At 70.8% G+C, this 454588-nt stretch carries 431 protein-coding genes, 4 tRNA genes, 3 pseudogenes and 2 riboswitches (1 of these 440 cut by a window edge); of the genes and pseudogenes, 232 read left to right on the top strand and 206 right to left on the bottom strand.

Annotation, left to right across the window (positions count from 1 at the left end; translation table 11 throughout):
* Positions 1 to 899: the 3' end of a GmrSD restriction endonuclease domain-containing protein gene (locus tag OG439_RS32795; protein WP_326944564.1), read on the top strand. The gene continues 1645 nt to the left of window position 1, outside the view; only the last 899 of its 2544 coding nucleotides appear in the window; its start codon lies beyond the left edge, outside the window; the stop codon is at positions 897 to 899.
* A gap of 67 nt (positions 900 to 966) precedes the next feature.
* Here OG439_RS32795 and OG439_RS32790 read toward each other — a convergent pair.
* A tRNA-Arg gene (locus tag OG439_RS32790) sits at positions 967 to 1039 on the bottom strand.
* 262 nt (positions 1040 to 1301) lie between these two features.
* Here OG439_RS32790 and OG439_RS32785 point away from each other — a divergent pair.
* The 7 genes from OG439_RS32785 (at position 1302) to OG439_RS32755 (ending at position 8689) form a co-directional block, all read left to right on the top strand.
* Positions 1302 to 1955: a response regulator gene (locus OG439_RS32785; RefSeq protein WP_247058120.1), complete on the top strand. Its 654-nt coding sequence runs from the start codon at positions 1302 to 1304 to the stop codon at positions 1953 to 1955.
* Positions 1956 to 2564, top strand: coding sequence for a trimeric intracellular cation channel family protein (locus OG439_RS32780; RefSeq protein WP_326944563.1), 609 nt, complete (start codon positions 1956 to 1958; stop codon positions 2562 to 2564).
* Positions 2565 to 2632: 68 nt separating this feature from the next.
* On the top strand, positions 2633 to 3325 hold the full coding sequence (locus OG439_RS32775) for a response regulator transcription factor (protein WP_247058116.1): 693 nt from the start codon (positions 2633 to 2635) through the stop codon (positions 3323 to 3325).
* Positions 3322 to 4740: a sensor histidine kinase gene (locus OG439_RS32770; RefSeq protein ID WP_410618533.1), complete on the top strand. Its 1419-nt coding sequence runs from the start codon at positions 3322 to 3324 to the stop codon at positions 4738 to 4740. The genes OG439_RS32775 and OG439_RS32770 overlap by 4 nt, the downstream gene beginning before the upstream one ends.
* A 476-nt stretch (positions 4741 to 5216) precedes the next feature.
* Positions 5217 to 6017 carry a DeoR/GlpR family DNA-binding transcription regulator gene (locus tag OG439_RS32765; protein WP_326944562.1) on the top strand — a complete coding sequence of 267 codons (801 nt, stop codon included), beginning with the start codon at positions 5217 to 5219 and terminating at the stop codon, positions 6015 to 6017.
* Positions 6014 to 7096 carry a galactose-1-phosphate uridylyltransferase gene (galT, locus tag OG439_RS32760; protein WP_326944561.1) on the top strand — a complete coding sequence of 361 codons (1083 nt, stop codon included), beginning with the start codon at positions 6014 to 6016 and terminating at the stop codon, positions 7094 to 7096. Before OG439_RS32765 ends, galT begins: the two co-directional genes overlap by 4 nt.
* A 72-nt stretch (positions 7097 to 7168) precedes the next feature.
* Entirely contained in the window at positions 7169 to 8689 is a 1521-nt protein-coding gene (locus tag OG439_RS32755; RefSeq protein WP_326944560.1) for a S1C family serine protease, read from the top strand.
* Between the two features lie 319 nt (positions 8690 to 9008).
* On the opposite strand, the gene OG439_RS32750 is transcribed toward OG439_RS32755, so the two are convergent.
* The 5 genes from OG439_RS32750 to OG439_RS32730 form a co-directional block, all read right to left on the bottom strand.
* Entirely contained in the window at positions 9009 to 9458 is a 450-nt protein-coding gene (locus tag OG439_RS32750; RefSeq protein WP_326944559.1) for a hypothetical protein, read from the bottom strand.
* Positions 9455 to 10579, bottom strand: coding sequence for a molybdopterin-dependent oxidoreductase (locus OG439_RS32745; RefSeq protein ID WP_326951671.1), 1125 nt, complete (start codon positions 10577 to 10579; stop codon positions 9455 to 9457). The genes OG439_RS32750 and OG439_RS32745 overlap by 4 nt, the downstream gene beginning before the upstream one ends.
* Positions 10580 to 10650: 71 nt before the next feature.
* A complete protein-coding gene (locus OG439_RS32740; RefSeq protein ID WP_326944558.1) occupies positions 10651 to 11283 on the bottom strand; it encodes a methyltransferase domain-containing protein in 633 nt (210 codons plus the stop codon).
* Complete coding sequence (locus OG439_RS32735; protein WP_326944557.1) at positions 11283 to 11963, bottom strand: TIGR04282 family arsenosugar biosynthesis glycosyltransferase; 681 nt, start codon at positions 11961 to 11963, stop codon at positions 11283 to 11285. The genes OG439_RS32740 and OG439_RS32735 overlap by 1 nt, the downstream gene beginning before the upstream one ends.
* Positions 11960 to 12604 (bottom strand): glycosyltransferase family 2 protein, encoded by a 645-nt coding sequence (locus tag OG439_RS32730; RefSeq protein WP_326951670.1) that lies wholly within the window; start codon positions 12602 to 12604, stop codon positions 11960 to 11962. Before OG439_RS32730 ends, OG439_RS32735 begins: the two co-directional genes overlap by 4 nt.
* 170 nt (positions 12605 to 12774) lie before the next feature.
* On the opposite strand from OG439_RS32730, the gene OG439_RS32725 reads away from it, so the two are divergent.
* The 4 genes from OG439_RS32725 to OG439_RS32710 all read left to right on the top strand — a co-directional run bounded on the left by OG439_RS32725 (position 12775) and on the right by OG439_RS32710 (position 16236).
* A complete protein-coding gene (locus OG439_RS32725; protein WP_326944556.1) occupies positions 12775 to 14202 on the top strand; it encodes a hypothetical protein in 1428 nt (475 codons plus the stop codon).
* A gap of 4 nt (positions 14203 to 14206) precedes the next feature.
* Complete coding sequence (locus tag OG439_RS32720) at positions 14207 to 14911, top strand: response regulator transcription factor (protein ID WP_247058098.1); 705 nt, start codon at positions 14207 to 14209, stop codon at positions 14909 to 14911.
* Entirely contained in the window at positions 14908 to 15957 is a 1050-nt protein-coding gene (locus tag OG439_RS32715) for a sensor histidine kinase (RefSeq protein ID WP_326944555.1), read from the top strand. Before OG439_RS32720 ends, OG439_RS32715 begins: the two co-directional genes overlap by 4 nt.
* 108 nt (positions 15958 to 16065) lie before the next feature.
* Entirely contained in the window at positions 16066 to 16236 is a 171-nt protein-coding gene (locus OG439_RS32710; protein ID WP_326944554.1) for a hypothetical protein, read from the top strand.
* Positions 16237 to 16309: 73 nt separating this feature from the next.
* On the opposite strand, the gene OG439_RS32705 is transcribed toward OG439_RS32710, so the two are convergent.
* Together OG439_RS32705 and OG439_RS32700 are read right to left on the bottom strand one after the other, a co-directional pair.
* Entirely contained in the window at positions 16310 to 17143 is an 834-nt protein-coding gene (locus OG439_RS32705) for an MBL fold metallo-hydrolase (protein ID WP_326944553.1), read from the bottom strand.
* A gap of 37 nt (positions 17144 to 17180) precedes the next feature.
* A complete protein-coding gene (locus OG439_RS32700; RefSeq protein ID WP_326944552.1) occupies positions 17181 to 18242 on the bottom strand; it encodes an NAD-dependent epimerase/dehydratase family protein in 1062 nt (353 codons plus the stop codon).
* A 123-nt stretch (positions 18243 to 18365) separates the two neighbouring features.
* Here OG439_RS32700 and OG439_RS32695 point away from each other — a divergent pair, with 123 nt between their 5' ends.
* Both OG439_RS32695 and OG439_RS32690 read left to right on the top strand, forming a co-directional pair.
* Complete coding sequence (locus tag OG439_RS32695; protein ID WP_247058089.1) at positions 18366 to 18866, top strand: MogA/MoaB family molybdenum cofactor biosynthesis protein; 501 nt, start codon at positions 18366 to 18368, stop codon at positions 18864 to 18866.
* 107 nt (positions 18867 to 18973) lie between these two features.
* Entirely contained in the window at positions 18974 to 19147 is a 174-nt protein-coding gene (locus OG439_RS32690) for a hypothetical protein (RefSeq protein WP_326944551.1), read from the top strand.
* Between the two features lie 2 nt (positions 19148 to 19149).
* Here the strand turns inward: OG439_RS32690 and mscL are convergent, their stop codons facing one another.
* The 4 genes from mscL to OG439_RS32670 form a co-directional block, all read right to left on the bottom strand.
* Positions 19150 to 19563 carry a large-conductance mechanosensitive channel protein MscL gene (gene mscL, locus OG439_RS32685; protein ID WP_326944550.1) on the bottom strand — a complete coding sequence of 138 codons (414 nt, stop codon included), beginning with the start codon at positions 19561 to 19563 and terminating at the stop codon, positions 19150 to 19152.
* A gap of 83 nt (positions 19564 to 19646) precedes the next feature.
* Positions 19647 to 20291, bottom strand: a complete 645-nt coding sequence (locus OG439_RS32680) for an SAF domain-containing protein (RefSeq protein WP_326944549.1) — start codon at positions 20289 to 20291, stop codon at positions 19647 to 19649.
* Between the two features lie 130 nt (positions 20292 to 20421).
* The gene (locus OG439_RS32675) at positions 20422 to 20763 is read right to left on the bottom strand and encodes an FmdB family zinc ribbon protein (protein ID WP_247058081.1); all 342 of its coding nucleotides are present in this window, start codon (positions 20761 to 20763) and stop codon (positions 20422 to 20424) included.
* Between the two features lie 86 nt (positions 20764 to 20849).
* Positions 20850 to 21440, bottom strand: a complete 591-nt coding sequence (locus tag OG439_RS32670; RefSeq protein ID WP_326944548.1) for a 5-formyltetrahydrofolate cyclo-ligase — start codon at positions 21438 to 21440, stop codon at positions 20850 to 20852.
* Between the two features lie 24 nt (positions 21441 to 21464).
* Between OG439_RS32670 and OG439_RS32665 the strand changes: the two genes are divergently transcribed.
* From OG439_RS32665 to OG439_RS32645, 5 genes are all read left to right on the top strand, one after another.
* On the top strand, positions 21465 to 22370 hold the full coding sequence (locus tag OG439_RS32665; protein ID WP_326944547.1) for a UTP--glucose-1-phosphate uridylyltransferase: 906 nt from the start codon (positions 21465 to 21467) through the stop codon (positions 22368 to 22370).
* Positions 22367 to 23647, top strand: coding sequence for a molybdotransferase-like divisome protein Glp (gene glp / locus OG439_RS32660; RefSeq protein WP_247058075.1), 1281 nt, complete (start codon positions 22367 to 22369; stop codon positions 23645 to 23647). Before OG439_RS32665 ends, glp begins: the two co-directional genes overlap by 4 nt.
* Complete coding sequence (locus OG439_RS32655) at positions 23647 to 24315, top strand: GNAT family N-acetyltransferase (protein WP_326944546.1); 669 nt, start codon at positions 23647 to 23649, stop codon at positions 24313 to 24315. Before glp ends, OG439_RS32655 begins: the two co-directional genes overlap by 1 nt.
* A gap of 163 nt (positions 24316 to 24478) precedes the next feature.
* The gene (gene sepX / locus OG439_RS32650) at positions 24479 to 25360 is read left to right on the top strand and encodes a divisome protein SepX/GlpR (RefSeq protein ID WP_326944545.1); all 882 of its coding nucleotides are present in this window, start codon (positions 24479 to 24481) and stop codon (positions 25358 to 25360) included.
* A gap of 53 nt (positions 25361 to 25413) precedes the next feature.
* Positions 25414 to 25486 (top strand) — tRNA-Ala (locus OG439_RS32645).
* A 78-nt stretch (positions 25487 to 25564) separates the two neighbouring features.
* Here the strand turns inward: OG439_RS32645 and OG439_RS32640 are convergent.
* The 26 genes from OG439_RS32640 to OG439_RS32515 all read right to left on the bottom strand — a co-directional run bounded on the left by OG439_RS32640 (position 25565) and on the right by OG439_RS32515 (position 43419).
* Entirely contained in the window at positions 25565 to 26791 is a 1227-nt protein-coding gene (locus OG439_RS32640; protein ID WP_326944544.1) for a site-specific integrase, read from the bottom strand.
* 1 nt (position 26792) lies between these two features.
* Complete coding sequence (locus tag OG439_RS32635) at positions 26793 to 26951, bottom strand: DNA-binding protein (RefSeq protein ID WP_326944543.1); 159 nt, start codon at positions 26949 to 26951, stop codon at positions 26793 to 26795.
* A gap of 420 nt (positions 26952 to 27371) precedes the next feature.
* Positions 27372 to 28727 (bottom strand): DUF3631 domain-containing protein, encoded by a 1356-nt coding sequence (locus OG439_RS32630; protein WP_326944542.1) that lies wholly within the window; start codon positions 28725 to 28727, stop codon positions 27372 to 27374.
* 143 nt (positions 28728 to 28870) lie between these two features.
* Positions 28871 to 29089, bottom strand: coding sequence for a hypothetical protein (locus tag OG439_RS32625; protein WP_326944541.1), 219 nt, complete (start codon positions 29087 to 29089; stop codon positions 28871 to 28873).
* An 85-nt stretch (positions 29090 to 29174) separates the two neighbouring features.
* Positions 29175 to 30596, bottom strand: coding sequence for a hypothetical protein (locus tag OG439_RS32620; RefSeq protein ID WP_326944540.1), 1422 nt, complete (start codon positions 30594 to 30596; stop codon positions 29175 to 29177).
* 95 nt (positions 30597 to 30691) lie between these two features.
* Complete coding sequence (locus tag OG439_RS32615; protein WP_326944539.1) at positions 30692 to 31429, bottom strand: DUF4417 domain-containing protein; 738 nt, start codon at positions 31427 to 31429, stop codon at positions 30692 to 30694.
* Positions 31426 to 31956, bottom strand: coding sequence for an RRQRL motif-containing zinc-binding protein (locus OG439_RS32610; RefSeq protein ID WP_326944538.1), 531 nt, complete (start codon positions 31954 to 31956; stop codon positions 31426 to 31428). Before OG439_RS32610 ends, OG439_RS32615 begins: the two co-directional genes overlap by 4 nt.
* A gap of 24 nt (positions 31957 to 31980) precedes the next feature.
* Entirely contained in the window at positions 31981 to 32913 is a 933-nt protein-coding gene (locus tag OG439_RS32605) for a bifunctional DNA primase/polymerase (RefSeq protein ID WP_326944537.1), read from the bottom strand.
* The gene (locus OG439_RS32600) at positions 32910 to 33203 is read right to left on the bottom strand and encodes a hypothetical protein (RefSeq protein WP_326944536.1); all 294 of its coding nucleotides are present in this window, start codon (positions 33201 to 33203) and stop codon (positions 32910 to 32912) included. The genes OG439_RS32605 and OG439_RS32600 overlap by 4 nt, the downstream gene beginning before the upstream one ends.
* 21 nt (positions 33204 to 33224) lie before the next feature.
* Entirely contained in the window at positions 33225 to 33677 is a 453-nt protein-coding gene (gene ssb / locus OG439_RS32595) for a single-stranded DNA-binding protein (RefSeq protein ID WP_326944535.1), read from the bottom strand.
* A gap of 288 nt (positions 33678 to 33965) precedes the next feature.
* The gene (locus tag OG439_RS32590; protein ID WP_326944534.1) at positions 33966 to 34121 is read right to left on the bottom strand and encodes a hypothetical protein; all 156 of its coding nucleotides are present in this window, start codon (positions 34119 to 34121) and stop codon (positions 33966 to 33968) included.
* Between the two features lie 321 nt (positions 34122 to 34442).
* Positions 34443 to 36845 carry an FtsK/SpoIIIE domain-containing protein gene (locus OG439_RS32585; protein WP_326944533.1) on the bottom strand — a complete coding sequence of 801 codons (2403 nt, stop codon included), beginning with the start codon at positions 36843 to 36845 and terminating at the stop codon, positions 34443 to 34445.
* Between the two features lie 118 nt (positions 36846 to 36963).
* Positions 36964 to 38160, bottom strand: coding sequence for a hypothetical protein (locus OG439_RS32580; protein ID WP_326944532.1), 1197 nt, complete (start codon positions 38158 to 38160; stop codon positions 36964 to 36966).
* A 188-nt stretch (positions 38161 to 38348) separates the two neighbouring features.
* A complete protein-coding gene (locus OG439_RS32575) occupies positions 38349 to 38594 on the bottom strand; it encodes a hypothetical protein (RefSeq protein ID WP_326944531.1) in 246 nt (81 codons plus the stop codon).
* 24 nt (positions 38595 to 38618) lie between these two features.
* Positions 38619 to 38807: a hypothetical protein gene (locus tag OG439_RS32570; protein ID WP_326944530.1), complete on the bottom strand. Its 189-nt coding sequence runs from the start codon at positions 38805 to 38807 to the stop codon at positions 38619 to 38621.
* 108 nt (positions 38808 to 38915) lie between these two features.
* Positions 38916 to 39101: a hypothetical protein gene (locus tag OG439_RS32565; protein WP_326944529.1), complete on the bottom strand. Its 186-nt coding sequence runs from the start codon at positions 39099 to 39101 to the stop codon at positions 38916 to 38918.
* Positions 39102 to 39160: 59 nt separating this feature from the next.
* A complete protein-coding gene (locus OG439_RS32560; RefSeq protein ID WP_326944528.1) occupies positions 39161 to 39349 on the bottom strand; it encodes a hypothetical protein in 189 nt (62 codons plus the stop codon).
* Between the two features lie 158 nt (positions 39350 to 39507).
* Positions 39508 to 40032 carry a transglycosylase SLT domain-containing protein gene (locus tag OG439_RS32555; protein WP_326944527.1) on the bottom strand — a complete coding sequence of 175 codons (525 nt, stop codon included), beginning with the start codon at positions 40030 to 40032 and terminating at the stop codon, positions 39508 to 39510.
* A 52-nt stretch (positions 40033 to 40084) separates the two neighbouring features.
* Entirely contained in the window at positions 40085 to 40438 is a 354-nt protein-coding gene (locus OG439_RS32550) for a hypothetical protein (protein WP_326944526.1), read from the bottom strand.
* Between the two features lie 14 nt (positions 40439 to 40452).
* Entirely contained in the window at positions 40453 to 40659 is a 207-nt protein-coding gene (locus OG439_RS32545; protein ID WP_326944525.1) for a hypothetical protein, read from the bottom strand.
* A 46-nt stretch (positions 40660 to 40705) separates the two neighbouring features.
* On the bottom strand, positions 40706 to 41089 hold the full coding sequence (locus tag OG439_RS32540) for an SsgA family sporulation/cell division regulator (protein WP_326944524.1): 384 nt from the start codon (positions 41087 to 41089) through the stop codon (positions 40706 to 40708).
* Positions 41089 to 41499 (bottom strand): hypothetical protein, encoded by a 411-nt coding sequence (locus OG439_RS32535; RefSeq protein WP_326944523.1) that lies wholly within the window; start codon positions 41497 to 41499, stop codon positions 41089 to 41091. Before OG439_RS32535 ends, OG439_RS32540 begins: the two co-directional genes overlap by 1 nt.
* Before the next feature lie 34 nt (positions 41500 to 41533).
* Entirely contained in the window at positions 41534 to 42031 is a 498-nt protein-coding gene (locus OG439_RS32530; RefSeq protein WP_326944522.1) for a hypothetical protein, read from the bottom strand.
* A 42-nt stretch (positions 42032 to 42073) separates the two neighbouring features.
* Entirely contained in the window at positions 42074 to 42766 is a 693-nt protein-coding gene (locus tag OG439_RS32525) for a hypothetical protein (RefSeq protein ID WP_326944521.1), read from the bottom strand.
* 106 nt (positions 42767 to 42872) lie between these two features.
* Positions 42873 to 43106 carry a hypothetical protein gene (locus OG439_RS32520; RefSeq protein ID WP_326944520.1) on the bottom strand — a complete coding sequence of 78 codons (234 nt, stop codon included), beginning with the start codon at positions 43104 to 43106 and terminating at the stop codon, positions 42873 to 42875.
* 1 nt (position 43107) lies between these two features.
* Positions 43108 to 43419: a hypothetical protein gene (locus tag OG439_RS32515; RefSeq protein WP_326944519.1), complete on the bottom strand. Its 312-nt coding sequence runs from the start codon at positions 43417 to 43419 to the stop codon at positions 43108 to 43110.
* Positions 43420 to 43544: 125 nt separating this feature from the next.
* On the opposite strand from OG439_RS32515, the gene OG439_RS32510 reads away from it, so the two are divergent.
* The 3 genes from OG439_RS32510 (at position 43545) to OG439_RS32500 (ending at position 45244) form a co-directional block, all read left to right on the top strand.
* Entirely contained in the window at positions 43545 to 43871 is a 327-nt protein-coding gene (locus OG439_RS32510) for a winged helix-turn-helix domain-containing protein (RefSeq protein ID WP_326944518.1), read from the top strand.
* A gap of 150 nt (positions 43872 to 44021) precedes the next feature.
* The gene (locus OG439_RS32505) at positions 44022 to 44771 is read left to right on the top strand and encodes a helix-turn-helix domain-containing protein (RefSeq protein WP_326944517.1); all 750 of its coding nucleotides are present in this window, start codon (positions 44022 to 44024) and stop codon (positions 44769 to 44771) included.
* A complete protein-coding gene (locus tag OG439_RS32500) occupies positions 44768 to 45244 on the top strand; it encodes an NUDIX hydrolase (RefSeq protein WP_326944516.1) in 477 nt (158 codons plus the stop codon). Before OG439_RS32505 ends, OG439_RS32500 begins: the two co-directional genes overlap by 4 nt.
* Here OG439_RS32500 and OG439_RS32495 read toward each other — a convergent pair.
* The 7 genes from OG439_RS32495 to OG439_RS32465 all read right to left on the bottom strand — a co-directional run bounded on the left by OG439_RS32495 (position 45232) and on the right by OG439_RS32465 (position 53915).
* The gene (locus OG439_RS32495) at positions 45232 to 45786 is read right to left on the bottom strand and encodes an HD domain-containing protein (RefSeq protein ID WP_326944515.1); all 555 of its coding nucleotides are present in this window, start codon (positions 45784 to 45786) and stop codon (positions 45232 to 45234) included. The genes OG439_RS32500 and OG439_RS32495 overlap by 13 nt on opposite strands.
* Before the next feature lie 118 nt (positions 45787 to 45904).
* Positions 45905 to 47644, bottom strand: a complete 1740-nt coding sequence (locus tag OG439_RS32490) for a hypothetical protein (protein WP_326944514.1) — start codon at positions 47642 to 47644, stop codon at positions 45905 to 45907.
* Positions 47645 to 48467: 823 nt separating this feature from the next.
* A complete protein-coding gene (locus OG439_RS32485; protein ID WP_326944513.1) occupies positions 48468 to 49856 on the bottom strand; it encodes a hypothetical protein in 1389 nt (462 codons plus the stop codon).
* A 5-nt stretch (positions 49857 to 49861) separates the two neighbouring features.
* Positions 49862 to 50560, bottom strand: coding sequence for a hypothetical protein (locus tag OG439_RS32480; RefSeq protein WP_326944512.1), 699 nt, complete (start codon positions 50558 to 50560; stop codon positions 49862 to 49864).
* On the bottom strand, positions 50557 to 51504 hold the full coding sequence (locus OG439_RS32475) for a ParA family protein (protein WP_326944511.1): 948 nt from the start codon (positions 51502 to 51504) through the stop codon (positions 50557 to 50559). The genes OG439_RS32480 and OG439_RS32475 overlap by 4 nt, the downstream gene beginning before the upstream one ends.
* 103 nt (positions 51505 to 51607) lie before the next feature.
* On the bottom strand, positions 51608 to 52561 hold the full coding sequence (locus tag OG439_RS32470; protein ID WP_326944510.1) for an alpha/beta hydrolase: 954 nt from the start codon (positions 52559 to 52561) through the stop codon (positions 51608 to 51610).
* A gap of 55 nt (positions 52562 to 52616) precedes the next feature.
* Positions 52617 to 53915 carry a cytochrome P450 gene (locus OG439_RS32465; protein ID WP_326944509.1) on the bottom strand — a complete coding sequence of 433 codons (1299 nt, stop codon included), beginning with the start codon at positions 53913 to 53915 and terminating at the stop codon, positions 52617 to 52619.
* 236 nt (positions 53916 to 54151) lie between these two features.
* Here OG439_RS32465 and OG439_RS32460 point away from each other — a divergent pair, with 236 nt between their 5' ends.
* Together OG439_RS32460 and OG439_RS32455 are read left to right on the top strand one after the other, a co-directional pair.
* The gene (locus OG439_RS32460; protein ID WP_326944508.1) at positions 54152 to 54958 is read left to right on the top strand and encodes an SAM-dependent methyltransferase; all 807 of its coding nucleotides are present in this window, start codon (positions 54152 to 54154) and stop codon (positions 54956 to 54958) included.
* Positions 54959 to 54962: 4 nt separating this feature from the next.
* The gene (locus OG439_RS32455; protein ID WP_326944507.1) at positions 54963 to 57077 is read left to right on the top strand and encodes a putative bifunctional diguanylate cyclase/phosphodiesterase; all 2115 of its coding nucleotides are present in this window, start codon (positions 54963 to 54965) and stop codon (positions 57075 to 57077) included.
* A 9-nt stretch (positions 57078 to 57086) separates the two neighbouring features.
* On the opposite strand, the gene OG439_RS32450 is transcribed toward OG439_RS32455, so the two are convergent.
* The 5 genes from OG439_RS32450 to OG439_RS32430 form a co-directional block, all read right to left on the bottom strand.
* Entirely contained in the window at positions 57087 to 59183 is a 2097-nt protein-coding gene (locus OG439_RS32450; RefSeq protein ID WP_326944506.1) for an MMPL family transporter, read from the bottom strand.
* 112 nt (positions 59184 to 59295) lie between these two features.
* A complete protein-coding gene (locus OG439_RS32445; protein WP_326944505.1) occupies positions 59296 to 59544 on the bottom strand; it encodes a hypothetical protein in 249 nt (82 codons plus the stop codon).
* On the bottom strand, positions 59541 to 59885 hold the full coding sequence (locus OG439_RS32440) for an ArsR/SmtB family transcription factor (protein ID WP_326944504.1): 345 nt from the start codon (positions 59883 to 59885) through the stop codon (positions 59541 to 59543). The genes OG439_RS32445 and OG439_RS32440 overlap by 4 nt, the downstream gene beginning before the upstream one ends.
* A 70-nt stretch (positions 59886 to 59955) precedes the next feature.
* Positions 59956 to 60693 (bottom strand): Long-chain-fatty-acid--CoA ligase, encoded by a 738-nt coding sequence (locus OG439_RS32435; RefSeq protein WP_326944503.1) that lies wholly within the window; start codon positions 60691 to 60693, stop codon positions 59956 to 59958.
* Between the two features lie 54 nt (positions 60694 to 60747).
* A complete protein-coding gene (locus tag OG439_RS32430) occupies positions 60748 to 61473 on the bottom strand; it encodes a DUF2786 domain-containing protein (RefSeq protein ID WP_326944502.1) in 726 nt (241 codons plus the stop codon).
* Between the two features lie 68 nt (positions 61474 to 61541).
* Here OG439_RS32430 and OG439_RS32425 point away from each other — a divergent pair, with 68 nt between their 5' ends.
* Positions 61542 to 62564, top strand: a complete 1023-nt coding sequence (locus OG439_RS32425) for a GNAT family N-acetyltransferase (protein ID WP_326944501.1) — start codon at positions 61542 to 61544, stop codon at positions 62562 to 62564.
* Here the strand turns inward: OG439_RS32425 and OG439_RS32420 are convergent.
* From OG439_RS32420 to OG439_RS32400, 5 genes are all read right to left on the bottom strand, one after another.
* The gene (locus OG439_RS32420) at positions 62531 to 63193 is read right to left on the bottom strand and encodes a response regulator transcription factor (protein ID WP_326944500.1); all 663 of its coding nucleotides are present in this window, start codon (positions 63191 to 63193) and stop codon (positions 62531 to 62533) included. The genes OG439_RS32425 and OG439_RS32420 overlap by 34 nt on opposite strands.
* Positions 63190 to 64335 (bottom strand): sensor histidine kinase, encoded by a 1146-nt coding sequence (locus OG439_RS32415; RefSeq protein WP_326944499.1) that lies wholly within the window; start codon positions 64333 to 64335, stop codon positions 63190 to 63192. The genes OG439_RS32420 and OG439_RS32415 overlap by 4 nt, the downstream gene beginning before the upstream one ends.
* 175 nt (positions 64336 to 64510) lie before the next feature.
* Positions 64511 to 65068: a TetR/AcrR family transcriptional regulator gene (locus OG439_RS32410; protein WP_247058014.1), complete on the bottom strand. Its 558-nt coding sequence runs from the start codon at positions 65066 to 65068 to the stop codon at positions 64511 to 64513.
* The gene (locus OG439_RS32405) at positions 65047 to 65844 is read right to left on the bottom strand and encodes an SGNH/GDSL hydrolase family protein (RefSeq protein ID WP_326944498.1); all 798 of its coding nucleotides are present in this window, start codon (positions 65842 to 65844) and stop codon (positions 65047 to 65049) included. The genes OG439_RS32410 and OG439_RS32405 overlap by 22 nt, the downstream gene beginning before the upstream one ends.
* Positions 65845 to 65961: 117 nt before the next feature.
* On the bottom strand, positions 65962 to 67443 hold the full coding sequence (locus tag OG439_RS32400) for a helix-turn-helix domain-containing protein (protein ID WP_326944497.1): 1482 nt from the start codon (positions 67441 to 67443) through the stop codon (positions 65962 to 65964).
* 115 nt (positions 67444 to 67558) lie between these two features.
* Between OG439_RS32400 and adh the strand changes: the two genes are divergently transcribed.
* Positions 67559 to 69082 carry an aldehyde dehydrogenase gene (gene adh, locus OG439_RS32395; RefSeq protein WP_247058008.1) on the top strand — a complete coding sequence of 508 codons (1524 nt, stop codon included), beginning with the start codon at positions 67559 to 67561 and terminating at the stop codon, positions 69080 to 69082.
* Positions 69082 to 69450 carry a DUF779 domain-containing protein gene (locus OG439_RS32390; RefSeq protein WP_326944496.1) on the top strand — a complete coding sequence of 123 codons (369 nt, stop codon included), beginning with the start codon at positions 69082 to 69084 and terminating at the stop codon, positions 69448 to 69450. The genes adh and OG439_RS32390 overlap by 1 nt, the downstream gene beginning before the upstream one ends.
* Here OG439_RS32390 and OG439_RS32385 read toward each other — a convergent pair.
* Positions 69419 to 70795: a M20 family metallopeptidase gene (locus OG439_RS32385; protein WP_326944495.1), complete on the bottom strand. Its 1377-nt coding sequence runs from the start codon at positions 70793 to 70795 to the stop codon at positions 69419 to 69421. The two genes, OG439_RS32390 and OG439_RS32385, sit on opposite strands and share 32 nt — an antisense overlap.
* A gap of 53 nt (positions 70796 to 70848) precedes the next feature.
* Here OG439_RS32385 and OG439_RS32380 point away from each other — a divergent pair, with 53 nt between their 5' ends.
* On the top strand, positions 70849 to 71532 hold the full coding sequence (locus OG439_RS32380) for an MOSC domain-containing protein (protein WP_326944494.1): 684 nt from the start codon (positions 70849 to 70851) through the stop codon (positions 71530 to 71532).
* Positions 71522 to 72121, top strand: coding sequence for a TetR/AcrR family transcriptional regulator (locus tag OG439_RS32375; RefSeq protein ID WP_326944493.1), 600 nt, complete (start codon positions 71522 to 71524; stop codon positions 72119 to 72121). Before OG439_RS32380 ends, OG439_RS32375 begins: the two co-directional genes overlap by 11 nt.
* Before the next feature lie 52 nt (positions 72122 to 72173).
* On the opposite strand, the gene OG439_RS32370 is transcribed toward OG439_RS32375, so the two are convergent.
* Positions 72174 to 73742 (bottom strand): beta-N-acetylhexosaminidase, encoded by a 1569-nt coding sequence (locus OG439_RS32370; protein WP_326944492.1) that lies wholly within the window; start codon positions 73740 to 73742, stop codon positions 72174 to 72176.
* Between the two features lie 67 nt (positions 73743 to 73809).
* Positions 73810 to 75687 (bottom strand): propionyl-CoA synthetase, encoded by a 1878-nt coding sequence (locus OG439_RS32365; protein WP_326944491.1) that lies wholly within the window; start codon positions 75685 to 75687, stop codon positions 73810 to 73812.
* 195 nt (positions 75688 to 75882) lie between these two features.
* Between OG439_RS32365 and OG439_RS32360 the strand changes: the two genes are divergently transcribed.
* On the top strand, positions 75883 to 77637 hold the full coding sequence (locus tag OG439_RS32360; RefSeq protein ID WP_326944490.1) for a serine/threonine-protein kinase: 1755 nt from the start codon (positions 75883 to 75885) through the stop codon (positions 77635 to 77637).
* 69 nt (positions 77638 to 77706) lie between these two features.
* On the opposite strand, the gene OG439_RS32355 is transcribed toward OG439_RS32360, so the two are convergent.
* Positions 77707 to 78276, bottom strand: coding sequence for a class I SAM-dependent methyltransferase (locus tag OG439_RS32355; RefSeq protein ID WP_326944489.1), 570 nt, complete (start codon positions 78274 to 78276; stop codon positions 77707 to 77709).
* Between the two features lie 82 nt (positions 78277 to 78358).
* Between OG439_RS32355 and OG439_RS32350 the strand changes: the two genes are divergently transcribed.
* Positions 78359 to 79072 carry an AraC family transcriptional regulator gene (locus tag OG439_RS32350; protein WP_326951668.1) on the top strand — a complete coding sequence of 238 codons (714 nt, stop codon included), beginning with the start codon at positions 78359 to 78361 and terminating at the stop codon, positions 79070 to 79072.
* Between the two features lies 1 nt (position 79073).
* Here the strand turns inward: OG439_RS32350 and OG439_RS32345 are convergent, their stop codons facing one another.
* On the bottom strand, positions 79074 to 80642 hold the full coding sequence (locus OG439_RS32345) for a dolichyl-phosphate-mannose--protein mannosyltransferase (RefSeq protein WP_326944488.1): 1569 nt from the start codon (positions 80640 to 80642) through the stop codon (positions 79074 to 79076).
* Between the two features lie 79 nt (positions 80643 to 80721).
* On the opposite strand from OG439_RS32345, the gene rsmI reads away from it, so the two are divergent.
* Both rsmI and OG439_RS32335 read left to right on the top strand, forming a co-directional pair.
* Positions 80722 to 81558, top strand: a complete 837-nt coding sequence (rsmI, locus tag OG439_RS32340; protein WP_326951667.1) for a 16S rRNA (cytidine(1402)-2'-O)-methyltransferase — start codon at positions 80722 to 80724, stop codon at positions 81556 to 81558.
* A gap of 312 nt (positions 81559 to 81870) precedes the next feature.
* A complete protein-coding gene (locus OG439_RS32335) occupies positions 81871 to 84285 on the top strand; it encodes a LamG domain-containing protein (RefSeq protein WP_326944487.1) in 2415 nt (804 codons plus the stop codon).
* On the opposite strand, the gene OG439_RS32330 is transcribed toward OG439_RS32335, so the two are convergent.
* Positions 84282 to 84758 (bottom strand): QsdR family transcriptional regulator, encoded by a 477-nt coding sequence (locus OG439_RS32330; RefSeq protein ID WP_326951666.1) that lies wholly within the window; start codon positions 84756 to 84758, stop codon positions 84282 to 84284. The genes OG439_RS32335 and OG439_RS32330 overlap by 4 nt on opposite strands.
* A gap of 131 nt (positions 84759 to 84889) precedes the next feature.
* On the opposite strand from OG439_RS32330, the gene OG439_RS32325 reads away from it, so the two are divergent.
* Positions 84890 to 85849, top strand: a complete 960-nt coding sequence (locus tag OG439_RS32325; protein WP_326944486.1) for a quinone oxidoreductase family protein — start codon at positions 84890 to 84892, stop codon at positions 85847 to 85849.
* A gap of 47 nt (positions 85850 to 85896) precedes the next feature.
* Here OG439_RS32325 and OG439_RS32320 read toward each other — a convergent pair whose 3' ends face one another.
* From OG439_RS32320 to OG439_RS32310, 3 genes and pseudogenes are all read right to left on the bottom strand, one after another.
* Positions 85897 to 87141, bottom strand: coding sequence for an aminodeoxychorismate synthase component I (locus OG439_RS32320; protein ID WP_326944485.1), 1245 nt, complete (start codon positions 87139 to 87141; stop codon positions 85897 to 85899).
* A 20-nt stretch (positions 87142 to 87161) separates the two neighbouring features.
* The gene (locus tag OG439_RS32315) at positions 87162 to 87776 is read right to left on the bottom strand and encodes a glycoside hydrolase family 25 protein (protein ID WP_247057973.1); all 615 of its coding nucleotides are present in this window, start codon (positions 87774 to 87776) and stop codon (positions 87162 to 87164) included.
* Between the two features lie 198 nt (positions 87777 to 87974).
* Positions 87975 to 88243 (bottom strand): annotated as a pseudogene (locus OG439_RS32310) (PadR family transcriptional regulator); the annotation flags it as partial.
* Positions 88244 to 88300: 57 nt separating this feature from the next.
* Here OG439_RS32310 and metG point away from each other — a divergent pair.
* The 5 genes from metG (at position 88301) to OG439_RS32285 (ending at position 95367) form a co-directional block, all read left to right on the top strand.
* Complete coding sequence (gene metG / locus OG439_RS32305; RefSeq protein WP_247057971.1) at positions 88301 to 90094, top strand: methionine--tRNA ligase; 1794 nt, start codon at positions 88301 to 88303, stop codon at positions 90092 to 90094.
* Between the two features lie 12 nt (positions 90095 to 90106).
* Positions 90107 to 90943, top strand: a complete 837-nt coding sequence (locus tag OG439_RS32300) for a TatD family hydrolase (RefSeq protein ID WP_326944484.1) — start codon at positions 90107 to 90109, stop codon at positions 90941 to 90943.
* A 286-nt stretch (positions 90944 to 91229) separates the two neighbouring features.
* Complete coding sequence (locus OG439_RS32295; RefSeq protein WP_326944483.1) at positions 91230 to 92660, top strand: transglycosylase family protein; 1431 nt, start codon at positions 91230 to 91232, stop codon at positions 92658 to 92660.
* Between the two features lie 394 nt (positions 92661 to 93054).
* Positions 93055 to 93894 (top strand): 16S rRNA (adenine(1518)-N(6)/adenine(1519)-N(6))-dimethyltransferase RsmA, encoded by an 840-nt coding sequence (gene rsmA, locus OG439_RS32290; RefSeq protein ID WP_326944482.1) that lies wholly within the window; start codon positions 93055 to 93057, stop codon positions 93892 to 93894.
* A 161-nt stretch (positions 93895 to 94055) separates the two neighbouring features.
* Positions 94056 to 94146: riboswitch (SAM riboswitch) on the top strand.
* Between the two features lie 207 nt (positions 94147 to 94353).
* On the top strand, positions 94354 to 95367 hold the full coding sequence (locus OG439_RS32285; RefSeq protein WP_326944481.1) for a methionine ABC transporter ATP-binding protein: 1014 nt from the start codon (positions 94354 to 94356) through the stop codon (positions 95365 to 95367).
* A 64-nt stretch (positions 95368 to 95431) separates the two neighbouring features.
* Here OG439_RS32285 and OG439_RS32280 read toward each other — a convergent pair whose 3' ends face one another.
* The gene (locus tag OG439_RS32280; protein WP_326944480.1) at positions 95432 to 96829 is read right to left on the bottom strand and encodes a DHA2 family efflux MFS transporter permease subunit; all 1398 of its coding nucleotides are present in this window, start codon (positions 96827 to 96829) and stop codon (positions 95432 to 95434) included.
* A gap of 105 nt (positions 96830 to 96934) precedes the next feature.
* Between OG439_RS32280 and OG439_RS32275 the strand changes: the two genes are divergently transcribed.
* The 5 genes from OG439_RS32275 to OG439_RS32255 are packed head-to-tail and all read left to right on the top strand — an operon-like array spanning position 96935 to position 102367.
* Positions 96935 to 97477, top strand: a complete 543-nt coding sequence (locus tag OG439_RS32275) for a TetR/AcrR family transcriptional regulator (RefSeq protein WP_326944479.1) — start codon at positions 96935 to 96937, stop codon at positions 97475 to 97477.
* Positions 97478 to 97486: 9 nt separating this feature from the next.
* Positions 97487 to 98449: a 4-(cytidine 5'-diphospho)-2-C-methyl-D-erythritol kinase gene (locus OG439_RS32270; RefSeq protein ID WP_247057956.1), complete on the top strand. Its 963-nt coding sequence runs from the start codon at positions 97487 to 97489 to the stop codon at positions 98447 to 98449.
* Positions 98446 to 98853: an ASCH domain-containing protein gene (locus OG439_RS32265; RefSeq protein ID WP_326944478.1), complete on the top strand. Its 408-nt coding sequence runs from the start codon at positions 98446 to 98448 to the stop codon at positions 98851 to 98853. The genes OG439_RS32270 and OG439_RS32265 overlap by 4 nt, the downstream gene beginning before the upstream one ends.
* Before the next feature lie 4 nt (positions 98854 to 98857).
* A complete protein-coding gene (locus tag OG439_RS32260; RefSeq protein WP_326944477.1) occupies positions 98858 to 100624 on the top strand; it encodes an ABC-F family ATP-binding cassette domain-containing protein in 1767 nt (588 codons plus the stop codon).
* 54 nt (positions 100625 to 100678) lie between these two features.
* Positions 100679 to 102367 (top strand): fatty acyl-AMP ligase, encoded by a 1689-nt coding sequence (locus tag OG439_RS32255; protein ID WP_326944476.1) that lies wholly within the window; start codon positions 100679 to 100681, stop codon positions 102365 to 102367.
* 61 nt (positions 102368 to 102428) lie between these two features.
* Here OG439_RS32255 and OG439_RS32250 read toward each other — a convergent pair whose 3' ends face one another.
* The 4 genes from OG439_RS32250 to OG439_RS32235 all read right to left on the bottom strand — a co-directional run bounded on the left by OG439_RS32250 (position 102429) and on the right by OG439_RS32235 (position 104514).
* On the bottom strand, positions 102429 to 102785 hold the full coding sequence (locus OG439_RS32250; RefSeq protein WP_326944475.1) for a DivIVA domain-containing protein: 357 nt from the start codon (positions 102783 to 102785) through the stop codon (positions 102429 to 102431).
* Positions 102786 to 102965: 180 nt separating this feature from the next.
* Positions 102966 to 103283, bottom strand: a complete 318-nt coding sequence (locus tag OG439_RS32245) for a DivIVA domain-containing protein (RefSeq protein ID WP_305879357.1) — start codon at positions 103281 to 103283, stop codon at positions 102966 to 102968.
* Between the two features lie 21 nt (positions 103284 to 103304).
* The gene (gene pth, locus OG439_RS32240; protein WP_247057946.1) at positions 103305 to 103898 is read right to left on the bottom strand and encodes an aminoacyl-tRNA hydrolase; all 594 of its coding nucleotides are present in this window, start codon (positions 103896 to 103898) and stop codon (positions 103305 to 103307) included.
* 7 nt (positions 103899 to 103905) lie between these two features.
* Complete coding sequence (locus OG439_RS32235; RefSeq protein WP_326944474.1) at positions 103906 to 104514, bottom strand: 50S ribosomal protein L25/general stress protein Ctc; 609 nt, start codon at positions 104512 to 104514, stop codon at positions 103906 to 103908.
* Between the two features lie 35 nt (positions 104515 to 104549).
* On the opposite strand from OG439_RS32235, the gene OG439_RS32230 reads away from it, so the two are divergent.
* The 3 genes from OG439_RS32230 to OG439_RS32220 all read left to right on the top strand — a co-directional run bounded on the left by OG439_RS32230 (position 104550) and on the right by OG439_RS32220 (position 106715).
* Positions 104550 to 104720, top strand: a complete 171-nt coding sequence (locus OG439_RS32230; protein ID WP_326944473.1) for a hypothetical protein — start codon at positions 104550 to 104552, stop codon at positions 104718 to 104720.
* Positions 104721 to 104881: 161 nt separating this feature from the next.
* The gene (locus tag OG439_RS32225; protein WP_442792352.1) at positions 104882 to 105976 is read left to right on the top strand and encodes a hypothetical protein; all 1095 of its coding nucleotides are present in this window, start codon (positions 104882 to 104884) and stop codon (positions 105974 to 105976) included.
* A 97-nt stretch (positions 105977 to 106073) separates the two neighbouring features.
* On the top strand, positions 106074 to 106715 hold the full coding sequence (locus OG439_RS32220; RefSeq protein ID WP_326944471.1) for an NAD(P)-dependent oxidoreductase: 642 nt from the start codon (positions 106074 to 106076) through the stop codon (positions 106713 to 106715).
* Here OG439_RS32220 and OG439_RS32215 read toward each other — a convergent pair.
* The 5 genes from OG439_RS32215 to OG439_RS32195 form a co-directional block, all read right to left on the bottom strand.
* The gene (locus OG439_RS32215; protein WP_326944470.1) at positions 106699 to 107574 is read right to left on the bottom strand and encodes a TIGR03621 family F420-dependent LLM class oxidoreductase; all 876 of its coding nucleotides are present in this window, start codon (positions 107572 to 107574) and stop codon (positions 106699 to 106701) included. The two genes, OG439_RS32220 and OG439_RS32215, sit on opposite strands and share 17 nt — an antisense overlap.
* A gap of 64 nt (positions 107575 to 107638) precedes the next feature.
* Positions 107639 to 108619, bottom strand: coding sequence for a ribose-phosphate diphosphokinase (locus tag OG439_RS32210; protein ID WP_247057935.1), 981 nt, complete (start codon positions 108617 to 108619; stop codon positions 107639 to 107641).
* Entirely contained in the window at positions 108616 to 110088 is a 1473-nt protein-coding gene (glmU, locus tag OG439_RS32205; RefSeq protein WP_326944469.1) for a bifunctional UDP-N-acetylglucosamine diphosphorylase/glucosamine-1-phosphate N-acetyltransferase GlmU, read from the bottom strand. The genes OG439_RS32210 and glmU overlap by 4 nt, the downstream gene beginning before the upstream one ends.
* Positions 110089 to 110238: 150 nt before the next feature.
* A complete protein-coding gene (locus OG439_RS32200; protein ID WP_247057931.1) occupies positions 110239 to 111993 on the bottom strand; it encodes a GGDEF domain-containing protein in 1755 nt (584 codons plus the stop codon).
* A 48-nt stretch (positions 111994 to 112041) separates the two neighbouring features.
* Positions 112042 to 112113: transfer RNA gene (locus OG439_RS32195), tRNA-Gln, on the bottom strand.
* A gap of 202 nt (positions 112114 to 112315) precedes the next feature.
* Here OG439_RS32195 and OG439_RS32190 point away from each other — a divergent pair.
* Together OG439_RS32190 and OG439_RS32185 are read left to right on the top strand one after the other, a co-directional pair.
* Entirely contained in the window at positions 112316 to 113281 is a 966-nt protein-coding gene (locus OG439_RS32190; RefSeq protein ID WP_326944468.1) for an acyl-CoA desaturase, read from the top strand.
* A gap of 96 nt (positions 113282 to 113377) precedes the next feature.
* On the top strand, positions 113378 to 113971 hold the full coding sequence (locus tag OG439_RS32185; protein ID WP_247057927.1) for a TetR/AcrR family transcriptional regulator: 594 nt from the start codon (positions 113378 to 113380) through the stop codon (positions 113969 to 113971).
* A 1-nt stretch (position 113972) separates the two neighbouring features.
* Here OG439_RS32185 and OG439_RS32180 read toward each other — a convergent pair whose 3' ends face one another.
* Together OG439_RS32180 and OG439_RS32175 are read right to left on the bottom strand one after the other, a co-directional pair.
* On the bottom strand, positions 113973 to 115382 hold the full coding sequence (locus OG439_RS32180; RefSeq protein WP_326944467.1) for a hypothetical protein: 1410 nt from the start codon (positions 115380 to 115382) through the stop codon (positions 113973 to 113975).
* Positions 115379 to 115771 (bottom strand): NUDIX hydrolase, encoded by a 393-nt coding sequence (locus OG439_RS32175; RefSeq protein ID WP_326944466.1) that lies wholly within the window; start codon positions 115769 to 115771, stop codon positions 115379 to 115381. The genes OG439_RS32180 and OG439_RS32175 overlap by 4 nt, the downstream gene beginning before the upstream one ends.
* A 56-nt stretch (positions 115772 to 115827) precedes the next feature.
* Here OG439_RS32175 and OG439_RS32170 point away from each other — a divergent pair, with 56 nt between their 5' ends.
* Positions 115828 to 116553: an SDR family NAD(P)-dependent oxidoreductase gene (locus OG439_RS32170; protein WP_326944465.1), complete on the top strand. Its 726-nt coding sequence runs from the start codon at positions 115828 to 115830 to the stop codon at positions 116551 to 116553.
* Between the two features lie 447 nt (positions 116554 to 117000).
* Here OG439_RS32170 and OG439_RS32165 read toward each other — a convergent pair whose 3' ends face one another.
* The 3 genes from OG439_RS32165 to OG439_RS32155 form a co-directional block, all read right to left on the bottom strand.
* Entirely contained in the window at positions 117001 to 118185 is a 1185-nt protein-coding gene (locus OG439_RS32165) for a PQQ-dependent sugar dehydrogenase (RefSeq protein ID WP_326944464.1), read from the bottom strand.
* A gap of 16 nt (positions 118186 to 118201) precedes the next feature.
* On the bottom strand, positions 118202 to 119053 hold the full coding sequence (locus OG439_RS32160; protein ID WP_326944463.1) for an alpha/beta fold hydrolase: 852 nt from the start codon (positions 119051 to 119053) through the stop codon (positions 118202 to 118204).
* A gap of 72 nt (positions 119054 to 119125) precedes the next feature.
* Entirely contained in the window at positions 119126 to 119902 is a 777-nt protein-coding gene (locus OG439_RS32155) for a helix-turn-helix transcriptional regulator (protein WP_326944462.1), read from the bottom strand.
* A 74-nt stretch (positions 119903 to 119976) separates the two neighbouring features.
* On the opposite strand from OG439_RS32155, the gene OG439_RS32150 reads away from it, so the two are divergent.
* The 3 genes from OG439_RS32150 to mfd are packed head-to-tail and all read left to right on the top strand — an operon-like array spanning position 119977 to position 125130.
* On the top strand, positions 119977 to 120897 hold the full coding sequence (locus OG439_RS32150; protein WP_326944461.1) for an LLM class flavin-dependent oxidoreductase: 921 nt from the start codon (positions 119977 to 119979) through the stop codon (positions 120895 to 120897).
* 29 nt (positions 120898 to 120926) lie between these two features.
* Positions 120927 to 121550: a hypothetical protein gene (locus OG439_RS32145; protein WP_326944460.1), complete on the top strand. Its 624-nt coding sequence runs from the start codon at positions 120927 to 120929 to the stop codon at positions 121548 to 121550.
* A gap of 25 nt (positions 121551 to 121575) precedes the next feature.
* The gene (gene mfd / locus OG439_RS32140; RefSeq protein WP_326951665.1) at positions 121576 to 125130 is read left to right on the top strand and encodes a transcription-repair coupling factor; all 3555 of its coding nucleotides are present in this window, start codon (positions 121576 to 121578) and stop codon (positions 125128 to 125130) included.
* Positions 125131 to 125169: 39 nt separating this feature from the next.
* Here the strand turns inward: mfd and OG439_RS32135 are convergent, their stop codons facing one another.
* Positions 125170 to 125577, bottom strand: coding sequence for a hypothetical protein (locus tag OG439_RS32135; protein WP_326944459.1), 408 nt, complete (start codon positions 125575 to 125577; stop codon positions 125170 to 125172).
* A gap of 86 nt (positions 125578 to 125663) precedes the next feature.
* Between OG439_RS32135 and OG439_RS32130 the strand changes: the two genes are divergently transcribed.
* From OG439_RS32130 to OG439_RS32090, 9 genes are all read left to right on the top strand, one after another.
* Positions 125664 to 126704 carry a hypothetical protein gene (locus tag OG439_RS32130; protein ID WP_326944458.1) on the top strand — a complete coding sequence of 347 codons (1041 nt, stop codon included), beginning with the start codon at positions 125664 to 125666 and terminating at the stop codon, positions 126702 to 126704.
* Complete coding sequence (locus tag OG439_RS32125; RefSeq protein WP_326944457.1) at positions 126701 to 127630, top strand: MazG family protein; 930 nt, start codon at positions 126701 to 126703, stop codon at positions 127628 to 127630. The genes OG439_RS32130 and OG439_RS32125 overlap by 4 nt, the downstream gene beginning before the upstream one ends.
* Positions 127631 to 127704: 74 nt before the next feature.
* The gene (locus OG439_RS32120; RefSeq protein ID WP_247057895.1) at positions 127705 to 128256 is read left to right on the top strand and encodes an RNA polymerase sigma factor; all 552 of its coding nucleotides are present in this window, start codon (positions 127705 to 127707) and stop codon (positions 128254 to 128256) included.
* Complete coding sequence (locus tag OG439_RS32115; RefSeq protein WP_326944456.1) at positions 128253 to 129065, top strand: zf-HC2 domain-containing protein; 813 nt, start codon at positions 128253 to 128255, stop codon at positions 129063 to 129065. The genes OG439_RS32120 and OG439_RS32115 overlap by 4 nt, the downstream gene beginning before the upstream one ends.
* Before the next feature lie 10 nt (positions 129066 to 129075).
* Complete coding sequence (locus OG439_RS32110) at positions 129076 to 129879, top strand: ABC transporter ATP-binding protein (RefSeq protein ID WP_326944455.1); 804 nt, start codon at positions 129076 to 129078, stop codon at positions 129877 to 129879.
* Positions 129879 to 131222, top strand: a complete 1344-nt coding sequence (locus OG439_RS32105) for a hypothetical protein (protein ID WP_326944454.1) — start codon at positions 129879 to 129881, stop codon at positions 131220 to 131222. The genes OG439_RS32110 and OG439_RS32105 overlap by 1 nt, the downstream gene beginning before the upstream one ends.
* Positions 131219 to 131782, top strand: a complete 564-nt coding sequence (locus OG439_RS32100; protein WP_326944453.1) for a hypothetical protein — start codon at positions 131219 to 131221, stop codon at positions 131780 to 131782. Before OG439_RS32105 ends, OG439_RS32100 begins: the two co-directional genes overlap by 4 nt.
* 171 nt (positions 131783 to 131953) lie before the next feature.
* Entirely contained in the window at positions 131954 to 132475 is a 522-nt protein-coding gene (locus OG439_RS32095) for an ArsR/SmtB family transcription factor (RefSeq protein WP_326944452.1), read from the top strand.
* 108 nt (positions 132476 to 132583) lie between these two features.
* On the top strand, positions 132584 to 132988 hold the full coding sequence (locus OG439_RS32090; protein WP_326944451.1) for a hypothetical protein: 405 nt from the start codon (positions 132584 to 132586) through the stop codon (positions 132986 to 132988).
* A gap of 45 nt (positions 132989 to 133033) precedes the next feature.
* Here OG439_RS32090 and OG439_RS32085 read toward each other — a convergent pair whose 3' ends face one another.
* From OG439_RS32085 to efeU, 6 genes are read right to left on the bottom strand one after another with little or no spacing between them, the layout of a single operon-like run.
* Positions 133034 to 133444, bottom strand: a complete 411-nt coding sequence (locus tag OG439_RS32085; protein WP_247057880.1) for a PPOX class F420-dependent oxidoreductase — start codon at positions 133442 to 133444, stop codon at positions 133034 to 133036.
* A 45-nt stretch (positions 133445 to 133489) separates the two neighbouring features.
* Positions 133490 to 134632 (bottom strand): GDSL-type esterase/lipase family protein, encoded by a 1143-nt coding sequence (locus OG439_RS32080; RefSeq protein ID WP_326944450.1) that lies wholly within the window; start codon positions 134630 to 134632, stop codon positions 133490 to 133492.
* Positions 134629 to 135198: a TetR/AcrR family transcriptional regulator gene (locus OG439_RS32075; RefSeq protein WP_326944449.1), complete on the bottom strand. Its 570-nt coding sequence runs from the start codon at positions 135196 to 135198 to the stop codon at positions 134629 to 134631. The genes OG439_RS32080 and OG439_RS32075 overlap by 4 nt, the downstream gene beginning before the upstream one ends.
* A gap of 48 nt (positions 135199 to 135246) precedes the next feature.
* Positions 135247 to 136503: an iron uptake transporter deferrochelatase/peroxidase subunit gene (gene efeB / locus OG439_RS32070; RefSeq protein ID WP_326944448.1), complete on the bottom strand. Its 1257-nt coding sequence runs from the start codon at positions 136501 to 136503 to the stop codon at positions 135247 to 135249.
* On the bottom strand, positions 136500 to 137660 hold the full coding sequence (gene efeO, locus OG439_RS32065) for an iron uptake system protein EfeO (RefSeq protein WP_326944447.1): 1161 nt from the start codon (positions 137658 to 137660) through the stop codon (positions 136500 to 136502). Before efeO ends, efeB begins: the two co-directional genes overlap by 4 nt.
* Complete coding sequence (gene efeU / locus OG439_RS32060) at positions 137657 to 138502, bottom strand: iron uptake transporter permease EfeU (RefSeq protein WP_326944446.1); 846 nt, start codon at positions 138500 to 138502, stop codon at positions 137657 to 137659. Before efeU ends, efeO begins: the two co-directional genes overlap by 4 nt.
* Positions 138503 to 138871: 369 nt before the next feature.
* On the opposite strand from efeU, the gene OG439_RS32055 reads away from it, so the two are divergent.
* Positions 138872 to 139618 (top strand): murein transglycosylase, encoded by a 747-nt coding sequence (locus OG439_RS32055; protein WP_326951664.1) that lies wholly within the window; start codon positions 138872 to 138874, stop codon positions 139616 to 139618.
* A 236-nt stretch (positions 139619 to 139854) separates the two neighbouring features.
* Here OG439_RS32055 and OG439_RS32050 read toward each other — a convergent pair whose 3' ends face one another.
* The gene (locus tag OG439_RS32050) at positions 139855 to 140256 is read right to left on the bottom strand and encodes a tetratricopeptide repeat protein (RefSeq protein ID WP_247057868.1); all 402 of its coding nucleotides are present in this window, start codon (positions 140254 to 140256) and stop codon (positions 139855 to 139857) included.
* 72 nt (positions 140257 to 140328) lie between these two features.
* Here OG439_RS32050 and OG439_RS32045 point away from each other — a divergent pair, with 72 nt between their 5' ends.
* The 16 genes from OG439_RS32045 to OG439_RS31970 all read left to right on the top strand — a co-directional run bounded on the left by OG439_RS32045 (position 140329) and on the right by OG439_RS31970 (position 157037).
* Entirely contained in the window at positions 140329 to 140775 is a 447-nt protein-coding gene (locus tag OG439_RS32045) for a VOC family protein (protein WP_326944445.1), read from the top strand.
* A gap of 106 nt (positions 140776 to 140881) precedes the next feature.
* Complete coding sequence (eno, locus tag OG439_RS32040) at positions 140882 to 142168, top strand: phosphopyruvate hydratase (RefSeq protein WP_247057862.1); 1287 nt, start codon at positions 140882 to 140884, stop codon at positions 142166 to 142168.
* Positions 142169 to 142175: 7 nt separating this feature from the next.
* Positions 142176 to 142745, top strand: a complete 570-nt coding sequence (locus tag OG439_RS32035) for an FtsB family cell division protein (protein WP_326944444.1) — start codon at positions 142176 to 142178, stop codon at positions 142743 to 142745.
* A 414-nt stretch (positions 142746 to 143159) separates the two neighbouring features.
* Positions 143160 to 143669 carry a DUF501 domain-containing protein gene (locus OG439_RS32030; RefSeq protein WP_326944443.1) on the top strand — a complete coding sequence of 170 codons (510 nt, stop codon included), beginning with the start codon at positions 143160 to 143162 and terminating at the stop codon, positions 143667 to 143669.
* A 143-nt stretch (positions 143670 to 143812) separates the two neighbouring features.
* On the top strand, positions 143813 to 144985 hold the full coding sequence (locus OG439_RS32025; RefSeq protein WP_326944442.1) for a lytic transglycosylase domain-containing protein: 1173 nt from the start codon (positions 143813 to 143815) through the stop codon (positions 144983 to 144985).
* Positions 144986 to 145012: 27 nt separating this feature from the next.
* Positions 145013 to 145966 carry a Ppx/GppA phosphatase family protein gene (locus tag OG439_RS32020; protein ID WP_326944441.1) on the top strand — a complete coding sequence of 318 codons (954 nt, stop codon included), beginning with the start codon at positions 145013 to 145015 and terminating at the stop codon, positions 145964 to 145966.
* A 305-nt stretch (positions 145967 to 146271) separates the two neighbouring features.
* Positions 146272 to 147900 carry a peptide ABC transporter substrate-binding protein gene (locus OG439_RS32015; protein ID WP_326944440.1) on the top strand — a complete coding sequence of 543 codons (1629 nt, stop codon included), beginning with the start codon at positions 146272 to 146274 and terminating at the stop codon, positions 147898 to 147900.
* Between the two features lie 101 nt (positions 147901 to 148001).
* Positions 148002 to 148931, top strand: coding sequence for an ABC transporter permease (locus OG439_RS32010; protein WP_247057850.1), 930 nt, complete (start codon positions 148002 to 148004; stop codon positions 148929 to 148931).
* Positions 148924 to 149877 carry an ABC transporter permease gene (locus tag OG439_RS32005; RefSeq protein WP_326944439.1) on the top strand — a complete coding sequence of 318 codons (954 nt, stop codon included), beginning with the start codon at positions 148924 to 148926 and terminating at the stop codon, positions 149875 to 149877. Before OG439_RS32010 ends, OG439_RS32005 begins: the two co-directional genes overlap by 8 nt.
* Before the next feature lie 6 nt (positions 149878 to 149883).
* A complete protein-coding gene (locus tag OG439_RS32000; RefSeq protein WP_326944438.1) occupies positions 149884 to 150888 on the top strand; it encodes an ABC transporter ATP-binding protein in 1005 nt (334 codons plus the stop codon).
* Positions 150875 to 151912: an ABC transporter ATP-binding protein gene (locus tag OG439_RS31995; RefSeq protein WP_326944437.1), complete on the top strand. Its 1038-nt coding sequence runs from the start codon at positions 150875 to 150877 to the stop codon at positions 151910 to 151912. Before OG439_RS32000 ends, OG439_RS31995 begins: the two co-directional genes overlap by 14 nt.
* 75 nt (positions 151913 to 151987) lie before the next feature.
* Positions 151988 to 153709, top strand: coding sequence for a S8 family serine peptidase (locus OG439_RS31990; protein ID WP_326944436.1), 1722 nt, complete (start codon positions 151988 to 151990; stop codon positions 153707 to 153709).
* A gap of 100 nt (positions 153710 to 153809) precedes the next feature.
* A complete protein-coding gene (locus OG439_RS31985; protein WP_326944435.1) occupies positions 153810 to 154601 on the top strand; it encodes a hypothetical protein in 792 nt (263 codons plus the stop codon).
* Positions 154598 to 155416: a hypothetical protein gene (locus tag OG439_RS31980; protein WP_326944434.1), complete on the top strand. Its 819-nt coding sequence runs from the start codon at positions 154598 to 154600 to the stop codon at positions 155414 to 155416. The genes OG439_RS31985 and OG439_RS31980 overlap by 4 nt, the downstream gene beginning before the upstream one ends.
* Positions 155413 to 156216, top strand: a complete 804-nt coding sequence (locus OG439_RS31975) for a hypothetical protein (protein ID WP_326944433.1) — start codon at positions 155413 to 155415, stop codon at positions 156214 to 156216. The genes OG439_RS31980 and OG439_RS31975 overlap by 4 nt, the downstream gene beginning before the upstream one ends.
* Positions 156213 to 157037, top strand: coding sequence for a hypothetical protein (locus OG439_RS31970; RefSeq protein ID WP_326944432.1), 825 nt, complete (start codon positions 156213 to 156215; stop codon positions 157035 to 157037). The genes OG439_RS31975 and OG439_RS31970 overlap by 4 nt, the downstream gene beginning before the upstream one ends.
* Here OG439_RS31970 and OG439_RS31965 read toward each other — a convergent pair.
* The gene (locus tag OG439_RS31965; protein ID WP_326944431.1) at positions 157034 to 158527 is read right to left on the bottom strand and encodes a S10 family peptidase; all 1494 of its coding nucleotides are present in this window, start codon (positions 158525 to 158527) and stop codon (positions 157034 to 157036) included. The two genes, OG439_RS31970 and OG439_RS31965, sit on opposite strands and share 4 nt — an antisense overlap.
* Between OG439_RS31965 and OG439_RS31960 the strand changes: the two genes are divergently transcribed.
* From OG439_RS31960 to OG439_RS31935, 6 genes are all read left to right on the top strand, one after another.
* Positions 158526 to 159227: an endonuclease V gene (locus tag OG439_RS31960; RefSeq protein ID WP_442792236.1), complete on the top strand. Its 702-nt coding sequence runs from the start codon at positions 158526 to 158528 to the stop codon at positions 159225 to 159227. The genes OG439_RS31965 and OG439_RS31960 overlap by 2 nt on opposite strands.
* A complete protein-coding gene (locus tag OG439_RS31955; RefSeq protein ID WP_326944429.1) occupies positions 159224 to 159907 on the top strand; it encodes a uracil-DNA glycosylase in 684 nt (227 codons plus the stop codon). Before OG439_RS31960 ends, OG439_RS31955 begins: the two co-directional genes overlap by 4 nt.
* Positions 159908 to 159991: 84 nt before the next feature.
* The gene (locus tag OG439_RS31950) at positions 159992 to 161326 is read left to right on the top strand and encodes an NAD(P)/FAD-dependent oxidoreductase (RefSeq protein ID WP_326944428.1); all 1335 of its coding nucleotides are present in this window, start codon (positions 159992 to 159994) and stop codon (positions 161324 to 161326) included.
* Positions 161327 to 161573: 247 nt separating this feature from the next.
* A complete protein-coding gene (locus tag OG439_RS31945) occupies positions 161574 to 162917 on the top strand; it encodes a ricin-type beta-trefoil lectin domain protein (RefSeq protein ID WP_326944427.1) in 1344 nt (447 codons plus the stop codon).
* Positions 162918 to 163010: 93 nt separating this feature from the next.
* Positions 163011 to 163087, top strand: a tRNA-Leu gene (locus tag OG439_RS31940).
* A gap of 122 nt (positions 163088 to 163209) precedes the next feature.
* Entirely contained in the window at positions 163210 to 163440 is a 231-nt protein-coding gene (locus OG439_RS31935) for a hypothetical protein (protein ID WP_326944426.1), read from the top strand.
* On the opposite strand, the gene OG439_RS31930 is transcribed toward OG439_RS31935, so the two are convergent.
* Positions 163419 to 163694: a hypothetical protein gene (locus OG439_RS31930; RefSeq protein WP_326944425.1), complete on the bottom strand. Its 276-nt coding sequence runs from the start codon at positions 163692 to 163694 to the stop codon at positions 163419 to 163421. The genes OG439_RS31935 and OG439_RS31930 overlap by 22 nt on opposite strands.
* Positions 163695 to 164639: 945 nt before the next feature.
* Here OG439_RS31930 and OG439_RS31925 point away from each other — a divergent pair.
* Positions 164640 to 165491 carry a helix-turn-helix domain-containing protein gene (locus OG439_RS31925; protein ID WP_326944424.1) on the top strand — a complete coding sequence of 284 codons (852 nt, stop codon included), beginning with the start codon at positions 164640 to 164642 and terminating at the stop codon, positions 165489 to 165491.
* A gap of 48 nt (positions 165492 to 165539) precedes the next feature.
* Here the strand turns inward: OG439_RS31925 and OG439_RS31920 are convergent, their stop codons facing one another.
* Positions 165540 to 165737 carry a DUF397 domain-containing protein gene (locus OG439_RS31920; protein ID WP_326944423.1) on the bottom strand — a complete coding sequence of 66 codons (198 nt, stop codon included), beginning with the start codon at positions 165735 to 165737 and terminating at the stop codon, positions 165540 to 165542.
* A 144-nt stretch (positions 165738 to 165881) separates the two neighbouring features.
* Between OG439_RS31920 and OG439_RS31915 the strand changes: the two genes are divergently transcribed.
* The 4 genes from OG439_RS31915 (at position 165882) to OG439_RS31900 (ending at position 170946) form a co-directional block, all read left to right on the top strand.
* On the top strand, positions 165882 to 167273 hold the full coding sequence (locus OG439_RS31915) for an AfsR/SARP family transcriptional regulator (protein ID WP_326944422.1): 1392 nt from the start codon (positions 165882 to 165884) through the stop codon (positions 167271 to 167273).
* A 3-nt stretch (positions 167274 to 167276) separates the two neighbouring features.
* A complete protein-coding gene (locus OG439_RS31910; protein WP_326944421.1) occupies positions 167277 to 169586 on the top strand; it encodes a hypothetical protein in 2310 nt (769 codons plus the stop codon).
* A 74-nt stretch (positions 169587 to 169660) separates the two neighbouring features.
* Positions 169661 to 170563 carry a hypothetical protein gene (locus OG439_RS31905; protein ID WP_326944420.1) on the top strand — a complete coding sequence of 301 codons (903 nt, stop codon included), beginning with the start codon at positions 169661 to 169663 and terminating at the stop codon, positions 170561 to 170563.
* The gene (locus tag OG439_RS31900) at positions 170560 to 170946 is read left to right on the top strand and encodes a hypothetical protein (protein ID WP_326944419.1); all 387 of its coding nucleotides are present in this window, start codon (positions 170560 to 170562) and stop codon (positions 170944 to 170946) included. The genes OG439_RS31905 and OG439_RS31900 overlap by 4 nt, the downstream gene beginning before the upstream one ends.
* Positions 170947 to 171599: 653 nt before the next feature.
* On the opposite strand, the gene OG439_RS31895 is transcribed toward OG439_RS31900, so the two are convergent.
* A complete protein-coding gene (locus OG439_RS31895; RefSeq protein ID WP_326944418.1) occupies positions 171600 to 172622 on the bottom strand; it encodes an aldo/keto reductase in 1023 nt (340 codons plus the stop codon).
* A 78-nt stretch (positions 172623 to 172700) separates the two neighbouring features.
* On the opposite strand from OG439_RS31895, the gene OG439_RS31890 reads away from it, so the two are divergent.
* The 3 genes from OG439_RS31890 to OG439_RS31880 all read left to right on the top strand — a co-directional run bounded on the left by OG439_RS31890 (position 172701) and on the right by OG439_RS31880 (position 175377).
* The gene (locus OG439_RS31890) at positions 172701 to 173258 is read left to right on the top strand and encodes a TetR/AcrR family transcriptional regulator (protein WP_326944417.1); all 558 of its coding nucleotides are present in this window, start codon (positions 172701 to 172703) and stop codon (positions 173256 to 173258) included.
* Positions 173259 to 173356: 98 nt separating this feature from the next.
* Positions 173357 to 174082, top strand: a complete 726-nt coding sequence (locus OG439_RS31885) for a hypothetical protein (RefSeq protein WP_326944416.1) — start codon at positions 173357 to 173359, stop codon at positions 174080 to 174082.
* A complete protein-coding gene (locus OG439_RS31880; protein WP_326944415.1) occupies positions 174079 to 175377 on the top strand; it encodes a hypothetical protein in 1299 nt (432 codons plus the stop codon). Before OG439_RS31885 ends, OG439_RS31880 begins: the two co-directional genes overlap by 4 nt.
* A 38-nt stretch (positions 175378 to 175415) precedes the next feature.
* Here OG439_RS31880 and OG439_RS31875 read toward each other — a convergent pair whose 3' ends face one another.
* The 4 genes from OG439_RS31875 to OG439_RS31860 form a co-directional block, all read right to left on the bottom strand.
* Positions 175416 to 175811: a hypothetical protein gene (locus OG439_RS31875; RefSeq protein WP_247057818.1), complete on the bottom strand. Its 396-nt coding sequence runs from the start codon at positions 175809 to 175811 to the stop codon at positions 175416 to 175418.
* 1 nt (position 175812) lies between these two features.
* Complete coding sequence (locus OG439_RS31870) at positions 175813 to 176553, bottom strand: hypothetical protein (RefSeq protein WP_326944414.1); 741 nt, start codon at positions 176551 to 176553, stop codon at positions 175813 to 175815.
* Positions 176554 to 176636: 83 nt separating this feature from the next.
* The gene (locus OG439_RS31865; RefSeq protein ID WP_326944413.1) at positions 176637 to 177314 is read right to left on the bottom strand and encodes a winged helix-turn-helix domain-containing protein; all 678 of its coding nucleotides are present in this window, start codon (positions 177312 to 177314) and stop codon (positions 176637 to 176639) included.
* Complete coding sequence (locus OG439_RS31860) at positions 177311 to 179005, bottom strand: AfsR/SARP family transcriptional regulator (RefSeq protein WP_326944412.1); 1695 nt, start codon at positions 179003 to 179005, stop codon at positions 177311 to 177313. The genes OG439_RS31865 and OG439_RS31860 overlap by 4 nt, the downstream gene beginning before the upstream one ends.
* A 25-nt stretch (positions 179006 to 179030) precedes the next feature.
* Here OG439_RS31860 and OG439_RS31855 point away from each other — a divergent pair, with 25 nt between their 5' ends.
* Both OG439_RS31855 and OG439_RS31850 read left to right on the top strand, forming a co-directional pair.
* Positions 179031 to 179696 carry a response regulator transcription factor gene (locus tag OG439_RS31855; protein ID WP_326944411.1) on the top strand — a complete coding sequence of 222 codons (666 nt, stop codon included), beginning with the start codon at positions 179031 to 179033 and terminating at the stop codon, positions 179694 to 179696.
* Entirely contained in the window at positions 179693 to 180940 is a 1248-nt protein-coding gene (locus tag OG439_RS31850) for a sensor histidine kinase (RefSeq protein ID WP_326944410.1), read from the top strand. Before OG439_RS31855 ends, OG439_RS31850 begins: the two co-directional genes overlap by 4 nt.
* On the opposite strand, the gene OG439_RS31845 is transcribed toward OG439_RS31850, so the two are convergent.
* A complete protein-coding gene (locus OG439_RS31845; protein WP_326944409.1) occupies positions 180927 to 181367 on the bottom strand; it encodes a hypothetical protein in 441 nt (146 codons plus the stop codon). The genes OG439_RS31850 and OG439_RS31845 overlap by 14 nt on opposite strands.
* 131 nt (positions 181368 to 181498) lie before the next feature.
* Between OG439_RS31845 and OG439_RS31840 the strand changes: the two genes are divergently transcribed.
* Genes OG439_RS31840 through OG439_RS31825 form a run of 4 tightly spaced genes read left to right on the top strand, consistent with a single transcriptional unit; the run spans position 181499 to position 187402 of the window.
* Positions 181499 to 183337, top strand: coding sequence for a fibronectin type III domain-containing protein (locus OG439_RS31840; protein ID WP_326944408.1), 1839 nt, complete (start codon positions 181499 to 181501; stop codon positions 183335 to 183337).
* Entirely contained in the window at positions 183334 to 184293 is a 960-nt protein-coding gene (locus tag OG439_RS31835; protein ID WP_326944407.1) for an AAA family ATPase, read from the top strand. Before OG439_RS31840 ends, OG439_RS31835 begins: the two co-directional genes overlap by 4 nt.
* A 23-nt stretch (positions 184294 to 184316) precedes the next feature.
* Positions 184317 to 185420 (top strand): DUF58 domain-containing protein, encoded by a 1104-nt coding sequence (locus OG439_RS31830; protein WP_326944406.1) that lies wholly within the window; start codon positions 184317 to 184319, stop codon positions 185418 to 185420.
* Positions 185417 to 187402 carry a transglutaminase family protein gene (locus tag OG439_RS31825; protein ID WP_326944405.1) on the top strand — a complete coding sequence of 662 codons (1986 nt, stop codon included), beginning with the start codon at positions 185417 to 185419 and terminating at the stop codon, positions 187400 to 187402. The genes OG439_RS31830 and OG439_RS31825 overlap by 4 nt, the downstream gene beginning before the upstream one ends.
* A gap of 3 nt (positions 187403 to 187405) precedes the next feature.
* Here OG439_RS31825 and OG439_RS31820 read toward each other — a convergent pair whose 3' ends face one another.
* Entirely contained in the window at positions 187406 to 189385 is a 1980-nt protein-coding gene (locus OG439_RS31820; protein WP_326944404.1) for a serine/threonine protein kinase, read from the bottom strand.
* Positions 189386 to 189735: 350 nt separating this feature from the next.
* Here OG439_RS31820 and OG439_RS31815 point away from each other — a divergent pair, with 350 nt between their 5' ends.
* The 3 genes from OG439_RS31815 to OG439_RS31805 all read left to right on the top strand — a co-directional run bounded on the left by OG439_RS31815 (position 189736) and on the right by OG439_RS31805 (position 192831).
* Positions 189736 to 190884: a thioester domain-containing protein gene (locus tag OG439_RS31815; protein WP_442792235.1), complete on the top strand. Its 1149-nt coding sequence runs from the start codon at positions 189736 to 189738 to the stop codon at positions 190882 to 190884.
* A gap of 161 nt (positions 190885 to 191045) precedes the next feature.
* Entirely contained in the window at positions 191046 to 191933 is an 888-nt protein-coding gene (locus OG439_RS31810) for a helix-turn-helix transcriptional regulator (RefSeq protein WP_247057794.1), read from the top strand.
* A 49-nt stretch (positions 191934 to 191982) separates the two neighbouring features.
* Positions 191983 to 192831 (top strand): dioxygenase family protein, encoded by an 849-nt coding sequence (locus OG439_RS31805; RefSeq protein WP_326944402.1) that lies wholly within the window; start codon positions 191983 to 191985, stop codon positions 192829 to 192831.
* Positions 192832 to 192897: 66 nt separating this feature from the next.
* Here OG439_RS31805 and OG439_RS31800 read toward each other — a convergent pair whose 3' ends face one another.
* Positions 192898 to 193920 (bottom strand): chitinase, encoded by a 1023-nt coding sequence (locus tag OG439_RS31800; protein ID WP_326951663.1) that lies wholly within the window; start codon positions 193918 to 193920, stop codon positions 192898 to 192900.
* A gap of 242 nt (positions 193921 to 194162) precedes the next feature.
* Between OG439_RS31800 and OG439_RS31795 the strand changes: the two genes are divergently transcribed.
* Complete coding sequence (locus OG439_RS31795; protein ID WP_326944401.1) at positions 194163 to 194867, top strand: PP2C family protein-serine/threonine phosphatase; 705 nt, start codon at positions 194163 to 194165, stop codon at positions 194865 to 194867.
* A gap of 10 nt (positions 194868 to 194877) precedes the next feature.
* Here the strand turns inward: OG439_RS31795 and OG439_RS31790 are convergent, their stop codons facing one another.
* On the bottom strand, positions 194878 to 195849 hold the full coding sequence (locus OG439_RS31790; protein WP_326951662.1) for a sigma-70 family RNA polymerase sigma factor: 972 nt from the start codon (positions 195847 to 195849) through the stop codon (positions 194878 to 194880).
* Positions 195850 to 195987: 138 nt separating this feature from the next.
* On the opposite strand from OG439_RS31790, the gene OG439_RS31785 reads away from it, so the two are divergent.
* Positions 195988 to 196566, top strand: coding sequence for a dihydrofolate reductase family protein (locus tag OG439_RS31785; RefSeq protein ID WP_326944400.1), 579 nt, complete (start codon positions 195988 to 195990; stop codon positions 196564 to 196566).
* 45 nt (positions 196567 to 196611) lie between these two features.
* Here OG439_RS31785 and OG439_RS31780 read toward each other — a convergent pair whose 3' ends face one another.
* Entirely contained in the window at positions 196612 to 196860 is a 249-nt protein-coding gene (locus OG439_RS31780; RefSeq protein WP_247057786.1) for a hypothetical protein, read from the bottom strand.
* Between the two features lie 315 nt (positions 196861 to 197175).
* Between OG439_RS31780 and OG439_RS31775 the strand changes: the two genes are divergently transcribed.
* A complete protein-coding gene (locus OG439_RS31775; protein ID WP_247057784.1) occupies positions 197176 to 197346 on the top strand; it encodes a zf-HC2 domain-containing protein in 171 nt (56 codons plus the stop codon).
* A gap of 45 nt (positions 197347 to 197391) precedes the next feature.
* Positions 197392 to 198024, top strand: coding sequence for a class I SAM-dependent DNA methyltransferase (locus OG439_RS31770; RefSeq protein ID WP_326944399.1), 633 nt, complete (start codon positions 197392 to 197394; stop codon positions 198022 to 198024).
* Positions 198025 to 198032: 8 nt separating this feature from the next.
* Here the strand turns inward: OG439_RS31770 and OG439_RS31765 are convergent, their stop codons facing one another.
* Positions 198033 to 198980: an Lrp/AsnC family transcriptional regulator gene (locus OG439_RS31765; RefSeq protein WP_326944398.1), complete on the bottom strand. Its 948-nt coding sequence runs from the start codon at positions 198978 to 198980 to the stop codon at positions 198033 to 198035.
* A 91-nt stretch (positions 198981 to 199071) separates the two neighbouring features.
* Here OG439_RS31765 and OG439_RS31760 point away from each other — a divergent pair, with 91 nt between their 5' ends.
* A complete protein-coding gene (locus OG439_RS31760) occupies positions 199072 to 200415 on the top strand; it encodes an MFS transporter (RefSeq protein ID WP_326944397.1) in 1344 nt (447 codons plus the stop codon).
* On the opposite strand, the gene OG439_RS31755 is transcribed toward OG439_RS31760, so the two are convergent.
* Genes OG439_RS31755 through OG439_RS31745 form a run of 3 tightly spaced genes read right to left on the bottom strand, consistent with a single transcriptional unit; the run spans position 200412 to position 202915 of the window.
* A complete protein-coding gene (locus OG439_RS31755; RefSeq protein WP_247057777.1) occupies positions 200412 to 200819 on the bottom strand; it encodes a hypothetical protein in 408 nt (135 codons plus the stop codon). The two genes, OG439_RS31760 and OG439_RS31755, sit on opposite strands and share 4 nt — an antisense overlap.
* Positions 200819 to 201688, bottom strand: coding sequence for an oxidoreductase (locus OG439_RS31750; RefSeq protein WP_326944396.1), 870 nt, complete (start codon positions 201686 to 201688; stop codon positions 200819 to 200821). Before OG439_RS31750 ends, OG439_RS31755 begins: the two co-directional genes overlap by 1 nt.
* Before the next feature lie 48 nt (positions 201689 to 201736).
* Complete coding sequence (locus OG439_RS31745) at positions 201737 to 202915, bottom strand: glycoside hydrolase family 3 N-terminal domain-containing protein (RefSeq protein WP_326944395.1); 1179 nt, start codon at positions 202913 to 202915, stop codon at positions 201737 to 201739.
* 177 nt (positions 202916 to 203092) lie between these two features.
* On the opposite strand from OG439_RS31745, the gene OG439_RS31740 reads away from it, so the two are divergent.
* The 5 genes from OG439_RS31740 to OG439_RS31720 are packed head-to-tail and all read left to right on the top strand — an operon-like array spanning position 203093 to position 208049.
* A complete protein-coding gene (locus OG439_RS31740; protein ID WP_247057771.1) occupies positions 203093 to 203671 on the top strand; it encodes a helix-turn-helix transcriptional regulator in 579 nt (192 codons plus the stop codon).
* Positions 203672 to 203686: 15 nt separating this feature from the next.
* Positions 203687 to 204943, top strand: a complete 1257-nt coding sequence (locus OG439_RS31735; RefSeq protein WP_326944394.1) for an extracellular solute-binding protein — start codon at positions 203687 to 203689, stop codon at positions 204941 to 204943.
* Positions 204944 to 204949: 6 nt separating this feature from the next.
* Positions 204950 to 205855 carry a carbohydrate ABC transporter permease gene (locus OG439_RS31730; protein WP_247057767.1) on the top strand — a complete coding sequence of 302 codons (906 nt, stop codon included), beginning with the start codon at positions 204950 to 204952 and terminating at the stop codon, positions 205853 to 205855.
* Positions 205852 to 206676, top strand: a complete 825-nt coding sequence (locus OG439_RS31725) for a carbohydrate ABC transporter permease (protein WP_326944393.1) — start codon at positions 205852 to 205854, stop codon at positions 206674 to 206676. Before OG439_RS31730 ends, OG439_RS31725 begins: the two co-directional genes overlap by 4 nt.
* Positions 206673 to 208049, top strand: a complete 1377-nt coding sequence (locus OG439_RS31720; protein WP_326944392.1) for a GH1 family beta-glucosidase — start codon at positions 206673 to 206675, stop codon at positions 208047 to 208049. The genes OG439_RS31725 and OG439_RS31720 overlap by 4 nt, the downstream gene beginning before the upstream one ends.
* Before the next feature lie 53 nt (positions 208050 to 208102).
* On the opposite strand, the gene OG439_RS31715 is transcribed toward OG439_RS31720, so the two are convergent.
* Positions 208103 to 211747 carry a BTAD domain-containing putative transcriptional regulator gene (locus OG439_RS31715; RefSeq protein ID WP_326944391.1) on the bottom strand — a complete coding sequence of 1215 codons (3645 nt, stop codon included), beginning with the start codon at positions 211745 to 211747 and terminating at the stop codon, positions 208103 to 208105.
* Between the two features lie 363 nt (positions 211748 to 212110).
* Positions 212111 to 215389 carry a BTAD domain-containing putative transcriptional regulator gene (locus tag OG439_RS31710; RefSeq protein ID WP_326944390.1) on the bottom strand — a complete coding sequence of 1093 codons (3279 nt, stop codon included), beginning with the start codon at positions 215387 to 215389 and terminating at the stop codon, positions 212111 to 212113.
* Positions 215390 to 215566: 177 nt separating this feature from the next.
* Here OG439_RS31710 and OG439_RS31705 point away from each other — a divergent pair, with 177 nt between their 5' ends.
* From OG439_RS31705 to OG439_RS31690, 4 genes are all read left to right on the top strand, one after another.
* Positions 215567 to 215839, top strand: a complete 273-nt coding sequence (locus OG439_RS31705; protein ID WP_247057756.1) for a WXG100 family type VII secretion target — start codon at positions 215567 to 215569, stop codon at positions 215837 to 215839.
* Positions 215836 to 216108, top strand: coding sequence for a WXG100 family type VII secretion target (locus tag OG439_RS31700; RefSeq protein ID WP_247057754.1), 273 nt, complete (start codon positions 215836 to 215838; stop codon positions 216106 to 216108). Before OG439_RS31705 ends, OG439_RS31700 begins: the two co-directional genes overlap by 4 nt.
* Positions 216109 to 216185: 77 nt before the next feature.
* Positions 216186 to 216788, top strand: coding sequence for a helix-turn-helix transcriptional regulator (locus OG439_RS31695; RefSeq protein WP_247057751.1), 603 nt, complete (start codon positions 216186 to 216188; stop codon positions 216786 to 216788).
* A 25-nt stretch (positions 216789 to 216813) separates the two neighbouring features.
* The gene (locus OG439_RS31690) at positions 216814 to 218139 is read left to right on the top strand and encodes an amidase family protein (protein ID WP_326944389.1); all 1326 of its coding nucleotides are present in this window, start codon (positions 216814 to 216816) and stop codon (positions 218137 to 218139) included.
* A 279-nt stretch (positions 218140 to 218418) separates the two neighbouring features.
* Here OG439_RS31690 and OG439_RS31685 read toward each other — a convergent pair whose 3' ends face one another.
* The 4 genes from OG439_RS31685 to OG439_RS31670 all read right to left on the bottom strand — a co-directional run bounded on the left by OG439_RS31685 (position 218419) and on the right by OG439_RS31670 (position 224078).
* Positions 218419 to 219669: a cell division protein DivIVA gene (locus OG439_RS31685; RefSeq protein WP_326944388.1), complete on the bottom strand. Its 1251-nt coding sequence runs from the start codon at positions 219667 to 219669 to the stop codon at positions 218419 to 218421.
* A gap of 131 nt (positions 219670 to 219800) precedes the next feature.
* Entirely contained in the window at positions 219801 to 221792 is a 1992-nt protein-coding gene (locus OG439_RS31680; RefSeq protein WP_247057745.1) for an SDR family oxidoreductase, read from the bottom strand.
* A gap of 107 nt (positions 221793 to 221899) precedes the next feature.
* Positions 221900 to 222613 (bottom strand): class F sortase, encoded by a 714-nt coding sequence (locus OG439_RS31675; RefSeq protein WP_326944387.1) that lies wholly within the window; start codon positions 222611 to 222613, stop codon positions 221900 to 221902.
* Positions 222614 to 222617: 4 nt separating this feature from the next.
* Entirely contained in the window at positions 222618 to 224078 is a 1461-nt protein-coding gene (locus OG439_RS31670; RefSeq protein ID WP_326944386.1) for a hypothetical protein, read from the bottom strand.
* A 333-nt stretch (positions 224079 to 224411) separates the two neighbouring features.
* On the opposite strand from OG439_RS31670, the gene OG439_RS31665 reads away from it, so the two are divergent.
* The 4 genes from OG439_RS31665 (at position 224412) to OG439_RS31650 (ending at position 229198) form a co-directional block, all read left to right on the top strand.
* Positions 224412 to 225245 (top strand): Bax inhibitor-1/YccA family protein, encoded by an 834-nt coding sequence (locus OG439_RS31665; protein WP_326944385.1) that lies wholly within the window; start codon positions 224412 to 224414, stop codon positions 225243 to 225245.
* Positions 225246 to 225398: 153 nt separating this feature from the next.
* Positions 225399 to 226157 (top strand): LppU/SCO3897 family protein, encoded by a 759-nt coding sequence (locus OG439_RS31660; RefSeq protein WP_326944384.1) that lies wholly within the window; start codon positions 225399 to 225401, stop codon positions 226155 to 226157.
* A gap of 167 nt (positions 226158 to 226324) precedes the next feature.
* Positions 226325 to 227599 (top strand): YeeE/YedE family protein, encoded by a 1275-nt coding sequence (locus tag OG439_RS31655; RefSeq protein ID WP_326944383.1) that lies wholly within the window; start codon positions 226325 to 226327, stop codon positions 227597 to 227599.
* Between the two features lie 66 nt (positions 227600 to 227665).
* Entirely contained in the window at positions 227666 to 229198 is a 1533-nt protein-coding gene (locus OG439_RS31650) for a DHA2 family efflux MFS transporter permease subunit (RefSeq protein ID WP_326944382.1), read from the top strand.
* A 343-nt stretch (positions 229199 to 229541) separates the two neighbouring features.
* Here the strand turns inward: OG439_RS31650 and OG439_RS31645 are convergent, their stop codons facing one another.
* Positions 229542 to 230762, bottom strand: coding sequence for an acetyl-CoA C-acetyltransferase (locus OG439_RS31645; protein ID WP_326944381.1), 1221 nt, complete (start codon positions 230760 to 230762; stop codon positions 229542 to 229544).
* 117 nt (positions 230763 to 230879) lie between these two features.
* Here OG439_RS31645 and OG439_RS31640 point away from each other — a divergent pair, with 117 nt between their 5' ends.
* From OG439_RS31640 to OG439_RS31615, 6 genes are all read left to right on the top strand, one after another.
* Complete coding sequence (locus OG439_RS31640) at positions 230880 to 231824, top strand: pentapeptide repeat-containing protein (protein WP_326944380.1); 945 nt, start codon at positions 230880 to 230882, stop codon at positions 231822 to 231824.
* Between the two features lie 346 nt (positions 231825 to 232170).
* Positions 232171 to 233541 carry a cystathionine beta-synthase gene (locus tag OG439_RS31635; RefSeq protein WP_326944379.1) on the top strand — a complete coding sequence of 457 codons (1371 nt, stop codon included), beginning with the start codon at positions 232171 to 232173 and terminating at the stop codon, positions 233539 to 233541.
* Positions 233542 to 233669: 128 nt separating this feature from the next.
* Positions 233670 to 235151 (top strand): hypothetical protein, encoded by a 1482-nt coding sequence (locus OG439_RS31630; RefSeq protein WP_326944378.1) that lies wholly within the window; start codon positions 233670 to 233672, stop codon positions 235149 to 235151.
* A 404-nt stretch (positions 235152 to 235555) separates the two neighbouring features.
* The gene (locus OG439_RS31625) at positions 235556 to 235948 is read left to right on the top strand and encodes a hypothetical protein (RefSeq protein WP_326944377.1); all 393 of its coding nucleotides are present in this window, start codon (positions 235556 to 235558) and stop codon (positions 235946 to 235948) included.
* Positions 235949 to 235984: 36 nt separating this feature from the next.
* Positions 235985 to 236446: a hypothetical protein gene (locus OG439_RS31620; protein WP_326944376.1), complete on the top strand. Its 462-nt coding sequence runs from the start codon at positions 235985 to 235987 to the stop codon at positions 236444 to 236446.
* 53 nt (positions 236447 to 236499) lie between these two features.
* Positions 236500 to 237657, top strand: coding sequence for a cystathionine gamma-synthase (locus OG439_RS31615; protein WP_247057719.1), 1158 nt, complete (start codon positions 236500 to 236502; stop codon positions 237655 to 237657).
* Between the two features lie 71 nt (positions 237658 to 237728).
* On the opposite strand, the gene OG439_RS31610 is transcribed toward OG439_RS31615, so the two are convergent.
* A complete protein-coding gene (locus OG439_RS31610; RefSeq protein WP_326944375.1) occupies positions 237729 to 238001 on the bottom strand; it encodes a hypothetical protein in 273 nt (90 codons plus the stop codon).
* Positions 238002 to 238095: 94 nt separating this feature from the next.
* On the opposite strand from OG439_RS31610, the gene ilvA reads away from it, so the two are divergent.
* Positions 238096 to 239298 carry a threonine ammonia-lyase gene (ilvA, locus tag OG439_RS31605; RefSeq protein WP_247057714.1) on the top strand — a complete coding sequence of 401 codons (1203 nt, stop codon included), beginning with the start codon at positions 238096 to 238098 and terminating at the stop codon, positions 239296 to 239298.
* A gap of 13 nt (positions 239299 to 239311) precedes the next feature.
* Here ilvA and OG439_RS31600 read toward each other — a convergent pair whose 3' ends face one another.
* The 7 genes from OG439_RS31600 to hppD all read right to left on the bottom strand — a co-directional run bounded on the left by OG439_RS31600 (position 239312) and on the right by hppD (position 247414).
* Complete coding sequence (locus tag OG439_RS31600) at positions 239312 to 240169, bottom strand: ferredoxin (RefSeq protein WP_326944374.1); 858 nt, start codon at positions 240167 to 240169, stop codon at positions 239312 to 239314.
* Positions 240170 to 240208: 39 nt separating this feature from the next.
* A complete protein-coding gene (locus OG439_RS31595; protein WP_326944373.1) occupies positions 240209 to 240631 on the bottom strand; it encodes a hypothetical protein in 423 nt (140 codons plus the stop codon).
* A gap of 52 nt (positions 240632 to 240683) precedes the next feature.
* Positions 240684 to 241118 carry a hypothetical protein gene (locus tag OG439_RS31590; RefSeq protein WP_247057708.1) on the bottom strand — a complete coding sequence of 145 codons (435 nt, stop codon included), beginning with the start codon at positions 241116 to 241118 and terminating at the stop codon, positions 240684 to 240686.
* Positions 241105 to 245202, bottom strand: coding sequence for a hypothetical protein (locus OG439_RS31585; RefSeq protein WP_326944372.1), 4098 nt, complete (start codon positions 245200 to 245202; stop codon positions 241105 to 241107). Before OG439_RS31585 ends, OG439_RS31590 begins: the two co-directional genes overlap by 14 nt.
* Positions 245202 to 245510, bottom strand: a complete 309-nt coding sequence (locus OG439_RS31580; protein WP_247057704.1) for a type VII secretion target — start codon at positions 245508 to 245510, stop codon at positions 245202 to 245204. Before OG439_RS31580 ends, OG439_RS31585 begins: the two co-directional genes overlap by 1 nt.
* A 12-nt stretch (positions 245511 to 245522) precedes the next feature.
* Positions 245523 to 246086: a YbaB/EbfC family nucleoid-associated protein gene (locus OG439_RS31575; RefSeq protein WP_326944371.1), complete on the bottom strand. Its 564-nt coding sequence runs from the start codon at positions 246084 to 246086 to the stop codon at positions 245523 to 245525.
* 125 nt (positions 246087 to 246211) lie between these two features.
* Positions 246212 to 247414 carry a 4-hydroxyphenylpyruvate dioxygenase gene (gene hppD / locus OG439_RS31570; RefSeq protein WP_326944370.1) on the bottom strand — a complete coding sequence of 401 codons (1203 nt, stop codon included), beginning with the start codon at positions 247412 to 247414 and terminating at the stop codon, positions 246212 to 246214.
* 122 nt (positions 247415 to 247536) lie between these two features.
* On the opposite strand from hppD, the gene OG439_RS31565 reads away from it, so the two are divergent.
* On the top strand, positions 247537 to 248010 hold the full coding sequence (locus OG439_RS31565; protein WP_326944369.1) for an Lrp/AsnC family transcriptional regulator: 474 nt from the start codon (positions 247537 to 247539) through the stop codon (positions 248008 to 248010).
* A 48-nt stretch (positions 248011 to 248058) separates the two neighbouring features.
* On the opposite strand, the gene OG439_RS31560 is transcribed toward OG439_RS31565, so the two are convergent.
* From OG439_RS31560 to OG439_RS31550, 3 genes are all read right to left on the bottom strand, one after another.
* Complete coding sequence (locus OG439_RS31560; protein ID WP_326944368.1) at positions 248059 to 248871, bottom strand: MBL fold metallo-hydrolase; 813 nt, start codon at positions 248869 to 248871, stop codon at positions 248059 to 248061.
* Between the two features lie 90 nt (positions 248872 to 248961).
* Positions 248962 to 249465: a transcription elongation factor GreA gene (greA, locus tag OG439_RS31555; RefSeq protein WP_247057692.1), complete on the bottom strand. Its 504-nt coding sequence runs from the start codon at positions 249463 to 249465 to the stop codon at positions 248962 to 248964.
* 195 nt (positions 249466 to 249660) lie between these two features.
* A complete protein-coding gene (locus tag OG439_RS31550) occupies positions 249661 to 250116 on the bottom strand; it encodes a DUF4307 domain-containing protein (RefSeq protein WP_326944367.1) in 456 nt (151 codons plus the stop codon).
* 162 nt (positions 250117 to 250278) lie between these two features.
* On the opposite strand from OG439_RS31550, the gene mca reads away from it, so the two are divergent.
* Positions 250279 to 251190 carry a mycothiol conjugate amidase Mca gene (gene mca, locus OG439_RS31545; protein ID WP_326944366.1) on the top strand — a complete coding sequence of 304 codons (912 nt, stop codon included), beginning with the start codon at positions 250279 to 250281 and terminating at the stop codon, positions 251188 to 251190.
* Positions 251187 to 251522: a hypothetical protein gene (locus OG439_RS31540; protein ID WP_326944365.1), complete on the top strand. Its 336-nt coding sequence runs from the start codon at positions 251187 to 251189 to the stop codon at positions 251520 to 251522. Before mca ends, OG439_RS31540 begins: the two co-directional genes overlap by 4 nt.
* Before the next feature lie 215 nt (positions 251523 to 251737).
* Here the strand turns inward: OG439_RS31540 and OG439_RS31530 are convergent, their stop codons facing one another.
* The 3 genes from OG439_RS31530 to OG439_RS31520 form a co-directional block, all read right to left on the bottom strand.
* Positions 251738 to 252850, bottom strand: coding sequence for a sensor histidine kinase (locus OG439_RS31530; protein ID WP_326944364.1), 1113 nt, complete (start codon positions 252848 to 252850; stop codon positions 251738 to 251740).
* 116 nt (positions 252851 to 252966) lie between these two features.
* A complete protein-coding gene (locus tag OG439_RS31525; protein ID WP_326944363.1) occupies positions 252967 to 255459 on the bottom strand; it encodes a polynucleotide kinase-phosphatase in 2493 nt (830 codons plus the stop codon).
* A complete protein-coding gene (locus OG439_RS31520; RefSeq protein WP_326944362.1) occupies positions 255456 to 256826 on the bottom strand; it encodes a 3' terminal RNA ribose 2'-O-methyltransferase Hen1 in 1371 nt (456 codons plus the stop codon). The genes OG439_RS31525 and OG439_RS31520 overlap by 4 nt, the downstream gene beginning before the upstream one ends.
* A gap of 65 nt (positions 256827 to 256891) precedes the next feature.
* Between OG439_RS31520 and OG439_RS31515 the strand changes: the two genes are divergently transcribed.
* Together OG439_RS31515 and OG439_RS31510 are read left to right on the top strand one after the other, a co-directional pair.
* A complete protein-coding gene (locus OG439_RS31515; RefSeq protein ID WP_326944361.1) occupies positions 256892 to 258871 on the top strand; it encodes a thioredoxin domain-containing protein in 1980 nt (659 codons plus the stop codon).
* A 112-nt stretch (positions 258872 to 258983) separates the two neighbouring features.
* Complete coding sequence (locus OG439_RS31510) at positions 258984 to 259544, top strand: hypothetical protein (RefSeq protein WP_326944360.1); 561 nt, start codon at positions 258984 to 258986, stop codon at positions 259542 to 259544.
* Between the two features lie 76 nt (positions 259545 to 259620).
* Here the strand turns inward: OG439_RS31510 and OG439_RS31505 are convergent, their stop codons facing one another.
* Both OG439_RS31505 and OG439_RS31500 read right to left on the bottom strand, forming a co-directional pair.
* The gene (locus tag OG439_RS31505) at positions 259621 to 260043 is read right to left on the bottom strand and encodes a hypothetical protein (protein ID WP_247057671.1); all 423 of its coding nucleotides are present in this window, start codon (positions 260041 to 260043) and stop codon (positions 259621 to 259623) included.
* Positions 260044 to 260062: 19 nt separating this feature from the next.
* Positions 260063 to 261208, bottom strand: a complete 1146-nt coding sequence (locus OG439_RS31500) for a DUF6745 domain-containing protein (protein WP_326944359.1) — start codon at positions 261206 to 261208, stop codon at positions 260063 to 260065.
* A gap of 151 nt (positions 261209 to 261359) precedes the next feature.
* Here OG439_RS31500 and OG439_RS31495 point away from each other — a divergent pair, with 151 nt between their 5' ends.
* The gene (locus OG439_RS31495; RefSeq protein WP_326944358.1) at positions 261360 to 263249 is read left to right on the top strand and encodes an acyl-CoA dehydrogenase family protein; all 1890 of its coding nucleotides are present in this window, start codon (positions 261360 to 261362) and stop codon (positions 263247 to 263249) included.
* Positions 263250 to 263366: 117 nt separating this feature from the next.
* On the opposite strand, the gene OG439_RS31490 is transcribed toward OG439_RS31495, so the two are convergent.
* Positions 263367 to 264245, bottom strand: coding sequence for a PRC and DUF2382 domain-containing protein (locus tag OG439_RS31490; RefSeq protein WP_326944357.1), 879 nt, complete (start codon positions 264243 to 264245; stop codon positions 263367 to 263369).
* A gap of 238 nt (positions 264246 to 264483) precedes the next feature.
* On the opposite strand from OG439_RS31490, the gene OG439_RS31485 reads away from it, so the two are divergent.
* Complete coding sequence (locus OG439_RS31485) at positions 264484 to 264702, top strand: hypothetical protein (RefSeq protein WP_247057662.1); 219 nt, start codon at positions 264484 to 264486, stop codon at positions 264700 to 264702.
* Positions 264703 to 264773: 71 nt separating this feature from the next.
* Entirely contained in the window at positions 264774 to 265247 is a 474-nt protein-coding gene (locus tag OG439_RS31480) for a carboxymuconolactone decarboxylase family protein (protein WP_326951661.1), read from the top strand.
* Between the two features lie 656 nt (positions 265248 to 265903).
* Here the strand turns inward: OG439_RS31480 and OG439_RS31475 are convergent.
* A complete protein-coding gene (locus tag OG439_RS31475) occupies positions 265904 to 269164 on the bottom strand; it encodes a CHAT domain-containing protein (protein ID WP_326944356.1) in 3261 nt (1086 codons plus the stop codon).
* A 433-nt stretch (positions 269165 to 269597) separates the two neighbouring features.
* Here OG439_RS31475 and OG439_RS31470 point away from each other — a divergent pair, with 433 nt between their 5' ends.
* On the top strand, positions 269598 to 270053 hold the full coding sequence (locus OG439_RS31470; protein WP_326944355.1) for a hypothetical protein: 456 nt from the start codon (positions 269598 to 269600) through the stop codon (positions 270051 to 270053).
* A 26-nt stretch (positions 270054 to 270079) separates the two neighbouring features.
* On the opposite strand, the gene OG439_RS31465 is transcribed toward OG439_RS31470, so the two are convergent.
* Complete coding sequence (locus tag OG439_RS31465; RefSeq protein WP_326944354.1) at positions 270080 to 270550, bottom strand: NUDIX hydrolase; 471 nt, start codon at positions 270548 to 270550, stop codon at positions 270080 to 270082.
* A 9-nt stretch (positions 270551 to 270559) separates the two neighbouring features.
* The gene (locus OG439_RS31460; protein ID WP_326944353.1) at positions 270560 to 271303 is read right to left on the bottom strand and encodes a DUF5919 domain-containing protein; all 744 of its coding nucleotides are present in this window, start codon (positions 271301 to 271303) and stop codon (positions 270560 to 270562) included.
* Positions 271304 to 271538: 235 nt separating this feature from the next.
* Here OG439_RS31460 and OG439_RS31455 point away from each other — a divergent pair, with 235 nt between their 5' ends.
* The 9 genes from OG439_RS31455 (at position 271539) to OG439_RS31415 (ending at position 278317) form a co-directional block, all read left to right on the top strand.
* Complete coding sequence (locus OG439_RS31455; protein WP_326944352.1) at positions 271539 to 271763, top strand: hypothetical protein; 225 nt, start codon at positions 271539 to 271541, stop codon at positions 271761 to 271763.
* A 22-nt stretch (positions 271764 to 271785) separates the two neighbouring features.
* Positions 271786 to 272232: a hypothetical protein gene (locus OG439_RS31450; protein WP_326944351.1), complete on the top strand. Its 447-nt coding sequence runs from the start codon at positions 271786 to 271788 to the stop codon at positions 272230 to 272232.
* Between the two features lie 243 nt (positions 272233 to 272475).
* Complete coding sequence (locus tag OG439_RS31445; protein WP_326944350.1) at positions 272476 to 272751, top strand: hypothetical protein; 276 nt, start codon at positions 272476 to 272478, stop codon at positions 272749 to 272751.
* Positions 272732 to 272983, top strand: coding sequence for an AMED_5909 family protein (locus OG439_RS31440; protein WP_326944349.1), 252 nt, complete (start codon positions 272732 to 272734; stop codon positions 272981 to 272983). The genes OG439_RS31445 and OG439_RS31440 overlap by 20 nt, the downstream gene beginning before the upstream one ends.
* 334 nt (positions 272984 to 273317) lie before the next feature.
* Positions 273318 to 274871: an FtsK/SpoIIIE domain-containing protein gene (locus OG439_RS31435; protein ID WP_326944348.1), complete on the top strand. Its 1554-nt coding sequence runs from the start codon at positions 273318 to 273320 to the stop codon at positions 274869 to 274871.
* Positions 274868 to 275254, top strand: coding sequence for a hypothetical protein (locus OG439_RS31430; RefSeq protein ID WP_326944347.1), 387 nt, complete (start codon positions 274868 to 274870; stop codon positions 275252 to 275254). Before OG439_RS31435 ends, OG439_RS31430 begins: the two co-directional genes overlap by 4 nt.
* Complete coding sequence (locus OG439_RS31425; protein WP_326944346.1) at positions 275254 to 276858, top strand: replication initiator; 1605 nt, start codon at positions 275254 to 275256, stop codon at positions 276856 to 276858. Before OG439_RS31430 ends, OG439_RS31425 begins: the two co-directional genes overlap by 1 nt.
* Positions 276859 to 276871: 13 nt before the next feature.
* Complete coding sequence (locus tag OG439_RS31420) at positions 276872 to 277057, top strand: helix-turn-helix domain-containing protein (protein ID WP_247018703.1); 186 nt, start codon at positions 276872 to 276874, stop codon at positions 277055 to 277057.
* Positions 277058 to 277081: 24 nt separating this feature from the next.
* Positions 277082 to 278317, top strand: a complete 1236-nt coding sequence (locus tag OG439_RS31415; RefSeq protein ID WP_326944345.1) for a tyrosine-type recombinase/integrase — start codon at positions 277082 to 277084, stop codon at positions 278315 to 278317.
* A gap of 27 nt (positions 278318 to 278344) precedes the next feature.
* Here the strand turns inward: OG439_RS31415 and trhA are convergent, their stop codons facing one another.
* Complete coding sequence (gene trhA, locus OG439_RS31410) at positions 278345 to 278986, bottom strand: PAQR family membrane homeostasis protein TrhA (RefSeq protein ID WP_371827657.1); 642 nt, start codon at positions 278984 to 278986, stop codon at positions 278345 to 278347.
* 113 nt (positions 278987 to 279099) lie between these two features.
* Between trhA and OG439_RS31405 the strand changes: the two genes are divergently transcribed.
* Entirely contained in the window at positions 279100 to 279876 is a 777-nt protein-coding gene (locus tag OG439_RS31405) for an isoprenyl transferase (protein ID WP_256475555.1), read from the top strand.
* A 60-nt stretch (positions 279877 to 279936) separates the two neighbouring features.
* On the opposite strand, the gene OG439_RS31400 is transcribed toward OG439_RS31405, so the two are convergent.
* Positions 279937 to 280188 (bottom strand): hypothetical protein, encoded by a 252-nt coding sequence (locus tag OG439_RS31400; protein ID WP_326944344.1) that lies wholly within the window; start codon positions 280186 to 280188, stop codon positions 279937 to 279939.
* Between the two features lie 722 nt (positions 280189 to 280910).
* On the opposite strand from OG439_RS31400, the gene OG439_RS31395 reads away from it, so the two are divergent.
* On the top strand, positions 280911 to 282203 hold the full coding sequence (locus OG439_RS31395) for a PhoH family protein (protein WP_247057643.1): 1293 nt from the start codon (positions 280911 to 280913) through the stop codon (positions 282201 to 282203).
* Positions 282204 to 282267: 64 nt separating this feature from the next.
* Here the strand turns inward: OG439_RS31395 and OG439_RS31390 are convergent, their stop codons facing one another.
* Complete coding sequence (locus OG439_RS31390) at positions 282268 to 283707, bottom strand: GuaB1 family IMP dehydrogenase-related protein (protein ID WP_326944343.1); 1440 nt, start codon at positions 283705 to 283707, stop codon at positions 282268 to 282270.
* 67 nt (positions 283708 to 283774) lie between these two features.
* On the opposite strand from OG439_RS31390, the gene OG439_RS31385 reads away from it, so the two are divergent.
* Entirely contained in the window at positions 283775 to 284242 is a 468-nt protein-coding gene (locus OG439_RS31385; RefSeq protein WP_326944342.1) for a DUF309 domain-containing protein, read from the top strand.
* An 88-nt stretch (positions 284243 to 284330) separates the two neighbouring features.
* Here the strand turns inward: OG439_RS31385 and OG439_RS31380 are convergent, their stop codons facing one another.
* Complete coding sequence (locus OG439_RS31380; protein ID WP_326944341.1) at positions 284331 to 284954, bottom strand: MBL fold metallo-hydrolase; 624 nt, start codon at positions 284952 to 284954, stop codon at positions 284331 to 284333.
* A gap of 102 nt (positions 284955 to 285056) precedes the next feature.
* Between OG439_RS31380 and OG439_RS31375 the strand changes: the two genes are divergently transcribed.
* Entirely contained in the window at positions 285057 to 286271 is a 1215-nt protein-coding gene (locus tag OG439_RS31375; RefSeq protein WP_326944340.1) for an NADH:flavin oxidoreductase/NADH oxidase family protein, read from the top strand.
* Between the two features lie 15 nt (positions 286272 to 286286).
* Here OG439_RS31375 and OG439_RS31370 read toward each other — a convergent pair whose 3' ends face one another.
* The 4 genes from OG439_RS31370 to OG439_RS31355 all read right to left on the bottom strand — a co-directional run bounded on the left by OG439_RS31370 (position 286287) and on the right by OG439_RS31355 (position 290972).
* Positions 286287 to 286961: a Pr6Pr family membrane protein gene (locus OG439_RS31370; RefSeq protein WP_326944339.1), complete on the bottom strand. Its 675-nt coding sequence runs from the start codon at positions 286959 to 286961 to the stop codon at positions 286287 to 286289.
* Between the two features lie 128 nt (positions 286962 to 287089).
* A complete protein-coding gene (locus OG439_RS31365; protein WP_326944338.1) occupies positions 287090 to 288382 on the bottom strand; it encodes a S53 family peptidase in 1293 nt (430 codons plus the stop codon).
* Positions 288383 to 288503: 121 nt separating this feature from the next.
* The gene (locus OG439_RS31360) at positions 288504 to 290051 is read right to left on the bottom strand and encodes an ATP-dependent DNA ligase (RefSeq protein ID WP_326944337.1); all 1548 of its coding nucleotides are present in this window, start codon (positions 290049 to 290051) and stop codon (positions 288504 to 288506) included.
* A gap of 66 nt (positions 290052 to 290117) precedes the next feature.
* Positions 290118 to 290972 carry a helix-turn-helix transcriptional regulator gene (locus OG439_RS31355; protein WP_326944336.1) on the bottom strand — a complete coding sequence of 285 codons (855 nt, stop codon included), beginning with the start codon at positions 290970 to 290972 and terminating at the stop codon, positions 290118 to 290120.
* Between the two features lie 102 nt (positions 290973 to 291074).
* On the opposite strand from OG439_RS31355, the gene OG439_RS31350 reads away from it, so the two are divergent.
* Positions 291075 to 292100 (top strand): aldo/keto reductase, encoded by a 1026-nt coding sequence (locus OG439_RS31350; RefSeq protein ID WP_326944335.1) that lies wholly within the window; start codon positions 291075 to 291077, stop codon positions 292098 to 292100.
* 4 nt (positions 292101 to 292104) lie between these two features.
* Here the strand turns inward: OG439_RS31350 and OG439_RS31345 are convergent, their stop codons facing one another.
* Positions 292105 to 293502, bottom strand: coding sequence for a class II fumarate hydratase (locus tag OG439_RS31345; protein ID WP_326944334.1), 1398 nt, complete (start codon positions 293500 to 293502; stop codon positions 292105 to 292107).
* A 554-nt stretch (positions 293503 to 294056) separates the two neighbouring features.
* Here OG439_RS31345 and OG439_RS31340 point away from each other — a divergent pair.
* Positions 294057 to 295046 (top strand): NAD(P)/FAD-dependent oxidoreductase, encoded by a 990-nt coding sequence (locus OG439_RS31340; RefSeq protein ID WP_326944333.1) that lies wholly within the window; start codon positions 294057 to 294059, stop codon positions 295044 to 295046.
* A 1-nt stretch (position 295047) separates the two neighbouring features.
* Here the strand turns inward: OG439_RS31340 and OG439_RS31335 are convergent, their stop codons facing one another.
* The 6 genes from OG439_RS31335 to OG439_RS31310 all read right to left on the bottom strand — a co-directional run bounded on the left by OG439_RS31335 (position 295048) and on the right by OG439_RS31310 (position 299552).
* Complete coding sequence (locus OG439_RS31335) at positions 295048 to 295800, bottom strand: S1 family peptidase (protein ID WP_247057618.1); 753 nt, start codon at positions 295798 to 295800, stop codon at positions 295048 to 295050.
* A gap of 9 nt (positions 295801 to 295809) precedes the next feature.
* Positions 295810 to 296865 (bottom strand): class II fructose-bisphosphatase, encoded by a 1056-nt coding sequence (gene glpX / locus OG439_RS31330; RefSeq protein ID WP_247057616.1) that lies wholly within the window; start codon positions 296863 to 296865, stop codon positions 295810 to 295812.
* Positions 296866 to 296951: 86 nt separating this feature from the next.
* A complete protein-coding gene (locus tag OG439_RS31325) occupies positions 296952 to 297179 on the bottom strand; it encodes an exodeoxyribonuclease VII small subunit (protein WP_326944332.1) in 228 nt (75 codons plus the stop codon).
* Entirely contained in the window at positions 297176 to 297544 is a 369-nt protein-coding gene (locus OG439_RS31320; RefSeq protein WP_247063663.1) for a hypothetical protein, read from the bottom strand. Before OG439_RS31320 ends, OG439_RS31325 begins: the two co-directional genes overlap by 4 nt.
* 32 nt (positions 297545 to 297576) lie before the next feature.
* Positions 297577 to 298827 (bottom strand): exodeoxyribonuclease VII large subunit, encoded by a 1251-nt coding sequence (xseA, locus tag OG439_RS31315; protein ID WP_326944331.1) that lies wholly within the window; start codon positions 298825 to 298827, stop codon positions 297577 to 297579.
* Positions 298824 to 299552, bottom strand: a complete 729-nt coding sequence (locus tag OG439_RS31310) for a lipid droplet-associated protein (protein ID WP_326944330.1) — start codon at positions 299550 to 299552, stop codon at positions 298824 to 298826. The genes xseA and OG439_RS31310 overlap by 4 nt, the downstream gene beginning before the upstream one ends.
* 150 nt (positions 299553 to 299702) lie before the next feature.
* On the opposite strand from OG439_RS31310, the gene OG439_RS31305 reads away from it, so the two are divergent.
* Positions 299703 to 300701: a 4-hydroxy-3-methylbut-2-enyl diphosphate reductase gene (locus OG439_RS31305; protein WP_247057609.1), complete on the top strand. Its 999-nt coding sequence runs from the start codon at positions 299703 to 299705 to the stop codon at positions 300699 to 300701.
* Positions 300702 to 300844: 143 nt separating this feature from the next.
* Here the strand turns inward: OG439_RS31305 and OG439_RS31300 are convergent, their stop codons facing one another.
* Positions 300845 to 301780, bottom strand: a complete 936-nt coding sequence (locus tag OG439_RS31300) for a DUF6542 domain-containing protein (RefSeq protein ID WP_326944329.1) — start codon at positions 301778 to 301780, stop codon at positions 300845 to 300847.
* A gap of 601 nt (positions 301781 to 302381) precedes the next feature.
* Positions 302382 to 303296, bottom strand: coding sequence for a DNA recombination protein RmuC (gene rmuC / locus OG439_RS31295; protein ID WP_247057605.1), 915 nt, complete (start codon positions 303294 to 303296; stop codon positions 302382 to 302384).
* Positions 303297 to 303523: 227 nt separating this feature from the next.
* Between rmuC and OG439_RS31290 the strand changes: the two genes are divergently transcribed.
* From OG439_RS31290 to OG439_RS31280, 3 genes are read left to right on the top strand one after another with little or no spacing between them, the layout of a single operon-like run.
* On the top strand, positions 303524 to 304675 hold the full coding sequence (locus tag OG439_RS31290) for an exonuclease SbcCD subunit D (RefSeq protein WP_326944328.1): 1152 nt from the start codon (positions 303524 to 303526) through the stop codon (positions 304673 to 304675).
* The gene (locus tag OG439_RS31285) at positions 304672 to 307623 is read left to right on the top strand and encodes an SMC family ATPase (protein ID WP_326944327.1); all 2952 of its coding nucleotides are present in this window, start codon (positions 304672 to 304674) and stop codon (positions 307621 to 307623) included. The genes OG439_RS31290 and OG439_RS31285 overlap by 4 nt, the downstream gene beginning before the upstream one ends.
* A gap of 21 nt (positions 307624 to 307644) precedes the next feature.
* Positions 307645 to 307836: a DUF1737 domain-containing protein gene (locus OG439_RS31280; protein WP_326944326.1), complete on the top strand. Its 192-nt coding sequence runs from the start codon at positions 307645 to 307647 to the stop codon at positions 307834 to 307836.
* Here the strand turns inward: OG439_RS31280 and OG439_RS31275 are convergent.
* On the bottom strand, positions 307833 to 309272 hold the full coding sequence (locus OG439_RS31275; RefSeq protein WP_326944325.1) for a DNA-3-methyladenine glycosylase 2 family protein: 1440 nt from the start codon (positions 309270 to 309272) through the stop codon (positions 307833 to 307835). The two genes, OG439_RS31280 and OG439_RS31275, sit on opposite strands and share 4 nt — an antisense overlap.
* Before the next feature lie 114 nt (positions 309273 to 309386).
* On the opposite strand from OG439_RS31275, the gene ychF reads away from it, so the two are divergent.
* The 7 genes from ychF to OG439_RS31240 are packed head-to-tail and all read left to right on the top strand — an operon-like array spanning position 309387 to position 312921.
* Complete coding sequence (gene ychF, locus OG439_RS31270; protein ID WP_326944324.1) at positions 309387 to 310469, top strand: redox-regulated ATPase YchF; 1083 nt, start codon at positions 309387 to 309389, stop codon at positions 310467 to 310469.
* A gap of 36 nt (positions 310470 to 310505) precedes the next feature.
* Positions 310506 to 310781 (top strand): hypothetical protein, encoded by a 276-nt coding sequence (locus tag OG439_RS31265; RefSeq protein WP_326944323.1) that lies wholly within the window; start codon positions 310506 to 310508, stop codon positions 310779 to 310781.
* Between the two features lie 51 nt (positions 310782 to 310832).
* Positions 310833 to 311414: an ArsR family transcriptional regulator gene (locus tag OG439_RS31260; protein ID WP_326944322.1), complete on the top strand. Its 582-nt coding sequence runs from the start codon at positions 310833 to 310835 to the stop codon at positions 311412 to 311414.
* Positions 311414 to 311881 carry a hypothetical protein gene (locus OG439_RS31255; RefSeq protein WP_326944321.1) on the top strand — a complete coding sequence of 156 codons (468 nt, stop codon included), beginning with the start codon at positions 311414 to 311416 and terminating at the stop codon, positions 311879 to 311881. The genes OG439_RS31260 and OG439_RS31255 overlap by 1 nt, the downstream gene beginning before the upstream one ends.
* The gene (locus OG439_RS31250; protein ID WP_326944320.1) at positions 311878 to 312255 is read left to right on the top strand and encodes a hypothetical protein; all 378 of its coding nucleotides are present in this window, start codon (positions 311878 to 311880) and stop codon (positions 312253 to 312255) included. The genes OG439_RS31255 and OG439_RS31250 overlap by 4 nt, the downstream gene beginning before the upstream one ends.
* Positions 312252 to 312545 (top strand): DUF1330 domain-containing protein, encoded by a 294-nt coding sequence (locus tag OG439_RS31245; RefSeq protein ID WP_326944319.1) that lies wholly within the window; start codon positions 312252 to 312254, stop codon positions 312543 to 312545. Before OG439_RS31250 ends, OG439_RS31245 begins: the two co-directional genes overlap by 4 nt.
* A gap of 10 nt (positions 312546 to 312555) precedes the next feature.
* Complete coding sequence (locus OG439_RS31240) at positions 312556 to 312921, top strand: winged helix-turn-helix transcriptional regulator (RefSeq protein ID WP_326944318.1); 366 nt, start codon at positions 312556 to 312558, stop codon at positions 312919 to 312921.
* Positions 312922 to 313330: 409 nt separating this feature from the next.
* On the opposite strand, the gene OG439_RS31235 is transcribed toward OG439_RS31240, so the two are convergent.
* Positions 313331 to 313615, bottom strand: a complete 285-nt coding sequence (locus OG439_RS31235) for a 4a-hydroxytetrahydrobiopterin dehydratase (RefSeq protein WP_326944317.1) — start codon at positions 313613 to 313615, stop codon at positions 313331 to 313333.
* 32 nt (positions 313616 to 313647) lie between these two features.
* A riboswitch (TPP riboswitch) is annotated at positions 313648 to 313757 on the top strand.
* 21 nt (positions 313758 to 313778) lie between these two features.
* On the opposite strand from OG439_RS31235, the gene OG439_RS31230 reads away from it, so the two are divergent.
* From OG439_RS31230 to OG439_RS31220, 3 genes are all read left to right on the top strand, one after another.
* The gene (locus tag OG439_RS31230; protein ID WP_326944316.1) at positions 313779 to 314828 is read left to right on the top strand and encodes a thiamine ABC transporter substrate-binding protein; all 1050 of its coding nucleotides are present in this window, start codon (positions 313779 to 313781) and stop codon (positions 314826 to 314828) included.
* A gap of 110 nt (positions 314829 to 314938) precedes the next feature.
* The gene (locus tag OG439_RS31225; RefSeq protein WP_326951660.1) at positions 314939 to 316501 is read left to right on the top strand and encodes an ABC transporter permease; all 1563 of its coding nucleotides are present in this window, start codon (positions 314939 to 314941) and stop codon (positions 316499 to 316501) included.
* Complete coding sequence (locus OG439_RS31220) at positions 316501 to 317514, top strand: ABC transporter ATP-binding protein (protein ID WP_326944315.1); 1014 nt, start codon at positions 316501 to 316503, stop codon at positions 317512 to 317514. Before OG439_RS31225 ends, OG439_RS31220 begins: the two co-directional genes overlap by 1 nt.
* Before the next feature lie 42 nt (positions 317515 to 317556).
* Here OG439_RS31220 and OG439_RS31215 read toward each other — a convergent pair whose 3' ends face one another.
* Genes OG439_RS31215 through OG439_RS31205 form a run of 3 tightly spaced genes read right to left on the bottom strand, consistent with a single transcriptional unit; the run spans position 317557 to position 320494 of the window.
* Positions 317557 to 318435, bottom strand: coding sequence for an ABC transporter permease (locus OG439_RS31215; protein WP_326944314.1), 879 nt, complete (start codon positions 318433 to 318435; stop codon positions 317557 to 317559).
* On the bottom strand, positions 318432 to 319406 hold the full coding sequence (locus tag OG439_RS31210) for an ABC transporter ATP-binding protein (protein WP_326944313.1): 975 nt from the start codon (positions 319404 to 319406) through the stop codon (positions 318432 to 318434). Before OG439_RS31210 ends, OG439_RS31215 begins: the two co-directional genes overlap by 4 nt.
* Entirely contained in the window at positions 319403 to 320494 is a 1092-nt protein-coding gene (locus OG439_RS31205) for a LolA family protein (RefSeq protein WP_247057569.1), read from the bottom strand. The genes OG439_RS31210 and OG439_RS31205 overlap by 4 nt, the downstream gene beginning before the upstream one ends.
* A gap of 144 nt (positions 320495 to 320638) precedes the next feature.
* Here OG439_RS31205 and OG439_RS31200 point away from each other — a divergent pair, with 144 nt between their 5' ends.
* The 3 genes from OG439_RS31200 (at position 320639) to OG439_RS31190 (ending at position 323345) form a co-directional block, all read left to right on the top strand.
* Positions 320639 to 321355 carry a response regulator transcription factor gene (locus OG439_RS31200; protein WP_326944312.1) on the top strand — a complete coding sequence of 239 codons (717 nt, stop codon included), beginning with the start codon at positions 320639 to 320641 and terminating at the stop codon, positions 321353 to 321355.
* The gene (locus tag OG439_RS31195; RefSeq protein WP_326944311.1) at positions 321355 to 322665 is read left to right on the top strand and encodes a sensor histidine kinase; all 1311 of its coding nucleotides are present in this window, start codon (positions 321355 to 321357) and stop codon (positions 322663 to 322665) included. The genes OG439_RS31200 and OG439_RS31195 overlap by 1 nt, the downstream gene beginning before the upstream one ends.
* A gap of 290 nt (positions 322666 to 322955) precedes the next feature.
* A complete protein-coding gene (locus tag OG439_RS31190; RefSeq protein ID WP_247057562.1) occupies positions 322956 to 323345 on the top strand; it encodes a (deoxy)nucleoside triphosphate pyrophosphohydrolase in 390 nt (129 codons plus the stop codon).
* Positions 323346 to 323402: 57 nt separating this feature from the next.
* Here OG439_RS31190 and trpS read toward each other — a convergent pair whose 3' ends face one another.
* Entirely contained in the window at positions 323403 to 324368 is a 966-nt protein-coding gene (gene trpS, locus OG439_RS31185; RefSeq protein ID WP_326944310.1) for a tryptophan--tRNA ligase, read from the bottom strand.
* A 173-nt stretch (positions 324369 to 324541) separates the two neighbouring features.
* On the opposite strand from trpS, the gene OG439_RS31180 reads away from it, so the two are divergent.
* Positions 324542 to 324841, top strand: coding sequence for a YciI family protein (locus tag OG439_RS31180; RefSeq protein WP_247057558.1), 300 nt, complete (start codon positions 324542 to 324544; stop codon positions 324839 to 324841).
* Here OG439_RS31180 and OG439_RS31175 read toward each other — a convergent pair.
* Positions 324838 to 324990 (bottom strand): hypothetical protein, encoded by a 153-nt coding sequence (locus OG439_RS31175; RefSeq protein WP_247057556.1) that lies wholly within the window; start codon positions 324988 to 324990, stop codon positions 324838 to 324840. The two genes, OG439_RS31180 and OG439_RS31175, sit on opposite strands and share 4 nt — an antisense overlap.
* Positions 324991 to 325183: 193 nt before the next feature.
* On the opposite strand from OG439_RS31175, the gene typA reads away from it, so the two are divergent.
* The 5 genes from typA to OG439_RS31150 all read left to right on the top strand — a co-directional run bounded on the left by typA (position 325184) and on the right by OG439_RS31150 (position 333430).
* Positions 325184 to 327109 carry a translational GTPase TypA gene (gene typA / locus OG439_RS31170; protein WP_326944309.1) on the top strand — a complete coding sequence of 642 codons (1926 nt, stop codon included), beginning with the start codon at positions 325184 to 325186 and terminating at the stop codon, positions 327107 to 327109.
* Positions 327110 to 327472: 363 nt separating this feature from the next.
* On the top strand, positions 327473 to 329209 hold the full coding sequence (locus tag OG439_RS31165; RefSeq protein ID WP_326951659.1) for an ABC transporter family substrate-binding protein: 1737 nt from the start codon (positions 327473 to 327475) through the stop codon (positions 329207 to 329209).
* A 284-nt stretch (positions 329210 to 329493) separates the two neighbouring features.
* Entirely contained in the window at positions 329494 to 331302 is a 1809-nt protein-coding gene (locus OG439_RS31160) for an ABC transporter family substrate-binding protein (RefSeq protein WP_326944308.1), read from the top strand.
* 189 nt (positions 331303 to 331491) lie between these two features.
* On the top strand, positions 331492 to 332508 hold the full coding sequence (locus OG439_RS31155) for an ABC transporter permease (RefSeq protein ID WP_247057550.1): 1017 nt from the start codon (positions 331492 to 331494) through the stop codon (positions 332506 to 332508).
* Positions 332501 to 333430 carry an ABC transporter permease gene (locus OG439_RS31150; RefSeq protein WP_326944307.1) on the top strand — a complete coding sequence of 310 codons (930 nt, stop codon included), beginning with the start codon at positions 332501 to 332503 and terminating at the stop codon, positions 333428 to 333430. Before OG439_RS31155 ends, OG439_RS31150 begins: the two co-directional genes overlap by 8 nt.
* Positions 333431 to 333662: 232 nt before the next feature.
* On the opposite strand, the gene OG439_RS31145 is transcribed toward OG439_RS31150, so the two are convergent.
* Positions 333663 to 335441 (bottom strand): ABC transporter ATP-binding protein, encoded by a 1779-nt coding sequence (locus OG439_RS31145; RefSeq protein ID WP_326944306.1) that lies wholly within the window; start codon positions 335439 to 335441, stop codon positions 333663 to 333665.
* Between the two features lie 113 nt (positions 335442 to 335554).
* Between OG439_RS31145 and mshB the strand changes: the two genes are divergently transcribed.
* From mshB to OG439_RS31130, 3 genes are read left to right on the top strand one after another with little or no spacing between them, the layout of a single operon-like run.
* A complete protein-coding gene (mshB, locus tag OG439_RS31140) occupies positions 335555 to 336400 on the top strand; it encodes an N-acetyl-1-D-myo-inositol-2-amino-2-deoxy-alpha-D-glucopyranoside deacetylase (RefSeq protein WP_326944305.1) in 846 nt (281 codons plus the stop codon).
* A complete protein-coding gene (locus OG439_RS31135) occupies positions 336397 to 336789 on the top strand; it encodes a hypothetical protein (RefSeq protein ID WP_326944304.1) in 393 nt (130 codons plus the stop codon). Before mshB ends, OG439_RS31135 begins: the two co-directional genes overlap by 4 nt.
* Positions 336782 to 337576: a hypothetical protein gene (locus tag OG439_RS31130; RefSeq protein ID WP_326944303.1), complete on the top strand. Its 795-nt coding sequence runs from the start codon at positions 336782 to 336784 to the stop codon at positions 337574 to 337576. The genes OG439_RS31135 and OG439_RS31130 overlap by 8 nt, the downstream gene beginning before the upstream one ends.
* A 9-nt stretch (positions 337577 to 337585) precedes the next feature.
* On the opposite strand, the gene OG439_RS31125 is transcribed toward OG439_RS31130, so the two are convergent.
* On the bottom strand, positions 337586 to 338290 hold the full coding sequence (locus OG439_RS31125) for a site-2 protease family protein (protein ID WP_326951658.1): 705 nt from the start codon (positions 338288 to 338290) through the stop codon (positions 337586 to 337588).
* A 318-nt stretch (positions 338291 to 338608) separates the two neighbouring features.
* Between OG439_RS31125 and OG439_RS31120 the strand changes: the two genes are divergently transcribed.
* Both OG439_RS31120 and OG439_RS31115 read left to right on the top strand, forming a co-directional pair.
* Positions 338609 to 338896, top strand: a complete 288-nt coding sequence (locus tag OG439_RS31120) for a WhiB family transcriptional regulator (RefSeq protein ID WP_247063648.1) — start codon at positions 338609 to 338611, stop codon at positions 338894 to 338896.
* A gap of 314 nt (positions 338897 to 339210) precedes the next feature.
* Positions 339211 to 342489, top strand: coding sequence for a glycosyltransferase family 2 protein (locus OG439_RS31115; protein ID WP_326944302.1), 3279 nt, complete (start codon positions 339211 to 339213; stop codon positions 342487 to 342489).
* Positions 342490 to 342907: 418 nt separating this feature from the next.
* Here the strand turns inward: OG439_RS31115 and OG439_RS31110 are convergent, their stop codons facing one another.
* Positions 342908 to 343372 (bottom strand): metallopeptidase family protein, encoded by a 465-nt coding sequence (locus OG439_RS31110; RefSeq protein ID WP_247057535.1) that lies wholly within the window; start codon positions 343370 to 343372, stop codon positions 342908 to 342910.
* A gap of 79 nt (positions 343373 to 343451) precedes the next feature.
* Between OG439_RS31110 and OG439_RS31105 the strand changes: the two genes are divergently transcribed.
* From OG439_RS31105 to manA, 5 genes are all read left to right on the top strand, one after another.
* Entirely contained in the window at positions 343452 to 343808 is a 357-nt protein-coding gene (locus tag OG439_RS31105) for a DUF3499 domain-containing protein (RefSeq protein ID WP_247057533.1), read from the top strand.
* An 80-nt stretch (positions 343809 to 343888) separates the two neighbouring features.
* On the top strand, positions 343889 to 345244 hold the full coding sequence (locus OG439_RS31100; RefSeq protein ID WP_326944301.1) for a phosphomannomutase/phosphoglucomutase: 1356 nt from the start codon (positions 343889 to 343891) through the stop codon (positions 345242 to 345244).
* 89 nt (positions 345245 to 345333) lie between these two features.
* A complete protein-coding gene (locus OG439_RS31095; RefSeq protein ID WP_247057529.1) occupies positions 345334 to 345558 on the top strand; it encodes a Trm112 family protein in 225 nt (74 codons plus the stop codon).
* On the top strand, positions 345542 to 346636 hold the full coding sequence (locus OG439_RS31090; RefSeq protein WP_247057526.1) for a hypothetical protein: 1095 nt from the start codon (positions 345542 to 345544) through the stop codon (positions 346634 to 346636). The genes OG439_RS31095 and OG439_RS31090 overlap by 17 nt, the downstream gene beginning before the upstream one ends.
* Positions 346637 to 346690: 54 nt before the next feature.
* Positions 346691 to 347920 carry a mannose-6-phosphate isomerase, class I gene (gene manA / locus OG439_RS31085; RefSeq protein WP_326951657.1) on the top strand — a complete coding sequence of 410 codons (1230 nt, stop codon included), beginning with the start codon at positions 346691 to 346693 and terminating at the stop codon, positions 347918 to 347920.
* A 1232-nt stretch (positions 347921 to 349152) separates the two neighbouring features.
* On the opposite strand, the gene OG439_RS31080 is transcribed toward manA, so the two are convergent.
* On the bottom strand, positions 349153 to 352104 hold the full coding sequence (locus OG439_RS31080; RefSeq protein WP_326944300.1) for an AfsR/SARP family transcriptional regulator: 2952 nt from the start codon (positions 352102 to 352104) through the stop codon (positions 349153 to 349155).
* 236 nt (positions 352105 to 352340) lie between these two features.
* On the opposite strand from OG439_RS31080, the gene OG439_RS31075 reads away from it, so the two are divergent.
* The 3 genes from OG439_RS31075 to OG439_RS31065 all read left to right on the top strand — a co-directional run bounded on the left by OG439_RS31075 (position 352341) and on the right by OG439_RS31065 (position 355819).
* Entirely contained in the window at positions 352341 to 353258 is a 918-nt protein-coding gene (locus OG439_RS31075) for a cation diffusion facilitator family transporter (RefSeq protein ID WP_326944299.1), read from the top strand.
* Between the two features lie 81 nt (positions 353259 to 353339).
* Positions 353340 to 354875 carry an amino acid permease gene (locus tag OG439_RS31070; protein ID WP_326944298.1) on the top strand — a complete coding sequence of 512 codons (1536 nt, stop codon included), beginning with the start codon at positions 353340 to 353342 and terminating at the stop codon, positions 354873 to 354875.
* Between the two features lie 269 nt (positions 354876 to 355144).
* A complete protein-coding gene (locus OG439_RS31065; RefSeq protein ID WP_326944297.1) occupies positions 355145 to 355819 on the top strand; it encodes an LPXTG cell wall anchor domain-containing protein in 675 nt (224 codons plus the stop codon).
* Between the two features lie 66 nt (positions 355820 to 355885).
* Here OG439_RS31065 and OG439_RS31060 read toward each other — a convergent pair whose 3' ends face one another.
* Complete coding sequence (locus OG439_RS31060) at positions 355886 to 358144, bottom strand: hypothetical protein (protein ID WP_326951656.1); 2259 nt, start codon at positions 358142 to 358144, stop codon at positions 355886 to 355888.
* 105 nt (positions 358145 to 358249) lie between these two features.
* Between OG439_RS31060 and ahcY the strand changes: the two genes are divergently transcribed.
* Together ahcY and OG439_RS31050 are read left to right on the top strand one after the other, a co-directional pair.
* Complete coding sequence (gene ahcY, locus OG439_RS31055) at positions 358250 to 359722, top strand: adenosylhomocysteinase (protein WP_247057517.1); 1473 nt, start codon at positions 358250 to 358252, stop codon at positions 359720 to 359722.
* 511 nt (positions 359723 to 360233) lie between these two features.
* On the top strand, positions 360234 to 360374 hold the full coding sequence (locus OG439_RS31050; RefSeq protein WP_326944296.1) for a hypothetical protein: 141 nt from the start codon (positions 360234 to 360236) through the stop codon (positions 360372 to 360374).
* 65 nt (positions 360375 to 360439) lie between these two features.
* On the opposite strand, the gene OG439_RS31045 is transcribed toward OG439_RS31050, so the two are convergent.
* The 3 genes from OG439_RS31045 to OG439_RS31035 all read right to left on the bottom strand — a co-directional run bounded on the left by OG439_RS31045 (position 360440) and on the right by OG439_RS31035 (position 365082).
* Positions 360440 to 362026, bottom strand: a complete 1587-nt coding sequence (locus tag OG439_RS31045) for an ABC transporter substrate-binding protein (RefSeq protein ID WP_326944295.1) — start codon at positions 362024 to 362026, stop codon at positions 360440 to 360442.
* 28 nt (positions 362027 to 362054) lie between these two features.
* On the bottom strand, positions 362055 to 363914 hold the full coding sequence (locus tag OG439_RS31040) for a hypothetical protein (RefSeq protein WP_326944294.1): 1860 nt from the start codon (positions 363912 to 363914) through the stop codon (positions 362055 to 362057).
* 169 nt (positions 363915 to 364083) lie between these two features.
* Complete coding sequence (locus OG439_RS31035; RefSeq protein WP_326951655.1) at positions 364084 to 365082, bottom strand: hypothetical protein; 999 nt, start codon at positions 365080 to 365082, stop codon at positions 364084 to 364086.
* A 247-nt stretch (positions 365083 to 365329) separates the two neighbouring features.
* Between OG439_RS31035 and OG439_RS31030 the strand changes: the two genes are divergently transcribed.
* The 3 genes from OG439_RS31030 (at position 365330) to OG439_RS31020 (ending at position 367379) form a co-directional block, all read left to right on the top strand.
* The gene (locus OG439_RS31030) at positions 365330 to 365902 is read left to right on the top strand and encodes a papain-like cysteine protease family protein (protein WP_326944293.1); all 573 of its coding nucleotides are present in this window, start codon (positions 365330 to 365332) and stop codon (positions 365900 to 365902) included.
* Positions 365899 to 366666 carry a hypothetical protein gene (locus tag OG439_RS31025; protein ID WP_326944292.1) on the top strand — a complete coding sequence of 256 codons (768 nt, stop codon included), beginning with the start codon at positions 365899 to 365901 and terminating at the stop codon, positions 366664 to 366666. Before OG439_RS31030 ends, OG439_RS31025 begins: the two co-directional genes overlap by 4 nt.
* A 71-nt stretch (positions 366667 to 366737) precedes the next feature.
* A complete protein-coding gene (locus tag OG439_RS31020) occupies positions 366738 to 367379 on the top strand; it encodes a dTMP kinase (protein WP_326944291.1) in 642 nt (213 codons plus the stop codon).
* Here the strand turns inward: OG439_RS31020 and solA are convergent.
* The 3 genes from solA to OG439_RS31005 all read right to left on the bottom strand — a co-directional run bounded on the left by solA (position 367376) and on the right by OG439_RS31005 (position 371226).
* Entirely contained in the window at positions 367376 to 368503 is a 1128-nt protein-coding gene (solA, locus tag OG439_RS31015; protein ID WP_326944290.1) for an N-methyl-L-tryptophan oxidase, read from the bottom strand. The genes OG439_RS31020 and solA overlap by 4 nt on opposite strands.
* Positions 368500 to 370689: an FAD-dependent oxidoreductase gene (locus tag OG439_RS31010; protein WP_326944289.1), complete on the bottom strand. Its 2190-nt coding sequence runs from the start codon at positions 370687 to 370689 to the stop codon at positions 368500 to 368502. Before OG439_RS31010 ends, solA begins: the two co-directional genes overlap by 4 nt.
* Before the next feature lie 63 nt (positions 370690 to 370752).
* Positions 370753 to 371226, bottom strand: a complete 474-nt coding sequence (locus OG439_RS31005) for a hypothetical protein (RefSeq protein WP_326944288.1) — start codon at positions 371224 to 371226, stop codon at positions 370753 to 370755.
* A gap of 64 nt (positions 371227 to 371290) precedes the next feature.
* Between OG439_RS31005 and OG439_RS31000 the strand changes: the two genes are divergently transcribed.
* Positions 371291 to 372262, top strand: coding sequence for a helix-turn-helix transcriptional regulator (locus tag OG439_RS31000; protein WP_326944287.1), 972 nt, complete (start codon positions 371291 to 371293; stop codon positions 372260 to 372262).
* Here OG439_RS31000 and OG439_RS30995 read toward each other — a convergent pair.
* Positions 372259 to 373044, bottom strand: a complete 786-nt coding sequence (locus tag OG439_RS30995; RefSeq protein ID WP_326944286.1) for an IclR family transcriptional regulator — start codon at positions 373042 to 373044, stop codon at positions 372259 to 372261. The genes OG439_RS31000 and OG439_RS30995 overlap by 4 nt on opposite strands.
* Before the next feature lie 164 nt (positions 373045 to 373208).
* Between OG439_RS30995 and OG439_RS30990 the strand changes: the two genes are divergently transcribed.
* The 8 genes from OG439_RS30990 to OG439_RS30955 all read left to right on the top strand — a co-directional run bounded on the left by OG439_RS30990 (position 373209) and on the right by OG439_RS30955 (position 385182).
* Positions 373209 to 373526: a bifunctional 3-phenylpropionate/cinnamic acid dioxygenase ferredoxin subunit gene (locus OG439_RS30990; protein ID WP_326944285.1), complete on the top strand. Its 318-nt coding sequence runs from the start codon at positions 373209 to 373211 to the stop codon at positions 373524 to 373526.
* A 178-nt stretch (positions 373527 to 373704) separates the two neighbouring features.
* Positions 373705 to 374382 (top strand): MtrAB system response regulator MtrA, encoded by a 678-nt coding sequence (mtrA, locus tag OG439_RS30985; protein ID WP_005150760.1) that lies wholly within the window; start codon positions 373705 to 373707, stop codon positions 374380 to 374382.
* Between the two features lie 7 nt (positions 374383 to 374389).
* Positions 374390 to 376114: an MtrAB system histidine kinase MtrB gene (gene mtrB / locus OG439_RS30980; RefSeq protein WP_326944284.1), complete on the top strand. Its 1725-nt coding sequence runs from the start codon at positions 374390 to 374392 to the stop codon at positions 376112 to 376114.
* A complete protein-coding gene (locus tag OG439_RS30975; protein ID WP_326944283.1) occupies positions 376111 to 377823 on the top strand; it encodes an LpqB family beta-propeller domain-containing protein in 1713 nt (570 codons plus the stop codon). Before mtrB ends, OG439_RS30975 begins: the two co-directional genes overlap by 4 nt.
* A 970-nt stretch (positions 377824 to 378793) precedes the next feature.
* The gene (locus OG439_RS30970; RefSeq protein WP_326944282.1) at positions 378794 to 379045 is read left to right on the top strand and encodes a hypothetical protein; all 252 of its coding nucleotides are present in this window, start codon (positions 378794 to 378796) and stop codon (positions 379043 to 379045) included.
* 1084 nt (positions 379046 to 380129) lie between these two features.
* Complete coding sequence (gene hpf, locus OG439_RS30965; RefSeq protein ID WP_326944281.1) at positions 380130 to 380819, top strand: ribosome hibernation-promoting factor, HPF/YfiA family; 690 nt, start codon at positions 380130 to 380132, stop codon at positions 380817 to 380819.
* A 206-nt stretch (positions 380820 to 381025) separates the two neighbouring features.
* A complete protein-coding gene (gene secA / locus OG439_RS30960) occupies positions 381026 to 383911 on the top strand; it encodes a preprotein translocase subunit SecA (RefSeq protein ID WP_326944280.1) in 2886 nt (961 codons plus the stop codon).
* 71 nt (positions 383912 to 383982) lie between these two features.
* On the top strand, positions 383983 to 385182 hold the full coding sequence (locus OG439_RS30955; protein ID WP_326944279.1) for a cytochrome P450: 1200 nt from the start codon (positions 383983 to 383985) through the stop codon (positions 385180 to 385182).
* Between the two features lie 251 nt (positions 385183 to 385433).
* On the opposite strand, the gene OG439_RS30950 is transcribed toward OG439_RS30955, so the two are convergent.
* On the bottom strand, positions 385434 to 385895 hold the full coding sequence (locus OG439_RS30950; protein ID WP_326944278.1) for an Rv3235 family protein: 462 nt from the start codon (positions 385893 to 385895) through the stop codon (positions 385434 to 385436).
* A 211-nt stretch (positions 385896 to 386106) separates the two neighbouring features.
* Between OG439_RS30950 and OG439_RS30945 the strand changes: the two genes are divergently transcribed.
* Positions 386107 to 386481, top strand: coding sequence for an HAD-IA family hydrolase (locus OG439_RS30945; protein WP_247063642.1), 375 nt, complete (start codon positions 386107 to 386109; stop codon positions 386479 to 386481).
* Positions 386482 to 386485: 4 nt separating this feature from the next.
* Here the strand turns inward: OG439_RS30945 and OG439_RS30940 are convergent, their stop codons facing one another.
* Positions 386486 to 387247, bottom strand: a complete 762-nt coding sequence (locus OG439_RS30940; protein WP_326944277.1) for a TrmH family RNA methyltransferase — start codon at positions 387245 to 387247, stop codon at positions 386486 to 386488.
* Positions 387248 to 387281: 34 nt separating this feature from the next.
* On the opposite strand from OG439_RS30940, the gene OG439_RS30935 reads away from it, so the two are divergent.
* Both OG439_RS30935 and OG439_RS30930 read left to right on the top strand, forming a co-directional pair.
* Positions 387282 to 388688, top strand: coding sequence for a WS/DGAT/MGAT family O-acyltransferase (locus tag OG439_RS30935; protein WP_326944276.1), 1407 nt, complete (start codon positions 387282 to 387284; stop codon positions 388686 to 388688).
* Positions 388685 to 389176, top strand: a complete 492-nt coding sequence (locus OG439_RS30930) for a DUF6912 family protein (RefSeq protein ID WP_247057468.1) — start codon at positions 388685 to 388687, stop codon at positions 389174 to 389176. The genes OG439_RS30935 and OG439_RS30930 overlap by 4 nt, the downstream gene beginning before the upstream one ends.
* A gap of 491 nt (positions 389177 to 389667) precedes the next feature.
* On the opposite strand, the gene OG439_RS30925 is transcribed toward OG439_RS30930, so the two are convergent.
* The 4 genes from OG439_RS30925 to rsgA form a co-directional block, all read right to left on the bottom strand.
* A complete protein-coding gene (locus OG439_RS30925) occupies positions 389668 to 390531 on the bottom strand; it encodes an NAD-dependent epimerase/dehydratase family protein (RefSeq protein WP_326944275.1) in 864 nt (287 codons plus the stop codon).
* Positions 390532 to 390582: 51 nt separating this feature from the next.
* Positions 390583 to 391380, bottom strand: coding sequence for a hypothetical protein (locus tag OG439_RS30920; RefSeq protein WP_326944274.1), 798 nt, complete (start codon positions 391378 to 391380; stop codon positions 390583 to 390585).
* Positions 391381 to 391449: 69 nt separating this feature from the next.
* Positions 391450 to 392337 (bottom strand): hypothetical protein, encoded by an 888-nt coding sequence (locus OG439_RS30915; protein WP_247057462.1) that lies wholly within the window; start codon positions 392335 to 392337, stop codon positions 391450 to 391452.
* Between the two features lie 102 nt (positions 392338 to 392439).
* Positions 392440 to 393462, bottom strand: a complete 1023-nt coding sequence (rsgA, locus tag OG439_RS30910) for a ribosome small subunit-dependent GTPase A (RefSeq protein ID WP_326944273.1) — start codon at positions 393460 to 393462, stop codon at positions 392440 to 392442.
* 114 nt (positions 393463 to 393576) lie between these two features.
* Here rsgA and OG439_RS30905 point away from each other — a divergent pair, with 114 nt between their 5' ends.
* From OG439_RS30905 to OG439_RS30895, 3 genes are read left to right on the top strand one after another with little or no spacing between them, the layout of a single operon-like run.
* Complete coding sequence (locus OG439_RS30905; protein WP_326944272.1) at positions 393577 to 394335, top strand: SOS response-associated peptidase; 759 nt, start codon at positions 393577 to 393579, stop codon at positions 394333 to 394335.
* Positions 394332 to 394940, top strand: a complete 609-nt coding sequence (locus OG439_RS30900; RefSeq protein ID WP_247057457.1) for an alpha/beta hydrolase family protein — start codon at positions 394332 to 394334, stop codon at positions 394938 to 394940. Before OG439_RS30905 ends, OG439_RS30900 begins: the two co-directional genes overlap by 4 nt.
* Before the next feature lie 45 nt (positions 394941 to 394985).
* Positions 394986 to 395741, top strand: coding sequence for an aminoglycoside phosphotransferase family protein (locus OG439_RS30895; protein ID WP_326944271.1), 756 nt, complete (start codon positions 394986 to 394988; stop codon positions 395739 to 395741).
* A 176-nt stretch (positions 395742 to 395917) separates the two neighbouring features.
* On the opposite strand, the gene ybaK is transcribed toward OG439_RS30895, so the two are convergent.
* Positions 395918 to 396394, bottom strand: coding sequence for a Cys-tRNA(Pro) deacylase (gene ybaK, locus OG439_RS30890; RefSeq protein WP_326944270.1), 477 nt, complete (start codon positions 396392 to 396394; stop codon positions 395918 to 395920).
* A gap of 194 nt (positions 396395 to 396588) precedes the next feature.
* On the opposite strand from ybaK, the gene OG439_RS30885 reads away from it, so the two are divergent.
* Both OG439_RS30885 and rsrA read left to right on the top strand, forming a co-directional pair.
* Positions 396589 to 397224: a sigma-70 family RNA polymerase sigma factor gene (locus OG439_RS30885; protein WP_326944269.1), complete on the top strand. Its 636-nt coding sequence runs from the start codon at positions 396589 to 396591 to the stop codon at positions 397222 to 397224.
* Complete coding sequence (rsrA, locus tag OG439_RS30880; protein ID WP_247057449.1) at positions 397221 to 397541, top strand: mycothiol system anti-sigma-R factor; 321 nt, start codon at positions 397221 to 397223, stop codon at positions 397539 to 397541. Before OG439_RS30885 ends, rsrA begins: the two co-directional genes overlap by 4 nt.
* A 66-nt stretch (positions 397542 to 397607) precedes the next feature.
* Here the strand turns inward: rsrA and OG439_RS50470 are convergent, their stop codons facing one another.
* Positions 397608 to 397682 carry a 50S ribosomal protein bL37 gene (locus tag OG439_RS50470; protein WP_371827656.1) on the bottom strand — a complete coding sequence of 25 codons (75 nt, stop codon included), beginning with the start codon at positions 397680 to 397682 and terminating at the stop codon, positions 397608 to 397610.
* A 139-nt stretch (positions 397683 to 397821) separates the two neighbouring features.
* Here OG439_RS50470 and OG439_RS30875 point away from each other — a divergent pair, with 139 nt between their 5' ends.
* Positions 397822 to 398034 (top strand): biotin/lipoyl-binding carrier protein, encoded by a 213-nt coding sequence (locus OG439_RS30875; RefSeq protein ID WP_326944268.1) that lies wholly within the window; start codon positions 397822 to 397824, stop codon positions 398032 to 398034.
* A 2-nt stretch (positions 398035 to 398036) separates the two neighbouring features.
* Positions 398037 to 399557 (top strand): sensor histidine kinase, encoded by a 1521-nt coding sequence (locus OG439_RS30870; protein WP_247057445.1) that lies wholly within the window; start codon positions 398037 to 398039, stop codon positions 399555 to 399557.
* Between the two features lie 451 nt (positions 399558 to 400008).
* On the opposite strand, the gene OG439_RS30865 is transcribed toward OG439_RS30870, so the two are convergent.
* Both OG439_RS30865 and OG439_RS30860 read right to left on the bottom strand, forming a co-directional pair.
* Complete coding sequence (locus tag OG439_RS30865; RefSeq protein ID WP_247057443.1) at positions 400009 to 400263, bottom strand: WhiB family transcriptional regulator; 255 nt, start codon at positions 400261 to 400263, stop codon at positions 400009 to 400011.
* 274 nt (positions 400264 to 400537) lie between these two features.
* The gene (locus OG439_RS30860) at positions 400538 to 401464 is read right to left on the bottom strand and encodes a diacylglycerol/lipid kinase family protein (RefSeq protein WP_326944267.1); all 927 of its coding nucleotides are present in this window, start codon (positions 401462 to 401464) and stop codon (positions 400538 to 400540) included.
* Positions 401465 to 401802: 338 nt separating this feature from the next.
* Here OG439_RS30860 and OG439_RS30855 point away from each other — a divergent pair, with 338 nt between their 5' ends.
* Complete coding sequence (locus OG439_RS30855) at positions 401803 to 402273, top strand: hypothetical protein (protein ID WP_326944266.1); 471 nt, start codon at positions 401803 to 401805, stop codon at positions 402271 to 402273.
* Between the two features lie 142 nt (positions 402274 to 402415).
* Here the strand turns inward: OG439_RS30855 and OG439_RS30850 are convergent, their stop codons facing one another.
* A complete protein-coding gene (locus tag OG439_RS30850) occupies positions 402416 to 402898 on the bottom strand; it encodes a GNAT family N-acetyltransferase (RefSeq protein WP_326944265.1) in 483 nt (160 codons plus the stop codon).
* Between the two features lies 1 nt (position 402899).
* Positions 402900 to 403490, bottom strand: coding sequence for an acid phosphatase (locus OG439_RS30845; RefSeq protein WP_326944264.1), 591 nt, complete (start codon positions 403488 to 403490; stop codon positions 402900 to 402902).
* Positions 403491 to 403569: 79 nt separating this feature from the next.
* On the opposite strand from OG439_RS30845, the pseudogene OG439_RS30840 reads away from it, so the two are divergent.
* Positions 403570 to 404037, top strand: a pseudogene (locus tag OG439_RS30840) (hotdog fold domain-containing protein); the annotation flags it as partial.
* 19 nt (positions 404038 to 404056) lie between these two features.
* Here the strand turns inward: OG439_RS30840 and OG439_RS30835 are convergent.
* The 4 genes from OG439_RS30835 to OG439_RS30820 all read right to left on the bottom strand — a co-directional run bounded on the left by OG439_RS30835 (position 404057) and on the right by OG439_RS30820 (position 406384).
* The gene (locus OG439_RS30835) at positions 404057 to 404734 is read right to left on the bottom strand and encodes a hypothetical protein (protein ID WP_326944263.1); all 678 of its coding nucleotides are present in this window, start codon (positions 404732 to 404734) and stop codon (positions 404057 to 404059) included.
* An 88-nt stretch (positions 404735 to 404822) separates the two neighbouring features.
* A complete protein-coding gene (locus OG439_RS30830) occupies positions 404823 to 405257 on the bottom strand; it encodes a MarR family winged helix-turn-helix transcriptional regulator (RefSeq protein ID WP_247057428.1) in 435 nt (144 codons plus the stop codon).
* Entirely contained in the window at positions 405254 to 405712 is a 459-nt protein-coding gene (locus OG439_RS30825) for an SRPBCC family protein (protein WP_326944262.1), read from the bottom strand. The genes OG439_RS30830 and OG439_RS30825 overlap by 4 nt, the downstream gene beginning before the upstream one ends.
* A 66-nt stretch (positions 405713 to 405778) precedes the next feature.
* Positions 405779 to 406384, bottom strand: coding sequence for a dTDP-4-dehydrorhamnose 3,5-epimerase family protein (locus OG439_RS30820; RefSeq protein WP_326944261.1), 606 nt, complete (start codon positions 406382 to 406384; stop codon positions 405779 to 405781).
* A 372-nt stretch (positions 406385 to 406756) separates the two neighbouring features.
* Here OG439_RS30820 and OG439_RS30815 point away from each other — a divergent pair, with 372 nt between their 5' ends.
* A complete protein-coding gene (locus OG439_RS30815) occupies positions 406757 to 407938 on the top strand; it encodes an NAD(P)-dependent malic enzyme (RefSeq protein ID WP_326944260.1) in 1182 nt (393 codons plus the stop codon).
* Between the two features lie 52 nt (positions 407939 to 407990).
* On the opposite strand, the gene OG439_RS30810 is transcribed toward OG439_RS30815, so the two are convergent.
* Positions 407991 to 409403: a bis-aminopropyl spermidine synthase family protein gene (locus OG439_RS30810; protein ID WP_326944259.1), complete on the bottom strand. Its 1413-nt coding sequence runs from the start codon at positions 409401 to 409403 to the stop codon at positions 407991 to 407993.
* 266 nt (positions 409404 to 409669) lie between these two features.
* Between OG439_RS30810 and OG439_RS30805 the strand changes: the two genes are divergently transcribed.
* Genes OG439_RS30805 through OG439_RS30790 form a run of 4 tightly spaced genes read left to right on the top strand, consistent with a single transcriptional unit; the run spans position 409670 to position 413008 of the window.
* Entirely contained in the window at positions 409670 to 410755 is a 1086-nt protein-coding gene (locus OG439_RS30805) for an ABC transporter ATP-binding protein (protein ID WP_247057417.1), read from the top strand.
* Positions 410752 to 411435: an ABC transporter permease gene (locus OG439_RS30800; RefSeq protein WP_326944258.1), complete on the top strand. Its 684-nt coding sequence runs from the start codon at positions 410752 to 410754 to the stop codon at positions 411433 to 411435. The genes OG439_RS30805 and OG439_RS30800 overlap by 4 nt, the downstream gene beginning before the upstream one ends.
* A complete protein-coding gene (locus OG439_RS30795) occupies positions 411432 to 412124 on the top strand; it encodes an ABC transporter permease (protein WP_247057413.1) in 693 nt (230 codons plus the stop codon). The genes OG439_RS30800 and OG439_RS30795 overlap by 4 nt, the downstream gene beginning before the upstream one ends.
* Positions 412121 to 413008 (top strand): ABC transporter substrate-binding protein, encoded by an 888-nt coding sequence (locus OG439_RS30790; protein ID WP_326944257.1) that lies wholly within the window; start codon positions 412121 to 412123, stop codon positions 413006 to 413008. Before OG439_RS30795 ends, OG439_RS30790 begins: the two co-directional genes overlap by 4 nt.
* Here the strand turns inward: OG439_RS30790 and OG439_RS30785 are convergent.
* From OG439_RS30785 to OG439_RS30770, 4 genes are all read right to left on the bottom strand, one after another.
* Positions 412998 to 414296 carry an erythromycin esterase family protein gene (locus tag OG439_RS30785; protein WP_326944256.1) on the bottom strand — a complete coding sequence of 433 codons (1299 nt, stop codon included), beginning with the start codon at positions 414294 to 414296 and terminating at the stop codon, positions 412998 to 413000. The genes OG439_RS30790 and OG439_RS30785 overlap by 11 nt on opposite strands.
* An 82-nt stretch (positions 414297 to 414378) precedes the next feature.
* Positions 414379 to 414996, bottom strand: coding sequence for a LysE family translocator (locus OG439_RS30780; RefSeq protein ID WP_326944255.1), 618 nt, complete (start codon positions 414994 to 414996; stop codon positions 414379 to 414381).
* A 198-nt stretch (positions 414997 to 415194) separates the two neighbouring features.
* Complete coding sequence (locus OG439_RS30775) at positions 415195 to 416175, bottom strand: LLM class flavin-dependent oxidoreductase (RefSeq protein WP_326944254.1); 981 nt, start codon at positions 416173 to 416175, stop codon at positions 415195 to 415197.
* Between the two features lie 17 nt (positions 416176 to 416192).
* Positions 416193 to 416711 carry a GNAT family N-acetyltransferase gene (locus tag OG439_RS30770; RefSeq protein WP_326944253.1) on the bottom strand — a complete coding sequence of 173 codons (519 nt, stop codon included), beginning with the start codon at positions 416709 to 416711 and terminating at the stop codon, positions 416193 to 416195.
* Positions 416712 to 416914: 203 nt separating this feature from the next.
* Between OG439_RS30770 and OG439_RS30765 the strand changes: the two genes are divergently transcribed.
* A complete protein-coding gene (locus tag OG439_RS30765; protein WP_326951654.1) occupies positions 416915 to 418420 on the top strand; it encodes a S8 family peptidase in 1506 nt (501 codons plus the stop codon).
* Between the two features lie 67 nt (positions 418421 to 418487).
* Here the strand turns inward: OG439_RS30765 and OG439_RS30760 are convergent, their stop codons facing one another.
* On the bottom strand, positions 418488 to 422231 hold the full coding sequence (locus OG439_RS30760) for a multifunctional oxoglutarate decarboxylase/oxoglutarate dehydrogenase thiamine pyrophosphate-binding subunit/dihydrolipoyllysine-residue succinyltransferase subunit (RefSeq protein ID WP_326944252.1): 3744 nt from the start codon (positions 422229 to 422231) through the stop codon (positions 418488 to 418490).
* A gap of 259 nt (positions 422232 to 422490) precedes the next feature.
* On the opposite strand from OG439_RS30760, the gene OG439_RS30755 reads away from it, so the two are divergent.
* On the top strand, positions 422491 to 422763 hold the full coding sequence (locus tag OG439_RS30755; protein WP_326944251.1) for a hypothetical protein: 273 nt from the start codon (positions 422491 to 422493) through the stop codon (positions 422761 to 422763).
* A gap of 7 nt (positions 422764 to 422770) precedes the next feature.
* Here OG439_RS30755 and OG439_RS30750 read toward each other — a convergent pair whose 3' ends face one another.
* From OG439_RS30750 to ald, 5 genes are all read right to left on the bottom strand, one after another.
* Positions 422771 to 423376, bottom strand: coding sequence for a DUF4291 domain-containing protein (locus OG439_RS30750; protein WP_326944250.1), 606 nt, complete (start codon positions 423374 to 423376; stop codon positions 422771 to 422773).
* Between the two features lie 182 nt (positions 423377 to 423558).
* Complete coding sequence (locus tag OG439_RS30745; RefSeq protein WP_326944249.1) at positions 423559 to 427308, bottom strand: ABC transporter ATP-binding protein; 3750 nt, start codon at positions 427306 to 427308, stop codon at positions 423559 to 423561.
* A 96-nt stretch (positions 427309 to 427404) separates the two neighbouring features.
* Entirely contained in the window at positions 427405 to 428289 is an 885-nt protein-coding gene (locus OG439_RS30740; protein ID WP_326944248.1) for an ABC transporter permease, read from the bottom strand.
* A complete protein-coding gene (locus OG439_RS30735) occupies positions 428289 to 429356 on the bottom strand; it encodes an ABC transporter ATP-binding protein (RefSeq protein WP_326944247.1) in 1068 nt (355 codons plus the stop codon). The genes OG439_RS30740 and OG439_RS30735 overlap by 1 nt, the downstream gene beginning before the upstream one ends.
* Positions 429357 to 429855: 499 nt before the next feature.
* Positions 429856 to 430971 (bottom strand): alanine dehydrogenase, encoded by a 1116-nt coding sequence (ald, locus tag OG439_RS30730; protein ID WP_326951653.1) that lies wholly within the window; start codon positions 430969 to 430971, stop codon positions 429856 to 429858.
* A gap of 172 nt (positions 430972 to 431143) precedes the next feature.
* Here ald and OG439_RS30725 point away from each other — a divergent pair, with 172 nt between their 5' ends.
* Positions 431144 to 432079, top strand: a complete 936-nt coding sequence (locus tag OG439_RS30725) for a zinc-binding dehydrogenase (RefSeq protein WP_326944246.1) — start codon at positions 431144 to 431146, stop codon at positions 432077 to 432079.
* Positions 432080 to 432145: 66 nt separating this feature from the next.
* Here OG439_RS30725 and OG439_RS30720 read toward each other — a convergent pair whose 3' ends face one another.
* Both OG439_RS30720 and OG439_RS30715 read right to left on the bottom strand, forming a co-directional pair.
* Positions 432146 to 433045, bottom strand: a complete 900-nt coding sequence (locus OG439_RS30720) for a zinc metalloprotease (RefSeq protein ID WP_326944245.1) — start codon at positions 433043 to 433045, stop codon at positions 432146 to 432148.
* Positions 433046 to 433203: 158 nt separating this feature from the next.
* On the bottom strand, positions 433204 to 434766 hold the full coding sequence (locus tag OG439_RS30715) for a PucR family transcriptional regulator (RefSeq protein WP_326944244.1): 1563 nt from the start codon (positions 434764 to 434766) through the stop codon (positions 433204 to 433206).
* A gap of 50 nt (positions 434767 to 434816) precedes the next feature.
* Between OG439_RS30715 and OG439_RS30710 the strand changes: the two genes are divergently transcribed.
* The gene (locus OG439_RS30710; protein WP_326944243.1) at positions 434817 to 435437 is read left to right on the top strand and encodes a class I SAM-dependent methyltransferase; all 621 of its coding nucleotides are present in this window, start codon (positions 434817 to 434819) and stop codon (positions 435435 to 435437) included.
* Between the two features lie 56 nt (positions 435438 to 435493).
* Here the strand turns inward: OG439_RS30710 and rdmE are convergent, their stop codons facing one another.
* Positions 435494 to 437026, bottom strand: coding sequence for an aklavinone 12-hydroxylase RdmE (gene rdmE, locus OG439_RS30705; protein ID WP_326944242.1), 1533 nt, complete (start codon positions 437024 to 437026; stop codon positions 435494 to 435496).
* 190 nt (positions 437027 to 437216) lie between these two features.
* On the opposite strand from rdmE, the gene OG439_RS30700 reads away from it, so the two are divergent.
* Positions 437217 to 438527 carry a bifunctional o-acetylhomoserine/o-acetylserine sulfhydrylase gene (locus tag OG439_RS30700; RefSeq protein WP_247057373.1) on the top strand — a complete coding sequence of 437 codons (1311 nt, stop codon included), beginning with the start codon at positions 437217 to 437219 and terminating at the stop codon, positions 438525 to 438527.
* Complete coding sequence (gene metX, locus OG439_RS30695) at positions 438524 to 439639, top strand: homoserine O-acetyltransferase MetX (protein WP_326944241.1); 1116 nt, start codon at positions 438524 to 438526, stop codon at positions 439637 to 439639. The genes OG439_RS30700 and metX overlap by 4 nt, the downstream gene beginning before the upstream one ends.
* On the opposite strand, the gene OG439_RS30690 is transcribed toward metX, so the two are convergent.
* Positions 439636 to 439854 (bottom strand): hypothetical protein, encoded by a 219-nt coding sequence (locus OG439_RS30690; protein ID WP_326944240.1) that lies wholly within the window; start codon positions 439852 to 439854, stop codon positions 439636 to 439638. The genes metX and OG439_RS30690 overlap by 4 nt on opposite strands.
* An 11-nt stretch (positions 439855 to 439865) precedes the next feature.
* Positions 439866 to 440744, bottom strand: coding sequence for an AurF N-oxygenase family protein (locus OG439_RS30685; protein ID WP_326944239.1), 879 nt, complete (start codon positions 440742 to 440744; stop codon positions 439866 to 439868).
* A gap of 79 nt (positions 440745 to 440823) precedes the next feature.
* Between OG439_RS30685 and OG439_RS30680 the strand changes: the two genes are divergently transcribed.
* Positions 440824 to 441453 (top strand): TetR/AcrR family transcriptional regulator, encoded by a 630-nt coding sequence (locus OG439_RS30680; protein WP_326944238.1) that lies wholly within the window; start codon positions 440824 to 440826, stop codon positions 441451 to 441453.
* Positions 441454 to 441481: 28 nt separating this feature from the next.
* On the opposite strand, the gene OG439_RS30675 is transcribed toward OG439_RS30680, so the two are convergent.
* On the bottom strand, positions 441482 to 441988 hold the full coding sequence (locus OG439_RS30675; RefSeq protein WP_326944237.1) for a hypothetical protein: 507 nt from the start codon (positions 441986 to 441988) through the stop codon (positions 441482 to 441484).
* Positions 441989 to 442034: 46 nt separating this feature from the next.
* A complete protein-coding gene (locus OG439_RS30670; protein WP_326944236.1) occupies positions 442035 to 442625 on the bottom strand; it encodes an SACE_7040 family transcriptional regulator in 591 nt (196 codons plus the stop codon).
* A 322-nt stretch (positions 442626 to 442947) separates the two neighbouring features.
* On the opposite strand from OG439_RS30670, the gene OG439_RS30665 reads away from it, so the two are divergent.
* The 7 genes from OG439_RS30665 (at position 442948) to OG439_RS30635 (ending at position 451335) form a co-directional block, all read left to right on the top strand.
* Positions 442948 to 443760 carry an SGNH/GDSL hydrolase family protein gene (locus OG439_RS30665; protein WP_442792234.1) on the top strand — a complete coding sequence of 271 codons (813 nt, stop codon included), beginning with the start codon at positions 442948 to 442950 and terminating at the stop codon, positions 443758 to 443760.
* Positions 443761 to 443897: 137 nt separating this feature from the next.
* Positions 443898 to 445511 carry a carboxyl transferase domain-containing protein gene (locus tag OG439_RS30660; RefSeq protein WP_326944235.1) on the top strand — a complete coding sequence of 538 codons (1614 nt, stop codon included), beginning with the start codon at positions 443898 to 443900 and terminating at the stop codon, positions 445509 to 445511.
* Between the two features lie 2 nt (positions 445512 to 445513).
* A complete protein-coding gene (locus tag OG439_RS30655; protein WP_326944234.1) occupies positions 445514 to 447499 on the top strand; it encodes an acetyl-CoA carboxylase biotin carboxylase subunit in 1986 nt (661 codons plus the stop codon).
* Positions 447496 to 448650 (top strand): acyl-CoA dehydrogenase family protein, encoded by a 1155-nt coding sequence (locus OG439_RS30650; protein WP_247057353.1) that lies wholly within the window; start codon positions 447496 to 447498, stop codon positions 448648 to 448650. Before OG439_RS30655 ends, OG439_RS30650 begins: the two co-directional genes overlap by 4 nt.
* A gap of 58 nt (positions 448651 to 448708) precedes the next feature.
* Positions 448709 to 449221, top strand: a complete 513-nt coding sequence (locus OG439_RS30645; RefSeq protein ID WP_326944233.1) for a GNAT family N-acetyltransferase — start codon at positions 448709 to 448711, stop codon at positions 449219 to 449221.
* Between the two features lie 59 nt (positions 449222 to 449280).
* Positions 449281 to 450126 carry an SDR family oxidoreductase gene (locus OG439_RS30640; protein WP_326944232.1) on the top strand — a complete coding sequence of 282 codons (846 nt, stop codon included), beginning with the start codon at positions 449281 to 449283 and terminating at the stop codon, positions 450124 to 450126.
* A 132-nt stretch (positions 450127 to 450258) separates the two neighbouring features.
* Positions 450259 to 451335 (top strand): alpha/beta fold hydrolase, encoded by a 1077-nt coding sequence (locus tag OG439_RS30635; RefSeq protein WP_326944231.1) that lies wholly within the window; start codon positions 450259 to 450261, stop codon positions 451333 to 451335.
* A 34-nt stretch (positions 451336 to 451369) separates the two neighbouring features.
* Here OG439_RS30635 and OG439_RS30630 read toward each other — a convergent pair whose 3' ends face one another.
* The 5 genes and pseudogenes from OG439_RS30630 to OG439_RS30610 form a co-directional block, all read right to left on the bottom strand.
* A complete protein-coding gene (locus tag OG439_RS30630; protein WP_326944230.1) occupies positions 451370 to 451846 on the bottom strand; it encodes a restriction endonuclease in 477 nt (158 codons plus the stop codon).
* Positions 451837 to 452967, bottom strand: a complete 1131-nt coding sequence (locus OG439_RS30625; RefSeq protein WP_326944229.1) for a DNA-methyltransferase — start codon at positions 452965 to 452967, stop codon at positions 451837 to 451839. Before OG439_RS30625 ends, OG439_RS30630 begins: the two co-directional genes overlap by 10 nt.
* Before the next feature lie 259 nt (positions 452968 to 453226).
* Positions 453227 to 453457 (bottom strand): annotated as a pseudogene (locus tag OG439_RS30620) (acyl-CoA dehydrogenase family protein); the annotation flags it as partial.
* A gap of 23 nt (positions 453458 to 453480) precedes the next feature.
* Entirely contained in the window at positions 453481 to 454344 is an 864-nt protein-coding gene (locus OG439_RS30615) for a peptidoglycan recognition protein family protein (RefSeq protein ID WP_326944228.1), read from the bottom strand.
* A 2-nt stretch (positions 454345 to 454346) separates the two neighbouring features.
* Entirely contained in the window at positions 454347 to 454568 is a 222-nt protein-coding gene (locus OG439_RS30610; protein ID WP_326944227.1) for a hypothetical protein, read from the bottom strand.
* Positions 454569 to 454588: the final 20 nt, after the last annotated feature.

Below are 454588 nucleotides of genomic sequence, written 5' to 3'. Positions count from 1 at the left end.
ACGCGCTCGCCGAGCGTGTGATCTCCGAATGGCCTGGACCTGCCGAACGAGGCGCCGAGCCTTCCGGGCCGGCGTGGGACGTGATGAACAAGGCACTCGCGGAGTTGCCCGCGGGATCTTGGACCACCTACGGCGATCTCGCGGCGCTGGTGGGCAGCCACGCTGTGGCCATCGGGCAACGACTGGCCACGACGACGGCCGTGAACGCCCACCGAGTGCTGCAATCCGACGGCAAAGTGTCACCGAACTTCGCCTGGGTCGATCCTGAACGTACTGACGATCCGCGTGGCCTGCTCGAAGCGGAGGGTGTGGAGTTCGACGCGCGCGAGAGGGCGAACCCGGAACAGCGCGTCACAACCGAAGGACTCGCGCTGCTTCTCGGAGCCGAAATTCCGGATTTGCTCACCGTGCCCGATCCAGGGCAAGACCCCAAGTTGCGTGATCGGTTCCGCGACCAGCTCGTGGAGCGCCAGGGTCCCGAAGTCGCCGAAGCGGTGGTAGTGGTGCTCAATGTCTGGACCGGAATAGGCGGCCACCTCGAATATGGCGTCGAAAAAGAAACTTCTTGTTTTCTCATGTCCCGTGACAAGACTGACCCGGGTGGCAACATCTGGCCGGCAACCGTCTACCCCAGCGGCAAGTTCGAGGTCGTGTTCCAGTACCTGCGCAGCCGGGAGCCCTTCGACGAGCTGCAGAGGCGTGAGGAGCTCCGGCAGCGGTTCAACAAGATCGACGGGGTTAACTTGCCCGCAACGAAACTCGACCAGCGACCGGGCTTCGACCTGGAACTCGTGGTGGACAGCACCAGTCGAGAGCGGCTCGTCGAGGTGCTCAAGTGGTTCCACGGTCTCGCTCGGAACGACATTCAGATGGACAGCGACGATTCGGCAGGCCACTGAAGGGAGAGCTTCTGGGAGTGCCATCGCCAGTAAAGCGCCTCGAATACCAGTAAGACGCTGCCTGAGGTGCCCCCGGCAGGATTCGAACCTGCGACACCCGCTTTAGGAGAGCGGTGCTCTATCCCCTGAGCTACGAGGGCGTGTACTGCCAGCCCCAGCGTACCGGGCCCGGGACACGCGCTGGCGCAGGGGCACGGATGGAGTAACCCGACCTCCGTCGTCACCCGACTGAGTGGTTCTGACTGCGGCCCTACACCTCCAGGGTGGGCCGATGGCGCCTGACCTGGTCGGACCAGCAGCTCACCTGGTCGTGTCTGGTTTCGAACTGCTGAACAACAGTAGGTAACCTTCGTTAACGGGACGCGGGGAGCCGCCTCCTACTGGCTGTTGCGGAGGGCTTCGTTGATCAAGCTCATGTTCGCCGACGACGAGGAACTGGTGCGCTCGGGGTTGCGCGCGATGATGTCCGGAGCCCAGGACATTGAGATCGTGGGCGAGGCGAGCGACGGCAGATCCGCGGTGGAAGTCGCCCGCCGTTATCACCCTGACGTGGCCCTTCTCGACATCAAGATGCGTGCGCCCGACGATGGCATCCGGGCGCTGCGGGCCATCCTCGCGCTGCCCGATCCGCCCACCGTCGCCATGCTGACCACCTTCGACATCGACGAGTACGTCAGCCTCGCGCTGCGGCTCGGGGCCAACGGCTTCCTGCTCAAGGACATCGACCCCGCCGCGCTGCTCCGGGCCGTGCGTGACCTGGCCAAGGGCGGCGCCGTCCTCGATCCGGGGGTGGCCGCGCGGATGGTGCAGTCGCACCGGGACGAACAACGCGCTGCTCAGCCGGCTCGCAAGTTGCTCGCCTCGCTGTCCGAACGGGAACGCGAGGTCGTCGCGTTGATCGGGCAGGGTCTCAGCAACGCCGAGATCGGTGGCCGGCTCCACCTGTCCGAGGCCACCGTCAAGGGGTACGTCTCCGCCGTGCTCTCCAAGATCGGGGCGGCCAACCGCGTGCAGGCCGCGCTGCTGGCCTACCGCGGTGGCCTGCTCGACCAATAGATGCTGCTCACGGCGCTGGAGTTCCTCGGGCTCGTCGCCTTCGCGGCGTCCGGGGCGCTGGCCGCCGTGCGGGCCCGGCTCGACGTCTTCGGCGTCGTCGTGGTCGGGCTCACCACCGCGCTCGGTGGTGGGGTCATCCGGGACGTCCTGCTCGGCATCCACCCGCCGACGACGCTGCGGAACTGGCCCTACCTCGCCGTCTGCGCGGTGACGGCGCTCGTCGTGTTCGCCTTCCACCCGCAGGTCGCGCGGCTGCGGCGGGGCGTGCTGCTCGCCGACGCGCTCGGCCTCGGCGTGTTCGCCACCGCCGGGACGACCATCGCGCTCAACGCCGGCGCGACCGTCTACGCCGCGTGCTTGATCGGCATGACGACCGGGATCGGCGGTGGCGCCGTGCGCGACCTGCTGCTCCGGGAAATCCCGCTGGTCCTGCGGAAGGAGATCTACGCCGTGGCCGCGCTGGCCGGCTCGATGCTCGTCGCCGTCGGTCACGCTCTGCGACTGCCCGAGGGGCCGGTCACCGTCGTGGCGGCCGCGGCCGTGGTGGCCGTGCGGATGGTCGCGCTCTGGCGGCACTGGAACGCGCCGGTCGCGCGCGGTCCGGAGTGAGAGAAACTCTTTGTGTGTTCTGTGTGTGTTCTTAGGCGAGTCTCAGCACGCTGAGTAAAACTATCGCCATGCGCATCCTTGTGGTGGACGACGACCGCGCCGTCCGTGATTCGCTCCGGCGGTCCCTGGAGTTCAACGGCTACCAGGTCGAGCTGGCCAGCGACGGTGCGCAGGCGCTGGAGGCGATCATCGCCAACCGGCCGGACGCGATGGTCCTGGACGTCATGATGCCGCGGCTCGACGGCCTGGAGGTCGCCCGCCGCCTGCGCAGCACCGGCGACGACCTGCCGATCCTCGTGCTGACGGCCCGCGACACCGTCTCGGACCGGGTGTCCGGGCTGGACGCCGGCGCCGACGACTACCTGCCGAAACCGTTCGCGCTCGAGGAGCTGCTCGCCAGGCTGCGCGCGCTGCTGCGCCGCGCCGTCCCGGAAGGACCCAACGGACAGGCGTCCGAGACACTGTCCTTCGCGGACCTCACCCTCGACCCGGGTACGCGCGAGGTCCGCCGCGGCGGCCGCGAGATCAGCCTGACCCGGACCGAGTTCGCACTGCTCGAGCTGTTCCTTTCCTACCCGAAGCACGTCCTCACGCGGGGCCGGATACTGGAGGAAGTATGGGGTTACGACTTCCCGACGTCGGGCAACGCCCTGGAGGTCTACGTCGGCTATTTGCGCCGCAAGACGGAGGCCGAAGCGGAGCCGAGGCTGATCCACACGGTGCGGGGGGTGGGTTACGTCCTGAGGGAAACCCCGCCGTGATCGACCCGCCGGGGGAGGAGGACCCGCGCGGCACCCGCTGGGGTACGCGCCGGTTCTCCCTGCGCGGCCGGGTGACCCTGCTCGCCGCGGCCTGCGTGGCCGGCGCCGTCGCGCTGGTCTCCCTCGGCGCGTACATGGTCGTCAGCAGCAACCTCTACCAGCAGCTGGACGACGGCCTCGTCGCGCGCGCCGAGGCGGCGGTCAACTCGCCGCAGGTGCAGACCGAGCTGCGGCAGGTCCCCGGCGCCTTCCTGGCGAGCGCGGACCTGCAGATCGGGCAGCTCAACGCCGCCCCCGACGTCCAGCACGCCGTGATGACCTACCCGCTGTCGAGCTCGGCCCCGCCGTTCGACCAGCGGGAGCTCGACGTCGCCAACGGCGATTCGGCACAGTCGCTGCGGACGGACTTCCACACGGACAGCCGGGTCGTCGCGCTGCCCTCCGGGCACGGCGAGGCCATCGTGCTGGCCCAGTCGATGGGCCCGACCAAGCGCACGCTGAACGAGCTCGCGCTGGTGCTGTTCCTGATCGGCGGCGCGGGCATCCTGGTCGCCGCCGCGGCGGGCACCGCGGTCGCGCGGGCCGGCCTGCGCCCGGTCGATCGGCTGACGTCGGCCGCCGAGCGCGTCTCCAAGACCGGCGACCTGCGGCCGATCCCGGTCAGCGGCGACGACGAGCTGGCCCGCCTCACCCAGACGTTCAACACCATGCTCGGCACGGTCGCGGACTCGCAGGAGCGGCAGCGCCAGCTGGTCGCGGACGCGGGCCACGAGCTGCGGACGCCGTTGACGTCGTTGCGCACCAACCTCGAGCTGCTGCTCGCCGCGAGCAAGCCGGGCGCGCCGCCGCTGCCGGACGCCGACCGCGTCGACATCGTCGCGGACATCAGCGGCCAGCTCGACGAGCTGACCCAGCTCATCGGCGACCTCGTCGAGCTCGCCCGCCAGGACGAGCCGCGTGAGCGCTTCGAGCGCGTCGAGCTGCTGGACGTCGTCGAGCGCGCGCTGGACCGGGCGCGGCGCCGCGCGGGCGAGATCAACTTCGACGTCTCGCTGCAGCCTTGGGTGCTCACCGGGGACAACAGCTCGATCGAACGCGCCATCCTGAACCTGCTGGACAACGCGGTGAAGTTCTCGCCGCCGGACGCGACGGTCTGGGTGCGGCTCTACCCGCTCGGCGACGGCACGGCGGTGGTCGAGGTGGCGGACGCCGGCCCGGGCATCGCCGAGGAGGACCTGCCGAAGGTGTTCGACCGCTTCTACCGCTCGTCGGAGGCGCGGACGCTGCCCGGATCCGGGCTCGGCCTCGCGATCGTCAAGCACGCGGCCGAGCGCCACGGCGGGGCGGTCTACGCCGCGCGGGCGCCGGAGGGTGGCGCGCTGATGACGATCCGGCTGCCGGGCGCGCCCGGCTGAGGTCGCAGTCGGGTAACTCCCGGGACGGCCGCCGTGGTGTCCGGCCAGGATCGGCGCATGCTGCTGCGTCGATGCCTGGCCGCCGGAGGAGCCGGCGTGGTCGCGGCGGTGGCCGTGACGCAGGTGCCGACGACCGGCTGGTGCACCGGAGGCAGCTGCGTCCTCCTCCCGTTCGTGCTGGTCCCGCTCGTGCTGCTGGCCGCCGTCCTGCTCGCGTGGGCGGTCATGGGCGTGGCCAGCGTCCCCCCGAGGTTGGCTGGCCGCGCTGGTCACCTCCGACGCGCTCCCGCGCGGCTGGCGGGTTGCGCTCGTGTCGCCGGTGGTGGTGTTGTTCGGCTGGGGTGTTCTGCTGCCTCTTCTGGTTCCCGGCCTGTGACCTGGTGTTTCAAAGTTCACCCCGATCGCCTCAGCGGATACCGTGTTGAATCGTGTAGGATTTTGTGTGGTTGGGGAGCCGACTCGGGACGGAGTGAACGGTGCTGGCGCGTCAGCGACAGGCGGTGATCCTGGAAGAGGCACGCCGGACCGGTGCGGTCCGGGTCAGTGACCTCGTGACCAGGCTGGGTGTGTCCGACATGACGGTGCGCCGCGACTTGGACGTCCTCGCCGGGCGCGGGCTCGTCGAGAAGGTCTACGGCGGTGCCACGTCGATCGTCGGCAAGAGCACCGACGAACCCGGTTTCGAGGCCAAGTCCGTCCGCCAGCGCGCGCAGAAGGAAGCGATCGCCGAGCTCGCGGCGAACCTCGTCCGGCCCGGTACCGCGATCGGCATCTCCGCCGGCACCACCACGTGGACGCTCGCGCGGGCACTCGACGCGATCTCCGGGCTCACCATCGTGACCAACTCGATCCAGGTCGCTGACGTCCTGCGCGGGTCGACGCAGCCGGACCGCACCGTCGTGCTCACCGGCGGCGTGCGGACGCCGTCGGACGCGCTGGTCGGGCCGGTCGCCGTGCACAGCCTGCGGTCGCTGCACCTCGACGTCGTTTTCCTCGGCGTGCACGGGATGTCCGACGGGCCGGGGTTCACGACGCCGAACCTGACCGAGAGCGAGACCGACCGCGCGCTGGTCGAGGCCGGGCGCAAGCTGGTCGTGCTCGCCGACCACACCAAGTGGGGCACCGTCGGCATCTCGACGATCGCCGACCTGGACGAGGCCGACGTCGTCGTCACCGACGACGGGATTTCCGCCGAAGCCAAGGAAATACTCGCCGAAAGGGCAGGGGAACTCATGATCGCCGAGACGGCGGAGACAGTCGAGGCTGAAGAAGCGTGAAGCGCACGTCACGGCGCCTGGCCGATGGCCGGGAGATCATCTACTTCGACCAGCCCGGCGCGCCCGAGCGCGTCGCCGAGGACACCCGCGACCTGCCGCCGGTTTCGGCCGCGTCGGAGATCCGGCTCGACCCGCTGACCCACGAGTGGGTCGCGATGGCCGCGCACCGGCAGACGCGGACGTACAAGCCGCCCGCCGACCTCTGTCCACTGTGTCCGAGCAAGCCCGGCAAACCCAGTGAGATCCCGGAAAGCGACTACGACGTCGTCGTGTTCGAGAACCGCTTTCCGTCCTTCGCCGAGGATGTGACCGGCGAACCGACCACTGTGGACGGTCTCGGGCTGGTGCCGGTCAAGCCGGGGCGGGGCCGCTGCGAAGTCGTCTGCTTCACCAGCAACCACGACGGTTCCTTCGCCGGCCTGACGCCGAAGCAGGTGCGGGCCGTGGTGGACGCCTGGGCCGACCGGACCGCCGGGCTGTCCGAAGTGCCCGGTGTGGAGCAGGTCTTCCCGTTCGAGAACCGCGGTGAGGAGATCGGCGTCACCCTGTCTCACCCGCACGGGCAGATCTACGGCTACCCGTTCGTCACGCCCCGGACCGCGCGCATGCTCGACGTCGCCCGCGCCTACCAGGCCGAACACGGCCGCCCGGTGCTCGGCGACGTCCTGGCGGCCGAACGCAAGTCCGGCGCGCGGGTTGTGGCGTCCGGTGAGCACTGGACGGCGTTCGTGCCGCCGGCGGCCCGCTGGCCGGTCCAGGTGCAGATCGTGCCGCACCGGCAGGTTCCGGACATCCCCGCGCTGACCGACGCCGAGCGCGACGACTTCGCCGACGTCTACCTGGACGTCCTGCGCCGCTGTGACGCCCTGTACGACCGGCCGTTGCCCTACATCGCGGCGTGGCACCAGGCGCCGGTGCGCCAGGACCGCGAGCTCGGCTGGCTCCACCTGGAGCTGTTCTCCGTGTTGCGCGCGAAGGACAAGCTGAAGTACCTGGCTGGGTCCGAATCGGGCATGGCGGTCTGGGTGAACGACGCGACACCGGAGCAAATCGCGGAACGGCTCCGCGCGGCGGGGTGACCCGGCCATACTCATCTCCGATGCACAGGTTCGGCTCAGGAACCTCTCAGGACCGTCCCGCAAGGTGATGACATGACCGAGAACGACCCCACCGCGCACGACCCCGCGACCCCGCGGCCTTCCGCGGACGCCCAGCCCGGCTCCGGGCAGGATGCCGCTCAGGGCGGTTGGGCCGGGAGTCCTTACGGCGAGCAGAGCGCGCCCGCCAGTCCGTACGGCGAGCAGAGCGCGTCCGGCAGCCCCTACGGCGACCCGGGCACGGCGACTCCATCCGGGGGCACACCGCACTACGCGGCGCCGGCCGAGCCGTCCTACCACGCGGTCACGGGGGCCGATCCGTCCTACGGGGCGCAGAACGCGAACCCCTGGTCCGCGCCGGGTGCGCAGACGCCGCCGCAGGGTCACCCCCAGCAGAGCGTCTACCCGCCGCCGAACGCGTACGGGCCGCCCGGCACGTCGATCTACAACGCGCCCGCCGCCCCGCCGCCGAAGCAGAAGCGTTCCGGCGGCAAGCTGCTCGCCGGCGTCGCGCTGGTCGCGCTGCTGGTCGGCGGCATCGCCGGCGGCACGGTCGGGTACCTGACGGGCGGGACGTCGGGCCCGTCGAGCAACGCGCTCGACGCGCCGAAGCCGGCCCAGCAGACCGGCAACGCGCCCGCCGGCTCGGTCGAGTCCGTCGCGCAGAAGCTGTCGCCGAGCGTCGTCGAGCTGCAGGTGAGCGGGCAGCAGGGGGCCGGCGAGGGCTCCGGGTTCGTCATCAGCACCGACGGCTACATCCTGACCAACAACCACGTCGTCGAGGTCGCCGCGGGCGGCGGGCAGATCCAGGCCGTGTTCCAGGACGGCCGGAAGGCCGCCGCCAAGGTCGTCGGCCGCGACCCGACCACGGACATCGCGGTGGTCAAGGTCGACGGCGTCGGCAACCTGACCCCCGTCGAGATCGGCCGGTCCGACGACCTGCGCGTCGGCCAGTCCGTCGTCGCCATCGGCTCGCCGTTCGAGCTGGCCGGCACGGTCACCTCGGGCATCGTCAGCTCGCTGCACCGGCCGGTGCGGGCGGGCGGCAGCACCGGTGACCAGACCACGGTGATGGACGCCGTCCAGACCGACGCGGCGATCAACCCGGGCAACTCGGGCGGTCCGCTGGCCAACATGTCCGGCCAGGTCATCGGCATCAACTCGGCGATCTACAGCCCGCAGTCCGCGCAGGGTGGCCAGGGGCAGGGCCAGGGCGCGTCCGAGGGCGGCAACGTCGGCATCGGCTTCGCCATCCCGATCGACCAGGCCCGTCGCACGGCGGACACGATCATCAAGACCGGCCAGGCCGTGCAGACCTACATCGGCGCGCAGGTCAAGGACGCCCCGCAGGGCGGCGCCGAGCTCGGTGCCATCACCGCCGGCAGCCCGGCGGAGAAGGCCGGCCTGAAGTCGGGCGACATCGTGACGAAGATCGACGACCGCAACATCGACTCGTCCGACACGCTCGTCGCCGCGATCCGCACCCGGGCGCCGGACGAGAAGGCGACGTTCACCCTCCAGGGTGGCCGCACGGTCGAGGTGACCCTCGGCGGGCAGCCCGTCACCCCCAACTGATCCATTCCAGACGCTCGGCCGCCCTGGCGCGGCCGAGACCAACTTGGCTCGACCCCCGTAGCTTTCGGGGCCGGACCCACAAGGCCACGCGCGACCGGATTTCGATGCCGGTCGCGCGTGGCCGTATTTGTGGGGGCTTGCGGACGGGCTGTTCGCGTGTCTGGCTGGGCATCGCGCGTGATCAGGGAGGCATCACGCGTGATTGGAGGGGCATCACGCGTGTCCGGAGGGACGACACGCGTACCTGGGTGGACGACACGCGTGCCTGGAGGGTCGGCTCGCGTGCCTGGGAGGTCGGGTTGCGTGCCTGGGGGGTCGGTTAGGTGCGGCGAGTTTGTGGGCGGGTGGGGCGTTTGCGGTGGGGTGTCAGGCGGTGGCGTAGGGCCGTCAGGACCACTGCCAGCCAGACTGCGGCCAAGGTCAAGGTGAGCCCTAGCGCTGGGTTGCCGTCGTGGAGGCCGGGCATGGGCGCGGTGCCGTAGGGACGCCAGAGCAGCGGGAACGCCAGGATCAGCAAGACGCCCGTGAGGACTGTGCCCGTGACCACCGGGGTCTTCCAGGGTTGCGGGAGGACGCGGGCCAAGGTGAGGCCGAGGATCGCCGTCAGTGGGGCGATGACGGCGTCGTTGAGGATCGGGCCGCCCACGAGCCAGCCGATCGTGCCGAAGACGTCCGGGCGCAACGGCAGCGCGTAGTCGGCGAACAGGACCACGCCCCACACCAGGGCCGCGAGGCCCGGTAAGGCGAGGAGCACACGGGCGGTCTTCACAGGGCCTCCAGTTTCGTGACCCACTTCGTCTGCAGCACCCCGGGCCGGTTCGGCGCGATGATCCGGCACGGGAAGCCGTGGTCGAGGTCGAGGACGTCGCCGTTGAGCTCCAGCGCGAGCAGCGTCAGGTCGTCGGCCGTGTGCTCGCCCGGGAGCACGCTGACGCCGTACAGCCCGGCACGCTCCAAAGAGGACACTCGCACCGCCGTGCCCGGTTGTGACCCGGTGGCCTTCAGCAGCGTCGGCAAGGAAATCCCGCGCCAGGTCGCCGACTGGCTCCAGCCCTCGACGCACGCGATCGGCAGCTCGGCCGTCGTCTGCGGCAGGGCGCGCAGCTCGTCGAGCGAGAACTTCGTGGTGCCGCGCGGGGTCACCACCGAGAGCCGCCAGACCGCCGCCTGCGCCGTCTGCGTGACGCCCGCGGCCACGGCCGTGCGGTTCACCGGCAGGCCCTGCGTGCCCTTGCCCGTCTTCCAGGCGAGGCCGGAAACGCCGCGCAGGAAGGGAACCGTGGCCCCGGCGGTGGCGACCACCGCGACGCCGGTCGCCAGTCCCGTGGTGCGGAGGAAGCCGCGCCGCGACAGTCCGACGGCCGGCGTTTCCTCGATTTCCGAGTTGAACCGGCTCAGCGCGCGGCGGATGACCGGCAGCTTGACCGCGACGTGCACCAGGATCGACCCGATCGCCAGCCACGCGACCGCGTAGTGGACCTGCGGGAAGTAGAACCCCCACGGGTAGTTCTGCGCGACGTTCAGCAGGCCGGTCGTCAGCTCGAAGAACGCCGAACCCGACAGCACCAGGATCGAGAGACGTTCGAGAGCGTGCGGCAGCGAGCGGACCAGCGGCCGGCCGAACAGCTTCGGGTAGACGCTCCACAGTTTCGCCAGCAGCAGGGGAATCGACGCCACGCCGGAGATCACGTGCAGCCCCTGCGTGACCCGGTAGAGCCCGACCGGGCGGCTCGGCCAGAAGAACCACTCCGGCGGGTGCTGGATGAAGTGGCTGATCAGGCCCGTCACGAAGCAGGTCGTGAACGTGACCGCGAGCGCCAGCCCGATCTTCGATGTCACGCGCTCGTGGTGCGCCGCCGCCTCGAACTGTTCTTCCTTGGGGATCGGCAGCTGGTCGACGCGGTCGTTCAGCCGGGCCCGGGCTTCGCGGGCGCGCACCGCGAGGGGCGTGCGTTTGGGCTTCACGGCTTCTCCAACCGGGCGAACCAGCGGTGGCCGTGCCGGGTGGTGCGGTGGACGTGCAGCCCGGCCCGGTTCGCGACCTCGGCGATGGCGTCCGCGCCGACCCAGGCCCAGGTGAACCACGCGACGTCGGCGTGGCCAGGCCGCAGCCGGACGCGCTCGTGCCGCAGGCCGCCGCCGGGTGGGTCCAGTTCCACCAGGACATCGCCGTCATCGGCGATCAGTTCGGCCGCACGACGCAGCAGCACCGCGGGGTCGCCGCCGATGCCGATGTTGCCGTCGGCCAGCAGGACGTGCCGCCAGCGGCCCTCGCCGGGCACGTGGTCGAAGACGTTGCGGTGCAACGCACTCCCACCACGGCGGCGGGTCAGGCGGACGGCTGTGCGTGAGCTGTCCACGCCCAGCGCGACGATGCCGCGTTCGGCCAGCGCGGCGGTCAGCCGACCCGGGCCGCAGCCGATGTCGAGGGTCGGGCCGGTGCAGGCGTCGAGCAGCACCTCGTCGCCGTCGGACGCCTGGGCCCAACGCTCGACCGGCAACTCGATCTGTTCGCCGCTGGGCAGCTCGAGCCAGCAGCGGTGGCCGAGCAGGCCGCGGTCGAACTCGCTTCCGGTGCTCGCCGGCGCCGTCATCAGGCGGCCGCCCGATCAACGGCCGCGACGGCGCGGGCGAACCGGCTGTCCGGGCATTCGAGCGCCACCCGGCGAGCGTCGGTCATCGTGTCCACATCGGACAGTTCGGCCGCCTGCCACGGCTCCAGCCCGCACGTGATGAGGGCACGCAGCGTGCGTTCGCCGGTGTCGTCGCGGGACATCGGGACGCCCGCGAGGGCCTGCGCCCGCCGCGGGTCGGTGAGGCCGAGGGCCCACCAGCCGCCGTCCGCGGCCGGGCCGAGCACGCAGTCGCGGCCGTTCCGCAGGACCGGGGCGATCGTCGCGGCCAGCGAATCCGGCGTGACCTGCGGGGTGTCCATGCCGATCTGCAGGATCGGGAGGCCGGCGTGCACCGCGGCGGCGTCGGCGTGGGCGTTCGCCAGCCGGGCGCCGAAGTCCCAGCCACGCTGCGGGATCACGGTCGCGCGGCGCAGCGCGACCCCGATTTCGGCGCCCCGGGCGGCGGCGTCGAGGTCGCCGGTCATCGCGACGACCGGCGCGGCGCCGGGTACCGCGCAGGCCGCGTCGAGGGTGTCGAGCAACGCGGACGCGGCGATCTCCGCCGCCTGGGCCGGTGTCGCGGGCGGGCAGAGCCGGGTCTTGGCGAACCCCGGCACCGGTGCCTTGGCCACGACCAGCAGCACGAATTCGGCCTTCATCGCGCCAGCACCCGCCCGAAGTCGCGGACCGCGCGCAGCGTGCCCCGCACCGAGCCGGACACCTTCGACTTCGTGCCCTTCGCCCGTTCGCCGTACCGGACGTCGAACTCGCGGACCCGCCACCCGGCGCGCTGTGCCCTGATCAGCAGCTCGAGGGGATAGCCGAACGCGCGATCCGTGATGCCGAGGCCGAGCAGCGCCCGCCGGTCCGCGGCGCGCAACGGCGCGATGTCCCGCACCGGTAGTCCGCGGGTGCGCAGCAACAACGACAGCACGACGTTGCCCGCCCGCGCGTGCCACGGCCACACCCCGGGCCCGGTCGGCACCCGGCGTCCGACGGCCAGGTCGGCGCCGGCCACGACCGCCGCCACCAGCCGCGGCAGGTCGGCGAGGTCCAGGGAGCCGTCGGCGTCGGCGAAGCACACGATGTCCGCGGTGGCGGCTTCCAAGCCGGTGTGCACGGCCGCGCCGTACCCGCGACGCGGCTCGTGGATCACCTTCGCGCCGAGCGCGGCGGCCACTTCGGGCGAGCCGTCGGCCGAGCCGTTGTCGACCACGATCGCGCGGTAGCCCGGCGGCAGCCCGCCGAGCACACCGGGCAGGGCGCCCGCCTCGTCGAGGCAGGGGAGGACCACGTCCACTTCCAAGTCAGTCACGCCGCTGACGGTAGGTCTATCGTGGACGGTGGGAAACCGTTGCAGTGCTTACTGAATCATGACATTGACCAATCGGGTGACGAGTTCTTACCGGCTCGTTACGGCTGCCGTCGCCGGACCGCGGATCCCGGCACAGGGCCCTAGGGTGGACGGCGATGAGCGAGCCGAAGTCGGCAGCCGGGCTTGCCGAGCCGTCTGCCCGCGAACCCGAAGACCTGCCACCCGATCGACCCGCGCGCCGCGCCCGCCGGGCCGATCTCCTCGCCGTCGCGGCGGCCGTGGTGCTCGTAGCTGCGGCCGCCGCGGCCGGCCTCTACTACAACCGGCCGAACTCCGGTGTGGTCATCTTCGTCAGCGCGCCGCCGCTGTTCGCCGACTGGCTGCCGCACGTCGGCCCCGGGTCGGTGTTCGCGGTGCTCATCGCCGCCGTGGTGGTGCTCTACGGCCCGGCCCTGGCCACTCGCCTGCCGTGGCGCCGCGCCCTCGTCGCCGGCTACTTCGCCTCGCTCGCCTGGATCTTTTCGCTGACCTTGGTCGACGGCTGGGCGCGCGGGTTCGCCGGGCACCTCACCATTCCCCAGGAGTACCTGCACGAGGTACCCGGGATCACCGACATCCCGCGGATGCTGCGCGAGTTCTCCTCCCGCATCCTCGACTTCCAGCCGAACTCCTGGACCACTCACGTGTCCGGGCACCCGCCGGGTGCGACGCTTGTCTTCGTCTGGCTGGACCGGCTCGGCCTGCACGGCGGCGCGTGGGCGGCGACGGCCGTCGTGCTCGTCGGCAGCCTGGTGGCGGTGGCCGTGCCCGCCACGGTCGCCTTGCTCGGCCGGCCGGAAGCGGCTCGCTCGGTGCTGCCCTTCGCCGTGCTCACCCCCGGTGCGGTGTGGATCGGCGTGTCGGCGGACGGCCTGTTCGCCGGGGTGACGGCGACCGGCCTGGCGTTGCTGGCGCTGTCCGCGAACGGGTTCGCCCACGGCCGCCGGTACGCCGCGCCCGCCGGGCTGGCCGCGGGCGGACTGCTGGGCTTCGGCATCTTCCTGTCGTACGGACTGGTGCTGCTGGGCGTGGTCGCGTTGGCCGTGGCCGTGCTTGGACGGCAGTGGCGAGCGGCGGCACTGGCGATCGTGGCGGCGCTGGCTGTCGTCGCCGTCTTCGCCTGGGCGGGTTTCTGGTGGCTCGACGGCTACCACCTGGTTGTCGAGCGCTACTACCAGGGAGTCGCCCTGGTCCGGCCGTACTCCTACTGGGTGTGGGCAGACCTGGCCGCGGTCGCGGTGGCGCTCGGCCCCGCGGTCGTGGCCGCCCTCCGGCGTGGCCTGACCGAGGCGTTCCTGCCCCGCCCCCGCCGCGCGTTGTGGGCCGACCCGGTGCTCCTCCTCGGCATCGCCGCCCTGCTCGCGATCATCTTCGCCGACGTTTCGGGCCTGTCGAAAGCGGAGACCGAACGGATCTGGCTACCGTTCGGGGCGTGGCTGCTGCCGATGACGGCTCTGCTGCCACGGCCGGGGCGCCGGTGGTGGCTGGCCGCGCAGGCCGCGACGGCGCTGGCGGTCAACCATCTGCTGCTGACGGGCTGGTGAAGACATGACAGGCGATCTGGCCGGGCGCGTGCTCGTGGTCGACGACGACGAGACCGTGCGTGACGTCGTGCGCCGCTACCTCGAAGTGGCCGGGTTCACCGTCGACATGGCCGGCGACGGCGCCGAGGGGCTGGCGAAGTTCGCCGCCCACGAGCCCGACCTGGTCGTCCTCGACGTCATGATGCCGGGGATCAACGGCCTCGAGGTGTGCAAGCGGCTGCGCCAGGTCAGCCAGGTGCCGATCGTCATGCTCACCGCGCTCGGCGAGGAGGAGAACCGGATCGCCGGGCTCCAGCTCGGCGCCGACGACTACGTGACGAAACCCTTCAGCCCCAAGGAACTCGCCTTGCGCGTGGCGTCGGTGCTGCGGCGCGCGCGGATGCCCCGCCCGGAACCGGCGGCCGCGGAACTCGTCGACGGCGACCTGCGGCTGCAGATGACCGCCCGCACCGCGACCCTCGGCGGCCGTGAACTCCCGCTCACCACCCGGGAGTTCGACCTGCTGGCGTTCTTCCTCGGCCACGCCGGCGTCGCCTACTCGCGGGCGGACCTCCTGGAGAAGGTCTGGGGCTGGGACTTCGGCGACCAGTCGACGGTGACCGTCCACGTGCGACGGTTGCGCGAGAAGATCGAGCGCGAACCGGCCAAGCCGACCCGGGTCGCGACCGTCTGGGGCGTCGGCTACCGCTACGACCGGGAGCAACCGTGATCGAACCCGGAGAGTCCTTCGGCGAGATTCTGGCGCACCTCTGGCACATCCTGCCGCTGGCGTTGCTGTTCGCCCTTCCCGTGGCCGTGCTGGGCGGCGTGGTGCTCTACGTGCTGCGCCGCGGTTCCCTGGCCACCACGCTGACCGTGCTGGTGCTGATCCCGGTGCTCTCGACGCTCGTCGGCGTGCTGGGCGTCAGCGGGTTCATGTTCACCCCGGCGCTGACCACGATGCTGCTGGTCTGCCTGCTCGTCGCGGTGATCACCGTGCCAGCCGCGATCATCCTCGGCCGGGCCATCGCCCGCCGCAGTGTGTGGGAGCGGGAGGCGCGGAACCGGGAGCGCGCGGCCGAGGCCTCGCGGCGCGAACTCGTCGCCTGGATCAGCCACGATCTGCGCAGCCCCTTGGCCGGCATCCAGGCGATGGCGGAGGCGCTGGCCGACGGCGTCGTCTCCGAACGCGACGAGGTCGCCGACTACGCCCAGCGGATCAGCGGGGAGACCACCCGGCTGTCCGGGATGGTCGGCGACCTGTTCGAGCTTTCGCGGATCACCGCGGGCGCCCTCGAGCTCACCATGTCCGCGGTGCCGCTGCGCGACGTCGTCAGCGACGCCGTCGCCGCCCAGAGCCCGGTCGCCGAGCGGAAGCGGGTGCGCGTGCTCGCCAACGCCGAGTCCTGGCCGATCGTCTCCGGCAGCGACCCGGAACTGGCCCGGATCGTGCGGAACCTGGTGTCCAACGCGATCCGCCACACCCCGCCGGATGGGACGGTCGCGGTGCAGATCGGCGTCGACGGCGACGAGGCCCTGCTCGCCGTCGACGACTCCTGCGGCGGCATCCCGGACGACGAGATCGGCCGCGTCTTCGACGTCGCCTTCCGCGGCACGCAGGCCCGCACGCCCGAGCGCAGCGGGACGACCACCGGCGGCGGCCTCGGCCTGGCCATCGCCAAGGGCCTGGTCGAGGCGCACCGCGGGAAGATCGGCGTGCACAACCACGGCCCGGGCTGCCGGTTCGAAGTCCGCCTGCCGCTGGCGATGTCGTAGAGATGGGTGACACCCACATCGGTGGGACCGCCGGCTGATCCGAGTCCCGGCCGCCGCGGCCGGTCACCTTCCCGTCAGAGGCTGGATCACTCTGACCAGGGAGGAACCATGAAGAGGACGTTGCCCGGGGTCGCACTCTGCGCATTCTTGGAGCAGTGGACCGAGTTCGGCGCCGGGACGCGCGGCGAGAGCGGCCGGCTGCCCTTGGGGAACTCGCTGGCCATGAAGTCGATGAAGTTCCAGTCGATCAACGTGCTCGGCACGATCGACTGGTCGTGACCCGGGCGCTGTGCCGGGACCCGGCGCGGTGGAGACGGCCGTGCGCGACTGCGTAGCCCTGCGCAACGAAGCCCTAGACGGCGACCGGGGTCCGGCCCGGGCCGAGGCGGAGGAACTCCAGGCCGGGGAAGTGGGCCGGGGCGATCACCGCCGATGTGCGCTCCGCCTCGTCCAGCCAGCGCTGACGGGTGCGGGCCGCCTCGGCCGGGTCGTGGTCGGCGATGAAGTGGATCCGGTCGTCGCGCAGCTGCACCGGTGCGTGGATGACGTCGCCCAGCAGGATCAGCCGCTCGTCGTCCGCCTCGACGTCGAGGACGTAGTGCCCGGGGGTGTGGCCCGGCGCGTGGCGTGCGGTGACGCCGGGGGCCAGCGGGACGGCTTCGCCGTGGATCGCCTCGATGCTCCCGGCCGTGCGCACCGCTTCCAGCCCGACGCGGCTCCAGTCGTCGTGGCCGAGCCGTTCGACCATCGGGTGCCAGTCCGCCGCGCCGTGGACGACCCGGGCGCGGGCGAACGCCGGCGTGCCCTCCGGTGCCAGCCAGCCCACGTGGTCCGAGTGCAGGTGCGTGACGAACACCGTGTCGACGTCCTCGGGTGCCGTGCCCGCCTTGGCCAGCGCAGCCAGGAGGTCGCCGCCTTCGCCCATCGGCGGCGTCGGGTCGCCCGCGGCCGGTGTGACGCCGTGCGGGAAGCCGGTCTCGCGCGGGCCGAACCCGGTGTCGACCAGGATCGTGCGGCCCTGGCCGCGGACCAGGAACGCGCCGATCGGCACGTGCACGGTGCCGTCCGGGTCGAGGGCCTCGGGGTGCTCGGCCGGGTCCAGTCCGGGGAAGAACGGGATCGGGATCCGGCACAGGCCGTCGGTCAGCGCTTCGATCGTGTAGTCGCCCACGGTGATCCGGTGCATGACCGGAACAAGTGCGACGGCCGCCGGACCATTCCCGTCAGACCGAAACCGGGTCCCGCAGTTCCGCTGTCGCGAAGCCGTCGATCCCGGTGGCGAACCCGACTTCCGCGGTGAACCCGAGCAGCTCCCGGGCCCGAGCGGGGTCGGCGACGACGTGCCGGACGTCCGCGGCCCGGGCCCCGCCGACGATCCGCGGCGCCGGGCCGTCGCACGCCCGTGCCAGCTCCCCGGCCAGCTCGCCGACGGTGTGCGGGGTGCCGGAGCAGACGTTGACCGGGGCGCTGTCGCCCGCCGGGCCGGCCGTGTGGAGGGCGAGCACGTTGGCCCGTGCGACGTCGTGGACGTGCACGAAGTCGCGCTGCTGACGGCCGTCTTCCAGCACCAGCGGGGCTTCGCCGCGGACCAGCGCCGAGCGGAACAGGGAAGCGACGCCGGCGTACGGGGTGTTCTGGGGCATCCGCGGGCCGTAGACGTTGTGGTAGCGCATCGCCCAGACGCTGCCGCCGGTCTGCCGGGCCCACGCGCCGGCCAGGTGTTCCTGCGCCAGCTTCGTGGCCGCGTAGGTGCTGCGAGGGTTCAGCGGGGCGTCTTCGGGCACCAGCTGCCAGGCCAGTTCGGTGCCGCAGGCCGGGCAGCGCGGCTCGAACCGGCCCGCGTCCACATCGGACACCCGGCGCGGCGACGGCGGCACGACGCCGTGGTCGGTGCACGAGTACCGGCCTTCGCCGTAGACGACCATCGACGACGCGAGCACCAGCTTCCGCACGCCGGCCGCGTGCATCCCGGCCAGCAGAACCGCCGTGCCGTAGTCGTTGTGCAGGGCGTACGACGGCGCGTCCGACGGGTCGATCCCGTGCCCGACGACGGCCGCTTGGTGGCACACCGCGTCGACGCCGTCCAGCAGCTCCGCGACGATCTCGCTGTCGGTCACGTCGCCGCGCAGGAACCGGTGCCTGCCGGTGTACGCCGGTGGTGTGCGGGAGCCGTGGGCCGTGGCGAGCAGGTTGTCGAGCACCACGACGTCGTCGCCCGCATCGGCCAGCTGATCGGCGATGTGTGACCCGATGAACCCGGCTCCGCCGGTGACCAGTACGCGCATAACGGACACGCTAGGTGCTCGCGCCGGGCGCCGTCACGACGAGCGCGGTCACGTCACGGAATCGTCAGAACTCGCCGGGCACCTCCCGGCAGTGGGCCGCCGAAACCGACTACGGTGGGCGCCATGGAACGGAGTGCACAACGGCTGGGCCGGGCCCTCGTGGTCATCGTGGACGATCGCGTGGCGCACGGCGAGCACGAGGACGGCACGGGACCCCTGGTGACCGAGCTGCTCGAAGAAGCGGGCTTCATCGTCGACGGCGTGGTCGTCGTCGAGGCCGAGTCCGTGGGTATCCGCAATGCGCTCAACACCGCCGTGATCGGCGGTGCCGACCTGGTGATCACCGTCGGCGGCACCGGTGTGCTGCCGCGTGACAACACCCCCGACGCCACCGCCGGCGTGCTCGACCGCCCCATCCCGGGCATCAGCGAGGCGATCCGCGCGTCCGGCCTGGCCGCCGGCGCCGTCGACGCCGGGATCTCGCGAGGGCTCGCGGGCGTGTCCGGCAGCACCCTGGTGGTCAACCTCGCCGGCTCGCGCTCCGCGGTGCGCGACGGGATGGCGACCCTGACCTCGCTCGTGCCGCACGTGATCGACGAGCTTTCGGGCCTCGAAGAGGTGTGATGCCCGGTCGCGCGCTGCGGATCCACAGCGCGCGCCGGGCACCGCCCGGACGAGAGCGTTCCTTCGCTCTGGAGTTGTCAATGAACGCGTCGTGGGACACTGGGGCCATGCCGGGCAAAGAACGCGACCACCAGGCCGGCAGCGCGCAGCGCCGCCGGGTCGACGAGATCTTCGGGGACGTCCTGCCCGAGACGACCTCCGACGAGCGCGACCCGGACCGGCGCACCGGCCTCCCGGACGACTGGTACCGGGAGAACCGGCCGCCGCACCACGACCGCTGACCTCAGCCGCGGCCGCCGTCGCGCTGGGCCTGGGCCCGCAGCAGGTCGCGGATCTCGATGAGCAGCTCGACGTCGGTCGGCTCCGAGGGGCCCGGCTCCTGGCCGCGCTTGCGGCGCTCCTGCACGTGCTTCACCGGCAGCACGATCACGAAGTAGACGACCGCCGCGACCAGCACGAAGTTGATCGCCGCGTTGATCACGTTGCCGAAGTCCAGGAACGTGCCGGGGTTGTTGTCGAAGATCTGGTAGCCGAGGCCCTTGGCGGCGTCCGTGCCGCCGATCGTGTTGATCAGCGGCTTGACGAGGCCGGTGGTGAACGCCGTGACGATGGCCGTGAACGCCGAGCCGATGACCACCGCGACGGCGAGGTCGACGACGTTGCCGCGCATCAGGAAGTCTTTGAAACCCTTGAGCACTGGTTCTCCTCACGAACGGGGACGGTGCTCCACCGCCCCGAAGCCTGCCGGGGGATGCCGTCGCCCGTCTCGGCGGACGCGGGCTAGCGGAGAGTAACCGTTACCGGACGGTCCAGTGAAATCGCCGCCACCCTCGTCGCGACTTCTTCCGGAAGCCGAAGCAGCACAAGCGGTCCCTTGGCCGGTCCGGCGAGCGGACGCGCCGAGCCGGCTTCCGGTGACGAGATCGTCACCACCGTGGCCCCACTGGCCAGCACGGACGCGGACCCGCCCGGCGCGGCCACGACGTCGACGCGCTGTCCGGGGCGCAGCAGTTCGGCCACGGCCGCGTCGGCGAGCCGGACCGGCACGGTCGCCGTCGCCGGATCACCCGAAGCGGGGATGGTGATCGCCAGCCGGACGTCGGTCAGGGGTTCACCGGCGCGGACGGCGCCCGCCAGCAGCCGCCCGGCGGCGACGTCGAGGGTGCTCAGGGCCCCGGAAGGGCGTGTCTCGCCGGGGAAATCGGCCAGCCGGACGTCGGCGGCGCGGAGCGTCGCGCCGGACGGGAGATCGCGCGCCGCGACGACGGTCGGGGTCGTCGGTGCGCCCCGCGCGGAGCCTGGATGCGCGACGAGCAAGATCCCGGTCAGCAGCAGGCCGACGGCGAGCCAGCGGCGGAGCAGCCGTGCCCGCCGGCTCGGCAGCCGGGTGAGATCGAGTGTGCGGAGCTTCGCCAAGACGTCCACAGGTGCTCCTCGGTCGGATCGGGTGCGGCCACGTGCCGCACAAGATCGACGTTAGGAGCAGCGGACGGGCCGCCGGAAGGGCCTCGCCCGCACCCTGTGGACAACCGGGGTGTTGTGGATAACTCCGGGCTCAGGAGGCCGCGGCGGCGGTTTTTGTCGTACCCGAGGAGGAGGATGCCGAGCCCGAGTCGGACTTGGGCTTCGACTCCGTCTTGGTCTCCGGCTTCGACTCGGACTTGCCTTCGCTCTTGCCCTCGCTCTTCGCCGGGGTCGAGGTGGTGCTCGACTTGCTGGCTTCACGCGAGTCGGTGCGGTAGAAACCGCTGCCCTTGAAGACGACGCCGACCGAGCTGAAGACCTTGCGGAGCGGGCCGGAGCACTGCGGGCAGACCGTCAGGCTGGGGTCCGAGAACGACTGCACGGCTTCGAACCGGTGGTCGCATTCTTTGCAGGCGTACTGGTACGTAGGCACTGAGGGCTCCTTTGCTGGCACTCATCCGACAAGAGTGCCAACTAGATTGTGCTTGAAAGCATTCCCCGAACGCAATTCCTCGTTGCTCACATCGGCAGCTCGAGCACGCCTCGACCCGGGGTCAAGACGCCGCTCATCCGCACGTCGTGAGGTTGTCCGGGCAGCCGGTCGACCAGCTCTTCGTCGCGGACGACGGCGAGCAGGCGCGCCCCGGCCGCGGCGAACACCAGCGAGCGATCGTAGTGCCCGGCGCCGCGGCCCAGGCGGACACCCTGGCGGTCCACGGCCAGCGCGGGCACCAGGACCAGCTCGGCCGCGCCCACGGCGGCGGCACCCAGGCGTTTTCCGCTCGGCTCGAGGAAGCCGCGCAGCCGGCCGGGCGCGAGATCGGCCTCGCCGGTGTACTCCGCCCAGTCCAGTGGACCGGGGGCCGGGGCGATCACCGGCAGCAGGACCCGCGCCCCGCCGGCGGCCAGCGCGTCGACGAGCGCCGTCGTGCCCGGTTCGGTGCCGAACGGCAGGTACGCGCACACGGTCGTGGCTGTGACCTTCGACACCGCACTGACCAGCGCCGATGCCTCGTGGGCGTGCGATTCGGCGGGCTGTTCCGCTCTAGCGCGCGTGAGGCGGGTACGCCACTCCGCCTTGCTCAGGTGCTCATTGCCCAGCGCATGCATGGCCTCACGTTAGGCTTTGCGCCCATGACGGGCGCCGCAACCTCCAAGACGTTCAGAACCGCCATCGTGCCTGCCGCAGGGCTCGGTACACGCTTCCTGCCGGCGACGAAGGCCGTGCCCAAGGAACTCTTGCCCGTGGTGGACACACCGGGGATCGAGCTGGTCGCCGCCGAGGCCGCGGCCGCCGGCGCGGAACGCCTGGTCATCGTGACCTCGCCAGGCAAGGAAGCCGTCGTCAAGTACTTCGAGGACCAGCCCGAGCTGGAGGCGAACCTCGAGGCCAAGGGCAAGACCGAGCTGCTGGCGAAGGTCCGCCGCGGGCCCGCTCTGCTGGCCGTCGAGACCGCCATTCAGGAGCAGGCCCTCGGCCTCGGCCACGCCGTCGCGCAGGCCGAGCCGAACCTGACGCCCGAGGACGAGGCCGTCGCGGTGCTGCTGCCGGACGACATCGTGCTGCCCACCGGCGTGCTCGAGCGGATGAGCGAGGTGCGGGCCAAGCACGGCGGCAGCGTGCTCTGCGCGTTCGACATCCCGAAGGCCGAGATCTCGCCGTACGGCGTCTTCGACGTCAGCGACACCGGCGAGGACGACGTCAAGCAGGTGCACGGCATGGTCGAGAAGCCGAAGCCGGAGGACGCGCCGTCGACCTTCGCCGCGGCCGGCCGCTACCTGCTCGACCGGGCGATCTTCGACGCGCTGAAGCGCATCACCCCGGGCTCCGGCGGCGAGCTCCAGCTGACCGACGCGGTCGCGCTCCTGATCACCGAAGGACACCCCGTGCACATCGTCGTGCACCGTGGCGGACGTCACGACCTGGGGAATCCGGGTGGTTTCCTGCGCGCCGCGGTCGATTTCGCGCTTGAAACGCCCGAGTACGGTCCATCTTTACGGGCGTGGCTGACGGAACGGATCGGGACAGATCGCCCATGACGGAATCCCTCGACGAGGCGCGGCCCGAAGTGGCCGAGGACGAGGAGGCCGAGTTCCGCTCGGTCGAGTCGCAGATCGCGATGACGCTGGACGCCGCCGTCCGGCCCCGGCCGGTGCGGGTGGCGATCTCCGAGGCCCAGGGACTGCTCTGCGCCGAGGAGGTGGTCGCCGAGCACGCGCTGCCCGGGTTCGACCAGGCGGCGGTCGACGGGTACGCGGTGCGCAGCGTCGACGTGCGCACGGCCGGGCAGGAACCGGTGCAGCTGCCGGTGGTCGGCGAGATCGCGGCGGGCTCGCGCCAGCCGCGACGGCTCCAGCCGGGCCAGGCGGTGCGCGTCGACACCGGCGCGCCGCTGCCGACGCTGGCCGACGCCGTCGTGCCGCTCGCCTACACCGACGGGCACCAGGCCAAGGTCACCGTGCACCGCTCGGTGCCGTCGGCGGGGTACGTGCGGCGGGCCGGCGAGGACGTCCAGATCGGCGACGTCGCGGTCCGCAGCGGCGACACGATCGGGTCGGCGCAGGTCGGCCTGCTCGCCGCGGTCGGCCGGGCGAAGGTGCTGGTCTACCCGCGGCCGCGGGTCTCGATCGTGTCGGTCGGCGACGAGCTGGTCGACATCGACCGGACGCCGTCGGTCGGGCAGGTCTACGACGTCAACTCCTACGCCTTGGCCGCGGCCGCGCGGGACGCGGGCGCCGAGGTCAGCCGGGTCGGCATCGTGTCGAGCGAGCCGAAGCGGCTGCGGGAGATCGTCGAAGGCCGGCTGCTGATGTCGGAGATCGTGGTCGTCGCCGGCGGTGCCGGTGGCAGCACCGGCGACGAGGTCCACTCGGCGCTGTCCGACCTCGGCCGGATCGACGCGACGCGCATCGCGATGCACCCCGGCTCGGTCCAGGGGTTCGGCAGGCTCGGTCCCGACTCGGTGCCGACGTTCCTGCTCCCGGGCAACCCGATGAGCGCGCTGGTGGTGTTCGAGGTGCTGGTGCGGCCGCTCATCCGGGCGGCCCGCGGCACGCGCAACCCGCACCGGCGGATCGTCGGCGCGCGGCTGCTTTCGCCGATCACCTCGACCGAGGGCCGGCGCGGCTTCCTGCGCGGGCAGCTCCTGCGTGACGAGGCCAACGGCGAGTACCTGGTCCAGCCGCTCGGCCAGTCCGGGGCGCACCTGCTCGCGTCGCTGGCCGAAGCGAACTGCCTCATCAACGTGCCGGAGGAGATGACGGAGGTCGCCGCGGGCGAGCAGGTCCAGGTCACTTTCCTGGCGCAACGGGCCTGATGAACTCCGTGTCGGGCGTCTCCTACCCGGTCGAAAGCCGGCACCCGGGCTGGCCGTCGCGGCTCGGCCCGCTGCGGGTGCCCGCAGGGGAGGTCGCGATCCGGCCGGTTCGGCTGCGCGACGCCGGCGAGTGGAGCCGGATCCGGCTCCGGGACCGGGCGCACCTCGAGATGTGGGAGCCGACCGGCGTCGGGCCGTGGCCCGAACGCAACGCTTTCTGGTCGTGGCCGTCGCAGTGGGCGGCGTTGCGGTCGCTCGCACGGCGTGGTCAGTGCCTGCCGTTCACGATCACCCTCGACGGTCGTCTGGCCGGTCAGATCACTGTCGGTAACGTCGTCCGGGCGTCGCTGCGGTCCGCGTGGATCGGCTACTGGGTCTCGTCCGAAATCGTCCGCGGCGGGGTCGCGACGGCCGCCGTCGCGCTGGTCACCGACCACGCCTTCGCCGCGTCCGGGCTGCACCGGCTGGAGGCCACCGTGCGCCCCGAGAACGCCGCCAGCCTGCGGGTTCTCACCAAAGCGGGATACCGGCAGGAGGGGCTGTTCGAGCGCTACCTCGACGTCGCCGGTGCTTGGCGGGACCACTACTGCTTCGCCGTCACGCGCGAAGAGACCGGCGCCGGGCTGGTGTCGCGGCTGGTCGCGGCGGGGCGTGCCGACTACGCCTGACGGTGATTACCCATCCGGGGCTGTGAGCGCGTTACCACATGCTGTGAGATTCACCTAATCCGGTGAGGCATTTCCGTGATCGAACCCGGCGAGCCTCCGCCCGATCTGTTACTCCTGTGACTAGCGTGATTTCAGGTGAAGGATTCGGGGGAGGTGACGGGGGATGCCCAGCTCCGTGATCATCGTCGCGCTCGCCGCGGCATGGCTCGTCGTTCTCGTGCCCATGGTCGCGCGCCGGCGGCAGCAGGTCGCGAGGACCGCTGACTCCGCGTTGGCGGCCAGGGTCGTGCGCAGTGGTGGTGGACGCAACGAAGACCGGGAGGAATTCGCCATGTCCGACAGTCCCGTCAAGTCCAATCCGGTGAAGTCCCGGCCCTCGGTCGAGGACGACCTCGCGGAGCTGGAGGCGGAGCTCGAACTCGACGACGACCTCGACGAGGAAGAGCCCGAACCGCTCCCACAGCCGGGCCGTGCCGAGCGGCGGGCCGAACGCGAGCGCGAACGGGCCGGCTACCGGCCGGGCCGCGGCGGCTTCGACCCCGAGGCGGCGGAGATGGCCGCCCGCGCGAAGTACAGCTTCCGGCAGCGCGTCGTCGTCATCCTGCTCGTCGTCGCGGTGATCACCGCCGGCGTCGCGGGCTTCCTGTTCCCGCTCGTCTGGTGGGGCCACGCCGTCGCCGACGTCGTGCTGGTCGGGTACCTCGTTTACCTGCGCCGCCAGGTGCGCATCGAGGAGGAGATCCGCCAGCGCCGCCTTGCGCGCTTCAACAGCACGCGCGCCCCGCGACGTCCGTCGGAGCCCGGCCCCCGGCCGTCGGTTTCGGCTTCCGTTGACGACGACGTGGAGCTGGAGGACGAGGCCGACGACGCCGCCGCCGTGGAGGTCGTCGAGCCGGCCCGCCGCGAGATCGTGGAACGCCGCCCGTCGCCGACATCCCGCATCCGCCGAAGCGCGGTCGTCGTCGACCTGGACGACGAAGACCCGGCGTTCGAGGAGCTCGACGAGCCCGGGACCGGGCCTTACCGCCGGGCCGTCGGAGAGTGACCCCCCGCGTGTCGTGCTCGTAGGGCACTGCTAAGCTCTACGAGCACGATCAAGGGGCTGTAGCGCAGTTGGTAGCGCGTCTCGTTCGCATCGAGAAGGTCAGGGGTTCGATTCCCCTCAGCTCCACCGCAGGTCAAGGGCCGTCCACAGTAGAGTGGACGGCCCTTTTCGTTGCCCTGATAGCAGCAAAGTACAGCAGTGACGCTACTCATCGAGGCTCTCGCCAAGACGCTTGAGCGCGTCCCGCGTCTTCTTCGAGGACGCCTGCGAGTAGATCTCCATCGTCATCGAGAACTGGGCGTGGCGCAGGATGCGCATGATCACCCGGGGGTGCACGTCCAGGTCGACCAGTAGCGTCCCGCAGGACCGCCGGCCATCGTGCACGGTGATCTTCCGAACCCCGGAGCGCGCGACCCGGTTGTCCCAGGACCGGTTGAAGTTCCGGGGGTCGATCGGCAACCCGTATCTGGTGGTGAACACCAGGTCGTTCGGGTGCCAGGCCACCTCAGCGTCCTGCCGGTCGGCGAGCTGTTCCCGCCGGCGCTTCTCCAGTGCCGTGACGACGATGGACGGCAGGGGCATGGTGTCGTCCGACGCGGCCGTCTTCGTCTCGCGGTGCAGCAGTTCGCCGCCAGCGCGCTGGAGCTGGTGACTGACGGCCAACTCGCCGTTGTCGAAGTCGAGCGCGTCCCAGGTGAGCCCCAGAATCTCGCCCTTGCGCAGGCCCATGACGACAGCGAGCACGTACCCGGCGTACATCGCGTCCCGGGCGTCTCGGGCCGACTCCAGGAACTTCCGAGCTTCCTCGCTCGTCCAGGCCGTCCTCTTGCGCTTACGGACCGTCGGGAGCGACACCAGCTCAGCGACGTTCCGGCCGATCAGCTCCTCGCGGATCGCGTGGTTCAGCGCCGCCCGCAGACACGCTCGGATGTCGGAGACGGTCCGGGCTGACGGCGCGTCCTTGCAGCATCGGCGGATACTCAGCGCACAACACCGGCGGTCCTTCTCGGCGCGCCGCGCGTCCTTCCCCTGAGCGCAGCACTGACAGATCCCGGGAATGGCGTTGATCCACTTCTGAACGTCGCGCACCCCGAGCTTGTCCAGACGCTGGCCGCCCAACGTCGGGTTGATGTAGAGCCGGGTGAACAGCTCGTAGTTGACGTACGTCAGCGGCGCGCGGTTCGGCTTTATCACCTCCGTCAGCCAGTAGTGCAGGTACTCGCGCAAGCGCGGTACCGACGTCGCCACCGGGCCGTTCTTGGCCGCCTGGTGAAGCTTGAGCCACTTCTGGTGGACCAGTTCCCGAGTCGGGCCGTAGACGTACTTGCGTTTCTTTTCGCCGGTCGGAGTGGTGACCCACACGTACGCGGCGAATCCGTTGCGGAACGGGTAGATCGAGCCTTCGCCGTTTGCGCGTCCCTTGCTCGCCATATCAGGCTGCTTCCTCTACGAGTCGGTTGATGTAGTCGTCGACCCAGGCAGGCAGGACTCGGCGGTTTCCGCCGTCCTTAATGGACCTAATCTGACCGGTGGCAACAAGTTGCTTGGTCTTCGAGAGCCCGTAGCCAAGCATCTGGGCTACTTCGGACACTGTGTGCCACTTGGGCTGAATCGTTTGGCTCAAAGTGCACCTCCGGTAGCCGGGGCAGTTGTGGGAGTACTGGGTCGCCGTGCGGTCAGCTGGTGTCGCACGCTGCGGGTGGTGGCGAGGGTCCGGGTATCCATGGCGAGTTGACCTCCGGAAGCGGGTGCGCCCCTACACCGGGACCGGGCGCGGGGTGGGAAGCAAGTGCGGTTACCGATGCGGGGTGCCGGGGAGGGCTGGCAGGTGGGGTAACTGCGGTAACCTCGGTAACTTGCCTGGTCAGACGGTTACCGATAGGTGCCCCGGTTACCGTCGTATCGGTAACCGGGGTTGGCGGGCCGGCGGCCGGTTACCGTTGCATCGGTAACCGGTTTTCTATCGGTAACCGTCTGACCTGCAGGGTTACCGTGGTTACCGCAGTTACCGTCACTGCCGGGGGTCGGTGGGCAGGTACCGGCTCCAGGCGTCGGCGAGGCCGGTGTCGCCGGTGGTCTGGTAGCCCTTGACGGTGTTGCCCTCGTACTTGAACGGCCCGGGCTTGACCCCGTACCGCGCGAGTTCGTTAGCGATCTTGCGGGGCTCGATCGGCTTACCCTTGACGTCGCTCCAGTCGGATTCCTCCATCTCCAGCAGTTCCGCGACGATGAACGTGGTGGGCAGGCGGTCGGTGTTGCGGTCGGTGAAGATCCGCCGCATGTCGGCCAGCAGCCGGGTGCCGAGGCTGCCGTTGCGGTTGCTGTTGCTGGCCACGAAGTGCGTGCAGGCGGCGCGGGCGGTGGCCGGCCAGTGCTCGCCCGCGGCGTCGGCGATGGCCAGCAGCGGTTCCCAGATCTCGGCCGCGCGGTCGGTGACCCCGTCGGGCATCTCGGGTTCAGCGTCCCCGAGCTGGTTGGCGACGCTGCCCACCCACGCGGCGAGCTGGTCCCGCAACGGAGCAGCTTGTCGTTCGACCACGCGTTCTTTGAACGGCTCGACGGATTCGGCGGGTGCGCGGCGGCGCATGTGGATGGTGATGGCGCGGGTGGTGATGGTGTCGGGCATGTGTCCTGCGATGCCTGCCAGCACGACTGGGGCGTAGACCTTGAACCGCTCGACTTTCATGGCGCGAGCGTCGCCGACGCAGCGCGGGATGGTGGCCGAGCGCTTGTAGCCAGCGTTCAGCATGGCGCGCAGATCCTCGGTGTTGCCGCCCTTCTGCGGGTTGAAGATCGCGTCCACTTCGTCGAACAGGATGGTGATCGGCCCGTCGGACACCAGCCGGAACAGAGCCGCGGTGGTGGCCGAGAGCGTCATTTCAGCCGACCGGACCAGGAATTGCGCGACCTCCATCACGCGCGTTTTGCCGCTGCCGGGTTCGGCGGAGTCGAGGATGAGCCGCGGGGTGACGTAGAAGTGTTCGGCGGCGTGGGTGTGGGCGTACCAGAGCGCAAGCATCGGGGCGCAGTGCTCGGACGGGAACACGTTGAACCGCTTGATGAACGCGGTGACCTTGTCCAAGATCTGCGCTCCGCCGGGTGGGGGCGGCGGTGCGGGCATGTACGGCATCGGCCGGGCCGGGTCTCCCTCGGCCAGTTCCCGATCCGGGCTCGCGCCGTTGTCGACCGGGTCGGGGCCGGCCGCGTGCGCGGCCAGCCACTCGGCTTGGCATGTCTCGCCACAGAAGTCGTCGGAGGGCGAGCCAGACAGCGACGTCCCGCAGTGTCCGCAGACGGTGCTGGTGCTGCCTTCAGGTTCGGCTATGACGGCGTCGATGGCCGATAGCGCGGTGTCCAGGTCAGGCATGACGTGCTCCCTTGGGTGGTGCGTGCCGGTCGTGCCCGGCCGGTTGTCGTCGGGCACGACCGGCCTTCATGCGGCCGGTGTCCGAAGGGGACTGGTAGGTGGCGGCGCGAGCCCTGCGGGTGGGTGCTCGCGCCGCCGTGGGGTCAGTCCTCGGCTGGCGGCAAGATGTCGTCGAGCCGCGGGTTCGGGCCGAAGCGGGCACGCAGCTCTGCCTCCGCCGCGGCCTTGCGCTCCTTGACGTCCGGAGGGCAGTCCAGGCCCGCGTACGGGCACCAGTCGGTCCACATGTGATCGGCGCATTCCTGGGTCGCGTAGTGGCAGTGCCCGCAGTCCGCGCACGGCCACGTTTCCCGGGTCGTCATCGGTGATCTCCTTAGGTTGAGAGCGGCACCGCGTTCAAGGCGGCGGGTTTCCGCGGTTCGCCGGTCGCGAACCGAGCAGGTCCGGTCAGGGCCCGGACTTGCCGTCGAGCGCGTTGATCGCTTTCTCGATCGCGCGTTCGACGTCGAACTTGCCCGCGTCGCCTTCCATCTCGTGCCGCAGGCCCTTGAGCTCGCGAAGGTCCCTCGCGAACCTGCGGAGGTGGATCGGGCCGTCGTCGGGGGCGTCGTCGAAGTTCTCACGCAGGATCTCCTGCAGCTTTTCGGTCTCGCGGGGGTCGCGCCGTAGCAGCGGGATCGAGTGCAGGTCGTTCATCAGCGCCTTGAGCGGTTCGGGTGCGCCGGCGGGGACCGCAGGCGGGGCGCTGGGTGGGGCGTCGATGCGCGTGATCGCGACGTCGAGGCTCTGGCGAGCGGGACCACCTTCGGGCAGGCGGTCGCGGATCTTCTTGTAGGCCTCGACGCCTTCGGCGGCGGTGCGCCGCCCGGTCACGACGTCGGTCGCGACGCGTCCCAGCACGTTGGCGACGGGCTCGCCATCGACGTCCATGCGGGCGTCCTCGCCCATGTTCTTGATCGCGGAACCGATCTGGCCGTCGTCGTGGAAGTTGATGTCTTTCTTGGTCGGGTCGCCCCAGGCGTTCGGCAGCAGCGGCGCGGCGGACGGCATGCCGGCCACCGGGGTGGGCGCGGCCGGGGCGTCGGCCATCGGGGCCGCAGCCGGGTCGCGTTGTTTCTGCCAGCCTTCACGCAGGCCGGCGAACTTGTCGCGGGTGCTGATCGCCTGGTTCAGCACTCGCTCCTGCAGTTTCGCGTTGCTCAGACGGTCCACCCGCGTGATGCCGAGCTCGCCCGCGACGGCGAGCAAGGTCTCTCGATCAAGCTCCTGGTCCTTCAGGTATGCCGAGCCCTGTTCTGTGGTCGCGGTTTCCCGCAGGTGCGTGGCGATCGCCGACGCGGCGGACTGTTCGGTGGCGGGGTTCTGCGCTGTGTCGGGGCGTTCGACCGCGGGCTGGGTGGTCGTCTCCGGGGTCGTCGGTGTGCTGGCGTCTCCGGCGGCCGCGGTCGGAGCGAGGTCGGCCGGCGCGTCGGCGCGTTCGGGCGGTTCCTCAGCCGGCGATTCGATGACGTCCTGAGGAACCCTGGCCGACGGCGTGACAGCCGGGTCGTGTCGTTCCTGCCAGCCTTCACGCAGGCCGGCGAACCTGTTGCGGGTGCTGATCGCCTGGTTCAGCACTCGCTCCTGCAGTTTCGCGTTGCTCAGACGGTCCACCCGCGTCATGCCCAGTTCACTCGCGACGGCGAGCAGGTCCTCGCGGGCGAGCTGCTGCTCTTGCAGGTATGCGGCGCCCTGTTCCTCGGTGGCGAGTTCGCCAAGGCGTGCAGCAACGTCCGCCGGCGTCGTCGGGACCGGCGCGGCGTCGGCCGCGTCAGCTTCTGGTGCGTCGCGGACGCGCTCCTCCGCCGGAACCTGCTCGTCCTCGGGCACGGCCGGTTCCACCCGCGCCGGGCCTCCGCCGCTGCCGCTGCCGCTGGTGGCCGGCGGCCGGTTGCCTTTGCCCAGGGAGGAACCTCGCCCGCCCATCAGCGGTCACCGTCCCAGCGCGAGGGGTAGCACCGCACCGGCGTGCCGCCCTGGACCTGCTCGGTTGGTGGCTTGCCGTGGACCAGCACCAGGGACGGGTCCAGGCGGTCCAGCATTTCGGCGTAGCCGTCGGCGAACAGCGCCCGGGCCACCGGGTCGCGCCACACTCCGACCGTGGACACCGAGACCACCGACCGTGTCGGGATCCCGGCGAACGCGAACGGGTAGGACTCCGGCGTCGACCAGCTGACCGTGGGCACGACCGTGACGCCGTGGTGCAGCAGCCAGGCCCCGCACCAGCGGGAGCGGTAGACCTGCCACAGCTGCATCACCAGCGGCATGTCCCGGTACAGGCTGAAATCCGGGGTCAGCGCCGCGCCGACCGTGCGGCAGCGGGACAGGCCGCGTTCCGGTTTGGACCAGACGACTTCGAAGCGGTAGTCGTCGAGGAAGAAGTGCACCGCGGCGTCGGGGCCGGCGGTGCTGGTGGCGTGCCGGTCGGTGTAGGCCACCAACCGAGCAGGCTCGAACACCGCGGTCGGCAGGGCCGGGATTCCCCAGTCGTTGTCGGTGGGCCACAGGGCACGGCAGTTGAGCTTGTCGAAGTTGCCGGGGACGCTGGCCCATCGGTGGCTGCTGCGGGTTCCGCCCAACCCCAGCTCAGGCAGGGCCGGTCTGGCGTCAGCAGGCGGGTGGTCGTCGGCGGGCTGGTGGTCGGTGGTGAGGGTGGGGATCATCGGGTTGCCTCCGTCACGGGGTGGGTGGGAGTGCGTGGTGGTGCCGCGGGCAGCGCGGCGTGGCCGGCCGCGTCGAAAGTCGGTTCTCCGATCAGGTAGTCGTGCAGGTAGGAATCCGGGGCCAGGCCGGCGCGATAGAGACAGGCTTCGCACGTGCGGTGCGCTCGGGGGAGCTCGGCCCAGCCGGTTTCGCAGCACTCACGGCAGGTGCGGCGCGCGGCCATCGCGGCAGCCAGCGCGGCGTGGCGGGCCGGGGTCATCGGCCGGACCGGTTTCGCGTGCTCGATCAGGTACAGGTTGGCGTGCACGATCTTCGCGGCCTTGCGGCAACGGAAGTACAGGAACGCCACCGGATCCTGCCCACCCGGACGCTTTCCAAGCGCTCGCAGTTGGCGGCGCGTAGCGAGCAGGTTCCGCGGTGCGGTGTTGTGCGAGAGCAAGGGTTTGCCGTGCCAGCGGCCCCGGGTGAACTCCAGGTCCGGTGACCACGGCACCGGGGCCAGCACCCACGGATACCGTCGTGCCATGGCTGTTCTCCTCCCACGGGGGTGTCAGGCGACGCGGCGGGAGCCAGCGCGCGGGGTGACGCGGCGGCGGTTGCGGGACCCGGCCGCCAGGGCGGTGGTGATGACGCCGGTGTCCTTGCCCCACGAGCCCGGGGTGTTCCAGGCCGCGACCGCGTTCTCGAGTTCGGCTCGCGCGGTGGCTTCGTCGAGCAGGTCGGCCCCGACCAGCTGCCCGAGGGCGTAGGCCGCGGTCGACAGCGCCTTGTTCCGCCGCCCCGACGGCGCGGCACGGACGCGGTCGCACTCGGCCCGCAACGCGGTGGCGGTGTAGGCATCCGGTGCGGCTACGGGCTTCTCCGTTCGGCCTGTACTGGCCGTGGGCGGGAGTCTCACCGAGGCTTGGACCAACCACCCCGGCAACTCCGGGCCCTCGGTGTCGTCAAACAGCTCGTAGGCGCCGTCATCGCGGACGCTGCCCGGCGCCAGCGCGTAGCCGCCCCAGCCGCGGGTGTCCACGTGCGCCGCGATGTGCTTGACGGTGGAGCTCAGCCGCACCCCGGGCGGCACCGGGTACCAGAGCTGCCGACCGCCGCTGGGTGTCGAGGTGGTCCAGGTGTCGGGCAGCGGCCCACCGCGGTGCGCGGCGAGGGCTTGGAGTTCTTCCCAGCCGTCGGGGCCGGCGGGTTCGGTGGGCTTGCGGACGTCGCAGTCGATGACGTGCCGGCCGGACTTCCCCGCGAACACCGCGACGTTGTACGGGACCTTCGCCCACACCCGGGCGATGGTCTCCGGGTCGGTGGTCGCCAGGTGTTCGGGCGTCACGTGCCCGCCGGCGCACGGGCCGGTGCCGGGGCAGGTGTCGGCGCGGTGCCAGGCCGGCGGGAACTTGCGGCCGGGCATGATCGGGAACACCGCCCACCCTCTGCCAGCCATGCTCAACGCGACCGCCTCCAGAGCCCGCCGTCGTGCCTCACTCACGCGATCTCCTTTCGCCACAGGGGGTTGCGGTCCCACGCGGGGACGTCGTGCAGGTGCGTGCCGAACCGCCGCGCCAAGGCCTGCGCCACCGCGTCCACTCCGGCCGCCGGTCGACCGGACGCGGTGAGGGCGGCGGCCAGGGGCAGGCAGGTGGCCGAGGCGTAGAACTCGCAGGCGTTCCAGGCCTCGGCCACCGCCCGGCCCGCGCGGCGCGCCGCGTCCGGGTCGAGTCCGGCTGTGTCGGTGAGCCACGCGGTGATCGCGGTTGCGTGGTAGGTCGTGCCGGCCACCGGTCACGCCGCCCGGGCGCGTCAGAACGGCGGTTGGTCCGGCAGCGACGACGCCGGGGTCGCCGACGCCCACGCGTCCCCGCCACCGCCGCCGTTGCCGCCGTTGCCGCGGTCGGGGCGCGCGGACTTCGCCGGGTGCCACAGCATCGACAGCGCGGCCTCACGGACCTGGACGTCGAAGCCGTAGCGCTTGTCGCCGGTGTTCTTGTCGTCCCATTCGGACTGACGCAGTTCACCGGTGATCAGCAGCCGGTCGCCCTGGCGGCAGTCGGCGACGTTCTCGGCCTGGCGGCGCCACACCGTGCAGCGCAGGAACGTCGCGCCGGCGTCTTTCCACTCACCGGACTCGCGGTCCAGCCGGCGGTCGTTGGCGACCAGGGTGAACGAGCACACCCCGGCCCCGGACGGGGTGAACCGCATCTCCGGATCCCCGGTGAGGGTTCCGGCCATCGTGATCTCGGGAAGTCCAGCCATGACGATCAACTCCAGTAGTCGGTGGGCACGAACGCGCCCTAGCCGGGTTCGGCTGGGACGCAGGTGGATCCGCACCCGGCGGGTGCGCGGTGTTCTGTTGTGGACGGTGCGGGCAGGTAGTGCTGGCAGACGGGCAGGCCGCGGGTCAGCGTCGGCGCCGGCGAGGCGTGTTGGGCGCGAGACCGGGCCCGGGAGCCTGGTCCCGGGTGATCGCCTCGTGCAGGCCACCCGGACGAGCCAGCTCGGGGTTGTCGCGGTTGCGGCCCCGCGGCGGTGTCGGCGCGCTCATCAGCGACGGGGCCGGTTCTGGGTGCAGCGGTGGCAGACGCGCTGCCGCATCCGGTTGCGGGCCCCGCACGAGCGGCACTCCCATCGCGTCCGGGACGGCGAGCCGAGGCCGGGCAGGTCATGGGCGAGCAGGCGCAGCGAAGCGGGAGAAGTCATGGTGAGGGCATCCCTTCACATTCGGTGATCGGCGCGACGTGCCCGGCAGAGCTGGCCTCACTCCACTCGACGACTACATTCGGTAGTCGTCGAGTGGGGGGCGGGGCGACGTGCGCGGGGCCCGGCGGCGGATGAGTCGCGGATGAGCCCGCGGATGAGTTTTGCGAAAGCGAATGAGCTAGCTCATTTTGCGGATGAGTTGCCTGGTCGGCGGCTTGATCAGCGAGAATGAGTCGAAATGAGCGAGATGAGCCGGATGCGTCGCCAGGTCCGAGCTGCCCGCACCCCCGGTTTCGAAGGGTGCGGGCAGCTCGGACGGGCTCATTCCGCGCCGACGGTGTCCCGGGCGGAGAGCGCGTCCGCGACCCGTGCCGGGTCGACCGGATACTGACGGTCCGTAGTCGGGACCTTGTAGCCGTGCAAACCGAGCAGGTCTGTGACCTGCTTGATCTGCCACCCGCTGTAGTGGTTCCAGCGGGCGGCCAGAGCGGCGGCGACGGCCGCCGCCCGCGGGTGCGTCTCGCCTTCGCGCGGCGTCATCTCGGCCAGCACGGCGAGCACGTCGGTCAGCGGATCGCGAGCCACCACGATGTCCACCGTGCCGGCGCCGCCGCCGCGGGCCTCCAGGGCACGGGCGACGATGGCGTCTTTGGCTGCCTCGGACAGGAAGTAGCTGCGCAGCGCGCCCGGCTCGTCCATGAACCCGACGGTGACCAGCGTCCCGCAGTCGTTCAGCGCGGTTTTCGTCTTGGGCTTGAGGTCCAGCGCCGAAATCCCTTCCTCGTGCGCCTTCTCCCCCAGCACCGCGTTGTTGCGGGCCTTGTTGCCGTTGACCGCCCCGCACGCCCGGTTGGTCGACATCGCCACCAGGTCCCGCGGCAGCGACTGGTCCGACGGGCTGGGGGTGAGAAACGCCAGGTGAACGGCGTATTTGCGGCTCGCCATGAACAGGTTGATCACCAGGTTCACGATCCGTTTGCGGTCCTCGGCCTTGTCCTGGCGGAACAGCCGCTGGCACTCCTCCAGCACCACGATCCGCGGCCGCAACCCCGGCTCCCGAGCCACGATCTCCCGCCCGGCCTCCAGCACGCTGGACACGTTGTGCTTCTGCAGCAGCCGGCCCCGCTCGGTCAGGTCGTCGTAAAGGCCCTGCAGGTGGTCCAGAGCCGCGTTGACGTTGTCCTCCCCCGCGCCCGGCGAATACTCGTTCAGGCAGGGTTTCAGGGCCTCGTAGTCGTTGTTCTCCGCGAAGACGAACACGTCCACGTCCACCAGCGGGTCCAGGATCGCCCCGGTCGCCAGGGTGATCATCAGGGTCGACTTGCCCGAACCGGGAGCCCCGGCCATCACGAAGTTGCGTTCGGGCATGTCCGCCACGATCGGCTCGCCACGCAGGTTCACCCCGACCGGGAACCCCGACCAGTAGTCGGTCGCACCCTCACTGAGCAGCGGATACGGGTCAACCGGGTCCCGCAGTGCCCCCGGGTTGAGCCGGAACAGGTCCAGCACCGTGGGGTCCTCGGTGTCGGCGCGGACGAACAGCTCCATCGGCCGGCAACCCAGGTTGTGGGACAGCATCTCCTTGGCCTTGTCGATCGCCTTCACTGGCGCGCCCTGGGGCAGCCGGATCTTCGTTGACCAGCCCTTGCCGTCGATCATCGGGGGCTGCACCCACGCGTTGTCGGTGTCGCGGTGCGGCCAGCCTTCCTTGATCACCGCATTCAGCTTGCCGTTGTTGATGTTGGCCAGCGCGGCCACCACAGCGGACTCCGACAGCTCGACCCGCAGGTTGCGGGTGGCCTCTTTCCGCAGGTGAACGGGCAGAACCTGGTCCCCGAGCCGGTTGCCGTCGCGCCACCAGCGCGAGAGCTTCAGCAGCGCGGCGCCGGTGGGGAACGTCCACCACCAGGTCACCACGAACACCCCGGCCGCCCACGCGAACGCCAGCGCGCCGCGCCACACCGCGAGCACGTCGGTGGCGTCGAACTCGCCCAGCCAGCGACCGAGCCCGTTGACCAGCCCGACGATGACCGAGACGACGAACAGCACGCCCAGCGCGGCGCCGGTGCGCCAGCCGATGCCCCAGACCAGATCCGCCCACTTGCGCATCGTGTCGACGGTGACGTGCCGGCCCTCGTTGTACTGGCGTGTCAGGGCTTCCACCGCACTGTGGTCGCCGGACGCGCGTGCTTCGGCCCGGGCGGCCTTGAGGTCGGTGTTCTCCCGGTCCGCGCGCTTGCGCTGCCGGGCGGACTCGATGCCCTTGCCGATGATCGAGGCGTGGCGGCGGGCGAAGTGCCACCCGCGGCCGGTCACCCGCAGCCCGGTCCGGGTGCCGGTTCCGATGCGGTGCCCGGCGGTGTGGGAGAACTCCACGGTGGCCTCGGCCAGCCGGGCCCGGGTCTCATCCGACGGGCCGGCCAGCACCCGGCCGGTACTGCGCACGACCCGGGTGCCCCAGGTGTGGCGGACCGTCCCGACGGCCATGTCCGTACCGGGTTCGAGCACCTCTCCGTCGATCGTGTGCGGGTCGGATGCGGGGTCCGGGCGGCGGAACGGGACAACGGTCCCGCGGTCCGGTCCGGACCCGTCGGGACCGCCGTCGGAACCCGTCCGCGGACCGGTCTGGTGGTCGCGGTCGGTGGTGCGGTCCGGGCTGGTCCCGTCCGGACCGTGAGCGGTGTTGTCCCCGGTCCCGGGGGGTGTCGCGTTGTCCTGCGTCATGGTCGGGTGATCCCTTCTCGTACCGGATCGGCGGGGTAGTTCTGCATCCGATCCGGACCGGCTCCGGCCCGCACAGCACCGAGGGGGTGCTTGCGGGCCGGGCCGGACTGGACCGGGGTCAGTCCTGGGGGTTGCGGAGTTCGGCGTGCAGGCGCTTGGCGGCGGGCTTGCCGCAGTGCAGCGTCTTGGCGATGGCGTAGATGGACGCCTTGGCCGGGTCGATGTCCCCGGCCGCGACCGCCTCGGCCAGCCGGGTCCGCAGCTGTGCGAAGTGGGCGGCGTCGCGGACCGCCCGCCCGCCGCCGCTCTTGCCCGGGCGGTCGGGTGCGGTCCGGCGCGGCGCCGGCCGGTCCGGGCCCGGACCGTCGGTGGTGTCGTCGCGGGGCGCTTCGGCTGTGGCGACCCCGCCGTCCGACCCGAGCACCGAACCGCCGTCGCCGCGCGGTGCGGGGCGGTCCGGATTCAGGAGCGCGGCGAGGGCGACGTCCATCGCGTCGGGCGGGCCGGGCACGTCCGGGTCCGCCTCCACGGCGACCAGCCGGCTGCGCCGGATCTCGTACGTGCCGGGGGCGTAGGTGAGGCGGGCATTGCCCGCGGCGTCGACCTGCGCCGTGGCGGACTTGAGCGCGGCGCGGGCCGCCGCGTTCGTCTTGGCCGCGGCCGCCGCCGCGAGCTTGTCGGCCGCGCGCTGGGCTGCCGGGCGCGGCGGGGTGGCGATGGCCAGCTGGTGGGCGATGACGCCGGCCACCGACACCACGCCCATGATCAGGCCGGCGTCGAAGCCGCGGGCCAGGCCGTGCACGGCGTTGGTGACGAACGCGAGCGTCCCGAACACCCACACCCCGGCCTGGTATCCCCACACCGGGCGGGTTTTGTCCTTGGAGCGGGCCGCCAGCACCGCGACGGCGAAGGCCCACATGCCTAGTTCGGTGATCAGGGGCAGCAACTTGCCCAGCGGCGAGTCGTACACGGTCGCGCCGTAGCCGGCCATCGCAGACGCGGCCATGACGAACGACACCACGGCGATGGCGTAGATCAGGCCGTCGACCACATGCGACTTCGCGAAGTCCTTCACCGCCGCCCGCCGCTTCGCGCGGACCCCCTTGCGTCGGACCCGCTCAGCGTCGGCAGCGTCCTTGGCCTTGGCGGCCAGGTCGGCCGCCAGCTCGCGGTCGGCGCGGGCTTCCTGCCCGGCGGCGTGCATCAGGGCGATGTCATTGCCGGTCTCGGTCTGCTGCTGCAACCGAGCAGCTTCGGCCTTGGCGGCGCGGTTGGCGCGCATCTCGTCCTGCCAGCTCATGTCGACCTCTTTCATGCGAGGGACACCGGGCCTGCGGGGCGGGTGTCCACAGTGGTCAGCGACTCGTTCTGTGTGAGAAGGAAGGGCGGGGGTCTCCGGCGGCGGGAGGTACGCGCCGACGTCGGAGACCCCCGCAGAAGGGCGGAACCGTGCTCCCGGGGTTCAGCTGCCCGGGGGCACCGCGGTGACCGTGAGCGTGGACGTCACGGCCGGGCACGGCTCACCGCGGTGCCCCCGGGCAGCGCGGACGTTCCGGCGCCGCCGCCGGCCGGGGCCAAAGTGGTCGTGCCGGGGACCGCGGGGGTGCTGCTGCTCTCCGGCGGGGGCGGGCACGGCACCGAGGTGGTCGGCGGGGCCGGGCGGCTCACGGCCGGCGGGGTGACGCGGTAGCCGAGCGCGAACAGCGCCCACAGGGCGATGAACACGATCAAGCCGATGATGATCCGCAAAGGCCATCAGTCCTTTCGGGAGGGTCAGGTGATCGGGGTGTAGAGGAACCGGAACAGAGCCTGTTGCAGCTCGACGTGGTCGTCTCCGCCGCCGGACAGCGGCGGGTAGCCGTGGCGGGCGAGCGAGTCGGCGACGTCGAGCACCAGGCCGATGGTGAACCGCGGGTCGTTCTCCGGTTGCGGGAGCGGATAGGCGCGGGGCGGGCGGTCCACGGGCAGCCCTCCGAGGTGTCGTGAGTGGACGGTGGACAGGGGTGGTGCCGGGTTCCGGGCGGGCATCGGGTGCGCCGCCCGGAACCCGGGGCCGTGGTGTGTTCAGGGTCAGCGGGCGGTGGCCTTGTCCTTGCCCGTGGCGAGCACGGCGAAGACACCGCTGACCGCGGCGATGGTGAACAGGACCCACGCCAGGCCCATGCCGTAGTGGGCCGGGTCCTTGAACTGCAGGCTGTTGGCGCCGTAGGTCAGCCAGGCCGAGACGGCGAACACGATGTAGGCGGTGATCCGCATGGACTTTCTCCCGAGGGTCGTCAAGCGCGATGAAGGAACACGAGGTGAGGCGGGGTGGGTCAGCGGCTGGACTTGGCCTTGGACTTGCCGCCGGAGAACAGGACCAGCAGCGACACCACCGCGATCGCCCCCAGCGCCAGCGGCAGGGTGAGGCCGTAGTGGGACGGGTCCTTCTGGTGCAGGGTGGTGGCGCCGTAGGCCAGCCACGCGGTGATGGCGGCGACCAGGAACGCGATGAGCTTGATCATGATTTCTCCACGGATCTCGTTGGGGTGCAACAGGAACGGAGCAGGGGTTTGCGGGCAGCACGAAGCCACCCGCGGACCCCGTCGAGCGGTGGTGCGGGTGCAGCGGTGGTGCGGTGAGCGCGGCCGGATTCCTCGGGCCACGGGAACGGTGGGACGGGTCAGGCGCGGCGGTAGGCGGCGGCCTGAGCCTGGACCTTGTCGACGTACCAGCCGGCGTGGTTGTAGGCGAAGACAGCGCGGCGGGTGTCCCCGGCGGCCAGGCCGGAGTCACACAGGTAGTGCGCCGCCGCCGGTATGGCGTCGGCCGGGTCGTAGATGTCCGAGCCGATGCCCGGGTGCCGGGCTCGGACTCCGGCGAAGGTGGCGGGCAGGAACTGCATCGGCCCGGCCGCCCCGGCGAAGTTCGCTCCCGACCGCACTCCCTCAGCCTTGAGGCGGCCGTGGTCGGTCTCGACCTTCCCGACCCCGGCCAGCAGTGCCCAGTCCAGGGCCGGGCAGGTCCCGGCCGCTGCCTTGTACTGGGCCAGGTACGGGCCGGGGATGTCCGCGATCCCGGGCCCGGCGTCGGCGGCCAGCCCGACGCCGTCGCCGAAGTCGAGGCCACCGTCGTGGGTGTAGCCGACGGCGACCGCGGCGGCCACGAACAGAGCAGCTCCGCCGCCGACCTTGCCCAACAGCGTCATGGGTGTTCACCTCCTCCCCTGTCTCTTCGCTGTGCCGCGGCACGGCGGGCGGTCACGAGGCGACCTCGTCCCGCTCGCGCTGCCCGGTCACCGCGGCGTCGGCTGGGCTGGTGCGCTGGTGGCGACGTCGCCACCGGCGGCCGATCCACGCGGCCACGGCGGAGATGAGCCGGGCGGAGCGGCGGGTGGCCGGCCACTCCCAGCCGATCCGCACCAGCAGCCCGGCGGCGATCGGCCAGACCAGCCAGCCGATCCCGGCCCACAGGACCAGTCCGGCCAGCGCGGCGGAGATCACCGTTTCCGGCAGCCACCACCCGACGCGGGCGATCGCCCGGTCCACCACCGGCCCGCCGCCGGTCTCGACGACATCACCGCGGGTGCGGCGCCGCATTGACTTGCCTGCCATCGTGTTGTCCTTTCTCAACCGGTCTCCTGGGGCGCCGGAACCGCTCCGGCGAAACTTGCGGTGATCCGGGCGTCCAACCCGGACTGCACGGCCAGCAGCAGCCGCGCGGTCAGCAGCAGCGGCCAACGGAGCAGGCTCAGAGCCAGGAACAGCAGCACCGCCAGCGCGAACGCGGCCAGCCGCCACGATCCGTGCTCCTTCGCGATCTCGAAAACGCTCATTAGTTCCACGTTCCTTTCCGGACAGTGGAGGAAGAGGAGGGTGAGCTCAGGCGGCGGTACCGCCGGAGAGACGGGCCAGCTCAGTGGGCCAGTCGATGTCTTCGTGCCCGGCGGGCACCACGGCGTCGGCGGCGGCGAGGAACGACTCGACAGTGCCGCGCGGCACCGCGATCTCCGCCGCGCCGTCCGGGGAGGACAGCGCGATCACGACGCGGGCGAAGACGCCGCCGGTGTCCGGGCGGACCTGGACGTCACCGTCACCGGTCGGCTCGTTGCAGCCGGAAGCGAGCAAGTCCCGGGCGAACAGCCACACCTGCCCAGCCGCGGTGAGCGTGACCGCCCACGGGTCGGCGATGTCGTAGCCCAGTTCGAGCCCGAGTTTCGTGTTCGAGCCCAGCAGCACCCCGGTTTCGGGGAAGGTCAGCGTCATCACTGTCCTTCCCGGATGGAGAGCGCGAGCTGGTACAGCTCGTCCGGAGTGACCGACTCCCCGCCGTCGGCCGGCCGGGTCACGTAGCCGCGGGCGCCGTCGAACGGAATCGAGCTGTAGACCCGGACCTGGACGCCGCTGGGGCCGCGGCCGGCCAAGGTGATGAACAGGTCGCCATCCCTGGTGCAGAACCACGTGCCGGTGATGCCGGTCAGCGTGTGGGTCCACACCAGCAGAGTCCCCAGCGCCTCGACCGGGTCCCGGCCGCCCGACGGCTGAATGTCGATCTGGCTCATCCGGACGTCGAGGGAGACGAAGCACGGTTCGGGGGCGGGGGTGTCGCGGACGACCTGGCGGGCGACCGCGGTGAGCTTGTCCACCCCGCTCAGCGTGACGAGTGCAGCACTCATGAGCACAGCTCCTTTACAGGGCAACGGGTTCGGGTCAGGTGGTCGCGGCGAGCAGCAGCGCGACCGGGGCCAGGAACAGGCCGGTGGTGAGCAGTCGGATGGCGGTGTTGGTCCGGCCGTACTTGCCGACTGCGATCCGGCCCAGCACCGCGACGTCGTCGGCGATCCGGGCGGCGGAGGTGGTGACGTCGGCGGTGAGCAGGACGTCAGGGCCGTTGCGGGCGGCGTCGAGCCAGGTTCCCGGGACCGGGTCGTTGTGGATCCGGGCCCGCAGAGCGGACAGCAGCACGAGCACCGCCGCGAAGATCGGCACCGCCGTCAGACCCAGTGCCACCGCCGCGGGCACCGACGTCGCCCGGGGGCTCAGGGCGATGACACCGGCCAGTGCGGCGCCGACCAGCGAGAGCAGGATCTGCGCTTTGGTGTCGGCCCGGCGGATCTCGTCCCGGACCTGGTCGTGGGCGTCTTTGAGGTGCTGCGGGGTGGTGCCGGTGGCGGCCGTGGTCGGCGCGGTGTGGTCGGTGGTGGCCATGCTGGTCTCCTGTTCCACAGTGGATGGAGCGAGCGGAGGGGGTCAGGCGGCGTGCAGGGCCTGGGGGCCGGCCAGCAGGCTGGTGACGTAGGTGACGAACGAGCGCTGAGCGCACGGGTGGACGGCGTCGGTCTGCGGGTCCCGCAGGCTGGTGCGCAGCCACAGCGTCAGCCGAGCTACGGACCAGCCGGCACGGCGACGGCGGGCGATCGCGTCCACCAGTGACTCGAGGAATTCCGCCCGCACTCGCGGTGCTCGGCTCGCGGCCTTGGCCGCGATCGGGGTCACCGGCGCGATGTTCGACAGCGGCGGCCGACTCACCTGCCGGCGGCGGGCCGTCACGGACAGAGCAGCTTCGTCGGCCAGCAGCCGGACCTGGGCCGCGACGTCGCGGTAGACCGCGGCCCGGCGTGCCATCACCGCGTCCGCCGTGCGGGCGGTGAGGATGCGGGCGTTGGCAGCGAGCTGTCCGGCAAGCAGCCCGAACCGGCGAGTCACCGCGGCGGTGATCTCGTCCTCGGCGACTGCGATCACCAGAGGGTTGCCTTCGGCCTGGTCGAACTCGACGTCGGCCAGCAGCCGAAGCTGTGCCGCGACGTCGCCGTAGACGGTCGCTCGGACCGCGGTCACGGTCTCCGGCAGCCCGGCGGTGGACAGGACCGTGGCGTTGTGGACCAAGGTGTCGGCCAGGTCGTGGAACCGGCCGGCGATCTCGGTGTTCACGGTGCGAGTCATGGTCTGTCCTCTCTGTGCGGGTGGTGCCGGGTGCAGGCATGGCGGTGCCCTGGGGCGAATGCGGGAATTGCTGGAAATGTGGCGCGGAAATGCGCTTAGAGGTGGGTCAGGCGGCGGAGCTGGTAGTCCTGTCGAACTCGTCGTGGGCGGCGCTGCGGGCCTGGTCGATCACTCGGGCCATCCGCATCGCGACCAGGCCGTGCGAGCTGGTGAACAGCTGTCGGAGGTGGTTGTGCGTGCGGTCCAGCCAGTCGAGCCGCTCGAACGGCGTTGCCGCGGCGGGCGGCATTTTGGTCAGCAGTCCGGACAGCTCGGCCGGGACGAACAGGCGGTCAGTCATGTCAGGCCACCTCGTCCAGCCATGACGCGGCCTGGACCTCGGCCGCCGGGTTCCTGCGGTCGGCGCCGGTGAGCAGGTCCACCGACACGAATCGCAGCGTGACCAGGTGGCCGTCCGCGGTCCAGGCGGTGTCCGGCTGTGCGTTCAGCTCTGCGTCGACCTGCGCCAGCAGATCCCGGCAGGCAGCCAGCTCATCCATCGCGCCGAACGGAGTGGCCTCAGCAGCCAGGCTGCTGGTGTCGGCGAACACGTCGAAGTCCAGATCTCCGGCGGCCATCTCGACCTGGCGGCGGCTGGGGTGTGCATTCCTCATCGGGTTGAACCCTTCCTAGAAGTTGCCCTGCTGACACATATCAATCTATATCGGTATGAGTCGGTTGGCACTACGTCTTTCGGGTGATGTAGGTCAGATTGAGTCGGTCTGGCTAGACTTGCTCTATGGACGGCAGCGCGGCGGCAATGGCTACCTACGAGCGGGTGGCCGAACAGATCCGGACAGACATCCGTCGGGGTGTCCTGAAGCCGGGGGAGAAGCTCCCTGGCAACCGAGTTCTGGCAGACAAGTACGACGTTGCGCTAGGCACAGCGCAGAAGGCTTTGCGGCTGCTACAGGACGAGAAGTGGCTTACGGCGACGCCGTCCGTTGGCGTCTTCGTCAACGACGTGCCGGGGGAGGCGGCCGACCCGATGAGTGCGATGGCCGGCGAGTTGGCTGAGCTGCGCAAGAGGGTCGACGCCTTGGAGAAGTTGGTGGGGGAGCGTTGAGGGCTGCGGTTTCGGTGCGCTGTCATGCCATAAGAAAACCGCAGGTCAGCGGACGGCGTTACCGCGTTTCCGAAGATCTTTGGGGACGTCCCGCTGTCGCGAAATGTCCCACGAAACGTCCTAAAAACGTCCCGGCGGGGGGAGGGCTGCGTGGCTAACGACCGACTGCGTACAGCGATCCTGGCTGCGAACCTAAGAGTCGAAGATCTCGCCGCGAAGGTCGACGCGGACCCGAAGACGGTGGATCGGTGGATCCGGAACGAGGTCGTGCCGCACCGCAAGACTCGACACAAGATCGTCGACGTACTTGGTGGGCGTGAGCAGGACATTTGGCCCTCGCTTGCAACCGACGCCCGGCCGGCACCGACCGAGTCGGAGCTAGTGCACCTGTATCCATCCCGGTCGGCCATCACGGGGCGCGGCTGGGAGGCGTTGCTGGCGGGCGTGCAGGAGCGCATGGACGTGCTGGTCTTCTCTGGTGCGTTCCTGGTCGAGCAGTACGACTTGGTCCCGCTGATCCGCGAGAAAGCCGCAGAGGGCGTGCAATTCCGCCTCTTGGTCGGCAACGAGACCGCAGAGGCGGTCAAGCAGCGTGCGATCGAAGAGGGGACTCCGGGCGGTCTAGAGGGGCGAATACAGCTAATGCGTCGCTATCTCGCGGACGTCGTCGAACTTGACGGTGTCGAGGTCCGAACGCACGGTGAGATTCTGTACAACTCGCTTTACCGGTTCGACGACGACCTGCTGGTCAACGGTCACACTCTCGGTGCCCTCGCTGGTCAAAGCCCGGTCATGCACTTACGTCGACAGCCAAACGGCCAGATGTGGCAGCACTACATGCGTTCATTTGAACGGAACTGGTCTGCTGGTGTGCCCGAGAAGCCATTTGAGGTCCAATGAGTCGGATTGACTACTTCAATGACCCGAATGCCCCGGCCGCGAACAGCGTGGTCCCGTCTGTGACCGTAGCAATCCGCGATGACGCGGGACGGATTCTCCTGATTCACAAAATCGACAACGACCTATGGGCGCTGCCGGGCGGCGGACACGATGCGGGCGAGCGGATTGCCGATACGGCAGTGCGAGAGGTACGAGAAGAGACGGGGCTACGTGTTGACATTGTCCGCTTGATCGGCACCTACACCGACCCAAACCACGTAATGGCGTATGACGACGGCGAGGTTCGGCAGCAGTTCTCGCTGTGCTTTGAGGGGCACTGGGTTGACGGTGAGCCTCGCGAAGACGGCACTGAAACAAAAGCTGTGCGATGGGTCGCCCCAGAAGAACTGGACGCGCTGAACATTCACCCGTCAATGAGGCTGCGGATTGATCACGCGTTGGACTCGTCGCGAACATCGCCCTATTTGGGCTGACTTTCGGTCAGGCGGTCCGTTGTGCGGCGCACTGCCTCTCTGAGGATGGGGGCGGCCTTGACCCATGTCCGGTGAACCGGGTCAGTGGCAGGATATCGCTTCAGGATCTCCGCAATTCGCTCATCGTAGGTCAAGCGCTCTCCGCCAGGCCCGGTCGTGAGATCCGCGGTAACCAAGGCGTCCAATACTGGATCGTCGGCGAACGGGAATTCGTCCAGTTGCTCGCTCATACCTCGTTCTGCTGCCTCGAAGCGAGCACCGGAGTGGTGCGCCACCAAGTTCACGATGTCCGCCGGCCAACCGAGGTCTCGCAGGTGTCGCGCGCCGTCGAGGGGATGGAACTTCGTCAGGCCGATCTCGCGGGAGTACCCGATGTCGTGAAGCCATGCCGCGGCTACCAGGTGTTCCGCCTGGTCCGGCTGCACAGCACCAGTCAGCTCGCCCGCACGTGCTGCTACGGCTTGCACGTGCGACCAGCGACGCCCGAGTGGGCTAACGAGTTGCTCCGCAAGGCGCGCGGCTTCCTCAACGAGTGTGGCCATGGTCCCCAACTCTATCGTCCGGCACATGGCGCGGCGCACGCCTCGCGTCGTGGGGGCGCTGGCCCGAGCGGTGGTCGACAGGTGTCCAAACGGGGGTTCCAGTCGTCAGGCTGCCGTACTAGGAGGTTGCAGACTGACTGGCTTTGATTTCATGCGTTTCAGGTTTTGACTTTTCACCCGATTCGCGAAGAATACCAGCAACATTCTTCATCGCGTCCACCTTGTCGCGCAATCCCGGATCAAGTGCAAATATAATTGACAGAAGGGCCCAAGCGACCGCCACTACGCGTGACCACTTCAGAAGATCACTTTCAAGACTTAGCCATGGCCCAAGAGCAAGAACCGCAACGACAGGCAGGAAGGTCACAATCAGCCCTCTTGCCCATTTCGTCACGACATCACGCTTTCGCTGAGGCGGCAAACTCACGGCTGGAAACTTGCGCGCCAGGCTGCACCAATTTCCGGCGGCGGCTGCCGCCAACTGGTGACGAAGCGAGCGCTCAAGACGTTCCCAGCTGGAACCGTCCGGAGAAATAATGCTCAATTTAAGGTTTCTCATGTGCCGAGCGGCCCCACCGCATTGCTCCTTGAACCAACCATCAGTCCTCTCGTCGCGAGCTGACATAAATCTAGGCATGTCGACTTCAAGTAGTCGCGCAGTTGTTTCAATCCTCCCTATCCAAAACTTTCGATCGCCCGACTCAAACCTATCTACGCCATCGCTTACCCAAAGGATCAACTCAGACAGATTATGGAGTATTGCACCCCGGACACGACTGCGGACTACTCTCTGAATTAAATAAGTTTCCAATGCAGCAGCTGCCAGCGAGCCAAACATTCCCGCAATTGCAATTATTGCACCTGCGGTAAGTCCTGCCGAAATCGATTCAGCAAGAAAACTCGAGCCTAGCGTTTGGCCCGCCAAAATGCCGCCCGATGCACCTATCGCACAGAATACTCCGACAGCGAGTGCCGCCGATTGATACGTAGGCAGGGCGTTCCACACCTTGCTAGCCAGGTAGAACTCCACGGCAGCCAGTACAAACGCCACAACCGCCGCTTGCAACGATAGCCCTAAGCCGACTGGAAGCAGGAGCCAAAGCGCAAAGCAGACAGACGAGAGCACCACGAGTGCGACATCGGCGAGATTTCGCAGATAGAGCGACCACTCCCTTACTCGAGTTATCCCAATAACTACAGAATCCACCTCCGCGGCCAAACTATGGCGATACTCCACGCGATATAAGTGCAATGATTTCAGAACTTTAATGCTCTTACAGCTTTGTTCAATCGCGCGAACTTGACGCCGTTCAACCTTTAAGAGAATTGGTCGCATCAACCTCCGCAAGAAAATATGAATATGCTCCATTTTTGGAGCGTATTGCCCCTCGCTTCGCGCCGCGAAGTCAGCGTAGCTGCGCAGTCCCATCCAGCGATACAGCCAGTACATCTCCCATCTTATATTACGCTTCTGCTTCTTGGTGGGAGAAAGTTGACCATACACTACCAAGGCCTCACGAAAACTGCGACAGAGACCCAGTGCGCCGATGTATTCCGCTGCACCCTTGATTCCCGTCGCATCCTGCTCGTAGGCCAGGCCGTATAGCTCGGCAGATTCTTCGTACTTTTCTTCAGCAGAACAAATCTCGGCGAGCAACTGAAGCCTCTTCGCCTCATGGTGCCCAAGGCGCTCAGTGTCACCAATCAATGCGCGGGCATCAGCATACTTCTTTAGATCTATTAGCTTACGCGCTTGTCGATATTTACGCTTACGCAATTTTTTTTTCCCGACTTGGACGCCGTCCAGTCGAGGGGTCTCCTTCGTCGACGCCCTCCGCATCTGCAGCGCCAGGGCCACCAATTTCAACAACAGTCATGAGTGAGTCCATAAATTCGAACCCTTGCGACTACCCAAAAGGCGAATTCGGGTTGCGACTTCGAATGAAAACCGAAGTCGGCCGACTCTCCATGATCATCCATAGCGCTCCCCAACTCCCATCTGCCAGAATCCGACAACACAGAAATCTACCGCCATGGCCTCAGCGTTACGTGCATCTGATTTCAACTCCATCTCAAGTGACATTGAACGCGGATTGACCAAGGAGCCGATTCCGTCAGAAATTAACAAACTAAGCTCAAGACGACTCTGGTAGTGCACCTTTATCGATCCGGCATGCGCACGCCGATCACTGATCGTTGTGGTGGCAATGCCACCAGACCCGCGCCCGTCACAGCCACTACCAGCGACAACGCGCCGAACGTCCCAGACTGCGGCTGTCGTACTAGTGCACTGAGGGGCGGTCCCGGAGCGGGCGGTGGCCCCTTCGTCTGCCGGTGGTGCGCGCGCCCCGTGTACCTCCTCGAAAGCGGACCGCCCTCCCGCTGTACAGCAGCGAAGTACAGCAACCCGATCGGACTGCGGCGACCAGCATCAACCACCAGTGACCCTCTGACCTCGGCAAAAGCCGTAAGCGGCCGTCCTGCTGATAGTTCGCATCGAGAAGGTCAGGGGTTCGATTCCCCTCAGCTCCACGAGATCGCCGGAGAGCCCTGTTCGCGGAAAGCGCGAATGGGGCTCTCTTCTTTGTGTCCTCTGGGGGTGCAACCCCCAGACCCCGCCCGGGGCGCGCCCCCGGACCCCCGTGTGTGGTTGCGTTCTCGTGGTCGTTCGGCTGTGGCTGTCAGGTCAGGTCTCGGTAGTGGTGTAGCAGGCTGTTGAAGTTTCGCAGGGTTTTGGTGGCGTCCTCGGGGATCGGGTCCGGGTGGAAATGCATCACCTTGTTGCGGATGTTGCGGATCTTGTCCAAGCGGGCGATGAAGACCTGGCGGTCCAGTGGCCAGCCCAGCTTCTGCCAGACTTCCTTGTTCTCCAGGATGTGTTCGTAGTCGCCGAAGGCCAGGTCGTCGAAATTCTTGATCTTTCTGCTGCACAGTGGTTGGACCGTGGCTAGGTCCAGGGCGCCTTTCAGGATCCAGCGGAGCGTTTGGTCCAGCTCGCCCAGCTGGAAGAACGGTGTGGCCATCTCGCCGTAGCGCCGGGCCACGTCCGCTGTCGTGACTATGCCCTTTACCTCTTTGCCGACGTTCGTGACGAACACGAACTCGTGTCGTTGCAGTGCGGGAAGGACCTCGAAGAGATCCCGGTCGTACGCGACGACCTCCACGTGGGTGATGGTCGCGTCGGCGACGGTCGCGTCCGGTTTCTGGTGCAGCGCCTGTGCTATCGAGCGCCACGTCAGGGCGCCGCGTAGGTTGCGGGGGCCGCTGAGGACGGCCAGCTGCGAGTAGTCGTTGATGACCAACTTCGTGATCGCTTCGTGGAGCGTGCTGTTCGGCCCGACGAACTCCACGCCCTCCAGCGGTGACAAGTTGCCCACCGTCAGGCGGACGTTCAGGTCGTCGTCGCCCTCGTCGTCCTCGGTGACCGGTAGTTCGTCCAGGACTTCGGGCTTCCCCTCCGGTTCGTCGGTCGGCGTGATCAGGGAGACCATCGTGTCGAGGGTGACGGCTCGGAAGCTGGGTGAAGTCACCAACCCGTGGTTGGCCAGATCCGCTTCGATCTGGCTCACCTGGTCGCCGCGCTCCTTCGTTCCCCAGTACGACAGGAGTTCGCGGACGGAGATCTGCTCGGGGGCGTTTTCGTCGGCGCGCGTGCGCGCCCGCCTCAGGCGCTCGTGGATGCGCTGACGCTCCACGTCGTCGGTCTGCGGTTGGGTCACCCGGGAAATCGCCCGATCGAGCAGCTCTTGGCGGACGACGTCCAGCAGCCGGTCCTGGTCGACCACCCGCCACGCCCGCCAGCCGTCGACCGCCCGCATGCCGGCCGCCACCATGGCCGCTCGTGAGGGCGTGCGGAACTCCTCGCCACCGGGCTCGAGCCGGATGCGCCCCTTGTCGGTCACCGTCGCGTCGAACGTCGCGCCGATGCGGTTGCGCTTGAACCTGAGCTTCGCGCCGGGTTCCAGCAGCCCGGCCTCCAGGAGGTCCGAGACCATGACCCGGCGTTCGCCGATCAAGTGCATCGAGCGGCCGCCGGCCTGTTCGTCCGGTGTCTCCGTCCCGCCGGCCACCGGGCTCACCACTTCCGCAGCCCGGCGAACTTGCGCCGCGCACCGATCGCCTGCTTCAGCACCCGCTTCTCGAGTTCGGTCTGGCTCAGCCGGCTCACCCGCGTGAGCTGCAGCTCCGCCGCCACCGCGAGCAGGCTCTCCCGGTCCAGGTGCTGAGCACGGAGGTAAGCCGCGCCTTCTTCCTCGGTCTCGGTCTCGCGAAGGCTCGTGGCGATGGCAGCCACGTCAACATCCGGGTTCACCGGTCCGGTCGACGGCTCGGGTTCTCGTGGGACGACCTGTCGCTCGACCGCCGGTTCGTCGCGAACCGCAGCCAGTGGTGGTGTCGGCGCTGCTGTGGCCTGGCTCAGACCATGGCCGGCGAGCAAGTCGATGAGCTTGGGTTTGGTGAAACCGCCGTATCCACGAATCCCGAGCGACCTGACGACCTTCTTCAGGTCTGCCACGACGAGGTCACATTCCTTCAGGTGACGCCGTCTGGCGTCTTCGGATGAGAGTCTCGACAGGTTCTGCGCGACTTGCAGCGGATCTTTGGACGGCGTCACGGAAACCTCGGCCGGCGCCGGCCGAGGTGCGTCGGTGGCGCCGACGACGGCCAATTGTGCCGTCCCGGCGGCGAGCGCTTCCAGCGTGGCGTCATCCTGTTCGGTCAGGAAGGCGAACAGCTGGGCCTGCAAGGCGACGAACTTCTTCAAGTCGCTCATCGGTGATCACCCGATGTCAGGCCGAGCGAACCCAGGACCTCGTCGGCCAGCTGATCGAATTCCCGGACCACCTCGTCCCTGCCCGCGGTGCGCAGCATCGCCGGCACGCCGCTCTCACCCGCGTCTCCGAAGTGACGCGGGCTGTTGCGGATCCTGCTGTCCAGCACGGGTACGCGCGAGTTCAGGCGCACTTCTTCGATGTAGGCGTGCTGAGCGAGAGTCACCTGCTGCGAGTAGATCTGCACCATGGTGAACACCACCCCCAGGATGCCGGGATCGATCGGCCGGTGCTCCTCGCTGCCGCCCTTGTGACTGACGAAGTCGTTGAACTGCCGGACCAGTTCGGCGCAGTTTCCCACCAGGTAGTCCAGTCCCAAGGTGGACAGGTAGTCCGCCTTGGCCGGTACGAGGACCTGCTCGCTGGCGACGATCGCCGTCTTCGTGACGATGCCGAAGTTGGGGGCGCAGTCGATGAGTACCAGGTCGTACTGGGTGAAGTGGCTGTCCCGCAACGCGTGCCGCAGGCAGCTGTGCAGGTCCAGGAACCGCCGCTTCGAGCCTTCGATGGTGGTCGCCCCGCCCAGCAGCGCAGCGAGTTGCAGGTCGATGTCGATCAGGCCGAGGTGTGAGGAGATCAGGTCGACGCGGCCGCCGGTGCCGTCGAGAACCTTGTTGACCCGCTCCGGCGTGACGACGAGGTCGGCCAGGGGGATGTCCCTTCCGGGCAGCTCACCCTCGTACCACTGCTTGATCGTCCGGTTGCTGTCTTTGAGCTGGTGGTGCCAATCGTCGATCGAGTAGAACGAGAAGGTCAGGTTGGTCTGCGGATCGAGGTCGAGGAGCAGCACGCGCAGGCCGCGGGCGGCGGCTACCGCGCCCAGGTTTGCGGTGAGGGTCGTCTTGCCCACGCCGCCCTTGTAGTTCATGACCGCTACGACCCGCATAGGCTTCTCCCCGCTCGCCGATTCGGTCTACGACTTTCGCAGATGCCGCGGCGGCGAGCGGGGGTGTCATCGAACTGGCAATTGCTTGTCCTGTTTCTGTCTGTCAGAGCGAGGTCTTGAGCCAGTTCGTCACCTGGGCGAAGTACGTTCCCGCGTTCGGGGCGTAGTTGATCGCGTGGCCGTAGCCGTTCAGGATGTATGTCTGGAGGCGGGCTGCCGGGGCGAAGAACGGGGCTTCCGACGCGCGTAGCGCCTCCGGGGTTGAGCAGTCGCTCGCCAACGGGCCGCAGAAGTGGGGGTCGTTGCCTACCACCAACAGGACCGGGACTGTGATCTGCAGCGAGGCCGGGATGATCACCGTGGTCAACGCGATCGTGTCCACGGCTTCCGTTGCGGCGAATACGTCCTTTGTGGACTCGTCGTAGGCGATCGCTCCCGCGTCGTTCGGGCCTGGGGTGTGGAAGGCCGTGTAGCGGGTTCCCGGCGACGTCGTCAGGTAGCCGACGTCCAGGCCGCGGCTGGAGAGGCGGGGGTCCAGGGGTGCGGGGATCATGTTCGCCAGCACCGGGATCACCGTGACGTAGTTCATCCGGTGCGTCATGTCCGTCACCAGCACGCCGTCTACGTCGTGGAAAGTGCCGGCCTCGATCATCGCCATGGCCGAGCCGATCGAGTGGCCGCCGACGATTACTTTGGTGAACCGGGCTCGGATCGACTGGATCACCTGGTGGACCGCGTTCGCCTGGGCTGTTGCCGACAGGAGGGCGCTCAGGGGTTTGGAGCTCGAGCCCGTGCCCATGCGGTCTACTGCCAGGGTCGCGACGCCTGCCTGGTTCATCGCCAGGCGGAACGAACGCAGCTCCGGGGTGTAGGCGATGTCCCAATAGGACGCGTTGTACGTGCCGCCGGGGATCAGGACCACCACCGTTTGTGCCTGGGACGGGGCGCAGAGGCGGCCGTGCATCTGGCCGAGTGCTACCGGGACGTACAGGTCCTGGCAGGTGACCGTGTCCGCCTGGGCCGGGGTTGGCACGGCGAGCGCCGCCGCGGTCAGCAACAGGGCAGCACAAAGGCGGCGGAAAGCTTGGCGAAGCAAGGAGAACTACCTCCAACTAGCGACGGACTGCCGTCATCGGCAGGCTTTCGGGGTAGGCGGCCGAGGTGAACTTGACGCGCACCGGCCGGCCCGGGACCGGGACCAGCCGCCACTGCGCGGCCACCGTGGCCACCGTGATGACGATTTCGTTCTGGGCGAAGACGTTCCCGACGCACTGCCGGGTGCCCGCACCGAACGGGATGAACGCGCCCTTCGGCAGCTGCTTCGCCCGCTCCGGCGACCAGCGGCCGGGATCGAACGTCTCCGGGGCCTCGAAGCTGGCGGGATCGTGGTGCAGCGCGTGCGGGCTGACGATCACCTCGGCGCCCTCCGGCAGCCGCTCGTCGCCGAGCCGGACTTCCGTGAGGGTGCGGCGCATCAGCATCCAGAGCGGGTACTGGCGCAGCACCTCGTCGACGACCTGCCGGACGTAGACCAGCCGGTGCAGGTCGTCGCCGGTGACCGGGCGGCCGGCCAGCACCTCGTCGACTTCGGCGTGCACCCGCGCTTCGACGTCCGGGTTGCGGCCCAGCTCGTGGAACATCCAGGACAGCGCGAGCGCGGTCGTCTCGATGCCGGCGGTGAGCAGGGTGAGGACCTCGTCGCGTGCCTGCTCGTCGGTCATGCCGGCCAGCAGCAGCATCGACAACAGGTCGCCGCGGTCGACGCCGTCGGCCCGCCACTCGCGGATCACCTCCAGCACGATCGCCTGCATCCGCGTGATGGCTTCGTCGAACCGGCGGTTGCCGGGGATCGGCAGCTTTTCCACGAACTTCGGCGACAGTGCGCGAATCATGCCCTGCTGGATGATCACGTAGATGGAACGGCGTGCTTCGGCGATCGCCTCTTTTCCGAGCTCGGTGGAGAACAGGGCCTCGCCGACGATCGTCACCGCCAGCCCCTGCAGGTCTTCGTCGATCTTCCGCACTTCGCCCGGCCGCCACGAGTCGCTCAGCTCGGCCGCCGCGTGGCGCATGGTCTCGACGTACGCGGCCAAGCGGTCGCGGTGGAACGCCGGCTGCATCAGCCGGCGCTGCCGCAGGTGGAAGTCACCGTTCGAAAGCACCAAGCCGTTGCCGACGAACGGCCGGAACTTGTCGAACATGGCGCCCTTGCGGAACTTCGGCCCGGCCGTGACCAGCACCTCGTGGCTCAACCGCGGGCTGGTGACGAAGTACGTGGGCGACGGGCCGAGATAAACCTTGACGATCTCGCCGTGTTCGCGCAATGCGTCGGTGAATACGAAGCGTCGCCGCAAGAGCGCCGGGGTGTGCCCGAGAAAAGGCCACCGGCCCGGCGCGACCGGGACGGTCATGAGGACTCCTCGTTACGCCATTGTGTGGATTCCGCCAACGAGACGGCCTACGGTAGGCGCGTCCGGCCGAGCGTGACAGTGCCCGAACGGGTGGTCTGTGGTCACGCATATGGCGCAGCGAAGAGATCGCGCGAGATGGCTAAACTCGGAGCCATTCCCGATGTGACTAGAAGGTGTTCTCTGTGACACGATCACCGGAATGGGTGCCACCGGGTGTCGATATCTCCGTGCCGAGCATGGCCCGCACCTACGACTTCATGCTGGGGGGAGGGCACAACTTCGCCGTTGATCGCGCGGTGGGCGCGCAGATCGAGCACGCGATGCCCGGCCTGCGCGAGGCCGCGCGCGTGAACCGCGCGTTCCTCGGCCGCGCGGTGCGGTTCATGGCCGACCGCGGGATCCGGCAGTTCCTCGACGTGGGCTCGGGAATCCCGACGGTGGCGAACGTGCACGAGGTGGCGCAGGCCCGCGACCCGGAGTGCCGGGTGGTGTACGTCGACCGCGACCCGGTGGCGGTCGCGCACAGCGAATTGATGTTGGCGGGCAACGATCACGCCGCTGTCGTGCACGCAGACATGCGGGACCCGGAGAAGATCATCGAGTCACCGCAGGTCCGTGGCCTGCTCGACCTCGACGAGCCGGTCGGGCTGCTGATGTTGCTGATGCTGCACTGGATCCCGGACGAGTCCGGGCCGCTCGAGCTCGTCGGCCGCTACGGCGCGGCGCTGGCGGACGGCAGTTTTCTCGCCATCACCCACGTCACCGGCGACCACCAGGGCGAGAACCTCACGGAAGCGACCGATGCGATCAAGGAAAGCCGGAGCCCGGACCAGGTGACATTGCGAACGCACGAAGAAGTGACGAAGTTGTTCGCCGGATTCGAAATCGTCGAACCCGGTCTTGTGGGGTGCGGTGAATGGCGTCCGGCCGGTCCGGCGGACATCTCCGGCACCTCCGAGATGAATATGCTGGTTTACGCCGGAATCGGCCGCAAGAACGCCGCAGGTGACCGGTCCGCACACGCGAAAACACAGCAAGGCTGAACCAATGGCGAAACCCGATCACGCGCGCGCGGACACGGCCGATCCGGAGCGGGAGCGGAATCTGCTCGCGCGCAAGTGGGCGTACCTGCTCAGCGGCGTCACCGTCGTGTCGCTGAGCCGGGAGGGGCTCGAGGCAGAACTGCGCGGCCTGCTCGACGCGTTCTGCGCGAACCTGCTGGACGGCTCGGCGGACACCGCGCCCGCGGAAGGCATCGGCGCCCGGCTGGTGTCGCTCGGTTACGTCGGCGAGCCGGGGCTGCGGTGCACCCTCGAAGTCCTCGGGAAGGGCCTGCCGTCGCTGGCGGAGCTCCGGCCGCCGGACCGGTTCGCCGAGCGGATCGTGCTCGGGCTGGGCGCGCTCTCGTGCGGGTTCCTGATCGCGCACGAACGCAGCGTCCTCGACCAGCAGGAGATCATGCACCTGTCGCTGCTCAAGGCGGTGCGGGACGCGCAGTGGAACCTCAAGGAGAGCGAAGCGCGCTTCGACGAGGTCGTCACGACTTCGGCGAGCGGCATCGCGGTCGTCGGGCTCGACGGCCGCATCGTGCGGGCCAACACCGCCCTGGCCGAGATGCTCGGGCGCCCCGCCGGCGCGCTGACCGGGACCGGGCTCTACGACCTCGTGCACCCGGACTCCGTCAAGGCCCTCCGGGAGGCCCTGCGGACGCTGGCCGAGGACGGCAGCCGGGACCGGGTCCGGCAGTCGCAGCGGCTGTTGCGCAAGGACGGCGACGTCGCGCGCATCACGCTCACGGCCTCGCTGCTGCGGGACGCCGGTGACCGGCCCGCGTACTTCGTCGTGGTGGCCGAGGACGGCACCGAGCTGATGCTGCTGCAGAGCGAGCTGAGCCGGCAGGCCCTGCACGACGTGCTGACCGGCCTGCCGAACCGCCAGTACTTCGGCACCCACCTCGAGACCGCGCTGCGGCGCGCGGACCCGGTCCACGGCGTCACGCTGCTCCACGTGGACCTCGACGCGTTCGGCATGATCTGCAACAGCCTCGGCAGGCGCGTCGGCGAGCAGGTGCTCGTGCACTTCGCGCAGCGGCTGAAGGCCGTCGTGGCCCGCGAGCGGGCGATGATCGCCCGCTTCCACAGCGACGAGTTCGGCATCCTGATCGAGAACACCGCGATGACGCCGGACATCAACACCATCGTGCGCGCCATCAACGACGAGCTCGCCGAGCCGTTCTTCGTCGAGGGTCACGGGCTGGCGCTGTCCGCCAGCGCCGGGGTGGTGCACCGGCCGGTGCGGGGCATCGACCCGGCCGAGCTGCTGCGCGCGGCGGACCAGACGCTGCGGCGCGCCAAGGCCCGGCGGCGAGGCCAGTGGAAGATGTTCGACCCGGTGGCCGACGCCGCGGACCGGCGGGCGCAGGGCCTCGCCGTCGGCATGGCCGGGGCGTGGGAGAACGGCGAGATCGAGGTGCGGTACCGGCCGATGGTGCGGCTGGCGGACGGCGGGCTGGCCGGCGTCGAGGCCCGGCTGCAGTGGGACCGCCCCGGCCGGCCGACGCTGGCGCACGAACGCTGCGCGGCGCTGGCCGAGGCGACCGGGCTCGTCCTGCCGCTGGGCGACTGGGCGTTGCGGACGGCGAGCCGGCAGGGCGAGTGGTGGCACCAGCGCCTGGACTTCGGCCTGCCGGTGGTCGCCGGCCTGACCGAGCACCAGGTGACGGACGAGGCGCTGGGCACCCGCGTCACCGGCCTGTTGGAGGACTCCGGCCTGCCGCCCGAGCAGCTGATGATCGGCGTCCCGGTGGGCGCGGTGGCGACGTCCGGGGTCGTCGAGAACCTGACCGCGCTGGCCGGGCTCGGTGTCCGGGTGCTGCTCGACGAGTTCGGCATGGGGCCGGACGACCTGCGGGCGGTCGAGGACCTCCCGGTCGGGGTCGTGCGGGTCGCCCGCCGGCTCGCCGAATGGCAGGCGTGGACGGAATCGACGTTCCTCGGCGAGCTCGTGCCGCTGGTCCGGCAGGTCGGTGCGACGCTGGTCGTCGACGGGATCGACACCGCGGGCCAGGCGGACTGGTGGCGTGACGCCGGTGCGGAACTGGCCACCGGTGACTACTTCGGCACCGCCAGCGCGCCGGGCGCGGTCGTGGAGCTGCTCGTCTGAGCCTTCCCTTCACCGTGCCGGAGCCGATTCGAGAGGTGCTACCGGCTTCCAGAGGCGGTCGCCGACCAGGGACAGGGCCGCCGGGAGCAGGACGCCCCTGACCACCGTCGCGTCCAGGAGGATCGCGAACGCCATGCCCAGCCCCAGCATCTTGTACTCGATCGCCGCGAGGCTCAGGAAGATGCTGAACACGCCCGTCATGATCAACGCCGCGCTCGTCACCACGCCGGAGCTGCTCGCCGTGCCTTCGACGATCGCGTCGCGAGCCGGGTGGCCCGCCTGCCGGCGTTCGCGGATGCGGCTGAGGATGAAGATGTGGTAGTCCGTGCTCAGGCCGAACAACAGCACGAACAGGAACATCGGCAGCCAGCCGAGCACACCGCCGTAGGGCGTGAAACCCAGTAGTGGCGCGAGAAAGCCGTCCTGGAACACCAAGGTCAGCACGCCGTAGGCCGCGCCGACCGACAGCAGGTTGAGCAGGATCGACACCGCCGGCACCACCACCGACCGGAACACCAGGAGCAGCAGCACGAACGCGAGCAGCAGGATGAACCCGAAGACGTACGGCGCCCGCTGCAGCACTTGCGCGGTGAAGTCGTGGGCCTCCGCGGTCCGTCCCGCGACGGCGAAGTGGACGCCGTCGAGCCGGCCGATCGTCTGCGGCAGCAGGGTTTCCCGCAACGCCTTGAGCGATCGGTCGGCGACTTCGTCGTTTCCGGTGCCGCCGAGCGGGATCCGCACGACGAGGGCGTCGCCCACCGGCACCACGACCGCCGGCTCAGGCGTCTGCGCGGTGAGTTCGTCGATCGCCCGGCGCACCGCCGGGGTGTCGACCGGGCCGCGGTCGCTCCAGAGGACGACGTGCGCCGGCATCGTCACACCGGGGAACGCTTCCTGGACGCGCGCGGCCGCGTCGATCACCGGGACGCTGCGCGGCAGGCTTTCGGTCGGGGCCGGGTCCTGTAGCCGGATTCCGGCGGCGGGCAGGGCGAGCAGGACCAGGAGCCCGGCGGCGAGCCCGGTCCACAGCGCCGGCCGCCGCGTCACCGTCGAGGCGACGCCGGCCCAGAACCGCGAGCGGGTGCCGCGCTTGCCCAGCCAGGGGACCCGGAGGCGGTCGACGCGGGTGCCGAGCAGCGAAAGCGTCGCGGGGAGCACGGTCACCGACGCGAGCACGGCGAGGCCGACGACGAGGATCGTGCTCACGGTCAGGCCGCGGAGGTTGTCGAGCCCGGTGAAGAGCAGGCCGGTGACGCACAGGGCCACGGTCAGCCCCGACACGACGATGACGTGCCCGGACGTCCGCGCGGCGATCCGCAGGGACTCGTCGACGCCGTGGGCGCGTTCTTCCCTTACCCGGCGCAGGAAGAACAGCGAGTAGTCGACGCCGACGGCCATGCCGATCAGCAACGTCATCGAGGAAGTGGCGCTGTTGACCGGGATCCAGTTGTCCACTGCGGACAGCAGGCCGAAGGTCGCGAGCACCGTGGTGCCCGCGAGCAGCACCGGGACGGCGGCCGCGACCAGCGAGCCGAACACGGCCAGCAGGATCAGCAGGGTGAGCGGCAGCGAGCGCGTCTCGGACCGCTTGATGTCCTCCTTGATGCTCTGGTCGACCGCGCCGGACACGCTGAGGTCGCCCGCTTGCGCGAGCCGGACGTCCGGGTGCCGGGCGGCGACAGTCGCGACGACGGCGGTCGCCGTCGCGAGGTGCGGCTTGATTTCCGGGCCGGTGCCGAGGATCCGGAAGGTGACGAGGCCGGCCCGGCCGTCGGCGGAGACCTGGGCCGGGTCGTCGAGCGGGGAGCGGATGTCCGCGACCGCGCCGGACGTCGTCAACGTCGTCACCAGGTCGGTCACCGCCGGCGAATCCCTGGGTACCAGGACGTTCTCCCAGAACGGTTCGCGGACGTCTTGGCGATCGAGGACCGCTTGGCCGGTGCCGGCGTCGCCGGCGGGGCTCGAGCGCGCGTCGGTGCCGGGGGCGAACGTGCCGATGACCCAGGCGAGCGCGACGAGCGCCAGCCAGCCGGAGATCGCGGCGGCGCGGTGGTGCACCGCCCAGTTCGCGACGCGTTCGACCACAGGCCTGCGTGCAGGCAGCATGAACTAAAGTCCTTCCGTGAAGGAGTGATCCGATGAGAGCTCGCCCTCGGGCGAGTGGGTGCTTCTTCCTCCTGGGCCGCCGAGTTGCCGCTCGGCGGTCCAGGGCCTCAGGTCAGTCGACCTCCTTGAGCACGTGTTCGATGGACCGCAGGCGGTCCTGGACGTCCCGCAGCTGCCGTTCGGTTTCTTCCTGCGTCCGGACGGCTTTCTCCGCCAGCGAGCGGTATTCGTGCTCGCGGGCCAGCGCGGCCTTGGCGCGCCAGGTCGAGGCCAGCTGCACGATCGCGACCGTGAGCACGACGGTGATCAGGACGAAGACCCCGGTCACGCCGATGATCTCCTGCCACTGGTGCCAGTTCATGTCCGTCCCTCCTCGCCGTCCGCGTGGACGGACTCCGGTGTGCTCAGCGTCGGCACGGCGGCCGCGATCGCTTCGGGCGTCAGCACGACGGAGAACGGCGTGAGCTCGTAGAACCGCAGCGTCTTGCCGTCTTCGCCGACCTCGAAGCTGGCCGTGACCAGACCCGCGGCTTCGAGTTTGCGCAGGTGCACCTGCAGGAGCGCGCGGCTGATCCGCAGCGCGCGCGCCAGTTCGCTGACGTACGCGCGTTCGGCCAGCAGGGCCGCGACGATCCGCAGCCGGTGCGGGTTCGCCAGGGTCCCCAGCAGCCGGACGAGTTCGTCCCCGGTGGGCTCGGTCACGGCGTCCTCCACATGCAAACAAAAGCTAGCAGGTGGCGGCGCGGGGGTCCATCAGGGTGATCCCCGAGGCTTACATCGGGTGGTCCATCCAGACGTTCGGCTCCACGTAGGTCGCCGTGTCGTGGGCCGTCGACGCGTACACCGGCGCGATACCGCCGGGGATGAAGTTCTCGCCTTCCGCCAGCTTGACGCCGGTCCACTCGCGCCAGTCGGCCAGCGAACCCGCCAGCGTCACCGCGAACGGGCAGACTTTGACGACCCGGGCGCCCAGCCGCTCGTGCGTGCGCAGCCAACGGTCGGCCAGCAGACCGTCTTCCCGGCGGCGGGCCGCGTACTCCGGCATCGGGACGGCCGGCTCCTGCTCCTTGCCGATCGGGCGGACCGACACGATCAGCTTGCGCAGCCCCGTTTCCGCGGCCCGCGCCTTCAACGCCTTCAGCATCGGCGCCGACAGGCCGGAGCCACGCAGGTGCGGCGCGATCACGACTTCCAGCGCGCACAACGCGTTCGGCGCGCGGCCGTCCATGACGTCCTGCGCCGCCCACTCGATGGCCTGGTCCCAGCCGTGGTCCGGCAGCTCCGTGCGGTCTTCCGCCGGGAACGCCAGCGGGACCGAGAGGGCGCGCGCGATCGGGACGCCGTCGTCGTCCAGCGCGATCAGGAAGTACCGCGCCCAGTGCCGCAGGAACCGCTCGCCGGTGATCATCCGGCCGCTCGCGCCCTGGTAGATGAACTGGCCGCCGACGTCACCGAGGTTCAAGGCGGGTTCGAGCAGGTCAGGACGGTCGGCAAGATCCACCACGCGCATCCGCCCAGTCAAGCGGAAACGATCAACACCGGGATAGCGGCAACCGGGCGACAGTCAGCGGACGGGCAGGGCCTTGCGACGCCGGGTGAGCGCCGACGGGTCGAGGTTCGCCTTGGTGCCGGCGTCGTGGCCGTCGAGGTAGCCGCTGCCGGACAGCCGTCGGGGCGCGGCCGAGCGCAGGTCGCCGTACTCCTCGTCGAACCGGTGCTGGACCATCGCCGAGCGGTCGCGGACGACCAGCTCGGCCGAGCGCGCGCCGGGCGCAGCCGTGCGGACGGCCTCCTGCTCGGCCAGCGAAAGCCGCTCGTGGACCGCGCGGGCGAAACCGTGCAGCCACGTGCGCCGGTACGCGGCCAGCGACTCGCCGGGGAAGAACCCGCCGGGCCGGACGCGGTTCAGCTGGGTGCTCGCCTGCAGCAGGAGGCTGGTGAACAGCAGCTCCACGCGGCCGAGGTCGGACTGGTAGCCGAACACCGTGACGCTCTCGACCTTCTGGCCGACGCGGTGCAGCAGGGTCCGGCAGCGCAGCGGGTAGGCGACCGAGGTGAGCAGGCTCGCCTTGTCCCGGCTGTACGGGTCGTTCATCGGGATGGTGAGCGTGCCGATGTCGTCGACGCTCGCGCCGGCCTCGGCGAGCATCGCCTGGTCGATGCCGTACCGGGCGACGAGCTCGGCGGCCTTCTTGTTGTACGCCTCGGCTTCCGCTTCGGTGACCGCCGGGTCCTCGGCCTTGGCGAGGAGCTTGCGGATGCGCTCGAGCTGCGGGTCTGACTCGGACATGGGCGGAGCTTATTCGATCAGGTGTTCGGACGCTCGCACCGGGTGAGCGTGTCGCGGACACTGGGGTCATGACGAGCACCGTGGTGATCGAGCGGTTCGACCCGGCGGCGACGGCGGCCGGGTTCGCCGCCTACCACGACGTGCTGGTCGCGAGCCAGGACGCGGACCGGCCGGGTGAACCGCGGCTCCCGGCGGCGGAACTGGCCGGGCGGCTGGCGAAGCCCCTGCCCGGGATGGGGCCGGCGGCGCACTGGGCCGCCCACCGGGGGCGCGAACTCGTCGCGTTCGCGCAGGTGCACTTCCTCGAAGCCGAGAACAGCGGGATCGGGCTGACCGACGTCGTCGTGCACCCGGCCGCCCGCCGCGCGGGGATCGGCACCGCGCTGCTGCGGGCAGTGTTGCCCGAGCTGCGGGCGCGTGACCGGCAGGTCGTCGAGGGCTGGCAGGTCGTCGCCGACACCGCGGGTGAGCGGTGGGCCGAGGCGCTGGGGTTCCGGACCGTGCGCACGATCGTGCGGCAGGCCCTGGTGGTCGCCGGCGTCGACGCGTCGCGCTGGGACGTGCCGGTCCCGGCGGGCTACCGGCTGCGGCAGTGGGCCGGTGCCGCCCCGGCGGACGTCCTCGATTCCTACGCCGTCGCGCGCGGGGCGATTCACGACGCGCCGCTCGGCGAGTCGGGCTACCGGTGGCCGGAGTGGACGGCGGAACGGGTGCGTGCCTACGAGGGGGAAGCGCGGGCGCAGGGGCTCGAACAGCGGGTTGTCGTCGCGGTCCACGAGGAGACCGGTGCGGTCGCCGGGCTCACCGAAGTGTGTTCGCACCCGCGTCGGCCGGACTGGGGTTACCAGCGGGACACCGCCGTGATCGCCGCGCACCGTGGGCACGGGCTCGGGCGCTGCGTCAAGGCGCACATGGTGCGGTGGTTGCTCGCCGAGCTGCCGGGACTCGCGCGGATCAGCACCACGACCGGCGCGGAGAACGCGCACATGATCCGGGTCAACCGCGAGATCGGCTTCAGCCCGGAGCGCACCATGCTCGCCGTGCGGCGGGATCTGGCTCAGCCGCCCGGCTGGACCAGGCCGGTTTCGTAGGCCACCACCACCGCCTGTGCGCGGCTGGAGATGCCGAGCTTGGTCATCAGCCGGTTCAGGTGGGTCTTCACCGTGGCTTCGCTGACCCGCAGTTCGGCCGCGATCCAGCCGTTCGGGACGCCCGTTCCGACGAACCGCAGCACCTCCAGTTCGCGGTCGGTCAAGGCGGCCAGTGCCGGTGACGCGGTGGGTGGCTCCGGTGGGGTGCGGGTGAACGCCTCGACGAGCCGGCGGGTGATCGTCGGGCCGAACAGCATGTCGCCGCGGGCGACCGCGTGGATGCCGGCGACCAGCGTCTCCGTCGGGCTGTCCTTGAGCAGGAAGCCCGCCGCGCCCGCGCGCAATGCCGTGTAGACGTACTCGTCCAGGTCGAAGACGGTCAGCATGAGCACGCTCGGCCGCGGTGACCCCGCCGCGGCGAGGATCCGCTCGGTCGCCTTGACGCCGTCCAGGCCCGGCAGCCGGATGTCCATCAGGATGACGTCCGGCCGCAGCGCCGCCGCCTTCTCGACCGCCTCCAGGCCGTCGCGCGCTTCGCCGGCGACGTCGATGTCCGGGACGGCGCCCAGCAGCGCGACGAACCCGGCGCGGACGAGGTCCTGGTCGTCGACCACCAGCACACTCGTCACTCGGGCTCCTGCGGTTGGGGGACCGGCCGCGGGTACGGCAGCGTCAGCACGACGGCGAACCCGGCCGGGTCGCGGGGGCCGATCTCGATCACGCCACCGTACATCCGGGCGCGTTCGCGCATGCCGATCAGCCCGTGCCCGCCCGGGTTCGGCGCGGCGGCCGGCGCGCCGCCGGGGTCCGTGACGCCGAGGACCAGGTGCTCGGCGCGGTAGTCGAGGGTCAGCTCGGCCGTGGCGCCGCCGTGCTTGAGGACGTTCGTCAGCGCCTCCTGCGCGACGCGGAACGCGCACAGCTGCTGCCCGGGCGGCAGCGTCCGGGCCGCGCCGGTGACGCGCAGCTCGACCGCGATCCCGGCCTCGCGGACCCGGGCGGCGAGCGTGCCGAGGTCGCCGAGCCCGGGCTGCGGCCGGTACCCCTCGAGCGGGTACTGCGGCGGGCGCAGCACGCTGAGGAGGCGACGCAGCTCGTCGAGCGCTTCGGTCGTCGTGCCGGTGATCGTGTCCAGCGCGCCGCGCGCGGTGTCCGGCGCCGACTCGAAGACGTACTTCGCGAGGTTGGCCTGCACCGAGATCACCGAAAGGTGGTGCGAGACGACGTCGTGCAGCTCGTGCGCGATCCGGACGCGTTCCTCCGCGACGGCCAGCTCCGTGTCGTGCTCGGCGTCGCGGATCCGGTGGCTGCGGACGTAGGCGGTGCGCCCGATCGCCGCGACGCCGACCGCGAGCAGCAGCGACAGCAGCGTGTCGCCGACCGGCGAGACCGGGCTGCCGAACAGCATCGACGTCTCGTAGGCGATCAGGCCGAGCACGGTGACGGCGAGCGCGTCGCGGAAGCGGCAGTGCGCCCAGACCGTGTAGGCGGCGATCATGACGCTGAGCTGGCCGAGCTGCGACCGGAAGCCGAGCGCGTAGAACACGCCCATCAGGGCGACGCAGATGACCACCGTCGTGATCGGGAACCGGCGGCGCGCCGCGAGCGGCAGGGCACTGAGCGCGGCCAGGACGAGCCCGAGCGGACGCGCGTGCGTGCCGAACGCGCCGCCCAGCTCGGTGGCGCCGGCCACCTGGTAACCCGCGACGAGCACCGCGAGCACGGCGTCGGTCAGCCGTGGCCGCGCGCGAAGTCCCCGCAGTGTCGTCACCGGCAGAAAGCTACCTGTGTACCGCGAAGGTTTACCTCGGCTACGTCGTCAGTTGCTTCCGCTGCGTGGTCGTTCGCCACTACGGTCGGCCCTTGACTCGGCGGAGAGGGTGCCCCACCGGGGCCGGGGGAGGTCTCCGGAGCCCCTCTTCGCCGGGCGTCAACCTCGCCGGGAGTCAACCGAGGTACGCGTCCAGGGTGACGGCCAGCGCCGACTCCGGCGACGGCGCGAAGCTCGCCCCGGCCAGCCCGCCCCAGAGCCACAGCTGCGCGAGGCCGTGCAACGCGGCCCACAGCGACGCGGCGACCAGCCGCAGGTCGGCGCCGGACCGCGCGATCGGCGTCGGCACGGCGGCCACCAGCACGGCGAAGGTGTCGAAGACCGCGCTCGCCGCGGCCGAGAGCGCCGGGTCGGCCGGGTCGATCAGGTCGCGGCGGAACATCAGCTCGAACATCGCCGGGTTGGTGAGCGCGAAGTCGACGTAGCTGTGGCAGGCGGCGGTCAGCCGGGCTCGCGGCGACGTCTCCGGCAGCGTCTCGCGGCGGGCGAGCAGGTCGGCGTAACCACGCGTCGCGACGGCCGACAGCAGCTCGGCGCGGCCGGAGAAGTGCCGCAGCGGAGCGCCGTGCGACACGCCCGCCGCCTTCGCGATCCCGCGCAGCGTGACGGCGTCGACGCCTTCGCCGGCCAGCAACTCGGACGCCGTGTCGATCAGGCGTTGCCGGGTGCCCACGCCTCGTCCAGGGTGATCGGCAGCAGGTCGGGGCGCTTGGCGAAGAAGCCGTCGCCGGGCTGGCGGCCGATCAGCCGGTTGCGCGTGCGCGTGACGGCGACCGGGAGCACCTCGCGGGCCAGCCACCGCAGGTCGGCGCGCCAGCTGTCGGCGGCCGCGGTGCCGGGCAGCGGAGCGAGCCACTCGGGGTCGTGGTCGAGGCCGAGCCGGTCGAGGACGTAGGCGGCGAGCCGGTGGTGGCCGTGCGTGGACAGGTGCAGCCGGTCGGCGCCGAAGTAGCGCGAGTCGGCGGCGGCCTGGTCGGGCCACAGGTCGACGAGCCGCGCGCCGTAGCTGACGGCGGCTTCGCGGATGGCGTCGTTGAGCGCGACGATCCGCGGCCGCATCCGCGCGCCCAGCGGCATCCGGCTGGAGACGTCGCTGAGGGTGAAGGTGACGACGGTGGGCGCGATCTCCGTGCAGGCCCGGATCGCGGCGTCGACGCGGCGGGCGACGGTCCGCGCGTCCCAGCCCCGGCTCATGACGTCGTTGCCGCCGCCGAAGAGCGCGATCAGGTCGGGCTCGAGCTTCGTCGCGGCGGGCACCTGCTCGGGCACGATCTGGTCGAGCCGCCGCCCGCGGACGGCGAGGTTCGCGTACCGGAAGCGCGGATCTTCCGCAGCCAGCCGCGCGGCGACGAAGTCCGCCCAGCCCCGGTACTGGTGCCGGCCGGGGTACGGGTCGTCGAGCCCTTCGGCGCAGCTGTCGCCGAGGACGACGAAACGGTGGTAGCTCATCCCGATCTCCGTAACCAGCAGTTCATCTTGTAGACACTGTCTATCAAACTTCTGTAGACGCTGTCTACTTACCGGACACGACGACGGAGAGTCAGGACGAACGTCCTGGGGAACGGGTCAGCGCAAGCGGGCGCGGTGGCCCGCGACGGCCGCGCGGCGGGGGTCCGCAGGCGGGAGCGTCTTCAGCAGCGCGTCCAGGACCTCGAAGTCGTCGACGCCGCAGGGGGTCTCCCAGAACGACCACAGCACCGCCGGGTCGGTGCTGTTCAACGCCACCTGGCGGACCTGCGCGGTGAGCGTCTCGCGCTCTTCGCGGATCGCCGGGGCCTCCGACTCCGGCAGCAGCGGCCCGCGGAAGACGCGCATGACGTCCGCCGGGGAGCTGGACCGCAGGGCCGCGCGAGCCTGGACGAAGTCCGCGTCCACCTCGGCCGCCAGCCGGTACGGGCGGGTCTGCACCACCGTCGCGCCCAGCTGGGAGCGCAGGCGGTGGATCTCGGCGCGGACCGTCACCGGGTTGCCCGTCTCGCCGTAGAGCTGCAGGGCCAGCCGCTCGGCCGAGAGGCCGTTCGGGTGCAAGGTCAGCAGCGTCAGGATCTCCGCGTGGCGCAAGGTGAACGGCACGTCGCGACCGTCCACTGTGGTCGTTCCGGCGCCCTCGGCCAGGTACTCGAGACGCAGCCGGCGGCGGTGCCCGCCGCTGCCGCTGCCGGTCGCGCGCAGCCGGAGCAGGTAGCCCTCGGCCAGCGGCTCCATCGTCGCGATCCGGCCGTCGGGGAGGGCGACCGTGCCGCCGCCGCGACGGACGTCCACTGTGGCCGGCAGCAGGCACGCCTGGGCCGCGAGCACCCGGCCGCCCGCCGAGAGCAGGGCGCCGGGGCGGCCGCGCAGGGCCTCCAGGTGGGGCATGTTGGCCCGCCGCAGCCGCTCGTCGCGGACCGCGAGCTGGGCGCGCAGCTGCCCTTCGGCGAGCTGCGCGGTGGCCGTGACCAGCGACAACATCGCCGGGTGCACCGTGCGCAGCGGGCCGCTGACGTCGATCGAGCCGAGCAGCACGCCCGTCTCCGGGTCGCGCACGGGCGCCGCCGCGCACGTCCACGTGTGGTAACGCCGGACCAGGTGCTCGGCCGAGTAGATCTGCACCGGCTCCCCGGTCGCCAGCGTCGTGCCCATGGCGTTCGTGCCGATCGCCGACTCGCTCCACCGGGTGCCTTCGGAGAGGCCGACGCGGTCGGCGCGCACGAGCTGGTTCGCCGCGCCCTCGCGCCACAGGATCAGGCCCTCGGCGTCGGTCACGATCATCACGTGCTCGGCGTCGTCGGCGATGCTCACCAGCATCTGCCGCAGCACCGGCAGCACGGGGGCCAGCGGGTGGGCCTCCCGCAGCGCGGTCAGCACGTCGACGTCGTAGACGAACGGGGCCTCGCCCTCGTCCGGGTCGACGTGCGCGGCCAGCGAGCGGTCCCAGGACGCCGAGACCACCGAGCGTGGCGAGCGCGGGCCCGGCAGCCCGGCCAGCACCGCCGCCCGGACGTGTTCGAGCAGCCGCGCGTACGACTCCGGATCGCGCAGCAGTTCGGGCTCGGGCGCCTCTGCCACGCTCTCCAGAGTAGAGACCCAGCTCACAGCGCTGCAACGCTCGTGCAACGTTGCCCGGCCTACGTTCGGCGGGAGCCCGAGCACCGCCGTCACTCCGAGCAATGAGGCAGGGAAGATGGTCCAGTACGCCGCACCGAACACCGAAGGCAGCGTCGTCAGCTTCGAATCGCGCTACGACCACTACATCGGCGGCGAATACGTGCCGCCCGCCGGCGGCCAGTACTTCGAGAACCCGACTCCCGTCACCGGGAAGACCTTCTGCGAGATCGCCCGGGGCACCGCGCCGGACGTCGAGAAGGCCCTCGACGCGGCCTGGGGCGCGGCCCCCGCGTGGGGCAAGACCTCCGTCGAGGAACGCGCCGGCGTCCTGCTCAAGATCGCCGACCGGATGGAGCAGAACCTCGAGAAGATCGCGGTCGCCGAGGCCTGGGAGAACGGCAAGGCCGTCCGCGAGACGCTCGCCGCCGACATCCCGCTGGCCATCGACCACTTCCGCTACTTCGCCGGCGCGCTGCGCGCCCAGGAGGGCGGCATCTCGCAGATCGACGAGAACACCGTCGCCTACCACTTCCACGAGCCGCTCGGCGTGGTCGGCCAGATCATCCCGTGGAACTTCCCGATCCTGATGGCGGTCTGGAAGCTCGCCCCGGCGCTGGCCGCGGGCAACGCGATCGTGCTCAAGCCGGCCGAGCAGACCCCGGCGTCGATCCACGTGCTGATGTCGATCATCGGCGACCTGATCCCGCCGGGCGTGCTGAACATCGTCAACGGCTTCGGCGTCGAGGCCGGCAAGCCGCTGGCCTCCAGCAACCGCGTCCGCAAGGTGGCCTTCACCGGCGAGACCACGACCGGCCGGCTGATCCTGCAGTACGCCAGCGAGAACATCATCCCGGTGACGGTCGAGCTGGGCGGCAAGAGCCCGAACATCTTCTTCGACGACGTCGCCGCGCAGAACGACGCCTTCTACAACAAGGCGCAGGAGGGCTTCACGCTCTTCGCGCTGAACCAGGGCGAGGTCTGCACCTGCCCGTCGCGGGCGCTGGTCCAGACGGGCATCTACGACAAGTTCATGGGTGACGCCGTCGAGCGCGTCCGCAAGATCAAGCAGGGCCACCCGCTCGACACCGACACGATGATCGGCGCGCAGGCGTCCAACGACCAGCTCGAGAAGATCCTGTCCTACATCGACATCGGCAAGCAGGAAGGCGCCGAGATCCTGATCGGCGGCGGCCGCAGCGACCTCGGCGGCGAGCTGTCCGGCGGCTACTACGTCGAGCCGACGGTCTTCGCGGGCGACAACAAGATGCGGATCTTCCAGGAGGAGATCTTCGGCCCGGTCGTGTCGGTGACGAAGTTCGACGACTACGACGACGCCATGAAGATCGCCAACGACACCCTCTACGGCCTCGGCGCCGGTGTCTGGTCCCGGGACGGCAACACCGCCTACCGGGCCGGCCGCGACATCCAGGCGGGTCGCGTGTGGGTGAACAACTACCACGCCTACCCCGCCCACGCGGCCTTCGGCGGTTACAAGGCGTCCGGCATCGGGCGGGAGAACCACAAGATGATGCTGGATCACTACCAGCAGACGAAGAACATGCTGGTCTCCTACTCCGACCAGGCGCTCGGGTTCTTCTGATGACCGAGCGGGTGGCGTTGACGGAGGAGGCGGCCGACCTCCTCCGGAAGCTCGCGGCGACCCACGGACCGGTGATGTTCCACCAGTCCGGCGGGTGCTGCGACGGAAGCGCCCCGATGTGCTACCCGAAGGGCGAGTTCAAGACCGGCCAGACCGACGTGCGCCTCGGCGACCTGGTCGTCGAGGGCATGGAAGACGTGCCGTTCTGGATGTCCGGGCCGCAGTTCGCGTACTGGAAGCACACCCACCTGACGGTCGACGTCGTTCCCGGTCGCGGAAGCGGGTTTTCGCTGGAGGCGCCCGAAGGCGTGCGTTTCCTGATCCGCTCCCGCCTGTTCAGCGACGAAGAGTCGGCGGCGCTGAACTGAAGGCACTGAACAACGCCGTGGCGAGCACCAGCCCTTCCCGGGCGACCGGGGCGAGCTGGTGCTCGTCCGGCGCGTGCTGCAGGCAACCCGGGTAGGAGTGCGGCAGCCACAGCGTCGCCAGGCCGAGGACGTCGGTGAAGACGTGGTTGGGCAGGCCGCCGCCGAAGTTCGGCAGGACCGCGACGGGCGTCGCGGCGACCTCGTCGAGCGCGGCCTTCGCCCAGGCGACCCACGGGTCGTCGACCGGCGTGCGGCTGGCCCGGAAGTCGCCGCCGACCCTCACCTCGACCATCGGGAACCCTTGTGCGGCAAGGTGTTTCGTGACGGCGTCGGGGATCTTGTCGACGTCGGTCCCGGCGACGTACCGCAGTTGCAGCACCGCCCGCGCGCGACCGGGGATCGCGTTGACCGGGCGGTCGACGTTCCCCGCGTCGAGCGCGAGGACTTCGAGGGTGTTCCAGCCGTAGAGCCGTTCCGCACCGGTCAGGCCCGGCGCGCCCCAGCCTTCGTCCGGCACCGGGTCGCCGGGCGTGTTCGCGATCTTGAGACCGTCTAGGGCCGCGCGCACGCTCTCGGGCAGTTCCGGCGGCAGCAGTGCGGGTACCTGGACGCGGCCGTGGCCGTCGACCAGGCTCGCGATCGCCCCGGTGAGCGTGGTGGCCGGGTTGCGCAGGACCCCGCCCCAGTTGCCGGAGTGGTAGGCGTCCGGGCGCAGGTCGACGTCGAGCGCGAACCGGATGGCACCGCGCGCGCCGAGGAACAGCGTCGGTGTCGCGGCGTCCAGGCGCGGGCCGTCGGAGGCGATGAGGACGTCGGCTTTCAGGAGGTCCTGTTCCTGTTCGGCGAACTCCGTGAGGCCGGGCGAGCCGATCTCCTCGCCGGTCTCGAAGAGGAACTTGAGGTTGAAGCCGAGCTTTCCGCGGTCGGCCAGCAGGAGCCGCAACGCCGTGAGGTTGATCAGGTGCTGGCCCTTGTTGTCGGCGGTGCCGCGGCCGTACCAGCGGTCGCCGTCGGCGGTCAGCGTCCACGGGTCACGGCCTTCGCCCCACTCGCCGGCTTCGCCCACGACGTCGGCGTGGCCGTAGCAGAGCAGTGTCGGCCGGTCGGGCGACTCGATGCGGACGCCGACGAGGAACGGGCCGCCCGCCGGGTCCGGGTTGGCGTGCTGCGTGACTTCGCAGCCCAACGCCGTGAGCGCGGGGGTGAGGACTTCGTCGAGGTAGGCCTGGATGGCGACGCGACCCTCGGGGGCGTCGCTGACCGTGGGGTACGCGACGAGCGTGGCCAGTTCGGCGAAGAGGGCGCCGGAGTCGACGTGGGCGCGGGCCTGGTCGAGCAGTTCCATGCCGCCAGCCTAGAGGGGGTAAACAATACGAACGATCGTGCTATCTTCGAGGCATGAACGTCGACAGCGTTTACGTGGGGGAACCGAGCGTCCTGGGGTACCGACGCGAGCTGCCGGTGCTGAGCGGGATCACCAAGGCGCTGGTCACGGCGCCGGAGCTGAAGCTCGCCGAGCTGAACCTCGACGGCGACCGGCAGGCCGACCTCACCGTGCACGGCGGCCCCGACAAGGCGGTCTACGTCTACCCGGCCGAGCACTACGCGGCCTGGCGCGAGGACGGCTTCGAGGTGTCGACGGCCGACTTCGGCGAGAACATCTCACTGTCCGGGGTCACCGAGGACGACGTGCGGATCGGGGACGTCTGGGCGTGGGGTGACGCGCTCGTGCAGGTCTCCCAGCCGCGGTCGCCGTGCTTCAAGCTCGCGATGAAGACCGGCCGCAAGGACATCACCCCAGCGATGATCGACTCGGGGCGCTCCGGGTGGTACCTGCGCGTGCTGCGGCCGGGCACCGTGCCGACGTCGGGCGCGGTCGAGGTGGTCGAGCGCGCGGACGCGCCGACGGTCGCCGAGGTGTACGTCATCTCGTTCGCGAACTACGGGCAGCTGCCATCGGAGCACGTCGGGTCGGCGCTGGACTTCGCCGACCGCGTGCTCGCGACGCCCGCGCTCGCCGAGCAGTGGAGCGTCTGGATCCAGTCCACTGTGGACCGGTGGCGGGCTCGCCGTGCCGGTTGACGGCCGGGTCGCGCGCGGAGACGTCACGCGCCGGCTGGTGCTGCGGCGGGCGGTGGACGTCGCGTCGGTCGACGGCCTCGACGGGCTGTCCCTCGGCCGGCTGGCCGCCGAGCTGGAGCTGAGCAAGAGCGGTGTCTTCGCCCTGTTCGGGTCCAAGGAGGACCTGCAGCTCGCGACGGTCGAAGCGGCTCTCGAGATCTTCCGCTCGTACGTCGTGACGCCGGCCTCGGACGAGCCGCCGGGCTTGCCGCGGCTGCGGGCGATCTGCGAGAACTGGCTGGACTACTCGGAAAAGCGAATCTTCCCGGGCGGCTGTTTCTTCTTCAACGTCGGCGCGGAGTTCGACGCGCGCCCGGGCCGGGTCCACGACGCGGTGGCCGCGGCGAACGGCTCGTTCGCGGCCTTCATCCGCACGACGGCTCTCGAAGCCGTCACCCTCGGCCACGTCGACGTCGACCCCGAAGTCCTGGCGTTCGAGCTGCACGCGCTGGGCCGCGCGGCGAACGCGGACTCCGTCCTCACCGGCACCACCACGCCGTACGCCGTGGCCCGCCGCGCCATCCGCGCCCACCTGGGGCAAAAGCCGTGAAGGCCTCCTTACCGGCCGTAAGAGCCGGTAAGGAGGCCTTCACGGCTTTGAACTACTTCCAGTCGACCTGGGGGCTGCGGTAGAAGTTGATGCCCTGCAGGGTCCAGCGGGGGGACTGCTTCGCCAGGCGGACGCGGTAGGCGTCCCAGTTGTGCGTGGACTTCGGGGACCAGCCGATCTCGGCGATGCCCGGCAAGCGCGGGAACGCCATGTACTCGAGGTCGTCGCTCGTGCGGAGCGTCTCCGTCCACAGTGGAGCTTCGACGCCCGCGACCTGGTTCTCGCCGACGCCGGTCACGAGTGACGCCGGGTCCCAGTCGTAGCCGTCGCGCACCTCGATCAGCGCCGCCCAGTCCTGGCCCAGCGGCGTCGACTCGTCGTACTTCATGTCCAGGTACGCGTAGTTCGCCGGCGACATCAGGATCTTGTTGCCCCGGGCGGCCGCGGCCGCGACGGAGGCGTCGTCACCACCGAAGTCCCAGTACTGCGGGATCGCCGACACCGGCGGCGACGCCTTGGCGATCTCGTGCCAGCCGGTGATCTTCTTGCCGTACTTCGCGACGATCGGCGCCACCTTCTGCTCGAAGGTGATGTAGTCCGCCGGCAGCGTCGCGTGCGCCTCGTCGCCGCCGATGTGCAGGTACTGGCCCGGCGTGATGGCCGCCAGCTCGCGCACGACGTCGTCGACGAACTTGTACGTGATCGGCGAGGAGATGCACAGCGAGCTGTAGCCGACCTCGGTGTCCGTCCGCGGCGGGACCGCGACGCCGTCGCAGTTCAGCTCCGCGTACGTCGACTGCGCCGCGTTCGTGTGGCCCGGCATGTCGATCTCGGGGATCACGGTGATGTGCCGCGAAGCCGCGTACGCGACGATGTCCTTGTACTGCTTCTGCGTGTAGTAGCCGCCCGGGTCGCCGTCGGCCGCGGTCTTGCCGCCGACGGTCGCCAGCTTCGGCCAGCTCTTGATCTCGATGCGCCAGCCCTGGTCGTCGGCCAGGTGCAGGTGCAGCGTGTTGAGCTTGTACTGGGCGATCTGGTCGATGTAGAGCTTGACCTGGTCCGGCTGGAAGAAGTGCCGCGCGACGTCGAGCATCGCGCCGCGCTCGCCGAAGCGCGGGTAGTCGAGGATCGTGCCGCCCGCGACGGTCCACGTCCGGTGCTGCACGTGCTTCGCCTCGATCGCCGACGGCAGCAGCTGCCGCAGCGACTGGACGCCTTCGAAGAGGCCGTCCGCGGTGTTGGCGCTGAGCTTGACGCCGTCGCGCGCGACCTTCAGCTGGTAACCCTCGGTGCCGATCCGGGCGTCGTGGCCCAGTTCGAGCGAGATCGCCGGCAGGCCCCACGCGCGCGGCACGACCGGCAGCGGGTAGCCGGTGGCCGGGCGCAGCAGGCCGCGCAGGTAGTCCGCGACCTGGCCGGCGCCGCGGTCGGCGCTGATCACGGTGAACGGCGTGAGCCGGAAGTCCGCATTCGCGTCGGCCTTCGCCGACACCGGCGCGGGGACGACGTCGGTCACGCTCCGTTCTGGGGCCGCCGGAGTGGCTTCGGCGGTGGCGGCGGGCAGGCCGACTGCCGTCAGACTCACGACAGCCGCGGTCAAGACGGCTCGGGACAAGCGCATCAAGGCACCTCCGGTCGGGGACTCCCTCACAAAGGTACAGACCAGCCGGTGTATTTGGAACAATACTTTACGAAGTGCGCAGCGCCGCCCGGATCGCGTCCAGCACGGCGGGATCCTCGATGGTCGACGGCACCGCCTCGTCGCGGCCGTCGGCGATCGCGCGCATGGTCTTGCGCAGGATCTTCCCGGACCGTGTCTTCGGCAGAGCGTCCACAATGGACACGTCACGGAACGCGGCAACCGGGCCGATGTCGCGGCGCACTGTCGCCACCAGCTCGTCGCGCAGCTGGTCCGCGGGCGTGTCGACGCCCGCCTTGAGCACGACGAACCCGCGTGGCAGCTGGCCCTTGAGCTGGTCGGCGACGCCGATGACCGCGCACTCCGCGACCGCCGGGTGCGAGGCCAGCGCGGCCTCCATCGACCCCGTCGACAGCCGGTGCCCGGCGACGTTTATGACGTCGTCGGTGCGGCCCATGACGAACAGGTAGCCGTCCTCGTCGAGGTACCCGGAGTCGCCGGTCAGGTAGTGGCCGTCGTAGCGGGAGAGGTAGGCCTCGCGGTAGCGCTCGTCGTCGCCCCAGAGCGTCGGCAGCGAGCCCGGCGGCAGCGGCAGCTTGATCGTGATGGCGCCCTCGCGACCGGCCGGCAGCTCGTCGCCGGCCTGGTCGAGGATCCGGACGTCCCAGCCCGGCACGGGCTTGGTCGCCGACCCGGGCTTGACGTCCATCGGCTCCAGGCCGCGGAGGTTGGCCGCGATCGGCCAGCCCGTCTCGGTCTGCCACCAGTGGTCGATCACCGGCGTGCCCAGCTTCTCGCGCGCCCAGTGGTAGGTCTCCGGGTCGAGCCGCTCGCCGGCCATGAACAGCGTCCGGAACTGCTTGAGGTCGTACTTCTCGAGTTCTTTCGCGTCCGGGTCGACCTTCTTGATCGCCCGCAGCGCGGTCGGCGCGGTGAACAGCGCCTGGACGCCGTGCTCGGCGATGACGCGCCAGAAGGCGCCCGCGTCCGGCGTCCCGACCGGCTTGCCCTCGTAGAGCACCGTCGTCGCCCCGGCCAGCAGCGGCGCGTAGACGATGTAGGAGTGCCCGACGACCCAGCCGACGTCGGACGCCGTCCACCAGACGTCGCCCGGGTGGACGTCGTAGATCGCGGCCATCGACCAGGCCAGCGCCACCGCGTGCCCGCCGGTGTCGCGGACGACGCCCTTCGGCTTCCCGGTGGTCCCGGACGTGTAGAGGATGTAGAGCGGGTCGGTCGCCTTGACCGGCACCGGGCCGGCCGGGGACGCGCTCGCGGCCAGCTCGCGCCAGTCGACGTCCTGCTCGCCCAGCTCGGCCGGCGCCTGCTCGCGCTGCAGCACGACGACGTGGTCCGGCTGGTGCTCGGTCAGCGCCAGCGCGGCGTCGATGATGGGCTTGTACTCGACGACGCGCGTCGGCTCGATCCCGCACGACGCGGCCAGGATGACCGTCGGCTTCGCGTCCTCGATCCGGGCCGCCAGCTCCTTCGGCGCGAACCCGCCGAAGACCACCGAGTGCACCGCGCCGATCCGCGCGCAGGCCAGCATCGCGATCACGGCTTCGGGGACCATCGGCAGGTAGACGATCACCCGGTCACCGTGCGTCACGCCGAGCGAACCCAGCGCACCGGCGAAGCGCGCGACCTCGTCGCGGAGCTGTTCGTAGGTGAACGTGTGTTGCTGTCCGGTCACGGGGGAGTCCCAGATCAGCGCGTCCTGCCCGCCGCGGCCGGCCTCGACGTGGCGGTCCAGGGCGTTGTAGGAGGTGTTCAGCTCCCCGTCGGGGAACCAGCGGTAGAAGGGCGGGTTCGTGTCGTCGAGGGCCCGTTCCGGGGCCTTCGTCCAGGTGATCGTCTTGGCCGCTTCCAGCCAGAACGCGTCCGGCTCGGCCAGGCTCCGCCGGTAGGCTTCGGAGTACGCGCCCATTGCCGCTCCTTCGCGTCGAACGTCCCGCCGGTCCCATCATGACGCCGCGACGGCGGGCCCGCCGGATTCCGTGCGGGATTCGGCCGCCGGAAAGACCCGGCAACCCAACGGCGGCGGCGAGCGTCCTAAGCTGGACCGCGGGGAAATGCCGCGTGACGGTAAGACGTGAACACGGACAGTGAGGGGAGCCCGGCAGTGAACGGACTCGCGAGCGCGTTGCTCTCGCTAGCCCATTCCTTGTTCGGCCCGGGCTTCTGCCCCGGCGACTGGGTCTGGGCCACGAGTGCGGCGGGCGCGCTCGTCGCGTTGCTGCCGCCGATCGGCGCGCTCGTCGTCTCGATCATCCGCAAGGGCACCGGCAACCGGTACGACCTGACGACGCTGTCGGTGTTCGGCGTGATCGGCCTGCTCAGCACGCTGGTGCTGCCGTGGCTGCTGTCGAACGGCGTGTCGGGCGTCTACCGCATGGTGTTCGCCGGCCAGAAGTCCGGGCTGTCCGCGAGCGAGGTCGCGACGCTGAAGGGGCCCGGCGGCTGCTGGGTCGACTCGCAGGTCAACTACCTCGGCGGCCGTCAGACGGTCTTCGACGTGCTCTCTTCCGGCAGCACCGGCGCCGACGACCTCCCGTTCTTCGTGTACCTGCTGGCCTTCATCGTGCTGCCGGCCGGGTCGCTGCTGTTCGTGATGCTGCAGGGGCGCACGGCGTTCCGCCGCGGTCCGAAGTGGCCGTCGCGGTTCTTCTGGATCCCGTTCGTCGCGATGGCCCTGTTCAGCGTCGGCATGGAAGCGAACACCGCGCTGCACTTCTGGCTCGGGTTCCTGCCGTTCAGCGTGCTGGGCCTGATCCCGGTCGCGATGGTCGGCCCGCCGCCGTGGTCGGTGATCAACCGGCCGGACGTGCCGCCGCGCCGCGAGCAGGAGCCCTACCGGCCGCCGCAGCAGCCGCCGTCGCAGGTCCAGCCGCGGCCCACCCCGCCGCCTCCGCCGCCCCCGATCAACAAGCCGTACCCGAAGACGGCGCTGGCGTCCGCGCCCGAGCCGCCCCCGATGGCGGGCGCGCTGGCCGCGGCGCCGGGCCCGATCCCGCCGCCGCCGGGTTCGCGCAACGCCGGCGGTAGCCGCTACCGGCGCGTCAAGCAGCTCGGCGCCGGTGGTTTCGGCACGGTCTGGCAGGCCGTCGACACCCAGCTCAACCGCACGGTCGCGCTGAAGATCGCGCACGCGCCGGACCGCGACACCGCCGAGCGCATGCAGCGCGAGGCCCGCGCGCTGGCCGTCGTCAGCCACCCGAACTGCGTCAAGGTGTACGACCTGGCCGAGGAGCCGGACGGCCTCGCGCTGGTCATGGAGTACCTCGAGGGCCGGCCGCTGGCCGAGCTGGTCGACGGCCAGGGCCCGCTCGACGACATCGCCGCGGGCCGGCTGTGGGCGACCATGGCGGGCGCGCTCGCGGCCGCGCACGAGAAGGGCGTGCTGCACCGCGACATCAAGCCGTCGAACGTCGTGCTCGACCCCAGCGGCCTGGCCCACCTGATCGACTTCGGCATCGCCCGCAGCCAGGGCGACTCCAAGATGACGGCGACCGGCATGATGATCGGCACGCCGGACTTCGTCGCCCCGGAGCAGGCGATGGGCGCGACGGCCTCACCGGCGTCCGACGCCTGGCAGCTGGCGGCGACGATCAGCTACGCACTGACCGGCCAGCCCCCACGCGGCACCCGCGAGACGCCGATGGCCGCGCTGATGGCCGCGGCGCGTGCGGAACCGGTGTCCCGGCTGCCCCAGCGCAGCGCGCACGCACGGCTGCTGGCGGCGTCTTTGGACCCGGAACCGCGACGCCGTCCGACGCTCAACTCGGTGCGGCGCGAGGTGGAGGGCTGGCTGTCCCGGGCGGGCAAGTCCCTGGACGGCCCGGTGACCCGGGTGGTCCCGCGCCAGCCCCACCGCTGACCCATGCTCGTGAGTGGTAATTCGGGTTAGAACCCTAATTACCACTCACGACAAGCCGCGGCAGACCCCTCAACCCGGCTTCGACGCGGAGAAGATCACCAGCTGCTTCGGCTCCAGGTGGACGTCCACCTGCTCGAAGCCCGCCTTCGCCAACCGCGCGGGGAACGTGCCCGCGTCGATGACGTTCATCGTGTCGCCGATGTGCAGCAGGCGGAACCTGAGGTTGAGCTGGCCGTCGCTGCCGCAGTACGTGCCGCCCGGGCGCAGGACCCGCGCGGCCTCGGCGAAGATCGCGTCCTGCAGCCGGTCGGTCGGCACGTGGTGCAGCATCGTGAAGCAGACGACCGCGGAGAACCGGCCCGACTCGAACGGCATCTCCGCGCCGCTGCCCTCGACGACGTCCGCGCGGGCGCCGTACTTCGCGCGCAGCAGCTCGGTCGACGCGGGGTCGATCTCCAGGACCGTCAGCTTCGGCACCACGCCCAGCAGCACCTTCGTCGTGGCGCCGAAGCCGGGGCCGATCTCGAGGACGTCGTCGCCAAGCTCCCGCTCCGCGAGCCACGGCGTGAGGCGCTCCTCGACCGTGTTCGCCCACTTCTCCGAGCTGCAGATCTTGCGGTGGATCAGGTTCATCGGCATGGCTCCGACGTTAGGGAGCCGCCGCGGTGACCGGTAGCCGATAGACTGACAACCGATGTCGCAAACCGGCCAACCCCACGCGATGCTGCTCGGCGAGGTCGACCTGCCGGCCGGCACCTGGTTCCCGTGGCACGAACACCCCGTCCACCAGCTCGTCTGGGCGGCCAGCGGGGTCATCGCGGTCAAGGCGGGCGACGCCGGCTGGGTCCTGCCGCCGACACGCGCGCTGTGGATGCCCGCCGGCGTCCAGCACCGCACCGGCGCGCTCGGCAAAGCCGCGCTGCGCGGCATCTACGCGCACCCCGACCGCAGCCCGGTGTCCTGGCCGGAGCCGCGGCTGGTCGCCGTCCGGCCGCTGCTGCACGAGCTGCTGGAGTACCTGACCGGCGACGGCGTCGCCCGGGAGGCGCGGCTGCGGGCCGAGGCCGTCGCGTTCGACCTGCTGGAACCGCTCGACGTCGTGCCGATCGTGGCGCCGTCGCCCGCCGACCCGCGGGCCCGGGACGTCGAGGCGGCGGTGCTGGCCAACCCGGCCGATCCGCGCGGCCTCGCCGAGTTCGGCCGGGACGTCGGCGCGGCCGAGCGCACGCTGGCGCGGATCTTCGTCCGTGAGTGCCGGATGCCGTTCGGGACGTGGCGCACCCAGGTGCGGCTGCGTGCGGCGCTGCCGTTGCTGGCGCAGGGAATCCCGCTGACGACGGTCGCGCACCGCGTCGGCTACAGCTCGGCGAGCGCGTTCGTCGCCGCGTTCCGGCGCGCGGTCGGCGTCACGCCGAGGGCGTACTTCGCGGGCTGAGCTACCGCCAGGACGGCAGCCAGCGTTCGGCTTCCCACTGGCCGGTCGTGATCGCGATGCCGTTGAGGATCGGCCACAGCCAGGCGAAGTTGGCCACGACGAGCCCGACGTACAGGCTGACGACGAGCAGACCGGTCCCGCGTCTTTCGAACCCGCGTTTCGCGCTGCCCAGGATCTGGCCCAGGCACAACGTCAACCCCAGCACGAGGAACGCGGCCAGCGGCGTCGCGTAGAAGAAGTACATCTGCCGGTCGATGTTGGTGTACCAGAAGACGTACCCGCCGAGGTAGCCGACGAGGACGGCGGCGTAGCGCCAGTCCGCGCGGAAGATCGAGCGCCAGGCCGACCAGGCGAGCATCGGGATGGCCAGCCACCACATCGCCGGCGTGCCGATCAGCATCGTCGCGCTGACGCAGCGGGACTCGCCGCAGCCGGTGACCTCGCCGTCGTAGCTGTAGAGCATCGGGCGCAGCCCCATCGGCCACGTCCAGGGCTTCGACTCCCACGGGTGCGGGTTGTCCTTGGGCGTGACCAGGGTTTCGTGGAAGTGCAGGACGTTCGCCGAGTAGTCGCCGAGCGAGCGCAGCGACGCCGGGATCCAGCCCCAGACGCCCGGCGCGATGTCCTTGATCTCGGTGTAGTGCCGGTCGGTCGCCGTCTCGCTGGCGAACCACGCCCAGTACGCGCCGAGGTACATCACGAGCGGGATGAGCAGGATCGCCCACAGCGCGGGCGCGACGTCCCGGCGGATCGTGCCCAGCCAGGGCCGTTCGACGCCGGCCGCGCGCCGCGCCGCGACGTCGAACCCGACGCACAGCAGCCCGAACGCGACGATGTAGTAGAGCGCCGACCACTTGACGCCGAAGGTCAGGCCGATCATCAGCCCGGTCGCGAACCGCCACCAGCGGAAGCCGAGCTTCGGCCCCCAGACCGTCTCGTTGACCCAGCCCTCGCGGACGGCTGTCGCGAGCCTGGTGCGCACCTGGTCGCGGTCGACGAGCAGGCAGGCGAACGCGGCGAGCACGAACAGCGCGATGAAGATGTCGAGCATGCCCATCCGCGACTGCAGGTGCAGGACGCCGTCGCTGATCACCAGGATGCCGGCGATGGCGCCGAGCAGCGTGGACCGGGTGAGCCGGCGGGCGATGCGGATGGTCAGGAAGATGATGAGCGTGCCGGCCAGCGCGGGCATGATCCGCCAGCCCCAGCCGTTGTAGCCGAACAGCCACTCGCCGACCGCGATCAGCTGCTTGGCCAGCGGCGGGTGGACGACCAGCTCGTAGCCGTAGTTGTCCTCGTAACCGCCGTTGCGCAGCACCTGCCACGCCTGCGGGACGTAGTGCTTCTCGTCGAAGACCGGGCTGCCCTTGTCGGTCGGGCTGCCGAGGTTCTGCAGCCGGACGATGCCGCCGATCACGGTGAGCACGATGGTCACGAGCCAAGCGCGCAGCCGGTCGTCCGGCATGCCGCGGCCGAGCAGGGTCGTCTCGCGGTCGGTCGGCGGCCGGAGCGCCTCGACCGGGCCCGGCCGGACGCTTTCGTCGTCGGGACGGGTCAGCACGGCGGTCACGGGGCGATCCTACGGGCGGGACAGGGCGTACGTCGTCCGGATCCGCCGACCCGCCTAGGCTGGCCGGGTGAGCTCATCGGTGACAACCGGCCGCTTGGTCCTGGCCGCTACCCCACTCGGCGACGTCCGCGACGCTTCGCCCCGCCTGGCGGAAGCGCTGGCCGAAGCCGACGTCGTGGCCGCTGAGGACACCCGCCGCTTCCGGTCGCTGGCCTCGGCCCTGGACATCACCCCGCGCGGCCGCGTGGTGAGTTTCTACGAGGACGTCGAGACGGCGCGCCTGCCCAGGTTGCTCGAATCGTTACAGGCGGGCGAGACGGTGGTGCTGGTGACGGACGCCGGTATGCCCAGTGTGTCCGATCCGGGCTTCCGCCTGGTGGCTGCGTGCGTCGAAGCGGACATTCCGGTGACGTGCCTCCCGGGCCCGTCCGCGGTGACGACGGCGCTCGCTTTGTCCGGTTTGCCGTGTGACCGGTTCTGTTTCGAGGGTTTCGCGCCGCGCAAGCCGGGCGAGCGGACGAAGTGGCTCACGTCGCTGGTCTCCGAGCCGCGCACGGTGGTGTTCTTCGAGTCCCCGCACCGGTTGGCCTCCCTGCTGGCGGACGCGGCCGCGGCGCTGGGCGCGGACCGGCGCGCGGCGGTGTGCCGCGAGCTGACGAAGACGTACGAAGAGGTGAAGCGGGGCTCGTTGGCGTCGCTGGCCGAGTGGGCCGCGGACGGCGTGCGCGGCGAGATCACGGTGGTGCTGTCGGGCGCCGAGCCGCGTGCGGTGTCGGTGGCGGACCTGGTGGCGGAGGTGGCGGACCGGGTCTCGGCGGGCGAGCGGTTGAAGTCCGCGGCGGCCGAGGTCGCGGAGGCGACCGGAGTGTCCAAAAAGGAACTGTACGACGCGGTCCTGGCGGCGCGGAAGTCCTGAGCCGGTGCCCATCTCGCCTGAGTCGTTGCTGATCTTCCCGGAAGACCGGCGCCGGGCGGCCGCGGAGGCTGCCGAAGCCCGAGCCGAGGCGGCACGAATCCGCACATCGCGGCCACCCGAGTGACGCACTCCGGGCCGGCGAGGGTCGCGCCGAACCGCCCGTTCACTCCAGGGCAATGTCCTGTATGTGCGACTTGTGGCGTGTGAGATCGAGATTGAGCCGTTCGGTCGCTACCGCCGCAGTCGATCATCGACGATCGTTCCCGGTGGGCGCGGCCAGGACTGTCCAGGTCGCGGAGGAGGGGTTTCCGCGTGTCTTCCGTTGTGCGTTCTTCCCGGTCGAGAGCCGGCCGTGGCGGGCTCTTCCTCGTGCTGGCCGTGGTGTCCGGGATCATCCCCGCCGCGGTCTTCGCGCGTCCGGCTGACGGCGCGACCGTCCCGCAGGCGCCCGGCGCGCCTGCGGTTTCCTCGCAGACGTACCCGGCCGATACGTTCGGCGGCGGCCCGGGTGTGCCTGGTGACTTCACGTTCACGCCGGCCGGCACCGGGTCCCCGGTCGACCACTACGTCTGGCGACTGGACAACGCGGTCTCGCCGAGCTGCAACGGCGTCGAGGCCGGCACGGTGAAGCCGACGGTGCCGGGCGGTCCCGTCACCACGACCGTCGCACCCGCCGGTTCGGGTCCGCACGTGCTGAGCGCGTGGGCGTGCGACAGCGCGGAGACACCGTCGGCGCGGACCGACTACTCCTTCTCGGTCAAGGACGCCGCGGCGCCGGTGGCGGCGTGGCAGTTCGAGGGCGACACCCGCTCGCAGTTCGCCGGCCTGCGCTACGCGGGTGCCGGTTCGGCCCCCTTCGCGCCGGGCAAGCTCGGTCAGGCGGTGCCCGTGAGCGGCCGGCCCGGCGACTACCTGGCGACGAGCGCGCGGGTCCTGGACCTCGGCAAGTCGTTCTCGGTGTCGGCGTGGGTCGACGCGGCCGACCTGAGCAAGCGGCGGGTGGTGCTGTCCCAGGACGGCGCCCGGACGAGCGGGTTCGCCCTGCAGTACCTGGAAACCGGCAAGTGGGCGTTCAGCCTGAGCGGCTCGGACGTCGCGAACCCGGTCGTGCGGTCGGCGGTCTCGACGGCGGCTCCGGCGACGGGCGTCTGGACGCACCTCGCCGGCGTCTACAACGCGGCGGCGCACACAGCGACGCTGTACGTCGACGGCCAGGCCCAGCAGACGATCCCGGCCACGGCTTCGGGCGGGGCAGGCCCGCTGGTCCTCGGCGGCGGCCTGGCCGCGGGAGCGCGGGCGGACCTCTTCCACGGGGCGATCGACGAGGTGACGGCCTTCGGACGCGCCCTGTCCGCCGCCGACGTCACTACGCTCTACAACCAGAACGGCTTCCCGACCGGACTTTCCGCCACCCGTGAGTACACATTGGACGGTGACACGGCCGACGCCACCGGCGCCGACGGCACGCTGACCGGGGCGAACGTCGCCTACGGTCCGGGCTACTCGGATTCGCCGGGCCGGTCCGCGACCGACGACTCGATCGGCCACGGCCGGGGCCAGGCGCTGGCGGGCACCGGCGCGGTGACGTCGTCCCCGGTGGTGGACACCGCGGGAGGCCTGGCGGTTTCGGCCTGGGTGAAGCTGGACAAGCCCGGCTGCTACACCTTCGCCGCGCAGGGAGGCACCTCCGGCGACGCGTTCAGCCTCGGTGCCACGTCCGACAGCCTCGAGTTCGGGCTGAGCACCACCGGGGGCCTCTGGCGGTGGGCGAAGACTCCCATCATCCCGCATCTCGGGAAGTGGACCCACCTGACGGGTGTCCACGACGTGCTCGCGGGCAAGGAACGGCTGTACGTCGACGGCACGCTCGCCGCGGAAACGACGATCCCGGCGGGCACCGCGTGGCGGTCGACCGGCCCGTTCCGGATCGGCGCCTTCGCGGGATCGATCGACCAGGTCCAGGTGTGGGACCGCGCGCTGCCGGCCGCCGAGGTGGCCGAGCTCGCCAACACCGCCGTGCTGCGGGCGAACTACCAGCTCGACGGCACCACGACGGACTCGGTCAGCGGTGTCACGGGCACCCCGGGCGGGAGTTTCCAGCTGACGACCGACGACGACGGCGCGGACGTCGGCCGCTTCCCGTTCGACGGCGCCGCCCAGGTCGAAGGGCCGCGCCCGCAGAACTTCCGCAGCGACCGGAGCTTCACGGCCGAAGCCTGGGTCAAGCACACCTGGACCGAGGCGGACGCCGAGCGGGAGAAGCAGCGTGACCCGTCCGACCCCGCGGGCGTGGACAAGGCCGGCCGCACGGCGCTCGGCGCGAACAGCGCATCCTCCTCGCCGTACCTCCTGGGCTACCGCGGCGCGCAGGACGCGAACGGCACCTGGCGCCCCAGGTGGAACTGGACACTGGGCACGACCCAGGTGACGCCGGACGGGGACGCCGAGTCCGGCGTCTGGACCCACCTCGCCGGGACGTACGACGCCGTGACGCACCAGGCGTGCCTGTACGCGACGACGGACGCGTACGAGTACAGCCCGAAGTGCGTCGGTGACGTCACCGGCTGGAACGGCGCGAGCGATCTCGAGGACCTCTTCCTCGGGCGTGGTCGTGTCAACGGCCAGGACAGCGATCACTGGTACGGCGACCTGCGAGGCATCCGGGTTTACAGCGGCGTGCTCGACCAGCAGCACATCAACGTCGACACCATCCTCGACCACCCTTAGGTCAGCAGCGCGGTCACCGCGGCGTGGGCCTTCGACGCGTCCGGCGCGTCGCCCGTGATCACGTCCGTGTAGACGAACGACTCGCCGATCCGCACCAGCAGGTACGCCAGGTCCGGTACCGGTAATGGCGGCACGAGCCGGCCGGCCGTGACTTCAAGGTCCAGCAGCTCCACCAGCTTTGCCGTGGTCCGTTGCTGGCAGACGCTCGCCTTGGTCGTCAACAGCCGCAACGCGCGCTCTGGCTCTCGGCGCAGGAAGTCGCGGAAGGGCGGTGCGTCGTTCGCGAACCGGACATAGCCGCTCACGAAGTCCGCCACGCCCGCGGCGCCGCGGCCCACCGACGACGGCCACAGCCGGGCGATCGACGTCGAGGACAGGGACCACAGGATCTCGCCCAGCAGCTGGTCGCGGCTGCCCACCCGGCGGTGCAGGGTCGCGCGGCTGATCGACAGCGCCGCCGCCAGCTCGCCCATGTCCACGCGGCGGCCGGCCAGGAACCAGTCGCGGGCCAGGTCGAAGGCAGTCAGTTCCGTTTTGATGAGCGCCAAGCTACCACGGCGTGAGACATATGCCAGAATGTCTCAACCACGACGGAGGGACGCAGATGCGCGCAGTTCAGGTGACCGAGTTCGGTGGACCCGAGGTGCTCACGCCCGTCGACCTGCCCGATCCGGTGGCCGGGCCCGGTGAGGTGCTGATCGACGTCGAGCGCGTCGGCGTCAACTACGCCGACACCCACCAGGCCGAGAACTCCTACCTCGCCCCGGCGAAGCTGCCGCTCGTGCCCGGTGGCGAGGTCGTCGGGCGCACGCCGGACGGCAAGCGCGTCGTCGCGCTGCTCAACAGCGGTGGCGGGTACGCCGAAAAGGCCGTCGCGCCCGAGGTCACCACGTTCCCGGTGCCCGACGGCATCGACGACCTGACCGCGCTGTCCATGCTGGTCCAGGGCGCGACCGCCTGGGTGCTGCTGCGCAAGAACGCGCACCTCGAGCCGGGCGAGTCCGTCGTCGTGCACGCGGCCGCCGGCGGGGTCGGGACGATCGCCGTGCAGCTCGCCAAGGCGTGGGGCGCGGGCCGCGTCATCGCGACCGCCAGCAACGACGAGAAGCGCGCGCTCGCCCTCGAACTGGGCGCCGACGTCGCGGTCGACTCGCGCGCCGAGGACATGACGGCGACGCTGCTGGAGGCCAACGGCGGCCGCCGCGTCGACGTCGTGCTCGACATGGTCGGCGGCAGGACGACCGACCAGAGCATCGCCGCGCTGGCGGCGTTCGGCCGGCTCGCGTTCTACGGCATGGCCGGGCGCGAGTCGCCGAAGCCGCTGGACCTGCGCAACATCCTCGGCCACAGCACGACGGTCAGCGGCATGTGGCTGCCGCACGTCTTCCGCCTGCCGGGCAACGTCTTCGGCACGGCGCTGACCGAGCTGTTCGACCTGGTCCTGGCCGGAAACCTCCGCGCGATCCCGGGCGGCGAGTACGCACTGACGAACGCCCGCGGCGCACACGAAGCCCTGCGCTCACGCGGCACGGTCGGCAAGCTCCTCCTCGACCCGGCGAAGTAAAGCCGTGAAGGCCTCCTTACCGGCCATAAGAGCCGGTAAGGAGGCCTTCACGGCTTTGAAGCCAGCAGGGCCTCCAGCGGCGCCGCCTTGTGGAGGCACTCCTGCCACTCCGCCTCCGGGTCCGAATCCGCCGTGATGCCGCCGCCGACGCCCAGGGTTATCGAGCCGTCCGCGATCTCGAACGTCCGGATCGCGACGTTCAGCTCCAGGCCCGCCGCCGGGGAGACCAGGCCGATGGCTCCCGTGTAGACGCCGCGGCCGGACGGCTCCAGCTCCGCGATCAGGTCCTGTGCGCGGATCTTCGGCGCGCCCGTCACCGAGCCCGGTGGGAACGTCGCGGCCAGCAGCTCGGCGTCGGACACCGACGGGCCCAGCACGCCCGAGACCGTCGACTCCAGGTGCCACACCCCCGGCGCCGGGCGCACCCGCAGCAGCGACGGCACCGTCACCGAGCCCACTTCGCACACCCGGCCCAGGTCGTTGCGCACCAGGTCCGTGATCATCACGTTCTCCGCGACGTCTTTCGTGGACTGACGCAGCAGCACAGCGTTGCCGGAATCAGCGGGTCCGCGCCGGGGGAGCGTCCCCTTGATCGGCGTCGACAGCACCGAACGCCCGTGGCGCGCCAGGAACAGCTCCGGTGAGAACGACACGACCGAACCCCACGAACCCGACAGGAACGCCGCCCGGCGCGGGTTCAGCCGGGAGACGCCGGTGGCGAACAGCGCGGCCGGCGAGCCCGCGAACGAGCCCGTGAACCGGGTGCAGATGTTCGCCTGGAACAGCTCCCCGGCCTCGATCGCGTGCACGCACGCCTTCACCGCGTCCCGGTGCTCCGAAGGCAGCGGACGCCGTAGGGGACCGGCCGTCCAGGAAGGAGCGACCGGCGAAGAATCCAACAGAGACTCCATTGTGGACACCGACGGGCCGCCGCCGTCCAGGGACTCCAGGTGGCAGGTGCCCGACGCCGACCAGCGCAGCACGTGGTCCGTCCAACCCCACGCCGTCGCGGGCAGGGCGCCGCGCTGGCCCGACGGGTCCGCCGAGTCGTAGGACAGGTAGCCGAACCAGCCGCCGCCGACCACGCCGTGCGGGGCGTCCACCGGTGCGGGCCAGGACACCGGGCCCGGGGACACCTCGAGCGACGGCGCGATCACCGCGCGTGAGCCGAACCAGTCGCCCGACAGCATCGCGGGCGGTGGCAGGCCGCGGGCCCGGGCGTGCGCGGCCAGGACCAGGAGCGCGCGCGACGGCGTCACGTTCGTCCGGAGTGTCCTGCTCTGCACGCGCATGGCGACATTGTCACCGGTTCCTACAGCAAAAGGTCGCCCAATGTGAACGGATACACGACGGCGTTCTGCTCCACCGGCCCGCTGATCCCCGGCACCCCCGGCGCGCACGCGTGCTGATGGATGCCGAGCCGCGCGTGGAACCAGCCCGCCCGGCCCGGGATGCCGTTGTGCCGGATCAGCCACAGCACGACCTCGGAGTCGGCCCAGCGGTCCGGGTGCAGGCGCTGCTGCCAGCAGTCGTAGTCGGCGTAGATCAGCACCCGCTCGATCCGCGCCGCCTGCCGGACGTGCTTGATCCACAGCTTGATGAACCGGTCGTCGACGCTCGGCGCCGCCACCTCCAGCGCCGGCGCCAGCGACCCGGGCGAGAACGCGCCGAGCTTGCTCGCCGTCCGGACGAAGTGGTCGGCCTGGTCGTGCACCGCGCCGGGCCGCGCGTAGTGGCGGCCGCCGACGTGCAGTCCCGCTTCCTGCGCGCCGGCCAGGCTCCGCTCCGCGGCCGAGCTGCTCCAGTTGACGTTCTCGCTGATCGTCACCGAGACGAACTTGGCCTGCGCGCCGCGGACGGCCTGCCAGTCCGCGACGCGCTCGCGGTGGGACAGCGAGATGCCGAGTTCGGCTTCCGGCTCCGTCACAGTCCGCCCCCGGCGCGTAGATGAGAGCACACCATACGTCGCCGGGAGCGGACCCGCAGTCGCACCACACCGGGTTGATCAGGCGTTTTCGGTCAGGCGCTCTCGCGCTGGAACGTCCGCGTGCCCCACCACACCGACAGCACCGCGAGCGCCGGCACGACGACGCTACAGCGCCGGCTGCGCGATCAGCGCCGGGGTGAGCTCCGGGTCGGACAGCGCCTTCGACAGCAGGAGCCGGTACTCCTGCTCGCCGACGTCGGTGAGCCGGTAGGCGACCCGGTCCGGCCGCCGTCGCCCGGCTCGACGTCGATCTGCTCCAGCAGGTTCAGCGCGTGGTGGATCGACCCCGGCTGGACGTCGGCCCACTTGTCCGCCGACCAGCTCAGCAGCTCGCGCCGCACCTGGTAGCCGTGCGCGCGGCCGTACATGCGCACGACCCCGAGGACGAGCAGACGCGTCGCGGACAACCCGGCCTCCTGTACCTGCCGAAATCGCCTTGGGTGGCATCCGTAGGCTAATAAGGTATGAGCACCCCAGTGTTGACTGCGGTGGCCTGGCCCTACGCCAACGGCCCCCGCCACATCGGCCACGTGTCCGGATTCGGCGTCCCGTCCGACGTCTTCTCCCGCTACCAGCGAATGGCCGGCAACCGGGTGCTCATGGTGTCCGGCACCGACGAACACGGCACGCCGATCACCGTCCAGGCCGACAAGGAAGGCCTCACCTCCCAGCAGACCGCCGACAAGTACACCCGTCAGATCGGCAACGACCTGCAGGGCCTCGGCCTGTCCTACGACCTGTTCACCCGGACCACGACCGGCAACCACGCCGACGTGACGCAGCAGATCTTCCTGGCGCTGCACCGCAACGGCTACGTCGTGCCGAAGACCACGCGTGGCGCGATCAGCCCGTCCACCGGCCGCACGCTGCCCGACCGCTACGTCGAGGGCACCTGCCCGATCTGCGGGTACGACGGCGCGCGCGGTGACCAGTGCGACAACTGCGGCAACCAGCTCGACGCCGCGGAGCTGATCAACCCGAAGTCGCGGATCAACGGCGAGACGCCCAAGTTCGTCGAGACCGAGCACTACTTCCTCGACCTCCCGGCGTTCACCAAGACCCTCGGCGACTGGCTCTCGACCAAGACCGACTGGCGCCCGAACGTCCTCAACTTCACCAAGAACCTGATCGACGACATGCGGCCCCGGCCGATCACCCGCGACCTCGACTGGGGCGTCAAGATCCCGCTCGACGGCTGGAGCGACCAGCCGATGAAGCGGTTCTACGTCTGGTTCGACGCGGTGATCGGCTACTTCTCGGCCAGCGTCGAGTGGGCGCGGCGCTCCGGGAACCCGGACGCGTGGCAGGAGTGGTGGACCAACCCCGACGCGCGGTCCTACTACTTCATGGGCAAGGACAACATCACCTTCCACGCCCAGATCTGGCCGGCGCTGCTGTTCGGCCACAACGGCGAGGGCGACAAGGGCGGCGAGGCCGGGAAGTACGGCAAGCTGCACCTGCCGGACGAGATCGTCTCCAGCGAGTTCCTCACGATGAGCGGCTCGAAGTTCTCGACCTCGCGCGGGCGCGTCATCTACGTCGAGGACTTCCTGCGCGACTTCGGCCCGGACACGCTGCGGTACTTCATCTCGGTCGCCGGCCCGGAGACCCAGGACACCGACTTCACCTGGGACGAGTTCGTCCGCCGGACCAACTTCGAGCTGGCCAACGAGTGGGGCAACCTGGTCAACCGGTCCATCTCGATGGCGCACAAGAACGTCGGCGCGATCCCGCGCCCGGAGGCGCCGGCCCCGGCCGACGAAGAGCTGAAGGCGTTGTCCCGCAAGGCGTTCGACACCGTCGGGGCACACCTGGCCCGGTCGCGGTTCAAGCAGGCGGCCGGCGAGGCGATGCGCGTCGTCACGGCGGCGAACAAGTACCTGTCGGACCAGGAGCCGTGGAAGCTCAAGGACGACCCGGCGCGGCGCGACAGCGTGCTGCACACCGCGCTGCAGGTCGTCAGCGACGCCAACACGCTGCTGACGCCGTTCCTGCCGCACTCGGCCCAGAAGATCCACGAGGCCCTCGGCGGCACCGGCGTCTGGGCCGCGCAGCCGGAGCTCAAGGAGGTCGAGGACCTCGACATCGCCGGGCGGGTCAACCCGATCCTCACCGGTGACTACGCGGCGGAGCAGGCGAAGTGGGAGTCGAAGCCGATCGAGGTCGGCGTCCCGCTCGCCAAGCCGTCGCCGCTGTTCACGAAGCTCGACCCGGAACTCGGGGAAACCGGCCCCGAGTGGGCCCCGATCACGAAGTAAGAGGTACGCGAGTTGGGTGACGAGAAGCGCGAACTGCCCCCGGTCCCGGACCGGCTCCCGGTGGCGGTGGTGGACGCGCACACCCACCTCGACGCGTGCGGCGCGGTCACCGCGGCCGATGTGACGGCCATGGTCGACCGCGCCGAACGCGCGGGTGTCGCGCGCGTGGTGACGGTGGCCGACGACCTCGCCTCCGCCCGCTGGGCGGCCGAGGCGGCGACGTGGGACCGGCGGGTCTGGGCCGCGGTCGCCGTCCACCCGACGCGGACCAAGGCCTTCGGCGACGCCGAGAAGGCCGAAGTGGAGCGCCTGGCGGGCCAGGACCGCGTGGTCGCCGTCGGCGAGACCGGCCTCGACTACTACTGGGACTACTCGCCCCACGACGCCCAGCAGGACGCCTTCCGCTGGCACATCGACCTCGCGAAGCGGCTCGGCAAGCCGCTGATGATCCACGACCGCGAGGCCCACGAGGACGTATTGCGCATTCTGGTCGAAGAGGGTGCGCCGAATGCCGTAATCTTCCATTGTTTTTCCGGCGACGCGGAAATCGCGCGGCGCTGCATCGACGCCGGTTACGTGCTTTCGTTCGCCGGCACCGTGACGTTCAAGAACGCCAAGGGGCTCCACGAGGCGGCGCGGCTCTGCCCGCCCGACGGTTACCTCGTCGAGACCGACGCGCCGTTTCTGACCCCCCACCCCTTCCGTGGACGGCCGAACGAGCCGTACGGCGCCGCCTACACCGTCCGTCACCTCGCGGCGCTCAGGGGCGAAGCTGTCCACGAGGTCGCCGAAGCCGTCCGGACCACGGCCGAGCGGATCTACCGACTCCCCAGTGTCACAACGGGTTGAACGCATTGCGACAACCGGGTTCCATGATCGCCCACTCGATGGAGTGACCCAGATCACGACACTCCGGGGGGTGTTTGCGCAACCCGGCGGGACCCGTTACTGTCCCGTGATCGTGCCGGTCGGTACTGCACCATGCAGTTGCCGGCTGTTACGCCCTCAGTCACGTCAGTGCACGTCGGGGAAGCGGAACCGGGTGGTACGACCGGGACCGTGACGATGGCGCCGACTGCGGGCCCAGACGTAAAGATGCCGCCCCGAACGGCGTCTTGGGAAAGGGAACGACCCGGTGACAGGTAGCAGACAGGCTGGAGCACGCTCCGCCGCCGTCCTCGACCGCAATTACTTCGAGGACACCGCGTACGGCCAGCTCGACTTTTCTGACGACCCGAACATCACGCAGCAGGACATCCTCGCCGCGCTCGGCCCCGACGCCGACGCGATGATGGCGTCGATCGACGTCGACGTCGACGAGCTGATCCGCCTCATCAACGCCGAGACCACGTACCTCCCGCCGATCGTCATCCCGGATGAGATCGAGGCGGACCGGACCGCGTCCCCGCAGGCCAAGAAGGCCTTGATGGACGAGAGCATCCGGCAGACCTCCAAGGTCTGGAAGCGCCGCTTCCTCAAGGGCGCCGTCCTCGGCGTCATGATCAGCATCGCCGGCGGCGGCGCGGCCGCGCTGGCGATGAACAAGAGCGTCACCGTCGACGTCGACGGCCAGCAGACCACCGTGCACTCGTTCGGCGACACCGTCGGCGAGGTGCTGGAGGACGCGGGCCTGTCCGTCGGCGCGCACGACTCGCTCTCCCCGTCCCCGCAGGCCGAGGTCGGCGACGGCGGCGTCATCAAGCTCGAGCGCGGCCGCCAGCTGAAGCTGGTCGTCGACGGCGCCGAGCGCACCTCCTGGGTCCGCGCGACCCACCTGGGCGACGCCCTGTCCCAGCTCGGCATGCAGCAGGCCGAGCAGGCCGGCACGTGGATGTCGATGCCGAAGGACGGCGAACTGCCGCTCGAAGGCGCGACCGTCCAGATCAAGACCCTCAAGCACATCACGCTCTACGACGGCGCGAACCAGCCGAAGCAGATCACCACGACCGCGGTCACCACGAAGGAGTTCCTGGGCGAGTACAAGCTCACCCTGGGCCCGGAGGACGCGGCCGAGGGCGGCCTGGACGTCAAGCTGACCGACGGTGCCGAGGTCCACATCAGCCGCACCGGCGTCTCGATGGTCAACCAGAAGGAGACCATCGACCCGCCCGAGCAGAAGGTCGACGACCCGGACCTCGACAAGGGCAAGACCCAGGTCGAGGACCCGGGCACGCCCGGCGAGAAGATGGTGACCTACAAGGTCACGCAGAAGAACGGCAAAGAGGTCTCGCGGCAGTCGATGTCGGAGCAGGTGATCACTCCGGCCAAGCCGAAGATCATCCACGTCGGCACCAAGAAGGCCGCGACCCCCGACATCGGCGACGGTTCCGCGTGGGACCGCATCGCGCAGTGCGAGTCGGGCGGCAACTGGGCCATCAACACCGGCAACGGTTACTACGGCGGCCTCCAGTTCGACAAGCAGACCTGGAACGCCTACGGCGGCTCCCAGTACGCGGCGCTCCCGAACCAGGCTTCGCGTGAAGAGCAGATCGCGGTGGCGGAGAAGGTCCGCGCCGGACGCGGCGGCAGCTACAGCGCCTGGCCGGTCTGCGGCAAGAAGGCCTGACTTCCTTTCCGAAACGGCCCCCGCCTCACGGCGGGGGCCGTTTCGCGTCCCCAGCGAGGCATGACCCGAGTTCCGCCGCCAATCACGTGAGTCACGGGTCTGATCACGCGAGTGTCGGGTCTGATCACGTCGGTTCCGCCTGCGATCACGTGTGTCGACCGCTCAATCACGTGTGTTGACCGCTCAATCACGCGTGTCGGCCTGCTGATCACGCGAGCCGACCGTCTGGGTATGCGGGCCGACCGTCCAGGTACGTGGGTCGACTGGCTGGGTACGTGAGCCGACCGTCCACGTATGCGGGCCGACTGGCTGGGTACGTGGGCTGACCCTCTGGGGCCGGGCACTCCGGGCGGGCGTGCAGAGGGGGCCGGGTTGTCCTGGGTAGGCTCGTCCGGTGGTTGAACTGTTGGGACCTGCCGAGATCCGCGGGCTGGCGGCCGAGCTGGACGTGCGGCCGACCAAGAAGCTCGGGCAGAACTTCGTGCACGATCCCAACACCGTGCGGCGGATCGTCGACCTCGCGCACCTCGGGCCGGACGACGTCGTCCTCGAGGTCGGGCCCGGGCTCGGGTCCCTGACGCTCGGGCTGCTCGCCGCGGGGACGCGGGTCGTGGCCGTCGAGATCGATCGCAAGCTCGCCGAACGGCTGCCGAAGACCGTCGCCGAACGCGGGCCGGACGTCGCGGGCCGGCTGGACGTCCTCGAGGCCGACGCCATGCGCGTCTCGAACGCCGACCTGCCCGCCGCGCCCACCGCGCTCGTGGCCAACCTGCCCTACAACGTCGCCGTGCCGGTCGTGCTGCACCTGCTCGCCGAGGTGCCCTCCCTCAAGTCCGGCCTCGTGATGGTCCAGACCGAGGTCGCCGACCGGATGGCCGCGGGCCCGGGCAGCCGGATCTACGGCGTCCCGAGCGTCAAGCTCGCCTGGTACGGCCCGGCGCGCAAGGTCGCCGCCGTGCCACGCTCGGTGTTCTGGCCGGTACCCAACGTCGATTCCACGCTCGTCGCGTTCGAACGCGGGGAGACGCCGGCGTCCGAGGACCGGGATCGGCTGTTCGGTCTCGTGGACGCCGCGTTCTCACAACGCAGGAAGACCCTCCGCGCCGCGCTCGCCGGCTGGGCGGGGTCGGCCGAGCGGGCCGGCGAGCTGCTGGTGGCCGCCGGGATCGACCCGAAGACCCGCGGTGAGCAGCTGGACGTGCACGACTTCGCCCGGCTCGCCGCCGTCCGGTGACGCGTCCTCAGTGGAACTGACGGTGCCCGCCGACGCCGGAGCGTGCGCGTCGCGGCGAAATAAGTCTTCCTGAGTGCTGTTCCCGCGATTCGGACACCTCCAGTCGTGTGATCTGGCCCAACAGGCTTGCTTTCGCTCCTCGGGATCGGTTTTACTCAGTACGTCCATCCCGAGCGACTGAGAGACCTGGCTCGCCGAAGTCGCAGCAACCACCCTCCGCAGGGCAGGTGCTACCGCCAGGACCGATGGAGGCCGTCCCGATGAAGAGGGTTGCTCGCCCGCTGCTGCTGACCAAACGCCGCGTTGTCGACGAGGGTCGCCGCTCCGTGACCGCATGTCGACGCTCCAACTGAGCTTGCTCGACCCGTCACACCTCTTCTTCATGCACCGTCCATAGAGGACGGACACTCGCTTGCGGCCGGACGCGCTTCTCTGCGCGCCCCGTTTTCTGGAGCCTTCGTGATCACCGTCGAAAACCTGTCCAAGTCCTTTGCCCTCAACGGAAATCCGGTCGTCGCGCTGCGGGACGTGAGCGTCGACGTCCAGGCCGGCTCACTGTTCGGCGTCGTCGGTCCGGCCGGTTCCGGCAAGTCCGTCCTCGCCCGGTGCATCGCGCTGCAGGAGCGGCCGGACCGCGGTGTCGTCCGGCTCGACGGCCTCAACACCGGCACCCTCGACGGCCGCCGGCTCCGCGAGATCCGCCGCCAGCTCGGCGTCGTCGGCACCAAGCCGGAGCTGATCGCCGAGCGCACCATCGCCGGCAACATCGCGTCCCCGCTGGAGCAGCTGGGCGTCGACGGCCCGCAGCGCCGCAGCAAGGTCGGCTCGCTGCTCGACCTCGTCGGCCTGACCCCGCGCGCCGCGCAGCGTCCCGGCGAGCTCACCGAAGGGCAGCTCCGCCGCGTCGCCGTGGCGAAGGCCCTGGCCGCGGCCCCCGCCGTGCTGCTCGCCGACGACCCGACCGCCGGGATCGACCCGGAGGAGGCCGGCGCGGTGCTCACCGTGCTCGACCGGGCCCGCGCCGAGCTGGGTGTCACCATCGTCATCACGACGCCGGACGCGAGCGTCGTCCGCCGGGTGTGCGACGACGTCGCGGTGCTCGAAGACGGCACCGTCGTCGAGCGTGGCTCCGTGCTCGACCTGATCTCGAACCCGGCCAGCCGCACCGCGCAGGCGCTGCTGCCCGCCATCGAGACCACCCGCTCGCAGTCCTCGCGCTACGACCGCTCGGTCGACGTCGTGCTGGTCGGCTTCGCTTCGGTCGGCGCGCTGCTGCCCGAGGCCGCGGGCCGCTTCGACGTCGAGTTCGCCACCATCGGCGGCGGCCTGACCCGGATCGGCGACACCCCGGTCGGCCGGTTCCGCCTCGGCGTCCGCGGCGAGCGGGCCGACGCCGCGCTGGCGTGGGTCGCCGAGCGCGGCGGCCACGTCACGCACACCGCCCGCGGCCCCCAGGGCGTCGCCGCGGCCTGACCCCGAACGTCCGTGAAGGCCTCCTTACCGGCTCTTATGGCCGGGAAGGAGGCCTTCACGGCTTTCAGCGGGTGCTGCGCGGGAGCAGCAGGAGTGCGGTGAGGGCGGCTGTGGCGACGAGGCCGGCCGCCCAGGCCGCGGCTGTTGTGTAGCCGTGGACGATCGCCGTCGACGTTGTGAGCCCGGCCGCCGCCGCGGTGGCGATCGTGTTCAGCGTCGCCGTCCCCAGTGACGCGCCGACCTGCTGCGACGTCGTCACGAACGCAGATGCGGCTCCGGCGTCCCGCGCGCCGACGTCGCGGGTCGCGACGTTCAGCACCACCGGCATGCACAGCCCGGCGCCCAGGCCCAGCAGCAGCTGCATCGGCAGGATCACCGCGGCGTACGACGAGTCCGGCGTCAACCGGGTGGCCAGCAGCAACCCGCCCGCCAGCACGAAGAGCCCGCCCGCCAGCAGCGGACGCGGGCCGAAGCGGGCCAGCAACCGCCCCGACAGCTGCGTCGAGGCGAAGAGGTTCGCGCCCAGCGTCGGCAGGAACGCCAGCGCCGCGGCGAGCGCGCCGTAGCCCATCACCACCTGCAGCTGGTACGTCAGGAACAGGAACATCCCGAACGCGCCGAACGACGCGGTCCCGACGGTCAGGTACGCGACGGCGCGGGCGCGGTCGCGCACCACCGCGAGCGGCAGCAGCGGGTGCGGGTGGCCGGCCTGCCGGGCGACGAACGCGCCGAGCAGCACCACCGCGAGCGCGAGGAAACCCAGTACCCACAACGAGTTCCAGCCCAGCGTCGCCGCTTCGGACAGCGCGTGCACCAGCACGACGACGCCGCCGCAGCTGAGCAGCGCACTGGTCCAGTCCAGCTTGGTGTCGCGGTGCCCGGCCGTGGCCGGCACGGCGAACCAGGCGCCCAGCCCGGCCACCACGGCGAGCGGCACGTTGATGTAGAGCGACCAGCGCCAGTCGAGGAACTGCGTGAGCGCGCCGCCGAGCGTGAGGCCGAGCGCGGAGCCGGAGATCATGATGGCGCTGAAGATCCCGAACGCCTTCCCGCGTTCGCGCGGGTCGGTGAAGGTGAGCGTCAGCAGGGACATCGTCGACGGCGCGAGCAGCGCGGCGAACACACCCTGGGCGGCGCGCGCGGCGATCAGCCAGCCGGCGCTCGGCGCCGCGCCGCCGAGCGCGGAGGCGACGGCGAACCCGGCGACGCCGACGAGCAGCGTCGTGCGGCGGCCGAGCCGGTCGGCCAGCCGGCCGCCGAGCAGCAGCAGGCCGCCGAACGCCAGCGTGTACGCGGAGATCGTCCACTGGCGGCCGGTGTCGGACATGCCGAGCGCGCGCTGCGCCGAGGGCAGCGCGATGTTCACGACGGTCGTGTCGAGCACGACCATGAGCTGGGCCAGACCGAGCGCGGCGAGCGCGAGCCGGCGGCTCATGGCGCGCGGTGGCGCGAGTGCGGTCATGGTGGACCCCCGAGGTAGGCTGTGGATGCATTGCTTGACGGCCGACTAGCAATGCCGAAGGTAGGTCATTGCTAGTCGGCCGTCAAGCAAGTTGAGGAGTGAGGCATGGCCGGGCGGCGCACCGACACGCGCGAACGTATCCAGCGCGTCGCGCTCGAACTGTTCGCCGAGCAGGGCTACGAGGGCAGCTCGCTGCGGGAGATCGCCGAGCGGCTGGACGTCACGAAAGCCGCGCTGTACTACCACTTCCGCACGAAGGAGGACATCGTCTCGAGCCTCCTCGAGGACTGGGGGACCGCGCTCGACGACCTTCTGGCGCGCGAGACGGGCCCGGCCGAGCTGCTCACCGCGTACGCCGGGCTGGTCGAGACCCGGTTCGGCCCGGTGATGGGCCTGGTCCAGCGCAACACGTCGGCGTTGAAGGCGATCGCGGCCGGCGCGGGCCTGGCGGATCGGATGCTGCGGCTGCACGAGCGGCTCCGCGGCGGTTCGGCCGACCCCGAGTCCGATCTGCGGGCCAGGCTCGCGCTCGTGGCCGTCCAGCTCAACAGCGCCGAGGGCGGCCCGGGCACGCCGCCGGGCGTCGCGCTCGCCGTCGCGCTCGACGTCCTTTCTCCTGACGGGAAGCCGGCCGGTGCGGGCACGTAGGCTGGTCGGGTGCTCGCTGTAGTCCCGCCCCCAGTCACCGTCCGGGTCCCGGCCAAGGTCAACTTGCACCTGGCGGTCGACGACCTGCGCGAGGACGGTTACCACGAGCTGGTGACCGTGTTCCAGGCCTTGTCACTGACCGACGAGGTGACCGTCGCGGTCACCGACGACCCGGGCCTGGAGATCTACGGCGAGGGTGAGGGCTCGGTGCCCACCGACGCCACGAACCTGGCCTGGCGCGCCGTCGAAGCGCTGGCCGCGCACGTCGGCCGCACCGAAGAGCCGAAGATCCGCGTGGTGCTGCGCAAGGGCATCCCGGTCGCCGGCGGCATGGCGGGCGGCAGCGCCGACGCGGCGGCGACGCTCGTCGGGCTCGCCTCCCTCTGGAACCTCGAGATCACGCGCGACGAGCTGGCCGGGATCGCCGCCGGCCTGGGCAGCGACGTCCCGTTCGCGCTCTACGGCGGCACGGCGCTGGGCACCGGCCGCGGCGAGCAGCTGGTCCCGGTGCTGTCGCGGCACACGTTCCACTGGGTGCTGGCCTTCGACCAGCGCGGCCTGTCGACGCCGAAGGTGTTCGGCGAGCTGGACCGGCTGCGCGCGGAGGGCAACCCGCCGCGGATCGGCTCGCACACGCCGGTCGCCGAGGCGCTGGCCTCGGGCGACCCGCGTCAGCTGGCTCTGCTGCTGGGCAACGACCTCCAGGCGGCGGCGGTCTCGCTGCGCCCGGGCCTGCGCCGCACGCTGCGGGCCGGCGTCAACGCGGGTGCGCTCGCGGGCACGGTCTCCGGCTCCGGCCCGACGTGCGCGTTCCTCTGCGAAGACGCGCAGGCGGCGGTCGAGGTCGCGGCCGAGCTGTCGGGCGCGGGGGTGTGCCGCACGGTCCGCGTGGCCCACGGCCCGGTGCCCGGAGCGCGGGTGGTCGGCGGGGACGACGCACCGCGTCCGTCGCCGCCGCGGGTGCACGCGTGAAGCGCGCCGAGTTCGCGTTCCCGGGGCCGTTGCGGGACAAGCTCGTCGGGGCGATCCTCGACGGCACGAAGACGACGACGTCCGCGTTGCTCGCCGGCTACGAAATCGACGGCGAGGCGCCGCCCGCGGTGGGCGAGCGCGAGCTGGTCGTCGACTCCGCCGACAAGGGTGTCGCGATCATCGAGATCCGCGAAGTGCGGGTCGTCCCACTGTCCGAAGTGGACCTCGCGCACGCGGTCGGTGAGGGTGAGGGCTTCACCACCGTCGCCGAGTGGCGCGCGGACCACACCTCCTTCTGGCACGCGGCCGAAGTGCGCGCCGAGCTGGGAGATCCCGAATTCACCGTGGACGACACGACACTGGTCGTGGCGACCCGGTTCACGATCGTGGAAAGGATCGGCTGAGCGCATGGCCAACCTGGTCAACCTGGAGGCGGTGAGCAAGTCCTACGGGGTGAAGCCACTGCTGGACGGCGTCTCGCTGGGCGTCGCGGCCGGGCAGCGCATCGGCGTCGTCGGTCTCAACGGCGGCGGCAAGACCACGCTCCTCGAAGTCCTTTCCGGACTCGCCGCGCCGGATTCCGGGCGGGTGAGCCACGTCGGCGGCCTGCGGATGGCCGTCGTCACCCAGCGGACCGAGCTGCCGGACGGCAGCAGCGTCGGCGAAGTCGTGCTCGAACGCTACGGCGCCGAGCACGAATGGGCCGCCGACGCGCGCGTCCGGTCCATTGTGGATGGACTGGGCATCACCGCGATCGGGCTCGAAACGCCCACCGCGAACCTCTCCGGCGGTGAGCGGCGCCGGGTTTCGCTGGCCGCCGCGCTGACCGGCGAGCTCGACCTCGTCGTGCTCGACGAGCCGACCAACCACCTGGACGTCGAAGGTGTCCAGTGGCTCGCCGACCACCTGCTGACCCGGCGCATCGCGGTCGTGGTCGTCACGCACGACCGGTGGTTCCTGGACACCGTCGCGAGCGTGACCTGGGAGGTGGCCAACGGCCGCGTCGAGAACTACGAAGGCGGTTACGCGGACTGGATCTTCGCGCGCGCCGAGCGGGCGCGGCTGGCCGCGACGGCCGAGGAGAAGCGGCAGAACCTGGCGCGCAAGGAGCTGGCGTGGCTGCGCCGCGGCCCGCAGGCCCGCTCGTCCAAGCCGCGCTACCGCATCGACGCCGCCGAGGCGCTGATCGCGGACGTCCCGCCGCCGCGCGACTCCGTCGAGCTGATGGCGTTCGCGAAGCGGCGGCTCGGCAAGACCGTGCTGGAGCTGGAGGACACGACGTACACGGTGGGCGAGCGGACGCTGCTCGACCACGTCACCTGGCGGGTCGGCCCCGGCGACCGGATCGGCCTGGTCGGCATCAACGGCTCCGGCAAGACGTCGCTGCTGAAGCTGCTCGGCGGCGACGTCGAGGGCTCGACGGGGCGCCGGATCGAGGGCAAGACCGTCGCGCTCGCGCACCTGCGCCAGGAGCTCGACGACCTGCCCGCCGACCTGCGTGTGTTGCAGGCGATCGAGCAGGTCGCCGGGCGTGTGGTGTTCGGCAAGCAGGAGATGACGGCGTCGCAGCTCGGCGAGAAGCTCGGCTTCCCGCAGGCCCGCCAGTGGACGCCGGTCGGCGATCTGTCCGGCGGCGAGCGGCGCCGGCTGCAGCTGTGCCGGCTGCTGATGGCCGAGCCGAACGTCCTGCTCCTCGACGAGCCGACGAACGACCTGGACATCGACACCCTGCAGCAGCTGGAAGACCTGCTCGACGGCTGGCCGGGCACGATGATCGTCGTCTCGCACGACCGCTACCTGGTCGAACGCGTCTGCGACACGATCGTCGCCCTCTTCGGCGACGGCCGCATCACCCACCTGCCGGGCGGCATCGAGGAGTACCTGAACCGCCGAGCCCTCGCCAAGGAACCGGCGGGCGCGACGGCCCCGACGGCGGCAAAGGCGGAGGCCAAGAAGTCGGCGGCGGACCTCCGCGCGGCGCAGAAGGACCTGGGGCGCCTGGAGCGCAAGCTGGACCAGCTGCACGCGAAGGAGGAGAAGCTCCACACGGCCCTGCTCGAGGCGGCGACGGACCCGGCGAAGCTGATGGAGCTGAACGCCCAGCTGAAGGGCGTCAAGGGCGAGATCGAGGACGTCGAGGCACGCTGGCTGGAGACGTCCGAGCTGCTGGAGTGACCGGTTTCCGCGTTGGTCGGCGGGTGTTGACACCCAGACAGTAATCTGACGCGCATGAGCAGGTTCGTGGACACGCTCGTCGCCACCGCGGCGGGGCGAGGTCAGCAGCGTGGCATGGTTACCGGGGAGCCGAAGGAGCCGGTCCGGCGGACCTGGGGTGAGGTGCACGAACGGGCCCGGCGGATCGCCGGTGGCCTGGTCGCCTCGGGGTTCGAGCGGGGCGGGGCCGTTGCGGTGCTGGCCGCGGCGCCGGTGCTGATCGCGCCCACCGTGCAGGCCGTGTGGCTGGCCGGGGGCAGCGTCACCATGCTGCACCAGCCGACCCCGCGGACCGACCTCGCCGAGTGGGCCGAGGACACCGTGCGCATCCTGGGGATGATCGGGTCGGACCTGGTGCTGCTGGGTGAGCCGTTCGACCAGCTGGCCCCGGTGCTGGAGCAGAAGGGCATCGGCTTCAAGCTCATCAACGAGCTGGCCGACGCCGAGCCGCTCGCCGAGGTCGTCGTCACCGATGAGGGCGAGACCGCGCTGCTGCAGCTGACCAGCGGGTCGACCGCCGACCCGAAGGCCGTGCGGATCACCTACGGCAACCTGTACTCCAACGTCAAGGCCATGGTCGACCGCGCGGAGTTCGACTTCGACACCGACGTGATGGTGTCCTGGCTGCCGACCTTCCACGACATGGGGATGGTCGGGTTCCTGACCGTGCCGATGACGTTCGGCGTCGAGCTGGTCAAGATCACCCCGGTCGAGTTCCTGTCCGGGCCGCTGATCTGGCCCGAGCTGATCACGAAGTACCACGGCACGACGACGGCGGCGCCGAACTTCGCCTACGCGATCGTCGGGCGCCGGATGGCCCGCGTCGACGACGACGACGCCTACGACCTGTCGACGCTGCGGATCGCCCTGAACGGCGCCGAACCCGTCGACGAGACCGCCGTCCAGACCTTTGTGGACGCCGGCGCCCGCTTCAAGATGCCCGCGGAGTGCGTCTTCCCGGCGTACGGCATGGCCGAGGCGACGCTCGCGGTGTCGTTCGCGCCGCTGTTCACCGGGCTCACCCTGGACGTCGTCGAAGCCGACGCGCTCGAGGCCGACAACCGCGCGGTGCCGGTGCCCGAGGGCGACGAGCGGCGCGGCACCGACGGCGTCCGCTCGTTCGCGGTCCTCGGCCGGCCGCTCGACGGGCTCGAGGCGGAGATCGTCGACGACAAGGGCGGGCGGCTCGGCGAGCGCGAGGTCGGCGAGATCCGGCTGCGCGGCGAGGCCGTGACGCCCGGCTACCTGACGATGAACGGGCCGCTCGACACCCAGGACGCCGACGGCTGGCTCGACACCGGCGACCTCGGCTACCTGATCGACGGCCAGATCGTCATCTGCGGCCGCCGCAAGGACGTCATCATCATGGGCGGCCGCAACCTGTACCCGACGGACATCGAGCGCGCGGCCACGTCGGTCGAGGGCGTGCGCGCGGGCAACGCGGTCGCCGTGCGCATCGACGCCGGCAGCCGTCGCGAGCGCTTCGCGGTGGTACTGGAGTCCAAGCTGGCGGGTGACGCCGACGCCGAGAAGAACCTGGTGAAGCAGGTGTCGGCCCGGGTCCGCGACGCCGTCGACATGCGGCCGTACGCGGTGGTCGTGCTGCCGGCGGGCAGCCTGCCGAAGACGCCGTCCGGCAAGGTCAAGCGCGCGGCGACGGCCACCCAGTTCGCGGACAAGATCAAGAAGAACGCGGACGCCTGACGCGTCACTTCCACGTGAAAGTGCCCACCTGGGGGCGGCACTTTCACGTGAAAGTGCCGCTCTAGCGCTGTGGGAGGTGGTCCGCCAGCTCGACGGGTGGGGTGGCGCGCTCCGCGGTGGCTTCCACCGAGGTGCGCGCGCCCGGGAGGTCCGGGGCGCGGCCCGAGCGGGCGGCGAGCTGGTCCTCGGCTGAGTCGAGGAACTCGTCGACCTCGCGCTCGTCGTACCCGCGCTTGCCGATCAGGGGCTTCGAGAACACCACGTGGTGCACTTCCGCGGCGGTCAGGTCGTCCTCCTCGGCGAACGTCTTGGCGATGCGCCGGACGAGCTCGTCGACCTCGTGCTTGGCGTAGCCACGGCGACCGATCGGGGCGTTACCGAATGTGACCTCGGCGAGGTCTTCGGCGGTGAACGACATGGAACTCTCTCCGATTCCGGGGTTGGCGGTGCGAACTCCCGTACACCGTCCTAACCCGTGAACAGGCTCCTCGGAAGGGGCAACCCCGAACCTCACCCCGACGGGCGCCCCGGCGCCCGCCATCGAGTGAGCGGAACTACCCAGCGCCATGTGGCGGGTTTCACACTTCGACCAGCGGGTTCAGCCGCGGCCGAACCACTTCCGGGTGCCCGGCGGCGGGGCTTCCCCGGCCACCGGGGGCGGCGGGGTCCGCAACGCGATCAGCGCCGCCTCGGCTTCGTCGAGGAACATGTCGACCTGCGCCTGGTCGTAGCTGCGCGCGCCGATCGGCATGATCGTGAAGTCGACGTAGTGGATGTCGTCGGCGGTCAGGATGTTGCGCCCGGCGAGCGCCTCGGCGATGAGGTCGAGGAACGCGTCGACTTGGTCTTCGTCGTAACCGCGACGGCCGAACCGGGGCTTGCCGAACGCGATCGCCCGGACTTCGTCAGGGGTCATGGAGTCACCTTGCCACCCGTGTCAGCCCGCGTGAAAGGTGTTCTGCGCCGCAGCGAGGCCGGTCCCGACCAGGGCCTCGGTGGCGTCCGCGCAGCGGTCCACCTCGAACGGGAGCTCCTTGCGCTCGACCGTCGAAAAGTCCTTCAGCACGAAGTCCGCCGGGTCCTGGCGGCCGGGCGGGCGGCCGATGCCGAACCGCACCCGGTAGTACTCGCGGGTGCCGAGCGACTTCGTGATCGAGCGGAGCCCGTTGTGGCCGTTGTCGCCGCCGCCGAACTTGAGCTTCAGGGCGCCGAAGTCGACGTCCAGCTCGTCGTGCACCACGACGACGCCGGTCGGCGGCACCTTGAAGAACTTCGCCGCGCCGGCCACCGGCCCGCCGGAGAGGTTCATGTAGGACCGCGGCTTCACGAGCACGACCCGGCGGCCGCCGAGACGGCCTTCGACCACGTCCGCGCCGCTCTTGTGCGACTTGAACTTGCCGCCGATCCGGCCGGCGAGCTCGTCCAGCACCAGGAAACCGACGTTGTGCCGGTTGCCGGCGTACTGGGGTCCGGGATTGCCGAGGCCGGCGAGCAGGATCAGCTCGCCGGCCCCGGGCAGGTCTTCGGTCACGCTTGAGCTACTCGCCGGCTTCGGCCGACTCGTCGCCCGCTTCGCCCGTGCCGTCTTCGCCCTCTTCCTCTTCACGCTGCGGCTCGTTGACGGCCACGACGAGGGAGTCCGGGTCGGTGATCAGGGCGGCGCCCTGGGGCAGCTCGACCTGGGAGGCGGTGATCTGGGTGCCGATCGGGGCGCCCTCGATGGAGACCTCGAACTGGTCCGGGATGTGCAGGGCCTCGACCTCGACCTGCAGGGTGCCGACGTCCTGGTTGACCAGGCCGCCGGGGCCCGGGTTGCCGGTGACGACGACGGGGACGTCGACGATGATCTTCTCGCCGCGCTTCACGACCAGCAGGTCGACGTGCTCGATGTAGTTCTTGAGCGGGTGCACGACGATGGTCTTCGTCAGCGCCAGCTCGTCGGAGCCCTCGAGGGCCAGGGTGATGACGGCGTTGGAGCCGTTCTCCCGGACGACGCGGGCGAACTCGATGGCCGGCAGCGCGAAGTGCCGCGGGTCCGAGCCGTGGCCGTACAGCACGGCGGGGATCTTGCCGGCGCGACGCGTGCGACGCGCGGCACCCTTGCCGAACTCGGTGCGCGGTTCGACGGACAGACGTACCTCGGACACGGTGTGGCACTCCTTCAAATCACGAACATGGTGCGGTGAACAGCATGCTGCGGCGGGGATGCGGTGGTCTTCTCGTTCAGGTGGTCGCGTTCGGCGGCGAGTTTCCGGGCGTGCACAACAGCCGGGAGCTACTCCGAGCCGCCGCGTCGATCACGCCGGGCACCCTGGAAGGGCCCCGCCTCGCCGAGACAACCTCAAGAGTGTAAACCAACCTCATCACGGTGGGTTGCGGCGGGTGCCAGGACCAGGCTAGAACCCTCTTGAGCCCGGGACGTGACGACACAAATCCGGTGGCGGAGCTCCGCCTGCCGGGGTGTGCTCGGCGGAGCGGGAGAGCAGGGGGCGGAAGATGCGGGCTCGAGGCACGGTGGCGGCCGTGTTGCTGGTGGGCGGACTGCTGGCCGGTTGTCAGGTGGCGGTCCCCGGCACGGCCGGCGTCTCCGCGGCCGACCGGGAGAAGGCGGACCGGCGCGCCGAGCAGCGCACCGCCGTCGACGCCGCCCTCGCCGCGCTGGAACAGGCACCCGCGCTCGCGCTGAGGTCGACGCTCAAGGGCGCCGAGCAGCAGTTCCGGGTCACCCGCGGCGGCAGCGCGGCCGGCGCCCTGCCGCTCGACGGCCGCGCCGTCCAGGTGGTGGCCGCCGACGGCCAGTTCTACCTGCAGGCCGACGCCGACTACTGGAAGGCGCACGCGATCGACGAGGGCACGCAGTTCGGCACGAGCTGGGTGCGCTCGCTCGGTTCCGAGCTGCCCCTGGACCCGGCGGCCAAGTTCGCCCCCGCCGCGCTGGCCGGCGCGCTGCGCAAGGCCGTCACCGGGATGGACCAGACGCGGGAGCCGGTCAAGACCAAGCTCCCGGACGGCACCGAGGTCTACGAGCTGGGCGCCGCGCCCAGCGTCCTGCGCGTCAGCACCGCCAAGCCCAACCGCGTCGTCAGCTTCGCCCCGGTGCTGCTCGACCCGCAGGGCGGGCCGAAGTTCGGCGCCGAGTTCCGGGTCACCCCGCTCACCGGGGACGCGCTGAAGACGTTCCACACCGACCTCGACAACACCGTCGGCGGGCTGGGCCAGCCGTTCGAGGGACTGGTGCAGGCGAGCGCCGTCGTCACGAACGACAACCTCGACTGCAAGGACTTCGTCGGCTCGTGCACGACGACCGTGGACGTCTCGACCAGCGTCGTCGGCACGCCGGCGTCCGGCGGGAAGAGCACCGTGCACATCACCCTCTCCGTCGAGGTGAGCGCCGACTCGCTCGGGGCGCAGACCTGCACGGCGGCGGCCGACGCGGAGCCGTACGCGACGGTCAAGATGTCCTGCGCGGTCAAGTTCAAGCTCCCCAACCGCACGGCCAGCTACCAGGTGCTGTCCAAGCCGACCGCGACCGCGGAGGTCCGCGCGGCGCTCGACGTCAACGCGGTGAAGCAGAAGCTGGCCACGGAGTTCGCGGCGCTGGGCGGCTGACCTGGACACCTACCCCGGGGTGCGTTGCGCCCGTTGAAGTAGGTGATCTTCCGTTCCTAACATCGGCTGTGACAGCCGAATTCGAACGGAGAACGTGATGGCCAAGCTGGTGGTTTTCGGGGGGACCGGGTACGCCGGGAGCAGGATCGGCGCCGAGGCGCTGCGCCGCGGGCACGAGGTCGTCGGCGTCGCGCGCAACCCCGGCGCGGTGCCCGAAGGCGTCGAAGCGGTGCAGGGTTCGTTGCACGACGAGGACTTCGTCGCGCGGGTGACGAAGGACGCGGACGTCATCGTGGTCGCCACCCCGGCCCGCGCGCTCGACGGCGAGAAGCTGATCGACGCGGTGCCCGCATTGTCCCGGATCGCGCGTGAGCAGGGCGTCCGCCTGTCGTTCGTGGGCGGCGCGTCGAGCCTGCTCGTCGCCGAGGGCGGCCCGCGGCTGTTCGACACCCCGGAGTTCCCGGACGAGTACAAGGAAGAGGCGGGCAACCACGCCGAGGTGCTGTCCCTGCTGCGTGAGCAGCCCGCGGACCTCGACTGGTTCTACGTCAGCCCCGCCGCCGAGTTCGGCGCCTGGATCCCCGGCGAGCGCCGGGGCGAGTACCGCGTCGGCGGCGACGTCCTGGTGACCGACGAGAACGGCAAGTCGCACATCGGCGGCGACGACTACGCGATCGCCTACGTCGACGAGATCGAGGACCCGAAGCACCGCCGGGCCCGTTTCACTGTTGCCTACTGACGGTTTTCAGCACCGGCGCGAACGTCTCGAGCATCGGCTCGAAGACGGTGATGTAGGTGAAGCCGTAACGCTTCCGCCGTTCTTCCAGTTGCCCGGCGATCTCCTCGACCGTACCCAGCAGCAGCTGGGGCGCGTCGAGGAGTTCGCGGGCGTCCGGCACGGCGCTGCGCTCGGTCTTCTCGTGCCACGCCTCGGCCGCTTTCTCGCGGTCGCCGGTGACTTCGACGTGCTGGATCAGCATGTTGTACTCGACCTCCCGATTCGTTCTGGACCGGAAGTAGCCGACGCGCTCGTCCATCGCCTCGGCGTTGTCGAGCTTGAAGGTGCCCGGTGGCTTGCCGGGCTGCTGCCTCAGGCCCGCGAAGCCCACGACGTCCGCGTGTTCCGCGGCCAGTCCGAGGACGCCGTCGCTGTTGCCCGCGATGAGCAGCCGCGGCATCGCGAGGCCCTCGTCGTCGAAGTGGTTCCGCAGGTAGCCGAGGCTTTCGGCGAGGTAGCCGATCCGGGCCGACGCCTTCTGCCACGGCAGGCCGGCGTTGTCGAACTCGGCCTTCATGTGCCCGGAGCCGAGGCCCAGGTCGAGCCGCCCGTCGAGCAGCGCGGCCGTCGATGACGCTTCGCGGGCGAAGAGCGCGAGGTTGTAGAAGGGCACGTTGGACACCAGCGTCCCGAGCCGCGGCCGCTCGGTGACGGCGGCGGCCATGGCGAGCACCGGGAACGGCGCGAACCGCCCGGTACCGAGGTGATCGGGCACGGTGATGACGTCGTAACCGAGCTCTTCGGCCCGCCGGCACTTCGCGATCCACGAGTCCCGGCTGCCGATTTCCCGGAAGCTGACGCCGAACTTGAACTTCCCCATGCCGGCGACGTTAGCGCCGGAAACCGCCGCCGAGCGCGGAGTTCGCGCCCGGCGGACGGGTTCGTCAGGCTTGGCCGTCGAAGAGCGACGTGACCGAGCCGTCTTCGAAGACCTGCTGGATGGCCTCCGCCAGCATCGGGGCGATCGACAGGACCGTCAGGCCCTCGAACCGCTTCTCCTCGGGGATCGGGAGCGAGTTCGTGACGATGACCTCGCGCGCCTTGCACTGCGAGAGGCGCTCGGTCGCCGGGTCCGAGAGGATGCCGTGGGTCGTCGCGATGACGACGTCCGCCGCGCCCTCGTCGATCAGCGCTTCGGTGGCCTTCACGATCGTGCCGCCGGTGTCGATCATGTCGTCGATCAGGACGCAGAGCTTGCCCTCGACCTTGCCGACCACGCGGTTCGCGACGGCCTGGTTCGGCTTGTCCGGGTCGCGCGTCTTGTGGATGAACGCGATCGGGCGGTCACCCAGCGTCTGCGCCCACTTCTCGGCCAGCCGCACGCGGCCCGAGTCCGGCGAGACGACGGTGATGTCGGCGTCGCCGTAGGTCTTCTTGATGTGGTCGGCCAGCACGCTCTGGGCCATCAGGTGGTCGACCGGGCCGTCGAAGAAGCCCTGGATCTGCGCGGTGTGCAGGTCGACCGTCATGATCCGGTCGGCGCCCGCGGTCTTGAACAGGTCCGCGATCAGCCGGGCCGAGATCGGCTCGCGGCCCTTGTGCTTCTTGTCCTGGCGCGCGTACGGGTAGAACGGCATCACCACGGTGATCCGCTTCGCGCTCGCCCGCTTGAGCGCGTCCACCATGATCAGCTGTTCCATCACGTACTCGTTGATGGGGGTGGTGTGCGCCTGGATGACGAAGGCGTCGGTCCCGCGGACGGACTCCTCGAACCGGACGAACAGCTCGCCGTTGGCGAAGGTGTGCGCCGTCTGCGGGGTGATCGTCACGTTGAGGTGCTCGGCGACCTCTTCCGCGAGCTCCCGGTGCGCCCGTCCGGAGAAGAGCATCAAGTTCTTCTTCGGTGTACCTGACTTCGGACTCATGCTGGCGACTCCCCGTCGGTTCCTGCTGCTGAATCGGCGTCGAGGGCGGCCTGGGCCGCCTCCGCCGCGGGCGTACCCGGCCGGCGCCGGATCGCCCAGCCTTCGATGTTGCGCTGCGGCGGCGCCGACACCGCGAGTGTGCCCGGCGGGACATCCTCGCGGATCACGGCACCTGCACCACTGTAAGCGCCGTCACCGATCCGCACCGGGGCGACGAACGTGTTGTCCGCGCCCAACCGGACATGCGACCCGATAACGGTCTTGTGCTTGTTCACGCCGTCGTAGTTCACGAACACGCTGGAGCAGCCGATGTTGCTGTTCTCGCCGATCGTGGCGTCGCCGACGTAGGTCAGGTGCGGCACCTTCGTGCCGGCGCCGATGTCGGCGGCCTTCGTCTCGACGAACGCGCCGAGCTTGGCCTTGACACCCAGCTTCGTGCCCGGGCGCAGGTACGTGAACGGGCCGACGTTGACGCGGTCGCCCAGCTCGGAGTCGGAGCCGTGCACCCGCACCACGGAGGCGCCGGCGCCGATCGAGACGTTCGTCAGCGTGCTGTCCGGGCCGACCGTGCTGCCCTCGCCGACCGACGTGGTGCCCTTGAGCTGCACGCCGGGCTCGAGCACGACGTCCCGCGAGAGGGTGACGCCCGCGTCGATCCAGGTCGAGGCCGGGTCGACGACCGTGACGCCCTCGCGCTGCCAGCGGCGGACGATCCGGCGGTTCAGCTCGGCGCCGAGCACCGACAGCTGGACGCGGTCGTTGACGCCTTCGGTCAGCCACGGGTCGTCGACGACCAGGGCGCCGACGCCCTTGCCGTCGCCGCGGGCGATGCCCAGCACGTCGGTGAGGTAGAGCTCACCCTGCGAGTTGTCGGTCGAGAGCCGGCCGAGGCCGTCCGAGAGGACCGCGGCGTCGAAGGCGTAGACGCCCGAGTTGATCTCGGTGATCTCGGCCTGCTCGGGGCTGGCGTCCTTGTGCTCGACGATCGCGGTGACCGCGCCCGCGGCGTCCCGGACGATCCGGCCGTAACCGGTCGGGTCGGGCACCACGGCGGTGAGCACGGTGACGGCGTTGCCCGAGCCGGTGTGCTCGGCCAGCAGGGCCGCCAGCGTCTCGGTGTCCAGGAGCGGGACGTCGCCGTAGCTGACGAGCACGGTGCCGGTGAGGTCCGCCGGAAGCGTGGCGAGCGCGCAGGAGACGGCGTGACCGGTGCCCTTCTGCTCGGCCTGCACGGCGGTGCCGACCTCGCGCCCGAGGTCCTTGGCGACGTCGGTGATGCGGTCGCCGACGGCTTCGCGACCGTGGCCGAGCACGACGACGAGGTGGGCCGGGTCCAGGCCGGCGGCGGCGCGGACGGCGTGCTCGACGAGGGGCCGCCCGGCGATCGGGTGCAGCACCTTCGGCGTCGAGGAACGCATGCGGGTGCCTTCACCCGCGGCGAGGATCAACGTGCTCAGCGGGCCGGTCAACGACGCTCCCAACGGTTACCACTAAATGGCTTCTGTCGGGCACCGATCCTACTGTGCCGATTGTTAGCAATCCGACCGGCAGCCACGGCGGAAAGGTGCCGGTGAGCAGGCTCGCTCGCCGAACGTATCCGCCTGCTTTCGGCCGGATTGCTAACTGTGCTCCTCAGGGTCCCACGCGGGGTCGGTCGGTAGGCCTTCGCTAGCCCACGCCGCGGCCGGGTCGGACGCCATCGAGTTCGCCGACGCGACCTGATTGCCGCCGCCGCGTTTCGCCTGGTACATCGCCGCGTCCGCACGGGCGAGGACCTGCTCGCCGCGCTCCTGCGGGCGTAGCGAGACGAGCCCGATCGACAGCGTGACGCCGTGGGAGAGGTGGTGCGGCAGGCCGGCGACGGACTTCACCGCGCGGCCGAGCGCCATCTTCGCCGCCGACACCGGGGTGCCCGGCAGCAGCACGATGAACTCGTCGCCGCCGTAGCGCGCCACCAGGTCGTCGCCGCGCAGGGCGTCACGGAGCGTGCTCGCGACGACACGCAGCACGTTGTCGCCTTCGGCGTGCGACTGCTTGTCGTTGACGCCCTTGAAGCCGTCGAGGTCGACGAGCGCGACGGCCAGCGGCTGCGCGTCGGCCGAGGACGCCAGCTGGCGCAGCTTCTCGTCCAGCGCGCGCCGGTTCGGCAGGCCGGTGAGCGGGTCCTGCAGCGCCTGCTGGGTGATGGCGCCGTGCTCGGCGGACAGCCGTTCGTGCTCGCGACGGGCGTTCAGCGTGGCGATCTGCGACTCGCGCAGGCTCCACATCTCCGACTCCAGCCGGGTCGCGTAGTCGATCAGCGACTGGCTGGCGCCGGACGCGTAGTCCGGGCTGGTGTCGAGGCGGGCCAGCTCGCGGGCGATGTTCAGCCGCATGGACGGCTGCGAGGAGTCGTCACCCAGTGATTCACGGGCCTCGCGGAGCACGTTCAGCGCGTCTTCGCGGCGGCCGGCCTTGTCGAAGCAGCGGGCCAGCGCGATCGTCACGATCTCGCGTTCGCCCGGGTAGCCGATGCCGTCGTGGAGGCGCTGCAGCCGGTCGATCTGGTCCTCGTCGGGCTGGTGCAGGGCGAGCGCGGCGGCGAGCACGCCGACCTCGTCGACCGCGGCGACGCCGGCCTGGCGCGGGAACAGCGACTCGCTGTAGGGCCCCTCGATGGCCATCGCCATCGACGCGGCGGTGCGGAACTTCTCGGCGCTCTCGTCGTACTCTTCGATCCGCTCCAGCCGCAGGCCCCAGCCGAGCAGCATCTTCACCCGGTTCAGCAGCTGCAGGGTGATCTCGTGCGGGGTGGCGCTCTCGCGGATCGCGACGGCGGCGCGGCTGCTGACCTCTTCGGCGGCCTCGTACACACCGAGCTGGTTGAGCACGATCCAGCAGTCGTTCAGCGTCGACCACAGCAGCCGGTTCCAGGCGCGGACGCCGACCTGGCGGTCCGGGGTCGTCGAGTCGTCGAGGATGGCCAGCGCGCGGGCGATCTCGGTGAGCGCGGCGTCCTCCTGCGCGGCCAGCACGAGGCGGCGCCCGCGCAGCGCGTGCGCGTCGGCCCGCAGCAGCGCGAGGCCGTGGCGCCGGGTGTGCGCGAGCATCTCGTCGAGCCGCGGCTCCGCCTCGGCGGCCAGGCCCTTGGTGACCAGCCGCGCGGTCGCGGACGCGCGCAGCAGCCGCGCGACCAGCAGCGGTTCGCCGCGGCGCTGGGTCTCGTCGAGGAGCTCGTCCATCTGCGCGACGATCTCGAGCTGGCTGGCGTAGTCGGACCGTTGGACCACGGCGGTGAGCTCGCGCGCGCGCCCGACGAGCCAGGCGTCGGACATCTCGACCAGTGCGGGTCGCCTGGCCGCTACCGGGTCGGTCGCCTCTTCGGTCAGCGCCAACCTCCCGGTGTCGTGGTTCGGGGTACTCGGCAAATGGTGTTTCCGCTGCTCCGCCGCCAGGATTCGAACCTGAACTGTCAGAACCAAAATCTGAAGTGCTGCCGATTACACTACGGCGGATTGCTCCTGGTCAGGATAGCGACGATCGGGTGTCGTCCGCGCGGGGGATGCGTTACGCGCCCGTCTGCCGGGTACACGGGTCCGAAGTACCGGTGAGAGGTTCAGCCACTCCCCACCCGGCGCAACCTCCTGTACCGTAACTTACGGCATCGTAGGTTAGGTAACCCTTTGTAGGGGCACCACGCAGGAAGAAGTGAAGCGTATGACGGCCACGCTCGACCGTTCGCAGCCCACCGGGGAGCCGTCGGCTCCCAAGGGGCCCAAACCTGTCACCGAAGGCACCCGCGGAATCGGCGTGCAGCTTTCGGTCTACTTCGGTGTGATCGCGCCGTTGGTGGCACTGCTGGTCGCGGTGCCGTTCGCCTGGGGCTGGGGACTGAGCTGGGTCGACGTCGGCGTCTTCGTGGTGTTCTACGCGATCAGCGGGCTCGGCATCACGGTGTCGTACCACCGCTACTTCACGCACGGGTCGTTCAAGGCCAAGCAGTGGCTGCGCGTCGTCATGGCGATCGCGGGCAGCATCGCGTTGCAGGGCCCGGTCATCACCTGGGTCGCCGACCACCGTCGCCACCACGCGTTCTCCGACCGCGACGGCGACCCGCACTCCCCGTGGGCGTTCGGCACCTCGCCGTGGGCCATCGCCAAGGGCTTCTGGCACGCGCACATGGGCTGGCTGTTCGAGCGCGACCAGACCAACGCCGAGCGCTTCGCGCCGGACCTGGTGAAGGACCCGGCGATCAAGAAGGTCGACGACCTGTTCTGGCTGTGGGCCCTGGTCAGCCTGGCGCTGCCGGCGCTGGCGGGCGGGCTGATCTCGTGGTCGCTGTGGGGCGCCGTGACGGCGTTCTTCTGGGCCGGGCTGGTCCGCATCTGCGTGCTGCACCACGTGACGTGGTCGGTCAACTCGATCTGCCACATGATCGGCGAGCGCCCGTTCGCGGCGCGCGACAAGTCGGCGAACTTCTGGCCGCTGGCGATCTTCTCGTTCGGCGAGTCCTGGCACAACCTGCACCACGCGGACCCGACGTCCGCCCGGCACGGCGTGAAGCGCGGCCAGATCGACATTTCCGCGCGCCTGATCTGGATCTTCGAGAAGTTCGGCTGGGTGCACGACGTGCGCTGGCCGACGCCGCAGCGATTGGCCCGAATCGCCACGGAGAAGAGCTAGCCTCACTGTAGGGTTCGGCGAGTGGCGGGGAGACGACGTTCAAAACGTGAGCAGGTCACCGGGGCACGTCCGGCCGCCCCGGTGACCCGCGTCCGGATGACCGGCACCGAGCGCCGTCAGCAGCTGCTGAACGTGGCGCGGGCCCTGTTCGCCGAAAAGGGTTTCGACGGCACGTCGATCGAGGAGATCGCGCACCGCGCCAATGTGTCGAAACCCGTGGTGTACGAACACTTCGGTGGCAAAGAGGGCATCTACGCGGTGGTCGTCGACCGCGAAACGCAGCTGCTGCTGGAGCGGATGGTTTCGACGCTCCACGGCGGCCACCCGCGCGTCATGCTGGAACAGGCGGCGATCGCGTTGCTGTCGTACGTCGAGGATTCCCACGACGGCTTCCGCATCCTGGTCCGCGACTCCCCGGTGGCGAGTTCCACGGGCACGTTTTCCACGGTCCTGAACGACATCGCGAGCCAGGTGGAGCACATCCTGGCCCAGCAGTTCGCGGCGCGCGGCTACGACGAGAAGCTGGCGGCGCTGTACGCCCAGGCGCTGGTGGGCATGGTGGCGCTGACCGGGCAGTGGTGGCTCGACGCGCGGAAGCCGAAGCGCGACGAGGTCGCCGCGCACCTCGTGAACCTGGCGTGGAACGGGTTGTCGCACCTGGAGGACAAGCCCAAGCTCCGGCTGAGGTGAGTCACTTCAAGGCTTGAAGCGCGATCTTGCCGAGCATCGCGGTGAGCGCGGCTTCGAACTCCAGCGAGTTGTCGGATTCGCCGGAGACCGCGTGGGTGAGTTCGTGCAGCAGCGTCGCGCAGTACGCGGCGGCGCCGGCCAGCTGGCTGCGGTGGATCACGATCCGGTTCTCGCCCGGCTCCCACAGGCCCAGGGTGGACTCCCCGGTCACGTCGAGGCGCATGGTCTCCGAGATCACGACGCTGTGCACGCCGGCCCGGCGCAGGTCGATCCCCGCGAGGCGGGCGACGGCGTCGGTCAGTGCGTAGACCGAGTTCTCCCGCGGTGACAGCTCGGCCGTGCTCACCAGCGTGAAGACGAAGCTGTCGTTCCAGGCCTCGCGGTAGCCGCTCAGGTCGAGCAACGGCTTACCGTCGAAGTCGGTCTGCTGGTTCAGCTTCGCCGACACCTCCCCGGAGACGGTCACCAAGCGGTAGCCCTCCTGCTCGGCGTAACGGAGCTGCGGGGTGCCCTCCTGCAGCTCCGAAGGCGTCACGAAGACGACTTTCTCGTGGGTGGCCAGGACCGTGCACGCGTGCAGGGTGATCTCGCGCCAGCTCAGCTCGTCGTGCATCCGGCCGGTGGCGAACTCGGCGAGGTCGTCGGCCAAGGGGGAGGCGACCTGGGCCGAGCGGCACTGCTTGAGGATCGCCTTGACCCGGTCGGTGTAGGCGGACCGGCCGACGTTGCTGCGCTCGCGGTTGAGGGCGCGCCGCAACGGCGCGTTGATGTCGGTGATGTTGTAGGAGAACAGGAAGTTCGGCTCTTCCGCGACCAGGAGCCCCTTGACGTAGATCCTGCCGGGAGCCGCGGGATCGATCCGCTTCAGGACCTGGCCGGCCGAGGTGCTCTCCAGCAGCTCGTCCCCGCTGTAGTGCAGGAAGAACCTCCGGGCCGCCGCGACGTCGTCGTCGGTGACGCCGCGCAGCACGACGTCCGTCCCGGAAAGACCGGGGTCGGCCGGCGGGCGGATCACGGCGTGCAGGGTGCGCACGTCGGCGAACGATTCCTTCGCGCGCTGCCTGGTGGTGATGTCGCCGTGCCCGCTGCGGATCACCACGTCGACGTCGTGGCGGTCGAACACGGCCAGCGCGTCCTTGAGGCCCATGCCGAACTGGCCGATCACGACGTCGGAGCCGCGTTTCTCGTCGTTCTCCTTCTGCGTGAGGTGCTCGTAACGCAACCCGCGGCCGAAGTCGGCCACGTGCCACGCGCCCGCGGGATCCTTGGTGATCACCGGTTCGACGGTCCGGGTGAGAGCGTGCTCGTCGAGGGCGTTGGCGATGATCTCGCGGATCGCGAAGGCCACCGGCCAGTGCTCCAGCACCCGCTCGATGTTCAGGTCGAAGAACTGTTCGGCACCGTCGTTCATCTCAGCAGTCCTGTTTGGTGCAGGTGATCGAAAATGATCTTGTCCACCGCCGAAACGCGGTCGCGGTCCGCGTAGCCGAGCCACGTGATCTCTTCGATCTCGCTGCTCGCCACCAGCGTTCCCGTGTACTCCGCCGTGAAGCACGTCATCCGGACCACCACACCGGACGCTTTGCCGTCCGCCTGGGCTTCGAAGACGCCGGCGGGCGCGATCGTCGGCTCGGTGATCGCCACGGAGACCTCTTCGCGGACTTCCCGCACCAGCGTCTGCGCATCCGTCTCGCCCGGTTCGCGCTTGCCGCCCGGGAGGTAGTAGACGTCCTTGCCACGCGAGCGGGTGCTCAGGATGCGGCCGTCCACCAGGTGCAGCCACGCGATCTTGTCGATCATGCCTGCCTCGCCAAGGCTTTCGTCATGACCCGATCCTAGGCACTAGGGTCGGGGACATGGGGAACAGCAGGGAAGTAGTGGTGACGGGCGGCGGCACGGGCATCGGGTACGCCGTCGCGGCGGCGTTCGCGGCGGCCGGCGACCGCGTCACGATCACCGGCCGTCGCGAGCAGGTGCTCACCGAAGCCGCGACGCTGCTCGGCGCGCGGCCCGTCGTGTTCGACGCCGCCGATCCCGCGGCCGTCGAGACCGCACTGGGCGAGTTGCCGGACCGGGTCGACGTGCTCGTCAACAACGCCGGCGGCAACACGGACTTCGCCGGCGGCACCGAAGAGGGCCTCGCCGGGTTCGCGGCCGCGTTCGAGCGGAACCTCCGGTCCAATGTGGTCAGTGCCGCGCTGGTGACGCACGCACTGCGCGACCGCCTCGCCGACGGCGCCCGGATCGTGACGATCGGCTCGATCGCCGCCCACACCGGCGCCGGCTCCTACGGCGCCGCGAAGGCCGCGGTCGAGGCGTGGAACGTCAGCGTGGCGCAGGAGTTCGGCGCACGCGGGATCACCGCGAACGTCGTCGCGCCGGGACTGATCGGCGACACGGAGTTCTTCCACGGCAAGCTCAGCGACCGCCGCCGCGAGCGGCTGGTCGGAAACACGATGAACAAGCGACCGGGCACACCGGAGGACGTCACGGCGGTGGTGACGTTCCTCGCGAGCCCGGCGGCCGGGCACGTGACGGGCCAGGTCGTACACGTCAACGGCGGGGCGTACCTGGGCGGTTAGGACCTGGTCGAGTTCCGGCCGCGACGCCAGAAGGCCGGCCGCCACCAGTGCAGCGTCGTGACGTCGCCGGGCCCAGGCGCTTCCGCGACGCCTCGAGGCTCGAAGTCGTCGAGGGCGAGATCGATGGGCCGCCACCCGTCGTCGATCGGTTCGGCCGCGGCGGCCACGGGTAACTCACCTCGGCGTCCACAAGGGCTCAGCCTGGGCGGCCGGCGGTCGCCGGTCAAGCCGATATGGGCAACCAGGACTGTTGGAAGCCGGTCCCCGGGCGCCAGGTCGGCGATGGCGCTCGGGGACCGGCGCGGGTGCTGCCGCGGGAAAGCTTTCTTCGGACCGCGTCCAACACTCGTCGGTGGCGGGCGAAACTCTTGGTGCACACCATGTTCCGCGATCGGGGCGCGGTGCGACAGTGTTCCCGGCACCGGCTCGGTGTGTCTTTCGCATGAATCAGGCGGGCGTGACCTTCAGCAGCTTGTCGTTCGTGCCGTCCGAGGTGGTCACGTACAGGGCGCCGTCCGGGCCGCTGCGGACCGCGCGCAGGCGGCCGAACTTGTCGTCGAACTCCGGGGGCAGCGTGACGTCCAGGACCTTGCCCGCGGGGTCCAAGTGGTACAGCAGCAGCTTCTGGCCCTTGAGCGCGACGACGACGAGCGCGCCGTCGTTGCGGCCCCACTGGGCGCCGGTCAGGAAGGCGTCGCCGCTGATCGCCTCGGTGATCTTGCCGGACGTCCACAGTGGACTCACCGCGTCCGGGAAGCGCTTGAGGTCGGTCATCGGCACGCTCTCGTCGTAGCTGGAGTCCGTGCCGCCCTTCGACGGGTCCCAGCCGTAGTTCGCGCCCGGTTTCAGCAGGTTGACCTCGTCGTCAAACGTCGGGCCGTGCTCGGCGGTGATCACCTGGCCGCTGCCCGGCCGGATGGCCACGCCCTGCAGGTTGCGGTGTCCGTAGGTGTAGATGAGCCGCTCGTGCGGGTCCGACGACGTGATGAACGGGTTGTCCGGCAACGGTTTCCCGGTCTTCGCGTCCAATCGCAGCACTTTGCCACCCAGGGAGTGGCGGTCCTGCGAGACGGTCGACTTCGCCGTGTCGCCGGTGCCGACCAGCAGCGCGCCGTCCGGTGCGAAGGTCGGACGGCAGCCGGAGTGCCGGCCGCTCGGGTTGATCGGCAGCCCGGTCAGCAGGTCCTTGACCTTCGTCGCGCTCCCGCCGTCACCGGCCAGCGTCCAGGTGACCAGCCGGATGTCGACGGGCTTGCCGCCCTCCTGATGGTCCTGGCAGGTGATGAACTCGCGGCTGGTCGTGAAGTCCGGGCTGATCACCATGCCGAGCAGCCCGCCCTCGCCCTGGGCGAAGACGTCGGAGAAGTCGGCCTGCACCTCGGTGGCCCGGCCGTCGCGGACCAGCGCGAGCTTGCCGGGCCGCTGCGGCACGAGGATGCCGCCGTCGGGCAGGAAGCCGATGTCCCAGCCGTGCTCGAGGCCCGCGGTGACCGTCTCGACCTTGAGCTTCCCGGTCGCCGCCGCCGGAGTGGACGGTGGTGGCGAGACGCTCTGCACGGGCGCGCTCGACGCCCCCGAGCAGCCCGTGACCAGCAGGGACACCACACCGATGAGACCCAGCACACGCCGCATACGGCTCATCCTGCCATCAAGCGGTGAAATCGCCGTTCGCCGCCGCGCGCGTGAGGAACTCCAGGTCCGCGTCGCCGGGGAGGTAGTGCCCGGTGCCGGGCACCAGGTCGACGACGGCGTCCGGCGCGAACGCCTCGAGCCGCCGTTTGGTCGTCGCGGAGTCGACCATGACGTCGTCGGCGCCGGCGACGGCGTACACCGGCACGGCCAGCCGGGCCAGCGCGGCGTCGTCGAACGGCGGGAACGGGCCGGTGCGGTAGCGGTAGTTCGCCGAGACGAGCAGCTGGTGCTCGACGACCTCCGGCGTGCCCGCGTCGCCGAGCACGCCGGCGACCGACCTGCGGCGGCCCCGCTCGCCGAGCAGCGCCCACAGCACGGCCTTGACGAGGAACGCCTTCTTCATCGGGCCGAGGCCGATCGGGGAGCGCAGCGCGAGCGCGGTGACGCGGTCCGGGCGCCGGGTCGCGTAGTCGAGCGTGAGCCAGCCGCCGAGCGACGACGCCAGGAACGCCGCCGACGGCACGCCGAAGTGGCCGAGCACGGCGTCGAGCCAGGCCGCGTAGCGATCGGTGCCGAGCGGCGGCCGCGTCTCGGCGCTCAGCCCCGGCTCGCCGACGATGTCGACGGCGTACACCCGGAACCGCCCGGCGAGCGCCGGCAGCCGGGGCGCCCACTCGCCGGAGTTGCTGCCGGAACCGTGCAGCAGCACCAGCGCCGGAGCGCCGGCCGGGCCGGAGACGAGCACGAACGTCTCGCCCTCGGGCGTCGGCACCCGGACCTGCTCGTGGGGGACGGGCCACGCCGTCAGGACGTCGAGGTAGCGCTCACGCAGCAGCCGAGCGCCCGCCTCGGACTTGTATATCGTCATGCAATGTACTCTAACCTTCCCTATCAAGTGGATAAATAGGGAGTGTTACGCCCGGGTTGCACCAAGCCGGACTCAGCTGACGGCGTCGGCCGTCTGAAGCAGGGCTTCCGCGGTTTCGGCGTCCGCCGGCAGGAAGGTCTCCAGCTTCAGCTCCGACACCGTGACGTCGGCCGCGGTCGCGAACGTCGTGATCGCGGTGATCAGCCGCAGCTCGCCGACCGAAGTGGACAGTCGGACCGGGACCGCGAACCCCAGGTGGTCCGGGGCCGGCGGGGATGCCGGGGGCAGGTACGACTCGAGTTCGGCGAGCTGCGCGGCCAGCCGGTCGTCGGGGTTGCGCGCGAGGTCGTTGCGGATGCGCTCGAGGATGTGGCGCGCCCAGTCGTCGAGGTTGCGCACGCGCGGCGCCATGCCCTCGGGGTGCAGCGCGAGGCGCAGCGTGTCCACCGGTTCCTCCAGCAGCTCCGGGGCGACGCCCTCGGTGAGCAGGCCGAACGCGTCGTTCTTCGCGACCAGCACGCCGTAGCGGTCGACGACGATCGCCGGGTAAGGCCGGTGGCCGTCGAGCAAGCGCCGCAGGCCGTCGAGGACCGGCTTGATCGCCGGGGAGTCGAGCCGCGTTTCGGGGTACGACGGCGCGAAGCCGGCGGTGTAGAGCAGGCCGTTGCGTTCGCGCAGCGGCAGTTCCAGCGACTCGGCGACACGCAGCACCATCCCGCGGCCGGGGAGCGAGCGCCCGCTCTCCATGAAGCTCACGTGCCGTTGCGTCGTCCCGGCGCGCAACGCCAGGTCGAGCTGGCTGAGGTGCCGCCGAATCCGCCAGTCCTTGAGCGCCGTTCCGAAGTTCACCCGACCATCATCGCGGTCCGCGCCATTCCCCGCGAGGAATTGAGCCCATACCCCGGTACGAACAGGCTTGCGGCATGACGAAATACGGCCTGGTCGTCCCGACCTACCAGCCCATCCTCGACGCCGGGCGGACCGCGCCCGAACTGGTCGAGACCGCCGTCGAGGCCGAACGCCTCGGCCTCGACTCGGTGTGGGTGGGCGATACGCTCGCCCGCGCCCCGATCGACGCCCTGACCATCCTGGGCGCGTTCGCGGCCCGCACGTCCCGCGTCACGCTCGGGACGGCGTCGCTGCTCCCGGCGTTGCGCGACCCGATCCTGACGGCGAACCAGCTGCTGAGCCTCGACCTGCTCAGCGGCGGCCGGCTCACGGTGGCCGTCGGCGCCGGGTTCGCCGGGCGGAGTGAACCGGAGTTCGCGTTCACCGGCGTCCCGTGGGCCCGCCGGCGCGCGCGGCTGGACGACATCGTGGCGTTGTGGCGGGCCGCGTGGCGCGGCGAGCCGTCGTTCCACGGGCCGGTGCTGGACTACGGCTCCCTGCCGGTGTTCCCGGCGCCCGCGCGCCCGGGCGGCCCGCCGGTGTGGCTGGCGGCGCACACGCCGGGGGCGCTGGAGCGCGCCGGCCGGCTCTACGACGGCTGGCTCCCGTACCCGCCCGACCCCGCGGACTACGCCGCCGGGCTGGCCGGGATCCGCTCGACGGCGTCGCGGCCGGTGACCCCGGCGCTGTTCGCGACGGTCCTGGTCGAGGACGACGCCGACCGCGGGACGGCGTTGCTGGAGGAGTACTGCCGGCGCAACTACGGCATGCCGGCGGATTTCGTCCAGCGCATCCAGATGCAGGTCACGGGCTCGGCCGCGGAGGTGGCGTCGCAACTGCGCGAATACGCCGGCGCCGAGCACGTGCTGCTGCGGGTCGCGAGCACCGAGCCGAAGGTCTTCGACGAGCAGCTGCCGCGGCTGGCGGAGGTGGCGGCGGAACTGCGGGCCGCGTAACGCGGGCGGGGCGGCACCGACTCATCGGCATGGCGAAGGTGAACTGGTCGGCGCGGCAGCCGCTGCCGGCGGTCCCGGCCTGCCGCCTGACCGCCGTGCTGCGCGAGGCGCGCCGGGCGACCGGCCGCGACCGCGAAACCGGCCGGATCGAGCCGGGCAAAGCGGCGCTGAGCGGGAACTGGCTGGGGGCCGTCGGCTACCTGCTGCTGGTCGACCAGGTGGGGAGCGCCTGCCGGGCGCCCGGCCCGCCGGTCGTCCGGGCGCTGCGGCAGTTCGCCCCTCGAGTGGGTGAACCGGAGCGCGAAGCGCTCTACGCCCTGCGCTGCTCGCTCGTCCACGACTTCGGGCTGGTCACCGTCGGCGGACCGGGCCGGACCCACCACTTCATGCCGGCCGACGCGGGGTCCGGCCCGGTCGTGCGGCTCCCGCCGGAGCCGTGGGACGGCCGCGCCGAGCACTGCCGGCGGCTCAACGCCACCTGGGTCGACCTGCGGGCGCTGGGCGACCTGGCCGAGGAGGTGGTCCGGCGGTTCGCGGGCCGCCACGGCCAGGCGCCGGTGCCCCGCGGCCGTCGATCCAGGCCCGCGCGCCGACCGGCTCCGGGCACCCGCGCGGCCAGCGGTGATCGGAAACCTGTCGGGGGTGGCACGTAGGCTGGGGACCGTGACAAACGCTTCACTGTCCGGACTCCTCACCGCCGTACTTCCCGACCCGGCCCTGCGTGGAGTGGTCGAGCGCGCCGGTGCGCCGCTGCTCGAACTCCAAGGGCCGATCGCCGCGCGCCAGCTCGTCGCCGGCGCCCTCGCCTCCGACGACGGCGCCGGGAAACCCGTGCTCGTCGTGACCGCCACCGGCCGGGAGGCCGACGAGCTGACCGCGGCGCTGGGCGCGCTGCTGGGCACGAGCCGGGTCGCCGACTTCCCGTCCTGGGAGACCCTGCCCCACGAGCGGCTCTCGCCCCGCGCCGACACCGTCGGGCGGCGGCTGGAGGTGCTGCACCGGCTGAAGACCGGGGCCGACGACCTGCGCGTCGTCGTCGCCACCGTCCGCAGCCTGATCCAGCCGATGGCCCCCGGGCTCGGCTCGCTCGCCCCGGTCGACCTGGTCGTCGGTGAGGAGCAGAGCTTCGACGCCCTGCTGGAACGGCTGGTCGAGCTGGCCTACACCCGCGTCGACATGGTCGAGAAGCGCGGCGAGTTCGCCGTCCGCGGCGGCATCCTCGACCTGTTCGGCCCGACCGCCCAGCACCCGGTCCGGGTCGAGTTCTGGGGCGACGAGGTCAGCGAGATCCGCGCGTTCGCCGTCTCCGACCAGCGGTCGCTGCCCGGCGAGATCCCGCGCGTCACCGCGCCGCCGTGCCGCGAGCTGCTGCTCACCCAGCCGGTCAAGGACAAGGCCGCGGAGCTGGCGAAGACCTACGAAGCCGACGCCCACCTGTCGGAGATGCTCACCAAGCTGGCCGACGGCATCCCCGTCGAGGGCATGGAAGCGCTCATCCCGGTGCTCTGCGAAGGCGAGCTGGAGCTGCTCACCGACGCGATGCCGGTCGGCACCCACGTCCTGCTGACCGACCCGGAGAAGATCCGCGCCCGTGCCGCCGACCTCGTCCGCACCGGCCAGGAGTTCCTCGAAGCGTCGTGGACGACGGCCGCGGCGGGCGGCCTGGCCCCGATCGACCTCGGCTCGTCCGCCTACCGCGGGCTCGAGGGGATCGCGTCCCACGCGCAGGACACCAAACGCACGTGGTGGACACTCAGCCAGCTGACCAGCGAAGACCCGGACGTCTACCGCGTCTCGGTCGAGGCCGCGCCGGCCTACCGCGGCGAGATCGACCGCGCGACGGCGGACCTGCGCGCGCACACCGCGGCGGGCGGCACGGCGGTGCTCGTCGTCGCCGGTCAGGGCACCGCGGCCCGCGCCGTCGAGCAGCTCTCGAGCGCCGACGTGCCGGCGTCGCTGGCGGGTGACGGCGTCACGGGCTCGCTCCCGCCCGGCACGGTCACCGTCACCTGCGGCGCCCTCACCGAAGGGTTCGTCTCGCCGGAGCGCGCCCTCGTCGTGCTGTCGGAAGCCGACCTCACCGGCCGCGGCGCCGGTGCCGGAACGTCCACAAAGGACCTCACCACCAAGATGCCGTCGCGGCGGCGCAACGCCGTCGACCCGCTGGCCCTCAAGAACGGCGACTACGTCGTCCACGAGCAGCACGGCATCGGCCGGTTCGTCGAGATGGTGCAACGCACCGTCGCCGGCGCGACCCGCGAGTACCTGCTGCTGGAGTACGGCTCGTCCAAGCGCGGCCACCCGGGCGACCGGCTGTTCGTCCCGACCGACCAGCTCGACGAGGTGTCCAAGTACGTCGGCGGCGAGCTGCCCACGCTCAACAAGCTCGGCGGCTCCGACTGGAAGAACACCAAGGCACGGGCCAAGAAGGCGGTCAAGGAGATCGCCGCCGAGCTGGTCCAGCTCTACGCCGCGCGCCAGGCCGCGCCCGGGCACGCGTTCGGCCCGGACACACCGTGGCAGGGCGAGCTGGAAGACGCCTTCCCGTTCACCGAGACCAATGACCAGCTGGCCGCGATCGACGAGGTCAAGTCGGACATGCAGCGCGGCGTCCCGATGGACCGCGTGATCTGCGGCGACGTCGGCTACGGCAAGACGGAGATCGCCGTGCGCGCCGCGTTCAAGGCGGTGCAGGACGGCAAGCAGGTCGCCGTCCTGGTCCCGACGACGCTGCTCGCCCAGCAGCACCTCAACACCTTCCACGAGCGGATGCGCTCGTTCCCGGTGACGATCAAGGGCCTGTCCCGGTTCACGAACAAGACCGAGTCGGACATCATCCTGGAGCAGCTCGCCGGCGGCGAGGTCGACATCGTCATCGGCACGCACCGCCTGCTGCAGACCGGGATCCGCTACAAGGACCTGGGTCTGGTGATCGTCGACGAGGAGCAGCGCTTCGGCGTCGAGCACAAGGAGCACATCAAGGCGCTGCGCACGCACGTCGACGTCCTGACGATGTCGGCGACGCCGATCCCGCGCACGCTCGAGATGTCGCTGGCCGGCATCCGCGAGATGTCGACGATCCTGACGCCGCCGGAAGACCGGCACCCGATCCTGACCTACGTCGGCTCGTACGACGACAAGCAGGTCGGCGCCGCGATCCGCCGCGAGCTGCTGCGCGACGGCCAGGTCTTCTACGTCCACAACCGCGTCTCGTCGATCGAGAAGGCCGCGCGGCACATCCGGGAGCTGGTGCCGGAGGCGCGCGTCGTCACCGCGCACGGCCAGATGAACGAGGACAAGCTCGAGAAGATCATCCAGGGCTTCTGGGAAAACGAGTACGACGTCCTAGTGTGCACCACGATCGTCGAGACCGGGCTGGACATCTCGAACGCGAACACGCTGCTGGTCGAGCGCGGCGACCTGCTCGGGCTGGCGCAGCTGCACCAGCTGCGCGGCCGCGTCGGGCGTGGCCGCGAGCGCGGGTACGCGTACTTCCTGTACCCGCCGGAGGCGCCGCTGACGGAGACGGCGCACGACCGGCTCGCGACGATCGCCCAGAACACCGAACTGGGCGCGGGCATGGCGGTCGCGATGAAGGACCTGGAGATCCGCGGCGCGGGCAACATCCTGGGCGCGGAGCAGTCCGGGCACATCGCCGGTGTCGGGTTCGACCTGTACGTGCGGCTGGTCGGCGAAGCGGTCGACGCCTTCCGCCGGCACGCGGGCGCGGAGCCGGCGGAAGACGAGGAGCTGGCCGACGTCCGCGTCGACCTCCCGATCGACGCCCACCTCCCGCACGACTACATCCCGGGCGAGCGGCTGCGGCTGGAGGCGTACCGCAAGATCGCGGCGGCGCCGGACACCGAGGGCCTGGACGCGGTGCGCGAAGAGCTGATCGACCGCTACGGCCAGCCGCCGGCGCCGGTCAACCGCCTGCTCGCGGTGGCGAGGTTCCGGCACACCTGCCGCGAGGCGGGCGTGACGGAGGTGGCCGTGCAGGGCAACACGATCCGTTTCGCGCCGCTGCCCTTGCAGGATTCGCAGATGGTCCGGTTGAAGCGGCTGTACCCGAAGGCGATGTTCAAGGCCGTGACGAACACCGTGTCGGTGCCGAAGCCCACGGAAGGCGCGGCGGGCGGCCGCATCGGCGCCCCGACGCTGCGCGACGAGGAGCTGCTCGACTGGTGCGCCAAGCTGCTGACGCAGCTGACGAAGAAACCCGCGGCGGTGTAACGGAAACGGACGTCCGGTTGCGTACCGGACGTCCGTCGCTCAACCGACTTCGCTGAACATCGGCGGCATCGGGTCCGCCAGCCCCATCCGCACCTGCTCGACCGGCACCGGCACGGCCCCGGCGTCCGACATCGGCTTCGGCCGTGGCCGGCGGGGGTTCCGCGTCCCCGCGCCGCCACCGCGGCCCGGGTACACCAGCAACCCGCGCGCCGGATCGGGTACGGCGTCGAGCGCCGCCGTCACGACCGGCAACGCCCGGAACGCGTCGCGGCTCTCCTCGGAACGGAATTCGATCTCCAGCACGACGCCCCAGCGGTGTTCGTGCCACACCCACTGCTCGGCGCCGTTCGTCAGTGCTGCTTCGGTCAGTGCGTCACCCCGGGCGAGCCGCCACAACGAAGCCGTGGACTCGCCATCGAAGACCTCGATGGTCAGCCAGTGGTCCATGCCGACGACGGTACGCCCGGCGAAACCGAACGGGTGTTGCGTTTCGGCCGCGAAGGTGTGAGAGGGTATGCGCTGTGATGCGGATCATGGGGCGCCCTCGCGCGCTGGTGGCGGTCGTTGCCGGCGCTCTCCTGCTCGCCGGGTGCGGTGCGGGCCCCGGTCAGGTCGGCAGTGCGGTGATCGTCGGCGACCGCTCGGTCTCCCTCGACCAGGTGCAGTCGATGATCGACCAGGCCGTCCGGGACCAGCCGTACGCGCAGAAGCTCGCGCGTGAGCACAAGATCGACCTGCTCGGCCGGGAGATCATCCGGCAGTCCGTGCTCCACGAGCTGACCCTGCGCGCCGCGAAGCAGGAGGGCATCGTCGCCGACCAGGCGAAGATCGCCGCCCTCGCCGCGAAGGAGTCCGCCGCCCCGGTCACCGACACCGGGCAGGGCGACCAGGTCGCCGTCACCGAGATCGTCTCCAAGCTGCGCGACAAGAACGAGACGGCCGGCGACGTCGTCTTGGAGCAGCAGCTCGCCGAGAAGTACCTGCCGAAGCTGTCGGTCGGCGCGGACTACGTCGGGATCAGCGCGGCCGCCGCGAACGACAAGGAAGCCCGCGCCCGCGCGTTCGACCTCGCGAAGCAGTTCGCCGACGACCCGGGCAAGATCCAGGGCGCCATCCAGCAGGCGAGCCAGGCGGCGCAGGCCGCGCAGCAGGCCCAGCAGTCCGGCGGCCCCGGCCCGGCACCCGGCGACGTCTCCGACGCCGGGCTCACCGAGCTCTTCGGCGCTTCGCAGTACCTCGCGCTGGCGCAGACCGCGTTGTTCGGCTCCGCCGCGAACAGCGTCGTCGTGTTCCAGGCGCGGATGCCGACCAAGCCCGACTGGTACGTCTTCGTCGTCCGCACCCGCGGCACCGACAAGGCCGTGCCGGCGGACCAGGAGGCGCAGAAGCCGACCGACGAGCAGCTGACCGCCATCGGCACCCGGCTCCTGCAGCCCTACGTGGGCCCGAGCGGGCTGCGCGTCAACCCCCGGTACGGCGTGTGGGATGTTGTGAGCATGAACCTCGCGACGAACCAGGACGCCACCCAGGGCACCGTGCTGCCCTTGCGCGGTGCCGCTCCCGCGCAGCAGTGAGCCGGGGCGTCGTCGTAGTCGTCCGCGGGGCGACACTGCCCGCCGCGGCGCTGAAGGTCCTTCGTGAGTCCACCGCCGTCTTCGCGGCCTCGGACGTCGACCCCGCGGTGTTCGGGGTCCCGGCGATCACGGAGGCGCTGTCCCTGAAGGGCATCGTGCTGCTCACGACGTCCCGCGAGGAGCCCGCCGCGGCCGTGCTCATCGCGACCGGCGCGCAGGTCATCGACACGCCCGTCCCGCCGCTGGTCGAAGCCGCGGACGTGATGGACCGGCTCCGCTCGCCGGGCGGCTGCCCGTGGGACGCCGTGCAGACGCACGAGTCGCTGCGGCAGTACCTGGTCGAGGAGACCTACGAGCTGCTCGACGCGATCGAAGACGGCGACCGCGAGGCGCTGCGCGAGGAGCTCGGCGACGTCCTGCTGCAGGTGCTCTTCCACGCCCGCGTCGCCGCCGAGGACCCCGCGGACCCGTTCGGCATCGACGACGTCGCGGCCGCACTGGTCGAGAAGCTGGTCGGCCGGCACCCGCACGTCTTCGCCGGCGCCGACGAGGTGCGCACGGTCGAGCACCAGAACGCCAAGTGGGAAGAGCTGAAGCAGCGCGAGAAGCAGCGTCTGTCCATTGTGGACGGCGTCGCGCTCGGCCAGCCCGCGGTCGCGCTGGCGGGCAAGCTCGGCCAGCGCAGCGGCCGCGCCGGCATCCCGCTGGACCTCTTCCCCGAGGGCTCGAACGCGGCGGCCCAGCTGTTCCGCATCGCGGCCACGGCGCGCCGCGCGGGCGTCGACCCCGAGGGCGAGCTGCGAGCGCTGGCGAAGGAGTTCGCGCTGGAGGTCCGCGCCGCCGAGCAGGCCGCGCGCGACGCCGGCCTGGAGCCGACCACCCTCGAAGCGGACGGCTGGCGCAAGTTCTGGCCGGCCCGCGACTGACCCAGCGAGTGTGACGCAGCACACATTCGGGTGAGAACCGGGGGCGATCTTCCGGCGTCTTCCCCGGTGTGAGGATGAAGCCACTGGAGGACGCCGACGAGGAGCACCTCGTCCGGCGCACGGCCAAGGGCGACCGCGCGGCGTTCGAGGAGCTCTACCGCCGCACGTCGCCCTGGCTGGCCGTGCGCCTGCGCCGCCGGTGCGCGGACGAGCAGGTCGTCGCCGAGGTCATGCAGGAGACGTACCTGGCCGTCTGGCGCGCGGCGGGCTCGTTCGCGGGGTCCGCGGCCGGCGGTTCCGCGGTCGGCTGGGTGTGGATCATCGCCGCCCGGCGGCTGGTCGACGCGTTCCGCCGGCGGGCGCACCACGCGCAGCCGCCGCCGGTGATGGCGCTCGACGTCGCGCCGGTGCCCGGGGCCGAGGAAGAAGCGCTGGCGGCCGCGGTCGGGGACGAGGTCGGCGACGCGCTGCGCGACCTCGCGCCCGAGCTGCGGGCCGTGCTGCAGGCGATGGTGCTCGACGGGCTGACCGTCCGCGAGACCGCCGTCCTGCTCGGGCTGCCGGAAGGCACCGTCAAGACCCGGGCCCGGCGGGCGCGGATCGCGATGCGGGAGGCACTGTCATGAAGCATCCGTCGGACGAGCTCATCGCCGGCTACACGGCGGGCGACGACCTCCCCGGTGACCAGCTCTGGGGCGTCGAGGCGCACCTCGAGACGTGTGCGGTGTGCCGGGCGCGGCTGGCCGTGCTGCGGCCCGCGCAGCCGGTGGTGGACCTCGTCTGGTCGCGGCTCGCGGTGGACATCGAGCTGTCGGGCACGCCCGCGCACCCACAGCCGCAGCCGAAAGCGCACCCGCGGCGGCGGTGGCTGTTCACCTGGACCACCCCGGTGATGGTGCCGTGGCTGGCGATGATCGTGCTGCTCACGCTGCTCGTGGTGGCGTTCGACCGGATCTGGCCCACGACGTTCGACACGACGGCGGTGCAGCTGCTCGCGCCGCTGCTGCCGGTGCTCGGCGTCGCGGCGTCGTGGGCGCGCGGGCTCGATCCGGCGTACGAGGTCGTCGTCGCGACCCCGCGGGCCGGGCTGTACCTGATCGCGCGGCGGACGGTGGCGGTGCTCGTCGTCGTCCTGCCGGTGCTCGGCTTCGCGGGCTGGCTGACCGGCACCGGCTTGGCCCTCTGGCTGGTGCCGAGCCTGGCCTTCACCACCGGCACGCTCGCGCTGGGCGGGCTGATCGGGGTCACCCGCGCGGCCGGCGTGCTCGGCGCGGTGTGGGTCACGGCGGTGGTGCTGCCGAGCGTGGTGGCGCACCAGCAGACAGTTGTGCTCAGTGCCGGCGCGGTGCCGGTGTGGGCGGGGATCTTCGCGCTGACGACGGTGGTCGTCGCCCTGCACAAGGGCGCGTTCACCCGGCTCGGCGTCGGCGACTAGGGAGGAAGACATGCGTGCTGTCGGGGCCGCCGAGATCGCGCCAACGGCCTACGCCTGGGAAATCCAGGCGGAAGGGCTGAAGGTGCGGGTCGGCAGGCGGAAAATGGCGGTGGACGGGCTGGACCTGTCCCTCGGCAAGGGGGTGCACGGCTTGCTCGGGCCGAACGGCGCGGGCAAGACGACGCTGATCCGGGCACTGGCGACGGTGCTGCGGCCGGCGGAAGGCCGGCTGACGCTGCTCGGCGCGCCGGCCGGGGGGCACGCCGGGCAGCGCGGCCTGCGCCGCCGGATCGGTTACCTGCCCCAGGACTTCGGCTACTACAAGCGGTTCACGGTCCGCGAGTTCGTCGAATACCTGGCGTGGCTCAAGGAAATGCCGAAGGCGGACATCCCGGGCGCGGTGCAGCGCGCGATCGAGCGCGTCGGGCTGGCCGACCGCGCCGGCGACCGGATGAAGACGCTGTCCGGCGGCATGGTGCGCCGCGTCGGGATCGCGCAGGCGATCGTCAACGACCCGGACATCCTGCTGCTCGACGAGCCGACGGCCGGCCTGGACCCGGCCCAGCGCGTCCGGTTCCGCGAGCTCGTCCAGGAGCTGGGCCAGGACTCGTGCGTGCTGATCTCGACGCACCTGGTCGAAGACGTCGGCACGGCGTGTTCCGACGTCGTGCTCTTCGCCGAGGGCAAGCTGGTCTTCCAGGGGACGCCGGGCGAGCTGGCCGCGGCGGGGACCCCGGACCACGTCGGTGACAGCCCGATCGAGCGCGGTTATTCGGCGCTGCTGAACCACGAGCACGGCAAGGGGGCGTGGTGATGGTCTTCCGCATCGAACTGCGGCGCTCCATCGCGCCCTGGGCCGGGCTGGCGCTCGTCGTGATCGCGCTCGGGTTCCTGTTCCTGCTGTCCGGCCCGTGGTGGAAGGTGCCCGCGCCGTGGACGGCGAACACGACGACCACCGCGTTGTGGCTGCGGTTCCTCATGGTGTTCCTGTGGCCGGTCGCCGTCGGCGCCGGGGCGATCCAGGGCATGCGCGACAGCCGCTCCGGCATGGTCGAACTGCTGTCCACGACGTCCCGGCCGGGGTGGCACCGGACGCTGCGGCTGGCCGGGGCGGTGGGGGTGCTGTGCGCGCTCGGGTTCGTGCTGGTGTTCGGCGTCGGCCTGGCCGAGGTGCTGGGGCACGGCGGGTTCGTTTCCGTGAGCTTCCTGCCGGTCCTGTTCGTCGGCCTGCTCGCCATCGTGGCCGGGAGCTGGGTCGGCCTGGCGGTCGGGCGGCTGCTGCCGCACCCGCTGACCGCGCCCGCGCTGGCCGTGCTGACCCTGGTGGTGTCGGTGCTGGTCTGGGCGGCGGGCTTGCTTTCCTACAGCCGGCTCGGGCTGCTGACGCCGACCTTCGACGAGCCGCAGGGCGCGCTGGTGACGACGTCGACCTCGGTGGACCTCGGGCAGACGGCGTGGTTCCTCGGGCTCGCCCTGACGGGCTTCCTCTTGCTGGCGGCGAACTCCGCGCGGGCCCGGGTCCTCGGCCTGCTGCCGGTGGTGGCCGGAGCGGCGATCGCCCTGCCCGTCTTCCCGGCCTCCGCCGACGGGCTCATGGCCGCCGACAGCATCGCCGCGCAGAAGCTCTGCGACGGGCCGATCTGCGTCAGCCGGGCGCACGAGGACAGGCTGGCCGCGCTGGCCGGGCCGGGCCGCGAAGCGCTGGCGCTGCTGGCGAAGCTGCCCGGCGCGCCCACCCGGATCGAGGAGCAGACGGCGCCGACCTCCGTCGCCGACCGGCCCGCTCGCGATTCCGGCGTCGTCTACCTGGACTTCCAGCTCGACGACGACCTGCTCACGGCCGACGCGAGCACCCTGCGGCTCGCGGTGCTGTCCGGGGCCGGGCTGCCCGGGTGCATGCCACCGAGCTACGGCGACGTGCCCGACATGGGCGGCCGCATGATCGCGGCGGCGTACTTCACCGGCGAGCTGAAGCTGCTGCCCGAGTACGGCGGCAGCTGGCTCCGCCACGAGTCCGGCCGGATCGAGCAGGTGTGGCAGAAGTTCCGCGCGCTGCCGGCGGACGTGCAGTTCGCCCGGGTGGCCGCACTGCGCCAGGTGCTGCTGACCTGCAACGGTGACCCGATCGACACGCTCGTGCCGGGGGCGCTGCGATGAGGTGGGCGATCCTCTACGCCCGGTCGAGGCAGCTCCCGGCGGCGTTCGCGGCGCTGCTGGTGGCCACGTTCGGCCTGTGGTTCCTGGGCCGCGACTCTTGGGGCACCCTGCTGGTGGTGCTGACGCTGGCGGCCGGGATCGCGGTGGCGGCGATCGGCCTGAGCGGCCAGGACCCGGATCTCGACCGCACCGCGGCCCTCCCGTGGCCGGTCCGGCGGTTCGCCCACCTGGCCCTGATCGGCGTCGCGACGGGCGCGCTGGTGCTGGGGGTGCAGCACCTGGGCACGCCGATTGTCGACTTGTCGATCATAGTCCGCGACGCGGCGGGCTTGGCGGGCTTGGCCGGCCTCGCGGCCACGGCGGCGGGCGGCCAGTTCGGCTGGACGCTCCCGCTGGCCTGGTGCGCGATCGCCCCGTTCGTCCCGGACGACGACTCGACCGGCGCCCGCATCACCGCGTGGATGCTGCAACCCCCGGCCACCACGGCGGCGACGTGGACGGCGGCGGTACTGGCGGTAACGGGAGCGGCGACCTACGCGGCCTGGGGCGGCCGCCGGTAGCCACGGACTGGACCGGTTGGAGTGGGCGCCGGGTGACGACGGCGGCAGGCGCCGTCCGTGCGGCGCGACCGGCCGGGGCGGTGAACATCCGGTGCCGGCTCAACCGGAACCCGCGTCTCGGCGTGGATGCTGCGCCCGCCGGGTACCGCGGCGGCCACATCGGAGGAAGCCATGCTGCGCGTGTTGTTCGATGTCGAAGATCTGGCCCGGACCCGGTTCGCCACCGCCGGCGATCAGGCGAGCTGGCTTCGGGCGGGGATCGGTGAGCTGCTCAACGCGCTGCACCCGCGGGTCCGGTGGCAGGCTCCGGTCCTGTCGATCCGTGACCTTCCGGACCACGCCGTCCGGCTCGGTGGGCGGGGACTGCTCGTCGACTCCACCGCGCGCCGGTTGCGGTTCGTCCCCGAGGCGGCGCAACCGGTGCTCTACTGCCCGGCGGCGCCGCCGGTGAAGCGGTGCCCGGCCGACGCGTTGAGCGACGTGCTGGGCCGGACCCGCGCCGAGATCCTCCGGCTCCTCGGAGACGGCGAACGCTCCACCGCCGAGCTGGCGGAGGCGACGCGGATCAGCCCGTCGCGGGCCTCCCAGTGCGCGACGGCCCTTCGCGCGGCCGGTCTGGTCGCCACGCGGCGGACCGGGCGGTCGGTGCGCCACGGACTCACCGGGCACGGCCATCGTGTGCTGCGCGGCTGACCGTCCACAGTGGAACAATTTCGGGATGCGCAAAACCCTGGGGTCTCCCCGGAATCCGCCACTAGCCTCCCGGAGTCCGGCACGGTGCCGGGCGTGGGGAGGATTTCCATGCGGGTCATCAGGTCAGTGGTCGCGTTGGCGGCGGTCGTGGCGGCGATGTTCGGCTCGGCGGCCGTGGCCGACGCGGCGGTGACGACGCCGTGGCGGATCGAGTACGGCGCCAGTGTGGCCGCGGGAACCATCGGGTGGACCGACGGCCGTTCGGCGACGGTGTCCGGCACGATCCACGCGGTCAGCGGCTACCGCGAGGTCTGCGTCTGGGGTGTCAACGGCACCTCCACCAGCCCCGTCGAGTGCGACGCGACGTTCCCCGGGGTCGACGCGCCCTTCTCGGAAGTCCTCACCATCAACCAGGTCGGCGGCGTCCAGGTGATCTACATCCACCTGTCCGACCAGTACGACCACGACTTCGGTCAGCTCCGCTGCACCCGGGCCGGGTGCGTGCACCAGTGACCGGCGGCGGTGCGGGCACCCCCAGCGCCCGCACCGGCGCCGACGTCAGACGTTGCGGATGTTCGTCTCCAGCTCCAGCGGCTCCCGGTCCCAGTCCTCGACGCCGAAGGCGAGGATGCGGGCCGGGTGGATGCGGATCACCGCGTCGTCGAAGTGGTTGTCCGGAAGGCTGACGCCCACCAGTGCTTCCGCGCGGCCGCGGATCTCCAGGCAGCGGACCCGCCACGGGTTCGTCGACGGGAGGTCGTCGACGACGAACGCGACCTGGTCGTTCGTCGCGATGTTGCGGAACTTCTTGCTGGTGCGCAGGTTGTGCCCGGTGACGTCGACGGTCTTCTCGTCCGGGTTGTAGCGGAAGCCGACCGGGTTGACCTGGAGCTTGCCGTCGGGCTGGGCCGTGGCCAGGCGGCCGAGGGGCTGGTCAGCGAGGTACGCGAGCTCTGCTTCGGTGAACATGCGTCCAGCATTCAACTTCAAGCGAGCTTGAAGTCAAGCCCGGTGTCAGGCGAAGACGCCGTCGGCGAACACGAGCTTCGTGAACCGCTCGCCGATCCGGCGGTGCGCCGCCGCGTCCGGGTGCAGGTTGTCCGGCAGCGGGAACTCCGCGAAGTCCGCTTCGCCGTACAACGCGCGGCCGTCGAGGTAGTGCAGCCGGGCGTCCTGCCGGGCCGCCACGATCCGCTCCAGTTCGGCGCGGATGACCTCCAGCGTTAGCTTGCCCGCCGCCGTCTCGGCGGGGTCGCCGGTGGCCCGGAACCGCACCTCGCCCGCGGCCAGCGCCTCGTGGTCGAAGTCGCCGGGGCCCGGCGTCCGCTCGTGGATCGGGCAGAGGATCGGCGAGACGACCAGCAGCGGTGTGTCCGGGTGGCCGTCGCGGATGGTGTCGAGGAACCCGTGCACGGCCGGGCCGAACGCCCGCAGCCGCATCAGGTCGGCGTTGACGACGTTGATGCCGAGCTTGACGCTGATCAGGTCGGCCGGGGTGTCGCGCAGCGCGCGGGCGGTGAACGGGTCGAGCAGCGCGTTGCCGCTGAACCCGAGGTTCACCAGGTCGACACCGGCCGCGGTGGCGGCGAGCGCGGGCCACGTCCCGGACGGCGTCGCCGCGTTCGAGCCGTGGCTGATCGAGCTGCCGTGGTGCAGCCAGACCCGGCCGCGGGCCGGCCCGGTCTCGACCGGCGCGTCGGTGCGCAAGGCCACCAGCTCGGTGATCTCGTTGTGCGGCAACCAGATCTCGACGTCCTTGAGGCTGTCGCCGAGGCCGGCGAACCGGACGCGGCCGGTCGGGCCGTCGGCGCGCGACCCGGCGCCGGTGCGCGGATCGACGGTCAGCGTGCTGCCGCCCTCGACGACGCCCGACTGCGCGAGGCGGCCGTCGACGAGCAGGTCGTAGACGCCGTCCGGGCGCGGCGGGGCACCCGCGTACACCAGCTTCGTGGGCCGGGTTTCCAGCTCGACGACGTCGGCGCGGGTCCGGAACCGCAGCCGCACGCCCGCGGGCTGCGCCTCGGCCATGGCCAGGCGCGGGTCGGTGTTCTGGGCTCGTGCGCGGGCGGGCAGCCGGTGCGGGACCAGGCCGAGTTCGGTGGGCTCCAGTTCGAGCGCGCCGCGAACCAGCGAGGCGGTGAGGGCGGTGGTGATCATGTCTGCGGCCAATCGCGGAGAAGGGTGTCGAGTACGGCGAGAATCCGGGTCCAGGACTCCTGGGAGGCGGGGGAGCTGTGGTCGAAGCCGCCCTGGGATTCCAGGTCGACGTAGCCGTGGAAGACGCTGCCCAGCAACCGGACGGCGTGCGTCTCGTCCGGCCCGGTGAGGTCGTAACCCCGCAGGATCGCGCGCATCATCTGCGAGTGCCGGACCCCGGCACTCGCGGCGGCGGTTTCCGGATCGAGCCGGAACCGCGCCGCGGCGTACCGCCCGGGGTGCTCCCGGGCGTAGTCGCGGTAGACGTCGGCGAAGGCCACGAGCGCGTCGCGCCCCGCCCGCCCGGCCAGCGCGGCGGCGGCCCGGTCGGCGAGCTCCTCCAGCGCGAGCAGGGCGATCTTCGTCCGCAGGTCGTGGGCGTTCTTGACGTGCGAATAGAGGCTCGCGACCTTGACGTCGAACCGTCGCGCCAGCTCCGACGGTGTCACCTGCTCGAAGCCGGCCTCGTCGGCCAGTTCCGCCCCGGCACGCACGACGCGTTCCGTGGTCAACCCAGCACGAACCATGACTACACTCCCTTTTGCCTAAAGCGAGTGTAGATCAGCCTAAAGGCTTTAGGCAAACAGGGCGTCGCCCCAGGAGCCGGTCGGCGAAACGCCCGGCGGGACGGCGAAGTGCGCCGAACCCGTGTGCTGGACGTACTCCATCATCGCGTCCTTCGACGAGAGCGCCTGCTGCATCGGGACGTACTGCTTGCGCGTGTCCCGGTTGAACGCCAGGAAGAACAGCCCGGCCTCCAGGTGCCCGACGCCGTCCGAGCCGTCGACGAAGTTGTAACCACGGCGCAGGATCCGGGTCCCGTTGAGCGCCTGGTGCGACGCGAGCCGGACGTGGGCGTCCTCGGCGATCAGCTTCTCGCCGCCCGCGCCGCCGACGTCGAGGTCGATCTCGTCGAACTCGTTTTGCTGGCCCAGGGCCGCGCCGACGCCCTTCGTGCGGCCGATGATCTGCTGCTGGCCGTCGAGGGTCTCGCGGTCCCACGTCTCGATGTGCATCCGGATCCGGCGCGCCACCAGGTAGCTGCCGCCCGCCATCCAGGCCTGCCCGTCGGCCGGCGTGGCCCACACCTGGTCGCGCAGGAAGTCGGTGTCCTCGGACTTGATGTTGTTCGTGCCGTCCTTGAACCCGAACAGGTTCCGCGGTGTCTGCTGCGCCCGCGACGTCGACGAGCTGCGGCCGAAGCCGAGCTGCGACCAGCGGACCTCGGTGACGCCGAAGCCGAGCCGCACCAGGTTGCGCACGGCGTGCACGGCGACCTGCGGGTCGTCCGCGCACGCCTGGATGCACAGGTCGCCGCCGCTGCGGGTGGGGTCGAGCTTGTCCTTCGGGAACAGCGGCAGGTCGATCAGCTGTGGCGGCCGCTTCGCCTGCAACCCGAAGCGGCCGTCGAACAGCGACGGCCCGAAGCCGATGGTCAGCGTCAGGTGCGACGCCGGCAGGTCGAGGGCCTCGCCGGTGTCGCCCGGCGGGGCGAACTCGCCGCCGCCGACCGCGCCGTTCGCGACGACCTCCTGGCCCGCCGTCATCCGGCGGGCCGCGTCGGTCCACGTCTTGAGCAGCTGCCGCAGCTTCTCGCGGTCGGTGGTCGTCACGTCCAGGGCGGCGAAGTGCAGGTTCGCCTGGGCCGGCGTGACGATCCCGGTCTGGTGCTCGCCGTGGAAGTCGACGGTGGTCACCGACGCCTCGGCGTTGCTGCTGGTCGCCTTGTCGATCCCGATGCCCGCCGCGGCTCCGGCCCCGGCGAGCGCGACACCCGCTCCCGCCAGGCCGAAGAGCTTCCGACGGGAGACGCGGGTGCCGTCTTCGGTCACTTGGAAACAACCTCCGCAACCTTGCTCAGCGGCTCGCTCAGCGCGTCGACGGCACTGGCGAACGCCTTGATCTCGTCCTGCGACAGCTGGTCGTACAGCTTGTAGCCGTCACCGACGCGGGTCTTGTCGAGCAGGCCCTGCACGTTCGCGAACTCCTTGTCCAAAGTGGACACGAGGGCGGCGTCCCGCTCCTGCAGCAGCGGCCGCAGCGAGGCGATCGCGCCCTTCGAGCCGTCCACGTTGGCCTGGAAGTCCCACAGGTCCGTGTGCGAGAAGGTCTCCTCCTCGCCGGTGATCTTGCCGGTGGCGACCTCGTCGAGCAGGCCCTTCGCGCCGTTCGCCAGGTCGAGCGCGGTCAGCTCGAGGGTCTTCGTCTTCGAGACCAGGTCCTTGACGTCGGTGAGCAGCTTGTCCGCGATCTGCGGGCTGTCCGGCTTGAGGCCGGTCACGTAGAGGTCCTTCTCCAGCCGGTGGAACCCGGTGAACTGCTGGTTCGGCTCGAGGTCGGCCTCGCGCACGTCGATGGCCGGGTCCAGGTCGCCGAACTTCTCGGCCACCGGCTCGATGCGCTCGTAGTAGACGCGGGTGGTCGCGTACGCGGCCTTCGCCTCGTCGACCTTGCCGGTCTTGACGAGGTCGACGAACTTGCCCGTCTGCTCCTCCAGCGCGGCGGTGTTGTTCGCGACGTAGTCGGCGTAGCTCTTGGTGGCCGCGGCCTTCTGCGCGTTGGCGTCGGCCTGTTTCGGCGCGCCGCCGGTGATGGTGAAGTCGCCGCGGATGCCGTTGCCGGCCATGCCCGGCTTGCACGCGGTCTGGTACTTGCCCGCGTCGGACGCCTCGACGATCAGCCGCCGGTTGAGGCCGGGGGCGATGTTCTCGACCTCGCCGATGATCCGGTCGCCCTCGGCGTAGAGGTAGAACTCGGTGACCTTGGCGCCCTTGTTGGTGATCTCGAAGGTGACGTTGCCCGCGGCGGCGGTGTTGACGGAGACGTTGCACGCGGTGTCCGAGGCCTCGACCTTGATCGGGCCGCCGGCCGCGCCGGTCTGGGCCGCGTCGCCGCTGCTGCCCTGGCCGTCGCACGCGGCGAGCGTCACCAGCGCGGCGGCGCCGGCCACCAGGGCCAGCGGGGTTCTGTGGGTCTTGCGCACGGTCACTCCTTCGGGGCGGCCGCGGCGGCGGGCGCCGGCGCGGTCTTCTTGCTGGGCTTGAGGAACAGGGGCAGCACGATGACGACGTAGGCGACCCACGCGATGGCCTGCAGCACGGTCGTCGCTTGCGAGTAGTTGAGGATGCCCTTGAGCAGGGCGCCGTACCAGGACGTCTCCGGCAGCACGTTCGACGCGTCGAAGGCGAGGGTGTTGATGCCGGGCAGGAACGCGGCCTCCTGGAGGTCGTGCAGGCCGTAGCCGAGCACGCCGGCGGCGACGAACACCAGCAGCACGCCGGTGATCGTGAAGAACTTCGAGAGGTTGAACCGGACGGCGCCGCGGTAGAGCAGCCAGGCCAGCACGACCGCGGCGAGGATGCCGATGGCGAAGCCGATCAGCGGCTGCGAGGTGTCCGACTGCGCGGTCTGGACGGCGGAGTAGAAGAACACGGCGGTTTCGAGGCCCTCGCGGCCGACGGCGAGGAACGACAGCAGCAGCACGGCCATCGGGCCGACGTCCAGCGCGTCGTCCATCTTCCCGCGCAGCTCGGCGGCGATGCTCTTGGACGCCTTGCGCATCCAGAAGATCATCGCCGTGACGAACACGACGGCGACGATCGACAGGCTCCCGCCGAGCAGCTCCTGGTGCTCGAACGAGAGCTGGGCGGTCGTGTAGGTCAGGACCGCGCCGACGGCGATCGACAGCAGCACCGCCGCGCCGACGCCGGGCCACACCCAGCGCAGCGCGTGACGTCGCTCGGTCTTGACCAGGAAGGCCACGAGGATGCTGACGACGAGCGCAGCCTCCAGGCCTTCGCGTAGCCCGATCAGCGCGCTCGAGAACAACACCGGTCCACCTCCTCGTTCTTCTGGTCCCGTGAAGTTTTTAGGTAAGGCTCACCTGTAAGTCCAGCGAGCGCACGTCTCGGGAAGCCCGAAGAACCGGGCAAATGGGACCGAGGGTGGAAGTTAGGTTAGGGTAACCGCAGGTCAGCGCACTGCGCGTCGACTCGATAACAAAATCTGTGACGTCGCTGGCAGCGGACCTGTTTTTACCCTGCGTTTGCCTGGTCAGGCGTCCGTGGTCCCTCTTGAGTGGCTCCGTAACCTGATCGGGTGGCCGAAACCGCTCAGCCGACCGTCACGCCTCCGGACTCGCCGCCCTCGGGTGGTCCACCGCGGCGCTATCTCGGCCGGGCGGCGCTCGCGGTGGGTCTGGTGCTCACCGGAGTGGTCCTCGTGCTCACCATCGGTGTCCGGAACCCGGACGCGCCGGGGCCCCCGCCGCCGGCCCAGCCGGCGCTCGCCATCCCGGTGCAGCGCCCGCAGCCCGGCGCGGAGTCGCCGCGGGCCGGGCTCGCCGCGCCGGTCGACCGGCCGCAGGTGTCCGACCAGGCCGAGCTGGACGCGTGGTCGGCGCGCGTCGCGGACAAGACGCACATCCCGGCGCGCGTGGTTTCGGCGTACGGCCGGGCGGAGATGTGGATGCAGCGCCAGAAGCCGACGTGCCACCTGTCGTGGGCGACGCTCGCGGGCATCGGCCGGGTCGAGGCCGAGCGCGGGAAGTTCGACCTCTCGGCGATCCGGCCGGACGGCCGCGTCGTCATGCCGGTGGTCGGCCCGCCGCTGGACGGCTCGCCCGGCGTCCCGGCGGTGCACGACACCGACGGCGGCAAGCTCGACGGCGACAAGTCGTGGGACCACCTGATCGGCCCGCTGCAGTTCCCGCCGGCGACGTGGAAGAAGTACCAGGAGCGCGCCAACGGCGACGGCGGTACGCCGGACCCCCAGAACGTCGACGACGCGGCCTTCACGGCGGCGCGCTACCTGTGCTCGGGCGGCGACGACCTGGGCACCCCGGCCGGCTGGTGGCGGGCGGTGCTGTTCTACAACCCGGCCGTGACGTACGGCCAGGACGTCTTCAGCGCGGCGGACGCCTACGCGGAGGCGAGCGTCGCGCCGTGAGGCTCACAGCTCGCGGTCGGCGAACAACGGCGTGACGGCCGTCAGCACGAGCAGCAGCACTCCGGCGTAGGCACCCAACGTGGCGAAGATCCCCATTTTCGTTCCCTCCTGGTTCCTTGCGGTCTGGAACCAGCTTCGCCCGCGGCGGGGGGTTCGCGGATCGGCCGAGGGGCCCGGAGAGATCGGCCGAAAGTACGGTCCTCCGGCCCTGGTGCCCCGTCCTTCGGGGGAGGTGCTCAGTCGCGCAGCGCGATGTGCGCCTTGACCTCGCTGATCGCTTCCAGGTACTCCGGCACCGGGTTCATCGCCGAGGCCATCCGCATCTGCGCCAGTGCCTCGACGAACCGGCCGAGGCGCTGGAGGGTGCGGCCCAGGATGAAGCGGGCGTAGTGGTCCGTCGGATCCAGCTCCAGCACCCGCGTGAACGCCTGCTCGGCGCGCCGCAACTGGGCGGAGTGGAAGTAGGCGCGCCCGGCCAGCAGGTGCACCGACGGTTTGTCCGTCTCGGATTCCAGGAGCGGTTGCAACGCCTTCAGCGCGTCGAGCGGGCGACGGCGGCCGACGAGGTCTTCGGCCTGGCGGAAGGCATGGAACCGCGACTCCTCGGGAGGCTGCGAAGCAGCTGCGGCGTCCGTCATGGTCACTCCGACTTTACCTCGGGAGAGGGGCTAACACACGCCCGTGAACGGGACGTGATGGACTGTGCCGCCATGAGCAGCGGGTACCGGGGCTTGGCGCCCTACCTCTACTACGCCGACGCCACCGCGGCGCTGGCCTGGCTGACCAGGGTCTTCGGGTTCACCGAGGAGGTCCGCTTCTGCGACGCCGCGGGCGAGGTCTTCCAGGCGACGCTCCGTGCGGGCGACGCGCGGATCCAGCTCGCGGGCGTCGGCCCGGACTACTGGCAGGCCAAGGGCGTCGACGGCCCGGTCGGCCAGCTCAACATCCTGTACGTCGACGACGTCGACGCCTGTCACGAGCGGATCGGGGCGGCGCTCGGCGACGAGGGCGAGCTCGACCCGCCGCAGGACCAGCCCTACGGCGCGCGGGTGTTCACCGTCGCCGATCTCGGCGGCAACAGCTGGACGTTCTGGCAGCAGACGTCCGACGTCGTGGAGCTGCCGCCGGGCTGGCGGGCTGTCCGCGCGGACGGCTGAAGACGCTCGCGGGCCGGCCGCTACCGGCCGTGCCTCCAACGGGTGAACTGCGGTGACGGCTAGGCTGGGCGCGAAACCGCAGGCACGACGCACCGAGGAGCATGGCGTGGCTCTCATCGAGCAGGTAGGCGCGCGCGAGATTCTGGACTCGCGCGGCAACCCGACCGTCGAGGTGGAGGTCGCCCTCGACGACGGCACCCTGGCCCGGGCCGCTGTCCCGTCGGGAGCGTCCACCGGCGAACACGAGGCGGTCGAGCTCCGTGACGGCGACACCGGTCGCTACAACGGCAAGGGCGTCGAGCGCGCGGTCGCCGCGGTGCTCGACGAGATCGGCCCGGAGATGGTCGGCATCGAAGCCGTCGACCAGCGGATCGTCGACCAGAAGCTGGTCGACCTCGACGGCACGCCGGCGAAGTCCCGCCTCGGCGCGAACGCCATCCTCGGCGTCTCGCTGGCCGTCGCGAAGGCCGCCGCCGAGTCGGCCGAGCTGGAGCTGTTCCGCTACCTGGGCGGCCCGAACGCGCACGTGCTGCCGGTCCCGATGCTGAACATCCTCAACGGTGGTTCGCACGCGGACAGCAACGTCGACGTCCAGGAGTTCATGATCGCGCCGATCGGCGCGGAGACCTTCCGCGAGGCCCTGCGCTGGGGCGCCGAGGTCTACCACTCGCTGAAGTCGGTGCTGAAGGGCCGCGGCCTTTCGACCGGTCTGGGCGATGAAGGCGGCTTCGCGCCGAACCTGGCGAACAACCGCGAGGCGCTCGACCTGATCCTGCAGGCCATCGAGAAGGCCGGGTACACGCCGGGCCGCGACGTCGCGCTCGCGCTCGACGTCGCCGCGACGGAGTTCTTCGCCGACGGCGCGTACACCTTCGAGGGCAGCAAGAAGAGCGCGGAGCAGATGTCGGCGTACTACGCCGAGCTGATCCGCGACTACCCGATGGTCTCCATCGAGGACCCGCTGAGCGAGGACGACTGGGACGGCTGGGTCACCCTGACCGCCGAGGTCGGCGAGAAGGTCCAGATCGTCGGCGACGACCTGTTCGTCACCAACCCGGACCGGCTCGAGGAGGGCATCACCCGCCGCGCCGCCAACGCGCTGCTGGTGAAGGTCAACCAGATCGGCACCCTGTCCGAGACGCTCGACGCGATCTCGCTGGCCACGTCGTTCGGCTACAAGTCGATGATGAGCCACCGCTCCGGCGAGACCGAGGACACGTTCATCGCGGACCTCGCGGTCGCCACGAGCGTCGGCCAGATCAAGACCGGCGCCCCGGCCCGCGGCGAGCGGATCGCCAAGTACAACCAGCTGCTGCGCATCGAGGAGACCCTCGGTGACGCCGCCCGGTACGCCGGCGAGCTGGCCTTCCCGCGGTTCAGCGCCGAGGGCTGAGCCTGCTATGGCGGACCGGGGGAGGGCACCACGCAGCCGGGGCGGCAGCAGCCGCGCCGCCGGCGGCGGTGCCACGCGGGTAGGCGGGTCCTCGCGGGCCCGCCGCCCCGAGGCGGCGCGGGCCCGCCGCACCGGCGACGCGGAGACGACGAGGGACCGGCTGCGCCGGGGCCTCGCGCAGAAGCGCGCGTCGGGTGCGGCGAAGGTGCTCGGCATGTCCACCACCCGCCGCGCGGCGGTGGTGGCGATCGTGGTGTGCGCCTTGGCGTTCACCATCGCCGTGCCCCTGCGCACGTACCTCTCCCAGCGGACCGAAATCCGCCAGCAACAGGCGCAGCAGGCGTTGCTGCAGCAGACGGTCGCTCAGCTCCAGGGCCGCAAGGCGGAGCTGAGCGACCCGGCGCAGATCGAGGCGGAGGCCCGGCGCCGGCTGCGGTACGTCAAGCCGGGCGAAACGCCGTACATCGTCCAGCTGCCGGAGGACAAGGCCCAGGACGCGGTCCCGCAGCCGGGACAGCAGCAAGTCCCGGACGGCTCCTGGTACGACAACCTCTGGAACCAGGTCTCCGGCGGCTGACGTCCCCGCGGACCGCCGCTGCCCAGCGAGTGGCGTCGCGGCGGGACCAACCCCCGGCTTCGCGAGCCGAACCCACCTGCGCGAGCAACACCCGGCGTCCCTGCGGACCGCCGCCGAGTGGGCGGGTCGTGGGTGTGAGCAGGGCGGTTCCCCGGTTCGGCACTGCCGGCCGCACGGCTTGGTCGCGGCGAGTTACCCGCGGACCATCAGTGCGGCATGCCTCGGGTGTCGCTGCCGGTCGCACAGCAAGGGGTGTGGATCCTCGTCGCCGCCCAGCGAGTGGCACTGCCGGCAGACGCGTCGCGGCGGGACCAACCCCCGGGTTCGCGAGCCGAACCCACCTGCGCGAGCAGTACCCGGCGCCCCCGCGGACCGCCGCCGGGGAGGCGTACCCCACGCATTAACCTTGAGTGCGTGAACAGCACGCAGCAGCACCGGTTCGAGCCCGTCACCGACGCCGACCGCGAGGTCATCGCGGCGCAGCTCGGGCGGCCGCCGCGGGCCCTGCGGGCCGTTGCCGCCCGGTGTCCCAGTGGGCATCCCTCCGTGGTGCAGACCAGCCCGCGGCTGGAGAACGGCACGCCGTTCCCGACGCTCTACTACTTGACCTGCCCGAAGCTGAACTCGATGATCGGCACGATCGAGGCGTCCGGGGTCATGAAGGAGATGACCGAGCGGCTCACCACCGATCCCGAGCTGGCCGCGCAGTACCAGCGCACCCACGAGACCTACCTCGCCGAGCGCGACGCGATCGAGCCCCTCGGCCACCAGGTCACCGCCGGCGGCATGCCCGGCCGCGTCAAGTGCCTGCACGTGCACGTGGCCCACTCGCTCGCGGTCGGTCCCGGCGTGAACCCGTTCGGTGACGAGACCCTCGCGCTCCTTAAGGCGAACGGGTGGCCCACGGGAGACTGTGCCGAGTAACGAACGCAGGCCGTGAGGAGATAACTGGTCTGGGTGAGCGAAAACCCCGATCCGGGAAGATCCCGACTCCCGAAGGGGTGAAACCGTGCCCCGGGTACGGCAGGGTGTCACCCGAGGGGTTCCGGCCAGGAGGGTTTCGAGTTATGCGTGTGCGGCGACTGCCTGACGCAGTCGGGAGCTACACCCGAAGATTCGGGATCCGCCACCGCAGCGCGTACCCGATCGTCCTCGGCGTCCTCGCGGTGATCCCGGCCCTGGTGGCCGGCGGTGGTGTCCTCGGCTGGCTCGGCGGCAGCGGTGACCACACCCGCGACGCCGCGCTCGCCCAGGGCTACGACCCCGGCCGCGCCGCCATCCAGCAGATCGCCGTCGACGGCACCCTCCCCGGCGCCCCCATCCCGCTGCCGCTGCCGGCCTACGAGCTGCCCGACGGCCCCCTCGGCATCCCGGCCACCGCGCTCGCCGCGTACCACAACGCCGCCGGCATCCTCGGCCGCGAGCAGCCCGCGTGCCACATCGACTGGGCGCTGATCGCCAGCATCGGCCGCATCGAGTCCAACCACGCCCGCGGCGGGTACGTCGACGCCGCCGGCACCACGCGCGAGCCGATCCTCGGCCCGGAGCTCAACGGCCAGGGCGGGTTCGCCGCGATCCCGGACACCGACCAGGGCCTGCTCGACACGGACCCGGTGTGGGACCGCGCGGTCGGCCCGACCCAGTTCATCCCGGGGACCTGGCGCGGTTACGCCTCCGACGGCAACGGCGACGGCAAGTCCGACCCCAACAACATCTTCGACGCGGCCCTGGCCACCGGCCGCTACCTCTGCTCGGGCGGCTTCGACCTGGGCAACCCGGACCAGCTGCGCGGCGCGATCTACCGCTACAACAACTCCGACACGTACGTGAACACGGTCGTCCTCTGGGCCGACGCGTACCGCAGCGGCATCATGCAGATCCCGGACAGCACGATCCCGATCGGCGCGCCCAACGCGGCGTCCGGGCCCCCGCCGCCGTCGATCCCGCCCCCGCCGGTCCCGACGACGACGCCGAGCGCCCCGCCGACGTCGACCACGGTGGGCGGCACGTCGACCGCGCCGACGACGTCGAAGCCGTGCGCCCCGCCGACGACCACGCCGACCACGACGACGGAGATCAGCGTCACCACGGTCCCGTCCCCGACGACGACACCGACGCCGCCCAGCACCACACCCGGCGGTCCGACCGCGACACCGACCCCGAGCTGCGGCGCGGTCGTCACCTCGGTCTCGACGTCGACCACCCTGACCACGACGACGCTGCCGACACCCACCAGCTGAGAAGTCCGTGGCAGCTAAGGTTGATCCATGCCTCGTGTTGCCGCGATCGACTGTGGGACCAACTCCATCCGCCTGCTCGTCGCCGAGCTGACCCCGCGCCACGACGGCACGGTTGACCTGCGCGACCTGCACCGCGAGATGCGGATCGTCCGGCTCGGCCAGGGCGTCGACGCCACCGGCGAGCTCGCCCCCGAAGCGCTCGAACGCACCCGCGTCGCGCTCGCCGACTACACGATCGCGGCCCGCCGCAAGGGCGCCGAGAAGGTGCGCATGGTCGCCACCTCCGCGACCCGCGACGCGAAGAACCGCGACGACTTCTTCCGCATGACGCGCGAGACCCTCGGCGTCGAGGCCGAGGTGATCAGCGGCGACGAGGAAGCCCGGCTCAGCTTCACCGGCGCCGTCGGGGAGCAGGACCCGGACGACGGCCCGTTCGTCGTGGTCGACGTCGGCGGCGGCTCGACCGAGCTCGTCCTCGGCACCTGGGACGGCCGCAAGGCCGAGGTGCTCGCCGCGAAGTCCGTCGACATCGGGTGCGTGCGGATCACCGAGCGCGCCCTCAAGAGCGACCCGCCGACCGCCGCGGAGATCGCCGCCGCCCGCGACCTCGCCGGGAAGGTGCTGGCCGAGGCGTTCGACGTCGTCGACGTCTCGCGCGCGAAGACCTGGGTCGGCGTCGCCGGCACGGTGACGACGCTCTCGGCCATCGCGCTCGGTCTCGCGGAGTACGACAGCGAGCGCGTCCACCTGTCCAAGCTGGACGCCGCGGACATCGACCGGCTCGCCTCGGGCCTGCTGCACGCCGACCACGCCACCCGCGCGGCGAACCCGGTGATCCACCCCGGCCGGGTCGACGTGATCGGCGGCGGCGCCGTGGTGGTCCAGACCCTCGCCGCACAGCTCGCGGCCCGCGGCGGCCCGACGGAGCTGATCATCAGCGAGCACGACATCCTCGACGGCATCGCGCTTTCGCTCGTCTAGACCGGTCACGGTCAGTCACTTCGACGTGACGCGCCCGCGGCGGTGGTCCAGGCCACCGCCGCCCGTTCGCGTGCCCGAAACAGCTTGTGCCACAAGGGATTTCGCGACCCACCCTCGGTGAGCACACGATGACAAGGCGTCCGCGCTAGGCCGTCCGGAGTATCCGGTTACCTACGTTGGTTGTGCTCCAACCAGGTGGTCCTGACGGTCGTCACACATTTGCAACACCGCACTCCTGTGATCACCTTCGCCGCCCCCGATAGCGTGCGTCCCATCTTTCGGACAGCCGGATTGTGGAGGGGATCATGCGTCGTTCGCGCAGGCTCTGGGGAAGTTCCGCGGTGGTGACCACGCTGGCACTGGTGCTCGCCGCCTGTGGCGGTGGTAGCTCAGGCGACTCCACGGGCTCGGGCGGGACGGACCCGGACGGCACGGTCAGCGTCTACGGCACGGAACCGCAGAACGCGCTGGTCCCGACCAACATCAACGACCTCGGCGGCACCAAGGCCATCCAGGTCATGTTCGCCACGCTGGTCGGCTTCAAGGGAGCGGACGCACAGCCGTTCAACCTGATGGCCGACTCGATCACGACGACCGACTCCAAGGTCTACGACATCAAGATCAAGCAGGGCTGGAAGTTCCACGACGGCACCGAGGTGAAGGCGCACAACTTCGTCGACGCCTGGAACTACGGGGCCTACGGCCCGAACGGCCAGCTCAACACCGACTTCTTCTCGAACATCCAGGGCTACAAGGACGTCCACCCCGCGGACGAGAACGCCAAGCCGGCCACGGACAAGATGTCCGGCCTGGTCCTCAAGGGCGACTACGAGTTCCAGGTGACGCTGGACGGGCCGTTCTCGGTGTTCTCGATCAAGGTCGGCTACCAGGCGTTCGCGCCGCTGCCCGACGTGTTCTTCAAGGACCCCAAGGGCTTCGAGCAGCACCCGGTCGGCAACGGCCCGATGAAGTTCGTCTCGCGGACGCCGAACCAGGACATCAAGCTCACCCGCTTCGACGACTACAAGGGTGACGACAAGGTCCACTTCAAGGACCTGAACATCAAGATCTACGCCAGCCAGGAGACGGCCTACCAGGACCTGCTGAGCGGCCGGCTCGACTTCATGGAGGCGCTGCCGCCGTCGGCCGTCGCGGGCGGCAAGTACAAGGCCGACCTGGGCGACCGCCTGGTCACCGGCCACCTGCTCGGGATCAGCACGATCGCGCTGCCGTACTACGTCCCGGGTTACGACAACCTGGAGCTGCGCAAGGCGGTCTCGATGGCGATCGACCGGGCCCAGATCACCAAGACCGTCATGAACGACACCTACGTGCCCGCGGACAGCTACATCGCCCAGGGCATCCCGGGTGCGCGCGCCGGCGTCTGCCAGTTCTGCAAGTTCGACCCGGCCGCGGCGAAGGAAGCTTTCGCGAAGTCCGGCTTCAAGGGCAAGCTGACCATCGCGTCCAACGCGGACGGCGGCCGCAAGGAACCGCTGACCGCGGCGTGCAACAGCATCAAGAACACCCTCGGCGTCGAGTGCGACTTCGTGCCGGCCACCGACTTCGGCCAGTGGCGCAGCATCGTGACCGGCAAGAAGCTGACGGGCATGGGCCGGTCGGACTGGTCCGCGGACTACCCGTCCATCGAGGACTTCCTCAACCCGATCTACAAGACCGGTGGCTCCTCGAACGACTCGTCGTACTCGAACCCGCAGGTCGACTCGGTCCTCGCCCAGGCGGACGCCACGGCCGACAAGGACGCCGCGGTCAAGCTGTACCAGCAGGCCGAGGACCTGATCGCGAAGGACCTGCCCTCGATCCCGGTGTGGGACGAGAAGGGCGTCGCGGCGAAGTCGAAGAACCTCAAGTCCGCGGGCCTGGACTTCCGGCGCATGCCGGACTACCCGTCCATCGAGGTCCTGAAGAAGTGACGCGCTGACCTGCCGTAACCACCACACGGCGTCGTGAGTGGTAATGAGGGTTCTAACCCGATTTACCACTCACGACGGCCGGCGCGCACTAGGAATCCGTCATGATCCGCTATGTCCTGCGACGGCTGCTCCAGCTGATCCCGGTCTTCTTCGGCACCACGTTCCTGATCTACGTCCTGGTCTGGGCCGTGCCCGGCGACCCGTTCGCCGGCAAGTGCGGGCAGACCGCCTGCCCCCAGGCCTACATCGCGCAGATGACCGAGAAGTTCCACCTGGCCGACAACATCTTCGTCCAGTACTTCAAGTACCTCGGGAGCCTGTTCACCGGCGACTGGGGCGAGACCTTCAACGGCACCTCGGTCGGCGAGCTGATCGCGACGTCGTACCCGATCACCCTGCGCCTGGCCGTGGTCGCGGTGGTCATCGAGGCCGTCATCGGCCTCACCGCCGGCGTGCTGACCGGCCTGCGCGGCAAGGGTTTCCTCGACAACCTGGTGCTGGTCTCGACCACGTTCCTGATCTCGCTGCCGGTGTTCGTCACGGCGATCGTGCTGCAGCTGGCCCTGGGCACCAACGGTCTCGGCCTGATCGAGGCCAGCGTGTCCGACAACCCCAGCATCGGCGAGCTGATCGTGCCCGGCATCGCGCTCGGCAGCCTGTCCATGGCCTACGTCGCCCGGCTGTCGAGAACGAGCATCGCCGAGAACCGCCGCGCCGACTACGTCCGGACGGCGATCGCGAAGGGCCAGCCCACCAGCCGCGTCGTCGGCGTCCACCTGCTGCGCAACTCGGTGATCCCGGTGCTGACGTTCCTCGGCACCGACCTCGGCGCCCTGATGGGCGGCGCGATCGTCACCGAAGGCGTGTTCAACATCAACGGCCTCGGCGGCCTCATCTTCCGCGGCATCCAGAACCGGGAGAGCGCCACCGTCGTCGGCGTGGTCGTCCTGCTGGTGCTGGTGTACCTGCTGATGAGCCTGATCGTCGACCTGCTCTACGCCGTTCTCGACCCGAGGATCCGCTATGACTGACCCGAACCTGGTGGGCGGCGGCGGGGCCGACGCGGCCGAGCTGTCCCGCATCGACGACTCCGCGACCAGCCCGCAGAAACCCCGCAGCCTGGCGGCCGACGCCTGGCGTCAGCTGCGGCGCAAGCCGGCGGTCGTCGTCTCGGCGGTGATCATCCTGGTCATCGTGCTGATCGCGATCGCGCCCGGCCTGTTCAGCTCGCGCGACGCGGGCTTCAGCGACCTGACCCACGCCAACGAAGGCCCGTCCGGGGCCGCCTGGTTCGGCTACGACAACCAGGGCGCCGACGTCTACGCCAGGGTGATCTACGGGACCCGCGCGTCGCTGCTGGTCGGGGTGTTCTCGACGCTGCTGACCGTGCTCTTCGGTTCGCTCGTCGGCATCGTCGCCGGGTACTACGGCCGGTTCGTCGACAGCCTGCTGTCGCGCTTCGGCGACATCTTCGCCGGCCTGCCGTTCGTGCTCGGCGCGATCGTCATCCTGACGACGTTCAACGCGCCCGGCACGAGCCCGGGCGCGGTCACGATCATCGTCCAGGTGGTGTGCTCGATCGCCGTGCTGAGCTGGCCGGTCGCGATGCGCATCATGCGGTCGGCGACGCTGGTGGCCAAGCAGCTCGACTACGTCAAGGCCGCGCGCGGCCTCGGCGCGAGCACGCCGCGGATCATCTTCCGGCACCTGCTGCCGAACACGGTCGCGCCGGTGCTGGTGTACGCGACCATCGCGCTCGGCGCGTTCATCGGCGCCGAGGCGACCCTGGCCTACCTGGGCATCGGCGTGCGCGCGCCGGTGATCTCGTGGGGCGTGATGATCAGCGACTCGCGGGACTACTTCCGCAGCGACCCGCACATGCTGCTGTTCCCCGGTGCCTTCGTCACCCTGACCGTGCTGGCCTTCGTGATGCTGGGTGACGGCATCCGCGACGCGCTCGATCCGAAGTCGAGGTAGATCCCCTTGTCCGACAACGAACTCCTGCTTGAGGTAGAGGATCTGCACGTCGAGTTCCGCACCTCGGACGGTGTGGCGAACGTGCTCAACGGCGTCGGCTACTCGGTGCACGCCGGGGAGACCCTGGCGGTGCTCGGCGAGTCCGGCTCCGGCAAGAGCGTCACGGCGCAGACCGTGATGGGCATCCTCGACACGCCGCCCGGCGTGATCACCGGCGGCGCCGTGCGCTGGCGCGGCGAGGACCTGCTGACGGCGTCCGAGGACCGCCGCCGGGAGGTGCGCGGCAGCGAGATCGCGATGATCTTCCAGGACGCGCTCTCCGCGCTGAACCCGGTGTTCACCGTGGGGTTCCAGATCGAGGAGCAGCTGCGGGTGCGGCTCGGGATGTCCCGCAAGGACGCCCGCAAGCGCGCGATCGAGCTGCTGGACATCGTCCGGATCCCGGCCGCCGACCGGCGGCTCAAGGACTACCCGCACCAGTTCTCCGGCGGGATGCGCCAGCGCGCGATGATCGCGATGTCGCTGGCCCTGGACCCGGACCTGCTCATCGCCGACGAGCCGACCACCGCCCTCGACGTCACCGTGCAGGCCCAGATCATGGACCTGCTGGGGGAGATCCAGGCCGAGCGCAAGATGGGGCTGGTGCTCATCACCCACGACCTGGGCGTGGTCGCCGAGGTCGCCGACCGGATCGCGGTGATGTACGCGGGCCGGATCGTCGAGCAGGCCGACGTCGTCGAGCTGTTCCGCGCGCCGGCCCACCCCTACACCGCCGCGCTGATGGACTCCCTGCCCCGGCTCGACCTCAAGGGACAGACGCTGGAGACCATCAAGGGCCTGCCGCCGAGCCTGCTCGACGTCCCGCCCGGCTGCCCGTTCCACCCGCGCTGCAAGCGGGCCGAGGACCGCTGTTCCTCGGAAGTCCCGGCGCCCCGCGGGATCGGCCTCGGCCGGACCAGCGCGTGCCACTTCGCCGAAGATGTGGTGGTGAACTCCCGTGGCAGTGTCTGATGCCGCTTCCGCTGAGACGAGCACGTCGGCGGACCCGATTCTTTCCGTCAGTGACCTCAAGAAGTACTTCCCGGTCCGCACCGGCGTCCTGTTCAAGCGGACAGTCGGCCAGGTCAAGGCGGTCGACGGCGTCTCGTTCGACCTGCTGCCCGGCGAGACGCTCGGCGTCGTCGGCGAGTCCGGCTGCGGCAAGTCCACCCTGGCCCAGGTGCTGATGCGCCTGGAGGAACCGACGGGTGGCACCGCGAAGTTCGAGGGGCGCGACATCTTTTCGATGCGCGGCAACGAACTGCGCAAGCTGCGGCGCGAGATCCAGATCGTGCTGCAGGACCCGTACACGTCGCTGAACCCGCGGATGACCGTCGGCGACATCGTCGGCGAGCCGTTCGAGATCCACACCGACGTCGCGCCGAAGGGCTCGCGGGCGAAGAAGGTGCAGGAGCTGCTGGAGGTGGTCGGGCTCAACCCCGAGCACCTCAACCGCTACCCGCACCAGTTCTCGGGCGGGCAGCGCCAGCGCATCGGCATCGCGCGGGCGCTGGCGTTGCGGCCCAAGGTGATCATCTGCGACGAGCCGGTGTCCGCGTTGGACGTCTCGATCCAGGCGCAGGTGATGAACCTGCTCGGCGACCTGCAGGACGAGTTCGGCCTGTCGTACGTCTTCATCGCGCACGACCTTTCGGTGGTGCGGCACCTGTCCAACCGGGTCGCGGTGATGTACCTCGGCAAGGTCGTCGAGATCGGCACCGACGAGGAGATCTACGAGCGACCGTCCCACCCGTACACGCAGGCGCTGCTGTCCGCGGTGCCGGTGGCGGACCCGGCGCTGCGCGGGCAGCGGCAGGTCATCCGGCTGACCGGCGACGTGCCGAGCCCGCTGGATCCGCCGTCCGGCTGCCGGTTCCGCACGCGGTGCTGGAAGGCGCAGGACATCTGCGCCACGGAGGTACCGGAACTCGTGCCGCGGACCGACGGGCACTTGTCAGCATGTCACTTCGCCGAGCAGAAGTCGGTTGTTCCATAACGTACGTTTGGCCGTTGTAACCACATTGTCCGATCTATACGGTCCGGAGGGAACCGCTTTCCGAGGAGGAGAAACGTGAAGAGACCCAGGCTTCTCGCCGCGGCGCTGGCCGTCCCGCTGTTCGGGGCGCTCACCGCGGTGGCGGTCCCGGTGGCGTCCGCGCAGCCCGCGCTGGCCGGCCCCGCGACCGAGTTCACCGTGCTCGCCAAGGACGTCCAGAGTGTCGCGAGCGCGCAGAAGGCGATCCGCGACGCGGGTGGCACGGTGCTGGAGACCAACAGCGCGGTCGGCCTGATCAAGGCCAGCGCCCCGGCGACCGGCTTCACCGAGCGCGTCTCGGCGAACCGGTCCGTGTTCGGCGCGGCCAAGGCGCAGGTCATCGGCTCGGTGCCGAAGGACGGCAAGAAGGCCAAGAACAACAACGTCGAGAAGGAAGGCCGCGGCACGGCCAAGGGGAACGCCGCCGCGAAGAAGGCCCTCGGACTGGACCCGCTGGACGACCAGCTCTGGGGCCTCAAGTCCGTCCGATCGGACCTTTCCCGCACCAAGCAGCCGGGCAGCAAGCAGGTCAAGGTCGGCATCATCGACACCGGCATCGACGGCACGCACCCGGACATCGCGCCGAACTTCGACGCGGCCGACTCGCGCAACTTCGTCAAGGACATCCCGTTCGACGTCAACGGCGTCGAGGTCGACGGTCCGTGTGAGTTCCGCGGCTGCGTCGACCCGGTGAACCACGACGACGGCGCCCACGGCACGCACGTCGCCGGCACGATCGCCGCCGCGGCCAACGGCTTCGGCGTCTCGGGTGTCGCGCCGAACGTGACGCTGGTGAACATCCGCGCCGGCCAGGACTCGGGGTACTTCTTCCTGCAGCCGACCGTCGACGCGCTGACCTACGCCGGCGACGCCGGCATCGACGTGGTCAACATGAGCTTCTACACCGACCCGTGGCTGTACAACTGCACCGCGAACCCGGCCGACTCGGCCGCGGAGCAGGCCGAGCAGCGCACGATCATCGAGGCGACGCAGCGCGCGCTGAACTACGCGCACAAGAAGGGCGTCACGATGGTGGTCGCGCTGGGCAACCAGCACACCGACCTCGGCGCGCCGCAGCCGGACACCACCAGCCCGGACTACCCGGCGAACACCACGCACCCGCGCGCCGTCGACAACAGCTCGTGCCTCAACCTGCCGGTCGAGGGCAACCACACGATCGGCGTCGGCGCGTTCGGCCCGTCGCAGGCGAAGGCGGACTACTCGAACTACGGCACCGAGCAGATCTCGGTTTCCGCGCCGGGCGGCTACTTCCGCGACGGTTTCGGCACGCCGTGGTTCCGCACGGTCGAGAACGAGATCCTCTCGACGTACCCGAAGAACGTGGGTGTGGCCGAAGGCAACATCGACGCGGCGGGCAACGTGACGCCGGCGGGTGTCGCACTGGGCGTCCAGAAGGCCACGGCCGCGGACGGCCGCGTCGGCTACTACCAGTGGCTGCAGGGCACGTCGATGGCCACACCGCACGCGGCGGGTGTCGCGGCGCTGATCGTCTCGCAGTACGGCAAGAAGTCCGGCGCCAGCTTCGGCCTGGACCCGGACAAGGTCCAGCGCGTCCTCGAGGGCACGGCGTCGAAGATCGCCTGCCCGGTCCCCCGCACGGTGGACTACCTGGACGAAGGTCGCGACGCCACGTTCACGGCAACCTGCACGGGTGACGCGTCGTTCAACGGCTTCTACGGCCACGGCGCCGTCGACGCCTACGCAGCGGTGACCCACGGGTCGCAGTACCTGAAGTAGCTCTCACCGAGACGGCCCGCTTCCCTTCCGGGAGGCGGGCCGTTTTCGGGTCAACCTTTTGACCGGTTCGTGCGTGTACTCCCCGAGGCGAGGGGGAGACGTGTACGAACCGACGGAGGCCGAGGTCGACCCGGCCGGGTTGTGGCTGGCCAAACGCGGCGTCGAGGTGGTGCGGCCGACGCCGTTGCTCGCGCTGCGGCTGGGTGCGCGCCGAGCCGCGCGGCCGCCGGGGTACTGGGCGTGGTGCTTCCTGGTGCTGGCGGTGGCCGTGGTCGCCGGTGGTGTTCTGCAGTTCCTGGCGCTCTGGCTCCACACGCCCATGGGCGGCGTGGTCTTCGCGGCCTACGCCGGCGTGGTGGTGCTCGTCTGGCTCCCGGTGCGTTGGGCGGACCGGCGAGCCGCGGCCCTGCTGGGCGACCGGCGGCTCGACGTGCCCCGGCCGCCGTGGCGGGAGTCGCTGGACGGCTGGTACCTCGCCTCGGTCCTGATCACCTTCGGCGGGGGCGCGCTCCTGGCCGTCGCGATGTGCGTGACGACGTCCGCGTGGGTCTGGGCGGTGGGCTGGCTCGGGATGCTCGCGATCGGCGCGCTCGTGGTGGCGGTGGTTCTCACCGGCGTGCTCCGGCGGCCGGTCCTCGCCGAGGACGAGACGTCGCTGATGATCGACGCCGTCGTGCGGGCCGAGGACCCGTACATCACCTTGCCCGCGCTGTTCGCGCTGCCGGTGCTCTTCGACCCCCTGACGACGGGCCGGCAGCCGCACGAGTTCACGCCGTGGCTCGTCGGTTACGTCGTCCTCGCCTTCGCGACCCTGCTCGTCGGCCGCTACCGGCAGTACCGGCGCCGGACGCTGCCGGCGGGGACCTACGGCGTCGAGGTGGCGGTCCGATGATCATGGTGACCGCCGCGGAGCAGGAAGCGGCCCGGCGCTGGCTGGCCAAGCGCGGGCAGCGGGTCGAGCGGCCGACGCCGGTGCTGACCGCGTTGATCGCGACGAGGCAGGCCTTCAACGGCCGCTGGTTCCCGCGCTACATCGGCTACGTGCTGCTCGTCTTCGTCGGCGGGCTGGGGTACACGCGGCTCTTCGGACCCGGGATGACCGAAAGCTATCCCGTCTACTTCATCTATTTCGCGCTCCAGCTCGCCGCCCGGGACAGCAGTCACCTCCGCTTGCGGGAACTCCGTGAGTCCGTCCCGTCGCGGAAGCCGGCGGAACCGTGGTGGCAGGTCCTCGGCGGCTGGTTCCTCGCGTCCGTCGCGGTCGCGTTCGGCGGCGGGATCGCGCTCGCCGTCACGATGTACGCGACGACGCCCGCCCGGACGTACGCCGTGAGCTGGCTGGGGCTGCTCGCGCTGAGCGCGCTCGTCAGCGGCTGGGTCCTGGTCAGCGTGCTCCGTCGCCCGCTCATCGCCGACGGTGCCGAATCGCTGGCCGTCGCCCGGGCCCTCCGGGTCGAGGCGATCAACGCGGCGTCACCGCTGATGGCGGTCCTGCCGCTGGTGATGGACCCGCTCCTGGGGAACCGTCAGCCGGCGGCGTTCACACCGTGGCTGGCCGGCTACGTCGTGCTGGTGCTGGTCCTGCAGGTGGTCGGCTACGTCCGGCACCTGCGCCGCTCCCGGACGCTGCCGCCGGGCTGCTACGGCACGCCGCTGCCGGACCTGGACGTCCCCGTCGACTGGTCACCCCCGCAGGAGGCCCGATGATCGAGGTGACCGCGGCGACGGAGTCGGCCGCGCTGAAGTGGCTGGCGGGCCACGGTCAGCGCGTCGGCCGGCCGGCGCCGGTGCTGACCGCACTGATCGCCACCAGACAGCCGTCGCGGTGGTGGCGCTACTTCCTCTACATCGTGGTCGCCAGTTCCTTCGGGGTGGCGTATTCGCTGTTGTTCGGCCACGGCATGACCGAGAGCGTCCCGATCTACTTCCTCTACTTCGGGATGCAGCTCTCGATGTGGGACGGCTTCCGCCGCAACGACCGGGCCCTGCGCGCGTGGGGCCCGTCGCGGAAGCCGGCGGAACTGTGGTGGCAGGTCGTCGGCGGCTGGTTCCTGGTGTCCCTCGTGGTCGCGTTCGGGGGCGGGATCGCGCTCGCCGTCACGATGTACCCGACGGACCGAACGTACGCGGTGAGCTGGCTGGGCTTGCTGATCTTGAGCGCGCTGTGCACCGGCTGGGTCCTGATCGGCACCGTCCGCCGTCCGCTCTTCGCCGAAACCGCCGAATCGCTGGCCGTCGCCCGGACGTTGCGCGCCGATCAGGTCTACGTCGTGACGCCGATCCTGGTGGTCGTCCCGCTGGTGATGGACCTGCTGGAAGACAGGCTGCCGCCGGGCTTCGCGTCCTGGCTGGCCGACTACTCCGCGGCGGTGGTGCTCCTGCAGGCGGTCGCCATCATCCGGCACGTGCGCCGGTACCGGAGGCTGCCACCGGGCGACTACGGCACGCCGCCGGTCCCGGATCCGGGCACCCCGGTGGACTGGTCGCCGCCACGGGAGGCCCGATGATCGAGGTGACGTCGGCGGAGGAGTCGGCGGCGTTGAAGTGGCTGGCCAAGCGAGGACAGCCCGTCGGACGCCCGACGCCGCTGCTCACCGCGCTGATCGCCACCAGACGGTCGCTGTACAGCCGCGGTCTGCCGCGCTACTTCGCGATCGTGGTCGGCATCTGCGTCATCGGCAGTGGCTATTCGCTGTTGTTCGGGCCTGGAGCGACCCGGAGCGACGTCGCGTACTTCATCTACTTCGGGATCCAGCTGTCGATGTGGGACGGCATCCGTTGGCACGAGCGGAAACTCGGTGCGTCGGTCCCGTCGCGGAGCCCGGCGGAGCCCTGGTGGCAGGCCCTGGGCGGCTGGTACCTGGTTTCGGTCGTGGCCGCGTTCGGCGGCGGGATCGCGCTCGCCGTCACGATGTACTTCACGACAGCGGCTCGGACGTACGCGGTGAGCTGGCTGGGCTTGCTCGCCCTGAGCGCGCTCTGCTGCGGCTGGATCCTGACGGGCGTCCTCCGCGGCAGGGACTTCGGCGAGACCCCGGAATCCCTGGCCGTCCACCGGGCTTTGCGCATCGAGCGGCTCTACCTCGCGATGCCGGGGTTCGTGGTCTTCCCGGTCATCCTGGAGCTGCTGTGGCCGAGCAGGCGGCCGCCGGCGGAGGTCACGCCGTGGCTGGCGGGCTACATCGCGGTGGTGGTGGTCCTCCAGCTGATCAGCGGCATCCTGCACTGGCGCCGGCAGCGGCGGCTGCCACCGGGCGATTACGGCAGGCCGCTGCCGACGGCGTCCAGCCCGGCTCGGACCGGACCGGACGCCACCGGATCGCGCTAGCGGTTCGACGCCTTCTTGACGAACTTCCCGAGGTCCTTGGCCTGCTGCACCCGGGTCGGCTCGTGGACGTACATCATGTGTCCCGCCGGGTAGTACGCCGTGTCGATGTTGTCGCGCAGTTCCTCCGGGATCTGCAGGTGCGCCAAGACGTGCTCGGCCGCGAAGTACGCCGTCGCGCCGTCGTAGTGGCCGAACGCGACGTGGACCTTCAGGTGCGGGTTCGCGCGCATCGCCGCGCTCACCGAGTCGACCACCGAGATCGAGCGGCCCTCGAACTCCTTGTACGACCACGCCTTGAACGTGTCCTCGTGGATGATCTCGTACGGCAGGTCGTTCTCGTAGCCCAGCTCGGCCCGCACGTAGTGGTTGAACGCCGCCGAGTACGCGCCGATCACCCGGGAGATCGACGGGTCGTCGCTCATGTGCTCGCGGCCGCCGTCCGGCTCCCACGTCGTGAAGCGGCCGTCCATCCGGCCGACCGTGAGGCCGCGGTCGCGCAGCAGTTCGGTGAAGAACCGGACGTGCTCGATCCGCAGGTTGACCCGGTCCACATAGGACTCGGTGAGCCCGGTCAGCGACGCCAGCGTGGCCACGGCGTCGGCCCGGTCCTGTGTGGACAGCCGGGCGCCGCGCGCCAGCGCCCACGGCAGGTCCTTCGCCGCGAAGTCCTCGGCGTCGGCGAGGACGTCGTCGAGCGGGCGCTCGCCGTGCAGGCCGTGGTAGTGCGCGATCGCCGCGTACGTCGGCACGTACAGCGAGTACGGCAGGTCGTTGCCCTCGCTGAACTGCAGCGTGCCGAGGTCGAGCACCGACGAGATGAGCAGCAGGCCGTTGAGGTAGAGCCCGTGGCGGTCCTGCAGGTGCGCGGCCAGCCCGGCGGCGCGCAGCGTGCCGTACGACTCGCCGGCCAGGAACTTCGGCGACAGCCAGCGCTCGTGGCGCGACACCCAGAGCCGGATCACCTCGCCGACCGACTCGATGTCGCCCTTGAAACCGTGGAAGTCCTTCGTCTCGCCGCCCTCGGCCGCGCGCGAGTAGCCCGTCGACACCGGGTCGATGAACACCAGGTCGCTGTGCACCAGCAGCGTCTCGGGGTTGTCGGCCAGCCCGTACGGCGGCGGCTCCGGGTTGTCGACGTCACCGGAGAGCACGCGCCGCGGCCCGAGCAGCCCCATGTGCAGCCAGATGCTCGACGAGCCGGGCCCGCCGTTGAAGGCGAACGTCACCGGCCGCGAGCCGGGTTCGGCGTCGTCGAGGGTGTAGGAGGTGATGAAGACCTCGGCCTTCGCCTTCGGCCCCTCGGACTTGCCGTCCTTCACGACCTCCTTGCGGAGGACGATCCGCCCGGCCTTCGCCGTGTAGGACAGCGTCTTCCGCTTCACGGTGAGCGTGTGCTGGGTCGTGACGATGTCGTCGGCCGGTTCGGCCGGGAGCTCCTTGACGTCGGGAGTCGTCTTCTCGGGAGCCTCTTCGGGGGTCGTGTCCGCCATGGACCCCAACTTAGCCGGATCACTGTGGCAGGGTGACTTGGTGCACACCGACGACTGGCCGACGACGATCGCCGACGCGCTCGCCGTGCAGGAACGGCTGCGCGGCGAGGTCGACCTGACCGACGACGGCCCGGAGCTGCCGCCGACGGTGACCGGCCTTGACGTCGCCTACGACGACACCGACGGGATCGCCGCCGCGGTCGTCACGCTGGAGACGGCGGGGCTGACCGTGGTGGAGGAGCGGACGGTCCGCGCCAAGGCCGTCTTCCCGTACGAGCCGGGCCTGTTCGCCTTCCGCGAGCTGCCGCCGCTGCTGGCCGCGCTCGAGCAGCTTGACCACGAGCCGGACGTCCTGGTCTGCGACGGCCACGGCCTCGCCCACCCGCGGCGCTTCGGGCTCGCGTGTCACCTGGGCGTGCTGACCGGGCGGCCCGCGTTCGGCGTCGGCAAGACGCGGTTCGTCGGCTCGCACGACGAGCCGGACCACGCGCGCGGCTCGTCGGCGCCGCTGGTCGACGCGGGGGAGGTCGTCGGCGCGGTGCTGCGCACCCAGGACGGCGTCAATCCGGTGTACGTCTCGGCCGGGCACCGCATCGACCTGGCCCACGCGTGCCGGCTGACGCTCGCGCTGGCGCCGCGCTACCGGCTGCCCGAGACGACGCGGCAGGCCGACCGGCTGTCCCGGGTGGCGCTGCGATGAGGACGCTCGCCCAGCTCGACGCCGCCGTCTCCGCGTGCCGCGCCTGCCCGCGGCTGGTCGAGTGGCGCGAGGGCGTCGCGGGCACGAAGGCGGCGTTCCGCGGCGAGGAGTACTGGGCGCGGCCGGTGCCGGGCTTCGGGCCGCCGGACGCCAAGCTCGCCGTGGTCGGGCTGGCGCCGTCGGCGCACGGCGCGAACCGCACCGGCCGGATGTTCACCGGCGACCCGTCGGGCGACTTCCTGTTCCGGGTGCTGCACGAGGTCGGGCTCGCGTCGCAGCCGACGTCGACGGCGATCGGCGACGGCCTCGAGCTGTACGGCACGCGGCTCGTCGCGCCGGTGCGCTGCGCGCCGCCGGCGAACAAGCCGACGCCGGCCGAGCGCGACACGTGCCGCTCGTGGCTCGCGGAGGAGCTGACGCTGTTACGTCCGACACTGCGCTCGATCGTGGTGCTCGGCGCGTTCGGCTGGCAAGCGTTGCTGCCCGTGCTCGCCGCGGCGGGCTGGCCGGTGCCGTCGCCGCGTCCCGCGTTCGGCCACGGCACGGTCCTGAAGCTCGGCGACCTGCGGATTTTCGGCTGTTATCACGTCTCGCCGCGCAATGTCCAGACCGGGCTCCTGACCCACACGATGGTGGCCGACGTCTTTCGCGCCGCGACCTCGGTGACGGCCTCGGACTGAATCGTTACGGAAGGTGCAGCGACGCTGGTCACAGCGAGATGGGGTCCCCTCGCAAGGTCCGTGTGAAGGTGCGACTATGAGTTCATGGCTGCTGCGAAGTCGAAGTCGGAACCGCTTCGGATCCTTGTCCTCGGTGGTGGGTACGTCGGGCTCTACACGGCGTTCGGCCTCCAGAAGATGCTCCGGGCCAACGAGGCCTCCGTGACCGTCGTTGACCCGCAGCCCCACATGACCTACGCGCCGTTCCTCCCGGAGGCCGCGGCCGGCGCGATCGAGCCCCGCCACGTCGTGGTGCCGCTGCGCCGCGTCCTCAAGCGCTGCCACGTGCTCACCGCGCGCGTCACCAAGATCGAGAACGACAAGAAGTCGGTCACGGTCGAGGCCGCCGACGGCCACATCGAGCAGCTCGGCTACGACGTCCTCGTGGTCGCGCTCGGCGCCGTCGCCCGCATCCTGCCGATCCCGGGCCTGGTCGAGCAGGGCATCGCCTTCAAGACCATCGGCGAGGCGATCTACCTCCGCAACCACATCATGACCAAGCTCGACGAGGCGGCCAGCACGCTCGACCCCGAGCTGCGCAAGCGCCTGCTGACGTTCACCGTCGTCGGCGGCGGGTTCGCCGGCATCGAGGCGCTGGCCGAGCTCGAGGACATGACCCGCTTCGCGGTGGAGAACTACTACCCGAACATCGAGCCGGCCGACGTCCGCTGGGTGCTCGTCGAGGCCGCCGGGCGCATCCTGCCCGAGGTCCGCGAGACGCTCGGGGTGTACACGGTCGAGCAGCTGGAGAAGCGCGGCATCGAGGTCTACCTGTCGACGGCGGCGAAGTCGTTCGAGAACGGTCACGTCGAGCTCTCGGACGGCACCGAGTTCGACACCGACACGCTCATCTGGACCGCGGGTGTGAAGGCCAACCCGGTGCTGGCCGACTCGGACCTGCCTCTGGACAAGCGAGGCCGCCTCGAGGCCACGGCGGCCATGCAGGTCGTCGGCCACCCGGACGTCTGGACCGCGGGCGACAACGCGGCGATCCCGGACCTCTCGCGCACCGAAGAGGACCCGACGGCCACCTGCCCGCCGAACGCCCAGCACGCGGTCCGCCAGGCGAGGCTGCTGGCGAAGAACATCATCAAGGTGATCCGCGGCGGCCAGCCGAAGGACTACTACCACAAGAACCTCGGCGCGGTCGCGAGCCTGGGCCTGCACAAGGGCGTCGCCGACGCGCTGAACCTGAAGATCAAGGGCTTCCCGGCGTGGCTGTTCCACCGCGCGTACCACCTCAAGGCGATGCCGACGTGGAACCGCAAGATCCGCATCCTGTTCGATTGGATCCTCGGCGGCCTGTTCCGGCGTGAGGTCATCTCGCTGGGCCAGATCAACAACCCGAAGGACGAGTTCGCGCGCGTCTCGAAGTCCTGACGTTCCGGTCGGAAGAGCCCCTGTCCGCTTCGGCGGGCGGGGGCTCTTTTGTCGCCTGTTAAGGGCCTTTTGGGGCAGTTGCCAGGGAATGACCGACTGTGTGCCGGTGAGCGACATGGTCTGGACAACTGGGTCGTTGAGCGGGTATCCCTTTCTTCACTACGAAGAATAAGTCGGCGAACCTCCCCTCGCCGACGGTCGTCGGATCGACTCCGCACCGCCCGTCCCCACGGTCCCAGGAGCTTTCATGCGCTTTTCCAAAACCCGAGCGGCCCTCGTCGCGGCGTTGCCCGCCGTGCTGAGCGTCGCCGTCATCGCCGGCGTGCCCGGCACCGCGGCCGCGGCCGGCCCGGCTTTCCCGGCCCACTACGCGGCCCCCTACCTGCAGATCAGCGACTCCGACGCCGGCCAGATGTCCGCCGACATGAGCGCCACCGGCACCAAGTTCTTCACGCTCGCGTTCCTCACCCCGCAGTCCGGCTGCACGCCGGTCTGGGAAGCGAACGGCACCGGCGTCGGCTCGTTCAAGTCCCAGATCAGCGCGCTGCAGGCCGCGGGCGGCAACGTCATCCCGTCCTTCGGCGGCGCGGAGGGCGGCGAGCTGGCCCAGACCTGCACGAACACCGCCAGCCTGACCGCGGCGTACGCGAACGTGGTCAACAGCTACGGCACGAACCGCCTGGACTTCGACATCGAGGGCGACGTCCTCGGCGACACGGGCTCGAACCAGCGCCGCAACTCCGCGCTGGCCGCGCTGCAGCAGCAGAACTCCGCCGTCCAGGTCGACTACACGCTGGCCGTCGACCCGTCGGGCATCCCGGGCAACGAGCTGGACCTGCTGCGCGACGCCAAGAACAAGGGCGTCAAGGTCAGCGTCGTCAACCTGATGGTGATGGACTTCTACGACGGCCAGCCGGTCCTGGGCGACGCCCTGTCCGCGGCCCGCGCCAGCGCGTCGCAGCTGGCGAGCCTGTACGGCATCTCGACGTCGGCGGCCTACGCGATGATGGGCCTGACCCCGATCGCCGGCCGCAACGACGACGGCGCGCAGTTCAGCCAGTCCGACGCGCAGCAGCTGGAGACGTTCGCCGCCCAGAACGGCGTCGCGGAGCTGTCGTTCTGGGAGCTCCAGGACTACGACCGCGCGACGGGCTACGCGTACTCGAGGATCTTCAACGCGATCACCGGCGGCGGCACGACCACTCCGCCGCCCGCGGGCAGCGGCACGATCACCGGCTACGGCGGCAAGTGCGTGGACGTGGCAGGAGCCTCCTCGGCCAACGGCACGGCGGTGGACCTGTACACGTGCAACGGCACGACGGCCCAGAAGTGGACGTCGACCTCGGGCACGCTCCGAGCCCTGGGCAAGTGCCTGGACGTGAACGCGGCAAGCACCGCGAACGGCGCGAAGGTCCAGCTGTACGACTGCAACGGAACGGGCGCCCAGCAGTGGACCCACACGGGCAACCAGCTGGTCAACCCGGCCTCGGGCAAGTGCCTGGACGCCACGGGCCCCAGCTCCGCGGACGGCACCCTGCTGCAGATCTGGACGTGCACGGGCAGCGCCAACCAGTCCTGGACGCTGAACTGAGCCACTAGGTCCACAGTAGACACGAGGCCGGCCGGGGACACCCCCGTCCGGCCTCGTGGCTTGCAAGGGCGGGGATCGCCTAGAGTGTGCGGTGCCCCCGTAGCCCAACTGGCAGAGGCAGTCGACTTAAAATCGACCCAGTGCGGGTTCGAACCCCGTCGGGGGCACCACGCAGGCCATCATGGCCCTGATCGGCCCCACCTGACCGGCGCGCTGGTCATCGAGGACACGTACGACCTCTCGTCGATGCGCGGGAGTCCGGATGGGTACCTCGTCCAGTATGACCAGGTTCGTGACCACGGTGATGGGCATCGTCATCGGGCTGATTTCCTCTCCGGCTTCGGAAACGTTCTGGCTCTGGCCCAGCGGATCGGCCTCGGTCTACGTCGCGTCGCTGGTGGCGCCAGCGGTCGACCTGACGGTCCTGGGCCTGCTGGTCGCACCTGGCAACTCGCACTGCAAGGCGCGCCGGACCAAGTCGTATAGCCAGTCCAGAAATTGCTATTCGCCGCCAGTGCTATGACCCTTGCGCTGCAGGTCGCCGACCATTTTGGGGTCAAGGAGGAAAGACGACCTTCGATGTGGTCGGATCGCTGCTGCTTGTCGGCTGGGCAGCTTGTCATGCTCGTCGAGTGCTGGGAGCAGCACTTTGAGTATTTCTTTGGCTGCATCTGTGAAGTCCCTGCTCGGACTTGAAAGCGGCGACGTCGGCGCCTCTGTCGCCAGACCGCCGAAGCGTTTGAACTGTACGTACGCCTCCTCGGTGCCGTTGCTCATTTGCGAATAAATTGTTCCCATTTGTCGGCCGAGTAGGAGTGGATCCGAGCTTGTGGCGGCACGGGTGGCCGTCAAGGGGCTGCGGCGACGTCAAGTGGCGGCGGGGCTGGCATAGCCGTGAGCATCGGCTTGGGCGGAATAATCGACTCCGGTTCGTTATCCTTTGCGTCGGTCAATCTGCCACTGTTTCTTGTCGAAACTGCGGATGGTCACGGTACGCCACGGAGCTTTGGGTTGCACTAGAGTCGACACGTCGCGTGGTCGTCTGCTGCGGGCTGCGCGAGGAATGGTTGTTTCTCTACTGAAGACGTCAGCACTTTATTTCACGACACCTCCCCTTGTCTGTCGGAAGACAGGAATCGGCGCGGTGGACCTTCCTGTTACGCTTTTCGGGGTCTGAGATCAGTCCTGTAGTTCAGCTTCATACAGGCTGAGGCGGGGACTATCGTCGCGGCAATGGCTGATGCGTCCGACGCCAAGAGGTAAGGATCCCTGGCTGTAACCGTTGAGCTCATGCGTGATGCGGGCCGGTCGGCGAGGGGCCGCCCTGGCGTAGCAGGTGGCCGATGGCTTCGAGGGGCTTGAGGACGAGACATACCAGTTCCAGGCCCCATGGCGGTCACGAGAACCCGTCAGGTCGGCGGCGCTCTCGGGTCGCGCGAACGGCGGCTATGACGTCGTCGCCCGCCGCGAGGCGGCCTCGGCCAGCGCCCGACCGAGGCGTTGGGACGTGCCGGTGATGATCCAGGTCTGTGTTGTCATGACGGCGAAGCTAGGACTTCGAGCGCGCTCGAACGCAAACTGCGGTGTCGAATCGAATCGACTGCATCGAGTGTCAGCCATTCGGCCGGTTGACGGCACAGTGCAGTTGCTGGTTCTCTGCTAGAGAGTCACGGTGAATCAATATGGATCAATTCGAATCAGACGAGGTGAGGGGCGGCCGCCATGCGGGCGACAGCACGGTCACGGCTGGCCGCCGAACTGCGGAGACTGCGCGACCTTTCCGGTGTCTCCGGACGGAAACTGGCCCGCTTGATTTCGATCAGCCAGTCGAAGGTGTCTCGGATCGAGGCGGGCGTGGTGACTCCGTCGCTTCCCGAGGTGACCGCTTGGGTAAGGGCGCTCGGCGTGTCCGAGGAAACCCTTCAGCGGCTCATCTTGCTGACCAAACAGGCTTTCACCGAAGTGCAGCCCTGGCGTGAGCTGCTCGAGGACCGGCCGCACGTCCAGGACGATGTGGGGGAGCAAGAACAGCGCGCGTGCCGGATCCGCACGTTCCAGTCCTCGGTCGTGCCCGGACTGCTGCAGACAGCCGACTACGCGAGGCGTGTGTTCGCCACCTACCAGCCCCCCTACGAGGAGGAGGAGATCAGCGCGGCCGTGGCCGCGCGGCTGAATCGGCAGCAGCTGGTCTTCACGCCGGGTCGGCAGTTCGACTTCCTGATCACGGAGGGCGCGTTGCGCTGGTGCCCGGGACCGATTCGGGTGTTGCTCGCGCAGTGGGATCGGATCGCTTCGATCGTGACCCTGGACAACGTCTCGGTCGGGTTAATCCCGTTCCATCAGGAAGCCGTCACCCTGCTTTCCCACGGTTTCGTCGTCTACGACGCCGGCGAGGACGGCCGCAGTCGGGTGACGGTGGAGATGGTCCACGCCACCATGACGGTCAGCGATGCCAGCGACGTCGCGGTCTACGACCAACGTTGGTCCTCGCTCCGGCGGATGGCGGTGTACGACCAGGACGCCCGCGACTACCTCGCCGGGCTCGCCGATGACGTCCGGGCCGGTACGCCGTAGCCGGGACGGGGTGTCGCGACCCGTCGATCGCGACACCCCGCCGACGCCTTAGTGGGTCAGGCCGAATTCGCCGATGAGAACCCCGTAGAGGAACGCGGTCCACTCGACGGCCGAGAACCACAGCATCGGTCCGCCGGGGTTCTTGGAGTCGCGCACCACGACTCCGTCGCCGACGCGGGCGACCTCGACGCACGCGCCGACGTTCTCGCTGAACGGGCTCTTCTTGAACGAGTTGTTGTCCACCATGACTTTTCTCCTTTTCTGGCGGCGGCTCGTCCGCTGCCGGTGAAACCGAGACTGAACCCGTGAAGTGGGTGCGAGACGACGTGCGCGGCTGGGTGCGTAGGTGGGTATGGAGCTGCATGAGAACCGACGAGAGGGTGAAGGGCCGTGAAGGAGCACATCGTCGATCAGCCGGTGTTTTTCCGGTTGTGGGGAACGGTCGGAGCCTCGCGGGACGGCGAGCCGATGCCGATGGGCTCGCAACGGGAGCAGAGCATGCTTGCCGGGCTGATCGTGGCGAAGGGCCGGGAAATCCAGCGCGAGACGCTGAAAGCGTGGATCTGGGACGACGAGCCCGCGAGCGCGTCCGAAGAGATGAACCACTTCATGTCAGCTCTGCGGAAGCGCCTGCAAAAACTGGGCTTCGCCGACTCGTTGATCAACAAGAACGGACTGTGCCGGTTGGTCCTCCCCGAGGAGTCGGTGGACGTGCACCAGGTCAAGGCCTTGACCGCCGCCGCGCAGAAGACCGACGACCACCACGCCGCCGAACTGCTGACACGCGCACTGCGATTGTCGGAAGGGGAGCCGCTGGCCGGCTTGAACACCCGACGGGCCGGCAACTACCGCGCTGAGCTCGAGAAAGAGCGGCACGCGCTGAAGATCGCGTACTACCGCGTGGAACTCCGGCAGGGGCGCCACCAGGAACATCTCGGTGAACTGGGCAGCCTGCTGGAGGACCACCCGCATGACGCGGTGGTGGCGGCTCTCCTGATGTGCGCGCTGCACTTCGCGGGCCGCAACGCCGAGGCCGGCGACGTCTTCCGGAATTACCAGGAGCATCTGGGCGACGTCGGCATGGACGTCTTGCCGGGGCTCACGGATCTGCATGCACGCGTACTCAAGAACGACTTGACGGCGGGCGGGTGGTCGTTCGCGCTCGGCAGGCCGTACTCAGCGAACGGAGAACCGCCCATGAGCCTGACGGAACCGCTCCTCGTCGCGATCCGCCCGGACGCCGGCAGCCCTGAAGAGGTCCGGCGCGTGGTGGCCGAATCCTTCGGTGCGGCCGGTTTCCGGGCGCACCAGGCCGAAGACTGCCTGGTCTGCGTCGTCTCCCCGGAAGTGGCTCCGGCCGAGGTCATCGGAGTGTGGATGGACCGCCTCGTCGAGGAAATGCCGTACCGGGGGCAGGTCGGCATCGGGATGGGCAGTGAAGCCGATGTCTGTGACCTGGCGGGGTCCGCCTACGCCCGGTCCGTGCTCGATTGCGCGCCCGACAGCAACCTCGTCGTCGCGGTGTCGGACGACTTGTACGAGCTCGTCACGAGGCTTCCCGAGCTGCAGATCGACGCGGCCAGTTACCGGAGAGACGACCGGGGAGTCGCGGTCTGGGTCCGCGTTCCCGGCCTGTCCGTCCCACCCCGGCCGAGGCCGGACCACGCCCGGGAGTTCTCGGCGGATGCCCCGGCGTCGTCCGGGCCCACTGTCGCATTCAATGGCAAGACGAAGATCGGCAAGCAGGTAATCGCCTCGACGGTTAAAAAGATGAAGTGGTGACCTATGGGCAATGACGCGAGCACTCCCGTACCCCCGCCGCCCCCCAAGCCGGCTCCTGTCCCCGATGTAGGCAAGGCCGGTCCGGCGGCGAAACCGGCTGCTGATGCCGGGAAGAAGGTTCCCGACGCCGGGAAGAAAGGAGGAGAAAATCGTTCCGAAGCCAAGGATCCATTCGGCGCCGAGCGGCGTGAGGCGGAAGAAGCGTACCGGAACGGGATCCTGAGAACCGACGGAACGATGGCGTTCCTGCGTGACACGAAGATCAAAAAACAGCACATCGGTGACGTCAACATCTACAGCGCGCGGCCGCGGAAGCGGAAGTCGGGCTCGGTGCGCGAGAACTACCTGGTCCGGCTGCGCGCCCGGTACGTCCAGCCGGCTCGATACGAAGACATGTACGAAAAGCTGGCCGAGCGGCACCTCCTCGTACTCTCGGGGCAGGACGGAACGGGCCGGTTCACCACCGCCCTGCACCTGCTCGACGAGCTGAACCAAGGCAAGATCTCCCGGTTCGACGATGACCAGGACATCGAATCCCTGACCGATACCGACTTCGACAAGGAAGGCCGTGGTTATGTCGTCGAACTCACCGGCGATGAAGGCGCGGGACTGACTGAAGCGAAGCTCGGCAAGCTGCGGGACCTTCTCGGCAAGCGGTGCCGCTGCGTTGTGCTCACCGACGTCGACGACCTCGATGAAAGCATTCTCGGTGGGTACTCCACGGCGTACGAACCCCCGCCGACGACCGACCTGCTCAGCCGGCACATCGCCGAGGAGGTGCGCGCGGACGCGGATGCAGCGATGGCGGTAAGGCTGAACGAACTGGCCACCACACCGCGGATCAAGGAGGTGCTCGGCCCCGCGCCCAGACCGGCGGAAGTGGCCGAGATGGCGAGGCTGCTGGCCGAGCACGGGCGGGAGAAGCTGAGCCTGGACGAGATTGAGACCGAGGCAAACCAGCTGGTGCAGAGACAGGCGGTTGAGTGGTTCTCCGGGTTGAGCAGCACCCGGACCGAAGAAGCTCTCGCGCGGGCGCTTCGCCTGGCGGCGTTCCGGATCGCCTTGGCCGTGTTCAGCAAGTCGCCGTACCACATCGTCGCTAAGGCCGGGGTCTCCTTGGCTGACGCGTTCCTCAAAATGGTTCCGAAGCCCAAGGAAGAGGGCGGGCTCAGGACGGCGCAGATGTCGTTGTTCTCCGACGACCAGGCGCGGCGGCTGCCGGCTTGCCGGGCCGAGATCGTCGACGGCTGGTTGTCCTTCGGCGATGTCCGGCTGCCTGTCGGCCTTGCGAAGTACACCGACGACCGCTTTCCGGTCGTGCTCCTCAGTTACGTCTGGCTTCACCACCACAACCTCCGCGGGGCGATGGTCACTTGGTTGCAGGAGCTGAGCAAGGATCCACGACCGACCATCTGGGTGCGGGCCGCGCAGGCGACGGGGTTGTTCTGCTCGCTGGACTTCCACTTCACCTTCACTGAAACGATCTGGCCGGCAGTCGGCGCCGTGGGCAAGGACGCCGAGCAGCGGAGGCTGTTCGCGGCCGTGGCGCTCGACCAGGCCGCCCGGGACGAGCGGATGACCGAAGCGATCGGTTACCGGCTCAGATACTGGCGCAGGGTGGGCACCGACGCCGAAAAGTGGACGACCTCGGCGACCCTCGGCTATGACCTGGGGCGGCGTGAGATCAAGGCGACGCTTCAGGAGCTGCGTGTCCTCGGTACGCCGTCCGAGCTGCAGGGTGCGCTGGACGAGGATGAAGCCACCGAGCTCGTCCGCGTTTCCGCGCGCAGCATGGCGAACCTGCTCGCTTTCGGGGAAGCCGATCCGATTCTCCACCAGCTCGTCGCCTGGACTCGCGGCAGCCAGCGCAGCAGCGTCCGGGTCCTGACCTGGTGGGCGCTGCTGTACCTGATCATCCTGAGCGGATTCGACCTCAACACCCTGCAGATTTCGGCCGGACGAGAAGAACGGTCACTCCCCAGGGGTCGGGAAAGGTGGCCGCTGCTGCTGGCTCTGCAGGATGCCGAGCCGAAGTTCACTGTGCCGATCGCCGAGCTGCTGCGGTGGGGGCTGCGCGGCCGCCGGGGGAACTTCGTCGCGAAGTCGCTTTTCGGCTCGTGGATCCGGGCGGCGGAGGACGACGCCGAATGCCTGTGCGCCCTCGTCGCGTTCGTCCCCCACCTCGTCGAAGACGAGACCGACGCCCGCCGGCTGAGCTACTTGATCACCCGGTTGCAGGAGGACTGGAGTGATCCACTCGATGAAGAGGCTGCCACCGTGCTGGCGGCGGCCATCCGGAAGGAGACACCATGACCCGGCCCGATGCCGTCGAAAAGGCGCCCAATCCGCCTGAGCGGACTCAGCCAGAAAAGCGGAAGGCGCCGGCTGTGCGGGTGCAACGGCGTGAGATCCGGAGCCCGATCATCGGCGAACGCCGGATCAAGCCGTTCGAATTCCTCTTCCGACGCTTGCCGGTGACCAGCCGGGTCGCACACGTGCTGGTGACGAGTGCCGGGCGCCGCAAGGTGTGCGGGCCCGAAGAGCAGCCGACGACAGGAGAACTCCTGTGGGGCGGCTACCGCATGGCGTACGACGTCGACCTCGGGATCCACGTTACCCAGCTCGAAGCGACGTCGCCCAGCAAGGGGGACATGATCGCCTTCCGAGCCGCGATGGATCTGATCTGGAAGGTGGAGAAGCCGGAGAAGGTGGTGCTCGCCGGGGTCGACGACGTCCGTCTCGCTTTGGCTCCTTTCCTCTTGCAGCACTTGCGTACAGTGACCCGGGAACACCAGATCACGGTTCCGCAGGAGGCGGAGTCCCACGCGAACGCGTACTTCCGGGAACACCCCGTCGGCGTCCGGTTCGGTTTGTCGGTCGAGGTCTTCGTCCGCCTGGCCATGGACGAGCCGACCCTGAACCACGACGCCATCCAGCGGAAGGTCAAGCTCTTCCGCGACATCATCGCCGCCGGCGACTTCCACCAGTTCGCCCTCCAGCTCGCGCTGACCCCGGGCGACGTCAGCTCGGTCGTCGGGATGCTCCTCCGGGAACGGGATTCGCACCGGCAGGCGGTGTTCGACTTCGTGACGAGGCTGCTCGAGTCCGACGCGCTCGACCGCTGGCAGATCGACGACCAGGTCCGCACTACGTTGCAGTGGCTCCGCGACTCCGGTTACAAGGTGCTGGCCGGAAGCGACGAGGCCCGCAAGTTCTCCTACGGCGAGAACCACCGGGCACCTGAACCGGCGGCGGCGGTGGTCAGCGAAAACGGTTCGGGTCCAAGGTGATCACCGGCCCGGTCATCCCGCCAGGCGTCGGCCCGGTGGCGATCGGAATCGCCATCGCCTGTCTCACGACGCGCTGGGTCGCCCCGTGGGTGCTGCGCCTGCTCGCCGGCTCAGTCCAGGCGGCCGTCGCCGCGCTCGCGGCGGTGATGGTCCTCCCGGAGTACTACGTGAGCACGGCGAGCAGGCGGCGTCATCGCGATCCGCCTCAGTTCGCCTACGACTACGGTGCCGCGGTTGGCTGGGTGGCTTCGCTGGTCCACCAGGTCGTCGGATGGCTCCTGCACGGTTCGGCGCGGGCGCTGCGCGCGATTCCCGTCGCTGTGGTGGCCGTCGTCGCCGGGGTGCTGACGATCGGGTGGCTGCTCGACCTGATCTGCTTTTAGTCACTCGGGGGGCGAAGGCAGTCACTCGAGTGATGACGCCGTCGCGGGGAATCAGCCGGAACCTCCGACGCTGACACTGCCGCCTCGGAGAAACGCACCAGCGCGTTTCTCCGAGGCGGATTGCGTGGCTTGCCAACAGCTTGCTGGCTCCCTGGATTTGACCGCGATGGGCATGTTCGGCCATTCGGCGTGTGGGACGGCCGCTGCCGCGGCCCCGGACGCCGATCCGAGGATTGCCGCCGGCCTCGGCATGGACGACAACCTGACCTGACTCGATGACAGTCTCATGCCTGGTGCCACGCACGGGCTGGATCGGCCGTTCCTGCTCCTGGGCAAGGACGGCGCCACGGACACCAGTCCCGGCTGGCAAGCTTTCCGTGCGAACACCCCGGGCTGGACGCGCCAGCTCACTCTGCGTGGTTCGCCGCACGCATGGTTCACCCGACGCCGAAGCATTGCTGCCACGGATAAATCTGCCCTCGACCGCTCGGACGGAAGCGATCGGCATCATCGATCCCGCGGTGGCTATCCGCACTCAGGAAGCGTACGTGTCCGCGTTCTTCGACCGGTTGTTACGCGGCCGGGACAACCGGCTGCTCGACGGGCCGTCACCCCGCTACCCGCGATGGAGTTCGTGAGCTGACCGGGGAATGTCAGGCGGCCGAGCGTTCGCTCATCGGGCGGCGGCGGAGGGTTGTCTCCTGCAGCGCCCGCGGTACGAAGTCCTGGTCCAGTGCGCTCACGTTCGTGCCCGGCGGGACGATCTCGTCGATGCGGTCCAGTACCTCGTCCGACAGCGTGACCTCCATGCCGGCCAGCAGGTCGTCCAGGTGGGCCATCGTTCGCGGGCCGATGATTGCGCTTGTCACTCCGGGGTGGGAGATTGCGAACGCCATCGCCAGGTGGGTCAGCGGGAGGCCGGCCGAAGCCGCCAAGGGGATCAGTTGCTCCACGACGTCGATGCGACGCGCGTCATTCAGGTGCTTAAGGAGGCCTGCTCGGCGGAGGTCGTTCGCGCCGTCTCGGCGGACTCGGCCTGTGAGCATTCCTTGGCCCAGTGGGCCCCAGACCAGGGTGCCCATTCCGTGGCGTTGCGTCGTCGGGAGGACTTCGCGCTCGATTCCTCGGCTCAGGATCGAGTATGGCGGCTGCTCCGTGTGGAAGCGCTCGAAGTTGCGGCGCGTGGCCGTCCACTGGGCCTCGATGAGGTCCGATACCGGCATCGCCGACGTGCCGATTGCGCGGACCTTGCCGCTGTGGATCAGGTCGTTCAGGGCCGAGAGCGTCTCCTCGATGTCCGTTGACGGGTCGGGGCGGTGGATCTGGTACAGGTCTATGTGGTCCGTCTGCAGGCGGCGCAACGAAGTCTCTACCGCGGTCATGATCCAGCGCCTTGACGTGCCCTGGTGGTTGGGGTCTTCGCCCGTCGGGCGGCTGAACTTTGTAGCTAGGACTACGTTGTCGCGGCGGCCCTTCAGGGCCTTGCCCACTACGTCTTCTACGTCGCCGTAGGCGTCGGCCGTGTCCACGAAGTTGATGCCCGCGTCCAGGGCCTTGTGGATTACGCGGATCGAGTCCTCGGGGTCGGGGTTGCCGATGGACGTCGCGAACATCAAGGTGCCTAGCGCGTACGGGCTGACCTTGATGCCGGTGCGGCCGAGGGTGCGGTACTGCATGAGGGGTGGCTCCTGGGGGTAGTCTCGGGGGCGTAAGCGGAAAGCTCTTCCGCTACTATACGGAAAGGCTTTCCGGTTATGCAACCGCGCAAGCTGCGCGCCGATGCTCAGCGCAACGTCGACGCCCTGCTCGAAGCCGCCAAAAACGTCTTCGCCACCTCCGGCGTGGACGCTCCCGCGAAGGAGATCACCGACCTGGCCGGGGTCGGCGTCGGGACGCTCTACCGGCACTTCCCGCAGCGCGCTGACCTGGTCGTGGCCGTGCTGCACCGGGGGATCGACACCTGCGCCGTCGCCGGGCCGGCGCTCAGTGCCGAGCACGAACCGCAGGTGGCGCTCGTGGAGTGGCTTCGCCGGTACACGGCGTTCGTCGGGACCAAGCGCGGCCTCGCGACGGCCCTGCACTCCGGGGACCCGGCCTTCGACGGCCTGCCCGGCTACTTCATGGAACGGCTCGAACCCGTGCTCGCGGCGCTGCTCGACGCCGCGGTCGCGACCGGCGGGATCCGCGCCGACGTCAGCGCGAAGGACCTGATGCACGCCATCGCACTGTTGTGCCAGCCCGTGCGCGGCGAGGGCATCGAGTACAACCAGCGCATGGTCGGCGTGCTCGTCGACGGGCTCCGGCGCGCCTGAAACCCCGATGTACGCCGGCTGTACCCGCCCTGGATCCTCCCCGCCCACGCTGCACGGAAACCCGCATTCCGCGAGGTCATCCGTACGGGGAGAGCAGCATGACAACATCCAGCAAGGTGGGCCGCGCGGCCGTGTACGGCGTCGCCGGGCTCGCCACCGCCGCGGTCGGGGCCACCGCCGCCGGGGCCTTCGCCTCCGATGACGTGACGCCGGTCGCCGCGGCCACCGGGCGGCCCGCCGTCGCTCCGGCCGCCGTCGCGCCCGTCAAGGTTGCGCCTCTCGCGGCGCCGGTCGCCAAGGTCGCGCAGCCCGCGAAACCGGCCAAGCACGCTCCGGCGAAGCACTCCACAGCCAAGCCGGTGTTCCATAAGAAGCGGTCGGTCGTGAAGCACCAGACCGTGCAGCCCGGGCAGGCCAACCACATCTCGCTGCCGCACCTCGTCGCCAAGCCCGTGGCGCTGCCGAAGCCCGTGCCGCCGCCGAAGCCGGCCACGCCGTCCGCGCTCGACCAGGCGACCGCCGAGGTCGGGGCGGCGAAGAAGGCTGTCGACGCCGCCGATCAGGCGCTGCACCAGGCGAAGGACCACCTCTCCAAGGCCGAGGCCCACCTCGCGGACGTCAAGCACCACACCCAGCACCGTAAGTCGCCCGCGAAGCCGACGCGCGATTCCGACCAGAAGCTGCTGGAGCAGGCCGGGTTCTCGCCCGCCATCGCGAAGAAGATCGCCGCCCACGAGCACAAGTCCGTGACGTCCACGTCGTCGACGTCCACTTCGGACAGTGGGCCGTCGTCGTGGTCGTCCTCGACGGTGGTGCACCGATGAGCGCACGCCGGGCGCTGCTCTACACGGCTTCCGGCGGCTTCGTCGCTCTCGGGTTCGGGCTGCTCAGCGCGGGCGCGGCCGAGGCGAAGCCGACGCCGAACCCGTGCGCGTGCACGATTATTGGTGGGGGTGTGGGTGGGAAGCTGGTTCCCAGCGGCCCCGGCGGGGCGCTGCGCGACGACGGCCCGCTGCGGAAGCTCGACGCCGAAACCAAGAATCAGCCGGTGAACCCGCCGCCGGCGCAGAAGAAGGATCCCGCGCCCAAGCAGCAGACGCCCAAGCAGCCGAAGCCGAAGCAGGAGAAGCCCGCGCCGAAGCAGGAGAAGCCGAAGCCGCGCGAAGACTCCGGGCAAGAGGACAAGCCGCGCAAGCAGCAGGACGACAACAAGAAGAACCAGGACAACGAGGACCAGCCGAAGCAGCGGGACAGCGACGATCGGAAGGACCGCGACGACAACCAGGACCGGTCCGAGAAGAAGAACCGGGACGACGACAGGAACCAGGACGACAACAACAAGGACCGCGACAAGCAGCAGAAGAAAGAGAAGCAGCCCAAGCAGGAAAAGCAGCAGAAGAAGCCCGACTACCGGCAGGTCCGCAAGCAGGACGCCATCCCCGCCGACTACCGCCACAAGGCCGACGACAACGACGACCCGTGGCCGCAGCCGAACGCCGGCGATCCCTACCCCGCGGACCCGATCCCGATCACGCCCGCCTGCACGCAAGGGGATTGCCTGCGCACCCAGGGCATTCTCCGCCGTTACGTGCAGGACGCGATGGACCGGCTCGACCAGCTCGGCGTGAAGGTCCAGTCGCAGGGGACGGACAGCGGGGCCGAGGTGACGGGCCCGGACAAGAAGGGCGGGATCGTCCACGCCGAGGCGCACTACGACTTCGACCACGGCACCTGGTCCGCCCTCGACGGCGGGATCCAGAACGGCGAGTACGCGCTGACGGCCAAGGCGGAAGGCGGCGTCGAGGTCGGCAAGGACGGCGTCGGTGCCAAAGCCGAAGCCAAGGCCGGGCTCGACGTGAAGCTGCCCGAGGTGTCGAGCGGCCCCGGCCCGGTCACCGTGTCCGCGCAGCCCGAGCTGATGATCGGCCCGGGCGTCACCGCCGAGGCCACGCTGGGCAAGGGTGAGGACGGGAAGTACCGCGTGCACGTCAAGGCCGGCTTCTCGCCGCTGGTCGGCGGGTCGCTGGGCCTCGACATGGAGGTCGATCCGCAGGCCATCGAGGACGGCGTGCTCACCAGCGACGTCTTCAAGGACTTCGTCTCCGCTGTCGCGGGCTGAGGAACAACCGGGGCGGGTGCCGATCGGCACCCGCCCCCTCAGGCTTCGTGACGGCGTTCGTACAGCTCGCCGGCCAGTTCGCGGCCCATCAGCCCGCCGAACAGCCCGGCCGCGACGCCGGCGACGATCCCGCCCGGCGCGCCGATCAGCATCCCCGGCAGGACGCCGGCCGCGATCGCGGCCAGCACGCCGCCGGCCGTGCTCGCCGCGGCCTGGCCCATCGGCGTCCGGACCGGGTGCTGGTAGTAGTACTCCTCCGCGGGCACCGCGTCGGACGCGTGTTCGTCGTCCTCCGGCGTGGCCGCCCGCTGGCCCAGCCAGACCTGCGCGGGCACGACGATGTAGCGCGGCGCGACCGGCCGCCGCAGCAGGCCGGTGCGGACCAGCGCGGACTGGAGCGACAGCCGCGGCCGCTCGGCGACGGTGGCGCCCACATCAGCCCACCTTCACGGTGCCGTTGCCGCACACCGAAGCCGTCGACGCGCTGTGCCCGTCGGCCGACACCTTCCGGACGGTCTTGCACGGCCCGATGTCCCGCTGCTGCCCCGCCTTCAGGGTCGCGAGATCGGCCCGCGCCCGCGTCAGCTCGGCCTGCAGGTCCTTGACGCGCTGCTCGGCCTGGGCGACGCTCGGCCGGGTCGCGGCCCGCACGACGAACTTCTTCTGCGGCGCTGCTTTCGTGTGCTGAGCCGTGTGCCGCGTCGCGGGCTTCACCGCGTGATGCCGCACGCCGGTGACCTGGTGAGCGGCCGGGGCGGCGACGTGCACCTTCGGCGCGGCCTTCTGCGTCGAAGCGGCCTGCTTCACAACAGGCTTCACGACAGGCTTTGAGGCGGGTTTCGAGACGGGCTTGGCTTCGGGGGCCTTGACCGTGGGCGCCTTCACCTCAGGAGCCTTGACGGTCGGCGCCTTCACCTCGGGGGCCTTGACGGCCGGTGCCGGGCGCGCAGCCGGTGCCTTCACCGCCGGTGTCTTCACGGCCGGAGACGCGTGCGGCGAAACGGCAGGTGCCTGCGTCATCGGGGCCTGGGCCGCCTGGGCCGCCGCGGCCTGTGGAGCCGCCACGGTGTCGCTCTCGGCGGCCATGGCGTTCGCCGCGGTGGCGCCGATCGCGGCCGTCGCCAGGCCCGCGACGCCGTAGACCGCCGCCCGGCCGATCCGGTTCGGTTTGCTCATCACAGTGCTCCCGGGAATCGAAGAAAGTCCTACCCGGAAAATGGTGCGCGACCGCCGTCCAACCGCGATACAGCGCCAATACATCAGGAAAGCGCGAAACCCGTTCCCCGCACGGTCCGCACGATCGGTGGCGGCCCGAGCTTGCGCCGCAGCTGCGCGATCACGACGTCGAGCACGTTGGACGTCGGCGCGACCAGTTCGTCCCACGCCGCCGCCTCCAGCTCGCGACGCGTGACCGTGCTCCCGGCCGCCTCCAGCAACCGCCGGACCACGGCGAACTCCTTGGCCGTCAAGGAAACGAGCCCGCCGGAACGGTGGACCTCGTGCCGGGAGACGTCCAGGGAGAGGTCGCCGTGGCGCAGGACTTCGGGCCCAGACGGGACGGCCCGGCGGCACAGGTTCCGCACCCGCGCGATCAGCTCGGCGACGGCGAACGGCTTGCCGAGGTAATCGTCGCCTTCGGCCAGCCCGGCGACGCGATCGGCGACGCTGTCGTGCCCGGTCAAGAACAGCACGGGAACCGTCCAGCCGGATTTCCGGTGGCCCCGGACGAAGCCGAGGGAATCGCCGTCCGGCAGTTTCCGGTCGAACACCGCGCAGTCGTAGGAATTGACGAACAACGCTTCGTCCGCGGTCGCCAGGTCGGGCGCCGTGTCGACGGCGAACCCGGCGTCGCGCAACGCCAGTTCGACGGCGAGGCGGATGTCCTCGTCGTCCTCGGTGACCAGTACCCGCACGGGCACCGAGCCTAGCCGGGTCATGCCACGTGCACCCCTTGGTCACCCGGCCGGGAAACCCGCGCCCGGTACCGCCCGGGGCCGGGCGCGGTGAGCAGGTGGACGTCCACCAGCCGTTCCAGCAGCCGCCGCGCTTCGGCCTGGCCTACCCGCAGTCGCCGCGCGACCAGCGGGACGCCGACCTCGCGCGGTAGCCCGACGAACGCGCGGAACGCCGTCCGCTCGGCCGGGGCGAGCCGCTGCAGCGACGCGTCGAGCCGGGCCGGGGCGACCTCCGCCGCGAGCCACGCGACGACGTCGGCGATCCGCCAGTGCGGCCGCGCGGCGAGCCGGTCGCCGGCCGCGCGCAGCAGATCCGGTAGCCCGCCACAGAAGGCGAGCAGTTCGCCCAGCGGCCGGGCGTCGCCCGCGCACGCGTGGACCAGGGCCGCGGCGGCTTCGTCGTCCAGCGGTGCCAGGGTCAGCCGACGCGCGCCGGGGACGTGCCAGCCGCCGTCGCGGGTCGTGATCAGCGTCCGGGCCGGGCTCGCGCCCGGCAGCAGCGGCGCGACCTGGCGCGCGCTGACGGCGTCGTCGAGGACCAGCAGGATCCGGCGGCCGGCGATCTCGGACCGCCAGAGCGCCGCGCGTTCGCCCAGGTCGGCGGGAAGAGCGTCGACGCCGATCGCGCGCAGCAGCCGGGCGAGCACCGCGCCGGGATCGCCGTCGGCACCCAGCTCGACGTGGAACTGGCCGTCCGGGAACCGCTCGGCCAGCTCGTGCGCGAGCCGCACGGCCAGCGCGGACTTCCCCACCCCCGGCATCCCTTCGAGCAGCACGACCGGCTCGGGCGCGTCCCGCAGCAGCGCGAGTTCGGCGTCGCGGCCGGTGAAGCCGGGGACATCCCGGGGGAGTTCGCGACGCGCCGGAGCGGGCCCGGACAGCGCCCGCCGGTAGGCCGCGGCGAGGCCAGCGCCGGGCTCGACGCCGAGTTCCGCGGCCAGCACCCGCCGCGCGTCGCAGTACGCCGAGAGCGCCTCACCCCGGCGGCCGGCGGCGGTGAGCGCGTCGACGAGGAGCGTCCAGGCGCCTTCGCGCAGCGGGTCCTCGGTGACCAGTTCCCGAAGCAGCACAACGGCTTCACCCGCGCGCCCGGCCGCTTGCCGGGCGCGGGCCAGCAGCTCCCGCAGCTCCCAGCGCAGCTCGCCGAGCCGGACCGCCGCCGCGGCCGGCGGCTTCCCGGCCACCCCCTCGAACGGCCGCCCGCGCCACAGCGCGAGCCCCCGTCCCGCCAGCGCGGCGGCGGTCTCGTGCTCCCCCTCGGCCAGCGCGGCTCCCGCCCGCGCGGCCAGGTCGGCGGCCAGATCCGCGTCGAGCTCCCCAGGCTCGACGCGGATCCGGTAGGCACCGGGCCGGTGCTCGATGCGCCCGCCGTCGCCCGGCGCCGGCAGGACCCGCCGCAGGCGCCAGATGTAGGTCTTGAGGTTGGCCTCGGCCGACGCGGGCGGGCGGCGGTCCGCCCAGGTCGCGTCCACCAGCTCGTCGACGCTCACCCAGGCGCCCGCGTGCCGCAGCAGCGTCGCCAGCACGGTGACCGGCTTGCCCGGCCCGAGCTCGAGCGCCGCGCCGTCGCGGCCACGCGCCGTCACCGGCCCCAGCACCTGGAAGAGCACCGTTTCCCCCTCGCGGTCCGGGCCGTCCGGCCCGTTGTGCCACCACCGTGCCGCGGCCCGCATGAGGTTTCGATGACATGATCGGCCGGTGAGCCGGGTGCTGGTGGTGGAGGACGACGAGGACCTGCGCACGGCCGTCGCGGTCGAGCTGCGGGCGGCCGGGTTCGACGTCGACGAGGCCGGCGACGTCGCGAGCGCCGACACAGCGTTCGCCCGCGAGGCCTACGACTGCGCGGTGTTCGACCGCAAGCTGCCCGACGGCGACTCGCTCGGCTACATCGCCGAGCGACGGCGAACCGGCTGGACGGTCCCGGTGCTGTTCCTGACCGGCCACGCCGGGGTCGCGGACCGCGTCGCCGGGTTCGAGAGCGGCGCCGACGACTACCTCGGCAAGCCGTTCGCGGTCGCCGAGCTGACCGCCCGGGTGCACGCGCTCTGCCGCCGTCCGGCCACCCGGCCGCCGCTGCTGCGGGTGGCCGACCTCGAGGTCGACACCGCCCGCCACGAAGCCCGCCGCGGTGGCGCGCCGCTGGCGTTGAGCGCTCGTGAGTTCGCCGTCCTGGAGTTCCTGATCTCGCGGCCCGGCCGGGCCGTCGCCCGCGCCGACCTGGTCGAACACTGCTGGGACACCGCGGCCGACCCGATGTCCAACGTCGTCGACGTCGTCATCCGCCGGATCCGCCGCAAGCTCGGCGAGCCGGACCTCGTGCACGCCGTCCGCGGGCTCGGCTACCGGCTCGGGGCGCCGGCGTGAGCGCGACGTCCGCGGCCCGGCTGCGCCGCCTGCGCTGGCTGCTCGTCTGGCTGTTCACCGGCCTCAACGCGGTCGGGCTCATCCTCTACTGCTGGCTGCTGGTCCGCGACGACGGCCGCAGCCGCGACCTCGCCCTGGACGCCCAGCTCCAGCGCGTCACCTCGACCGTCACCCGGCTGATCCACTACGACGGCGCGATCGTCACGGCCGACGTCGCGCGTGACCCGATGAACGCCGGCTGCCCGCAGTTCGCCGTGCTGCCCGGCGCCGACGTCCGGTTCACCGGCTACCAGTCGGCCCGCACGTGCGTGGCGGTCGACAACGCGACGCTGACCGGGCTCGCGCGGCAGGCCACCGAGTCGGGGACGCTGCTGAGCGGCACGGTCCAGGGCGGCGACGGGCTGGTCCGGGTGTGCGCGCAGCCGTTCCTCGAGCCGGGCGGCCGGTACGTCGGCGCGGTCGTGGCCACCCTCGACGCCCAGGAGCCGGCCGACGCGCACGACGAGCGCGTGCTGCTGCTCATCGGCGGGTGCGTGCTGCTCGTCGGCGTCGCCGGGGTCGCGGGGTACCTGATCGCCGGGCGGGCGTTGCGGCCGGCCACGAAAGCCCTGGCGCAGCAGGAAATCCTCATCGCCGAGACCGCGCACGACCTGCGGACGCCGGTCGCGGCGCTGCGCGCGCTGGCCGAGACGGCGTTGCGCAACCCCGCGCACAGCGCCGACCTGCTGCCGCGCACCGTGCGGCTGGCCGGGCGGATGGGCGAGATCATCGACGGCCTGCTCGTCCGCGCCCGGCTGTCGGCGGGCGCCGACCAGCTCGCCGTCCGGCGCGTCCGGCTCGACGAGCTCGTGGCCGGCGTCGTCCGCGAAACCCCGGCCGAGGGCGGCGAAGTCACGCTCACCGCGGCCCCCACCGAGATCGACGCCGACCCGGTGCTCGTGCAGCGGGCCATCGCGAACCTGCTCGACAACGCCCTGCGCTACGGCCACGAACCCGGCGCGCGGGCGGTCGTGCACATCACCGTGGCGGGCGGCCGGGTCACCGTCGCCGACCACGGCCCCGGCGTCGACGCGGCCCGCGCGGAAGCGGCGTTCGAGCAGTTCACCGGCGAGGGCTCGTCCAGCGGGCTCGGGCTGTCGATCGTGCGGTGGGTCGCGCAGGCCCACGGCGGCGAGCTGCGCGTCTACAACGCCGAACAGGGCGGCGCGATCTTCGAGCTGGTGCTGCCGCTCAGCGCACCGTGAACGGCGCCCACGGCGGCAGGCTCAGCGGGCCGTCGCCGGTGTCGTAGGCCAGGTAGGCGAAGTAGCGGCCGGGCGCCGGAAACGCCGTCGTGACCACAAAATCGGCCGCCGACGGCGTCAGCGGGAAGTCCGGGCGGGCCGGGAAGTCGTGGAACGCGCCGCGGTCGTCGCGGACCTTCACCACGAGCGTCCGCAGCCGGACCGAGCGATCGCCCGCGACGCGCACGCGGGCGGTGACCGGCTGCCCGGCGGCGGGCGTGGCCGGCTCCAGCGTCACCGAGCCGACGACCGTCAGCGGGCCGTCCGGCGCGGCCGCGGGCAGCACCGGGTCCTCGGCGGCGCGGGCGAGCGCGAAGGTCAGCAGCCCGGTCAGCACCGGCACGGCCAGCAGCCCGGCCACCGCCGTGACCGGCCGGTTCGCCGCCATCCGGACCCCCTCGGTGTACGCGGAATGGACCAGGACTGTATCCGATGGCTTACGCTGAGCGGGTGCAGGGAAGTGGCGTGAAGGGTGGCGCGCCGCGGGGGGCCGGCCGTGGTTTGCGGTCGAGACTGCCCGTGGCGCTGGTTGCGATCGGCGGGGTCGCGGTGGTGACGCTGGCGCTCACGGGAGCCGTGAGCCCGACCTCCGGTCTGTCGTTTTCGCCGTCCGGGCACTGGGTGGTCAACCCCGGGCTCGGGCTCGTGCTGCACGTCAACGGCGCTTCGCGCAGCGTCGACGCGAAGGCCGCGGTGCCCGGCCTCGCACCGGGGGATTCCGTGGTGCAGGGGGATTCCAGCGGGTACGTCGTCGGGCCGTCGCAGGCGACGCAGTTCGGCAAATCCGACCTCGCGGTGACCGGCAGCACCCCGCTCCCGGTCACCGGGGAACACCCGGTGCTGCTCGAAACCGACGGCGGGCCCTACCTCGTCTTCCGCGACGCCGGCAGCGTCGTGCGGCTCGGTGACACCATGACCGTCGTCCCCGCGGGCGGGAAGCTCGGCGATCCGGTGGCCGCGAAGGACGGCACGGTGTGGGTCAACCGCGTCGACACCGGCTCGGTCTGCGACCTGCCGAAGGCCGCCGACCAGCTCGCCTGCCCCGCCGCGGCGCCGCCCGGGCACGCCGGCGCCCTCACCCTGGTGGGGGAAAAGCCGGTCTTCGTCGACACCACCGCCGGCACGTTCAGCGCGGTCGGTCCCGGCGGTCTCGAACCGGCCGTCGCGCTCGGCGTCGACGTCCCGCCCGGCGCTCGGGTCGCGGGCTCGGACGCGCAGGGCCGCGTCGCGATCTTCGACCCGTCGGCCAACCGGCTGCACCTGGTCGACACGGCCGCGCTGACCCGCGACCGGCCGGGTGTCCCGCCGATCACCGTCGACGTCCCGCCGGGTGACTACGCGACCCCGGCCGCCACCGGCGACACCGTCGCGCTGCTCGACAAGCACGGCCGGACGCTGCGCACCTACGGCGCCGACGGCCGCGGCCGCGACGTCACGCCGATCCCGGCCGAGCCGGGCGATCCGCGGCTCAGCAAGGGTGAGGACCAGCGGCTCTACATCGACGGTGACGCCGGCAAGCACGTCGTGGTCGTCGACCCGGACGGCTCGGCCGCCGACGTCCCGGTCGTCGCGGACCCGCCGAAACAGCCGCCGCCGGTCGCACCGCCGCCGGTCACGCCGACCCCGCCGCCTCCGTCCTCCGGGCGGCCGGATCCGCCACGGCCGCCCGCGCCCCCGAAGCCGGCTTCGACGCGGCCCGCGGCCCCGCCTGCGCGAACCACGCCGCCGCCACCCGCGCCGCCTGCCTCGCCGCCGGTGGTCGCCGCGCCCGCGACGCCGCCGGGCGTGCCGGGCGGGCTGTCCGCCTCGGTCAGCGGGTTCACCGCGGCGGTCCGCTGGTCGGCCGCGGCCCCGAACGGCGCCGCCGTCACCGCGTACCACGTGAGCTGGGCCCGCACGGACGGCTCGGGCGCGGGCTCGCTCGACACGGCCGGCCGCTCCGCGTCCATTCCGGGCCTGGTCGCGGGCGCGACCTACCGCGTCCAGGTCGCGGCGCAGAACAGCGCCGGGCGGGGCGCGGCGGCATCGACGACGTTCACGCGGGCGGCGCCGAAACCGTCGATCAAGATCAGTCGCGGGACCCGTCCCCAAGGTGATGAGCGAGACTGCGACCAGCCGGAGGACACCCCCTCCTGCGCGTGGATGCACGTCGTGCTGACCGGGTTCCAGCCCGACACGAGCTACCACGTCCAGCCGAACGCGAGCAACAGCGGTTACGACAACCCAGGCCTCACGAAGAGCACGGACGAAAACGGATCCATGACCTTGAACGCGTTCTACTACTACGGCGTCGGCAACACGGTGTGGGTGACGGTCGGCTCGGTCAGCTCCAACCGCCTCGTCTGGCGGGCGTCTTGAGCACTCGCGCCGCCGAGGTCTACCGCGCGATCGCCGACAACGTCAGCCAGGTCGTGCGCGGCAAGCCGGAGCTGATCCGGCTGACCGTCGCCGCGTTGTTCGCCGAAGGGCACCTGCTGCTGGAGGACGTCCCGGGCGTCGGCAAGACGACGCTGGCGCAGTGCCTCGCGCGCAGCGTCGGCGGGACCTGGCACCGCATCCAGTTCACGCCGGACCTGATGCCGGGTGACATCACCGGCGTCACCGTCTACCGGCAGAAGGACGAGGACTTCGTCTTCCACCCCGGCGGGGTGTTCGCGAACGTCGTCGTCGCCGACGAGATCAACCGCGGCACGCCGAAGACGCAGTCGGCGCTGCTCGAGGTGATGAGCGAGCAGCGGGTGACCGTCGACGCCGTCGGGCACGACGTGCCGCGCCCGTTCCTCGTGGTGGCGACGCAGAACCCGATCGAGATGGAGGGCACCTACCGGCTGCCCGAGGCCCAGCTCGACCGGTTCCTGATGCGGCTGACCGTCGGCTACCCCGACCTCGCCTCGGAGGTCCTGGTGATCATGAGCGAGGCGGCCGGGGTGAGCCCGCGCGACCTGCCCGCGGTCGTCGACCTGCCGACCGTGACGGCGGCGATCGCCGAGGTCCGCGCGTCCCACGTGGACCGTGGGGTGTGCGAGTACGCGGCGCGCCTGGCGGCGGCCACCCGCGGTCACCCGGCCGTGCGGTTCGGCGCCAGCCCGCGCGGCAGCATCGCGCTGGTCCGCGCCGGGCAGGGGCTGGCGGCCACCGCCGGCCGCGCGTACGTCACCCCGGACGACATCAAGGACGTCGCGATCCCGGTGCTCGCGCACCGGCTGGTGCTCACCGCCGAGGCCGAGCTGGGCCGGCGCGGCGCCGACGAGATCGTGCGCGAGGTGCTCGACGCCGTCCCGGCACCCGGGCCGCTGCCCGTCGCCGCGCGGTGAACGTGCGGCTCACGCCGCGTGGCGTGGCCTTCCTCGTCGTCTCGCTGCTGCTCTTCGGCGGCGGCCAATGGGGTGGGTATCCGCTGCTGCGGGCGCTCGGCGCGGCCGGCCTCGGCGCGGTCGCGGCGGCGATCGCGCTGACCGCGCGCCGGGTCCGGGTCGACGTCACGCGGGCGGTGCACCCGGACCGCGTCGAACGGGGTGAACCCGCGCTGGCCCGGCTGACCGCGACGGCGCCCGGCCGGCGGCAGAGCGGCTGTTACGCCACCGACCGGGCCGGCCGGTTCCGGCGGACCGTGCGGATCCCGCCGCTGCACCCCGGCGTCAGCCGGACGCTGCACTACGAACTGCCGACGTCGGTGCGCGGGCGGCAGACCGTCGGCCCGCTGAGCGTGCACCGGGCGGACCCGTTCGGGCTGGCGCGCAACCGCGTCGCGACCGGCGAGACCGCGACGTTGTGGGTGCACCCGCGCCGGTACGCGGCCAAGGCGCCGTCCGCGGGCCATCCGCGTCACCACCACGAAGGCGTCATCTCCGACGACTCCCTGCGCGGCTCGACCGACCTGCAGGAGATCCGCGAGTACCAGCCCGGCGACGAGGTGCGGCACCTGTACTGGAAGGCCACAGCGCGCACCGGCCGGCTGATGGTGCGCGACTACGCCGACCCGGAGCAGCCGCGGTTCACCCTGCTGCTCGACACCCGCCGGGACGTCTTCGGACCGGAGCTGTTCGAGGAAGCGGTCGACCTCGCGGCGTCGCTGCTGGTGGCCGCCGCGCAGGCCGGCCGGCACACGCGGCTCGTCACGCCCGGTGGCACGGATCGGCCGTCCGCGGGCGGCATGGCCGCGGTGCTGCCCCTGCTGGACGAGCTCTGCGAACTCCGTCAGTCCGAAGTGGACACGGCGTTGGTGCCGGCCGGGCTGCTGCACGGATCGGGCGGCGGCTGCCTCGTGGTCGTCACGGCGACGGCGGACCCGTCGACGCTGGCCGAGCTGCGGCCGCGGTACCGCGCGGCGTACGTCCTCGAACTCGGCCCGCCCGCGCCGCCGCGCGCGGGTTCCGGCGTCCTGGTGTTGCGTGCGGGACAGGCTCGCGAAGCCGTCGCGCGGTGGAACGAGGTCGCGTGACGACCCGGTTGGCCGTGGTGGCGGCCGTCGCCGTCGCGGGCCTGTTGTTCGGGCCGGTGTTCGGCTGGACGCCGCTGCTGCTGCCGGTGCTCGTCACGGCGGCCGTGCTGTTCGGCGTCGCGCAGCTGTGCGAGCTGCGGCCCGGCCTGGTGACCTGGCGACCGGTACTGCTGGTCGTGGCGGGCCTGCTCGCGGTCGTCGGCACGGTGCTGGTCCCGATGTCCGTTGTGGACATTCTCGGTGCGCTCGGCACCGGCGTCACGCGGTCGTGGCGGCTGGTGCTGCAGTCGACGTGGCCCGCCCGGCCCGAGCCCGCGCTGCTGGTGTTCGTGCCGCTGCTGGTGGTGCTCGCCGGGACCGCGGCGCTGGAACTGCTGGCGCGCCTGCGCCGTCCGCTGCCCGCGCTCGCGCCGAGCGCCGTGGTCCTCGTGCTCAGCCAGCTGTTTTCGGCGGCGTCCGGGCTGACGGCGCTGATCGCCGCGGTCGCGTACTTCGCGTGCGTGCTGACCGCGTGTGTCACCGCGCGGGCCGGCGCGGTGGCGGTCCCGGCGACGGCGTTGGTGGCGGTGGTGCTGGCCGGAAGCCTGCCTTCGGCGGCGGCGTATTCGCTGCAGGAGCAGGAGGTGCCGCGCGTCGACGTCCGCACGGGCAGCCCGCTCGACGAGATCGCCGCCCGCCTCGCGCGGCCCGGCGAGCCGGTGTTCGACGTCCGCGGCGCGAGCCCGGACCGGTGGCCGCTGGTGGTGCTCGACGCCTTCGACGGCGTCGAGTGGACGGCCGGCCACGACTACCGCCGGCTGGGCCGCGAGCTGGCGCCGCCGCCCGCGGTGCCGGTGCGGCGGGACAGCGCGGAGATCAGCGTCCGGCCCGGGCAGGGCCCGTGGCTGCCGTCGCAGCCGCTGCCCGCGGCCGTGACCGGCACCGATCCGCTGGTGGAGGCGGCCGAGGGGTCGCTGCTGGCGCCGGTTCCGGACGCGGCGACGACGTATTCGCTGAGCTGGTGGACGCCGGAGGTCTCCGCCGCGGCCCAGCTGGACGGCGCCGCGCCGGGCGGGCTGGCCGACGTCGGCGCGGTCCCGGACGGCATCCCGGAGCTGGCCGCGCAGGCGGTGCACGGCCTGCGTCCGACGTTCGGGAGCGCGCTGGTCCTGGAACGCTTCTTCCGCGACGGCTACCGCCGCGCGACAGGCACCGCATTGCCCGCCGGCCACGGCTGGCCACAGCTGCGGGATTTCCTGCTGGTGACGAAGAGAGGAACAAGCGAACAGTTCGCGGCGGCGTACGTCGTGCTGGCGCGCATCCTCGGCATCCCGGCCAGGCTGGTCGTCGGCTACCGCCCCCCGCCGGGTGCGACAACGGTGCACAACGGCGACGTCCTGGCGTGGCCGGAGGTAGCGGTGACAGGCGTGGGCTGGGTCCCCCTGGACCCGAGTGGCTCGGCTTCTTCGGCTACGGGTTTGGCCGCCATGACCGACCGGGCGCGGGCCGCGTTGCCGCCGTCGCAGGAGCTGAAGGACCCACCGGTGGCCCCGCCGACGGCGCCGAGTTCGCAGGCGGTGTCGTCCGGTTCGTTCCCGTTCGGTGTCTTCTTCGCGGGTCTGGGCCTGCTTCTGGTGCTGTGGCTGGTGGGCGTGCCGCTGGCGAAGACGCTGCGGACCTGGCGACGCCGTTCGCGGCCGGGAGCCGGAGCGGTGCGGGGGGCTTGCGAGGACGTCCGCGATCGGTTGCGGGACCTGCGGGTCCCGCTGCGGCCGGGGATGACGCTCCGGGACTACGCCGGGTTGGTTCCCGCCGCTGGGGTCGGTCTCACGGAGCTGAGTTCCATTGTGGACAGTGCTTTGTGGTCTGGCCATCCGGCAGGCGACGAGGGCCCCCGAGCCTGGGCGGCGGTTCGCGCGGTGCGCGCCGGGCTTCGAGGCCGTGGTTTTATGGTCCGGGTACGGGGTGCGCTGAACCCGCGGTCGTTGTTCACGCGGGGTTGACGCTCACCGGCCGCAGGTGGCGCCGCGGAGGGGTTGGGGCTGGCTCTCCACGGTGTGGGTCCCGTCGGTGGCCTGAACCAGGAAGCAGTACTTGCGCCCCGGATCGACGGGGACCCGCAGCGTGCGGTTCCGATCGGCGTACCGGGTTTTCGCCGGTTCGCCTTCGGCCGCCACGATGACCGCGAACTCCAGGGTGCCCGTCGCGTGCCAGGCGAGGTCGACGTAGCTGCCGCCATCGGCCGGGGGATCGAGCACCAATGCCGGACCGCTCGCGCTGGTGGCGGCCGCCGAGCTGGTAGCGGGCGCCGCCGGCGGCGCCGGGGTGAGCGGGGCGGGATCGTCACGCAGCAGGACGACGGCCACCACCACGACAACCGCGACCAACGCGGGAACGCCGAGCAGCACCCCGAGCCGCCCACTACGCCGAGGCCGCGAGGCCGGCCCGGAGACGGCAACAAGCGAACGCCTGGATTCACTCCGGTCCCCGCCGAACGAGCGGGCGGAGTCGCCACGGTCACCAGTGAGTGCACCACGGTCGCCGCCGGGTGCCCGGCCCGGTTCCGGACCGAAACCGGCGGCTGAGCGGTCGGATTCGAACCGGTCGCCGTTGAACGAGCGGGTGAGTTCGCCGCTGGGTGCTCGGACTCGCTCCGGACCGGATCCGGTAGCCGGGTGGGTGGATCCGAACCGGTCGCCAGTGAACGAACCGGTGGGTGCGCCGCGGTCGCCGGTGGGTGCTTGGCCTGGTTCCGGAGCGGATCCGGCAGCTGGGTGGGTGGAGTCGGCTCGGTCGTCGGTAAAGGAACCGGTGAGTTCGCCATGGTCGCCGCCCGGCGCCCGGCCTGGTTCTGGACCGGATCCGGTGGTCGGGTGGGTGGAGTCGGCTCGGTCGTCGGTAAAGAAACCAGTGAGTTCGCGATGGTCGCCACCCGGCGCCCGGCCTGGTTCTGGACCGAATTCGGCCCCCGAGCGGGCAGATTCGCCGCGGTCGCCAGTGAACGAACCGGTGAGTGCACCACGGTCGCCGGTCGGTCTGGCAGGTACCTGGCCCGGTTCCCCGCCGAACCCGGCGGGCGTGCGGCCCAAGTCGGGCTCCTCGCCCGCGGCCGAGCGGCCGAGTGCGGGCTGATCCCCGGCGAACGACCGCCCCGGCTCGGCAAGCGGGCCGCCGCCCGGCGTGGGAGCCGCTGTGTCGCCCGGCCTCTGCGTCACCGGGGTGCCCGGCGTCGAAGCCTGATCCGCCGCCAACTCCGCCAAGCGCCCGGCGACATACGCTGCGTCGATCGGCCGGTTCGCCGGGTCGGGCGAAAGCAACCCCGCGACCAGGTTCTCCAGCCCCGGCGGCAGGTCCGGCCGTCCGATCGGCGCCGGAAAGCCGTGCAGGATCCGTAGTACGTGGTCCGGCGAGCCGTCGCCGGGGAACGGTGGCCGGCCCGTTGCCGCGTAGTACAGCAGTGCTCCCAAGCCGTACAGGTCCGTGCGCTCGTCGGTGATCGCGTCGCGGACCGTCTCCGGGGCGCGGAATCCCAGCGCCGATGTCTCGCCGCCGAACGCTGTTCGCAGGGCCAGGCCCGCGTCCGTCAGGACCGGTTCGCCGTCCGGGTGGAAGAGGACGTTCCCGGGGGTGAGACCGCCGTGGACGACGCCCGCCGTGTGGATGGCCGCCAGGGCCGTGGCCAAGGCTTCCCCCAGGGCCGTTGTGTCGGTCGCGTCCAGGGGGTCCAGGTCCGCCAGGGACTGCGAACACAACGGCAGCCGCAACACCGCGCGGCCATCCGGCAACGCGTCGATGTCCGGGAGCAGTACGGAAGTGCCCCGCAGCCGGGCCAGTTCGCGCTCCAGCGCACTCCGCGTCGGGCGGTCCAGCGGGCCGGGGAAGATCTTCAGTGCGAACGCCGTGTCCCCCTCGACACCCGCGTAGACCTCGGCGACCGGCCCGGTCCCGACCAGCACCAGGTCGTCGAACGGCGTGTCGATCGTCATCGTGAGCGCGGTCCCCCGGGGTCGTGCGAAAGTTTCACCCCGAATTCTCCCACGGCGACCCTCGTGCGCCATACCGTCCACAGTGGTCGATCAAGAGTCCGGTTTGTCGGGTATCTGAGCCTCGGAAAACGTGGTTTCGAGGTAGCAATCTGCACTTTTCTGGCTTCTTCTTGCCCTTCTGGACAACACATTCGAGTTAACGGGGACACCGGAAGTGGCCCCTGTGAGGTCCATGTATGCTCCGGTGTCGCTTGATCGGGTGATCAGTCACCCGAATTGGTGGCCGTCGTGATCGGGGCTTGGTCTCACGCGGTCATTGACTTCGTGATTCGGGCTTGGATAGGAGATTTATGCAGGTCAGGTCAGGACTCGTGCGCGGCGGGATCGCGGCTCTCGCCGCGGCCGCCGCTGTCATGGTCGGCGCTCCGGCCGCCCTCGCCGACGACGGTGCCGCTCACGGCCGGGTCGACGGAAACAGTGGCACCGTCGGTTACCGGCTCAACCTCGGGAAGGGCGGCGACTACATCGCCGAGCTGTTCTCGATGAAGCTGTCCGACGGCAGCACCCTCAAGCTCTACTGCGTGCAGATCACCGTCGGCCTGCGGACCGACGTCGACATGGTCGAGCGCCCGTGGAACAAGTACCCCGCCAAGGGCCCGTTCAACGAGAACAGCCCGAAGATCAACTGGGTCCTGCACCACGGCTACCCGGGCACCGGCCTCGACGCGCTCGGCAGCGCGCTGGGCAAGGCGGGCGTCACCGTTCACGGCGGCGTCTCCGAGCGTGAGGCCATCGCCGCGACGCAGGCCGCGGTGTGGCACTTCAGCGACGGCGTGAACCTCGACGCCACCAAGCCGCTGGCCGAGGAGAACTCGGCCGACGCCAACGCCGACGTCGCCGCGCTGTACGGCTACCTGACCGGTGACCAGAACAAGGGTCTCGCCGCGCAGCCGAAGCCGACGCTGAACGTCGCCGCGGACAAGACCGAAGGCACCGCGGGCAGCAAGATCGGCCCGTTCTCGGTCGCGACCTCCGGGGACATCACCGCGCTGACCAGCCAGCTGCCCGACGGCGTCAAGATCACCGACGCCGACGGCAAGGAGCTGAAGGCTTCGGACGTCAAGGACGGCTCCAAGCTGTACGTCGACATCCCGGCCGGCACCAAGCCGGGCAAGGGCGCCTTCGAGCTCAAGGCCAGCGGCGAGCTGGACACGGGCCGTCTGTTCGTCTCCGAGAACTACGCGCGGCAGCCGGCCCAGTCGCTGATCGTCGCCGACTCGGAGAAGACCGAGGTGACCGCGAACGCGGCCGCCAGCTGGACCGAGGCCGGCGCGCCGGCCACGAGCCCCGCGCCGACCACCCCGGCCGGTTCCCCGGGCGGTGGCGGCGAGCTCGCCAACACCGGTGTCGACGCGGCCGTGCCGTTCACCGTCGGCGGCCTGCTGCTCGGTGGCGGCGCGCTGATGCTGCTGGTGAGCCGTCGCCGCAGCCGTGCGTGAGCTGAACTGAGCTGAACTGATCTGAACGAAACGGGGCCGGTCCACAGTGGACCGGCCCCGTTTTCGCACCCGACGAACGGATTGCGACCTTCGGGGCGAAAGCGGCGAACCGTGCACACAGTGGTCTAGACTTTTCCGCCGACCAGCGAAGGGACGAGACCATGCGCGGTACGACCGTTCCGCCCGGGACGCCGTGTCCCTCGCCGCGCGCGGGGGAGCTGCCGGTGCACCGGCTGGAGCTGCCGGCGCCGCACGCGGTGCCGTTCGCCGTCGGGACGTTCGACACGATCGGGCCGCTGTCACGCGCGGAGTTCCCGCACCGGCACACCTTCCACGAGCTCGTGCACGTCACCGGCGGCACCGGGACGCACGTCGTCGACCTGGCCCGCTGGCCGCTGCGGCCGCCGCACCTCGGCGTCATCGCCGCCGGGCAGGTGCACCACTGGGCCGGCGTCCGGGGCCTGTCCGGGCACGTCGTGCTCTTCACCGACGACTTCCTGCTCGACTACCCGGCCGACCGCGAGCTCCTGCGACGGCTGGGCGAACGGCCGTGGCTGGAGCTGGACGACCGCGCCGACGCCGACGTCACGCGGCTCGTCACCGAGCTGGAAGCGGAACACCGCCGCGGCGCGGACTCGGTGGTGCGGGCGCTGCTGCACGTCCTGGTCGTGCGCGTGGGACGCCTCCCCGGGACGCCGGACGCGCCGCCCGTGCGCGCCGGGGCGGTGGCGGCGGAGTTCGCCCGGCTCACCGGACGCGCCGACCTCGGGCTGTGGTCGGTGCACGCGCACGCCGAACGCATCGGCGTCACCCCGGGGTACCTCACGGAAGCGGTCAAGGCCGCGACCGGCCGCACGGCCGCGCAGCTCGTGCGGGAGGCGCGGGTCCGGGAGGCCAAGCGGTTCCTGCTCCGCACGGACCTGACCGTCCGGCAGGTCGCGAGCCGCGTCGGGTTCGCCGATCCGGCGTACTTCTGCCGGTTCTTCCGGCGGGAGACCGGGCTGAGCCCCGGCGACTTCCGCCGCACCGGCGAGAAGCACCACGACTGACGGCGCCAGTCCATCGTCGGCGGCCCGGGGCGCTCCTACCGTCGAAAGCATGGACGAAGAGACCAAGCTGAGCCGCAAGACGGTGCTGCGGGCCGCATTGGCCGCCGGTGTCGCGGCGCCCGTCGCGCTGCTCGGCGGCCCCGCGCTCGCCCGTACCGCGGCCGTGGGCGGCCAGGCGCCGGAGCTGACGCCGGCGTGCCACGACGACGACGATCCGACGCCCGAACAGACCGAAGGCCCGTACTTCAAGCCGAACTCGCCGGAACGGACCTCGCTCGTCACGCCGGGCACCCAGGGCACGCGGCTGACCGTGACGGGTTACGTCTTCGGGCTCGCGTGCCTGCCGGTGAACCGCGCGCTGCTGGACTTCTGGCAGGCGGACGTCAACGGCGCCTACGACAACACCGGCTTCACCTTCCGCGGCCACCAGTACACCAACGCCCAGGGCGCGTTCACGCTATCGACGATCGTGCCCGGCCTCTACCCGGGCCGCACCCGGCACATCCACGTGAAGGTCCAGGCGCCGGGCCGGCCGATCCTGACCACGCAGCTGTACTTCCCGAACGAGCCGCGCAACAACACCGACACGATCTTCGACGCGCGGCTGCTGATGACCGTGCGGGACAACGGGAGCGCGAAGGAGGCCGCGTTCGACTTCGTGCTGAACGTGCCGCAGACGCCGACCACCACCGGCACGCCGCCGCCGACCACCACGACCGGCACGCCGCCGCCGACCACGTCGACGCCGCCGGGCGGCACCACCTGGGCGGCGGGCACCGCCTACGCGGCCGGCGCCCGCGTCACCTACAGCGGCCGGGATTACGTGTGCTTACAGGGGCACACGGCCCAGCCGGGCTGGGAGCCACCGAACGTCCCCGCGTTGTGGCGGACGGCCTGAGGCTCCCAGCGTGGGGTCGTGAGTGCGTAACAGTGTTAGAACACTGTTACGCACTCACGACCGGGGTCAGCAGTAGAGGTTGGCGCCGGGGTCGACGCCGAGGACCGAGCTGATCGAGCGGTACTTGGAGACGCGGCTCTCGACCTGGGCCGGGTTGCCGCCGTTGCACTCGATCGAGCCGTTGATGCTGCGGATCGTCTCGCCGAAGCCGCGGCCGTTGACGATCGCGTTGTGCGGCGTCATCGTGCCCGGGCCGGTCTGGGTGTTCCAGTACCAGAGGCCGGTCTTCCACGCGACGGCCGAGTTCTGCTCGACCTGCCAGGGGTTGCCGAGCAGGTCGATGCCGAGCGCGTCGCCCGCGGCCTTGTAGTTGAAGTTCCAGCTGAGCTGGATCGGGCCGCGGCCGTAGTACGCGGCCTGGCCGGCCGGGCAGCCGTAGGACTGGCTGTAGTCGCAGTAGTGCGGGTAGTTGGCCGTGTTCTGTTCGACGATGTAGACGAGGCCGCCGGTCTCGTGGTCGACGTTGGCCAGGAACGCGGCCGCCTCCTGCTTCTTCACCGTGTCACTGCCCGTGTTCGCGAAGCCGGGGTAGGCGGACAGCGCCGCGGTCAGGCCGCTGTAGGAGTAGAAACCGTTGCGGCCCGGGAAGATCTGGTTGAACTGCGCTTCGCTGACGACGAACGAGCCCGGGTTGCCGGGGTTCGTGCCGCCGCCGTCGCAGCTGTAGGGCTCCCAGTACCAGGTGCTGATGATCGGGTCGTAGCCCGGGTTCGCGTTCTTGGCGCGGTAGTAGCCGCCGTTGGTGTACTTGACGATCGCACCGACGTCGTACCACTGGCCCGCGACCCAGTTGGGCGCGTTGCAGGTCGTCCCGCCACCGCCGCCGTCACAGCTGTAGGGCTCCCAGTACCAGGTGCTGATGATCGGGTCGTAACCCGGATTCGCGTTCTTGGCGCGGTAGTAACTGCCGTTGGTGTACTTGACGACCGCGCCGACGTCGTACCACTGGCCGGCGACCCAGTTGGGCCCGCTGCACGCCGCGGCGGCGGCCTGCGGGGCGGCGGTGGACAACGCGGGCACACCGAGCACGAGCGCGGCTGCGGCCGCAAAAGCGGAAATCACCGCGACAAGACGTCTTCTCAAGGCTCGCTCACTCCTTCGGCCACGACAGGGTCCGGACGTGGGGAGGCGTCCGGGTGTCGAAGAGGGGGTGCTCATCCGGCCGGGAAGAACGTGACACCAGTCACTAGAGCAGATTGGTCTAGTCCAGTCAAGAAACCTGGCCCGCGCGGGCAACGGGTCTGCGCGAACGGCCCTGGCATGATGCGGCCATGACCGGACATGTCACGCGCGCCGCCGCGGGCAGCGACGTCGGACGCCGCTACTCCGCCAACTTCGATGTCGTGCACCTGACCGAGGATCCGTTGCTCGCGGTGGTCGCCGACGGAATGGGCGACGGCGAAGGCAGCCGGATGGCCGGACGGACCGCGGTCGACGTCTTCGTTGCGGGCGCAGGTGATTCCGCGGACTCGTTGCGGGAGGCGGTCGCTTCGGCGCAACGGCAGGTGAGCGAGTCCGGCCGGCGGATCGGCGGCCTGGCCGGGTGCACGCTCACCGCGCTCGTCGAGTCCGGCGGCGGGTACTGGCTCGTCCAGATCGGCGACTCGCGCGCGTACCGGCTGCGCGAGGGCCTGCTGGAGCTGCTCACCACCGACCACACGATGGCCTGGCTCGGCGCGGTCAACGGCTGGTACGCGTTCGACTCGCCCCAGGCGTCGGCCGCGCGGTACCAGCTGACGCGCTACATCGGGCACCCCGCGCACCCGGAGCCGGACGTGCTCAGCCTCGCGCTGCGCCCGGGCGACGTCCTGCTGCTGTGCAGCGACGGCGTCGCCGAGCAGGTGCCCTACGAGCGGATCCGCGAGATCCTCGGGCGGCCGGTCGAGCCGGCCGAGCAGGTCCGGCGGCTGCTGGCCGTCGCGGAGGCGGCGGGCGGCCAGGACAACGCGACGGCGGTCGTCGTCCAGGTGTCCTAGCTCGCGCTTGTCACAGCGATCGCGGTAAGCCGAACGCGGGCAGCACGGTGTTCTCGAAGCGGGTCATGGCGCTGATCCGGTCGCCCGCGAGCGTGAGGACGTACAGGCCGGTGCCGTGCCGGACGCCGGTGGCGGCGAGCAGGTAGGCCCCGAAGGCCGGCTGGCCGTTGGCGCGGGTGGGCACGAGGTGGAACCGCCGGCCCGCGCCGAAGAGGTAGGCGCAGAAGCCGGCCACGACGTCCCGGCCCTGGTATTCGAGCGGCAGTGGCGGCATCGACATGAACACGTCGTCGGTCAGCAGGGTCACCAGCGCGCCGACGTCGGCGGCCTCCCAGGCGTGGACGAAGTCCGCCAAGATCGCGTTCTCGGCAGGGGAACCGGCCGCGGGAGGCGGGTCGTCGGAGGCGGGCTGGTGACGCCGCAGACCGGCGCGCGCTCGCTTGAGCGCGCTCTTGACCGAGTCCACGGTCGTGTCCAGCATCCCGGCCACCTCGCTCGCGGGGAACCCGAGGACGTCGCGCAGGACAAGGACGGCAAGCTGGCGCGGCGGCAGGACCTGGAGCGCGGTCACGAAGGCCAGCGACACGGATTCCGCCCGCTCGTAACGAGCTTCCGGGTCGAGGAGGGCGTCGGGATACGGCTCGAGCCAGACGACCTCGCCGAGGCGCGTCGGTTCCGGCGGTTCGACGCCGGGGATGTCCCATTCCTTCGCCGGGCGCCTGCTCGCCGCGCGAAGCGTGCTCAGGCACCGGTTGGTGGCGATCCGGTAGAGCCAGGTGCGGAGCGAGGCGCGGCCGTCGAAGCCGCCGAGCCCCCGCCAGGCGGCCAGCAGGGTGTCCTGGAGCGCGTCTTCGGCGTCCTGGAACGACCCGAGCAGCCGGTAGCAGTGCACCTGCAGCTCCCGGTGGTGCGGCTCGGTCAGCGCCCGGAACGCGTCGCCGTCCCCGGCCCGGGCCCTGCTCAGCCGGTCGGTGCTGGTCAGTTCCACACTCGCCACCCTTCGTCCGTTCATCTTGTACGGACTCCGCCCGCGCGCAGAAGGGGGCGCTCGGCGACCGCCCCCTTTCCCGGTTTCGCGGCGTCTCTCCGGTGGCCGACAACACGACGAAGGAGATCCGCCATGGGGAAGATCGTCATCAGCGAGAACGTGTCGCTCGACGGGGTCGTCCAGGACCCGGTCGGCACGGAGGGGTTCCGGTTCGCCGGCTGGTTCGACCGGCTGGGCGGCGAGGACCGCGAAGCGTGGGCCGCGGTCGAGTACGAGGAGGCGCTGGGCACCGAGGCACTGCTGCTCGGGCGGCGGACCTACGAATGGTTCCTCGCGCAGGGGTGGGCGACCCGCGACGGCGCCTGGGCGGACCGGCTGCGGGCCGTGCCCAAGTACGTCGTGTCCTCGACGCCCGGAGACCTCGAGTGGAACTCGACGGTCCTGAAGGGCGACCTGGTGGACGCGGTCTCGCGGCTGAAGCAGGAGGTGGCCGGGGACGTCGTCCTCTACGGCAGTGGCCGGGTCGCGCACGCGCTGATCGAGCACGACCTGGTCGACGAGCTGCGGCTGATGGTCTGCCCGTTCGCGCTCGGGGAGGGCGAGCGCCTGTTCGGCCGGACCGGTGCCGTGAAACCGCTGCGGCTGGTCGGGAACCGCACGGTCGGCACCGGCGTCGTCCGACTCACGTACCGGCCTGTCCGCAACGCCTAGTGCGGTTGCCGGACACGCCCCTCGACGTGTCCGGCAAGTCCGCGGTCATCGCGTTTGCGGGATCCGCACCTTCGCCGGCGGCGCGAGCAGCAGCAGCCGCTGCAGCCGGGCGCGGCCCAGCCGGTGGAGCATCTCCCCGAGCTCCTCCGGCGCGATGCAGCTCTCGAGGTCGATCCGCGTCACGTGGATGACGCGGTCGATCTCCGTGACCGGGAGCCGTGCGCCGAACTCCCCGGTCAGCCACACCCCGACCTCGTCGACGACGTTGTCCGCCCGGTGGCTTCGTACGGTCATCGCTTTCCTCGTTTCGGCTCGCTGAGTACCCAGGTCGAGGCCGGGAAATGCCGGCCTGACGCGGGTTCGACGACCGAATGCGGGAGCCATGACGCCGAACGGCGAAATTGGTCGCGAGAAAGCTTTCCGTGTTCGAGCGGGTGGGATGCGTGACGACGCGCGTCACTCACATGGGCGGAACTCCGACCCCAGTTGTCGGCCGATCGGGTGGAAATCCGGGGAACGTCCCCGATCGGCCGTACGTCCCAGGACGCTGGAGAGGTCTGGTGGGGTGCGGGTGTTCCCTTGCGGGACGCGGAAACGGAGACACGATCGATGGGCCGGTACGACCGGACCGACCTCGGGGCCTACAGCCTGGGCCTGCTCGACGACGCCGAGACGGCGCGGGTCGAGCGGCACCTGGCGTCGTGCCCGGACTGCCGCCAGGAGGTCCGGGAGTTCGAGTCCGTCCGCATCATGCTGGACAGCCTGGGGAAGTCCACTTAGGACGCTCGCCGGAAACTGTCGGTGCCCGCCGCTAGCTTGCGGGACGTGACCGATGACCAGTTCCTGAGCCCGACCCGGGCCACCTACGCCATTGTCGCCGAGAGCTACGGCGAGTTCGTGCCACCGGTGCGCGACGACATCGAGGACCGCGCGCTGCTGGCGGCGTTCGCCGACCTGGTCCGCGGCGGCCCGGTCGCCGACCTCGGCTGCGGCACGGGACTGGTGACGGCGTACCTGGCGTCGCTCGGCGTCGACGTCTCGGGCATCGACCTGACGCCGGAAATGCTCGCGGTCGCCCGCCGCAACTACCCGGAGCTGCGGTTTTCCGAGGGCTCGCTGCTGGAACTCGATCTCCCGGACGGCGGTCTCGCCGGGGCGGTGGCGTGGTATTCGATCATCCACACCCCGCCGTCGCGGCTCCCGGTGGTGGCGTCGGAGCTGTTCCGGGTGGTGCGCCCGGGCGGGCACCTGCAGCTGGGGTTTCACGTCGGCGACCGGCGTCACCACCTGTCGCGCGGGTACGGGCACGAAGGGTTTTCGCTGAACGTCTACTGGCTGCCGGTGGACGAGGTCAGCGACCTGCTGACCGACGCGGGCTTCGAGATCCTGACCAAGGTGGTCCGCAACCCGGCGGCGCGGGTGCCGCAGGGGAGGGTATTGGCGCGCAAACCCGCCTGACGCGCGGGTCAGCGGGTCGCGGCGGCTTTGAGGGTGCGCAGCACCGGCGCCGTCTCCAGGGTCCGGATCTCCTCCAGTGAGCCCAGGCGTTCGGTCAGGTACCGGTGCAACGCCGCCGCGTCGGGGCAGAGAGCGTGGGCCACCAGGTTCGCCGGGCCCGTCGTGGCCAGGACCACCGCCAGTTCCGGGTGGGTCGCCAGCGCCTTCCCGACGCGCTCGACGTGCGCCGGCGCCACCGACATCCACAGCAGCGCCTGCGTCGTCGCGCCGAGGACCGTGGGGCTGATCTCCAGGTCGAAGAACATCGTGCCGCCCGCCTGGAGGTCCGCCAGGCGGCGGGCGACCGTCGCCGGGGACCAGCCCGTGGCCGTGGCCAGCTCGGCCAGGCCCGTGCGGCCGTCGTGCTGCAACGCGGCCATCAGGGCATCGTCGTCGGGTGTCAACGGCTTGCCGCCGCCTGCGTGGGCCGGCGTCAGCGCCTCGATCTGGGCTGGGGACAGCGTGGCCGTCCGGCCCGACCACGCCGTCGGGCCGCCGAAGTAGCGGTGCAGGACCTGGTGCGCCGACACCGCCGTGATGCTCGCCGTGCGCGGGATGTCGCGCAGCAGCAGCGCGTGCGCGCCCACCGGGGTCTGGACGTTCACGCAGATCTCCGTGCCCCCGGACATCAGCTTGATCCACGCCGTGTCGGCGCGCCGCGCGAGCTGGTGGGCGAGGTCCTGCGCGGTGTGCGGGGTCGCCGTCAGCCGGACCATCCACTCGGCGTGCCCGGCGCGGTGCGGGTCCGGCAGGCCGACCACCCGCAGCGCCGCCTCCGCGCGGAGACGGCGGTAGCGCCGCGCGACGGTCTGCGCCGACACCCCGAGGACGTCGCCGATCTTCGTGAACGGCGCCCGGCCGTCGAGCTGCAGCGCGTGCACCAGGGCGTAGTCGACCTCATCCAAGGCGGTGGTCATATTTCTCATTCAAGCGCACCCGGTGGCAGAAATCTGCCAAGTCGAGCCAGTACATGGAACCAATCGACGCTCGAACCGCACAGTAGGCCCCATGCTGACCAAGACCCGCTGGGCTGCGCTCGCCGTGCTGCTCACCGCCGAGGCGATGAACCTGCTCGACGCCACGATCGTCCAGGTCGCCGGCCCGGTGATCCACGCGCACCTGCCCGGCCCCGCCGCCGACGTCCCGTGGTTCAGCGCGGCCTACACCCTGCCGTTCGCGGTCTTCCTGATCACCGGCGGCCGCCTCGGCGACGTCCTCGGCCGCGCCAAGGTCTTCAAGATCGGCGTGACGGCTTTCGTGGTCGCCTCCCTCGCCTGCGCGGCCGCTCCCGGAGCGGGCTTCCTGATCGGCGCCCGCGCGGTGCAGGGCGCGGCGGCGGCGTTGATCATCCCGCAGACGATCGGCCTGATCCGCGCGCTCTTCGACGGCGACGAACTCGCGAAGGCCCTCGGCACCATCGGCCCGGTGATGGGCCTGTCCGCCGTCTCCGGCCCGCTGCTCGGCGGCCTGCTGACGCAGGCGGTGTCGTGGCGGGCGGTGTTCCTGGTGAACGTCCCGCTCGGCCTCGCGGTGCTGGTCGCGGCGAGGCTCCTCCGGGAGGACCGCGCCGAGACGCGGCCGAAGCTCGACGTCGCCGGCACCGTGCTCGTCGTCGCGGGCACCGGGCTGCTGGTGTACCCGCTGATCCAGCCCGGCGCGACGCCGTTGCTGGCCGCCGGCGCCGTGATCCTCGTGGCGTTCGGCTTCCACCAGCGCCGGACGCGCGCGCCGCTGGTCGAGCCGAGCCTGTTCGCCCACCGCGGTTTCCCGGCCGCGCTCGCCGGGTCGCTGCTGTTCTTCGCCGTGATGACCGGGCTGATGCAGGTGGTGCCGATGCAGCTGCAGCTCGGGCTCGGAGTGGACGTCCGCACCGCCGGGCTGACGCTGTTGCCGCTGTCGGCCGGGCTCGCCGTGTCGTCGTGGTTCGCCGGGACGTGGCTGGTGCCGAGGTTCGGCGCGCGCGTGATGTACATCGGGCTGGCGCTGCTGCTGGCCGGGCTGCTCCTCGCCCTCGGCGGGTACCCGTGGCCGCTGCTCGGCGCGATGGCGTTGTGCGGCTTGGGGATGGGGACGTTCACCGTGCCGTTCTTCAGCACCGCGCTGCACCGCGTCCGGCCGCACGAGACGGGCTCGGCCGCCGGGTTGCTCAACGCCGTGCAGCAGCTGGGCGGCACGCTCGGCGTCGCGTTGCTGGGCGGGCTCTACCTCAGCAGCGGGACGGCGACCGCGGCGCTCGGCCTCGCGGCCGCACTCACGGTTGCCGCCGCGGTCGCCGTCGCACCGATGCTCAGTGACATCCGGGGCTCCGCCCCGAGCCGGGGGCTTCGCCACCCGGACCCCCGAAAGCCTTAGTAGTCGTCCCGTCCGGTGAACTGCTGCTCCAACAATTCGGCCGCACCTGCGACGAGTTCCAGCGGGTCGATGAACTCGTTGATGTCCAGGTTGATCAAGGGCAGTGAGTGCCGCAGCACGATGTGGTCGCCCATCACCGCGACCCCGCCGACGATGGTCGACTCGCCGACTTCGGTGAGCACCGAGAGGAGGTCGACCTCGTCGTGCCGGGCGAACGGCGTCGCGATCTGCACCCAGTCCTCGCGCTGGTCCAGGATCTCCCGGGCGATCACCATGATCTGGGCGCGGTTCTCGGTGTCCGGCTCGTCGCCGAAGATCAGCCGGATGCGGATCTCGTCGGGCTCGTCGCGCACCACCCGGTACGCCTGCCTGATGTACGCGACCAGGTCGCCCCACTCCGCCATCAGACGGCTCCGATCCGGTCGAGGTCGGCGAGCACGTCCGCCGGCAGCTCCAGGTCCGCGGCCGCGAGGTTCTCGCGCAGGTGCTCCGGCGACGACGTGCCCGGGATCAGCAGCATCGACGGCGACCGCTGCAGCAGCCACGCGAGCGCGACCTGCATCGGCGTCACGCCGAGACGGGCGGCGCAGTCGTCGAGCAGCCCCGACTGCAGCGGGCTGAAGCCGCCGAGCGGGAAGTACGGTACGAAGGCGATCCCCTCGGCGGCGCACTTGTCCACGAGCGGGTCGTTTTCGCGGTGCGCCAGGTTGTACTGGTTCTGGACGCACACGACCGGCGCGATCACCTTGGCCTCGTCGAGCTGCTCCGCGGTCACGTGGCTGACGCCGAGGTGCCGGATCAGCCCCTTCTCCCGCAGGTCCGCGAGCACCCCGAACGGCTCGGCCAGCGACATCGCCACGGGGTAGCCGCCGGTCGCGTCGCTCAGCCGCAGGTTGACGACGTCGAGCGCGTCGAGGCCCAGGTTCCGCAGGTTGTCGTGCACCGCCTGGGTCAGCTCGCCGGCCGACAGCGCGGCCGGCCACCCCTTGTCCTCGCTGCGCCGCGCGCCGACCTTCGTGACCAGGTGGACGGCTTCGGGGTACGGGTGCAGGGCTTCCTTGATCACGGCGTTCACGGTGTGCGGGCCGTAGTAGTCGCTGGTGTCGATGTGCGTGACACCCGCTTCGACGGCCTCGCGCAGCACGGCGACCGCGGTGTCGTGGTCCTTCGGCGGTCCCCACACGCCGGGGCCTGCCAGCTGCATCGCGCCGTAGCCCATCCGGGTCACGGAAAGTTCGCCGCCGAGAAGGAAAGTACCGCCGGGATCGGACATGTCACTCCTTGCTGTAGGTGCCGCGAAGGAGTCTAGGGAGGATCCGGCTCAGCCGCAGACACCCTTGCCGCGCAGCACCCGCGTCACCGATTGCTGGACGCGCGTCTTCGGCAGCTCGCCGGAGGTGACGGCTTTCTCCAGCCGGTCCAGCACCTCGCCGATCCGGCCGCCGGAGGACCACAACGCCTGGTCCGCGCCGGCCTCCAGGGCCTTCAGGACGGCGTCCGGCAACGAATACTGCGCCGTGATGGCCTTCATCGCGCCCAGGTCGTCGGTCAGGATCGGCCCGGTGAAGCGGAATTCGCCGCGCAGCAACTGGTACGCCGGCGGCGAAAGTGACGCCGGGACGCCGTTCGTCAAGTCCGGCACGTCGAGGTGGCCGACCATCACGGCGACCGGGCCGTAGTCGGCGATGTTCCGGTAGGGCGCGAGGTCGACCGCGCGCAGCTGCGCGAGCGGCGGCGTGACGACGGTGCCCTTGTGGGAGTCCCCCGAGCCGTGGCCGTGGCCGGGGAAGTGCTTCAGCACCGGCTGGACGCCCGCGTCGCGCAAGCCCGCGGCGAACGCCGTGGCGTACGTCTTCACGCGGGCCGGGTCGGGGCTGAAGGACCGGTCGCCGATCACGTCGTCGTCCGGGGCGTCCGTGACGTCGGTGTCGGGCGCGAAATCCACGGTGACGCCGCGGGCCTTGAGCTGACGGCCGCGTTCGGCGGCGATGCCGCGGACCTGCTCCGGCGTCTTCGTCTTCGCCAGCTCGCGCGCGGACGGCATGTCGCCGTCGAGATCGTCGATGCGCTGGACGCGGCCGCCCTCTTCGTCGACCGAAACGGCCACCGGGAGCTTCGCGACGCTCTGCACCGCGTCAAGTGAGTGATCTTTCAACAACGCTGTTGCGTTACCCCCGATGAAGATCCCGCCGACCTGGTTTTCGCGCACCAGCGCGACCGTCGAGGCCGGGTTGTCCCCGGTCACGCCGACGACGACCAGCTGCGCGACCTGCCGGCGGACGTCGAGGCTCTTCACCAGCGACGCGCAGTCGCCGGGACGCGCGAGACCCGAGGTCGGCGCGGGTGCGGAGGTCGCGGCGGGTGCGGGCGGAGCCGCGGAAGGCGGCGTCCGCGGGATCGCCAAACCGGACACGATCCGCGGTTGCAGGCCGATGACCAGCAGACTCACGACCACGACGCACAGGGCCACCCCCAGGGCGGCCAGACTTCGGCGGTTCATCGGTCCCTTCACTCGTCGGCGGGCCCCACGACGGTAGTCGACGCCCCTTCTTCGCCGTGTGAAGGACCGTGAAGAAGACTCTGAAGAAGCGGCACTACGCCGTTAGAGAATTCGTGAAGGCGGTCTCACCAGACTGGGCGGCGTCAAGAAAATCGATGACGGTTACCAGGAGGCACGATGGACCAGGTGCGCGTGGCGGCGTGGGCGTCCGACCCGATCGCCCTGACCGGGCTGATCAACCACCTGCGATCCCGTCCCGAGCTGCTGGTCGTGCCGCGAGCCCGCCGTGGTGAGGCCGCCGTGCTGGTGTTCGCCGCGAACCAGGTCGACCGGGACGTCATCGCCGCGCTGCGCGCCGCGGCCGCCGAGTCGCCGGCCGCGATCGTGCTGGTCGCCGGGCACGTCGACCCGGCGCACCTGAGCCTGCTCGCCGACTGCCACGTCTCCGCCGTGCTGCCGCGGACCGCGCTCGACCGCGTCACCGACAGCGTGCTCGCCGCCGCGCGGGGCCGGACGACGTCGCTGCGCGACCAGGTCGAGGCGCTGGCCCACGAAGGTGCCGGGGCGTCGCTGACGCCGCGCGAGGTGGATGTGCTTCGCTTGATGGCGGAAGGCTGGGACACTGCCGAGATCGCGGGCAAGCTGTGCTACTCCGAGCGGACCGTGAAGAACGTCATCTACGCCATGACCAACCGGCTCAACTTGCGCAACCGGCCGCACGCGGTCGCGTACGCCGTGCGCGCGGGTGTGATCTGAGGGAAGCTCACGCACGTGGGAACGATCGTCCGCCGGACCGCCGCGGCGGCTGCCGCGCTGGCCCTGCTCGCCGCCTGCAGCCCGAGCGACGCCGGGGGCAAGACCAAGCTCACCATCGCGACCTTCGGTGAGTTCGGCTACGCGCCGCTGATCGCGGAGTACGAGAAGCTGCACCCGGACGTCGAGGTGCAGAACCGCGTCACCGACTTCGACACCCACCACAAGGGTCTCGCGACCCAGCTCGCCACCGGCCACGGGGCCGCCGACGTCGTCGCGATCGAAGAGCAGTACATCCCGCAGTACCGGAAGGCGAAGGACAAGTTCGCCGACCTCGCCCAGTTCGGCGCGCGGGACCTGCAGAACCAGTGGGCGCCATGGAAGTGGGCGCAGGGGACGGACGGCGACTACGTCCTGGGCCTCGGCACCGACATGGGCAGCCTCGCCCTCTGCTACCGGCGTGACCTGTTCCAGGCGGCCGGGCTGCCGACGGACCGGGACGCGGTCGCGAGGCTGATGCCCGACTGGACCGCCTACGCCGCGACCGCGCAGCGGTTCACCGACAAGACCCCCGACGTCAAGTTCGCGGACTCCGCGGGCACCGTCTACACGGCGATGCTGAACCAGGCGCCGGAGAACTACTTCGCGGCGAAGGACGACTCCTACATCGGCGGCACGAACCCGACCGTGCGCAACGCCTTCTTCCTCTCGGGCGGCATCGCCGCGAAGGGCCAGACGGCCGCCGCGACGACGTTCACCCAGGCCTGGAACGTGGCCATCAAGCAGGGCTCGTTCGCCACGATCGCGTGTCCCGCGTGGATGCTCAGCCAGATCAAGCAGGCCGGCGGCGACGGCAACAAGGGCAAGTGGGACGTCACCACCGTTCCCGGCGCCAGCGGCAACCAGGGCGGCTCGTTCCTGACCGTGCCGAAGCAGAGCGAGCACCCGCAGCAGGCGTACGACCTGGCCCGCTGGCTGACCGCGCCGGAGCAGCAGAAGAAGCTGTTCCTCTCCGACGGAATCCTGCCCAGCGAACCCGCCGTCTACAAGGACCCGCAGGTCGTCGCGCACACCGACCCGTACTTCGACGAGGCGCCGACCGGCAAGATCTTCGCCGCGTCGGCCGACTCCCTGCGGCCCAACTACCGGGGCCTGCACGACGCCGACGTCCGGCCGGAGTTCGGCCGCGCGCTCGGGCGGATCGAGGACAGGACCGAGAACGTCGACCAGGCCTGGGCGGACGCCGTCCAGCAGGCTCAAGCAGCACTGAAGTAGCTCCGCGTGCAGCACCGGCTCGCCCGTTTCGACCGCAAGGTCACGCCGTTGCTGCTCATCGCGCCCTTCTTCGGGCTGTTCGTCGTCTTCGGCGCGTTCCCGCTGCTCTACACGATCTGGGTGTCGCTGCACGACTGGAACCTGCTCGACGGCGACCAGGGCTACCTCGGGCTCGCCAACTACGGCGAGCTGCTCACCGACCCTCGCTTCTACAACGCGCTGGCCAACACGGTCGGCATCTTCGTGCTCGCCGCCGTCCCGGAGTTCCTGCTGGCGCTGGGGATCGCGGCGCTGCTCGACCGGCCGCTGCGGGCCGCGACCTGGTGGCGCACCGGGATCCTGCTGCCGAACGTCGTGTCGGTGGTCGCCGTGGGGCTCGTGTTCGGGCAGCTGTTCAGCCGCGACTACGGCGTCGTCAACGAGGTCCTCGGCTGGTTCGGCGTCGCCCCGGTCAACTGGCAGGCGAGCACCTGGTCGTCGCACGTCGCGGTGGCGTCGATGGTGCTGTGGCGCTGGACCGGCTACAACGCGCTGATCTACCTGTCGGCGATGCAGGCCGTGCCCGCGGACCTGTACGAGGCCGCCGCGCTCGACGGCGCGTCGCGCTGGCGGACGTTCTGGTCGATCACCGTGCCGGGCATCCGGCCCGCGCTCGCCTTCACCGCCATCGCCGGCACCGTCAACGGCCTGCAGCTGTTCGCCGAGCCGCAGCTGTTCGACTCCGGCGGCTCCGGCGGTACCGGCGGCAACGACCGCCAGTTCCAGACGGTGACGATGTACTTGTACGAGAAGGGCTTCACGCACTTCGACGCCGGTTACGCGGCCGCGCTGACCTGGGTGCTGTTCGTCGTCTGCGTGCTGTTCGCGCTGGTCAACTACCGGCTGGTGCGCCGGTTCGTGCGGTCGGCGTGACGGCCCGGCGGCGGCCGGGCGCCTGGGTCTACGCCCTGCTGATCGGCGTGCTCGGCGCGTCCGTGTTCCCGCTGTACTGGTCGTTCGTGGTGTCCACAAGGGACAACTCGGCGATCGGGGAGACGTCGCCGCTGCTCCTGCCGGGTGGGCACCTCTTCGAGAACGTGCGCCGGGTCTTCGACACCGTCGACTTCTGGCTCGCGATCGGCAACTCGCTGATCGTCTCGGGCACGGTGATGGTGGCGAACGTGGTTCTGGCCAGTCTGGCCGGGTTCGCGTTCGCGCGGCTGCGGTTCCCCGGCCGCAACACGCTGTTCCTGCTCGTCGTCGGCTCGGCGATGGTGCCGGCGCAGCTCGGCGTGATCCCGCTCTACCTCGTCGTCGGCGACCTCGGCTGGTACGGCCGGCTCGAAGCGGTGATCGTGCCCGGGCTGGTCAGCGCGTTCAGCGTGTTCTGGATGCGGCAGGCCTGCGAGAACGCGATCAGCGCCGACCTCGTCGACGCGGCGACCGTCGACGGCTGCTCGATCCTGCGCACCTACTGGCACGTCGCGGTGCCGTCGTTGCGCCCGCAGGCCGCGGTGCTCGCGATGCTGACGTTCATGGCGACGTGGAACGACTACTTCTGGCCGCTGGTGGTACTCGACCCCAACGAGACACCGACCGTGCAGGTCGCGCTGTCGCAGCTGGCCAGCGGTTACTACACCGACTACGCGCTGATGCTGACCGGGGCGACCGTGGGCGTGCTGCCCGTCATCGTGGCGTTCCTGCTGCTCGGCCGGTACGTCGTCCGGGGGATCCTGAGAGGGGCGCCAGTGTGACGGAGTTTCCGGCGGGTTTCCGGTGGGGCGCGGCGACCGCGTCCTACCAGGTCGAGGGCGGCGTCACCGAAGGCGGCCGCGGACCGTCCATCTGGGACACCTTCGCGGCCACCGAGGGCAAGGTCCTCGAAGGCGCGTCCGGCGAGGTCGCCTGCGACCACTACCACCGCTACCCCGAGGACGTCGGCCTGCTGGCCGGCCTGGGCCTCGGGGCGTACCGCTTCTCGGTGGCGTGGCCGCGGATCATGCCGGACGGCGTGACGACGTCGGCTGCCGGTCTGGGGTTCTACGACCGGCTGGTCGACGAGCTGCTGAGCCGCGACGTCACGCCGGTGCTGACGCTCTACCACTGGGACCTGCCGCAGGCGCTGGAGGACGCGGGCGGCTGGCCGTCGCGGGACACGGCGTTCCGGTTCGCGGAGTACGCGGCGGTGGTCCACGACGCGCTCGGCGACCGCGTCGACCAGTGGACGACGATCAACGAGCCGTTCTGCGCGGCCTTCCTGGGTTACGGCAGCGGTGTGCACGCACCGGGCGTCCAGGACCACGACACGGCGCTGGTCGCGGCGCACCACCTGCTGCTCGGCCACGGCTTGGCGACCCGCGCGTTGACGGAGCAGGCGCGTCCGGGCCACGAGTTCTCGCTGGCCCTGAACTTCGCCCCGGCCATCGCGGACGGCTCGTCACCGGCCCACGTCGAAGCGGCGCGGAAGTTCGACGGCATCCACAACCGCTTCTTCCTCGACCCGGTGCTGGGCAAGGGCTACCCCGCGGACGTCGTGGCGGACGTCGCGCACCACGGCGGCCGCTTCGCCGCGGCGGTCCGGGACGGCGACACGGACACCATCGCGGCGGCCGTCGACTGGCTCGGGGTGAACTACTACGCCCCGGCGCGGGTGACGCCGCTCGCGGACCCGTTAGCGCCGAGCAACTGCCCGTTGCCGGGCTTGCGGGGCCTGGACGTGCTCCCGGCTCGGCCGCCGCTGACGGCGTTCGGCTGGGAGCAGTCACCCGAGACGCTGACGTCGCTGCTGAACTGGATTTCCACCCGCTCCGGCGGGCTGCCGCTGGTGGTGGCCGAGAACGGCGCGTCCTTTGTGGACGAAGTGGTCGACGGCCGGGTCCACGACGTCGCCCGCGTCGCGTACCTCGACTCGCACGTCCGCGCGGTCCACGCCGCGATCGTCGCCGGCGCGGACGTGCGCGGCTACTTCGCGTGGTCCCTGCTGGACAACTTCGAGTGGGCGATGGGCTACTCACAACGCTTCGGCCTGGTCCACGTCGACTTCGAAACGCAGGTGCGGACGGTCAAGGACTCGGGACACTTCCTGGGGCGGGTCGCCACGGCCAACGCTCTGCCAGACTCGTCGTGAGTGGTAATTCGGGTTAGAACCCTAATTACCACTCACGACAAGCCGCGGCAGACTCAGGAACGCCGGCGGAAAGCGTCCGCCACCCCAGACCGCGACGGCGTCTCCAGCTTGCCCAGCAGCCTCGCCACGTGGGCCTGCACTGTCCGGCGGGGCAGCGACAGCTCCGCCGCGATGTCCGGGTTCGAGCGGCCCTCCGCGACCAGGCTGGCGATGCGGACCTCGATCGGCGTCAGGGACTCCCAGCCGTGGCCCGGGCGGATCGGTGAGAACAGCGCCCCGCGGCGGACGCCCAGGCGGCGCAGGCGCGTCTCCGCGCGGCGCAGGTCCCAGCGGGCCGACAACGCCGTGTACAGCTCGGCCGCCTCCTCGTACGCCGCCTGGGCCGCGTCCAGCCGGCCCGCGCGAGCCAGCAGCACGGCCGCGTCCTCCAGCGCCGACGCCAGTTCCGGGCGGCGGCCGACCGAGCGGAAGTGCTCCGCCGTGTCGAGCACCGGGCTCGGGTCCTCCTCGATCAGGCCGCGGCACCACGACGCCGCGGCGAGCGCCCGCGCCGGCCGGCGTTCCTTCGCCGCCTCCTCGTCGCAGACGTCCAGCGCCCGCACCGCGCGGTCGCGGTCGTCCTGCTCCATCGCCAGCCGGACGAACGCCGGGAGCCACTGGTGGCGAAGCATCATCTGCGCGTACGTCGGGTTCAGGATCGGCTCGAGGATCTGCAGCGCCCGCACCCGGTCGCCGCGCTGCTCGGCCGCGAGGGCGTCGGCGACCAGCAGGAAGTCGAAGCTCTCGCGCTCGGCACCGGTCGCCGGGGCGTATTCCTCCGCCGCGTCCAGGTGGGCCGCCGCCTGCGCGCGGTCGTCGCGCCTTCCCGCGATCAGCGCCGCGACGCCGTGCAGGAGCAACGCCGCCGGGCCGGGTTCGCGCAGGCCGTAGAACGTGATCGCCGGGCCGTCCTCGGTGACCGTGTCCAGCTCGACCAGCGCCTCGTCCCAGCTCCCGTCCCAGTACCGGTGCACCGCGACGGAAACCTGCAGCCCGACCGGCATCGCGTGCCGCGCCGCGACGTCGCCCGCCGTTCGCAGCGCTTCGCCCGCCTCGGCGAGCCGGTCGAGGTTCTGCAGCGTGAAGACGCGGTTGTCGAGCAGGTCGAGGTGCAGGTCGGCCAGCTCGTGCTCGTCGCCGACGGCCTCGATCGCCGCGTCGATGTGCTCGAGCGCGCTGTCGTGCTCGCGGCGCACCGAGTCCACCAGCCAGAGCGACTGCAGCGCGTGCGCGGTGAGGTAGCGGTCGCCGCCGGCCTGCTCCTTCGTCTCGCGCGCCGCCTTCTCCGCTGTGTCCAAATCGGACAGATCGCCGCGGCGGAAGTTCGCCAGCAGCTGCCGGTGCCGGACGCGCCAGAGCTCTGGCACCGCCGGGTCGTCGGCCGACGCGCCGAGCGTCGCGACCGCGCCGTCGGTGTCACCGCGGCGGTGCCGCAGGGCCGCGAGCACGTGCCGCATCTCCTCGACGGCGTCGGGCTCGGTGGCGACCTCGAGTGCTTGCTGCGCCAGGGATTCCGGGTTGCGCTCCAGCCGGAACAGCACCTTGACCAGTGCGACGAGCAGGACCTCCCGGCGCGGGTCGTCGCTCGCGCCGTCGGCCAGTGCGCGTTCGAGCAGCTCGACGGCGATCAGCGGCGCCCGGTTCGAGACGGCCGCGTGGTGCCCGGCCAGCCAGTCGAGCACCCATTCGTCCACTGTGGCCGGTGCGGCCACCAGTTGCTCGGCGACCCGCTTGACCGGCGCGCCGATCCGGGCCAGCGCCTCGGCCGCCTGCCGGTGCAGCGCCGCGCGCGTCCCGGGCAGCAGCCGGTTGTACAACGCCTGCCGCAGCAAGGGGTGCCGGAACGCGAGCTGCGTGCCGGTGTCGATGAGCACGTTCGCCGCGACGGCTTCTTCCAGCGGCTCCAGCAGGTCCGACGGCCGGGAGCCGAGCACCGCGGCGATGTCCCCGACGGCGAACTCCATGCCCAGCAACGCGCCCCAGCGCAGCACCTCCTGCGTCCGCGCGGGCAGGAAGTCGAGCCGCCGGTCGACCGCGGCGACCAGCGACCGCGGCGCCTCGAACTCCTCGGGATCGTCGACGTCGGCCTCGCCGCCGGTCACCTCGACCGCGCCGGCGCGCAGCAGGACGTCGACCATCTCCTTGACGTACAACGGGTTTCCCGCGCCACGGGCGGCCAGCTCGCGCAGGCCGGGCCCGGGTACCGCGCCGATCTGGTCCTCGATGAGGCGGCCGACGTCGTCACCACTCAACGGCGTGAGGTCGAGCACCACGCCGTCGCGTGCCTGGACGCCGCGGCGCAGCTGGGCGAGCTCGGCGCGGTCCGGCGCCGGCCGGGTCGCGGCCACCAGCAGCAGGGGGAGCTGCCGCGTCGCCGCGCAGAGCCGGTGCCAGACCAGCACGGACGCCTCGTCGGCCCACTGCAGGTCGTCGACCACCAGCACCTGCGGCGTCTGCGCGCAGAGCTCGTCGACCAGGACCAGCAGCCGGTCGACGGCGCCGAGCACCGGGTCGGCCGGGCCCCAGCTGCGCCGCACCGGACCCTCGCCGGCGAGTTCCTTCGCCACCCGCGCGCGCCGCGGGTCGGGCGAGTGCGCGTCGATCTCCAGGCACTCCATCATGACCTGCAGCGGGAACCGGGTGCTCAGCTCGTCGGCGGCCGCCCACAGCAGCTGGAAACCCGGGCCGCCGGTCAGCGAGTCGGCGAGCAGCTCGGACTTGCCGATCCCGGCTTCGCCCTCGATCCAGACGGCGCGGCCGCGGCCGGCCCGGACGTCGGTGACGAGCTCCGCGAGCCGTGCGGTTTCTGTCTCCCGGCCGAAAAGCCGGTGCCGCGGCGCCGGAACGGGCGGGGGCGGCGCGACCACCGCGGGCGCGTCGAGGGCCGGGTCCTGGGCGAGGATCTGCTGCTGGAGCCGCTGCAGTGCCGGCCCGGGCTCGACGCCCAGTTCGCCGATCAGCGTGGTGCGGGCGTCGCGGAAGACGTCGAGGGCGTCACCGTGGCGGCCGCTGCGGTAGAGGGCGAGCATGAGCGACTCGCGCAGGGACTCCCGCAACGGGTTCTCCCCGGCCAGCACGGCCAGCTCGGGCGCCAGGTCGAGGTGGCCGCCGAGCGCGAGCAGGGCCTCGGCCCGCTGTTCCAGCGTGGCCAGCCGCAGCTCGGCGAGGTATTCGCGGTGCCGCTCGGCGAACCCGCCCGGGACACCGGAGAGCGCTTCGCCCTGCCAGAGCGCCAAGGCCGCGTCCAGCTCGGTGACGGCGGCCCGCGGGTCACCCTGCTCGAGGTGCCGCTGCGCGCGTTCGCGGTGACGCTCGAACACGGCCGCGTCGAGCGCGTCGTCGTCGAGCAGCAGGGAGTAGCCGGCCGTTTCCGACACCAGGACGCTCGACGCCGACCAGCGCGAGCGGTCCGGCTCCAGCGCCCGGCGCAGGCCGGAGACGTAGGTGTGGACGCTGCCTTCGACGCTCGCGGGCGCGGAATCGCCCCAGACGCCGGCGATCAGCTCGGCACGCGGGACGGGGCGGCCGGCGTTGACCGCGAGCACGGCGAAGATCGCGCGCTGACGAGCGGGGCCGAGGCCGATCTCGGCCGTCCCGCGCCAGGCCCGCAGCGGGCCGAGCACGCCCACTCGCAGACCGGTGTCCGCATCCCCTGGCATGTCGTTCCGTTCTCGGTACCGACTTCTCCGTCGACTTTACCGACGTGGCAACACCCGATCGGGTTGACCTACTCCGGGGAGCTTACTGACCTGGCAAGCCCGTGATCACGCCCCGGCGGCCGGAAAGCCGCGAGCGGTCGCCACCGGCGTATGCCCTGGTGGACGGCCCAGGCCAGGGCCCTGACCGCCCCGTGACGGAAGGGTCGACACGCGTGATTGGCGAGTCGACACGCGTGTCTGGAAGGTCGACACGGCGGAGGCGTCTCCAGAGCCCGTGTCGACCCTTCAATCACGCGTGTCGGCTCCGCAATCACGCGTGCCGGCTTGCTGATCACGCCTGGCGGGACATCGATGACGTCGTTGTCACTCGCCGGCGGCCCGCGACCGGACCGAGTTGGCCCGCCGGATCCCGAACGGCTGCATCCGGGCCTCCGCGCGCCGGACGTCCCAGACCGCGCCGATGCCCGTGTAGATCGTCAGTGCGGCGCGGAACGCCGTACGGGCGTCGTCCAGGCGCTCCGATTCGGCCAGCAGGATCGCCGCGTCCTCGGTCGCCTTGGCCTGCTTGAGCAGTCGGCCCGCCGCTCGGTAGTGCTCCGCCGCCGTCAGGACCGGTTCCGGGTCGCCCGTGACCAAGCCCCGGCAGTGCGCGGCCGCGGCCGCGTGCGCGGGCGGGACGTCGCCCTCGGGTTCGAGCAGCCGCAACGCCTGGTGCGCGTGCTGCTGGTCGCCGAGCGGCCCGGCGAGCCGGACGAGGTCGGGCAGCCACTGGTGCCGCGCGGCCGGCGGGTAGTTCTCCTCCAGCAGTGGCAAGAGCGCCGCCAGCGCCTCTTCGGGCCGGCCGTCCTGCTCGGCCAGCAGCGACCGCGCCGCGAGCAGGAAGTCGCCGCCGTCGGGTTCGAGACCCTTCGGGAACTGCTGCCGGCTGGCGGCTTCGAGGTGCGTCCGGGCCTGCCCCGGCTCACCGCGGTGCCCGGCGATCAGCGCGCCGACGCCGTGCACCAGCAGCGCCGAACCCGGGCTGCGCAACACGTAGGAAGCGGTTTCCGCGCCGTCGCGGATCACCGCGTCCAGCTCGGCCAGCGCCTCCGGCCAGCGGCCGAGCCAGTAGTAGTGCACCGCGCCGGCCAGGTGCATCTCGCCCGGCACCGCGCGGGTCGCGGCGAGCCGGCGGGCGGCGTCGAGCGGCTCGGCGGCTTCGTCGAGGCTGTCGAGGTTCGGCACGGACAGCGCCGCGTCGTCCAGCGGGTGCAGCCCGGCAGGCACCAGCACCGCGCCCGGGTCGTCGCCCAGCCGTTCCAGCGTGGTCAGCAGCGACTCGTGCCGCCCGCGCCACATCTCCGGGACGTCCACGTCGTCGAGGGTCCGCTTCACCTCGGCCGTCGCCTCGGCGAAGTCGCCGCGGCGGTAGTAGATGTAGGCCAGGATCCAGCGCATCTCGGCCGCGCGCCTGCTGTCGGACGTCCGTGCGACGACCGAGCGCGCTTCGGCCTCGGGTTCGCGCCCGAGCCAGAACAGCAGCCGGGCCAGCGTCGCGGTGAGCGTCTCCCGCGCTTCCTGCTGCAGCGCCCCCTGCGTGACGGCGTGACGCAGCAGATCCACCGCGACGCGCGGGGTTTCGGTCGCGACCGTGCCGATGTTCTCCAGCAGCCAGCCGACGACCCACGGGTCGACCTGGGCCGGCGCCGCGGCGAGCTGCTCGGCGACGCGGTCGGCGGGCGCGCCCGCCGTCGCGAAGGCCTCGGCCAGCTGCCGGTGCAACGCGACGCGCATCGCCGCGGGCGTCTTTTCGTAGAGCACGCGGCGCAGCAACGGGTGCCGGAACGCCACCCGGTCACCGGACTCGACGAGCACGCCGGAGGTGATCGCCTCGTCGACCGCGCCCACGAGCGACGTCGGCGGCCGCTCGGTGGCGACCGCGATGTCGGACAACGAGAACTCGCGGCCCAGCAGCGCGGCCCAGCGCAGGGTGTCGCGCGTGCCACTGGAGAGGAAGCTCAGGTACAGCGTGATCCGCGACCCCAGCGGGGACGGGATGTTCTGGCACGAGTTGCCGTCCAGGTGCGCGTGCACGCCGTCGAGCACGATCATCGACTGCGCCAGCAGCGTCTCGACGACTTCGCGGACGTAGCGCGGGTTCCCGGCCGCGTACGACACCAGCAGCTGCAGCCCGGGCCCCGGCGGCGCGCCCACCAGCTCGGTGGCGAGCTCGAGCGCGGCGCTCTCGGCCAGCGGCGGCAGCGCGAGCACGGTGGTGGTGTCGGCGTCCAGCTCGCCGCGCAGGTCGTCGAGCGCGGACAGCCGCGGCACCGGCCGGCACGCGCCGACGAGCAGCAGCGGCAGGTCCCGCGTCTCCCGGCTCAGGTACCGCCAGACGCGCAACGTCGAGTCGTCCGCCCACTGCAGGTCGTCGACCGCGAGCACCAGCGGCGCCTCCGCGCACAGCTCGCGGACGAGGCCGAGCAGGCCGTCGACCGGGTCTTCGCCGGGCTGCTCGGAGAGGCGGACGGCGAGGTCCGAGCGGCGCTCGTCGGTGGCCCGCGGGTGCACGCCCAGCGCGTCGAGCAACGGCCGCAGCGCGAACCGCTGATCCAGCGCGTCGGCGGCGGCGAACGCGGGTTTCACGTCGGCTTCCTGCGCCGTGGCGAGCACTTCGGCCAGCAGCGCGGTCCGGCCGCTGCCCGGTTCGCCTTCCAGCCACAGCGACCGGCCGGTCCCGTCGAGCAGGCCGGCGACGGCCTCGCGCAGCAGCGCCAGCTCGGCGTCCCGGCCGACGAAGACGTCCGTGCGGTCCGGAAGTGACGCGACCGGGAACCGTGTCACGCGGGCGGGCGGCGCCGGCCTCGGGGCCGGCGGCTCGGCGGGCTTGTCCAGCAGTTCTTCGTACAGCCGCCGCAGCGCCGGGCCCGGCTCGGTGCCCGACGACTCGACCAGCCTGTCGCGGACGTCGACGTACACCGCGATCGCCTCGGTCCGCCGGTCGGACCGGGCCAGCGCGCGCATGAGCAGGCCGCGCAGCGTCTCGCGGAAGGGGTGCTCGCGGGTCAGCGCGGTCAGCTCGGCGACGAGCTCGTGGTGCCCGCCGGACTCCAGCACGATCTCGGCGCGGCGTTCGATCGTCGCCAGCCGCACCTCGCCGAGCCGGGCGCGCTGGGCGGCCGCGAACGGCCCGGGCAGCCCGGACAGCGGGACGCCGTGCCAGAGGCCCAGGGCCTCGTCGAGGGTTTCGCGCGCGCCGCGCAGGTCGCCGGCGGACTGCCGGCGCTGGGCCTGCTCGCGCAGGGCCTCGAAGTGGTGGACGTCGATCGCCTCGGCGTCCAGGCAGAGGGAGTAGCCGGACCCGATCGACGCGAGCAGCTGCGGGCCCTCACCCTTGGCACCCTTGGCGCGGCCGGGCTCGAGCGAGCGCCGCAGCCCGGAGACGTAGGTGTAGATCGAACCCTGCGCGCTCTGCGGGGGCGCCTCGCCCCAGACGGCGTCGATCAGCTCCTCGCGCGAGACCGTGCGGTTGGGGTTCATCGCCAGTGCGGCGAGGACCGTGCGCCGGTGCGCGGAGCCGAGGTCGAGCTCGGTGTCGCCTCGCCAAGCTTGTACGGGACCCAGCAATCGGAGTCTCGGTGCGGCGCTGTCCGCAGCCGACATCGGTCTCCCTTCGTGCGCTGACGTATCGTCACGCGCCGGATGCCTGAGGTGAGCATACGCGGCGGTCGTGAACCCGCAGGCAAGGATGGCGGACATTCGGGCAACGGCTACCGGGCGGGGTTTCGTTCGGCTGCCCGGTAGGCCACCCTCGGGTGCCGGACACGTGAGGAGCCGCGAATGAGTTCAGCCGCGCCGACGGACGACATGAAGTGCGCCGCTGTGCGTTTCGCGTCCGCCATCGAGGCCGCGAACTCCCAGCTCCGCGACGTCAACAGCGAGATGGCGACCCTGCAGGCGGCGTGGCGCGGCGAGGCCGCGGTGCGCTTCGGCCAGGCGATGAACGACTGGGAGCAGGAGTTCGACGTGATCCTCACCCGGCTCGCGTGGCTGCTGGAGGCCACCGGCGGCCGGGTCCCCCGGCAGCGGTCCGGCGGGCCGGGCGGGACATGACCGTGTCCCGCCAGCGGTTCGACTTCACCCTCGCCGACCTGGTGCTCGACCGGATGGGGTCGATCACCGGCGGCCTCGGCGACCTGCTGGCCGAGCTGGAGTCCACTGTGGAGCCGGGGCTGGCCGGCTGGACCGACGAGGCGCGGGAGCGGTACCTGCGGGCCAAGAGCGACTGGGCCCGGGCGGCCGAGCGGATGCCGGACTGCGTCGACCGCGCGCGGGAGGCGTTCGGCGAGCTGGCCCGCGGCTATGACGAGGCCGGTTCCTGAGCCGTCTTCACGGGCCTTCGGGCCGGCGTGAAGACGGAATAGGGAGGGCGTGAAGACCCACAGGTCATGCTCGGGGCATGAAGCCCGTCGAAGTGACCGTCCTCGCCTCGGACCCGATCACGCACGCCGGCGCGGTGAGCCTGCTGGAGTCCCATCCGGACGTCCGGATCACCGACCTGGTGCCCGACGTGCTGCTGGTGATGGAGGAGCACGTCACCGAGGCGGTGCTGGGCGAGATCCGGGCGGCCAAGGCCTCGCACGTCGTGCTGGTCGTGGAGCACTTCCGCGAGAGCGACCTGATGTCGGTGCTGGAGAGCGGCGTCGTGGCGATCCTGCCGCGCCGCGACACGGGCGGGTCCGAGCTGGTCACGGCGGTGATGGCGGCAGGCGACGGCACGGCGAACCTGCCGCCGCGGCTGCAGGGGGCGCTGCTTTCGCAGGTCCAGCGCATGCGCCGGGACGTCCTCGAGCCGAACGGGCTCACCCTCTCCGGGCTGGCCGCCCGCGAGTGCGACGTGCTGCGCTTGGTCGCCGAGGGCTTCGGCACCGAAGAAATCGCCGCGAAGCTGTGTTATTCCGAGCGGACCGTGAAGAACGTCCTCTACGGCCTGATGACCCGCTGCGGGCTCAACAACCGCGCCCACGCCGTCGCCTACGCGCTGCGGGCGGGCGCAATCTGAGCGAGTTTCGCCTAGGGTCGCGATCATGGTGTTGACCGCAGCAGAGATCGCGGCCTCGGTGCGGGCCGGGACGCTCGATCCGGTGCAGGTGACCAAGGAAGCCCTCGACCGGATCGCCGCCACCGACGGCGTGGTCGGCGCGTTCCGCCGGGTGCGCGTCGAGGAGGCGCTGGCGGAGGCCGCCGAGGTCGCCGCGCGGCCCGATCTGGCGTCGCTGCCGCTGGCGGGGGTGCCCGTCGCGGTCAAGGACGTCACGGCGATCACCGGCGAGTTCGCTTCGCACGGGTCGGTGGCGGGCCCGTCCACAGCGGCTCTCGAAGACGGCGTGATCGCGGCTCGGCTGCGCGCGGCCGGCGCGGTGCTCGTCGGGCTGACGCGCGTGCCGGAGCTGTGCGTCTGGCCGATGAGCGACACCCCGGAAGGCATCGCCCGCAACCCCTGGGAACCGACGTACGCCGCGGGCGGCTCCTCCGGCGGCAGCGCGGCGGCGGTGGCGTCCGGCCTGGTCCCGCTGGCCCACGGCACCGACGGCCTGGGCTCGATCCGCCTCCCGGCGGCGATGTGCGGACTGGTCGGCCTGAAGCCGGGCGCGGACCGGCTGGCCGAGGGCGGCTGGTTCGGCATGTCGGTGCACGGCCCCCTGGCCACGACGGTCGCCGACGCGGCGGTCCTGCTGTCAGTACTGGCCGCGGACCCTGCACTGGCGACAGTCACCCCGCCCGGCGCGCTGCGCATCGGGACGTCGACGACGGTGCCGGTCCTCCACTCGCCGGTACCCCGCGAGCTGGTCGCGGCAGTCACCCAGGCGGCGGACCTGCTTGCGGCGGCCGGGCACACGGTGGCGCCGGGCGCGCCGAAGTACCCCGTGACGGCGCTGTTGGGCATCTCGGCCCGCTGGTGCGCCGGCCCGGCCGAGCAGGCCCAGGACTTCGACTTCTCCCGCCTGCAACGCCGGACCCGCACGCACGTCCGCCTGGGCCGGCTGTTCCAGAAGGCGGGCTTCATCCGCGAACGCACGAAGCAGCGCTGGGTAGCGCGGGCGGAGGAGTTCTTCACGGACCACGACGTCCTGATGACGCCGACGCTGTCGCACTGGCCGGCAAAGGCGGCCCGCTGGCACGAGCGCAGGTGGGCGTCGAACGTGGTGCCGTCGCTGCGCTTGGCGGGCTTCACGGGCTTGTGGAACTTGGCGGGCTACCCGGCGATCTCGGTCCCGGTGGGCAGGGCGTCGACGTCGGGCCTGCCGACGTCGGTCCAGCTGGTGGCGAGGCCGGGAGGGGAGTCGCTGCTGCTGGGCTTGGCAGCCCAACTGGAGGCGGCGAACCCCTGGCCCCGAACCACCCGCGGCTGACTTCCGACTTGAGCTGATCCCCTCGGGCTTGTCCAAAGCCAGGACGGGGGGCTTGTCCACAACCACGACGGCTTGTGGACAAACCCGGCCGTCGGCGTGCGGAGGAGCCGGAACTGTCGGTGCCCACGGCTAGCGTGGAATCGGGGGCTGCTCAGGCAGGAAGGCGCCGCAGACCCAGGGGCTGTCGCTGGAGCGCAAGGCTGCAATACCGGCCAAGCCCGCGCAGCCGAAAAGCCGCGCCACCGACCTCGGCAGCGCGGCCTTGACGGCTTCAAGACTTCAGGAGCTGGGCTTGCCCGCCGCGGGCGTCAGCGGCTTGGCGCCATTGCTGTTCCCGTTCCCGTTCACCGGCTTGGTCGCCGGGCCGTGCTGCTTCGCCGGGGCGTTGTTGCCCGGCTTCGCCGCCGCCGGAGGCTGCTTCGCCGCCGCCGGGGCCTGCTTGGCCGCCGCCGGGGGCTGCTTCACCGGGGGTGCCTGCTTCACCGGAACCGGCACCGGCACCGGCGCCTTCGTCGCGCCCGAAGGCTTGGCCGGCGTCGGCTGGACCACCGGGACCACCGGTGCGGCCGGGGTCGTGGGGGACTCGGCCGGGGAGTCGCCGCCCACCAGGCGGGAGGCCTGGGGGATCACGGCCTCTTCCGGCAGGGTCGCCAGCTGCGTCTCGCTGCGGTTGAGGATGTCCTCCGCCGCCGCCAGGCTCTTGCGGGCCTGCTCGCGGATCTCCGCCAGCCGCTCGACCTTGCGGTTGGCCGCCGTCGTGCGCTGGGCGGCCTGGGTCGTCGCCTCGTCGAGGCGGCGCTTGGCCTCGCCCGTGGCCTCGTCGAGCCGGCGCTTTGCCTCCGCCGTCGCTTCCGCGAGCCGGCGCTCGGCCTGGTTCTTGCTCGCCGTGCGCTGGTCGGCGACGTGCTTCTCCAGCGCCGCCTTCTGGGCCGTCTGGGACGCCTCGAACTCGCGCTCGAGCTTGCGGCGCTTGCGCTCCGCCTCGTTGTCGAGCAGTTCCCGCCGCTGGGCCGCCTCGACGGTGAGCCGCTGCACCTCCGCGCGCGTCTCGGAAAGCGCGTTCTCGTGCTCCGAATGGAGCAGATCGGCCTGCTTGTCCAGTTCCGTGACGAGCCGCGTGTAGCGCTCACGCAGCTTCGTCGACGCCTCGGTCGAGCCCGCCCACGTCTTCTCCGCGGCGGCCTCGGCGCGCTTGACGATCTCGTCCGCGCGGGCCTGCGCGAGCGTGACCGTCCGCTGCATCCGCTCGTCGAGGTCCTCGAGCCGCTCCGGCGGTTTCTTCAGCTCCTCGACGCGCGCTTCGAGCTGCCCGACCTGCTGCCGGACGGACTCCAGCTCGCGCGCGACCGCGGCGGTCTGCGCCACCGCGGCGTCACGGTCGCTGACGACCCGGCGCAGCTGCGCCTCGACGTGGTCGAGGTACTGGCGCACCTCGTTCCGGTCGAAGCCGTGCCAGGCCTGGGTGTACTCACGACGGAGGGGGAGCAGGCCGTTGAGGGCGCTTGCGGCATTCTCGCGCTCAGGAACCATGGGCCCGACCGTACCCGGGCACGCTGCGCTTCCGCCGTCCGGCTTAACAAATCACCAACACGTGTCGTGGCCTTGGCGGCGCGTCGCCGGAACGGGCCGTACCCGGGAAACGCAGAGTCACCAGTGGAAGATCACCAGTGAAACCCGCGGGACAGCCGGGCCAGCGCGGTCGCCGCGCGGGAGAGGTGTTTCTCGCCACGTCCGATCTTGAGCCCGCCCGAACCGCCCGCCGCGGTCGAATCCGGGAAGATCCGGAAACCCTGGTACGCGACGGCGTCGGTGAGGCCCGGCGTGAGCGTGTAGGCCAGCCCGATCGCCTGCCCGGCCGGCGTCCCGATGTGCTTCGGCCGCTCGAGGAGCGCCTTCATCACCATGTCCGCGGCCTGCTCCGGCGACTTCGTCGGGAACGCGTCGTAGATCTTCGTCGGCCGGATCATCGGCGTCCGCACGAGCGGCATGTGGATCGTGGTGAACGTGATCCCGTCGCCGTGCGTCTCGGTCGCCGCGATGCGCGAGAAGTAGTCGAGCGCCGCCTTCGACGCCGCGTACGCCGAGAAGCGCGGCGCGATGCCCTGCACGCCGATCGACGACACGTTGACGATGTGCCCGAACTTCCGCTCGGACATGTGCGGCAGCACCGCGAGGATCAGCCGGACGGCGCCGAAGTAGTTGATGGCCATCGCGCGCTCGTAGTCGTGCATCCGGTCGTACGACAGCCTGATCGACCGGCGGATCGACCGGCCGGCGTTGTTGACCAGCATGTCGATCCGGCCGTGCTCGGCGAGCATCGCGTCGACGGCCTTGTGCACCGAGTCCTCGTCGGTCAGGTCGGCCGGGTACACCGACGCCGTGCCGCCGGCCGCGATGATCTCGTCGCGCACCTCTTCCAGCTCGTGCTGGCGCCGCGCCACGAGCAGCGGGATCCCGCCCGCCGCGGCGACCTTCAGCGCCGTCGCGCGGCCGATGCCCGACGACGCGCCGGTGATGATCACGCGCCGGCCGTCCAGCTCGCCGCGCGGGCCGTGCTTGCGCGCGCGGAACGGGTCGAGGTGCTCGCGCCAGTAGCGCCACAGCGTCGCCGCGTAGTCCTCCAGCGGCGGCACCTCGACGCGGCCGGCGAGGGCCTTGCGCGTCGCGGTCGAGGAGAACACCGACGGGAACGCCATCGTCTCCAGCAGCACCGGCGGGATGCCGAGGCGCTCGAGCACGGCGTCGCGCGCGATGGTGAAGCCGGGGATGTGCTCGGACAGCTTGACCAGCCCGACGATGCCCCGCGAGAGGCGCTCGTTGAGCTGCACCGTGATCGTCGGGGCGCCCGCGGCCTTCGCGAAGGCGTTGTACACCGAGACGACCGGCTGCGGCTCGGGGTTGACCAGGTGGAAGGCCTGGCCGTCGAGGCCCGGGCGGATCACCAGCTCCAGCAGCGCCTTGGCGACGTAGTCGACCGGGACGACGTTCGTGTCGCCGAGGTCGGGCCCGAAGATCGGCAGGTCCGGCAGCCCGGCGAGGCGGCTGATCGCGGGGAAGAGGTAGTACGGGCCGTCGACCTTGTCCATCTCGCCGGTGACGGAGTCGCCGACGACGACGGCGGGCCGGTACACCCGCCACGGCACGCTGTCCTGCTCGCGGACGATCTTCTCGGCCTCGAACTTGGTCCGGTGGTACGGCGTGACCAGCCGCTGGCCGGCGTCGAACATCTCCTCGGTGAAGACGCCGTCGTGGTCACCCGCGACGGCCACCGACGAGACGTGGTTCAGGCAGCCGGCGCGCAGGTCCGCGGCGAGGTCGACGACGGCGCGCGTGCCGTCCACATTGGCCTTGACGCTGGCTTCGTCGTCGGCGGTGAGGTCGTAGAGCGCGGCCAGGTGCACGACGTGGTCGACGTGCCCGCGCAGCTCGTCGCGGTCCGTTTCGGACACTCCGAGCAGCGGTTCGCCGAGGTCGCCGGTGACCAGCGTGACGCGGTCGGAGTGCGGCCACTGATCGACGAGCGCGGCCAGCTTGGCCCGCGAGGAGGCGCGCACGACCAGCGCCACGCGGTCGTCGTCGGGGCGGGAGAGCAGCAGCCGGGTGAACTGGCGCCCGATCAGTCCGGTCGCCCCGGTCACCAAGAACGTCGCCATCGTCGTCGCCTCACCTCTCGCCGCACACGCTGCCTGCCCCTGGGCATTGTGCTGCATCCGGGCGTCAGTGACCACCGTGGCACCACGTGATGTTACCCACGAGTAACTTAGGTCGGGTCCGCGATGACGACGCGGTTCTCCTCGTAGCCGTCCGAACCGCCGACCCAGCGGCCGCCGCAGGTGACCAGGACGACCCGGTGCGGGCCGGACTGGCCGAACAGCTCGTCGGCGCGGGCGGCCAGGTCGTTCTTGTGCACGGTGACCAGCTGGGAGACGGTGTAGCGCCAGGTCTTGCCCGCGCCGTCCACAATGGACACCTGGCCGCCGATGCGGTCGGTCCACAGCTCCGCGAACGGCCCGGTCGCGCCGCGCCAGTTCACGTGGCCGGCGAACACGCTCGCCCCGCCCGCCGCGTCCAGCTCGGCGCCCCACCAGGTCGCCTGGCCGAGGTCGGCGGGGATCGGCAGCTCGGCGCCCGGCCCGAGTTCCTTGCGCACCAACGTCGCCGTGCCGCCGCCGGGCAGCCGGACGGTGCCCGGCTGCTGCGGCGCGGGCACCCGCGGGGTCTCCGCCGCCGGAGCCGCCGCGGTCGTCGTCGGCGGCGCAGGAGGCGGCGGTTGCACAGAAGAAGGCGGCGGCGACGGCGTCGAAGTCACCGGCGCCCCGCCCGGCGACCGCCCGGCCGCGGGAGCGGGCAGCGCCGTCCCCGCGACGACGGTCGTCGACGGCGGCGCGTCGATCACGCCGGTGGCGACCTGCACCGCCAGCACCGTCACCGCGCCCGCTGCGAAACCGGCCAGCAGCCGGGCTTTGCCTGCCATCCCGTTACCCGCGCGACGCCCGCCGAGCGGCGAAGCCGACCAGCGCGGAACCCAGCAGGGCGAGCAGGCCGAGCCCGGCCACGCCCAGCCCCGAGTAGCTCGTCTCGACCGTGCCGTGGGCCAGCGCGACCGGCTGGTCGCCCGCCGGGATGGCGTGCGGCACCTCGTTCGGTTTGTTCGACACGGTCAGCGCGAGGGTCTTGCCCGGCTCGATCTTCCCGCAGGCCGACGGCGGGTTCTGCGGGTCGTAGGCGTTCGTGTAACCCGGCGGTGGGCTGACCTCGACCACGCAGATGTCCTGCGGTGCCCGCAGGTTCTCGACGGTGACCCCGCCGGTCTTCCCGTCGGTGGTGACGACGGCGGGCTTGCCGTCGGCGCCGGTCAGCGGCTTGCCGTCCTGGCCCAGGGCGGCCGACGTCTTGTCCGTGCCGGTGATCCGCAGGACCGCGCCGCCGACGCCCTTGCCGCTGTTCGCGTCGACCTTGGTCACCTGCACCACGCCCGGCTTCGCGACGTTGACGACGCCCTGGGCGGTCAGTTCCTTCTCGCCGCCGGTCGAGACGACCCGCTGGACGCCGGTGTTGACCGGCGCGCGCACGTACGGCCGGTCGGCGGGGGCGGTGAGGGACGCGGCCAGCTCGGGCTTGTCCCCGGTCGGCGTCAGCTCGACCTTCACCGTGCCGTCCTCGCCGGTCTTGACCGTGACGTCCTTGGCCGCGGCCTGCGGGCTCGCGTTGCCCGCGGCCGTGGCGGCCTTCTGTTCGCCGAGCGTCGCGGCGGTCGCCGTCAGCTTCACCGGGACGTCGGCGACGCCCTTGCCCTTGGCGTTCTTGACCGTCACCGTCCACTCGCCGGCGGTGCCGGCGTGCTGGTCGTCCTTCGGTGTCGTGACCGACGCGGTCCACGGGCCGCGGTTGGTCTCGGCCTCGCTCTTCAGCCGCTCGACGGCGGACTGCGCGGCCGCGGGCAGCTTGCTCAGGTGGAAGTCCGCGTCGTAACCGATCTTGTCGGCGGTCAGCGACGGGTCGAGGTCGGCGGCCGAGCGCGGCGCCGCCGTCCAGGAGTGCAGCAGGTGCGCGAGCGCCGCGGCTTCCTCGGGCTTCTTCGTGTCGCCGTAGCGCAGCAGCAGGTAGGAGATGTTGGCCGCCTGGTCCGCGGGCAGCTTCGTGCCCCACTTCGTCAGCAGCTCGTCGCCGGGCTTGTACTCCTCGTCGGTGTTCGGGGCCTTGAGCTGGAAGCTCACGCAGAACACCTGCTGCCCGCCGACGATGTAGGAGCCCAGCCAGTTGCGGCTCGGCGTCGGTTTCATCGGCTGCCCGGGCTTGACCTCGTAGCCGATGCCCTCCTGGGACGCCGCCGACGCCGCCGGGGCCCCGACCGTCACCGAGAGGGCGCCGAGCAGGGCGGCCGCGACCAGGCCGGTGAGCGCGCGTCGACCCGCGCGCGGGCGTGCAGACCACCCCATGGTGTTTCGACTCCTTCGACGGTCCCGCGCCGACGTCGGGGTGTCGTCGCAGGTCACACGTTTGATCAAGTCCCAGGTGCGCTTTCGGTGAAGATCCGAACACGCCAAGTGAGGGTCGCTCGAACGGGTTGGGGATGTCTAGCGTCCATCGGGTGCCTGTCGGCGAACGGTCGTGACGTCGGTCGCATACGGTGTGCGCGAGGACCGCTGACCAGGTGTCGAGTAAAGTCGTCTTTACTCGACGGGAACCGCGCGTCCCCGACGGTCGTTGGACCCGATGCAGCGTTGATTCACGCAGCTTGATTGACAAAGCAGCAGATCCAGGAGGATCAGGTGCGTTCCAGTAGCAACCCGGCGTTCCGCAACCTGCCAAAGGGCGGAACGCAGACTCACGGCCAGTACGGCCCCCCGGTGGGCTTCAACCAGCCCCAGGGCGGCGTGCCCGGGTACGGCCCGGGACAGGTCTCCTCCGGCGAGGGCGACCGCCCGATGACGGTCGACGACGTCGTCGTCAAGACGGGCATGAGCCTCGGCACCACGCTGCTCGTCGGGATCGTCACGGCGATCTGGGCGCAGAACCAGCTGGCCGACACCGGCCGGCTGTCCGGCGCGCTCATCGGGGCGATGCTCGGCGGCCTGGTCGTCGGGCTCGTCATCTCGCTGGTGATCATTTTCAAACAGAAGGCGAGCGCGCCGCTCACGCTCGTCTACTCGGCCGCCGAAGGCCTGTTCCTCGGCGCGCTGAGCGGCGTGTTCGAGGTGATCTACCCGGGCATCGCGCTGCAGGCGATCGTCGGCACCATGGGTGTCTTCATCGGCATGCTGGTGGTCTACAAGACCGGCGCGGTCAAGGTGACGCCGAAGCTGACCAAGTGGATCGTCGGCGCCGTCGTCGGTGTCGCGATCCTGATGCTGTTCAACCTGATCAGTGCGCTGGCCTTCGGCTTCAACCCGCTGCGTGACGGCGGCCCGATCGCCATCATCTTCAGCATCGTCTGCATCGGCATCGCGGCCTTCAGCTTCCTGCTCGACTTCGACCAGGCGGACCGGATGATCCGCGAGGGCATGCCGTCGAAGTGGGCCTGGTACGTCGCCTTCGGCCTGATGACCACCCTGGTCTGGCTGTACCTGGAGATCCTGCGACTGCTGTCGTACCTCCGCGAGTAAGCTGGCTCACCGTCCTGCAGTGAAGGCGCTCCGTAATCGACGGGGCGCCTTTTCTGTCGGTAAATGTCTCATCCGTGGACCCCGCTGCGGACGCTGATCACCCTGCGTGTTTGATGTGCCGGTCAGTTCTCTTTCACATGTGTGAGGTTCACAGTGAGCGTTCCCCCTCCGGCCCCCGGGGGCCAGCAGCCGGTGGGTCAGCCCGATCCCTACGGGCCGCCTCCTGGCGGCCAGCAGCAGTACGGCCAGCCGCAGTACGGCACGCCGCCGCAGGGCCAGCCGCAGCCGCAGTACGGCACGCCGCCCCAGGGCCAGCCGGTCCAGGGTCAGCCCGGCCCGTACGGCCCGCCGCCCGGCCAGCCCGGTTACCCGCCCGCGCCGCCGGTTCCGCCGAAGAAGTCGAAGGCGCTCTGGATCCGCCTCGCCATCGTCGCGGTGATCGTGATCGTCGGCGGCACGCTGGCGATCATCAACTTCGCCACGTCGCCGGCCAGCTCGAACGCCGGTGACTGCCTGTCGGTCACCGAGTTCACCTCGGGTGGCGACGAGCCGAGCAAGGCCGACTGCAACGACCCGAGCGCGAACGTGAAGATCGCCAAGAAGCTGGACAGCTCCAGTGACTCCTGCCCGGGCGGCAGCGACGCGGCGTACGACACCTACACCGTCAGTGGCCGCAGCTCCTACAAGCTGTGCCTGATGATCAACGCCAAGCAGGGCGACTGCCTGACGAACTTCACCTCGAAGACGCAGGGCTACAAGAAGGTCCCGTGCTCCGACCCGTCGAAGGACGGCGAGCTCGTCAAGGTCGTCAGTGGCCAGGCCGACCAGAGCGTCTGCGAGGGGACCGACGCCACGCGCGTCGCGGTCTACCCGGAGCCGGCGACGACGATGTGCGTCAAGACGAACGAGTAACACCGCAAGACCGGAGAAGGCCCCTTCGCCTCGGCGAGGGGGCCTTCTCGGCGTTCAGGGGCTACTGGATTGCTCCATTCGTCCCACACTGTGCGACGGGCTGCGACGGACCCGGCCCGGTCCTAGCTTTGATCGTCCTGCTCCGCCGATCCGAGCCTGGAGTACTGGTGGCGACGACCGAATCCCCCGTCGGTGACAAGAAGTTCCTCGAGTTCCCCACCTCCTGCGCCGCGCCCGTGCCGCGGCCGGAGGAACCCGTCCGCGTCGTCCCGCTGGCCGTCGCCGGCGTCCTGGCGGTGGGCCTGACCTGGTACGTCTGGGCGAGCTACGGCGCCAAGTTCGGCGTCCTGCTGCTGCTCGGCCTGGGCCTCGGGCTCGCGCTGTTCCACTCGCGGTTCGGCTTCACGTCGGCGTGGCGGCAGCTGATCGCCGTCGGCAACGGCCAGGGCCTGCGGGCCCACACCGTCCTGCTCGGCACGGCCGCGACGCTCATCGCGCTGATCGCGGGCACCGGCAGTGGGCTGTTCGGCAGCAAGCCGGCGCCGACGGCCGGCCCGCTCGGGCTCGCCCTCTTCGTCGGCGCGACGCTCTTTGCGATCGGCATGCAGCTCGGCGGCGCCTGCGCGTCCGGCACGTTGTTCGCGGTCGGGTCGGGCCAGTCGGCCATCGTGCTGACGCTGGGCGGGTTCATCACCGGCTCGGTGCTCTACACCTGGGCGTACCCGGTGCTGAGCGGCTGGCCGGAGTTCAAGGGCGTGCTGCTGGCCGACCACGTCGGCTGGCTCGGCTCGTGGGCGATCACCATCGCCGTGCTCGCCGGGATCGTGGTGGTCACCCGCGCGGTGCAGAAGCGCCGCACGCCGCCGCCGGTGGACGCCGTGCCGACCGCGCGTGGTTTCGCGCGCGTCTTCCGCGGCTCGTGGCCGATGCTCGCCGGCGCGCTCGTGCTCGGCGTGCTGGCCGGCGCGGTGTTCCTGGTCTCGGGCGGGATCTGGGGCGTCACCAGCGCGTTCTCGTTGTGGGGCGCGAAGATCCTGCAGGTGTTCGGGCTGCACCCGGAGAGCTGGGCGTTCTGGCAGCAGAAGGCGAACGCGACGTCGCTGGCCAGCCCGATCTGGAAGGACAAGAACAGCCTCACCGACGTCGGGATCATGATCGGCGCGGCGGTGGCCGCCGCGGCCGCGGGCGCGGGCGCGTGGAAGATCCACAGCTCGATCCCGTGGCGCACGGCGGTCGCGGCGATCCTCGGCGGGATCATGATGGGCGTCGGCGCGCGGATGGCGGGCGGCTGCAACATCGGCGCGTACCTCGGCGGCATCTCCACCGGCAGCCTGCACGGCTGGCTGTGGGGCGTCTTCGCGCTCGGCGGCACCTGGATCGGGCTGAAGCTGCGGCCGCTGTTCGGGCTCGCGAACCCGGTTCCGACCGACAGCATCTGCTGAGACGTTTTTGTCGGTGGCCCCCGGTAGTCTCGCGGACGAAACCACTACCTGGGGGAATTGTTCCTGATGTCAACGCAAAGTACGGCCGCCGCGCCGCAGGGTGACGCGCTCGACGCGGGGGTGCTGAAGGTCGCGTCCGTGGTGGTGCTGGGCGCCATCATGGCGATCCTCGACACCACGGTCGTCAACGTGGCGCTGCAGAAACTCACGATCGAGTTCTCGACGTCGTTCGACGTCATCCAGTGGGTCGCCACCGGCTACCTGCTCGCGCTCGCCACGGTGATCCCGATCACGGGCTGGGCGTCGGACCGCTTCGGCACCAAGCGGCTCTACATGGTCGCGATCGTGCTGTTCCTGGCCGGCTCGATGCTCGCGGGCCTGGCGTGGAACATCGAGACGCTGATCGGATTCCGCGTCCTGCAAGGCTTCGGCGGCGGCATGCTGATGCCCTGCGGCATGACGATCCTGACCCGCGCGGCGGGCCCGCAGCGGATCGGGCGCGTGATGGCGGTGCTGGGCGTACCGATGCTGCTGGGCCCGATCGGCGGCCCGATCCTCGGCGGCTGGCTGGTCGACGCCGTGAGCTGGCGCTGGATCTTCTTCATCAACGTGCCGATCGGCGTCGTCACGCTGCTGCTGTCGTGGCGGCTGCTGCCGAAGGACGAGCCGGAGGCGGCGTCCCGCTTCGACTTCGCGGGCATGCTGATGGTGTCGCCGGGGCTCGCCGCGCTGATCTTCGGCGTCTCGAAGATCCCGTCCGCGGGCGGCGTCACGGCCGTCGAGGTCTGGCTGCCGGCGCTGGGCGGCCTGGCGCTGCTGGTGGCGTTCGTGCTGCGCGCGCTGCGCGTGGCCAATCCGCTGGTCGACCTGCGGCTGTTCAAGAACCGCGCGTTCACCTCGGCGATGGTGACGATGTCGCTGTTCTTCGTCGCGTTCCTCGGCGGGATGATGCTGCTGCCGACGTACTTCCTGCTGGTGCGCGGCGAGACGACGCTGCACGCCGGGCTGCTGCTGGCCCCGCAGGGCTTCGGCGCGATGATCACGATGCCGATCGCCGGCCGGCTCGCCGACAAGGTCGGGGTGCGCAAGATCGTGCTGCCGGGCATGGTGCTGCTGGTCGGCTCGATGGCGATGCTGACCCAGGTCACCGCGACCACGCCGTACTTGGTGCTGCTGTCGGCGCTGTTCGTGATGGGCCTGGGCATGGGCTGCACGATGATGCCGATCACGACGTCCGCGCTGCAGACGTTGCAGCCCAAGGACATGGCCCGCGCGTCCACGGCCACGAACATCGTCCAGCAGACCGCGGGCGCGATCGGCTCGGCGGTGATGGCGACGATCCTGGCGGCCCTGCTGGCGGGCAAGTTCGGCGTCCCGACGGCCCAGGGCCAGCTTGCGGCCACGGCGGCGATCATGAACCCGGCCACCCACGAAGCAGCCACCGGCCTGGCCGCGGACGCCTTCTCGACGACGTTCGTCTGGTCCCTGGTCCTGGTGGTCCTCTGCGTGATCCCGGCGCTCTTCCTCCCGAAGTCCCGCCCAACGGCCCCAGCGGTCCCGGAAGGCGAGGAACTGACCCCACCAGTAATGCTCCACTGACCGAGTCACGCGCCCAATCACGCGAGATACGCCGCTGATCACGTGAGCCGACCCTCCGGGTACGCGACCCGACGCTCTGGGCACGCGAGCCGACCCCCGGTGCGCGGGGGGTCGGCCGGGTCACGTCGGTGGGTTGTGATCGCAGGGTCGACACGCGTGATCGGAGAGCCGACACGCGTGACCGGGAGGTCGACACGGCCCCGTCGTCCGGGTTCGCCGTGTCGACCCTCTGATCACGCGAGTTGACCTCGCGATCACGCGTGTCGGCGTGCGGATCACACCTCCGGACGCGCCGAAGGCCACCACCGAGACTTCCGGTGGTGGCCTTCGGCCGTTCAACGACTCAGGAGAGGCGTTCGATGATCAGCGCCATGCCCTGGCCGCCGCCCACGCACATCGTCTCCAGGCCGAACTGCTTGTCGTGGTGCTGCAGGGAGTTGATCAGCGTTGACGTGATGCGCGCGCCCGTCATGCCGAACGGGTGGCCCACCGCGATCGCGCCGCCGTTGACGTTCAGGCGGTCCAGGTCGATGCCCAGGTCGCGGTACGACGGGATGACCTGCGCGGCGAACGCCTCGTTGATCTCCACCAGGTCGATGTCGCCGATCGACAGGCCCGCGCGGGACAGCGCCTGCTTGGACGCCTCGACCGGGCCGTAGCCCATGATCTCCGGCGACAGGCCCGTCACGCCCGTCGACACGATCCGCGCCAGCGGCGTCAGGCCCAGCTCGCGTGCCTTCGTGTCGGACATGACGACGAGTGCCGCCGCGCCGTCGTTCAGCGCGCAGCAGTTGCCCGCCGTGACGCGGCCGTCCGGGCGGAACACCGGCTTCAGCCCCGAGACGCCCTCCACCGTGACGCCCGCGCGGGGGCCGTCGTCCTTCGAGACGACCGTGCCGTCCGGGAGCGTCACCGGGGTGATGTCCTTGGCCCAGAAGCCGTCCGCGATGGCCTTCTCGGCCAGGTTCTGCGAGCGGACGCCGAACTCGTCCATGTCCTCGCGCGTGACGCCCTTCTGCCGCGCCAGGTTCTCCGCGGTCTGGCCCATCGCGATGTAGACGTCGGGGACGTCCCCGGCGGCGCGCGGGTCCGTCCAGCTGTCGGTGCCGGACTCCGCCGTCGACGCCGTCCGCTTCTCGGCGTCGGCGAACAGCGGGTTGTGCGTGTCCGGCCAGGAGTCCGAGCTGCCCCTCGAGAAGCGCGACACGGTCTCGACGCCGGCCGAGATGAAGACGTCGCCCTCGCCGGCCTTGATCGCGTGGAACGCCATCCGGGTCGTCTGCAGGCTGGACGAGCAGTAGCGCGTGATGGTGCAGCCGGGCAGGTGGTCGTACCCGAGCTCGACGGCGACCGCGCGGCCCATGTTGAACCCGGACTCGCCGCCCGGCAGGCCGCAGCCCAGCATCAGGTCGTCGATGTCGGTGGGGTCGAGCTGCGGCACCTTGGCCAGTGCCGCCTGGATCATCTGCACGGTCAGGTCGTCGGGTCGCATGCTGACCAGCGAGCCCTTGTTGGCGCGCCCGATCGGCGAGCGCGCGGTGGAGACGATGACGGCTTCAGGCATGACGTGACACATCCTCGTATCGCGAGCTAAGCGGTTGCTCACCATAGTGCCGTGAACCACGCCCGGGACAAAGCCGAACGCGACCAAGGCAACAGCCGGGCTGGCAGGATCACCCGGGTGGGGACCGAGGCGCGGGTGCTGGGCACGAGGACGATCCTGCTCTGGGGCGCGGGCCTGCTGCTGCTCGCCGGGCTGGCGGCGACGCTGTTGCTGTCGTTGCTCGGCGGGGGCCGGCCCGAGGACTCCGCCCGGCTGGACGCGCTGCGCACCGCGGCCAACATCGTCGTCGGCACCGGGGGTGCGGCCGCGCTGCTGCTGGCCGCCCGGCGGCAGCGCTCCGCCGAGCTGGACCTGGTGCAGAAGGACCACGACGCCACCGAACGCCGGGTCACCGAGATGTACAGCAAGGCCGCCGACCAGCTCGGCAGCGAGAAGGCGCCGGTCCGGCTCGCCGGGCTGTACGCCCTCGAACGGCTCGCCGGCGGGTACGCGCCGCACCGGCAGACCATCGTCAACGTGCTCTGCGCGTACCTGCGGATGCCGTTCAAGCACAACTCGAAGAACGCCGAGGAGCTGCAGGTCCGCAAGACCGCGCAGCGCATCCTGATGCTGCACCTGCGCGCCGGGTCCGTCGAACAGCCGAACGAAGGGTTCTGGCCGGACGTCGACCTCGACTTCTCCGGGGCGACGCTCGTCGGGCTGAACCTCACGCACTGTTCGATCCGGTCGATCGTCTGCTACGAGACGACGTTCCTCGAACTCGTGTCCTTCCGCGGCACCGAATTCCGCACCAAAGCCGACTTCAACAAAGCGGCTTTCAAAGACCGCGTCGATTTCCGCGGCACCGTTTTCGGCGGCGACCGTGACTCCTTCAACGGCGCCGTCTTCGCAGGTCCGGTCGATTTCGGGACGAAGACCGCGGCCCGGCTCGCCGGCGCCGAGGCGCAGCGCGGCGTCGCCAGGACCTGGCCCCCGGACTGGGAAGAACGCCCGATCGCCGACCGGCCGGACCGCGCGCGATTGACTCGAAAGGACGCACCGACGGATGCCGGCACCCGATAGGATCGGTTTCGGAAAGAGCTTCGTCATTCCGGAACCGGGGGAGGTGAGCCGGATGGTCGAACATCGAGGCACTTGCTGGGCCTTCCTGCCTTCTCTGATGGGTCGCGACCGCGCGCACGGCGCCGGGCGGAACCTCCGGGACGGGATGACGGCTCAGCGTGCGACGACCCTCGGGTCTGTGAATCGGCACCGGTAGCGGCTTGGTGGCTTAGCGACACGCCGGCGCCGGAACGGCCCGACCTCGCGCACAACGCCCGTCACTTCCGACGCGCACCCGGAGACCGCCCGGAGGCCTTGCCACGTGCTGAGTGGACAACGCCACCGGTAGGCCGTTTAGGCTGACGGCGTGGAGTACGCAGAGCACATCGCAGACCTCGTGGGCAACACCCCGCTGGTCAAGCTGAACTCGTTGACCAAGGGGCTCAAGCCGCTCGTGCTGGCCAAGGTCGAGTACCTGAACCCGGGTGGCTCGGTCAAGGACCGGATCGCGCTGCGGATGATCGAAGCGGCCGAGAAGTCCGGCGCGCTGCGCCCCGGCGGCACGATCGTGGAGCCGACGTCCGGCAACACCGGCGTCGGGCTGGCCATGGTCGCCCAGCGCAAGGGCTACAAGTGCGTCTTCGTCTGCCCGGACAAGGTCAGCGAAGACAAGCGCAACGTGCTCAAGGCGTACGGCGCCCGCGTCGTGGTGTGCCCGACGGCGGTCGCGCCCGAGCACCCGGACTCCTACTACAACGTCTCCGACCGCCTGGTCCGCGAGATCGACGGCGCCTGGAAGCCCAACCAGTACGCCAACCCGCAGAACCCGGAGAGCCACTACCTCTCGACCGGCCCGGAGCTGTGGAAGCAGACCGACGGGAAGATCACCCACTTCGTCGCGGGTGTCGGCACCGGCGGCACCATCTCCGGCACCGGCAAGTACCTCAAGGAGGTCAGCGACGGCGCCGTCCAGGTCGTCGGCGCCGACCCCGAGGGCTCGGTCTACTCCGGCGGCAGCGGCCGTCCCTACCTGGTCGAAGGCGTCGGCGAGGACTTCTGGCCGGACACCTACGACCGCCAGGTCGCCGACGAGATCATCCCGATCTCCGACGCCGACTCGTTCCAGGTCACCCGCCGCCTCGCGCTCGAAGAGGGCCTGCTGGTCGGTGGCTCGTGCGGGATGGCGGTCGCGGCCGCGCTGAAGCTCGCGGAACGCCTCACCGAGGACGACGTCGTGGTCGTGCTGCTGCCCGACGGCGGCCGCGGCTACCTGACGAAGGTCTTCAACGACACCTGGATGTCCTCCTACGGCTTCCTGCCGCCGGACTCCTCGGGCGCGACGGTCGCCGACGTGCTGACGAAGAAGAGCGGCCAGCTGCCGGCCCTGGTGCACTCGCACCCGAACGAGACGGTCGCCGAGGCCATCGCGATCCTGGCCGAGTTCAGCGTCAGCCAGATGCCCGTGGTCAGCGCGGAGCCGCCGGTGATGGCGGCCGAGGTCGTCGGTGCGGTCAACGAGCGTGACCTGCTCGAAGCGCTGTTCACCGGCAAGGCCCAGCTGGCCGACCGGCTCGACCGGCACATGTCCCCGCCGTTGCCGACGATCGGCGGCGGTGAGCAGGTGGGTTCCGCGATGACGGCGCTCGAGGGGGCCGACGGCGCTCTCGTGCTGGTCGACGGCAAGCCGGCCGGCGTCGTCACACGGCACGACCTGCTGGGTTTCCTGGCCGGTCGGTGACCAGAAGCCGAAGAAGGTCTTAATCGGCGGACCCGGCTGGGGCGTTACGAGCGCCCTGCCGGGTGATCCGATAGCGTGGGCGCAAATAGAACACTTTCGCGTCCTCGTCAAGGGGGTTCAAGACCCACATGAGTGCACCGCAGCCACCGAACCAGCCGTGGGGTGGCAACCAGCCACCTCAGGGCCCGCCGAGTGGCCCCCATCCGCAGCAGGACAACCCGTTCGGTAGTCCGGAGCCGACGCAGGTCGTGCAGCCACAAGGCGGTTCCCCGTTCGGGGAGACGCCGGAACCGACGCAGGTCGTCCAGCCCGCCCAGCCGGGTGAGGGCGGGGCGGGCGCGACCCAGGCGCTGCCGCCGGTCGACGCGAACGCGACGCAGTGGGTGAACCCGGCCGGCGGTGACGCCCCGGTCGCGGACTCCACGCAGCTGGTCCCGCCGGGATCCCAGCCGCCGCCGGCGATCCCGTACAACCCGCCGCCGAGCGCGGCCGACAACCCGGCCGCGGCGTTCGGCCAGCAGCAGGGTGGGTACGGCCAGCCGGGTGGCTACGGGCAGCAGCCGGGCGGCTTCGGCCAGCCGGGCCAGCCGCCGCAGGGCTTCGGCGGGCCGCCCGGGTTCGGTGGTCCCCAGCAGCAGCAGTTCGGGGGTCCGCCGCAGCAGCAGTTCGGCGCGTCGCCGGCCGGCGGCGGCAACCCGCTGTTCGGCTACATCGCGGCCGGTCTGCTCGCGATCTTCGGCCTGCTCGCGGTGGTGTTCTTCTTCGTCGACATGTTCGACAGCGACTTCACCACGTACTCCGACGCCGTCGGCAAGGTCACCGACCAGCAGATCCAGGCGGCCAAGGACGCCGGGCAGTACATCTCGCCCGGCGCGTTGACCATCTACTACATCCTGGTGCTGGTCGGCGGTCTGGCCGCGCTGGGCGCCGCCGTGTTCACGTTCCTGAAGAACAAGATCGCCTCGTTCCTGGCGGTCGGTGGCGGCGCGGTGCTGCTGATCTTCGCGATCCTGATCATGATCGAGCTGAGCATCGACGTGCCGGACGGCGCGACGATCAAGTTCGGCAACGGCCAGGCGCTCTACCTCGTCGCCGGGATCTTCGTGCTGGCGATCGGCGTGCTGGGGCTCCTCCCGGCGACCAAGCAGTTCGTCGGCCTCGGTGACGGCGCGGCCGCGTCGACCGGTCCGCAGGGCTTCGGCGGTCCGCCCGCGGGCTTCGGTGGCCCGCAGCAGGGCTTCGACGGTCCGCCGCAAGGCTTCGGTGGCCCGCAGCAGCAGCCCGGGTTCGGCCAGCCGGGGCAGCCCGGCCCGCCGCCACAGGGCTTCGGTCAGCCGCCGCAGGGTTACGGCCCGCCTCCGGGCTACGGCCAGCCGGGCGGCCCCAACCCGGCCAGTGGCGGGTTCCCGCAGCCGCAGGGTGGCGGGTTCCCGCCGCCGCACCAGCAGCCGCAGCAGCCGGGTGGCTTCGGCCAGCCGGGTCAGCCGCCGCACGGCTACCCGCAGCAACCGGGCCAGCAGCCGGGTCAGCCGCCGCAGGGCTGGGGACAGCCGCCGCAGCAGCAGGGCCCGCCCAGCGGAGGGTTCGGTCAGCCGCCGCAGCAGTGGTGAGTGAACACCGTTTTCGTGCCCCGGAGCCATTTCGGCTCCGGGGCACGCTGCATTTATAGGCAGGCGTGCAATTGTCCGAATAGGACAAGCGGTCGGTGAATCGCGCGCCGTGATCGCGTGACAGGATTTCTGCCTCTAGCGCAGGAAAATGATCTTGGGTTCCGCCGTCCGGCCGAATTCCGATATTTTTTAGGACTACTTCCCCAGGTGCAGACTAGGCTGAGCGCCGATGTTCGTGTTCTGTCGATGGGGGATTCGTGGCCGGTCCGCTCGGTTACCCGGTAGCTCATTCGCATTCGTATTCATCCGCTAGGCCGTCCGGAGTAACGGCCGTTCTCGCTGGATTGCTCGGTTTGCCGGCCGCGGTTGCCGCCGGATTCGTGCCGGTCAAGATCTTTCTCGACATGCCCGCCGAATTCAGTCTCGGCATGCTGCCCGCGTTGGTGCTGGTCGATCTGGGCGCGTTCCTCCTCGCCGGGCTCGTGCTGCTGCTCGGCTCGCTGGCGACGTTGTTCCGCGCGACCGCGGGGGCGGTCCTGCTCGGGCTCGGCGCGCTGCTGGCGATCGGTGCCCTGCTGACCGAGCCGCTGTCGGCCGGGGTGCCGCTGTCGCGGTTCGTCGACGCGATGTTCACCCACGGCGGCCTCGCCATGGTCGACCGGGTCGGCCTCGCCGGGCTCTCGGTGTTCGTGCTGGTACTGGCCTTCCTGCCGCCGACGTTCCGCTACCTGCGCTACCGCACGCCCACACTGCCCGTGTTCACCGGCCAGGGCGCTTACACGTCCGAGAGCTGGTGATCGCGCGGTCACCCGCCGTGGCCCTATCCTCGGCGCGTGATCTTCTCCGCGCTCACCTCCGCCACCGGCCGGACGGCGCGGGCCGCCGCGGCCCTCGCCGTCGTCGGCGGGCTGCTCTACCTGGCCGGCCTGCTCCTCGACGTCGTCGCGCTGGTCCGGTTCCCGGGTGACGCGCCCCGCACGGCCGTCCACGCGGCGGTCGACCTGCTCCTCACGGCGGTGCTGCTGCCCGGCGGCGTCCTCCTGCTGCGCCACGACCCGCTGGGCCGCCTCGGCTGCATCGCGGGCAGCGCGACGGCGATCGTCGCGACGCTGACGTCGCTGCTGCTGGCGGCGACCGGGCTGGCGTACGTCGACCTCGGCGGCCCCGGTGACCTGGCGGCCGGCGGGGTGCTGGCGCTGGTCCTGGTGCTGCCCCCGGCCCTCGCGACGCTCGCCCTTTCGGCGGCGGCGCCGACCGCCCGCTGGTGCGGCCTCCCGGTCACTGGACGTGAGTGACGAGAGCCATCCCACCTGCCGGGAATGTACGGCCCGGGCCGTACGCTGAAGGGATGGTGGACGACTACTCCGAACTGGGCTTCGAGACCCGCGCGATCCACGCCGGTCAGAAGCCCGACCCCCGCACCGGCGCGGTGATCGTGCCCATCTACCAGACTTCGACCTACGCGCAGGACGGCGTCGGCGGCACTCGCGAGGGCGATTACGAGTACTCGCGCACCGCGAACCCGACCCGCAGCGCGCTGGAAGAGGCCCTCGCCTCGCTGGAGGGCGGCCGGCACGCCCTCGCCTTCGCGTCCGGCATGGCCGCGTCCGACGTGGTGCTGCGCAGCACGCTGCGCCCCGGCGACCACCTCGTGCTCGGCAACGACGCCTACGGCGGCACGTTCCGCCTGATCGACAAGGTGCTCAGCCTCTGGGGCGTCGAGCACACCGTCGCGGACCTCGGCAACCTCGACGAGGTGCGCGCCGCGATCCGGCCCGAGACCAAGCTGATCTGGTGCGAGTCGCCGACCAACCCGCTGCTCGGCATCGCCGACATCGCCGCGCTGGCCGGGGTCGCGCACGACGCCGGCGCCCGCCTGGTCGTCGACAACACCTTCGCGACGCCGTACCTGCAGAACCCGCTCTCGCTCGGCGCGGACATCGTGCTGCACTCGACCACCAAGTACCTCGGCGGCCACTCCGACGTCGTCGGCGGCGCGATCGTCACCAACGAGGACGAGCTGCGCGAGCAGTTCTTCTACCTGCGCAACGCCGCCGGCGCGGTCCCCGGCCCGTTCGACGCGTGGCTGACCCTGCGCGGCATCAAGACCCTGGCCCTGCGCATGGAGCGGCACAGCGACAACGCCGAGCTGGTCGTGCAGGCGCTGCTGAAGCACCCGAAAGTCGCGAAGGTCTACTACCCGGGCCTGCCGGAGCACCCCGGCCACGAGATCGCGGCGAAGCAGATGCGCCGCTTCGGCGGCATGGTCTCGTTCAGCCACGTCGACGGCGAGCAGGCGGCGCTGGACGTCGCCGCGCGCACGAAGCTCTTCATCCTTGCGGAGTCGCTCGGCGGCATCGAGTCGCTGATCGAGCACCCGGGCAAGATGACGCACGCGAGCACCGCGGGCTCGACGCTGCAGGTGCCGGCGGACCTGCTGCGCCTCTCGGTCGGCATCGAAGACGGCACCGACCTGGTCGCCGACCTGCTGACCGCGCTCGGCTGACGTCCCGAAGACAGCGAAACGGCCCCGGAACCGACTGGTTCCGGGGCCGTTCCGCGAAAGCTTCGCGCAGGTCAGGGGTTGTAGTTGCCGTGCACCACGGTGCCGGACTTCGGGGTGCCCGCGGCGGGCAGGTCCGCGCCGTCGACGCAGCCGCCGACCAGCTCGACGTGGCTGTCGTGGCGGATGTACTGGGCCGGTGACGCGCACGAAGCGCTGTCCACCGTGATGTAGGCGGCTCCGGTCAGGGCGGCGGCCGACGCCAGCCCGATCACGAGCGGGACCAGCCCGGCGGAGCGGGTGGCGCGCGCCCGTTGAGCGGCGTTCGCGGGTTTCCCCCGTGCCATGGTTGCTCCCTGTTTACCGCAAGTTGACACGCCAAGGGTACCCGGCTCCCGGTCCGATCAACCTGTGGATCTCCTGAGTGGCATCATCCGGCTCATGGAACTCGTCACCATCGAGCGGATCCAGGCCGCCCGCGAACTCCTCAAAGGAGTGACCCGGGTGACGCCGATGGAGCACGCGCGCGACCTGCGCCGGCTCCACGGCGGTCCGGTGCACCTGAAGTGCGAAAACCTGCAGCGCACGGGCTCGTTCAAGATCCGCGGCGCCTACACCCGCATCCACGGCCTCACCGACGAGGAGCGCGCGCGGGGCGTCGTCGCGGCCAGTGCCGGCAACCACGCGCAGGGCGTCGCGCTCGCGTCGTCGCTGCTCGGCGCCCGGTCGACGGTCTTCATGCCGTTGCGGGCGCCGCTGCCCAAGCTGGCCGCCACGCGCGGTTACGGTGCCGAGGTCCACCTGCACGGCGCGCTGCTCGAAGAGACCCTCGCCGCCGCGATCGAGTTCGGCGAGCGGACCGGCGCGGTGTTCATCCACCCCTTCGACCACCAGGACGTCATCGCCGGCCAGGGCACCGTCGGGCTCGAGATCCTCGAGCAGGTGCCCGGGGTCAAGACGATCCTCGTCGCCACCGGCGGCGGCGGGCTGGTCGGCGGGGTCGCCTCCGCCGTCAAAGCCGTGCGGCCGGACGTCAAGGTCATCGGCGTCCAGGCCGAGGAGGCCGCCGCGTACCCGCCGTCGCTGGTCGCGGGCGCGCCCGTCCGGCTGAGCCAGACGTCGACCATGGCCGACGGCATCGCGGTCGGCGAGCCGGGCCCGGTCAGTTTCGCCCACGTCGCGTCGCTGGTCGACGACGTCGTGACGGTGTCCGAGCAGTCGCTCTCGCGGGCGGTGCTGCTCTGCCTGGAACGGCGCAAGCTGGTCGTCGAGCCCGCCGGCGCGGCCACCGTCGCCGCGCTGCTGCAGCACCCCGGCGCGTTCGAGCCGCCGGTCGTGGCGATCCTCTCCGGCGGCAACGTCGACCCGGTGCTGCTCCTGCAGATCATCCAGCACGGCATGACCGCGGGCGGCCGCTACCTGCGGCTGCACCTGCGGGTCCCGGACCGGCCGGGGTCGCTCGTGGGCGTGCTGTCGTGCGTCAGCGGGCAGGGCGCGAACGTGCTCGACGTCGAGCATTCCCGGATCTCCGGCAGCCTCGACCTCGGCGAGGCCGACGTCGCCCTGGCCCTGGAGACCCGCGGTCCCGAGCACTGCAAGGAGATCGAGATCGCGCTCACGAACGCCGGTTACACGGTCGTCTAAGGCTTTCCGGGTTTCACAGCCGCTCGCCGGTGATCGCCGCCAGCGCCAGGACCGTGGCCTCGGCGGAGACCTCCGACGGCGCGGCGAACCGCCGGGCCCGGATGTGGGCGACCAGGTCCGGATCCGGCGGCACCCCGTGCTCACGCAGGTAGTACCCGACGGCGCCGGGCCAGGCCCACGCCCCGTCGGTGCGGAAGTTCATCGGCACGGCGTCGGTCCGCTCCGGCGCGAACACGTCGGCGCCGTTGCTCCGGGACGCCAGGATGACCGGCGCCGCCTCCAGGTAGGCCAGCAACCGCTCGATCTCGGCCGGGACGAGGGCCGGCCGCCGGATGACCGGCCGGCCCGACGCGTCGAGACCGTCGTGGACGCGGGGCGTGCGCACCTTCTCGTCCGGGCCGAGTGGCGCCTGCGGGACCGGGGTCGACGTCGGCAGGCCGGCCCGCTCCCGCAGCCAGCCGGGGATCTGCTCGTCGGCGCGCGGGAAGAACCGCAGCTCGTCCTGGAAACCGATGGGCGGGGGCTGGTGCCGGAACGGCGGTTCGAGGTCCGGCCGTCCGAAGTCGGCGTCGGCCGGCCCGCCGGGGTCGAACACGAGGACCGCGCCGAGCCAGGTGCCGAGCCCGGGCTGGTACATGCCCGCCCGCAGGACGCCGAGCAGCCGCACGGCCTCCGGGTGCGGCGGCAGGGTCCGGGGGAGCCCGTCCGGGGCGGTCACCAGCAGGTCGGCCTCGATGTGCCGCCCGGCGGCGCGGTACTCGACCCGCAGCTGCCGCCAGCCCGGTGGCACCTGCCCCGTCAGCACCGCGCCGATCTGCCGGACGAGCTCATGCTGCTGCTCCGGCCGCAACGGTCCTCGTGGCTGGCTCACGGTTCATCCCCCTCCGGGTTCACTGACGAGCGGCCGCGGTCACGAACCGAGCTTCGCCCGGAACCACGGCGGGGTGTTTTCGGGGGTGCGCGGGTAGCGCTCCTGGTCCAGCGCGTACTGCTCGGGCGCCGGCGGGTTCCGGAACGGCGGCTCGTCGTCCCGGTTGAACCGCGCCTGGAACCGGTCGGGCCGGTCGATCACCATGTCCATCGAGTACCACGTGCCGATGCCGTCGGCGTACATCCCCCGGCGCAGTTTCGCCAGCGGCTTCGACACTTCCCGCGGCACGGGCACCGGCTGCCGGGCACCGTTGTCCAGCGCCGCGCCGAGCCCGACGTCGACGTGCTTGCCGACGGCCATGAAGTCGAACACCAGCCGCTGCCAGTTCGGCGGGGCCGCCGCGATGAGCTGCTCGGCGATCTCGCCGAGCAGCTCGTTCTGCTCGATGGGGGTCAGCGTCATGCTGTCCGGTCCTCCGTTTTCGTTCACCGGTGGGGGATTCGTCGTGGTGACCCTAGTCTTCCGGCGCCGCCACGGCCGCCGCGTCGGCCAGCAGCGCGCGCAGCCAGTCCGGGATCCGCTCGTCCGCGCGGGGGAAAGCGGCGACGTCGCGGGCGAACGCCACCGGCGGCAGCTCCGGGAACCACCGCGGGTCCTGGTCGTAGTTGAACGACGCCTCGGGCTCTTCGCCCGCGCGCAGCCGGAAACTCGCGGAGAACCAGGTGCCCCGGCCCGGCTGGTACATCACCTCGCGCAGCGCGGCGATCAGGTTCGTCACCGCGGGCGGCGCGACCTCCGGCGAGCTGCCGTCGGCCATGGCGACCGTCAGTTCGGTCTGGTACGCCACGACCGTCGCCCACACCCGGAACGTGACGCGCCGCCAGTTCGGCGGCAGCGCCTGCCCGACCGCGTCGAAGATCGCCGGGACCAGCTCATCAGGGCTCGCCATAACGCCTCACCGTCGCGTTGGGGTCGATGTTCTCCGGCACGTTGACGAACACCCGCTCGTACACCCGGGAAACGCGCTCGCCTGTCTCCGGGTCGACCTCGGTGACCCGCCACCGCATGACGTCCTCTTCGGACAGTCCGTCGGCCCGCCGCGGCGTGCTCACCTGCAGCAGCTCGACCTCGCGGTCGGGCGGGTTGTGGTACGAGGCGAGCTGTTCCTCCTGGCGCCGCCAGGTTTCCGGCGGATCCCAGCCGTCGCGGGCGTGCCCGCTGTTGGACGCGGCCATCTGCCCGTGCATGTTGCCGTACCCCGGGGGGCCACCGCCCTCGGTGGAGACGAGGTGACCGCCCGCCCACCGGACTTCGCCGTGGTCCGGGTCGCCGCGGTAGGCGTTCTGGCCTTCGTGGCCCGCGCGGCCCTGCCCGGTGAACCGGCCGCCGGCGTCGCGGTAGTCCTCGTTCGACTCGCGGTACTCCGGCTGCCCCGTGGCGGCGTCCGTCTGGCCACGGGCATCCGTGTGGTAGTCCAGTTTCTTCGCCGGGTCGTTGAAGTTGTCGACGCGGTACTGGCAGTCGGGCAGCAGCGGGTAGTTGAAGTCCGGGTTCGCGGGCAGCTTGACGCCGTCGGCCGTCCGGCCGCCACCGGGCGTGCACTCGACCCACTTGACCTTGCCCTCGGAGTCGGTGAAGAACCGCGTCTCCGACGCGATCTCCCCGGTCTTGGTCTTGTTGACCACCCGGTATTCGGTGTCGGGCTTGAGCTCGACGTCGCCGAGCACCCGGGGCTGGGTCGGCACCGGCGTCGAGAAGTCGCCCGGCGTGGTGCGGTCCCGCGGGCGCGGGCCGGACTCGATCGTCTGCGGCGAGTCGGGCGGCCGGTGGTACGGGTTGGCCGGCGAGTCGTGCGGGTGCTCGTGCCCGGGGCGGTCGAAGTCGACGAGCCGTTCGTCGTACCTCGGGTCCGTGGGCGAGATTTCGTGCTCGCCCCAGCCGTCGAGGTCGAACTCGTCGTCGTCTTCGTCCGCGTGGGAGGGCGAGCCGTCCTCGTCGCCATCGCCGCGGTGCCGCGCGCTATCGGCGTCGACGTCGTGCGGGTCGCCGTGGTGGCTGTCCGGCGCGAAGCCGTCGTCGCCGGCGCGGTGGGCGGTGCCGTCCGGGTGGTGGGTGTTCCACTCGCCGTCCGGCGGGATGCGCGGGCGCATCTTCCCGTCCGGACCGATCTCGTAGTCGGACGAGAAGACCCGGCCGTGCGCATCGGTCCACGCCGGCTTCGTCGGAGCCATCACCTCGGTGTCGAGCTCACGCGAGAGCCGGTGCGCGAAGTCGTTGGAACTGGCGTCGCACCCGATCAGCCGGACGGGCCGGCCGTCGTAGTCACCGTTGCGGCGCAAGACATCCGCGAACTCCTCCGGCGTGTAGAGCCGGTCGCCGATGCGGGCGTGGCCATCCGGAGTGACGTGCACATCGACGGTGTAGCGGCCGTCGGGGTCGGGCTGCACGCGGTGCGGCAGGTCGCCCAAGTCCGGGTCACCGGCGTGGTAGGAGCTACCGGACGGCGTGCTTTCGGCGTGCCGCGCGTTGACCTCGTCCGGGCTGAGCGGCTCACCGTGGTGGGGCGGGCCACCGTCCGGGTCGTGGTGGCCGCTTTCTTGCGGGCTGTTCTCGTGCGGACGGTTGTCGTGCGGACGGTTTTCGTGTGGGCCGTGGCTTTCGGGACTGTGCGGACCGCCGGGGCCGGTGTGCCCGGGACCGCCCGGCCGGGTGCCGGGAGCGTGCCCACCGGAGCGGGTGTCGGGCCCGAAGCCACGAGCCGCCGGCGCGGGCGCATCCGGAGTGCGCGGTCGCGGGGCGTCACCAGGCCGCGCCTCGGGGAGATCGCGGCCGGGACGCGGACGTCCATCGGGAATGTCAGTGCGCGGGCGGCCTTCGGGAAGGTCGGTGCGCGGCCGCCCCTCGGGAGTGCCGGTGCGTGGACGGCCGTCGGGCAGATCGCCGCCGGTGCGGGGCCGCCCGGGCGCGTCGACGTGCGGCGAGCGCGCCCCGGGGCTGCCCGGGGTACCGGTCCAGCCGGCACCGCCGCCGGTGCGCGGGGAACCGCCACCAGGCCCACCGCCACCGCCGGGCCCGCCACCGGGCGGCATGCCCCCACCCATCGGCGCGCCACCCTGCGGCGGAACACCGGAGACGGCACCGTCCCCACCGCGCGGCGACGGGAACTGACCCCCCGGATCACCGGTGCGCGAGGGCGCGGGAGCGGTACCACTGGCGGAGGTGGTGCCATCGCCCCGCAGCGGCGCGGCACTGCCAGGACTGTCCCCACCGACGTGCGAGCCGGGCCCATCAGTCCGCCCAGCGGGCGACGAGTGCGAAGGGCTCCCCGAGCCGGAGTGACCGGGCGCCCCGGAGTGCGTCGGTGCGGGGCCACTGTCGCCAGCCCGCACGGAGGGGCTGGAGTCCCCGGCGTGCGAGGGAGAGCTGTCACCCGCCCGGGTCGGCGAGGGGCTCGAATCTCCGGCGCGAGAGGGCGAGTTGTCACCCGCGTGTGCGGAGGGACTGCTGTCGGTGGCTCGTGCGGAGGGGCTGGAGTCGCCCGCGTGCGAGGGAGAGCTGTCGCCCGCCCGGGTCGGCGAAGGGCTGTTGTCCGCGGCCCGCGCGGAGGGGCTGGAGTCTCCTGCATGGGAGGGCGAGCTGTCGCCCGCGTGTGCCGAGGGGCTGGAATTCCCAGTGTGGGAAGGTGAACCGTCCGGGGCGTGGGAGGGCGTGTTGTCGCCCGCGTGTGCGGAAGGGTTGCTGTCCGCGGCCCGCCCCGACGGGCTGGAGTCGCCCGCATGCGTTGGCGAGCTGTCCCCGGCGTGCGAAGGCGAACCGTCACCAGCGCGGGTCGACGGGCCGGTGTTCCCCGCCTGTGAGGGAGAGTCACCGCGAGCCGTCGATGGGCTCGAGTCTCCGGCCGGCGAGCCTCCGTCGCTAGCCGATGTGTCGCCGTCGGGTGCGTGGGAGCCGGGCTCCTCGCGGCTCGGGCTTCGGCGGGAGGCCGCGTCCGGCGAGGAGTCCGTGTTCATCGGGTCCGCACTCGGCGAGTCCGAATTCCCATGGCCGGCACCGGAATCGGCCGAGGAATCGCCGGACCCGTCGCCGCCCGAGGAATCGCCCGAAGAACCGTCAGAGCCGTCCGGTGAGTCCTCCGCGCCGCCGTGGGCTCTCGCGTGTACTCCTCCCTCGCCCTTGGGGACCTTGTGGACGAAGCCGCCCTCCTTGATCTTCAGCCCGTCCAGGCCGCTGACCTTGCCCAGGACCTTGCCGAAGACCTTGGCGATCTTCTCGAAGATGTCGACGAGCTTCGACAGCAGCGGCGACACCTTGCGGATCGTGTCGGTCAGCTTCTTGAGCAGGTCGCCGATCTTCTTGCCCCACTTGGCGATCGCCGCCGACGCCTGTGCGACGACGACCGGTGTGCCGAAGCCCAGCGAGAAGACTTCCTCCATCACCCACGCGATGAGCTTGCCGACCAGGTCCGCGATCAGCTGGCGCACGGTCTCCCGGACGAACGAGACGACCTGGCCCATGATCATGGTGACCGTGCTGATCGCGCCGGCGACCGTTGCCGCGCCGGACAGGGCGTCGCTGTGCTCGGTGGCGAACTTGCGGTAGGCGTCGGCGCCCGCGCCCTGCCACCCCGCCGTGCCCGTCTTGACCGCGTTGTCGAAGTCGGTCTTTCGTTCGCCCAGCGCCTTCGAGACGTTGCCCCAGGTGTCCGCGTACGACTGGATGACCGGCGGGTTGCCCGCGAGCGAGTCCAGCATGTCCTTCAACGGCTGGATGTGCTCCATCAGGAACGACGCCACCGACGACATCAGGTACCCGAACGGGTCGACGGCCGCGCCCGCGATCTCGCCGGCCAGGCTCAGCACGCCCAGGCCGCCGGAAACCCAGTCGCCGTCCTTGATCCCGTTGAACGCGTCCATCGACGACTCGGCGATGCCGATGCCGCCGGCCCAGCCGTAGTCGCCGTTGCCGGCGGTCAGCGCGCCCGGCCCGTCGGGGTCCTGCTTGGCGTCCGCGACGAGCGGGTTGCCCTCGGGCATCAGGCACCGTCCGTGGACTTGGTCAGATCGTCGGCGACCCCGGCTTCGTAGGTGTGGTACGCCGCCGCGGCTTCGCGCACCTTGCCGGAGACGGCGGTCATCGCCTGCACGGCGTCCTTGAGCGCGTCGATCCCGTACTGCTCCACCGGGTCGAGCAGCATCCGGAACGGCTGGCAGAGGATTCCGTAGGCGTCCGTCGGCATGCTGACCTGGTTCGCCGCGTCGACGGCCTGCTGCAGCCCGTCACCGATGGCGTCCAGCTGCTTGGCGTGCGCGGTGAGGTCGGTGCTGAGTTCCACGTCTGACACGGTTTTTCCCCCTCAGGAAAGGATCGGGCCGCCGAAGTCGTCGTCATCGTCGTTGTCGGCCGGGCGACGACGCCGGGGCTGCGGCGGCTGCGGTGCCGGCGGTTGCGGTGCCGGCGGCGGAGTGCGCGGCGGCGGCTCTTCGTTGTCGTCGGGCAGGAACCGGCGGACGCGGTCGGGTTCCGGGAACGCGGGTTCGGGCTCCGGCGGCGGCTGCGGGAACGTGCTCTGCGCCTCGCGGACGATCTCCACGGCGGCCTGGTCACCCGTGCCGGTGGTCTCGGTCATGGCCTGCTGCAGCAGTTCCGGGATCCGCGCCTGCGCGCGCTGCACCAGCTGCATCACCTGCGCCGAGACCTCGGCCATCCGCTTGGCGCCGGCGGCGGACTCCGCGATGACGAGGTTCTTCAGCAGGCCGCGCGAATCGACCGTCACCGTGACGAGGCCGTCCTTCGACCGCTCGGTGATCGTCTGGCCCTGCATGCGATCGGCCAGCGCCTGGTACCGCGCGGCGTTGTCCTCGAGCCGCTTGGTCCAGTTGTCGATCATCTCGTCGCTCGCGTCGACGCTGTCCGGCATCCCGGCCCTCCCTGTCGCCGTCTCCACACTGACGGATCGGAGCCGCTCGCGGTTCCGTGAACACACCAAAGGCCACCATAGGGGACCCGGAGGTGCCCGATGGTGGCCTTTGGTCGTATCGCGGCTCAGAGGTTGCCGCGGCGGTCCTGTTCACGCTCGATGGCTTCGAACAGCGCCTTGAAGTTGCCCTTGCCGAAGCCGAGCGAACCGTGGCGCTCGATGAGCTCGTAGAACACGGTCGGCCGGTCGCCGATCGGCTTGGTGAAGATCTGCAGCAGGTAGCCGTCCTCGTCGCGGTCGACGAGGATGCTGTGCTCCTTGAGCGTCTCGATCGACACGCGGACGTTGCCGATCCGGGCGCGCAGCTCCGGGTCCTCGTAGTACGACGCCGGGGTGTCCAGGAACTCGACGCCGGCGGCGCGCATCGCGGTGACCGTGGCGATGATGTCGTTGGTGGCCAGCGCGATGTGCTGGCAGCCCGCGCCGCCGTAGAACTCGAGGTACTCGTCGATCTGCGACTTCTTCTTCGCCACGGCGGGCTCGTTCAGCGGGAACTTCACCCGGTGGTTGCCGTTCGAGACGACCTTGCTCATCAGGGCCGAGTACTCGGTCGCGATGTCGTCGCCGACGAACTCCGCCATGTTCACGAAGCCCATGACGCGGTGGTACCAGTCGACCCAGTAGTCCATCTTGCCGAGCTCGACGTTGCCGACGCAGTGGTCGACGGCCTGGAACAGCCGCTTCGGCGCGCCTTCGGGCCGCTTGACGGTGCTCTCGCGCGGCTCGTAGCCGGGCAGGTAGATGCCGGTGTAGCGCGACCGGTCGACCAGCGAGTGGCGGGTTTCGCCGTAGGTCGCGATCGCGGCGACGCGCACGGTGCCGTGCTCGTCGGAGACGTCGTGCGGCTCCTCGAGGACGGTCGCGCCCTGCGCGCGGGCGTGCTCGATGCACTTGTCGACGTCGGTGGTCTCCAGCGCCAGGTCGATGACGCCGTCGCCGTGCTTGCGGTGGTGCTCGAGCAGCGCCGAGTCCGGCCGCACGCCACCGGTGATGACGAACCGGGCCGAGCCGGACTTGAGCACGTAGGACTTGCGCTCGAAGTTCCCCGTCTCGGGGCCGGAGTAGGCGACGAGCTGCATCCCGAACGCGATCTGGTAGTACCAGGCGGTCTGGGTCGCGTTGCCGGCGATGAACACGACCGCGTCCATGGCCTTGACCGGGAACGGGTCTGTCGAGGCGTCGTGGTCGACGAGGCCGACGAGCTGACGCAGCTGGTCGTAGCTGACGTCGTCGAGGGCACCCTGGTGGGGTTCGGCAGTCTGGGTCATACCTCGAAGGATCCGCCTCGTGAGGCAAGATGTGCAATGGTCTCAGTTTTTGCTGGACAATATGATCGGTGTCTGCGGGACATCGGCTGTCATCATGGACAACTTGTGCAGGGAAGAGGGCAATGTCGGAGAACCTCGACGCATTGGACGCGCGGCTGCTGCTGTTGCTTACGGACACCCCGCGGCTCGGGGTGCTGGAGTGCGCCCGCCGCCTCGGGGTGGCCCGCGGCACGGTCCAGGCGCGCCTCGACCGCCTGGCCGAGCGCGGCATCCTCGGCGGGTTCCCGCCGGAGCTCGACCTGGCGGCGATGGGTTACGGCCTCACGGCGTTCGCGGTGATCGAGATAGCGCAGGGCCGCCGCGCGGAGGTGGCGCAGGCCCTCGCGGCGATCGACGAGGTCTGCGAGGTCCACGCGACGACGGGCCAGGGTGACTTGTTCGTCCGCATGGTGGCGCGGGGCAACGACGACCTGCAGCGGGTGATCGACGAGGTGGTCGGCGTCCCGGACGTCCAGCGGACGTCGACGTCGATCGCGCTGTCGACGCCGGTCCCGCCGCGCGTCCGCCCCCTGCTGGAACGCACCGCCCGGTCGTGAGTGGTTAGGGCGGTTCTAACCGCCCTAACCACTCACGACGGGTGCGCGTCAGCCTTCGTCGATGACCTGGGTCAGGTAGCGCTTCGCCGAGCGCTGCACGACCTCGAAGCCGTCGGTGCGCACGATCGCGTCCCACCACGCGCCGTAGATCGCCTCGAAGTGGTAGCCCGCCAGCAGTTCCGCCGCGCGGCGGACGATGTGCGGGCGCTCCGGGACGAGGTTCGGGTAGCTGTACATGAAACCGACGTGCGTGCGGTCGGGGATCACCTGCACGATGTCGCCCGACAGCAACGCGCCGCGGCCCTCTTCGCCCGCCGGCCAGTGCAGGACCGTGCCGCCGTCGAAGTGGACGCCCAGGTTGATCAGCCGCAGGTCGGGAGCGACGTCCAGGGTCGTGCCGGACCACAGCTCCACCGACGGATCGGGCCGGCCGATCCACTGCTGATCGCCTTCGTGGAGGTAGATCGGCGCGTCGAAGGCGTGCGCCCACTCGACCATCGTCGTGTAGTAGTGCGGGTGGCTGATCGCGATGCCGGTGATGCCGCCGAGGGCGCGGACCCGCTCGACGAGCGCGTCGTCGAGGTACGCCGCACAGTCCCAGAGGAAGTTGCCGGACTCCGCCTGCACCAGCAGGGCGCGTTCGCCGATCGCGAACCCGGGGTTCGAGCCGACGCCGACGATGCCGGGGCCCTGTTCCTCGACGCGCGGAGTGTAAGTACCGCTCGCGCGGAGTGCGGCCAGGTTCGTCCACTGCTGCCCGGCCGCCGGGACGTACTGGCGTTCGTCCTCGCAGACCGGGCAGTTGTCCCGGGCCTCGGCGTACTGCATGCCGCAGGCCTGGCAGATCGGTTCCGTGCTCACTGACGTCCTCCCGGAATGTGGCTCCTGGGAGGACACGCTAGCTGCGGGGACGCGCGCCCGGCGACGGATGAACCGGGCGCGCCCGGACCGCTACTTGCCGTCGCTGTAGGGAACGGCCTTGACGAGGGTCACCTTCTGGGACTTGCCGTTCGGCAGTTCGTACTCACGCGACTCGCCCTCCTTGGCGCCGAGCAGGGCCTTGCCCAGCGGCGACTCGGGGGAGTAGACGTCGAGGCCGCCCTCGGCGCCCTCTTCGCGGGTGGCGAGCAGGAACTTCTCCTCGTCGTCGTCACCGTCGTACCGGACGGTCAGCACCTTGCCCGGGCCGGCGGTGCCGTCGTTGGCCGGCGCCTCGCCGACCTTGGCCCCGCGCAGCAGCTCCTGCAGGTGCCGGATGCGTGCCTCGGCCTGGCCCTGTTCCTCACGGGCGGCGTGGTAGCCGCCGTTCTCCTTGAGGTCGCCCTCTTCGCGGCTGTCGTTGATGCGCGCGGCGATAACCGGCCGATTCTCGATCATCTCGTCGAGCTCGGTCTTGAGCCGGTCGTAGGCATCCTGGGTCAGCCAGGTCACCTTGGTGTCGCTCACGGTCACCATCTCCTCGTCGGGCCTGCCAGGCTTGCGTGTTCAAGCCGGCCCACACGGGCCTAGGTGCCCGCGTGGCTGAGATAAAGGAAAAACACGGCCCGTCGTGGGCCGTGCTGAGGGGTCAGACTATCACGGCAGGACAGGGCCAAGCCCCTTATTTCCGCGCGTCGTGGGCGTTGAGCGCGCGGTTCACCCCGTTGGCCGCTATGGGGTTGACAGGTACCGTGGTATATCGTACGAGCAGCCGTACACGTCGGCGGTCACCGGAGCCCCGATGCTCTTGATCGTGGTGGTGATGGTGCTGTACTTCGCGCCGGCGGGAATCAGGAGCTCTTTGCGGCCGCTCTCGGCGCCGGTCTTGTCGCGGACGCGGACGACGCACACGCCCGGCCGGTTGTTGTCGTCGCGGGTCACGTTGAGGGTGATTTCCATCGCGTTGCCCGGTTTGCCGCTGAAGGCGACGCGCTCGGCGTCGATCGGCGCGGACCCGAGGTTGACGTAGGCGACGTACGCGACCACCCCGCTGACGACCAGGGCGATGGCCAGGAACAACCAGCGCCGCCAGCGCCGGGAGGTGGGTGCGCGGTCGGTGCCGTAGCGGCCTTCGGGGAGCGCCGACGCGCTGCTCCCGACGACCGTTTCCGCCGGTCCGCCTGCCAACCCGGGGCCTCCTGCTCGAACTCGTCGTACCCCTGGGGACAATGGGTGTCGTCCGGCACGGGTACCGCCTACGGGATCGAGTATCCGCTGGCCGGGTGGGCGGCCCGCAGGTGGGTCCCGGTGCGGATGCGGAATAAGGGTGGAAAGGGAGTCGTTCGGAGCATGGTGGAAGCTGACGAGCTGAGGAACACCGCCGGGCCGCGCCTGCGCATGATGGCCGTGCACGCGCACCCGGACGACGAGTCCAGCAAGGGCGCCGCCAGCATGGCGCGCTACGCCGCCGAGGGCCACGAGGTGCTGGTCGTCACGTGCACCGGGGGTGAAGCGGGGAGCATCCTGAACCCCGCGATGGACCGTCCCGAGGTGCTGGCGAACATGAGCGAGGTCCGCCGGGAGGAGATGGCCCGCGCGGCCAAGATCCTCGGTGTGAGCCAGCGCTGGCTGGGCTTCGTCGACTCCGGCCTGCCGGAGGGCGACCCGCTGCCGCCGGTGCCCGAGGGCTCGTTCGCGGTGGTGCCGCTGGAGGAGTCCACCGAGGCGCTGGTGCGCGTGATCCGGGAGTTCCGCCCGCACGTCATCACCACCTACGACGAGAACGGCGGCTACCCGCACCCCGACCACATCCGCACCCACGAGGTGTCGATGGCGGCGTGGGACGCGGCGGCCGACCCGGACCGATTCCCCGACGCGGGCGAGCCGTGGCAGCCGCTGAAGCTGTACTACATGCACGGGTTCTCGAAGGCCCGGATGGTGGCCTTCGACGCCGCCTTGAAGGAGGCCGGGCTCGAGTCGCCGTACACCGAGTGGCTGGCGAAGTGGGACCCCGACCGGGCCGATGTGATGGAGCGGGTGACGACCCGCGTCGAGTGCGGTGAATACTTCGAGGCGCGTGACGAGGCGCTGAAGGCGCACGCCACGCAGATCGACCCGAACAGCCGCTGGTTCTTCGTCCCCTTGGAGATCCAGCGGGCGATCTGGCCGACCGAAGAGTACGAGCTGGTCAAGTCGCAGGTGGACAGCACGTTGCCGGAGGATGACCTGTTCGCCGGCATCAAGGAGAAGGTGAACACATGAGTCTGACGCTGCCGGCCGTCGTGGCGCTTCCGGTGACCGCGTCGGCAGTGGTGCTGGCGCAGCAACCCGGCAACGGCGACAACGGCGGGCAGGGGGAGGACTTCGGCAAGTCTTCTCCGGTCGGCTTCCTGGTGCTGATCCTGTTCCTCATCGCGGTGGCGTTCCTGGTCCGCTCGATGACGAAGCACCTCAAGCGCGTCCCGGCCAGCTTCGACGAACCGGCCGAGACGGCCGAGCCGGCTCCGGCCGCGGGCGAGCCCGCCAAGTCCGAGGCCGAGCCGGTTGTGGAGCAGAAGGCGGCCGGGGACACCTCGCCCGCCAAGGCCGACTGACCCGCGTCAGCACCGCGCCGCGTCGTGCGTCAGCAGGGCGATCCGGGTGCGGCGCCGCGTCCTTCAGCAGGAACCCGCTCGCCCCGGCGCGCAGGGCCAGCAGCACGTTCTCGTCCGTGTCGAACGTCGTCAGCACGATCACTTCCGGCGGGTTCGGCCGCGCATCAGCGTCAGCCCGGCGCGGACGAGGTCGTCGTCCACCAGCAGCAACCGGGTCATCGCGGCCACGGCAGCCAGGCCCGCAGCCGGAACTCGCCGCCGGTCCGCTGGTGGTCGAGCTGCCCGCCGGCCAGCCGGACGCGCTCGGTGAGGCCGACGAGCCCGTGCCCGGCCACCCGCTGGGGATCCCCGGCCGGGCCGAGCGGGTTGGTGACGTCGATCTCCAGCCGGGCCCCGGCCTCCCCGCCCAGCGCGATCCGCACCGGCTGGCCCGGCGCGTGCTTGCGGGCGTTCGTCAGTGCGTCCTGGACGACGCGGTAGGCCGTGCGCCCCGCCATCCCCGGCACCCCGCCGACCTCGCCGGTCACCTGCACCGCCGTGCCGACCGCGCGGGACTCCTCGACGAGCCCCGGCAGGTCGGTCAGCTCGGGCACGGGCTGTTCCGTGCCGTCGGGCACCGGGTCGTCGTGCAGCTGCCCGATCACTTCCCGCAGCTCGCCGAGCGCCTGGTGCGCCCCGGCCCGCACCACCCCGGCCGCTTGGGCGAGCTTCTCCGGCGGGGCGTCGGGCCGGTATTCGAGCGCGCCGGCGTAGGTCGCGAGCAGCGAAAGCCGGTGCGCGAGGACGTCGTGCATCTCGCGCGCGATCGACGCGCGTTCGGCCGTGCGCGCCTCGGCGATGCGCCGGCCCTGCTCGGCTTCGGCGCGCAGGGCCCGTTCGTCGAGGGCGATGAGCACGGCGTCGCGGCCCGCGGAGAGCGCGCCGAGCCCGACGACGGCGACGTGCGCGAGCACCGCCAGCGCCAGCCACCAGCCGTAGGGCAGCCCGTCGGTCGGCCGCCAGCGGCCGCGCAGGGCGTGGGCCGCGACACCGGCCACGGCGACGGCGACCGCGTGGCTCCACGGCCGTGACCGCGCGACCTGCAGCACGCCGAGCACGGCGGGCGGAGTCGCGAGCGGCGACAGGACGGCCAGCACCGCCAGCGCGAGCGTGCTCCGCACCGGCCGGCGGAACACCAGCGGCACGAGCGCGCAGCCGAGCAACCCGGCCAGGACGTCGTAGGCCCGCAGGTCACCGGACGCGTACTGCCCCCACGCCGTCGCGGCCGCACCGACGACCGCCGCGGCCGTCAGCGGGCCAGGGCGGACGCAGGTCGCCGAGCCGGTCATCACCGGCTGAGGGCATGGCCGCGAGGTGACGATGGCGGATTTGGGACGCCGAGCGGCCAGAATCCTCCATCGCCGAACGCCCGTTCCAGCGTCAAACGGCCGGCGGCCCGCGACCACTAGAGCCGCGGGTCCACCGGGTCCGACTCCAGCGCCAGCACCGCGAAGACGCACTCGTGGACCCGCCACAGCGGCTCGCCCCGCGCGACGCGCTCCAGCGCCTCCAGCCCGAGCGCGTACTCGCGCAGGGCCAGCATCCGCTTGCGGTTGAGCCCCCGCTTGCGCAGCCGCTCGAGGTTCTCCGGCAGCGTGTAGTCCGGGCCGTAGATGATCCGCAGGTACTCGCGCCCGCGCACCTTCACCCCCGGCTGCGCCAGTCCGCGCGCGCCACGGGTCAGGTTGGCCGCCGGCTTGACGACCATGCCTTCGCCGCCCGCGGCCGTCAGCTCCTCCCACCACGCGACGCCCGCGGCGACCGACGTCTCGTCGAGGACGTCCACCGCCAGCGTCCGGGTGCGCTGGAACCGCGGTCCGGCCAGCTTCTCCAGCATCGACAGGTGCCACGAGTGCGGCCGGTCGTGGTAGCTCGCGCCTTCCGACGCCAGCAGCTGGAACGGCGCCAGCCGCACGCCGTCCAACCCCGTCGTCGGCCAGCAGTAACGCCGGTACGCCGCCCGGTAGGAGTCCACAGTGGACTCCCGCGACGCCGTCCGCGCCAGCAGGTCCGTGACGTCGATGCCGCGCGCGGCCGCCGTCGCCAGCGCGGAGACGGCGGCGGGCAGCACGGCCTGGGCGGCCGCGCCGACCGACGCGTACTGGTTCGAGATCAGCGAACCCGCCTTCGCGCTCCAGGGCAGCAGCTCGGCGTCGAGCAGCAGCCAGCCGCTGTCCAGCTCCTCGAACAGCCCGGCCGCCGCCGAACGCACGTCCGCCAGCAGCTCGAGATTCTGCGCCGTCGAGAAGAACGGCCGTCCGGTGCGCGTGTACACCGCTCCGCCGCCCTGGACGCCGAAGCGCTTGTAAGCGACGTCGTCGTCCCGGCACACGAGCACGACGGCTCGCGAGCCCATGTGCTTCTCCTCGCACAGCACCGACTGCACGCCGGCCGCGCGGTACTCGGCGAACGCCTCCTCCGGGTACTCCAGGTAATCCTCGCGCGAAGACGTCGAACACGGCGCCATCGTCGGCGGCAGGTAGGCGAGCCAGCGCGGGTCCACCGCGAACCGGCTCATCACCTCCAGCGCCGCGGCCGACTGCTCCGCCGAGACGCCGACCCGGCCGTGCTGCATGGTCTGCACGACCCGCTTGCCGGTGACGTCGGCCAGCTCCAGCACGGCGGGCTCACGCCCACCGAGCGGCCGCGACGCGTCGAGCGGCTTGGTCGGCTCGTACCAGACCTGGTGCGCCTTCACCGAGACGACGTCGCGCTCCGGGTACCGCAGCGCCGTCAGCTTCCCGCCGAAGACGGCCCCGGTGTCGAGGCACATGGTGTTGTTGACCCACTCCGGTTCCAGCGTCGGCGTGTGCCCGTAGAGGACCATCGCGGACCCGCGGTAGTCGCGCGCCCACGGCAGCCGCACCGGCAGGCCGTACTCGTCGGTCTCGCCGGTCGTGTCGCCGTAGAGCGCCATGCTGCGGACCCGCCCGGACGCGCGCCCGTGGTAGCGCTCGGGCAGCCCGGCGTGCGCGACGACGAGCTTGCCGCCGTCGAGGACGTAGTGCGCGATCAGGCCGTCGCAGAACTCGTGCGCCTGCCGGCGGAACTCCTCGGTCTCGGCGCCGAGCTGCTCCAGCGACTCGGCGAGCCCGTGTGCGACGTTGACCTTCCGCCCGTGCAGCGCGCGCACCAGCTTCTGCTCGTGGTTCCCGCAGACGACCAGGGCGTTCCCCGACGAGGCCATTCCCATGACGCGCCGCAGCACGCCCGGGGTGTCCGGCCCGCGGTCGACGAGGTCGCCGACGAACACCGCGGTCCGCCCTTCGGGGTGCACGCCGTCGGCGTAGCCCAGCTCGGCCAGCAGTTCTTCCAGCTCGGCCGCGCAGCCGTGGACATCGCCGATCACGTCGAACGGCCCGATCAGCTCGCGCTTGTCGTTGCGCAGCGGCTCGACGGCGATCTCCGCCTCGGCCACCTCGGTCTCGCCGCGCAGCACGTGCACGCGCCGGAAACCCTCGCGCTCCAACGACTTCAGCGACCGCTGCAGCTCACCACGCTGCCGCCGGATCACGTGCTCGCCGAAGTCGCGGTCGGGCCGCCCGGCGTTGCGCGCCGCGCACACGCCCAGCGGCAGGTCGAGCACGATCGCCGTCGGCAGCACGTCGTGCTCCTTCGCGAGTTTCACCAGGCTCGCCCGCGACGCGCGCTGGACGTTCGTCGCGTCGATGACGGTCAGCCGCCCGGCCGCGAGCCGCTTGCCCGCGACGTAGTGCAGCGTGTCGAAGGCGTCGGCGGACGCGGACTGGTCGTTCTCGTCGTCGGCGACGAGCCCGCGGAAGAAGTCGCTGGAGAGCACCTGCGTCGGCGCGAAGTGCGTGCGCGCGAACGTCGACTTGCCGGAGCCGGAAGCGCCGACGAGCACGACGAGGGACATCTCGGGAACGGTCAGCTTCACGCGGCCACCTCCTTGTCACTGGTCGTGAAGACCGCCATCTGGGTCGGCGGTCCTGAATCCTGGTCCTCCGGTCCGACCGGCAGGTAACGAACGGCGTAGCGGTTGCGGGCCGCGACGCCGTCCGCCCACTCGCGGAACTCCGCCCGGGTCCATTCGAACCGGTGATCGGCGTGCCGGAAATGCCCCATCGGGAGGAATTCGAACAGCCGGTTGTACTCCGCGTTGGGCGTCGTGACGAGCACCGTGCGCGGCGCCGCGACCCCGAACACCGCGTGCTCCAGGGCCGGCAGGCGCTCTTCGTCGACGTGCTCGACGACCTCCATCAGCACGGCCGCGTCGTACCCGGCCAGCGCCGGGTCGGCGTAGGTCAGCGCGGACTGGCGCAGCGTCACGCGGCTGCGGTCCTTGAGCCGCTTCTCCGCGATGTCGAGGGCCCTCGCGGAGACGTCGACGCCGACGATCTCGGTGAACGACGGCTCCTTCTCGAGCACGCGCAGCAGCGCGCCGGGACCGCAGCCGAGGTCGAGGACGCGCTGGGCGCCGGCGGCCCGGAGCGCGGCGAGCACGCTGCCGTGCCGCTGCGTGGACAGCGGTTCGGGCCGGTCGGGGACCTCGGTGACCAGGGCTTCGGCCTCGGCCGGGACGTCGTCCGCCTCGGCGAGCCGCGACAGCGCGTAGTTGACGACCGGACGGCGTCGCTCCAGGTAGCGGTTGGTGATGAGCGTCCGCTCGGGGTGCCCGCCGAGCCAGCCGTCGCCGGCGCGCAGCAGCTTGTCGGCCTCGTCCTGGCCGACCCAGTAGTGCTTGTCGCCGTCGAGCGCGGGCAGCAGGACGTAGAGGTGGCGCAGCGCGTCGGCGACGCGCTGGGTGCCGGCCAGCCGCAGGTCGACATAACGGCTCTCGCCCCACTGCGGGAACTCCGGGTCGAGCGGGATCGGCGTGGCCGTGACGCGCCAGCCGAGCGGTTCGAACAGCTTGTGCACGACCTCGGCCCCACCGCGCGCGGACAGCGACGGCACGTGGATCTCCAGGTCGAAGGCCTCGTCGACCAGCTCGGGACGCGCGGCGCAGCGCCCGGCGAGCGCCGTCGTGAACGCCGCCCGCAGCGCCACCGCGAGGTACGAGCCACCGGCGTAGGGCCGGTCGTTGACGTACTGCGTCAACGACGTCCCGCCGCCGCGCACGAGCTCGATCGCGTCGATGTCGACGAACAACGCGGCGGTGCACCTCTCCGGCATCGCCTCGGGGTAGAAGACGTGCGCGGTGCCGGCGGAGAGCGCGACCGACTGGGCTTTCTCCGGATGCTTGTGCAGGAGGAAGCCCAGGTCGGTGGCGGGGGTACGGGTGGTCGTGATGGTCAACAGCACCGCGCAAGTGTGGCTGACGCCCCGGTGACCGCGCGCCCGGTTTTCCGGAGTGCGACCCTGAAGGCATGAACCGCCTCGCCAGCGCGACCAGCCCGTACCTGCTCCAGCACGCGGAGAACCCGGTCGAGTGGTGGCAGTGGGGCGCGGACGCGCTCGCCGAAGCCCGCCGGCGGAACGTGCCGATCCTGCTGTCCGTGGGCTACGCCGCGTGCCACTGGTGCCACGTCATGGCGCACGAGTCGTTCGAAGACGCCGAAACCGCCGCCGTGATGAACGCGAACTTCGTCAACATCAAGGTCGACCGCGAGGAGCGGCCGGACATCGACGCCGTCTACATGGCCGCCACGCAGGCGATGACCGGGCAGGGCGGCTGGCCGATGACCTGCTTCCTCACCCCGGACGGCGAGCCGTTCCACTGCGGCACCTACTACCCGCCGACGCCGCGGCCGGGCATGCCGTCGTTCCGGCAGCTGCTCGGCGCCGTCAGCGAGGCGTGGGGGGAACGGCCCGACGAGCTGCTGGAGGGCGCGAAGCAGATCGTCGCGCACATCGCCGAGCAGACCGGGCCGCTGCAGGAGTCCATTGTGGACGACGCGGTGCTCGCGGCCGCCGTCGAAAAGCTGCAGGGGGACGCCGATCCGGTCAACGGCGGGTTCGGCCGCGCGCCGAAGTTCCCGCCGTCGATGGTGCTGGAGTTCCTGCTGCGCCACTACGAGCGCACCGGCTCCGAGGCCGCGCTGTTCCTGGCGGACTCGACGGCGGAGGCGATGGCGCGCGGCGGGCTGTACGACCAGCTCGCCGGCGGCTTCGCGCGGTACTCGGTGGACGCCGAGTGGATCGTGCCGCACTTCGAGAAGATGTTGTACGACAACGCGTTGCTCCTGCGCTTCTGCGCCCACCTCGCCCGCCGCACCGGCTCGCGGACCGGATCGCGCGTCGCCACCGGGACCGCCGAGTTCCTCGCCGCGGAACTGCGGACACCTCAGGGTGGTTTCGCGTCGTCGCTGGACGCGGACACCGAAGGCGTCGAAGGCCTGACGTACGTCTGGACGCCGGCGCAGCTGCGCGAGGTGCTCGGCGACGAGGACGGCAAGGTGGCGGCCGATCTGTTCGGCGTCACGCCCGAGGGCACCTTCGAGGACGGCGCGTCGACGTTGCGCCTGCTCGCGGACACACCGTTCGAGGACATCCGGTACACGCTCCTCGACGAGCGCGCGAAGCGGCCGCAGCCGGGCCGGGACGACAAGGTGATCGCGTCCTGGAACGGCCTGGTGATCACGGCGCTGGCCGAGGCGGGCGCCGCGCTCGATCGTCCACAGTGGATCCAGTGGGCGGTCGACGCGGCTGAGCTGCTGCTGCGCGTCCACGTCGTCGACGGCCGCCTGCGCCGCAGCTCGCGCGATGGCGTCGTCGGCGAGTCGGCGGGCGTGCTGGAGGACTACGCCTGCGTCGCCGACGGTTTTCTGTCCCTGCACCAGGCCACGGGCGAGGCGAAGTGGCTCACCGAGGCGACCCGGCTGCTCGACCTGGCCCTGACGCACTTCGCGTCCCCGGACGTCCCGGGCGCGTACTTCGACACCGCCGACGACGCCGAGACGCTGGTCCAGCGCCCGGCCGACCCGGGGGACAACGCGAGCCCGGCCGGAGCGTCGGCGCTGGCCGGCGCGCTGCTGACGGCGTCCGCGCTCGCGGGCCACGAAAGCGCGTCGCGTTATCGCGAGGCCGCGGAGCAGGCGGTGCGCCGGGTCGGGGTGCTCGCCGGCCGGGTGCCGCGGTTCGCCGGGCACTGGCTGTCGGTCGCGGAGGCGATGCAGGCCGGTCCGGTGCAGGTCGCGGTGGTCGGCGCGGACCCGGCGTTGCGCCTCGCGGCGGCCCGCGGCGTCCACGGCGGCGGCATCGTGCTGGCGGGTGCGCCGGACGCCCCGGGCGTCCCGCTGCTGGCCGACCGCCCGCTGGTCGAGGGCGCCGCGGCGGCGTACGTCTGCCGCGGCTACGTCTGCGACCGCCCGGTCACCACCCCGGAAGCCCTCGCCGCCCAGCTCTGACCGTCACTTTCACGTGAAAGTGCCGCTTTGCGCTCTGGGTGAACGACGTCCACATTCGCGTGTTTCCGGCGTAGCGTCGGTTGCGTTGTAATCATGTAATCGGAGGTGCGACATGGGACGAGGCTGGAGAGGCGGCGGCCGCGGCTGGCAGCAGGCCGAGGTGCCGTCGGCGGACGACGCGGCGGCCTGGTTCGGCGGGCGCCTGCCCGACGGCTGGTTCACCGGAGCGCCGGAAGTCACGGTCGACCGGGAAGAGATCATCTTGGTCGGCGAGCTGCCGGCGCTGACCGAAGAGCACGCCGACGACGCGGCCCGCGCCGCGGCCGAGGACGGCCGGATCAGCCGGTTCCGCGAAGAGACGCGCGACGCGCGCATCGAGATCGCGCGCCAGGCCGAGCACCGCTACCAGCGGAAAGTCGCCTGGGGCGCCAAGCTCGGCGGCACGACCGCGCTGTTCACCACCCACTCGGCGCCGGTGATGACCCGGCTCCGGCAGCCGGAACGCCTGGTGCTCGACACGCTCGTCGACGCCGGTGTCGCGCGCTCGCGGTCGGAGGCGCTGGCCTGGGCCGTGCGCCTGGTCGGCGAGCACGCCGACAGCTGGCTAGGCGACCTGCGGGAAGCCATGACCAAGGTCGACGACCTGCGCACGAAGGGCCCGGACCTGGCCTGAGCGGCGATGGCGACACGCCAACCCCGGCGGCGAGTGGCGGGGTGCTGCCCCCTCGGCGGCACCCCGCCACTCACCGTCAGTCGGCGACCAGGATCGCCTTCCGGAACCCGAAGCCCGCCTCGCGTTGCCGGCGCACGACCCAGCAGCCCGGGGCGATGCCCGTCGCCCCGTGCTCCGGGTGCACGAGGTACACCGGCAGGGCGTTGCGCACCACCGCGATCGCGAGGTTTTCGGGGTCGCTCACCCAGGTCGTCAGCCGGCACGAGCCGTGGTCGGCGACGAGGGTGTGCGGGTTGTTGCCGTCCTCGCCGCGGACGAGTTCGATGCCTTCGTCGGGCAGCGAGCGCCAGCCCCGGGCGTCGACGCCGGTCATCTCCTGCGGGACGACGATCAGGTCGCCCTGGGCTTGCAGGCCGTCGATGACCGGCACGGCGACCTGCCGGTCGAGGTGGCCGAGGACGTCGAGTCCGGTGTGGTCGAGCAGTTCCGCGAGATACATGGGATCACCTTTTGGGGGTTCAGGTCCGACGGCTCAGCTGCGCGTACTGGGCTCCGCTGAGCCCGTACGTCCAGCCGGCGGCGTCGAGGGGATGGTCGAATCCGGCGGGGACGCGCAGTCCGTAACGACGACGGGTGCCGTCGCGCTCGACAGAGCCGTTCACCGCCAGCAGCAAGCGCGCCGGGGTCCGCCACGGCTCCGGCCACGCGTCGTAGAGCAGCAGTTCCGAGCCGGGGTTGCCGGGATCGTCGGCGCGGGCGAGGAGCCGCAGGCCGGCGTCCTCGATGAACGCCGCCCAGCCCACGTGCTCGATGGCGCAGCGGCGCACTTCGACGTTGCGCTCGCCGGTGATCCGGTCCGCGGTGGGTGCGTCGATCACCCACGGCGGCACCCGCGTCCCGTGCCACGCGTGCACGGTCCAGCCGTCGGAGAACGCCAGCGCCGGCCCGTTCCCGTTGTGCAGCCGGGCTTCGCCGTAGTCCGACGGCAGCTGCTCGGTGCGCACGACGAGCGGCCGGTCGGCGACGACGCAAACGTTTTCGCGAGGCCACCACCAGCCGCAGGACCGGGCGAGCGTGGCCCACAGCTCCAGCTGCGCGACGTCGTCGGCGGCGAACCGCACGCCGTCGACGCGCTGGTGGAGGTCGTAGTGCGCGACCCAGTAGGCGTCCTGCTGGCCGTACCAGTGCAGGCCGGACGACGTCGCGAGCTCGCCGCGCAGCGCCCCGGCGACGGAGTCCCGGATCGTCCGGCGCAATGCGGGCGCGACACCGTTGTTGAGGAATTCACGTACCGAAGCGCCGTCGCGTGGCGGATCAGGCTGCCGGTACCGGTTTCGCCAGGCCCCGATGTACTGGTCGAGCCGCTCGCGCAAGGACGTCACCAGCGTCGCGATCCGCCCTTCGACCGGCAGGTCACCGCCGAGCGAAAGCGTTTGCGCGGGCGGGATCAGCGCGACGGCGGCCGCGGGGGAACTGGCCCGGACGAACTCGGGTGGCGACTGCCCGGCCAGCGCGTACAGCTCGCTGATGACGGCTTCCCCGGTCCCGCGCTCGGCGGGTTCGGTGCTCAGCGCGTGGCGCAGCCACTCATCGCGGATTTCGGGGACCCGGGAAACGTCGCCCGGGACGGGGATGCGGCGGGGTTCCCGCCGCGGGGTGCTCAACGCACCAGGGCGCGCACGCCCTTTCGAATCGACATGATCCGATGGTCGCAGGTGTTCCGTGGACCACGCAAGGGTGATCTGAACCTGCGGGATCCGCGCGGCTGGGGCACGCTGACTACTAACGAGTAGCAAGTACTTTTCGGAGGAAGCCGTGGACGTGCCCAATGTGCCCGCGAAGGTGGATCCGGACGCGCTGACCGCCGTCCTCGACGGCCGCTGGGCCGAGCTGCGCCGCGGCGTGCGCGCCGAGATGAGCGGCTCGGAGTTCCGTGACCCGATCGACCTCGACATCGAGGCCCACCGCGCCCAGGTGCTCGACCAGCTGCGCGCGCTCGCCGCGACCGACCGGCCCGGGCTGGGCTTCGACCCGGCCTACGGCGGGGGCGGCGACGTCGGCGGCTCGGTGACGTCGTTCGAGATGCTCGGCTTCGGCGACCTGTCGCTGATGGTGAAGGCCGGTGTCCAATGGGGACTGTTCGGCGGCGCCGTCCAGCTGCTGGGCACCGAGCGGCACCACGCGAAGTACCTGCGTGACACCATGACCCTCGACCTGCTCGGCTGCTTCGCGATGACCGAGCACGGTCACGGCTCCGACGTCCAGCACCTGCGCACTACGGCGACCTTTGTGGACGGTGGGTTCGTGGTGCACACACCGGACACCATGGCCAAGAAGGAGTACATCGGCAACGCGGCCCGCGACGGCCGGATGGCGGTGGTGTTCGCGCAGCTGGTCACCGGCGGCGAATCGCGCGGAGTGCACGCGTTCCTGGTGCCGATCCGGGACGAGGACGGCAATCCCGCGCCCGGGGTGTCCATCGAGGACTGCGGCCCGAAGGCGGGCCTGAACGGCGTCGACAACGGACGGCTGAGCTTCGACAACGTCCGCATCCCGCGTGAGGCCCTGCTGAACCGCTTCGGCGACGTCGACGACGACGGCGCGTACTCGAGCCCGATCGAGAGCGACAGCCGCCGCTTCTTCACGATGCTGGGCGCGCTGATCCGCGGCCGGGTGAGCGTCGGCGGCAGCGCGGGCAGCGCGACGAAACGCGCTCTGGCGCTGGCCGTCCGCTACGGCGAGGTCCGCCACCAATTCACGAAACCGGACGGCGACGAGGTCGTCATCCTCGACTACCTGGCGCACCAGCGGAAACTGCTGCCCGCGCTGGCGAAGACGTACGCGCTGCACTTCGCCCAGGAGGAGCTGGTTTCGAAGCTGCACGACATCGATTCGTCGGCGCCGGAGGAAGAACAGCGTGAACTGGAGTCCCGAGCCGCGGGGCTGAAGGCCTTGAACACCTGGCACGCGACGGCGACGATCCAGACCGCGCGCGAGGCGTGCGGCGGCTCGGGTTACCTCTCGGAGAACCTGCTGGCCGGGCTGAAGGCCGACACGGACGTCTTCACGACGTTCGAAGGCGACAACACGGTGCTGCTGCAGCTGGTCGCGAAGGGCCTGCTGACCAGCTTCAAGCAGGACTTCGAGGACCTGAGCCCGCTGGCGACGGCGCGCTTCTTCGCCGAGCAGGTGGTCAGCACGGTCCTGGAGCGCACGTCCGCCCGCAAGGCGTTCGAGCGGCTCACGGAGGCGTCCGATTCGGACGTGTTCTTCCGCCGCGACTGGCAGCTCGGGCTGTTCGAGGACCGCGAAGAGCACGTCGTCGAAGGCGTGGTGAAGCGCTTGCGCAAGGCGGGCGACGACCCGTTCGGCGTGTTCAACTCGGCCCAGGACCACGTGCTGCGGGCGGGCCGGGTGCACGTCGAGCGCCTGATCCTGACGGCGTTCGCCGCGGCCGTCGAGCGCTGCGAGGACCCGGAGGCCCGCTCGGTGCTGGAGCGCGTCTGCGACCTGTACGCGCTGTCGGCGATCGAAGAGGACCTGGCCTGGTTCCTGGGCCACGGCCGCCTGTCGGCGTCCCGCGGAAAGGCCGTGACGGCGGCGGTGAACAGCCTGTGCGCGGAGCTGCGGCCGCACGCCCGGACGCTGGTGGACGCGTTCGCGATCCCGGAGCAGTTCCTGCGCGCGCCGATGCTGACGTCCTGACCTGCGGTACCGACCTGCGGTACCGACGAAAAGGGGGCGGCGCGCGATGCGCGTCCGCCCCGGTTCCCGGCGTGACCCCGGGCGGCCGGCTTCGGGGAGCCGGCCGCCCGCTCAGGGTTACGACTTGCGGTGCTTGCCGTTGTCGTCGGTGACCTCGAACTGCTCCTTGCGGACCTTTCCGGACACCGTCTGGTCTTCGGTGACCGTCTCGGTCTTGAGGCGCGCCCGCTCGACGGCGACGGTTTCCTTGTTCACGACCGGCTTTTCGGCGTGCAGGATGATGTCCTGCTCGTCTTCGCCGATCTCGGCCCGCCCGCCGCGGCCGTCCTTGATCGGCTCGCGCTCGATGCGCACCTCTTCGTGGCTCACCGGCACGGTGATCTGCTGCTCTTCGGTGACGACGTACTTGCGCAGCCGCACGCGCCCGGTCTCGACCTGCTCGGTCCCGACGTTCAGCCGCTCCTCGGAGCGCGTCATGGTCCGGTCGTCGTCGCGGCCCAGCTTGTCCCGGCCGGCCTTGTCCCGGCCGTCCACCCCGGACCGGCCGTCCATTTCGGACCGTCCGCGGCCGGCGTCGCCCATGGCCTGCCGGGTGCCCGCACTGTCCATTCCGGACTTCTCGCGGCCCGTGCCCTTGCCCTGGGCCGCGCGGTCGTCCATCTGCCCGTCGGGCGACATCCGCGGCACCGGCAGGCCGTAGTGCTTGTAGAGCTGCGCGCTCTCCTCCGGCGAAAGGTGGCCGTCGGCGTCGATGCGGGGCGCGTCGGAGACGCTGTCCTTGTCGACCTGGACGTGCACGCCGTCCTGGTCGGTGTGCGCACCGGAAAGCGGGACGAAGCTCTCCTTGGTCCCGAAGAGGCCGGTCTTCACCGTGATCCACTCCGGCTGGTGCGTCGCGTCGGCGAGGTAGACGTTGCCGACCTTCCCGAGCTTGTGGCCGTTCGGGTCGACGACGGCACTGTCGATGAGCTCCTGGGGCTGCATGGTCTTGGCCATCGCTGTGCTGCTCCTTCCACGCGTTGAGTGTGTCTGGGGCAACGGTCGGCCGTGGCCTTGATCACGGCAACCGTCGTGGTGTCCCTGTGGGTGACCCCCGAAGGTGCGGGTTTGAAGCACCGCCCGCGGGCTAAGTCCGAGGTGTCGCCGCAGGTCAGGGCCGTGGCCCGGGACACGATCCGCGGGCCCGGGGTTGGTGCGAAGGTGTGTAACCCCGGGCGGCTGGGAAAGACAGGGCATGGACGAGTGCGAAGTGATGTGGCGCGTCCCGGCCGACGCGGACGCCGTGATGCAGTTCGTCGGCTGGGACCACCCGCTGCCGGCGGTGGTGCTGAAGCTCGGCGAGGTGACGGTGACGCTCGCGCCGCCGCGCAACCGAGCGGAGGAGTCGGAGTTCGCGCGTTTCCTGGTCAAGCTGGCGGCGGCCGCCCGGGAGGCGGCGAGGCAGGTCGTGTGACCGGCACCACTGTCACAACCGCGCGCGCCACTTCGTCAAGGTTGCTGAAACCGGACGGCGAAAGGGAAACCATGGAAGCGCGCATCAACCTGTTCGAGAACGAGGTCGCCGGCAAGTTCGTCAAGCGCCTGATCGCGGCGTCCCGCCCGATCGAGGAGTCAACACTCCCGAAGGCGACGCAGGAGCTGGTCAAGATCCGGGCCAGCCAGATCAACGGCTGCGGCGTCTGCCTGGACATGCACACGAAGGACGCGGCACACCAGGGCGAGACGGCGTTGCGCCTGAACTTGGTGGCGGCATGGCGCGAGGCAACGGTCTACACCGAGGCAGAGCGCGCGGCCCTGGCCCTAGCGGAGGAGGGCACCCGCCTAGCGGACACCCACCACGGCGTCACGGACGAAACCTGGGCCGAGGTCCGCAAGCACCACGACGACGAGCAGATCGGCGCACTGATAGTCCTGGTGGCGACGATCAACGCCTGGAACCGGTTGAACGTGATAGCCCGCAACCCGGCGGGCGACTACGAGCCCGGAATGTGGAGCTGACGTCGCGGGAGGGGATTCTCGCGAGTCCCCTCCCCGCGCGTGCGTCAGGACTCAGCTAGGCGTACATGGCCAGCCAGATCGCGATGATCTGCTCCGGGGTTCTGCTCGACCTCGGCGTTCCTGCCTCTTAGGTGCACTGAACTGCGGTTTTGTCTGTCATTAGTTCTCGCGGGTGCCCGCCTCTTCCTGACCTCTGACGGCCTGGAGACGGCCTGGCGACCGACACCACACCCTGCCCTGCATCCCGATACGAAGCCAGCACGCGGCCGGTGGTGCCGGGTCAAGACACGCTTTCCCGTCTTGACGCGGTGCTACCGGCCGTTGTCACGATCAGGCGTCGGGATGGAGGTCCCCAACGACGGTGCGTAACAGAGATCGACTCGCAAACGACCGATTGTCACCACGCTCGTAGCTCGTCGAGGAGGCCGAGGATGCCCCAGGGGAGAAGCGTCCCGCCGCCGCGCGGCGCTGCGCCGGGTGACCCGCTGGCGGCCGCACCGCCCGGCCGGCGGGCGAAGCGGAGCGGCAGCCCGCCGTGTCGGAAGCGGATGCGGTCGCCCAGGCGAGGGGCTACGTAGGCGACAGGCGCGCCGCCAGCGGCGGCGCGCCCTTGATTCCATAGAGCCAGATTCGGCAAGCGTCGCTCTTGATTAATACTAGACGCCCACCGCGACGAAAGGTGCCCAGAATCGTGGGTGCGCGAACGGTCTCCGCAAAGCAAATTCTTGCATACTGCTACTTGCAACGCGGCTTTCCATCTTTGATTGCGAGTCAGCGTCTCTTATGCTCCTGTTTGCCGAGAGCCACTTCAGTCGATAATCACCCAGCTGGCGACTAGTCCTTGTCTGCAGCCACACCTGCGCACGGCGTAAAGCTTCTGCTGGCGCCCCTGGAACCACTGCAGTACCGCGCTCAAGCCTGCGAAGTTCCTCATAGAATTTTATCATCAGAAAACACGTCGCAAGATCATTTACCTCCCACAGGGAAGCAATAACACATGCGGATCCCGCCGACAAAATTTCGGACGTCAGCCCAATCGCATCGTTTAAGTCCGCCTTCTGACCAAAGCTAAGCGTGCCAGACTCGCAAGTAGACACTACGACTAATCTACTGTCCAGCACCGCAGAATCGCGAATCCGTCCAGCAGTCAGTGGCCCGTCCGAACAGATTATCGCCGAATCGAGTGGTTCGATTCGATCACTGCGACCGTGGCCTGCAAAGTGAACATGACTCGCCCCAGATGCGAGTTCAAGGAAATTCGCCGCAGTGACCTCCTGGCCAATTAGGACCGAATCGTCGGACAAGGAGAAATACTTGCGAATTGCGTTCACTTCAGTGATGGCGTAGCGCAGGGATCTGCCGGGGATCTCGCGTTCGGGGTCGGCTGCCGCCACGACGTTAACTTGTCGCCCATTGATTCTTTCTGCGCGAGAGTAGCAGCGGCGGATGACTGCAGCTGATGGAGCGACCGTAACGGCAAATAGGTCTGAGAATCTATACTCTTTGCGGGTAATAACTTTTCTTCTCGAAAGGTACACGGCACTATAAGGGATCATTCCCAAAATCCCGGCAGGGACGATGGCGATATTCTTATGCTTGCGCAGTATCAGATTTCTTGCGAGTGAATCGACGAAGGCGTCTCGAAGCAGCCAAGTCGCTTCTGCTATCCCGTCGTCAACTCCGGCCGGATTCGCAGAGGACATGCCGACTAGACTCTCTCCATCGAACCTGGCAACGCACCTGACTATTTCGGAGCTGCCAACCGTGCTGTCCGCTACGCAGACGACCGACGCATCACTCTGTTCACCTTCGCAACTGACCAATAAACATACTGTCCCAGCAGGAGTGGAGACCGGGTATGCTATGGGTCCAAATAGGCGCGCAGCCTCAAAGACTTGCATCAGGTCAACCTCGCCCATAAAATCCTTCATTTTGGGGATTTCACGAATTTCCCTAACGATATCCTCGAATGTTTTAAGGATGTCAACACTGTCGCTCGATATGAATTCGAGCACGCTAACCTTGGTCGTCCTCAAGCGTTGACGGGCGCCAAAGAATCTCTGAGCTAAATCAGCATCGACGGATGCCACATAGTCTAGATCGGCTTCATCACGCGCCATTGCGGAAGCCAAGGTGCGCGCTCGCGCATTTTCCAAAACAAGGATTGCTTGCTGCAGCCTTCCTGCTTTAGTTAGAGCATAGGCGCACCACTCGACAAGTTTCGGGTATATGCTCCAGTCGACGACTCCCGCAGGAGAGTCGAGACTACGGAGTGCGTTATACTTAATAGCAGATACGGCCCGAGAAAAGTACTCGGCACTTTGATTCCAGTCCGCGATCTGTGCATGCTTGCTTCCGAGTCCGACAAGCATTTCGTGCATCAGCGAGTCGACAGGTCGTTCTCTTGATGCGTCCAGCCCTGCCTTCAGGAAGGCGATTTGATCGTCAATTGGATCCTCACGGATTTCCGATACATCAAAAAGTATCTTATATGCAGAAAGGGCACCTCCAGTCTCCGCATAACTGCCAATAGATAGGGCCATCTCTACATCCGCAATAACTTCATCTAAGATTAACCTCTGGCGCTCGTTTGGAAAACCTCTAGTTATTGTCATCGCCCACTCGGGCGGTTCGGTCGAGCCAAATATTTTTGGATTGATGAGCGCTAAATTTGCTCGTTGCACCAGTGTCGCGATCTCCACCGCGACGGCTTCATCAGCGTCGACAACTTCGCCCCCTGAGGTTTCTTCGATCCATACCTTTGCCCTTGTTGACTGTTCAATCGAGCCCTCTAGACGTGCGAGGTCAACAAGTGCTGAAGCACGGTTAATGAGGATTCCGCTTCTACGTTCTTGATTCCCGTATTCGTCGAGCGCGTTATCAATTTCCTTATATTGCCGGATGCTTCTCTGCAGGTTAGCGCGATGCGCCTCTTGCGTTGTGCCTAGCTCCGGCCTTGCGAGGATTCTCGCGAGTTCGGCCGCCGTGAAACTCCATTCGATTACATCCTTAGCGGGCGATCTGATATCAAGCGCAGATATGCACAGCTCCTCAGCTTTCCGAAGGTTCTCGATCCGGTCGCCCAACAATCGGTCGTTGTAAATAATCGCAAGGTTGGTGGAGCATAGAGCCCATTTGTCGGGTTCACCGGCTTGCCTGTAATATTCGGAACACTGCTGAAGCAATGCAATTGCACGCTCTTGGTTTTCGGACGGGTTGCCACGACTGGATCGACTAAGAATAGTCCCCAAGTTCAGGCTAGCTTCTGCGTGAATTGCGAGCGCATCCGGCGTCGTCGCCAATTCCCTCGCGCGACTCAGGTCTTCTTCGGCCGCCGCGCTACTCTCGTCGTCAATGAAACCACTGCTGCCAAGGATTTCCGCACCACGACGTGCATGCAAGGAAGCTAGGTAGATTTGATTTCCGGTAATAAGCGCCAATAGCATTGCACGGTCGTACGTCTCGAATCTCGGTACTCCTGGACGAAGTCGTTCATTGCCCAGATCTTTGAGAGTTTCCTCGATTTGCTCTTGCTCTGCCCGTATCTGACTACCGAAGTTTTTAGTTTCCGTTCTATATTCAGTCCAGGCGGTCGAGACGTCACTTCCGATCGCAACCGCGCGAAACAATTCGATCATGAGATCGATAGATTTGATGAAAACGTCTGGACAGTCAGCCGTGCTTGCTTTATGCGCTTCTAAGTAAGTCACAAATTCCTGCGTAGAAGCTTGTGGATACTTCTGCAGAAGAGCTTCAAGTTCTTCTTGCGAGGTTAAAGTACGAGATTCGTAGAATGGCGGGATGTACTTCTTCCGGGCACTGGCTTGCTGTAGCTGCTCCTTAAAGTCTTCTAATACTTCATGGTCGACATTTGCATTTAAGGCGGAATCCTCGTGCAGCTGCTGCAGTGCGGGCACTGAGGCGTCCAGGCTTACCGCAATCTGGGATAGTGCGCGATCAGCTTGTATCACTAATCCTGGCGGAGGCGGAAGTGGATCATTGATCAAGTACTGTATGAATGATGACTCAAAGACTTCTCCACCTTTTCCTTTGCACGCTAGCACAAAAAGATCGGGATGCGCACCCAGGAGCAACAGAGGCTTTTTGCTGGGAACCAATATACTACACTGCGCGCATACCTTGCCGAGTAAGCTCGCGGAATCGCTGCTAAGCTCGGGATGATGCGCAAGATTCATAACAGTCCACGTCCAGCCGTCAAAGACGTGTCCGCATGCGCACGTAAAAGACTCAACCTCGCGATTTGATTGATCCATCGGGCAACCTAACTGAGCAGCGGCGTATTGCGCTATATTGACTAGGACTGACGCCTGTATTGAGGGGGTTCGACTCGTGGATCGCAATATTATAACCTGGCGCGACGAAGTGCAGAGCCAGCGTTCGGGGTCTGAGCGGACCGAGGAGGAGTCCGCGAAAACCTTGGACAACTACTGGGCCCGGTTGGCAAAATACGTACCAATTGAGGTAATTAGTGCCTACCTGTTAATTAAAGGCGCGCTAGAGTCTGCATATAAGGCAAACGACGCGACTGGTCGACTATTTCTTGCCGGCTTGACGATTTTAGGAATCGCGGGAACATGGTTTTTTGCCAAGCGAGTCCTTGGGGTTATTCGATGGCAGCAGTGTGCAATTAGTTCTTTAGCGTTCCTGGTTTGGGTGTTTGCCACCGGAGGCGTGTTCGCGTCGTTCGCCTGGTACATGCCATGGATGACAACTGCAGCTGTAGTCTTCTTTGGTTTCACTGCAAAAGTTGTTGACCTTCCACCTTTGCCTACGACGGAAGGCTAACAGAGTAGTAGTCGACCAGAATCAATTTATGTAAAGTAGGTTTCGTTTGCTTCATTCAACCCATGGGTAATGCGTAGCCGTATCGTAGGGTGGATCGAAAGATGAGTTAGATCACCTTTGGTCACCCAGAGGACTTCAGCACTTTCATTGCTGGTCTTAAGTCGTCCACCAGTCGGATTCGCCCGGAAGCAGATGGAGAACTCCTGACGTATCTCACCATCGTCGTAGGCGATGACGTGCTTGGGATCGGAATACAAACCGATTACGCCTATGACTTCACATTTGATGCCGGTTTCCTCTTGGACCTCTCGAACAGCAGCTTCGGCCAGAGTCTCGCCGAGCTCCAGTTGGCCGCCCGGGATGGAGTACAGGTCGTTGTCCGTGCGCCTGATCATCAAGATCCGGCTCTCGTCATCCTGAATAAACACTGAGACCGCTACCGCGATGCTATTCGCCTTAGGTGCATTCGGGTCGTTGTAGTAGTCGACTCGGGTCATGCTGCCTCCTCAGAAGGTGGCCGGCTTGGCGAGGTTCCAGACTGACTCGAAGCTCTCCGAGTACGTCTCGAAGAGGTCCCCGGCGGACAGTCTCCGCAGGTGGAGTGACGGGGCGTGGGCTCCCTGAAACCCGTACACGTGCGTGTTGATGATCATCTCGTCGTCGAACCGGAAGATCGAGTTGTAGAGCGTCGTGTTGTGGAACCGCATCTCCACCCCGTCGACTCCGACCAGTGGCCGGTAGGACGCGAGCGCGTTGCGGATACGTGCCGCGAGCGTCCCGTCGCCCAGCTGCTCTTCCTCTCCACGCAGGGCAACACTGTCCCCCTCGGGGTCTCCGAACATGACCCGGATTCGAGCGCCGGCCGCTGCCTTGGCCGTCAAGTCCTTGATAAACCGCGGGCGCTCCACCAGGAACAACGCCGCGTGTACCAGGATCTCGACGGTCTCCGACGCTTCCTTGATCAGCCGGTCCCACAGTTCGACGGGGACGGCATTGCGATGCGGGAAGACCTGCACAAGCTCGGCGGCGGCCGTCTCGGCCTTGCGCTCCGGGGCTACCGAGTCCGGCCACAGGTAGGTCTCTGACTCGCGCGCCATGGCGGCGATCTTGTGCCGGTGCTTGGGGTACGGCGTCCGGTTCTTGGTGATCCAGCGCTCGACGGTCTTCTGATCGACGCCGACCGCCTTGGCGACCTGCTCCAAGGTCAGGCCGTTGCGTAGCAGCGCGTCACGCAGGCGTTCATTCGGCATCGGCACCCCTCGGGACGTGTAGGGACGTCTTCGACGGTACCAGGGACGTCCCGAGATGTCCTGCCACGTGGTGATCACGTCCCGCGTTTTGGCGGAGATTGGGTGTCAGGTTGCCGGGGCAGGCCCGGTGCCAGGACACCGAGGAGGACTCGTGACGACTGAAACGACTGGCCGGCCGGCTGGCTCGGACAAGCGGGCGGTACCTCGCCGACGTGCGGCGTAGGCGCGGCGTGGCATGCGCGACACGGTTCAGATCCACGTCACGGCTGATCTGCCGATTCGTGCTCGGGCGCTGACGTACGCAAACCGCGCGGAAGTTCGGTTCGGCAAGGCGTTCCCGGTGGTCCTGCTCGTGGACTCCGACGCCATCGCCGTACTGCGGAGGGAACTGGACAAGGTGAGCGCGGCATTGGACGCCGCAGCGGCACGAGGCGGAGAGCCGCCGGAAGCTACCAACTAGCAGACGACACAAGGGATTCAGCATGGCTATCGACAAGGGACACCGGTTCGGCATCGACTTCGACGACGCGTTCACGCAGGGCCTCGTCATGGTGGGCGAAGTGTCGCCCGACAACGAGTATCAGTCGCGGGAGGACCGGGCCGCCAATCGCCCGGTGCGGCAGCGGGTTGACGAGGTGACCGGTAAGCGGCAGTGGAAGGTCATGGTCACTGACCCGGCCGAGACGCGGGCGAAGCGGGCGTCGTTCGAGATCACGCTTATCGCCGACGTTCAGCCGGTGCCGACGACCTCGGAGGCGCTGCCGGGGATGCGGCCGATCGAGCTGGATGGCCTGACGGCGGAACCGCGCGTGGCGGGGCAGGGCGAGTTCAAGTACCAGTCCTACGTGTTCCGCGCGACCGGATTCAAGCAGGCCGCGAGCAAGTCGTCCCGGTCCAGCGGATCCGGTGAGACGCCGAAGGCCGCGTGACAGCGATGAGCTTCCGCGAGCAGGTCGAGGCGTGGGAGCGGGCGTATCGGGACTACATGGCCGCCTGGGAGCACGGCCGTGCGGTGCTGTCGCCGATAAGTGCCACCAATACGGCGAACGCTGCTCGGCGGGTGTCGCGGGCGTGGCACGAGTTGGCGCAGGCGCGCGGGTTGCCGTGGTGGTGTGTGGCCGCGTTGGAGTCGGCGGCCGAGGGGTTCGCCGAGTTGGCAAGGGATTGGGCGAGTGAAGCAGGACACGGCGGTGATGGACGGCCTGGGAGTGCGCTGGGCGGTGGGTCCGGGTATCGAGGTGACGGTGGAGGAGACCGGCCCGGAGCAGTCAGCCCCGCCGGTCCTAGTGCTGGTCGGCGCGCCCTTCGTGCTGACACTGGTACCGCCGCAGGACCAGGAAGCGTGGCCGGAATGCGTGGCGTTCCTGCGCCAGCTCCGCGACCACGCCGAGGAACTGGCGGCGCTGCTGGAAGCCCGCGCGGAAAGGCGTGACGGTGCGGAAGGCTGAGCCGAAGACGCTGTGGGAAGCGCACGAGGTCGTGATGGAACGTCGGCCAGCGAACAACGCGAACCCGTCGGTCTGGCTGGCGTTCCGGCTCGGCAACGCGCGGCTGTACAAGGCGATCGCGGACGTCGACCGGGGTCATCACCACGAGGCGCTGTACTGGGCCGGGTACGAGGAACGGCAGGCGGGTGAGATCTCGGCCGAACTGCAAGCGGAAGGCAAGGTCGCTGATTAGTCGCATGTAGACGACGAGAAAGTCAACAGTAGAAGCGAAAAACGCACGCTATGACGTGCGGCGATGAAGCACGTCCTGATGTGGGTGCGTGTGATCCGTAAGGCGCAGAAGCGGAACCTGGCTACCAACCTTGCCGCTCCTGCGCTGTCCACAACCAGCGGAAGTGAACAATGACAACGCTAAACGATGACAACGGGCGAGCGTCAACGGGGGTCACCCGAACGCGCTGCGCCTCCTGCAAACGCTTCGCGAAACTGCTGCCGGGCGAGACCCAGTGCGCTCCCTGCTTGGGAATGCTGCCGCTGGATCTCCGTGTGAAGCGGGGTGGTCGGTGATGTCTCCCGGCTTCGCGGTTGTCGCCCTGGCTGGGCTGGGGCTCGGTGTGTGGGTGCTGCACAAGATTGGTCGCGCCCTGGCGTCGGCGGTCGAAGGTCTGGCTGCGGCGGCAGTGGTGTTCGTGGCGCTGTGGTGGCTCGGCAAGGCCGTGGTGTGGATGCTCGCGCAGGTCGTGACGCGGTGGCGGACCAGCCTCGCCATCGTCGCGGTCTACACCTGGTGCCAGCTCCTCGGCTGGCTCTCGCTGGCGATCCTTATTGCCAGCATCGCGGCGGTCCTGGTGACGTGGTGGGCGATCGACGGAGTCTCGTTCGACCAGTGGTGCTGGCGGTTCCTGCGCTCCTGGTGGGCCCGGTGGGCGGTCTATGGGCGGAAGCTGCCGGAGTGGCTGCACGCCTGCGGCCTGTCGGTGCGGGACGAGGCGTTGCCGGTGGTGGTGAACGTGAACCTCGTGGGCCGCCGACGCGCCCTTTCCCGCTCCACATCAAACCGGGCAAACGCGCGGATACCCAAGGTGCTCGGTGTCCGATCGGGCGCGTCGTGGGACGAGGTGCGGGTGGAACTGGTGCCCGGGCAGAAGCCGGAGGACTTCGACGACGCCGCCCGGGCCTTGGCCGTCGCACGGAAGGTGACTCGCTGCCAGGTCCGCGAGCTGGCCCCGAACGTCGTGTCGATCGACTTCCAGCGGCGTGACCTGCTCGGCGGCGGAGTGGCCAGCCCCCAAGTCCCCGACGGTGTCGACGCGACCGGCGTGGACTTGCGCAATGTCTGGGCGGGGCGGACCGAGTACGGGCGGGACTGGCGAGTGCCGCTGCTGGGCTCGGGTGCGCACTGCCTGACCGCTGGTGCCTCGGGCGCGGGCAAGAACTCGGTGATGTGGTGCCCGCTTGTGGCGGCGGCCTCGGCGATCCGCGCTGGGGTGGTGCGCATGTCCGGGATCGACCCGAAGGGCATGGAACTGGCCTATGGGCGCGGGATCTTCTCCCGCTATGCCGTGGGTGGCAAGGACGCCGTTGAAGTCCTCGATGGCCTGGTGGAGGAGATGGAATCGCGCAAGCGCGCGTTCGCTGGTCGGCTGCGGACGATCCCGGTGTCGACGGAGTATCCGTTGGAGTTGCTGGAGTTCGACGAGATCGGCGCGCTGACGAAGTACACGGATCGCAAGACTCGTGAGGCCATTGTGGAGCGCGTTGCGCTGCTGACCACTCAGGGGCGGGCGTTGGGGATCTCGGTCCGTGGCTACGTGCAGGAGCCGACCAAGGACACCGTCCCGGTCCGGGAGCTGTTCACCCGGCGGGTGTGTCTGCGGGTCACGTCCAAGACGCACGTCGGGATGGTCCTGGGCGACGGCGCTTATGAGCGCGGTGCGTGGGCGAACCGCATCGGTGACTCCGAGGCCGGCGTGGGCTACGTCTGGGGCGAAGGTATCCGCGAGCCGCTGCGTATCCGGGCTGGGTGGGTGTCCGACAGCACGGTGAAGGCGCTGGAGGCGTATGTGACCAATGGGGGTGTCGCGGATCTGCGGCACGGCGGTGAGGGGGTGGCCGCGTGAACCGGCTGATGATTTTCCTCGACGCCATCCGTGACCACCTGGACTCGTATCAGCTGCCGCCGGCCGCGTCGGTCGACGTCAATGCCTGGTCGAGTCCGATCACGGTTCAGCTCGACGTGGACGGCCTGCCGAAGGTGTCGCGGGCGTTGCTGGTGTGGAGCCATACGCTCGAGGACGTGTCGGCTCGGCTGTGGCGACTGTGTGACGGCAAGTGGGTGTACGTCTCGATCAGTGGCCGGACGCCTTGCGGCATTCCGGTCGTGGTGTTCGGCGTCGTCCGGTTCGAGCCGAGCACCTTCCCCGACCTCCCGGCCGGAGCGAAGCAGGACATGCCCGTCTACCTGCTGCGTGGCTGGGCTTCGCCCGGGGAGGTGGCGGCCTGATGAGCGAGACCCGCGCGGAACGGATGCGGACACCGCTGGCTGCTGACGTGATCCGGGCGACGGCGGAGAAGCACGGGGTCTGCGTCCGTCCCTTCACCATGGAGGTCGGAGACACGGAGACAGGTGAACTCCGCTACGTCCCGGTTCCTTGCGGCTCCACCGTGGAATCGGTCTGTCTGCCGTGTGCTCGGAAGGCGAAGGCGCTGCGGCAGGCGCAGTGCCGCGAGGGCTGGCATATGACCGAGGAACCGAACCTGACCGCCGAGCCGCCCTCAGAAGATCACAAGGAGCTGCTGACCTACCGCGCCGACCTGGTCGCGGCCTACAGGGAGGTCGTCGAACACGACCAGGCGGAAGCGGAGGAACTGCGGGAGGAGGTCGCCGGGGTTGATTCGGAACTTCGGCAACTTGGGATGCGGGGTCGCCTGCCCGCCCTCGACGTGCCGACCAAGCGGGCGGTGAAGCGGTCGACTCGGCGGCGGCAGGACGCGCCGAACCTGCCTAGGCGGAAGGTCGCGAAGACCACCGTGGGCCGGGAGTACGCGGGGAAGTTCCGGCCGTCGATGTTCGTGACGCTGACCTGCGACACCTACGGCCCGGTCCGTGATGGGGCACCGGTCGACCCGTCCCGGTATGACTACCGGCGGGCGGCTCGGGACGCGGTGCACTTCTCGGCGCTGGTGGATCGGTGGTGGCAGAACCTGCGTCGGGTCGTGGGCTGGGATGCGCAGTACTTCGCCACGGTCGAGCCGCAGAAGCGGGCGGCTCCGCACCTGCACGCGGCGATCCGCGGGGCGATCCCGCACGACGTTATCCGGCAGGTCACGGAGGCGACGTATCACCAGGTCTGGTGGCCTAACCACGACCAGGTCGTCTACGTCGACCGGCTGCCCGTCTGGGACGGCGACACTCGGGCGTTCCTCGACCCGGACACCCGCGAGCCGCTGACCAGCTGGGACGACGCCGTGGACCAGGTCGAGGACCCGGCGCACGTGGTGACGTTCGGGCGGCAGGTGCACTCGAAGGGCATCCTCGGCGGGACCGAAGAGGCCGGCCGTCACATCGGCTACCTGACCAAGTACCTCACCAAGTCCACCGGTGAGGTGGTCGAGGCGGACACGGCGCGGCTGCGGGATCACCACGATCGACTGCACGCCGAGCTGTCGGTGACGCCGTGCTCGCCGCGCTGCGCGGTCTGGCTGCTTTACGGGGTCCAGCCCAAGGGCGCGGGCAGCAAGACCACGCCGGGGCACTGCAAGGGACGGGCCCATCGGCGGACCACGCTCGGGCTGCCGGGGCGACGGGTGCTGGTGTCGCGGAAGTGGTCGGGCAAGACGCTCGACGACCACAAGGCCGACCGGAAGGCGTTCGTCACACAGGCGTTGGCGGCGATCGGGATCGAGAAGCCGCAACCGGATCCGACCCGGCTGGTCTGGCGGAAGGTCGAGCCCGGAGACCCGCACGTCCCGCCCCGGCCGCACCTGGTCATGCGGGCGATCGCCGAGCGGATCACGTGGAGGGCCGAGTACGACCGGGCACTACTTGCCGCCGCTGGGCCACCGGGGAGTGATCCAGAAACTTCGGCAACTCAGCTCGCAGCGTGACAAGGGGGAGCACATGAACAACGTCCACAGCATCGAACGCCTCTGGTCCGTCGAGGACGTCTCGGACTACCTCGGCGTTCCGGTCAAGACCCTCTACCAGTGGAAATGGCGTGGCGAGGGTCCGCCGGTAAAGAAGATTGGCCGGCACCTGCGCTACAACCCGGCCGCCGTGCGGGCCTGGGCCACCGAAGCCGCATAACCAGTTCAAGAAAGGAGAGTCCACATGGGACACATTCAGGACAGGTGGTACCGCCAGGCGCGGCACCCGGAAACCGGACGGCTGCTCTTCAACGACAAAGACAAGCCGGTTATGGAGCGGTCCGAGCTGTACGGCATCGGGCTGCGGTACAAGGTGCGGTACCTCGATCCAGACAACAACGAACACTCGAAGTCGTTCGCGGATAAGCAAAAGAAGCGCGCCGAAGACTTCCTGATCGAGGTCGAGTCGGACAAACGCGAGGGCAAGTACGTCGACCCGCAGGCCGGCCGTGTGCTGTTCCCGATCGTCGCGGATCGGTGGGTCGCTGCGCAGACCTTCGACCACACGACCCGGGAACGCGTGATCAGTCGTCTCAACAACCACCTCAAGCCGTTCTTCAAGGCGAAGACCATCGGAGCGGTCAAGCCCAGTGACGTCCAAGCCTGGCTCCGCTGGCTCCAGGATCGCGGCGTGAGCGCGCGCTCTCGGGTCCTGTACTTCACCCACCTCGTGTCCATCCTCAGCTTCGCCAAAGAGGACAAGCTCATCGTGAGCAACCCGGCCCAGGCGCCGAGCGTGACTCGGCCTCGGGTTAGCCACCAGCAGGTACAGCCTTGGCGTCCGGAGCGGGCGCAAGCCGTCTTGAACGCGCTACCCGTCCGGTTCAAGCCGGTCGTCCGGATTCCCGCCGGGATCGGTCTCCGGCAGGGGGAGGTGTTCGGGTTCTCGCTGGATGACGTCGACCGGGACCGGAACGTCGCCCAGATCGAGCGGCAGGTCCGGATCGTCGACAACGTCCTGTGCTTCGCACCGCCGAAGCGGGGCAAGACGCGTGAGGTGCCGATCGGTGGCGAGCTGCTGTCCGCGCTGGACGAGTACGCCGAGCAGTTCCCGGCGACCGAGATCACGCTCCCGTGGGTCCATCCCGAGGGCAGGCCGGTCACCGTGAAGCTGCTCATGGTCGACTACGACGGGTTGCCGTTCCGACGAGGCGGCTTCCGGCTGAGCGTTTGGCTACCCGCGCTCAAGAAGGCCGGCATCGAGAAGCCGACCCGGGCGGACGGGATGCACGCGCTCCGGCACCTCTACGCCTCGGTGCTGCTCGACGCGGGCGAGTCGATCAAGGCCCTGTCCAGCTACCTCGGCCACTCGGACCCGGGCTTCACGCTGCGCGTCTACACGCACCTGCTCCCGACCAGCCATGAGCGGACCCGCAACGCCGTCGACGCCCTGTTCAGAGACGGCCTGGCGGCGGCCTGAAGAAGATCCACAAGGGTAAAACCGCAGCTAGGCGTACATGGCCAGCCAGATCGCGATGTAGTGGCAAATCGCCGCCAGCACGGTGCACGCGTGGAAGTACTCGTGGTACCCGAACGTATCCGGCCAGTGGTTCGGCCACTTGAAGCCGTAGAACGCCGCTCCCAGTGTGTAGAACAGGCCGCCCACGCACAGCAGCACCAGCGCCGCGACTCCGGCGTGGGACAGCAGTTCCGGGAAGACGAACACCGCCACGTAGCCCAGTGCGATGTAGATCGGCACGCCCAGCCAGCGCGGTGCGTGCGGCCACAGCATCTTCAGCGCCACGCCCAGAACAGCGCCGCCCCAGACGATCGACAAGACCACGTAGCCCGTGGGCTTGGGCATCGCCAGCAGGGTGAACGGGGTGTACGTGCCCGCGATGAACAGGAAGATCATCGAGTGATCCGCGCGCTTCATCCACTTGTACGCGCGGGGGCTCCACAGCCGGCGGTGGTACAGCGCGCTCACGCCGAACAGGCCCAGGATCGTGAGGCCGTAGATCGACACCGCCAGGGTGGCGATCGCGGACACTGTGGACGCGGCCAGGGTGATCAGCGCGGCCGTCGCCGCGAGGGCGCCGAAGAACGTCCAGAAGTGGATGTGGCCCCGGAGTCGGGGGCGCAGGTCCACTACGGGCTCTGGGGGTTCGGTCTGCACACTCACTCAACCAGGTTAGGGGACCGTGGGTTCCCGGGCAGCGGTCAAGTCACACGCCTCACACCGGGTGCGTACTCTTCCTCGACGTGAGTGTTCGCTCCTTCTTGTCCGACGTCGTGTACAGCGCCTACGGCAGGCGCCTCATCCAGCAAGCCCGCGGCCGGCATCCCCGGCACATCGCCATCATGCTCGACGGCAACCGCCGGTGGGCGCGTGAAGCGGGCTTCGCGGACGTCGCGGACGGCCATCGGGCCGGCGCGAAGAAGATCGCGGACTTCCTGAGCTGGTGCCACGAGGCCGACGTCGAGGTCGTCACCATGTGGCTGCTCTCGACCGACAACCTCAACCGCGACCCGGACGAGCTCACACCGCTGCTGAAGATCATCACCGACGTCACCGACGAGCTCGCCGCGCCGGGCACGCAGTGGCGGCTCCGGATCGTCGGGGCGCTCGACCTGCTACCCGCCGAAGTCGCCAAGCGACTCAGCGAAGCCGCCGCCCGCACCGAAGGGCGCACCGGCATGGAGGTCAACGTCGCGGTCGGTTACGGCGGGCGCCAGGAAATCGCGGACGCCGTGCGCAAGCTGCTGCTCCACCACGCCGACGAGGGCACCAGCATTCACGAGCTGGCGAAGATCCTCGACGTCGACCACATCTCCGAGCACCTCTACACCTCGGGGCAGCCGGATCCGGATCTCATCATCCGCACTTCCGGAGAACAACGCCTTTCCGGATTCCTGCTCTGGCAGTCCGCGCATTCGGAATTCTGGTTCACCGAAGCTTATTGGCCGGCATTCCGCCGGGTCGACTTCCTGCGGGCGATCCGCGACTACGCCTGGCGGCACCGCCGGTTCGGTTCCTGAGCACCTCGGAAACGGCGAAAAGCCCCGGAGCGGACTCCGGGGCCTTGCGCGCGACCTGACTCAGTGGTGGTGGTGCTCCAGCGAGTGCAGCACCAGCGCCGGCGAGGTCAGCACACCGGCGTAGGCACCGGCGACCAGGGACGCCGCGCCGTAGCCGAGCGCGCCGCCACCCTCGATGAACGTGGCGTAGGCGTCGCCGAACGACGGGTCCGGGGTGTAGCCGTGGTCGTCCGTCGTGGCGGCGAACGCGGTGCTGCCGATCATCATGAGGCCCGCAGCGGTGGCGGCCACGAAACCAGCCTTCTTCAGCACTTCGCACACTCCTAGGTAGAACTGTTGGGATCCGGGGCACCGGCGGACCGGTGGTGTGTCCCGCAGTCAAAAAATTACTCGCTTATCGGGCTTCTCGTACGTCTTGTACGCCCATTGTGTGAGCCCGATGCAGGGCCTTTCACTCGGTACGGTTCTCTCTCCGCTACGCAAAATGCATTCCTCAGCCGAACGTGGTAGAACCCCGAAGCCGATCTTGTAAATACGCCGAGTCAGTGAATTGACCAAGATCATTCGGGTGGGTGAGTATCGATCGAGACGGCGACTACCCAGAGCCACTGTCACCCGGCGTTGATGTCGGACGACCGACAGTGAGGTGACGATCTGGCGAATCACCGGGTTGGCTTCCTGCGCGATCACCGATTCGTAGGTACCTTCCGAGTTGAGGGCACGCGATCCGTGCGGGTCCTCGCGGGAGGCCCTGGTCGTGACGGTGATCGAGGGGGCGGCGCAGCCGCCCACGAGACGCACGAGGGGGCCGGCACCCGGCCCTCGTGGCCGCGCCGCCTGACAGCTCGTCAGGCGGAGTGGTCCAGCCAGGGAGGTGCCCGGCCCAGCGAGTGCGGGCGTGAGGTGCACACGCCCTCGAGGGAGATGCCGTCGTGACTGCGCAGCGTTTACCCCGTAAGGCCTCTGGCCGTTCTTCGACCGGTGCCGTTCCTGGCCCGGAGAAAGCCTCGACCTCGCCACAAACCCAGCAGCACATGTACGTGCTCGACACGTCGGTCCTCCTGTCGGACCCGTGGGCGGTGACCCGGTTCGCCGAACACGCAGTCGTGCTTCCGCTGGTCGTCATCAGTGAACTGGAGGCGAAGCGCCACCACCCGGAGCTGGGCTGGTTCGCCCGGGAATCCCTGCGCATGCTCGACGACCTGCGCCGGCAGCACGGCAGGCTCGACGCGCCGCTCCCCATCGGGGACCACGGCGGCACGCTGCAGGTGGAGCTGAACCACTCGGACCCGACGGTGCTCCCGATCGGGTTCCGCACGGACTCCAACGACCACCGGATCCTCGCCTGCGCGCTCAACCTGGCGGCGGAGTTCCCGGCGGTCACGCTGGTGACCAAGGACATCCCGCTGCGGGTCAAGGCCGGGGCCGTCGGCCTCGAGGCGGACGAGTACCGCGCGCAGGACGTCACGCCATCGGGCTGGACGGGCATGGCGGACGTGGACGTCGAGCACGAGGTGCTGGACACGCTCTTCAGCGGCGGCACCGTCGACCCGGTCGAGTACGGCCTGGACGAGCTCGCCGAGCTGCCCTGCCACACCGGGCTGCGGCTGCTCGCGGGCAGCTCCAGCGGGCTCGGGCGGATCACGGCCGACAAGCGCATCCGGCTGGTCCGGGGCGACCGCGAGGCGTTCGGCCTGCACGGCCGCAGCGCCGAGCAGCGCATCGCGCTCGACCTGCTGCTCGACGCCGACGTCGGCATCGTCTCCCTCGGCGGCCGCGCCGGCACCGGCAAGTCGGCGCTCGCGCTGTGCGCCGGGCTCGAAGCCGTGATGGAACGCCGGCAGCACCGCAAGGTCGTGGTGTTCCGGCCGGTCTACGCGGTCGGCGGCCAGGACCTCGGCTACCTGCCCGGGTCCGAGAGCGAGAAGATGCAGCCCTGGGCGCAGGCGGTGTTCGACACCCTCGGCGCGCTGGTCAGCCAGGAAGTCCTGGACGAGGTGTTCGACCGCGGCATGCTCGAGGTGCTGCCGCTGACGCACATCCGCGGCCGCTCGCTGCACGACGCGTTCGTCATCGTCGACGAGGCGCAGTCACTGGAGCGCAACGTCCTGCTGACGGTGCTCTCCCGCCTCGGCACGGCGTCGCGCGTGGTGCTCACCCACGACGTCGCCCAGCGCGACAACCTGCGGGTCGGGCGGCACGACGGCGTCTCGGCGGTGATCGAGAAGCTCAAGGGCCACCCGCTCTTCGCGCACGTCACGCTGACGCGCTCGGAGCGCTCTCCGATCGCCGCCCTGGTCACCGAGATGCTGGAGGACCACGGCTGAGCTTGAAGGTCCGTGAAGGCCTCCTTGCCGGCTCTTATGGCCGGTAAGGAGGCCTTCACGGCGTTTACCAGCCCGAGGGGAGCGGGCGGCCCTCCGCGAAGCCGGCCGCCGACTGGACGCCCAGTACCGCGCGCTCGTGGAACTGCTCCAGGGTGCGCGCGCCCGCGTAGGTGCACGAGGACCGGACGCCGGAGCCGATCGAGTCCAGCAGGTCCTCGACGCTCGGGCGCGCCGGGTCGAGGGACATCCGCGACGACGAGATGCCCTCCTCGAACAGCGCCTTGCGTGCGCGGTCGAACGAGCCGTCCGTGCGCGTGCGGGCGCCCACCGCGCGCTTCGACGCCATGCCGAACGACTCCTTGTAGGGCCGGCCCTGCTCGTCGAACCTCAGGTCGCCGGGGGATTCGTAGGTGCCGGCGAACCACGAGCCGACCATCGCCGCGGACGCGCCCGCGGCCAGCGCCAGCGCGACGTCGCGCGGGTGGCGGACGCCGCCGTCGGCCCAGACGTGCTTGCCCAGCTCGCGCGCGGCGGCCGCGCACTCGGCGACGGCGGAGAACTGCGGGCGGCCGACGCCGGTCATCATCCGGGTCGTGCACATCGCGCCCGGCCCGACGCCGACCTTGACGACGTCCGCGCCGGCCTGGATCAGGTCGCGCGTGCCCTCGGCGGTGACGACGTTCCCGGCCACCACCGGGACCTGCGGCAACACCGACCGGACGGCCTTCAGCGCGGCGATCATCTTCTCCTGGTGGCCGTGCGCGGTGTCGACGACCAGCACGTCGACGCCCGCCTCCAGCACGGCCGCGGCCTTCGCGGCGACGTCGCCGTTGACCCCGACGGCGGCCGCGACGCGCAGCCTGCCGCCGTCGTCGACCGCCGGGGTGTAGATGTCGGCGCGCAGCGCGCCGACCGCGGTCAGCACGCCCGCGAGCCGGCCGTCGGCGTCCAGGCCCAGCGCCAGGTGGGCGCCCTGGGCGTGCAGCAGCTCGAAGACGTGCCGCGGCGGCGTGTCCAGCGGGACGACGGCGGTCGGCGGCTGCGCGACGTCGGCGAGCCGCGCGAAGCGGTCGACGTTCGCGCACGCCGCTTCGGTCACGATGCCGGTCGGGCGGCCTTCGCCGTCCACGACCACGACGGCGCCGTGGGAGCGCTTGTGGACCAGGTTGAGGGCGTCGGCGACGGCGTCACCGCCGGTCAGCACCAGGGGCGTGTCCCAGACGGTGTGGCGGCTCTTGACCCAGCCGACGATGTCGGCGACGGCCGCGCTGTCGACGTCCTGGGGCAGCACCACCAGGCCGCCGCGGCGGGCGACGGTCTCGGCCATCCGGCGGCCGGCGACGGCGGTCATGTTCGCCACGACGATCGGGATGGTGGCGCCGGTGCCGTCCGCGGTGGACAGGTCGACGTCGAAGCGGGACTCCACGTCCGAACGGTTCGGCAACAGGAACACGTCGTCGTAGGTCAGGTCGTGGGCGGGCCGGTGGCCGTCGAGGAAACGCACGAGTCCCCAGGCTACGTGGCTCGGCGGGAGACGGCGAACGCGGCCGGGTGCGTGGGAGGATCAGGGCATGAGCCGCCGCGACCGGGACGCCGAGGGGCGAGCACGCAACGCACGGCCACGCGACGGCCTCGGCCGCCCGCTGCCGTACGGCGCCGACGGCGTCGAGCGGCAGCCGGAGGGCATCGTCCGGACCCCGGCGCAAACGCTTGCGGAAGCCCAGCACCTGCTCGACGACGGCAAGCCGTTCCACGCGCACGAGGTCTTCGAGGACGCCTGGAAGACCTCTGACGGCCCGGACCGCGAGCTGTGGCGCGGCCTCGCACAGCTGGCGGTCGGCCTGACACACGCGGCACGCGGCAACACGTCCGGAGCGGCATCGCTGCTGGAGCGCGGCGCGGCGAACATCGAGCCGTTCCGGAGCGAGCCGCCGCACGGGATCGACGTCGCCGGGCTGCAGCAGTGGGCGCGGAACCTGGTGGAAGAGGCGAAGCAGCGGGTCCGGGTGGAGCCCGTCCCGCCACGGCTGACGTGCTGACCGCCCTGGGAGCCACGCGCTCGGCTACCTCTTCGCCCGGAAGCACACTTCCTGAGGCGGCACTTTCACGTGAAAGTGCCGCCGCTTCTCAGGGCTGGTCCCAGCCGCTCGAAGCGGACTTCTCGGCGCCGAGCTTCGTGCCCTCGCCGTGGCCCGTGTGCACCTTTGTCGCGTCCGGGAGGGTGAACAGCTTCTCGCGGATGGACTTCACGATGGTCGGGTAGTCCGAATAGGACCGTCCGGTGGCGCCGGGGCCGCCGTGGAACAGGGTGTCGCCGGTGAACAGGACGCCCAGCTCTTCGGCGTAGAGGCAGACCGCGCCCGGTGCGTGGCCCGGCGTGTGGATGACGCGCAGGTCCGTGCCCGCGATGGTGATCGTCTGGCCGTCCGCGAGCTCGCCGTCCGGTGCGCGGTCCGGGTGCGTGAGGTCCCAGACGACCCGGTCCGCCGGGTGCAGCAGGATCGGCGCGCCGGTGGCTTCGGCGAGCGCTGGGGCGGCGTTGACGTGGTCGTTGTGCGCGTGCGTGCAGACGATCGCGACCAGTTTCCGGTCGCCGACGACGTTCTCGATCGCCTTCGCGTCGTGCGCGGCGTCGATCACGATCACCTCCGCGTCGTCGCCCACGATCCACACGTTGTTGTCGACGTCCCAGCTGCCTCCGTCGAGCTCGAAGACGCCGGAGGTCACCAGGTTCTGCACGATCGCGGTCATGCGGCAGACCCTAGTGGGCTGTCGCCGAGCCGATGGCATACCGGCGGTATCTACTTTCGGGTAAGGTTACCGCCGGTAAGTACGCTACGAGGGGAGCACGCGATGACCCACGACCTGCTGGCCGAGCCGCTCAAGCTGCGCTGCGGCGCCGTGCTGCCCAACCGGCTGGTCAAGTCGGCGCTCAGCGAGCAGCTCGGCGACCGGCGCAACGCCCCGACCCGCGAGCTGGCCGAGCTGTACCGGACCTGGGCCCGCGGCGGCGCCGGCGCGCTGATCACCGGCAACGTCATGGTCGACCCGAGCGCGCTGGGCGAGCCGCGCAACGTCGCGCTGAGCCCCGACCCCGGCGTCTACCGGCCGTGGGCGCGGTCGGTCGAGGGCACCGGCACGCAGCTATGGGTGCAGCTGAACCACCCGGGCCGGCAGAGCCCGCGCTACTTGTCGCGGCAGCCGGTCGCGCCGTCCGCCGTGCCCTTCGGCGATCGAGGCGTGCGTACCGCCTTCGCCGCTCCGCGCGCCCTGTCCGGCGAAGAGATCGAAGCGATCATCGAACGCTTCGGCGTCGCGGCCCGCACGTTCGTCGACGCGGGCTTCGCGGGCGTGCAGATCCACGGCGCGCACGGCTACCTCGTCTCCCAGTTCCTCTCGCCGCTGACCAACCGGCGGACCGACGCGTGGGGCGGTGACGCCGCCGGTCGGCGGCGGTTCCTGCTCGAGGTCGTGCGGCGCGTGCGGGACGCCGTCGGCGACGACGTCCCGGTGTCGGTCAAGCTCAACAGCGCCGACTTCCAGCGCGGCGGCTTCACCGAGGACGAGTCGCTCGAGGTCGTCCACGCGCTCGGCGAAGCCGGGCTGGACCTGCTGGAAGTCTCCGGCGGCACGTACGAGAAGGCCGTGATGATGGGCTCGGGCCGGGCGAGCACTCAAGCGCGCGAAGCGTACTTCCTGGACTACGCGGCGAAGGCGCGCAACGTCTCCGACGTCGCGCTGATGGTCACCGGCGGTTTCACCACGCCCGGCGGGATGGCCGACGCGCTCGGCTCCGGCGAACTCGACGTCATCGGCCTCGGCCGGCCACTCGTCGTCGACCCCGGGCTGCCTGCCCGGTTGCTGGCCGGCGAGGACGTCGAGGCGCAGCGGCGCTGCCCGAAGACCGGCATCCGGCTGGCCGACAGCCTGCTGGAGATCCAGTGGCACACCCGGCAGATGCACCGGATCGCGTCCGGGCGGCCGGTCGACCGGCGGGGTGCGGCGCTGACGCTCGTGCAGGCCGGGGTCACCGACGGGCTCAACGCGTTCCGCCGCGTCCGCGGTTAGCCGGCTGGAGCCGGCTCAGACGACTTCGGGCTGCGGCTCGGCGGTCGCGGCCCGGTGGAGCGCGCGGCGGTGGAACGCCCGGTCGGCCAGGAACAACCCCGCCGCGAGCGCGGTGAAGAGGACCCCGATGACGACGCAGTTGAGCGTCACGCGGCCGTAGCCGAGCGCGTCCGCGTCGACGAACGGGTACGGGTAGAAGCCGGTGAACGCGCCGCGCACCAGCGTGAACGCGAGCCACGCCGCCGGGTAGATCAGCGACCACCACACGGTCGGCCAGGTCAGCGCGCCGCGCGGGCCGGCGAAGAGCCAGCCGAGCACGAACAGGATCGGCGTCACCTTGTGCAGCATGGTGTCGGCGAACAGCGAGAGCCCGTTCAGCTCGTACAGGCCGGAGAGGGCGACCTGGTAGACGACGCCGGTCACGATGATGCCGGCGAGCGCGTCGAGCCAGAACACGCGGAACGGCCCGGTGACGCGGGCGGCGCCCAGCGCGACCAGCAGCGAGGTCACGGCGACCAGCAGGTTCGAGTCGATCGTGAAGAAGCAGAACATGTTCGCGATCCGCGCGCCCGCGGTGCGGTACTGCCCGGTGGTGTCGCCCGCGGTGGCGATCACCTGGCTGACCAGGCCGGTCAGCGCGACCACGGCGATGACCGCGAACGAGACGCGCGTGAGCTTCGAGCCGTACATCCTCGGAGGATACCGGCTGGTAACCGCCGGTGGATCCTTTGTGGACCACTCGATCGTGTCGTGCTCGGCTGCCGTGGTTGAACCCGAGCGCGCCCCGGGCGGTGTGCGTCCGGGGCGCGCCCGGTGGCTTACTTCAGCGCCTTGACCAGCGCGGGAACGAAGACCGACGCGTCGACCGTGCCCCAGCCGCTGGCGACGTCGAAGCCCTTCGCCGCGGTGAAGCCGGTCACGCCGTCCTGGCTGTTGTCGCCTTCGGTCACGTCGATGATGCCCGCCTTGGTGCCGGCCGGGCCCAGCTTCGTGTACAGCGCCGGGTTGATCTGGCCGAGCTTGCCGCCCTTGGCCTGCACGGCCAGTGCGAGCACGCCGGCGAACAGCGGCGCGGACTGCGACGTGCCGAACACGCCTTCCATGCTGATGTCCGGGAACGAGCGCATCTTGCTGCCGGTGATCTTCTTGACGCCGTCCTGCCAGTTCGGCCGCGCGTACGTCTTGGAGAGGCCGGCACCTTCGGAGAAGCCGTTGTCGGCGACGTTCACGACGTCATCCGGCTTGGTGCGGGCGCCGGTCGTGTCGAGGTGCAGCTGGGTGCCGCCGAGCGTCGTGACGCGCGGGTCGGACGCCGGCCAGCTCGCGACGCGGTACGGGTAGTTGCCCGGGCCGTAGAGGTAGCCGCCGGTCGGGCCGTCGTCACCGGAGGAGGCGACCATCGTGATGCCGGCCTTGCTCGCGCGCTCCAGCGCCGGGTCGAGCGTCTTGATCGAGTCGAACGACGGGAAGTTCTCCTCGGTCGTGCCGAAGCTCATCGAGATGACGTCGGTCAGCTTGTGCTCGGTCAGGTAGTCGACCGCGTGCATCATCTCGGGCAAGCCGGTGAAGCCCTGCGTCTCGGCGACCGGGGTGGCCGCGACGATGATCTTCGCGTTCGGCGCCAAGGCGTGCATCATCGTGACGTCGAGGTCGGTCTCGCCGCCCCAGCCCTGGCAGGTCGCGGTGTCGACGCCGGGGTCGGTGCACGCCGGCACCGGACCGGACGGCTGCAGGATCTCGACGTTCGCCGGCGGCAGGCCGTGGTTCTTCGAGTAGGTGTCGAGCACCTGCTTGACCTGGTCGTCGCCGAACGACACCAGCGTCGTGACGGTGCTGCCCGCGCCGGTGATGCCCTGGTTCCAGAGCTTCGTCGCGTTGTAGGCGGTGCTCTCCTTCGGCAACGTCGACATCGCGGCTTCCAGCTTCGCGACGCGCTTCTGCACGGTGTCCGCGCCGACGAACGACTGCGCGGCCGCCGAGAAGTGGTGCTTCGACGGCTGGTGCCCGGCGTCCGGCGTGCTCGGCACGGGCGTCGCACCGGCGGGTGCGGCGAACGCGGTCACGAGCAGGGTCGTGCTCGCGAGCAAGCCGGCGGCAGCGCGCAGTCTCATGCTTTTCTCCCCTGGCTGAAGGAACTCCGTCAGCCACTCTGGTCAGGAAGGGGAGTAGGCAACATCGACTTTCGTCTTTCCTTTTAGGAGGAAAGCACCACCGACGCGCGAGATGTCGTTATCAAGACTTTCGTTGCCCGCCTCCTTCCGAGCGGTCGCCCTGCAACAGGCCGCGGACCGCGTCGATCGTGTCCGCGTCCCCGGCTTCCTTGTCCGGGCGGTAGCGGACCACCCGGGCGAAGCGCAGCGCGAGGCCGCCGGGGTAGCGCGTGCTGACCTGGGCGCTGTCCAGCTCGATCTCCACCACGACCTCCGGGCGGACGTACACCGTCCAGTCGTCGCGGTGGGTTTCGATCTCCTGGAACGTCGACGTCTGCCAGGCGAGCAGCTCGTCGGTCATGCCCTTGAACGTCTTGCCCACCATGATCGGCGGGCCGCCGTCCGGGTCGCGGGCGCCCAGGTGCAGGTTCGACAGCTTGCCCGTGCGCCGGCCGTGACCCCACTCCGCCGCGAGCACCACGAGGTCGATCGTGTGCACCGGCTTGACCTTGAGCCAAGCCCGCCCGCGCCGCCCGGCCGCGTACGGCGCCGCCAGGTCCTTGACCATCACGCCCTCGTGCCCGGCGTCCATCGCCGCCTCCAGCACCTCGGCGGCGCGCGCAACGCCCACCTCGCCGGGGATCACGTGCGCCCCGGCGACCTTGCGCAGCGCCGCGTTGCGCTCGGACAGCGGCGCGTCCAACAGGTCGACGCCGTCGAGGTGCAGGCAGTCGAAGAAGTACGGCCGCAGCAGCAGCGCCTTCACCTGTTCCTCGCGGGTGCTGCCGAACCGACTCATCGTGTCCTGAAACGGCCGCGGCCGCCCGGCGTCGGTCAGGGCCAGCGTTTCGCCGTCGAGCACCACCGATTCGCACGGCAGCGCCCGCACCAGCTCGACCAGTTCCTGGACGCTGCCGGTGATCTCGCGCAGCGTCCGCGTCCAGACGTGCACCTCGTCACCCTGGCGGTGCACCTGGATCCGCGCACCGTCCATTTTGTACTCGACGATCGCCTCGGCGTGCTCGGTGACGGCCTCTTCCAGCGACTCCGCCGGCGACGCCAGCATCGGCCGGATCGGCGTGCCCAGCGTCAGCCGGAACTCCGCCAGCGCCGCCTGCCCGCCGGTCAGGGCCGCGACGCCGGTGGTCGGCAGCTTGCCGGAGAGCATGAACGCCCGCCGGACGTCCACGGCCGGGACGTCGGCCGCCGCCGCGACCGCGTCGACCATCACGCCCTCGAGCGCGCCCTGCCGCAGCTCGCCGGTGACCAGCCGGAACAGGAACTCCTGCTCGCCCTTCGTGAGCCGGACGAACAGCGCGCGCAGCACCTCCTGCCGCCGTGTCGACGAGCCGGTGCCCGCCGCCACGCCCGCGGCCTCGGTCAACGCCGTGTCGACCTCGGCGACCGTGATCGTGGGCTCGTCGGCCGGTGACGTGCCGAGCCCGGCCAGGGTGCGCCAGCCCGCACCCAGCCGGTCCTGCGCCGTCTGCCCGGTCAGGTACGCGATCACCACGGGCAGCTCCGCGACCTCGGCCGCGCGCAGCAGCGTGGCCAGGAGGGCGATCTTCGCCTTCCTGGACCTCGTCGCCGCCAGGTCGGCGGACGCCTGGACTATCTCGCTGAGCAACACTCGGACATCATGACCCCGACCACCGACAATTTCTCGTCGGCCGGACATCCGCCCTGGTCAAGGCCACTACGAACGGAAGTTCACCGGCCGGTCGGCGCTGGGGGCCTCGGCGATCCAGCTGGCCAGCAGGCCGAGCGCGCGGGCGGACTCCGAACCGGGTTCGGCGTGGTAGATCACCATGCCCTGGTCCGGGTCGTCGGGCAGGCGCAGCGTCTCGTAGCGCAGCCGCAGCTCGCCGACGACCGGGTTCCGCATGAGCTTCCAGCCCTGGGCCTTCTCCTGCACGTGGTGCTCGGCCCACAGCGTTCGGAACCGCGCGCTGGCCAGGGAAAGCTCGCCGATCAGCTGAGCGAACCCCGGGTCGCCGGGGTGCCGGCCGCTCTCGGCGCGCAGGTTCGCGACCAGTTCGCGGCACACCGCGTCGTACTCGGGGTGCAGCTGCTTCGCGCGCTCGTCCAGGAAGAACAGCTTCGGCATGCTGCGCTCGTCGAGGTTGCCGAAGTCGAACGCGACCGCGCCGCCGAGCGCGTTCCACGCCAGCACGTCCAGGTAGCGGCCGAAGATGAACGCGGGCGCCTGGACGGCGTCCAGCATGAGCTGCAGCTCGGGCCGGACGCGCTGGGGCCCGAGCCGGTCACGGCGCTTCGGCGCGGCGAGGTTGCGCAGGTAGGACTCCTCGTCCGGCCGCAGCCGCAACGCGCGGGCCAGCGCGTCGAGGATCGCGTCCGAGACGTTCTTCGCACGGCCCTGCTCCAGCCGCGTGTAGTAGTCGACGCTGATGCCCGCGAGCTGGGCGATCTCCTCGCGGCGCAGCCCGGCCACGCGGCGCCGGGTGATCCCCTGCGGCAGGCCGACTTCCTCCGGTTCGAGGGCGGCGCGACGCGCCTTCAGGAAGGCGCCGAGCTCGGCTGCGTCACTCATGTCGACAAGTATCCCCCGGATCCCGGCGGGGCAGCCTGGTACTGCCGGACCCAGGCAGGACGCGGCCTGGCTCGGCCCCGGAACCGCCCGCAGGGTGGAGGCATGAAACGACGAATTCTGGGTGGCACGGGGATCTCGGTCAGCGAGTACGCGTTCGGCGCCATGATGCTCGGCCAGTGGGGCAACCCGGACCACGAAGAGGGCGTCCGGATGCTGCACACCGCGCTCGACGCGGGCGTGAACTTCTGGGACACCGCGGACATGTACTCGAACGGCGAGAACGAGCAGATCGTCGGGAAGGCGCTCAAGGGCCGTCGCGACGACGTCGTGCTCGCCACCAAGGGTTTCTTCCGGATGGGCGACGACCCGAACCAGGGCGGTCTTTCGCGGCGCTGGCTGACCCGCGCGCTGGAGGACAGCCTGCGGCGCCTCGACACCGACTACGTCGACCTCTATCAGGTCCACCGGCCGGATCCGACGACCGACATCGAAGAGACGCTCTCGGTGCTCTCGGACTTCGTCCGGTCGGGGAAGGTGCGCGCGGTCGGGTCGTCGGACTTCCCGGCCGAGCAGATCGTGGAAGCCCAGTGGGTGGCGGAAAAGCGCGGCCTGGTGCGGTTCCGCGCCGAGCAGCCGCCGTACTCGATCTTCAACCGGGCGATCGAGGCCGCGGTGCTGCCGACGGCGCAGAAGTACGGCATGGGCGTGCTCACGTGGAGCCCGCTGGCCAGCGGCTGGCTGTCGGGCAAGTACCTGAAGCCGTCCGATGTGGACCTTTCCGAAGGCCGTCGGACGTTGCAGGCGCACAAGTTCGACCCGGCGCTGCCGGAGAACGCCGTCAAGTTCGAGGCCATCGCGCAGCTGAAGAAGATCGCCGACGACCTGGGCCGGCCTATGACCCATCTGGCGACGGCGTTCGTCCGGGCGCACCCGGGCGTGACGTCGGCGATCATCGGCCCGCGCACGCCGGCCCAGCTCGACGACCTGCTGGCGGGCGCCGACCTGGAGCTGGACGGCGACGTGCTGGACCGGATCGACGAGATCGTCCCGCCGGGCACCGACCTGAACCCGGCGGAGAAGGACTACACCCCGCCGGCGCTGGCGGACAAGCTCCTGCGCCGGCGGTAGCCGCTCACTTGCCGCCGCGGGCCATGCGGAGCACGTCGAGAGCCTCGTCGAGCTGCGCTTCGGTGAGCTTGCCGTCCTTGACGTAGCCGCGTTCGATGACGACCTCGCGGATCGTCTTCAGCTCCTTCAAGGCCTGCTTCGCGACCGCGGCGGCCTCTTCGTAACCGATGTACTTGTTCAACGGCGTCACGATCGACGGCGAACCCTCGGCGTACAGCCGGGTGCGTTCGACGTTCGCCGTGACGCCGTCGAACACCTTGTCCGCCAGCAGCCGCGAGACGGCGGCGAGCAGCCGGGCCGACTCGAGGACGTTGCGGGCGATCACCGGCAGGTTGACGTTGAGCTGGAAGTTGCCTGCCGCGCCGGCGAAGGCGACGGCCGCGTCGTTGCCGATCACCTGCGCGACGACCTGCAGCGTCGCCTCCGGGATCACCGGGTTCACCTTGCCCGGCATGATCGACGAGCCCGGCTGCAGGTCCGGCAGCGCCAGCTCGCCGAGGCCGGTGCGCGGGCCGGAACCCAGCCAGCGCAGGTCGTTCGCGATCTTGTTGAGCGACACGGCGAGCGTGCGCAGGTGCCCGGACGTCTCGACGACGCTGTCCTGCGTCGCCTGCGCCTCGAAGTGGTCGCGGGCCTCGGTCAGCGGCAGCCCGGTGACCGACGCCAGCTCGGCGGCGACGGCGCTTCCGAAGCCGTCGGGTGCGTTGAGGCCGGATCCGACGGCGGTGCCGCCGATCGGCAGCTCACCGAGGCGCGGCAGGCCGGACTTCAGCCGTTCGATGCCGTAGCGGACCTGCGACGCCCACGCGCCGGCCTCCTGGCCCAGAGTGATCGGCACCGCGTCCATCAGGTGCGTGCGGCCGGACTTCACGACGTCCGTCCACTCCGCGGCGCGCGTCTCGATGGCGCCGGCGAGGTGGTCGAGCGCCGGGATGACGTCCTTGAGCACGGCTTCGGTCGCGGCGACGTGGATCGTCGTCGGGAAGGTGTCGTTGGACGACTGCGACGCGTTGACGTGGTCGTTCGGGTGCACGTCCCGGCCGAGGGTCCGGGTGGCGAGCGTCGCGATGACCTCGTTGGCGTTCATGTTCGACGACGTCCCCGAGCCGGTCTGGAAGACGTCGATCGGGAAGTGCGCGTCGTGGACGCCCTCGGCGACCTCGTCGGCGGCCTTGGCGATGGCGTCGGCGACGTCGGCGTCGAGCACGCCGAGCTTGAGGTTGACGCGCGCGGCGGCCGCCTTGAGCAGGCCGAGCGCGCGGATCTGGGCACGCTCCAGGCCCCGGCCGGAGATGGGGAAGTTCTCGACGGCCCGCTGCGTCTGCGCACGGTAGAGCGCGTCGACCGGCACGCGGACCTCGCCCATCGTGTCGTGTTCGATCCGGTATTCCTGGTCAGCCATGACACCGATTCTGGACCTGTTGGCGGGGTACCGCGTGGTGGCGTTGCGCACCCTCCGCCGGGGTGGTCCGCCTGCTGAGCGGCCGGAGGTCGCGCGCCGCGATGTCGCGGGTGTGCCCGGCCCCGGCAAGCGGCCCCCCACCCTCCCGAGGGGGGCGTCCCCACGTCCAGTTTATCGGCGGGCGGTGACCAAACCGGCGTTCGTGACCCTGGGAGGCCGAGTTGTCCACATCCGAGGTGGCCTGTGGATGTCCCGCCTCGCGCGAACGGTCCGTTCGTGCCGAATCGGCTGTGAACCGCCCACTGGCGTCAGCGTGAGCGGTGCCGGGTGGGGTCTGCAGGCGCATTCCGGTCGTTCGCGAGCGGTCGGTTCGCGCCGAGTGGGGCACGAGCGGGCCGTTCGCGCCGAGCGCGTGGGTGCGAGCGGGCCGTTCGCGCCGCGGGGCGAGACCACCCGCGGCCACCGCGTGGTGGCGTCGGCCACCTCCGGGCCTCCGCGAGGCTAGGATCGGGTGTGTTCTCGATCACCGCCATCCACCACTGGCTGGAGCGAGCATGACTGAAGCTTCTGGGGACTCCTACGACCTCGTGATCATCGGCGCGGGCCCGACCGGCCTCTTCGCCGCCTACTACGCCGGGTTTCGCGGGCTTTCGATGGCGATCGTCGACTCGCTGCCCGAGCCCGGCGGCCAGGTGACCGCGATGTACCCCGAGAAGATGATCTACGACGTCGGCGGGTTCGCCGCGGTCAAGGGGCGCGACCTCGTCGACGGCCTCGTCCAGCAGGCCGCGCCGTGGAAGCCGACCTACCTGCTGGGGCGCAAGGCCGAAAAGCTGGAGACGCTCGGAAACGGCGTCGAGCTCACCCTCGACGGCGGGGAGACCCTGCGCGCCGGCGCCGTGCTGATCACCGCGGGCATCGGCGAGTTCACCCCGCGGCCGCTGCCCGCCGGCGACGGCTGGCTCGGGCGCGGCATGGTCCACTTCGTCCCGGCGCTGCAGGCGCACGCCGGGCAGCACGTCGTGGTCGTCGGCGGCGGCGACTCGGCGTTCGACTGGGTGCTCGCGCTGCACCCCGTCGCGGCCAGCGTGACGCTCGTGCACCGCCGCGCGAAGTTCCGCGCCGCCGAGTCGATCGTCCGGCAGGCGCGGGAGCTCGGCACCCGGATCATCACCGACGCCGAGGTCACGGCGTTCGTCGAGGACGCGAGCGGCGCGCTCGAAGCCGTCGACGTCTCGGTGAAGGCGACCGGCGAAGAGCGGCTGCCGGCCAACTCCGTCGTCGCCGCGCTCGGGTTCACCGCCGACCTCGGGCCGATCGAGAGCTGGGGCCTGGAGATCGACCACCGCGCCATCGCCGTCGACTCGACGATGGCGACCCCGCGCGAACGCGTCTACGCGGCGGGCGACGTCGCCGCCTACCCGGGCAAGGTCAAGCTGATCGCGACCGGCTTCGGCGAGGCCGCGACGGCCGTCAACAACATCGCCGTCGCGCTCGACCCGGACGCGCACCTGTTCCCGGGCCACTCCAGCAACGCGGAGTAGGTCAGGCCTTCGTCTTCTCCGCGATCCACGGCGCGTAGGCGACCACGGACGTGTAGATCGACGGCGCCGTCGCGCACACCGGGTTGTCGTTGCCCGGGCGGCTCGTGACGCCGGCCAGCAGCCAGTGGTCGCCGTCGCGCACGACCTCCGGGCCGCCGGAGTCGCCGAAGCACGCGCCGGCCTTGCCGCCCGGGTTGTCCGTGCACAGCTCGGCCGTGCCGTCGAACACCGACGTGCACTTCGCGCCCTCGACGATGTGCGTGTCGAGCTGCTGGAGCGCCGTCGGGATCTGACCGCAGTTGACCTTCGGGCAGGTCTGGCCCCAGCCGAGGATGCGGGTCGCCGTCCCCGGTGACGCCGTCGTCGCGACCGCGATCGGCGCCGCCTTGACCGGCGTCGCGAGCCGCAGCAGCGCGATGTCGCCCGCCGGGTTCTGCGTGTCGAAGGCCGGGTTGACGATGACCTCGGCGGTCTGCGCGACCTCGCCGCCCTGCCCGGAGTCGTTCGAGCCCACCCGCGGCGTCACCGCGGCCGGGGCCTTGTCGAAGACGCAGTGCGCGGCCGTGACCACCCATGTCGGCGCGATCAGCGCGCCGGCGCAGAAGAGCTTCCCGGACGTCGAGTGCAGCGACACCGCGAACGGGTACGGCTGGTCGGCGACGCCGCCGCCGACGATGCCGGGTTCGGCCGCGGCGGTGCCCGGGACCAGGACGAATGCGAGGACCGTCAGCAGTGCCAGCAGTCGCCTGGTCACGAATCTCCTTTACGGCAGCGGGGGCACCACGTCGTCGTCGCCGGCGCTCAGGTTGCCGTCGAAGTCGATCGAGGAGTACGCCCGGAGCTTGTCGAGCCGGTGGTAGCCGTCGATCATTCTGACGGTCCCGGACTTGGACCGCATCACGATGGACTGCGTCGTCGCGCCGCCTTCGCGGTAGTTGACGCCGCGCAGCAGGTCGCCGTCGGTGACGCCGGTGGCGCAGAAGAAGACGTTGTCGCCGCGCACGAGGTCGTCGTTGAGCAGGACGCGGTCGAGGTCGTGGCCGGCGGCGATGGCCTTCTCGCGCTCGGCGTCGTCCTTCGGCCACAGTCGGCCCTGCAGCTCGCCGCCGAGGCACTTCATCGCGCAGGCCGCGATGATGCCCTCGGGGGTGCCGCCGATGCCGATCAGCATGTCGACGCCGGTGGTCGGGCGGGCCGCGGCGATCGCGCCCGCGACGTCGCCGTCGGAGATGAAGCGGATCCGCGCGCCGGCGTCGCGGATCTCCTTGATGATCTGCTCGTGGCGCGGGCGGTCCAGGACGCAGACGGTGACGTCGCCGACGCTGCTCTTCTTCGCCTTGGCGACGCGCCGGATGTTCTCCGCGATCGGCGCGCCGAGCTCCACCTTGCCCGCGGCCTCCGGCCCGACGGCCAGCTTCTCCATGTAGAACACCGCGGACGGGTCGAACATCGCGCCGCGCTCGGCGACCGCGAGCACCGCGAGGGCGTTGGGCATGCCCTTGGCCATCAGCGTGGTGCCGTCGACCGGGTCGACGGCGACGTCGCAGTCCGGGCCGTCGCCGTTGCCGACCTCTTCGCCGTTGAACAGCATGGGCGCTTCGTCCTTCTCGCCCTCGCCGATCACCACGACGCCGCGCATCGACACGGTCGACACCAGCTGGCGCATCGCGTCGACGGCCGCGCCGTCCCCGCCGATCTTGTCGCCGCGGCCGACCCAGCGTCCTGCGGCCATGGCGGCGGCCTCGGTCACCCGGACCAGCTCCATCGCGAGGTTGCGGTCGGGCGCTTCACGACGTTGTGGGGCGCTGGGGCTGGTCATGCGGGCCTCCCGGAATGCGGAGTTCGGCGGACGCCCAGTCTCTCAGATACCGCGGGTCGGTCCAGCCAAGCGCGGCATGGCAAACGTCACTGGCCGTTGCCGGTCTCGTCCTCGACGGACGCCAGGGCGGCTTCGATGCGCTCGCGCGCACCCTCGAGGTGGCGCTCGCAGACCTTCGCGAGCTTCTCGCCCTTCTCCCACAACGCGAGCGACTGTTCGAGCGACAGCCCGCCGGCTTCGAGCTCGCGGACGACCTCGACGAGGCGGTCGCGGGCCTGCTCGTAGCCGAGTTCCTCAGTGGCTGGTTCGCTCACGCTGGACGTTCTCCGACCTTCCGGGATGGGTTGTTGGCGCACACTACCGCGCTCGCCATCGCGTGGTCGTACCCGACGAACGCCAGGGCGAACTCCTGCCCGTCACCCTCCGCGATCGCTTCTTCGAGGTTCTCCTGCGCCCCGGCCACCCGCAGGCGGTGCCCGGCGCCGTCGGCGAACCACCAGCGCGAGCCGACCTGCATCGACGTCGCCTCGGACAGCCGCCGCAGCTGCGGGCCCAGGTCGCGGCGGGCGGCGGTACCGCAGCCCGCGAGCAGCGCCGTCCAGCACTCGGCGGCCGCCCGGTCGGTGCGTATCGCCTGGTCCAGCAGGGGACGCGCGCCCAGGCGCCGGGCCGCGTCCATGGTCAATGGGAGGAACGTCGCCGCCCGTGGGTTCACTCCCGTGCTCCTTCCGCCACCGCCGTGATCGCGCCGTCGCCCACCCGCACGCGCAGCTGGGCACCGGCCTCGACTTCGGAGACGGAGCGGAGCACCTGGAGGTTGCCTTCGGCGTCGAGGAACTGCACGACGGCGTAACCGCGTTCGAGCGTCGCGGCCGGGCCGAGCGCGGTGAGCCGGGCCCGCGCGCTGGCGATTTCGGCCTGGTCCTTGGCGAGCAGCGTCAGCATCGCGCGGCGCGCGCGTTCGCGGTGCACGTCGACGTCGTCCTGGCGCCGCTGGACCGGGCCGAGCGGGTCGGCCAGCGACGGGCGGCTGCGCAGCTGCGTCAGCAGCCGGGTCTGGGTGTCGACCCAGCCGTGCAGCGCGCGGCGGCCGCGGTCGCGCATCTGCCGGACGCGCTCGGACTCCTCGCGGACGTCCGGCACGATCCGCTTGCTCGCGTCGGTCGGCGTCGAGCAGCGCAGGTCGGCGACGTAGTCGAGCAGCGGGGTGTCGGGCTCGTGCCCGATCGCGCTGACCACCGGTGTGCCGGTGGCCGACACCGCGCGGCAGAGCGCCTCGTCGGAGAACGGCAGCAGGTCTTCGACGCTGCCGCCGCCGCGGGCGATGACGATGACGTCGATGTCCGGGTCGGCGTCGTGGATCCGCAGCGCGCGCATGATCTGCGGCACGGCCTGCGAGCCCTGCACCGCGGTGTTGACGACCTTGAACCGGACGTGCGGCCAGCGTTTTTGCGCATTGGCCAGTACATCCCGCTCGGCCGCCGACGCGCGCCCGGTGATCAGCCCGACGCCCTTCGGCAGGAACGGGATCGGCCGCTTGCGCTGCGCGGAGAAGAGGCCTTCGGCGGTCAGCAGCTTCTTCAGGCGTTCGATCCGGGCGAGCAGTTCGCCGATGCCCACCGCGCGGATCTCGTCGGCGCGCAGGCTGATCGTGCCGCGGCCGAAGAAGAACGACGGCTTCGCGTGCACGAGGACGCTGGCGCCCTCGCGCAGCGGCGGCTCCATCTCGCGGATCAGCCAGTTCGGGCAGGTCACCGACATCGAGACGTCCGCGGACGGGTCGCGCAGCGTCAGGAACGCGGTCTGCGTGTTCGGCCGGGAGTTGACCTGGGTGACCTGGCCTTCGACCCAGACGGCGCCGAGCCGGTGGACCCAGTCGCCGATCTTGCGCGCGACCGTGCGGACCGGCCACGGGTTTTCGGCGGTGCTCGACGGGGCGGCCTGTGCGGGTTCGGTGCTCACGGGCCTTCCGTGCCGTCGCCGGTCTCTTCGGCCTTGCGGGCGTTGGCGATCCGGCGGCTGAGCATCCCGGTGAACGACGAGCGATCGGCGTGGGCGCGCTCGTACTCGAGGATCGTCTCGAGCTGCGGGATCGACAACTGGCGCAGCCGGGCCCGCAGCTGCGGCAGCGTGAGCTGGTCGTAGCCGGTCAGCCCGGCGGGACCTTCATACCCGCCGGCGCTGGTCTTCGGGATTTCGCTCTTGGCCTTCTTGTCGATCTTGGGCGTGCCGGGCTTCGGCTTGGAGGGTTTCTCCGGCGCGCTTTCGGGCGCGTCGAACTCGCCGTCGGCGTGGTCCTCGGCGAGCGCGCGCTCTTCCTCGGCCCACGGATCGCCCAGTTCCGCTTCGAGTTCGGAAAGTGACGGAACATGACCGTTGACCTCCGAACGGGGTTCGGGCACGTCGGCGACCGGCGTGAGGTTGGGCCGGACGGGCGGAACCTCGACGTCTTCGTCGAAGGTCGCCCAGCTGGGGGTGTCCTCGACGGGCCGCAGGTTCGACAGGGCGTTGTCGCCCTTGATCGCCAGCTCGGTGACGTGCTGCTGCACCCGCATGGAGGCCTGCAGGACCTGGCTGACGACGGTCACCGGGAGCCCGGCGAGCTGCCGGGGAAGCTCACGAACCCGCTCGGCGGTGCTGACGGCGAGGCCCGCGGCGACCCGGAGGGGGAGCGGGAATGGCTTCATGCGTCCAGCCTGCCGTATTTACGCCATCCTGCCCAACCCGAAGGTGATGTTCGGGCGCGTTGCGTGACCCCGCGCACAGCACGACCGGGGACGAAGCTCACCCGAAAGGGACTGCCGGTTCGTCGGCGGACTGCCCGTACCCTGGGTGCCATGAGTTCAGCGAGTCCCGGAATCGAGCCCGCGGGTACCCCGACGATCACCGGAACCGCCTCCGGCAAGAAGCGCGTGCTGCTCGCGAAGCCGCGTGGCTACTGCGCCGGCGTGGACCGCGCGGTGATCGCCGTCGAGAAGGCCCTGGAGGTCTACGGCGCCCCGGTGTACGTGCGCAAGGAGATCGTCCACAACCGCCACGTGGTCGAGACGCTGCGCGAGCGCGGCGCGATCTTCGTCGACGAGACGTCCGAGGTGCCCGAGGGCGCGCTCGTGGTGTTCTCCGCCCACGGCGTCTCGCCGATGGTGCACGCCGAAGCCGCCGACCGGAACCTGCGCACGATCGACGCGACCTGCCCCCTGGTGACGAAGGTGCACAAGGAGGTCAACAGGTTCGCCAAGGACGACTACGACATCCTCCTGATCGGCCACGAAGGCCACGAAGAGGTCGAGGGCACGGCCGGCGAGGCGCCGGACAAGGTGCAGCTGGTCGACAAGGCCGAGGACGTCGACAAGGTCGAGGTGCGCGACCCGTCGAAGGTGATCTGGCTGTCCCAGACGACCCTCTCGGTCGACGAGACGATGGAGCGCGTCGACCAGCTCCGCGAGCGGTTCCCCGGTCTGGCGGACCCGCCGAGCGACGACATCTGTTACGCCACCACGAACCGCCAGGTGGCGGTCAAGGCGATGGCGGCCGAGTGCGACCTGGTCCTGGTGGTCGGCTCGACCAACTCGTCCAACTCGAAGCGCCTGGTCGAGGTGGCCCTGAAGGCGGGCTCCCGCACGTCGTACCTGATCGACTACGCGCGTGAGATCGACGAAGCCTGGCTGGAGGGCGTCACCACGGTGGGCGTCACGAGCGGCGCGTCGGTCCCGGACGTGCTGGTGATGGAGGTCCTCGACTGGCTGTCGGAGCGCGGCTACGGCGACGTCGACGAAGTGACCACGGCGAACGAGAAGATCACCTTCGCGCCGCCGAAGGAGCTTCGCAAGGTCTGAGTTTCCGCACTTTCGGCGGCGGGCTGAGGTTTCGGCTCGCCGCCGAGTGCTTTCCGGGGTGAGTCCTGCTGCTCTCACAGGATTTACCGCCGAAACACCGAAGGCGGTCACCTCCCGAGGGAGTAACCGCCTTCAAGCGTTCGTCAGCGTTCTTCGTCGTCCCAGGGACGGTTCCGCCGCGGCGGGGCTCCTCGCCCACCCGCGGACGGACGGCGGGGCGGCGGGGTGTCCCGGCCGTCTTCGGCCGGGGGCCGCGGACGGCGGCGGGGTGCGTCGCCGCGGGGCTCGCGACGGCGGGGGTCCGCTTCCTCTGGGCGGGGACGGCGGTTCGCCGGCGGGGGCTTGCGAGTGCCGCGGGTGCCCGGGTCGCGCTCGGCGGGCGCGCCCGCCGCACGAGGGGTGCGACGCTCGCCTTCCGCGGGTGGACGCGGCCGGCGCGGCGGTTCGCCTTCACGGCCACGACGGGCGCCCTGCGGCACCGGCGTCTGACCGGTGCGGCTCGAGCCGGGCGGCCGCGGCCGCCCACCCGCCGACGTCGCCGCGGCGCGAGCCGCGGGCTTCTCGTCGTCCTCGTCCGCGCGCCGGCGGTCGGCCTTGCCGCCCTTGGCCTTCACCGGGGCGTCCGGGTCCTTCTCGCGGAAGATCCGGACGAACCCGATCAGCAACGTGACGCCGGTGGTGATCGCCATCATCGGGAAGGCGTTGATCAGCGGGGTGCCGATGTTCAGCGCCTTCGAAAGCATGTCGTCGCCCTGTGACCCGGAAGTCAGCAGGATCACGCTGGGCACGGTCACGGCCAGCACCAGCGGCGGCATCACCATCGGCCCGAAGATGCCCCGGCGCCGCACCGCGCCGACCGCGATCACCGCGCCCAGGACGTAACAGACCGTGAAGATGGCGGGGATGCTGCCCTGGCTCGGCTTGCCGACGAGGGCGCCGACGATCGCCAGGCCGAGGCCGACCAGGACCGCCGCCCACCAGGGGAGTCCACGCCTCGAACCGACGACTGGACGCTCGTCCCACGGCACGGGGACGTCGTCGGCATCTGGATCGCTCTGGCGATCGCGAATCGCGGTCACGAGACAACACCGTATCTCGTGGTTGTGAAGATCTTGCTAGCACCGCCGCAGAGTTGGTTGTACCGCCACCCGGCGGCGTGAGCCGAATGGCTGCGGGCAACCACCGCGGGTGGTCGCGATCGGCATCTTCCAGAGTGCTCGACCGGTGCCGGCCGTCACGCGCCGTTGAGCGCGTCGTCGCTGGTAGGACGGTTTCCGGTCACCTCGCGGCCACCTTCCGGACAGCGGTCCGCCGGGTGGGCCGGATGGCCGTGTCCCGGTGGCGTTCGCCGAGGTGGCAAATCGCCTCATCGGGCACCATGACTCCACCGCTCGGGTACACCCGTCCGAGGCCGCGTCCACCGCACCGGGTCAGGCCCCCGACGCCGCTCGGCTCCGCCCGCGCGGGTCGAACCTCGCGGCGAACCCGTCGAACAGCCCGATTTCCCGGCGTCTCCCGTCGAGTCATGCGTCACCGCGCCGGTGCTCCGCCATCGCTCCCGCAGCGTTCGCCACGCCCTGCCGATCAGGCGATCGCGGCCCTCTCGGACGCGTCTCGCAAGGCTGAGCAGGCCGTCCCGCCGTGACCGTGAGTCAGCTGACCGCCCGTGGTCCAGTCCTCTCAGCTCGCCGCCAGTTCGTCTCCCTTCCGCACCTGGGGCACCGCGGCCGGGCTGCCCGACGCGTCCGTCAGGGGAGCCACCGTCACCCGGAACGTCTCCAGTGCCTCCAGCTCCCGCCGCCTCGCCGAGATGAACCGCTGCAGGTGCGTGCTGGACAGGTTGAGCGCCTCCACCGCGCCGCCCGCGGCCCGGTGCGCCGCGGCCGCACCGGCCCGCACCTGCTCGACGTCGGCCTCCAGCGTGCGGTCGCTCGCCGCGAACAGGGCCGCCGACGCGAGCACACCGAAACCGGTCGGGCCGCACAGGAACACCCGCCGGTCGATCAGCCAGCGCAGCAGCTCCGGGTCGGTGTCCAGCGCCGCGATCACGGCGGCGTCGGACGGGACGAACATGATCGTGCCGTAGATCGCGTCCGCCCAGCGCTGGTAGCCCTTGCCGGCCAGCTCGGCCGCCCGGGACCGGATCTGCCGGACGTGCGCGCGCAACGCGTCCAGCCGTTCCTCCGGGTTGTCGGTCTCGATCGCTTCGGCCCAGGTCGCCATGCTCGCCTTGGCGTCGACCGGCACCGTGCGCCCGCCGCCGACGCTCAGCACCATGTCCGGTTTCGCCGCGCCGCCGCCCGCGAGGTCGGTCTGCAGGGTGAAGTGCAGGTCCTCGCGGAGCCCGAGCGCCCGCGCCGTTTCGACCAGTACCTGCTCGCCCAGCTCACCGCGTCCGCTGATCGAGGCGAACGCGACCTCGTACCGGCGCAGCGCGAGCTGCTGCTGATCCGCCTTCGCCCGCTCGGCCGCGACCAGCCGGGCCGCGGCGTCCGCCCGCCGCATGCCGTCGTTGTACAGCCGCCACAGCACGGCGACCGCGACCAGCAGCAGGACCGCGAGCACGACCGCCGCCGTGGTCAGCACTGTCGCCACCTGAATCTCCTCCCTCGGGGCCGCCTGGATCGGACCGCGCAGACATCATGGCGGACCCCACCGACAAAAAACGCACCCGACCCGTCGCTCTGGGTAGCTGACCTGCGAACACTTCACATTCGCGCAGGGCGTGTCCGATCAAGCCCCTGTCGTGCTCGTACACACGTTCGAGTGGGATGGCGGCGAGCCTCCGCGATTTCGTCGGAGCCGGGTCGTACCTTGGCCCCGTGAGATTCCTGCACACGTCCGACTGGCACGTCGGCCGCACCTTCCACGGTGCGGACCTGCTGGCGGAACAGGAAGCGGTGCTCGGGCACCTCGCCGACCTCGTGGCCGGCGAGGCGATCGACGCCGTCCTGGTGGCGGGGGACATCTACGACCGCGCGGTGCCGTCGGCCGAGGCCGTGCGGGTGGCCACCGCGGCGGTCGCCCGGATCCGCGCGGCCGGCGCGCAGCTGATCGTCACGCCCGGCAACCACGACTCCGCGCCCCGGCTGGGCGCGTTCGCCGAGTTCGCCGCGGCGGGCGGGCTGCACCTGCGCACCACCGTCGGCGGCCTGGCCGAACCGGTGCTGCTGCGGGACGACCACGGCCCGGTCGCGTGCTACGGAATCCCTTACCTGGAACCGGAACCGTCGCGGCACGCGCTGGGCGTGCCGGACGCGCGCGGGCACACGGGCGTGCTCACCGAGGCCATGCGCCGGATCCGCGAAGACCTCGCCGGCCGCCCCGGCGTGCGGTCGGTCGTGCTCGCGCACGCGTTCGTCACCGGCGGCGAGCCGACCGAGTCGGAGCGGACCATCGCGGTCGGCGGCGTCGAGCAGGTGCCGGGCTCGGTCTTCGACGGCGTCGACTACGTCGCGCTCGGCCACCTCCACGGCCCGCAGACCCTCGCCGAGCACCTGCGCTACTCCGGCAGCCCGCTGGCGTACTCGTTTTCCGAGGCCCGGCAACGGAAGTCGGTCTGGCTGGTCGACTTCGACGCCGGCGGGCTGGCCGAAGTCCGCCGGCACGAGCTGCCGGTGCCGCGGCCGCTGGCCACCCTGCGCGGCGAACTCGAAGACCTGCTCGTGGCCCCGGAACACGACGCGCTCCTCGAGCACTTCCTGTCGGTCACGGTCACCGATCGCGTGCGCCCGGTGGACGCGATGCGGCGGCTGCGCACGCGGTTCCGGCACGCCGTCCACCTGGAGTGGGAGCCCGAAGGCGGGTACGCCGGCGCCCCGCTGCGGTACTCCGACGCCGTCCGCGGCCGCTCGGACATCGAGATCTCGCGCAGCTTCCTCGACGACTGCCGCGGCGCCCCGCCGAGCGAGCGCGAAGAGAAGCTCCTGTTCCACGCGCTGGAAGCGGCCGACCGGGGGGCGCTCGCGAAATGAGGCTGCACAGGCTGGAGGTCGAGGCCTTCGGGCCGTACCTCGGGCGCCAGGTGGTCGACTTCGAGGTCCTCGGCGCGGACGGGCTCTTCCTCCTCCACGGCGAAACCGGCGCGGGCAAGACCACGCTGCTCGACGCCATCGCGTTCGCGTTGTTCGGCGTGGTTCCGGGTGCCCGCAACGAGGCCAAGCGGCTGCGCTGCGACCTGGCCGTGCCGGATCAGGTCACCGAGGTCGCGCTGGAGCTCACCGTGCAGGGGCACCGGCTGAAGATCGTGCGCAACCCCGAGTACCAGCGGCCGAAGCGGCGCGGCGAGGGCACGACGACGCAGCAGGCGAAGGTGTCGCTGAGCTGGATCGGCACCGCGCCGGGCGGGATGGCGCCGGAGGGCGTGATCCGGATCGAGGAGGTCGCGCGCACGGTCGAGCGGCTGCTCGGCATGACCGCGGCCCAGTTCTTCCAGGTGGTGCTGCTGCCGCAGGGCGAGTTCGCCCGCTTCCTGCGGTCGGACACTTCCGAGCGCGAAAAGCTGCTGGAGCGGCTGTTCGGCACCGAGCGCTTCGCCGACGTCGAACGCTGGTTCGCGGACCTGCGGGCCGAGCGTGGCCGGGAGCTGGAGGCGCGGCAGCAGTCCGTGCGTGAACTGCTGGCGCGGTACGCGCAGGAGGCGCAACAGGACCCGCCCGAATCGGAGCCCGCGGAGTGGGTGGACGCGGTGCTGGCGGCGGCCACCGAACGCGTCGTGCAGGTCACGGCCGAGGAGGAGCGGGCGCGAGCCGCGGCGCAGCGGGCGGACGTGCACCTGCAGGAAGAGCGCGCCGACGCGGAGAAGATCCGCCGGGTCAGCACCGCGCACCTGCGGCTGCTCGAGGTCACCGAGCAGGCACCGCAGCGCGCCGAGTGGGCCCAGGAGGTCGCGGCGGCGCGGCGGGCAGCCGGCGTGGCCGTCGAAGCGGACCTGCTGGACCGGCGGGCCGCGGAGCTGACCGACGCCGAGCAGGCGGAGAAGGCCTGCGGCGCGGAGCTGCGGGAGTTCGGCACCCGCGCGACCGGCGACCTGAAGGCGCGGGCGGCAACAGCGCGCGAAGAGGCGGGCGCGGTCGCGGAACTGGTCGCCGAGGCCGAGCAGCAGCAGATCGACACCATGCGGCGTGACGACCTGAAACTGTCCTCCGTCACGGCCGCGAAGCAGGCCGAAGAACTGACCGCCGAGCTGGCCGCGATCCCCGGCCAGCTGGCGAAACTGCGGGCGGACGCCCAGGCCGCCGCCGAAGCCGGGGCCAAGCTCGACGGGGCTCGCGCCCGCGTCGACGAGCTGAGGGCCGTCGCGCGTGACACCGCCGAGCTGCCCGAGGCGCAGGCGAAGGTCGGGCGCGGCGAGGCGAAACTGCGCGAAGTCGTGGACACGCACCAAGCGGCCCGGCAACGGCGGCTCGACCTGCGCGAGCGGCGGCTCGACGGCATGGCGGTCGAGCTCGCCGCCGCGCTGCCGGAGGGTGCGCCCTGCCCGGTCTGCGGCTCCGCGGAGCACCCCGCGCCGGCGAACCGGGACGCGATCCTCGTCGATCCGGCCGAAGAACGGGCAGCCGAGGAAGCTGAGCAGGCGGCGGACGCGATGCGGCAGCGGGTCGTCACCGCGCTGGAAGAAGCGAAGGCGCGGCTGGCGGGGCTGGTCGAGCGGCTGGCCGGGCGGACCGCCGAGACCGTCACGGCCGAGCTGTCGGAAGCTCGCGCCACGGTCGCCACGCTGACCCAGCAGGCGGAAGCGAAGGCGAAGCTCGGGCAGCAGGTCGTGCTGCTGGAACGGGACCTGGAGCTGCGGACGGAACGGCGTCGCCGGGCCGAGCAGGCGGTGGCCGAGGCCACGGCCGACGTCCGGGCCCTGGAAGAACGGCTGGCCGAGCGCGAACGCCGCTTGGTCGCCGGGCGCGGCGAGTTCGCGGACGTCGGAGTCCGGCGGACGCACCTGATCGGGCTGGCCGAGGCGCTCGAAGCCGTCGCCGAGGCGCGGACGGCGGTCACCGGCGCCCGGGAACGGGTCGCGCAGCAACGCACGCTGGTCGACGCGGCGGTCGCGGCCAAGGGCTTCACGTCGCTGAAGAAGGCGCGCTCGGCGATGCTGCCGGACGAGCAGATCGAAAAGCTGGAACAGGGCATCGCCGAGGCGGAAGCGACCGCGGCGGGCGCGCGGGCGCTGCTGGCCGAGCCCGACCTGTTCGGCATCTCGCCGGACGACGTCGCGGACGTCGGCCGCGCGGCCGACGCGGCCCAGCTGGCGCGGGCGCGCGCCGACTCGGCGTACGCGGCGTTGCGCGTCGCGACTGCCCAGCACGAAGAGCTGACCCGGCTGGCGGGGCTGCTGCGCAAGACGCTCGCCGGGCTGGCGCCGGCCGAAGCGGAGTTCGCGGAGCTGCGCGCGCTGGCGGACGTCGTCAACGGGCGCGGGCAGAACAGCCGGAAGATGTCGCTGCGCTCGTACGTGCTGGCGGCGCGGCTGGAGGAGGTGGCGGTCGCCGCCACGCACCGGCTGCGCACGATGAGCCAGGGGCGCTACGCGTTCGTGCACTCGGACGCGGCCGGCGCACGCGGCACCCGCGGCGGTCTCGGCATCGACGTGCTGGACGACTACTCGGGCACGATCCGCCCGGCGAAGACGCTGTCCGGCGGCGAGTCGTTCCTGGCGTCATTGGCGCTGGCGCTGGGGCTGGCGGACGTCGTCGCGGGCGAGACCGGCGGGGCGCTGCTGGACACGCTGTTCGTCGACGAGGGCTTCGGCACGCTGGACGCCGAGACGCTGGACGTGGTGATGAACATCCTGGACGAGCTCCGCGCCGGCGGCCGGGTGGTCGGGCTGGTGTCGCACGTCGAGGAGCTGCGGCAGCGCATCCCGACGCGCCTGCGGGTCCGCAAGGCCCGCACGGGCTCGACAGTGGAGGTGCGCGCGGGCTGAGCACTCGGCCAAGATGAAGCCATGACGGACCAGCCACCCGAGGGCCTGCCCCGCTACCGCCTGCTCACCGGCCCGGACGACGCGAAGTTCTGCCACCGGGTGAGCGAGGCTCTGGAACTGGGCTACCACCTACACGGCTCCCCGGCAGCCACCTTCGACGGTGAGCAAGTGATCGTGGCTCAGGCCTTGCTGTGGCGGGGCGAGCAGGGCTAGCAGCTGTTCGCGACAGGTTCCGGCCCCGCCGGATCGGCGCGCCACAGGTACATCCCGGCGTAGGAGCACCACGGCGTCCACTGCCGGGGCCGGTCCGCGAGGTCCGTGATGCCGAGCGCCGCCGCCCCGCGTTGCAACGCGGCGTCGTCGGTCAGCAGGACGTCCGGCGCGCCGAGGACGCGCATCAGCGCGTAGTCCGCCGTCCACGCGTCGATCCCCGGGCACGCGAGCAGCTCCGCTCGCAGGTCCGCCGCGTCGCGGCCGACGTGCACGTCCAGCCGGCCCTCGGCCAGCGCCGCCGCGATACCCCGCACCGACGGCGGTCCCGCCGTCGCGACCCGGGCCGCCGTCGGGAACAGCCTCGTCACTACCGCTTCGCCGGGTACCTCCTCGCCGAGGGCGGCCGGTAGATCCCGGCCGAGCAGGGCGCGCAGCAGCAGCTCCTCGCCGTCGACCGCGCCCGGGACGCGGATTCCCGGCACCGCCTCGACGATCGACGCCAGCGCGGGGTCGGCGCCGAGCACGCGCGTGACCGCCGCCGGGTCGGCGTCGAGGTCCAGCAGCCTGCGGACGCGGCTGACCGCGCTGCTGAGATCGCGCAGGTCGGCGAGGTGCAGCTCGCAGCGAACGTGGTCGGGCTCCGGCGTCAGCCGCACGACGCCGGTGCCGTGCGCGAGGCGCAGCGTGCGGGTGTACGTGCCGTCGGTGACGTCTTCGACGCCCGGCACCGCGTGGTCCGCGAAGAAGCGAAGCAGCCCGAAGGCGTCGAAAGGCGGCCTGAACGGCAGTCGCAGGCTGAGCCGCGTCCCGCCTACGTCACCCTGACGTCTACGCCGCGAAGCAGCGAAGGCGCGAAGCTGCGAAGGCGTTGTCGCGAACACTTCGCGGATCGTCTCGTTGAACTGCCGCACGCTGGAGAAGCCCGCCGCGAACGCGACGTCGGTCAGCGGCAGCTCGGACATCTCGATGAGCAGCCGCGCCGAATGCGCGCGGTGCGCCCGGGCGAGCGCGAGCGGGCCGGCGCCCAGCTCGGCGGTCAGCACGCGGCCCAGCTGACGCTCGGAGTAGCCGAGCCGCCGTGCGAGGCCCGGGACGCCTTCGCGTTCGACCGTCCCGTCGGAGATCAGGCGCATCGCCCGCGCCGCCAGGTCGGCGCGCAGGTTCCAGTCCGGCGACCCGGGCACGGCGTCGGGGAAGCAGCGGCGGCAGGCGCGGAAGCCGTTGGCCTGCGCGGCCGCCGACGTCGGGTAGAAGCGGACGTTCTGCTCCTTCGGCGTCGACGCCGGGCACGACGGGCGGCAGTAGATGCCGGTGGTGCGGACCGCCATGATGAACTGGCCGTCGAAGCGCGGGTCGCGGGCGGTGACCACGCGGTAGCAGCGCTCGGCGTCGAGCCAGAGCGCCGGGGCCTCGGCGACCGCCGTGTTCGGAACCATGAATCCCACCCTGCCAGCAGGTCAGCGCCGCGGCTGGCGGGAATCCGACACGGCGTTCGGCCTGGTCGTGAGCCCTGGCGGCCGCCGCGGACCGGCCACGTAGACTTCGGGGTCGTGAGCCTCACCCTCGGTATCGTCGGTCTGCCCAACGTCGGCAAGTCCACCCTGTTCAACGCGCTGACCCGCAACGACGTGCTCGCCGCGAACTACCCGTTCGCGACGATCGAGCCGAACGTCGGCGTGGTCCCGCTGCCGGACCCGCGGCTGGACAAGCTCGCCGAGCTGTTCAAGTCGGAGAAGACCGTGCCGGCGGTGGTGTCCTTTGTGGACATCGCGGGCATCGTGAAGGGGGCCTCCGAGGGCGCCGGGCTGGGCAACAAGTTCCTCGCGAACATCCGTGAGGCCAACGCGATCTGCCAGGTCATCCGCGTGTTCGACGACCCGGACGTGATCCACGTCGACGGCAAGATCGACCCGCTGAGCGACATCGAGACGATCAACACCGAGCTGATCCTGGCCGACCTGCAGACGCTCGAGAAGGCCGTCTGGCGCCTGGAGAAGGAAGCGCGGACCAAGAAGGAAGCGAAGCCCGCGCTCGAGGCCGCGCAGAAGGCGAAGGAAATCCTCGACAGCGGCCGCACGCTCTTCTCCGCGCAGAAGGACGTCGACCTCGAACTGCTTCGCGAGCACAGCCTCCTGACGACGAAGCCGTTCCTGTACGTCTTCAACGCCGACGAAGGCGTCCTCACCGACGAAGCCCGCCGCGAGGAGCTGACGAAGCTGGTCGCGCCGGCCGACGCGGTGTTCCTCGACGCAAAGGTCGAGCAGGAGCTGCTGGAACTCGACGACGAGGAGTCCGTGCGCGAGCTGCTCGAGTCGGTCGGTCAGCCGGAGCCGGGCCTGTACTCGCTGGCCCGCGCCGGGTTCCACACGCTCGGCCTGCAGACGTACCTGACCGCGGGCCCCAAGGAGTCGCGCGCCTGGACGATCCCGCAGGGCGCGACCGCCCCGCAGGCCGCGGGCGTCATCCACACGGACTTCGAGCGCGGCTTCATCAAGGCGGAGATCGTCTCGTACGCCGACCTGATGGACGCCGGCTCGATGGCGGCGGCACGGGCCGCGGGCAAGGTCCGCATGGAGGGCAAGGACTACACCATGGCGGACGGCGACGTGGTGGAGTTCCGCTTCAACGTCTAGATCCGCCTCGGCCCTAGGTCGTAGGTTGGCCGGGTGATGAGCGACCTGGCTGCCGTCCTCGAGGAGCACCTCGCCGCGCCGTTTCCGTCGGCGGTCAGGCGAGGTGAGGTCTACGGGTCCGTGTGCGCCGTGATGATCGACGCCGACATCTGCGGGTGGGCGAGCCGGGCGGGATCACTGCCACCGGGCGCGCGGGTGTCCTTCGCGCGTGCCGCGGACGGGCTGAGGTCGTCGCTGCCGGAGTTCCCCGCTGCGGGCCGGCCGTACTACGAGTGCCTGCTGGTCATCGCCGACCTCGCGTTGGCCGAGTAGCGGCTTGTTGCTGGTTGTTACTTTCATTGGGCGCAGGATATACTGCGTCCAATGAAAGCTTCGCCGAGCTTGCTGCCCCTGCTGCGTTCGCGCATGCAGGGTGAGCTGCTCGCGCTCGTGCTCCTGCACCCGGATCGCGAGTACAGCATCACCGAGCTCGCCGAGGCCTGTGGTGTCACGCCCACCGCCGTCTTGCGTGAGGTCGAGCGGCTGACCGGTGGCGGGATCCTGGAAGACCGGCGGGTGGGCCGCAGCCGGCTCGTCAAGGCGCGCACCGACACCCCGCTCTACTCGCCCCTGAGCGAGCTCATCGCCGTCACCTTCGGGCCGATGCCGCTGCTCGCCGAGGCCCTGTCCGGGCTGGCCGGCGTGCGCGAGGCCTACATCTACGGCTCCTGGGCCGCGCGCTACAACGGCGAACCCGGTCTTCCGCCCGGCGACGTCGATGTCCTCGTGGTCGGTTCGCCCGATCCGGACGCGCTCTTCGACTCGGCGGAACAGGTGTCACGGCGGCTGGGGCGCGAGGTCAACGTCCACCGGGTCTCGCCCGAGTCGTGGGCGGCGAGCACCACCGATCCGTTCCTCACCAGCGTGCGTGAGCGTCCGCTGGTGAAACTCAGCCAGGAGACCTGATGCCGCAGTGGAACCAAGGCCGCGAACGGATCGACGCGTTCCTCGCGCGCGGCGCCATCGAGCACGTTCCGGCGTCGCGGGAGGCGGCCGAGGCCGAGTTCGTCAGGGCCCGTACGCACCTCGCGTCGGCGCGGCAGCTGCAGGACACGGATCCGGAAGGCGCCTACACGCTGGCCTACGACAGCGCACGGCGCGCGTTGGCCGCCGTCCTGCAGAACCAGGGCCTGCGGGTGACGAGCCGGGGTGGGCACGTCACCGTCTACGAGGCGGTCCTCGCGCAGCTGGATCCGCCGCTGGGGCCGGTTTTGCGGCCCTTCAACCGGATGCGGGTCCGGCGCAACGAAGTCGCCTACCGGTCTTCGGAGGCGCCCTCGGTGACCACGGAGGACGTGACGGCCGACGTGGCGAAGGTCGAGGCCCTCATCGAGGTCGCCGAGAAGGCGATCCCGAACATGCCACGCTATTGACCGCCGAACGCCGGCCGCTCACTCCGCGCGAGAGAGCGGTCCTGGACCTGCTGCTGGGCACGGACTTTCCCGGTGCCGCGGCCCTTCGCGCCCAAGCGCGCACGGCCGAGGTGACCGGCCGCTGTCCGTGCGGCTGTCCCACGATCGACCTCGCCGTCGACGAAACGGTGGCCGAGGTCGAGAGCCGGGTGGCCGTGGACGTCGACGTGGCGGACGGCGGGCTCATCCTGTTCGTCGACGAAGGCCGCTTGTCCGGCCTCGAATACTGGAGCGTGGCCGACGAGACGCCCGTCGAGTTCCCGCCGCCGGCGGAAATCCGGGTAGTGACAGCACCAGGTGACGGCTCCGGAGTTCTGCCACCCTCGGAACCGTGAGCGTCTACGTCATCTCCGAGGTCGAGATCCTCGATGAAACCGCAGCCCAGCGCTACCGCGAACTCGCCCAAGCGTCGATCATGGGGTACCAGGGGCGCTACATCGTCCGCGGCGCGGCACCGGATGCCCTCGAAGGCGACTTCGACGAACACAAGCGCGTCGTCCTCGTCGAGTTCCCGGACCGTGAGACGGCCGAACGCTGGTACGCCTCCGCCGAGTACGCCGAAGCGCTCGAGCTGAGCAAGACCGCGCTGCGGCGGCGGTTGCTGCTCGTCGACGGCGTGGCCTAACGTCGGCTGGGTGGAGCCGCTGACCGCTGATCTCTTCGCGCCGCAATGCCCGTCGGCCGACACGCCGTTCCGGATCGGGGACAAGTGGGGCGGCATGGTCGTCTTCTGCCTCGAAGACGGGCCGCGCCGCTTCTCCGAGCTGCGCGTGCCGCTCCGGAACGTCAGCCCGAAGGTGCTCACCGAGACGCTGCGGTCCCTGGAGCGCGACGGGATGATCACCCGCAAGACCTACGACGAGAACCCGCCGCGCGTCGAGTACGCGCTGACGGACTTGGGCCGGACCCTGTTCGAGCCCATGGAGCGCTGCCGCGAGTGGGCGGAGAAGTACCTGCCGAGCCTGCGAGAAGCCCGGCAGGCCTACGACCGGGCGGACTAGCCGAGGAGGCCCATCAGCGCGATCGTGATCAGCACGACGGCGGTCGCGAGGGCGTTGATCCAGGCGCGCTGGGTGGCGGTCAGGGCGGCGGTGGCGGGGGTGCTGTTCATGGCGTTTTCCCTACGAGCGGGCCGATGCTTCCGCGGGTTCAGCGCGTTGACCATGCCGAGTGTTAGCAGCTGTGACGAAGCTCACCCGATCATGCCGCTGACCAGCGGAAACGGCACTCAGCCGTCCGAGTGACGGTGGCTGCGGACGGTGAACCAGAGCACCCCGCCGGCCGCGGCCACCATCGTCGCGAATGCCACTGTGCCCACTACGATCGCCTGCGTCATATCTGCCTCTCGGTGCGAAGTCCTTTACCGAGAGACGCTGAACGCGGGCTTTCGTGCACTCAGAGTAGCCGGGATCACAGTCCGTCGAGGGTCTCGTTGATCTGCTTGGCCAGCGCGAAGTCCTTCTTCGTCAGGCCACCGGCCGAATGCGTGCTGAGGTGGAAGGTCAGCGTGCGCCAGCGGATGTCGATGTCCGGGTGGTGGTCGGCGGCCTCGGCCAGTACCGCGACGCGGTCCACCACCTCGATCGCCTTCGGGAAGCTCGGCAGCTCCACCTCGCGCCGGATGACCTTGCCCGTGCGGACCCAGCCGTGGAGCAGGGCCCGGTCGGCCTCGTCGTCGCTCAAGATTTCCGTCATGGCTCCATCGTCCAACGTCCTGGACTAAGGTGCACGGTTGCCACGGGAGTCCGGTGAGCCGGGCTGAGAGGCGGGGTGACCCGCGACCGTTAGCACCTGATCCCGGATCATGCCGGCGAAGGGAGGGCTTTCCCTCCTCGTCCGGCGAAGTGCAGGAGGGTAGATGAAACGCAGTGCTGTTCGCGCCGCGACGGCCATCGCCGTCGTCAGCGTCGTCACAGCGGCGTGTTCGCTGTCGGACGGGTCCGGTGACGCGAAGCAGACGCCCACCGTCACCCTGGTGACGCACGACTCCTTCCTGGCGCCGCAGGAGGTGCTCGACGCCTTCCAGCAGCAGTCGGGCATCAAGATCTCCGTGCTCAAGCAGGGCGACGCCGGTTCGCTGACCAACAAGCTCGTGCTCACCAAGGCGAACCCGGTCGGCGACGTCGCGTACGGCGTCGACTCGACCTTCGCCTCGCGCGCGCTCGCCGAGGGCGTCTTCGAGCCCTACACCAGCCCGGAGGCCGACCGCGGGCCGCAGCGCTACGCCGTCGACCCGGAGCACCGGCTCTCGGCGGTCGACGTCGGCGACGTCTGCGTCAACGTCGACACGAACTACTTCACGGCCAAGGGGATCCCGGCGCCGGAGTCGTACGACGACCTGGCCGACCCGAAGTACAAGGACCTGCTGGTCGCCGAGGACCCGGCGACGGCGTCGCCCGGGCTCGCGTTCCTGCTCGGCACCGTCGCGAAGTACGGCGAGGCCGGCTGGAAGGACTACTGGACCAAGCTGAAGGCCAACGGCCTCAAGGTGGTCAGCGGCTGGGAAGAGGCCTACACGAAGGAGTTCTCGGGCTCGTCTGGCAAGGGGCCGCGGCCGATCGTCGTCTCGTACGCGTCGTCGCCGGCCGCCGAGGTGGGCGACGACGGGAAACCGCGGACGAAGGCGCTGCTCGACACCTGTTACCGGCAGGTCGAGTACGCCGGGGTGCTGGCCGGCGGCAAGCAGGAGGAGAACGCGCGCAAGGTCGTCGACTTCCTGCTTTCGCAGCAGTTCCAGGCGACCGTGGCGGCCAACATGTACGTCTACCCGGCGCGCCAGGGCGTCGACCTGCCGGCGGGCTGGGCGCAGGTCGCGCCGTTGCCGCAGAAGCCGCAGGCGCTGACCGCGGACCAGGTGCAGGCCGGGCGTGAGAAGTGGATCGGCGAATGGCGCGCGCTCGTGCAGTGACATCCGGGCCTCCGCCCCGGGCCGGGGGCTCCGCCACCCGGAGCCCCCGGAAAGCAGTGGTCGTAGCGCCACCGCGGACCGCCCGCGGCATCGGCCTGGCGCTGCTCGGGCTGGCCCCGATCGGTTTCCTGGTGGTGTTCTTCGCCTGGCCGGTGCTGGCGATCGTCGGCCGCGGGTTCGCCGCGGGCGGGCTCGACGTCGTGCTGGGCGACCCGCAGACGTGGCGGCTGGCGGGCTTCACGGTGGCCACCGCGGCGGGCTCGACGGTCGTCGCGGTGCTGGCCGGGCTGCCGGTGGCGTTCCTGCTTTCCCGGGTGCGGCTGCCCGGCGTCGGCTTGGCGCGGACGCTGGTGCTCGTGCCGTTCGTGCTGCCGACCGTGGTGGTCGGGCTGGCGTTCCGGGCGCTGTGGCCGGACGGCGGGGTGCTGCCGATCGTGCTGGCCAACGCGTTCTTCAACGTCGCCGTCGTCGCGCGGACCGTCGCCGGGCTCTGGGCGCGGCTGGACTCGCGGACGTCCGACGCCGCGCGGGCGCTCGGCGCGTCACCGTGGCGGGCGTTCCGGTCGGTGACGCTGCCCGCGCTGGCGCCCGCGATCGCGTCCGCCGCGGCTGTCGTTTTCCTGTTCTGCGCCACCAGTTTCGGTGTCGTGCTGATCCTCGGCGGTGCGCGGTACCGGACCCTGGAAACCGAAATCTACCTCCGGACGGTCGACCTGCTCGACCTCTCCGGAGCGTCGGCGCTTTCGCTGATCCAGTTCGCGGCGGTCGTCGCGGCGCTGGTCGTCGGCGGGCTGGCGCGGCGGCGCAAGGAAGGCGCCAAGATCGGTTCCGGCGCTGCGCGACGCCCGCGCGGTGGTGAGTGGTGGGTCGTCGGCGCGGCGGGCGTCGTGCTGGCCCTGCTGCTGACGCCGATCGTCGCGCTGCTCGCCGAGTCGGTGTCCACTTCGGACGGCTGGAGCCTCGCGGGGTACCGCGCGCTCGCGGGCACCGGCGAGAAGGGCGCGCTGCAGGTGTCCGGCTGGGACGCCGCGCTGAACTCGCTGAAGGTGGCGATCGACGCGACGCTGCTGGCGCTGGTCGTCGGCGTGCTCGCGTCGGTGGTGCTGGTGGCGCTGCGCCGGTCGCCGGCGCGGGCCGCGCGCGGGCTCGGCGAGACGCTCGACGCCGCGCTGATGCTGCCGCTCGGGGTGTCCGCGGTGACCGTCGGGTTCGGGTACCTCGTGACGCTCGACGCGCTGCCCGGCGACCTGCGGACGTCGCCCTACCTGGTGCCGCTCGCGCAGGCGCTGGTGATCATCCCGCTGATCGTGCGGATGGTGCTGCCGGTGCTGCGCTCGGTCGACGTCCGGCTGCGGCAGGCCGCGTCGACGCTCGGCGCGAGCCCGCTGCGGGTGTGGCGGGAGATCGACCTGCCGCTGACGCTGCGGCCGCTGGTCGCGGCGGCGGGGTTCGGGTTCGTCGTGGCGCTCGGCGAGTTCGGCGCGACGAGCTTCCTGGCGCGGCCGACGTCGCCGACGCTGCCGGTCGCGATCGCGTCGCTGATGGGGCGCCCGGGGGAGCTGAACAACCAGATGGCGTACGCCGCGTGCGCGTTGCTGATGCTCGTGACGGTGCTGGCGGTCGCGCTGATCGACCGGCTCGGGGCCGCGCGCGGCCGGGTGGGAGAGTTCTGATGGCGTTGTCGGTGCGGGACCTGACTGTCCATTATGGATCGTTCGTCGCGGTGCGCGACGCCCGGCTGGACATCGCCGACGGCGAGGTACTGGCGCTGCTCGGCCCGTCCGGCTCGGGCAAGTCGACGCTGCTGCGCGCGATCACCGGGCTGGAGCCGTCGGCTCGCGGCACGGTCAGCTGGGACGGCGAGGACCTCGGCGCGGTGCCGGTGCACCGCCGCGGCTTCGGCTTGGTGTTCCAGGACGGCCAGCTGTTCGGCCACCGCGACGTCGCCGCGAACATCGCGTTCGGCCTGCGGATGCACGGCGTCCCGCGGGCCGCGTGGGCTGGGCGCGTCGCCGAGCTGCTGGAGCTGGTCGGGCTGTCCGGTTTCGAGCGGCGCCGGGTGACGGAGCTGTCGGGCGGCCAGGCGCAGCGGGTCGCGCTGGCCCGCGCGCTGGCGCCGGAGCCGCGGCTGCTGTTGCTGGACGAGCCACTGTCCGGTTTGGACGCCGGGTTGCGCGAGCAGCTGGCCATCGATTTGGCGGACCTGTTGCGGCGCAGCAAGATCACGGCGTTGCTGGTGACGCACGACCAGGAGGAGGCGTTCACCCTGGCCGACCGGGTCGCGGTGCTCGACGCCGGCGAGGTGCGCCAAGAGGGCGCGGTCCGCCGCGTGTGGCGCAACCCGCTGGACGACGACGTGGCCCGTTTCCTGGGGGTGACGTCGTTCGTCGAGGGAGTTGCGACGGGTGGCGTGGTCCGGACTCCGCTGGGAGATGTGGCGGTGCCGGACGTCGACGACGGCCCGGTGCGGCTGGGGCTGCGCCCGCACGCGCTGCGGGTGGCCGGCTCGGGTGTGCCGGGCGAGGTCGTGGCGGCGGTCCACCGCCGCGAGCACGTGCGGCTGGTGGTCCGGCTGGCGGAGTCCACTGTGGACGCGGTCGCCCCGGCGGCGACGGACTTCCGGGCGGGGGACGAGGTCCGGCTGGAGCTGGACCCGGACGGTGTGGCGCTGGTCGGCTTGTCGTGAGTGTTCAGGGCGGTTAGAACCGCCCTAAACACTCACGACGGGTCAGCCGTCGCGGGTCGAGAGTCGCGCGTAAGCCAGCGACAGCCCGATCACGATGTAGCAGCCCGCGCGCAACGCGCCTTCGCCCAGCATCTGCGTGCCCATCGGGTCCTGCAGCACCTCCGCCGGGGCCAGCGACCAGTTCTGCGTCAGCAGGAACGGGTGCAGCCAGTCCAGCGACGTCAAGAACCCCAGGATCGTGAACACGATGTCCGCCGCCAGTACGGATGCCACCACCAGCATCGGGTGTTCCGTCCAGCTGGAGATCGCCAGCGCCACTGCGCCGACCGCCCACAGCTGCAGCACGACCCAGCCCGCCACCAGCAGGATCCGGGCCAGTGCGCCGCCCACCGACAACGTGGTTCCCGACAGCGTGAACAGCGAGTCCGTGCCGTTGATGATCAGGCCGGTCACCACGCCCGTGAAACACATCGCCAGCACCGAAACCACCGACACCGTCGCGACGCCGAACGCCTTGACCGCCAGCAGCCGGCCGCGGCCGACCGGAGCGATCAGCCAGCCGCGCAGGGTTCCGTGGGACGTCTCGCCCGCGATCGCGTCCGCGCCCGCCATGGCCGAGGCCAGCGGCAGGAGCAGGGTCAGCGTCATCACGATCGCCGCGATCGGCAGCACGAAGGCGTTGTTGACGGCGGACGCCAGCAGTGCGCCGCCGCCGTCGTCCGGGCCGCCGCCCGACTGCGTGTCTTCGCTCACCAGCGTCAGGCCGATGCCGATCACCACCGGGATCAGCGCCAGCAGGCCCAGCACGGCGAGCGTGCGCGGCCGCCGGAAGATCCAGCGCAGCTCCGCGGCCAGCAGCCGGGGCAGCGGCACCGAGTCGTGGCCCGTGCGGACCGCCGGTGCCTCGAGAACCGCGGTCATTCCGCCCCCTCCGTCAGTCGCGCGAACAGGTCTTCCAGGCCGGTGCGCGCCCGCGTCGCCTCGTGGACCGCGACCCCCGCGCCCACCAGGACCTGCAGCACCCTCGGTGCCTCGGTGGCCGTGAGGTCGGCGCGGATCCCGTCCGGCGTCAGCCGCGCGCCGATCCGGTTCTCCCGCAGCACTTCCACGGCCTGCTCGGCGTCCGGCGTGCGGACCAGCAAGGCCGCGTTCCCGGACTCCAGCAGCTCCGCCAGCTCGCCCTGTGCGACGACGTTCCCGGCCTGCAGCACGGCGACGTGGGTGCAGGTCGCCTCCACCTCGGCCAGCAGGTGCGACGACACCAGCACGGTGACGCCCTCGGCGTGCAGCTCGGCCACGATCCTGCGGATCTCCCTGGTACCAGCAGGGTCGAGGCCGTTGGTCGGCTCGTCGAGCACGACCATCTTCCGCGGCACGAGCAACGCCGAAGCGAGGCCGAGCCGTTGCTTCATGCCGAGCGAGTAGCCCTTGTACCGCCGTCGCGCGGCGACGCTCAGCCCGACGCGTTCGATCGCGGAGTCGACCGCGAACGGGATCCCGGACGACGCCAGCCGCGGTTCGGCCGCGGCGAAGCGCAGCAGGTTGTCGCGGCCGGAGAGGAACGGGTGGAAGCCCGGCCCCTCGACCAGCGCGCCGACGTCCGGCAGCGCGTGCGCGGCGGCGTCGGGCATCTTGCGGCCGAGCAGCTCGACCTCGCCCTCGGTCGGGCGCACCAGGCCCAGCAGCATCCGGATGGTGGTCGTCTTGCCCGAGCCGTTCGGCCCGAGCATCCCGACGACCGCGCCTTCGGGGATGTCGAGGTCGACGTGGTCCACCGCGACCGTGCCGCGGTAGACCTTGCGCAGCCCCCTGGTGCGCGCGGCCAGGGGAACCGCCGGGGCGGACGTCTCCGTGGAGACGTCCGCCCCGGACTCGACAGTCGTACTGGTCACTTCTGACCCAGCGCTTCGTACAGGACCTGCTCCGGCACCGCACCGGCGGCGAACCGGCCGTCGTCGGTCAGGATCGCGCTGCCCACCTTCGTGGTGATGAGGTGGCCGCTGCCCCAGGTGCCGCTGACCTTCTTGGTGAACCGGTCGAGCAGGGCCTGCGGGTCGGCGTTGCGGCCCTGACGGTCACCCTGCTGCTTCGGCGCCGCGTTCAGCGCGTCGGCCGGGATCGTGCCGGTGATGACGGTGTCCCAGCCGTCGCCGACGACCTTGGTGGCCTGCTTCGCCTGCTCGGCGAGGTCCTTGTCCTTCTGGTCGACGGTCGGCGTCTTCTCCTGCACCTTGGCGCCCTTCGGCGGGGTGAAGGTGAAGAGGTCGGCCGGCTGCTGGGTGAACTCGATCTGGCTGAACGCGACCTCGAGCGCCGGCGACGTCGTCCCGTTGCTCAGCACCGAAACCCGCAGCGGCATCCGCGTCTGCGAGTCGACGGCCACGCGGATCTCACGCAGCAACGTGCGCTCGCTCGGCTTCGGCGTCAGGACCAGCTCGTAGGCCGGGCGGTCGGCGACGGTCGCGGTGCCGTCGACCGACACCGTGCTGCTCTCGCGGACCTTCGCCAGCAGCTCGGTGGCGGTCGCGACCGGGTCGGCCGTCTTCTCGCTGCCCGCGCCCTTCTGCTTGGCCACGTCCGCCGGGATGGTCACCTTGGTCGCGGTGTTGGTCTTGGAGCTGTAGTCCCAGACGGTCGTCCCGTCGTGGACCACGGTCTCCTGGCCGGTGCCCTGGGTGACGGCGAGCCGGCTCTTGCCCGCGCCGTCGGTGAAGATGTGCGCCGAGTCGATGTTCAGCGCGGACGCCCCCGGGATCGCGCTCCCCACCGCCGGCAGGCCGAGGTCGTTGCTGACCTTCAGCGTGCCGTCGAACGCGCCCGGCTTCGCCTGCATGACCGACTGCACCAGGTCTTCGGCGCTCACCTGCGGCAGTGCCGGCTTGTCGTCGGCGCTGGCCGGCATCGCGATGACCGCGAGCCCGCCGACGCCGAGAGCGGTGCCCACGACCGCCGCGGTGATGCCCTTCGTCTTCGTCTTCATGCGTCTCTCCCTGTGTTCCCGAGCTCAAGTGTGCTCGGCTCCCGGCACCGACGCTTCCCTCTCGAGGCTGAGATACCCCTGAAGGTTCTCCCTCCGCGGCTGAGATCGTGCTGAGAGATCCCGCGGGACCTGCGCAAACCCGCCATGATGAGACTCGTGAAACCTCGGGTGCTGGTGGTCGACGACGAGCTGGGCGTGCGGAAAGCACTGCAACGCGGGCTGCGCGCGGAGGGGATGGACGTGGTCACCGCCGCGGACGGCCCCAGCGGGCTGCAGCTGGCGAGCACCGGCTCGTTCGACGTCGTGCTGCTCGACATCATGCTGCCCGGCTTGTCCGGTTACCGCGTGCTGGAGCGGCTGCGCAAGGACGGCGTCACGACGCCGGTGCTGCTCGTGTCGGCCAAGGACGGCGAGGTCGACCAGGCCGACGGCCTGGACCTGGGCGCCGACGGTTACCTCGTCAAGCCGTTCTCCTTCGTGGTGCTGGTGGCGCAGGTCCGCGCGACGCTGCGCCGCGCCGGGCCGGACGCCAGCCGCGGCACGCTGCGGCTCGGCGCGCTGGAGGTCGACCGCGGGCTGCGTCAGGTGCACTGGAACGGCGAGGAGGTCGGGCTCAGCCCCCGCGAGTTCGCGCTGCTCGAGGTGCTCGTCGGCCGCGCGGGCACGGTTGTCACCAAGGACGAGCTGCTGCGCGCGGTCTGGGGTGAGGAGCAGGCCGTGACGCGCAACCTCGTCGAGGTGTACGTCGGGTACGTGCGGCGCAAGCTCGACGCCGTCGGCGCGGGCGCGCTGCTGCGGACCGTGCGCGGGCACGGGTACCTGGCTTCCGACGCGCAGATCGACGAGGTCATCACCCCGTGATGACCTGGTGGCGCGGGCGGTCCCTGCAGGCCCGGATCACCGTGCTGGCCGCGACGATCACCCTGGGCTGCCTGCTCGGGCTGGCCGCGCTGGCCGCGGCCAAGCTCTCGCCGTTGCTCATCGACTCGGTCGACCGCGAGCTGACGGGCGCGCTCGCCCCGGCCAGTGCCGAGGTGAGCGCCGGGCGCGCGCTGCCGACCACCGCCCCGGTGACGGTCCGGGTGCTCGACATCTCGGGCACACCGGTCGACGGCGGCGCGCCGAGCGGGCTCAGCGGTGCCGACGTCGGGCTGCTCAAGGCCGGGCAGCCGGTCCAGCAGGACGGCGCCCGTTACCTCGGCGCGGTCGTCAGCACGCCGGACGGGACACAACGGCTGGTCGTCGCGGGTGCGGGCCTGGTCGGGTTCTCCGCCGCGGTGCACTACGGCGGGGTGTGGCTGGTGGTCGTCGCGTCGGTCGGCGCGCTGGTCGCGGGCCTGGCGACGTGGCTGGTGGTGCGCCTGGCGCTGCGTCCGGTGGCGCGGATGCGCGGCACGGTGCGGGCGCTGCCGCCGGGCGCGCGGCTGCCGTTGCCGGACTCGCACGACGAGCTGCGCGCGCTGGCGGAGGAGTTCAACGCGCTGCTGGAGCGCCAGGAGCAGGCGAGCGAACGGCTGCGGCGCTTCACCGGCGACGCGGCGCACGAGCTGCGGTCGCCGGTCGCGTCGATCCGGGTCCAGGCCGAGGTCGCCGTCACCAACCCCGATCCGGAGCTGTCCCAGGAGACGCTGGGCGACATCCTCACGGAGGCCGAACGGCTCTCGTCGCTGTTGGACGGCCTGCTGTCGCTGGCCCGCTCGGACGCGGGGGAGGTGCCGCCCGCGGAGCCGGTCGAGCTGGTCAGCGAGGTCCGCGCGGCGGTCGGCCGGCTTCCGGCGGGCGCGCCGGAGACGCGGGTGAGCAACGCGGTCGCGCAGGCCTGGGCGTGGGCAGCGCACGGCGAGATCGAGCTGGTGCTGGACAACCTGCTGCGCAACGCGTGCCGCTACGCGCGCGGGGAGATCGTGGTGTCGGTGCTGGCGTCACGCTCGTCGGTGCGGGTCGTGGTCGACGACGACGGCCCGGGCATCGCACCGGAGCACCGCGAGAAGGTCTTCGACCGGTTTTATCGGGTGTCGGACGACCGGGCCCGCATCACCGGCGGCATGGGCCTGGGGCTGGCGATGGTCGCGGAGACGGTCCGCCGTCGTGGCGGGCGAGTCCAGGTGGGCGAGTCCCCGGACGGGGGCGCGCGGTTCCAGGTCACCTGGCGTGCGGCGCCGGTCTCGTGAGTGGTAATTCGGGTTAGAACCCTCATTGCCACTCACGACCGATGCGCGCGGCTGGCAGGAGGGCGCGCCTCGGGGGGACGGCTTGCGTTCTCGGAGGGGCGGTCAGCGTGCCCAGACGGTCGGCTCGCGTGCCTAGACGGTCGGCTCGCGTGCCTGGACGGTCGGCTGACGTGTTTGGAGGGTCGACTCGCGTGTCTGGAGGGGCGACACGTGCCTAGCCGGCCTGTTCGCGTGCCTGGAGGGGCGACACGCTCGGCTCGTGTCTGGGCTTCCGGGTAGATTCCGGGGCTGTGAACGGTGTGATCGTGGGTGCCGCCCTGGTGCGCGACGGGAAGTTGCTGGCCCAGCAGCGGGCCTGGCCGCCCGGGCACGCGGGGCAGTGGGAGCTGCCCGGCGGGCGCGTCGAAGACGGTGAGTCCGACGCCTTCGCCCTGGCTCGCGAGTGCAGCGAGGAGCTGGACGTCGTGATCGAGGTCGGGGAGCGGGTCGGGCAGGAGATTCCGCTGCCCGGGGACAAGGTCCTGCGGATCTACGCGGCTTCGCTGGTCTCGCCGGGCGACGAACCGCGCGCGGTCGAACACCTGGCCGTGCAGTGGCTCGGCCCGGACGACCTCGACGACGTCGACTGGCTGCCCGCCGACCGCATCCTGCTCCCGGCCTTCCGCCGGCTGCTGACCTAAAGCCGTGAAGGACTCCTTACCGGCCGTAAGAGCCGGGAAGGAGTCCTTCACGGCTCTTCAACTCGCGCCGATCATCCGCAACGCCGCCGAGAGGCGGTGCGAGCCGCGCTCGGCGGCCCTCGCCGCGCCCGCCTTGCGGACGCGGTCCAGCTCCGCGACGTCGCCGAGCAGCGTCGACGCGCGTTCGCGGATGGGCCGCAGCTGCTCGATCACCGCGTCGGCGACGGCGTCCTTGACCTGGCCGTACGACGAGAACTCCTCGGCCAGGTCCGCCGGTGAACCGCCCTGGCAGGCCGCGAGGATCTCCAGCAGGTTCGCCATGCCCGGCCGGGTGTCCGGCGCGTGCACCGGCACCGAACCGCCGTCGGTGACCGCGCGGCGGATCTTGCGGCGGATCTGGTCGGGCTCGTCCAGCACGAACACCACGCCGGCGACGTCATGGGTCGACTTCGACATCTTGCGCGTCGGGTCGGTGAGGTCCTTCACCCGCGCCCCGGCGGGCGGGAGCACGGCCTCGGGCACGGTGAACACGTCGCCGTAGGTGCCGTTGAACCGCTTGGCCAGCGTCCGGGCCAGCTCGACGTGCTGGCGCTGGTCCTCGCCGACCGGCACCTCGTTCGCGCCCTGCAGCAGGATGTCGGCGGCCATCAGCACCGGATAGGTGAGCAGCGACAGCCGCACCCCGGCCTGGCCCTTGGACTTCTCCTTGAACTGGATCATCCGGGCCGCCTCGCCGTAGTTGCAGGTGCACTCCAGGACCCAGGTCAGCGCGCCCAGGTCGCGGGCGAGGTCGGACTGGACGAACACCCGCTCGGGGTCGATGCCGGCGGCGATGAGGACGGCGAGCTGCTCACCCGCCAGGGATCGGAGTTTGGCGGGGTTGTGCGACGTCGTCATGCCGTGCAGGTCGGCGACGAAGTAGAGGTCGTCGGCGCCGCCCTCGGCGGCCCAGCGGCGGACGGCCCCGAGGTGGTTGCCGAGGTGGACGTGACCGGACGGGGTGATCCCGGACAGCTTGCTCATCGTGGGTCCTTTTCGACGGGGACCACCCCGGCGAAGGCACGAAAAAGGCCGCCCGTCCGGGGCGGCCGCTGCTGGTTTCAGCGCAGGGTCAGAGGGCCGCCGATGGCGGCCACCACTGGGACGTCTGCGCGTGCATGCGGTGACTATATCCGAGCGGGTCTACCGTTGTAACCATGTTCGTCGTCGTGCTGACCTACACCGCCCCGATCGAAGAAGTCGACCTGGCGCTGCCGGATCACGTGGCGTGGCTGGAGGCGCAGTACGACCGCGGGCTCTTCCTCGCGTCCGGGGCGCGGAAGCCGCGCGTCGGCGGCGTGATCATCACGCGCCCGATGTCCCAGGGGAAGCTGGACGCGATCCTGGCGAGCGACCCGTTCGCGGTGCGGAAGCTCGCGAAGTACGAGGTCATCCCGTTCTCGCCGACGAAGACCGCGCCGGAGCTGCGGGACCTCAACGAAGCGATCAACCGTTAGGCCGCCAGGTCGAGCTTCGCCTTCTTGAGCGCGAGCACCGGGCACTTCTTGCACCGCGGCTTGGACCGGCAGCACTTCTTCTTGACCTTGCCGGCTTTCATCAGCTTGCGCACGACCTTGCGGGGGTCGTCCGGCGGCTTCTTGCCCACGCCTGCGCTCCTCGGATCGATGTCGCTGTCCGGCCCTCCAGATTAGGAGAGCCTAACCGATCTTGGGGCGTGGGGCTCCTCACAATGGGGGTGCAGGTATCCTTGGTGAGGTCCGCGTGTGACCAGAGCCGGTCACAGGATGCCTGACGGGCTTACGCGGCCACCCACACCTTTGAAGTTCAGGAGTCTTCGCGTGCCCGCAGCCAGCGCTACCGTCGAAACCGGCCGGCCGACCGGTAAGACCCGGCCCGACCTGCGCAACGTCGCGATCGTCGCCCACGTCGACCACGGCAAGACCACTCTGGTCGACGCCATGCTCCGGCAGTCGGGCGCTTTCGCCGAGCGCGCCGAGCTCGTCGACCGCGTGATGGACTCCGGTGAGCTCGAGCGCGAAAAGGGCATCACCATCCTGGCGAAGAACACCTCGATCCACCGCGAGACGCCCGAGGGCTCGGTGACGATCAACGTCATCGACACCCCCGGCCACGCGGACTTCGGCGGTGAGGTCGAGCGCGGCCTGGCGATGGTCGACGGCGTCGTCCTGCTGGTCGACGCCAGCGAGGGCCCGCTCCCGCAGACCCGCTTCGTGCTCCGCAAGACCCTCGAGGCCAAGCTGCCGGTGATCCTGCTGGTCAACAAGGTCGACCGGCCGGACGCGCGGATCGCCGAGGTCGTCGAAGAGACCCACGACCTGCTGCTGGACCTGGCCGGCGACATCGAGGACGCCGACCTCGACGCCATCCTCGACCTCCCGGTCGTCTACGCCTCCGCGCGCGCCGGCAAGGCGAGCCTCGCGCAGCCCGAAGACGGCGGCATGCCCGACAGCGAGAACCTCGACCCGCTGTTCGACACCCTGCTCCGCCACGTCCCGCCGCCCGCGGCGGACCTGGACGCGCCGCTGCAGGCCCTGGTCACGAACCTCGACGCGTCGAACTTCCTCGGCCGCATCGCGCTCATCCGCATCCACGCCGGCCGGCTCCGCAAGGGCCAGACCGTGGCCTGGATGCGCGAAGACGGCACCGTGCAGAACGTCCGGATCTCCGAGCTGCTCGTCACCGAGGCGCTCACCCGCGTCCCGGCGACCGAGGCCAGCGCGGGCGAGCTGGTCGCCATCGCCGGCATCCCCGAGATCACCATCGGCGACACCCTGGCCGACTCCGAGACGCCGGTGGCGCTGCCCCGGATCACCGTCGACGAGCCCGCCATCTCGATGACCATCGGCGTCAACACCTCGCCGCTGGCCGGGCGCAACGGCGGCGACAAGGTCACCGCGCGGCTGGTCAAGGCCCGCCTCGACGTCGAGCTGATCGGCAACGTCTCGATCCGCGTGCTGCCGACCGAGCGCCCCGACACCTGGGAGGTCCAGGGCCGTGGCGAGCTGGCGCTGGCCATCCTGGTCGAGCAGATGCGGCGTGAGGGCTTCGAGCTGACCGTCGGCAAGCCGCAGGTGGTCCTGCGCACGATCGACGGCAAGCTGCACGAGCCGTTCGAGCGCCTCTACATCGACTCGCCGGAAGAGCACCTCGGCTCGATCACGCAGCTCCTGGCGTCCCGCAAGGGCCGCATGGAGGACATGAGCGGCAACGGCACCGGCCGGATCAAGCTGGTCTACGTGCTCCCGTCGCGCGGCCTGATCAGCTTCCGCACCGACTTCCTCACCGAGACCCGCGGCACCGGCATCGCGAACCACGTGTTCGAGGGCTACTTCCCGTGGGCGGGCGAGATCCGCACCCGGCACAGCGGCTCCCTGGTCGCCGACCGGACCGGCCCCGTCACCGCGTACGCGATGATCCAGCTGGCCGACCGCGGCTCGTTCTTCGTGGAGCCGGGCGCCGACGTCTACGAGGGCATGGTCGTGGGCGAGAACCCGCGCTTCGAGGACCTCGACATCAACATCACCAAGGAGAAGAAGCTGACGAACATGCGTCAGTCCTCCGCCGACGTGATGGAGACGCTGGCCCGGCCGCGCAAGATGGGTCTGGAAGAGGCCCTGGAGTTCTGCTCGGTCGACGAGTGCGTCGAGGTGGCCCCGGAGGTCGTCCGCGTCCGCAAGGTCACGCTGGACATCAACACCCGGGCCAAGGAGCGCTCGCGCGCCAAGAGCCGCGACAACGTCTGATCCGATACGCGAAAAGGGCCTCCCGGCGAGTTGCCGGGAGGCCCTTTTCTCGTGCGCCGGTGACCCTGTGTCCGAAACACCCCGGCCCAGCGTCACCGAATTCGAGTATCTTCTCCTTATATCTTTATAGGCGTCCCGCCTGGTGTTCACCTCCGCCCGGCGCCGTCTCGTGTCCGGGCCGTGTTCGTTCCGCCGTTCCGGAACGGTCCGGGAACCCGGACGGTGGTCCGCGCGTCCTTTTCCATAGCGCCACGATGGGGCGCCGGACCCGGCCGATCCGGGTATGGGAATCTCGGTTCCGGCGGCGGTGGTGGTCATGGGAACATGGCTGACCCGATCGGGGAGAATCCGGAAGGACTGGGCGTGCGGGTGAATCGCAAGGCGGGGCCGGTACTGGCACTCGCGGCCGTGGTGCTCGCCGCTTGCTCGAACACCCCGCCACCGCCGGTCGTGTCGTCGTCGGTGGCGCCGGCCTCGACCACCGGCAAGACCCCGTCGCAGATCGTCGTCGGCGTCGACGACGTGCTCGGCGGGTACAACCCGCACAACCTCGCGGACTCCTCGCAGGTGACCTCGGCGCTCTCGCAGCTGCTGCTGCCCTCGGTGTTCCGCCAGAAGGACGACGGCGCCACCCTGCTCGACAAGAACCTCATGAAGTCCGCCGCGGTGCTCTCGCAGCAGCCGTTCGTCGTCGCCTACGACATCCGGCCGGACGCGTCCTGGTCCGACGGCGCGCCCATCGCCGCCGAGGACTTCGACTACCTGCGCACCCAGATGCGCGACCAGCCCGGCGTGATCGGCCCGGCCGGCTACCGGCAGATCACCGACCTGCAGTCCCGCGAGGGCGGCAAGCGCGTCGAGGTCACCTTCGCCAAGCCGTACCCCGGCTGGCAGACGCTGTTCTCGGACCTCCTGCCCGCCCACCTGCTCAAGGACGCCCCCGACGGCTGGCGCGGGGCCCTGGCCACGAACTTCCCGGCCATCGCCGGCCCGTTCTCGATCAAGAGCCTCGACACCGCCCGCGGCGAGGTGATCCTCGAGCGCAACGAGCGCTACTGGGAGAAGCCCGCGGCGATCGACCGGATCGTGCTGCGCCGCTCGGACCAGAACACCCTGCTGGCCGCGCTGCGCAGCGGCAACGACCAGTTCGCGCTGGCCCGGACCACCGGCGACGAGCTCAAGCTGCTCGGCGAGCTCGGCTCGGCGGTCCAGCTGCACACCGTGGCCCGGCCGCTCGTCGCCGACGTGCTGCTGCGGCCGGTCAGCGCCACGCTGCAGGACGCGCAGGTGCGGGCCGGGGTCGCCGCCCTGCTGGACCGCACGAAGCTGATCACGGAGGGCGTCAACGGCGGCCCGTCGGCGGCGCTGCACGCCGACGCCCAGGTGAAGGCGCCGTCGGTGGCCGGGTACACCGCGACGATCCCGCCCGGCCCGCCGACCGCGCCCGACGTCGCGAAGGCCGAGGAGTCGCTGAAGGCGGCCGGCTACACCAAGACCGCGGGCACCTGGCGCAAGAACGGCAAGGCGCTTTCGCTGGTCATCGCCTCGCCCGGCACCCAGGAGCCGTACGCGTCGATCGCCAAGGAGCTCACCAGCGAGCTGGCCGCGCAGGGCATCGAGGTCAACGCGATCACGCCGCAGCCGCGGGACCTGTTCAGCGGCCTGCTCGCGATGCCGGTCGTCGGCGGGGTCCAGCAGCCGGCCGGTGACTCGGCGGGCAACGTCGGTGTCGACATCGCGGTCGTGCCGCAGGCGGTCGGCGGCGACACGGCGTCGGTCCTCGCGTCGACCTTCGGTTGCCGGCCCGAGCAGACGGCGACGGGGGCGGACACCACGAAACCGGTCGTTCCGGGCAATTCGGCGGGCTTCTGCGACGCGGCGCTGCAGCCGTCGATCGACGCCGCGCTGTCGGGCGCCACGCCGATCGCCGAGGCCCTGACCACCCTTGAGCCTGAACTTTGGCGTCAGAACGTGGTGATTCCGCTGTTCCAGATGGCTGACACCCTGGCGATCGGTTCGGGCATCTCGGGCGTCACACCGGGTCCCCCCATGGTGGGCCCGTTCGGGTCGGCCGTGAACTGGACTCGCGGCCCGAAGTAATCAGTCGGCTACGCATTCAGTACTACCGAGTGATCTTTACCGACGCCTTCGGGTGGGGGGCATTGATTCCATGAGGTAACCGTCGTATTTCTGGATGTCCACTGGAAGTCACCCTTTGGTCACGATCGACCCTGAACTGGTGACTGTCGGTGCTTTTCCTTTCTAGCGTGCACCCGCAGTGCGCCAGTTGAGTGTCGCTTGGCGTGTCGTAGGCTCCGGCCCAAACCGGAGCGGTGTGGGTCCTTGTCACAATTCAAGGGCTCAGTGCTAGGAGGGCACACTTCATGAGGAGAACCAAAGCAGTCTCCGCCTTGTCGCTCGTCGCAGGCGCCACGCTGCTGCTGAGCGCCTGCAGCGGTGGTGATTCGGGCTCGGGTAGCACCGACACGAACGGGTCGTCGACCGACGTCAAGGCGATGGCTGTCGGCAAGGCCGAGACCGGTGACTCGTTCAAGCTCGCGGACGTCAAGGGCTGGGACGGCACGGTCACGGTCGGGATCGACGACGGCTATTCGGGGTACAACAACAACACCCCGGACACGAACAGCTCGTACAACACGTACATCTTGACCGCCGTCATCGAAGACTCCTTCGTCCTCGACGGCAACAACAAGGTGCTGCTCAACAAGGACATCCTCGACTCGGCCGACGTGACGACCAAGGACCCCCAGGTCGTCACGTACAAGATCAAGCCGAACCTCAAGTGGTCCGACGGCGAGGCCTACAACTGCAAGGACTTCTACCTGGCGTGGCTCGCGCAGAGCGGCCAGGCGAAGGGCGCGGACGGCAAGAACCCGTTCAACGCCGCCTCGACCACCGGCTACGACAAGATCAAGACCGCCACCTGCAAGGACGACCTGACCCTCGAGACGGACTACAGCGAGCCGTACCTCGACTACAAGGGCCTGTTCAGCGGCGTTGCGGTGCTGCCGGCGCACATCCTCGAGAAGGGGACCGGCATCCCGGACATCTCCAAGCTGGCGCCGACCGGCGACCCGGCCCTGGTGACCAAGGCCGGCGACTTCTGGACGAACAAGTGGAAGGGCTTCGACAAGGCGCTCATGCCGGCGTCCGGCCCTTACATGATCGACGCGTTCGACGCCAACCAGAAGGCCGTCACGCTCGTCAAGAACCCGAACTGGGCGGGCGGCAAGGGCGGCCCGAGCAAGATCATCGTCCGGGCCATGGAAGACACCAAGGCCATGGCGACCGCGCTGCAGAACGGTGAGATCGACGTCGCGGCGTCGACCCAGCCGGACGCCACCGCGGCCCAGACGATGAAGGGTCTCTCGGCCCAGGGTGTCACCTACGGTTCGGCTCCCCAGCTGACCTACGAGCACCTCGACCTGCAGTTCAACCGCATGTTCAAGGACGACGCGCTCCGCAAGGCGTTCTTCGAGTCGGTCGACCGCAAGGCGATCACGGACAAGCTGCTCAAGGAAGTCCAGGCCGACGCGGCCCCGCTGAACTCGATCGTGTTCTTCCAGGGTGAAGAGGGCTACACCGACCTGTACGGCAGCAAGGCCGGTCTGGGCGCCGAGGCGGCGGCGAAGACGCTGACCGACGCGGGCTGGGTCAAGGGCGGCGACGGCATCTTCGCCAAGGGCGGCGTGCGCGCTTCGTTCAAGATCACGCACAACCAGAACGCGCGCCGCAGCCAGACCGTCGAGATCATCATCTCGCAGGCCAAGGCGGCCGGTATCGAGGTCAAGGACGAGACCGACGCCAACTTCCTCAAGGGTGGCCGCGTCTCGACCGGTGACTACGACATCGCCCTCTTCGGCTGGTCGTCGGCTCCGTTCAAGTCGCAGTCGCGGTCGATCTACGTCTGCCCGACCAACGGTGGCGACCAGAACTACCAGAACCTCTGCGACCCGAAGATCGACGACGCGTTCAAGACCGCGGTGAGTGCCACGGACGAGACCGTCAAGACGCAGAGCTACCAGGCCGCGGACAAGGCGATCGCGGACAAGTACGCGACCATGCCGCTGTTCCAGACGCCGTCCATGTGGGCGTTCAAGGGCATCGACCGCGTGTACATGCAGTCGTACAACGGTGTCCTGTGGAACGCCGGCGAGTGGGAGAAGAAGTAACGGGGCTCGCCCTGACGCTTCTTTCCCCTCGCTCCAGATGACCTGGGAGGTACCGGGGCCCGGCCACGAGCCGGGCCCCGGTACCCACCGGAAGTAGCTGTTGACCGTAGGGTTACCACCACTACGGTAGACAACCGGGTAGCGGTCCAGCGCACTTCTGACGACCAGGCCCGGATGAGGAGCAGTTCGTTGAACCTGGTGATCTACATCCTTCGCCGTCTGGCGATATCGATTCCCGTCCTGCTGGTCGGGACCTTCTTGTCGTTCGTGATGGTTGCCGCCACCGGTGACCCGCTGGGCGAGATCCGCAACAACCCGCTGATGAGCAAGGACGCGATCGACGCGCTCTCCCACAAGCTGGGGCTGGACCAGGGCGTCATCCCGCGCTACTTCACCTGGCTCGGGCACTTCCTGACCGGCGACTGGGGCACCTCGATCGCGCAGGGCAACGCCCTCGCGCCGGTCGCGCCCAAGGTCACGGCCGCGTTCGCCGTCACGCTCAAGCTGGTCGTCGGAGCCGAGATCCTCGCGCTGATCATCGGCATCATCGTCGGTGTGCTGGCCGCGGTGAAGCAGTACTCGATCATCGACTACATCGCGACCACCCTGGCCTTCCTGCTCTTCTCGATGCCGATCTTCTGCGTCGCAATCGTGCTGAAGCGCTACGCGATCGAGATCAACGGCTGGGTGCGGGACCTGGGCCTGTCCGACGTCCTCGGCAATCCATGGCTGCGCACGATCAGCCCGGAGCAGCTGAAGACCGACGGCGTCGGGGACTTCATAACCAGTACGGTCGGCGCGTACCTGCTGCCGACCCTCTCGATCATGGCGATCAGCTTCGCCGCGTACAGCCGCTTCCAGCGGGCTTCGATGCTCGAGGTCATGAGCTCGGACTACGTGCGCACCGCGCGCGCCAAGGGCCTGGCCAACGGCCGGGTCATCTTCCGGCACGCGTTCCGCAACGCCCTGATCCCCGTGACCACGCTGTTCTCGGTGAACTTCGGCTCGGTGCTCGCCGGGGCGATCATCACCGAGACGGTGTTCAACTGGCACGGCATGGGCACGCTGCTGGTGGAAGCCGTCACGAAAAACGACACCCAGGTGCTGATGGGCTGGCTCGTGGTCATCGCCTCCAGCGTGGTCGTCGCCAACCTGATCGCCGACCTGATGTACGGCATCCTGGACCCGAGGATTCGCGTTGGCTGACTTGAACTCACTTCTCGCGAGCGAAACCGCGACGGCCGACGGCACGCTGCCGCCGGAGGCCCTGCCCGAGCCGCGGAGCCAGGGCAGACTGGTCCTGCGCAAGTTCCTGCACCACAAGCTGGCGATGGCCTCGACCGCGGTGCTGGTCCTGATCATCGTGCTCAGCATCCTGATGCCGATCTTCTGGCCGCACAGCTACGAGGACAGCTCCTTCCCGTCCTTCGCGAAGCCGAACGGGGACTTCCCGCTGGGCACCACGCAGGTCGGCAAGGACATGGTGTCGCAGATCCTGCGCGGCACCCAGTTCTCGCTGCTGATCGCGCTCACGGTGTCGATCCTGTCGACCTTCGTCGGCGTCGTCCTCGGTGCACTGGCCGGCTACCTGCGCAGCTTCACCGACTCGGCGATCTCGCGCGTGACGGACCTGTTCCTGATCATCCCGCAGATCGCCGCGGCGGCCATTCTCGCCAAGGTGTTCGGCGGCGGTGCCTGGTACATCGTGGCGCTGGTGCTGGCGGCCTTCGGCTGGATGCAGATCGCCCGGATCACCCGGGCCGAGGCGATGTCCCTGGCCCAGCGCGAGTTCGTGGACGCGGCTCGCGCGTCGGGCGCCGGCACGTTCCGGATCATCTTCAAGCACCTGGTGCCGAACATGGTCGGCAGCATCACGGTCAACGCGACCCTCGCGGTGGCGCAGGCCGTGCTGGCGGAAGCCGCGCTGTCGTTCATCGGCCTCGGTGTCCAGCTGCCGGACACCTCGCTCGGCCGCGTCATCCTGGAGAACTACGCCCAGCTGCAAACGCGGCCGGCGCTGTTCTTCGGGCCGTTCATCGTGCTCGTGCTGATCTCACTGACGATCAACTTCATCGGTGACGGTCTTCGCGACGCCTTCGACCCGCGACAGCGGAGAATGAAGGCCTGAACGCACACCGCGGGGGTGACCGGATTCCGGTCACCCCCGCGGTCGTTTCGGCGCAGTCCGGCAGGTTCCTCTGCTTCGTCATGGGCGCCAACACGGGATCAGCACGTGCGCACAGCGCGCGTCGATCGGCATCCTGTGGCCCCGCAGCCGCGTCGGCTGACCCCACAGGCCCGGAAACACCGAAGGCCGCCACCCGAGCCGGGTGGCGGCCTTCAGCTTGTCTCGGAGAGCGTCAGTCGGCGACCGGTGCCAGCCGGCCCGCTTCCCAGGCCGCGCGGCGCTCGGCCTGCAGCACCGGGTCGGCGACCGGGGCCGCCGACAGCAGGCGCCGGGTGTACTCCTGCTGCGGCGAGTGCAGCACCTGGTCACGGGTGCCGACCTCGACCAGCTTGCCGTACTGCATCACCGCGACGCGGTCGGCCAGCAGGTCGACCACCGCCAAGTCGTGGCTGATGAACAGGCACGCGAACTGCAGCGACTGCTGCAGGTCGAGGAACAGGTCCAGCACGCGGGCCTGCACCGACACGTCCAGCGCCGACGTCGGCTCGTCGGCGATCAGCAGCGCCGGGTCGAGCGACAGCGCCCGGGCGATCGCGACGCGCTGGCGCTGGCCGCCCGAGAGCTCGTGCGGGTAGCGGTTCATGTAGTGCCCGCCCAGCTCGACCTTGTCGAGCAGCGAGCGCACGCGGGCCGAGAGCTCCTTGCCGGCCAGCACCTTGTGCAGCACCATCGGCTCGGCGATCGACTCGCCGATCGTCATCTTCGGGTCCAGTGTGGACGCCGGGTCCTGGAACACGATCGAGAAGAACCGGCGCAGCGGGCGGATGTCCTTCGCGGACATCGTCGTGATGTCACGGCCCGCGATCGCGATGGTGCCCTGGGTGGCCCGGAGCAGGCCGACGGCGCAGCGGCCGACGGTCGACTTGCCCGAGCCGGACTCGCCGACCAGGCCGACGATCTCGCCCTTGGCGATGGTCAGCGAGACGTCGTCCACCGCGCGGTTCTTGCCCTGACCGCGGCGGCCCGGGTACTCGAGGACCAGGTTCTTGATCTCCAGGGCCGGCGCGGCCTCTTCGATCACGGCCTCCAGCTCGGCGTCGGCCAGCCGGATGTCCTCGGCGATCTTGGCCGCCTCGGTGCTGTCGGCGTCGATCCCGGTGTCGAGCAGGCGACGGCCCTCGGGGCGCTGGCCCAGGACCGGCACCGCGGCGAGCAGCCGGCGGGTGTAGTCCTCCTTGGGCGAGGCGAACAGGTCGCGCACCGGCGCCTCTTCGACGATCTCGCCCTGGTACATCACGATGACGCGGTCGGCCATGTCGGCGACGACGCCCATGTCGTGCGTGATCAGCACGATCGCGGTGTCGAGGGTGTCGCGCAGCTTGCGCAGCAGGCCGAGGATCTCCGCCTGCACGGTGACGTCGAGCGCGGTGGTCGGCTCGTCGGCGATGATGACCTGCGGGTCGCAGGCGATCGCCATGGCGATGACGACGCGCTGGCGCAGGCCGCCCGAGAGCTGGTGCGGGTACTGCTTGAACCGCTGCTCCGGGTTCGGGATGCCGACCATGTCGATCAGCTCGACCGCGCGCTTGTCGGCGGCGGCCTTCGAGATGTCCTGGTGCGACCGCAGGGCCTCGCGCAGCTGCCAGCCGACCGTGTAGACCGGGTTCAGCGCCGTCATCGGCTCCTGGAAGATCATCGCGACCTGGTTGCCGCGGATCTTCTGCATGTCCTTCTCTTTGAGGTCCGCCAGGTTGCGCTCACCCAGGCGGAGCTCGCCGGCGATGCGGCTGGTCTTGGGCAGCAGGCCCAGCACCGACATCGACGTGACGGACTTGCCGGACCCGGACTCACCGACGACGGCGACGATCTCGCCGGGCTTGACGTCGAACCCGATGCCCTTGACCGCGTCGACGACGCCGTCCTCGGTCGGGAACGAGACGCTCAGGTCGGAGATGGACAGAACGGATCCCGACACGTCGGCGACGTTCGCCGAAGTTGCTTCAGTGCTCACCAAGATGCCCTTCGTGGGGGTACAGACCATCGCGACGCGGCGGTCGCGACTCGCGCGAGGATAACCGAGGGTGTCCCCGACTTAGGTCGGAGCACGGGAATTACGCTCAACCCGTGATCTCTCCGGTACCGCGAAGACTGCTGCTCGTCCACGCCCATCCCGACGACGAGAGCATCACCACCGGCGCCACGATCGCACGATACGCCGCCGAGGGCGCCGAGGTGACCGTGGTGACCTGCACGCTGGGTGAGGAAGGCGAGATCGTCCGCGAGCTGCCGGAGCTGGCTGGGCTGGGCGCCTGGGCCGCCGACCAGCTTGGGGGTTACCGCGTCGCCGAGCTGAAGGCCGCGTGCGCCGCGCTGGGGGTGTCGCGACATCGTTACCTGGGCGGGATCGGCCGGTGGCGCGATTCGGGCATGGCGGGCACGCCGGCGGCGTCCCACCCGCGGGCGTTCACGGGCGGCACCATCGAGGAGCAGGCCGCGCAGCTGGCGGAAGTCCTCGACGAGGTCCGGCCGCAGGTCGTCGTCACCTACGACGCGTTCGGCGGTTACGGCCACCCCGACCACATCCGCGCCCACGAGATCACCATGGCCGCGGCGCCGCGGGCGGCGTCGGTCGCCCGGGTGTTCCACACGGTCGCGTCGCGTGACGACGTCCGCGCCGGCCTCGCCGAGCTGCGGGCCGCCGGGACGTCCCGCTTCCCGGTGCCGCCGGACGCCGAGCTGCCGGTGACGCCGGACGAGGAGATCACGACCGTCCTCGACGTCGCCGCGCACCTGCCGGCGAAGCTGGCGGCCCTGCGCGCGCACGCGACGCAGCTGACCCTCGTCGAGGGCGCGGTCCCGCACTTCGCGCTGACCAACGAGCTGGCGCAGCCGATCCCGGCGCGCGACTGCTTCGTGCTGGCCCACGGCCCGGCCGAGGGCGCGGCCGGCGACCTGTTCGGTGGACTGTGACCACGCCGGACCGGTTGACCGGGACCGAGATCGCGTTCCTCGTGCTGCTCGCCTTCGACGCTGTGCTGCTGGGCGTGCTGGAGCTGTTCTTCCTGCCGCTGCGGATCGGCGTCGTCCCACTCCCGGTGACGGTGCTGGTCGGCGCGGTGACGACGCCGTGGCTGGTATCGACCACCGCGAAGCTGGTGCGGCCGTCTCTTTCGTGGGTACCCCTCGTCGTGTGGGTGCTCGTCGTGTTCGGGTTCGGCATGCTGGGTCCGGGTGGTGACCTGGTGCTGATCCAGGACTGGCGAGCGCTGCTGCTGCTCGGTGCGAGCGCGCTGCCCGGCGCGATGGTGCTCGGCGGTGGGCTGGGCCGTGCGGCGGGAAGGAAACCGGGACGTGGCTGAGGCGATTTCCGACAAGCAGGTCGTGGCGGTGCTGCGGCCGTTCGTCCGGGCGTGCGGCCCGATGCTGGACGCGCTGCGCGAGTCCGACCCGTTCGGGCTGCAGGCGCGCGACCGGCGCGAGCACGATGATCTCGCCGAGGTCGAGTCCGGGCTCAAGGCGAAGCTGATCCACGGGCTGACGTCGGTGAAGGTCCCCGGCACGGCCGCGTGGGGCCGGATGACCGGCTACGACCGGTCGAGCTGGTGGATGAACCGCGTCGGCCGGTTCACCGCGCTGCTGACGTCGATCCCCGGCCTCGGCGGCGCGCTGGCCGACCGGCTGCCGGTGCAGGACACCCTCGGCGCGGCGTCGCAGGGGCTGCTGCTGTGCGCGATCGCGGGCGAGTACGGCGTCACCGACGTCGGCACCCGCGTGCGGCTGATCGCGTCGGTGCTGTTCGAGCGCGACATCGACCCGGATCTCGCGGCGGGCAAGCACGCGGAGCACGACGAAGCCGCGGAGGCGGAAGAAGCCGCGAGGCTGACCGAAGAGCTGACAGCGTCGGAGAAGAAGCACGGCAAGGCGACGGTCAAGGCCGCCGCGGGCACGCTCTGGCGCCTGGGCCGCGGCCTGATCAGCATCACGGGCGAGCTGGAGAAGCGGCCGCGGGGCAACCTCGTGCACCGCGCCTTGGGCATGCTCCCGGTCGTCGGCGCGGCCGGCGACTACCTCGGCGAGCGCTCCGGGCTGAAGGAGGTCTGGAAGCGGGCGCACACCTGGCTGACGGAGCAGGCGCCCGCCCGCTGACCCGGCGCGTCAGTTCCAGAAGCGGAAGACGCTGGCGCCCGCGCGGGCACCCTCTTCGAAGCCGCCCAGGCCGTTGTAGATCCAGAACGCGCCGTCCCACAGGGCCGTGCTCGCCGGGGTGAAGAACCAGAGGATCGCGAACAGGATGATCGGCGCCCACGGGCGGACCTGCGCGCCGAACGCGCGGGCCTGCGGCGGCAGGTACGGCTCGATCGCGCCCCAGCCGTCGAGGCCGGGGATCGGCAGGATGTTCAGGATGAACGTCAGGATCTGCAGCAGCGCCAGGTAGGACATCGCGACGACCAGGCCGCCCGCCATCGGCACCAGCGCCACCACGAGCGCCAGCGCCGCGCCGACCGCGAGATTGCTCAGCGGGCCGGCCAGCGAGACCCACGACGACGTCCCGCGCGAGCGCAGCGCGCCCCGGTTGATCCAGACCGCGCCGCCGGGCAGCGGGATGCCGCCGATGATGAGGAAGATCAACGGCAGGACGATCGACAGGACCGGATCGGTGTACTTCCGGACGTCGAGCGTCAGGTAACCCTTGTGGGCGACGCTGGCGTCACCGCCCCGGTAGGCGACCATCGCGTGGCCGAACTCGTGCAGCGACAGCGACGCCACCCAGCCGGCGGCGACGAAGATCACGACACCGGCGATGAGGAGTGGATCGCGATCGCCGACCAGGACGGTGGTGACGTCGCCGAAGGCGGCCATCACGCCACCGGCGACGGTGAGGGCGAGGATGCCGAGGAAGACCGGGCTGGGGCGCGTCGCTGACTTCTGCACGCTTCCAGTCTTCCGTATGCCCGGTGTGAAGTTACCGGCGTGTCCCCTTGCGCGATCGGGCCGAAGGGTCCCCCGAACTCGCTACTCCGCTTGACCTGACCGCACTACACGGGTGTAATCACAGTGATGTCATTCGTCGTCGAGGGGACGACGGGTGTCGTTTCACCACCGCCAGCCTGGGGAGTGCTAGGGAGCGAGGAGGCGGACGTGCGGTTGGAAGCCGATGGTAAGGAATGGGGGCACGTCATGAGTTGGGGCGAGATCCCGGAGCAGGCTCTGGGAGATCTCACCGAGCTCATCGATGCCACCGAGGAAGAGCAGGACTGGCAGGAACGCGCTCTGTGCGCGCAGACGGACCCGGAGGCGTTCTTCCCGGAGAAGGGCGGCTCCACCCGTGAAGCCAAGCGGATCTGCCTGGGTTGCGAGGTCAAGGACGAGTGCCTTGAGTACGCGCTGGCCAAGGACGAGCGCTTCGGCATCTGGGGCGGTCTGTCCGAGCGGGAGCGCCGGAAGCTGAAGAAACGCGCAGTTTGAAGCGTGTCCGAGGGGTGAGTTGCGTCCGCGGAAAGCGCGAACCGTGCTCGCGCTTCAAGTGCCTTCTGGGGGTGCAACCCCCAGAACCCGCCCGGGGGGCACGCCCCCGGACCCCCGCTGTAGCCGGCTTGCGTGGATCAGCCGGCTCGGCGTTGGGTCACGGGCTGGGTCTTGGCCGGCTTGGTTTGTGTGATGCGCCCACGCAGTTCCACTGCGTGGGCGCTCTGCATTGCGCACGGCGTGGGTTCACCATCGGGTGACGGACCGGGGCCGTAGGGTGGCCGCACCGACTGCCGCCTGATCAGGAGCGTTTGTTGCCCCGCACCGTCGCGCCGCCCGCCCTGCGCACCGCGCCCGTTCTGGCCATTGTGGTCTGTCACAACGGCGAAAACTGGCTGCCGCTGGCGCTTTCTTCGTTGCGCCGCAGCACCGTCGGTCCCCGGCACGTGCTCGCCGTGGACACCGGATCCACCGACGCGACCCCGCGTCTCCTGGCCGCCGCGGCCGACCCGGGCAGCGATCCCGACGCACCTCCGGTGCTCTCCGGCATCGTCACGCTTTCGAGTGAAACCGGCTTCGCCGCCGCGGTGGCGGCAGCCGTCGAACACGCCACCGAGCGCTGGGGCGACCCGGGCGCGTGGCTCTGGCTGCTGCACGACGACTGCGCGCCCGAACCCGACTGCCTCGACGAACTCCTCAAAGTCGCGACGGCGCAACCGTCCGCGACCGTGCTCGGCGCGCTCGGGCTCGACTGGACGGACCCGCGGCTGATCGTCGAAGCCGGCCTGTCGACCGACGCGTCCGGGCACCGGCAGCAGGTCGCCGCGACCGGCGACGACCCGGCCGAGGTGCTCGCCGTGCCCAGCGCGGGCTCGCTCGTGCGCCGCGACGCGTGGGACTCCCTCGGCGGGTTCGACCAGGATTTCCCGTTGCTGCGCGAAGATCTCGACTTCGGCTGGCGCGCGAACGCGGCCGGCGGGCTGGTGCTGTCGGTGCCGGCCGCGCGGGTGCGGCACGCGCGCGCCGTCACCACCGGCCAGCGGCCCGCCGACGCCGTCCCCGCGTCGCTCGCCGCCGCGAACCGCGCCCACGGGCTGCGGGTGTTCCTGGTGAACTGCTCGCCGTTTTCCTTCTGGCTGGGGATGATCCGGCTCCCGCTGCTCTCGGTGCTGCGCGCGCTGGCCTTCGTCCTGCTGCGCCGCACCGGCGAGGCGCGGGCGGAGTTCGCGGCCGCCGCGTACCTCCTCAGTGGACGCGGCGGATTGCGCGCCGCCCGGGCGCGCCGACGGCGGAATCCGCGGCCTGGCACGGTTCGCGGCCTCTTCACCGGACGCGGGACGCGGCTGCGCAACGCCGTCCGCGCCGGCGTCGTCGGCCTCGTGCGCCGCGGTGTGGAGAACGACGTCGCGCTCGGGACGGTTCCCGAAACCGTCGAAACCGAGTCCGCGTGGGTGACGCCGGAAGCGCTCGACGCGCGGGAGAACCGTCCGGTCGGGCCGGACGCGCTGCCCGCCGGCGCGTTGCGCGGGGTCAGCTCCCGCGGGTCCGGGCTGCGGCGGCCGGGCACGCTCGTCGCCGTCACGCTGCCGGAAACCGTGGCGCCGGAACCGGAAACCACGGAAACCACCGAAGAGATGACCCCGGCACCCGAGCCGGAGATCGTCTTCGTCGAGGTGAACCGCCGCCGGGTGCTGGGCGCGACGATCTTCGCGCCGCCGGTGGTGCTGCTGGTCGTGATGACGGCGCTGGGGTTGTTCGTCAACCGCGCCCGGCTCGGGCTCGACCTGTTCGGGGGCAAGCTCCTCCCGGTCGGCGGCCTGGGGGAGCTGTGGACGTCGTACCTCACGCCATGGCACGCGATCGCGGGCGGCACGGGCGCGCCCGCGTCGGCGACCGTGCCGGTGCTGGGCACGCTCGGCGCGGTGTTCGCGCCGATCGGCGGCCCGGCCGCGCTGGTCGCGATCCTCTTGCTCGGGGACATCCCGCTGGCGGCGCTGAGCGCGTACGTGGCGACACGGCGGCTTCGCGTGCGCCGGTGGGTCCGCGCGGTCGTCGCCGCGACGTACGCGCTGCTGCCGGCCGCGACGGCGGCGGTGGCGCAGGGCCGGCTCGACGTCGTCGTGGTGCACCTGGTGCTGCCGCTCGTCGCGGCGGGCATCGCCGGGCTGCTGGTCCGCGCGGACCAGCGGTGGCTGCACGTGTCGGCGCTCTCGGCGTTCGGCGTCGCGCTGCTCGGCGCGTTCTCGCCGCTGGCGCACGGGCTCGCGCTCGCCGGGTTGCTGATCGGGTTCGTGGTGCTGCCCGCGCCGACCGGGCTGGCGCGGCGGATCGCGTCGGTCGGGATCGTCGTCCTGCTGCCGCTGGCGCTGCTGCTGCCGTGGCCGACGGTGTTGCTGAAGCACCCGGAACTGCTCGTGCAGGGACTGGGCGGCGCGGCTTCGGTCGTGTCCGGCACGGATCTCGCCGGGCTCGACCCGGGCGGGCCGGGCGCGTGGCCGATCGGCGTCGCGGTGATCGCGGCGGCGCTGGTGGCGATCGTCGTGCGGCCGACAAAGCTCGCCGCGGGCGGGCTCGCGCTGGGGGTGCTGGGCGTGGGCGGCCTGGTGCTGGTCCGGCTCGTCACGGCGACCCCGATGCAGGGCGGCGCCGCGGCGCACGGCTACGCGGGGGTGCCGCTGCTGATCGTCGGCGCGGGGCTGCTGTGGGTCGTGCTCGGTTCGTGGCAGCGCGGCGGTGCGGCCGGCGTGCCGTCGACGTGGCTGCCGAAGGTGTCGGCGATCGCCGGGGTCGTGGTGTTCCTAGCGCTGGCTGCCGGCGCGCTGGCGGTCGGCGGCCAAGGACCCCTGCGCGCCGGTGAGCGTCCCTCACTCGCACCGGAGGTCACGGCGGAACTGGGCGCGTCGGGCAGGTCGGTGCTGGACCTGGCGCCGGACGCGACCCGCCAGATCGCCGGCCGCCTGCCCCACTACGGCGACGACGAGCTGGCCCCGACCCCCGCCACCCCGGCCCGGCTCGCGACGTGGCGCCGAGACCTGGGCCAAGGCGACGCGGCTGCGGTGCAGCGCACTTTCGCCGCCGCGGCGGCGGCGGGCGTGGAGTACGTGGTGCTCCCGCCGGGCGTGGATCCGCAGGCGTACCCACCGCTGGCGAAGGACATGGTCTCGATAGCGGCCCCGACCTCGGACGGCCGTGGTGTGCTGCGCCTGTTGTCACCGGCGGGCCAGGTGATCCTGATCTCCCCGGAGCAGGCGAAGGCGGCGGTCACGGGCGGCGGCGCCCCCGGGAACGCCCCGGGTGTGGCCCCGGTCCAGGCGGGCCTCCCGGACGTCCGGGTCCGGGTGTCGGAGGGCCCGACGGGCCGGTTGCTGGTGCTGGCGGCGGAGCAGGAAGCGGGCTGGAAGGCCTCGGTGGGCGGCAAGAGCGTCCCGATCGTCCCGGCGTGGGGGCACCAGGTAGCGGTGTCGGTGCCGCCGACGACGTCGGAGGTGACGGTGGAGTACCCGGGCACGGAACGGAACCTGCTGCTGCTGGCCCAGCTGGCGGCAGTGCTGTTCACCCTGCTGACGGCGGTCCCGGCGAGGCGCCGCAGCTGAGCTTGCGGGCGCGGCCGGCGCTGTCTTCCTCGGGCGCGATTGGCCCGTTGGTGCTGGTTCGGGCACGAGCGGGCCGTTGGCTACGGGTGTGCTTGTCGTCGCGAACGCCCCCTTCGCGGCGAGATGGATGCGAGTGGCCCGTTCGCGGCGAGATGGATGCGAGTGGCCCGTTCGCGGCGAGATGGATGCGAGTGGCCCGTTCGCGCGGCGAGGTGGGCGCGAGAGGGCCACTCGTGCCGTGACGAGCGCGACTAGCCCGTTCGTGCGGCGCGGTGAGGTGAGCGCGACTGGCCCGTTCGTGCCGAGATGGGCGCGACTGGCCCGTTCGCGCAGCTGAATCACAGGCGCGACCGGCCCGTTCGTACCCGAACAAGCACGACCTGCCCGTTCGCGCGGCCGAACCACAAGCGCGCGCGACCTACTCGCCTTCGATGACGTCCGGTTCCACGCCGAGGTACCCCGCCACCTGCTCCACCAGCACGTCGTGCACCAGCTCGGCCAGCTCCGACGGGTCCTTCGCGCGTGCCTCCAGCGGTCGCCGGTACAGCACGATCCGCGCCCGCGTCGGCATCCCCGTGCGGTCCACCCCCGCCGGGACCAGCCTCGACAGCGGCACCGCGCCGTCGTGCAGGATTCCGTCCGCGGGGGCGTGGCCGTTCTCGCGGACCTCGGGCACGTCGTCGACCGCCACGTCCAGCTTCGTCAGCTCGTGGCGCCAGCGCGCTTCGATCGGTTCCAGCGCGTCGAGCACCAGCGCGTCGAACCGCTCCGCGCGGCTCGCGGCGGCGGGCAGGGTCGCGGGATAGAGCGTCCCGCGCAGGCCCCGGCCGTGCCGGTCCCGTCGCAGGCGCCGCCGTTGTCGGTAGTCACGAGCCGTCGCCACCCCGGAAGTCTATGCGGTCGGCGCGTCTCAGCGCGTGTCGCTCCTACGTCCTTGCGGCGACGCGCTATCGTTTCCGATCGTGCGGAGCGTACGGAAGTGTTCGCGTACCGGCTGTCTCGAGCCGGCTGTGGCCACGCTGACGTATGCCTACAGCGACTCCACCGCCGTCGTCGGCCCGCTGGCCACCGCCTCCGAGCCCCACTCGTACGACCTCTGCGAAGCCCACGCGCTGCGGCTGACCGTCCCCAAGGGCTGGGAAGTCGTCCGGCACGAAGGCGCTTTCGCCGCTCCGGACCCGTCGGCCGACGAGCTGACCGCGCTGGCCGAGGCCGTGCGCGAGGCCGGCCGGTCCGACAAGCCCGCGCCGCCGGTCACCGAGCCCGAGGGCCCCTCCGGGCGCCGCGGCCACCTCCGGGTCCTGCCCGGCCGCGCCTGAGCGCGTAACCCACCTCCGGCGCCGGTAGGCTTTCCGCGCGGCGCAGCGGGCGCCGGGACGACTATTCGCGGGGAGACGGCGTGCCAGACCTTTCGGGCATCGTGAAGGCCTACGACATTCGCGGCGTGGTCGGCGAGCAGCTCGACGCGGACCTCGTCCGCGACTTCGGTGCCGCGTTCGCGCTGCTCATCAAGCCCGAGGCCCCCGCGGTGGTGATCGGCTACGACATGCGCGACTCGTCGCCGGGGCTGTCCGCGGCCTTCGCCGAGGGTGTCACCTCGCAGGGCCTCGACGTCGTCAGCATCGGCCTGGCGAGCACCGACCAGCTGTACTTCGCGTCGGGTTCGCTGAACCTGCCGGGCGCGATGTTCACCGCCAGCCACAACCCGGCCAAGTACAACGGCATCAAGATGTGCCGCGCCGGCGCGTCGCCGGTCGGCCAGGACACCGGGCTCGCCGAGATCCGGGACACCGTCGAGCAGGGCGTGCCCGGCTTCGAGGGCCAGCGCGGCACCGTGTCGGAGCGGGACGTCCTCGCCGACTACGCCGCCTACCTGCGCAACCTCGTCGACCTGTCCGGCAACCGGCCGCTGAAGATCGTGGTCGACGCCGGCAACGGCATGGGCGGGCACACCGTCCCGACCGTTTTCGACGGCCTGCCGATCGACGTCGTGCCGATGTACTTCGAGCTCGACGGCAGCTTCCCGAACCACGAGGCCAACCCGCTGGACCCGGCGAACATCGTCGACCTGCAGGCGAAGGTGCGCGAGGTCGGCGCGGACGCGGGCGTGGCCTTCGACGGCGACGCCGACCGCTGCTTCATCGTCGACGAGCGCGGCGAGCCGGTTTCGCCGAGCGCGATCACGGCGCTGGTCGCCGTGCGCGAGCTGGCGAAAAACCCGGGCGGCACGATCATCCACAACCTGATCACGTCCAAGGGCGTGCCTGAGATCGTCGCCGAGCACGGCGGCAAGCCGGTCCGCACCCGCGTCGGGCACTCGTTCATCAAGGCCGAGATGGCCCGCACCGGCGCGATCTTCGGCGGCGAGCACTCGGCGCACTACTACTTCCGCGACTTCTGGCGCGCCGACACCGGCATGCTGGCGGCGCTGCACGTGCTCGCCGCGCTCGGCGAGCAGGACGGCCCGCTGTCCGACCTGACCAGCGCGTACTCGCGCTACGCGGCGTCGGGTGAGATCAACTCCACGGTCGACGACCAGGTCGCCAGGATGATGGCCGTGAAGGACGCGTTCGGCGTCAAGTCCGGCGTCGAGATCGACGAGCTGGACGGCCTCACCGTGCAGCTGCCGGGCGGCGCGTGGTTCAACCTCCGCCCGTCGAACACCGAGCCGCTGCTCCGGCTGAACGTCGAGGCCGCCAACGCCGAGGCGGTGCAGGCCCTGGTGGAAGACGTCCTCGCGATCATCCGCAGCTGATCCCGTCCCGGGGGTGAAGAGCCGTCAGGACCGAACTGTGTCCGAAACTGTGCTCTTCACCCCACCTCATCGCGTGGTATGGAGGAACCATGGCCCTCACGCTCGACGTCCAGCTCCTCGAGATCCTGGCGTGCCCGTCGCCCGATCACGCCCCGCTGCGTCCCGGGACGCCGGGCGACCCGGAGGCCGACGCCCTGACCTGTACCGAGTGCGGCCGGGTGTACCCGGTCCGTGACGGGATCCCGGTGCTGCTCCTCGACGAAGCGACCGGTGGCCCCGCTGAAAGCGAAGCGTCCGATGCCGACGGTGCTTGACGACTCGCTGCTAGACGACCCCGCGCGCCTGGCCGAAGCCGACAGCGCGGGGTTGCTCCGCGCCGCCGCGATGGCGGGCGCCCAGGTGCGGGCGACCACCGAGCTCGCGGCCGAGCTGGACCTGGCCGAGCGGCTCGACGTGGGCCGGCCGCGCGCCGTCGTGCTGATCGACCGGCCGGGCGTCAGCCGCACGCTCACGCGGCTGCTGGCGGCGCTGCTGGCGCCGTCGTGCCCGGTGCCGGTGGTCGTCGCCGAGGTGGTGCCGAGCTGGATCGGCGCGCTCGACGTCGTCTTCGCGCACACCGACGACCCCGGTGACCGCGAACTCGCCGCCTCGCTGGAGCGGGCCGCGCGCTTCGGCGCGTCGGTGGTGCTCTCCGCGCCGGCGGAAGGCCCGGTGGCCGCCGCCGTCGCGGGCAAGGGCGTGCTGCTGGCCCCGCGGATCCCGGTGCCGCCGGAGCTGGCGTTCCCGCGCGGCCTGGCCGCCGGGCTGCTCACGGCGAACGCGCTGGGCCTGCTGGTCGCCGACGTCCAGGTGCTGGCCGACCAGCTCGACCTGGAAGCCGAGAAGGACTACCTGGCCCGCGACTCGTTCGCGAACCCGGCCAAGGCGCTCGCACTGCGGGTCGCCGACCGCGTGCCGCTCCTGTGGGGACTGGACCCGGTCGCCGTCGCCGTCGGCGAACACGCTGCGCACGCGTTTGCCGCCCACGCTGCTACCGTCTGTGACGTCGAGGATTTCCGTCAGGCACTGGCGCGCCCCGCGTTGCGGCGGGCGGCGCAATCGAGTGGCGCGGAGCGTGACATCTTCGCCGATCCGGACGATCCATCAGGTGACATCCCTACCCGGGTGCTGCTCCTCTCGGTGCGAACCGGTCCGGCCACGGACGCGGCGCGCTTCCAAGCCGAGGATCTGCTGCCGGGTGCGGACGTCATCGCCCCGGCCGAGGAGTTCGAGGCGGACGAAATCGTGCGGGCCGCGGTGCTGGCGCTGCGGTTCGAACTGGCGGCGGTCTATCTCGGGCTGGCGGCGGGCAGCATCGGCGGCGCGGGCCGCTTCGAGCCCGTGACGGCGTGAGACCCGCCGAGCACCGGCTCCGGCCGGTGCCGAAGGAGTGGAGTTGAGGTGACAGTGGAGCTGCTGCGCAACGCGGTGCGGCCCTACGCCTGGGGATCGCGGACGGCGATCCCCGAGCTGCTGGGCCGCCCGATCCCCGCGCCGCACCCCGAGGCCGAGCTGTGGATGGGTGCCCACCCGGGTGACCCGTCGCACGTCATCGGTCCCGACGGGACCGAGCGGAACCTGCTGGAGCTGGTCGAAGCCGACCCGCTGAACCAGCTCGGCGAGCGCTGCGCGACGCGGTGGGGCGGGCGGCTGCCGTTCCTGCTGAAGATCCTCGCCGCGGAGGAGCCGCTGTCGATGCAGGCGCACCCGTCGGCGGCGCAGGCCGCGGAGGGGCACGCCCGCGAGGAGAGGCTGGGCATCCCGCGGGACGCGCCGAACCGCAACTACCCGGACCCGACGGCGAAGCCGGAGCTGGTCTGCGCGCTGACGGAGTTCCACGCGCTGGCCGGGTTCCGCGAGCCGGGGCGCACGGTCAAGCTGCTGAAGGCGATCGAGACGCCGGGGCTGGCGAAGTACACCGGCCTGCTCGAGGCGCAGCCGGACCCGTCGGGCCTGCGGGCACTGTTCACGACGTGGATCACGCTGCCGCAGTCGTCGCTCGACGCGCTGCTGCCGGAGGTGCTCGACGCGTGCGTCCGGCACCTCAGGGAGCACGGCGAGTTCACGGCCGAGTGCCGGACGATCCTGGAGCTGGGCGAGACGCACCCGCGTGACGCGGGCGTGCTGGCGGCGTTGCTGCTGAACCGCCTGACGCTGCGCGCCGGCGAGGCGATCTACCTGCCGGCCGGCAACCTGCACCTGTACCTGCACGGCACGGCCGTGGAGATCCTGGCGAACTCGGACAACATCCTCCGCTGCGGTTTGACGCCGAAGCACGTGGACGTCCCGGAGCTGCTGCGAGTGGTCGACTTCGCCTGCGGCGAGATGCCGGTCCAATGCGGCGACGGCGGCGACCGCCTGGCGGTGTACCGCACGGACGCACCGGAGTTCGAGCTTTCGCGTGTCGAGTGGTCTTCAGGTCAGGACGACGAGCTGACGGTGGACAGCATCGGCCCGCAGATCCTGCTGTGCACGGCGGGCGACCTCCTGGTGACAGCGGACGACGGCGAGAAGGTGGAGCTGCGCCGAGGCCAGTCGGTCTGGCTGCCGGCCGCCGACCCACCGGTGCGGATCCGCCCGCTCGACGGGACCGGCGCCCAGCTGTTCCGCGCGACGGCGGGAAACTGCGAGGACTGATTTCGCCGGAAAGCCACCAGGATTCCGTGGTCCTGGTGGCTTTTTCGTGTCCGGAGTGGGGCGTGAGTTCTGTGTGCGTTCCGTGTGGCGGGGTTCGCCAGTATCGGTTGTAGGGGTGGTCCTGGAGCCTCGTGCTGTCGATTTCCGGGGAGGAGCGGGAGGTCTCGGACGCTGCTGGGGGTGACGCCGGTCGGTTGCCCGGCGTCGGTGAGCGGGGTCTCGGTTCTGGCGGGGGCGTGGTTACGCGGGGAGGCGTGGCTGCGGTCGGGAGGCAGGCAGGGGTGCGGGTCGCATGGGGAGGTGCGGCTGCTGCATGCCGGGTCGGTGGTGCTGCAAGGGAGTGCGGGGCGCGCGGGGAGGCGCGGCCGCGGGGTTGCAGGGGTGGTGAAGGCTGCGGGTCGTGCGGGGAGGTGCGGCTGCAGGTTGCGGGGGCATGGGGAACCGCGGCTGCGGGTCGTGCGGGGAGGTGCGGCCGCAGGTTGCGGGGGCATGGGGAACCGCGGCTGCGGGTCGTGCGGGGAGGTGCGGCCGCAGGTTGCGGGGGCATGGGGAACCGCGGCCGAGGGTTGCCGGGTCGGGTGGTGTCGCGAGGGCCCAAGTCGCACGGGGAGGTGCGGCTGCGGTGGTGCGGGGCCGGGTGGTGCTGTGAGGCGCAGGGCTGCGCGGGGAGACAAGGCTGAGGTTGTCGGCTGAGGCGGGCGCTGTTCGGTTCCGCTGAGTGGCGGCGGGCTCGGCTGAGTGGTGTCGTGCCGTGTGTCAGTCGTGCGGGGAGGTACGGCTGCGGTTGCCCGGCTCGGATGGCGCCGCTCAGTGTCGCCGAGGGGCCTTTCCCTGGTGCCGTACGGGTGGGCGTCGTCGCGCGGGGAGGCGTGGCTGCGGTTGCCCGGTGGGAGTGGTGTCGCGAGGGGGCGACACCACTCCGCTTCGGCTCTTCCTCAGCGGGGTGAAAGCTCCGCAGGTCTGTGAAAGTCCAGCAGGCGCGAAAGCCCTGCCGCGTGTGAAGGCTCCGCAGCACGTGAAGTCCCCACGGGTGCGAAGGCTCCGCAGCACCACGTGAAAGTCCCCACAGTACGAAAGCTCCGCGGGGCGTGAGAGCTCGTGGGTGTGAAGGTTCCGCTGGGCATAAAGCTCGTGGGCGCGGAAGCTCCGCTGGGCCTAAAGCTCCGCTGGTGCGAAAGTCCCGCGGAGCCGAAAGCTCTACGGCTGCGGCTTGCGGGTCCGGCGCCGACTCGTCAGACCGGCTCGGTGAGCGCGAGCAAAGCCCGTCGCAGGGTTGCTGCGCTGGCGTCGCGTGGTTCGGTCAGTGCCGCCGCCTCCGTGGCTGCCTCCGCTGCCGCTGGCTTGTCGCCCGTCGCCTCGTAGGCTCGGTGCAAGACCAGCCACGTGAGGCTCGTCGCGGGGCGGCCGCCCATTTCGCGGAACTCGTCCAGGCACGCTTGCAGCACCGGGATCGCCTGCGCCGCACGGCCTTCGCCGATCCAGCTTGCCGCGATTGCTCGGGTGCACGACAGCTCGCGTGGCCGTTCGTCCAGCTCCCGGGCCAGGTCGCGGGCCGCTTCGAAGGCCTCTACCGACCGCCGTCGCTCGCCTCGGGACGCTTCGATCGCTCCCAGCGTGCGCAGGGACTTCGCGAGCGACGATCGGGCCGGTGTTGTCCGCAGCAGCGTCACCGATTCCGTGATTGCCGATGCGGCTTCAGTGGGCCGTCCGCTGAGAAGCAGCGACCACGCGACGCCGTGCAGGGCGATTCCCAGCTCTCGTGGCTCGGCGGATTTTCGGGCCAGTGCAACAGTTTCCTCGTCGACGGCCAAGGCTTCGACGACCCGGCCCAGTCGGTGCAAGGCGGCCGACTCCGCGGCTCGGACCCAGCTCAGGTCGGCCGCGTCACCGTCCACAGTGAACAGTTCGCGCGCGTGTGCGGCGGTGTGCAGGGCCTCTTCCGCACGGCCCAGCCCGATCAGGCAGTGCGCCAGGTTGGCCGACACCCAGGCGTGGGTGCGGCGATCGCCGTGCTCCTCCAGCTTCTTCGCGCATTCGCGGTACCCCGCCGCGGCCTCCTCGTACTGGCCGCGGGCGTGGCGCAGCAGCGTCAGGTTGGCCTCGGCGATCGCCGCCAGCGGGCGGTCTTCGCCCGCGGCCGCCAGTACCGTCTCGTACCCCGCGCGCATGTCGGCGTAGTGCCCCTGCAGGTACAGGTACCCGCTGAGCCGGTCGAGCAGGAGCAGCGCGTCGTGCCGGCGGCCCAGCCCGCACAGCGTGCCGACGAGCAGCAGGAGGTTCGCGCGTTCGGCGGCGAACCAGCGCTCCGGCCGGGCCAGCAGCCGCTCGACCAGCTCGGGTGGCAACGGCTGCGCGGGTGCTTCCCGGGCCAGCGCCGGCATCGGCACGGTGCGCGGCAGCCGCGCCGCCGCCGTGTCGGCCAGGGCGAGCGTGGCCGACAGCACCGTGCGCAGGCCGCCGCCGTCCGGGGCGTCGAGCTCTGTCGCGTAGAGGCGGACGAGGTCGTGCAAGCGGTAACGGCCTTCGCCGGTCTCGTCCGGGCCGCCGGACTCCAGCAGGCTGGCCTCGACGAGCTCTTCGACGGCCTCGTCGGCCCCCGGGTCGTCGATCAGCGCGGTGACCGCCCAGGCGGGCAGGTCGAGGTTGGTGCAGCGGCCGATCAGCCGGAACGCGCGCCGCGTGAGCGGGCGGAGACCGTCGTAGCTGAGCGCGATGCTGCCGCGGACGCCCAGGTCGCTGACCGTCAGCTCGTCGAGCCGGCGGACCTCGTCCTCGAGCCGGTCGGCCAGCTCGGCGAGCCGCAGGTGCGGGCGGATGGCCAGCCTGCTGCCCGCGATCCGCAGCGCCAGCGGCAGGTGGTCGCAGGCCGCGATGATGCGCGCGGCGTCGGCGGGTTCCCGCGCCACGCGGCCGCCCGCGAGCCGGGTCAGCAGGCTCGCGGCGTCGGCGTCCGGCAGCGGCCCGAGCGGCAGCCGGTGCGCGCCGGCCAGGCCGCTGAGCCGGCGCCGGCTCGTCACCAGGACGGCGCAGCCCGGCGTGCCCGGCAGCAGCGTCCGGACGTGCTCGGGGTCGGTGGCGTCGTCGAGCACCACCAGCACCCGGCGGTCGGTGAGCCGGCCGCGGAACACCGCCGCGCGGGCGCGGACGTCGTCCGGGATGGCCGGGCCGGTGACGCCGAGCGCGCGCAGCAGGTCGGCCAGGACGTCACCGAGGTCACGCGGGCCGGACGGGACGTACAGCTGGCCGTCCGGGAACCGCGCCCGCAGCCGGTGGGCGGCGCGCACGGCCAGGGTGCTCTTGCCCGCGCCCGGCTCGCCGCTGAGCACCGCGACGGGGACGCCGTCACCGCTGCCCAGCACCCCGGTGAGTTCCGCGAGTTCGGCGTCGCGGCCGGTGAAGTCCGCGACGTCCGGCGGCAGCTGGCACACCGGCCAGACCGGGGCGGGCAGCCGCGGCACCGGATCCTCGCCGCGCAGCACGGCCGCGTGCACCCGGCGGGCTTCGGCGCCCGGTTCGACGCCCAGCTCCTCGATCAGCGTGGTCCGCAGCCGCCGGTAGATCTCGAGCGAATCGCCCTGCCGGCCGGCCCGGTGCAGCGCGGTCATCAGCTGCGCGGCCAGCCGTTCGCGCAGCGGGTGCTCGGTGATCATCGCCTGCAGCTCGCCGGTCAGCTCGCCGTGCCGCCCGGCGGTCAGCTCGGCGTCGACGCAGTCCTCGAAGACGGCGAGCCGCTCGGACTCCAGCCGCGCGACGTCGGCCTCGAGCCGCGGCACGGGCAGCCCGGCCAGCACCGGCCCCCGCCACCGCGCGAGCGCCCGCCGGTAGTGCTCCGACGCGGCGACGGCGTCCCCGGCCCGCTTCCCCTCGGCGGCGGCCGCCCGGAACGCGAGCAGGTCCAGCTCGTGCGGCTCGGCCCGCAGCCGGTAGCCGAGTGGCCCGTGCTCGACGCGCAGGCCGTCGATCCGCTCGCGCAGCCGCGACAGGTAGGTGTGCAGGTTCGAGGCGTACGACTTCGGCGGCCGTTCGGGCCACAGCGCTTCGACCAGCACGTCGACGTGGACGTGCTGGTTGGCGTTCAGCAGCAGCACGGCCAGCAGCGTGCGCTGCCGGGCTCCGCGCAGCACCGGCCACTGGCCCGGCGGGCTTTCGATCGCAAGCGCACCGAGCACGGCGAAGTACGCCATGTCACCTTCCTGGACGGGCGAGCAGGGAGGGCCACGGTAGCGGAGGGCACCGACAGAATCGGGCGCGATGCGGCCCGGGACAGGGAGCCGTCCAGGCTCCGGCCCCGACGGCGTCCGCCGGGCCGCGCACCCCGGCCGCGGCCATCGGCTGAGTGAAATCGCGGCCGGTGGGGACCCTCCGGCGGCTCGCCTATTACGCTCCACCCGGACATTCAGGACCTACCCGGGGAGCGGTCGTGTCAGCTGGAGGCGGAACCAAGGCGATCATCGCCGCGCTGGGAGCCAATGCCGGGATCGCGGCCGCGAAGTTCGTCGGCTTCCTCGTCACCGGGTCGTCGTCGATGCTGGCGGAGTCGGTGCACTCGCTGGCCGACACCACGAACCAGGGCCTGCTGCTGCTCGGCCAGAAGACGTCGAAGCGCGCGGCCGACAAGGAGCACCCCTTCGGCTACGGCCGCGACCGGTACTTCTACTCATTCATCGTCGCGCTGTTGCTGTTCACCCTCGGCTCCGCCTTCGCGATCTACGAGGGCATCCACAAGATCGGCGAGCCGGAGCCGCTGTCGTCGCCGATCGTCGCCGTGATCATCCTGCTCGTCGCGGTGGGTCTCGAGGGTTACAGCCTCTACACCGCTGTCGGCGAGTCGAAGAAGATCAAGGGTGACGTCAGCTGGTGGGGCTTCATCCGCCAGGCCAAGGAGCCGGAGCTGCCGGTCGTCCTGCTGGAGGACGCCGGCGCGTTGCTCGGTCTCGTCCTCGCGCTGCTCGGCGTCGGGCTGTCGGTGGTCACCGGCAACCCGGTCTGGGACGGCGTCGGCACCCTCGCCATCGGCCTGCTGCTCGGCGTCATCGCGATCATCCTGATCGTCGAGATGAAGAGCCTGCTCATCGGCGAAGGCGCCAACCCCGGGGTCCTCGCGACGATCGTCGACGAGCTGGCCGCGGGCAAGGTCGAGCGCGTCATCCACATCCGCACCCAGTACCTCGGCCCGGACGAGCTGCTCGTCGCGGCGAAGCTCGCGCTGGTGCCCGGCCTCGACACCGCCGAGGTGGCCACGGCCATCGACGACGCCGAGGCGCGCGTGCGCTCGAAGGTGCCGGTCGCGAAGCTCATCTACCTCGAGCCGGACCTGGACCGCAGCCTGGCGAGGTAGCGCTTTCAGCGAGCCGACCACGGCGTGACCCGTTAGGGTGACCTACTGCGAAACACCCAGGCCAGCCGCAGGAGGTCAACCGTGCCCGGAACGGGATTGTGGCGCACCAAATCCATCGAGCAGTCCATTTCGGACACCGACGAACCGGACACCAAGCTCCGGCGCAACCTGAGCGCCTGGGACCTCACCGTGTTCGGTGTCGCGGTCGTCATCGGCGCCGGCATCTTCACGCTCACGGCGCGCGCGGCCGGTGACTACGCCGGCCCGTCGGTCTCGCTCGCGTTCGTGTTCGCCGCGATCGCGTGCGCGCTGGCGGCGCTCTGCTACGCCGAGTTCGCCTCGACCGTGCCGGTCGCGGGCAGCGCGTACACGTTCTCGTACGCCACGTTCGGCGAGTTCATGGCGTGGATCATCGGCTGGGACCTGATCCTGGAGCTCGCCGTCGGCGCCGCCGCGGTGTCCAAGGGCTGGTCGGTGTACCTCGAAACCGTGCTGAGCTACCTGTTCGGCAAGGGCGCCAAGACGACGTTCGACATCGGCAGCGTCACGGTCGACTGGGGCGCGCTGGTCGTCGTGGCGATCCTGACGACGCTGCTGGCCGTCGGCACGAAGCTGTCCTCGAGGGTTTCGATGGTGATCACCGGCATCAAGGTCGCCGTGGTGCTGTTCGTGATCATCCTCGGCATCTTCTACATCAAGGGCGCCAACTACACGCCGTACATCCCGCCGGGCTCGACCGGCGGCGCCGGCGAGACCGGCGTCGACCAGTCGCTCTTCTCGCTGATCGCGGGCGGCGCGAGCAGCTCGTACGGCGTCTTCGGCCTGCTGGCCGGCGCCTCGCTGGTGTTCTTCGCGTTCATCGGGTTCGACATCGTGGCGACCACCGCCGAGGAGACGAAGAACCCGCAGAAGTCCGTGCCGCGCGGCATCTTCGGCTCGCTGATCATCGTCACCGTGCTGTACGTCGCGGTCTCGCTCGTGGTCGTGGGCATGACGTCCTACAAGGACCTGGCCACCTCGGCCGGCGACGGCAGCCACAAGACGCTCGCCACGGCGTTCTCCGCCAACGGCGTCGACTGGGCGGCCAACCTCATCTCCTTCGGCGCACTGGCCGGCCTGACCACCGTCGTCATGGTGCTGATGCTCGGCCAGGTCCGGATCATCTACGCCATGTCCCGCGACGGCCTGATGCCGCGCAGCCTGGCGAAGACCGGCGGGCACGGGACGCCGAAGCGCGCGACGGTCATCGTCGGCGGCCTGGTCGCCCTCGCGGCGACGTTCTTCCCGGCGGACAAGCTGGAGGAGATGGTCAACGTCGGCACGCTCTTCGCGTTCGTGCTGGTGTCGGCGGGCGTCCTGATCCTGCGCCGGACGCGCCCGGACCTGCCCCGGGCGTTCAAGGTGCCGCTGGTGCCGCTCATCCCGATCCTGGCCATCCTGGCCTGCCTCTGGCTGATGCTGAACCTGACCGTGCTGACCTGGCTGCGGTTCATCGTGTGGATGGTGATCGGCGTGGTCATCTACTTCGCCTACAGCCGCCGGCACTCGTTGCTCGGCAAGCGTCAGGCCGACGGTGTCGAAGGCGTCGAATCGTCGGCCAAGCCCTCCGGGAGCTGATTAACCCACTCTTTCGTGGCACGCCCCGCCGACCTGCTTTCCGCAGGTCGGCGGGGTTTTTTGCGGACCGGGGCAGAACGGGCGTCGCGAGACGATCTTGCTTTTGGTGCCCAAAAGGGGACCCCGTGTAGCGAGGCGAGTGACGTGCGATACCTTTCGATCCTTCGTGTGCCACTGACGGGTGAGTTACAACAGTGTGATTTCACGCTCAGTGGTGCCGCGATCACAAATTTTCCAAGGTGTCCCCCCGCCTGGCACAGGAGTTCTGAATGCGTAGTCGTACCCTTCGCGGCTCGGCCGCGATCATCGCGCTCACCGCCGCCGCCCTCATCGGCACCGCCGGTTCCGCGCTGGCCTGCCACAGTGACGACAACCGCCCGCACCCGACGCCCGGCAAGGCCACGCCGTGCGCCGAGGGCACCGACCTCGGCCAGGGCGACGTCGTCGCCAAGATCACGAACAACCGCCTGGCCATCACCAAGGTCAACGAAGGCGTCACGGTCAAGCGCATCGTCGTCATCGGTGGCGACGACGGCTTCAACGACTACACCCCGGGCGCCCGCGGCCTGGACAAGAACGCCCCGTGGACCGACCTGCGCGCGCCGTTCAGCCGCAACGGCCACCAGGCCGGCATCGAGAAGTGGTACCTCTGCGGCTCGAAGACGGTCACCAAGCCGACCGAGACCACGACGGCGCCGACCAAGCCGGCCCCGACGACCGAGGCCACGAAGCCGAGCGCCCCGGCGACCTCGGACACCTCGGTCTCGCCGACCAGCTCGACCGCCCCGGCCGTCGTGCCCGCGGGCAACGAGTCCGGCACCGGCGGCGGCCTGGCCAACACCGGTTTCGACAACATGTGGCTCGTGTGGATCGCCGCGCTGCTGATCCTCGGCGGTGGCGGCCTGCTCGCGCTGCTGAAGTTCCGCCGCAAGGCTTCCGAGTGAAGCTGAGCTAGCCCGAAAGTTCCGTGAAGGCCCCCTTACCGGCTCAAGATGCCGGGAAGGGGGCCTTCACGGCTTTCCAGGGAAGTCCGGGAAGAGCAGCCCTTGTACGCCGCCGTTCGGTTTGCCGAGCCCGGCCGCCATCGCGACGGCGTGGTCCCACTCCGCGTCGACGACGTAGTCCTGGTGCCTGAGCACCCCCGGTGCCCAGCGGTGCCGCCCGGTCGGGCCGCGCAGCGGGTCCGGCAGCCAGTGGTCGCCGCCCAGGATGAGGACGCCGTTCTCGTCGGCCTTCGCCTTCAACGGGCCGCAGCCGCCTTCGGCCAGGAAGCCGACGCCGTACAGCTTCCGGTCGGAGACCTCGTGCCGCCACGTCGTCACGCCGCCGCCGAAGATGTCCGTGCCGCGGCACAGCGCCCGCCACCGGCCGTCGAGGCTTTCGAAGAGCTGCTCCAGCGACTCCTGCGGCAGCAGCGCGGGGAACGCCCGCTGGTAGCCCCACTGCAGCGGTGAGCCGGCGGTCAGCACGCCGACGCGTTCGCGGTCGGTCTCCGGCAGCTCGGCCGCGAGCCGCGCGGCGGCCATGACCGTGAGCAGGCTGCCGAGGTTGTAGCCGGACAGCACCACCCGCGTCCCCGGCTCCTTGAGGTGCTCGCGCACGCGCGCGGCCAGTTCGGGGACGACCTTCAGCGCGTAACACGGCGGCACGGTCGGGTGCGCCGCCCGCGGCCAGAAGCAGACGAGGTCGGCGAGCGCTCCGAGGTGCCGGCTGCGCTGCGGGGTGCGCGCGGCCGTGTAGACGACCCGCAGCAGCCCCGCCGCCAGCGCGCCGAGCGCGACGACGCCGATCGCCGACAGCGGCCCGAACCAGCCGGGGACCAGGCCGAACCCGAACCGCAGCACCAGCAGCGCCGCGCCGCCCGCCGACATCGCGGACGCCACGGTGAGGGCCAGGTGGTGCAGGTGCCGCCGTTCCCACGCCGACCGCGCCCACGCCGCCGCGGCCTGGGCCTCCTGCTGGGCGTCGTGCTCCATCAGCCCGACGATCGCCGGGATGCCCCGCCGCAGCCGGCGCACCGGGACGGCGACCGCGAAGCCCAGCAGGGACAGCACCGCCGCGAGCGCCAGCCCGGCGCCCCACAGGACCGTGACCAGCAGGTACGTGTCGGGCACCTGCAGGAGGCCGGCCCCGGAGAGGCGTCGGACGGCTTCGGCGAGCCCGGCGCCGAACCCGCCGCCGAGCAGCCCGGCGAGCGCGAGCACCGGCGCGGCCGCCCAGCCGCCCGCCCACGGCCGCAGCCGGCGCGGCTTGTGCTTCCAGGTGGGCCGGGCCAGCAGTGCGGCCGGGGCCAGGAACAGCGCGAACAGCACGGTCACCGCGACCAGTGACGCGCCGAGGCCCTCGACGACGCCGTTGGTCCCCGGCAGCCGGCCCGGGCCGGGGCGCAGCCGCACCGCCGCGACGACGACCAGCAGCACGGCGAACGCGATCAGGCCGCGGCGGGCGATCCGGCCGGTGTCCGTGCCGATCGCCGCGGCGACGACGGCGGCGACGACCAGCGCCAGCGTGGCGATCCAGACGACCAGGTCGAAGACGGCCCCCGGCACCCGGAACGGGCCGCCGAGCAGCAGCAGCGCGACCGACGCGAGCGCGGCGACGGTGTGCAGCCCGCGCAGCGCCGGCGTCCCGGAGCCGGTGCGCATCCGCAGCGGGCCTTCGACGCGGTCGCTCTCGGCGTGCACCGCCCAGCTCGCCGACGAGATCCGGTGCAGCACGAAGATCACCACGAGCAGCGGGAGGACGCCGACCACGATCCGCGCGGGCAGCGTGCGGAGGTTGTCCGGGATCGCGGGCAGGCAGCCCGAGCCGGGGGCCAGGCACTGCGCGGCGAACAGGTCGAGCGCGATCGCCGCGAGCTGGCCCATCAGCAGCATGGTGAGCAGCAGGGCCGCGACGCGCAGCAGGCCGCGGCACACCGCGCCGAGCACGCGGGGGAGGCGGCGCCCGGGCGGGACCGCCGGCAGCATCCAGAACGCGACGTTGGCCAGCGAGAACGGGAACAGCAGGGCCCAGGTCGCCTTCGCGGCGCCCCCCGACGTCATGCCGTGCCAGAGGTAGCCCTCGAGGGTCCGCGGGATCGACCGGCCCAGGGCCGGCAGCACCGGTCCCGGCGCCGGCCGCCGCAGCCGGTCCGCCGGGCGGATCACGCGGCCCAGCCCGTCCCCGGCGACGTCGACGGTCGCGACCGCGTCGAGCAGGGTCTCGCCGCTGGTGCCCACGAGGCCGGCGACGCGGATTTCGACGACGCGGGTGTCCGGGCCGGGCATGGGCACGGTGAAGGCCTCCTGAGCTGCTGCGAATCGCTTTCTAGGGAAGGTCGAGCGGACAACGGTAGTGTTCGGTAGTCATCGAGTCTTGGAGGAATCGCCACTATGACCCCCGAAAGCGTTGCCAAGCGGCACGAGACCCGCAACGGCATCGAGTTCGCCGTCGCCGACCTCGATGCCGCCGAATTCGGCCGCAAGGAGATCCGCCTCGCCGAGCACGAGATGCCCGGACTGATGGCGCTGCGGCGCGAGTACGCGGAGGTCTACCCCCTGCGCGGGGCGCGGGTCTCCGGTTCCCTGCACATGACCGTCCAGACCGCCGTGCTCATCGAGACGCTGGTGTCGCTGGGTGCCGAGGTGCGCTGGGCGTCCTGCAACATCTTCTCGACGCAGGACCACGCGGCCGCCGCCGTCGTCCTCGGCCCGAACGGCACGGCCGAGGAGCCCAAGGGCGTCCCGGTCTTCGCCTGGAAGGGCGAGTCGCTCGAGGAGTACTGGTGGTGCACCGAGCGGATGCTCACCTGGGACGGCGAGGGTCCCAACATGATCCTCGACGACGGTGGCGACGCCACCATGCTCGTCCACAAGGGCACCGAGTTCGAGAAGTCGGGTGTCGTGCCGGCCCCGGACGAGAACACCTCGGACGAGTTCCGCGTGTTCCTCGAGCTGCTGAAGGCGTCGGTCGCTTCGGACACCGGCAAGTGGACGAAGATCGGCGAGGGCATCCGCGGCGTCACCGAGGAGACCACCACCGGCGTGCTGCGGCTGTACCAGCTGGCCGCGGCCGGTGAGCTGCTGTTCCCGGCGATCAACGTCAACGACGCCGTGACGAAGTCGAAGTTCGACAACCGCTACGGCATCCGCCACTCCCTGATCGACGGCATCAACCGCGGCACGGATGTGCTGATCGGTGGCAAGGTCGCGGTCGTCTGCGGTTACGGCGACGTCGGCAAGGGCGCGGCGGAGTCGCTGCGCGGCCAGGGTGCCCGCGTCATCGTCACCGAGATCGACCCGATCTGCGCGCTGCAGGCGGCGATGGACGGCTACCAGGTCCAGACGCTGAAGAACGCGCTGCCCAACGCCGACATCGTGATCACGACGACCGGCAACAAGGACGTCGTGCTGGTCGAGGACATGGCGAAGATGAAGCACCAGGCGATCCTGGGCAACATCGGCCACTTCGACAACGAGCTCGACATGGCGGGCCTGCAGCGCTACCCGGGCATCCGGCGGATCACCATCAAGCCGCAGGTCGACGAGTGGATCTTCCCGAACGGCAACACGATCATCGTGCTGTCCGAGGGGCGCCTGCTCAACCTGGGCAACGCGACCGGCCACCCGTCGTTCGTGATGTCGAACAGCTTCTCCAACCAGGTGATCGCGCAGGTCGAGCTGTTCACCAAGCACGAGGAGTACGACAAGGAGGTCTTCCGCCTCCCCAAGAAGCTCGACGAGAAGGTCGCGAAGATCCACCTCGACGCGCTCGGCGGCGAGCTGACCAAGCTCACCAAGGAGCAGGCCGAGTACATCGACGTCGACGTCGAAGGCCCGTTCAAGGCGGACCACTACCGCTACTGAGCCTTTCGGCAGGTCAGGCCGCCCCGGACGTGTCCGGGGCGGCCTTTCTGTTGCGCGCTTCGAAGCCGAGGGACGCAGCATGAACGACCTGGTCACCGAGGGCCTGCGGGGTGTGGTGGCGCAGGGGGAAGCCCGCTGGAACGACGCGATCGCCTCGTCGCCGAAGGCAAGCTGCTCGTCTTCGAACCGGAGGGCGAGGCACCGGGGCACGACAAGCTGGAAGAACTCTCGCGCGGCTGGGGCACGGCCGTCGGCGAGGCGCTCGACTGGACGCGAGGTTACGCTTTCTACGCCGGCACGAGTGCCGTCGTCGGGGCCTACCTCACCGATGAGGCCGATCACGTCGAGCTGCGGAAGCTGCTGATCGACGGTGGGCACCTCGCGCTCACCAGCGAGCTGACCCGGCTGGAGTTCGCGAGCGCGGTCACCGCGGCCCAGCGGACCGGGCGCATCCCGGACGCCGAGGAGTTCCTGCACCAGTTCGACCAGGATTCGCGAACGGTGCTACCCGGTGCGCACCCTCGACGCGATCCACCTGGCTGTGGCGATGCACGGCACGGCGGAGCTGACCGGCGGCGCGCCGGTGACCTTCGTGACCCGGGACGATCGCCAGGCCGAGGCGGCCAAGGCCAACGGGTTCGAGGTGCTGTGAGCGGCGGACCCGCGTAGCTCGTGTCCCGCCGGCGGGAAACCGGCGGCGCGTCCCCGGAGGCCCGGTCAGCAGGTCGCCGGGTCTCCCGGGCCCGCCGGCACGCTTGTCGTGCGGGCCGGGCGGGAGCCGGTCGCCGGTGGCAGGGGGCAGACCCGGACCACGGGCGGGCCGGCGTCGGCCCGGTTGCCGCTGTTGTCGAACGTGATCATGCCGCCCGCGCCGCGGACCGCTTGGCCCGCCGCGGAGAAGCCGCTGATCGCCGTGTTCACCTGGCTGCGCTGGACCGGTTTCGCGGCCGGCAGGGTGCGCAGGGCTTCGGACACCGTGACCGTCGAGTCGTAGGCGTTGACCGCCCAGCCGTCGTCGATGTCCGCCAGGTCGAACCCGGCGCCGGTGAACGACTCCTCCAGATCGGCGAACCCGGGGTTGTCCGGGCGCTTCTTGTCGGCGCCCGAGACGAGCGTCGTGAGCAGCCGCACCTTGCCGGTGGCGAAGCTCGCCGACCGCAGGGCGCGGACCCGCAGGTCCTCCAGCATCGGGTTGTCCTCGACCGCGCGGAGCCGCTGGCCGTCCGAAGTGCTCACCACGGCCACCGACGTCGCCGCGCACTGGCCGCTGCCGAACGCCTCGTCGAGGCTGAACAAGAGCCGGGCGAGGTCGCTGCCACGGGCGATGTACACGACGGTGACGTCCTTGGCCGTGCCGCAGATCCGCCTCGCCGTCTGCAGCACCGTGGTGGACTCGTCGGCGTCGAACTTCACCTCGGTGACGTCGCCGCCGAACCGGCGCTGCACCATCGGCAGCGCGGTGCAGGTGTACGGATCGGAACCGCCGGTGGGCACCATGATGAAGTCCGGCCGCGCGGTCACGACGGCGGCGAGCCGGTCGATCTGCACCCGGTTGCGGTAAGCGACGCGGTAGAAGTAGTCCCGCCCGATCCCGCGCTGGTAGGTGATGTCCGGGTCGCACGAGTCGAACTGCGGCTGGTCCTCGCGCGAGCCGGTCTGGTCGAAGCCCTCCGCGGTGATCACGTCGGACACCATCGGGATCTTCGCGCCGGCGAACAGGTCCGCGGTCCGGGCCGCCTGTTCCTGGCTCAGGCCCATCCCGACGACCGCGACGACGTCCGGCCGGTCGGCGAGCGCCTGCGCGACGTCGAGTCCTTCGCTGTCCGGGCCGTACGCGCCGATGTTCGCGACCACCAGCCGCATCGGGTGCACGCAGCCGGTGCCGTTGGCGTGGCGCTGACCCGCCGCCATGCCTTCGAGCTCGTGCACCGCGCGGCCGCCCGTGTAGCGGTCGGTCATGGTCACCAGCACGCCGACGCTCACCGGCGTGCCGTCCGGGTCGCAGCTGTCGGCGGCCGCGTCGTTCTGGTGGTCGATGGTCTGCAGCACCGGGGCGAACCGGTCGAGGCCGAAGGCGTACGAGCCGTCGGACAACCCGACGCACTCGCCGGCGGCGGACCAGGCGGCGGTACCGGGCCAGCCGTCGTTGCAGGTGGCCAGCCGGCCGAGGTCCTGCCGGAAGACGACGACGCCGGTGGCGGTGACGGCCAGCAGGACCACGAGCCCGAGCCGGAGCCAGTCGATCCACAGTTTCGGGAAGCGGTCGGCACGGGGCACGACCACCCAGCGGTAACGCGAGGGCAAGGTGGGGTCCTTCCGGGAGGTGGGGCGGTCAGCGCCGGGGCCACATGAGGAATGGCGGCCGCTCGTCGCCGTACCCGGCCAGGTGGGTGAGGCTGTGCGAGGCGAGGGTCTGCAGGGTCTTGCGATTCCACGCGGAGGTGAGGCACGGGTCGTGGAGTGCGGGGAACACGCCGAGCAGCACGACGATGTGGTCCACCGGAGTCGCGGGCTGCTTCGGACCGCAGACGGCCGCGAAGTCCCGTTCCCGGGGGTCCGGGGTGGCGGTGACCTCGTCGAGCAGGGTCAGCCAGTCCGCGGCCCGCAGCTCCCGCAGGAGGCCGGCCAGCTCCTTGGCCACGACCTCCTTGCCGCTCAGCAGCCTTTCGTGGTGCAGCCGGCCGGCCGGGTCGTCGGGCCCGGCGCGGTCCCGCAGCTTCCGGAACACCGCCGTCCAGCCGGTCGCCGGGTCGTCGCGGGCGGCGAGGAGCCGCAGGCCGGCGTACCGGGCCAGCGGGTGCAGGCGGCCGCCGTCCGCTCCCGGCGGCGACCACAACGTCGGTGACGTGAACACGGGGGAGCCGATGCCGATCGGGTGCGGCAGCAGCGGGAGCAGCCCGTCGGCTTCGCGCCGATCCCGGGCGCCCGACAGGGTCACGAGCGCCTCGAACTGGGGCTCGTCGACGTCCTTGCGCGCGCTCAGGCCGCGAGCGAACGGTTCCAGCAGCCGGTGTTCGATCGGGACGTCGCCCGGTCCGCGGCGGCGCAGCAGGCCGTCGAGGTCGTCGGCCAGCTCGGGCGCGGCGACGAGCGTGCGCAGGACGATGCCCGTCCCCTCCGGGTGGCCGTGGGTGAGGTCGTGGGTGATCAAGCCGTACCGGCGTCCGCCACCCCAGTCGAAGCTCTGGGCCAGCAGGCAGACCTCCTCCTGGCCGAGGTCGGCCGCCGGCACCCGCACCCACGGCCGGGCCGGGCCGGCCCCACCCGCCCAGCCGGTGTCCGCGGTGAGCACGTCGGCCAGCGCGCCGGCGGAGGCGACGGCCACGTTCACCGGGTCCGGCAGGCCGGCTCGCGTGGCGGCCAGCCCGGCCCGGACGCGGAGCAGCGAGCCGATGAACGCCGACGGGCCGGGCAGGTCGGCGTCGTCGATGAGCACGAGCACGTTCGGTGCGGTGCCACGGGCCGACTCCCAGCTGTGCCGCAGGTCCGCGAGCAGGGCGGCGACCAGCAGGTCGGTCACTCCTTCGCGCAGGTCGGCACGGTCACTGCGGGCCCGGTTGCTGAGGTCGATCAGGATCTGGGCGGCGTTGTAGCGGAAGCCCTTGTCCTGGTGGCCGAACCAGGCCACGAGGCCGTCCCAGTCGATCTGCCGTTGCCAGGCCCGCTTGCGCAGGGCCGCCAGGACGCCCGCGGCCACCTGCTTCGCGATCGCGGGGGTGACCGCGGCGACGGGTGGGGCGGCCTGGTTCGCGGCCAGTGCTCCACCGGCGGCCACCAGGCCGACGACGAACTTGGTCACCGCGGCGGGCTCGCTGTAGGCGGCCAGCACCACCTTCAGCCGGCTCAGCGCCGCGGCCGCGGTCAGCCCGGAGAAGTCTTCGCTGAGGACGATCTGCGCGATCACCGTGCGCGGGAACTTGACGTCGTAACCGCGGATTCCCGGGGTGAGACCGAGCATTACGGCGGTGAGGACGCCGCGCACAGCGGAATCCGCGGGTTCGCCGTTGTCGTGCGGTTGAACCAGTGCTGTCGGCGTCTTTTCCTGGTATTCCTCCAGCGTTTTCCGCAACGCCGTGGAACGGCCGGAGCCGCCGGTTCCTTCGAGGACCAGAACCGGCGACGGTGGTCCTCCGGCGTCGTTGACCTGTGCTTCCACCAGCGCGCCGAGTGTGGTGGAGAGGTTTTCTGGCACTTTTCTCCTTGCCGTCCAGTCTCCCCCGACTGGAAGGCAATACTTTAAACGCCGATCCCGGGACCCGTCCCGGAGTAGTTGTGCTCAAACGCACTCTTCACCCATTCGAGTGAATCGTGCACTCGCAGGGTAATCAAATTCCGTTCAATTCGGCGGGGTGTTGCGCCAATCAGTTCCACTCCACCGCGACCCCGGCCAACCCCGGGCCCGCGTCGTTGAAGAACGCGCTGCTCACGCCGCCCATGTCGCACGCCAGCTCCTCCGCCACCACCGGCAGGGCGTCGTCGCGGGCGCGGACCTGGCGGGTGCAGCGGGCCGGGAGGGCGTTGCGGTCGAACCTCAGCTGGACCAGGTAGCTCGCGCAGCGGTCGCGCAGCATCCGGTAGTAGCCCGGCGACGCCGAACCCGAGTCGTCGCGGACCTCGAAGCAGAACACGTGGATGTCGCCCTCGGCCAGCTTGCGGTCGAACAGCAGCTCCGTCGCCATCGTGTCCGCGTCCGGGTTGCGGCGCATCCGGCCGACCCGGCAGCCCTCGTCCGTGATCAGCTCGACGTCGTCGATCCGGCAGCCCGGATCGCCGTTGTAGACCGTCAGGTAGCGGTCCGGGCCGTGCCGGCGCGCTCGCGTCACCAAGCGGGTCCGGAGGCTGACCTGCCGGTGCTCGGCGTCGAACGTGATCGTGTCGTGGACCGACAGCAGCTCGAGGTCGCCGTTGTAGTGGTTCGACGACGGATACGCGCCGAGCTCGGCGAGCAGGTCCTCGACGATCGACCCCATGTCACCGGAACGGAGGTCGTGGAACGACGCCGCCGGCTGGTGGCCGCGGCGGACCAGTCGCGGGCCGATCAGCACCACGAGGGCGTCCGCGGGCAGCTGGAGGACCGATTCCAGGGCCCGGACCGCCGGCAGTGCCTTGGGCACCTCGGGCTGACGCAACCCGCGTTGCCAGTAACTCAGCGTCGACTGTCCGATTTGGACCCCGCGCAGCGCGAGGTGCGCGCGCAGCCGGGCGAGCGAGAGTCCGCGGTAGGCGATCGCGAGTCTCAAGGCATGGTGGAATTCGCCGGTCCGGAGCGCTTCGGTCAGCTCTTTCGGCAGTTCGGCGACCGATGCCCGGGTCGCCCGGGCGCCATCGATGATCAGTGGAAGGTTCCCGTCTTGTACCACCGCTCGTCCCTTCACCCGACCAGTGTGTGCGCTGGGCGTGAACACCGCGGAACGTTCACGTTAGCAGCGTAGAGTGGGCGTGCCGACCCCCGTTCAGGGTGGTTGGCCACGTGATGGTGACTGTTCCGCGTTCCGGCTACCCCCCGGAACGGTCCGTTCCTCCAGATGGCGTTCTTGCTCCGGGTGATGGCGTTGTTCACCGTGGTGACCACCGCTGGTTCGCCCACGTTCGAGCAGGAGGCCGTCCGTGCTGGTGAAGTCGAGCAGAGTCCACACCGCACTGGCGGTGAGCCTGGCGCTGTGCCTGGTCGTGCCGGCCACCGCCGCCGCGTCCGGCGTGCCGTCGAGCGTCCGGAACCAGATCTCGATGCAGGCGCAGCTGCGGACCCAGTGGTGCTGGGCGGCGTCGGGCAACACCATCGCGGCCTACCACGGCGTCACCGTCAGCCAGACGCGCTTCTGCCAGCTGGCGCACAACACGACAGGGACCGACTGCGCGAACCTGCCGGGCACGCTCGCCGACCCGCAACGCGCCTTCGCCCGGCTCGGGTTCACCTCGCCCGGCCGCTACCTCGACAGCCGCATCCCCTACGCCTCGATCCGGACGCAGACCGCCGCGAACCGGCCGGTCGAGACCCGGGTCGGCTACCGCTCGGGCGGCGGCCACACGCACGTCCTCTACGGCTACGACACCAGCGGCGACTGGGTGTACTGGGGTGATCCGGGGCCGGCCAAGCGCTACAACTGGTCGACCTACGGGTACTACACGCAGAATTCGTCCTTCACCTGGACGCACACGCTCACGGGGATCACCCGATGAGCAGGCGGGCGCTGGTGCTCGCCGTGCTGACCGGCGCGGCGCTGCTGATGACGGCACCGGTGTCAGGCGCGGCCCAGGCCGCCGGCATCAGCAGCGCCGACGCCGCGGCGGCCCGGAGCGCGGCCGCCGCGCCCGGGCTCCAGGACACCCTGGTCCGGTTCTTCGCCCAAGCGCCCGGCGCGTCGGCCGCGCCGGTCTCGGTGCGGATCGCGCCGGACGCCTACCCGGTCTACGACCTGTCCCCGGACTTCGTCGTCGGCACGCCGGGCGCGGCACCGGGCGCGTTCTCCTACTTCGCCGTGCCCGTCCAGGCTTCCGACGGCCGGACCGCGACGCTCTGGTCGGTCCGCGGTGACGACGGCGCGTGGCAGGTCGGCAACATCGCTTCGGGCGACGTCGAGACGTCCTTCGCCCGCAAGCTGCCCGCCGGCGCCCAGCTGCTGCACGAACCGCAGGTCGACGCCTGGTACGCGGTCGGCGACGGCCGCGTCACGCCGCTCGCCGGCGGTGCCGCGCTCAGCCTCGCCGACTACCAGCGGGCGGTCGGGGCGAAGTACGCGGACAAGCTCCCCGGCTCGGCCTACGACCGCGACGGCGAGGCCGGCGGCTACGGCGCCACGGGCTCGGTGATGCCCCGCGGCGACGGCGGCCCGGCACCGTCCAGCAACGACACCGGCTGGGTCCCGCTGCTGATCCTGGCCGGCGTCCTCCTGGTCAGCGGCGCGGGTTACTACGTGCTGCACCTGCGGCGGACGACCGCCTAGTCGTACCGGCGGGCTCGGCGTCGATCCCCTTCCACCGAGCCCGCCGGTCCACCACCGTTACTGTGACGCCCATGGGGCGACTGGTGGTCATCGAAGGACTCGACGGCGCGGGCAAGCGCACGCTGACCGAGGGGTTGACGAACGCGTTGCGCGCCAAGGGCGCGAGCGTCGCGAAGCTGGCTTTCCCGCGGTACGGCGAGAGCGTGCACGCGGACCTCGTCAAGGAGGCCCTGCACCGCGGGCACGGCGACCTCGCCGACTCGGTGTACGGCATGGCCGTGCTCTACGCGCTGGACCGCAGCGGTGCCGCGGACGAGATCCGCGCCCTGCGTGACGCGCACGACGTCGTCCTGCTCGACCGGTACGTCGCGTCCAACGCCGCGTACGCGGCCGCGCGCCTGGGGCAGGACGCGGCCGGCGAGGTCGCGAAGTGGGTGTGGGAGCTGGAGGTCGACCGCTTCGGCCTGCCGCACCCGGACGCGCACCTGCTGCTGCGGGTCGCCGCGTCGGTCGCGGCGGAGCGCGCCGAACGCCGCGCGGCGGCCGAAACCGACCGCGAGCGCGACGCCTTCGAGACCGACGACGGCCTCCAGCGGCGCTGCGCGGCGGTGTACGACGAGCTGGCCGCCGCGGGCTGGTTCTCACCGTGGCACGTCCTGGACGGCGTCGCGGGCGTCGACCTCGAAGCGCTGGCCGCGACCCTGCTCGCCTAAAGCAGGCGCGCCGGGTCGAACTGGGCGATCGGGTGCGCGGTCGTCCCGTCGACGACCAGGTCCGCGACGATCTCGCCCACCACCGGCGCGAACTTGAAGCCGTGGCCGGAGAAGCCGCACGCCAGCAGCACCCGTTCCTCGGCCGGGTGCGGGGCCAGCACGAAGCTCTCGTCGGCGGTGTCGGTGTACATGCACGTCACCGCGCGGAGGAACGCGCCGGGCAGCGTCGGCAGGTGGCGCTTGACGACCGTGGCGATCTCGTGGACCTCGGCGTCGGTCACCGTCCGGTCGAGGCCGTCGGGTGTGCACGGCCGGCCGCCGCTGTGGAACGCGACCTTCACGCCGTCGCCCGCCGCGTTGTGCGCGGGGAAGCCGTAGAACGTGTAGCCGTCGCCTTCCCAGATGTAGACCGGGTGCCGGCGGAACGGTTCGACTCCACCCGAGGGCGCGAACCAGAACTGCACCTGCCGCCGCACGGTGAACGCGACGCCGAGGTCGCGCAGCAGCTCGCCGGCCCACGCGCCGGGGCACAGCACCAGCCGGTCGGCCGTGTAGTAGTTGTGCGACGTCCCGACGCGCACGCCGCCGGCCGTGGTGCTCCAGGTGAACACCTTCTCCTCGTGGTGCAGTTCGGCGCCGCACCGCGCGGCGAGCTGCAGGTGCGCGGCGACGCTGCCCTCGGGTGACACCAGGCCGGCACCCGGTTCGTACAGCGCGACCTCGTCGGGCGCCGGCGACGTCGTCGGGTAGCGGCGGCGCAGCTCGCGCGCGTCGAGCAGTTCGTGCGGCACACCGAACGCCTTCGCCGAAGCGACGCTGCCGGTGATCGTCCGCGACGCCGCCGTGCCGACCATCAGCCCGCCGCAGCGGGTGAACAGGCGGCGTCCGCTGTCGCGCTCGAGGCCGTCCCACAGTTCGTGGGCCCGCAGCAGGAGCGGCACGTACTCGGGGCCTTCGAGGTAGGCCTGGCGCGTGATCCGCGAACCGCCGTGGCTCGACCCGAGGTGGTGCACCGGCGCGAACTGGTCGAGGCCGAGCACCCGTTGCCCGCGTTGCGCCAGCCGGTACGCGGCGGCGCTGCCCATGCCGCCGAGGCCGAGCACGATCACGTCGTAGTGCGTCACGTGACCCTCCCGGGAACGCGCGTGCCGAAGTACTCGATCTCCACCCGCGTCCCCGGCACGCTGTACTCCACCGGAAGCCAGGCGTAGGCGACCGATTCGTCCCCGCTGGTGACGTACCCGGCCGCGCGGCCCTCGACGTACACCGGCTCCTTGCCCAGCACGACGCCGTCGACGCGCAACCGGGTCAGCCGGCGGCTCACGGTGGCTTCGGACCGGCCGGCGAGCGCGTCACGGCCGAGGAAGTAGCCCTTGTCCAGCCGGACGGCGGACCCGAGCCCGGCCTCGTACGGATCGTGCTCGGTGGTGACGTCGACGCCCGGCACGCGCACCCCGGCCGCCAGCCGCAGGCTCGTGTACGCCTGGTGCCCGGCGGCGACGATCCCGCGCGCCCGCAGGGTGTCCCACAGCCGGCGGCCCACATCCGCCGTGGCGTGCAGCTCCCAGCCGGGAACGCCCACAGTGGACAGTCGCAACGCGACGACCGGGACGTCGTCCACGTAGGTCTCCTCGGCCGAGCAGTCCGTTGTGGACAGTTCGGGTAGGACGTCGTCGGCGTGCGGCCCCCAGACGCCGACGCAGCAGGTGCCGGGTGTGGTCTCGTGGAGCTGCACGGCGCCGTCGCCCGGCAGGTGGCGCCGCAGCCAGTCGAAGTCCGCCCGGCCGGTGGCGCCGACGTGGAACCGCTCGTCGCCGAGCCGGGCCACGGTCACCTGGCCGCGCACCCCGCCGTCCTCGCTCAGCAGCAGCGTGCGGGTGACCGAGCCCGGCGGCCCGGCCAGGTCGCCGGTCGTCATGGCCTGCAGGAACGGCAGCGCGCCCGGGCCGGTGACCGCCAGCCGCGGCCCGGCGGTCAGGTCGAACATCGCGACGCGCTCGCGAGCCGCGAGCGCCTCCGCGCTCCCGATCGGCGACCAGTGCCGCGCGGCCCAGCCGGTGCGCGCCGAGACGCCGGGCAGGTCCGCGTTGGCCTGGTACCACTGCGGCCGCGCCCACCCGCCGGACGGCAGGAAGTGCGCGCCCAGCTCGGTTTGCCGCTCGGCTAAGGGACTGCTGCGAAGCAGTGCTTCCCGGGGATCCAGCGGGTGCACGATCTCGTGGACCTCGGCGAACCGGCGGCCCCGCACCGAAACGCGGTCGAAGCGGGCCAGGTCGCAGCCGTGGACGGCCAGCGCCGGCTGCCCGTCGACCAGCCAGCGCGCCAGCTCGCGCGCGACCCCGGCGGAGTGCTCGTCCCGGACGGCTTCGGCCACCCAGAAGCCTTCGAGGTCCGGGTGCTCGCCCAGCAGCGGCAGCCCGTCCGGCGTGCCCGGGAGCGTCAGAGTGGTGACGGTCTCGGCCTTGGCGTCGCGGAGCGCGGGCAGCAGCGCGGCCGCCGCCTCCCACGCCGCGTCGAACTCGTCCGAATCGACGTCGAGCGCGCCGACGCCGAGCCGGTCGACGTGCTCGCGGACGTAGAGCGCGCGGTCGTGGTGGCGCAGCACGGGTTTGCCCGCCTGCGCGTGGTCGTCGTTGTGCCCGGCCAGTTCCGCCAGCGGTGACGTCCGCGCGTACCGGTGCGGCAGTGGCAGGTGCGGCACCGCCAGGCCGACGAGCGCGCCGGCGCCGGCGCACGACACGACGACGTCGGCGCGCAGCCGCCCGGAAGCCGTGACGACGCCGGTGACGCGCCCGCCGGCGCGGTCGATCGCCACGACGTCGTCGTCGAGGAACTTCGCGCCCCGCCCGGCGGCCCGCCGGGCCTGGGCTTCCGCCGCGTGCCCGGCGTGCAGGAGGCCGTCGCCGGGGACGTGGAACCCGCCCAGGACCCGGGTTTCGTCGAGGAGCGGGTGCAGGTCGGCGCACTCGTGGGGCGCGCGCAGGAAGCCGCGCACGCCCCACGACGTCGCCCAGCCGCGCCGCCGCTTCAGGTCCGCGAGCCGCTCGGGCGTCGTCGCGAGCTCCAGGCTGCCCACCGGGTTGAAGCACCACCGGCCGTCGAGCGTGAGGCCGCTGCACTTCGCGACGGTGTACTTCGCGAACTCCGTCAGCGTGCGGTCCGCGTCGGTGCGGAACACGAGCCCGGGGGTGTCGGGCCGCTCGCCGCCGCCCAGCACCGTGACGTCGGTCCAGCCGCGTTCGGTCAGCTCGTCGGCGAGCGCGCAGGCGACGAGGCCGGCGCCGATGACCACCACCCGGGGCTGTGCCATCGCGGGATCCCTCCGGGCGAAGTTGCGTCTTCGGCAACAACGTGCGTCATGCGCGACTTGCTGTCAAGCGCCCGAAAAGGTGCCGGTTCCGGCCCGGGTGAACTCCATGACCCAGTTGGATTCCCAGGTCTTCCCGCCGTCGGCCGAGAACTCCTGTTCCCACCGCGGCGACGGCCCCGCGGTGCCCGACCAGAGGTAGTGCGCCTTGATCGGCCGGCCCTCGTGGACGTCGTCGCCGTAGAAGTCGCCGCGGCCGTCGGCGAAGGTGCCGACGACCGGCGGCTGGAGCACCCCGGTGCGGTCGTTGGCCCAGTAGATCGACCACTCCTTCCGCTCGACGTCGAACAGGCGCAGCGTGAACCCGCGGAAGCCGCGAGCGGGGAAGCGGATCTCCTCGGTGTTGCCGCCGCCCTCGAAGAGGGTCCGGCAGGTGGTGGTGCCGGGGTAGACGTCCCAGTCGTCGCTGCCGGCGAAGATCGTCTTGAGCCGCCGGCTGACGACGGTCCAGGAGCCGTGGAGGAAGTCGAAGTCGTTCATGACGGCGATCCTGGGGCGCCACCACTGACACCTTCTGTCAGTGGTGGCTGGCAGACTCCGGCGGGTGCGAGCGAGCCGGCTGGTGTCCCTGCTCCTGCTGCTGCAGAACCGCGGCCGGATGAGCGCGTCGCGCCTGGCCGCCGAGCTGGGCGTGACCGCCCGGACCGTCTACCGCGACGTCGAGGCCCTGGCCGCGGCGGGCGTGCCGATCTACGCCGAGCCCGGCCCGAGCGGCGGCTACCAGCTGATGGACGGCTACCGCACCCGGCTGACCGGTCTGACCGCCGACGAGGCCGAGTCGCTGTTCCTCACCGGGCTGCCGCAGCCCGCCGCCGAGCTGGGCCTGGGCGCCCAGGTGGCCGCGGCCGAGCTGAAGCTGACGGCGGCGCTGCCGACGCCGTACCGGGACGCCTCGACCCGCATCCGGCAGCGCTTCCACCTCGACGCGCCCGGCTGGTACCGCGAAGCGGACCCGGTGCCGAAGCTGCTCGCCGCCGCGGAAGCCCTGTGGCGGGACCAGGTCGTCGAGGTCCGCTACCGCCGCTGGTCACCGCGCCCCGGCGTCGTGACGCGGCGGCTGCACCCGCTTGGCCTGGTCCTTAAGGCCGGCGTCTGGTACCTCGTCGCGGCCGGGCGGTCGGAGCCGCGCACCTACCGCGTCACGAACATCGTGGCCCTGACGCCGCTCGACGAGCAGGTCACCCGGCCCGACGCCTTCGACCTCGCGGAGTTCTGGCGGGCGCACGTCGAGCGGTACGAGGCGGCGGACATCGACGAGACGGCCGTCGTCCGCCTCTCGCCGGCGGGCATCGCGGCCCTGCCGGACATCCTCGGCCCGAAGGCGGCCCGGCTCGTCTCGCACACGCTCGAACCCGCGGACGCCGAGGGCTGGCGGCGCGCGACCGTCCCGCTGGAGAGCGTCCCGCACGCCGCCGCCGGACTGCTGCGGCTCGGCGCGGACGCGCAGGTCCTGGAACCCGCGGAACTGGTGGCGCACATGGGAAGGACGATCCGGGCGATGGCCCGGCTGTACTAGTCCCTGAAGTAGCCCAGCTGCGCGGAAAGGTCGTCCGCCGCCTCGGCCATCGGCCGCACGATCTGCTTCACCCGCTGCTTCGAGAGCCGGTACGACGGGCCAGACGCGCTCATCGCGGCGACGACGTCCCCGCCCGGGCCGTGGATCGGCACCGCCACCGCGTGCATGCCGAGCTCGAACTCCTCGTAGCAGGCCGCGTAACCGTCCTCGAGGATCCGTTCCAGCTCGGTCATCAGCTCGTCCGGCTCGACGGTCGTGCGCGGCGTGTACTGCTCCAGCTTCCGCTTCAGCACCCGCTTGCGTTCGGCTTCGGCCATGTAGGCCAAGAGGATCTTGCCGCTGGAGGTCGCGTGCAACGGCGTCCGCTGGCCGGTCCAGTTCTGCGTGGTGATCGCCGCCGCGCCGCGGGCCTGGCTGATGTTGATCGCGACGCCGTCGTCGGCGATGGCGATGTTCACGGTCTCGCCGAGCTCCTCGGCGAGGCTCAGGCAGCTGGTGCGGCCGAGCTTCGCCAGGTCCATCCGCCCGGTCGCGGCGCCCGCCAGCCGCACGATGCCGAAGCCGATCGCGTACTTCCCGCGTTCGCCGAGCTGCTCGACCAGGCCTCTCGACTCCAGGACGCTGAGCAGGCGTGACGCCGTCGATTTGTGCACGCCCAGCTCGCCCGCGATCTCCGTGATGCCGGTTTCGCCGTTGCGGGCGAGCAGCTCCAGCACGCTGATCGCCCGGTCGACCGACTGCACCTGGCTCTGAGTTGCGTTGCCCGAGTCCTGGTTCCGCATAGCGCAACACTATCCGTTTTGCGCACTCCCTATCGGCTGAGTGGGCGAATCTCTTGACGCGGCCGCCCGTCGGACCGGATTGTTGCGCAAGAAGCGCAGCGTCGCGCAATGCGCAACTTTCACGAACCGTCCCGGCATCCCGCCAGTCGTTTCCGGAGGCCCTGATGATCCGCGCCTGCGCCGTCACCGACCTGCCCGAGGGCGAAGCCCGCCGCCTCGACGGGCCCGTCCCGATCGCGGTGTTCCACACCGAAGCCGGCTTCTTCGCCGTCGACGACACCTGCACCCACCAGGACGCATCGCTGGCCGACGGCTGGCTGGAGGGCTGTTTCGTCGAGTGCCCGCTGCACGCCGCCCGGTTCGACCTGCGCACCGGCGCGCCCACCTGCCTGCCCGCCAAGAAGGCCGTGCGGACGCACCGCGTGGTCGTCGAGGACGGCGTCGTCTTCGTCGACGCGCCGGTCCCGGCCGTCACCCCCTGAGCCCTTCCCGCAGGTCCGTGAAGGTCACCTTGAGGGACCCGGAGTCCCTGAAGGCGGCCTTCACGGACCGTCCAGGGGCACCCGGATGGAGCAGGGACCCGTGCCGATCTTGATCTTTCTGGTGGTCAAACACGCGGGTCGCGCGTACGGGCGTCGGAACTAGTGCGAATATGTGGTCATGAAGGCACGTGTTCTCGTGGTCGACGACGACCCTGCACTCGCGGAGATGCTCACCATCGTGCTCCGTGGGGAGGGGTTCGACACGGCGGTGGTCGCCGACGGCTCACGCGCGCTTCCCGCGCTGCGTGAACTGAAGCCCGACCTCGTCCTGCTCGACCTGATGCTGCCCGGGATGAACGGGATCGACGTCTGCAAGGCGATCCGCGCCGAGTCCGGGGTACCGATCGTCATGCTCACCGCCAAGAGCGACACGGTCGACATCGTCCTCGGCCTGGAGTCCGGCGCCGACGACTACGTCGTCAAGCCGTTCAAGCCGAAGGAGCTGGTCGCCCGGGTCCGCGCCCGGATGCGCCGCACCGAGGCCGAACCGGCGGAGTCGCTCACGATCGGCGACCTGGCGATCGACGTGCCCGGCCACGAGGTCACGCGCGAGGGCAAGGCCATCCCGCTGACCCCGCTGGAGTTCGACCTGCTGGTGGCACTGGCCCGCAAGCCGCGCCAGGTGTTCACCCGCGAGGTGCTGCTCGAGCAGGTCTGGGGCTACCGGCACGCGGCCGACACCCGGCTGGTGAACGTGCACGTCCAGCGGCTGCGCTCCAAGGTCGAGAAGGATCCGGAACACCCCGAGGTGGTGTTGACCGTTCGCGGCGTCGGGTACAAGGCCGGCCCGCCGTGATGGCTCCATGACCGTGGAGACCGGCAGACGGCTCCCCGCGTTCGCGCGATCGACGGCACGCCTGGTGCGGCGTGTCGTCGTTTTCGCGCGCCGTCGCGCGGTCGCGTTCAACGAGCTGTGGAAGCACTCGCTCCAGTTCCGCGTGACCGTGTCGACCCTCGCGCTGTCCTCCGCCGTGGTGTTCGTGCTGGGCATGGTCCTGCAGAACCAGATCACCGAGCGGCTGCTGGACACCAAGCGCGACGCCGCCACCGCGCAGACCCGCGCGGCCGCGGAGACCGCCGCCGGTGAGCTCGTCGGCCTCGGCAGCGAGACGTCGGACGCGCTGCGCAACCGGCTCGAGAACGCGCTGAAGAAGATCGCGATCACGCCGACCAGCCAGGACGCGGCGGGCTCGGCGGCCGGCACGTTCATCCCGGTGCTCGCCAGCGGCGGTCACGACCAGTCCGGCAGCGAACCCGAGTTCGCCGGGCCGTTCGAGAACGTCCCGCCGCGGCTGCGGCAGTTCGTCGAAGCCGAGCAGACGAGCTACCTCGAGCACACCGTCCCCGACATGAACGGCGGGCGCACGACGTACCTGATCGTCGGGACGTCGCTCAAGACCGTCGCCAGCCCGCTGCAGCTGTACTTGCTGTTCCCGCTGACGACCGAGCAGAACACCGTCTCGACCGTGCAGAACACGCTGCTGGTCGGCGGCCTCGTCCTGCTGCTCCTGCTGGCCGGCATCACGAACCTGGTGGTGCGGCAGGTGGTGCGGCCGGTCCGGCAGGCCGCCGCGGCGGCGGAGCAGTTCGCCGGCGGCGACCTCGACCAGCGCGTCGCCGTGGTCGGCGAGGACGACCTGGCGAAGCTCGCCGTGTCCTACAACGGGATGGCCGCCAGCATCCAGCGCCAGATCCGCCAGCTCGAGGAGTTCGGCGGGCTGCAGCGCCGGTTCACCTCCGACGTCTCGCACGAGCTGCGGACGCCGCTGACCACCGTCCGGATGGCCGCCGACGTGCTGCACGCGTCCCGCGAGCAGTTCCCGGCCGGGCTCGCGCGCTCCACCGAGCTGCTGGTCGACGAGCTCGACCGGTTCGAGGCCCTGCTCGGCGACCTGCTGGAGATCAGCAGGCTCGACGCCGGCGTCGAGGAGCTGTCCGCGGAGTTCATCGACGTCCGCCCGATCGCCACCCGCGCGGTCGAGCAGGTGCGGGTCATCGCCGGCAACGCGGGCTCCTCGGTCGAGCTCGTGCTGCCCGACGAGGAGATCCCCGCCGACGTCGACTCGCGGCGCGTCGAGCGGATCCTGCGCAACCTGCTCGCCAACGCCGTCGACCACAGCGAGGGTCGGCCGGTGGTGCTCACCGTCGCGGCCAACGAGACCACCGTCGCCATCACCGTCCAGGACCGCGGCGTCGGCCTGCGGCCCGGCGAGGCGGACCTGGTGTTCAACCGGTTCTGGCGCGCCGACCCGTCGCGCAACCGGCGCACCGGCGGCACCGGCCTCGGCCTGGCGATCAGCCTCGAGGACGCGCGCCTGCACGGCGGCGAGCTCGACGCGTGGGGCGCGCCCGGCCAGGGCGCCTGCTTCCGGTTCCGCTTCCCGCGTCACCAGGACGTGCCCATCGGCGAGTCGCCGCTGGGCCTGCCGCCGCCGGAGCGCGTCCCGGGCGAGGTGCCGCTCGGGATCATCGAGGTGACGCCGGCGCCGGAGGCGATCTTCGCCGAGCGTGAGGAAGTCGGTCAGTGAAACGCGTTCTGCTCGCAGTGTTGTGCCTGGTGCTGGTGGCGGGCTGCGCCAACGTCCCGCTCGAGTCCCAGCCCGTCGTCGTCCCGGGGGAGCGCCAGGGCCAGGGCCAGAACGCCGAGGCACCCGAGCCGCAGGCGAACATCGACGCGCTGACGCTGGTCCGCGACTTCATCGGCGCGACGCTCAAGCCCGGCCAGAACAACGGCGCCGCCCGCGCCTACCTGGACGACCAGGGCCAGGCGACCTGGCGGCCCAGCCGCAGCCTGACGATCATCCAGGACACCTTCGGCACGGTCTACGACACCGAGCCGCAGCCGGACCCGAACACGCAGGTCGTCAACGTGCGCGGGTTCGACGTCGGCACGCTGGACCAGAACAGCGCGTTCGTCCCGGACTACAGCCCGGCGCTGCTCCACGTGAAGGTGCGCAAGCAGCCGACCGGCCAGTGGCGGATCGTCGACCCGCCCGCCGACCTGTACGCGACCGAGTCCGACTTCGCCGAGAACTACACCGCGGTGCCGGTGGTCTTCTACTCGGAGTCCGCCAACACGTTCGTCCCCGACCGGCGCTACGTCGTCGCGAAACCGCAGGCCGGGCTGCCGGGCCGGGTGATGGACATGCTGGTCGCCGGCCCGTCGACGAGCCTGGCCGGCGCGGTGAAGAACCTGCTCGGCGAACCGGTGGAGATCGACACCAACGTCAAGAGCCTCGACGACGGGACGCTGGTGGTGCCCCTGACCGGGTTGACCGGCGTCAGCGACGACACCCGCATCCTGATCGCCGCGCAGATCGTGCTTTCGCTGCAGTACGTGACGTCGGCGCGGATCCGGATCCTCGCCGACGGCGCCCCGCTGGTGCCGAACCACCCGGACTGGCGGCTGAGCGAGCTGCCCGCGTACGGCGCGGCGCTCTCGCCGAGCCAGGACCTGCTGGGGCTGATGACGGTCGGCGGCCGCGTCCGCTCCCTCGGCGACGGCGCCCCGATCGCCGGCCCGGCAGGCAACGGCGGCTACGACGTCGTCAACGCGGCCCAGTCGACCGACGGCAAGCGCCTCGCGGTGGTGGAACGCGCGGGCGGCGGCGTCCACCTGCGGATCGGCGACCTCGGCCGCGAGCTGCCGCAGCTCAGCGTGGCCGGCAACACCCTGAGCCGGCCGACGTGGCGCCCCGGCTCGTCCGAGGTGTGGACGGTTGTCGACCAGCAGTCGGTGGCCCGCGTCGTGCTGACCCCGAACGGCCAGTGGACCCCCTTGCTGGTGAACGCCGCCGACCTGATCCAGCAGGGCGACATCTCGGAGCTCAGGTTCTCCCGCGACGGCGCCCGGGTAGCGGCGGTGGTCAACGGCCAGCTGTGGGTGGCCTCGGTGGTCGGCTCGGGCGGCGACTCGGTCAGCCTGCGCGAGCCCCGCCACCTGCAGCCGCACGACCTCCACGACGTCGTCGACGTGGACTGGCTGGCCCAGGACACCCTGGTCGCGGTCACGACGAGCGTGTCCCAGCCGGTGGTCCGCGTGACGGTGGACGGCCAGCGCATGGACGCGTTCAACAGCTCCAACCTGACACCCCAGGTCCACGGCGTAACCGCGGCCCCCGGCAGGCCGATCGTGGTAGCGGACGCAAGCGGCCTGTGGACGGCCTCGGTGCTGGGCGAGGTGTGGCGCCCCCAGAGCCATTCGGCGAAGGACGCGGACCCCTTCTACCCGGGCTGACGGTTTCAGTCGATCGGGTGATCGCTGAGGGCCCGAAACTGTCGGTGGTGGTCGCGACACTTTCCGTGTGGTCATCAACGCGCTTCTGGAACTACTGATCCCCAGCCGCTGCGCCGCCTGCGGAGCCCGCGGCGCGCCTTGTTGCGCCCGCTGCGGGGGCGTTTGGGACGCGGTGCGGGAGGTCGCCCGCGTGCCCACGGCGGGCGTGGTCCGGGTGTTCTCACTGGCCAGGTACAGCGGCGTCGGTAGGCGGTTGTTGATCGCGTACAAGGAGCGGGGTCGTCGGGATCTGGCCCCGGCGTTGGGGTTGGCGCTGGCGGAGGCGTTGGTCGTGTTGCCGCTGCAGGAACCCTTGGTCGGCGGGCGAACACAGGCCGCGGCTGGAGCTGTTTCCGCAGGTCAGTCGCAGCAGGCTGCTGAGAGCGCAAGAACCGTGTCCGTCGGAGGGCCACAGTCGGCCGCTCGGAGCGCCGAAACCGGTTCCCGACGCCGGCCGCCAGGCCTGCCTCCGAGCGCCGGAACCGGTTCCCCGCGATGGCTGCCGGGCCTCTCTCCGAGGGCCGGAACTGCTGCTCGCGGTCACCAGTTGCCGGATTCTGGTCGCGCCACCGGAGCCATTTCCATCGACCGGCCATCGGATTGGGCGCGGAGCGCCGGTGCACCTTTGGGGCTCCGGCCACCAGGCCTTGCCTGCGCGACCGAAGTCGCTTCCGCCCATCAGCCACCGGACCAGGCCCGGAGCACCAGCGGCGCTTCCGAGGACTCACCAGACATGTCCCACGAGACCGGAACCGTGTCCGCCCACCGGCGCCCAGAGCTGGCTCCGAGCACCGGATCCGTCCCCGCGCATCGCAAGATCTGCCTTGTCCCGGCACCCAGCCGCCCCTCCGCATCCCGGGTCCGAGGTGGCCCGCACGTCGAACTCCTGGCAGTAGCCGCCGCGAAAGTCTTGGCTACTCGCGGTTTCGAAGTGGCCGTCGCACCGGCGTTGGAACTGGCCGGGAGCGCCCGCGACGCCGTCGGGCTCGGCCACGCCCAGCGCGCCGCCAACCTGGCCGGCCGGCTGCGATTCCGTGAAGCCGGACGCCCGCCACCCGGTTTCCCGGTGGTGGTCCTGGACGACGTGGTGACCACCGGAGCCACCGCCGCCGCATGCGTGCACGCACTGGCGGCGGAGGGCATCGCGGTCGCGGCCGTCCTCACCCTGCTCGCGGCCGGGTGAACTCCTGCGGGCGGGCGAACCGTGCGATCGGCACCCGAGCCTTCCGGCCGATACTGCCGTCAAATCATGCCGGAGCTTCGTTGCCCATCGCCTGAACCCGGCGCCCGCAGCCAGAACTCCCAAGCCCCGCCGGAACTCCGGTGCGACTGCCAAAACCCGGCGCCCACCGCCCGAAACTCCGACACCCATTGCCGAGACTTCGGAGCCCGCCCGACCGAAAGCGCCCAAACCTGGCGTCGCCAACCCCGGCAGCGCCCAAACCTGGCGTCGCCAAGCCCGGCGCCGCCAAGCCCGGCGCCGCCGAGCCCGGCTCAGCGAGCCATCCAGCCGGTCCAAGAAAGATTTCCCACCCGGGTGAATCCGCGACATCCGACCGCCAGCCACCGCCCAACCACACCACCCCGCCCCCGGAACCCGACCCCAAACCAGAACGGCGGTTTCACCAGGTCACACCAGTCTCCCCAAGCCCCACCGACCCCATCCGCACCACAAGATCCCCAGCCACCGAAAGCACCCGCCAAACCCAGCCCCCGCAGCCGGGTGACCCGGGTGTCACCTGGACGAGTGACTTCCGGCGGGAACGCGAGCGGCGCCGCGGCCGTTGTCCGGGCATGAGGGTGTCGATCAAAGCCACTCGGGTGCCGAACCACTCCACCGGAGTGGTGGCTGTGCCGGACAAGGCCGTCACCCTCGGCGTCCTTGCAGCTGGAGTGATGCGCCGTCCGTGTGATGCCACGGCAACCGGCGAGCGTCCGACCAGCGGGTGTTTTCTGGTGTTCACTCCCCGCTCACTGCGCGGGGTGACGGAGTCTCATTCCCCGACATCCCCCGGCTCGGGGGCTGTTGTAACGGGCGTGAGGAAGCTAACGTGCTCCGCTATCAGCAATCCCCGCAGGCAGGGAGGTGACGAGCCCATGTCCCTGGCGCCGGAGGTGCGCTGAGTCCGCGCTCGGGCATCCGGCACGAGACGTCGTGAACCGATCCGAGTTCCTTCTCAGCCCGCGATCCGGGCTTCCGTCCCCGCTACACCGGCGCCGTGTGTGAACTCAACAGCTCGCAGTCATCTCAGCGAGGGAGGTCGTGTATGGACATCGTCGTTAAGGGCCGCAACGTAGAGGTGCCCGAGCACTATCGGGCACTCGTCAGCGAAAAGCTGGCCCGCCTCGAGCGCTACGACAGGAAAGTCATCCGGTACGACGTGGAGCTGTTCCACGAACCCAACCGGCGCCAGGCCAAGAGCTGCCAGCGCGTCGAAATCACCGGAAAGGGGCGTGGCCCGGCCGTACGCGCTGAAGCGTGTGCCGCCGACTTCTACGCAGCGCTCGATTCCGCAGTCACCAAGCTGGAGAACCGGCTGCGGAGGACACACGACCGGAGGCGCGTGCACTACGGGCGCAGCCGACCGGAGTCGGTCGCCGAAGCGACCTCGGTATTGCCGGGTGGTACCTCCCCGGCCGCCGCCGCCAGTCCCGCCGCGCGTACCGCGGTGTTGGACGCACCCGAGGCCGAACCGCAGCTGAACGGTTTCGCGAGTGCCGACGAGATCACCCTGCCCCAGCAGCAGAGCTGGGCCGACGACGACCTGGGCCACCAGCCCGGCCGCGTCGTCCGCGAGAAGCAGCACACCGCCGATCCGATGACGGTGGACCAGGCTCTCTACGAGATGGAACTGGTCGGCCACGATTTCTACCTCTTCAACGACTCCGACGCGGGGCGGCCCAGCGTGGTCTACCGGCGGAAAGGCTTCGACTACGGCGTGATCCGGCTCGGCTGAGCCGGCTCTGAGGAGGCCTTCGCCGATGGCCCGCACGCGCTCGCGTGCGGGCCATCCGCATGTCAGGACGTACGGCGTGTGCACACGACGCCCCGGGTTCCCTACGATGGGGTGGAACGGTGGCGCCGACCCACGGCGGCCGCCGTGGGAGAACCTGCCCGGGACCGGCCTGGGCGCGCTCATGATCAGCTAGTGAGGTCGACCGGATGGTGCTGAACCGCCTGCTCCGCGCGGGCGAGGGCAAGATGGTGAAGCGGCTGCGCAACATCGCCGATCACATCAACACCCTCGAAGACGACGTCAAGGACCTGACCGACGCCGAGCTGCGGGCCAAGACGGACGAGTTCCGCAAGCGGCACGCCGGCGGGGAGTCCCTGGACGACCTGCTGCCGGAGGCTTTCGCGGTCGCCCGCGAGGCCGCCAAGCGCGTGCTCGGCCAGCGGCACTTCGACGTCCAGCTGATGGGCGGCGCCGCCCTGCACCTGGGCCAGGTCGCCGAGATGAAGACCGGTGAGGGCAAGACCCTGACCTGTGTCCTCGCGGCGTACCTCAACGCCATCCCCGGCAAGGGCGTCCACGTCGTCACGACGAACGACTACCTGGCCAAGCGCGACTCCGAGTGGATGGGCCGCATCCACCGCTTCCTCGGGCTCGAGGTCGGCGTCATCCTGTCGGAGCAGCAGCCGGACGTCCGGCGCAACCAGTACAACGCCGACGTCACCTACGGCACGAACAACGAGTTCGGCTTCGACTACCTGCGCGACAACATGGCGTGGAGCCTGGACGACTGCGTCCAGCGCGGCCACAACTACGCCATCGTCGACGAGGTGGACTCGATCCTCATCGACGAGGCCCGGACGCCGCTGATCATCTCGGGCCCGGCGGACCAGTCGTCGCGCTGGTACGTCGAGTTCGCGCGGCTCGCCCCGCTGATGAACGGCATCGACACCACCACGATGGGGTCGCGCGAGCGGCTCGAGAAGACGAACCTGATCAACTCGAAGTACCACTACGAGGTCGACGTCCGGAAGCGCACCGTCGCCGTCACCGAAAAGGGCGTCCGGTTCGTCGAGGACCAGCTCGGCATCGAGAACCTGTACGAGGCCGCGAACACCCCGCTGGTCGGGTACCTGAACAACGCGCTGAAGGTGCAGGAGCTCTTCCACCGCGACAAGGACTACATCGTCCGCAACGGTGAGGTCGCGATCGTCGACGAGTTCACCGGCCGCGTGCTCCACGGCCGCCGCTACAACGAGGGCATGCACCAGGCGATCGAGGCCAAGGAAAAGGTCGAGATCAAGGCCGAGAACCAGACGCTCGCCACGATCACGCTGCAGAACTACTTCCGCCTCTACGGGAAGCTGTCCGGCATGACCGGTACGGCCGAGACCGAGGCCGCCGAGTTCCACCAGACCTACAAGCTGGGTGTGGTGCCGATCCCGACGAACCGTCCGATGGTCCGCGCCGACCAGCCGGACCTGATCTACAAGACCGAAGAGGCGAAGTACGAGGCCGTCGCCGAGGACATCGCCGAGCGGCACGAGAAGGGCCAGCCGGTCCTGGTCGGCACCACGAGCGTCGAGAAGTCCGAGCGGCTCTCGAAGCTGCTGGTCAAGCTGAGCGTGCCGCACGAGGTGCTCAACGCGAAGCACCACGACCGGGAGGCGCTGATCGTCGCGCGCGCCGGCCAGAAGGGCGCCGTCACGGTCGCCACGAACATGGCCGGCCGCGGTACTGACATCGTGCTGGGCGGCAACCCCGACCTGATCGCCGACCACGTGCTGCGCGAGCAGGGCCTGGACCCGGTCGAGCACTCCGAGGAGTACGAGGCCGCTTGGCCCGGCATCCTCGAGAAGGTCAAGGAAGAGTCGAAGGCCGAGGCCGAGGTGGTCCGCGACGCGGGCGGCCTGTACGTGCTGGGCACCGAGCGGCACGAGTCGCGCCGCATCGACAACCAGCTCCGCGGCCGGTCCGGCCGGCAGGGCGACCCGGGCGAGTCCCGGTTCTACCTGTCGCTCGGTGACGAGCTCATGCGCCGCTTCAACGCGACCATGGTCGAGCGCGTCATGACGACCATGCGGCTGCCCGACGACGTGCCGATCGAGCACAAGATGGTCTCCAAGGCCATCAAGAGCGCGCAGACGCAGGTCGAGCAGATCAACATGGAGCAGCGCAAGGACGTCCTCAAGTACGACGAGGTCATGAACGAGCAGCGCAAGGTGATCTACGCCGAGCGCCACCGCGTGCTCGCCGGCGAGAGCCTGCGCGACCAGATCGAAGGGATGCTCGTCGACGTCGTCAACGCCTACGTGGACGGCGCGACGGCCAACGGCTACGCCGAGGACTGGGACCACGAGAAGCTGTGGACGGCGCTGAAGACGCTGTACCCGGTCAGCCTCGACTGGGACGACCTGCTGGAAGACGGCGACCTCGACGCGAACACCCTGCGCGAGGCGCTGGTGCAGGACGCCCGCGACGCCTACGACAAGCGCGAGGCGGAGATCAACGCGCTCGTCGGCCCGGAAGGCATGCGGACCCTGGAGGGCCAGGTCATGCTGACCGTCCTCGACCGCAAGTGGCGTGAGCACCTCTACGAGATGGACTACCTCAAGCAGGGCATCGGCATGCGGGCGCTCGCGCAGCGCGACCCGCTGATCGAGTACCAGCGCGAGGGCTTCGACATGTTCCGCGCGATGCTCGACTCGCTGAAGGAGGAGGCCGTCGGCTTCCTGTTCAACCTGCAGGTCGAGCGGGCCGAAGCGCCGCCCGCCGAAGACGCCGCCGCGCTGCCGGCGGGTGTCGGCAACGGCAACGGCCAGGCCGTGCCGGAAGGCCGGCACGCCCGGCCGGCGCCGCCGCAGCCGCCGACGACCGACACCGATTCCGTCCCGGCCGCGCTGCGCGGCAAGGGCCTGGGCGGCAACAGCCAGCAGTCGGGGCTGACGCTGTCGGGCCCGGGTGAGGACGGCGAGGTCGAAGCGCACGCCGAGGAAGCGGGCGACGGCGCGGGCGGAAGCGGAGCCACCCGGCGGGACCGCCGGGCCGCCCAGCGCGACGCCGCCAAGAAGGGCAAGAAGGGCCCGCGTCGCTGACGTGAGCCGCTGATGTGAGCCGAACCGGGGCGCGTGGACAACTCCACGCGCCCCGGTTTCGTGAACGGGGGATGGCCGTGACGACGATGTCGGCGGAGATGCAGGAGTTCTTCGCGCTGTTCGGCGCCGAGCGGCGGCCGGACCCGTACCCGCACTACCGGCGGTGGCGCGAGCGGCTGCCGGTCGCGCTCCTGGCCGAGGGGATGTTCGCCGTCAGCGGCCTCGCCGAAGCCACGCAGGTCCTGCGCGACCCGGCGTTCGGGCACCCCGAGCCGGAGTACCTGGACCCGGCGGACCGGCGGCCGGACCAGCCGGTCGACGAGTCGGGACGCGTGGTCCGGGCGTTCCTGTCGCTGAACCCGCCCGATCACACGCGGCTGCGGCGGCTGGTGGCGAAGGCGTTCACGCCGCGGATGGTCGAGCGGCTGGCGCCGCGGATCGACGAGATCACCGCGGACCTGATCGACCGCGCGCCGCGCGAGTTCGACCTGATGACGGCGCTCGCGAAGCCGTTGCCGGTCGAGGTGATCGCCGAACTGCTCGGCGTCCCGCTGGACGACCGCGAGCAGTTCGCGGAGTGGTCGCACGCGATGGCGCGGGCGCTGGACCCGCCGTTCCTGCAGAGCCCCGAGACGGTCGAACCGGCGGTCCGGGCGCGCCAGTCCTTCATCGCGTACTTCCGCGACCTGGCCGCGAAACGGCGGAGCGAGCCGGGGGAGGATCTCCTGTCCGCGCTGGTGGCGGTGTCCGACGCGGGCGACGTGCTCAGCGAGGGCGAGCTCCTGGTGACGCTCACGCTCCTGCTCATCGCCGGCCACGAGACGACGACGAACCTGATCGGCAACGGCGTCCTGGCGCTGCTCCGCCACGACGGCCTCGGGCCGGCCGCGGCGGCGCCGGACCGGGTGGTCGAAGAGGTGCTGCGCTACGACTCGCCGGTCCAGCTGACCTCGCGGACGGCGGTGCGCGACACGACGCTCGGCGCGCTGCCGGTCCCGGCGGGCAGCCAGGCGATCGTCCTGATCGGCGCGGCCAACCGCGACCCGGCGAGCGGCCCGGAGGCGTTCGACCCGGCCCGGGCGCCGGGCAAGCACCTGGCGTTCGGCCAGGGCATCCACTTCTGCCTCGGCGCGCCACTGGCCCGGCTCGAAGCCCGCGTCGTGTTCCGCGAGCTGGCCCGCCGCCGCCCGGACCTGGCGCTGAACGGCACCCCGGCCTGGAACCCGACGACCACCCTGCGCGGCCTGGCGACGCTGCCGGTCCGGTCGTGAATGGCGGAGAGGGTTAGGACCCGAACCACCACTCACGACCGTCCTGCCAGGATCAGGCCCGGTCGTGAGTGGCGAAGAGGGTTAGAACCCGAATCACCACTCACGACCGTCCCGCCGGGATCAAGCCCGGTCCAGCCGGCTGAACGACGCATCGGCCGTTCGCGACCGTCGAGACGGGACTGTCCCGACCGGCCGCTCACGACTGTCGCACTAGGACGGTTCCGGAGGGGCCCGTGCCGTGCCCGCCCGCTTCACGCCGCTGCCCGCTGGGGCCGGTGGTCCAGCCGCCTCGGTTTCAGCAGCGCGAACCGCACGCACTGCCACCCCGTCGTGGTGCGGGTGAAGCGGGCCGCCAGCGCGAACGACCGGCCGTCGGCCTCCACCCGGGCGCACGCCTCGATCACGCCCGCCACCGGGTTGCACGTGTGGACGGTGTGCGTCCGGTGCCGCGGCTGCGGCAGGCGTGGCCCGCTCAGCCCGGCGTACACCTCCGGCGCCACCAGGCCCCGGATCTGCGGCACCGGACGACGGCCGTCGTAGGCCTCCAGCAGCATGTTCAGCAGGTGGCCCACTTCGGACGCCTCGAGCTGCCTCGACGCCGGCCAGCGCGCGCCGGCCCGGCGGTGCTCCTCCGGTGTCACGGCCGCGAGCCGTTCGGCGCGGCGGGGTGCCTCGTAGCGGATCAGCGTTCTCAGGCGATGTTCCTCGGTCATTTCCTCCCCTCCCGGTCGCGGCATTTCGCCGCTTCCGCAGGCTTAGAGGGACGCGCGGCCCGAATCGCGTCAGGAATCGCTCGATTCGGGGGAGAATCGCCGAAGCGATGGCTTCGCCGGTTACCGTGCGCTAGGGGCACATCGCATTGTCGGACTCCGAGAGACAGCGCCCCGTTACCCGGCTATGGTGTGCCGGGTGCTGAAGGGGTTATTGGTCGATTTCGCCGGAGTTCTCACCGATCCCGACGCCGACCGCTTCTACGAATACCTGATGACCGCGCGCAAGCGGGGCGTCCGTACCGCGTTGCTGTCCAACGCACCCGGGGCGTCGGAGCAGGTCAAGAAAACCATGTTCGACTATTTCGACGCGCTGGTGTTCTCCGGCGAGGTCGGCGTGGCCAAACCGGATCCGGCGGTCTACCTGATCGCGGCGGACCGGCTGGCCCTGCCCGCCGTGCACTGTGCGTTCGTCGACGACTCCGCAGCGAACATCTTCGGTGCCGTCGAAGCGGGCATGGTGGGGGTGCACCACCGGTCGGTCGGGGAAACGCTCGCCGAACTCGGTGTGCTGTTCCCCGATCAGTGAACGATCAACGCGCGCGGCGGACCAGTTCGAAGGAAAGCACCGCCGCGGCGGCCGAGACATTGAGCGACTCGACGTCACCCGGCATCGGGATCGACACCCATTCGGTGACGAGCTCGCCGACGTCCGCGCCGACGCCGTCCGTTTCGCCGCCGAGTACAAAAGCCGCGCGCTGCGTCAGGTTTACGTCGAACAATGCGGTCTTCGAGGACGCGCCCAGCGCGTAGATGCCGTAGCCCGCTTCGGTCAGCATTTCGGCCGCCTCGCGCGCAGAGCCGCAGCGCAGCACCGGGGCGCGGAACGCGACCCCGGCCGAAGCCTTGACCACCAGCGGGTCCAGCGCCGCGACGCCGCGGCGCGGCACGATCACGCCGTCGAGCCCGGCCGCGGTCGCGGTGCGCAGGATCATGCCGACGTTCGCCGGGGTCGTGATGCCGTCCAGCAGCAGCACCCGCGACGGCGGCTGCCGGTCCTCCAGCGCCGAGGCCAGCGCGCGCATCCGCGGCGCGACGACGTCGGCGAGCACCCCCTGGTCCTGCTTGCCGTTGCCGGCGAGCACCTTGACCCGGTGGGCGCTGGCGCGCTGCACCGGCACGCCCGCGTCCTTGGCCGCGCGCTGGATCTCGGCCGCGCCCGGCCCGCGGGCGGTGTCGGCGAGGATCACCTTGTCCACGCGCAGGCCGCCGTCCGCCAGTGCCTCGAGCACCGGCTTCCGGCCGTACACGGTCAGGAAGCGGTCTTTCGGCGAGACAGTCGACTCATCACCCACACCGGGCAGTCTCGCATTGTGTAAGGATCGGCCCATGCCCGACCGCCTTTCCGCGCTGGACGCCTCGTTCCTCTACGTCGAGGACCACGCGACCCCGATGCACGTCGGCGGCGTGGCGATCTTCGAGCGGCCACGCTCCGGGTTCAGCTACGCGCAGCTGCTCGACCTCGTCGGTGCGCGCCTGGCGTACCTGCCGCGGTACCGGCAGCGCGTCGCGGAGGTGCCGGGGCACCTGGCGCGGCCGGTGTGGGTGGACGACGTCGACTTCGACCTGAACTACCACGTCCGGCGCTCGGCGCTGCCCCAGCCGGGCCGCGACGACCAGCTGTTCGACCTGGTGGCGCGGCTGATGTCGAGGCGGCTGGCGCCGGAGCGGCCGCTCTGGGAGGCGTACTTCATCGAGGGCCTGTCCGGCGACCGGATCGCGCTGGTCACCAAGACCCACCAGTCCGTTGTGGACGGTGTCGGTACGATCGAGCTCGGCCAGCTCATCCTCGACCCGACCCCGGCCGAGCCGGAGCCGTTCGAGGACATCTGGACGCCGCGGCGCGAACCGAGCCGCACCCAGCTGGTGCTCGACGCGGTCAGCGAGGGCGTCCAACGGCCGGCCGAGGTCGTCGAGAACGTCCGGTCGGCGGCGAACGACGCGGTCGCGGCGGCCGGGAAGTTCGCCGAGACCGTCGGCGGGGTGGCATCGGCGCTGCGCACGCTGGTCAACCCGGCGCCGCCGGGGCCGCTGAACGTCCGGGTGTCCGGCGGGCGCGTGTTCTCGGTGGTCCGCACGCGGCTCGAGGACTTCCGCAAGATCCGCGCGGAGCACGGCGGCACGGTCAACGACGTCGTCCTCGCGGCCATCACCGGCGCGTTGCGCGAGTGGCTGCTGTCGCGCGAGGAGACGCTGACCCCCGACGCGACGGTGCGGGCACTGGCGCCGATGGCGGTGCGCGACGCCGAGACGGCGGAGTACTCGACGCCGGGCCTGGTCGGCAACCAGGTGGCCGCGTACCTGGTGGACCTGCCGGTGGGCGAGCCCAACCCGGTGCTGCGGCTGCAGCACATCGGGCACGCGATGACCGAGCACCTCGACTCGGGCCGCTCGGTCGCCGCGCGCGGGTTGCTCAAGGTCGGCGGCTTCGCCCCGGCTACCCTGCATTCCCTCGGCGCACGTGCGGCGGGGTCGTTGTCGGGGCGGATCTTCAACGTCATGGTGACCAACTCGCCGGGCCCGCAGGTGCCGATGTACGCGGGAGAGGCGAGACTGGTCGAGATGTTCCCGGTGATGCCGCTGATGCGCACCCAGGCGCTGGCGATCGGGGTGACGTCGTACCACGGCGGCGTCTACTTCGGACTCAACGGCGACCGCAAGGCCGCGTTCGACGTCGACCTGCTGGCCGGGATGATCGAAGAATCCTTGGAAGAGCTGAAGGGTGCGCACTGGTGAGGGTCTATCTGCCTGCGACCATCGCGATGCTTCGCGACTTGGAAGCGTCGGGGGAGTTCCGCGCGCGCAACGGGACGGCGTTCGCGCTGACCCCGGCGCTGCGCGAGACGTACGTGAGCGGGTCGGACGAGGAGCTCGAGTACGCGGCGCTCCTGGACGCGGCCCGCGCTTCGCTGCGCCTGATCGCGGCGGAGGAGAAGGGCGAACCCCGCCGGGTGGTGGTGTCGGCGGACGTCGAGGGCATCACACTGCGCCCGGACCTGGACGCCCCGGTGGTCCGCATCGGCGGCCCGATCCCGCTGTCGGCGGTGGCGGCGGTCCACGTGGACAGCCCGGAGGCAGCGGACGCAGTCTCCGCGGCGGCGGGCGTGATCGACGCGGCCGACCTAGGGGACCTGGACGCGGAGTTCATCCTGGGCGACGCGGAGGATCACGAGCTGGCTTGGTACGCGCCGCAGGAGCTGCCGTTCCTGCTGGAGCTGCTCTGAGTTATCGGCCTTGAGCTGGCTGGCTCGACCTGTCGGCCTTGAGGTGCCCGACTCGACCTGTGCGGTTTGGGCTGTCGGGTCGAGTTGCCCAGCTCGGTCTTGTGCGGCACGAGCCGTCCGGCTCGAAGTTGTCCAGGTCGAGTTGCCCGGCTTGACCTGTGCGGTTGAGCTGTCGGGCTTGGGCAGTTCAGCTTGAGCTGTTCGGGTCGAGTTGCCGGCTTGAATCGGGAAGCTCAATTTGTCGGCTCGAGCTGTCCGGCGACGACCGACGCGGCCCGAGTTATCCGGCTCGACCTGCGCGGCAGGAGTTGCCCACAGGCTTGTGTGCATGTGGACAACTTCCGCGCCAAGCCGCTGATCTGGGGTTTCCGTCGGGGTAGGCCGATAGACTGGACCTGGGCACGCCCCCCGGGGATCGGGTGGGGGCCGGTCTTCGCCGGCCCGGGCCTGAACCCCTCAGCGCGGCTCGAACCGTCAGTGCGTCCCGGACCTCAGCGGGGTTCGAACCACTCCGGGCCTGGCTCCGGCAGCTCGCACCGCCAGCCCGTCGCGTCCGCCAGCTTCCGGGACACCACTCGCTGCGACCGGGCCATCGGTTCCGCCAGCGACAGTCGCGATGCCAGCCACTTCGGCACCGTCCGGGCCTTCCGGACTCCCGCCGCCTCGGCCATGACCCGGCCCAGGTGCTCCTTCCGCACCGGCGTCGCCCCGACGTTGTAGATCCCCGAAGGCGCCTTCAGCGAAGCGACCGCGCCCGCCGCCGCGTCGGTCGGGTGGATCGCCGTCGTCCAGTCCTTTCGGGCGCCCAGGATGAGCGGCGACAACAGCGCGCCCGTCCCCACCAGGTTCGCGATGCGCAGGCGGATCACCGTCCGGCCCGAAGCCTCCAGTGCGGCCACGTTGCCGTGCGCCCGCACCGAAGATGCCGTCACGCCCCGCGGCGATATGGGCGCCTCTTCGTCCAGCTCGTGGTCGCCGCCGTCCGCGTAGACGAACGAAATGCCCTCCTGGACCACGGTCCGCAGCTCGTCCACCCGACGCACCGCCGCCGCCAACGTCGCGCTGCCCGCCAGCCGGACGTGGTCGTTCTCGGCCCAAGACGCCTTGCGCGTCATGTCGCGTGGGCCCGGGATGCGTGTCGCGAGGTTCAGGACCGCGTCGTGGCCTCGCAACGCCGTGGCCAGTGACGTCTCGTCGAACAGGTCGCCCAGCACCGGCTTTGCGCCCGTCCGCTCGACCGCCAGCACGCGATCCGCGCTGCGGGCCAGCCCGCTCACCTCGTGGCCGGCCTGCAGCAGCCGCGCCACCGCCGGGACGCCCAGCACGCCCGTCGCCCCGATCACCATCACCCGCATGTCCTGACTCCCTTCGTCCCCGCGTGGACGAGGCGGTCGGCGGGAACGTGACTACGGTGTGAGCGTCCCCACCTGGTCCGGCGGCGGGGCCTGGACGTCGACCGGGGCGCCCCACTCCGTGTAGCGGGTCGTGATCTTTGCGCCGGAGCCGGGGGAACCAGAGGAGCCGGGAGAGCCGCCCGCGAGGATCGGCGACAGGTCCAGCACGATCTGCAGCGGCCGGTGGGTGTCGTCCAGCCAGAGCTCGACCGGGAACTTGCCGCCCAGCTGCCCCACCTCGTCCGCGGCCAGGCCCGCGGGCAGGTCCGCGCCGAGCTTCGCCAGGTCTAGGTCGACGCGGTAGTGCTCCGCGGCCACCCCGCCCAGGTCGGTGCGCTCGGCCGAGACGATCGTGCCCGCCGCCGCGACTTCGCCCAGCGTGTGCGCCGGGTCGTTCTGGGCCGCCAGCTGCCCGAGGCTGCCGCCGAGCACCTGGGAGAACGGGTCGGTGCCGTCCGGTGCGACCTCGACCCACGGCTTGGCCGTGCCGACCTGGTCGCGCGAGCCCTCCGGCACCTTCGCGTACAGCTTCCCGGCCACCAGCCGCAGCTCCATCGGCTCGCCGATGAAGTCCGTCGTCATCACCTGGGACGTCCCGCCGGCGCCGAACCGCGCCTGGCCCTGGCCCTTCGACCGGACCGAGCCGACGGCGACGTCCGTGGCGAACTTCGCCGACCCGCCGCTCGTGGTGGCCGCCGTCGCCGCGTCGGCCAGCGCGCGGGCGTCGGTGAACGTGGGTGGCGGTGAAGCGGAGCTGTCGCACGCGCCGGCGAGCAGGGCGAGCAGCAGCACGACGGCGGCTTTGCGCATGCGCCAACCAAAACACAGCGGCTCCCCCGAACCCGTTCGGGGGAGCCGCTGGTCACGCACGGTCGCTGGTCAGCGGCCGCCCTTGAGCAGCTCGCCGAGGTCGGCCACCTGGTCCGCGGGCGGGGCCGCGACGTCGACCTGGGTGCCCCAGTCGGTGTACTTCATCGTGAACTTCGAGCCGTCCGCGCTGGGCACGCCCATGGCCTGCATCAGCGGGCCCTGGTCCATCGTGACCTGCACCGGCAGGTTGTCCTTGTCCAGCCAGAACTCGGCCGGGATCTTGACGTCCTTGCCCTTGAGCGACTCCGCGACCTTCGCGCGGCTCGCCTCCGGCATCGACTTCGTGAACTCGTCGATGGACTTGGCGACGTCCATCTCGACGACGTAGTGGTTGACCTTCTGGCCGTTCAGCTCGGTCTGGTCCGACGAGACGATCCGGCCGGTCTTCGAGACCTGGTCGAGGATCTTGCTCGGGTCGCTCTGCTCGGCGGACTGCGAGCTGCTGCCCAGCATCTGCGAGAACGGGTCGTCGCCGCCCGGCGCGAACTTGATCCACTCCTTGCCCGCACCGAGCTGCTTGGCCTGCTCGGCCGGCATCTTGATGTAGAACGCGCCGTCGACGATCCGGATCTCGCTCTGCTGACCGGCGGCGTTGGACGTCATCGACATCTTGGTGTTCGCGCCGTCGAAGCTCATCGCACCCGAGGCGGTCATCGACTGGCCGCCGACCGAGCTCTCCATGGTGAACTTCGCGGACTTCGACTTCTCGGTGCCCTGCTTGGACGCCGAAGCGAGCTGGATGGCGTCGGTGAACGGCGACGCGAGGCCGCTGCCGCCATCGGCCTGGGACTGGTTGCTGCCCGCGGCGGCCGGCTCGGCGGTGCCGGAGTTGCCACTGCACGCCGTCAGCGTGAGCACCAGCGCGGCGCCCGCGGCGACCAGGGTGGTCTTGCGCATCGAAATCCCCTCAGGAGTTGGATCTTCCGCTCGGCATATCGCCTGATCGGGTGATTGGTTACCGATGTGACGATGACGGTGCGGAGCCGGTTCCCGGTTGTCTCAGGATTCCGTGGGGCGGGTCACATCGAGGCCGCCGCGCGAGGCCAGCAGGCGCCGCAGGGACGCGAGCCGGTCGGCTCCCGCCTGGCCGTCGGTGACGACGTCGTCGAGCGCGCAGTCCGGGTCCTCCGGCGGCCCGAGGTGCCCGCAGCCCGACGGGCACTCCTCGGCGGCCGCGGCGAACTCCTCGAAGGCGTCGACGATGTCGTCCGCGGTCACGTGGGCCAGCCCGAACGAGCGGACGCCCGGGGTGTCGATCACCCAGCCGCCGTCCGGCAGCGGCAGCGCCACCGCGGCGACGGACGTGTGCCGCCCCTTGCCGACCCCGCTCACCACGCCGACGGCCAGGTCGGCGTCCGGCACCAGGCGGTTGACCAGGGTGGACTTGCCGACGCCGGAGTGCCCGACCAGGGCCGTCACGCGGTCCTTGAGCATCTCGGCGAGGCCTTCGGGCGTTTCGTCGTGCCGGGAGACGATCGCCGGGATGTCGAGGCCCGCGTAGCTCGCGAGGAGCTCGTCCGGGCTGGCGAGGTCGGCCTTCGTCAGGCACAGCACCGGCTCGACGCCGCCCGCGTAGCAGGCGACGATGCAGCGGTCGATGAACCCGCTGCGCGGCGGCGGGTCGGCGAGCGCGGTGACGATCAGCAGCCGTTCGGCGTTCGCGACGACCAGCCGCTCGAACGGGTCGGTGTCGTCGGCCGTGCGCAGCAGGGAGCTGCTGCGCGCGTCGACGCGGATGATGCGCGCGAGGGTGTCCGGCTTGCCGGAGACGTCGCCGACCACTCCGACCCGGTCGCCGACCACCACCGGCGTGCGGCCCATCTCCCGGGCGCGCATCGTGGTGATCACCCGGCCGGGGTCGGCGTCGATCGCGCAGGTCCAGCGGCCGCGGTCCTTGCCGATGACCATCGCGGAGACGGCGTCGGCGTGCTCGGGACGGCGCTTGCTGCGGGGGCGGGTGCCCTTGCCTGGGCGGACGCGGACGTCGGACTCGTCCAGCTTGCTCCAGTCGTTGCTCGCCAAACCGTCCGCCTTCCTGTGCACCGGTGCCCCGAATGATCCCATGCCGCTCGCCAGGGCCCTGGCCTGCGTGTAACGATGGCGTCCCGGACGCTCGAAGCACGAGGGAGGTCGGCCATGTGCGGCCGTTACGCCGCCACGAAGGACCCGGCGAAGCTGATCGAGGAGTTCGAGGCGATCGACCTCACCGAAGGGCGGGTGCGGACCGACCACAACGTGGCGCCGACGAAGAACGTCGTCACCGTCGTGCAGCGGCACCCGCGTGACGACGAGGGCCAGGTCCTCGAGGACGAGCCCGCCGAGCGCTCGCTGCGGCTGATGAAGTGGGGCCTGGTGCCGTTCTGGGCCAAGGACCCGTCCGTCGGCTCGCGGATGATCAACACGCGCGCCGAGACGGCCGCTGAGAAGCCGGCGTTCCGCCGCGCGCTGGTGTCCCGCCGTTGCCTGGTGCCCGCCGACGGCTGGTTCGAGTGGCGCCGCGCAGGCAAGGAGAAGGAGCCGTTCTACATGACCGGCCCGAGCGACGCGTCACTCACGTTCGGCGGGATCTGGGAGAGCTGGCACCCGAAGGACGACGAGAACGCGGCGCCGCTGATCACGTTCTCGATCATCACGACCGACGCCGCCGGGCAGCTCACCGACGTCCACCACCGGATGCCGCTGATCGTGCCCCAGTCCCATTGGGACGGCTGGCTGGACCCGGACCGCGACGACGTCACCGACCTGCTGGTGCCCACGCCCGACGACATCGTCGCGTCGCTGGAGCTGCGGCCGGTGTCGAGCCTGGTCAACAACGTCCGCAACAACGGACCCGAGCTGCTCGACCGCGTCGACCCGCAGCACGAAGCCGCCCTCTTCGACGCGCCGAAGTCATGACGGCCCTGCCGATCGAGACCGCGCACGGCCCGGCCCGGGTCTACCTGCACTGCGCCGAGGAAGGCGTGGCGGTGCTGATGCTGGGCCACGGCGCGGGCGGCGGCATCGGCGCGAAGGACCTGGTGGCGGTGACGCGCGCGGCGACGGCGGCCGGGGTGCACGTGGCGCTGGTCGAGCAGCCGTACAAGGTGGCGGGCCGCCGCGCGCCGGCCCCGGCGAACCAGCTGGACGCGGCGTGGCTGACGATCGCCGACGAGCTGTCGGAGCGTTTCGACGGCCTCCCGTTCGTCTTCGGCGGCCGGTCGTCGGGAGCCCGGGTGGCCTGCCGGACGGCGTCGGCCGGCCAGGCCGTGGCGGTGCTGTGCCTGGCGTTCCCCGAGCACCCGCCGGGCAAGCCGGAGAAGACCCGCCAGCCGGAGTTCGACGCGGTGGAGGTCCCGACGCTGGTGATCCAGGGGGAGCGCGACCCGTTCGGCCGCCCGAAGCCGGGGCCGCACCAGGAGCTGGTCCTGGTGGACGGCGACCACAGCCTGGGCAAGGACCTGGAGAAGGTCTCCCGGGCGGCGACGGAGTGGCTGTCGCGGGTGCTGCGCCCGCTGGCCTGAAACCCGGTCGCGGACGTCCGGCGCGTTCGCTAGCGTCGCCTCCTCGTGGAGGAGATTCCGCTGACCGGCGGGAACATGAACGCCGGCGTCGTCCGGGTGGGGAACACCGTGCGGCGGCCCGCGGGTCCGTGGACGCCTGCGGTGCACGCACTGCTCGCACACCTGCGCGCGGCCGGCTTCTCCGGCGCGCCCCGGCCGCTGGGCCTGGACGAGCACGGCCGCGAGGTGCTCGAGTTCATCCCGGGCGACGTGCCGTGGCCCGGCCGGATCGACCTGCTGGAACCGGACGCGGCGGTGGTCGCGGTGGGCCGCCTGGTCCGCGACTTCCACGACGCGGTCACCGGCTTCGTCCCGCCCGCCGGGGCGTCGTGGCAGGTGCTCATCCCCGCCGACGGAGCCGAGATCATCGCCCACCACGACCTCGCGCCGTGGAACCTGGTGGCCGGCCCACGCTGGGCCTTCATCGACTGGGACACCGCGGCGCCCGGCACCCGGCTGTGGGACCTCGCGTACACCGCGCAGACCTTCGCCCTGCTACCCGAAAGCGTGACGTCGACCCAGGCCGCGCGCTTGCGGCTGCTGGTCGACGCCTACGGCCTGGACGAGCGGCAACGCCGCGAACTGCTCCGGCTGCTGGCCCCGCGCACGCGGTCGATGCACGACTTCCTGGCGGCGCAGGCGTTGGTCGGGAACGAGCCTTGGACGAAGCTCTGGAACGAAGGCCACGGCGAGGCGTGGCAGGACCAAGCCGACCACCTCGAACGGCACCACGAAAGCTGGGAGCGCGCGCTGCTCACCTGAAGCCGGGTCTGCGCTGGCTCACGCGACCCGCCGCCGAGTTGTCCACATTGCTCTCGGTTATCCACAGATTTGCCGCCGAGCCTTTTCGGACGCCGAATCCCGATACGCTGGACAGGGGACGCCCCCCGGGACGGGTGGGGGCTGTCCGGAGGCCGAGGTGACCGCATTTGTGCAGGTCAGGCCGCGATCGGGGCCACCACCGCGCCGGTCAGCCGGATCAGCTCACCGGGCGCCAGCTCCACTTCCAGCCCTCGTCGCCCCGCCGAGCAGAAGACCGTCTCGAACTTCTCCGCCGAGGCGTCGATCACCACCGGCAGCCGGCTTCGGTGCCCCAACGGTGAGATCCCGCCCAGCACGTACCCCGTCGCCCGCTGAGCGGCCGCCGGGTCCGCCATCTTCGCCTTCTTGCCGCCCGCCGCGGCCGCGAGGCCCTTCAGGTCCAGCTGGCCGGTGACCGGGACCACGCCCACCGTCAGCTTGCCGTCGACCTCCGCCACCAGGGTCTTGAACACCCGGGCGCGGTCCAGGCCGAGGGCCTCCACCGCCTCCAGTCCGTACGACTCGGCACGCGGGTCGTGGTCGTACGCGTGCAGCGTGTGCGCCACCTTCTGCTTCGTCAGGAGCGCGGTCGCCGGGGTGCCCTTGCCAGCCATGGCACGGAAGTCTAGGGAATGCCCGGGTAGTCCGATCGGTTGTACCGGACGTGACCACAACCCTCGCCACCACACGCTCTCGCAGCAGCCGCCGCCCTGAGGCACCGGCGACCCGCGGTGTGCCCGGCCCCCGCGTAAACTCGACGTCGCCGTATGCGTACACGCGCATCGACGCCGAGCGGGAAGGGAACGGTTTGCCGAGCACGCAGAACTCAGCGCCGGAAGAAGCGACCGAAGCCGAGCGCGCCGAGCGCTTCGAACGGGACGCCATGCCCCTGCTCGACCAGCTGTACTCGGCCGCGATGCGGATGACCCGCAACCCCGCCGACGCCGAGGACCTGGTCCAGGAGACCTACCTGAAGGCGTACGCCGCCTTCGCGTCGTTCAAGGCCGGCACGAACCTCAAGGCCTGGATGTACCGCATCCTGACGAACACCTACATCAACGGCTACCGCAAGCGGCAGCGGCAGCCGGTGCAGCAGCCCACCGAGGAGATCACGGACTGGCAGATCGCCAAGGCCGAGGCCCACACCTCGAGCGGGCTGCGGTCGGCCGAGGTCGAGGCGATGGACAATCTCCCCGACACCGACGTGAAGGCCGCCCTGCAGAAGCTGCCCGAGGAGTTCCGGCTGGCCGTCTACCTGGCCGACGTCGAGGGCTTCGCCTACAAGGAGATCGCCGAGATCATGGAAACGCCCATCGGCACCGTGATGTCCCGCCTGCACCGCGGGCGCGCCCAGCTGCGTGACCTGCTCGCCGACGTCGCGCGCGAGCGCGGGTTCATCCGCGGCACCAAGGAAGGCGCCAAGGAAGAGGTGGCCGGGCGATGAACGACATGTGCGAGGGCGCGTCCGACAAGGTCCGCTGCGAAGAGGCGCTCGCCGACATCTACCTGCTCCTCGACCGGGAGTGCAGCGCCGAACGTGACGCCGCCCTGCGGCACCACATCGAGGACTGCCCGCCGTGCCTCGAGGAGTACGGCATCGACGAGCACATCAAGCAGCTGCTGGCCCGCAAGTGCGGTGGCGACCACGCCCCCGCCGAGCTCAAGAGCCGGCTGCGCGCGTCGATCCGCCAGACCGTCGCCACGCGCGGCGGCGTGACGGTCGAGCGCACCGAGATCAGCATCGAGCAGCGCTCCGAGTAATAGCGCCCGAGCACGACGAAGGCCCCCGCGCAGGAGTGCGGGGGCCTTTGCGGTGTCGACGCCGGTTCAGGAGTTGGGCTTACCGCCGTGGTTCGCGCTGTTCTTCTTCCGGCTGCGACGCTTGCGGGCGCGCTTCGACATGTTTACTCCTCGTCGTCAAAAAGTGGCCACGGCCGCGGCGCTGGCGCCTGCCGGGCTGGGGGCAACCACTCAAGTGTGTCATGACGTCCCGTTCTGGTTGGATGGGGCTGGTCCGGGTGCCGCGCGAGGAGGGGTGTCGATGGCCGAGATCAGGGCCGAGATGGTCGGCACCGTGCTCCAGGTCGTCGCGGAGCCGGGCGCATCGCTGAACGCGGGTGACACCGTGCTGATCCTGGAGTCGATGAAGATGGAGCTGCCGGCCGTGAGCGAAAAGGCGGGCACGCTGACCAGCCTCGCCGTGGCGAAGGGTGACCGCGTCCAGCAGGGCGACGTCCTCGGGACGGTCGAGTAACCGTGTCGACGCTCGCCGAACTGCTCGCCGACAACACCGGCCTCCCCGGGGAGGCCGCGGACCACCTCCAGACCGTCGTCGCCGAGTGGCAGCTGCTGGCCGACCTGTCCTTCGCCGACTTCCTGCTCTGGGTCCCGGTCAGCGAGGAGTTGCAGCCCGACGGCGGCGACTTCGTGTGCGTCGCGCACGCGCGCCCCACGACGGCGCCGACCGCGCACCCCGAGGACGTCGTCGGCACGCGGTTCACGGTCCAGGAGCACCCGCAGCTGGCGAAGGCCATGCGTGACGTGCGGATCTGCCGCGAAGAGGACCCGCACTGGTACCGCGACCTGCCGATGCGGCGGGAGGCGATCCCGGTGACGTTCGCCGGCACCGTCGTCGCCGTGCTGAGCCGCGAGACGAACCTGGCCGCGCCGCGGGTGCCTTCGCCGCTGGAGATCGCCTACCTGGGCAGCGCCGGCGACCTGTGCCAGATGATCGTCGACGGCACGTTCCCGCCGAGCGGTACGAACGCGACCGACACGCACACGTCGCCGCGGGTGGGCGACGGGCTGATCCGCCTCGACTCGAGCGGCACGGTCGTGTTCGCCAGCCCGAACGGCCTGTCCGCGTACCACCGGATGGGCCACGAGTCCGACTTGGTCGGCACGCGCCTGGCGCCGTTGACGCGGTCGCTGATCCGCGACCCGTTCGACGCGACCGAGGTGTCGCACCGGATCATCGAAGCGCTCGATGGTAAGCCGTCGAGCCGCACCGAGGCCGATTCGCGGCGCGGCGCCGTGGTGCTGTTCCGCGCGTTGCCGCTGCGACCGGCCGGGCAGGCGGCGGGCGCGCTGGTGCTCGTCCGCGACGTCACCGAGGTGAAACGGCGTGACCGCGCGTTGCTGTCGAAGGACGCGACGATCCGCGAGATCCACCACCGGGTGAAGAACAACCTGCAGACGGTGGCGGCGCTGCTGCGCCTGCAGTCCCGGCGGACGTCGTCGGAGGAGGCGCGGCTCGCGCTGGCCGAGTCGGTGCGCCGGGTGACGTCGATCGCGCTGGTGCACGAGGCGCTGTCCATCTCGGTCGACGAGCGCGTCGACCTCGACAAGCTGCTCGACAACGTGCTGCCGATGGTCGGCGAGGTCGCGACGGCGGAGTCGCAGGTCGGGCTGTCGCGCAAGGGCTCGTTCGGGGTCGTGGTCGCGGAGATCGCGACGCCGCTGGTGATGGTGCTGGCCGAGCTGGTGCAGAACGCGATCGAGCACGCCTTCCCGGCCGGCCGGTCGGGCAAGGTCGAGCTGATCGTGGAGCGCTCGGCACGCTGGCTGGACGTCGTCATCCGCGACAACGGCCGCGGTCTGCCCGCGGGCTTTTCGCTGGAGCGGTCCGACGGCCTGGGCCTGCAGATCGTCCGCACCCTGGTGGAGTCGGAGCTGCGCGGTTCGCTGTCGCTGCGGAAGGTGCGCACGGAGGAGGCGGCGACCCGGGTGACCGGGACGGAAGCCGCGTTGCGGATCCCGCTTTCCCGCCGGCTCTGAATCACACCTGGTTGCTTTGAATCAATCGCTTGAATTGACCTTGCCGCTCGATCGGGTGGGTTTCGCGATGATCAACACCGGGCATTTCCCGTCAACGGCGTGATTCCGGGCGTTTCTGGCGTGATCGGGTGCGGATCTCGCGTGATTGACGGCGTAACTCACGTGATTGGGCAGGCGTCACGCGTGATTGGAAGGGCGTCACGCGTGATTGGGGGGACGACACGATGAAGGCCCGGCACCTGGGTGCAGGTGCCGGGCCGTTCAGCGTCTCGCGGGAGGACTTGAAGTCCTGGTGAGGTTTCACCGCACCCGTTGCCGGGTGGTTTCACCCCACTTGTTAAGCTGGAGCCGGGTAGGTATCACCACAGAAGGCCTGGACACGACAGTGTCAGCCCGGGTGAATTTCCCTGGTGGCTCGGGTGTAGCTTGTGCGATGTAGCCAGATGAAGAGTCAGGCGTTGGTACGCGTGCCGATGTGCGTGCGGCGGCGCTTGACTGCGCGTCGCTCGTCCTCGCTCATGCCGCCCCACACGCCGGCGTCCTGGCCGCTGGCCAGAGCCCAGGCCAAGCAGTCGGAGGCGACGGTGCAACGGTGGCACACGGCCTTGGCCTGACTAACCTGCGACAGAGCAGGACCGCTGGTTCCCACCGGGAAGAACAGCTCGGGGTCCTCGTCTCGGCAGGCCGCGTCGTGGCGCCAGTCCATGTTCGTGAGCTCCTTCATATGGCGCGGGAGGGCCGCGCCACAGTCGTCAATGGCGGTCGTCTTTTTGGGTGCTTGTGAATGCTTTCACGAAGCACCGCGTTGGACAAGTGTTTCTTGAAGATCGGTGAGTCAGCTCACCCGGCCGAGCGACACGTCTGACCTGCGGTTTCTCTCCGACACGGCCGCTCGAAGGGAAGGCTGATGCGGTGAGTGGAGCTTCTGCGTCGACGAACGGCAGATTGCACTTTGCCGCAGGCGATCAGCTGTCCCGTCGTCACACGATTACTGTGAGTGCATCCGGGACGCTGAAGAACTCGACCCGGGCCCTCTGGCCGACGAGGTCGCCGTCCACCTGGAAGTTTACCGGTTCAGCAGCGTCGATGCGGATCATCGGCAGGTCGTCGTGACGCACGAGACGCTTGCCCTTTTGGTTGCTCTTCGTAGCTAAAGCGCGCCGTACATGCTTGAACACCGTGGGCAACCCCAGACCGTTCAACGCGAACAGACCCAATCCCGTCTCGAACGAGCAACCCGGGTTGAGGTGGATCGGACGCTCGCCCAGGTAGCTCCACGGATCGGTGTTCGACACGAAAGCGGTCAGCGCTTCGGCGGGTTCCTCACCCGGGACGCGGATCGTCAGGGCCGGACGGCCCAGCGGCGGCCGGAAGTAGGAGCGGACGGCGGCCCGTAAGTAGAGCCCGGCCGTCGTCTGCTTGCCCCGGCGCTTCGCGACGCGGCCGACGACGTCGGCGTCCCAGCCGAGGCCGGCGTTGAAGGTGAACCAGTGCCCGTCGGCCAGGCCGAGCCCGACCCGGCGTGAGCGGTCGTTCTCCAGCGCGTTGAGCAGCTGGTGGGTGGCCTCGACGGGATCGGCCGAGATGCCGAGGGCGCGCGCGAACACGTTGGCCGAACCGCCGGGGACGACGCCCAGCGCGGGCACCCGCCCGATCTGCGACGGATCGCCGTCGGCGTCGGCGAGCAGGCCGTTGACGACCTCGTTCACCGTGCCGTCGCCGCCGTGCGCCACGACGAGGTCGATGCCGTCCCGTGCGGCCGAGCGCGCGACGGCCATCGCGTGGCCGCGGTAGTCCGTCTCGACGACGTCAAGCTTGACCTGGCTGGCGAGCGCGTGGGCCAGGACGTCCCGGCCACCGGCGGTGGTCGAGGTGGCCTGGGGGTTCACGATGAGGATTGCGCGCACCACCGCAGGGTAGGTGACGCCTGCCGCCCCCGAGAACCTCTCGGCGGCGCAAGGTGACCGGAAGCACCGGTCCGGCAACGCTCCGAACAGCACCTGTGACCCTGTGCCGGGCGGCCCTCCTTCGCGTGACGAGTTGTCCGCTCGTCGTGACAAGTGCACCCGGGCCGACCGCCCGCTCATCGACGACACCTGAATTTTCGACGCCCGGGCGGTCCCGCGAAAACGGCCGTCCGGGTGGCATACGATCCAATCAGCTCACGCACGGTTACTCGCCCTGGTCGAGTCTGCTGTGCTCCCGCAAAGCACTCGGCCAGCACCCCCCCCGGAAGGTCCCCGCTGTGAAGCTCTCGCCCGCTCCCCGTGAGGTCCGGCTGGCCGGCGTGGTCACCGGGGTGCCGTCGCTGGCCCTGCTGGTGTTCGGGGTGATCGTGCTGGTGAACGGCCTGGGCACGCCGGCGCGGCCGGGCAACAACGTCTACGTCGAGGCCGGCACGTTCATCGTCGTGGCGCTGGCGTTCCTGGCCGCGTCCGCCGGGCTGGTCCTCGGCCAGACCTGGGCGCGCTCGCCGGGTGTGGTGATCGCGCTGATCGTGGTCGGCCTGGGCTGGTACCTGCTGGGCCCGTCGGGCGAACCGGTGTGGGGCGTCCCGATCGCGCTGTTCGGCATCGTCACGCTGGTGCTGCTGTTCCGCCGCCCGTCCCGCGAGTGGGCCCTGGGCCTGCGCGAGGGTGAGTCCGAGACGGAGGCCGCCGAGCGCGGCGGCCTGGCCGGACGCCGAGCAGAGCGCGAAGGCCAGGACGAGGACTGACACCGCAACTCGCGTGATCAGCCCCGCCACTCACGTGACTGAGCCCGCAACTCACGTGATTGGGGCCGGAACTCGCGAGTTACGGCTCTGATCACGCTGGATCCGGCTTAGGTCACGTGGGATCCGGCGCTGATCACATGGGTTACGCCTGGGCGGCCAGCGCTCGGAGGGGTTCGTCGGCCAGGCGGTCGACCGTCCACTCGTCCATCGGGACCGCGCCCAGGGCCTTGTAGAACTCCGTCGCCGGGTTCCAGTCGAGGACCGACCACTCCAGCCGGCCGTAGCCGTTCGTGACGCACTCCGCCGCGAGCGTCGCCAGGAGCGCTTTGCCCAGGCCCGAGCCGCGGTGGTCCGGGAGGACGAACAGGTCCTCCAGGTAGATGCCGTGCACGCCGCGCCAGGTCGAGAAGTTCAGGAACCAGAGCGCGAAGCCGACGATCTCGCCGTCCACTTCGGCCACGTGCCCGAACAGCTTCGGCGCCTCGCCGAACAGCGCCGCGTGCAGCTGGTCCGTCGTCAGGTGGCACTCGTCCGGGGCGCGTTCGTACTCCGCGAGGGCGTAGACCAGCCCGACGGCGGCCTCGACGTCGTCGGGCCGGATGCGGCGGATGCGGTCGTCGGGCACGTCAGTCCTCCAGCGAGGGGGGCAGGTTGAGGTGTTCGATCTGGGGTTCGCCGCGCTCGTCGCCGAGCACCGCGATGCCGGCCGCGTCCAGTCCGAAGTGGACGCCGGACGTCGCGGGCAGGCCGATCCAGCGGGCCACCAGCACCCGGCTGAAGTGCCCGTGGCCGACCAGGATCACGTCGCCGGCCTCGGTGTCACGGCGGGCGCGCTCGAGCACCTTGTCCGCGCGGGCGCTGACCTCGTCCGCGCTTTCGCCGCCGAGGACCGGGTGCGTCCACACCGTCCAGCCCGGCACGGTCTCGCGGATCTGGGGCGTCGTGATGCCCTCGTAGTCGCCGTAGTCCCACTCGGAGAGGTCCTCGGTGACCTCGTCGACGCGCAGGCCGGCCAGCGCGGCCGTGCGCAGCGCACGCTTGCGCGGGCTCGACAGCACCAGCGACGGCCCGCCGAGCAGGCTCCGGAGCGTGCCGCCGGCCGCGAGGGCCTGGCCTTCGCCCGCCGAGGTCAGGGGGATGTCCGTGCGTCCGGTGTGCCGCCCGTCGACCGACCATTCGGTCTGGCCGTGGCGGAGGAGGAACAGCCGATTTGCCACGCGCCGACTATAGGCGGCCGGTTGCGGCCCGGCCGGGCGCCTGCTTAGCTACTGGCCAGTAGGCAAGCAAGGGAGACGCATGGCCGAGACGCCGACGTTCGCGCTGTGGCACAAGCTGGCCGCCAAACCCGGCGGGAAGCAGCTGTTCAGCGCCGCGATGTGCCTGCGCGTGCCCTACTTCGGCACGGTGCTGCCCTCGGTGCGCGAGCTGCGTCCGGGGCACTGTGAGGTGAGTGCCCCGAAGTGGTGGGGTGTTCACAACCACATCCGCACGTTCCACGCGATCGCGGCCTGCAACCTCGCCGAGATCGCGATGGGCATGCTCGCGGAGGCGACCGTCCCCGCGACGCACCGCTGGCTGCCGAAGGGCATGGACGTCCAGTACGTCGCGAAGGCCGAGACGGGCCTGCGCGCGGTGGCGTCGCTGCCCGCGCTGCCGGAGTTCGGCGACGAGGGCTTCGAGCTCCCGGTCCCGGTGACCATTTCCGACGCGCGTGGCAAGCCGGTGGTCACCGGGACGATCACCATCTGGGTGACCCCGAAGAAGCCCGCGGCCGCGGCAGGGCTCAGAGCGGCTTGTACTGCACGTACGACGTCTGCTCGAACGTGTTCTCGCCGGACGGCGACGGGAGGTCGAGGCGCCGGTCGACGAGCTTGCCGAGCGGGCCGCAGCCTTGCGTCGCCGGCAGCGCCAGATCCGGGTCGATGACACCGCGGTAGGCCGTCACCGGGTTCTGGGAAATCACCTTGGGCGGGACCGCCGGGTCGTCGTGGACGACCGTGTGCAACGGCTTCGCCGCGGTGCCGATGCTGCAGTCGTTGCCCAGCAACGGGTTCCGCAGCACCGCGTAGATGTCCAGCTCGCCGCGGCGCTCGTCGTTGCTCTGGAAGTCCGAGAAACCGCCGTAGCGCAGCTGGATCGTCGTGCCGGGCAGGCCGGGGACGCGGGTCGGAGCGTGCCTCAGCGCGCCGAACGCCTGGGCGTACTGGCCGTCGATCCGGCCTTCGCTGAACGTCAGCCGCACCTCACCGAGCGGGATCTCGTAGCCGTCGATGGTCAGTTTTCCTTGGGAGACAAAGGCTTCACAGCGCCACGTGCCGGGGTCGGCGGTCGCGGGCGGGGCCGGGCAGTCGGTGAAGTCGAACGTCGGCAGCTCGTCGGCGCGTGCCGGTGAGGCGAACGCGAGAGTGGACCCCAGTGCGGCCACGGCGACCCCGGTCGCGGCCAGTGCGAGAAGTTTCATGGGAGCCAGCCTGGCGAGGACGGCCGAGGAGGACATCCGGGATCGCCCCCAGGGGATGTCCCGAAATTTCGCTCGATCGAGTGCGTCCTCACGGACTGAGTTTTGCCAGTGAGTCGGTGAAATCGCTGTCGACGCCGTCGAAGAACGACGCGTCGGCGGCCTCGACGTCCTTCAGTGCCTTCGCGACCAGTTCGAGGCCCGGCGCGGTGATCCGGAGCCGCTTCGCGCGGGCGTCGGCCGGGTCGTCCGCACGCTCCATGAGCCCCCGCTCGGCGAGCTTGCGGACGACCTGGCTGGTCATCATCGTGTCGGTGCCGGCCTGCTCGGCCAGCTGCCGCTGGGTCGGTGGCTCACCCGAGCGGGTGAGCCACCACGTGGTGGTCAGCAGCACGAACTGGACGTGCGTGAGGTCGTGCGGGGCCAGCGCGGCCCGCATCGCCCGCTGCCAGGCCAGCGTCACGCGCCACAGCAGGAAGCCGGGGCTGCGCTCGGGGCCGGGCAGGCGGGACTCCGGGGCGGTCATGCCCGCGAGGATGCCGTGACGCGCGGGCCGGGGGCGTCGCCACCCGCGCCCCCGGAAGCCTCGGCCAGCCGGGCCAGCGCGCGCATCGCGTCGGAGGTGTCCTCGGTGACCTGCGGGCCCAGCTCGTCGGGGCCGTCGATGGTGACGCGGTAGGTGATCGCCGTGCCGCCGTCGACGTCGGTCAGGACGTGCTCGAACCGCAGCAGCGCGTCCGGCAGCCGCGTCTCGTCGGTGAAGCTCCGGCCGTCGGTGACCTCGGTCAGGGTGAACGGGATGGGCGGCAGGCCGTCCATCGTCATCGTGCCGCCGCTGCCGACGGCGAACGCACCGTCGAGGACCACCGACCGGACGGCGGTGTCCCACTCCGGCCAGCGGGCGGTGTCCGCCCAGAGCGGCCAGATCGCGGCGGCGGGGGCGGTGGACGTCTCGGTGTGCTCGTACTCGTAAAGTGCCATGCGAGCAGACTATATGCGCGCATACTAAATGCGCAAGGGGACCGCCGGACCCGGTCCGGGCGGCGGTCAGTGGGCCGAGCGCAGCTTGTCGTAGTAGGCGACGCAGTCGTCGTACGCCGGGAGCAGGCCTTGCTCCGCGGCCTCGGCCAGCGTCGGGGCGGCGCGGTCCTTGTCGGACAGGATGTGCGTGATGTCCGACGGCCACGGCAGGTCCAGCGCCGGGTCGAGCGGGTTGATCCCGTGTTCACCCGTCGGGTTGTACGGCTCGGAGCAGAGGTAGGCCATCGCGGTGTCGTCCTCGAGCGCGATGAAGCCGTGCCCGAGGCCCTCGGCGAGGTACGCGGCGTTGAACTTGCCGGCGTCGAGCCGGATGGCGTCCCACTTCCCGAAGGTGGGCGAGCCGACGCGCACGTCGACGACGACGTCGAGCAGCGACCCGCGGGCGCAGTAGACGTACTTCGCCTGGCCGGGCGGGGTCTCGGCGAAGTGGACACCGCGGATCGAGCCGCGCTTGGACACGCTGTGGTTGGACTGGCCGAGCCGCAGCCGGTGGCCGACGGCGGCGCGGAAGACGTCTTCCTGGAAGGGGGCGGTGAACAGGCCCCGGTCGTCGGGGAACGCCCGGGGGGTGAACTCGAAGGCGTCCGGGACGCTCAGCCGGCGGAATTGCATGGCGTCACCTTATCGGGCGCCAAGAAAACCGGACGGACGTCTTGGTATTTGGGGAAATACCAGGGAATGTGTGACGTGAGCCGCACCGAGGGGTCACCCGCGGCAAGGGTCCTGTCACAATGACGGGACCGCCGCGTCCGCGGCCATCGCCACACCCACGGCACAGATGGCCGACGAGACGCTTCGCCGACAGGCCGGCGCTACCGCGCTGGGCTGCCGTGCCGGAGGAGAAGCCCAGGTAGTGGGTGTGCCTTCGCCTGCTGCCCTGGTCCCCCCGCTCGCAGGCCCAGGAGAATCCGAGTGACCCACGTTCGAACCGCGAGTTCCGTCATTCCTACTGAGGGAAAGCCGGAAACGACGACAGGAAACCCCATGAACGACCCCACCGGCACTGTTGCGCCGGTCACCGACGAAGAGATCTTCACCGGGCACGAGGGCGGCAAGCTCTCGGTGGCGGCCACCCGCCCGATTTCCAGCCCGCGTGACCTTTCGATCGCCTACACCCCCGGTGTGGCGAAGGTGAGCCGCGCGATCGCGGAGGACGCCGCCAAGGCCAAGCGGTACACGTGGGCGGACCGGCTGGTCGTGGTGGTGAGCGACGGGACCGCGGTGCTCGGCCTCGGCGACATCGGCGCCAGCGCGTCCCTGCCGGTCATGGAGGGCAAGTCCGTGCTCTTCAAGACCTTCGGCGGCCTCGACTCGATCCCGCTGGTGCTGGACACCACCGACGTCGACGAAATCGTCGAAACCCTGGTCCGGCTGCGCCCGTCGTACGGCGCGGTCAACCTCGAGGACGTCTCCGCGCCGCGCTGCTTCGAGCTGGAGGACAAGCTCAAGGAGGCGCTCGACTGCCCGGTCATGCACGACGACCAGCACGGCACGGCGATCGTCACGCTGGCCGCGTTGCGCGGCGCGAACCTGGTGCTGGACCGGGCGATCGCCGACCAGCGCGTGGTCATCTCCGGCGCCGGCGCGGCCGGGGTGGCCTGCGCGCGGATCCTGCAGGAGGCCGGCATCGGCGACGTCACCGTGCTCGACTCGCGCGGCATCATCCACACCGGCCGCGACGGCCTGAACCCGGTCAAGGAGCAGCTGGCCTCGACGACCAACAAGGCCGGTCTCCGTGGTTCGCTCGCCGACGCCCTCGAAGGCGCCGACGTCTTCCTCGGCCTGTCCGGCGCGACGATCGACGAGACGCTGCTGGGCCGGATGGCGGGTGGCGGCATCGTGTTCGCACTGTCCAATCCGGACCCGGAGGTCCACCCGGACGTCGCGGCGCGCTACGCGTCGATCGTGGCCACCGGCCGCAGCGACTTCCCGAACCAGATCAACAACGTGCTGGCGTTCCCCGGCGTCTTCCGCGGCGCGCTGGACTCCGGCGCCCGGGCGATCACGGAGAACATGAAGCTGGCGGCCGCCGAGGCGATCGTCTCGGTCGCGATGGACGACCTGGGCCCGGACCGCATCGTCCCGAGCCCGCTCGACCCGCGCGTGGCCCCCGAGGTCGCGGCCGCGGTGGCGAAGGCCGCGGAAGCGGACGGCGTCACCGCCTGACAGTCACCGTCAAAAGCGGCACTTTCACGTGAAAGTGCCGCTTTTGGCGTGTTCAGAGACCCAGCAGAGCCGGCAAGCGGTGGCGGGGGACGTCGACCAGGCGCAGGTCCTGGAGGTCCGGCGGGACGTCCAGGGAGACGTTCGCCAGGCGGGCGTGGGCGCGGGTCAGCACCTCGCTCTGGTGCTCCACCGCGTCCGCGACGACCACGGCGTGCCGGTTGTCCGGCGTGCTCCGCAGGTACCGCAGGGTGTACTTGCCCGCTACCAGCGCCGCAAGCGCCGTCTGGGACGCCTGGTCCGCCAGGTCCGGGTGCGCGTTCGGCAGCAGCAGCGCGAGCCGGCGGGCGTTTGTGCCCAGGAGCGCCCGCAGCAGCCACGGGCCGGGGTCGGCCGAGAGGTCCATCGCGACCGCGTCGCCCTCGGGGCCGGAGATCGACCAGTCCACCGGGCGCGACTCGAACGAGAGCCCGCTCGCGACGGCGATCTCCTTCAGCTTCTCCAGCAGTGCCGGTTTCGTCCCGGCGGCCTCGACCGACTGCGGCCCGTGCGTGTAGATCGCCTTGCCGCTGCGGACTTTCCTGGCCTTCGCCGTCGGCTGGCAGACGTACAGGTCCGCCGCGCTGCCGATCGCCTGCGCGCCGAAGTAGCTGTTGAAGCCCGGCAGGATCGCCTCGAACGTCAGTCCGAGCGTGGCCAGCGAGCGCTGCACCTGCGCGCCCAGCGCCGGGTGCCGCGGGCTGTAGCCGTACGCGAACAGCAGCCGCCCCTCGCTCGGCTCCCGCAGCGCCTGCACCCCGCGCGCGGCGAACAGGCCCATCCCCTCCGGGGTGTACGGCGGGTCGCTGAACACCAGGTCGGCGCGCCCGGCCACGGCGGGCGGCAGGCCGACGCGCAGGTCCGCGTGCGCGGTCCTGATGTCCCCGGCGCCGCGGTCGTCCAGGTAGGCGAGGACGCGCTCGTCGAGGTCGACGACGGTCAGGTCCGCCGCCGGGCAGACCGCCCGCACGGCCAGCGACGTCAGGTCGTGGTCACCGAGGAACAGCAGGCGCGCGGACGCCAGGTCGTAGCGCGCGTCCAGCCACAGCGCGCGGCGCAGCACCGTCTCCGGCGTGGCCTGGACGTGGTCGAGCGCGGCCAGCGGCGCCGGCACCTCGGCCACCCACTCGGCGACCTTCGGCAGCAACTCGTGCGTGGCCACGGCTTCGTCGAGCGGGTCGGCGTAGCGGGGGACGCTGTACTGCAGGTACGACGCGGCGACGCCGGGAGACAGGCGCAGCCGGTCGCCGCTGCGGTCGAGGTCGTCGCCCAGCGCCGCGAGCACGTCCTCCACGCTGCGGCGCGGCGCGGTGCTCAGCCGGACCAGCTCACCGAGGTCGTGGTCGCCGGTGCGCAGCAGGTCGATGACGCGGTACAACGGGCGGACGCCGACGCCGTGGGCGGCGAGGACGTCGTCGAGTGCCTTCACGGGCCACGAGCTTAGGCGGTGTCCTGCGAGTCAAAGCTCGCGGTCTTCGCGCCCAGGCGGCCCCTGGCGGCACGGGCGGATCGCCCGAGTACAACCCCGGTACGAGGGCGCCCCGCCCGTGCCGCCAGGAACCACCTGGATCACGAAGCCCATCGAGCAGACTCACAGGACACCGCCTAAGCGCCTGGTCCCCACCTGCCGGAACAGCGTGCCAACCACCGCCGACTCGGCTACCGTCGAACGGACCTGACACGGGGAGTGGGCAAGTGACGATCGAATTCCGCGACGTGACCAAGCAGTATCCCGATGGGACGGTCGCCGTCGACAAGCTGAACCTGACGGTCGAGGACGGCACGATCACCGTGTTCGTCGGCCCGTCCGGCTGCGGCAAGACGACGTCGCTGCGGATGATCAACCGGATGATCGAGCCCACCGGCGGCCAGGTGCTGCTGGACGGCAAGGACGTCGCCGAGGGCGACCCGGCGCTGCTGCGCCGCGGCATCGGCTACGTCATCCAGCACGCCGGCCTCTTTCCACACAGGACGGTCCTGGACAACATCGCCACCGTGCCCCTGCTGTCGGGCTGGGACAAGGCGAAGGCGCGCAAGCGGGCGGCCGAGCTGCTCGAGACCATCGGCCTGCCGGTCGAGGTCGGCAAGCGGTACCCGGCCCAGCTTTCCGGTGGTCAGCAGCAGCGTGTCGGCGTCGCCCGCGCGCTCGCCGCGGACTCGCCGGTGCTGCTGATGGACGAGCCGTTCTCCGCGGTCGACCCGGTGGTGCGCGAAGGCTTGCAGGACGAGCTGCTGCGGCTGCAGTCGCAGCTGGGCAAGACGATCGTGTTCGTCACGCACGACATCGACGAGGCCGTCCGGCTCGGCGACAAGGTCGCGGTGCTGCGGGTCGGCGGCAAGCTCGCCCAGTACGGCACCCCCGCCGACGTCCTGCGCCACCCGGTGGACGACTTCGTCTCGTCGTTCGTCGGCCGCGACCGCGGCTACCGCGGCCTGTCGTTCCTCTCCGCCGACGGCGTCGAGATCAAGGACCTCGAGCTCGTCGAGATCGGCTCTTCGGTGCCGGCGAGCGACGGCTGGCGCCTGGTCGTCAACGCCGAGAAGCAGCCGCGCGGCTGGCTGCCGCCGAACTCCACAGTGGACGGCGAACTGTCCGAAGACGACCTCGTCGCCGGTGGTTCCCTGTGGATCCGCGGCACCCCGATCCGCGGCGCGCTCGACGCCGCGCTGTCGTCGCCCGCCAGCCTCGGCGTGGTCGTCGACGACGACCACCGCGTGCTCGGGGGCGTGCTCGCTCGGCAAGTGCTCGATGTGATCGAGGCGACCCCGCAGGCGTCATGAGCTTCTTCGACGAGCTCGGGACGTACCTGAGCAGCGGCAACAACCGCGAGCAGATCCTCGGCGACCTCGGCGACCACATCTACCTCGCGCTGCTCCCGCTGGTCATCGGCATCGTGCTGGCGATCGCGGCCGGCTGGTTCGGCCACCGCTGGGCGCCCGCGCGGTCGGTGCTCATGGTGCTGGCCAACCTGCTCTACACGATCCCGTCGCTCGCGTTGTTCGTCGTCATCCCCGGCCTGATCGGGTCGAAGATCCTCGACAGCATCAACGTCGTCGTCGCGCTGACGATCTACACCACCGCGCTGCTGGTCCGCCCGGTGCTCGACGCGCTGGACGCGGTGGCGCCGTCGGTGATCGCCGCGGCCACCGCCGTCGGCTACAAGCCGGTGCGCAAGTTCTTCGCCGTCGAGCTGCCGCTGGCGGTGCCGGTGCTCGCGGCCGGCGTGCGGGTGGCGTCGGTCAGCAACATCAGCCTGGTCAGCGTCGGCGCGCTGATCGGCACCGGCGGCCTCGGCGTGCTGTTCACCGACGGCTTCCAGCGTGAGTACTTCTCGCCGATCGTCGTCGGCATCGTGCTCACGCTGGTGCTCGCCCTGGTCGTCGACCTGCTGCTCGTCGGCCTGCGGAACCTGCTGACACCCTGGGAACGCGCCGGGAACACGGGGGTGGCCGTCGCATGATCACCGATCTCTTCCACTGGTTCGGCGATCCGGCTCACTGGTCCGGCCCGGACGGCATCCCGCAGCGGCTGCTGGAGCACCTCGGTTACACGGTGCTGGCGCTGGTGATCTCGCTCGTGATCGCCGTCCCGCTGGGGTTGTTCGTCGGCCACACCGGACGCGGCGGCGTCGCGCTGGTGAGCGTCGGCAACGCGATCCGCGCGCTGCCGACGCTGGGTCTGGTCACGTTCCTGTTCCTGCTCTTCACCGAGAGCGTCACCTCGACGATCATCGGCCTGGTCGTGCTGGCCGTGCCGCCGATCCTGGCCGGCACGTACGCCGGGCTGCAGGCGACCGACCACGGCGTCGTCGACGCCGCCGAGGGCGTCGGGATGACCGGCTGGCAGCGGCTCTGGAAGGTCGAGGTGCCGATCTCACTGCCGCTGGTGCTGGGCGGCATCCGCAACGCCGTGCTGCAGCTCGTGGCGACCGCCGCGGTGGCCGCGTACGTCGGACTCGGTGGCCTGGGCCGGTTCCTGCTCGACGGACTGGCCATTTTGGACTACTCGGAGGTGATCGCCGGCGCGCTGCTCACCACGCTGCTGGCGATCGTGCTCGACGTCCTGTTCGCGCTGCTGAACCGCGCGCTGGTGCCCAAGGGCGTCCGGCTGGCGACGGCCGCGGCGACCGGCAAGAAGGTGACCGCGTGAAACGGCTGGCCGGTCTGATCGCCGTCGCGGTGCTGGTCGCGGGCTGCGGCAACCCGCTGGCGGGCGGTGGTGAGGGCGGCTCGAACGGCGACATCATCATCGGCGCGTCCGACGTCGGGGAAAGCCTGCTGCTGGCCCAGATCTACGCCGGGGCGTTGAAGAACGCGGGGGCCACGAACGTCACCGTGCGGCCACCGGTCGGCAGCCGCGAGGTCGTCGTCAAGGCGCTGCAGGACAAGTCGCTGTCGGTCGTGCCGGACTACAGCGGGAACCTGTTGCGGTACTTCGACAAGGACGCCCAGGCCACGAAGCCGGAAGACGTCTACACGCAGCTGAAGGCGAAGGTGCCCGCCGGGTTCGAGGTGCTGGACCAGGCGCCGGCCGAGGACAAGGACCTGCTCGTCGTCGGCAAGCAGCTGGCGGATTCCGGCGTCAAGACGTTCTCCGACCTGGGAAAGCGCTGCGGCGAGCTGGTGTTCGGCGGGCCGGGCCAGTGGAGCAGCCGCTGGAAGGACAAGATCAAGACGCTCTACGGCTGCGAGTTCAAGGAGATCCGGACCACCGACACCGGTGGCCCGGTGACGGTGGCGGCGCTCAAGTCCGGCGACGTCCAGGTCGCGGACCTGTTCAGCACGTCGTCGACGATCGCCGCGAACGGCTTCGTGCCGCTCACCGACGACAAGAACATGTTCCCGGCGCAGAACATCGTGCCGCTCATCGCCAAGGGGACGCTGTCGGAGCAGGAAGCCGCGGCGCTGAACCGGGTGTCGGCGGCGCTGACCACCGACCAGCTCACCCAGCTGAACGTCGAGTTCACCGAGGAGAAGCGCAACCCCCTCGACATCGCCGAAGACTTCCTGGCCCGCAACAACCTCAAGTCCTAGCCATCGCCGCTTCGCGCACGTCGTGGAGGTGGATGAGCAGGTCGTAGGACCGCGCGAGCGCGATGTCCGCCGGGTCGACGGGGAACGCCGTCCCGATGTCGTACGTCGGGCGGGCGACGTCCAGCCAGGCGCGCGCCGCGGCCGGGGCGGTCCGGAGGTCGAGGTAGTAGTCCTGGTAGCGGACCCGGTCGAGGGTGTCCTCGTTCGACCCGGGGCCGGCGGCGCCGACGGTGAACTTCCGCCAGGTCCCGGCGTCGTCCTGGGACAGGAACGAACCGCGGTCGAAGGTGAAGCCGGTGGCGACGTAGTTCGCGCCCAGCGTGTCGCGCAGGAACGAGCCCTGCGTCTTGGGGTACCGCGCGGGATCACCGGAGGCGTAGCCGACGTGGCCGTTGTGGGCCGACAGCAGGATCTTGGCGCCGGTGTGGCGTTGCCACCACACGACGTTCTGCGCCATCACCTCGTCACGGAAGCGCTGGGACGTCGCCACCGAGGCCGGGTCGGCGAGGTCGATCGTGAGGAACTTCGTGGTCTGGGCGATGGACCGGGCGTTCTGCGCGGCCCAGTCGTCGCCGAAGCTCTGCACCAGCTCGAGGGCCTCCTGGGCCTGGGCCGCGAGCCGCTGCCGCTCCGCGAGCGGCTTGGCGACGTAGGCGAAGACGTCGTCGATCGGGCGCAGGCCGGTGTAGAGCTCGTTCAGCCGGGCCAGCGACTCGGGGTGGGTCCGCTGGACGTAACCGGTCACCCGGCCGAAGAACGCGTCGTCCAGCGTCGGGGCGCCGAGGTCGTCGCCGAGGAAGTGGACGGGCCGGGCGGGGTGAGCGCGGTTGTAGCCGCGCATCCACTCGATGAGGTGGACGAACTCCTCGCGGTCCCACGGCGAGCCGGCGAGCGCGGCCTTGGCGACCGTGTGCGCGTCACCGGTGCCGGTCTGGACGAACTCGTCGATCTTCAGGCCCGCGGACCAGCTCACTTCGAGGGCGAAGGTGGTGAAGCCCTTCTGCTCCACGAGGTAGCGGAAGAGCCGCTCCTTCATGGCGAAGAACTCGTGCGAGCCGTGGGTCGCCTCGCCGAGGCCGGTCACCTGGGCGTCGCCGATCATCGCGCCCAGGGCCCGCAGGTCGGCGGTGTCGCGGTCGGGTTCGGTGGTGCGCAGGGGATGCGCCGCCTGCGTCAGCGCGCGGACGGGGCCGGGCTGGGCCGCTTCGGCGGTCGCGGGAGCGAAGAGTGCTCCGGTCGCGATGGCCGCGACGGCGAGGACGGCCGTGGTTTTCCGGTTCCTGGTCATGGAAAGGATCCTGGCCGAGGTCCGGGCGCCCCACCCTGGGGCCGGCCGCCGACTTCGGGGTAGCGCAGGCGCTACCTCCCGGTCAGTGGTCGAGGGCCAGCCGGACGCCGAGGCCGATGAAGATGCCGCCGGTGGCGACCTCCAGGCGCCGGCGGGCCTTGCGCTTGCGGCGCAGCCGGCTGCCGATGCGGCCGGCGAGGACGCCGACGGCGCCGTCGACGAGGAACTCGAACACGATCAGGATCGCGCCGAGGATCGCGAACTGCAGCCCGATGCGCCCGAGCGCCGGGTCGACGAACTGCGGGAGGAACGCGATGGTGAAGGTGACCATCTTCGGGTTCAGCAGGTTGGTCAGCAGCCCGGAGAGGTAGGCGCGCTTGGTGCTGGGTGAGGTGTCGTCGGGGAGGCTCCGGCGCTTCCGGATGGTCTGGATGCCGAGGTAGATGAGGTAAGCGGCACCGACGACCCGCACGACGGTGAAGGCGACGGGCACGGCGGCGAACAGCGCGGCCAGCCCGGCCGCGGCGACGGCGACGTGGATCGCCTCGCTGGTGGCGACCCCCGCGGTGGCGAGCAGCCCGGCGCGCGGACCGCCGCGCATGCCGCAGCCGAGGACGAACAGCATGTCCGGCCCCGGCACGACCATCGCGATCACGGTGGTGACGACGAAGGCCAGCAGGAGGTGCGGGTCAACGGGCATGGGCCGATCCTGACACGCGGCCCGCGCCCGGCGAACCCCTTTTCCGGCGGGCAGCCCCGTCTTCTCGCGGCAGGCGGACGCTCGAACCGACCTTGCCGGGTCCCAGCCCTCTTCGGGGGTGTCCGACGCAGGTCGGAATCCGCTTCGGCCCGGCCTGGTCGTCCACATTGCGGCCGGGCTGTGGACGACCGGTGGCCGTCAGGCACGCAGGGCGGCCGCCACCTGACCCGCGGCCTCGATGCCTTCCTCCGGCGGCTCCTCCGGCAGCGGCAGCAGGACCACCGAGCCGCTGCCGGCTTCGTGCAGGGCGTGGACGCGGGCCACGCACGAGGCCAGGTCGCCGCAGACGGCCAGCTGCTCGATCCACTCCGGACGCAGGCCCGCCGCCAGTTCGTCCACTGTGGACGCCGAGTCCACCAGCGCCAGCAGCTCATCGGCGAACGGCAGGTCCTGGACCTGCACCCGCGCGCCCGGCGTCAGCGACTCCGCCACAGTCAGCCGCGCCCGTTCGGGGTCGCCCAGGGCCAGCCAGTTGTACGTCACCACCGTGTGGCTCGCCGGGGCGCCGTCCCGCTCGCGTCCCGTGGCGATGGCCGCCAGCGCCGAGCGGACGTACTCCGGCGGGGACGGCTCGGCGAGGATCGTGCCGTCCGCCGTCGCGCCCGCGATCGCCAGCGACTTCGGCCGGCGGACGCCCGCCACCAGGGGCGGCGGCGACGCCGGCGGGAACACCAGCTCCACCTCGTCCAGCGAGACGTACCGCCCGGACACCGAGACCCGGTCGCCCGCCAGCAGGCGCCGGACCGCGACGAGCGTCTCCTCCAGCGCCGCGAGCGGGGACGCCGGGTACGCGCCGATCTGCTTCATCCACGCCGGCACGCCGTGGCCGAAGCCGGCGATCAGCCGGCCCGGGTGCAGCTCCGCCAGCGCCGCGAGCTCCATCGCCGCGATCGCCGGGTTGCGCGCCACCACCGGCATCACGCCGATGCCGATCTTGATCGTCGATGTCGTTTCCAGCGCCGTGGCGACCGTCGAGATCCCGGCCGCCCAGAAGCAGTCCTCGACCAGCCACAGCTCGTCGAGCCCGGCGGCCTCGGCCTGCCGCGCCAGCTCACGCAGCCGGGACGGCGGCTGCTCGCGGTTGATCCGGACACCGACCGACGAACGGGGTGCGTACATGCGTGCGGGGCTCCTGTTCAGATGCGGGAAAAGGCCGGCGCGTAGGTGAACGCGCCCTGGTGCGTGGCTCGGTACGCCGCGAGCGGGCGGGCCTGGAAGTGCTCGGCCCAGCCCGGTTCCGGCGGCGTGACGCCGAGCGTCGCCGCGAGGACGAACCCGAAGCGCGAGTAGTAGCCGGGGTCGCCGAGCAGCACGACGAGGCCGTAGCCCAGGGCGTCCGCCGCGCCGAGCACCGTGTGCACCAGCGCCGAGCCGACGCCGCCGCGGTGGTGCGCGGGCCGTACGCCGAGCGGGCCGAGGCCGACCGAGACGCCGGTGTCGTCGCCGAGCCGCGCCGGGCTGCAGCAGACGTGCCCGACGACCTCGCCGTCGCGGACCGCGACGAACGACAACGCGCCGATCAGATCCCCGTCGGCCCGCAGGTCGTCGACGAGCGGGGCTTCGACGGGAGTCACGCCCGGTTCGCGGCGGAAGGCTTCGGCGTGCACCGAGTGGATGGCGGCCTGGTCACCGGGTGTCTCGCGGCGGATGAGCATGACCGTCAGCATGCCGTGGGACGCGGTTCGGGGCGACGCAGTTTTCCGGCCGACTTTGGTAGGGGACCGTTCGAGTGGTTCCGAAACCGGACAAACAGGTCGATCTTCCTATTTTGACCAGGGTCGACCTACAGTTCGGGCACCTTTCACCCCTGCCCAGAAGGGACGAAACCTTGCGGAGCTCTCGGGGAATCTTCAGGAGAATCGGTGTGGTGGCAGCGGTCTCGGCGGTGACCGTCCTGGGCGGCACCGCCGTCGCGACCGCGCGGGAAGGCACGATCGCCGGCGCCGGCGGCGCCGACGCCGTCAAGGACAGCTACATCGTCGTGCTCAAGGGCGGCACGGCCCAGGGCGTCACCGGCCGGCACGGCGGCACCGTCGAGCGGACGTTCTCGGCGGCCTTGCACGGCTTCACCGCCGCGATGTCCGAGGCGCAGGCCAAGCGCGTCGCGGCCGATCCCGATGTGTCCTTTGTGGAGCAGAACCGGGTCGTGCGGGCGAGTGCCGACCAGCTGAACCCGCCGTCGTGGGGCCTGGACCGGGTCGACCAGCGGAACCTGCCACTGGACCAGAAGTACAGCTACAGCACCACGGCGGCGACCGTGCGCGCGTACGTCATCGACACCGGCATCAACCTGACGCACAGCACCTTCGGCGGGCGCGCGACGTCGGGCTACGACTTCGTCGACAACGACGGCGACGCCACCGACTGCCAGGGGCACGGCACGCACGTCGCCGGCACCATCGGCGGCGCGCAGTACGGCCTGGCCAAGGAGGTCAAGCTGGTCGGCGTCCGGGTGCTGAACTGCAGCGGTTCCGGCACGACGGCGGGCGTGATCGCCGGCGTCGACTGGGTGACGGCGAACGCGATCAAGCCCGCGGTGGCCAACATGAGCCTCGGCGGTGGCGCGTCGAGCACGCTGGACGCCGCCGTCCAGCGCTCGATCGCGTCGGGCGTCACCTACGGCCTCGCGGCGGGCAACGACAACGGCGCCAACGCGTGCAACGGCTCCCCGGGCCGCGTCCCGGCGGGCATCACAGTCGGTGCGACGACGTCGACCGACGCTCGCGCGAGCTACTCCAACATCGGCACCTGCCTCGACATCTTCGCGCCGGGCAGCGGCATCACGTCGTCGTGGATCGGCAGCACCACCGCCACCAACACGATCAGCGGCACGTCGATGGCGACCCCGCACGTTGTCGGCGCGGCGGCGCTGTACCTGGCCGCCAACCCGGGCGCGACGCCGCAGCAGGTCCGCGACGCGCTCGTCGCGAACGGCACCACCGGCAAGGTGACCAGCCCGGGCACGGGCTCGCCGAACGTCCTGCTCTACACGGGCACCGGCACCACCCCGCCGCCGACCTGCGGCACCGTCACCAACGGCACCGACGTCGCCATCCCCGACCGCGGCGCCGCGGTGACGAGCAGCGTGAGCGTCTCGGGCTGCGCGCGCAACGCGTCGGCGACGTCGGCGGTGGAGGTCCACATCGTCCACACCTACGTCGGCGACCTGGTGATCGACCTGGTCGCGCCGGACGGATCCGCGTACCGCCTGAAGAACTCGAGCGGTGACTCGTCCGACAACATCAACACGACCTACAGCGCGAACGTCTCCGGCGAAGCCGCGAACGGCACCTGGACGCTGCGCGTCCAGGACGTCGCGTCGGCCGACACCGGGCGCATCGACACCTGGTCGCTGACCGTCTGACCGGCCCCGCCCACGACGACGAAGGCCCCCACACCGTGGTGCGGTGGCCTTCGCCGTGGTCAAGCGATCAGTCGAACGCCTTCGAGATCAGCGCCTTCTGCTCCACCTCGTGGACCTTCGACGAGCCGGCCGACGGCGCCGCCATCGGACGCCGCGACACGACCTGCAGGCCCGAGAGCACCTCCGGGAACTTCCGGGGCAGGTTCAGGCCGAAGAACGGCCACCCACCCTGGTTTTCCGGCTCCTCCTGGACCCACGCGACCTGCGTCGCGTTGGTGTAGCGCTCCAGCGCCGCCAGCAGCTTCTTCTTCGGCAGCGGGTAGTACTGCTCGATCCGCACGATCGCGACGTCGTCCGCCTCGCGCTTCGTCCGCTCCGCCACCAGCTCCCAGTACAGCTTCCCGGAGGTCAGCAGCACCTTGCGGACCTTCGCCGGATCCGGCGTCACGTCGTCGATGACCGACATGAACCGGGACTGGCCGGTGAAGTCGCCGGTCGCCGACGTCGCGGCCTTGTTGCGCAGCATCGACTTCGGCGTGAAGACGACCAGCGGGCGCTGGATGCCGTCGAGGGCGTGCCGGCGCAGCAGGTGGAAGTAGTTCGCCGGGGTGGAGGGCACCGCGACGGTCATCGAGCCTTCGGCGCACAGCGCCAGGAAGCGCTCGATGCGGCCGGAGGTGTGGTCCGGGCCCTGGCCCTCGTGGCCGTGCGGCAGCAGCAGCACGACGTCGGAGCGCTGGCCCCACTTCGCCTCGCCCGAGGAGATGTACTCGTCGATGACGGTCTGCGCGCCGTTGACGAAGTCGCCGAACTGCGCTTCCCACATCACGAGCGCCTCGGAGTTCGCCACCGAGTAGCCGTACTCGAAACCGACGGCCGCGTACTCCGACAGCGCCGAGTCGTAGATCATCACGCGGCCCTGGCCGTCGGCCAGGTTCTGCAGCGGCGAGTACTCCTGGCCCGTCTTGCGGTCGATGAACACCGAGTGCCGCTGGGTGAACGTGCCGCGCCGCGAGTCCTGGCCGGACAGCCGGATGAGCCGGCCTTCCAGCGCGAGCGACCCGAACGCCAGCAGCTCGCCGAACGCCCAGTCGATGTCGCCTTCACGCGACATCTTGTGGCGGCGCTCCATGACCGGCTTGACGCGCGGGTGCGGCGTGAAGCCCTCGGGCACGTTCACGAACGCGTCGCCGATGTGCTCCAGCGTCTCGCTGCTGATCGACGTCGTCACCTTCGCCGGGACCTGCTGCTCCTCCTCGACCGAGGGGCTCGCCTTCGCCGGGTGCTTCTCCAGCTCGCGGACCTCGTTGAAGACGTGCTCCAGCTGGCTCGAGAAGTCGCGCAGCGCGGCCTCGGCCTCCTCGACGGAGATGTCGCCGCGGCCGATCAGCGACTCGGTGTAGCCCTTCCGGACCGAGCGCTTCGTGTCGATGATGTCGTACATCGCCGGCTGCGTCATCGAGGGGTCGTCGCCCTCGTTGTGCCCGCGGCGGCGGTAGCAGATCAGGTCGATCACGACGTCCTTGTGGAACGCCTGCCGGTACTCGACGGCCAGCTTGGCCACCCAGTGCGCGGCCTCCGGGTCGTCGCCGTTCACGTGGAAGATCGGCGAGCCGATCATCTTCGCGACGTCGGTGGCGTACTGGCTGGAGCGCGAGTGCTCCGGCGCGGTGGTGAAGCCGACCTGGTTGTTGACGATCACGTGCACGGTGCCGCCGGTGCGGTACCCGCGCAGCAGCGACAGGTTCAGCGTCTCGGCGACGACGCCCTGGCCCGCGAAGGCCGCGTCGCCGTGCATCAGGACCGGCAGCACGGTGTAGCCCTCGCCGCCCTTGTCCAGGAGGTCCTGCTTCGCGCGGACGATGCCCTCGAGCACCGGGTCCACGGTCTCCAGGTGCGACGGGTTCGCCGTCAGCGACACCTTCGTCTCGCCGTCGCCGAACATCCGGAAGTACTTGCCCTCGGCGCCGAGGTGGTACTTCACGTCACCGGAGCCGTGCGCCTGGCCCGGGTCGAGGTTGCCCTCGAACTCCTGGAAGATCTGCGAGATCGGCTTGCCGACGATGTTGGCCAGCACGTTGAGCCGGCCGCGGTGCGGCATGCCGATGACGACCTCGTCGAGCTCGTGCTCGGCGGCCTTGTCCAGCAGGGTGTCGAGCAGCGGGATCGCCGTCTCGCCGCCTTCGAGGCTGAACCGCTTCTGACCGACGTACTTGGTCTGCAGGAACGTCTCGAACGCCTCGGCGGCGTTCAGCTTCGAGAGCACGTACTTCTGGACCGCGGGGTCCGGCTTCTCGTGCGGGATCTCGACGCGCTCCTGGATCCAGCGGCGCTCCTCGGGGTCGAGGATGTGCGTGTACTCGATGCCGACGGTGCGGCAGTACGAGTTGCGCAGCACGCCGAGGATGTCGCGCAGCTTCATCCGCTCCTGGCCGGCGAAGCCGCCGACCGGGAACTCGCGGTCCAGGTCCCACAGGGTGAGGCCGTGGCTCAGCACGTCGAGGTCGGCGTGGCTGCGCTGGCGGTAGTTCAGCGGGTCCGTGTCGGCCATCAGGTGACCGCGCATCCGGAACGCGTCGATCAGCTCGATCACGCGGGCGGTCTTGTCGACCGGGCCCTCGGGGATGTCGGCGACCCAGCGGATCGGCTCGTACGGCAGGCGCAGGCTGGTGAAGACGTCGTCGTAGAAGCCGTCTTCGCCGAGCAGCAGCTGGTGGATGCGCTTGAGGAACTCGCCGGACTCCGCACCCTGGATGATGCGGTGGTCGTAGGTCGAGGTCAGCGTCATGATCTTGCTGATGCCGAGGTCGACCAGCGTCTTCTCGCTGGTGCCCTCGAACGCCGCCGGGTACTGCATGGCGCCGACGCCGATGATCGCGCCCTGGCCGGCCTGCAGGCGCGGCACCGAGTGGTTGGTGCCGATGCCGCCCGGGTTGGTCAGCGAGATGGTGGTGCCGGCGAAGTCGTCCGCGGTCAGCTTGTTGTTGCGGGCCTTCTTGACGATGTCCTCGTAGGCCTGCCAGAACTGCAGGAACGACATGTCCCCGACGTTCTTGACCGAGGCCACGACGAGGTTGCGGGAGCCGTCCTTGCCCTTCATGTCGATGGCGAGCCCGAAGTTGACGTGTTCCGGCGTGATCGCGAACGGCTTGCCGTCGATCTGCTGGTAGTGCCGGTTCAGGTTCGGGTAGTCCTTCAGCGCCCGCACCATGGCGAAGCCGATGAGGTGAGTGAAGGAGATCTTGCCACCGCGGGTGCGCTTGAGGTGGTTGTTGATGACGATGCGGTTGTCGGCCATCAGCTTCGCCGGGACCGCGCGCACGCTGGTCGCGGTCGGCACGGACAGCGACGCGTCCATGTTCTTGGCGATCGCCGCCGCGGCGCCGCGGAGCTGCTTCGACTCCGGTTCGTCCTTGGCCTGCGGCTTCACCTCGGTCTTGGCCGGGCTGGTCGACGCGGCCTTGGGCGCGGTCTTCGAGGCGCTCGCCGCGGTCGCGGCGGGCTTCGGAGCCGGCTTGGCGGGCGCGGTGGTGGTGGCGGGCGTCGACGTCTGCTTGGCCGCGGACTCCGCGTTCTGCACCGCCTTCGTCGACGGCGCCGTGGCCTGTCCGTTGGTCGCGGGCTTGGCGCCGGCCTGCTGCTGCCGGGCGTTGTCCGCCTTGGTCTGAGCGTTCTGCGTCGGCTTGAAGTCCGCGAAGAAGTCGTGCCACGCGGCATCGACTGAAGATGGGTCAGCGAGGAACTGGTCGTACATCTCTTCGACCAGCCACTCGTTGGGGCCGAACTGTGACGCAGGGCTGCTGCTGGACACGGCTTGGGCTCGCCTCTATCCGTCTCGATCTCGATCTTGAATCCGTTGATGCGCCTACCAGGCTAACCCCCTCGATGAGTGCGATGTGATGGAACCGGCTTGTGTGAGGCGTGGCGCACTAGGGCATCGGTCACTGACACGATCAAGATGTGCTAAGAGAACCTTAAGCAGTGGACCGGGTACAGGGTTTTCGCCAGGGTTGGCTGGCTCGTCGCCGAGCGCTCCGCCGCCGTTCACCCCGGCCGGTTCTGCTGGGTGGATGTGGCTGGTCGAATGTCCGTCGTTCTGGGATCAGGGCCTGGTCAGGCCGCTGGTCACCGAGTCCGGCGCGGTTGTGCTGCGGTGCGATTCGTGCGCGGCCGTGTGGCCGACCGTGGCCGACTTCGAGGAGCAGGAGCACGTCGAACCCGATGAGCCGGACTGGCTGGTCGGCGCCGGCGTGCACGTCCGGCCGGGGACGTTCCGCTGGGCGGTGCGCCCCGACGTCGAGGCCGCGGGGCTGGGTTCGCTGAAGTGGCGGGCGCTGCCTTGACCCGGGTTCAGCCGTCGGCGTCGATGGCCCGCGCGAGGTCTTCGGGGAGCTCGTACGCCGGCTCGTGCGGGACGAGTTTCACGGCCTTGTGCAGCTCGTAGTCCCGCAGGTGCTGGTGGATCCGGTGCATCACCGGCGTGACGTCGGTGACGGCGGTGATCCACTCGTCGACGTAGCGGTCGACGGCCTCGCCGCTCAGGCCGACCTGGATCGCCCGGAAGTTCTGCGCCTGGTGGTTGAGGTCACGTTCGGGGTCCCACTGGATCCGGACGGGACTGGTCTTGACCTGTGCTTCCCAGGCTTCTTTCTCCTGGTCGCGGCCTGGGTGGCTCAGCGCCGCGTGGGCCAGGGCCCACTCGAAGCCGTCGCGGGTGATGTCGATCGCCAGGACGACCTCCTGCCCGGGCTTGGTCCCGTAGCCGCACCGGTAGGCCATCCACCGGAACGACGGCTTGATCCACGTCATCCGGTCCCGCTTGAACGGCGCGACGAACGTCTGCTTCGCCAGCGCCGGCTCGGCGATCGCGGGCGAGTAGGCCTGGTAGACCCGGACGGTGGTCTCGGTCTGCACGGCGCGGATCTGCCGGTCGGGCGCCCGCTGTTGTTCGAACATCCCGCCATGCTCCCAGCGCCCGTCCACCCCCGCGAGGTCGTTTCCGGCGGGCGAACCCGCAACTCGCGTGATTCCCGACGTAAGTCGTGTGATCGAAGCCGTGACTCACGTGATTGAAGCCGGAACTCGCGACTCACGGGTCCAATCACGCGAGTCACGGGTTCAGTCACGCGAGATACGGGTCAGCCGAGGGACCAGAGGCGGGCGTAGTAGCTTTCCGCGGCCAAGAGCTCTTCGTGGGTTCCGGTTTCGACGATCCGGCCGTGGTCGAGGACCACGATGCGGTCGGCGCGGGCCGCCGTCGCGAGGCGGTGGGCGACGACGAACGTCGTGCGGCGGCGGGCCAGGTGCTCGGTCGCGCGCAGGACCGCGGCCTCCGTGGACGGGTCCAGGGCCGCCGTCGCCTCGTCGAGCAGCAGGACGTCCGGGTCGACCAGCTCCGCCCGGGCCAGCGCCACCAGCTGACGCTGCCCCGCCGACAGCGACCGCCCGCGCTCGCCCACCGGCTGCAGGAACCCGGCCGACAGCGCCGCGACGCCGTCGAGCGCGCCCACCGCGCGGACCGCGGCCTCGACCTCGGCGTCCGTCGCCGCCGGGCGGCCGTACCGGACGTTGTCCGCCACCGTGCCGGAGAACAGGTGCGCCTCCTGCGGCACCACGCCCATCCGGTGCCGCAGGCCGGCGAGCTCGTACTCGCGGACGTCGGTGCCGTCGATCCGGACCGTGCCGCCCGTGGCGTCGTAGAAGCGGGCGACCAGCTTCACCGCCGTCGACTTCCCCGCGCCGGTGGCGCCGACCAGCGCGATCGTCTCCCCGGCCGCGACGTCCAGCGAGAACTGCGCCAGCGCCTTCGCCTCCGTGCCCGCGTAGGCGAAGTCGACCTCCTTGAAGCTGACCTCACCGCGCAGCCGCTCCGGGATCGCCAGCGGGTGTTCCGCCGGCGGGACGGACGTCGGCGTCCGCAGCAGGTCGCCGATCCGGTTCAGGCCGACGCGGGCCTGCTGGTAGCCGTCGAACACCGAGGACAGCTGCTGGATCGGGGAGAAGAACTGCTGCAGGTACAGCAGGAACCCGAGCAGCACACCGGCCGACAGGGTCCCGGCCGACACGCGGTTCGCGCCCGCGACCAGCACCGTGGTCGTCGCCAGGTCGGACATCAGCGCGACCAGCGGGAAGTACGTCGCCACGTAGCGCTGCGCCCGCAGCCGCGAGCGGCGGTAGTCGTCACTGCGTGACGCGAACGCCTCGGCGGAACGCTCTTCGCGGGTGTAGGCCTGGGCGACGCGCAGGCCGCTCATGTTCTCCTGCATGTCCGCGTTGACCAGGCTGACCCGCTCGCGGGCCTCGTTGTAGGCCTTCGACGCCGCCCGCCGGAAGATCACCGTCGCGACGGCCAGCACCGGCACCATCGCCAGCGCGTACAACGCCAGCCCGGCGTCGGTGACCAGCAGCGCCACCGTGATCCCGGCCAGCGTCAGCGCGCTGACCACGGCGGTGGCCAGCCCGGTCTGCAGGAACGTCGAGAGCGCGTCGACGTCCGTCGTCATCCGGGTCATGATCTTCCCGGACAGCTCCCGCTCGTAGTAGTCGAGCCCGAGCCGCTGCAGGTGCGCGTAGCTGCGGACGCGCAGCGCGTACAGGACGGTCTCGCCGACGCGCGAGGTCAGCCGGGTCTGCGCGAGCACCACCAGCCAGTCGGCCGCGATCACCGCGGCGCCGATCCCGGCGGCGAGCCAGATCACCCACTCCACGCCGGTGCGGACGCCGTGGTCGACGCCGAACTGGTAGAGCCCCGGCAGCGCGATCGAGGCCAGCGCGTCCGCCGCGACCAGCGCGATCACCACCGCGAGCGGCCAGCGGACCGGCCGCAGCAGCCCGGCCAGCCGGAACCGCGGGTCGGGCGCCGTGACGTCCACATCGGACAGCCGGGGTTCGTCGGTGGCCGGCGGCAGCTTGCGGACGCCCTCGATCAGCTCCGGGGTCGGCGGCAGGTCGAGACCGCCACCGCCCGGGCCCGCGAACCCGCTGCTGTTCGGGTTGGCGCGGCGCTGCTGCGCGGCCTCGGCCAGGTGGTCGACCTCGTCCTTGCCCTCATCACGCGGCCAGAGCGCCGCGGTGACGCCGGCCGGGCCGCGGTCGAGGCCTTCGCAGCGGACCTTCTCCTCGACGCCGTCACCCGGGCCCGCGACCAGCTCGCGGAACAGCGGGCAGCGCGCCATCAGCTCGGTCTCGGTGCCGACGTCGACCACGTGGCCGTCGTCGAGCACCGCGATCCGGTCGGCCAGCGCGAGGGTGGAGCGCCGGTGCGCGATCAGCAGGGTCGTGCGGCTCGCCGTGACCGAGCGCAGCGTGTCGTGGATCGCCGCCTCGGTGACGGTGTCGATGGCCGACGTCGCGTCGTCGAGGACCAGGATCCGCGGGTCGGTGATCAGCGCCCGCGCCAGCCCGAGCCGCTGCCGCTGGCCGCCCGACAGGGTCAGGCCGCGCTCGCCGACCAGGGTTTCGTAGCCCTCCGGCAGCTCGCGGATGAACTCGTCGGCCTCCGCCGCGCGCGCCGCCGCGACGATCTCCTCGTCACTCGCGTCGGGCCGGCCGTAGGCGATGTTGTCGCGGATCGAGGAGGAGAACAGGAAGGCTTCCTCGAACACGACGCCGATCGCCTGGCGCAGCTGCCGCAGCGGCACGTCCCGGACGTCGAGCCCGCCGACGCGGATCGCGCCCGCGTGCACGTCGTAGAAGCGGGGCAGCAGCAGCGAGATCGTCGACTTCCCGGAGCCGGCGGTGCCGACCAGCGCGAGCGTCTCGCCCGGGTGCGCGGTCACCGAAAGGCCGTCGAGCACCGGTTCGCTGCGGGTGTAGCCGAACCGGACGCCGTCGAGCTCGATGCCGAGCGGGCCCGCCGGCAGCGGGCGCGCGCCGGCGGCGTCGACGACCTCCGGCTGCGCGTCGATCAGCTCGTAGACGCGCTCGGCGCCGGCGCGGGTCAGCTGGGCCTGCACGACCAGGCCGGACAGCATCCGGGCCGGGCCGATCAGGGTGGCGAGGTAGGTCGCGAAGGCGAGGAAGGTGCCGAGCGTGATCGAGCCGTTGAGCGCCAGGACACCGCCGATGCCGAGCACCGCGACCTGGCCCGCGGCGGGCAGCGCGGCCGTGGTCGCCGTCGGCACCGCGGACAGCTTCGCCGCGCGAAGCCGCTCCCCGAACAGCTTGCGCGCCGTGCGCTCCAGCCGGCCGACCTCGCGCGACTCCTGGCCGAAGCCCTTCACGACGCGGACGCCGGTGACGGTCTCCTCCACCTGCTGCGCGACGTCCGCCGCGCGCTGCTGCGCCGACCACGTCGCCGGGAACAGCCGCTTCCGGCTGCGGGTCACGACGATGCCGACCGCGGGCGTGACGACCAGCGCGATCAACGTCAGCACCGGGGACATCCACAGCATCGCCACGAACGACAGCAGCGCGAAGATCACCGAGCCGAACGACAGCGGGATCTGCATCAGGATCCCGGTGACCAGCTGCAGGTCCGAGATCGCGCGCGAGACGACCTGGCCGGTGCGCAGGGCGTCCTGCTTGCCGCCGTCGAGCCGCGACACCGCGTTGAACACCCGCTGGCGCAGGTCGTGCTGGACGTCGAGGGCGAGCTTGCCGCCGAAGTACCGGCGCAGGAACGCGGTGGCGAACGCGACCAGCTGCAACGTCACCAGGACGACCGCGATCCCCGGCAGCGCGCCGGTCTGCCCCGCCACCGCGTCGTCCACCGCCGCGCGCACCAGCAGCGGGCTGGCGGCCTGGACGCCGACGCTCAACATGGCGGCGACCAGCGACAGCACGACTGTCGCGCGGTGCTCCCACGCCGCGGCGGACAGCCTGCGGACCCAGCCGACGGTCTCGGCAGGTGGGAGCTCTTGACGGGGACGAGGCGGAGCGATGGTCACGTAGCAACACTAAGCGCCGCCACCGACAGAATATTTCCCGAAAGCCGTGAGGGCCCCTTCCCGACGTCGGGAAGGGGCCCTCACAGGATCGCTCGATCAGGTGATGTCGCGCTTCTGGTTGCCCAGCCAGCCGAAGCCGAAGAAGACCATCGTCCAGGCGAAGAAGATGAGCGCCGACACCCACCACGAGATCACGCCGGGCGCAGCCGCGGTGTACTGCAGCAGCAGCTGCGCGCCGGTGTTGACGTCGGCGGGCAAGTTGAGCGAGTTGAACCCGAACGCGTCCGCGGCGATGCCGCCGACGATGCCGTTCGCGGTGCCGTTCGGCAGGATCCCGCCCAGCAGGGTCGTCTGGCCCCAGAGCAGGATCACCAGGACGTTCTCCACGATCAGGAACCACACCAGGAACAGCACCACCGCGAGCGGCACGTTGCGCAGCACCGCGCCGAACCCGATGCCGAACAACGTCACCAGCACCGCGGCCAGCACCGTCCCGCCGAGCGCGGCCAGCCACTGGCCCGCCGACGGCCAGCGGCCCGAGTCGACCGACACCATGACGGCGATCGCCGAGACGCCGAAGCTGACCAGGCCGTAGATCGCGCCCCACCCGATGTAGGTGAGCATCTTCGCGGTCAACGCCGAGATCCGGTTCGGCGCGGTCAGGAACGTCGTCGTGATCGTCTTGCTGCGATACTCGCCCGCCAGCGCGAAGATGCCGAACAGCCCGGGGACGAGCTGCGCGATGTTCACGCCGTGCGCCAGCGCGAGCAGCCCGACCGGCACCTGGTTCGGGTCCAGGCCGATCAACGTGGTGACCTGCCTGGCGTCGCTGTCCGAGCTCAGGAAGTCCGCGAAGTCGTTGGTGATCTTGCCCCACGCGAACGTCAGCCAGAACGCCACCAGCGCCAATGGGATGAGCAGCACCCACCACGTCTTCAGCGAGAGCGTCTTGCGGAACTCCGCCTTGATCAGGTTCCCCATCACTGCTGCGGACCTCCCCAGCCCTGCGGCGGACCTTGTTGGTACTGCTGCTGTTGCGGCCCCGACGGTGGCCCCTGCGGCGGGTACTGCTGCGGCGGGTACCCGGGCGGCGGCGGCCCCTGGTACTGCGGCTGCGGGGGATAACCCTGGGGGCCACCGCTGAACTGGCCCTGGGTCAGCTGGAAGAACATCCGCTCGAGGTCGGCGTGCTCCTCCTGCATCCCGTAGACGGCGATCCCGGCCTTCGCGGCGAGGTCACCGATCTGCTGGACGCTCGACCCGGCGACCGCGACCCGGCCGTCCGGCGTCGGCGAAACCTGGGTGACGCCGTTCTCCTGCAACGCCTTCACCAGCGCGGCGGCGTCCGCCGGCTGCACCAGCACCCGCGACTGCTGGCCCTTGCGCAGCTGGTCCAGCGACCCGTTGTAGCGCGTCACGCCCTGGCTGATGATGACCACCTGGTCGATCAGCTGCTCGACCTCGTTGAGCAGGTGGCTCGACACGAGGACCGTGCGGTGCTGCTCACGGGCGTAGGAGCGCAGGAAGTTGCGCAGCCAGAGGATGCCCTCCGGGTCCAGGCCGTTCGTCGGCTCGTCGAGCACCAGCACCTGCGGGTCACCCAGCAACGCCGTCGCCAGCGCCAGCCGCTGCCGCATACCGAGCGAGAAGCCGCCCGCCTTCCGGTCGGCGGCGCTGCCCAGGCCGACCAGGCCCAGCACCTCGTCCGCGCGGGTGTCGGGCACCCCGATCGCGGCGGCGTAGACGCGCAGGTGGTTGCGCGCCGTCCGGCTCGGGTGGAAACCCTCGTTCTCGAGCACCGAGCCCACCACCCGCGCCGGGTTCCCCAGCTGCGAGTGCGGCCGCCCGTTGATCGTCGCCGACCCCTGGGTCGGCGTCACCAGCCCGAGCAGCATGCGGAGCGTCGTCGTCTTGCCGGCACCGTTCGGGCCCAGGAAGCCCGTCACCGAGCCCGGCTCGACCGTGAAACTCAGGTTCTGCACCGCGTTCACCGTGCCGAACTGCTTGCTCAGGTTCTGCACCACAATCCGGCCACTGCCGTCGTGCATACCGTCCCCTTACGTTCCCGCTGATGGGGCGCATCCTGCCCTACTCTGGCGAGACGTGCGCCCGGAACGGGCGAATCGGCGGAGAGCGACCTTCGTCACGTTCCGCAACCGGTTCCGGACACCGGGGGTAGCGGCGGCGAGCGTCTGACCAGAGGGTTTGCTCCCGCGCCCGCGGGGCCGCCGGACCGAGTTGATAAAGAATTTGCCAGACTTGCCGACCCGGTGCAGCAAAGTCCTCCGAAGCCCTCTAAGCTTGTCAGTGGCGGCCCGCTCCCAATGACCCCCAGGTTGGTTGAGCGGGCCGTCGTTATGTCTTCGCTTCGCTTCGACTCACTTCGTTGTGTCTCCCGGGGGCCGAGCCCCCGGACCCCCACGGTGCCTCTGGTGCACCTTCCAGCGTGGCTGGTGTTCAGGTGCTTGCTTCCTCTTCGGCGTGACTCTTGCGCAAAGGAGCGGGCCCCTGTCTTGCGACAGGGGCCCGCTCCTTTGGTTCGTTTGGTCAGGCGAGAACTGTGGCCAGCGGCGTGTGCGGGAGGTCGTGGGCTACCGCTACTGGGGCGTTCGTCAGGGCTCCTGCCTGGGTGTTCAGGCCCTTTGCCAAGGCCTCGTCCGCCTGTAGTGCTGCCTTCCAGCCCTTGTCGGCCAGTTGGACTGCGTAGGGCAGTGTGACGTTCGTTAGGCCGTAGGTTGAGGTTCGGGGGACTGCTCCCGGCATGTTTGCCACGCAGTAGAAGACTGACTCGTGGACCGTGTACGTGGGGTCGTCGTGGGTTGTGGGGCGGGAGTCTGCGAAGCAGCCTCCCTGGTCGATTGCTATGTCGACCAGCACGCTGCCTGGCTTCATGCGGGAGACCAGCTCGTTCGAGACCAGCTTTGGTGCTTTTGCTCCTGGGACCAGTACTGCGCCCACTACCATGTCCGCCTGCAGTACCGACTCTTCTACCGAGAGCCTGGTCGAGGTCACTGTGCGGATTCGGCCGCCGAAGTCGTTGTCGATCTGGCGCAGGCGGTCGACGTTGGTGTCCAGGATCTCGACGTCCGAGCCGAGGCCCAGTGCGACGCGGGCGGCGTTGAGGCCGGCTACGCCGCCGCCGATGACGACGACGCGCGCCGGGTGGACGCCGGGGATGCCGCCGGGCAGCACGCCGCGGCCGCCGCTCGGCTTCATCAGGGAGTACGCGCCGACCTGCGGGGCCAGCCGGCCCGCGACCTCGGACATCGGGGCGAGCAGCGGCAGCGCGCCGTTGGCGGTCTGGACGGTCTCGTACGCGATCGCGGTGGTGCCCGCGGCCAGCAGCGCGTCGGTCAGCGGCCGGTCGGCGGCGATGTGCAGGTAGGTGAACAGCACCTGGTCGCCGCGCAGGCGCGGGTACTCCTCGGCGATCGGCTCCTTGACCTTGAGCACGAGCTCGCCCTGGGCCCAGGTCTCGTCCGCGGTGGCGAGGATCTTCGCGCCGGCGGCGACGTACTCCTCGTCGGAGATCGAAGAACCGACACCGGCACCGGTCTCGACGAACACGTCGTGCCCGCGCCCGACCAGCTCGTGCACGCCGGCCGGGGTCAGCGCGACCCGGTACTCGTGCTTCTTGATCTCACGGGGAACGGCGATACGCACGGTCGGCCTCCTGGGTCGGTCTGCGTCCGGAAACGGTGCGGTGGTGTCCTTCACGGTGAGCCACCCGGACGGCGGTGTCATCGTGCTGAGCGGACAGTTGTTCGACGCATTCATGGTGCTGAGCCGACAGGCCGTTGACTTCGACCGCGCTTGAGGTTGCAGCCTGTGCGGCATGCGCGTGGTGTGGATGCGGGAGTTCGGCGGTCCGGAAGTGCTCGTCCCGGGGGAGGCCCCGGACCCGGTCGCGGGGGACGGCCAGGTGGTGGTCGAGGTGGCGTTCGCGAACATCACGTTCGTCGAGACGCAGCTGCGGGCGGGCGGCCCGGGACCGTTCCGCCCCGAGCTGCCGATCGTGCCCGGCAACGGCGTCGGCGGCGTGATCAGCGCGGTCGGCCCGGGGGTGGACCCGGACCTCGCCGGGCAGCGGGTGGTCACCTCGACCGGCGGGTCCGGCGGGTACGCCGAGCGCGTCGCGGTGGACGCGGCGGCGGTGTTCCCGGTGCCGGAAGGCCTGGCCCTCGACGCGGCGGTGGCGCTGCTCGCGGACGGCCGCACGGCGACGGGCTTGATCCACGCGACCGGGGTACGGCCCGGCGACCGGGTCCTCGTCGAGGCGGCGGCGGGCGGCGTCGGCGGTCTGCTGGTGCAGCTGGCGAAGGCCGCGGGCGCATCGGTGGTGGGCGCCGCGGGCGGCCCGGCGAAGGTGGCCCAGGTGCAGGGCGCCGACGTCGTCGTCGACTACCTGCGGCCGGACTGGACGTCCACCGCCGGTGAGGTCGACGTGGTCTTCGACGGAGTGGGCGGCGCCATCGGCACGGCGGCGTCCGGCCTGCTGCGTCGCGGCGGCCGGATGGCGATCTACGGCCTGGCGAGCGGTTCGTGGGCGGAAGTGTCCGAAGTGGACGCTGCCGCCCGCGACGTCACGCTGGTGCGTTCGCTGGGCGGCCCCGAAGACATGCGCACGTTCACGAAGTCGGCGTTGACGGAGGCGGCGGAAGGCCGCTTGACCCCTGTGATCGGCCGCCGTTTCCCGCTGGCCCAGGCGTCCGAAGCCCACGCGGCCATGCAATCCCGCACCACGGTGGGAAAGACGCTGCTGGTGCCGTGAAAGCCGTGAATGCCACATTGAGGGACACTAGGTCTCTCAATGTGGCATTCACGGACTTGCGGAGTGTCAGGCGCGGTAAGCCGACCAGGAGCTGGTCATGCGCGTGCCCTGGCCCGCGGTGAATTCGTACATGCAACCGTCGTAGCTGTAGTCCATGAAGTTGTGGATCGGGTCGCTGCCCGCCGCCGAGCAGGTGTTCTTGCTCGCCGGGCAGCCGGACGTCGCGGTCGCTTCGGCCGGGGTGTCGGAGACGTAGTCGCCCGAACCGGAGCAGCCGCCCTGGAAGGTGTGGTAGAGCCCCATCCAGTGGCCGACCTCGTGGGTCGCCGTGTCGCCCTCGTTGTAGTTGGTCGCCGAGCGGCCCGGGAGGGACTCGTCGAGGATGACGACGCCGTCGAGCTTCGGCGACGCGGTGTAGTTCCACGGGAACGTCGCCCAGCCGAGCAGATCGTCACCGAGGTTGGCGGTGTAGATGTTCAGCGCGTTCTTGCCGCCCTTGCGCAGCGCGTTCTTCATGTTGCGCTCGGCGGACGTGCCGTCGGTGATGCCGTTGTACCAGGTGGAGTTGTTCGTGTAGTCCGTGCTCACCAGGCTGAAGCTGAAGCCCTTGCTGCCGTACGCGCTGTTGAGCACCGAGATCTGCTTGGTGATCGTGGCGGCCGGCAGGTTGCCGGTCGAGCCGCTGGTGATCACGTGGAAGTACACCGGGATCGACGTCGCCGCGGGCGCCAGCGCGGCGCGCTTGCCGGCCAGCTTGCTCTGCATGTCGGCTTCGACGCGGGCGGCTTCGGCCGGTGACAGGCTGTCGGCGTGGCCGTCCTTGCTGCGGTCCGCGGACTGCGTGGGCGTGAAGCAGTCGCCGCTCGGCGCCGCGACGGCGCTCCCGGCAGTGGCGCCCGGGACGGCCAGGGAAACCAGGGAGAGCGCGGACACCGCGCCCAGCTTCAGGGCCCTGCGAAAACTCATGGACACTCCTCTGCGACGACCCGGCTACCGCGGGTGGTGCAGCGAAAATGCGCCGGACAATCGCGAGAATCCACCTTCTTTCGGTGGGAAAGGACAATCCGTACGATCGGCGCGATCCATGCGGAGTAGTGCATGGGTGACGTGTTGGGCCGATCGGCTCAGCTCCAGCGCAACGCCACCAGCTGGGTGATCAGCGCGAGCCGGACGTCGGGGTCGTCGAGGTCCAGCGGGACCAGCTCCAGCAGCTTCCGCATCCGGTACCGCAGGGTGTTGGGGTGGATCCGCAGCTCGCGCGCCGCCGCGCGCGGGTCGCCGGGGTGCCGCAGCCACTCGTAGAGCGTGTCGGTGTACCCGGCCTTGCTCGTCTCGTCGTGGGCGCGCAGCGCGCCAAGTGGCCCGAGCTCCGCGACCTTCGCCGCGGCCGCCGCCGTCGCCCCGCGGTGCAGCGCCAGCGCCGTCCAGGCTTCGTCGAAGGTGATGACGCGCTCGTCGAGGATCTCCGCGCGCAGCAGGCCGAGGGCTTCGTCGGCTTGGGCGCGCGACGTCGACAGGTCGCCGATCTCGCCGGGCGAACCGGCCGCGGCTCGCGGGGCGCCGCCGCGGCGGGACGCCGGCTGCGTCGCGAGCGCGTCGCGCAGCTCGGCCCAGCCGCCGGAGCCGGCGCGGTCCGGGACCACGGCGTAGAGCAGCCCGCCCAGCTCGGTCGCCACCGGACGGCGGCCGATGCCCTGGGAAAGCCGCTCCAGCAACGCGAGCCGCATGCCCTCGGCGTCGCGGCCGTCGCCGCCGGTGACCTCGATGACGACCACGCGGTGCGGCTCGTCGGACAGGTCCAGCTCCGCCATCGCCTTGCGCGGGTTGGCCCGGCCTTCGAGCACGCCGCGCAGCAGCTCGGCCGACGCGCGGCGCTGCGCGTCCGTGTAAGCCCGGCGGCGCAGCAGGTGCAGCGCGACGACCGGGGCGGCGTCGGCGAAGGCGGCCGCGCGCTCGTCGGACACCGGCCCGGCGACCACCGCCCACATCGAGCCGAGCAGCTCCCCGCCCATCCGGATCGGCACGATCAGCCGCGGCAGCGTGCCGTCGCGCTGGGCCGGCACGAAGATCGTCTGCCGCCCGCGCGACAGCTCCCGGAACACGCCGCGCGAGCGGAACCGCGCGAGGACGTCGTCCGGGATGCGGCGGCCCATGATCGTGGCGACGCGCGCGGGGTCGGTGAGGTCCTGGCGCGCGGAGTAGGCGAGCACGCGCGAGTTGGTGTCCTCGATGGTCACCGGAGCGTCCACAACGGACGCGACGGCGTCGGCGAGCCGGAACAGGTCGCCGGAGCCGGTGTCGTTCTCGAGGTTCTCGGACTCGTCGGCGAGCGCGTCGAGGACGGTCCGCAGCAGCCACACGAGCTGCGCCCACGACGTCGCCGCGTGCACCTGGATCAACGCGATCCCGGCGGCCTTCGCGGCCCGTTTCACTTGCGTTTTCGCCGCGACGGGCGGCTTGAGCAGCACGGCGGCCGCGCCCTGTTCGGCGCTCTGTTTCACCAGCTCGGCGGCATCTTCGGGCCCGGTGGTGGCCACCCCGAGCACCAGATCCCCGGCGGCGAGGGTGAGGCCCCCGCCGGGCTCGGCGATCACGACGTCGGCGACGGCGGGCGAGTCGTCGGGCACCTGGAGCGCGTGGAGCAGCGTCGGCCCCACCCGGTCGACCACGCTGCGCACCGACACCACGGGCTCATTCTGGCCGAAAACGGATCGCCCGGCTCGCTAGGGTCGGCAGGGTGAGCGAACCCCGGCGGATCGTCGAATCCGGCTACGACAGCTCGGCGGAGCGCTACCTCGAGTGGAGCGCGCGCATCACCGACGACCCGCGGCTGCGGTTCCTGGGGGAGCTGACCGGCCGGCTCGCCGACGGCGCCGCGGTGCTCGACCTCGGCTGCGGCGCGGGCGTGCCGTGCACGGCGTCGCTCGCCGAGCGGCACGACGTCCTCGGCGTCGACGTCTCCGCGGCGCAGCTGGATCTCGCGCGCCGGAACGTCCCCGGCGCGCGGTTCGAGAAGGGCGACATGGCGGAGGTGTCGTTCCCGGGCGGGAGTTTCGACGCCGTCACGGCGTTCTACTCGGTGCTGCACGTACCCCGCGAGGAGCAGGGCGACCTCTTCAAGCGGATCGCCGGCTGGCTGCGGCCCGGTGGCTGGTTCCTGGCCGCGCTCGGCTGCAGTGAGGCGAACGGCGTCGAAGCAGACTGGCTCGGCACGCCGATGTTCTTCAGCAGCCACGCCCCGGCGGAGAACCGGCGGCTGCTCGAAGCCGCCGGTTTCACGCTGGTCGTGGACGAGCCCGTGACGATCCACGAGCCCGAAGGCGAAGCGACCTTCCACTGGGTGCTGGCCCGGTCGTGAGTGTTTAGGGCGGTTAGAACCGCCCTAAACACTCACGACAAGCCGCGGCAGACCGGCTAACGCGACAGGACCGCGTCCAGGACCCGCTTCAGCTCGGCCGCCGGGTCGTCGACCGGTTCCGTCGCGCGCCACGCGACGATGCCGTCCGGGCGGACCAGGGACGCGCCTCCCGGGGCCAGCCCGTACTTCGCCGCGAACTCTTCGCCCTCGATGGCGTGGCAAGCCAGTCCGATGCCGGAAGCGGCGGTCGTCCACCGCGAGGCGTCACCCGCGCACAGCAGGACCCACGAATGACCTAACAAGTCCACTGTGGACGTCATGCCCGGCGCGCGGAACCCGGGACGTCCGGTCGGCGCGTGGACGTCTTCGACGCGTGCGCCGTCGTCCGGTTCCTCCGAGAGCACCGCCGTCGAGCGGTAGCGGAAGCCGAGGACCGCCGCCAGTGGGTCCTCGGCCTTCGTCAAGCCGGAGACGTCCAGGTCGGGGTGCATGCGCTGCTTCAGGTTGTGCAGCGACATGTCGACAATCATCCGCGCGATCGGCTTCCGCTCGGCCTCGTAGGTGTCCAGCAGCGCGTCGCCCGCGTCGCCGCGGAGGACCGATGCGAGCTTCCACGCGATGTCCGCGCCGTCGCCGACCGCGGTGTTGCCGCCCTGGCCGCCCGACGGCGGCGTCACCTTCGCCGCGTCGCCGGCCAGGAAGACGCGGCCGGCGCGGAACCGCTCCGCGATCCGCGCGGCGATCTCCCACGAGCCCGTCCAGACGATCTTCGGGTCGAGCTCGGGCAGGTCGGTGGCGGTGCGGATCATCGCGACCAGCCGGTCGTGGCCGAAGTCGTCCGGGCTCTCGCCGCGTTCCGGGTGGTAGTCCGGGGCGAAGACGTACCGGCCGGCGACGTCGGTGTTCGACAGCCCGGCCGTGAACTCCGGGTTCTGCAGGTAGAAGAGATCCGTCACGCCCGCCTTGACGCGGTCGCCGAGGTCGGCGTCGAACACCACGCCCAGGCAGTGGCTGAGCCCGTCCAGCCCCTCGGTCGGGATGCCCAGCAACTGCCGGATCCCGCTGCGCCCGCCGTCGGCCGCGACGATGTAATCCGCGCGCACCACCGTCTCCTCGCCGGAGTCGCGGTGCCGCAGCGTCGCGGTGACGCCGTCGTCGTCCTGCTCCATCTCGATCAGTTCGGTCCGGAACCGGACGCGCGCGCCCGCCTTCTCCGCGGCCGCCAGCAGGATCGGCTCGACGACGTCCTGCCCGGCCATGCCGTGCGGCATCGTGGTCGTGGCCGAGACGTCGAACTCGCTGCCGTCCTCCACGAGCCGGTGGAAGACCTGCCCGGCCAGGCTGGTCGCGACCGTGATCCGCAGGCCCTGCGACGCCCGCGGGCTCGCGTGCAGCACGTCGTCGTCGATGCCCGCCCAGTGGAACAGCTCCATCGTGCGCCAGTTCTGCCCGGACGCTCGCGAGTGGACCGACGTTCCGGTGTGCCGCTCGATCGTCAGCACGTCCACTCCTGCCTGCGCCAGGAACATCGACGCCGACAGCCCGCCGAGCCCGGCCCCCACGACCAGCACCTGTGTCCGTTCCGCCATGACAACCTCCCGTGAAGTCTCCCTGTAAAAGTATCTTAGATACAAAGAGATTCGACTCGCAAGATAATTCTCGACGGCAACCCCGGGTAGCCTGTCTCCCAGGACGTGGGAACGGTTGGGTACTCCGTTCGGCCGAAGTAGCTTCGGACAAGCAGCCCTCCAGCACCCCCTTGAGCCGCAAGGAGAACCGATGAGCGCGGACGACACCTCGGCGTGGTCCTTCGAGACCACGCAGATCCACGCGGGCGCCGCGCCGGATCCGGCGACGGGCGCGCGGGCGACGCCGATCTACCAGACGACGTCGTACGTCTTCCGCGACAGCCAGCACGGCGCCGACCTGTTCAGCCTGGCCGAGCCGGGCAACATCTACACGCGGATCATGAACCCGACCCAGGACGTCCTGGAGCAGCGGGTCGCCGCGCTCGAAGGCGGCGTCGCGGCGCTCGCGTTCGCGTCCGGTTCGGCCGCCACCACCGCGGCGATCCTCAACCTGGCCAACGCGGGCGACCACTTCGTCTCCAGCCCGTCGCTCTACGGCGGCACCTACAACCTCTTCCACTACACGCTGCCGAAGCTGGGCATCGAGGTCTCGTTCGTCGAGGACCAGGACGACCTCGAGCAGTGGCGCGCCGCCGTCCGCCCGAACACGAAGCTGTTCTTCGCCGAGACGCTGGCCAACCCGGGCAGCAACGTCCTCGACATCCGCGGGGTCGCCACCACCGCGCACGAGGCCGGTGTCCCGCTGGTCGTCGACAACACCGTGCCGACGCCGTTCCTGCTGCGCCCGATCGAGCACGGCGCCGACATCGTCGTCCACTCGGCGACGAAGTACCTCGGCGGCCACGGCACCACGGTCGCCGGCGTGCTGGTCGACGGCGGCACGTTCGACTTCGGCAAGGACGCGGCGAAGTTCCCGGGCTTCAACGAGCCGGACCCGAGCTACCACGGTCTCAAGTACTGGGAGGCGCTCGGCCCGGGCGCGTACGCGGCCAAGGCGCGCGTCCAGATCCTGCGTGACACCGGCGCGGCGATCTCGCCGTTGAACAGCTTCCTGATCCTGCAGGGCATCGAGACGCTGTCGCTGCGCATCGAGCGGCACGTGTCGAACGCGCAGGCGCTCGCCGAGTGGCTCGAGCAGCGCGACGAGGTCGAGAAGGTCTACTACGCGGGCCTGCCGTCCAGCCCGTTCTACTCCGCGGCGCAGAAGTACCTGCCGCGCGGCGCGGGCGCGGTCCTGTCGTTCGACCTGCGCGGCGGCGTCGCGGCGGGCCGGAAGTTCGTCGACGGCACCGAACTGCACAGCCAGCTGGTGAACATCGGCGACGTCCGCAGCCTGATCGTGCACCCGGCGTCCACCACGCACAGCCAGCTTTCGCCGGAGGAGCAGCTGGCCAGCGGCGTGACGCCGGGCCTGGTCCGGCTCGCCGTCGGGCTGGAGGGCATCGAGGACCTCAAGGCCGACCTGGAGGCCGGATTCCGGGCGGCCAAGGCGGATCTGTGACGGCTGAGCCCGTCACCGGGGCCTGGCGGATCGGTGATCCGCCAGGCCGCAGGCAGTTCGTCACCGGCCCCGAGCTCGCGCTCGAGGCCGGTGGTGCGCTGCCCGGGTACACCCTGGCCTACGAGACGTGGGGGACGCTGAACTCCGACGCGTCCAACGCGATCCTCGTCGAGCACGCGCTGACCGGCGACAGCCACGCCGCCGGGCCGGCCGAGCCCGGCCACCCCAGCGCGGGCTGGTGGGACGGCCTGATCGGGCCCGGGAAAGCCTTGGACACCACGGAGTTCTTCGTCGTGGTCCCGAACGTGCTCGGCGGCTGCCAGGGCTCGACCGGGCCGTCGTCACCCGATCCCGACGGGGCGCCGTGGGGCAGCCGCTTCCCGGTCGTGACGGTCCGGGACCAGGTCGCGACCGAGGCCGTGCTGGCCGACGCGCTCGGGATCACGCGCTGGGCGGCCGTCGTCGGCGGGTCGATGGGCGGGATGCGCGCGCTCGAGTGGGCGGTATCGCTGCCCTCTCGGGTGGCGACGGTGCTGGTCCTGGCGTCGACGGCGCGCGCGTCGGCCGAGCAGATCGCCTGGGCGGCCCCGCAGCTGCACGCGATCCGCGCCGACCCGGACTGGCACGGTGGTGACTACTACTCGGCGCCGGCCGGGCCGTACCGCGGCCTCGGCGTCGCGCGCCGGATCGCGCACGTGACCTACCGCAGCGAGCCGGAGCTGGCCGACCGGTTCGGCCGGAACCACCAGAGCGGCGAGGACCCGTTGCGGGGCGGGCGGTTCGCCGTCGAGTCCTATTTGGACCACCACGCGGAGAAGCTGGCCGGCCGGTTCGACGCGAACAGCTACCTGGTCCTGACGGAGTCGATGAACACCCACGACGTCGGCCGCGACCGCGGCGGCGTCGCGGCGGCCCTCGGGCGCGTGACGGCTCGCGCGGTGATCGGCGGGGTGGACAGCGACCGGCTTTATCCGTTCTACCAGTCGGCGGAGATCGCGGCCGGGATCAAGGGCACGACGGAGCCCGCGGTGGTGACGTCGCCGTACGGCCACGACTCGTTCCTCATCGAGACCGAGCAGATCGCCGCGCTGGTGAAGGCGTTGCTGGGCTAGCGGCCCGCGACCCGTTCGCCCAGCCGCACCAAGCGGTTCGCGACCCGGCGGGACGCGCCGGCCGCGACGTCGCCGAGGCGCTCGGCCGCCTTGTCGGACAGCTTCGCCACCCGCCACGCGACGTCGTCGGCGCGTTCGCCCGCTTCGTCGCCCACTGTGCTGATCCGGTCCGCGAGGCGGCCGGTGCCCGCGACGAGAAGATCCTTGAGTGCCATGGCTTTCCCTCCTAGAGCATCCCGGCGCGGCGCCAGAGCACCGCGCTCGGCCCGCCTATCAGGTCGTTCTCCCGCAGGAACCGCACCAGTTTCCGGGCGCCGAACGAGAGCGTCTCCCGCCGGTGCGCGCTCGACCGCGCCGCCGCGACGGCCACCGCGGGGTCGAGCCCGGCGCGCTGGTACTGCCGCGGCCGGGACAGCAGCCGCGACATCAGCAACGCGCCCGCGGCAACGACAATGCGCGTGAACTCCTTGCGCCACCACGGCGCGCCGGCCAGCGAACGGACCAGGTCGTCGCGCGCGTAGCGGACGTGCCGCGCCTCTTCGGTGACGTGGATCCGCATCACCGCGCGCACCACCGGCTGCACCGACTCGTCGTCGAGGTGCTCGCGCTGCAGCGCGTCGAAGATCTCCTCACCGATCAGCGTGGCCACCCACATCGCGGGCCCGTGCAGGATCAGCGGCAGCGCCTGCGCGGACCGTTGCAGCCAGCGGTTGTTGCGGTAGGGCCGGCCGCCGACGCGCTCGATCAGCGTCGCGAACATCGTGGAGTGCCGGCATTCGTCGGCGACCTCGGTCAGCGCGTAGTGCACGTGCCGCGTCGTCGGGTCCTGCCGGTAGGACGCGCGCAGCAGCATCTGCATCAGGATGATCTCGAACCAGATGCCGACGCTGACGGTGTTGACCAGCTCTTGGCGCGACAGCTCGATCCGCTGCGCGCGCGTCAGCGTGTCCCACAACGGCGTGCCGTACAGCGAAACCAGCCGTTCGGGGATGAAGAACTGGTCCTCGTTCAGCGGCGCGGCCCAGTGGACGTCGACGTCCGGGTCGTAGGAGAGCCGGGCGCTCGACTTGAGCAGCCTCTCGGCCGTCGCTTCACGATCACCCATGCGTGCCTCCCCGTGTCCTGAAACAGGAGAACGCATGAAACAAGTTCCGTCAAGTTGTAAAGCAGCCTAGGGTTGTCCCATGCGCAACCTCCTGCAGCACGCGCTCGACGCCGAGCTGCCCGGTGACGAGACGTCCGAGCGGATCATGGGCGCGGCCCTGACCCAGGCCGAGGACTTCGGGCTGCGCCGGTTCACCGTGGACGACGTCGCGCGCCGCGTCGGGCTCTCGCGCGTGACGATCTACCGGTACTTCCCGAAGAAGGACCAGCTGCTCAACGCCCTGATCCTGCGGGAGATGAAGCGGTTCCTGACGAAGGTCGACGCCGTCCTCGAAGCGCAGCCGACGCCGGAGGAGAAGCTCATCGAGGGGTTGAGCTTCTCGCTGGTGTACCTGCGCGGGCACCGGCTGCTCAACCGCCTGCTGCGCACCGAACCGGAGCTGATCCTGCCGCACCTGACGGTGCAGGCCGGCGGCCTGTTCGCGGCCGCGCGGGCCCGGATCGCGACGCACTTCCGCGCGGAGGTCGCCGCGGGCCGCCTCAGCCTGCCGGACGACGACATCGACGGCATGGCCGAGCTGCTCATCCGGATCGTGGTCTCCCTGGTGCTGACACCCGAGACGGTGCTGCCGGTGGACGACGACGTCGAACGCCGTCGCATCGCGGAGCTGTACCTGACCCCGATCGTGCGCTCTCTGCGCCCGGCGTGAAGCGGCACTTTCACGTGAAAGTGCCGCGCTAGTCCGAGACGGCTTCCGAGATCCAGGGCGCCACGGGCAGGTCGCGGTCCAGGCACTCCACCGACAGCCGGATCGTCCAGCGCAGGGCCTGCAGCACCAGGCTGTCGACCTCGTCGGGCGCCGCGTTGGCCAGGGCGATCTCGACCTGCTCCTGCGCCGCTTCGGTGTTGCCGTGCACCTCGGCGAGCAGCGTCCGCACGGCCGTCCGCACCGGCGGGTCGGCCTGGTCGATCGAGACCTCTTCGCCGTCCTCGTCGAAGACCTGGACCTTGACCGGCGCACTGCCGCCGTCGCCCAGGGTGGAGACCATCGCGCTGCACTCGCCGAACAACAGCAGCATCAGGTCCTTGGTCTCGTCCGCGCGGGCCTGCGGTTCGGCGGCCGTCGGGGCGAGCTCGCCGAGCGCCACGGCGTCGTTGCCGAGGCTCAGCGCGGTCAACGCGCGCTGCGCCTTCTCTACGAGCTGCCGTTCCGGCTCGCTCCAGTCCGGGTCCACGTGCCCCATCAAACACCAGCGACGGCGCTCATGGGGATACCTTGATCCGGGTCGGTCATCCGGCCGCGCGCAACGCACCCAGCGCGAGGCGGCAGAGCAGTTCCGCGAGTTCGGCGTCACCGAGATGGCGGTTGTACGGCGTCGAGTTGATCAGTCCGAACACGGCGTGCGCCGCCGACCGCGCCTGGCGTTCGCCCAGCTCCGGCAGCGCGTCGCGGATCGCGCGGACCCACACCTCGACGTACTGCCGCTGCAGCGCGCGCACCTGCTTGCGGTCGGTGTCGGTGAGGTTCGCGAGGTTGCGCTCCTGGACGGTGATCAGCGCCGGGTGCTCGAGCGCGAAATCGACGTGGAACCGGACCAGCCCGCTCAGCGTGTCGTCCGGTTCGCCGCGCCGGCTCGCCCGCGCGGTGCCGCCGTCGAGCAGGTAGCGGCTGATCGAGTTCAGCATCTCGCCGAGGATGGCGTCCTTGCTGCGGAAGTGGCGGTAGAGTGCCGGGCCGGAGATGCCGACCGCGGCGCCGATGTCGTCGATGCCGACGCCGTGGAAGCCGTGGTGGGCGAACAACTCGGCGGCCGCGGACATGATCTGTTCGCGTCTGTTCGCCTTCTCGCCGTTCACGAGGGGAGTCGGGTTCGCCGCCATCCGGCCATATTAGGGGTGGCCGGTTAGCGGTCGCTAACTTCCCTGGTGAGCGTCTATGACGCAGATCGCGGGCCACGGTGTTCCCCGGCTGATGTAGCGCGGGTGGATCCCACCGGACCACGCTGCCAACGCCGCGCCCGACGGCGCCACGCGCTCGGTGAAGGCCTGGAAACCGCGCAGCAGGTGGCGGCTGACCGGTGCGAATTCCACCCACCTGACTTAAGTAGTGGGCCAAGAGGGTTACTTACGAGTAATCGCTCTTCCTTGTGAAGGCCTCACCTGGTGTGATTTTCCCATCGGTTCTGTCACAAAGGAGTGGCCCATGGGGGTTCCGATCCGTACCGCGCGACGCTTTCTCCTGCGGCTGACCACAGCACTGGGTGCCGTCGCCCTGTCCACCCTCGGCGTCGTGGGCACCGCTCATGCCGCCGGGGCCGTCTACGCCGCGCTCGGCGACTCCTACTCCTCCGGGGTCGGGGCCGGCAGCTACGGCAGTTCCGGGAGCTGTTACCGCAGCTCGAACGCCTACGCCCAGCTGTGGACCAACGCCCACGCCGGCACGGCGCTCACGTTCCTGGCCTGTTCCGGCGCCAAGACGCCGGACGTCATCAGCCAGGCCAACTCGATCCCCGCCAACGCGACCCTGGTCACCGTCACCGTGGGCGGCAACGACGCCGGCTTCACCGACGTGATCCAGACCTGCACCCTCGGCAGCGACGCGGACTGCACCAATCGCGTCAACACCGCGAAGACCTACGTCAACAACACCCTCCCGGCGCTGCTGACGAACACCTACAACGCGATCAAGGCGAAGGCGCCGGGCGCGCGGCTCGTCGTCCTGTCCTACCCGCGCTTCTACACCGTGCCCGGCTCCTGCTGGGTCGGGCTGAGCGACACCAAGCGCACCGCGATCAACTCGGGCGCCGACACGCTGGCGTCGGTGACGGCGTCGCGCGCGGTGGCGGCGGGCGCGACGTTCGTCGACGTCCGGTCGGCGTTCACCGGCCACAACATCTGCTCCTCGGCCGGCGACTACCTGCACAGCCTCACCTGGCCGGTCATCGAGTCGTACCACCCGACGGCGGCCGGCCAGTCCGGCGGCTACTACGCCCCGCTCCGGGGTGCCATCGGCTGAACCCGGTCCCCTCCGGTCGTGAAGGCCATCCCGGTGCGTCCGGGGTGGCCTTCACGGCGTCCGGGCGACTGGACAGCCAGGTTAGCGGTCGCTAACATCGGGACGGAGGTTAACGACCGCTAACTTCGAGGGAGCCCATGGACACGCCGGCTCTGGGGACGTCTGCTGCCCCGGACAGCGAGGCTTACGCCCGCAACGCCACATCCCACGCGGAGCTGGTCGAAGACCTCCGCAAACGCCTCTCGAGCGCCCGCCTCGGCGGCCCGGAGAAGTCACGCACCCGGCACGTCGAACGCGGCAAGCTGCTCCCGCGCGACCGCGTCGACACGCTGCTGGACCCGGGTTCGCCGTTCCTCGAGCTGTCGCCGCTGGCCGCGAACGGACTGTACGACGACGAAGCGCCGTCGGCGGGCATCATCACCGGGATCGGGCGCGTCTCCGGCCGCGAGTGCGTGATCGTCGCCAACGACGCCACCGTCAAGGGCGGCACGTACTACCCGATGACGGTGAAGAAGCACCTGCGCGCCCAGGAGGTCGCGCTCCACAACAACCTGCCGTGCGTCTACCTGGTGGACTCCGGCGGCGCGTTCCTGCCGCGGCAGGACGAGGTCTTCCCGGATCGTGAGCACTTCGGCCGGATCTTCTACAACCAGGCGACGATGTCCGCGCGCGGCATCCCGCAGATCGCCGCGGTGCTCGGCTCCTGCACGGCGGGCGGCGCGTACGTCCCCGCGATGAGCGACGAGGCCGTGATCGTCCGGAACCAGGGCACGATCTTCCTCGGCGGCCCGCCGCTGGTGAAGGCCGCGACCGGCGAGGTCGTCACGGCCGAGGAGCTGGGCGGCGGCGACGTCCACTCGCGCCAGTCCGGCGTCACCGACCACCTCGCCGACGACGACGCGCACGCGCTGCGGATCGTCCGCTCGATCGTCTCGACGCTCGGGCCGCGCACGCCGCGCCCGTGGGACGTCCTGCCGACCGAAGCACCGGCCGTCGACCCCAACGAGCTGTACGGCGTGGTGCCGACCGACTCGCGCACGCCGTACGACGTGCGCGAGGTGATCGCGCGGATCGTCGACGGCAGCCGGTTCGGCGAGTTCAAGAAGGAGTACGGCGCGACGCTGGTCACCGGGTTCGCCCGGATCCACGGCCACCCGGTCGGCATCGTCGCGAACAACGGCGTCCTCTTCGCCGAGTCCGCGATGAAGGGCGCGCACTTCATCGAGCTGTGCGACAAGCGCTCGATCCCGCTGCTGTTCCTGCAGAACATCACCGGCTTCATGGTCGGGCGCGCCTACGAGGCCGGCGGCATCGCCAAGCACGGCGCGAAGATGGTCACCGCGGTGGCCTGCGCGCGGGTGCCGAAGCTGACCGTCGTGATCGGCGGCTCGTTCGGCGCCGGCAACTACTCGATGTGCGGCCGGGCGTACTCGCCGCGGTTCCTCTGGATGTGGCCGAACGCGCGGATCTCGGTGATGGGCGGCGAGCAGGCGGCGTCGGTCCTCTCGACGGTCCGCCGCGACTCCATCGAGGGGCGCGGCGGCGAATGGTCCACAGAGGACGAAGAGACGTTCAAGGACCCGATCCGCGAGCAGTACGAGGCGCAGGGCAGCCCGTACTACTCCACCGCGCGGCTGTGGGACGACGGCGTCATCGACCCGGCCGACACCCGCACGGTCCTCGGCCTCGCGCTCTCGACCGCGGCGAACGCTCCCTTGTCCGATGTCAACTACGGCGTCTTCCGGATGTGATCATGTTCGACTCAGTGTTGGTCGCGAACCGTGGCGAGATCGCGGTGCGGGTCATCCGCACGTTGCGCGACCTCGGCATCCGCGCCGTCGCCGTCTACAGCGACGCCGACGCCGAAGCGCGGCACGTCCACGAGGCGGACACCGCCGTCCGCATCGGGCCCGCCGAAGCCGCTCGCAGTTACCTGTCCATTCCGGCCATTGTGGACGCCGCCGTGTCTTCGGGCGCGCAGGCGGTGCACCCGGGTTATGGCTTCCTGGCCGAGAACGCCGCGTTCGCGCAGGCGTGCGAGGACGCCGGACTGGTGTTCATCGGGCCGCCGGTCGCCGCGATCGACGCCATGGGCGACAAGATCCGCGCCAAGGCGACGGTGTCGAAGGCCGGTGTCCCGGTCGTGCCCGGAGCGTCCGATGTGGACATCCCGGCCGGCGGGTTCGCCGCGGCCGCGGCCGACGTCGGGTACCCGCTGCTGATCAAGCCGTCCGCCGGTGGTGGCGGCAAGGGCATGCGGCTGGTGCACGCTCCCGATGAGCTGGACGAGGCCATCGAGTCGGCGCGGCGCGAGGCCAAGAGTTCCTTCGGCGACGACACCCTGCTGATCGAGCGGTTCGTCACGACGCCGCGGCACATCGAGATCCAGGTCATGGCCGACACGTTCGGGCACGTCATCCACCTCGGTGAGCGCGAGTGCAGCCTGCAGCGGCGGCACCAGAAGATCATCGAGGAGGCGCCGTCGGTGCTGCTCGACGAGGCGACCCGCGACAAGATGGGCACGGCGGCCGCCGAGGCGGCGCGCTCGGTCGGCTACGTCGGCGCGGGCACGGTCGAGTTCATCATGTCGGCGCACAACCCGGACGAGTTCTTCTTCATGGAGATGAACACCCGGCTGCAGGTCGAGCACCCGGTCACCGAGCTGGTCACCGGCCTCGACCTCGTCGAGTGGCAGGTCCGCGTCGCGGCCGGTGAACGGCTTTCCGTTGCGCAGTCGGACGTTTCCCTGCGTGGCCACGCCGTCGAAGCGCGGGTGTACGCCGAGGACCCGGCGCGCGGGTTCATCCCGACCGGCGGCACGGTGCTGGCGGTGCACGAGCCGTCCGGTGACGGCGTGCGCGTCGACTCCTGGCTGGCGCCGGGCGCGGTGATCGGCTCGAACTACGACCCGATGCTGGCCAAGGTCATCGCCTGGGGTCCGGACCGCGCGGCCGCGTTGCACCGGCTCGACCGGGCGCTGGCCGACACGGCGGTGCTGGGCGTCGGCACGAACACCACGTTCCTGCGGGGATTGCTGGCGGACGAGGACGTGCGGTCCGGGCGTCTCGACACCGAACTGGTCGACCGTCGTCTGTCCACATTGGTCTCCTCGGAGGTGCCCGCGGAGTTCTTCGTCGCGGCCGCGTTGGACCGCCTGCTGGAGCTGCAGCCGTCGGGTTCCGTTGTGGACCCGTGGGACGTCCCGGACGGCTGGCGGATGGGCGCGGCCGGCGGCGTGACGTTCCGGTTGAAGTCCGGCCGGACGTCGGCCGTGGTGCGGGTGGAGGGCACGCCTGCCGCGGCGACCGTCTTCGTCGACGACGCGGCGCCGGTGCGCGTCTCGGCGCGCCGTGACGGGTCCCTGCTGGAGGTTCGCCAGGGTGGCGTGCTCCACCGGTACCGGCACGCGTCCGGTCCTGATCGGACGGTGTGGCTGGCTCGCGACGGTCAGAGCTTTCCCTTCGGGGAGCAGGAATTCGTGCTGTCGTCACGCGGCGAGGCCGCCGGCGCCGGGCCGGTCGTCAGCCCGATGCCGGGCACCGTGCTCGTTGTCAAGGTCGCCGCGGGCGACGTCGTGCGTGCCGGGACGCCGTTGCTGGTCGTCGAGGCGATGAAGATGGAGCACACCGTCACCGCGCCGATCGATGGCGTCGTCAGTGAACTTCCCGTCCGGGCCGGCCAACAGGTCGCGCTGGACGAAACCCTTGCCGTAGTGACGCCCCAAGAGGAGCAGCCGTGATCGACTTCCGCCTGGACGAGGAATACGAGTCCCTCCGCAAGACGGTCGAGGACTTCGCGCACGCCGAAGTGGCGCCGGTGATCGGCGCGCTGTACGAGAAGGAAGAGTTCCCGTACGAGATCGTCGCGAAGATGGGCGAGATGGGCCTGTTCGGCCTGCCTTTCGCGGAGGAGTTCGGCGGCATGGGCGGCGACTACTTCGCGCTGTGCCTGGCCTTGGAGGAACTCGCCCGCGTCGACTCGTCGGTCGCGATCACGCTGGAGGCGGGCGTTTCCCTTGGTGCGATGCCGATCTACCGCTTCGGCACGCAGGAGCAGAAGGAAAAGTGGCTCCCGTCGCTGTGCGAGGGCACGGCCCTGGGCGGCTTCGGCCTGACGGAGCCGGGCGGCGGTTCGGACGCGGGCGCGACCCGCACGCGCGCGCGTCAGGACGGCGACGACTGGGTCGTCAACGGCAGCAAGGCGTTCATCACGAACTCGGGCACGGACATCACCCGCCTGGTCACGGTCACCGCCGTGACGGACGTGATGGAGAACGGCCGCAAGGAGATCTCGGCGATCCTCATCCCGTCGGGCACGCCGGGCTTCGAGGTCGCGCCGAAGTACTCGAAGGTCGGCTGGAACTGCTCGGACACGCACGAACTGTCTTTTTCGGACGTTCACGTCCCGCTGGCGAACCTGGTCGGCACGCGCGGCCGCGGGTACGCCCAGTTCCTGTCCATTCTGGACGAAGGCCGCGTCGCGATCGCCGCGCTGTCGGTGGGCCTGGCCCAGGGCTGCGTCGACGAGTGCTTGGGCTACGTGAAGGACCGCGTCGCGTTCGGCAAGCGCATCGGCGAGTACCAGGCGATCCAGTTCAAGATCGCCGACATGGAGGTCCGCACCCACACGGCCCGCCTCGCGTACTACCAGGCGGCGTCGAAGATGCTGCGCGGCGAGCCGTTCAAGAAGGAAGCGTCGATCGCCAAGCTGGTGGCCTCGAACGCGGCGATGGACAACGCGCGCGACGCGACCCAGATCTTCGGTGGCTACGGCTTCATGAACGAGTACCCGGTGAGCCGCTTCTACCGCGACGCCAAGATCCTGGAGATAGGCGAAGGGACGAGCGAGGTCCAGAAGATGCTGATCTCCCGCCACCTCGGCGTGGGCTGAGCTGCTCGCCTTCGCCGAAGCACGCCCGCGCGTCCGCCCGGTCCGGTAAACAGGGGGCATGGACAACATCGTCATCCGATCGGGTGACTCCGGGGACGTCGACATCCTGCTGCGCTTCTTCGACGAAGCCGTCGAGTGGCTGGTCGCGCGGGGCAGCTCGAAGCAGTGGGGGACCGAGCCGTGGAGCGGCGTTCCGAAGCGGGTCGAGCGCGTCCAGGGCATGGCCGCCGATCCCGGGTTGCGGATCGCGATGGTCGAGGGTCAGCCCGCGGGCGCGCTGATCGTCTCCGAGGACCACGATCCGCACGTGCCCGCCGTCGACGAGCGTGAGCTGTACGTGCGGCTGCTGATCACCTCCCGGCGGTTCACCGGGCAGCGCGTCGGCGGGCGGCTCGTCGAGTACGCGCTCGACGAGGCCAAGCGCCGCGGCATCGACCTCGTGCGCGTCGACTGCTGGGCCGGCGGTGACGGCGACCTGCAGCGCTACTACGAGAGCCAGGGCTTCAAGCCGACCGTGCGGTTCGACGTCGACGGCTGGACCGGTCAGGTGCTGGAGCAGCGCGTGGGGTAGCGCGATCGCGGCCGGCGAGCGACACTGTTGACGCGTTGCCAACAGACGAAGGAGTCGCCGTGGCCGAGAATCTCGCGGGCAAGGTCGTCGTCATCACCGGCGGCGGGCAGGGGATCGGCGCGGCGACCGCGTCGGCGCTCGCCCGGCTGGGCGCACAGGTGGTGATCGGCGACCTCGACCAGGTCCGGGCCGAGAAAACGGCCGGTGAGCTGGGCGCCGACGCGCTGCCGCTGGACGTCACCGACATCCGCGGTTTCACCGGGTTCCTCGACGAGGTCGAACGCCGCCACGGCCGCATCGACGTGCTGATCAACAACGCCGGGATCATGCCGCTCGCCGGCCTCGAAGAGGAGAGCGACGCGACGACCCGGCGGCAGCTCGAGATCAACCTGCACGCCGTCATCCACGGCACCCGCGAAGCGATGAAGCGGATGCGGCCACACCGCAGCGGGCACATCGTCAACGTCGCGTCGTTCGCCGGCAAAGCGGGCTTTCCGGGCGCGGCGACGTACTGCGCGACCAAGCACGCCGTCGTCGGGCTGTCCGAGGCCGTGCACCTGGAGCTGCACGGCTCCGGCGTGCACGTCTCCTGCGTGATGCCCGCGATCGTGCGGACCGAGCTCGCGAGCGGCCTCGGCGAGGCGAAGCTGTTCAAGTCCGCGAGCCCGGCAGACGTCGCCGACGCCATCGTCGCCGCGCTGCGGAAGCCGAAGTTTGACGTCTTCGTGCCCCGGTCACTGGGTCCTATGGGCAAACTCACGGGACTGCTGCCGCGCCGGGCCGCCGAACTGCTCGCGCGGACGTTGAAAGCGGATCAGCTTTTGGCTTCAGCGGCCCATTCCCCGGCCCGTGCGGCGTACGAAGCGCGGGCCGCGGAGAGCGCTCCCGGGGCGGGCCCGGAGTAACTCGGACGGCCCAACGACTGTCCGAATCGGACGTGCTTGCGGGGTGCTTGCCGGTGTGGTGATGTTGAGCCGCGCGCGTCCGCACTGGCAAGATTGCCTGGAATCCCCGGGGGACATCCAGGAGGCAAGAGAATGGCTTCACCGCCCGCACGGCTGGCCGCCGCGGCGTCGAACGTGGTCGGCAAGGTGCTGCACGGCGGGGTCGCCGATCTCCGCCCGATGCCGCGGGTACTGATCGACCAGGGCCCGAACCGCTCGGTGTACCGGATGACGCACAGCAGCCGTCCGGTGTCGGGGCCGCCGATCCTGCTGGTGCCGCCACTGGCCGCGCCGGCGATCTGCTTCGACCTGCGCCGCGGCTGCAGCCTCATCGAGCACCTCGTCGAGGCCGGCCGCAACGCCTACCTCGTCGACTACGGCATGGTCGCGTTCTCCGACCGGCGCCTGGGCATCGAGCACTGGATCGACGAGGTGCTGCCGCGCGCGATCCGCAAGGTCAGCGCCGACAACGGCGGCCAGGCCGTGCACCTGGTGTCGTGGTCGCTGGGCGGGATCTTCTCGCTGCTGGTGAACGCCGACCAGCCGGACCTGCCGATCGCGTCGATCACGGCGATCGGCTCCCCGGTGGACTTCACGGCGATCCCGATCGTCGCCCCGTTCCGCCCGCTGGTCGACCTCACAGGCGGCCACCTGCTGACGCCGATCTACCGCGCGTTCGGCGGCGCACCGTCCTATTTGGTCAGCCGGGTGTTCAAGGCGACGGGCATCAGCAAGGAGATCACGAAGCCGATCGCGATCCTCAAGAACCTCGACGACCGGGACTACCTGGCCCAGATCGAGGCGGTGGACCACTTCATGGACAACATGTACGCCTACCCGGGCCGCACGTTCGGCCAGCTGTACCACCGCCTGTTCCGCACCAACGACCTGGCGGAGGGCAAGGTGGACCTCAACGGCCGGGTGATCTCGCTGTCGACGGTGAAGGTCCCGACACTGGTGGTGGCGGGCCAGAACGACACGATCGCGCCCCAGGCGTCGGTGGAGCGCGTGGTGGAGCTGCTGGACAACGCGCCCGAGGTCCGCTTCAAGACTGCGCCGGGCGGGCACCTGGGCGTCCTGACCGGCCGCAAGGCGCGCGGCACGACGTGGCGCTACCTGGACGAGTTCCTCGACGACCGGATCGCCGCTTCTGAAGGGAGCGCAGTGTGACCTGCGGTTAAGGTAGGCGTGAGTGGCCTTGTCTTCAGATTGCCTCGCGGCTGCTTTTGATCAGCTCCTCCGCCTTGGGGCGAGCTTGCTGACTCCGAGCTGCGGGAAGCGGCAAATCGATCACGGTTGCCAAGACACCGCTGAGCAGGGCTAGCCGCTGATGAATCTCAGGGTTTAAGAGTTGCTTAATGGTTATCAGTTCGATATTTAACTTGTCTTGCCATCGCGCTCTGGCAGCTTCTTCTCTCGCGCCGCGCGTGAAGCTAAATGCTACAACATAGCCGCAGTCGCTGCCGGCCCTCCGGACGGCGGTTTCAAAGTTGTCGATCACGTTTCGTCCAACTCTTTCGGACTGTTTCACCTGTATTGGATCATGAGTCATGAACGAGTAGCCATCAATGCCCATGTCGCCAGACTTGCGCGGAGCGTGAGTGCCCCAGCACTTCTGTATTACCCAATTCTGAAACTCAAACGCTTTGAGATTATGTAGATCATCTTCCGCTACGGGCATTCCGATGACTTTGGGAACTGTTCTTTTGGCGAGGACTTTCTGATTCGGGCTTCCATGATGTTCACGGCTGTGGGGCTGATGTCGATACCTATCCACTCGCGCGACATTTTTTCCGCGACTGTGACCGTCGTGCCGCATCCGCAAAAAGGATCCAGGATCAGGTCACCCGTGTTGCTGCTGGCCTCGATAATCCGCCGGAGCAGCGCCTCTGGTTTTTGGGTCGGGTATCCAAGTCTCTCTTTGTCTCGGGTCGACAGCCATCTGACGTCAGAATCGACACCTTCATTGGTTCCGAATACTGCGCCCTCAGTGTACGGTTGATAGGCCCAGATGTCTGGGACGGTCGTGCCGTCTTGAGGGGTGATGTAGTGTTGATAAGAGGGCCAGTAGTTGTCCGGATTAAGCATGATGAGGCCTAGTTCGAGGAGTCGGTCAAGCTTCTCGTGTTGCGTTAGGCTCGAAAGATCGTCATCAATCTCATCTAATAATGCGCGAGGTATCGCCCAGTGTCGCCCTTTGCTTGTTGGGTCGATCCCTCTCCAGGGCATTCCTGACAGCCCGCCGCGTCGCCCGCTTCCGGTTAGAACGTTTCCATAGTAGTTGGTTCGCCACCCGCTCTCGTCTTGGATGAAGTGCTCCTTCACGTGTCCTTTCATGTATGGGCGTTTAATCTTATTCCATATGTAGCTATTGCTTTTTGTGTAAAAGAGGATGGTGTCGTGAATCGGGCTGTAGCGTCGGGCCTTTCCGTGAGCACCTGTTCTGCGCCAGACTATTTCATTTCGAAACATGGATTGGCCGAATATCTCGTCAAGCATTACCTTTAGATAGTGGCTTGCATGTGGGTCGCAATGAAGGTAGAGAGAGCCGCTATCCTTGAGTACGCGATGCAGCTCTCGGGCCCTGTCGCGCATCCATTCGATGTAGAGGGTGATGCCGCCTGCCCACCTGTCTTCGAATGACCTGACTTCAGCCTCGTCGCCCCAGATGACTTCATAGTTTCGGTTCGAAAAGAATGGTGGGTCCAGGTAGATGAGATCCACGGAATTGTCTGGAATTCGCGTCAACTGGCGTAAGTTATCCTCGCAGTATAATACTCCGGTCTCGAGTCTCTGTTTCATGTGACCCTCCCTGATTCTGGGCGATGCTCAGGCGGCGACCATAAAAGATCATCGTTGCTCGATTCCATGCGGTTCGGCAATAGGGCAGATGGGTAACCACGAATGCTGAACAGGCATCCGTTGTCACGATGAGTGATCGGCTTTGGGATGATCAGGCGTGGGGCATAGACTGTCGGTATGAAATGTCAGCATTAGTGCAGCGGAGGACGTGTCGGATAATTTCCGTCCAGATTCATTCTTGGGCTCCCGACTTAGAGCCCTACTTCAGCTGAGCGGACGTCTTCCCCAGCACTCGGTCGAGCTACGATGAGCTGCTGAATCTGTTGAGTGCCTTCGAAAACTCGAGGATCTTCGCGTCCCGCGCCCACTTCTCGAGCAGCGACTCCTCGCCGTACGCGCCGGTCAGCTCGACGCACTTCAGCGCGATGTCCACCACCGAGCGGCCGGCCTTGGCCTTCGCCATCGAGGCCTGCACCGAGTTCGGCTTGCGGGTTGTCCGCTATCGCCGCCGGCTCAGCCGACTAGGTCGAGGTCGAACGGCTCGGCCGCGCTGTAGCTGACGTCCGCCCACACCGCGCCCGGCAGCTCGTAACGCCGGTGCGACGTCAGCTTCGGGTCGTAACCCGGCTGCTGCGCGGGGTCGTGGCCGACGCCCGCGTGGTCCGAACCCCACGCGAGGATGCCCGGCACCCACATCGGCTTCGCGGAGCCGTCGTCGCCCAGCCGCGGCCGGACGACGATCGCCGAGCCCGGGCTGCCGGACAGGAAGACGCGCACCGTGTGCGCACCCGCGTCCGGCGGCGTGACCGTGATGCGTTCCAAGATCTCGACTCCTGTCGTGCCGGGTGCGCCGGTGGTGGCGCGCTGGCGGAGCCAGCCGGTGTCGATGCCGGCCGGGTCGATCTTGCGGCCGGGTGGCACGCAGACGTCCTTGTGCCCGGCGTAGCGCTCGACGCCGCGGGACATGTAGCGCAGCAGTGCGGCGACGAGTTTCGGGTAGGCGTCGCGCTGCGCGTCGGTCCAGCCGCCGTTGCCCGCGGACTCCGCTTCGATGCCGAGGAACTCGTCGTTCAGGTCGAGGAACCCGAGCCAGCGGGACGCGCCGGCGTGGTAGGCGCAGCCGGCGGCGACGACGTAGATCGTGCCGCTGCGGCCGAGGCCGAGGTTGCACAGCGGCCCGGCCAGGTCGGGGCGGCCGCGGGTGACGAGGTCCAGGGAGGGGTAGTCGCCCGGCGCGGAGTCGGCGGTCGCGGTGTGGTGCCCGACGACCCCTTCGACGACGCGCATGCCGCCGTGGCCACGGGTCTGCCACCCGGCGACCTCGACGACGGGGTAGCCGGTGCTGCGAGCGGCGTCGACGAGCCAGGGGACGTACACGGTCAGCCCTCCAGCGCGTCGTAGGCGCCGGAGTCGGCTTCGGTGTCGGACGAGTCGTGCGCGGCGATCCGCGCGGCGAGCGCGGCCCGGGCTTCGTCGAGGGTCTTCGGGTTCTGCCGCCCGGAATCCCACCCCTCGGCGGCCCACTCTTCGGGCGTCTTGATCGGAGTGGTGTCACCGGGCTCGTACACCACGGCGTCGTCGGTCCTGGCAGGTTCGGTCAAGGTCGGCCTCCGCGGGCGAG

The sequence above is a fragment of the Amycolatopsis sp. NBC_01307 genome (assembly GCF_035975215.1).
Classification (GTDB): domain Bacteria; phylum Actinomycetota; class Actinomycetes; order Mycobacteriales; family Pseudonocardiaceae; genus Amycolatopsis.
Note: the sequence above shows the minus strand (reverse complement) of the source record. Positions and strands in the feature narration are given on the sequence as shown.

Excerpts from the sequence above, each read along its gene's own strand:
- OG439_RS32090 (WP_326944451.1), top strand. The coding sequence starts at position 132,584 with ATGCGGGTCATCAGGTCAGTGGTCGCGTTGGCGGCGGTCGTGGCGGCG.
- OG439_RS32460 (WP_326944508.1), top strand. The coding sequence starts at position 54,152 with ATGGCCCGCACCTACGACTTCATGCTGGGGGGAGGGCACAACTTCGCC.
- OG439_RS31845 (WP_326944409.1), bottom strand. The coding sequence starts at position 181,367 with ATGGCGGCGAACCGGCCGGTCACGGCGGTGGCCGGGCTGCTGGCCGTG.
- OG439_RS32405 (WP_326944498.1), bottom strand. The coding sequence starts at position 65,844 with ATGAGCTACCACCGTTTCGTCGTCCTCGGCGACAGCTGCGCCGAAGGG.
- OG439_RS32095 (WP_326944452.1), top strand. The coding sequence starts at position 131,954 with ATGCTGCGCGTGTTGTTCGATGTCGAAGATCTGGCCCGGACCCGGTTC.
- OG439_RS32010 (WP_247057850.1), top strand. The coding sequence starts at position 148,002 with ATGATCCGCTATGTCCTGCGACGGCTGCTCCAGCTGATCCCGGTCTTC.
- OG439_RS31590 (WP_247057708.1), bottom strand. The coding sequence starts at position 241,118 with ATGGCGAGCCCTGATGAGCTGGTCCCGGCGATCTTCGACGCGGTCGGG.
- OG439_RS30770 (WP_326944253.1), bottom strand. The coding sequence starts at position 416,711 with ATGCTCATCCGCCGCGAGACACCCGGTGACCAGGCCGCCATCCACTCG.
- OG439_RS32100 (WP_326944453.1), top strand. The coding sequence starts at position 131,219 with ATGAGGTGGGCGATCCTCTACGCCCGGTCGAGGCAGCTCCCGGCGGCG.
- OG439_RS31510 (WP_326944360.1), top strand. The coding sequence starts at position 258,984 with ATGGGACGAGGCTGGAGAGGCGGCGGCCGCGGCTGGCAGCAGGCCGAG.
- OG439_RS32085 (WP_247057880.1), bottom strand. The coding sequence starts at position 133,444 with ATGTTCACCGAAGCAGAGCTCGCGTACCTCGCTGACCAGCCCCTCGGC.
- trpS (WP_326944310.1), bottom strand. The coding sequence starts at position 324,368 with ATGAGCAAGCTGTCCGGGATCACCCCGTCCGGTCACGTCCACCTCGGC.
- secA (WP_326944280.1), top strand. The coding sequence starts at position 381,026 with ATGGTGCTGAACCGCCTGCTCCGCGCGGGCGAGGGCAAGATGGTGAAG.
- OG439_RS31955 (WP_326944429.1), top strand. The coding sequence starts at position 159,224 with ATGAGGACGCTCGCCCAGCTCGACGCCGCCGTCTCCGCGTGCCGCGCC.
- OG439_RS31680 (WP_247057745.1), bottom strand. The coding sequence starts at position 221,792 with ATGGCGACGTTCTTGGTGACCGGGGCGACCGGACTGATCGGGCGCCAG.
- greA (WP_247057692.1), bottom strand. The coding sequence starts at position 249,465 with ATGGTGACCGTGAGCGACACCAAGGTGACCTGGCTGACCCAGGATGCC.
- OG439_RS31820 (WP_326944404.1), bottom strand. The coding sequence starts at position 189,385 with ATGACGATCGACACGCCGTTCGACGACCTGGTGCTGGTCGGGACCGGG.
- OG439_RS32250 (WP_326944475.1), bottom strand. The coding sequence starts at position 102,785 with ATGTCGTTCACCGCCGAAGACCTCGCCGAGGTCACATTCGGTAACGCC.
- OG439_RS31685 (WP_326944388.1), bottom strand. The coding sequence starts at position 219,669 with ATGGTTCCTGAGCGCGAGAATGCCGCAAGCGCCCTCAACGGCCTGCTC.
- OG439_RS32530 (WP_326944522.1), bottom strand. The coding sequence starts at position 42,031 with ATGGCCACCACCGACCACACCGCGCCGACCACGGCCGCCACCGGCACC.
- OG439_RS31415 (WP_326944345.1), top strand. The coding sequence starts at position 277,082 with ATGGGACACATTCAGGACAGGTGGTACCGCCAGGCGCGGCACCCGGAA.
- OG439_RS31120 (WP_247063648.1), top strand. The coding sequence starts at position 338,609 with ATGAGTTGGGGCGAGATCCCGGAGCAGGCTCTGGGAGATCTCACCGAG.
- OG439_RS31125 (WP_326951658.1), bottom strand. The coding sequence starts at position 338,290 with ATGGCCGCCTTCGGCGACGTCACCACCGTCCTGGTCGGCGATCGCGAT.
- OG439_RS31490 (WP_326944357.1), bottom strand. The coding sequence starts at position 264,245 with ATGGCCAAGACCATGCAGCCCCAGGAGCTCATCGACAGTGCCGTCGTC.
- OG439_RS32190 (WP_326944468.1), top strand. The coding sequence starts at position 112,316 with ATGACGGCCACGCTCGACCGTTCGCAGCCCACCGGGGAGCCGTCGGCT.
- OG439_RS31355 (WP_326944336.1), bottom strand. The coding sequence starts at position 290,972 with ATGAGTGACGCAGCCGAGCTCGGCGCCTTCCTGAAGGCGCGTCGCGCC.
- OG439_RS32430 (WP_326944502.1), bottom strand. The coding sequence starts at position 61,473 with ATGTCCGAGTCAGACCCGCAGCTCGAGCGCATCCGCAAGCTCCTCGCC.
- OG439_RS32025 (WP_326944442.1), top strand. The coding sequence starts at position 143,813 with ATGCGTGTGCGGCGACTGCCTGACGCAGTCGGGAGCTACACCCGAAGA.
- OG439_RS32220 (WP_326944471.1), top strand. The coding sequence starts at position 106,074 with ATGGCCAAGCTGGTGGTTTTCGGGGGGACCGGGTACGCCGGGAGCAGG.
- OG439_RS32695 (WP_247058089.1), top strand. The coding sequence starts at position 18,366 with ATGGAACGGAGTGCACAACGGCTGGGCCGGGCCCTCGTGGTCATCGTG.
- OG439_RS31235 (WP_326944317.1), bottom strand. The coding sequence starts at position 313,615 with ATGACGGAAATCTTGAGCGACGACGAGGCCGACCGGGCCCTGCTCCAC.
- OG439_RS31275 (WP_326944325.1), bottom strand. The coding sequence starts at position 309,272 with ATGGTTCCGAACACGGCGGTCGCCGAGGCCCCGGCGCTCTGGCTCGAC.
- OG439_RS31645 (WP_326944381.1), bottom strand. The coding sequence starts at position 230,762 with ATGCCTGAAGCCGTCATCGTCTCCACCGCGCGCTCGCCGATCGGGCGC.
- OG439_RS30825 (WP_326944262.1), bottom strand. The coding sequence starts at position 405,712 with ATGGCACTTTACGAGTACGAGCACACCGAGACGTCCACCGCCCCCGCC.
- OG439_RS32545 (WP_326944525.1), bottom strand. The coding sequence starts at position 40,659 with ATGAGCGTTTTCGAGATCGCGAAGGAGCACGGATCGTGGCGGCTGGCC.
- OG439_RS31465 (WP_326944354.1), bottom strand. The coding sequence starts at position 270,550 with ATGACCCGAGTCGACTACTACAACGACCCGAATGCACCTAAGGCGAAT.
- OG439_RS31930 (WP_326944425.1), bottom strand. The coding sequence starts at position 163,694 with ATGAGCAACGGCACCGAGGAGGCGTACGTACAGTTCAAACGCTTCGGC.
- OG439_RS30685 (WP_326944239.1), bottom strand. The coding sequence starts at position 440,744 with ATGGGTGATCGTGAAGCGACGGCCGAGAGGCTGCTCAAGTCGAGCGCC.
- mtrB (WP_326944284.1), top strand. The coding sequence starts at position 374,390 with ATGACCGTGGAGACCGGCAGACGGCTCCCCGCGTTCGCGCGATCGACG.
- OG439_RS31710 (WP_326944390.1), bottom strand. The coding sequence starts at position 215,389 with ATGTCGGCTGCGGACAGCGCCGCACCGAGACTCCGATTGCTGGGTCCC.
- OG439_RS32005 (WP_326944439.1), top strand. The coding sequence starts at position 148,924 with ATGACTGACCCGAACCTGGTGGGCGGCGGCGGGGCCGACGCGGCCGAG.
- OG439_RS32215 (WP_326944470.1), bottom strand. The coding sequence starts at position 107,574 with ATGGGGAAGTTCAAGTTCGGCGTCAGCTTCCGGGAAATCGGCAGCCGG.
- OG439_RS31810 (WP_247057794.1), top strand. The coding sequence starts at position 191,046 with ATGCGCGGTACGACCGTTCCGCCCGGGACGCCGTGTCCCTCGCCGCGC.
- OG439_RS30735 (WP_326944247.1), bottom strand. The coding sequence starts at position 429,356 with ATGCACGACGGCAGTGGCCGGATTGTGGTGCAGAACCTGAGCAAGCAG.
- OG439_RS32495 (WP_326944515.1), bottom strand. The coding sequence starts at position 45,786 with ATGGCCACACTCGTTGAGGAAGCCGCGCGCCTTGCGGAGCAACTCGTT.
- OG439_RS31760 (WP_326944397.1), top strand. The coding sequence starts at position 199,072 with ATGCTGACCAAGACCCGCTGGGCTGCGCTCGCCGTGCTGCTCACCGCC.
- OG439_RS31775 (WP_247057784.1), top strand. The coding sequence starts at position 197,176 with ATGGGCCGGTACGACCGGACCGACCTCGGGGCCTACAGCCTGGGCCTG.
- OG439_RS31005 (WP_326944288.1), bottom strand. The coding sequence starts at position 371,226 with ATGAACGACTTCGACTTCCTCCACGGCTCCTGGACCGTCGTCAGCCGG.
- OG439_RS32435 (WP_326944503.1), bottom strand. The coding sequence starts at position 60,693 with ATGCGCGTGGTGGATCTTGCCGACCGTCCTGACCTGCTCGAACCCGCC.
- OG439_RS31485 (WP_247057662.1), top strand. The coding sequence starts at position 264,484 with ATGGACGAGTGCGAAGTGATGTGGCGCGTCCCGGCCGACGCGGACGCC.
- OG439_RS31350 (WP_326944335.1), top strand. The coding sequence starts at position 291,075 with ATGAAACGACGAATTCTGGGTGGCACGGGGATCTCGGTCAGCGAGTAC.
- OG439_RS31450 (WP_326944351.1), top strand. The coding sequence starts at position 271,786 with ATGGCTATCGACAAGGGACACCGGTTCGGCATCGACTTCGACGACGCG.
- OG439_RS30630 (WP_326944230.1), bottom strand. The coding sequence starts at position 451,846 with ATGCCCGTAGCGGAAGATGATCTACATAATCTCAAAGCGTTTGAGTTT.
- OG439_RS31945 (WP_326944427.1), top strand. The coding sequence starts at position 161,574 with ATGCGCTTTTCCAAAACCCGAGCGGCCCTCGTCGCGGCGTTGCCCGCC.
- OG439_RS31870 (WP_326944414.1), bottom strand. The coding sequence starts at position 176,553 with ATGAGCAAACCGAACCGGATCGGCCGGGCGGCGGTCTACGGCGTCGCG.
- OG439_RS31515 (WP_326944361.1), top strand. The coding sequence starts at position 256,892 with ATGAACCGCCTCGCCAGCGCGACCAGCCCGTACCTGCTCCAGCACGCG.
- OG439_RS31195 (WP_326944311.1), top strand. The coding sequence starts at position 321,355 with ATGACCTGGTGGCGCGGGCGGTCCCTGCAGGCCCGGATCACCGTGCTG.
- sepX (WP_326944545.1), top strand. The coding sequence starts at position 24,479 with ATGCCCAGCTCCGTGATCATCGTCGCGCTCGCCGCGGCATGGCTCGTC.
- OG439_RS32320 (WP_326944485.1), bottom strand. The coding sequence starts at position 87,141 with ATGCGCGTGCAGAGCAGGACACTCCGGACGAACGTGACGCCGTCGCGC.
- OG439_RS30675 (WP_326944237.1), bottom strand. The coding sequence starts at position 441,988 with ATGGGGCACGTGGACCCGGACTGGAGCGAGCCGGAACGGCAGCTCGTA.
- OG439_RS32035 (WP_326944444.1), top strand. The coding sequence starts at position 142,176 with ATGGCGGACCGGGGGAGGGCACCACGCAGCCGGGGCGGCAGCAGCCGC.
- OG439_RS30900 (WP_247057457.1), top strand. The coding sequence starts at position 394,332 with ATGACGGCCCTGCCGATCGAGACCGCGCACGGCCCGGCCCGGGTCTAC.
- OG439_RS30740 (WP_326944248.1), bottom strand. The coding sequence starts at position 428,289 with ATGGGGAACCTGATCAAGGCGGAGTTCCGCAAGACGCTCTCGCTGAAG.
- OG439_RS32165 (WP_326944464.1), bottom strand. The coding sequence starts at position 118,185 with ATGCGGCGTGTGCTGGGTCTCATCGGTGTGGTGTCCCTGCTGGTCACG.
- OG439_RS31880 (WP_326944415.1), top strand. The coding sequence starts at position 174,079 with ATGAGCGCACGCCGGGCGCTGCTCTACACGGCTTCCGGCGGCTTCGTC.
- OG439_RS31205 (WP_247057569.1), bottom strand. The coding sequence starts at position 320,494 with ATGAAGACGAAGACGAAGGGCATCACCGCGGCGGTCGTGGGCACCGCT.
- OG439_RS32255 (WP_326944476.1), top strand. The coding sequence starts at position 100,679 with ATGAGCAGGTTCGTGGACACGCTCGTCGCCACCGCGGCGGGGCGAGGT.
- OG439_RS32705 (WP_326944553.1), bottom strand. The coding sequence starts at position 17,143 with ATGCACCGGATCACCGTGGGCGACTACACGATCGAAGCGCTGACCGAC.
- OG439_RS32425 (WP_326944501.1), top strand. The coding sequence starts at position 61,542 with ATGACGAGCACCGTGGTGATCGAGCGGTTCGACCCGGCGGCGACGGCG.
- OG439_RS30830 (WP_247057428.1), bottom strand. The coding sequence starts at position 405,257 with ATGACCGCCCCGGAGTCCCGCCTGCCCGGCCCCGAGCGCAGCCCCGGC.
- OG439_RS32775 (WP_247058116.1), top strand. The coding sequence starts at position 2,633 with ATGCGCATCCTTGTGGTGGACGACGACCGCGCCGTCCGTGATTCGCTC.
- OG439_RS30905 (WP_326944272.1), top strand. The coding sequence starts at position 393,577 with ATGTGCGGCCGTTACGCCGCCACGAAGGACCCGGCGAAGCTGATCGAG.
- OG439_RS31370 (WP_326944339.1), bottom strand. The coding sequence starts at position 286,961 with ATGTACGGCTCGAAGCTCACGCGCGTCTCGTTCGCGGTCATCGCCGTG.
- OG439_RS31705 (WP_247057756.1), top strand. The coding sequence starts at position 215,567 with ATGAGTTCAGCCGCGCCGACGGACGACATGAAGTGCGCCGCTGTGCGT.
- OG439_RS31265 (WP_326944323.1), top strand. The coding sequence starts at position 310,506 with ATGAGCGACCTGGCTGCCGTCCTCGAGGAGCACCTCGCCGCGCCGTTT.
- OG439_RS32330 (WP_326951666.1), bottom strand. The coding sequence starts at position 84,758 with ATGGGCGAGCTGGCGGCGGCGCTGTCGATCAGCCGCGCGACCCTGCAC.
- OG439_RS30925 (WP_326944275.1), bottom strand. The coding sequence starts at position 390,531 with ATGCGGGTGATGGTGATCGGGGCGACGGGCGTGCTGGGCGTCCCGGCG.
- OG439_RS32150 (WP_326944461.1), top strand. The coding sequence starts at position 119,977 with ATGACGAAATACGGCCTGGTCGTCCCGACCTACCAGCCCATCCTCGAC.
- OG439_RS31615 (WP_247057719.1), top strand. The coding sequence starts at position 236,500 with ATGGTGGACGACTACTCCGAACTGGGCTTCGAGACCCGCGCGATCCAC.
- ilvA (WP_247057714.1), top strand. The coding sequence starts at position 238,096 with ATGGAACTCGTCACCATCGAGCGGATCCAGGCCGCCCGCGAACTCCTC.
- OG439_RS31695 (WP_247057751.1), top strand. The coding sequence starts at position 216,186 with ATGAAGCCCGTCGAAGTGACCGTCCTCGCCTCGGACCCGATCACGCAC.
- OG439_RS32185 (WP_247057927.1), top strand. The coding sequence starts at position 113,378 with ATGACCGGCACCGAGCGCCGTCAGCAGCTGCTGAACGTGGCGCGGGCC.
- OG439_RS31260 (WP_326944322.1), top strand. The coding sequence starts at position 310,833 with ATGAAAGCTTCGCCGAGCTTGCTGCCCCTGCTGCGTTCGCGCATGCAG.
- OG439_RS31455 (WP_326944352.1), top strand. The coding sequence starts at position 271,539 with ATGCGCGACACGGTTCAGATCCACGTCACGGCTGATCTGCCGATTCGT.
- OG439_RS31305 (WP_247057609.1), top strand. The coding sequence starts at position 299,703 with ATGAGTTCAGCGAGTCCCGGAATCGAGCCCGCGGGTACCCCGACGATC.
- OG439_RS31435 (WP_326944348.1), top strand. The coding sequence starts at position 273,318 with ATGTCTCCCGGCTTCGCGGTTGTCGCCCTGGCTGGGCTGGGGCTCGGT.
- OG439_RS32120 (WP_247057895.1), top strand. The coding sequence starts at position 127,705 with ATGAAGCCACTGGAGGACGCCGACGAGGAGCACCTCGTCCGGCGCACG.
- OG439_RS30655 (WP_326944234.1), top strand. The coding sequence starts at position 445,514 with ATGTTCGACTCAGTGTTGGTCGCGAACCGTGGCGAGATCGCGGTGCGG.
- OG439_RS30920 (WP_326944274.1), bottom strand. The coding sequence starts at position 391,380 with ATGCGCAAAGCCGCCGTCGTGCTGCTGCTCGCCCTGCTCGCCGGCGCG.
- OG439_RS31675 (WP_326944387.1), bottom strand. The coding sequence starts at position 222,613 with ATGGCAGGCAAAGCCCGGCTGCTGGCCGGTTTCGCAGCGGGCGCGGTG.
- OG439_RS32625 (WP_326944541.1), bottom strand. The coding sequence starts at position 29,089 with ATGACGACCCGGGAAACGTGGCCGTGCGCGGACTGCGGGCACTGCCAC.
- OG439_RS31395 (WP_247057643.1), top strand. The coding sequence starts at position 280,911 with ATGTACGTGCTCGACACGTCGGTCCTCCTGTCGGACCCGTGGGCGGTG.
- OG439_RS31095 (WP_247057529.1), top strand. The coding sequence starts at position 345,334 with ATGGCCCTCACGCTCGACGTCCAGCTCCTCGAGATCCTGGCGTGCCCG.
- ssb (WP_326944535.1), bottom strand. The coding sequence starts at position 33,677 with ATGGCTGGACTTCCCGAGATCACGATGGCCGGAACCCTCACCGGGGAT.
- OG439_RS32015 (WP_326944440.1), top strand. The coding sequence starts at position 146,272 with ATGCGTCGTTCGCGCAGGCTCTGGGGAAGTTCCGCGGTGGTGACCACG.
- OG439_RS32555 (WP_326944527.1), bottom strand. The coding sequence starts at position 40,032 with ATGACGCTGTTGGGCAAGGTCGGCGGCGGAGCTGCTCTGTTCGTGGCC.
- mca (WP_326944366.1), top strand. The coding sequence starts at position 250,279 with ATGGTGGAAGCTGACGAGCTGAGGAACACCGCCGGGCCGCGCCTGCGC.
- OG439_RS32655 (WP_326944546.1), top strand. The coding sequence starts at position 23,647 with ATGAACTCCGTGTCGGGCGTCTCCTACCCGGTCGAAAGCCGGCACCCG.
- OG439_RS31575 (WP_326944371.1), bottom strand. The coding sequence starts at position 246,086 with ATGCCGGACAGCGTCGACGCGAGCGACGAGATGATCGACAACTGGACC.
- OG439_RS30865 (WP_247057443.1), bottom strand. The coding sequence starts at position 400,263 with ATGGACTGGCGCCACGACGCGGCCTGCCGAGACGAGGACCCCGAGCTG.
- OG439_RS32700 (WP_326944552.1), bottom strand. The coding sequence starts at position 18,242 with ATGCGCGTACTGGTCACCGGCGGAGCCGGGTTCATCGGGTCACACATC.
- OG439_RS31380 (WP_326944341.1), bottom strand. The coding sequence starts at position 284,954 with ATGACCGCGATCGTGCAGAACCTGGTGACCTCCGGCGTCTTCGAGCTC.
- ybaK (WP_326944270.1), bottom strand. The coding sequence starts at position 396,394 with ATGGCTGGCAAGGGCACCCCGGCGACCGCGCTCCTGACGAAGCAGAAG.
- OG439_RS31630 (WP_326944378.1), top strand. The coding sequence starts at position 233,670 with ATGAGTGCACCGCAGCCACCGAACCAGCCGTGGGGTGGCAACCAGCCA.
- OG439_RS32450 (WP_326944506.1), bottom strand. The coding sequence starts at position 59,183 with ATGCTGCCTGCACGCAGGCCTGTGGTCGAACGCGTCGCGAACTGGGCG.
- OG439_RS32045 (WP_326944445.1), top strand. The coding sequence starts at position 140,329 with ATGAGCAGCGGGTACCGGGGCTTGGCGCCCTACCTCTACTACGCCGAC.
- OG439_RS31965 (WP_326944431.1), bottom strand. The coding sequence starts at position 158,527 with ATGGCGGACACGACCCCCGAAGAGGCTCCCGAGAAGACGACTCCCGAC.
- OG439_RS31540 (WP_326944365.1), top strand. The coding sequence starts at position 251,187 with ATGAGTCTGACGCTGCCGGCCGTCGTGGCGCTTCCGGTGACCGCGTCG.
- OG439_RS32615 (WP_326944539.1), bottom strand. The coding sequence starts at position 31,429 with ATGATCCCCACCCTCACCACCGACCACCAGCCCGCCGACGACCACCCG.
- OG439_RS32175 (WP_326944466.1), bottom strand. The coding sequence starts at position 115,771 with ATGATCGACAAGATCGCGTGGCTGCACCTGGTGGACGGCCGCATCCTG.
- OG439_RS31090 (WP_247057526.1), top strand. The coding sequence starts at position 345,542 with ATGCCGACGGTGCTTGACGACTCGCTGCTAGACGACCCCGCGCGCCTG.
- OG439_RS32740 (WP_326944558.1), bottom strand. The coding sequence starts at position 11,283 with ATGACGGCGCCGGCGAGCACCGGAAGCGAGTTCGACCGCGGCCTGCTC.
- OG439_RS31885 (WP_326944416.1), top strand. The coding sequence starts at position 173,357 with ATGACAACATCCAGCAAGGTGGGCCGCGCGGCCGTGTACGGCGTCGCC.
- OG439_RS32565 (WP_326944529.1), bottom strand. The coding sequence starts at position 39,101 with ATGCGGATCACCGCCTACATCGTGTTCGCCGTCTCGGCCTGGCTGACC.
- OG439_RS31280 (WP_326944326.1), top strand. The coding sequence starts at position 307,645 with ATGACGGACCAGCCACCCGAGGGCCTGCCCCGCTACCGCCTGCTCACC.
- OG439_RS30670 (WP_326944236.1), bottom strand. The coding sequence starts at position 442,625 with ATGGCGGCGAACCCGACTCCCCTCGTGAACGGCGAGAAGGCGAACAGA.
- OG439_RS32755 (WP_326944560.1), top strand. The coding sequence starts at position 7,169 with ATGACCGAGAACGACCCCACCGCGCACGACCCCGCGACCCCGCGGCCT.
- hppD (WP_326944370.1), bottom strand. The coding sequence starts at position 247,414 with ATGACCCAGACTGCCGAACCCCACCAGGGTGCCCTCGACGACGTCAGC.
- OG439_RS30750 (WP_326944250.1), bottom strand. The coding sequence starts at position 423,376 with ATGTTCGAACAACAGCGGGCGCCCGACCGGCAGATCCGCGCCGTGCAG.
- OG439_RS31805 (WP_326944402.1), top strand. The coding sequence starts at position 191,983 with ATGGACGAAGAGACCAAGCTGAGCCGCAAGACGGTGCTGCGGGCCGCA.
- OG439_RS30780 (WP_326944255.1), bottom strand. The coding sequence starts at position 414,996 with ATGCCCGTTGACCCGCACCTCCTGCTGGCCTTCGTCGTCACCACCGTG.
- OG439_RS31740 (WP_247057771.1), top strand. The coding sequence starts at position 203,093 with ATGGACCAGGTGCGCGTGGCGGCGTGGGCGTCCGACCCGATCGCCCTG.
- OG439_RS30680 (WP_326944238.1), top strand. The coding sequence starts at position 440,824 with ATGCGCAACCTCCTGCAGCACGCGCTCGACGCCGAGCTGCCCGGTGAC.
- OG439_RS32275 (WP_326944479.1), top strand. The coding sequence starts at position 96,935 with ATGGCCGGGCGGCGCACCGACACGCGCGAACGTATCCAGCGCGTCGCG.
- OG439_RS31765 (WP_326944398.1), bottom strand. The coding sequence starts at position 198,980 with ATGACCACCGCCTTGGATGAGGTCGACTACGCCCTGGTGCACGCGCTG.
- OG439_RS31780 (WP_247057786.1), bottom strand. The coding sequence starts at position 196,860 with ATGACCGTACGAAGCCACCGGGCGGACAACGTCGTCGACGAGGTCGGG.
- OG439_RS31795 (WP_326944401.1), top strand. The coding sequence starts at position 194,163 with ATGACCGGACATGTCACGCGCGCCGCCGCGGGCAGCGACGTCGGACGC.
- OG439_RS30950 (WP_326944278.1), bottom strand. The coding sequence starts at position 385,895 with ATGACCGAGGAACATCGCCTGAGAACGCTGATCCGCTACGAGGCACCC.
- OG439_RS31650 (WP_326944382.1), top strand. The coding sequence starts at position 227,666 with ATGTCAACGCAAAGTACGGCCGCCGCGCCGCAGGGTGACGCGCTCGAC.
- mtrA (WP_005150760.1), top strand. The coding sequence starts at position 373,705 with ATGAAGGCACGTGTTCTCGTGGTCGACGACGACCCTGCACTCGCGGAG.
- OG439_RS31220 (WP_326944315.1), top strand. The coding sequence starts at position 316,501 with ATGGCGTTGTCGGTGCGGGACCTGACTGTCCATTATGGATCGTTCGTC.
- OG439_RS31715 (WP_326944391.1), bottom strand. The coding sequence starts at position 211,747 with ATGCCAGGGGATGCGGACACCGGTCTGCGAGTGGGCGTGCTCGGCCCG.
- OG439_RS32710 (WP_326944554.1), top strand. The coding sequence starts at position 16,066 with ATGAAGAGGACGTTGCCCGGGGTCGCACTCTGCGCATTCTTGGAGCAG.
- OG439_RS31595 (WP_326944373.1), bottom strand. The coding sequence starts at position 240,631 with ATGACGCTGACCCCCATCGAGCAGAACGAGCTGCTCGGCGAGATCGCC.
- OG439_RS32325 (WP_326944486.1), top strand. The coding sequence starts at position 84,890 with ATGCGCGCAGTTCAGGTGACCGAGTTCGGTGGACCCGAGGTGCTCACG.
- OG439_RS32465 (WP_326944509.1), bottom strand. The coding sequence starts at position 53,915 with ATGACCGTCCCGGTCGCGCCGGGCCGGTGGCCTTTTCTCGGGCACACC.
- OG439_RS31385 (WP_326944342.1), top strand. The coding sequence starts at position 283,775 with ATGAGCCGCCGCGACCGGGACGCCGAGGGGCGAGCACGCAACGCACGG.
- OG439_RS32160 (WP_326944463.1), bottom strand. The coding sequence starts at position 119,053 with ATGACGATATACAAGTCCGAGGCGGGCGCTCGGCTGCTGCGTGAGCGC.
- OG439_RS32390 (WP_326944496.1), top strand. The coding sequence starts at position 69,082 with ATGACCGAGCGGGTGGCGTTGACGGAGGAGGCGGCCGACCTCCTCCGG.
- OG439_RS30665 (WP_442792234.1), top strand. The coding sequence starts at position 442,948 with ATGGGGGTTCCGATCCGTACCGCGCGACGCTTTCTCCTGCGGCTGACC.
- OG439_RS31375 (WP_326944340.1), top strand. The coding sequence starts at position 285,057 with ATGACCCACGACCTGCTGGCCGAGCCGCTCAAGCTGCGCTGCGGCGCC.
- OG439_RS32445 (WP_326944505.1), bottom strand. The coding sequence starts at position 59,544 with ATGAACTGGCACCAGTGGCAGGAGATCATCGGCGTGACCGGGGTCTTC.
- OG439_RS31785 (WP_326944400.1), top strand. The coding sequence starts at position 195,988 with ATGGGGAAGATCGTCATCAGCGAGAACGTGTCGCTCGACGGGGTCGTC.
- OG439_RS30625 (WP_326944229.1), bottom strand. The coding sequence starts at position 452,967 with ATGAAACAGAGACTCGAGACCGGAGTATTATACTGCGAGGATAACTTA.
- OG439_RS31980 (WP_326944434.1), top strand. The coding sequence starts at position 154,598 with ATGATCATGGTGACCGCCGCGGAGCAGGAAGCGGCCCGGCGCTGGCTG.
- OG439_RS31960 (WP_442792236.1), top strand. The coding sequence starts at position 158,526 with ATGGACCCCAACTTAGCCGGATCACTGTGGCAGGGTGACTTGGTGCAC.
- OG439_RS31950 (WP_326944428.1), top strand. The coding sequence starts at position 159,992 with ATGGCTGCTGCGAAGTCGAAGTCGGAACCGCTTCGGATCCTTGTCCTC.
- OG439_RS32735 (WP_326944557.1), bottom strand. The coding sequence starts at position 11,963 with ATGAAGGCCGAATTCGTGCTGCTGGTCGTGGCCAAGGCACCGGTGCCG.
- OG439_RS32135 (WP_326944459.1), bottom strand. The coding sequence starts at position 125,577 with ATGGACCACTGGCTGACCATCGAGGTCTTCGATGGCGAGTCCACGGCT.
- OG439_RS31230 (WP_326944316.1), top strand. The coding sequence starts at position 313,779 with ATGAAACGCAGTGCTGTTCGCGCCGCGACGGCCATCGCCGTCGTCAGC.
- OG439_RS31670 (WP_326944386.1), bottom strand. The coding sequence starts at position 224,078 with ATGGGGTGGTCTGCACGCCCGCGCGCGGGTCGACGCGCGCTCACCGGC.
- OG439_RS30725 (WP_326944246.1), top strand. The coding sequence starts at position 431,144 with ATGCGCGTGGTGTGGATGCGGGAGTTCGGCGGTCCGGAAGTGCTCGTC.
- metG (WP_247057971.1), top strand. The coding sequence starts at position 88,301 with ATGAGCACCCCAGTGTTGACTGCGGTGGCCTGGCCCTACGCCAACGGC.
- hpf (WP_326944281.1), top strand. The coding sequence starts at position 380,130 with ATGGACATCGTCGTTAAGGGCCGCAACGTAGAGGTGCCCGAGCACTAT.
- OG439_RS32245 (WP_305879357.1), bottom strand. The coding sequence starts at position 103,283 with ATGACCCCTGACGAAGTCCGGGCGATCGCGTTCGGCAAGCCCCGGTTC.
- rdmE (WP_326944242.1), bottom strand. The coding sequence starts at position 437,026 with ATGGCGGAACGGACACAGGTGCTGGTCGTGGGGGCCGGGCTCGGCGGG.
- OG439_RS32725 (WP_326944556.1), top strand. The coding sequence starts at position 12,775 with ATGAGCGAGCCGAAGTCGGCAGCCGGGCTTGCCGAGCCGTCTGCCCGC.
- OG439_RS31745 (WP_326944395.1), bottom strand. The coding sequence starts at position 202,915 with ATGAACCGCCGAAGTCTGGCCGCCCTGGGGGTGGCCCTGTGCGTCGTG.
- OG439_RS30990 (WP_326944285.1), top strand. The coding sequence starts at position 373,209 with ATGATCCGCGCCTGCGCCGTCACCGACCTGCCCGAGGGCGAAGCCCGC.
- OG439_RS31425 (WP_326944346.1), top strand. The coding sequence starts at position 275,254 with ATGAGCGAGACCCGCGCGGAACGGATGCGGACACCGCTGGCTGCTGAC.
- OG439_RS30635 (WP_326944231.1), top strand. The coding sequence starts at position 450,259 with ATGGCTTCACCGCCCGCACGGCTGGCCGCCGCGGCGTCGAACGTGGTC.
- OG439_RS31480 (WP_326951661.1), top strand. The coding sequence starts at position 264,774 with ATGGAAGCGCGCATCAACCTGTTCGAGAACGAGGTCGCCGGCAAGTTC.
- OG439_RS31585 (WP_326944372.1), bottom strand. The coding sequence starts at position 245,202 with ATGCCCGAGGGCAACCCGCTCGTCGCGGACGCCAAGCAGGACCCCGAC.
- OG439_RS30915 (WP_247057462.1), bottom strand. The coding sequence starts at position 392,337 with ATGCGCAAGACCACCCTGGTCGCCGCGGGCGCCGCGCTGGTGCTCACG.
- OG439_RS31285 (WP_326944327.1), top strand. The coding sequence starts at position 304,672 with ATGAGGCTGCACAGGCTGGAGGTCGAGGCCTTCGGGCCGTACCTCGGG.
- OG439_RS31345 (WP_326944334.1), bottom strand. The coding sequence starts at position 293,502 with ATGGCTGACCAGGAATACCGGATCGAACACGACACGATGGGCGAGGTC.
- OG439_RS31865 (WP_326944413.1), bottom strand. The coding sequence starts at position 177,314 with ATGACCCGGCTAGGCTCGGTGCCCGTGCGGGTACTGGTCACCGAGGAC.
- OG439_RS31255 (WP_326944321.1), top strand. The coding sequence starts at position 311,414 with ATGCCGCAGTGGAACCAAGGCCGCGAACGGATCGACGCGTTCCTCGCG.
- glp (WP_247058075.1), top strand. The coding sequence starts at position 22,367 with ATGACGGAATCCCTCGACGAGGCGCGGCCCGAAGTGGCCGAGGACGAG.
- OG439_RS32780 (WP_326944563.1), top strand. The coding sequence starts at position 1,956 with ATGCTGCTCACGGCGCTGGAGTTCCTCGGGCTCGTCGCCTTCGCGGCG.
- OG439_RS31065 (WP_326944297.1), top strand. The coding sequence starts at position 355,145 with ATGCGTAGTCGTACCCTTCGCGGCTCGGCCGCGATCATCGCGCTCACC.
- OG439_RS32020 (WP_326944441.1), top strand. The coding sequence starts at position 145,013 with ATGCCTCGTGTTGCCGCGATCGACTGTGGGACCAACTCCATCCGCCTG.
- OG439_RS30875 (WP_326944268.1), top strand. The coding sequence starts at position 397,822 with ATGGCCGAGATCAGGGCCGAGATGGTCGGCACCGTGCTCCAGGTCGTC.
- OG439_RS31310 (WP_326944330.1), bottom strand. The coding sequence starts at position 299,552 with ATGAAGCCATTCCCGCTCCCCCTCCGGGTCGCCGCGGGCCTCGCCGTC.
- OG439_RS32665 (WP_326944547.1), top strand. The coding sequence starts at position 21,465 with ATGACGGGCGCCGCAACCTCCAAGACGTTCAGAACCGCCATCGTGCCT.
- OG439_RS31460 (WP_326944353.1), bottom strand. The coding sequence starts at position 271,303 with ATGCCGAATGAACGCCTGCGTGACGCGCTGCTACGCAACGGCCTGACC.
- OG439_RS30690 (WP_326944240.1), bottom strand. The coding sequence starts at position 439,854 with ATGGCACTCAAGGATCTTCTCGTCGCGGGCACCGGCCGCCTCGCGGAC.
- OG439_RS32080 (WP_326944450.1), bottom strand. The coding sequence starts at position 134,632 with ATGATCACCACCGCCCTCACCGCCTCGCTGGTTCGCGGCGCGCTCGAA.
- OG439_RS31420 (WP_247018703.1), top strand. The coding sequence starts at position 276,872 with ATGAACAACGTCCACAGCATCGAACGCCTCTGGTCCGTCGAGGACGTC.
- OG439_RS32610 (WP_326944538.1), bottom strand. The coding sequence starts at position 31,956 with ATGGCACGACGGTATCCGTGGGTGCTGGCCCCGGTGCCGTGGTCACCG.
- OG439_RS31505 (WP_247057671.1), bottom strand. The coding sequence starts at position 260,043 with ATGTATCTCGCGGAACTGCTCGACCACACCGGACTCGACGTCCTCGGC.
- OG439_RS30835 (WP_326944263.1), bottom strand. The coding sequence starts at position 404,734 with ATGAAACTTCTCGCACTGGCCGCGACCGGGGTCGCCGTGGCCGCACTG.
- OG439_RS32365 (WP_326944491.1), bottom strand. The coding sequence starts at position 75,687 with ATGGGCGCGTACTCCGAAGCCTACCGGCGGAGCCTGGCCGAGCCGGAC.
- OG439_RS30935 (WP_326944276.1), top strand. The coding sequence starts at position 387,282 with ATGCCCGACCGCCTTTCCGCGCTGGACGCCTCGTTCCTCTACGTCGAG.
- OG439_RS32180 (WP_326944467.1), bottom strand. The coding sequence starts at position 115,382 with ATGAACGACGGTGCCGAACAGTTCTTCGACCTGAACATCGAGCGGGTG.
- OG439_RS30955 (WP_326944279.1), top strand. The coding sequence starts at position 383,983 with ATGGCCGTGACGACGATGTCGGCGGAGATGCAGGAGTTCTTCGCGCTG.
- OG439_RS30720 (WP_326944245.1), bottom strand. The coding sequence starts at position 433,045 with ATGAGTTTTCGCAGGGCCCTGAAGCTGGGCGCGGTGTCCGCGCTCTCC.
- OG439_RS30820 (WP_326944261.1), bottom strand. The coding sequence starts at position 406,384 with ATGCAATTCCGCCGGCTGAGCGTCCCGGACGCCTTCGAGTTCACCCCC.
- OG439_RS31700 (WP_247057754.1), top strand. The coding sequence starts at position 215,836 with ATGACCGTGTCCCGCCAGCGGTTCGACTTCACCCTCGCCGACCTGGTG.
- OG439_RS32370 (WP_326944492.1), bottom strand. The coding sequence starts at position 73,742 with ATGCGCTTGTCCCGAGCCGTCTTGACCGCGGCTGTCGTGAGTCTGACG.
- OG439_RS31320 (WP_247063663.1), bottom strand. The coding sequence starts at position 297,544 with ATGGACGCGGCCCGGCGCCTGGGCGCGCGTCCCCTGCTGGACCAGGCG.
- OG439_RS30995 (WP_326944286.1), bottom strand. The coding sequence starts at position 373,044 with ATGCGGAACCAGGACTCGGGCAACGCAACTCAGAGCCAGGTGCAGTCG.
- OG439_RS32210 (WP_247057935.1), bottom strand. The coding sequence starts at position 108,619 with ATGAGTCCGAAGTCAGGTACACCGAAGAAGAACTTGATGCTCTTCTCC.
- OG439_RS32585 (WP_326944533.1), bottom strand. The coding sequence starts at position 36,845 with ATGACGCAGGACAACGCGACACCCCCCGGGACCGGGGACAACACCGCT.
- OG439_RS32630 (WP_326944542.1), bottom strand. The coding sequence starts at position 28,727 with ATGCCTGACCTGGACACCGCGCTATCGGCCATCGACGCCGTCATAGCC.
- OG439_RS32455 (WP_326944507.1), top strand. The coding sequence starts at position 54,963 with ATGGCGAAACCCGATCACGCGCGCGCGGACACGGCCGATCCGGAGCGG.
- OG439_RS31625 (WP_326944377.1), top strand. The coding sequence starts at position 235,556 with ATGCCCGCCGAATTCAGTCTCGGCATGCTGCCCGCGTTGGTGCTGGTC.
- OG439_RS32510 (WP_326944518.1), top strand. The coding sequence starts at position 43,545 with ATGGACGGCAGCGCGGCGGCAATGGCTACCTACGAGCGGGTGGCCGAA.
- OG439_RS32280 (WP_326944480.1), bottom strand. The coding sequence starts at position 96,829 with ATGACCGCACTCGCGCCACCGCGCGCCATGAGCCGCCGGCTCGCGCTC.
- adh (WP_247058008.1), top strand. The coding sequence starts at position 67,559 with ATGGTCCAGTACGCCGCACCGAACACCGAAGGCAGCGTCGTCAGCTTC.
- OG439_RS31565 (WP_326944369.1), top strand. The coding sequence starts at position 247,537 with ATGTCGGAGAACCTCGACGCATTGGACGCGCGGCTGCTGCTGTTGCTT.
- OG439_RS32525 (WP_326944521.1), bottom strand. The coding sequence starts at position 42,766 with ATGACTCGCACCGTGAACACCGAGATCGCCGGCCGGTTCCACGACCTG.
- OG439_RS32540 (WP_326944524.1), bottom strand. The coding sequence starts at position 41,089 with ATGACGCTGACCTTCCCCGAAACCGGGGTGCTGCTGGGCTCGAACACG.
- OG439_RS32560 (WP_326944528.1), bottom strand. The coding sequence starts at position 39,349 with ATGATCAAGCTCATCGCGTTCCTGGTCGCCGCCATCACCGCGTGGCTG.
- OG439_RS31610 (WP_326944375.1), bottom strand. The coding sequence starts at position 238,001 with ATGGCACGGGGGAAACCCGCGAACGCCGCTCAACGGGCGCGCGCCACC.
- OG439_RS32720 (WP_247058098.1), top strand. The coding sequence starts at position 14,207 with ATGACAGGCGATCTGGCCGGGCGCGTGCTCGTGGTCGACGACGACGAG.
- OG439_RS31060 (WP_326951656.1), bottom strand. The coding sequence starts at position 358,144 with ATGCCCGGCCCGGACACCCGCGTCGTCGAAATCCGCGTCGCCGGCCTC.
- OG439_RS30755 (WP_326944251.1), top strand. The coding sequence starts at position 422,491 with ATGTGGCTGGTCGAATGTCCGTCGTTCTGGGATCAGGGCCTGGTCAGG.
- OG439_RS32355 (WP_326944489.1), bottom strand. The coding sequence starts at position 78,276 with ATGCCGATGAACCTGATCCACCGCAAGATCTGCAGCTCGGAGAAGTGG.
- OG439_RS31160 (WP_326944308.1), top strand. The coding sequence starts at position 329,494 with ATGAGGAGAACCAAAGCAGTCTCCGCCTTGTCGCTCGTCGCAGGCGCC.
- OG439_RS32110 (WP_326944455.1), top strand. The coding sequence starts at position 129,076 with ATGCGTGCTGTCGGGGCCGCCGAGATCGCGCCAACGGCCTACGCCTGG.
- OG439_RS32480 (WP_326944512.1), bottom strand. The coding sequence starts at position 50,560 with ATGAGCGACTTGAAGAAGTTCGTCGCCTTGCAGGCCCAGCTGTTCGCC.
- OG439_RS32145 (WP_326944460.1), top strand. The coding sequence starts at position 120,927 with ATGGCGAAGGTGAACTGGTCGGCGCGGCAGCCGCTGCCGGCGGTCCCG.
- OG439_RS31755 (WP_247057777.1), bottom strand. The coding sequence starts at position 200,819 with ATGGCGGAGTGGGGCGACCTGGTCGCGTACATCAGGCAGGCGTACCGG.
- OG439_RS32105 (WP_326944454.1), top strand. The coding sequence starts at position 129,879 with ATGGTCTTCCGCATCGAACTGCGGCGCTCCATCGCGCCCTGGGCCGGG.
- OG439_RS30700 (WP_247057373.1), top strand. The coding sequence starts at position 437,217 with ATGAGCGCGGACGACACCTCGGCGTGGTCCTTCGAGACCACGCAGATC.
- OG439_RS31970 (WP_326944432.1), top strand. The coding sequence starts at position 156,213 with ATGATCGAGGTGACGTCGGCGGAGGAGTCGGCGGCGTTGAAGTGGCTG.
- OG439_RS30800 (WP_326944258.1), top strand. The coding sequence starts at position 410,752 with ATGAGCTTCTTCGACGAGCTCGGGACGTACCTGAGCAGCGGCAACAAC.
- OG439_RS32385 (WP_326944495.1), bottom strand. The coding sequence starts at position 70,795 with ATGGAACTGCTCGACCAGGCCCGCGCCCACGTCGACTCCGGCGCCCTC.
- OG439_RS30795 (WP_247057413.1), top strand. The coding sequence starts at position 411,432 with ATGATCACCGATCTCTTCCACTGGTTCGGCGATCCGGCTCACTGGTCC.
- OG439_RS31530 (WP_326944364.1), bottom strand. The coding sequence starts at position 252,850 with ATGACCGGCTCGGCGACCTGCGTCCGCCCTGGCCCGCTGACGGCCGCG.
- OG439_RS32050 (WP_247057868.1), bottom strand. The coding sequence starts at position 140,256 with ATGACGGACGCCGCAGCTGCTTCGCAGCCTCCCGAGGAGTCGCGGTTC.
- OG439_RS31340 (WP_326944333.1), top strand. The coding sequence starts at position 294,057 with ATGACTGAAGCTTCTGGGGACTCCTACGACCTCGTGATCATCGGCGCG.
- OG439_RS32350 (WP_326951668.1), top strand. The coding sequence starts at position 78,359 with ATGCTGCTCGGCGAGGTCGACCTGCCGGCCGGCACCTGGTTCCCGTGG.
- OG439_RS31215 (WP_326944314.1), bottom strand. The coding sequence starts at position 318,435 with ATGACCGCGGTTCTCGAGGCACCGGCGGTCCGCACGGGCCACGACTCG.
- OG439_RS31200 (WP_326944312.1), top strand. The coding sequence starts at position 320,639 with ATGATGAGACTCGTGAAACCTCGGGTGCTGGTGGTCGACGACGAGCTG.
- OG439_RS32380 (WP_326944494.1), top strand. The coding sequence starts at position 70,849 with ATGAACGTCGACAGCGTTTACGTGGGGGAACCGAGCGTCCTGGGGTAC.
- OG439_RS31815 (WP_442792235.1), top strand. The coding sequence starts at position 189,736 with ATGCAGGTCAGGTCAGGACTCGTGCGCGGCGGGATCGCGGCTCTCGCC.
- OG439_RS32130 (WP_326944458.1), top strand. The coding sequence starts at position 125,664 with ATGGGGCGCCCTCGCGCGCTGGTGGCGGTCGTTGCCGGCGCTCTCCTG.
- OG439_RS31020 (WP_326944291.1), top strand. The coding sequence starts at position 366,738 with ATGGGGCGACTGGTGGTCATCGAAGGACTCGACGGCGCGGGCAAGCGC.
- OG439_RS32640 (WP_326944544.1), bottom strand. The coding sequence starts at position 26,791 with ATGGCGAGCAAGGGACGCGCAAACGGCGAAGGCTCGATCTACCCGTTC.
- OG439_RS32075 (WP_326944449.1), bottom strand. The coding sequence starts at position 135,198 with ATGGTTCGTGCTGGGTTGACCACGGAACGCGTCGTGCGTGCCGGGGCG.
- rsrA (WP_247057449.1), top strand. The coding sequence starts at position 397,221 with ATGAACGACATGTGCGAGGGCGCGTCCGACAAGGTCCGCTGCGAAGAG.
- OG439_RS31750 (WP_326944396.1), bottom strand. The coding sequence starts at position 201,688 with ATGTCCGATCCCGGCGGTACTTTCCTTCTCGGCGGCGAACTTTCCGTG.
- OG439_RS31180 (WP_247057558.1), top strand. The coding sequence starts at position 324,542 with ATGTTCGTCGTCGTGCTGACCTACACCGCCCCGATCGAAGAAGTCGAC.
- OG439_RS32550 (WP_326944526.1), bottom strand. The coding sequence starts at position 40,438 with ATGGCAGGCAAGTCAATGCGGCGCCGCACCCGCGGTGATGTCGTCGAG.
- OG439_RS32500 (WP_326944516.1), top strand. The coding sequence starts at position 44,768 with ATGAGTCGGATTGACTACTTCAATGACCCGAATGCCCCGGCCGCGAAC.
- OG439_RS31895 (WP_326944418.1), bottom strand. The coding sequence starts at position 172,622 with ATGCAGTACCGCACCCTCGGCCGCACCGGCATCAAGGTCAGCCCGTAC.
- OG439_RS32260 (WP_326944477.1), top strand. The coding sequence starts at position 98,858 with ATGGCCAACCTGGTCAACCTGGAGGCGGTGAGCAAGTCCTACGGGGTG.
- glpX (WP_247057616.1), bottom strand. The coding sequence starts at position 296,865 with ATGACCAGCCCCAGCGCCCCACAACGTCGTGAAGCGCCCGACCGCAAC.
- ahcY (WP_247057517.1), top strand. The coding sequence starts at position 358,250 with ATGACCCCCGAAAGCGTTGCCAAGCGGCACGAGACCCGCAACGGCATC.
- OG439_RS31365 (WP_326944338.1), bottom strand. The coding sequence starts at position 288,382 with ATGAGACTGCGCGCTGCCGCCGGCTTGCTCGCGAGCACGACCCTGCTC.
- OG439_RS32590 (WP_326944534.1), bottom strand. The coding sequence starts at position 34,121 with ATGACTTCTCCCGCTTCGCTGCGCCTGCTCGCCCATGACCTGCCCGGC.
- OG439_RS31080 (WP_326944300.1), bottom strand. The coding sequence starts at position 352,104 with ATGGCGTACTTCGCCGTGCTCGGTGCGCTTGCGATCGAAAGCCCGCCG.
- OG439_RS31910 (WP_326944421.1), top strand. The coding sequence starts at position 167,277 with ATGGGCAATGACGCGAGCACTCCCGTACCCCCGCCGCCCCCCAAGCCG.
- OG439_RS31025 (WP_326944292.1), top strand. The coding sequence starts at position 365,899 with ATGAGCAGGCGGGCGCTGGTGCTCGCCGTGCTGACCGGCGCGGCGCTG.
- OG439_RS32475 (WP_326944511.1), bottom strand. The coding sequence starts at position 51,504 with ATGCGGGTCGTAGCGGTCATGAACTACAAGGGCGGCGTGGGCAAGACG.
- OG439_RS30645 (WP_326944233.1), top strand. The coding sequence starts at position 448,709 with ATGGACAACATCGTCATCCGATCGGGTGACTCCGGGGACGTCGACATC.
- OG439_RS32115 (WP_326944456.1), top strand. The coding sequence starts at position 128,253 with ATGAAGCATCCGTCGGACGAGCTCATCGCCGGCTACACGGCGGGCGAC.
- OG439_RS30660 (WP_326944235.1), top strand. The coding sequence starts at position 443,898 with ATGGACACGCCGGCTCTGGGGACGTCTGCTGCCCCGGACAGCGAGGCT.
- OG439_RS32515 (WP_326944519.1), bottom strand. The coding sequence starts at position 43,419 with ATGAGGAATGCACACCCCAGCCGCCGCCAGGTCGAGATGGCCGCCGGA.
- OG439_RS31010 (WP_326944289.1), bottom strand. The coding sequence starts at position 370,689 with ATGGCACAGCCCCGGGTGGTGGTCATCGGCGCCGGCCTCGTCGCCTGC.
- OG439_RS32670 (WP_326944548.1), bottom strand. The coding sequence starts at position 21,440 with ATGCATGCGCTGGGCAATGAGCACCTGAGCAAGGCGGAGTGGCGTACC.
- OG439_RS30785 (WP_326944256.1), bottom strand. The coding sequence starts at position 414,296 with ATGACCAGGAACCGGAAAACCACGGCCGTCCTCGCCGTCGCGGCCATC.
- OG439_RS30815 (WP_326944260.1), top strand. The coding sequence starts at position 406,757 with ATGAACGACCCCACCGGCACTGTTGCGCCGGTCACCGACGAAGAGATC.
- OG439_RS32580 (WP_326944532.1), bottom strand. The coding sequence starts at position 38,160 with ATGAAAGAGGTCGACATGAGCTGGCAGGACGAGATGCGCGCCAACCGC.
- OG439_RS30775 (WP_326944254.1), bottom strand. The coding sequence starts at position 416,175 with ATGTACGCACCCCGTTCGTCGGTCGGTGTCCGGATCAACCGCGAGCAG.
- OG439_RS32535 (WP_326944523.1), bottom strand. The coding sequence starts at position 41,499 with ATGAGTGCTGCACTCGTCACGCTGAGCGGGGTGGACAAGCTCACCGCG.
- OG439_RS32690 (WP_326944551.1), top strand. The coding sequence starts at position 18,974 with ATGCCGGGCAAAGAACGCGACCACCAGGCCGGCAGCGCGCAGCGCCGC.
- OG439_RS31690 (WP_326944389.1), top strand. The coding sequence starts at position 216,814 with ATGGTGTTGACCGCAGCAGAGATCGCGGCCTCGGTGCGGGCCGGGACG.
- OG439_RS31975 (WP_326944433.1), top strand. The coding sequence starts at position 155,413 with ATGATCGAGGTGACCGCGGCGACGGAGTCGGCCGCGCTGAAGTGGCTG.
- OG439_RS31920 (WP_326944423.1), bottom strand. The coding sequence starts at position 165,737 with ATGGTGGACAACAACTCGTTCAAGAAGAGCCCGTTCAGCGAGAACGTC.
- OG439_RS32170 (WP_326944465.1), top strand. The coding sequence starts at position 115,828 with ATGGGGAACAGCAGGGAAGTAGTGGTGACGGGCGGCGGCACGGGCATC.
- OG439_RS31860 (WP_326944412.1), bottom strand. The coding sequence starts at position 179,005 with ATGCGGGCCGCGGCACGGTGGTGGCACAACGGGCCGGACGGCCCGGAC.
- OG439_RS31890 (WP_326944417.1), top strand. The coding sequence starts at position 172,701 with ATGCAACCGCGCAAGCTGCGCGCCGATGCTCAGCGCAACGTCGACGCC.
- OG439_RS31925 (WP_326944424.1), top strand. The coding sequence starts at position 164,640 with ATGCGGGCGACAGCACGGTCACGGCTGGCCGCCGAACTGCGGAGACTG.
- OG439_RS32520 (WP_326944520.1), bottom strand. The coding sequence starts at position 43,106 with ATGACTGACCGCCTGTTCGTCCCGGCCGAGCTGTCCGGACTGCTGACC.